The organism is Pseudomonas mucoides (assembly GCF_015461845.1).
GTDB lineage: Bacteria > Pseudomonadota > Gammaproteobacteria > Pseudomonadales > Pseudomonadaceae > Aquipseudomonas > Aquipseudomonas mucoides.
This window is the reverse complement of sequence record NZ_JACOPW010000005.1, coordinates 112935-472628: the sequence shown is the minus strand read 5'-3', so window position 1 is coordinate 472628 and position 359694 is coordinate 112935. Positions and strand designations below refer to the sequence as shown.

Below are 359694 nucleotides of genomic sequence, written 5' to 3'. Positions count from 1 at the left end.
GCGCTTCGATGACCTGAAGCCGCTTGCTGCCGAAAACTGCGTAACTCTTTGTTTACCAAGGAGTTTTCCGTTTCGACTGCGCCGGAAGTGGGGCGAATTATAGACATCCAGAATCTGCCGTCAAGCACTGATTTGGTTTTTCTATCGATCAATCCAAAATCACTGCTATATATAGACGCGCCGGCCACGAATGCGCACTATATTGCCCAACTGCACGACATCAATACTCTCGCTTCCATTTTCGGACGATGCCACGTAATGAATGATCAGCCCCGCAGCCTTGCCTCGACCTTGTTCTCGGTAGGCCTGTTAATAATAGCCATGGCCTCGATCCAGTCCGGAGCATCCCTGGCTAAAAGCATGTTTCCGGTGATTGGTGCTCAAGGAACCACTACCCTGCGCCTGATGTTCGCCAGCGTGATCATGCTGCTCATGCTACGGCCATGGCGGGCGAAGCTCACCGCAAAATCCCTGCGCACCGTCATCATCTATGGCATGGCACTGGGCGGCATGAACTTCCTCTTCTATATGTCGTTACGCACCGTCCCCTTGGGTATTGCCGTAGCTCTGGAGTTCACTGGGCCGTTGGCTGTGGCGATCTATGCTTCACGCCGTGCGATCGACTTTTTGTGGATAGCACTCGCGGCTATCGGCTTGCTGCTCTTGATCCCTACAGGAGCGACAAGTGCCGGGATTGATCTTGAAGGTGCCGGCTATGCATTGGGCGCGGGTGTCTGCTGGGCGCTGTACATTCTATTCGGGCAAAAGGCCGGCGCCGACAATGGTGTGCAGACTGCTGCATTGGGCGTGATGATTGCTGCATTGTTCGTAGCCCCTATCGGCATCGTCCATGCCGGCGCCGCGCTGCTGACTCCGTCGCTGATCCCCGTGGCCATCGGCGTAGCCATTCTCTCCACCGCCCTGCCCTACACGCTGGAGATGGTCGCGCTCACCCGAATGCCAGCTCGCACGTTTGGCACATTGATGAGCATCGAACCTGCGATTGGCGCGTTGTCAGGCCTGTTGTTCCTCCACGAATACCTTTCACTGTCACAGTGGATGGCTATCTTGTGCATCATTCTGGCTTCCGTGGGTGCCACCATGACCATGGGCAGCAGTGCCAAGCCAGCGGTTGCGGCAGATTGAGACAGGATTTGACGCAGGTCTGGTAATTGCCGCTCAATTAGGCCATGTTTAGGCCCGCAACCCAGTGCCATACATGGATTTTTCAGGATAGGGACATCAGAACGCTTCAGCGAAAGCGAATGCAGCCAGACCCGGGCGCAAGATCCGGGAACGCTATAAGGACAGCAATGAAACGAATTTTGATATTGATCGCCGTGCTTGCAGTTGCGGGCTGCGCGGCGACCTCGAAAACATCAGTCAAGCATGGCAAGAAAGGGCTGCATATCAACTGTTCAGGGCTCTCATCCTCCTGGGACAAGTGCTACACCAGCGCAGCCAACTCGTGCGCCCCCAAGGGATACAAGGTCATCGCCAAGTCAGGGGACGCGGTGGAAGAACCAGGCGATTATCCATTCGGCCTCAACCCCGCCGGCTACACCAGCCGCAGCATGATCGTCATTTGCAAGTAGGTTGCTGCCGCCCGGCAATCTGGCGGCCAATCTCATCGTAGCTGGACTTCAACACATTACGCTGGATGTCTGGCGTCGCCAGCATCCGCGCGACGACCAAAGCTCCGATACATTGCGACAAAATGGCCCAAGCCAGGCTGTCGCTCTCCAGGATGCGCGCCCAACTCTCCTGTAGCTGACAAATCCAGCGCTCAGCCTGCTGACGAACCAGCACATCCGAACGAGCGATCTCAGCCCCCAACGCGGGTAACGCACAGCCGGATTCCGGATGTTCGACATGCGCCATGCTGAGGTAGTGCTTGAGGCACCGTTCAAGCTTTTCACGCCCCTGATCGGCGCTTAATCGCTCCAGGCTTTGACACAGCTCACGCTCGACAATTGAGGCGAACAGTTCGTCTTTCGACGAGAAATGGCTGTAGAACGCCCCGCCGCTCAAACCAATCGCCTTCATCAATCCGTCGACACCGACCGTGGCAAAACCCGACTTCTTGGCTGACACCGCGCTGCTTTCCAGCAGCCTCTCTTTGGTTTCCAACTTGTGACTGGCCGAGTAGCGCATTGCCCTCTCCTCAGGATTGATCGCCTTGACGCGTGCCAAATCGTAGCATAACGTTCGTTTAGTTAACGATCGTTTAGCAAAGGGATCAACCCATGAATAATAAGAAAGTCGTACTGGTTGTCGGCGCGGGGGATGCTACCGGCGGCGCCATTGCCAAGCGTTTTGCCCGAGAAGGCTACGTCGCCTGTGTCACCCGCCGCAGTGCAGACAAGCTTCAGCCGCTGGTCGACACCATCAAAGCCAATGGCGGTGACGCCCACGGTTTTGCCTGCGATGCGCGCAAGGAAGAAGAGGTGATAGCGTTAGTCGAACAGATCGAAAGCGAGATCGGCCCCATCGAAGCGTTTGTGTTCAATATCGGCGCGAATGTGCCCTGCAGCATTCTTGAAGAAACGGCCCGCAAGTATTTCAAGATTTGGGAAATGGCCTGTTTTTCAGGTTTTCTCAATGCTCGTGAAGTCGCCAAGCGCATGGCCAAACGCCAACGGGGCACCATCCTGTTCACCGGAGCCACCGCTGGTATGCGCGGTGCCGCGGGATTCGCAGCATTCGCCGGTGCCAAACATGGCATTCGAGCCTTGGCCCAAAGCATGGCCCGTGAACTCGGCCCCATGAACATTCATGTTGCTCATGTCGTCGTCGACGGTGCTATCGATACCGATTTCATCCGAGAGAGCTTCCCGGAAAAGTACGCGACCAAGGATGAAGACGGCATTCTCAACCCCGAGCATATCGCCGAGAACTATTGGTATCTGCACAGCCAGCCACGGGACGCCTGGACGTTCGAACTGGATTTACGGCCCTGGAGCGAACGCTGGTAAGCCCTCCCTCTACAACTATAAACAGAGTGCACCGACCATGAGCAAAACCGTGGAGTTCTTTTTCGACCTCGGCAGCCCGGCCACCTACCTGGCCTATACCCAGCTCCCCAAAATCTGTGAGCAAACCGGCAGCCAATTGATTTACACACCGATGCTGCTGGGTGGCGTCTTCAAGGCCACCGGTAACGCTTCGCCTGCAGTCATTCCGGCCAAGGGCCGCTACATGTTTCAAGACCTGGACCGCTATGCAAAACGCTATGGCGTGCCACTGAAATTCAATCCGCATTTCCCCATCAACACCCTGATGCTCATGCGTGCGGTGACCGGGATTCAGTTACGTCATCCCGAGCGCTTCCTGGCGTTTATCGACTGTCTGTTCAAGGCCCTCTGGGTCGAAGGTCGCAGCCTTGATGACCCGGCCACCGTCGCCGCCGTGTTGACACAAAACGGCTTTGACCCCGATGAAGTACTCGCCCTGACAGCCGACGAAGAGGTTAAAGCCGCCCTTAAGGACAATACCGAGAAAGCAGTACAGCGCGGTGTCTTCGGGGCGCCGAGTATGTTCGTCGACAATCAGTTGTTCTTCGGCCAGGATCGGCTGGACTTCGTGGTTGAAGCCCTGAGTTAAATCTCGACCACCAACCGCCCCTGCGCACCTCCCGCAACGACCAACTCATGAGCGGTCTCGGCAGTTTCCAGCGTGAACTGCCGAGGATCGAGCAGCGGTTTCAACTGACCCGCCTCAATCAGCCGCGTCGCATCCTGAAGAATCTGCCCGTGATGCTCACACCCCTTGCCAGTCAACAGCGGCAACAGCGTAAACACCCCGGAATAAGTCGCCCCACGAAACGACAACGGCGCAAGGCTGTGTTGGCCCCAGCCCAGACAGCTCACTACATGCCCTTCATAAACCCGAACTGCCTTGAATGAATCATCCAATACCCCACCGCCCACCGTGTCATAGACGACATCGAAGCCCTCCCCCGAAGTGAACTCAGCCACATAGTCCTCCACCGACGACGCACGATAATCGATGAACGTTGCACCAAAGCTTTCAATAAGCCCCTTATGACCCGCTGAACCCGTGGCAAACACTTCTGCACCGAAAGCCCGGGAAATTTGCACAGCAACATGTCCGACTCCACCCGCACCACCGTGAATCAGCACTTTTTGACCAGCCCGAACCCGCGCCCGATCAACCAGCCCTTCCCATGCCGTGATCAATACCAACGGCAACCCTGCCGCCTCGCGCATGCTCAGATTTTTCGGCTTGTGCGCCAGAAGCCGCGAATCAACCACCGCGAACTCCGCGAGAGAGCCCTGCGCACCACCGATTCCAGTCGCCATCGCATAGACCTCATCGCCCGACAGCCACTCACTGACGCCCTCTCCTATCGCCTCAACGGTCCCCGCGAGGTCCATGCCCAACACAGCCGGCAATGGCTGCCGGGCATGAGCCGCCTGCCCCGAACGAATCTTCGCATCCAGCGGATTCACCCCGCTGGCCTTGATCCTCACCAGCACTTGGCCCGCTCCAGGCACCGGCCGCGGCAGGGAAACCAAGCGTAAAGGGCCGTTGGCCGTGTCAACCATCAGAGCGCGCATTTCAAGTGAGTCAGTCATTTCGGCAAATTCCATGAGAAGTGGATGTGGAATTAATCTTCTTCCAGTTCACTCATACCGATAAGACGCTATATCGCTATAGTGATCATGCCCATATGGCATCAATGAGAATTCACGTGGACACACTCAACGCAATGGCCACGTTCGTCCGGGTCGTCGAACGTGGCAGCTTCTCGGCCGTTGCCCGGGAGATGCAGACCAGCCAGCCGACTATCAGCAAGTTATTAAGGGCGCTGGAAATCAGACTGGGCGCCAAGCTGATTACCCGTAGCACCCGCCAACTGTCATTGACCGATGAAGGTCAGCGCTACTACAACGAATGCCGGCAAATCCTGGCCGCCGTGGACGCGGCGGAACAGCGTTTTCGATCAGGTCGCGAATCCGTCGCCGGCAACCTGAAAATCGGTTCATCCGTAAGTTTCGGGCGCTTGCACATTGCGCCGCGACTCCCTGCGTTTCTCAAAGCGCACCCTCAGGTTCAGATCGACCTGCAACTCAGCGATCAAAATCAGGACCTGGTCAGTGAAGGGCTGGACGTGACATTCAGAATCGGTGAGTTGGCCGACAGTGGTCTGCTCGCACGCCACGTCGGTACGACCCACCGGATCACGGTTGCAGCGCCTGACTACCTTGAGCAACACGGCGAGCCGCACACCCCGGAAGAACTCGGCGCGCACAATTGCCTGCAATTCAATTTGCTGAACAGTCAGAACCTATGGCATTACGAAAGAGGCAACCAAGACCACGAAGTGCGCATCAGGGGTAATGCGCAAAGCAACAACTCCGAGGCCATTCGCGAGATGGTGCTGGGGGGATTGGGCATTGCGCTGTCGCCGGTGTGGCTATTCAGCGAGGATCTGAAGGCCGGCCGAGTGAAGGCGATTTTGCAAGACTACACGGCGCAGTCGCTGCCGATTCATGCCGTGTCCCCGGCGAATCGTCGCCAATCCGCCAGGGTCAAAGCTTTCGTGGACTACATGAGTCAGGCGCTAAAACAAGCGCCTGAACTCCAGCCCGTCAAATAGCCGCGGTACGGGTGTTCAACCATTCAAGGGCCGCGCCATCGAGCAATGGGCTCAAGCGCTCCCGCACTTCGGCGTGGTAGGCGTTGAACCACTGCTTCTCTTCCAGGGTCAGCAGCGACGGCTCCAGGCAACGGGTGTCGATCGGGCACAGTGTCAGGGTTTCGAACTTGAGGAATTCACCAAATTCGCTGGAACCCGCCTCACGGTTCAGCACCAGGTTCTCGATACGCACGCCCCAACGGCCCGGACGATAAGTGCCCGGCTCGATGGACGTGATCATGCCCGGTTGCATCGCCGTTTGCGGAGCCGCAGCAGCCTGATAGGCGATGACCTGCGGACCTTCGTGAACGTTGAGGAAGTAGCCAACGCCATGGCCGGTGCCGTGACCGTAGTCGACGCTTTCAGCCCAGATCGGCGCGCGAGCGATGGCGTCGAGCAATGGCGACAGAATCCCACGAGGGAATTGCGCGCGGGACAGCGCGATCACGCCTTTGAGGACGCGTGTGCAATCGCGTTTCTGTTCAGCAGTGGGTGTACCGACCGGGACCATTCGCGTGATGTCGGTGGTGCCACCCAGGTACTGACCGCCGGAGTCGATCAGCAGCAGACCGTCGCCCTCGATCACTGCGTGCTCTTCTTCGGTCGCGTGGTAGTGCGGCATCGCGCCATTGGCGTTGAACGCAGCAATGGTGTTGAAGCTCAGCGACACGTAGCCCGGACGGCGGGTGCGCGCGGCCGTGAGGTGTTCGTCGATGGTCAGTTCGGTGATGCGCTCACGACCCAAGGCCGAGTCCAGCCACGTGAAGAATTCGCACAGGGCGGCACCGTCCTGTTCCATCGCCTGACGAATATGCTCGGCATCGGCCAGGCTTTTTTGCGACTTGGCGAGCGTGGTCGGGTTCAGGCCTTCGACCAGTTTTACGCCTTTGTCGAGGTTATCCAGCAAACCGGCGGTGACGCGCGCCGGATCGACTTGCAGGCTCGCGCCGCTCGGCACGGCGCGCAACGCAGCAGCCACTTCGCTGTAATCGCGCAGGGTCACGCCGTCTTGTTCGAGCACCGCACGCAGTTCAGTATCGACTTTGCTCAAAGCGACGAACAGGGTGGCCTGCTCCTGACTGATCAAGGCGAAAGATACAAACACCGGATTGAACGACACATCGCCGCCGCGCAGATTAAATAGCCAGGCAATGTCATCAAGGGTCGCGATGAAATGCCAGTCAGCACCACGTTCTTTCAACACTTCGCGCAGTTTCGCCAGTTTCTCGCCACGGCTGACCGTCGCCTGCGGCGGTAAATGCTGGTAGATCGGCTCATTCGGCAATGTCGGGCGATCGCTCCAGACTTCGCTCAACAGATCGATGTCGGTCCGCAGGCGGGCACCGCGCTCTTCGAGTTTGCCACCTAGCGTACGCGCCGACGCCACGGCCATCACTGCACCGTCCACCGCGACGACGCCGCCTTCAGGGGTTTGCTCGGCCAGCCAGTCCAACGGGCCAGGTTGACCCGGTTGCAGCTTGACCAATTCGATGCCGCTGCCCTTGAGTTCCTTGGTCGCTTGCTCCCAGTAACGACTGTCGGCCCAGACGCCGGCAAAATCCGGGGTCACGATCAGTGTGCCGACCGAGCCATGGAAGCCCGACAACCACTGCCGTCCCTGCCAGTAACCCGGCAAATATTCCGACAGGTGCGGATCGGCCGACGGCACCAGCAAGGCATGAATGCCTTCGCGGCTCATCAGTTCGCGGGTTTGCGCCAGGCGCTGTGGCACCGATCCATTGATCGAAGGCTGCGTACTCATCGTGTCTCCTGCTAATCACTTCAGCTTATTGTTGAGTGCCGATCTGAGTCGGCGCTTTAAGGCGCTACTGCCAGAATGCCGGGGCACTGGCGCAGGCCGCTTTGATCAGGTGCACCGCTTGGTCGATGTCTTGCTCGGTGGTGAACCGGCCGAGGCTCAAGCGGATGGTGCGACTCGCCGAGCGGGCGTCATGCCCCAGGGCCAGCAGCACATGGGATGGCGCGTTGCTGGCGGAGTTACAGGCCGACGTCGCAGAAAAAGCGATCGAATGGCTCAACGCCGCAGAATTGAACTCACCTTCGCTGAACGTCAGGCTGAGGGTGTGGGGAATGCGCTGGGCCGGGCTGCCATTGAGGCGAACACCGGGAAGGCTCAGCAACTGCTCAAGCAACCGTTCGCGCAAGCGCACGATCGTGGCTTTCTCGTCATCGAACAGGTCGGCGGCCAAGGCGAAGGCCGCGCCCATGGCTGCGATCTGATGAGTCGCCAGGGTACCGGAGCGCAACCCGCCTTCGTGACCACCGCCGTGAATCTGAGCCTGCAAGCGTTGCTGAGCGCGCGGGCCGACGTACAACGCACCGATGCCTTTGGGACCGTAGATCTTGTGCGCGGAAAACGACATCAGGTCGACCGGCAGGCGCGCCAGATCAATGGCCACCTTGCCCGCGCCTTGAGCGGCGTCGACGTGAAACAACGCATCGCGAGCACGCACGACTTCGCCGATGGCGGCGATATCATTGACAGTGCCGAGTTCGTTATTGACCAGCATCAGCGACACCAGAAAGGTGTCTTCGCGCATCGCTTCGCTGACTGCTTGCGCCGTGATCAAACCTTCGGCGTCAGGCACCAGGTACGTGACCGCAACCCCGGCGTCCTGCAATTGCTTCGCCGTGTCGAGAATCGCCTTGTGTTCGATCTGGCTGGTAATGATGTGCCCGCCGCTGACACCACGGGCCTGGGCCACGCCTTTGAGCGCGAGGTTGTTGGATTCAGTGGCGCCGGAGGTCCAGACGATTTGCTGCGCCGTGGCGCCAACCAGTTCGGCAACCTGCTGCCGGGCGTGCTCGACCGACTGTCGGGCTTGCTGACCATAGGCATGGGAGCTGGACGCCGGGTTGCCGAAATTGCCGGTAAAACCCAGACACTCGACCATGACCTTGATGACCCGCTCATCCACCGGCGTGGTGGCGGCGTAATCGAAATACAACGGACGCTTATTCATAAAAGACTCGCAGAGCGTGTTCCGGGATCAGGAAGCTCATGACGGAAACGTCGAGGCGCAGCCTTGTGAGCTGCGCCGATATTTCAGCACGTTAGAAATACCTGATCGGAAGCCGTTAAAGAAGAACAACTTCATTTAAAAGTGCGTAGGAACGCTCCTGAAGTCGAGCTTAACAGGCATCGGGCAACCGGTTGAAGCAATGCGTCAGCTAAAGCTTTCAAGAAGTAACGGATACAGCGACGCCACCAACAGCGCCGCCATGCCCCAGTTGAACAGGCGCAACCAGCGGCGGTCCTTCAACACATTGCGCAACAACGTGCCGCACCCGGCCCAGAGACCGACGCTCGGCAGGTTGATCAAGGCAAACACCGCCGCAATGATGATCACGTTGGTGAAATAACCCTGCATCGGCGTGTAGGTGCTGATGGCACCGATGGCCATGATCCACGCCTTTGGATTGACCCATTGGAACGCCGCTGCGCCCAGGTAAGTGATGGGTTTGCTTTCGCCGTTCTCGCTCTCGGAGACCGGACCTGAATGGGCGATTTTCCATGCCAGGTACAGCAGATACGCCGCGCCGACGTAACGCAGCACGGTATAGAGCAAAGGATAGGTTTTAAACACGGCACCGAGGCCGAACCCGACGGCGACCACCAGGACAAAGAAACCACAGGTGACGCCCAACATATGCGGGATGGTGCGGTTAAAGCCAAAGTTCACACCCGATGCCAGCAACATGGTGTTGTTGGGGCCGGGAGTAATCGAGGTGACGAGCGCAAACAAGGCCAGGCCCATCAGCAGATCGAGTGAAAGCGTCATCAGCGGCAGTCCATGAGGGTCAATCGGGTGTTAAGACCCTATCGCACGCCTTGCCGGAAACCCATGGACAGTTACGTGAAACTTCGAGCAGTACAGTTTTCGATCAGCTTGGACGACCATGAAGCTGTACAGCACGTTCGGCGTTCATCTCGCCCTGTTTATCGAAGCTGAACGACTTTTGCGGTTGACCGAGCAAGGCGGCTTTCTTCGCGTGGTATTCCTCGAAGGACAGGCCACGACGATTCAAATCCTCTAGCGCCAATTCCTTTGATTCCTCGGCGGTGTACGGCCGCAATTCCGGTGAAACATGACTGGCACATCCGGCAAGCACAGAGACCGCGAGCAGCAGAAAAGTGGCGATTAGAGGTTTCATTTTTGGCGTCCTGCATCTGGGTTCGGGGGAATGAACACAGGCTACTCGCGCGGCTTGGCGGGCAGAAATCAACGCTCTCAATAGTGGCTATCGACTTTGGTAAACACTCTCCAGGTACGCCAAAACATATTCATTAACGAACTATAAATATTTATTTTTTGCCGATTGGCGTCTACGCCACCGAAGCCGATTTCTCCAACTACCAAATAACCGGTGAGCCCTTGAAGGCCTGCATTCGTCTTGTTGCAGAAAGCGCAATCAGGTGCACACCGCTGCCCTGCTGGGCCTGAGCCGAAACGTGACGCGCACGCGGCTGATCAAGATCGGCGAACTGGCCGTGAACAAACGCCGGGTGATGGAGAATGTCCAGGGCGAGCGGGTGATGCAGTTGTCGATTTAACCCACCAGGCGGCAGTGCAGCGCGTTGTCGTGGCTGAGCGCCAGGCTGTGCAGCACCTGGAACGAGCCGAACGTCACGGTCTTCGCCTGATGCGCGCGGATCAGCTGCCAGAAATCCTGCTCGCCGCTTTCGAAACTGCGAAAGGCCGCCTCTCCCGCCGCGCGGGTTTGCCATTGCAGGTAGTTGAGCACCCGCCGGCCGTCGTCGCTGGCCTGGATGCTGGCACTCAGAAAACCACTGAAGTCCCGGGCCAGACGCTCGGTCTGCCGGGACAACGCCGACACCAGTGCAGGCTGCTGATGCGGCTCGATCTCGAACTCGATCAGTTGGGTGAAGCTGCGATTGTTCTCTGACGATTGCATGAATAGTCCCCCTCACGTGTCAGGCGGATCTTGCGATCCGAAGGCCTGCAGGGTAAAACCTCGAGTTAACTAGAGGTCAAGCAGGATTTTTAAATGATCACCCCGGACACTCTGCACAAGGAACTCACCGTCGGCCAATTGGCCACCCGCAGCGGTGTGGCGGTCACGGCGCTGCACTTTTATGAATCGAAGGGGCTGATCAACAGCACGCGCAATCAGGGCAACCAGCGGCGCTATCCACGGGAAGTGTTGCGGCGGGTGGCGCTAATCAAAGTCGCGCAGCGCCTGGGGATTCCGTTGGCGGAGATCGGTGAAGCGTTGAAATCGCTACCGGATAACCGCGCACCGACGGCGGCGGACTGGAAGGTGTTGTCGGCGCAATGGAGTCAGGACCTGGATGAACGGATCAATCAGCTGACGTTGCTGCGCGACAAGCTCAATGGCTGCATCGGGTGTGGGTGTTTGTCGATGGAGGCGTGTCCGTTGCGTAATTTTGGCGATGTGCTGGGGGAACAGGGGCCGGGAGCGCAGCTGCTGGAATTGGGGACAGGTCCGAAATAGCGACGCGGCTATCGCGGGTCAGGATGAACTGCCGATCCTCATCCGAATTCAACGCCTTGGCCAGTTTCTGCAAGGCCGGATCATTGATGTTGTCCGGCCGCGCCGCCAGAAATTCGATGTACAGGCTCCTGCCCTTCTCGACAATCAACGCGCTGTTGGTGTCGATCCCCGCTTCCAGCGCGTCGTTGGCAATGACAAACGCCAGGTTGACCTGACTCACCGAGCGCGAGTTCTCTACAACTGTATTTAACAGAGCCATTGCAGCTTCTGTGCCGAGCCCCCCTGCTTTCGGGGGGGGGTGACGGGAATTTATCAGCGTTTCTGATGATGCAGCCGAGCAATCTGCTGCCGCGCTGTTGCTGGCTGAACAGTGTGGCTGCTCGTCGGGTGCTCGGCTGGCAACACGACGCTGACCTATATTTATTCGGCCGGAAATCGGCGCAGGACACTTTCCACCCACAACAACAAACAGGGAGATTCATCATGAGCGTCAAACCCATTCCAGAGGGTTATCACAGCATCACCCCGTATCTGGGCATTCAAAAAGCGGCCGAAGCGATCGAGTTCTACAAGAAGGCCTTTGGCGCCATCGAAGTCATGCGCCTAGCCATGCCCGATGGCGGCATTGGTCACGCCGAACTGAGGATCGGCGACTGCCCGATCATGCTTGGCACGCCATGTGATCAGGGGCCGTTGAGCAACCCGGACAAGTCGCCGTCAGTGGGTCTGCATCTGTATGTGACGGATGTGGACAAGTCCTATAAACAGGCGATTGATGCGGGTGGCACGGTGGTGTCCGAGGTTAAGGATCAGTTTTATGGCGACCGCTCCGGGACGTTGAAAGATCCGTATGGGCATTTGTGGTTTTTGGCCACGCGCAAGGAAAACCTGAGTCAAGCGCAGATTGAGCAGCGGGCGAAGGAGATGTTTCAGCAGGGTTGAGAGCTTTGTCGCCTGATCGGGCCCCATCGCGAGCAAGCTCGCTCCCACAGGTACAGCGGTGATCCTGTGGGAGCGCGCTTGCTCGCGATGGGGCCATCCCCAACATCGCAAATCCCCCCGGTAACAACTTCTCGCCAATAAGAAACATTTACTTTCATCTCCCCCTTCGGGATTTCTGTTCCTCATCCGTCTTATAGAGATGCAGTCGGCGTGCGCCCGCAACAGCCATCGCCGGCCTTTTCATGGACCTCATCGCTGGGAAGCCCGCAGCAGAGGTTCTCTCATCGATACAAGACCTTTAATCATGTCGAAGAAATCCCGTTCCAAACTCTGGTTTCTGGTCCACAGCTGGCTGGCATTACCGATCTGGTTTTTCGTGCTGATTGTCTGTGTCACCGGCACATTGGCGGTGATCAGTCAGGAAATCGTCTGGCTGGCCAACCCGCAAATGCGCGCCAGCCAGCCGTCGGACGATGCGCCGTTACTCAGCTATGACCAGATCATCGCGGCAATCAAACAGGCCGAACCGGACACGCTGGTCGAATCCATCAGCCGCCCCGATGAATCCCACTTCGCCCTCGACGTCAGCGTCAGCTACCCCGACGGCCGCTCGGTGACCGTGTACGTCAACCCGTACAGCGGCGTTATTCAGGGCACCGCCCCGGCCTTCGATTTCAAGGCGTTTACCCGCGCGTTGCACGGCTGGTGGCTGGTGTCGTTCACCAATGGCTACAGCTGGGGCTGGTACCTGGTGTCCTTCTTGAGCCTGCCGCTGCTGGCCTCGCTGGTCACCGGGCTGGTGGTCTACAAAAAATTCTGGAAGGGCTTCTTCCGGCCGACCCTGCGCATTCGTCATGGCGCGCGGATTTTCTGGGGCGACTTTCATCGCCTCAGTGGCATCTGGTCGATCTGGTTTATTGCGGTGATTTCCATCACCAGCACCTGGTTCCTGATTCAGGCGTTCATGTTCGATAACCAGGTCTCGATTTCCACCGCGCCGGTGGCCCTGGTGGTGCCGCGTGAAAGCGTACCGGTGAGCAGCGATGGCTCCCCTGCACCGACGATCAGCCTCGAAACCGCGATTGCCCAGGCCAAGGAACGCATTCCCGGCCTGGAAGACAGCTTCGTCAGCCTGCCCGCCAATGCCTACAGCTACTTGTCGGTGGGTGGACGCAGTTGGTATCCGCTGATGTACCAGACGGCCGATATCAACCCATACACCGGCGACGTCGCCGCCACGCGCTTGCTGTCGGACCGCAGCGGCCTGGAGCTGGTGACCGAGTCCATGCGCCCCTTGCACACCGGTGATTTCGGCGGGATCTGGATCAAGCTGATCTGGTTCTTCTTCGGTTTGATCCTGAGCATGATGGTCCTCAGCGGCCTGCTGATCTGGACCAAACGCACCGCCCTCGCCACCGCCAACGCTCTCAAGCGCAGCCACAAACAGCCACGGGTGCAAGCCGCGACGGAGGTCAGCCAATGAACGCGCACGCCAAGCAAACACCGGACTCGACCCTGCGCCGCTTCTGGCTCAAATGGCGCTTCCATATCAACGTTCTGCTGTTGTTGGTGCCACTGGGGTTCATGCCCAAATACTTCGCTGACGAGGCGCTGTTTCGCGGCGATACCGGGCTCGGTGAGCGGGAGATAGGGGAAATCCAGGTCGGCCCGTGGAGCCTGCGCCTGGCCGAACTACGCAATGAAGCCCCGACGCTCGACGGACCCGCCGGCCACATGAAGAACTTCACCGCCGCGCTGTGCGACAGCTGCCGCGATCAGGTCAAGGCGACTTACCTGCGCATCGGCAAACCGCGCAGCCTGCGGGCCGCCGGGGTGATTTTCTTCGGCACGCCGCATCGCATGGGCGCCATGGTGCCGATCCCGGAAAAGACCAAGGCTGACGCCGAGCTGTGGATCACCATGGAAGGCTGGGACGGCGCGATGCACCAGGCCGCCCTCCCCCTGAGCCAGGCATCGCCGGCCACCGTCGCGTGGCTGAACCAACAAGGAGGCAAACCATGATCAGCATTTTTCGCCCACTTCAAACTGTGTTGCTGGTGCTCTGCGCCGGATTCAGTGCCAGCGCGCTGGCGCACAACCCGATGTGCGAATGCAAAGCCGTCGATGCCGAACAGATCAAATGCATAGGCGGCTTCTCCGACGGCAGCGGCGCACCGGGCGTGACCCTGGACGTGATCGGCTACGACGAAACCATTCTGGTGCCGGGCAAGCTCGGCGCCGATTCCACGCTGACCTTCAAGAAACCCGGCGCGGAATTTTATGTGCTGTTCGACGCCGGTCCCGGCCACGTCGTCGAGATCGACCAAGCGGACATCGAAACCCCATGAGTACGCCCACCACATACGTCGTCCGTCCGGCTGGTGCCGGCCATGAAACCCTTTATGTGCTGCTGTTGTGCCTGATGATTCTGGCGGTGGCCGGCTCGGTGGTTGCCTGGCGCCACGAGTCCCAGGCCGTGAGCAGCGTCGGCAGCCATCAACTGGATGCCCGCCGCGACTTGCGCGCGTCCGAGCAAGGGATCTACGCCGACCTGCGAGTAACGCTGGACGAGATTCACCTGCTGCAACAGGAACAGCAAACCCTGCCAACACCTGAAGCCCTCGCCGAGGAAGGTTTTGCACCCTTCGCCCAAGACGCCAGCTCCGTCAGTCGTGGCGCCCATCAATGGCAATTGCTCGACGCCAAGGCGTACTTCGGCCAGAGCCAGGCACCCGCCGTGGCCGGTTCGTTTTTGATGCGCCTGACCGCTGGCGACGAGGCACCGGACATCTGGCTCCACCGCGCCACCGACCTCCAAGCCCCGACCGACCTGACGGACGCCGCCCTCGAAAGCACCGGCTGGCAACTGATCGTCGCGCAATTCGATGCCGGCGTGACCCGCCAGCATCGGCACTGACCCCTCGCCTTCAACCGAGAGAAGACCGCTTCCCCATGCCTATTTCATCTTTCCTGCGCCTGCTATCGGTCGGCTTGCTGGCCTGCCTGCTGACTCCTCTGGCCCATGCCGACGACGCCAAACGCCTGCGCATCGGCATCACCCTGCACCCTTATTACAGCTACGTCGCCAACATCGTCGGCGACAAGGCTGATGTGGTGCCGCTGATTCCGGCCGGTTTCAATCCGCACGCCTACGAGCCCCGCGCCGAGGACATCAAGCGCATCAGCGGACTGGACGTGATCGTGCTCAATGGCGTCGGTCATGACGACTTCGCCGACCGCATGATTGCCGCCAGCGAAACCCCGAACATCACGGTGATCGAAGCCAACGAAAACGTGCCGCTGCTGGCCGCCACTGGCGTCGCCGCACGCGGTGCGGGCAAGGTGGTCAACCCGCACACGTTCCTGTCGATCAGCGCCTCGATTGCCCAGGTCAACAACATCGCCCGGGAACTGGGCAAGCTTGATCCGGCCAACGCCAAGACCTATACGCAAAACGCCCGCGCCTACGGCAAACGTCTGCGGCAGATGCGCGCCGACGCCTTGGCGAAGCTGACCCAGGCACCCAACGCCGCACTTCGCGTGGCCACCGTTCACGCGGCTTACGATTACCTGCTGCGTGAATTCGGCCTCGAAGTCACTGCGGTGGTTGAACCTGCGCACGGCATAGAACCGAGCCCGAGTCAGTTGAAAAAGACCATCGACCAACTGCGCGAACTGGACGTGAAAGTGATCTTCTCGGAGATGGATTTCCCCTCCACTTACGTCGACACCATCCAGCGTGAATCCGGGGTGAAGCTGTACCCGCTGTCGCACATTTCCTATGGCGAATACACCGCCGACAAGTACGAAAAGGAAATGACCGGCAACCTCAACACTGTGGTCCGGGCGATACAGGAGTCGGGTCAATGACTGCTCAAGAAAACCTCTCGGCCCAAACCAGCGGCCCGACCCTGGACTTCACCGATGTCAGCCTGACCCTCGGGCGTACAACGATCCTCGACAACGTGACCTTTCAGGTTTCCCCCGGCAGTGTGCACGCGCTGGTCGGCCCCAACGGCGGTGGCAAGAGTTCGCTGATCAAGACCCTGCTCGGACAGATGCCGCATCAGGGGAAGCTGAGCCTGCAATGGCCGGACATACCCGGGACCATCGGCTACGTGCCGCAAGCCCTGGAGTTTGATCGCGGCCTGCCCATGACCGTCGACGATTTCATGGCCGCCATGTGCCAGCGCCGCCCGGCGTTCCTCGGTTTGAGCAAACACTACGCCGCCGCGATCGGTGAAGCGCTGGAACGGGTCGGCATGCAGGACAAACGCAAACGGCGCATGGGCGCATTGTCCGGCGGTGAGCGTCAACGGGTATTGCTGGCTCAAGGGCTGATCCCGGCGCCGCAACTGCTGGTGCTCGACGAACCGATGTCGGCGCTGGATGAAGCCGGTATCCGGGTGTTCGAACGGCTGCTCGGCGACTGGCGCCAAAGCGGCATCACCGTGCTGTGGATCGAGCACGATCTGGAGGCCGTCGGGCGCCTGGCGGATCGCGTCACCGGGCTCAATCGCCGGGTGTTGTTCGATGCCACGCCGAAACAGGCCCTGACCCCGGAACGTCTGCTGACTCTGTTTTCCACCCATCCACGGAGCGCTGCCAAATGAGCTACGAAGCCTTTCGCTTGATGGTTCAGGGCTGGGCGTCTTCGGGGTATCTGCCCGAGGCGCTGGCCTACGGATTTGTGGTCAACGCACTGCTCGCCGGCCTGTTGATCGGCCCGGTACTCGGTGGATTGGGCACATTGGTGGTGGTCAAGCGCTTCGCGTTTTTCTCCGAAGCGGTGGGTCATGCGGCGTTGACCGGCGTGGCCATCGGCATCCTGCTCGGCGAGCCCTACACCGGGCCTTATGGCAGCCTGTTCGGTTACTGCCTGCTGTTCGGCATTTTGCTCAATTACCTGCGCAACCGCACCGGCCTGGCGCCGGATACCTTGATCGGCGTATTCCTGTCGGTGTCGCTGGCATTGGGCGCGAGCCTGCTGCTGATTCTGGCGGGCAAGATCAACGTGCACATTCTGGAAAACGTGTTGTTCGGATCGGTGTTGACCGTCAACGGTAACGATCTGGCGGTCCTGGCCATCGTCGGTTCGCTGGTCATGGCGCTGGCCTTGCCACTGTACAACCGCATCATGCTCGCCAGTTTCAACCCGCAATTGGCGGCGGTGCGCGGGGTGGCGGTGAAGACCCTGGATTACCTGTTTGTGATTCTGGTGACGCTGATCACCGTGGCCGCGGTGAAGGTCATCGGCGCGATTCTGGTCGGCGCGCTCCTGGTGATTCCAGCCGCCGCCGCGCGCTTGCTCAGCCAATCGCTCAAAGGCTTTTTCTGGTGTTCGGTGCTGATCGCCACGGTGAGCACGCTGTGCGGGATTCTGGCGCCGATTGTGTTCGACTTGCCCATCCCGTCCGGTGCCGCGATCATTTTGGTGGCCGGTATCGCTTTCGCCCTGTCCGCCATTGCGCGCGGTGTCGTCCCCAGCCTCAAAGGGAATCTCGGATAAATGGTTTTTTCTCTGCGTCAATTGACCCTGGCCGTGGCGCTCTGCGGGCTGGTCAACACCTCGTTTGCGGCGGACAACGCCAAACCACTGCATGTGCTGGCGTCCTTGCCAATCACTTACGGCTTGGGTGAAGTCTTGCTCAAAGGCACTGACGTCAACCTTGAACGTGCCGCACCGGCGAACCTGCCTGGCAGCCGTCAGACCGCGTACTTCACCGGCCGTGGTGCCCCGGCGCTGGCCAAACTGGCAACCCACGCCGACGCGGTGATCGGTCTGCGGTCACTGTGGGCGGATGATCCGCTGTACCCGATCTCCCGTCGCAGCAACATTCGCATTGTCGAAGTCGACGCCGCGCGCCCGGTGGACGGCGCCCTGCCCGGCATCGCCGTGCAGCCGGACAACAAGGTCGAGGGTTTGAACAGTCAGCCGTGGTTGTCCAGCAACAACATGGGGCGGATGGCGGACGTGATGGCCGCCGATCTCGTGCGCCTGGCACCAGAAGCCAAACCTGCAATCGAGGCTAACCTGGCGGCGCTGAAACAGCGCTTGCTCAAGTTCAGCGCCGACAGCGAAGCGCGGCTGGCCAGTGCTGACACTCTCAGTGTGATGAGCCTCAGTGATCACTTTGGCTATTTGATGGGCGGGCTCAATCTGGAGCTGATCGGGATCGATGCACGCCCGGATGCCGAGTGGACGCCGGAAGCGCTCAAGCGATTGGGCGCGACGTTGAAGGACAACGAGGTGGCGGTGGTGTTGCATCATCGGCAGCCTTCGGACGCGGTGAAAGCGGTGATCGCCGAGGCCGGTAGCCGGTTGGTGGTGTTGAGTGTGGATGCCGCGGATCCGGTGGCGGAGCTGGAGAGGAATGTGGACTTGGTGATCAAGGGGTTGAACGGGGTTTAAGTCAGTTGGACCGCGTTATCGTTTATCGCTGGCAAGCCAGCTCCCACAGGGATATGTGTCACACCCCGAATCCAATGTGGGAGCTGGCTTGCCAGCGATGAAGGCCTGATAAACCACACAACTTTCAGGCATGAAAAAGCCCGCTGACCTTCGCGGTTCAGCGGGCTTTTTCGTACGGTCAATCAGTGAGCCACTGCCGCCTGCTCTTCCATCTTGCGACGCAGACTCAGCGGGCGCATGTCCGTCCAGGTTTCTTCAATGTAAGCCAGGCATTCCTTTTTCAAACCGCTTTTGCCCACGGTGCGCCAGCCTTCCGGCACGGCTTTGTAGTCAGGCCAGATTGAGTATTGCTCTTCGTGGTTGACCACGACTTGAAAGAGGATGTCCTCGCGGTCGAATACTGAAGTCATGGGCGTTTCTCCATCGCTGTAGGGTGGGCTGCGCGGCGTGCGCAGCCGTTATGTAGAAAGAACGTTCAGGGCGGCAAAAAATTTAGAGACTGGCGGTGGCAGCGGTCATGGCCCGACCGAAAATCCCGGCCACCTGATCGATTTCAGCCGCCGTGATCACCAGCGGTGGCAGGAAGCGCACCACGCCGCCGTGACGGCCACCCAGCTCGAGAATCAACCCGCGCTTGAGGCATTCGCGCTGCACCAACGGCGCCAGTGCAGCCGATATCGGCGCATGACCCTGAGCGTCCGGTGCACCGGACGGGTCGACCAGCTCAACGCCGAGCATCAAGCCACGACCGCGGATGTCGCCCATGTGCGGGAAGTCCCGCTGCAGGATGCGCAGGTGTTCGCTCAAGCGCTCGCCCATCGCGGTCGCGTGCTCGCACACCTTGTGTTCGACCAGATAACGCATCACCGCGGAACCGGCGGCCATGGCCATCTGATTGCCACGGAAGGTCCCGGCATGCGCGCCCGGCAGCCAGGTGTCGAGCCAGTCGCGGTAAACCACCACTGCCAGCGGCAAGCTGCCGCCGATGGCTTTGGACATCACCACCACGTCCGGAATGATCCCGGCGTGTTCAAAGGCAAACATCTTGCCGGTGCGAGCGAAACCGCTCTGGATTTCATCGACGATCAAAGCCACGCCAGCCTTTTCGGTGATGCGACGCACGCCGCGCAGCCAGTCGAGATCCGCAGGTATTACGCCGCCTTCGCCCTGTACCACTTCCACAATCACCGCGGCCGGTAATTGCACGCCGGCCTCGGGATCATTCAGCAGGTTTTCCAGGTAGTTCAGATTGACCTGCACGCCCTGCGCCCCACCGAGGCCGAACGGGCAACGGTAATCGTAGGGATAGGGCATGAACTGCACACCGCTGCTGAGCAAAGCACCCAATGGCTTTTTCGGCCCAAGGCTGCCCATCAGGCTCAATGCGCCCTGGCTCATGCCGTGATAACCACCCTGGAACGACAACACGGTGCTGCGTCCGGTGGCGGTGCGCACCAGTTTCAGCGCGGCTTCCACCGCGTCGGTGCCGGTCGGGCCACAAAACTGGATTTTCGCCTCGGCAGCCAATGCCGGCGGCAGCAGCCCGAACAGGTCCTGCACAAACTGGTCCTTGACCGGCGTGGTCAGGTCGAGCGTGTGCAGCGGCAGTTCATCGCTCAGCACTTGCCGGATCGCTTCGATCACCACCGCATGGTTGTGCCCCAGCGCCAGCGTTCCGGCACCGGCCAGACAGTCGATGAAATGGCGCCCTTCGACGTCCTCGATATAAATGCCCTTGGCGCGTTTCAGCGCCAGGGGAATACGCCGTGGGTAGCTGCGGGCATTGGATTCCTGCTGGTTTTGACGGGCCAGCAGCGGCGATTCATTGAACTGGTACAGCGTTTCGGCAGGCGTCGGGACGATCCGGGCCGGCTGATCTTCGATAAGGCTGGTAGCGACTGACATTTCTCGACCCCTCAATAAGGTTTCCTGTTCTGGAAACGCATCAGGGGCTCAAGGATTTAGAGCGTCGACAACGCTTTGTGCATGGGAACCGCCTGAAGCCCGGCCACCGTGAAGGTTTCAGCGCAGGCCTGGTAACCCAGATGCCGGTAAAAGGCCTCGCCGGTTCGGGTGCTGTTGAGTCGTGCCTGGTGCACACCTTGCTCGATCAACCAGCCTTCAAGGTCGCGCACCAGCGCTTGCCCGACACCGCGGCGGAACCATTCCGGCTGCACGTAACAGAACGCGACCTTGCCGCTGATGCTGGCCATCGCGACGCCAACCGGTTTGTCATGCAACAGGGCGATGTTGAGGTACAACCGCGGGTCAGCCAGCCAGGGCTGGACGTGGCCGATGGTTTTGTTCTGGACCCAGGTGGCGACGGTGCGCGGGTCATTGCGGTGATCCAGTGCACACCCCACCCGAATGGAGCGCTCGAGGATACGGCTGATGATGCCCGCGTCGGCGGAGGTTGCCTTGCAGATGTGAACCGATGCTTCCATGGCGCTGTTACCTCAATCCATTGAGAAAAAGCTGCCGGGGACGATAGCGCTGACGGCCGGCAAAAGGCCAATGAAGAGAAGTTACATTTGATGTGCACACAGATCCCCTGTGGGAGCGAGCTTGCTCGCGATAGCGGTGGCACATCCAGAATTGATGTGACTGACAAATTGCTATCGCGAGCAAGCTCGCTCCCACAGGGTTTGGGGGTGTGAGTTAGATTGTTTGCAGGGGCATGGTCAGTTCAACCCGCAACCCATCCGGTCGGCTGTCGAACCGCAACGTGCAGCCGCAGCGCTGGACAATCGCCTGAACAATCGCCAGCCCCAACCCGCAACCGGTGCTCTGGCCATTGCGCCAGAAGCGTTGGGTCAGGTGCTGCAGGTCGTCTTCGGCAATCCCCGGTCCATGGTCGCGAACCAGAAAACGCGCACGATTGCCGGTGGTCTCCAGGCTCAATTCCACGGCGCCATCGCCGGGCGTATGGCGCAAGGCGTTGTCCAGCAGGTTACGTAACGCGGCAATCGACAACACGGCGGGCATTTGCACCGGCGCACTGGAGAACGTGTTCGGCATCTGCAGCTTGATGCGCTGCCGATCCCCGCTGGCGGCGTCCTGGATGGCCAGTTTCGCCACTTGTTCAGCGCTGCACTGTACGCCGTCGTCGAACGACAAACTGCCCTCGACCCGCGCCAGCAACAGCAGTTGTTCAAGAGTCCGGTGCATGCGGTCGGCGCCCTCTTCGGCGCGGGCCAGGGATTGATCCCGCGCCGCGCCGTCGGTCATGCGCGCCACTTGCAGGTGGGTCTTGATCGCGGTCAGGGGGCTGCGCAATTCGTGCGCCGCATCGCCGGTCAGACGTCGTTCACGTTCGATGGTCTTGCCGATGCGCTGGAACAGCTGATTCTGCGTGTCCAGCAGCGGTTGCAGTTCACTAGGCAGCGGCTGTATCTGCAACGGTTCGAGGGAATCGGCGCTACGCCGCATCAGCGCATCGCGCATCCGGTTGAGCGGTGCCAGCCCTTGGCCGATGCCCAGCCACAGCAGGCACAAACAGCCGAGCAACGCCACACCCACCGGCACCGACGCGGCCAGCAGGATCGACATGTTCAGCGCCTCGCGCTCGATTTGCCGGTCGGCGGTGGTGATGCGCAGATCGCCGCGCGCCAGGGTGAAACTGCGCCACGGTGCGCCATCGATCATTTGGTCGTGAAAGCCCATTTTCTCGGCTTCCAGGGTTTGCTGCGGATCGGTGTGACTGCGGGCGAGGATTTCGCCACGCAATGAACTGACCTGACAGGCCATGCCGCCGGGGACATTCAATTGTTCAGCGCTGAAATGGGTGCCCTCGCCCTTGGTCGGCAACGCGGGCAATTGCTCCATCAGGCCGGCGACCATGCGCGCTGAAGCCACCAGCCGCTGATCGAGGGAAAACATCATTTGGTTTCGCAGGTCGCTGAGCATCCAGGCCGCCGCCAGGGCCCAGATCAAGGCAAAAGCGGCGCCGAGGGTCAGGCTCAGGCGCAAACGCAGGCTCATCACTTCGAGGGTTCTCCGCCATCAGCCGGCCCCAGGCGATAGCCCAGGCCGCGCACGGTTTCGACGATGCCGTTACCGAGTTTGCGCCGCAGGTGATGGATGTGCACGTTGAGGGCGTTGCTTTCCAGTTCGTCGTTGAAACCGTAGACGCTGTCCTTGAGTTGCTCGGTGGAGAGCACGCGCCCGCGGTTATGCAGCAAGGCTTGCAACAACGCCTGCTCGCGACGCGACAGGTCCACCGGTTGACCGCCGAGCAGGGTTTCGCGGCTGCTGGGGTCGTAGGTCAGCGCACCGTGTTCGATCAGGTTGACGCTGCGCCCCGCCACCCGGCGCAGCAACGTGTGCAGACGCGCAGCCAGTTCGCGCAGGTCGAACGGTTTGAGCAGGTAATCATCGGCGCCGGCTTGCAAGCCATCGACCCGATCCGTCACTGAATCACGCGCGGTGAGAATCAGCACCGGAATCTCCAGACCGTTGTGACGCAGTTGCTGCAACAGCTTCAGACCGTCCTCGTCGGGAAGGCCGAGGTCGAGCACCATGACATCGAATTCAGCAACCTTGAGCATCGCGCGCGCAGACGACGCGGTGGCGACGTGCTCGACGGTCAGGCCTTGCGCGGTCAGGCCGGCAACAATGCCGCTGGCGATCAGCTCATCGTCTTCGCAAACCAGTACATGCATGGGAGCTCCCGGAGCAAAAAAAACCAGTGAAGCAGCTGAGGATTAAGCCGCAATTATGGCAAGGCATGTCGCTGACGAGAAGCGACGGCTTTGGCTGGCCATCGTACCGATTTACATCAGGCCTTTTTTATAAAAACGGCAGATTTTGAAACAGACACAAACAGCCTCATAAAAGACTTAAGAGAACTGGTTGACTCACGATATTGTGAGGCGGGAATCAGGCATCGAAAAAAAACTCTTCGAAAGATATTACCCCTCTATTTAAAGCCACTTTAACTTGACTGAAAGGATTCAGATCATGCCAACACTCGAACAGTGTATTGCCGTCGATTGGCGCGCAGGAAAAGACAGAATTTATTTCTTCTTCAAAGACACCGACACTTACGCTCGCTTCAATATCGGCGACCAGGAAGTCCCTGCTGGATATCCTTCCCCTGTCAGTGGAAGTTGGGGAACATTCGATAACCACGTCAAGAACCTGCGATTTGGCTTTGCCACGACCGGGCTGACACTGGATAAGCCGATGGATACGTCTGACCTGGATATTCTGTGGTTATTCTATTATGACGGCGATACGCCCATGGTCTGCGCCTACAATCAGGACACTGATTCGGTCCTGCAAACAAGCACCGTCCGGTCTTCCAAATGGCGTCTGTTGCTGCCTTACTTTGACCGGATCGTTGCGGGGACATGGTGGCAAGTCAACCGCAGTTCATTGTTCCGATTCATCATGAATGACGGAAACTCTCTTTACCTGGACTGGGATGAGGTGCCCCGCGCCCCTCTGCGTGACTACGCAGACGATAAATATGACGACAACCTCTTTAACCCTGTTGAGACACCCATTCAAACGATAAGACTCGAGCCCATCACAGAATCCACGTGGCCAGGTCTGGCGCTTTACAAAGACCGCATTATTACAGCGGCGCAAAACGATCGAACCTTTGCCGACAACGCGCTCTATGTTTTTCTGACCGGCAATCAGTACCTGATCTATAACATCCCGCAAAACCGCCTGGTGTCCGGCCCGCACGCAGTAGACAACCAGTCCTGGCCAGGCCTGTTGCGCAGCTGATGACTTGAACAGTAGCGGCTGCCCTCTGATCAGCTCAGCGGGCAGCACCGGCGGCGGTTAATCATCGGTTAATCGCCGCCTCCCATTGTGCACCTCACTTGCACAGGGATAAGGCTTACCCATGCGTCAACTGATTCTTTTTTTTGTTCTCTTGATCTCGGGTGTGGCCCAGGCAGGGACCAATCCGTTCGATACCAAACCTGAATTCCTGCCCGTGGAAAAGGCCTTTGTCTTGACCTCCGAGCGCCTTGAATCAGGCGAAACTCAGCTCTTCTGGCAAATTACCGACGGTTATTACCTTTACCAGAAACGCCTTAAATTCGAAGCATTGCCCCCGGAGCAGCGCCCGCAGTTGCCCGAAGGCGAAGCGCACAGTGATGAATTCTTCGGCGAACAACAGGTGTATCGCCAAGGCCTTGAGCTGAAGATTCCAGCGGGCGCCACCGGTCAGATCAAGGTGGGCTTCCAGGGCTGTGCCGATGCCGGTTTGTGCTATCCACCGCAGACTCAGGTCGTGGACCTGGGCGGCAGCATTGCAGGCACAACCAACGAAGCACCGGATCAAGCCCTGGCCAGTGGCCTGCAACAACGGGCGCTGGGCTGGAGTTTGCTGGTGTTCTTCGGCCTGGGGCTGTTGTTAGCCTTTACGCCTTGCTCGTTGCCGATGCTGCCGATTCTGGCCGGGTTGATCGTCGGCAGCGGGGCCACACCCAAACGCGGCTTTGCGTTGGCGACCAGTTACGTGGTGAGCATGGCGCTGGTGTATGCGGCGATGGGCGTGCTGGCCGCGCTGCTCGGGGCGAACCTGCAGGCGCTGTTGCAGAACCCGTGGCTGCTGGGCAGCTTCGCGGCGATATTTGTCCTGCTGGCGTTGCCGATGTTCGGTTTCTTCGAGCTGCAACTGCCGGTGGCGGTGCGGGACCGGCTGGAAAATGTATCGCGCAATCAGCGTGGCGGCAGCCTGACCGGTGCCGGTGTGCTCGGGGCCTTGTCGGGGTTGCTGGTCGGTCCGTGCATGACCGCGCCATTGGCCGGCGCCCTGCTCTACATCGCGCAAAGCGGCAATGCGCTAAATGGCGGGCTGATTCTGTTTGCCATGGGCATCGGCATCGGTGTGCCGCTGTTGTTGCTGGTGACCGTGGGCACTCGTTTCCTGCCCAAACCCGGCGCCTGGATGAACTTGCTCAAAGGCATCTTCGGCTTCCTGTTCCTCGCCACCGCTCTGCTGATGTTGCGCCCGGTGCTGGATCAATCGCTGTGGATCGGTTTGTGCGGCGCCTTGCTGCTGATCGCCGCCTACAGTGCCTGGAAACAGTCGGAAGGTTTCGGCCGCGTCGCCCATCTGTTCGGCGCCAGTGCGCTGTTGCTTGGGATGTGGGGCGGTCTGCTGATGATTGGCGCCGCCGGGGGCAGTGATGATTGGCTCAAACCGTTGCAGGTCTACAGCGCCTCAGCGTCTTCCGGTCATGCCGCTCGCCCGACCGGCCATGACGCGTTCACCACGATCAACAGTGCGCAAGCGCTGCAACAGGAACTGGACGCCGCCCAGGCCCAGGGCCAATGGGTGCTGCTGGACTACTACGCCGACTGGTGTGTGTCGTGCAAGGTCATGGAAAAGCAGGTGTTCGGCAAACCCCATGTGATGGAAGCGTTGAGCGATGTGCGCTTGCTCCGGCTGGACGTCACCGCCGACAATGCCGCCAGCCGCGAACTGCTCGGCCGTTATAAAGTGCCGGGGCCACCGAGTTTTCTGTGGATCGGCGCCGACGGCGAAGAGCGTCGCAGCCAGCGCATCACCGGCGAGGTCGATGCCGACACCTTCCTGCAACGCTGGACCACTACCCGAGACGCCCGTTGATGCTGACCTTTACCCTCGGCACCTTTGCCATCGCGCTTAACCATCTGCTGCTGATCAGTGCCTTGGCACTGGCGACATTTGTCGGCTGGCGGGTGGCCAAACGGGGTGGCGAGAACCCCGAGTCGGTGCTGTTCAGCCTGTTCCTGATGGGAATGCTGGCGGCCCGTGTCAGTTTCGTCGCCATTTACTGGACGCACTATCGCAACGATCCGTGGCAAATCATCGACCTGCGCGACGGCGGTTTTCTCGCCTGGCCAGGGGTGATTGTGCTGCTGCTCGCCACGCTGTATCGCGGCTGGCGTCGGCCGGGGCTGCGCCGTCCTCTGGGATTCGGCGTGGGCAGCGGCCTGGCGTTCTGGCTGCTGGCGACCGTCTCCCTGAGCATTTATGAGCAAGGCACACGCCTGCCGGAAATCAGCTTGCGTAATGCCGCCGGTGAAACCGTGCAACTGGCCGATTACCAGGGGGGGCCGCTGGTGATCAACCTCTGGGCCACCTGGTGCCCGCCGTGCCGTCGAGAAATGCCGGTACTGGAAAATGCCCAGCAACACCGCCCGGACCTGACGTTCCTGTTCGTCAATCAGGCCGAAAGCATGCAAAGCGTCGCCACCTTCCTCGAAACCCAGGGCCTGAGCCTGACCAACGTGCTGTTCGATGGTGGCGGTCGTTTGGGTCAGGCCGTGGGTTCCATGGCTTTGCCGACTACGCTGTTCTATAGCAATGACGGTCGCCTGTTGGGCAGTCATTTGGGCGAGCTCTCGGAAGCCAGTCTGGCCCGCGCCCTGGAAAACTTCGACAGTCCTTCTTCTGCCGCACCGTCCACTTCTCCAAGGAAACTGCCATGCCCCGCCTCCGCCACCTGCTGACGCTGACCCTCGGCGCCGCCCTGCTGCACCTGCCGTCGGTGCAGGCCGCCGAAGAACTGCCCGAAGCGATCAAGAAGATCGAAGCCAAGGGTGCGAAAATCGTCGGCCAGTTCGATGCCCCCGACGGCTTGCGCGGTTACGCGGCGCAATACCAGAACCGTGGCATGGCGCTGTACCTGACCCCGGATGGCAAGCATGTGTTGCTCGGCAACCTCTACGATGCCGAGGGCAATGACCTGTCCGCGGCGCCGTTGCAGAAACTGGTCTACGCGCCAATGTCCAAGGAAGTCTGGGGCAAGATGGAAGCCAGTAACTGGATCGGCGACGGCAAAAAAGATGCCCCGCGTGTCGTGTACCTGTTCAGCGATCCGAACTGCCCTTACTGCAACCTGTTCTGGGAACAGGCGCGGCCATGGGTGAAATCCGGCAAGGTGCAATTGCGCCACATCATGGTCGGGATCATTCGCGAAGACAGCCCGGGCAAATCGGCGGCATTGCTGGCGGCCAAGGACCCGAGCAAAGCGCTGGAAGAGCACGAAAAGGCTGGCAAGGAGAGTTCGCTCAAGGCGCTGAAGGAAGTGCCGCCGGCGATTCAGCTGAAACTGGCGGCGAACATGCAATTGATGGAGGACCTGGAGTTGCAGGCGACGCCGGCGATTTTCTATATGGATGACAAGGGTGAGCTGCAACAGCAGCAAGGCGCGCCTTCGCCGGACAAGTTGGCTAAAATTTTGGGACCTAAGTAGAACTTATCGACACCATCGCGAGCAGGCTCGCTCCAACAGGGGAATGCGATCAACTGTGGGAGCGAGCTTGCTCGCGATGAGGCCGGCAAATTTAACTAATTCCTCTCAGCCAAAAACTTCAGCAGCGCCTCCGTGACAAATCCGGGATTCTCCAGACTGGAGATATGCCCCGCTTCCGGCACCAGCACAGACGGGCACCCGATCAGCTCAGCCATTTCCTTCGCTTCCGACGGCGGCCGCGGCTTGTCCTGATCGCCACACATCACGAGCGTGGTTTCAGGACTCAATGCCCTCAGACGCGGCAACAGATCATCCCGCGCAAACGTAATCCGCCCCATCGGCACGACGCTTTCACGCAGACGCTGCGGCGACAGCGCGGCCAGCTTCGCGCGAAATTCCTGATACAGCGCCGACTGCGGATCGATGCCTGGACGGAAGAAGATCGGCACCACGATGTCGAGCAGCGGCGCCGAGATCACGCCGGTTTCTTCGATCTGCTTGAACAACGAGAAATAGTACTGGCGAGTCGGTTCCGGCTCGACCCCGAGGTAGGTGTCCATCAGCACCAGACCGTTGATTCGCTGCGGTGCGGACAGCGCCAGCCGCGCGCCCCACATGCCACCGACAGACAGCCCAACCAGCGTGACGCGATCAATATCCAGATGATCGAGCAGCGCCAAGGCCTGGCGCGCAATGTCGTCCAGCGATTGCGTGCCTGCGGGCAGCGAGCCGGATTCGCCGTGGCCCCACAGGTCCAGAGCGATGACCCGGTAGTGCGGTGACAGGGCAGCAATTTGCGGGGCCCACATGGCCTGGTCCCACAGGTAACTGCCGGCCAGCAGGACCGCCGGGCCGGTGCCTTGATCCAGGTAATGGAGGGGTTGACCATCAATCGTTGCGAAGGGCATTGACTGTTTCCTTGGTGAAAACTGGAGTGGGGAGACTGGGCTGCCGTGGGTCCATAGTCAACACTCTGAGTGTCTGTACCGGCCCCATCGCGAGCAAGCTCACTCCCACATTGGTTCTGCAAACACAGATCAGATGTGGGAGCTGGCTTGCCTGCGATGAGGCCTTACCAGCCCCTAAAGAATCAGAACCCTTCCAACTCCGCCATCAGGTCATTCAGCCGATCCACCTTCTCCTCGGTGATGTCATTCGCCGCCAATTCATCAATGTATTCGGCCAACTCCGCCACCGTGCTGCACTCGAACATCGCTCGCAACGGCACATCCCTTTGCAGCGCTTTCTGCACCCGCGAAGCAATCTGTGTCGCCAGCAACGAATGCCCACCCAACTCAAAGAAGTTGTCGCGCACACCGACCTTCTCGACTTTCAACACCTCAGCCCAAATGTCCGTCAGCGTCTGCTCCAGATCATTGCGTGGCGCCAGATAGTCCTGGCTCTGCAACTGGCCGATCTCCAGCGCTGGCAGCGCCTTGCGATCGAGTTTGCCGTTGGCATTAAGCGGCAGGCGATCCAGCCACAACCAGTGCAGCGGCACCATGTATTCCGGCAGTTCGGCGCGCAGTCGTTGCTTGATCCGCTCCAGTCGTTCGCTCGGACTCAAGGCTGAATCAGCCGCAACCAAATAGCCAACCAGATGTTTACCGTTCACCCCTTCCTGCACCCCCACCGCCGCTTCGCGGACCTCCGGCTGTTCGTGCAGGCGCGCTTCGATTTCCCCCAGTTCGATGCGGTATCCACGAATCTTCACTTGATGGTCGATACGCCCGACGTACTCCAGCACGCCGTCACTGCGACGACGGGCCAGGTCGCCAGTGCGGTACAACCGATCCCCCGGCGCGCCGAACGGGTTCGGCACAAACACCTGCGCCGTGCGCAACGGATCACTCACGTAGCCGCGACCGACACCGGTACCGGCCACGCACAACTCGCCTACCGCGCCCAACGGCACCAGTTCCAGCGCGCCATCGAGCAGGTATAAACGGTTGTTGTCGGTGGGTGTACCAATCGGCAAATAGCTGCCGCGTGTCGAGACCAGGTCGACACGGAAGAACGCCACGTCATCCGAGCATTCCGCCGGTCCATAGGCATTCACCAAGCCGATCTCCGGGTAACGCAACAGCCATTGGTGCGCCAGTTCCGGCGGCATCGCTTCACCGGTCGGCAGCATCCAGCGCAGGCCGTCGAGGCTCATGCGTTCCTGGGCGAGCATGCCCTGGATCAGCGACGGCACGCTTTCCAGCACGGTGACGCCTTGCGCCGAAACATGCGCCAACAGGCCCTGTGGATCATGAGCGATGGTGTTCGGCACGATGTCCACCCGGGCACCGAACAGCGGCGCGGCGAGGAACTGCCAGACCGAAATATCGAAGCTTTGCGAAGCGGTCTGGGCGATCACATCGGCATCGCTCAGGTTCAGGTAAGGCACCTTGCTCAACTGGTTATTGAGCATGCCGCGCTGCTCGACCATCACGCCTTTGGGCAAACCCGTGGAGCCCGAGGTGTAGATCACGTAGGCAAGGTTATCCGGCCCGCTGTAAACGCCCGGATTGGCCTCCGAAACAGTGCTCGCCTGCACCTCTTCCCAGACCAGCAATTTAGGCCGCTGGGAACAACCGAACTCGTCCAGCAACGCCAGCGCCTGTTCGCGGCAGGCCTGAGTGCACACCAGCAACGGCGTGCGACTCAGGTCGATGATCCGGCTCAGACGTTGACTCGGCAGGCCCGGATCCAACGGCAGATAACCAGCACCGGCCTTGAAGCTTCCAATGAACATGCCGAGCAAATCGAGGTCACGCTCGGCCAGCAACGCCACTGGTTGATCCAGCCCGACACCGGCAGCGATCAGGGCGTGACCGAGGCGGTTGCTGCGCTGGTTCAGTTCGGCGTAGCTGTGTTGCTGATCGAGGCAACTCGCAGCGATCCGCTGCGGATGCTGCGCGACTTGCGCTTCGAACAACGCGACATAGCTCTGTTCCAGCGAGTAGTCGTGTTCGCTCTGGTTGCAACCGTGGACGAGGAAGTCCCGCTCCTCGCCCCCCAGCAGCGGTAAGTCGGCCATGTCACCGTGGAACCCGTCGACCAGCGCCAGCAGCAAGCGCTTGAACTCACCGAGCATGCGCTCGATGGTCGATTCGTCGAAGTAACGCTGGTCGTAAGACAGGTGCAAGCCCAGGTCATCGCCCGGATAACACACCGCTGTCAGCGGGAAGTTGGTGTGGGTGCGGCCCGAATCCGAGGTCGCGTTAAGGCTTTGCGCACGGTCCAGCACCGACACTTCCACCGGGGCGTTCTCGAATACGAACAGGCTGTCGAACAGCGGCTGACCTTTGGGCAATTCACTGTGTTCCTGAATGCTCACCAACGGCAGGTATTCGTACTCGCGCAACTGCATGTTGCTGTCGAGCAAACCGCCGAGCCATTGGCGCACGCTGCAACGCTGATCGTCTTCGGGCATTTTCACCCGCAACGCAATGCTGTTGATGAACAGCCCCACAGTGCGTTGCATCTGCGGCATGTCCACTGGGCGCCCGGCCACGGTGACGCCGAACAGCACGTCGCGATCACCGCTCAAGCGCCGCAACACCAGCGCCCACGCCGCTTGGGCGAAGGTGTTGATGGTCAGCTGATGCGCCTGCGCCAGTTCACGCAATTGCGCACCGTCACGGGCATCGAGCCGGGTGTAGCGGTCGCCGACGATCATGCCACCGCTGGCGCCGGCGTGTTCGCGCAGGAACGGTCGATCACTCGGGATCGGCGTTGTGCGTTCGAAGCCTTGCAGGTTGTTTTTCCACCACTGCCGCGCTTCCGCCAGGCTCTGGCGTTGCAGCCAGCCGATGTAGTCGCGGTAACGCGGCGGTACGGCCAATTGCGCTTCGCGTCCTTCGCCGAGAGCGGTGTAGATATCGAAGAAATCGTTCATCAATAGCGAGCGGCACCAGGCATCGATCAGGAGGTGGTGGTTGCTCATCATGAACCAGTAACGCGCCGCGCCGACCTTGATCAAGCGCAAATGGAACGGGGCCTGATTGAGTAGATCGAACCCGGCCTCACGCTCGCTTTTCAGCAGTGCCTGCAACGTCGGCTCTTGCGCGGTTTCAGCCATCGCGGTCCAGTCGAGGTATTCGATCGGCGTGCTGCCCGGCTTGTGGATAACCTGCAGCATGTCTTCGCCGACGTTCCAGCAGAAGGACGCACGCAGGGCTTCGTGACGGGCGATCACCGCTTGCCAGGCCTGGGCGAAACGCTGAGGGTCGAGCTCGCTGTTGATGCGGTAGCGGTCCTGCATGTAGTAGAGCCCGGTACCTGGCTCCAGCAAGGTGTGCAACAACATGCCTTCCTGCATCGGGGTCAGCGGGTAGACGTCTTCGATCACGGCGGCCGGAACCGGCAGTGCATCGAGTTGCGCCTGGGTCAGTTTCGCCAGCGGAAAATCCGACGGTGTCAGGCCACCCGCCTCGTCCTGCAGACAATGTTCGATCAGGCTGTGCAATTCATTTACGTAAGCGTCTGCCAGGTCGGAGATAGTTTGCGGATCATGGCGTTCTGCACTGAAGGTCCAGCGCAGCACCAGTTCACCGCCGTAGACCTGACTGTCGACGCTCAGCTCATTGGGCAGCGGCGCGTGCGGATCGTGGGCCGCGCCGACCGCTTCATCCAGCGGGCGGAACAAGGCATCCGCGCCAAAGCTCTGGTCGAACTGACCGAGGTAGTTGAAGGTGATCGGCGCTGCCGGCAGCTCAGCCATCGCCTGTCGGCAGAGGTCGTCGGCCAGATAACGCAACACGCCATACCCCAAACCTTTGTGCGGCACGGCGCGCAGTTGTTCCTTGATCGCCTTGATCGAGTCGCCCTGCCCGCCCATCGGCGTCAGTCGCAGCGGATAGGCGCTGGTGAACCAGCCCACGGTGCGGGTCAGGTCGATCTCGTCGAACAGGGTTTCGCGGCCGTGGCCTTCCAGTTGAATCAGCGTCGATTCGTCGCCGCTCCGGCGGCACATCACACGTGCCAGTGCCGTCAGCAGCAAGTCGTTGACTTGCGTGCGGTAAGCGCTCGGCGCCTGTTGCAGCAATTGGCGGGTGCGCTCGCTATCAAGGCGCACACTGACGGTATGCGCATGACGATTCTGCTGACCGCCTTGAGGACGTTCGCAGGGCAACTTAACGCTTGGGCCGGCCAGTTGCGACTGCCACCACCTCAGTTCTTCGCGCAGGGATTCGCTGCCGGCGTACGCCTGCAAGCGCGCCGCCCAGTCCTTGAAGGCACTGGTTTTCGCCGGCAGGTTGACCGACTGCTGTGCGTCCAGTTGCCGGTAAACCGTTTGCAGATCATCCAGCAGCACGCGCCACGAAACGCCGTCGACCACCAGGTGGTGAATGGCGATGAACAGCCGTTGTTGTCCCTCAGGCCCATCGACCAGCAGCGCACGCAACAGCGGCCCCGCTTCGAGATCAAGGCTGCGCTGGGCATCGGTGAACAGCGCGGTGCATGGGTCCATCGACGAAACATGGACTTGCCACAGCACTGGCGCATCGGACACTGGCTGATGTTCGGCATGCCATTGCCCGGCGTTCTCGATGAAGCGCAGGCGCAAGGCGTCATGCTGTTCGATCACCGCCAGCAGCGCTTGCTCAAGACGATGAGGCTCCAGCGTCACGGTCGGTTCCAGCAGTAACGCCTGGTTCCAGTGTTGGCGCTCGGGGATGTCGGTATCGAAGAACCAATGCTGAATCGGCGTCAGATGCGATTCACCGGAGAGCAAGCCTTGCTCGGCGGTGACCTGTTCGGTACGGGTCGCCACTGCGGCCAGAGTCTGCACAGTCTGGTGCTGGAACAGATCACGCGGACTGAAATGGATGCCCTGCTGCCGCGCCCGGCTGACCACCTGGATCGACAGGATTGAATCGCCGCCCAGTTCAAAGAAGTTGTCATTGAGACCGACTTGCGTGACGTTCAACACTTCGCACCAGATCGCGGCCAGGGTCAGTTCAAGTGCATTGCTCGGCGCCAGGTACTGCTGACGGTTCAGCTCCGGGTCCGGTGCCGGCAATGCACGGCGGTCCAGTTTGCCGTTGGCGGTAAGCGGCATGCTGGTGAGCAGAATCAGGTGCGTGGGCACCATGTAATCCGGCAATTGAGATTTGAGGTGCGACTTGAGGGATTCGCGCAGTGCGGCTTGTAGCGCTTCGTCCTGCTCGGCGACCTCGGTGACCAGATAACCCACCAGTTGCTTGCCGCTCGGTGCGTCGAGGGCCAGCACCACGGCTTCACGGATCGATTCATGTTCCAGCAGACGGGTTTCGATCTCGCCCAACTCGATGCGGAAACCGCGAATCTTCACTTGATGGTCGAGACGCCCGAGGTACTCCACCAACCCATCGGCACGCTGACGCACCAGGTCGCCGGTGCGGTACAGGCGTCCGCCATTGTTGGCAAACGGATCGGCGACAAAGCGTTCGGCGGTCATGCCCGGACGCTGGTGATAACCCTGCGCCAGACCAGCACCGCCGACGTACAACTCGCCGGTCGCGCCTTGTGGCACCAACGCCAGATCCGCGTCGAGAATGTAAGCCACCCGCGCGCCAATCACGCTGCCAATCGGCACACTGCCCAGGCCTTCTTCCAACTGTTCGGGCGCGAGACTGGCCAGCGGCATGACCACGGTTTCGGTCGGGCCGTAAGCATTGAAAAACAGGCTCGGCTTGAAGGCCGCGCGAATCCGCGACAGGTGTTCGCCGGTCAGGGCCTCGCCGCCGGTGATGCACATGCGCACCGGCAGGGTTTCGCCCTGGGTCGCCAGCCATTGCGCCAACTGGCTGCCGTAGCTTGGGGTGAAGCCGAGAATGTTGATGCGATGTTGACGAATCAAGCCGCAGATTTCTTGCGCATCCCACTGCCCCTGCGCACGCAACACCACTTGCGCGCCGCACAGCAATGGCACCAGTAAACGCTCGGTCGCCGCGTCGAAGTTGATCGAATAGAAATGCAGCTCGCAATCGTCCGGGCGCATGCCGAAGCGTTCGATCACCGCCTGGCAGTGCATGGCGATCTCACCGTGAGACACCACCACGCCTTTCGGTTGGCCGGTGGAACCGGAGGTGTAAATCAGGTAGGCCTGATGTTGCGGCAGACTGATAAACGGCAGCTCGCTGGTCGGGTAATTGACCAGCCCGGCCGTGTCCTCTTCCAGGCACCAGCGCGCCACCGTTGCCGGCAACTCACCGAGGGCTTCGAACATTGCCGCATCGCTGAGCAACACTGCGATGCCGCTGTCCTCGATCATGTAACGCAAACGGTCGAGCGGATATTCCGGGTCCAGCGGCACATAGGCGCCACCGGCCTTGAGAATCGCCAGCAGGCCGATGACCATCTCCAGCGACCGTTCAAGCGCCAGGCCGACGCGCACCTGCGGACCAACACCACGCTCGCGAAGCATCCAGGCCAGTTGATTGGCGCGGCTGTCGAGTTCGGCATAGCTCAGGGTCTGCCCGGCAAAGGTCAGGGCTGGCGCCTCCTTGCGCGTCAGCGCCTGCTCGCGGAACAGTTGATGAATGCACTGGTCGAGGCGATGCTCGCCCGGTCCGACGCCAAGACTATCGAGCAATGCTTGTTGTTCGCGGGTGTCCAGCAACGGCAGTTCACTGAGACGCTGTTTCGGATCGGTCAACAACGCTTCCAGCAGATTGCGCCAATGCCCGGCCATGCGCGCGATGCGCGGTTCATCGAACAGATCAGTGCTGTAGGTCAGGCAGCAACCGAGGCGATGATCGAGGTCGGTGACTTCCAGGTTAAGGTCGAACTTGGTCGCCCGCGCATCGTTGGCCAGGTACTCGACGGTCATGCCGGCCAGGGTGCGGCTCTGCTGGAACTCCCAGCGCTGCACGTTACACATCACCTGGAACAGCGGGTTGTACGCGGCGCTGCGCGGTGGCTGCAACGCTTCTACCAAGTGGTCGAACGGCAGGTCCTGATGGGACTGGCCTTCGATCACGGTGTGGCGCACCTGCTCAAACAATTCACCAACGGACATCTGCCCGTCGAGTTGGCAACGCAGCACTTGGGTGTTGAGGAACGCACCGATCAGCCCTTCGCTTTCCGGGCGAATCCGGTTGGCCACCGGCGCACCGATGCGCAGATCAGTCTGGCCGCTGTAGCGGTAAAGCAGCACGGCCAGCGCGGCGGTCATGGTCATGAACAGGGTCAGACCGTTTTGCGCATTGAAGGCCCGAATGCGTGCCGCCAGGTCATCGCTCAGGTCGAAACGGAACAGCTCACCCCGGTGGCTTTGCACCGGTGGGCGTGGACGGTCCGCCGGCAGTTCCAGCAGCGGATGTTCACGGCCCAGTTGCGCCGTCCAGTAATCGAGTTGGCGCTGACGCTCGCCGGCCGCCAGCCACTGCCGTTGCCACACGCTGTAATCGAGGTATTGCACCGGCAGTGGCGCCAGTGGTGATTCGCGGTCATCGACGAAGGCTTCGTAGAGCGCGCTCAGTTCCCGGGCAAAGATGTCCATCGCCCAGCCTTCGGTAACGATGTGGTGCAGGGTCAGCACCAGGTAATGTTCGTGCTCGGCAGTCTTGACCAGGCAGGCACGCAGCAGCGGGCCGGTTTCCAGATCGAACGGCGTATGCGCCTCGTCGTCAGCCAGTTGCTGGACGCGTTGCTCGCGGATTTCACCCGCCAATGCGGAAAAATCCTTCCAGTCCATGCGCATTCCGGTTTGCCCATGCACCTGTTGCCGGGCCACGCCGTCGACGCTCGGGAACATGGTGCGCAGTGTTTCGTGGCGCATGATCAACGCTTGCAGCGCCGCTTCGAAACGCCCGACATCGAGTACGCCACGCAGCCGCGCCATGCCACCGACGTTGTACGCCGGGCTGTCCGGTTCCATCTGCCAGAGGAACCACATGCGTTGCTGGGAATAGGACAGCGGCACCGGTTGGCTGCGGTCGACCTGCTCGATCGGCGGTTGCTCGTTGGTCTGGCCGCTGACCTGAATCAGCCGAACCTGCTCGGCGAATGCGCCCAGTTCACGGTTCTCGAACAACGCACGCAGCGGCAATTCGACGTCGCAGGCCTGGCGCGTGCGGGAAATGATTTGTGTGGCCAGCAACGAGTGACCGCCGAGGGCGAAGAAATCGTCGCGAAGACCGATTTGCGTCTGGCCCAGCACTTCGCGCCAGATAGCGGCGATCTGTTGCTCCAGCGCCGTGACCGGTTCGACGTGTTCGCGCACGTGCCATTGCGGCTCGGGCAAGGCGCGACGGTCGAGCTTGCCGCTCGGGCTCAGGGGCATTTGCGCCAGACGCATCAGCTGCGCCGGGACCATGTATTCCGGCAGCTCGGCCGCCAGCGCGGTGATCAGGCGTGTTGTCTGGGCGTCTTCGGTTTCGCTGGTTTCTGTGGCGGTGTAGTAGCCGATCAACTGCCCGCCGACTGCCGTCTCGCGCACCAGCACCACGGCTTGTGCAACGCCCTCCTGCGCCAGCAACCGCGCTTCAATCTCTTGCGGTTCGACACGGAAGCCGCGCAATTTGACCTGCTGATCGAGACGGCCGAGGTATTCGATCACGCCGTCAGCAGTCCAGCTCGCACGGTCGCCGGTGCGATACAGACGTGCGCCCGGCTCGCCCAGCGGATCAACGACAAAGCGTTCGGCAGTCAGGCCCGGACGCCCCAGATAGCCACGCGCCAGCCCGATGCCGCTGATGCACAATTCGCCGGGGACGCCGGCCGGTACGGGGTTGAGGTCGCTGTCGAGCACGCGACAGATGACGTTGCCCAACGGACGGCCAACCGGCGAACACTCGCCATCGGCCGTGGTGCACTGCCAGTGGGTGACGTTGATCGCGGTCTCGGTCGGGCCATAACGGTTGTGCAGTTGCACGGCGGGCAATTGTTCCAGCACACGGTTGCGCAGTTCGGCCGGCAAGGCTTCGCCGCCGGAGAAGATGCGGCGAAGGCTGGTGCACTCAGCGGTGAGCGGTTCATTGATGAACAACGAAAGTAACGGCGGTACGAAGTGCAGCGTGGTCACGCCGAATTGCTGAACCAACTGCGCAATGCGATGCGGGTCGCGGTGTTCACCGGGGCCGGCCATCAGCAAACGGACGCCGGTGATCAGCGGCCAGAAGCACTCCCACACCGACACATCGAAACTGATCGGTGCCTTCTGCATCAGCACGTCGGTGTCATTCAGGCGATAGGTGTCTTGCATCCATTGCAGTCGCTCGGCCAGCGCCGAGTGAGTGTTGCCGACGCCCTTCGGCTGACCGGTGGAGCCCGAGGTGTAGATCACGTAGGCGAGGTTGTCACCGTGCAAATGCAGCCCCGGCGCATGGCTCGGCCAACCGTCGAGGTTGAGCGCGTCCATGGCAATCACGCTGACACCCTCGGTGGCCGGCAGACGTTCAAGCAACCCGGTCTGGGTCAGCAGCAACTCGACGCCGCTGTCGCCGAGCATGTAGGCCAGGCGTTCGGCCGGATAGTCCGGGTCCAGCGGCACATACGCGCCACCAGCCTTGATGATCGCCAGCAGGCCGATCAGCAATTGCGGCGAACGCTGCGCAGCAATGGCCACGCACACGTCCGGGCCGACACCTTTGTCGCGCAGGTAATGCGCGAGGCGGTTGGCGCGGCTGTGCAGGTCGGCGAAGTCCATGGCGCCACCGTCCCACAGCAGGGCGGTGCGTTCCGGTGTCAGTTTCGCCTGTTCGTTGAGCCGTTGCGGCAGCCATTGGCTGGCCGGCGTGCAAGGCGCCGCGCTCCAGGCCGTTTGCTGATCGTGCTCACTTGAGGTCAGCAACGGCAGGTCGCCGATGGCGGTGTCGGGCTGTTCGCAAATGGCGTGCAACAGGTTGCTGAAGTGTTCGGCAAGACGGGTGATGGTCGCCCCATCAAACAGTTCGCTGGCGTAGTCGAAGGACAGGCTGAGGCGACCCTTTTGATCTTCCTCGCTGTGCAGTTGCAGGTCGAACTTGGCTTCGCGGCTGTGCCACGGCAACTCTTCGACGAGCAATCCCGGCAGCCGGCGCAGTGCGCTCAAGTCCCGTTGCTGGTGGTTGAACATGACCTGGAACAGGCCTTGTTCGCGGGCTTGCGGGAACGCTTCGAGCAGTTGCTCGAACGGCAGGTCCTGATGCGCTTGGGCGCCCAATGCGTGCTGACGGGTTTGCGCCAGCAGCTCAACAAAAGGCTGTCGCGAATCCACTTCGGCACGCAGCACCTGGGTGTTGATGAAGAAGCCGATCAGCCCTTGGGTTTCAAGGCGTGGACGGTTGGCATTCGGCACGCCGATGCGGATGTCGCGCTGGCCGCTGTAGCGGTGCAACAGGCTCTGGAACCCGGCGAGCAATAGCATGAACGGGGTTGATTCATGCGCCTGTGCGGTCCGGCGAATGGCATCGCTCAAGGTCGCGTCCAGTTTGACGGAATGACGCGCCGCACTGTGAGTGTGCTGTGCCGAACGCGGGTGGTCGGTGGCCAGATTGAGCGTCGGGTGCTCATCGCCCAACCGCGTTTTCCAATAAGCCAATTGGCGTTCACCCTCCCCTTGCGCCAGCCATTGACGCTGCCAGCTGCCGTAGTCGGCGTACTGCGTCGGCAAGGCCGGAAGTGTTGCTTGTTGTCCCTGGGAAGCTGCGGCGTACAGGCGCGAGAACTCGTCGATCAGCACGTTCAGCGACCAACCGTCGGCGATGATGTGGTGCATCGTCACCAGCAACTGGTGATCTTCATCATCGAGGCGTACCAGCGTCACCCACAACAGCGGACCTTTCTCCAGATCAAATGGGGTGCGCGCCTCGTCCTCACGGATTTGCTCGGCGCGGGCTTCACGCTCGGTGGCTGGCAGGCCGCTGATGTCGATCAATCGCAGGTTCAACCCGGCGGCGGCATCCACCTGTTGCAGCGCCACGCCGTCACGCTCGAAGAACCGCGTGCGCAAGGATTCGTGGCGCTCGATCAGTTGCTGGAAACTGCCGCGCAATGCGTCTTGATCCAGCTCGCCACGCAAACGCAACGCACCGGGAATGGTGTAGGCGCTGCTGTGCGGGTCGAGTTGCCAGGTAATCCACAGGCGGTTTTGCGCCAGGGATTGCGGCAGGGCTTCGGTGCGCGACAGCGGGGTGATCGCGCCTTGGACCAGGCCACCATCCTGTTGTTGCCGAGCCACAGCGCTGGCGAATGCACCGAGGGACGGCGCTTCGAGCAACAGGCGCAGGTTCAGCTCCAGGCCGAGTGCTTCACGCAGACGCGCAACCACTTGGGTGGCGGCGATGGAGTTGCCGCCGAGCAGGAAGAAGTGGTCGTCGGCATGGATCTGTTTGACCTGCAATTGTTCGCACCAGATCTGGCCGATCAGGGATTGCAGGTCAGAACCGGATTCGGTGTTTGCTTCACGCTCCGTGGCCGCTGACGGAAACAGCGCATAGCTGTCGAGACTGCCCTCCGCCAGACGATGGCGGCACGCCGAGCGCTGCAACTTGCCGCTCGACGTCTTGGGCAGCGCCCCCGGATTGAGCAGCACCACCACGCTCGGCGCTTCTTGATACGCTTCGGCCACGGCTTGGCGGATGGCTTTGATCAGCGCTTCGGGTGGCAGGATTTTCTGCACGCTGCGGCTGATTTCGGCGGCGACACCAATGCCTTCCTGACCGTCGATATTGACCGCGAATGCCGCGACGCGACCTTTGCGCACCACCTCCACTTCACGCTCGATGGTTTGCTCGATGTCCTGTGGATAGAGGTTGTGCCCGCGAACGATCAGCAGGTCCTTCAGGCGCCCGGTGATGAACAGTTCGCCGTCGCGCATAAACCCCAGGTCGCCGGTGCGCAACCAGGTCTGGCCGTTGTGCTGGACGAAGGTCTTGGCGCTGGCCTCGGGGTTGCGCCAATAGCCGAGGGCGATGCTCGGCCCGGTGGCCCAGACTTCACCGACAGCATTCTCGGCCAGTTCAGTGAGCGCAACCGGATCGACAATCAGCACCGCGTGATCCGGCTGGCTGAAGCCGCAACTCATGATCGCGCAGCCCTCGCCCGATTCCGCGCGATGTTGCGCCAGAGCTTGATCGTCTACGCGCAGGTTGCCAATGCCCTGAGCACGAGGGCTGCCAGCCACAAACAGCGTCGCTTCGGCCAAGCCGTAGGACGCCATGAAACTGTCCGGGGTAAATCCGCATGGGGCGAATTTCTCGGCGAAGCGCTCCAGGGTGTCGAGACGAATCGGTTCGGAACCGGAGTACGCCACACGCCAGCCGCTCAAATCGAGCCGTTCCAACGCCGATTCGCTGACCCGCTCGCTGCACAGCCGGTAGGCAAAATCCGGTCCGCCGCTGATGGTGCCGCCGTACTCGCTGATCGCTTCCAGCCAGCGCAGCGGCCGGCCGAGGAAGTACGCCGGCGACATCAACACGCACGGCACGCCGCTGAAAATCGGCTGCAACAGACCGCCGATCAAGCCCATGTCGTGGTACAGCGGCAGCCAGCTGACGATCACGTCATCAGGGTTCAGATCAATGCCAAAGCCGTGGCGAATCAGCACTTCGTTGGCCACCAGATTAGCGTGGCTGACTTGCACGCCTTTGGGCACCGCGGTGGAACCGGAGGTGTATTGCAGGAAGGCGATGTGGTTGCCTTCGAGGTTTGGTTCGACCCAACGATCCGCCAGTTCAACATTGAGAGTGTCGACGCAGAGCAGCGGCGGCGCGCCTTCGATCTGCTGCAACGCGTCGCGCAGATCGGCGCTGGTCAGCAGCAAGCGCGGTTGGGCATCGTCGATGATCGACAGCAGGCGTTCCTGATGATGACGTTTGGCCGACTCCGGCGGATAGGCCGGCACCGCGATCACGCCTGCATACAGGCAGCCGAAAAACGCGGCAACGTAATCCGGACCACTGGGAAACAACAGGACCGCGCGATCGCCAAACTCCGCCTCGGCTTGCAACGCACCGGCAATGGTTCGCGCGCGCTGATCCAGTTCGCGATAACTGAGGACTACCGCCTGATCCGGCGTGTCGGCAAGAAAACGCAAGGCCACCCGATCCGGCGTCAGGGCCGCACGGCGCTGTAGGGCTTGGACCAGTGTGCTTGGGAGTTCGAACGCGTCGGTCATGAGGTTTCCTGCCTGATATCGGCTTGCAAGTGGAATCGGTTTTGTGACGTCACGCCCCATGGGAAGGCGTGCAGGACGCGGTCTTCGCCGACCGCGCAAGGCTTTGGGAATGCGGCTGTGGCCGGAATTTGCCCGGCGCCTTTCACCAATGAGAACGGATGACGTCTGCAAATAATTAGTCGACAGGCCGGATAGCCAGTGGGGATGGAGGGTGCAAGCGAGGACGTCGGCGTGCGGCAGTTCGCACTTTGCACCAACGAGGCGCATTACTTCTCTTTCTCAATTGACAATCATTATCATTCAGCCTAATTTGTCGCTCGACGTGTCGGGCGGCACAGGTTTCGTGCCGTCCCACCAACCTATTGGCAGCAGGGTGATTTCCATGACGGAACAAGTATCCACAAGCAGGTGCGATTCACCGCTACTTCAGGCCTTCGTCGACAATCGACTGATTCTGGTCAAGATTGCAGCCCGCATTACCGGTTGCCGGTCACGCGCCGAAGACGTAGTGCAGGATGCCTTTTTCCGGCTGCAATCCGCACCGGCGATCACCTCCTCGTTCAAGGCGCAGCTCAGCTACCTGTTCCAGATCGTGCGCAACCTGGCGATCGACCACTACCGCAAGCAGGCGCTGGAGCAGAAGTATTCCGGCCCTGAAGAGGAAGGTCTGAACGTGGTGATCCAAGGTGCTTCACCCGAAACCTCGCACATCAACTTCTCGACTCTTGAGCACATTGCCGATGCGCTGACGGAGCTGCCAAGCCGCACCCGCTACGCCTTTGAGATGTACCGCCTGCACGGGGTGCCGCAGAAGGACATCGCCAAGGAACTCGGCGTATCGCCGACGCTGGTGAACTTCATGATTCGTGATGCGCTGGTGCATTGCCGCAAGGTGTCGGGGAGTCGGGCGGATACTTTTGCTCGTCGTTAGGATCTGGATTCTGTGGTGCCCCCATCGCGAGCAGGCTCACTCCTACAATAGATCTCCAGTGTTCACGAATAGTGTGTTCACCATAGATCCAATGTAGGCGTGAGCCTGCTCGCGATGGCTGACTCAAGACCAGTACAGGTCTTGAGCCATAAACATCAAGCCAACCGGCACCGATCAAAAAACCGCTCCCGCCCCACCGCCATCAACGCCGCCCGCTTGTGCGGGAAGTCGAACTCTTTCTCGCAGTAAAAACCCTGCCCCTGCATGTGCCCGATCATCTTCGCGTTATCCGCGCGAGGCTCGGCCACCACCCGTTGCGTGCGCGGGTCGTCAAGAAACAGGTAATGCACCAGCGCCGATAACCAGCTCGCCACTTTGTGCGGCCCCCGGTGGTTTTCTTCACCCACCAGCATGTGGATGCCCCGGTCGTAATCATCGACGTCATAGAACGGCGCGATGCGATCTTCCCTGGCCCAATACGCTTCGAAGTAGGCAAACGGCTGATCATCGAAACAGCCGACCAGGGTGACCGTGTGCGGGTCCGCCGCCAGTTTTTCCAGGTAGTCGCGATGCTGTTCGAGACTGCCCTCCTCCTGCCAGAAACTCGCCACGCGCGGGCTGTTCTGCCAGCGATTGAAACGCTCCAGGTCCAATTCAATGTCTACCGTGCGCAGGGAAATCCAGGCACCGAGGCGCGCATCAAAACGCCGATAGACTTCGCCCCGCGGCTTCGGTGGGCGCAGCGGATGACGCTTGCCGTTGCTGATGACCCTATGCTGCGGATAACTGACGACCAGCGATTCACCCAGCCATGGCTGAGCTATTTGCCAGAACAGGGTGCGCAAACAGTGATATTGGCCGGCGATTTCGGTGGGAATCAGCAATCCGCTGAGCAGTACATCGGTGGGCACTTCATCGAGTTGCCAGGTCAGGCACTGGCAAGCGGGATCACGAGCAAACAGCCAATAACACGCCGCCCGGATGCCGTGTTCGAGCGGTTGGCCAAAATGCTCTTCCACTTGCACCTGTAACTCGGGCTCGCGGGTCAGGCGCAGCTGGATCAACGGCTGACCTTGCAGGCTGAGGTGCAGGCGGTTTTCGCTTTCATCCGCTACAAGCGGCCCTTCGGCAGGCAGGGCCAGGCCAGTCAGGTCATTCAAATCGGGCATGGGTCGGGCTCACGTTAGTCGTCGACAGTTCAACGATGTGACGTGAGCCGGGCCCGGAAATTTAAGACACGTGCGTAAATACTGTGGCGCGATATCAGTTTCGCGGTACCGGCACTACGGCGATTTTGTACGGATCAAAAATCTTCAGCATCTGGCCGTTGTCGCGCAACCCTTGCAGCAATTTGCCGAACGCTTCGCCAGTGATCGGCGCGGAGGGGCGGAGGATGGCGTAGTGGTGATAGACCTGATCGATGCGCTGGGACACCAGCAGTTGATCGCCGACCTTCTCATTACGCAGCAGGTAATCGCTCAGGTACGAGCGCGTCACCAAGGCAATGTCCGCCCGCCCGCGCAACACCATCAACAAGTTGCTGTCGTGGGAATAGGTCAGCGTCGCGTTGTAGTTTTGCGCGAGGAATTTCGGGTCGGCATTGAAATTGGCGAATTCGTAGTGATAGCCGCTGAACAGGGCCAGGCGCTTGCCGGTGAGGTCGACAAAATAGTTCTGCAGTCGTTCCGGCAGGCGTTGCGCGACGAAAATCTCGGCGTCTTCAAGCCCCATGTCAACGCTGGTGTGGGGAATGTCCTGCCAGCCCCAATCCGGGTTTTCGAAAATCGCCATGTCGACCCGGCCCTGCTTGAAATCACCGAAGCGCCGGGGAATGGAGGTGGGCACCAGGACAAACTGGTAATCGCTTTGCTCGCGATTCAACGCCTCGACCAGCTGAGGCAGCAGGCCGGTGTCGACACCGGTTTCCGGGCGAATGGTGTAGGGCGGAAAATGCGCCGCCCCCACTCGCACCAGTTGTGCAGCGTGGGACGGCAATACCCAGAGCGCCGCAAGCGACGCCAGCAAAAGCCGCGAAGCCGTCCTGATTGGCGAAGACATCAAAACAACCCACTCCCCAAAAAAATACGCATCAATGCATTCAAGCTAGGCGGTTTCGGCCACTTAGCCAGTTTCCTTAGATTGGCACAACCTTATTGTTTTTCTTCCAGCACGAGAATCAAGGCTTCCTCGGCCAATTGATCGAGGCTCATGCTGCCGTCAGCGCGAAACCAGGTGGTGGTCCACGACAATGCACCCGTCAGGAAACGCCGCGTGATGAACACATCGCCGCGAATGAAACCCGCCTCTTTGGCTTCGCCCAACACCTGCAGCCAGAGTTCTTCATAAATATCACGCAGTGCCAATACCTGCGCCTGCCCGTCTTCGGACAACGAGCGCCATTCGTACACCAGCACCGCCATGGCCTCGCCGCTGCCACCCATGATCGACTGCAATTCGCAACGAATCAGCGCCAGCACTCGCTCGCGGACGTTGCTGGACTCGGCCAGGGCCGCCCGCATCAACGCAGTGTTGTAGCGGATGGTCTCTTCCATCACGGCGCGAAGGATTTCGTCCTTGCTTTTGAAGTGATGAAAAATGCTGCCTGACTGGATGCCCACGGCGCCCGCCAGATCGCGCACCGTGGTGCGTTCATAACCTTTGTTGCGGAACAGGTGAGCCGCCACTTGCAGCAGTTTGCCGCGGGCGCTGTCCGGGTCGGTCAACTGGCCGTTGTCGACCAATTCGCGCATGACCCTCAGGGCTTTTTGCTCGTCCACCCGTTCTCTCCTACAGTCGATCAATCAAATACGCCGCTCGCCGCTGAAACAACGGGGGTTGCGCGGGCAATTTAAGCTGGCAACGACCACCAAGCAAGCGCTCGGGCAGAAGATATTTCAGGCGTTTACAAACCAAGCGCTTGCTTGGTAGTCTCGATGCACTTCACTGGGAGGTGGCTATGCAGTTGACTGTGCCTAAAACGATTCGCATCGGCTGCGCCAGCGCCTTCTGGGGCGACACCTCGACCGCTGCCGCGCAACTGGTGGAAGGTGGACGCCTGGACTACCTGGTCTTCGACTACCTGGCCGAAATAACCATGTCGATCATGGCCGGTGCACGGATGAAAGACCCGCAGGCCGGCTATGCGGGGGACTTCATCGAAGTCCTCAGCCCATTGCTGGGGCAACTTGCCGAGCAGAAGATTCGTGTCATCAGCAACGCCGGCGGCGTCAATCCACTCGCCTGCGCCGCCGCCCTGCAAGCCACCTGCGACAAGGCCGGTGTGGCGCTGAAAATCGCCGTGTTGCTGGGCGATGACCTGCAACCGCAATTCAAACAGCTGAGTAGCCTCGGCCTTCATGAAATGTTCAGCGGCGCGCCGTTACCGCCCCTGTGCGTATCGACCAACGCCTATCTCGGCGCGCCGGGCATCGTTGAAGCCTTGCGCCTGGGCGCGGACATCGTGATCACCGGGCGCGTGGTCGACAGCGCCGTGGTCAGCGCGGCACTGGTGCATGAATTCGGCTGGTCCTGGCACGACTACGACAAACTCGCCCAAGCGGCGCTGGCCGGCCACATCATCGAATGCGGCGCCCAGTGCACCGGCGGCAATTTCACCGACTGGCGCGAAGTGCCCGACTACGAACACATCGGCTTCCCTATCGTCGAGGTCAGCGCCGACAGCCAGTTCATCGTCAGCAAACCGGAAGGCTCCGGCGGCCTGGTCACGCCACTGACCGTCGGCGAGCAGATGCTTTATGAAATCGGCGATCCACGGGCTTACCTGCTGCCGGATGTGGTCTGCGATTTCACTCAGGTCAAACTTCAGCAACAGGGCAAAAACGCGGTTCAGGTGCATGGCGCGAAGGGCTTGCCGCCAACCGATCAGTACAAGGTCAGCGCGACGTACCCGGACGGTTTCCGCTGCACCGCCAGTTGCTTGATTGCAGGCATCGATGCGGTGGACAAGGCGCGACGGGTCAGCGAAGCGATCATCAACAAGACCTCGGATATTTTCCGCCAGCGCGGCTGGGCGCCCTACAGCGAAGTGAACATCGAACTGCTCGGCAGCGAGGCCACCTACGGCCCCCACGGCCAGCGCACGGACAGCCGCGAAGTGGTGATCAAACTCGCTGTGCGTCACCCGAGCAAACAGGCCTTGATCGTGTTCTCCCGGGAAATCGCCCAGGCTGCAACCGGTATGGCGCCGGGGCTGACCGGGATCGTCGGCGGGCGGCCAACGGTGTATCCGCTGATCCGGCTGTTCTCCTTCCTTATCGACAAAACCGCCTGCACGCTGGACATTGATTTCAACGGCCGGCGCCACCCCTGCGCGCTGCCCGCCGTCGATGTGCTCGACCCGGATGACTTGCCTGTCCCGTTCGACCCACCGCAGCCCAGCGACCGCGCCGACGCCAGCGTGGCCCTGATCAGACTCGCGGTCGCGCGCTCCGGCGACAAGGGCAATCACAGTAACATCGGCGTCATGGCCCGCGAGCCCGAGTACCTGCCGTGGATCGCCGAAGCGCTGACGCCGGAGGTCATGGTCGACTGGATGAGCCACGTCCTCGACCCCGTTCACGGGCGCGTGGAGCGCTGGTATTTGCCGGGCACCCACAGCCTGAATTTTCTACTGGAGAACGCCCTCGGCGGCGGTGGCGTGGCCAGCCTGCGGATCGACCCGCAAGGCAAGGCCTTCGCCCAGCAGCTGCTGGAAATCCAGATTCCGGTGCCGCAGCGCATCGCCGACCAGGTCAACTAGAGGACTGCCGCCATGGCTTACGATTCGATCTTCAAAACCGATCTGTTTGCGGGCCAAACCATTCTTGTCACCGGTGGCGGCAGCGGCATCGGCCGTTGCACCGCCCATGAACTGGCAGCGCTGGGCGCGCATGTGCTGCTGGTCGGGCGCAAGGCCGACAAGTTGAAAAGCGTTGCCGCCGAGATTGCCGCAGACGGCGGCAAGGCGGATTGGGCCGTGTGCGATATTCGCGAGGAAGATGCAGTCAAGCATCTGGTCAGCGAACTGATTCGCAAATACGGGCCGATCCACGGTCTGGTCAACAACGCCGGCGGGCAATTCCCGTCACCGTTGGCCTCAATCAATCAGAAAGGTTTCGAAACCGTGGTCCGCACCAATCTGGTCGGCGGTTTCCTGATGGCCCGGGAAGTGTTCAATCAATCCATGAGCAAGCATGGCGGCGCCATCGTCAACATGCTCGCCGACATGTGGGGCGGCATGCCCGGCATGGGCCATTCAGGCGCGGCGCGCGCGGGCATGGATAACCTGACCAAGACTGCCGCCTTCGAATGGGGTTACGCCGGGGTGCGGGTCAACGCGGTGGCGCCGGGGTGGGTCGCGTCCAGCGGCATGGACACTTACGAAGGCGCTTTCAAAGCGGTGATACCGACCTTGCGCGAACACGTGCCGCTGAAACGCATCGGCACCGAATCGGAAGTCAGCGCTGCAATTGTGTTCCTGCTCAGCCCGGCCGCGGCGTTTGTCAGCGGCAGCACCTTGCGCATCGACGGTGCCGCCAGCCTCGGCGGGCGCGCGTGGCCGATCCACAAGGCTACGAACAGCGAGTCGTACAACGGTTTTCACCGCGCGTACTTACCTGACGTGCTCAAGGACAAGGAATAAGCCATGCCGGTGATTCAATCGCAAGTGGACCCGTTCAGCGCGCAGTTCGCCCAGAACCGCGACGCGATGCTGGCCGTGATCGAACACGTGCGCCAGCTCGAACAGAACCTGTTGAACAAGGCAGCCGAAGCCAAGCCGAAATTCGACAAGCGTGGCCAACTGCTGCCGCGTGAACGCCTCAACCTGCTGCTCGACCCCGGCGCGCCGTTCCTCGAACTGGCGAGCCTGGCGGGCTACAAGCTGCACGACGACAAGGACGGCAGCGCGGCCGGTGGTGGTTTGATCGCCGGGATCGGTTACGTGTCCGGCGTCCGCGTGCTCGTGGTGGCAAACAACAGCGCGATCAAGGGCGGGACCATTTCCCCCAGCGGATTGAAAAAGTCCCTGCGCCTGCAACAGATCGCCATGGAGAACAAACTGCCGGTGATCACCCTCGCCGAAAGCGGTGGCGCCAACCTGAATTACGCCGCGGACATTTTCGTCGAAGGCGCGCGCAGTTTTGCCAATCAGGCGCGGATGTCGGCCATGGGATTACCGCAGATTACCGTGGTGCATGGCTCGGCCACTGCGGGCGGCGCTTATCAGCCGGGATTGTCGGATTACGTGGTGGTCGTGCGCGGCAAGGCCAAGCTGTTTCTCGCCGGCCCGCCACTGCTGAAAGCGGCAACCGGGGAAGTCGCCACCGACGAAGAACTCGGCGGCGCCGAGATGCATGCGCAAACCGCTGGCACCGCCGAGTACCTGGCCGAGAACGATGCCGACGGCGTGCGCCAGGTGCGCGAGATCGTCGGCCTGTTGCCCTGGAACGATCAGTTGCCCTGGCGTCCGGTACATCGCTGGGAAGAACCGCTCTACCCCATCGACGAGCTGCTGGGCCTGATCCCGGACGACCCGAAAAAACCCTATGACGTGCGCGAGATCATCGCCCGTATCGCCGACGGTTCGACCTTCCTCGAATTCAAGGCTGAGTTTGATCAGCAGACCGTCTGCGGCCACCTGAAAATCCAGGGCCGTGCCTGCGGCGTCATCGGCAACAACGGCCCGATCACGCCCAAGGGTGCGAGCAAGGCCGCGCAGTTCATTCAGTTGTGCGACCAGAGCCAGACGCCGCTGCTGTTTTTCCACAACACCACCGGGTTCATGGTCGGCACCGAATCGGAACAGCAAGGCGTGATCAAACATGGCGCGAAGATGATTCAAGCAGTGGCAAATGCCCGGGTGCCAAAACTGACGATTGTCGTCGGCGGCTCTTATGGTGCCGGCAACTATGCGATGTGCGGGCGCGGCCTCGACCCGCGTTTCATCTTCGCCTGGCCCAACAGCCGCACGGCCGTGATGGGCGGTGCCCAGGCCGGCAAGGTGCTGCGGATTGTCACCGAAGCCAAACAGCTCAAGGACGGTCTGGTGCCGGACCCGAAAATGCTCGACATGCTGGAACAGGTCACCGCACAGAAACTCGACAGCCAGTCCACCGCCCTCTACGGCAGTGCCAACCTGTGGGACGACGGGCTGATCGATCCGCGGGACACGCGGACGTTGCTCGGTTACGTGCTGGATATCTGTCACGAGGCCGAGGTGCGGCCGCTGCAAACCAACAGTTTTGGCGTCGCCAGGTTCTAGACCGGCCTTTAGGAGAACAATAAAAATGATCTTCACCCAGGAACACGAAGCACTGCGCCGCACCGTCCGCCAGTTCGTCGATCACGAGATCAACCCCCACGTCGAGGAATGGGAAAAGGCCGGTCGTTTCCCCATCCATGAAATCTTCCGCAAAGCCGGTGACCTCGGCCTGCTGGGAATTTCCAAACCGGAAAAATTCGGTGGCATGGGGCTGGATTACAGCTATTCGATTGCCGCGGCCGAAGAGTTCGGCACCATCCATTGCGGCGGCATTCCGATGTCCATCGGCGTGCAGACCGACATGTGCACGCCCGCCCTCGCCCGCTTCGGCTCCGATGAATTGCGTGAAGAATTCCTGCGCCCGGCGATTACCGGCGAACAGGTCGGTTGCATCGGCGTTTCCGAAGTCGGTGCCGGCTCCGACGTCGCCGGGCTGAAAACCACCGCCCGCAAGGACGGCGACGATTACGTGATCAACGGCAGCAAGATGTGGATCACCAACTCGCCCAGCGCCGATTTCATCTGCCTGCTGGCCAACACCTCGGACGACAAACCGCACATCAACAAGTCGCTGATCATGGTGCCGATGAACACCCCCGGCATCAGCCTCAGCTCGCACCTGGACAAACTCGGCATGCGCAGCTCGGAAACCGCCCAGGTGTTTTTCGACAATGTGCGTGTGCCGCAACGCAACCGCATCGGCCATGAAGGCGCCGGATTCATGATGCAAATGCTGCAATTCCAGGAGGAACGGCTGTTCGGCGCGGCGAACATGATCAAGGGCCTGGAGTATTGCGTCGACAGCACCATCGAGTACTGCAAGGAGCGCAAAACCTTCGGCAATGCGCTGATCGACAACCAGGTGATCCACTTCCGTCTGGCCGAGCTGCAAACCGAAATCGAATGCCTGCGGGCGCTGGTCTATCAGGCCACCGAGCAATACATCAAAGGCCAGGATGTCACTCGCCTGGCTTCCATGGCCAAGCTCAAGGCCGGGCGTCTGGGCCGTGAAGTCAGCGACAGTTGCCTGCAATATTGGGGCGGCATGGGTTTCATGTGGGACAACCCGGTGGCCCGCGCTTACCGCGATGTGCGGCTGGTGTCGATTGGCGGTGGCGCCGATGAAATCATGCTGGGGATCATCTGCAAACTCATGGGAATTCTGCCGGGGAAAAAGAAATGAGCACCCTGCCCGATTGCCAGACGCTGCTGTTGGAGTCGCATAACGGCGTGCTGCACATCACCCTCAATCGTCCGAAAAGCCGCAATGCGATGAGTCTGCACATGGTCGCCGAACTGCGCGCGGTCCTTGCGGCGGTGCGTGATGATCGTGCGGTTCGGGCCTTGGTGATTGGCGGTGCCGGCGGACATTTCTGTGCCGGTGGCGACATCAAGGACATGGCCAACGCACGCGCTCAAGGTTCGGACGCCTATCGCGAGTTGAACCGGGCCTTTGGCGCACTGCTGCAAGAGGTGCAACACGCGCCGCAAGTGGTGATTACGGTGCTGCAAGGCGCCGTGTTAGGCGGTGGACTGGGGCTGGCGTGTGTCAGTGATGTCGCCCTGGCCGATCACCTGGCGCAGTTCGGGTTACCGGAAACCAGCCTTGGCTTGCTGCCCGCGCAAATCGCCCCGTTTGTGGTCCAGCGCATCGGCCTGACCCAGGCCCGGCGCCTGGCGCTGACCGCCGCGCGTTTCGATGGTACTCAGGCGCGGCGCATGGGCCTGGTGCACTTTGTCGAGCATGACGCGCAAGCGCTGGCCGAACGCCTCGATGAAGTCCTCGCCCATGTGCTGTGCTGCGCGCCGGGGGCGAATGCGACGACTAAAAAACTGTTGCTGGCGAGTGCCGGGCAACCGTCGGATGCACTGTTGGATGACGCGGCGCAGTGGTTTAGCGAAGCGGTGACGGGCGCAGAAGGCATCGAAGGGACGATGGCTTTTGTGCAAAAAAGAAAACCGGGGTGGGCCTCTTAAAAGCATCGCGAGCAGGCTCACTCCTACAGGGGAATGCATTCCAAATGTGGGAGCGGGTTTACTCGCGATGAGGCCATCACATTCACCGCACATATCAAGGAAAGCCTTCATGCCCGCACTCAGAAAAATCCTGATCGCCAACCGCGGTGAAATCGCCTGCCGCCTCCAGCGCACTGCCCAGGCGCTGGGCTATCGCACTGTCGCCATCTTCAGCGACGCCGACGCCGATGCCCTGCACGTACAAATGGCCGACGAAGCCGTCAACATCGGCGCGGCCCCGGTGCAGCAGTCTTACCTGAACATCCCGGCCATCATCGACGCGGCCCGGCGCACCCGTGCCGATGCGATCCACCCCGGCTACGGCTTCCTCTCGGAAAACGCTGGCTTCGCCCTTGCCTGCCGTGACGCGGGTATTACCTTCATCGGCCCCAGCCCCGAAGCCATTGAGCTGATGGGCAGCAAACGCCTGTCGAAAATCGCCATGATCGATGCCGGAGTGCCCTGCGTTAAAGGCTATCAAGGCGCCGAACAGGACGATGCAACCCTGAGTCGTGAAGCTGAACGCATCGGATACCCACTGATGATCAAAGCCAGTGCGGGCGGGGGCGGACGAGGCATGCGCCTGGTACAGGATGCCAGCCAGTTACTGGAACAACTGCGTACTGCACGCTCCGAAGCGCAGCATGGTTTCGGCAGCGACGAACTGATTCTCGAGCAAGCCTTGATCGACCCGCGCCACGTCGAGATTCAATTGTTCGGCGATCAGCACGGCAACCTGATCTACCTCGGCGAACGCGACTGTTCGATCCAGCGCCGCCATCAAAAAGTCATCGAAGAAGCGCCCTGCCCGGTGATGACCGGCGAGTTGCGTCAGGCCATGGGCGAGGCTGCGCTCAAGGCCGGCCGGGCGGTGAATTACGTCGGCGCCGGCACGGTGGAATTTCTGCTGGATGCACACGGGCAGTTCTACTTTCTGGAGATGAACACCCGGCTGCAGGTGGAACATCCGGTGACCGAACTGATCACCGGGCTGGACCTCGTGGCCTGGCAACTGCTCGTCGCCGAAGGACAACCGCTGCCATTGCGACAGGAGCAGGTTCAGCTCAGCGGGCATGCCATGGAAGTACGTTTGTACGCCGAAGATCCCGCTCACGACTTTCTGCCGCAAACCGGTCAAGTCAAGGCGTGGGAGCCGGCGTTGCACAATGGTGTGCGGATCGATCATGGCCTGATTGAAGGCCAGGACATCAGTCCGTTCTATGACCCGATGCTGGGCAAAATCATCGCCCACGGTGCAACCCGCGAAGAGGCCCGACGCAAGTTGTTGCGGGCGGTGCAGGACAGCGTGCTGCTGGGCGTACAGAGCAATCAGCGCCTGCTTGCCAGTCTGCTGCAACACCCGCAATTCATCAGCGGCGAGTTCAACACCGGGTTCATCCCGACTTGCTTTGCTGACGATCCGTGCTTGCAGGCGCATGTCCCGAGCGCTGCGGAGCTGGCCATCGCTGCGGCGCTGTTCTATCAAGCGTCGGCACAGGCTCACGCGGCACCGCTGAAGGGCTGGCGCAACAATGCCAGCGTGCCCTTGCATTACCGCATCGGCCTGAATGACCAGGATTGGCCGGTGGAATTGAACGCCTCGCCTGACGGGGCGTTTCGGATTCAAGTCGCCGGGCAACTGCTCACATTGAAGATCATCCGTAGCGATGGGCGCTGGGCAATGCTGGAGATTGACGGTATCCACCAGCGTCATGCCTATCGACTCGAAGCCGGGCACCTGTGGTTGTTCGCGCAGCCCGGCAGTTTGAAACTGCTGGATCGGACCCAGGCGCTGGTCAGCAGTCAGGCCAGCGTCAGTTCCGGCACGCTCAAGGCACCGATGGACGGCGCCATCGTCGACGTACTGGTCAGTGAGGGCAGCACGGTCAGCAAAGGCCAGCTATTGGTGGTGCTCGAAGCCATGAAAATGGAGCATCCGCTCAAGTCGGGCATCGACGGCGTGCTCAAACGCTTGCAGGTTCAGGTCGGCGATCAGGTCAAAAATCGTCAGATTTTGTTGGAGGTCGAATAAGCCGCTAGGCGGATCCGCCGGGTTTGGCTACGCTCAAGCCCTATCAGGACGCGGATACCAGGAAACCTGCGATGCCTCACTGGCTGGTGATAGATCTGGAAGCCACCACCGATGAAGGTGGCTGGCCAGTTACGGAAATGGAAATCATCGAAATCGGTGCCACCCTGGTGGACCGCAAAGGTCGCGAACTGGACCACTTCCAGCGTTTCGTGCGGCCACAGCGGCGGCCCTTGCTGACACCGTTTTGCCGGGAGCTGACGCACATCACCCAAGGCAATATCGATACTGCGCAACTGCTGACCGAGGTCTGGCCGGCGTTCGAGCGTTGGCTGGGCCAGCATCATTCACGCCTGGAAGGTTGGGCGAGCTGGGGCGACTACGATCGCAAACAGTTGGTTCAGGAGTGGGAGCGCCTGCAACTCGACAGCGCCTTGAGCCGCGTGCCGCACATGAACCTCAAGCAGCGCTTTGCAAAGGCCAGGCGCCTGGAACGCCCGCTGGGGCTCAATGGCGCCCTGCAACTGGCAGGCATGCAGTTCACCGGACAGCAACACCGGGCACTGGAAGATGCGCGCAATACCGCTCGCTTATTACCGCTGATTCTCCCCTCCTAGAGAGGTGACGACGCTCAAGGCCTTGTGCATACTGGCCGGCCCTTTTTAGCCCTTTTCGAGGAATCGCCCATGTTTAAAGTCAACGAGTACTTCGACGGCACCGTCAAGTCGATCGCCTTTGGCACCGCTGAAGGTCCTGCGACTATTGGCGTCATGGCTCCGGGCGAATACGAATTCGGCACCAGCCAACGTGAAATCATGCACGTGGTCAGCGGCGCCCTGACCGTCAAACTGCCTGACAGCAGCGACTGGGAAACCTTCGCCGCCGGTAGCCAGTTCAACGTGCCCGCCAACAGCAAATTCCAGCTGAAAGTGGCCGTCGACACCGCTTACCTGTGTGAATACCGCGGCTAACCCCCGGGTTTTAATCGCGATAAAAAATGCCCGTGTCTTTGGACACGGGCATTTTTCATTCCGGGGCTTTTATTCGAGAATCGTCACCGGCATTCCGACTTCAAGACGACCATTGCTGTCGTTGACCAGATTCTGTCCAAACATCGCGCCGTCGGCCTCGGCACGGTATTTCTGCAACGTGGCCAGCGGTTCCCGGTCATCGCTGCGCTCACCGGTTTGCGGATCGATGGTGGTCAGAATGCACCGAGAGCAGGACTTGACCACCCGAAACTCGACCTCGCCGATGCGAATACGCTTCCAGCTGTCTTCGGCATAGGCTTCGCTGCCCTCGATCACCAGGTTCGGTCGAAAACGCAGCATTTCCAGGGAACGTCCGACCTTTTGCGACAAATCTTCGAGGGACGCCTGCCCGATCAGTAACAATGGATAACCATCGGCGAACGCCACCTGATCATCGTCCTTGCCGTAACCGGCCTCGGTCATGCGCGCACGATCAAGGGGAACCTGCACCAGGCGTGTAGGCTTGCCGATGAACTCACTGACCCAGGCACCCGCCTCGTCACCGGCATCCGGCACGCGCAAGGTGTCGCGCCAGAGGGTGACGCCACGCAGTTCAGCGTTGCTGGAGGGCAAGGCGATGTCGATCGGCGAGCGGCCCGGGGCGCTGAGGGTCAAGCCGCCTTCGGCATTCCACAACGCCGACAACTGGCTCATGGACGGGACGGCGCGCTGGGTCAGGAAACGTCCGCTGGCCTCATCTACCAGCATCCAGCGTCGATCACCGTCCAGCCCCAGTTTGTCGAGGCCGACCTGTTGCAAGGTTTCACCCTTGCCGGATTTCAACGGATAACGGTAAAGCGCGCTCAGACGCAACATGGCCAGCTCCCTGATGGTCAAAAAAGGCCACCCTATACGAGCTTGGTCACCGAATCAAAGGCTGAAAACAGAGCACTGCCCCCTTGTAGGAGCGAGCCTGCTCCGGGCGGCTCGCTCCTACAGGGAAAGTGGCCAGTCCTTGATCATGATCAGGCCGGGACTTCGTCGAGCATCAGGCGCTGGCGCACCACGTCGACGAGTTTGTCCGGCTGGAATTTGGAGAGGAAGTTGTCGCAGCCGACTTTCTTCACCATCGAGTCGTTGAAGCTTCCCGACAGGGAGGTGTGCAGGACCACATAAAGGCCGCGCAGACGCGGGTCATTACGGATTTCGGTGGTCAGGCGATAGCCGTCCATTTCCGGCATTTCGGCGTCGGTGAACACCATCAACAGCTTGTCCGTCATGGACACGCCCGTGTCCGCCCAGGCCTTGAGCATGTTCAACGCCTTCAAGCCGTCGCTGGCAATGTGCATCTTCACACCCAACTGGCCCAGGGTGTCGCGCAATTGCGACAGTGCGACATTGGAGTCGTCGACCAGCAGCACTTCACGCCCACGGGCGCGTTCGAGTACCGGATCGTCGAGTTTTTCGCGCGAGACTTTGGCGTTGTACGGCACGATTTCGGCCAGGACTTTCTCGACGTCGATGATTTCCACCAACTGGTCATCGACCTTGCTGATCGCCGTGAGGTAATGCTGGCGACCGGCGCTGGTCGGCGGCGGCAGAATGGCTTCCCAGTTCATGTTGACGATGCGATCCACACCGCCAACCAGGAATGCCTGCACCGAGCGGTTGTACTCGGTGACGATGATCGTGCTGGTCGGGCTCGGGATCAGCGGACGCATGCCGATGGCCTGGGACAGGTCGATCACCGGCAACGTCTGGCCGCGCAAATTGACCACGCCGCAGACGAATGGATGACGCTGTGGCATCAGGGTCAGCTTGGGCAGTTGCAGCACTTCCTGCACTTTAAAGACGTTGATCGCAAACAATTGCCGGCCAGCCAGGCGAAACATGAGAATTTCCAGGCGATTCTCACCCACCAGTTGCGTGCGTTGGTCTACCGTGTCGAGAATGCCGGCCATTAATGACTCCTGGGCTTGTTCTGATTAATTCACTTAAAGAGGGTTATCGGCTGTTATTGCCAAATCTTGACCCTGAGACAAAATGCCACGATCGAGCATTGATGTCACAATAACATCATGGTTTACTGCATCCGCGATTCATCTGCTTCACTCCCGACGGCGCGACCACGGTTTGCACGTTAGGTTCCCTCGTGTAAGGGATTCCCCTATTAACAATCAGGTCCAACCTGATATTCGCGATATCCAATAGCCATTAATGTGACGCCATTCTCATTGCATGAACGGAGTCAGGCTTTTGTGTGCGATCGCAGGTAAGTGGCCATCCACCCTCTCGAGTTCCCAAGCCTGCACTCAGGCCTGCAGGAGCGCGATCTCATGCCGGCATGGCAGCGTCGGGACGTTGGACGTCCTGGTCGACATACGCGACATCCCCTCATTTGACATGACGTTGTGGAGATAAGCATGCCGAAGAAACCCAAGCAGTGGGCTCAGCGTTTGCCAGAGTTTCTTGTCGAGGCGGAAACACTTCTGGCCAAGTCGGAGGAGTGCCTGAGCCATCTGCAGTTGATCAGCAATGACAAGGACGCAATCGATTGCATGCTCAGCAGCCTGCTCAAACTGGCAAGCCGGGCCGATGCCCTGGCGCTGGAAGCCGTGTCGGAGTTTTCCCTGCATATTCACGGTTTGCTGAACCACGCCCACCCCCACATTGACCTGCACGAGCACGCCTTGGGCGCGCTGAAGGATTGCTTCACGCTGATGGCCTGGCAACTCGAACTCATCGATCAGACCACCGGGCAGCTCAGCCTGGATGACAGCGAACAGACCTCCCTGATCGAAGCCTTTGCGCTGCAGGTCGGACAGAGTCATTTTCAGTTACCGGTTAATTCCAAACCGTTTACGCTCGTTTCCTATTCGGAACGGCAGGCTTGAATGAGTCTGACAACTTAGCCATGTGTATTCTTATTGCCATGCAGCCGCTCTATAAATGAGTGGGCTCATGTCGCAATTGAATATTTCATGCCTTTGCGCGACAACTCGATATTAATCGTTACTCCCCTTCGTAAAACTTTTCCATAGTGGAACTCTCGTCCATCGCGTTATTGCCTGACGCTATGGGCATATATACCAAACGCGACCAACGGTATCTTAAGTGGTATTATGCCGCCCATTAGTTGACGCCAATTAATGGCAAAGTGGACTTCAGATCAGAGCAAGCCGCTAAAGGCTGTGGTTCCACCAGAGGAGCCCGCTCTGCTCAAGACGAGTCACTACAGCTTTTCAGACAGAGACCCGTCAGCCACTATGGCCGGTCTGCCCGCAGCGAACATTCATTGGCTCCATCCGCTATGTACGCCAGCCTCAAGTCAGTCACCTCATGGCCACCGTCCCAGAAAAACGCTCGACGGCTCACGCTATTGCTGTGCACCTGTTCGGCACTTGGCAGCCTGCTGGTCTTCGGTTTCTCCACCTCCCTTGCACTGAGCTTGTTGGCGTTCAATCTCGCGGCACTGGCCTGCGTCCGGGTCCAGGATCGCCTCTCGAGCCAGTCGATAAAATTTGAACCGCAAGAGCTGGCGGACCGCTTGTTGGAAGTACAGGAAAATGAACGTCATCGTCTGAGCAGAGAATTGCACGACGATATTGGCCAGTTGCTGACCGCCGCAAAACTGCAAAGTGAATGGCTCAAACGTCGGATGCCTGATGAAATGCAGGGCCAGTGTTCGGTGCTCTGCGACACGCTGGAAGAAACCCTGACCAAAGTTCGTGACGTCTCGGCCATCCTTAATCCCAGGCAATTGACGAGTCTCGGGCTGGAGGCCAGTCTGCGTGCGCATCTGCTCAAGACCCTGGCCAACACCTCGCTGCACTGGAGCCTGGAATGCCATCAACGGTTGACCGGCGTCCCGGAAGAAATGGCGGTGGCAGCCTTTCGAATCACCCAGGAAGCAGTGACCAATATTTTGCGCCACGCCGATGCAAAAAATCTTCTGGTCCGACTACAGCGCATGCCCCAAGGCCTGACACTATTGATCAGCGACGACGGCCAGGGTTTCGCACCCGCGGTTGATCCCGGTCGAGAGGGACAGCGGGGGATGGCCGGGATGCAGGAACGGATCGATCAGTTGGGCGGGACCCTGGCCGTGAGTAGCGTGCTGGGCAAAGGCACTCAAATCGAAGCACTTTTCCCCTGGGCGCCCCGTGCGCTCGAACGGGCCAGTACGAATAAGGTTTTGCATTGACTTGTAATTTACTTCTGGTGGATGACCACTCGCTGATCAGGGCTGGCGTACGCGCCCTGGTGTTGGACATTCCCGGCTATGCGGTAGTTGGCGAGGCCAATGACGGCTCGCAGCTGCTCGAAATGGTCGAGAAACTGTCCCCTGACATCGTCCTACTGGATATCTCCATGAAGGAGACCAGCGGTCTTGAAGCCTTGCAGCGACTCAAGCGGGTACGCCCGCAAAGCAAGGTACTGATTCTGTCGATGCACACCGATCCCGCGCTCATCATGCAAGCGCTGGAGTCCGGTGCTCATGGCTATTTACTCAAGGACACCACGGCCACCGAGCTGGAACATGCGCTGGATGCCCTGCGCAACAACGAACGCTACCTCAGCCCTGCCATCGCCCACACGGTCATCAATCAGGCGCTGATCCGGAACCAGAAGCAGCAGCCGGAAACGCAAGAATCACATAACCTGACAGCCCGGCAACTGGAAATCCTGCGACTGATTGTTCGCGGAAAATCCACCCGGGAAATCGCCAATGGCCTGAGCCTCAGTATCAAGACGGTTGAAACCCACCGCTCGCAGATCATGAAGCGCCTGCAGATCTACGATGTCGCCGGCCTTGTCCTGTTTGCCGTACGCGAGCAAATCATCAGCCTGGACGATTAGCTGACTGCAATGTACTCAACAGGGGTGAATTTTCCGGCAAATGCACGCGCAACGCTGCGGCACGCGCCGTAAAGCGCAGGTTGTCGCCCTCCAGAGGTTCGCCATCAAGGTTGATGTGCAGACCTTCCGAGACCTTGATCTCGACCCAGGGCAAACGAGCGCGCACGAACATGTTATCGATGCCAAAGCCATCGGCCAGCAGGTTTTTCAACGTACCGACCACTTCCTGCGGTGCCGGTAAAATACTGATATCCAGCAGACCATCGTCAGCCAGCGCCTCCGGACATAGCACATGCCCGCCTCCCGCCTGCCGACCATTGCCGATACCGAGCGCCAATAGCTCGCCGCTCCAATGAAAGTCCGGCCCCTGCAACTCGCCATAAGCCGCATGCAACTCGCTGAAGCGTGATAAGCCGGTAAACAGATACGCTGCGCCGCCGAGGACTTTTTTCAGGTCTTCTGACGTATTGGCCGTGACCTGACTGCCGAAACCGCCCGTGGCCATGTTCAGAAAGACCTGGCCTCCTACTTCCCCCAGATCGATAGCGTGTGGCGCAACCTCCAGAAGATCCAGTGCCAGCGCCGGTGCTAAAGGCACGCCAGCCGCGCGAGCAAAATCATTGGCCGTACCCAATGGCATCAAGACCAGGCTGGCCTGATTCGGGTGCGCCGCCAGGGCCTCGGCAATATCGCGTAACGTGCCGTCGCCGCCGCCGGCAATCAGTTGCGTATAGCCTGCGCTCAACGCTTCTTCCACCCAGCGCTGCGCGTCCCCCGCTTCCCAGGTCAACCGCACGGCCAGTGTCCACCCTTGCTTGCGCTTGCCTTCGACAGCCGCGCGGACCTCCTCGTTGAGTGCCTGCTTGCCATGCAGAATCAACAGCGCCTTGCGCTCACTCATTGTCGTAGCTCCTGATTGGAATTCATTCAGGAGATGTTGACCTCACTGCCCCCTATAAAGGTCGCACGACGTTGAGATTTTTCGAGGCATGCTGGTTTGCGGTCCTACAGGTCGGGATATTTTCTTACGATATATGAGGAATCGGCTTAATTGACCCGCCAGGGCGAATGGTTCACCTTGGTTTCGGCGGCTATACGTCATCAAAAGCAACCACACAGGGATGTGCAGGCAATGAGTAGACACTCACCAAAGGTTACAAAAGCAAATTATATGAGCTTCGGCTATTCAAAGGGCATAGATGCAAGGAGCGTCTTTCTCCATGCAAACCCATGACATCAAGTTGCCGCTCCCTCCGGTAAAGCCGTTCTCGGAAAATCGCACCAATCATCAGGCTGAATTCAACAACAACGCAAAACCCGCTGCAGGAGTTGACATGGAACCTCGCGTCATTGAACTGGAAACTCATCTGAAATACATCCGAAGAGACATGGATGAAGTGCGCAATGACGTCAAATCCATCAAACACAGACTTGCCTATTCGGCAGGCGGGGCAGCGGTCGTCCTCGGCCTGTTGGGTTGGGTTGCCAACAGCCGCTTTGATCAGGTCGTGACACTTCTGGTTCGTTAAGCGTCAGCCATGCACGCAAGACCCGGCGCTTTACCGGGCTTGCGGCAACTGAGCCCTACGCGTCAGTTCAGAACTTCGCTCAGAGGAATGAACACTACATATTCACCCTCGATCAACGTGCGATCTTCCAACACTTCAACCAGGCCATCGGCCCAGGCGGCACTGCGAAGTACGCCGGAGCTCTGATTCTTGTAAATGATCGCCCGACCATTCTCCAGGCGACCACGCAAGTATTCCCGTCGATTGCCCGCCTTTGGCCAGACAAACCCGGCCGGCACCTGGAACTTCAATGGCTCGACCTCTTTTACACCCTGACGGCGCAGAAGATAGGGCTTTGCCAATAACGCAAAAGTGACCAATGTCGACGCCGGGTTGCCGGGCAAACCAATCACGGGCACACCGCGATAATGCCCGAAAGTCAGCGGCTTACCCGGTTTGATGGCGAGCTTCCATAGCGTCAACTCGCCCGCTTCGCGCAAGGCCATGCCGAGGAAATCGGCTTCGCCAACCGACACTCCGCCAGTTGAGAGGATCAGATCAACCTCGTTCAACTCAGCCAGGCGAACACGAGTGGTCTCCAGATCATCTGGAAGAATACCGGCATCGATGACTTCACAACCCAGGCGTTGCAACCAACTGCACAGCAACACGCGATTGCTGTTGTAGATTTGTCCTGGGCCCAGGGCCTGGCCCGGTTCAACCAATTCATCTCCGGTAGAGAGAACCGCAACACGGACCTTGCGAACAACATCGAGCTCAGCGCAGCCCAGCGATGCCGCCAAACCCTGTTCGATTGATCCAAGGCGCGTACCGGCCGGTAAAACAAGCTCGCCCACCGTTGTCTCCTGACCTTGTGGCCGGATGTTCTGACCGGGGGTCATGGGCTCGATGAAACGGACTCGATCATCCGCCTGAACCTCGGCATTTTCCTGCATCTCGACACAGTCGGCACCTGCTGGCACCGGTGCACCGGTAAAGATGCGGGCACAGGTGCCGGGTTGTAGCGGTTCGGGCGCCTGACCTGCAAAGATCTTCTGACTGACCACCAACGGTTCACCCGTCCAGTCAGCGGCCCGCAGGGCGTAGCCATCCATGGCGCTGTTTGGCCAAGGTGGCAGATCAAGGGTTGAAACCAGGTCATCGGCGAGCACGCGCCCCTGAACTAGCGCCACAGGCAAACGCTCACGCTCGCGGATGGGCGAGGCCTCTGCCATTTCCAGCAAGCGCGCCAGCGCCACCTCGACCGGCATCAGGCTGCCGGTTTTACCTGGCTTACCCACGGGATTCACAGGGTTGCGCCTGCTTCAAGTGAGCGACGAAATTGCAGGGACGATGCCGGGAATCCAGCTGTTCGGCGAGAATCCCATCCCAGCCAGTGCGCACGGCATTGGTTGAACCGGGCAAGCAGCAGACCAGCGTACCGTTGGCCAAACCGGCCAGCGCCCGGGACTGGACGGTCGAGGTACCAATGTCCGCAACGGAAATCTGCCGGAACAGCTCACCAAACCCATCTACCTGCTTGTCCAACAGGCAACTCACCGCTTCTGGCGTGCTGTCGCGCCCCGTGAACCCGGTACCGCCAGTGATCAGAACCACCTGCACCACCTCATCGGCAATCCAGTTGGCGACTTGCGCGCGGATTTTGTAGAGATCATCTTTAAGCAGAACCCGAGCGGCCAGGTTGTGGCCGGCGGCGCTCAAGCGGTCGACAAAAACCTGACCTGACGTATCGGTTTCCAGGGTTCGGGTATCACTGACAGTCAGCACCGCAATGTTAAGCGGCGCGAAAGGTACATCAGCCTTGGCTTTCATAGGCTCGTCCAGTTGTAGGAAAAACAGCTCGGTGTTATATCACAGCGCTTCACTTTTTCAGCGCCCCCATGGAGACCCGCCATGACCTCGAACCCGGCATTGCCACCCTGCTCCATTCTGCTCCTGGCAGGTGGCCGCGGCCAACGCATGGGCGGTCAGGACAAGGGTTTGCTGGAATGGCACGGCGCGCCGCTGATCGCGCACCTGCATCGCAAGACCCGCGACCTGAGCAATGACCTGATCATCTCGTGCAACAGGAACCTGGATAAATACGCGCCCTACGCTGATCAGTTGGTCCATGACGACGAAGGCGATTTTCCCGGCCCCCTCGCCGGGATTCGCGCCGGCCTCAAGGCTGCCCGTCATCCTTATTTGTTGGTCTTACCGTGCGACGTGCCCCGCATCGACGATGCCCTGCTCCTCAGCATGCGCGAAATGGCCAGCCAGCATCCGGACAAACCGCTGATGCTGCGCCAGGGTGCACATTGGGAACCGTTGCTGTGCGTTATCCCTGTCGCTCTCTGCGCCGCGTTCGACACGGCATGGAATGAAGGTGAACGCAGCCCTGGACGCATCATGCGTAAACTGGAGGCAACCGCCCTGCAATGCGCAGACAACGACCCTCGACTGGCCAACCTGAACACCCCGGAATTGCTAAGCGCGCATACCGTGTCAGAATGACACTAGCCAAGGAACTTGCGTGCGTTGTGTACGTCTACAAGCTCAGTAACCAAAAGAATTCTTATTCGGAGATACACTCATGACCCATCGGACCCTCGCCACTCTCATGCTCGCAGCAGGCCTCGCGACCTTGGCGGGCTGCGCATCGCCGACAGTGATCACCTTGAATGATGGCCGCGAAATCCAGGCAGTCGACTCGCCAAAGTACGATGAAAAATCGGGCTTCTACGAATTCGAACAGCTGGATGGCAAGGAAACCCGCATCAACAAGGATCAGGTTCGTACCGTTAAAGAGTTGTAATCTTTACTGCACCGGCCAGATAAGACAAAGCCCGCTTGACGCGGGCTTTTTCGTGGCCGGGATTTTTTCACCACTGCAAGATGAGGGTGCTTTCAAACGCTCTTTCCTGGCCGGTGACCGGATCCATAAACCGCAATCCCTGCGCGAGCAGTTTCAGCGGATTGGCATAATCATCTTCAACGTCCTTGAGCACCTGCGGGTAAAACGGGTCGTTACAGATACTGGCGCCCAGCGCAGTCATGTGCACCCGTAATTGATGTTTCTTGCCCGTCACCGGGTAAAGCGCATACCGCCAGAGATCTCCGTTCTTTTCCCGAACCTCGACCGCTGTCTCGGTATTGCTGATACCCGGACCTTCCTGCATGCGGAAAAACGGCTCGCCATCGATGAGCCGGCTTTTATGCACCAATGGAAAGGTCAGATCAGGCAATGCAGGGGCGATTGCCTCGTAGTACTTTTCAATCTGCCGTGTCGGAAACAACGATTGATACGCAGAGCGGCTCTTCGGGTTGGCGGAAAACAGCACAAGCCCCGCGGTGTGCCGGTCAATACGATGCAACGGCACCAGGTGTGGGTTGTCCAGACGACGGATCAATCTCCTCAGCAACGTTTGTTCAACGTACTCGCCTGCCGGAGTCACCGGCAAAAAATGCGGTTTGTCAGCGACCACCAAATGCTCATCGGCATAGAGGATCGACTCGACCACCGGGATCGGCTTTTCGTCCGCAACCTCACGAAAATAATGAATCCGCAGCCCTTCCTTGTACGGCAGATCGAATGCAATCGGCATTCCGTGCCCGTCGAGCACGCGACCGCGGGCCACCCTGTCCAGCCATTGTTCGCGACCGATAGCGCTGAAATGCTCGCACAGGCAATCGATAACGGTCAGCCACGAACCCGGCGGCAAGTAGAGTGTGCTGGCCTGGCTGTGTGCGGCAGAAAAAGATGAAGTGGACATACGAAAGCTCTAACCCTCAATACAGGGCAGCATTATCCAACAGTGGCCGAATCGAACCTAGCGGAGAATCCTCATGCCGGAATCTGTGTACGCGCCGCCGCTTCGGTGAATTCCTTGAGCCAGCGCAACACATCGACGGCTTCCCAGCGAGCCGGGTCGTAAAGTGCGTACAACAACCCCTGATAGCCCACGACATCCAGCTGCCGGTGGTAACCCGCACGCTGGAACAGCGCCTCGATCTCGGCAAAACAGGTGTTGAAGTGCAATTTGTTAAAAGGCGTTTTTCCTTCCGTCACCAAACCGTCCAGACGCAATTCGAGGACAGCCTCGCGCACAACATCGACCGACATCCGGTTCACGCTGTTTTTCAATTGTTCGACATTGACCACGATTCATCCCTCTCACGCCTGGAACTGCCTGCTCAAACCCGGAAACCCGGGACGTCAAGGCAGCACTCCGAATAACTGTATACGCATACAGTATCCGAAGAGCATCGGTTAAGCCAAGGGGATCAGTCGCAAAGTTCGACAGACGGGACCATCGCCAGCACAAAAACCGCTTAACGCAAGAACGCCACCACCTCGTCGGCACTGAATGGCCAACCGAGTTCCGCGCCGGTATCGACTCGTCGCAGGACCGGAATGCGCAGACTGTAGGCGGCGAACCAGGTTTCATCGTCAGCAATATCTACCAGCTCGACCAGCAGACCGTGTTCAACCAACGGCATCAGCTCGGCTTCGGCCACTTCACAGAGATGGCACCCCAGGGTGCCGAACAGCTGACATTCAGGAGGCATGAGCGCTCAACCGAAAAAATTAAGTAACTATTCTAGGCCTGCCCCGAAAAGCCGTCGAGCCGTCGAATTTTCTGCCCGACAACATGAATCGCCATGATGGCGGAATAACCCTGACGCACATCAGGCGTCGTTTGTGCCATTTAAGCAATGCTCACGTTTTTTTTGCTTCTACGCTTGAGTAGCCAGCGTCTGTCAGCGGAGCTTTTAGTGTTTGCCAATCTCTTGATTATTCTCGTTTCCTCTCTAGTGGTCATCGCGTTGTTCCAGCGCCTGCGATTGCCCCCGGTCCTCGGCTACCTGTGCGTGGGGTTGATGATTGGCCCGACCGCGTTCAATTGGGTAGATGAGAGCGAAGGGTTGCCACACCTTGCCGAATTAGGTGTGGTGTTCTTGCTGTTCTCCCTCGGTCTTGAGTTTTCCCTGACGAAAATGATCGCACTGCGACATGTGGTGTTCGGCCTTGGCAGTTTGCAAGTGTTGGCCTGCGGACTGTTGCTGGGTGTTTTACTGATGATGTTCGGGATGCCGGTCACTCCCGCGCTGTTGCTGGGCGCGGGGCTGGCGCTGTCGTCCACGGCCATCGTCAGCAAGGAGTTGACCAGCCTTGGCGAAATTTTCAGCAGTCATGGCCAGAATGCCATCGCCGTATTGCTGTTCCAGGACGTGGTGGCCGTCTTGCTGCTGACACTGGTGCCCGTGTTCGCCGGAAACAGTGATCAGGCCTGGTATTGGGCGCTGCCCCTGACCCTGATAAAAACCGTGGTGTTGTTCGGCGGGTTGCTATTGGCCAGCCGCTGGTTGTTGCCAAGACTGTTCCATGAAGTCGCCGCCGCCCGCTCCGCCGAACTGTTTGTACTGCTGGCTCTGGTGATTGTCCTGCTGACCGCCTGGCTGACTCACTTGCTGGGGCTTTCCCCTGCCCTGGGCGCGTTTCTCGCCGGCATGCTGCTGGGCGAAAGTCATTACCGGCATCAGGTCGAGGCCGATATCCGACCGTTTCGGGACATTCTGCTCGGGTTGTTTTTCGTCACCATCGGCATGCTGATCGACTTGAATCTGTTCGCCAGCCACACGCTGCTGATCCTTGGCCTGACCCTGGGATTGCTGCTGATCAAGGGCACCGTGGTGGCGCTGCTGGTCAAATGGCGTGGCAGCGATGGCGAAACCGCCTGGCGCAGCGGTCTGGCACTGGCCCAGGGAGGTGAGTTCTGCTTTGCGCTGATGGCGCAGATGCAGCAAAGCGATCTGATGCCCGCGCAACTCGGCGGCTTGCTGCTGGCTGCGACGTTCTGTTCGATGTTGGTCACGCCACTGATGCTGCGCGCGGCCCCATCCATCGCAAAACATCTGCATCGAAAATCCAACAAGGAGGCCCAACTTGAAGAGATCAGCGCGCTGAACGCGGATCTGGACAAGCATGTGGTCATCTGTGGTTACGGGCGCGTCGGCCAGTCCATCGGTCGCTGCCTGAGTCATCAGCAACAACCTTACATTGCACTGGACCACGATCCGGTCAGGGTTGAGGAAGCGGCTGTCAGCGAAAGCAGCGTGCACTATGGAGACTCGCGTCGAGGTGAATTACTGCTTGCCGTCGGACTGGCGCGTGCCAGGTTGCTGGTAATTGCGGTGGACCAACCTGACATCGCGCTGGCGATCCTCAAGGAGGCTCGCCGGATCAATTCAAGAGTGCCGATTCTGGTTCGTACCCGCGATGACAGCCAACTGGCCGAGCTGAAAGAAGCCGGCGCCAACGAAGTCGTACCCGAGTTGCTGGAGTCCAGCCTGATGCTCGCCTCCCATGCACTGATCATGCTGGGACTGCCCGCCCATCAGGTACAGGAGCGGGCCGATCAGATCCGGCATGATCGCTATCGGATGCTCCACGATTTTTATCCCGGAGCTGAAGATGCGGAAAATTGATTCAGTCCTGACTGACGGCGCCGATCTTATGCACCGACAAATCCGCGCCGTAGTACTCCTCTTCCTGGCTCAAGCGCAGTCCATGAAACGCCTTGATCGTTCCATACACCGCAAAACCACCAGCCAGCGCCACGACCACACCCAGCGAGGTGCCGATCAACTGGCTGATCAGACTTACACCGCCCAGGCCGCCCAACGCACTCTGGCCAAAAATGCCGCACGCGATACCGCCCCACACGCCACACAGACCGTGCAAAGGCCACACGCCCAACACATCGTCGATATGCCATTTGCCCTGCGCCGCGGTAAAGCACCAGACAAACAGCGCCCCGGCGATGGCGCCGGTCACCAGTGCGCCCACCGGGTGCATCAGGTCGGAGCCTGCGCAAATGGCCACAAGCCCGGCCAATGGGCCGTTGTGCAAAAAGCCTGGGTCGTTGCGCCCGACGATCAGCGCCGCCACGGTTCCGCCGACCATGGCCATCAACGAGTTCACTGCCACCAGTCCGCTCACGCCTTGCAGGGTCTGGGCGCTCATGACGTTGAAGCCAAACCAGCCAACAATCAGGATCCACGAGCCCAAGGCGAGGAAGGGAATGCTAGACGGAGCAAACGCCACCAGGCGGCCATCGCGATAGCGTCCTTGTCGCGGCCCGAGCAACAACACCGCCGCGAGGGCCAGCCAGCCGCCCATGGCATGCACCACCACGGAACCGGCAAAGTCATGGAAGCTGGCGCCAAATCGCGCCAGCAACCAGGCCTGCAAACCATAATTGCCGTTCCAGATCATCCCTTCGAAAAAGGGATAGATGAACGCCACGATCAGCGCGGTCGCGCACAATTGCGGGACGAACCGGGCGCGTTCGGCAATGCCGCCGGAAATGATCGCCGGGATGGCGGCTGCAAAGGTCAGCAGGAAGAAGAATTTCACCAATCCATAACCATGGTCGGCATTGATCACCGCCGCCGGTTGCAGGAACGTCACCCCGTAGGAAATCCAATAGCCTATAAAGAAGTAGGCCAGGGTCGAAATGGCGAAGTCGCTGAGAATTTTCGACAAGGCGTTGACCTGGTTCTTTTGCCGAACCGTGCCAACCTCAAGAAAGGCGAAACCGGCGTGCATGGCCAGCACCATGACCGCGCCAATGAGGATGAACAATGTATTGGAGCTATGGACCAGACTGTCCACAGCGCTTTGCAGATTTTCCATGGAATGGCAGACCTAAAGGCTAAAAAAGCACCAAAGCAGTTCACGCAGACTGCTGACGCACCAAGTTGCGGCTTATGCGGATCGAATCACTGATCCCCATGAACCGCTTTGGCGCATCAGAGCGAAATCATCGCGCGAGTTTTTATTGTTTGAGCCGAGGTTTTCCTGAAATCATGCCCGGCAACAGCGCATCGGCGCCGGCAAACGCACCACGACACAGCAAAAGTTGTACCAGTCATTTGTACTGAACCTTCGCACAAGGCTCATACTCGAACCCATCAGAAGCCACTTACGGAGATCCACCCATGGCCAGCATCAAGGCAAAGACTGCTCAAGAAATCCTGATGAACGATTTTCAGACCCTGGTCAGTGACACAGAGCGGTTGCTGGAGCACACCGCGACCCTGGCCGGCGATCAGGCAGATGAACTGCGCACCCAGATCCACGACAGTCTGTTGCGTGCCCGGGAAACCCTGAAGCTGACCGAAGACTCGTTGCGCGAACGCGGTCAGGCCGCTGTCACCGCGACCGAAGATTACGTGCAGGCCAACCCATGGCAATCGGTCGGCATCGCCGCTGGGGTAGGTTTCCTCATTGGCCTGCTAGCTTCTCGGCGCTGATATGTCTATCGGCGAATCCGGCTCGTCGGCGACGGGCACAAGCGCTTCATCGCGGCGCCTGGGTGCCGCGTTTCTCGGACTGTTGCACAGCCATGTCGAACTGTTCGGCATCGAGTTGCAGGAACAAAAAGCGCGCACCGTAAGCCTGCTGCTGTTTGCAGGCCTGGCGCTGGTCTTTGCATTGCTGTTGCTGGTGGGGTTGTCGACGCTGGTGTTGATTGTGTTTTGGGACACCTATCGCCTCGCCGCCATCATCGGGCTCTGCGTGTTCTATACCCTAGCCGCGATCTTCTGTGGATTGCGTTTGAAAGCAGCGGTCTTCGATGAGTCCTCGCCCTTCCATGGCACCCTGGAAGAATTGGCCAACGATCGGGAGCGCCTGTTGCCATGAGCCTGCCTCAACTGCCCAATAACAGCTCGCGCGCGGAAATGCGCAAGGCACTGATTCGCCTGCGCATGGAAATGCACCGTCAGGAAATCCGCCTCGAGTCCCGGGAACTGCTACAACCCTTGCAGCGGATTCGCGGAATGAAGCAAGACCTGCAGGACAGTTTTGGCATCAAGCACGCCCCGCTCTGGGGCGTGGCAGCTGTCACCTTGCTCGGCTTTCTGACCGGCAAGAGTACCCGCAACGGCGGCGCCAGCAGCCTGACTCGGCTGGTTCGTCTGGGCACCAGCCTGGGGCCCTTGATCAAGCTGGTCCTGCAAAGCAACTCGCGAAAAGACTAAATAGCCACTCTCTGGCTGCATTCTTGCAATACCACCGGGATGAGCCTCTCTATCGAGGGGTTCAATCCTGTGTGCCTATCCGGTGACCAGGTATCCAAAAACAAGACCTTAACCAAGGAGGCCTCGTGATCGACGGGCAACCGCTCGCCTGCTTTCAACCCTTCATCGATACCGCCACCGGCCGTATCGCCGGCGTCGAGGCATTGGGCCGACTGCAACAGGCCGACGGTCAACTGGCCTCGGTGGGCCCGCTTTTCGCCGACCCGAGGACACCCGCCATCGCGTTGCGGCGTCTTGATCGGCAGATCCGCGACAACGCGCTCAGTCGTTTGCATGAAGCGCCCTCGGACTGGTTTCTCAGCCTGAACATTTCCCCGCGCTGGATCAATCGCCTGCGCCCGGATCAAGCGCTGCCAAGCCTCAAACAACTGCGCAGGCACAACGTCGACCCGCAACGCATCGTCTTCGAAATAACCGAACTGGGCGGCGACATTCAGCGCCTGGCTGACGTCGTGGCTCGCTACCGAGAGGCAGGCGCACGAATCGCCATTGATGATTTCGGCGCCGGTTATTCTCAACTCGATCGCGTACTGGCCCTGCAACCGGACATTCTCAAACTCGACATGCGCTTGTTCCAGGCGGCGGCATTGGGCGGTCCAAGCAGCGATGTGGTGAAGGCGCTGGCGCAGATGGCCGAGAAAACCGGTTGCTGGATCATTGCCGAAGGGGTGGAAACCGAGGCTCAATTGAGTTTTGCCCTGGAGTGCGGCTCCCGGTACGTGCAGGGTTTTCTGTTTGCCAAGGCACAAGCCGACTTCTTTGCCGCGGACGCTTTTGTCGAGCGCTTCGCACAGCTGCGCCAACGGTATGTTCAACAAAAACTGGCTGAGCGTGGGCGGCTGATGGTCATGCGCCAGCAACTCGGCGAGCTGATGACCCTGTTGCAGACATGGGCCCAAGCCCACGCACCGCTCAGCGCCCTGCCCCATCTGGACGCATTCCCCTGGTTGTTGCGCTTCTATCAATGCGATCGCCACGGCACGCAACTGACGCCCAACCTTGAATGGCGAAACAACGCCTGGGAATCGGACACCCGGTACCTGGGTCACAACTGGTCATGGCGTCCGTATTTCTATCACTTGTTGGCAGAGGGTTGGGACGAGCGTCGGCTTACACTTTCCAACACGTACCGCGATGCCACCAGCAACCAGTATTGCCTCACCGCCGGGCAATTTTTCGACAATGGCGAGCGACTGCTGCTCATCGACATCGACGCCGCCGGGCTCTAGGCTAAGGCATCAGTCACCTGACGGAGAGACCAGCCTTGGATTGGCAAACCCTGCTTACCCGCGAACGCCTCGGAAAGCCGCTGCACAGCCCGGAAGAACTCGGCCGCAGCCCTTTCCACAAAGACCATGACCGCATTATTTTCTCAGGTGCCTTTCGCCGGCTGGGACGCAAGACCCAAGTCCATCCGGTCACCAGTAACGATCACATCCACACGCGCCTGACCCACTCGCTGGAAGTCAGTTGCGTCGGGCGCTCGTTGGGCATGCGTGTCGGTGAAACCATCCGCAGCGCGTTGCCAGACTGGTGCGAACCGAGTGACCTGGGGATGGTGGTGCAGTCGGCTTGCCTGGCGCATGACATCGGTAATCCACCCTTCGGTCACTCCGGCGAAGACGCCATCCGTCACTGGTTCCAGCAGGCCGCAGGCCGTGGCTGGCTGGATGACATGAGCGAAGTCGAACGTAATGACTTCCTGAATTTCGAAGGCAATGCCCAAGGCTTTCGTGTGCTCACTCAATTGGAGTACCACCAGTTCGATGGTGGTACGCGGCTGACGTACGCCACGCTGGGTACTTACTTGAAGTATCCCTGGACGGCGAAGCACGCTGACTCGCTGGGCTACAAGAAGCACAAGTTCGGCTGTTATCAGAGCGAACTGCCGTTGCTGGAGCAGATCGCTCATAAACTCGGCCTGCCTCAACTGGAGGAGCAGCGCTGGGCACGCCATCCATTGGTGTACCTGATGGAAGCCGCCGATGACATCTGCTACGCGCTGATCGACCTGGAAGACGGCCTGGAAATGGAGTTGCTGGAGTACGCCGAAGTCGAGTCGTTACTGCTCAATCTGGTGGGCGACGATCTTCCGGAAACCTATCGCCAATTGGGCCCGCTGGACTCGCGCCGACGCAAGCTGGCCATCCTGCGGGGCAAAGCCATCGAACACCTGACCAATGCAGCGGCCCGGGCCTTCGTCGAACAACAGGACGCCCTGCTGGCCGGTACACTGCCCGGCGATCTGGTGGAGCACATGCATGGCCCGGCCAAGCGCTGTGTCCTGAATGCCAAAGACATGGCCAGGAAAAAAATCTTCCAGGACAAGCGCAAGACACTGCATGAAATCGGCGCCTACACCACGCTGGAGATTCTACTGAACGCTTTCTGCGGCGCGGCACTGGAACAACACAATGGTCGAACGCCGTCGTTCAAAAGTCGCCGCATCCTCGACTTGTTGGGCAACAATGCACCCGATCCTCGCGGGCCTTTGCACACTTCATTCCTGCGGATGATCGACTTCATCGCCGGCATGACCGACAGCTATGCCAGTGAAATGGCCCTGGAAATGACCGGTCGCTCAAGCCGCTGACGCCCCCGCCCCGACCCGCTGTTCAGATTGTCCGAACGCGGGTCGAGTGCTGGAATGATCAGGCAATACATTCGAGTAGTCTGACATCCGGCGAAACTGGACACACTTAAAGCTGCCGACCAACAGATCTACCGCGGCCTGGTTACTTGATAAAATCATTGAAACAATCAGACGTTATAAACTTATTGACCCTGACATCTTCCTAAAAACCTATCACTCAATAATCAACTTACTACATACAACACTTCTCTTGATCCTCATTCAAATCCGAACTGGAACGTAGTCCCATTCCTCTTCAATTGTAGGACTTGTCCTATATCACTGCTATCGACCTGTCAGTTCATGCGCCCCCTCAACTATCTGAGCTAAGGTGCGCGCTTTATTTGAGCTCGCATGGGATCTGATTATGAACTCCGTTTTTATTGTCGACGATCACCCCGTTATCCGTCTTGCCGTCCGAATGTTGCTCGAACATGAAGGTTATAAAGTCGTCGGCGAAACGGATAACGGGGTCGACGCCATGCAGATGGTCCGCGAATGCATGCCAGACCTGGTTATTCTCGACATCAGCATTCCCAAACTGGATGGACTGGAAGTTCTATCCCGTTTTAATGCCATGTGTACTCCGTTAAAAACCCTGGTTTTAACGGCCCAGTGCCCGACCTTGTTCGGTATTCGCTGCATGCAGTCCGGCGCGTCGGGATATGTCTGCAAACAGGAAGACCTGAGTGAGCTGGTCAGTGCAATCAAAGCGGTGCTTTCCGGTTACAACTACTTCCCCAGCCAGGCGCTGAACCCCGTCCGTAGCGATGACACGCGATATGCCGACCTGGAGCTATTCAAGTCAGTCAACGACCGGGAATTGATGGTATTGCAACTGTTTGCACAAGGCCGCACCAACAAGGAAATTGCCAAGGGCATGTTCCTGAGCAACAAGACCGTCAGCACCTATAAAAAACGCTTGATGCAAAAACTCAAAGCCAAATCACTGGTTGAACTTATCGATATGGCAAAACGCAACGCCTTAGTGTGAGAGACCGGATGCCCAGTCGTTTAAAGGATTATCTGATACTGATCACTGCCGGCTTGTGCCTGAGCACCTCAGTGTCTGCGACACACTCCGCCAGCGAGCATTACACCCTGCTCAGTCGCTCAATGGTCGGGCACATGGAAGTACAACTGGATAAATCACAGCGACAATGGATCAAAAACAAACGCGAATTGATTCTGGGTAGCTCAGCCCCCGATTACCCGCCTTTCGACCTGACCAGCAGCGGCAGCGACTATGAAGGCTTCACCGCTGATTACGCCGGCATCCTTGGCAAGGCGACCGGCCTGCCAGTCAAGGTTCAGCGCTACGCATCCCGGGAAGATGCCATCAAGGCGCTGGAAAACGGTGAGGTCGACATGCTCGGCAGCGCCAACGGATTTGAGGCCCGTAACGCCGATATTGTGCTGTCGACACCTTACGCCGCGGACCAACCGGTTCTGGTGACACGCGAAGGAGAAACCCGATCCCTGTCCGATGGACTGGCCGGATTGCGGTTGAGCATGGTGTACCACTATTTACCGATGGAAGAAGTCAAAGCCCTGTATCCAAAGGCGATCATCACGGCCTACCCGTCTTACCAGAATGCAATTAACGCGGTTGCGTTCGACCAGGCGGACGTCTTTCTCGGTGACACCATTTCGACCCACTACCTGATCAACAAGGGTTACCTGAACAACGTCCGGATGGCCAACTTCGGTAAACACGAAGTCCACGGCTTCAGTTTTGCCGTGCACCGCAACAACCCGGAACTGCTTGGGATCATCAACACGATACTGAATGCCACGCCCACCCATTCGCGGGAAGAGATTGCCAAACGCTGGAGTGCAGGCAGCGACATTCTTCTCACCGATCACAAACTGCAACTTACCACTCGCGAAGAACGCTGGCTGGCGCAACATCCGGTGGTTCGCGTGGTGGTCAATGAAGCGTTTGCGCCGCTGACATTTTTCGATAACGACGGCAACTTTCGAGGTGTCGCTGCCGATCTGCTCGAACTGATCAGGTTGCGCACCGGTTTGCGCTTCGAGATCCAACGCAGCCGAAGTGATGACGAGATGATTGATCGTATCGGTCAGCATCAGACCGACCTGATTGCCGCCCTGCTGCCCAGCGCACACCGTGAAACGCTGCTGAATTTCAGCCGCCCTTATCTGGAAAACTCTTTTGTCCTGCTGACGCGCAAAGTGGCCGGCAGTCCGAACGACCTCACACAGTTTTCGGGTAAACGCCTGACGATTGCCCAGGGTAATCCGATGGTGGATTACCTGCGTCTCGAGTTCCCGAACCTCACTCTGATCGAAACCCCCGACACCTTCAGTGCCGTGCAACTGGTGTCAGAGGGCAAGGCTGAAGGCTCCGTAACCTCGCTGGTGATTGCGAACTACTTCATCTCATCCAGAGTCTTCGAGCAGACGCTTCAGATCAGTTCCACCGTTGGCACGCAACAGGCTGCGTTTTCCCTAGCAACCGGACGCGACGCCAAAGAACTGAGCGCCATCCTCGACAAGGCGTTGCTGAGCATTACCCCGCAAGAACTGGGCATTATCAACAGCCGCTGGCGGGGTTACGCCTCGACATCGCAAAACACCTGGCGCAACTACCACCGGGTGTTCTATCAGGTGGTGCTGGGGGTTGGCCTGCTACTGCTGATGTCTGTTGCCTGGAACGCTTACATGCGTCGTCAGATCAAACAGCGTCAGGCGGCTGAACTCGCATTGAATGACCAACTTGAGTTCATGCGATCGCTGGTCAACGGCACGCCGCATCCGATCTACGTGCGGGACCGTCAGGGGGTGCTGCAAAGCTGCAACGACAGTTACCTGGAAGCCTTCAGCGCAAAGTACGAAGACGTGATCGGTAAAAGTGTCATTCAAGGCAACTTGAGCAACGCGTTCGAGGCACGGGAGTTTGAGTCTGACTATCAGCGAGTCGTAAACGAAGGTGCACCGTTGATTCTCGATCGCACGTTGCAAATCGGCAGTCGCAAACTGACGATTTACCACTGGGTGTTGCCTTACCGGGACTCGAAGGGTGAAGTACAGGGCATCATTGGTGGCTGGATTGACATCAGCGAGCGGCGACAACTGTTTGATGACCTTCGAGCCGCCAAGGAACGCGCCGATGAAGCGAACAGAGCCAAAAGCACTTTTCTGGCGACCATGAGCCATGAGATTCGCACCCCGATGAATGCAATCATCGGCATGCTGGAGCTGACCCTCAAACGTATCGAACCCGCTCATCCGGACCGACCCGCCATCGACGTCGCATACCACTCGGCGAAGGACCTGCTGGAACTGATCGGGGACATTCTCGATATTGCGCGCATCGAATCCGGGCATTTGAGCCTGAATCCGGAGCGCGTCCATCTGGGTGAAACGGTAGCGTCGGTGGTGAGGATCTTCGACGGCCTCGCCCGACAGAAACACCTGCATCTGTTACTGGACTTGAGCCCCGCCCATCCGCCACCCGATGTGTTGCTGGACCCGATGCGCTTCAAGCAGGTGCTTTCCAATCTGGTCAGCAACGCCATCAAGTTTACCGAACAGGGTCAGGTGCGGATTGTGGTGGAGTGGCAGGCCACAGACGAGCCCGAGCGGGTTTTGTTGCGCGTGCAGGTTCAGGACAGCGGAATCGGCATCAGCGAGCAGGATCAACAGCGTTTGTTCGAGCCATTCACTCAGGCAACCCACAGCGCGCAGTCGACCCGAGGAGGCGCCGGGTTAGGCCTGGTGATCAGCCGTACGCTGTGCGAGATGATGGGCGGCAGTCTGCAGTTGCGTAGCCAGGTCGGTGCCGGTACGCAGGTCGAGATAGCGCTGCACCTGACGACATTGCCGCCAGACCTGAGACCGAAAACCGTCGAAGCGACTGTTCACCCTACCTCAACTCCGTTGAACGTCCTGGTGGTCGACGATCACCCGGCCAATCGCTTGCTCATGTGCCAGCAACTGGAGTTTTTGGGGCACCACCACTGCGCTGAAACGGATGGCGAAACCGGGTTCGAGGCATGGAAGCACGGGCTGTTCGATCTGGTGATTGTCGATTGCAACATGCCGGTCATGAATGGCTACGAACTGGCCCGCCTGATTCGCCAATACGAACAGCAACAGTCGCGCGAGGCGTGCACCCTGCTGGGCTTCACCGCCAACGCACAACCGCAAGAAGTACAACGCTGCAAACACGCGGGGATGGACGACTGCCTGTTCAAGCCCCTCAGCCTCGCGGCCTTGAGACTGTGGATTGAACGCGTCAAACCGATCGCCCGCCCCGCATTCAGCCTCGAAGGACTGCAGCTGCTCACCGGCGGCAATCCAAAGCTGGATCAACGTCTGTTGCTCGAAGTGCTGAACAGCAATCGTCTGGACCGCCAGGAATTGCTGGATTTGTCACCCTGCAAAGACCCCCAGTCATTCCTCGATATCGCTCACAAAATCAAGGGGGCGGCGCGCATCGTCCAGGCGAGTCGATTGATCGACAGCTGCGAAGCGCTCGAAAGCGCCTGCCGTGAAGCGTTCCACCCCGAAAACGTAGCCGACTGCACCCAAGCCATCAAGCACGCCATGCTCGAGCTGGAGCACGCCTTGCAACAACAAATAGGGCACAACGACAGGAGCAGAACGATGGAGCCTTAACTATGCTTGGACGGCTGAGCAGTGTGTTAACCATCACGGAGAGACCAGTAATGTCCAACCCACTGCGCCCCGATCCACGCAGGTTTCCGCTGCACGTCCATATCAGCGTGATGTTTACCTTCCTGCTGCTACTCACGGGCGTGGTGCTGGGCATTTTCAATTACCGGCAAACCACGCAGATCATCTTGTCCAGCAGTGAAAAACTGTTCAACCGCATCGAACAGGATGTCCGGCTGGACCTGCAGGGCACTTATGAACCGATTCGCCATCTGTTGAGCCTGCTGGCGGACAACCCGGCGACCGAGGCGCCCGCGCTGGAGCAACGGCTCGCGCTGCTGAAACCCTTTAGCCAGTCGCTCAAAGACAATCCCAACCTGGCCTCGCTGTACCTGGGATACGGCAATGGCGACTTTTTCATGGTACGCCCCCTGCGCACCCCCGCCCTGAGAACGCTCACCAATGCCCCGGAGAATGCGGCCTATCAGGTCTGGAGCATTGAACAGCCTTCCGGTGCCGGGAAGGTGCGGTCCCAGTCGTTGTTTTTTGATCAAAACCTGGCGCTCGTCAGCCGCCAGGATAACCCTGAAGAAACCTACGATCCGCGCAAACGCGCCTGGTTTACCAGTGCTCGCAGCGATGAGGGCCAGATCACCACCGAACCCTATGTCTTTTTCTCCACTCACCATGTCGGGACGACGCTAGCCCGGCGCAGCGGCGAAAATGCGGTGATGGGCGCCGACCTGACCCTCGCCGAACTGTCGGCGACGCTGGCCAAACATGTGGTGACCCCGCATACCGAAATCGTGCTGTTCGATGCCGAGGGCAATGCCGTTGCCTATCCCGACAGCAGCCGTCTGATCGTCGACGACCAGACCGCACGCTTGATCAAGGCGGCCGATCTGAATCCGGCACTCGGTGCCCTGCTCACCCATCCGTCCGAGGGAAATCGCCTGGACGCCGCCGGTCGCGAATGGATTGTGGCCCGCAGCAGCATGCAGGAAGGCGGGCCGCAAGGATTGCAGTTGGCGCTGTTAGTGCCCGAAGATGAATTACTGGTCGATGCCTACCGCATGCGCTGGCAAGGGGCGTTGATCACGCTGGCAACGTTGTTGCTGTGCCTGCCGCTGGGGTGGCTCACCTCCAGAATTCTGGTCAAACCCTTACGTTCACTCGTGCAAGAAGCCGATGCGATCCGCAGTTTCAACTTCAACTTTCCCGTCAGCCGACGCTCCCCCGTGCTGGAAGTCGACCAACTGAGCGTGTCGATGACGCGCATGAAGGACACCCTCGCGAGCTTTTTCCAGATCTCTGACAGCTTGAGCGCCGAGACTCGTTTCGCCCCGTTGCTGCAACGGGTGCTGTTCGAAACCGTGAAGATCGGGCAGGCCCAGGCGGGCCTGATTTACCTGCGCGAGCAGGACGGCGACCGCATGGAGCCCCACGGTCTGGTGATCAACGAGACCTCTCAGGCGTTGTCGACGTTTGGTATTCAAGGTTACGAACTCCAGGGTTCACAGAGCCCTCAGTGGATGCAGCAGTTGTCCAGCGCCGACAATGTGGTCACCAGCCTGGGCTTCGAAAACGCAGCCGATCTGCAAAAGGTGCTGCTGGCGCTGGAATGTCCACGGGTTCACCTGATCGGTATCCGGCTGCACAATCGGCATAACGAAACCGTCGGCCTGCTGGTCCTTTTGCTGGCCGACAGCGGCGCACAAAGCGACCTGGAAAAGCTGCGCCCGGACCGTATCGCGTTTCTCCAGGCGGTGTCTGGCGCGGCGGCGGTAAGTATTGAAAGCCAGCGTTTGCAAGCCAGGCAGAAGCAGCTGCTGGACTCTTTCATTCAACTGCTGGCTGGCGCCATCGATGCCAAAAGCCCTTACACCGGCGGGCATTGTCAGAGAGTGCCGGAATTGACGCTGATGCTCGCCGAGGCTGCCGCGGCCAGTCAGGAGCCGGCCTTCAGCGGTTATCACCCGACGGAAGATGAATGGGAAGCCCTGCACATCGCGGCGTGGCTGCATGACTGCGGCAAGGTCACCACCCCGGAATATGTGGTTGATAAAGCCACCAAGCTTGAAACCCTGAACGACCGCATCCACGAAATCCGCACGCGTTTCGAAGTGCTCAAGCGCGATGCCTGGATCAACTACTGGCAGGCCATCGCCCAGGGCGGTGACGAACGTCAGCTGGCCGAATTACGCAATGCGAGCCTGGCGGGGCTGGACGATGATTTCGCGTTCGTCGCCCACTGCAATCTGGGCGGCGAGGCCATGGCCGAAGCCGACCTGCAACGCTTGCGCGGCATTGCTCAACGCACCTGGACTCGTACGCTGGATGATCGACTTGGGGTTTCATGGGAAGAGAATCGCCGCCAGGCACGCACACCGGCCCCGACGCTGCCGGTCAGCGAACCCTTGTTGGCGGACAAACCCGAACACCTGCTCGAACGCGCCGAAAACGAGCTGATTCCGGCTGACAATCCGTGGGGTTTCAAGCTCGATGTACCGCCGTACAAATACAACCGGGGCGAACTCTATAACCTGAGCATCACCCGAGGCACGCTGACTCGCGAGGAGCGCTACATCATCAATCATCACATGGTGCAGACGATCCTGATGCTCAGCCGCCTGCCCTTCCCCAGCCACCTCGACAACGTCGCGGAAATCGCCGGCGGCCATCACGAGAAAATGGACGGTACCGGTTATCCCAAACAGTTGAAGCGCGAAGAAATGAGCCTGCCGGCGCGCATGATGGCGATTGCCGATATCTTCGAAGCGCTGACCGCCGCCGATCGCCCGTACAAGAAGGCCAAAACCTTGAGCGAGGCCTTGGGCATCATGGCCAACATGTGCCGTGACGCCCACATTGACCCGGAACTGTTCGGGCTGTTCGTCCAGGCGCGCATTTATCTGCAGTACGCAGAACGATTCCTCGATCCGCAGCAGATTGACGCCGTCGACCCGACCAGCCTGCTGGTCAAGGCAGGCTTGAGTGCTTGATCAGCAATCGGTCAGGCGCAGGAAAATCGCCGCCAGGCGCTCGATACCGGCCTGATCTTCTGCGGTAAACCGCGCCAGTTTCGGGCTGTCGAGGTCGAGCACGCCGATCAGTCGACCGTCCTTGACCAGCGGCACAACCAGTTCGCTGTTCGATGCGCTGTCGCACGCGATATGTCCGGGAAAAGCATGCACGTCTTCAACCAATTGAGTCTGCAAGGTCGACGCTGCCGTCCCGCACACACCGCGGCCGAACGGAATCCGCACGCAGGCGATTTGCCCCTGGAACGGACCGAGTACCAGTTCTTCGTTGCGGTTGAGGTAGAAGCCGGCCCAGTTCAAATCGTCGAGCTGGTTGAACAGGAACGCCGAGAACTGTGCAGCGTTGGCAATGAAATCACGCTCGTCCGCCAGCAACGATTCCAGCTGCGCCCACAACATGCCGTAACCATCCAGCCCTTGGCCGCTCTTCTGTAAATCAATCATGCTTTGTGCTCCAACAGCTTGAGCCCGACCCAATAGCGGGCAAATTGATAAGCGCAACGTCCATTGCGATTGCCTCGGCCTCCTGCCCAACGCACCGCGAGGATGTCCAGCTCGTCGTCACGCTGCCACTCAAGCCCGGCCTTGCCGGCCAGTTGACCGATCCAGTGTTCGACGACGTTGAGGAAATGTTCCTGAGTAAACGGATAAAACGACAGCCACAGGCCGAAGCGGTCCGACAGCGCGATCTTGTCTTCCACCGCCTCGCTGGGGTGCAGTTCACCGTCGACGCGTTTCCAGTTTTCGTTATCGCTTTCCTTTTCCGGCACCAGGTGACGGCGGTTGGACGTGGCGTACAGCAGAACGTTGTCCGGCGCTTGTTCGAGGGAGCCGTCGAGCACGCTCTTGAGTACGCGATAATCGCCCTCGCCCGCCTCGAACGACAGGTCATCGCAGAACAGCACAAAGCGCTGCGGCAACTTGGCGATTTGCTCGACCACACGCGGCAGGTCCGCCAGGTGATCGCGCTCGATCTCGATCAGGCGCAAACCGGCCTGGGCGTGTTCGGCCAGCAAGGCCCGCACCAGCGACGATTTACCGGTGCCGCGCGAGCCCCAGAGCAACGCGTGGTTGGCCGGCATGCCGTCGAGGAACTGTTGGGTATTTCGCCCCAGTTGCTCCAGTTGCCGGTCGACGCCGATCAGGTCAGACAGGCGCATGTCGAGGCTGACGTGCAGCGGCAGCAGAAAACCGCTGCGCCCCTCGCGTTGCCAGCGTGCGGCCAGGCATTGATTCCAGTCGATGGCTTGCCGAGGTGCGGGCAGCAGCGGCTCGATACGGGCCAAAACAGCATCGGCGCGTTCAAGAAAAGCATTCAATCGGGCGTCCACGTCTTCTCCTCGGGCACATTCACAGTGATGATGGCGATACAGCGACGAATACACAGCGTTCAGTGCCCGGTTCATCCCCTGCTCAGGGGTTCGCGAGAACATCGGAATCCATGCATGATCGACTATGCTTGAGCAGCGAAAGGAAACGGAAGTGGTTCAACACCCCATGGACATCAAATTCACCCACCGGCTGTCATACAAGCAAGCCAGGCTTACTGTGCTGGTCGGTTTCATTCTGGGCACGCTGCTCAGCCTGCTGCAAATAGGCATCGATTATGCCAGCGAAGACGCCTCCATCAACCGCGAAATACTGTCTTTGCTGGAAATCAGCCACAACCCTGCCTCGCGCATCGCCTACAACATCGACGCCGAACTCGCCCAGGAACTGACCATGGGCCTGGTGCGCTCACCGGCGATCCTCAGCGCGAAACTGACCGACAACAACAATACCGTGCTGGCCAGCGTCAAACGCCCAAGCGCGCAAAGTGGCTATCGAGTCATCAGCGATTTCCTGTTCGGCGCCAATCGGCAGTTCGAAGACCGTCTGTTTCTCGATCACCTGCCCAACGAATCACTCGGGACCTTGCAACTGGAAGTCGACACCTACGCCTTCGGCAGCCGCTTCCTGCGCCGGGCCGAAGTGACGTTGCTCAACGGCTTCGCCCGAAGCCTGATCCTGACAGGCATTCTGCTGGCGCTGTTCTACGTGATGCTGACCAAGCCCCTGGTGCGGGTCATCCGCGAACTCAGTGGCCGCGATCCGCGCAGTGCGCAGCCGACCTGGCTGGAATACCCGGCGGGGCATGAAAACGATGAAATCGGTGTGCTGGTCAAAGTCGCCAACCAACAATTCGAAAACATCGCCACCGAGATCCAGCAACGACGCAACGCCGAAAACCGTCTGACCGACTACCTCAGTCAACTGGAAAACATCGTTTCGGCACGCACGGCCGAACTCAAGGCGATCAATGCCCGGCTCAGCCAATCCAATCAGGAACTTGAAGTCGCGCGCACCACGGCCATCGAGATGGCTGAAGCACGCTCGGTCTTTCTGGCCAACATGAGCCATGAAATCCGCACCCCTCTCAATGGTCTGTTGGGAATGATCGCGCTGTCGCTGGACGGCCCGCTCACGGCCGAACAGCAGCAACAACTGTCGATCGCCCACGACTCGGGCAAAGTGCTGGTGGAGCTGCTCAACGATATTCTCGACCTGTCGAAATTCGATGCCGGGCAACTGGAACTCGAACACATTCCGTTCGACCTTGGCGCGCTGGTTGAAGACACCGCCAACCTGCTCTCCCAGAATGCGGCGCCGAGCGTGGAGTTGACGTGCCTGATCGATCCACAATTTCCGGCACTGGTGCTGGGGGACCCGACCCGGGTGCGGCAGATCGTCAGCAACCTGTTGTCCAATGCGCTCAAGTTCACTCGCTTCGGTCGGGTCGATTTGCGTCTGTCTGCCTTCGAAGAGGGGGTCAGAATCGAAGTCTGCGACACCGGCATCGGGATCGCCCACGATGCCCAGGTCAAGATCTTCCAGCCCTTTACCCAGGCCGGCGCCGGTATTACCCGGCAGTTCGGCGGTACAGGGCTGGGCCTGGCCCTGACCTATAACCTCTGCGAAGCCATGCAGGGACGCCTGACGATCAGCTCGGAAGCCGGTTTTGGCAGTCAGTTCTGCGCCGAGCTGCCGCTGTCCGCTCACACTCGCGCCGTATCCCCGGCACCGCTGTCCGGCAAGATCATTGCGATCACCGCGGCCAGCAGCGGTCTGGCCGAGCTGCTGAAAACCCTGCTGCCGGCGTGGGGACTCGACTATCAACAGCGTTCCATCGATGACTCGCTGCTCGGACTTGAACCTGATGTCTTGATCACCGACTGCCCCGAATGCCTGTTTGGCCTGCGCCCCACCCTTGACGCGCCGATTCTGCTGGTGACCGCTTATGGCAACTTCATGCCCAGCGAACAGGCGAGTGCCCTCGCGCCCTTGCAGCAACAGGCACGGCCGCTGGCACGCAATGCGCTGTACCAGACCTTGCGGCGGATCTTGCAGCCAGAAACCACGATGATCAATGGCGCGCGGATCGAAGCCCTTCCCCACCAGCGGCGCGGACGGGTATTGCTGGTCGAGGACAACCCGGTCAATCAATTGGTCGCCAAAGGCATGCTCGGCAAATTGGGCTGCGAGGTCATCGTCGCCGCTCATGGGGCCGAAGCGCTGGATCAACTGGAGCAAAGCGACTTCGATCTGGTGCTGATGGACTGCAACATGCCGGTGATGGACGGCTACGAAGCCAGCCGGCAAATTCGTCGCAGCGGACGCTGGCCGCAACTGCCCATCGTCGCGCTGACCGCCAACGCCATGTCCGAGGAACGCGAACGCTGCCGCGCGGCGGGCATGAGCGACTACCTGGCCAAGCCTTTCCGCCGAGAAGAACTGGCCGCGCTGCTTGATCTATGGGTTCCAGCTACGACAGTGCCTTGATCTGCCCCAGCAAATGATCGAGACCATTACGCAGATCACTCAGGCGATCCAGATCCACCCCGCTGTCGCACAACAGGCGCGCCTTGAGCGGGCCGACCTGATCACGCAGCGCCTTGCCGGCCGGTGACAGGCTCAGGTGCACCTCACGCTCATCGCGAGCCGAACGCTGGCGCTGCACCAGTTGCAGTTGCTCAAGTCGCTTGAGCAACGGCGTCAGGGTGCCGGAATCCAGCGCCAGACGTTCGCCCAGGGCCTTGACCGTCGGTTGCTCAGGAGCGGCCTCCTGCCATTCCCACAACACCAGCATGGCCAGGTATTGCGGATAGGTCAGGCCGAGCTGGTCGAGCATCGGCTTGTAGGCTCGAATCACCGCACGGGAAGCGGCGTACAGCTTGAAGCAGAGCTGACTGTCGAGCTTCAGCGAATCGACTGACAGGCTATTCATTTGAGCAGGGCTTCAATCTCGCGGCTCAGGTCCTGCGGTTTGGTCGCCGGGGCAAAGCGCTTGACCAACTGACCGTCCTTGCCGATCAGGAACTTGGTGAAGTTCCACTTGATGCCCTGCGAACCCAGCACACCCGGTGCGCGCTTTTTGAGCTGAACGAACAACGGATGCGCACCGGCACCGTTGACGTCGACTTTCTTGAACAGCGGGAAGCTGACTCCGAAATTCAATTCGCAGAATTCGGAAATGGCGCCTTCATTGCCGGGTTCCTGCTTGCCGAACTGGTTGCACGGAAAGCCGAGCACCACCAACCCTTGGTCCTTGTAGGTCTGCCACAACTCTTCCAGACCTTTGTATTGCGGGGTGAAGCCGCACTTGCTGGCGGTATTGACCACGAGTACGGCCTTGCCGGCGTAATCGGCCAAGGTCTTTTGCTCACCCTTGATGGTGGTGCACGGGATGCTCAGCAGGTTGTCGGTCATGACTTGCACTCTTGATGAAAGAAGATGAGACAAACATAGCGAGCAATTGAATTGTGTGCAATTTAATAAATCAATGGAAGCAGGACAATCCCTGTAGGAGCACGCCTTGCTGGCGATGGCGTCCTTAAGATTGCCACGCCGGCAAGCCGTGCTCCTACAGGGCTCACACTATTCGCGGCACCAGATCCAGGCACACCGAGTTGATGCAATAACGCAGGCCGGTCGGCGGCGGACCGTCCGGGAACACGTGCCCCAGGTGTGCATCGCATTTGGCACAGACCACTTCGGTGCGGATCATGCCGTGACTGACATCACGGATCTCGACCATGGCGCTGTCGCCGATCGGCGCGTAGAAGCTCGGCCAGCCGCAACCGGAGTCAAATTTGGTCTTGGAGTCGAACAGCGGCTCGTTGCAGCAGATGCAGTGGTAAACGCCGTCAGTCTTGGTGCCGTTGTATTTACCGGAAAACGGCCGTTCGGTGCCCTTGAGGCGGCACACGTTGTACTGCTCCGGATCGAGCATTGCCTTCCATTCTTCCAGGGTTTTTTCCAACTTTTCCATCTTCACACCTCAGCAACTGAAAAAGCCCGATCTGTACCTTTTCCACGGATCGGGCGGCACGTATGATTGCGCCTCGTCAAACGCCAGTCTGGCAGCCAGACCACGCGCATTCAAACGGATTTATGGGTGCTGCATCTCAAGGCGTCAGGCCTGTGTGAATACGCAGGATTCCCAGTACGGTAGTTCATACACCGCCTGGATCGTTCATTTTCGGGAACACATCGCCATGCAGGTCAGCAAATCGAACAAGCTCGCCAACGTCTGCTACGACATTCGCGGCCCAGTGCTCAAGCACGCCAAACGCCTGGAAGAGGAAGGTCATCGCATCCTCAAGCTGAACATCGGCAACCCGGCGCCTTTTGGTTTCGAAGCGCCGGACGAAATCCTCCAGGACGTGATCCGCAACCTGCCGACCGCCCAGGGCTATAGCGATTCCAAAGGCCTGTTCAGCGCGCGCAAGGCCGTGATGCAGTATTACCAGCAGAAGCAGGTTGAAGGCGTCGGCATCGAAGACATCTACCTGGGCAACGGCGTTTCCGAACTGATCGTGATGTCGATGCAGGCCCTGCTCAACAATGGCGACGAAGTGCTGGTGCCGGCCCCGGATTATCCGCTGTGGACGGCCGCGGTCAGCCTGTCCGGCGGCAACCCGGTGCATTACCTGTGCGACGAACAGGCCAACTGGTGGCCGGACCTGGCCGACATCAAGGCCAAGATCACGCCGAACACCAAGGCGCTGGTGATCATCAACCCGAACAATCCGACCGGTGCGGTGTATTCCAAAGAAGTGCTGCTGGGCATGCTCGAACTGGCGCGCCAGCACAACCTGGTGGTGTTCTCGGATGAGATTTACGACAAGATTCTGTACGACGACGCCGTGCACATTTGCACCGCGTCCCTGGCCCCGGACCTGCTGTGCCTGACCTTCAACGGTCTGTCCAAGTCCTACCGCGTGGCCGGTTTCCGTTCCGGCTGGATCGCCATCTCCGGCCCGAAACATCACGCACAGAGCTACATCGAAGGCATCGACATGCTGGCCAATATGCGCCTGTGTGCCAACGTGCCTAGCCAGCATGCGATCCAGACCGCACTGGGCGGTTATCAGAGCATCAATGACCTGGTGCTGCCGCAGGGCCGCTTGCTGGAACAGCGCAATCGCACCTGGGAATTGCTTAACGACATTCCGGGCGTCACCTGCGTCAAGCCGATGGGCGCGCTGTATGCGTTCCCACGGATCGACCCGAAAGTCTGCCCGATCCACAACGACGAGAAGTTCGTGCTCGACCTGCTGCTCTCCGAGAAGCTGCTGGTGGTTCAGGGCACAGCCTTCAACTGGCCTTGGCCGGATCACTTCCGCGTGGTGACCCTGCCGCGTGTGGATGAACTGGAGATGGCCATCGGGCGGATCGGTAGCTTCCTCAAGTCCTACCGTCAGTAAAAGGGGTTCGTCACCGTGCGACTTTTTGCGAAAGTCGCGCGGTGATTAATTCAGCAACACATCTCTGCATCCCGCCGCACTTCCTTGTTTCAAGTCATGCCTGGTCACTGGTTGGGTGCTCGCGTCTAACGACGGCGGGGCCTATGCCGCGCTTTGCCTGTCAAACATTTCCCATGCCCGCATCGGAAAAGACCTGCAAACGGCTAGACTGTTGCCGTAGGACACAGTTTGAAATAGTCACCCGGTTGAATAGCCCGGTGCAGCACCTTATATACCCCGCAGTACGCTACATCTTTAGCACGAGGAGATTTCTACAACCATGATGCGCATCCTGCTGTTTTTGGCCACTAACCTGGCGGTCGTGCTGATTGCCAGCATCACCCTGAGCCTTTTCGGCTTCAACGGGTTCATGGCGGCCAACGGGGTTGATCTGAACCTCAATCAGCTGCTGATTTTCTGTGCGGTCTTTGGTTTTGCCGGTTCGCTGTTCTCGCTGTTCATCTCCAAGTGGATGGCGAAGATGAGCACCAGCACCCAGATCATCACCCAGCCACGCACCCGTCACGAGCAATGGCTGCTGCAAACCGTCGAGCAACTGTCCCGGGAAGCCGGGATCAAGATGCCTGAAGTCGGGATTTTCCCGGCCTACGAGGCGAACGCGTTCGCCACGGGCTGGAACAAGAACGACGCACTGGTCGCGGTCAGCCAGGGCTTGCTGGAGCGTTTCTCGCCTGATGAAGTGAAAGCCGTGCTGGCCCACGAAATTGGCCACGTGGCCAATGGCGACATGGTCACCCTGGCGCTGATTCAGGGCGTGGTGAACACCTTTGTGATGTTCTTCGCGCGGATCATCGGCAACTTTGTCGACAAGGTGATCTTCAAGAACGAAGAAGGCCAGGGGATTGCCTACTACGTGGCAACCATCTTCGCCGAGCTGGTCCTGGGCATTCTGGCCAGCTCCATCGTCATGTGGTTCTCGCGCAAGCGTGAATTCCGTGCCGACGAAGCCGGTGCACGCCTGGCCGGTACTGCCGCGATGATCGGCGCCCTGCAACGCCTGCGCGCCGAACAAGGCCTGCCGGTACACATGCCGGACACCCTGAACGCCTTTGGCATCAACGGTGGCATCAAGCAAGGGTTCGCCCGGATGTTCATGAGCCACCCGCCGCTGGAAGAACGTATCAACGCGCTGCATCGACTTCAGCGCTGATTGTTCAGCAACAAAAAAACAAGGCCCGCAGTGATGCGGGCCTTTTTTATTTGCCTGGTTGATGCGGTGTTCTTCCTGTCCTCATCGCGAGCAAGCTCGCTCCCACAGGGGAATGCATTCCAATGTGGGAGCGAGCTTGCTCGCGATGGGACCAGCAAACTCAACACACCTTAATGGCTGGAAACCCGATACACCCGCTCCTCAAGCCGGGTAACCCCCGCCTCCAGGAATTTCCCGCTCGAACTCAGAACATCCTGATCCTCTAGAATCTTCAGCGCCCACGAGCTACCGAACAACCGCTGCACTTCATCATCCAGCACGGCAAACGGCGGGCCGTCCATTTGCGTCTGGTCGTAGTCCAGGGTAATCAGCAACCCCAGCGACTTCTTCGGCAAAATCCGCGTCAGATGCGCGGCGTACTGCTCGCGCATCATCGGTGGCAAGGCTATCAACGCTGCGCGGTCGTACAGTGCGCTGCAGTCGGCGACATCACCGGCCGTCAACGCGAAGAAATCACCACACCAGATCTCGATCGAGCCCGCTCGATAGACCGTGAAAGGGTCTTGGTCGCTGACGTCCGGATCAAATTGATGCTCGTGGAAAAAGTCTTCCACCGCTTTTTCCGACAGCTCGACGCCCAACACCTCGTGACCGCACTTCGCCAGCCACAGCAGATCCAGGCTTTTCCCACAGAGCGGCACCAGTACGCGCGAGCCTTCTTCCAGCCCCAGCTGCGGCCAGTACCGTTGCAGATAAGGATTCACTTTCGGCAGGTGAAAGCCGATCTGATTCGTCGTCCACCGCTTGTGCCAAAACTCCGGCTGCATAATTAATCCCGAAAATTCGATCAAAAGACCCTAAAACTTATATTAGATTTAGATCAATGATCTGACTGAAGATGACGCCATCTTACCCCTCAGGAGCTCTTTCATGTTCCCCAGCCTGTACATATCCCATGGCTCGCCCATGTTGGCACTGGAACCGGGGGCCAGCGGACCGGCTCTAGCTCGATTAGCCGCCGAATTGCCGAAACCGAAAGCCATCGTGATCGTATCGGCGCATTGGGAAAGCAATGAGCTGCTGGTCAGCGGCAATCCCCGGCCGGAAACCTGGCACGACTTCGGCGGCTTTGCGCAGGCGTTGTTCGACGTTCAGTACCCCGCACCCGGTAATCCCCATTTGGCGGCGGAGGTTGTCGATTTATTGAAGGCCGCCGATCTGCCAGCACGCATCGATGCCAAGCGCCCGTTCGACCACGGTGTCTGGGTGCCTTTGACGTTGATGTATCCGCAAGCCGATATCCCCATTGTGCAAGTCTCGCTGCCCACCCGTGGCGGTCCTGCCCTGCAAACCCGCGTCGGCCATGCCTTGGCCAGCCTGCGTGAGCATGGCGTGCTGTTGATCGGCTCTGGGAGCATCACGCACAACCTGCGTGAACTGGATTGGCATGCGGGCCCGGAAAGCGTCGAGCCGTGGGCCAAATCCTTCCGCGACTGGATGATCGAGAAACTCGCGGCCGACGATGAAGCGGCGCTGCACGATTACCGTCAGCAGGCGCCCAATGCCGTGCGCAATCACCCTAGCGATGAGCATTTATTGCCGCTGTATTTTGCTCGTGGGGCTGGAGGCGAGTTCAGCATTGCGCATCAGGGGTTCACCATGGGCGCGCTGGGCATGGACATTTATCGTTTTGGCTGACCGGTAGACCGCGATGGGTGCGACGCTGCAGGACAGGCAGGGCACAAACAGCAGGCATAAAAAATCCCCGAACCAGTCGGGGATTTTTTATGTGCGATCAATCAGCTCAAGAGCGGATCAATCTTCGCGATAGCGACGCAGCTTCAACTGCTTACCGGCAACGCGAGTGTCCTTCAGTTTGGTCAGCAACTTCTCCAGACCATCTTCCGGCAGCTCGACGAGGCTGAAGCTGTCACGTACCTGGATGCGGCCGATGGCTTCACGAGCCAAACCGCCTTCATTCAGGATAGCGCCCAGCAGGTTCTTGGCAGCGATACCGTCACGCGCACCCAGCGCGGTACGGCAACGAGCACGACCTTCAGCCAATGGAACCGGAGCACGACGCTCGCGATCACCACGGTCCGGACGATCACCGGTACGCTCTGGACGATCGCCACGCGGTGCATTGTTCGGCACCAGTGGACGTTCTTTCTCGATCGCAGCCAGGGTCAACGCCTGAGCGTTGGTTGCCTTGCGCAGCAGAGCAGCGGCCAGTGCACGCGGAGTGCAACCGATGTCGGCAGTCAGACGATCCAGCAGATCACCGTGGGTCGATTCGGCATCAGCTACCAGCGGCGACAGGCTGTTGGTCAGTTTCTTGATGCGGGCATCGAGAACGGCCTGAGCGTCCGGCAGGCGAACTTCGGCAACCTTTTGACCGGTTACACGCTCGATCACTTGCAGCATGCGGCGCTCACGCGGAGTCACCAGCAGCAGTGCACGACCTTCGCGACCGGCACGGCCGGTACGGCCGATACGGTGAACGTAGGACTCTGGGTCGTACGGCATGTCAACGTTGAACACGTGAGTGATGCGCGGAACGTCCAGGCCACGAGCAGCAACGTCGGTCGCCACAACGATGTCCAGACGACCATCCTTGAGGGATTCGATCACGCGCTCACGTTGGTTCTGAGCAATGTCACCGTTCAGCGCAGCGGCTTTGTAGCCTTTGGCTTCCAGGGCACTGGCCAGGTCCAGGGTCGCTTGCTTGGTGCGCACGAACATGATCAGGGCGTCGAAATCTTCCACTTCCAGCAGGCTCAATACAGCCGAGGTCTTCTGGTCAGCGTGAACCAACAGGTGAGCCTGTTCGATCGCGGTAACGGTCTGAGTCTTGGTCTGGATCTTCACGTGTTGCGGATCGCGCAGATGGCGTTCGGCAATGGCACGGATCGACTGTGGCAGAGTGGCCGAGAACAATACGGTCTGACGGGTTGCTGGCAGAGCCTTGAAGATGACTTCGAGGTCGTCCATGAAACCCAGTTTGAGCATTTCGTCCGCTTCGTCGAGAACCAGGTGGTTCACGGTAGCCAGGACTTTTTCGTCACGACGCAGGTGGTCGCAAAGACGGCCCGGAGTGGCGACAACGATCTGTGCGCCATTACGGATTGCTTTCAGTTGTGGACCCATAGGGGCGCCGCCGTAAACGGCCACAACGGTAACGCCCGGCATTTGCTTGGCGTAGGTTTCGAAAGCGGTTGCTACTTGCAGCGCCAACTCACGGGTTGGCGCCAGGATCAGGGCTTGCGGTTCGCGCTTTGCAGGATCGATGCGATGCAGGATTGGCAGAGCGAACGCGGCGGTTTTACCGGTACCGGTTTGCGCTTGGCCAATCATGTCGTGGCCGGCCATGATGATCGGGATCGATTGCTGCTGAATAGCCGAAGGCTCTTCGTAGCCGGTCGCAATGACGGCTGCAAGGATATTCGGATTAAGATTAAAAGCGGCGAAGCCGCCGGTTTCCTGGGTCATGGGTCTGCCTCTAAGTGCATCCGCAAAGACCCATGCTCCAAAGCTGCGCATGCCGTGTAAGACTCAAGAGTCGCCCTGGCTGCTTTGTCGGCGGGGATTTGCGAAAACGAATGAATGAAAAAGATTCGTCAAGGGAGAGTCCGCTGTGCGGACGTGCAGCCGAAGCTGACTTCGGGGAATTGCGCTACCTAAACGCGGCCCGGTTAAAGGCCGGCGCGCACTATACCGGAATTCGCCAAAAAAGGGAGCATTATTTGTCGGAAAACTGACGGATACACCGTTGTGTCACAGGCTTTGCGGATAATCCTGACACGGTCTATTTTTCAAAGGCCCGGCCCTGCTGGTGATGGCGCTAAAACGGTTCATCGTTAGCAAGCAGACCTGCGGTCTGACACACCCTTCCCGCCCGAGGAATTGTTCCATGAATCAGCCCGCTTGCAGTCGCGTCACCCGCGAACGACACGGTCATGTCCTGATGATCGGCCTGGATCGGGTGGCCAAGCGCAACGCCTTCGACCTTGAACTGCTCAACGAACTGAGCCTGGCCTACGGCGAATTCGAGGCCGATAACGAGGCGCGGGTCGCGGTGGTGTTCGGTCATGGCGAGCATTTCACCGCCGGGCTCGATCTGGTCAGTGCCAGCGCGGCGTTGGCCGAAGGCTGGCAGGCCCCGCCGGGTGGCTGCGATCCATGGGGTGTTTTTGCCGGCCCCCGCGTCAGCAAACCGGTGATTGTTGCCGCGCAAGGCTACTGCCTGACCATCGGCATCGAGTTGATGCTGGCCGCTGACATCAACCTGTGCGCCAGTAACACCCGCTTTGCCCAGAAAGAAGTGCAGCGCGGGATTTTTCCGTTTGGCGGCGCCACATTGCGCCTGCACCAGGTCGCCGGCTGGGGCAATGCCATGCGCTGGCTGCTCACCGGTGATGAGTTTGATGCGCATGACGCGTTGCATCTGGGTCTGGTGCAGGAAGTCATGGCCAGCGAGGATCTGCTGCCAAGGGCGATTGAATTGGCGGAACGGATTGCCCGGCAGGCGCCATTGGGCGTGCAGGCGACGTTGATGTCGGCGCGGCAGGCGCGCTATGAAGGGGAAACGGCGGCGGCGCAGGGATTGCCGCCGCTGGTGAAGAAGTTGTTGGCGAGTGAGGATGCCAAGGAGGGGGTGCGGTCGATGGTCGAGAAGCGGCCCGGTATCTTCAAAGGGCTTTGATTTTGTGTTGTTTTTTCGGACTTAATCGCGGGCAAGCCTTGCTCCTACAAGGGTTATCCACAACCTGTAGAAGCAAGGCTTGCCCGCGATGAGGCCATTACAGGCAACCCATTTAAGTCGCCGGGCGAATCGCCTTGATCAGCGACTGCAACGAATACCCCAATCGCGGCGCCAGCCCTTCGGCCCGGGCGAGCAAACCGTCCATGTCCAATTCCTGATCCAGCTCCGAAGGCACGATCAAAATCACATTGCCCTCCTTCACCGGCAGCTCCCAGTAATGCCGGTGATAAAGCCCGCGCAACAACGCCGCGCCCAACGGTTTTCCATCATCGGTGGCCCATTGATTGATCACCAGCCAGCCCCCCGGATTCAAGCGCTTCTGACAGTTTTCCAGAAAGCTCCAGGCCAGATGCCCGACACCCGGACCGACATCGGTGTAAAGGTCGACGAAAATCAGGTCCGCCGGCTCAGCGGTGTCGAGCAATTCCAGCGCATCACCCACCCGGATATACAACCGAGGATCATCATCCAACCCCAGGTATTCAATGGCCAGGCGCGGTACGTCCGGGCGCAATTCAATCGCTTCGACATCTTCCAGCGGCAGAAACTTCAGGCAGGCCTGAGTCAGCGTGCCCGCGCCAAGCCCCAGAAACAGCGCGCTTTCCGGCTGCTCGTGGCACAGCGCACCGATCAGCATCGCCCGGGTGTAGTCGTACTCGAGCCAGCTCGGATCAGCGGTGAAGACGCAGCTCTGCTCGATGGCATCGCCGAACTCCAGAAAACGGTAGTCGGCGACTTCCAGCACGCGTATCACGCCGAACTCATCCTGTACCTCGGCGAGCAGATGCTCGACGCGCTCCTCAGTCATTTCGTCTCCTGATTGCTGCCGCGCCGACCTGTGATAAACAGCAGCGCAATAAAACCGCGAGGGGGCGCGGCAAAGGCGCGATTGTCCGCGAAGCGACGGGAACAGGTCACGCACTAATTGCTGATAACATAACCGTCCGAGCGTAAAACACTAGAGAACGTGATGAGCCAACCCTGGAGCCCTGACAGCTGGCGCGCCCTGCCGATCCAGCAACAACCTCAATACCCCGACGCCGCTCACTTGCAGCAAGTCGAGCAAACCCTGGCCGGTTATCCGCCGCTGGTGTTTGCCGGTGAGGCCCGGGAGTTGCGCCGTCAGTTTGCCGAAGTGACCCAGGGGCGCGCCTTCCTGTTGCAGGGCGGCGATTGCGCCGAGAGCTTTGCCGAGTTCTCTGCCGCGAAAATCCGCGACACCTTCAAAGTCCTGCTGCAAATGGCGATCGTCATGACCTTCGCCGCCGGTTGCCCGGTGGTCAAGGTCGGGCGCATGGCCGGTCAGTTCGCCAAACCGCGTTCGGCCAATGACGAAACCATCGACGGCGTGACCCTGCCCGCCTACCGTGGCGACATCGTCAACGGCATCGGTTTCGACGAGAAAAGCCGCGTGCCGGACCCGGAACGCCTGCTTCAGTCTTACCATCAGTCCACCGCCACCCTGAACCTGCTGCGGGCATTCGCCCAGGGCGGGTTTGCCGATCTGCATCAGGTGCACAAGTGGAACCTGGACTTCATCGCCAACTCGGCACTGGCGGAAAAATACAGCCACCTGGCCGACCGCATCGATGAAACCCTGGCGTTCATGCGCGCCTGCGGCATGGACACTTCGCCGCAATTGCGCGAAACCAGTTTCTTCACCGCCCACGAAGCGCTGCTGCTCAACTACGAAGAAGCCTTCGTACGGCGCGACAGCCTGACCAACGATTACTACGATTGCTCGGCGCACATGCTGTGGATCGGCGACCGCACCCGCCAGCTCGATGGCGCACACGTCGAATTCCTGCGTGGGGTGAACAACCCGATCGGGGTCAAGGTCGGCCCAAGCATGAACCCTGAAGACCTGATTCGCCTGATTGACGTGCTGAACCCGGACAACGATCCGGGCCGGCTGAACCTGATCGCGCGAATGGGTGCGAACAAGGTTGGCGATCATTTGCCGGCGCTGATCCGCGCAGTGCAGCGCGAAGGCAAGCAGGTGCTGTGGAGCTCCGACCCGATGCACGGCAACACCATCAAGGCCAGCAGCGGCTACAAAACCCGCGACTTCGCGCAGATCCTTGGCGAGGTGAAGCAATTCTTCCAGGTTCACCAGGCGGAAGGCAGTTATGCCGGCGGTATCCACATCGAGATGACCGGGCAGAACGTGACTGAATGCATTGGTGGGGCGCGGCCGATTACTGAGGATGGGCTGTCGGACCGGTATCACACCCATTGTGATCCACGGATGAATGCAGATCAGTCGCTGGAATTGGCTTTTCTTATTGCGGAGACACTGAAACAGGTTCGGCGTTAAGCCAGCAGGTTCTTTATTGCTTGACTGGCCGCCATCGCGGGCAAGCCCGCTCCCACAGGGTTTAGGTGATCCATGTGGGAGCGGGCTTGCCCGCGATGGCGGCCGCTTAAACACCAGAGAATTGAGCCAATGCCACTCTTAACCTGTCGGCACTCACCCGCTGACAATTCAACTGCACCCGCTCAAGCCCCAACCAGTCCGCCATCCGCTGCAGATTGACTGCCAAAGCTTGCATCCCTTCATCATCCAGCCCCGGCTCTTCCTCGTGTACCGCGTGCACCGCCAACCGCCCCAACGCCCGCTCCGCCCGCAGATCCACCCGCGCGGCAATCCGTTCGTTGTGCAAAAACGGCAACACGTAATACCCGTAAACCCGCTTGTCCTGCGGCGTATAAATCTCCAGCCGGTAGCGGAAATCAAACAACCGCTCGGTACGACTGCGTTCCCAGATCAGCGAATCAAACGGTGAAAGCAATGCACTGGCCGCAACCTTGCGCGGCACTTTCGGCTCGGGCAGGCAATACGCCGCTTGCCGCCAGCCTTGCACTTCGCAGGTCAGCAACTCACCGGCCTCGACCAGTTCTGCCAGACGCGGGCGACTGTCTGCCGGGTTCAAGCGAAAATAGTCCCGCAGGTCTTTTTCCGTGCCGACACCCAATGCCGTCACCGCATGCAATAACAGGCCGCGCTGAGCCTCGGCCTCACTTAATTCCGGCTGCTGCAAAATGGCCGAAGGAATCACCCGCTCCGGCAAATCATAAAGTCGTTCGAAACCACGCCGGCCGGCCACCGTCACTTCGCCGGCGGCAAACAACCATTCCAGCGCATGCTTTTCCGCGCTCCAGTCCCACCACGGCCCGGCCCGTTCCTCACGAGTCGACAGGCTTCCGGCACCCAGCGCGCCGAGTTCTTCGACCGAGGCCAGCACCCGGCGAATGGTGTCCTGTTGTTCACGCCCGAAACGCGCCAGTTGCTGATAGATATCTTCGCCACGCGTAGCGCGCTGCATGCGCCAACGCATCAGGGGATACATCGACAACGGCAGCAACGAGGCTTCGTGCCCCCAGTATTCAAACAACGTGCGACGTCGGCCCTGACTCCAGGCAGCCTGATCGAGTAAGTCGGATGAGTAATTTCCAAGGCGGGAAAACAAGGGAAGGTAGTGCGAACGCACTAACGCGTTGACCGAATCGATCTGCAAAATACCCAGCCGTTCGATCAGTCGATTGAGTTGAACAGGCGTGATCGTCGCTGGCGGCTGGCGCCCGTTGAACCCTTGGGCAGCCAGTGCCAGACGTCGAGCTTGTCGGTTGGAAAAGGACAGCGTTGCGGGCATGAATACCTCCGTGTCTGCTCGCAACCTACCTCACCAGAGAGGGGTTTGTGTAGCAATGGCCTCATCATTTATGCATCGGATCATCCCAGAAGGGTCTGACCGATTCATGTTCGACATCGGCACGACTGACGCCTATGTCCTTGAGTGCTTCATCGCTCAGACTCGCCAGCAATTCGCGCTCACGATGAAGTTCGTACCAGCGGGTAAACTTGTGCAGCAGATCGGATACCGCATGAATGGAGAATCTTTCTTCCGTTACGTGTTGATGTTGACCTTTCATCTCGTTGTCCTCCGTTGGGGATGGCTCAAGTCTCGCTCGAGGGATAAGATCAATCCAACGAATGTTTCTGATGGTAACCATCTCGGAGATTGATGGATGTCAGCTTTCCCCAGTATCGATACGGATGTCCTGCGTACCTTTGTCGCCATCGCCGACCAGGGCGGTTTCACCCGCGCCGGTGAATTGGTCAATCGCACGCAGTCGGCGGTGAGCATGCAGATGAAACGTCTGGAAGAGGACGTGTTGCAGCGCCAACTGTTCGAACGCGATGGGCGACAGGTCAAACTGACCGCCGAAGGCCAGGTTTTGCTGGGGTATGCGCGGCGCATTCTCAAACTCCACAGCGAAGTGTTCAACACGCTGCGGGAGCCGCACATGGTCGGCACCGTGCGCATCGGCACACCGGACGATTACGTGATGCGCTTTCTGCCGGGGATTTTGTCGCGCTTCGCCAAGAGCTATCCGCTGATCCAGATCGAGGTTCACTGCGAATCATCAAAACAATTGCTGCAACGTCAGGACCTGGATCTGTCCATCGTCACTCGCGAGCCCGGGACCGAGATTGGCCAGTTGTTACGCAAGGAACGTTTCGTCTGGGCCGAAGCGCAATGCTTCAGCGCCCATGAGCAGACGCCATTGCCTCTGGCGATGTTCAACAGTGATTGTTTCTGCCGGCTGTGGGCGTGTAACGCACTGGATGCGATGGGCCGTGATTACCGGATTGCCTACAACAGTTCGAGCCTGTCGGCATTGATGGCCGTGGTCAGCGCCGGGCTGGCGGTGACCGCGCAACTGGAAAGCCTGATCACCCCGGACATGCGCATCCTCGGTGAGGCCGAAGACCTGCCGCAATTACCGGAAGCCTGCATCATGCTCGTGCGCAATCTGCACAACCCGTCGCCGATCACCGAGTGCCTGGCCGAGCACATTGTCGAAGGCTTCAAACTTTAAGCGCGAGCATCACCGCCGAGCACACCAGAAAACCGCAGAACAACCCGCGCAGCAGACGCTCCGGCATTGCGTGGGCGATCTTTACGCCCCAACTGATGCTCATCAACCCGCCGATGGCCAACGGCACGCCAATCAGCCAGTCGACCTGATGGTGCGCCGCGTAAGTCACCAGCGTGACGCCGGTGCTGGGTAACGCCAGCGCCAGCGACAACCCTTGGGCCACCACCTGACTGGTGCCAAACAGGCTGGTCAACACCGGCGTCGCCACCACCGCCCCGCCTACACCAAACAAGCCGCCCATGGTCCCGGAAGCCGCGCCGAGCACACCCAGCCATGGCCAGCCGTAATGCATCTGCGCCGAGGCGGGGGTATTGGCGATGAACATTCGGAACAGGTTGTAGGCCGACAGCGCCACCAGGAACGCGACAAAGCCGCTGCGCATGGTTTGCGCATCGATGCCGACCGCCCAGATCGAACCGATCCAGGCAAAACAGAAGCCCATCGACGCCAAGGGCAGCGCGTGACGCAATTCAATGCGATTGCGCTGGTGATAGCGCCACAGCGCCAGCATGACGTTGGGTACGACCATCACCAGCGCGGTGCCTTGGGCGATTTGTTGATCAAGCCCGAACAGGACGCCCAGCAACGGGATCGCGATCAAACCGCCGCCGATCCCGAACAACCCGCCGAGGGTGCCGAGGGCCGCGCCAAACACCAGATACATCACAAACTCGATCACGGGCGATTCCTCTTTTGTCAGGGTGTTCATGCTACGCAGTCCGCGATGGCGCGGAAACGCACAGCACCGCACAATGGCTGTGCCAACTTCGCATAGCCGTGATCACCATGAACCCTAATCAATTGACCGAACAGCTTGGGCTGTTTCTGGATGTGCTGGAATCCGGAAGCTTCTCCGCGGCCTCCCGCCGCCATCCCCTGACCCCATCGGCCGTGGCGCGGCGCATTGATAGTCTGGAAAAGGCCGTCGGCAGCCAGTTGTTCACCCGCAGCACTCACGCCGTGATGGCGACCCCGGCGGGCCTGGCCTTTGCCGAGCGCGCCCGACGAATCGTCGCCGAGCTTCGGCTGGCACGGGCCGAAGCGGTGTCCCTGAGCAGCGCGCCGGAAGGCTTGATCAGAATCGATGCGCCCGCGGCATTCGGGCGACGGCATCTGGCCCCGGTGATTGCCGATTTCCTGATGCTGTACCCCGGCCTCGACGTGCAACTGCACCTGATCGACAGCTTCGTCGACATGCAAGGCTTGAACCTGGGCAAGGTCGATCTGGTATTGCGCGCCGGACAGATGGCCGACACCCGACTGGTGGCCACGCCACTGGCGAGCCTGGTGCGCATTGCCTGCGCCAGCCCGGACTATCTGCAACGCCGCGGTGTGCCAACCGAGCCCGCACAGTTAGTCGATCACGAAGGCCTCGATTGGGATGGACTCGCCCCGCCCTTCGCGTGGCGCTTCGAACGTGACGGGCAAATGCATTTGCATCGCCCGACGCGGATCCGCATGAGCGCCAACAATGCCGAAGCGCTGGTCTGTGGCGCATTGGCCGGGCTGGGCATCGCCCACCTGCCGACCTGGCTGGCCAGTGAATACCTGCTGCGCGGTGAATTGCTGCCGCTGTTCTGCGAAAACGGTCTGCCCAAACCGGAGAGCGCCGGCATCTATGCCTTGCGATTGGCGCAACAGCTTAACTCGCGCAGCCGGTTGTTGCTGGAATACCTCAAGACTCGCTTCAGCCCGATCCCGCCGTGGGACCTGGCACTGCAAAACACGCTGGATCGCCACTAGTCGAAAATTATATGGCGCATTAAAGATTCGCCCGCTAGATTCATGAGGATTACCGATCAAGGCTTTTGAGATGACCACCGAACGCGACACCCCGGATAACTGTGAACAACTGCTGCTGGATAATCAGGCGTGTTTCGCCCTGCACTCGACTTCGCTACTGATGACCAAGGTCTATAAACCGCTGTTGCAAGCGCTGGGCCTGACCTATCCGCAATACCTGGCGATGATGGTGCTGTGGGAACGCGATGGTTTGACCGTAGGTGAAATCAGCACGCGCCTGCTGACCGATCCCGGCTCGCTGACGCCGTTGCTCAAACGCCTGGAGGTCGAAGGCCTGCTCAGCCGCACCCGCAGCCGCGAAGACGAACGGGTGGTGATCGTCGAACTCACTGAACAAGGTCGCGCCTTGCGGGAAAAGGCACGCAGCATTCCGCAGTGCATCCTCGGCGCCAGCGGGATGACCGTGGAGCGACTGAACAAACTGCAAGCGGAGCTGCAAGTGCTGCGCGACAATTTGCAGAACAGCCTCTGATCCCTCTACCAACCTGAATCCCTGTAGGAGTGAGCCTGCTCGCGATAGCGGTGTGACATTCGAACATTGATGTCGATTGATGCACCGCTATCGCGAGCAGGCTCACTCCTACATTGGTTTTGTTGTGTGCTTTCAACCTTGTTCAGCCCTTCCTCAAAAAATTTTCAGTCCTGAAAATCTCGCCTCGACCGCTCTAACTCGGCCTCCGTATCATCCGCCCAAATCCCGACCAAAACTTTTTCAAAAATTTATCTTGCGCGCAAAATACTTGCGCGATACATTCATCTCGCACTTACTTAGCGCGCAAACATTTAGCGCAAAACATCAAACCCGAATGAGGCTCACACCATGCAAACTCTCTACACCGCAATCGCAACCTCCACTGGCGGCCGTGATGGTCGTGCCGTTTCCAGCGACAACATCCTCGACGTCAAACTCGCTACCCCGAAAGAACTCGGCGGTGCGGGCGGCGCAGCGACCAACCCTGAGCAACTGTTCGCTGCCGGTTACTCCGCCTGCTTCATCGGCGCGCTGAAATTCGTTGCCAGCCAGACCAAACGCACCATCCCGAACGACGCCTCGATCACCGCCCATGTCGGCATCGGCCAAATCCCTGGCGGCTTCGGTCTGGACATCGACCTGCACATCAGCTTGCCGGGCCTTGAACAAGCCGACGCGCAATCCCTGGTCGACGCTGCCCACCAGGTCTGCCCGTATTCCAACGCCACCCGTGGCAACGTCGATGTGCGCCTGCACGTCACCGTCTAACCGCTGATCCCAAAGTCCGAACAGGAAACGAACATGAACGCTTTCAGCAAAGTCTTGACCGGCACCCTTCTCGCCCTGTCCATCGGCAACGCGTTTGCAGGCGACGGTGTTGAACACAACACCCAGGCCTTCCTCGACGTACTGAATGCCGGCACCGGCAAACCGATGGAGCAACTCACCCCGAAGGACGCCCGTGCCGTGCTGACGGGTGCGCAAGCCTCGGTGAAACTGACACTGCCTAAAGCGGATGTCAGCGAGAAGACCATTCAAGTCGATGGCCAACCGCTGCGCCTGACCATCGTCCGGCCGGCCGGGGTCAAGGGCGAGCTGCCCGTGTTCATGTTCTTCCATGGTGGTGGCTGGGTGTTGGGCGACTTCCCGACCCACGAACGATTGGTGCGTGATCTGGTAACGGGCTCGGGGGCAGTGGCGGTGTTCGTCAATTACACCCCGTCGCCAGAAGCGCATTACCCGGTGGCGATCAACCAGGCGTATGCGGCGACCCAATGGGTGGCCGAGCACGGCAAAGAGATCAATGTCGACAGCAAACGTCTGGCCGTGGCCGGCAACAGCGTCGGTGGCAACATGGCGGCCGTGGTTGCACTGATGGCCAAGGACAAGGGCACACCGGCGATCAAGTTCCAGGTGCTGCTGTGGCCGGTAACGGATGCGAACTTCGAAACGGCGTCATACAACCAGTTTGCCGAGGGGCACTTCCTCACCAAAAACATGATGAAGTGGTTCTGGGACAACTACACCACCGACGCCGACCAGCGTAACGAGATCTACGCCTCGCCGCTGCGGGCAACCACCGCCCAACTGAAGGGCTTGCCACCTGCACTGGTGCAGACGGCGGGCGCTGACGTGCTGCGCGACGAGGGTGAAGCCTATGCTCGCAAGCTTGATGAGGCAGGGGTGGCAGTGACGTCGGTTCGCTACAACGGCATGATCCACGACTACGGTTTGCTCAACGTGGTGAGCCAGGTGCCTGCGGTGCGTTCGGCGATGCTGCAAGCGTCGCAAGAGCTCAAAGAACACCTGAAGAAGTAACACCGCTCCTACAGGGGTGCAACGTTGAATTCGAAATTGCGCCCACAAAAAAGCCCGACTCAGAGGTCGGGCTTTTTCTGTCCGCAAAAAGCAGTGCTTATTTAGCACGGCCTTTGTAGGAACCGCCTTCGCGGGTATCGATCTCGATCATGTCGCCGATTTCGATGAAGTCAGCAACCGACAGCTCGGTACCGTTCTTCAGTTTGGCAGGCTTCATGACCTTGCCGGAAGTGTCACCGCGAGCGGAACCTTCGGTGTAGTCAACCTGACGCACGATAGTGGTCGGCAGTTCTACGGAAACCAGACGCTCTTCGAAGAAGATCGCTTCGCAAACATCGGTCATGCCTTCTTCAACGAAAGGCAGAACGGCTTCGATGTCTTCAGCGTTCAGCTCGTACATGGTGTAGTCAGTGGTGTCCATGAACGTGTAGGTGTCGCCGCTGATGAAGGACAGGGTCGCTTCTTTGCGGTCGAGGATTACGTCGTCCAGTTTGTCGTCAGCGCTGTAAACGATCTCGGTCTTGTAACCGGTCAGCAGGTTTTTCAGCTTGGTCTTCATGATCGCGCTGTTACGACCGGATTTGGTGAATTCAGCTTTCTGAACCAGCCAAGGATCGTTTTCGAGACGGATCACGGTACCGGGTTTCAGTTCTTTACCAGTTTTCATTGCGAATATCCGAATTTGGATGGGATTTACAAAAATCTAGGCCGCGTATCATATCCAATTTACATAAAACTGTACCAGCGCCGCGGCAAGATCGGCCTGCAAGGCTTGTTCCAGACACCACGCCTCGGCGTGTTTTTGCAGCTCTGGCCAGTGTTTGCGGGCTGTGCGCCAGTGGTCGGACATATCATGACCGGCATTCCAGGCGTGCCAAAGACCGTTTATCGCCTGGCTGGCGGGCTCGGACAGGCCTTTTGTGTACAGCGCGAGGAACGCATCGAGCTTGTCCAGGTGGATGTCTTCCTCCTGCTGATAGATGTGCCAGAGCATCGGCCGACCCGCCCATTGAGCGCGAACGAAGGAGTCTTCACCGCGCACGGCGTTGAAATCGCAGCACCAGAGCAGGTGATCATATTGATCCTGTCGGACGAACGGCAGCACCTGGACGGTCAATCCGTCGCGAACATGAAGCGCCCCCGCGGCCAATCCTTCAACGCCGAGCCAGCGTTCGACATCGCCGAGAATCCGCCCCTCGGGCACCAGCAAATGTGTGGGCGACGAATCGGCGGCCAGTACATCCAGCCAACTCGACAACCCGGCATTCTCATAGGCAAACAGCGAGATCAATTGCGCGTTCGGCGCACGATCAATGCCCAACCCTTGAAGGAATTCGCGTTGAGTCTCGGGACTTTGCTGAAACTGTCGGCGACGCTCAAGCAATCCACTTTCTCGCAGCAGACCGCCGGTGCCCGGCCGGAATCCCGGGAAGAAGAAGTACTTCTGCACCGTTTTGTATTTGACCGACGGCAAACCGTGGCAGCCGATCACCCAGTCCTCGGCGCTCAGATAATCGAGGTTCATCCACAGCGGCGGCTTTACCCGCTCGGCCATGGCGTCCATGTAGGCGCTCGGCAATTGGCAGGCGAATGCGGCGATGACCACGTCCGCCGCGTCGGTGGCCAGCCACTCGGTCGGCCATTGGCGCACTTCGACGCCGGCCTGCCATTGCTGCGCGACATGGCTATCGATCTCGGGACACAGACGTTCGAAGGCGCGCAGGTCATCGACCCACAAGCGCACCTCCAGCCCGTGGTCGGCCACCAGTTGGCGAGCCAGGCGCCAAGTCACGCCGATGTCGCCAAAGTTGTCGACCACGGTGCAAAAAATATCCCAGCGCCGGCGGTTTTTCACTTGAGGCAGTTCAGGCATTCCAGGTTCCCGTTGGCAAAGGCACCGATTGTCCGCATAAATTACCTCGTGCAGAAGAGCCGACGGCGATTAATCTTCGTGCGACAATCGCCACTCGCCCGCGACCATCCGCCAGGAGGCAGCCATGCCCTACCGTCCCAACCCGCGCCGCCCGTTGCCGATCCAGCTTAACGCCCTGCGATTGACCGGCAGCATTGCCCTTGGTATGTGGCTGGGATTTATCGCCATCGCGCTGACCTGCTGGCTCGTCTCAGCGGTGTTTTTCAAAGAGCAACTGGCACCGGTAGCCGCCGCCGTGGAACAACTGGCCAAGCCGCCGATTGTCGAACAGCCAAGGCAGGATATTCCACCGCAGAGCCCGTTGTTCGAGCAATACGAAGAGAACCTGCGCAAGAACGAACAGCAGGTGCGCATGGATCAGGCCCGCAGCAGCAGCCGCAATCTGTCCAATCCAAAATGCCAGTTCTGGTTGCAGCAGGACCATACCGCGCCGAGCGAAAAAAGCCGCGCCAATGTCCTGCAATTCTGCGACTGATCATGAACAAACAGACCGTCCACCAATTGATTCTCGACAAGCTGCGGATTGATCTCGACATCGCAGAGCGTGCCGCGCAAACCGCCTACGAAACCGCGACCCACGAAGAAAACATCGCCGAAAACAAGTACGACACCCTGGGGCTGGAGGCGTCCTATCTGGCAGCCGGGCAGGCCAAACGGGTGGAGGAAATCCGCCAGTCACTGGCGCTGTGCCAAAATCTGATGCTGCGCCCTTATGATGATCAGCGCGGCATCGAAGTCGGCGCACTGCTCGGCCTGGAAGACGAGAACGGTCGTGAGCAATGGCTGTTTCTGGCCCCCGATGCGGCCGGCCTGAAGGTCGATCTGGTGGGGCAACTGATCACCGTCATCACCCCCCGCTCGCCGCTGGGCAAAAACCTGCTGGGCAAGTTCGAAGGGGATGAAGTGGAGATTCTGGTGGCGGGCGCTCGGCAACAGTTTTCTGTTACCGAGGTGGTCTAGAACAAACGATCAGTGGACCGGCAGTTCGACGCCGTCGAACAGTTCTTCCAGCTCCTGCTTGTTGTGGCACTGAATGGCTTTAGCCATCACTTCACGGGTCAGGTGCGGGGCAAACTTCTCGATGAAATCGCACATGAAGCCACGCAGGAAGGTGCCACGACGGAAACCGATTTTGGTGATGCTCGATTCAAACAAATCGCTCGCATCGAGCATGACCAGATCGCTATCGAGTTTGGCATCGACCGCCATTTTCGCCACGATGCCCACGCCCAGTCCCAAACGAACGTAAGTCTTGATCACGTCGGCGTCGGCGGCAGTGAACACCACTTTCGGTGTCAGGCCGCGATGGCTGAAGGCTTCGTCGAGCTTCGAACGGCCGGTAAAACCGAACACGTACGTCACGATCGGGTATTCGGCCAAGGCTTCGAGGGTCAGCTTCGACAGTTTGGTCAATGGGTGACCTTGTGGCACGACCACGCAGCGGTTCCAGCGGTAGCACGGCATCATCACCAGGTCGCCGAACAACTCCAGCGCTTCGGTGGCAATAGCGAAATCCACGGTGCCGTCAGCGGCCATTTCAGCGATCTGCATCGGCGAACCCTGGTGCATGTGCAGGGCAACGTCCGGGTATTGCTTGATGAAGGTGCTGATCACCGGTGGCAACGCATAACGTGCCTGGGTGTGAGTGGTGGCGATCGACAGGGTGCCCTTTTTCTCGTTGGAGAATTCCTGGGCGATCTGCTTGATGCTTTCAACCTTGCGCAGGATTTCGCCGGCGGTGGTGATGATGCGTTCGCCAGCCGGGGTGACGCGGGTCAGGTGCTTGCCGCTGCGGGCGAACACCTCGACGCCCAGTTCGTCTTCCAGCAGGCGGATCTGTTTACTGATACCCGGTTGCGAGGTGTAAAGGCTTTGGGCAGTAGCGGAAACGTTGAGGTCGTGGTGCGCCACTTCCCAGATGTAGCGCAATTGTTGAAGCTTCATATGAATCCCTCAAAGCAGGTAGACGCCACGGGCATCAGCGACGGTATATAACTATATTAATGGCGTGAAGAATAAATCTAGAACTTTTTTGTCAAATTGCCACTATTTGTGTTCTAGCGATCTTCCTTGCGGCGACGCTCTACCAGTGGCACCAGATAGACCGGCACCCGCGCCAGCTGCAACACGCGCGCGGCGGTCCTGCCCAAAGGCGTTTCCGCGCCAGCACCATGGCTATGACTACCTACGATCAGCAAATCCACAGAGAGTTTCTGCGCCTGGTCGAGAATCACCTGCGATGGATCCCCCTGAAGTACGCGCACCGCGCGGATTCGCGCCAGATCCTGCTCCCCTTCATCCCCCAGCTCTTCGCGAAAACTGTCGAGCACCCGCTGCTCGATATTGGCAATGACGGTACTCAGGCCCTGACTGTGAAACTCGTTCAAGGCCTGTTCATCGAGATAACTTTGAAGCACCGATTCGGCAAACAGCCCCATGGGCTCAACCGCGTGGACCACATACAAGTCGGCATTGAATGTCCGCGCCAGGGCCAAGGCATGTTGCATCACCAACGGTGCATATAGGCCAAGGTCAGTGGCATACAGCATCGACTGAATCATAGGATCTCCTCGCAAGCCAACATGGCGGAGATTTGATTCAGCTTAGCAGTGCCTTGGCGAGTACGACGCTCTGCGTAACGCGTTGAACGGTAGGCTTAAACCTTTTGCTCGTTGCTTACGCCGTGCGGTACGTGACCGGTGGCGACGACTTCGCGGGCCAATTCGCAATGGCCAGCCTGATCGTCGAAAAACACATCGGCGGCAAACGCTTCGAGAAATGCCGATTTGGTCAGGCCACCGAGAAACAGTGATTCGTCCAGGCGAATATCCCATTCGCGCAACGTGCGGATCACGCGCTCGTGGGCCGGCGCCGAACGCGCCGTGACCAACGCCGTGCGGATCGGGCAGTCGTCGTCTGGAAACTCACGCTGCAACAGATTGAGGGCCGCCAGGAAGCCTTTGAACGGCCCTCCGCGCAATGGCTCACGGGCGGCTTCGCGCTCGCTGGCCTGAAACGCTTCCAGGCCGCCCGACTGGTAGACCCGCTCCGACTCGTCGGAAAACAGCACCGCATCGCCGTCGAAGGCAATCCGCAATTCATCGCTGGCCGCGCGGCTGGCACCGCCCGACAGAATGGTCGCCGCGGCGAAACCGGCCTCCAGTGCGCTACGCACGTCTTCGGCGTGCGTCGACAGAAACAGGTCACAACCAAAGGCCTTGAGATACGGATAGGGACTGCGCCCGCCGACAAACGCCGCGCGGGAAATTGCCAGCCCGTAGTGATGAATCGAGTTAAACACCCGCAACCCGGTGTCGGCGCTGTTGCGCGACACCAGGATCACCTCGACCCGGGCGCGACCAAGAAGGGTATTGAGGTTCAGGAGTTTCTGCACCAGCGGGAAGGCATCACCAGGCTCAAGGATTTCGTCCTCGTGCTCGATCTGGTATTGCCGGTAGGCCTCGACACCGCTCGACAGATACACCTTGTGGCTTTCGCTCAGGTCGAACAGTGCCCGCGAAGAAATCGCCAGCACCAGTTTGTCGTCGATAGTCTTGGCCATGCCCTTCCCCCCGGATTGATCGACTCAGGTATTTCGTCGATCGATAAAACTCAAACTGCGATACAAGGCTTCGATCAGCGGCAATTCGCACCCTGCCGCTTTGGCCGCAGCCAAGGGGCGCGCGTAAATCGCCGCCAGTTCCAGCGGTCGCTTGTGCAGGAAATCGTGGTACATGCTCGGCCAATAGTCCGGCATTTTTTCGGTCACCATGAACAGATGGTCAGCGTAACCGGCCGGAATGTCGTGACCACAGGCGATTGCGCCCTGCACCACTTCGGCCATCAATGCCTTGATCAATTCCCGGCTGTCAGCATCGGCCATCAATGGCGTGGTGCTGGCCCCCAACAGAACCGACAAACCGTTGTACGGAACATTCCAGACCAGTTTTTGCCAACGTGCCTGCTGCAGGTTCGGCATGGCCTGGGAATCGATGCCAGCGCTGCGGAACAGTCTGGCGCCCTCTTCTACAATCGCCACGCGCTCCACTTCATCGGCCGCAGGACCACTGTGATAGCCGATGTTGACCGCGCCGAGCGCCTGATGGGTAATTTCCCCGGGACCGGTGCGATGGACACAGATAAAACACAGCCCGCCGAGCAGGTGCAACGAGTCAGGAAGCAACTCTCGCAGGCTGTCTTCGACGTCCAGGCCATTCTGCAAGACCAGCACTTTGGCGTTCGCAGCAGCCGCCTGAATGATGGCGGGGGCCAGGTCGGCATTGCTGGTGGTTTTGGCGCCGACCAGCAACCAGTCGCAGGCGGGCATGTCTTCCGCGGATGAATAGGCCTGAACCGGGTTCAACGTCAGCGCGCCATGCGCCGCGCTGTCGAGTCGCAACCCGCGCTCGGCCACTGCTGAAAATTCACTGCGCAGCAAAAAGTGCACATCGAAGCCGGCACGCGCCAGCATCATCCCGTAGAACCCGCCGATTGCGCCGGTCCCGATCACACCGATTGTCGGCCTGGTCACTGCCCCCATCATGGCAACTCCTCTGCTGTTTTCATCAGCGCCCGTCCGACCGCTTCATTGAGTTCGGTACCGGTCAGGCGCGATTTTAATGCCCCGAAGAACTCACCGTCGCGCACTAAAAACAGCGCCGGCAAATGAAAAACCTGATAACGCTCGACCACCCCGCCATTGTTCCCCGCATCGATCCAGCACAGTCGATCGACTGCCAGATCGAGCCTTGGCAATTGCTCACGGGCAAATCGGCAACTGGCGCAGCCGACACTGTTAAAAATCACCAGGGAAACACCGGGCATTCCCAGCAGCCGTTGGTCGGCATCGAAATCGGTCAGTTCCAATTCGACCACTATACTGGGTGAAAGAATGTCAGATGGCCGACACAGGGAGTCCGTGTTCATGGGACGTTTTATTCCTCATCCTGATGATGTGCCCGTCGAATTAACGTTGCTCACACATGAGTGCATCTCGCGACAGCGCTTGCACACTATCAGCCTCGGGGGCATGGCTTGCAATTATCACAGGGCCTGGCGCCACGGCACGGCGCTGGAAGTGCGCATGCCGACCCTGAACCCCGACTTGCGCTACCTGGGCTATGTGGCCTGGTGCCTGCGGCGCAAACGCGGCTACCTGGTGGGCATTGCCTTTGTCGACGAGCAGATGATGTTCAGTGCCCGAATGGGCGAGCAAGTGTGCCAGATCGAACGCTATTGCCGCCTGCATGACGCACATGACGACTTGCAGGGTATTCAGGCGCTGGCCCTTGAATGGGTCCAGGCACATGCCGACGAGTTCTCTCACGACACCGTGCGCAAGGCATTTGCACAGGCTGTGCTGGATTAAACAGGTGTGTGCCCATTGTCGAGCAGGCGCCTAACGCGCTAAGGTTCGGGTCCCCGACGCGCTTAATTTGCTGTGCTCCGCCGCGCGGGTTCGCTGGCGGCCGGCACCCGTGACCTGACGAGTAAACGATGGCTGATTTACCGATCAACGACCTAAACGTCGCCTCCAACGAGACGCTGATCACTCCTGACCAGCTCAAGCGTGACATCCCCCTGAGCGACGCCGCCCTGCGCACCGTCACCAAGGGTCGCGAAGTCATTCGCAATATCCTGGATGGCACCGACCACCGCCTGTTCGTCGTCATCGGGCCTTGCTCGATCCACGACATCAAGGCTGCCCACGAATACGCCGAGCGCCTGAAGGCACTCGCGGCAGAAGTGTCCGATACCCTGTATCTGGTCATGCGCGTGTATTTCGAAAAGCCACGCACCACTGTCGGCTGGAAAGGCTTGATCAACGACCCCTACCTGGACGACTCGTTCAAGATTCAGGATGGCTTGCACATCGGTCGCCAGTTGTTGCTGGACCTGGCCGAAATGGGCCTGCCGACCGCGACCGAAGCCCTCGACCCGATCTCCCCGCAGTATCTGCAGGACCTGATCAGTTGGTCGGCCATCGGCGCGCGTACCACCGAATCCCAGACTCACCGCGAAATGGCTTCCGGCCTGTCCTCGGCTGTCGGCTTCAAGAACGGCACCGACGGCGGCCTGACCGTGGCGATCAACGCCCTGCAATCGGTTTCCAGCCCGCACCGCTTTCTGGGCATCAACCAGGAGGGTGGCGTGTCGATCGTCACCACCAAGGGCAACGCTTACGGCCACGTGGTACTGCGCGGTGGCAACGGCAAGCCGAACTATGATTCGGTCAGCGTCGCGCTCTGCGAGCAAGCGCTGAACAAGGCGAAGATCAAGCCGAACATCATGGTCGATTGCAGCCACGCCAACTCCAACAAGGACCCGGCGCTGCAACCGCTGGTGATGGAGAACGTTGCCAACCAGATTCTCGAAGGCAACCAGTCGATCATCGGCCTGATGGTCGAGAGCCACCTGAACTGGGGCTGCCAGGCTATCCCGAAAGACCTCGCCGACCTGCAATACGGCGTGTCGATCACCGATGCCTGCATCGATTGGTCCGCCACCGAAAACACCTTGCGCAGCATGCATGCCAAGCTCAAGGACGTGCTGCCCAAACGCGATCGCACCTGATCAGCGTTTAGCGCACACAAAAACGCCAGGCTTAAACCTGGCGTTTTTTTATGTGTTCGTTTGGGTCACAGCTTGGCGGCGTGCCGCTGGTGACGCTCCATATAGCGCTCAACGTAGGAGCACGATGGAATGACGGTGTAACCCATTTCATCAGCGTACTCCAACGCCTTCTCGGTCAATGCCGCAGCGATGCCGCGACCACGCAACGCGTTGGGCACGAAGGTGCGATAGATATCCAGGGTCTGTTTTCCCAGATCCATATAGGTCAGGTAGGCACGATGACCGTCCACATTGGTCTCGAACTGATGACCAGCCTGGTCATGGTGGATGGACAACGCCTCGCTCATCACTACTCCTCGCGGGTCTGAATTCTGACCCCTACCTTACCGATGTTTTTCCGGCGAAGGAACATCTACGCCACCCCGTGCCAATGGACACCGAGAAGAACTGCACCGATCTCGCGCAACCGAGCACGTATCAAATAGTAGGCACCATTGGCGAAAATGCTCAAGGTGCGCTCGTCATCATGCTCAGCCAGCGGGTGCTGCTCCGGGGGTACGCAGGGACGGCTCGACCGACGGTCTTAGCGGGTCGGCAGCCTGAACATTGCCGGATATTGAGACATAAGACGAATCCGCTCTCTTAAAGTCACCTCTAGATGGATAAAGATTATGAGAGCCTCTGCGCAAAATTCGAACAGAAGTATGGACGAACTCATCTAGCCAGACTTTAGCCAAGACCGAAAAAAAGCCCTGTGAGTGCGCGGAACTTTTTTTGAGCGGCTCGCTCATCTCGGGCCTCGCAGCTGGATATTTTTTAGACAATGCAGTTAAAAGTTGCTCGAAAAAGAATCAACGCCTACAATTTTTTTTGCTTCTTGCTTTACGTCAGTTTACTTACGAGTAGTAATGAGTAGTATGTACGCCGGCTATTTCCTCACTCTGAGGAGACAGCTAACTTAATAGAAAGTCCTTGAAGGGGAACACGATGAACAACGTTCTGAAATTCTCTGCTCTGGCTCTGGCCGCAGTTCTGGCTACCGGTTGCAGCAGCGCATCGAAAGAAACCGAAGCACGTCTGACCGCTACTGAAGACGCAGCTGCTCGCTCCCAGGCTCGTGCAGACGAAGCTTACCGTAAAGCTGATGAAGCTCTGGCTGCTGCTCAAAAAGCACAACAGACTGCTGACGAAGCTAACGAGCGTGCTCTGCGCATGCTGGACAAAGCTAGCCGCAAGTAATAATCCCTCGGGATTGTTATCAAGCCGACCCATTTTTTGGGTCGGCTTTTTTATTGCCTGGTGTTTCCTACCGGCAATAAAAAACCCGCCGACGCGGTGTGCGTCGGCGGGTTGTTTTCAAGCCTTACTGCAACGGATCGAGCGGTGTATTCGACACCATCGGCGCGGAGCCATTCGGCACCGCGATTTCCACCGGCAGGCCATCTTCAGCGGCGACCACGTCACGCACCACATCCCAGTTCATGCGCAGGTTGTTAGTGATGTCTTCACGCTTGAGCATCGCGTTGATCACCGCGGTGTGCTTGTCGACCACCGACGGGTTGCCCTTGTCATCCAGCGGTGTGTGCGCTTCGAGATACACCTTGCCGCCACTTACGCCAAATTTGTACGGATCGTTGATGATTCGTACCGACGTGCCGACCGGCACCATTTTCGCCATTTCCAGCACGTTATTGTTGAACATGCGGAAGCAGCCGTGGCTGGTGCGCATGCCAATGCCGAATTTCTTGTTCGAGCCATGAATCAGGTAGCCCGGAGTGCCCAGGCTGAACTTGAACGGCCCCAGAGGGTTATCCGGGCCTGCTGGCACGACATTCGGCAGCGGATCACCATCGGCGGCGTGCTCGGCCTTGATCGACGCTGGAGGGGTCCAGGTCGGGTTAGGCGTTTTCGCGGTGATGGTGGTATGGGCGATTGGCGAGCCCCACCCCTCACGACCAATCCCCAGCGGGAAGGTGTACACCACGTTCTGGCCTTTGGGGTAGTAATAGAGGCGGTACTCAGCCAGGTTGATCACGATGCCTTCGCGCGGGCCCGGTGGCAGGATGAAACGGGTCGGCAGAATGACTTCAGTACCGGCGCCCGGCAACCATGCATCGACACCCGGGTTGGCCGCGATCATTTCCGTGTAGCCCAGGTCGTAAGCGGTACCAAGGTCAGCAAAGGTATCTTCGTACTTGGCCTTGATCACCTGCACCTGGCCGATGATGTCTTCACCGGGCGGTGGCAGGGGAAACTCCAATGCTGCAGCTGGACCGGCCATACAAAGGGCGGCAAGAGACAGGCAGCGGGTGACGGCAGGAAAACGCGGCAACATCCGGAAAGTCCTTCGCATGATCGACAAGGGTATAAAAAACGGGATTGTACACCGCCGTCTGGAATTTCGGGGAGTTGGCCGATAGCACGCTATCTTTTATGCGTCAGAGCTCAAAACGCAGCTCTGGCCAGATCGGCGAGGTGCCGCGCTTTTGCGATTCAAGGATCGCCCGGCACAGCGAGCACAGGCGCTGGTCCTGGAATACTCGACGGTCCACACTCGACCAGCGTGGCTGTGCAGGCAACAGGCTGCCGCACAAGGTTCGGTCCGCCGAGCCGCCCAGCTCCAGTTGACGGGTTACCAGATGCACCCGCACTTCCTGGCAGGCGAACAGATCCAGCTGTTCGTCAGGCTCGATCAGTTGGTAGGCAAAAAGTGACCAGGCAGGACGCGGCATCGGGGGCTCCAAATCGGGGGCGCCACCTTAGCCGAAAGCCTGCGCCTAGAAAAGGGTCATAACAGCGGTTTTAGCGTAGGCCAGACATTATCCAGCAACTTGTCCTGAGCCCCGGCCGCCGGGTGTATGCCGTCAGCCTGCATCAAGTCCGGATGACCGCCGACGCCGTCGAGGAAAAACGGCACCAGCGCGATGTTTTTCTCGGTGGCCAGCGTGCTGTAGACCTTGGCAAAGGCTTCGGTGTAGCGCACGCCGTAATTAGGAGGCAGTTGCATGCCCAACAGCAGGACCTTGGCGCCGTTGTCGCGGGAGCTGTCGATCATCGACGCAAGGTTTTGTTGCAAATTAGCCGGGGGCATTCCACGCAGTCCGTCATTGCCGCCCAACTCGAGGATGACAAGCGCCGGCTTATGCTCTGCAAGCAGCGCAGGCAGGCGCGCCTGGCCTCCGGCACTGGTGTCGCCACTAATGGAGGCGTTGACCACTTTATCGTCGAAGCCTTCGTGTTTGAGCCGTTGCTCGAGCAGCGAGACCCACCCTAACCGGGTATCCAGTCCGAAACCCGCGCTGATACTATCGCCAACGATCAGGACAGTACCCGCCGCTGCGTTCTGGGCCATGCACATCAAGGCCAGGCCAGCACTCAAAAACCACACACGCATCGGATTCTCCATGGGCGCAAGCATTCTCACCGCGAAGAACCTCAGCAAAGTGGTTCCCAGCGCGGAAGGTGAACTGACTATCCTGCACGAACTCAACCTGGAACTGAACAAGGGCGACAGCCTGGCCATCGTCGGCGCCTCCGGTTCCGGCAAATCCACCCTCCTCGGCCTGCTCGCCGGGCTCGACCTGCCCAGCAGCGGCGAAGTCACGCTGGCCGGGCAAGGGCTGAGCACCCTCGATGAAGATCAACGCGCACGCATTCGGGCCGAGCATGTCGGTTTTGTATTCCAGTCCTTTCAGTTGCTCGACAGCCTCAACGCCCTGGAAAACGTCATGTTGCCGCTGGAACTCGATGGCCGCAAAGATGCCCGCGAGCGGGCTACCGAGTTGCTGCAACGGGTCGGCCTGGGCCAGCGCCTGACCCACTCCCCCCGCCAGCTATCCGGTGGCGAACAGCAGCGTGTAGCGATTGCCCGTGCGTTTGCCGCCGAGCCCGATGTGCTGTTCGCCGATGAACCCACCGGCAACCTCGACAGCCATACCGGTGAACGCATCAGCGACCTGTTATTCGAACTCAATCAGGAACGCGGCACGACACTGGTACTGGTGACCCACGACGAACGCCTGGCACATCGCTGCCGGCGCCTGATCCGCCTTGAAGCCGGCCTGCTGGTCGCCCCACTGGAGCCTTGATGGCACGCCTGCCGCTGTTGCGCCTGTTCAGTCTTGCCATCCGTCAACTGCTGCGTGATGCCCGCGCCGGTGAATTGCGCGTGCTGTTCTTCGCCCTGCTGGTGGCGGTAGCGGCGAGTACCGCCATCGGCTACTTCGGCGCCCGTCTCAACGGCGCCATGATGTTGCGCGCCACCGAATTTCTCGGCGCCGACCTGTTGCTCGAAGGCAGCTCACCGGCACGCCCCGAACAGATCAAAAGCGGTACGGAGCTGGGGCTTGAACACGCTCAAGTGGTGGAATTCTCCAGCGTCATCGCCACCGATAACGGCATACAACTCTCCAGCATCAAAGCGGCCGATGATGTCTACCCACTGCGCGGCGAACTGAAAAGTGCCCCGGCGCCTTTTGCTCAGGAAGAACCTGGCGGCGGCCCGAAACCCGGCGAGGCCTGGGTTGAGGCGCGACTGCTGACGGCGCTGGATCTGAAGATCGGCGACAGCATCGACGTCGGCATGAAAACCCTGAAACTGGCACGCGTCCTGACCTACGAACCCGACCGGGCCGGCAACTTCTATAGCCTCACGCCACGGGTGCTGATCAACCTCAGCGACCTGGCCGCCACCGGTGTGGTGCAACCCGGAAGCCGGGTCAGCTACCGCGAACTCTGGCGCGGCAAAGCCGAGGCGCTGGAAACCTATCGCCAACTGGTCAAGCCGGGCCTGGCGGCCAACCAGCGCCTGCAGGATGCCCGCGACGGCAACCGACAAATTGGCGGCGCGCTGGGCAAGGCCGAGCGTTACCTCAACATGGCGAGTCTGGTGGCGGTCCTGTTGTCCGGCGTGGCGGTAGCGCTGTCGGCCACGCGCTTTGCCACGCGCCGATTCGATGCCAGTGCCCTGCTCCGTTGCCTGGGCCTGTCACGCCGGGAAACCATGGCATTGTTCAGTTTTCAGCTGACCGTACTCGGCCTGCTCGCCAGCCTCAGTGGCGCCCTCCTCGGCTGGCTGGCTCAGTTGGGGCTGTTCGCCTTGCTGCATGATTTGCTGCCGACTGACGTGCCTCCGGGTGGTCTGCTGCCGGCCATTGCCGGGATCGGCACCGGGCTGGTGGCACTGGCCGGATTCGCCCTGCCACCGCTGGCCGCGCTCGGTCGCGTGCCACCACTGCGCGTGTTGCGCCGAGACATGCTGCCAATTCCGTCCAGCACCTGGATGGTCTATGGCGCCGCCCTGGGTGCCCTCGGCCTGATCATGTGGCGCCTGAGCCTCGACCTGGTGCTGACCTTCGCCCTGCTCGGCGGCGGCGTAATCGCCGCGCTGGTGCTCGGTGGCTTGCTCTTGCTGCTGCTCAAAAGCCTGCGCCGGCTGCTGGCCCGTGCTTCGCTGCCCTGGCGCCTCGGTCTGGGCCAACTGCTGCGCCATCCACTGGCCGCAGCGGGGCAAGCCTTGGCCTTCGGCCTGATTCTGCTGTCCATGGCGCTGATCGCATTGCTCAGAGGCGAGTTGCTGGACACTTGGCAGAACCAATTGCCGAAAAACGCACCGAACTATTTTGCGCTGAACATTCTGCCGGCGGACAAACAGGCTTTTACGGATCGCCTGATTCAACTGTCGGCGCAGTCGGCGCCACTTTACCCGGTGGTGCCGGGTCGACTGATCAGCATCAATGGCGAACCGGTGCAGGACATCGTCAGCAAGGATTCGGCGGGTGATCGGGCGATCCAGCGCGACCTGAGCCTGACTTGGGCGGCAGACTTGCCGGCGGGCAACAAACTCACGGCGGGCAACTGGTGGACCGAGCAGACACCGGACGAGGTTCCCGGTGTGTCGGTTGAAGGCAAAGTGGCCGAAAGCCTGAAGCTCAAGCTGGGCGATCACCTGGTGTTTACCGTGGGCGGGGTCAATCGTGAAGCGAAGGTCACCAGCTTGCGAGAGATCAACTGGGACAACTTCCAACCGAACTTCTTCATGATCTTCCAGCCCGGCACCTTGAAAGATTTGCCGGCGACTTACCTGACCAGTTTCTATCTGGCGGCCGGTCACGATCAGCAGATTGTCGACCTCTCGCGCAGCTTCCCGGCGGTGACGATTTTGCAAGTCGAAGCCTTGCTGGAACAGCTGCGCAGCATCCTCGCCCAAGTCACGCTGGCGGTGGAATATGTGCTGTTGTTTGTACTCGCGGCGGGGATGGCGGTGTTGTTTTCCGGCCTGCAGGCGACACTCGATGAACGCATTCGCCAAGGCGCCCTGTTGCGCGCGCTGGGGGCCGAGCGGCAGTTGCTGGTGAAGGCCCGGCGGATCGAGTTCGGTTTGCTCGGCGCGGTCAGCGGTTTGTTGGCGGCACTGGGCTCGGAACTGGTGAGTCTGGTGCTTTACCGCTACGCCTTCGACCTGCCGTGGCACCCGCATCCATGGTTGCTGGTGCTGCCGGTGATCGGTGCGGTGCTGATTGGCGGTGCCGGTGTGTTTGGTACACGTCGTGCGTTGAATGCCAGCCCCCTGACAGTGTTGCGCGAGGGTTGATAGACTCGAACCTTCTCAAATACAAGAAGTTGCCATGAGCCGTTATCGTCCACCCCGCCCCGCAGGCACCGCGCTGATCACCCCCGAAGGTGAAGCGCGGATGCGGGCGGAGTTTCATGAGCTTTGGCATGTACGGCGACCGCAAGTGACGCAGTCGGTGAGCGAGGCGGCGGCGCAGGGTGATCGTTCCGAGAACGCGGAATACACCTACGGCAAAAAAATGCTGCGCGAAATCGACAGCCGTGTGCGCTTTCTCACCAAACGGCTGGAAGCGTTGAAAGTGGTCAGCGAAAAGCCCAGCGATCCGAACAAGGTCTATTTCGGGGCGTGGGTCACGATTGAAGACGAAGACGGCAAAGAGTCGCGCTATCGCATTGTCGGCCCGGATGAGCTGGACCTGAAGCTGGGGCTGATCAGTATCGATTCACCGCTCGCCCGCGCGCTGATCGGCAAGGCGCTGGACGCCGAAGTTCGGGTCCAGACGCCGACCGGTGAGCAATGCGTGTACATCGTGGCGATTGAGTATCTCTGAGCCTTAGCGACGGGTAATCAGCCCCTGTCGGGCAACGCGGGTCAGTTGTTTTATCACTTCCGGCGCGTCTTCGAGGCTCGGTGATTGAATCACCGCCAGGTCAAAGCTGTCGCTGGCAAATCGAGCCAGCGATTCGCCGTCTTCGACAAACTGGATCAGGAAGGCTGCAGGCCCGCCGGTACGACGTGGCCAGCCATCGAGATAACGCAGGAGCGTCGGCTGATGTTTACCGCCAAGCAGGATTTTTGGATTGCGCTGGGTAAGGTGTGCCGTGATCGGCGCGGGACGTACTACAGGGCTAAGTGCGTTCATCGAGTCGTGTCTCTGCCTCAAAATTCTGCATGGCAGGTGAGAGGCAACACCGAACCAGCGCTTTAGCGGTATTTCGAAGCCTGTTTCAAGCTTCTATCGGCAACTGAATGAGTCACCTGGCGCCCCGCAAGTAGCTGTTTAAATCGGCGCATGGGCAACATCCTAGAGAAGCTGACCGGACAGTGTCAAGAATGACGCGCAACAAAAAAGGCCCGCGCAATGCGGGCCTTTTCGTTGAGCCAGAGCGGTCAGTCGGTAATGGCGCGGTCCAGCGACAGCTTGCCGGCACCTTCGATCAGTACCGCGATGCTGCCGCCAAGCAAAGCCAGGGCGAATTCATAACCGTTGTTGGCCATGAACAGGCCGTTATGGATGTGCACCGAGAAAATCGCGACCAGCGAGAGGAAGGTCAGGCCCAGTGCTGCCGGACGTGTCAGCAGACCGATGATCAACGCCAGACCACCGAAGAATTCGGTACCACCGGCCAGAATCGCCATCAGGTGACCCGGTGCCAGGCCCAGGCTTTCCATGTACTGCGCGGTGCCGGCAATGCCGTAGCCACCAAACATACCGAAGAGCTTCTGCGCGCCATGAGCAGCGAAGATGATCCCGACGACGATCCGTATCGCGGTCAGGCCGAAACCGGCGCGGGTAAACAGTACCTTGTTGATCAGTGAGCTCATGCTGTGTCATCCATTGTGAGTGTGTGTTCGTTGGGCACCATATTAATCGATAAAACAAATGTGAAAAGCGCAATAATTGCGACATAACAATCAGTTTAGTTGATTATTTACGAGAGGCCACTTTTTGTCCCTGTGGCTCCAATGACTCCCTCTCACGATCGAACGCCAAGTAATACTTATTCACGCTATTAACATAGCTGACGGGCCCCATCCCCACCTGCTCCATGGCAATGCGCTCGACCTGGAAGAACCACTGATTGGGATTCAGGCCACGCCGTCGGGCTTCGGCGCGCATACCCTGAACCCGCTCCGGGCCAATGTTGTAGGCCGCCAGTACGAACGCCATGCGCTCACGTTCGTTGAGCTTAGGGCTGGAGAAGAACTTGCGGCGGATCATGGCCAGGTACTTGGCCCCGGCCTGCACGTTAGCGTCGAGGTCCTGAATGTTGTTGACCCCCACCCGCTGGGCGGCAGACGGGGTGATTTGCATCAGGCCGGTGGGGCCACCACCGTTGCGGGCGCTGGGTTGCAGCGCCGACTCCTTGAACGCCAGCGCCGCCAGGTTCAACCAGTCCATGCCTTGGGCATCGGCGTGTTTCTGCAGCACCGGTCGCAGTTTTTCCAGGCGCTGACGGTCGGCCTTTGCCAGTGGATAGTGCACTTGGTACAGCCGCCGATAAATCCGCAGAAACGCTACGTCCTGGTCCGAGGGCTTCTTGTACGTCGTCAGAAAACGATCAATGCTCGCCCGCAGCATCGAGGCATCACGGCGCACAAACCAGAATTCTTCGCCTGGATCACTGATCAGCAACTGCTTGTCGAAGCGCAATTTTGGCAGGATCCTGCCCCAGCGCTCGGCAATCGGTTGCTCGACGATGGTCAGGTGAAAGATCCCGCCCTGAACCATTTCCAGCACGTCTTCGACGGCCAGACTCGGATCGACCCACTCGATCTTTATCGGCGCCAACTTGTGCAGTGCGAGTCTTGAATTGATCTGGCTCACGGCATCGCCGGCCGCGCTGCCGGTGGGCAACGCCAGGGTCTTGCCCGAGAGTTGTTCAACCCGGGTGTAACGCCGTTCGCCCTTGATCCCCACCAGCACCAACGGGATGTTGCTGGCGATCGGTTCGCTGCTGCTGACTGCGTGGCCAGGCTGCAAATCGAGCAACTCCCCGGGCGCGACCAGATCCCCTTCCCCGCGCTGCAACGCGCCGAGCAGTTGATCCTTGGCTTTGGGGATGATCTTGAGGGTGACTTCCTGACCGTCGCGGGCGTGGCCATTGAGGTATTGCTCGAAGGCGCGCAAGCGGTGGTATTCGACGCCGATGGCCTGGCCCTGGACTTCGCCGGAGCTGTTGCGGCTCTGATTGACCAGCACCCGCAACACGCGGCTACTGCGAATTTCTGCCAGATCGCGCACCTTGGCCGCCGGCACGGCTTGCAGCGGCCCGGCCAGACGCGCGACCGCCGGCATCGGCAGCAGCAACGAACAGCACAGCAGTAGCAAAATCGAGGGACGTGTCATCCACTCTCCGGAAAGAATACTGGGCCGATTTCCAAAAAAATCTCGAAATCGAACGTCAGAAACAGAGCGCCATGAGCGCTGGCAAAGTGCGAAAGACTGGCACAGTGATGGCACAATGACCACCCGGGCCTGTCTCGCGGCATCAAGAGACAGCTTCAACTCGTTGTAGTTCTTGGCTTTTCTTATAAATCTACAGCTCTGATATGCTTTCCGGCCTTTGGTCCGAGGTAGCACCATGCAACTCATCGATATCGGCGTCAACCTGACCAACCCCAGTTTTGCCGACAAACACCAGGCCGTACTCGACCGCGCGTACGCCGCAGGAGTTTGCCAATTGGTCCTGACCGGCACCAGTGTCGAGGGCAGCGAACAGGCTTTGGAACTGTGCCAACACTTGGACGAAAGCGCTCAACGCCTGTTCGCCACCGCGGGCATTCACCCGCACGCGGCCAGCGACTGGAACACTGACAGCGCCCAGCGTTTGCGCAGTTTGCTCAAGGAGCCGAACGTGGTGGCCGTGGGTGAATGCGGGCTGGATTTCAATCGTGACTTCTCGCCACGCCCGCGACAGGAAAAGGTCCTCGAAGAGCACCTGGCGATGGCGGTCGAGTTGCAGTTGCCAGTGTTCCTGCATGAGCGCGATGCCAGTCAGCGACTGCTGGAAATCCTGCGCGACTACCGTGATCAATTGCCGGCCGCCGTGGTGCATTGCTTCACCGGCGAAAAGAAAGCCCTGTTCAGCTACCTCGATCTTGATTTGCACATCGGCATCACCGGCTGGATCTGCGACGAACGCCGGGGCACGCATCTGCATCCGTTGGTGAAGGAGATCAAACGCGGACGTTTGATGCTGGAAAGCGATGCACCGTATCTGCTGCCACGCAGCTTGCGGCCGAAGCCGAAAAACGGGCGCAACGAGCCGGCGTATTTAACTGAAGTGTTGCGGGAAGTGGCGTTGCATCGTGGGGAAAGCGAAGAAGATCTCGCCGCCCACAGCACCGACTGTGCACGAGCGTTTTTCGGCTTGCCCACAATCCCCCAGTAATCACCGATCCCCTGTTGGAGCGAGCCTGCTCGCGATAGCGCCAGCACTTTCAACATTGATGTCTCAACAGAACGCCATCGCGAGCAGGCTCACTCCTGCAGGGGGACTGTGGTGCATGTTGATCCACATCAAATTCAGAATCTTCGATAGCGGCACAATGCTGGCACCTTGCCAATGCTGTTTCCGCTATCAGAGAAGACCTCCATGGGTGCCTGGCTTAGCAACATCTCGCTGAAATACAAATTCTGGGCGGTCAACGCGGTCGCTTTCTTCACCACCCTGTTGCTGGTGCTGTACGCCGTGCAACTCGAACAACAAGTCCGCAGTCACGCCGCGCAGGGGGCTGCCCAGGCACAGGCGCGATTGCTCAGTGCCTGGCCCGTCGGGCAACCGCTGCCCAAGGCCGACAACCTGCTGACCTTCGGACGCGGACAGGCGCCATTGTTGAACGGTCAGCCACTCCTGGAACTGATGGACAGCCACGGCTGGGTCGAGATCCACCCGATGCCGCTGCTCGGCGACAACCCGTTGATGGGTGCCGAGGTGTTCACCCGCCCCGACGGGCAGCAAGTCGCGGTGATCGCTTTTGGCCCGAGCCTGAGTCAAGTCTTCAGCGAACGTTTCGCCCAGTACGCGGTGGCTGTATTTATCTTGATGCTGGCGATGTTGGGCGCATCGCAGCTGTTGATCCGCTTCCTGCTGAGTCAGCTCAACACCTTGAAAGACGTGATGCTCCACGTCGAAAAAACCGGCGACCTGTCGGCCCGTGTGCCGCTGGCCTGCCAGGATGAAGTCGGGCAGATGGCCAACGCCTTCAACGCGATGCAGGCCGGATACCAGCGAGTGGTCAACACCGTCGCCAGCACGGCCCGGCAACTGGATGTCGGTGCTGCGCGCCTGGCTTCGAGCATGAACGAAGTGCGCCACGGCATGCTCGGCCAGCAAAGCGAAACCGATCAGGCCGCCACGGCAATCAATGAAATGACCGCCACCGTCTATCACATCGCCCAGCACGCCGGCGCCACCCGCGACCTCTCGCAAACGGCAGACAAGCTGGCGGGCAGTGGGCAGCAAGTGGTGTGTCGCGTGCAGAAGTCGATTGCCGGGTTGTCCAGCGGTGTGCAGCAGACGGCGGAGATGATTCAGCGCCTGGCCGAGGACAGTCAGAAAATAAACGGCGTAGTCGGGGTGATTCATAGCATTGCCGAGCAGACCAATCTGCTGGCCCTGAATGCGGCCATCGAAGCGGCACGGGCGGGCGAAATGGGTCGGGGCTTTGCAGTGGTGGCCGATGAGGTGCGCAACCTGGCCAAGCGCGTGCAGACCTCTACCGACGAGATCACCCTGATGGTCTCCGCCTTGCAGGCCGGGACCCGGGACGCGGTGGACTTCATGCAGGAAAGCTCCTTCAAGGCCGATGATTGCGTGAAGCAGGCTCAAGAAGCTGGCGCCGCGCTGGCCGAAATCACCAGCGCCGTGGCGCAGATGCGTGAAAGCAATACGCAGATTGCGGTGGCGGCCGAGCAGCAAAGCCAGGTGGCAGAGGAGATGAATCGGGCGGTGGTGAGTATTCGCGATGTGACCGAGAACACTGTGCAGCAGACCATTAACTCTGCGACGACCAGTCATGAGCTGGCAGCGTTGGCTGGGGAGTTGAGCAAGGCGATCGGGCAGCTCAGGCTGTAAGGGCCCCATCGCGAGCAAGCTCGCTCCCACAGTGACCGCGTTTTAACAGATGAATGCGATTAAATGTAAGAGTGAGCCTGCTCGCGACGGCGTCAGTCCGGTCAACATCAATCCCCACCTATCACCCCCATAGCCAACCTCGATTCGCCGACCACCCTCCCCCCGCCTATTCTTCAATCATACGGTCAACACGGATTGAGGAGTTTCAACATGGGCAAACGTCACCCCAACCTACCCGCCTGGCAATGGCGAGCGTACCCGAACAATCACCAGCACCCGACCAACCTGGTGCTGCACCTGATTGCCGTACCACTGTTCATTGTCGCGTTTCTGCTGATTGTGTCCGGGGTGTTCAGCCTGAGCCTGTTGAACATCGCCATCGGCGTGATCGGCCTGCTCGCTGCGCTGGGTCTGCAACGTCACGGTCACAGCCTGGAGGCGCAAGCCTCCGAACCGTTCAGTGATCGCAAAGATGCAGTGTCACGCTTGCTGGTCGAGCAATTCCTGACCTTCCCACGGTTTTTCCTCAGCGGCGGCTGGTGGCGCGCCTGGCGTGAGCGCCATCGTCGGCACTGATCAGGCGAAAATCGTTACCGTCTGCCGGCTCATGGCGATCAACCGGCCGTCCGCGCTCCACAACTTCGCGGCCGCATGACCGTAGCCGTCTGCGGCATGCTCGGTTTCGACCAGGTATTTGCACCAGTCCAGCGTGCTCAGTTCCAGCAACGGCTGAACGAATTCGATGGTCCAGGTCAGCGTGCTGCCCATCGCGGTTTTTTTCAGGTGCGGCAGCAAGGACGGCGGCCAGGCATCCACCAGCGCGAGGATATGCGACTCGGTGACGGCCTCTTCCTTCACATCCCCACGTAACCGCACCCAACCGCCCATTTGACGGGAAGAGTTGCCGGTAAACGGCATGCCGCCGACGGCCCAGCGCATTGCCAGATGGCGCATGAACTCCGGAATCACGCCGGGGATGAAGGGCAATTCCTGACACTCGTCCCAGTGCTTCATTTCCGGAGCAGGTTCAGCCGTGATCGCCACTTCGGAAGGCCGCGAGGCACCGAAGCTGCCCTGAATCAACGTCACCACTTGCCCCTTCTGCATCGCCCGGCCCAGCACCTGGCTGACGGCTTTGCCTTCGCGCAAGACATCGACTTCAAAGCTGACCGGCACTTCAGGCTCGACGGGGCCGACAAAGGTGATCGCCAGCGAACGCACCGGCCGGTCTGCCGGGACTTTTGCGCGCATGGCTTCGTATTGCAATGCCGCCACCAGACCACCAAAACTGGCCCGCCCCTGCGCCCATCCGGCTGGAATAGACAGCTCCAGCGGTTGCTGGCGGACGGCGTCGAGCAGATCGCAAAAGCGCATGAAGACCTCGGAAACGGGAAAAGGAGAGGAAGATCTTAACCAGCCAGCGATGGGGATACAGCACCTGTTCCGGCCAAAAGTACTGACAGAAGAGCCGCATACTAGATTCCATACTCAACACAAAACCCTGTAGGAGTGAGCCTGCTCGCGAAAGCGGCATGACAGCCAACATCACTGTTGAATGTCACGGCCTCATCGCGAGCAGGCTCACGCCTACATTTGATTTGCGCGGTTTTCAGGATTTGAAGCAGCGGGCGCTGAGTTTGTCGAGGACACGGTCGGCGCGGGCTTCAGCGTTAGCCATGGTGGTTTTCCAGACCGCGACACAAGGCTGCAAGTCCGCCTCTTCTTGCGCCCTGGCCAGCCATTGCCAACTGTCGTGCCAATCACCCAAAGCCCCCTGTGCCGATTTCAATCGGGCCAAGGCAGCCTTCGGCAAGCGGTCCAGCTCGGGATAGGCCTCGATGCCGTAGCGCACACGCTTGATCAACAGACGCAAGCGATGACGGTCGTGGGCCGGGTCGTGCAGGGCAACGTCGAGTTTCTTCCATTGTTTGCCCAAGCGTTTTTCAATGCGCTTGCGCAGGCCCTTGAGCAAGCCCTGGCGCTGGGACGCGCGCAAAAAACGTGGAAAGGCATCGAAGATCATTAGCAACTGCGCCAGCTCGGGACTGGCCGCCACCGCTGGGTACGCCTCGGCCATCAGCACCATGCGCCGGTGGGCGGCTTCGGGTTGACCGTGCTCGAGCAGGTACGCCGCCAGCACTTCGCGATCACGCAACGGCGTAGTCAGCTCGCCGACCCGGGACGCCGCCGCTTCCACCTGCTCGACACCGGGCAGGCCGCGCAAGGGGCGCAAGAGGCTGCGCAAACGGCGAACCGTGGTGCGCAGGTCGTGTAACGCTTCAGGGTCAGTGCGGGCAGTCAAACGCGCCTGACAGGCCAACAAGCGGACTTCAAGGCCCAGGACATGGGCCACCAACCGATCAACCAAATCAGACATCGCTTACTCCCTGAATCGAGTGTCCCTTTTTACCCGCGTCATGCCTCAACGGCCTGCACGCGACTCCCGAATATAGAAGCGCGCTTTCTCGGCTTTGCTGGTGCAGCCTTCGTAGGCTTCGAATTGTTGCTGGGTCTTGGCGCCTGTCAGTAACGACAGGGCCTTGGAATAGCTGACAGTCCCAGCGAAACCTTCGGCCTTGGCCAAGTCTAGCTCATGCCACGCGGCGTCAATCTGGCTGCCGCAGCTTTCGCGGTAAGCCGTTTTGCCGGCACAACCGGCGAGCGCCAGCGCAATCAAAGGTACGCAAATCCAGGCTTTCATCAATACCACCTCAAGATAGGTCAACAGTCGTGCAGGTAAGACGGCCCGGCGCGGGAAAAGTGCCTTGGCCGCTCGAAGCAAACTCACTATAGCGTGGGCAAGAATAGCCAAGTGCCGCCATGGAGTGTCGAAAAAACGACGCCATCGGCCTGTCGAGCGACCATGGCGATTGAAGCCCGCCCCTTGATGGGTGCATTGTTGAACCTTGTCAGACGAGGGCGATTCATGAAAAAGCGTATCGCACTGGTACTGGGCTCAGGCGGAGCCCGAGGTTATGCCCATATCGGTGTCATTGAAGAGCTCGAACGGCGCGGTTACGACATCGCCTGCATTGCCGGTTGTTCCATGGGAGCGGTGGTTGGCGGAATTTATGCGGCGGGCAAACTTGACGAGTATCGCAGCTGGATCGAAAGCCTGGATTACCTCGATGTGTTGCGCCTGGTGGACGTCAGCTTTCGGCTTGGCGCGATTCGCGGTGAGAAGGTCTTCGGGCAGATCCGCAAGATCGTCGGCGAGATCAATATCGAGGACTTGCGCATTCCCTACACAGCCGTGGCCACGGACCTGACCAACCAGCAGGAAATCTGGTTCCAGGAAGGTTGTCTGCATCAGGCCATGCGCGCCTCGGCGGCGATCCCCAGCCTCTTCACTCCGGTGATGCAGGGCAACCGGATGCTGGTGGATGGCGGCATTCTCAACCCTTTGCCAATCGTGCCAGTGGTGTCGAGTCATTGCGACCTGATCATCGCAGTCAACCTCAACTCCACCAACCAGCGCCACTATCAATTGCCGGTGATCCAGCGACCGGCAGCGTTCAAGAGTCGTTTCGACAGCCTGATCAATTCACTGGGTTCGAAGTTGCCGTTCCGGCGCAAACAGGCCGAACAATTGCTGCTGCTGGAGAAGGAAGCGTTGATGGCAGAAGCGGCTGACATCAACCCCTGGATCGAATCCGCCGAACCCGAAGCCCAGCAACCTGCCGCCGCTCCCGAGCGCGAAGGCGCGCCGAAGTCGGCCACCGGTTCGTTCATCATCGATAACGTTGGGCCGGCGTCTTTGCTGGACCTGATCAACCAGAGTTTCGAGGTGATGCAGACGTCGCTGGCGCAGTACAAGATTGCCGGGTATCCGCCGGACATCCTGATCAACGTGCCGAAAAGGGTTTGCCGGTTTTTCGAGTTTTACAAGGCGCCGGAGTTGATCGCGTTGGGACGCGAGATTGCTCGGGATACGCTGGATCGGTATGAGAATGAGCGTGAGCCCTGAGATCGTTCCCACGCGCTGCGTGGGAATACCGCCATGGACGCCCTGTGTCCGCTGTTGAGATCGTGACGCGGAGCGTCACGGGATGCGTTACCACGCAGGAACGTTCAAGTATCAAGCAACCGATACCCGACCCCCGCCTCCGTCACGATAAACCGCGGCTGAGTCGGATCATCCACCAGCTTCTGGCGCAAATGCCCCACCACAATCCGCAGGTAATGACTGTCCTCGGTATGGGTCGGCCCCCAGATATCCTTGAGCAGTTGCTGCTGGGTAATCACCCGTCCCGGATGCCGCGCCAGTTGCGCCAGCACCGCGTATTCCTTGCGTGTGAGCGCCACTTCGACGCCCTCGAGCAGCACCCGCCGATAAGCCAGGTCCACGGTCAACGGCCCAAACGTCAACGCCGCCTGCTGGGCTTCACCGACTGGCGCCTGGCGCAACAAAGCACGCACCCGCGCCAGAAATTCCTGAATGCCAAAGGGCTTGGTCACGTAGTCATTGGCGCCGCCATCGAGTGCTTCGACTTTTTGCCCTTCGCTCGCACGCACCGACAGCACCAGCACGGGCACCGTCGACCATTCACGAAACTCGCGCAGCACTTGCTGGCCGTCCATGTCGGGTAAACCGAGGTCGAGCACCAGCAAATCCGGTTTGTTCAGCGCCGCTTGCGCCAAGCCTTCGGTGCCGGTGCCGGCCTCGAGCACTTTGTAGCCTTGGGAGACCAGACTGATGCGCAGGAATTTGCGGATCTGCGGTTCGTCGTCGATGACCAAAATGGTCGCGGTCTGGCTCATGGTTTCTGATCGCGGCATGGGGATGTCCAAAGGGTATCAGGCTTCACTTCAGCGCTCACTTTCAAAGGCGGGTTGTTCCTGCAAGGGCAAGTGAAGCGTGATGCACGTTCCGCGGCCCTCAATGCCGTCAGCGACGCTGATCCGTCCGCCATGCGCACCGACCATGCCCTGACAGATCGCCAGCCCCAGCCCGGTGCCCTGCCCGCCCCGATCACCGCGCGCGGCGGTGTAGAACATGTCGAAAATCTTCGCCCGTTCCTCCTCCGGAATACCCGGCCCCTCATCACTCACCGAGAAAAACAGCTCGCCATCCTCGACACCGGCGCGCAATTGCAGACGCCCATGTGCCGGTGAGAATCGCGCGGCGTTTTCCAGCACGTTGACCAGCGCCTGCTCGATCAGTGCCGCGTGGACATACAGCAGCGGCAACTCCGGCGGCACGTCGGTGCTGACTTGCAACGGCGCCAGCACGGCGCGCAGTCGATTGAGTGAACTGCCGACGATGTCGGCCGGCGACACCCAATCACGCGCCAGCTTCAGCGCGCCGTGACCGAGGCGGGTCATGTCCAGCAGGTTCTGGATGTAGCGATCCAGCCGCTCGGCTTCGTCACGCGTGCCTTCGAGCAACTCCTTGCGATCCTCCAGCGGAATGGCTTCACCGAGGGCCAACAGGCTGTCGATGCTGCCGCGCATGGACGTCAGCGGCGTGCGCAGGTCGTGGGACACCGACGCCAACAGTGCGCTGCGCAGTTGCTCGGTTTCGCCGTGCAGTCGCGCCGCTTCGAGGTCTTCGGCCAGTTGCGCGCGAGCCAACGCCTGGGCCAGCGGTTGGCTCAATGCGGTCAACAAACGCCGACGCTGACCGCTTAAGGTCTGGCCTTCTTTGGCGCACACGCCCATCAATGCCAACGGCCCGTCTTCCACCGATAACGGCCACCACCACCAACGCCCCATTGGCAATGTTCCGGTGCCTGCACCAGCGGGTTGATCGTGTTGCCAGGCCCAATCGGCGGCCGCGCGTTCAGCTTCGGAGAATTCTATCGGACCGCCAGTTTCGACTTTCCAGCCACCCTGCCCGTCTTGATTGAGCAGGCACAGCTGCAAGTCACTCCAGCCGTTGAGGTGCTGGGCAGCGGCGCTGATCACGGCTTGGCGATCAGTGGCGGCCGTCAGTTTGCGCGACAGGTCGAGCAGTTCGGTGGTCTCTTCCTGGGTGTCACGCAGTGCCTGCAATTGCCGACGTTGCCGCGCCGCGAGGTTGCCGGTGAGCGCCGCCATCAGCAGGAAGAACAGCAAGGTCAGCACGTCTTCTTCGCGCTGGATGGCGAAAGAAAAATTCGGCGGAATGAACAAAAAGTCGTAGGTCAGAAATGAAAGCGCCGCACAGGCCAGCGCCGGGCCGAGGCTGCTGCGCACCGCCACCAGCAGAACAGCGGCGAGAAACACCAGCGAGATGTTGGGCAGCGGTAAAATACTCGCCACGCCCCACGCCAACGCACTGGCCAAAACGGTCGCCACCAGTGCCAGCACGTAGTCGAACCACACCAGCGATTGTGCCGAACGCTGGCGCGGTTGTTGCGGTAAATCATCGCTGTCGAGGACGTTGATTTCCAGCCCGCGCGCATCGCGCAGCAGGCGTGACGCCAAGCCCCCACCGAACAAGCGCCGACGCAACCGCTGCCGGGACTGGCCGACCAGCACCAGACTGGCGCGGCGTTCGGCGGCGTGCTGGATCAGGGTCTTCGCGACTTCACCGGCACGCAGCAACACCACTTCGCCACCGAGGCGTTCGGCCAATTGCTGGGCACTTTGAAGGCGCAGGCGCGATTGCTCGTCACGCACGCTGCCATTGTCGACATGCACCAGGCTCCATGGCAAATGCCGGCGCTGGGCAACGCGACTGGCGTGACGCACCAGGCGCTCGGCCTGCGCATCGCCATCGACCCCTACCAACAAACGACCACGTACCGCTGGCGCTGCTTGACCGAGTTGGCGATACCCCTGGGCCAGGTCATTGTCGACCTGCGCGGCAGCGGTTTGCATCGCCATTTCGCGCAGGGCGGTCAGGTTGGTCTGGGTGAAAAACGCGTCGATGGCCGCCCGCGCCTGCTCCGGCACGTAGACCTTGCCGTCGCGCAGACGCTCAAGCAATTCCCTTGGTGGCAGGTCGATCAGCAGCAGTTCGTAGGCTTCTTGCAGCACCCAGTCCGGCAGGGTTTCACGCACCTGCACACCGGTGATGCCGCGCACTTGATCGTTGAGACTTTCCAGGTGCTGGACGTTGACCGTGGTGTAGACATCAATGCCGGCGGCGAGCAATTCCTGGATGTCTTGCCAGCGTTTGGTATGGCGGCTGCCGGGGGCGTTGCTGTGGGCCAGTTCATCGACCAGCACCAGTTTCGGCTTGGCCGCGAGCAGACCGTCCAGGTCCATTTCTTCGAGCATCACGCCCCGGTATTCCGAGCGCACCAACGGCTGTTGCGGCAAGCCGCCGAGCAGCGCTTCAGTTTCGGCGCGGCCATGGGTTTCGACCACGCCGGCAATGACTTTGACGCCCTGGCGCAGCTGGGTATGAGCGGCTTGCAGCATGGCGTAGGTTTTGCCGACACCGGGCGCGGCGCCGAGGAAAACCTTGAGCCGGCCACGGCCATCGCGGGGCAAGTCTGCTAACAACGCGTCGGCGCGGCCGGAATCACTCATGCTTGAAGCTCTCTCTAATTGATCGTTCCCACGCTCTGCGTGGAAATGCAGCCCGGGACGCTCCGCGTCCCTGCTTAAAGCGGACGCTAAGCGTCCATTGATGCGTTCCCACGCAGCGTGTGGGAACGATCATCTCTTACAGCTTTTCCAGCGCGATGTTAAGCGCCAGCACATTCACCACCGGCGGTCCCACCAATGGTTGTTCAATGTGCGCGTCCAGCAGTTGTTGCAGCGTAGACACCGGCAGATTACGCGCAGCGGCAACACGCGCCAGTTGATAGGCAATCGCGGCCGGTGGCAAGTGTGGATCGAGGCCACTGCCGGAGGTGGTCAGCATGGCCAATGGCACAGGCCCCTGACCCGGCACCAGCAGTTTGTTGGCATCGTCGATCACTCGTGTGGCCAACGCCGGGTTGCTCGGTGACAGGTTACTCGCGCTGCTCGACACGGTGGCAAACGCACCGGCGGAGGGGCGTGGATGGAACCAGGCGTCACCGACAAAATCCTGGGCAATCAGCGACGAGCCACGGACCTTGCCGTCGGCGTCGTGCACCAGGCTGCCATTGGCTTGATCCGGGAACGCAACCTGGGCAACACCGGTGACCACCAACGGGTAAGCGACGCCGGTGATCAGGGTCATCAGGACCAACAGGCTCAAGGCCGGACGTATCATTGTGGACATTTCAAAATCCTCGAATTCGGATAACACATACAGGGTTCGATCAGGTGCACCGAGGTGCTTTCATCGCGAGCAGACTCACGCCTACAAAAGCACCGCATTCCCCGGTGGGCGCGAGCTTGTTCCGGGGCGGCGTTCCGACGATGGCGTCAAACCAGATGCAACGCCGTCAACAGCATGTCGATTGCCTTGATGCCCACGAACGGCACCACAATCCCGCCCAATCCGTAGATCAGCAGATTGCGTCGCAGCAACGCCGCCGCACTCGCCGCTTGCACCCGCACGCCACGCAAGGCCAGTGGAATCAGCACGACGATGATCAAGGCGTTGAACACGATGGCCGAGAGAATCGCGCTCTGCGGACTGGTCAGGTGCATGACGTTCAGCACGCCCAGTTGCGGATAAATCGAGGCGAACAACGCCGGCAAAATCGCGAAGTATTTGGCCACGTCGTTGGCGATGGAAAAGGTCGTCAACGCGCCGCGGGTCACCAGCAATTCCTTGCCGATCTGCACCACGTCCAGCAGTTTGGTCGGGTCGCTGTCGAGGTCGACCATGTTGGCCGCTTCGCGCGCCGCTTGGGTGCCGTCATTCATCGCCATACCGACGTCCGCCTGGGCCAATGCCGGGGCGTCGTTGGCGCCGTCGCCGCACATGGCAACCAGGCGACCGTCGTTTTGCTCGTGACGGATGCGCGCCAGTTTTTTCTCTGGGGTGGCTTCGGCCAGCACGTCGTCGACGCCCGCTTCGGCAGCAATCGCAGCGGCGGTCAGCGGGTTGTCGCCGGTCACCATGACCGTGCGAATCCCCAATTTGCGCAGCTCGGCGAAACGCTCGCGGATGCCAGGCTTGACCACGTCCTTGAGGTGAATCACACCGAGCAGTTTGCCGTCGGCGCAGACCAGCAACGGGGTGCCGCCGCTTTGGGCAATCTTGTCGATTTCCCGGGACAGCGGCGCGGCCAGGTCAGCGCGTTTCAGGCCGACGAAAGCCAGCAACGAATCCACCGCGCCTTTGCGATACACGCGGCCCTGATAGTCGACACCGGACAGACGGGTTTCAGCGCTGAACGGTACCGCTGTCAGCAACTCGGCGGCGGGTTCTGGTTGTGGCTGAGTGCCGCGCAGGTACTCGACGATGGATTTGCCTTCAGCCGTGTCATCGGCCAGCGAGGCGAACAACGCGCCCTCGGCCAGTTCCTTGGCGGTGACGCCCGGGGCCGGATGCACCGCGGTGCAGCGACGATTACCGAAGGTGATAGTGCCGGTCTTGTCCAGCAACAGGACGTGTACGTCCCCCGCTGCTTCCACGGCACGGCCGGACTTGGCGATCACGTTCAAGCGCACCAGACGGTCCATCCCGGCGATACCAATGGCGGACAGCAAACCGCCAATGGTGGTCGGAATCAGCGTGACCAACAACGCCACCAGGAACACCAGCGGCAAGCTGCCATTGGCAAAGTGGGCGAACGGCTGCAGGGTCACGACCACCAGCAGGAAGATCAGCGTCAGGCCGATCAACAGGATGTCGAGCGCCACTTCGTTCGGGGTTTTCTGGCGTTTGGCGCCTTCGACCAGGGCGATCATGCGGTCCAGTGTCGATTCGCCAGGGTTGGCGGTGATCTTCACCAGCAACCAGTCGGACACCAGTCGGGTGTTGCCGGTGACGGCCGAGCGATCTCCCCCGGACTCACGAATCACCGGCGCGGATTCACCGGTAATCGCCGCTTCGTTGACCGCCGCGATGCCTTCAATCACCTCGCCGTCACCGGGGATCATTTCCCCGGCTTCGACGCGTACCACATCGCCTTTTCGCAGGCTGGTGGCCGGTACCACTTGAAAGGTGCCGTTACTGGTTTTACGGCGGGCGCTCAAGCCTTCGCTGCCGGCCTTGAGGCTGTCGGCGCGGGCCTTGCCGCGACCTTCAGCCAGGGCTTCAGCGAAGTTGGCGAATAGCACGGTGAACCACAGCCACAAAGCGATTTGCGCGGCGACAAACGTCGGCACGGCGCTGTCGGGAATGAAGCACAGCACGGTGGTCAGAATGGCAGTCAGTTCGACCACCAGCATCACCGGCGCACGCTGCAATTGCCGTGGATCGAGCTTGACGAAGGCTTGCACCAGCGCCGGGCGCCAGAGGGCCGAGATCGCGGTTTTCGGTTGTTCCGGCGCCTTGGCGACGGCGGTTTTGCTTACAGGCATATTCATGATGGATTCCTTAGAAGCCCATGCTCAGATGTTCAGCAATCGGACCCAGCGCCAGCGTCGGCAAGAAGGTCAAACCACCCACCAGCAAAATGGTCACGGTCAGCAGGGTCACAAAAAGCGGGCCATGGGTCGGGAAGCTGTTCTGGCCGATCGGTGCGGTTTTCTTCATCGCCAGGCTGCCGGCCAATGCCAGTACCGGGAGGATGTAACCGAAGCGACCGATCAACATGCCAAGACCGAGCATCAGGTTGTGGAACGCGGTGTTGGCCCCGAAGCCGCCGAACGCCGAACCGTTGTTGGCACTGGCCGAGGTGTAGGCGTAGAGCAACTGACTGAAACCGTGGGCGCCAGGGTTACTCACCGCCGCGACCGGGCCAGGCAGGCTGGCGGCAATCGCGCCGAGCACCAATACGCCGACCGGCATCACCAGCAAGGTCACCACCAGCAGTTGCACTTCTCGGGCTTGCAGTTTCTTGCCGAGGTATTCCGGGGTGCGGCCGATCATCAGGCCGGCGAGGAACACCGCGATCAACACGTTGAGCAACATGCCGTAGAGCCCGGCACCGACGCCGCCGAAGATCACTTCGCCGACCATCATGTTGACCAGCGCGACCATGCCGCTCAGCGGGTTAAGGCTGTCGTGCATGCCGTTGACCGAGCCGTTGGACGCCGCCGTGGTGGTCACCGACCACAACACCGTGGCCGTGGTGCCGAAGCGCGCCTCCTTGCCTTCCAGCGGCGCGGTCTGTTCGACGGCGACGTTGTTCAGGGTTGGATTCGGTTGGTATTCAGCCCACAGCGAAGTCGCGCCGCCGATCAGGAACAGCGCCAGCATGCAGGCGATGATCGCGCGGCTCTGACGCAGGTCTTTGACGTAATGGCCGAAGGTGAACACCAGGGCGACCGGAATCAGAATGATCGAGCCGACTTCGAACAGGTTGCTCCACGCCGTCGGGTTCTCGAACGGGTGCGCCGAGTTGACGCCGAAGAAGCCCCCCCCGTTGGTGCCCAGTTGCTTGATCGCAATCTGGCTGGCGGCCGGGCCGAGCGGGATCACTTGATCGACGCCTTGCATCGTCACCGCATTCACGTACTGGGCGAAGGTTTGTGGCACGCCCTGCCAGACCAGATACAGCGCCAGCAGCAGGCACAGCGGCAGCAAGCCGTAGAGGGTAGCGCGGGTCATGTCGACCCAGAAGTTGCCGAGGGTCTTGGTCGACTTGCGACCGATACCGCGACACAGCGCGACCAATACCGCCAGGCCGGTGGCGGCGCTGACGAAGTTTTGCACGGTCAGACCGGCCATCTGGCTCAGGTAGCTAAGCGACGCTTCGCCGCTGTACGCCTGCCAGTTGGTGTTGGTCATGAAGCTGACGGCGGTGTTGAACGCCAGCGTCCATTCCTGGCCCGGCAGGTTTTGCGGGTTCAGCGGCAGGTGATCCTGGAACAACAGGATCGAGAACAACAGCAAAAAGCCCGCAAGGTTAAAGGCGAGCAAGGCCAGGGCGTACTTCTGCCAGCTCTGTTCGGCCTGCGGATCAACGCCGGCCACGCGATAGCAGCCTCGCTCCACCGGCCCGAGAATCGGCGTCAGCCACGTGCGCTGACCTTCCATTACCTTGTAGTAGAAGCGCCCGAGAAACGGCGCCGGGACCAATACCACCGCGAAAAACGCGAGGATCAGCCAATAGTCATAACTGTGCATAGCCGCTCCTAGTTCCGGTCCGCGCGCAACAGCGCAACCAACAGATAAATGAACAGCCCCACTGCCAGTAGCAGTGACACTCCGTCCAGAACGCTCATGGAAGTTCTCCGTGTTACGGCGTATTGCCGCGTGTGGAGTCATTGTCGGCAGGGAGGCTGTAAAGGAACGAGATCGAGGGTGCGGGCGGGGCATAAAGAAAGCGTAAAGAGTGGGTTTATGCCTGCTTTACAGCGGTGTTTGGGCGGGCCTCATTGCGGGCAAGCCCGGCTCCCACAGGTTCAGCGGTGGCGTCGGATTCGGAGATTGACCCAAATCCCTGTGGGAGCCGAGCTTGCTCGCGATGGCGGCACAACTGACGCCCTTGCCCTCAACTGGCGCACAAAAATGCGCTCATCCAGCGGCGAACATCCCTGATACGACACCTTTTTACGCTTTACGACTGCTATCACAACACTGGCACGCCCACTGCAAACACCCTCCCCCGAGCAATCCAAACCGTTCAGGGAGCAACCGCATGAACACACAACTCAAACCCACGCTGGGCACGTTGCACTTATGGGGCATTGCCGTCGGGCTGGTGATTTCCGGTGAATATTTTGGCTGGAGCTACGGCTGGGGCGTCGCGGGTACATTGGGCTTTCTGGTGACCTCGTTCATGGTCGCGACGATGTACACCTGCTTCATCTTCAGCTTCACCGAACTGACCACGGCGATCCCCCATGCCGGCGGTCCCTTTGCCTACAGTCGCCGCGCCTTTGGCGAAAAAGGCGGATTGATCGCAGGATTGGCGACGCTGATCGAATTCGTCTTCGCGCCCCCCGCGATTGCCCTGGCGATCGGTGCTTACCTGAACGTGCAGTTTCCGGCACTCGACCCCAAACACGCGGCGGTCGGTGCCTACATCGTGTTCATGGGCCTGAACATCCTCGGGGTGAAACTTGCGGCCACGTTCGAACTGGTCGTCTGCGTACTGGCCGTGGCTGAACTGCTGGTGTTCATGGGCGTGGTTGCGCCGGCCTTCAGCTTCAGCAACTTTGCGCTGAATGGCTGGGCCGGCAGCGATGTGTTCGGTGCCCCGGCGATTGCCGGGATGTTCGCGGCGATTCCGTTCGCCATCTGGTTTTTCCTCGCCATCGAAGGCGCCGCCATGGCCGCCGAAGAAGCCAAGGACCCGAAACGCACGATTCCCAAGGCGTACATCAGCGGCATCCTGACCCTGGTGTTGCTGGCCATGGGCGTGATGTTCTTCGCCGGCGGCGTCGGCGACTGGCGCACCCTGTCAAACATCAACGATCCGCTGCCACAGGCGATGAAAACCGTGGTCGGCGAGAGCTCCGGCTGGTTGCACATGCTGGTGTGGATCGGTCTGTTCGGGCTGGTGGCGAGTTTTCACGGGATCATCCTCGGCTACTCGCGGCAGTTCTTCGCCCTGGCCCGGGCCGGCTACCTGCCAACCTCCCTGGCGAAACTGTCGCGTTTCCAGACGCCGCACCGGGCAATCATCGCTGGCGGCGTGATCGGCATCGCGGCAATTTACAGCGACGGTTTGATCAACCTCGGCGGCATGACACTGACCGCGGCGATGATCACCATGGCGGTGTTCGGTGCGATCGTGATGTACATCATGAGCATGCTCAGCCTGTTCAAACTGCGCAAAACCGAACCGAACCTTGAGCGTACGTTCCGTGCACCGTGCTATCCGCTGGTGCCGATGATCGCGCTGGTACTGGCGGTGGTCTGCCTGGTGGCGATGGCCTGGTTCAACGCCTTGATCGGGCTGATCTTCCTCGGCTTCATGGCGGCAGGTTTCGTGTACTTCCTGCTCACGGCGCAATTGCGTGCAGACGCACCGGCAGACGCGATGCTGACCGGGCTGTAAACGCTTCAGGTGCGATTGGCTTATCAGGCATAGAATGGAACCACTGCGAAAATCCATCGCTCAAAGTGGTATGCACGATCGATTGGCGACCTCCGCCAATCGCCCTGCCTCAAGGAGAGCCCTATGCCCTGGTATGCCTGGTTGATTCTGGTCGTTGCAATCGGCTCGATCGTTGGTGGCTTGATGATGTTGCGAGACACCGCCACCAAGGTCGACCTGACCGAAGAGCAACGAAAACGCGTCGCTGAACGCAATGCGGAAATGGATGCCAAGGAAGCACAGGACCGCTAACGAACCCCCCCCTGTCATTCTCAGTGAATGACAGGGGGTTTGCTTTTATTGTTCCCAGTCGGCTTTGGCGATGTGCAAGCCGTGCATACCTTTGTACGCCGCACGCTCCGGTTGGCTCCAGCCTTCCAGCAACGACTCCTGCAACCGATAAATCTCCACGCCCAGCGGTCGACATACGGTCAGCGGATCCTGCGCATCCGGCCCCCACATGGCCAGCGACAGGTCACCACCTGGACAGGTCGAGAGCGCGCACAGCAAATCGATCTCGGCAAAGAACTCCAGGTAATCGCCCTTCTGCGCCGGACAGGCTTTCATGAAGTAAAGGTCGTCGTGATTCAGACCGGTGCACTGGAAAATGTTCAGCACGTCATGCACGTCGAACTCGGTCAGGCCATAGGGCAAAACGGCGCGAGTCAGGTTGGAATGGCAGTGATGATGGAAGTCCTCACCAGTGAGCATCTTGTTCACATAAGGATCGCAGCGCGTGCCGAGTAAATCATGCAAGCGACCGCCGTGTTCGTCGATGCCATAACCCGCCAGGCTGTCGTCGGTAATCGTCACCAGCGGCCGCAAAAAAGGCAGGTTCGACCAGAGCCGGTCGTGGGTGCTGACGTGGGCGCCCTGCAATTGACGGGTGCGCGCCGCCCATAAGCGCTCCCGTGGGTCATGGGCGTTCCAGACGTTGAAATCCCCCACTTGCGGCCCGACCGGTGTGGTGACACGAAACACATGGCCTGCCGGCACGTTCCAGGCGCGGCCGGTGCGGATCGGTACTTCGAACTGCTCGATCAGCGTCCGCCCGTCCTTCGCATCCCGAATCCGTTCGTAGAAGGCTGTATCCACCTGCAACGCCGAGCCTTTGCTGACTTGATAGGCCGCCGGATAGTCTTTGTACATGGCACGAATCCTCGATCAGTGATGGGAAGAAGGGGTACATATCTGCAACAGGAGGTGTTCCGAATCATCCAGGTAAAGGCTCATGGCATCCGCAGCTGCGCGGGTATCGCCCTCGGCCAGCAAGGCATGGATCTGCCGGTCACGCGCCAGCCATGGCGCCTGAAAACGTGATTCATCGGGCGCGGTGGAGAACACCAGACGCAATTGCGCGACGACGTTGGTGAAGAACTCATCAAACAACGGACTGCGCAGCAACCCGACAATGTGTTGATGAAAGGCCAGGCTGTGAGTACCGACGGCACGCCAGTCCTCACGCTCCCTGGCCAGCTCGGTGGCTTCCAGGGCCTGGAGCATCCGCGCCGACTGATCGTCGCGCAGCGGCGGGCTGGCATTGATGGCTTGCAACTCGAGGGTGCGCCGGACCTTGAACAGGTCACGCACGTCCACTACGCCCAGCCTGCGCACGCTCACCCCTTTGTTGCGGACATACACGGTCAACCCTTCCTGACCCAAGCGGTGCAAGGCCTCGCGGATCGTATTGCGAGAAGCGTTATAGGCAGACACCAGATCGTTTTCCACCAACGCCATGCCGGGCACCAATCGGCCGCCAATGATGTCGGCACGCAATTCCAGTGTGATGTGGTCGGCCAGGGACTGTCCGTTGCTCATGCGCTTCGCCTTATGATTGTTCAACAATCTCTGGCTAATGAGTAATCACTATCCGTGCCAGATCACGTCGTGTTCAGGACGGAGTTGGACGCATCTGCATGCTTTATAGAAGTAGAAGTACAGTCGCCATCTTATTTTCATTGGTTAAGATGGCGCATTGTTGCGGAGATTTCAGATGCGTTACTCGCAGGACCATAAAGCCCAGACCCATCAGCGCATCATCAAGGAAGCGTCAGCGCGATTCCGCCGCGACGGTATTGGTGCGACCGGCCTGCAACCGCTGATGAAAGCCCTGGGGTTGACCCACGGCGGTTTTTACTCGCACTTCACGTCCAAGGACGAACTGGTTGAAAAGGCGTTGCAAGCAGCGGGTGATCAGTGCGACGCCGTCTGCGCCGAGCTGTTCGCCCAGGATCGCCCGCTGGAAGCGTTCATCGACACCTATTTGTCGGAATGGCACCAGACCTCGCCGCATGAAGGATGCCCGTTACCGACTATGTCCTCGGAACTCGGCTTGCGCGGGCAGCCAAGTCCGACCTCGGACGTGGTGCTGAACGCACGACTCCAACAAATAGAAAACAGCCTTGAAGGCGAAGATGCCGCTGACCAGAGCGTCTTTATCATGTCCGCCCTGGTCGGCGCATTGTTGTTATCGCGCAGTGTCGAGAGTCCGGAGCTGGCTCAGCGGATTCTTGACGTGACCCGCGCGTTTCTTAAACAACCGCAGGATTAACCCTGCCAGCGCTTGAACAACACGCTGGCATTGACCCCGCCAAACCCGAAGCCGTTGGACAACGCGTACTCGATAGCCATTGGCCGCGCCTGACCGTGGACGATGTCCACACCTTGCGCCGCCGGGTCCGGATTATCGAAGTTCAAAGTGGCCGGCACGATCTGATCGCGAATCGCCAACAGCGTGAAGATCGCCTCAACCCCACCAGCAGCGCCGAGCAAATGCCCTATCGCCGACTTGGTCGATGTCACCGCCACCTTGTTGTCTGAACCGAACAATGACTTGATCGCCGCTAACTCGCCGAGGTCGCCCACCGGCGTCGACGTGGCATGCGCATTGAGATGTTGCACCTGTGCGGCTGAAACACCGGCCTGTGCCAATGCCAGCGACATCGCCCGACGTGCACCATTGCCATCTTCCGGGCCCGCCGTCAGATGGTAAGCATCGGCGCTGGTGCCGTAGCCGACCAACTCGGCTAACGGTTGAGCCCCGCGCGCCATGGCGTGCTCCAGGGATTCAATCACCAGAAGGCCCGCGCCCTCGCCCATCACAAAGCCGTCGCGAGCACTGTCGAACGGCCGGGAAGCACGTTCCGGGGTTTCGTTGAAACCGCTGGACAAGGCTCGCGCCGCCGCGAACCCGGCAAGACTGACCCGATCGATCGCCGCCTCCGCGCCGCCGCACACGGCAATATCCGCTTCGCCACAACGAATCAGCCGCGCCGCATCACCAATCGCCTGAACCCCCGCCGCACACGCCGTCACCGGAGCACCCAACGGGCCTTTGAAACCGTGCTGGATCGACACATGACCCGCAGCGAGGTTGACCAGGAACGACGGAATGGTGAAGGGCGACAGTCGCCGTGGGCCACGGCTGTCGGTGGTGCGCACCGCATCGGCAATGGCGCCGAATCCGCCGATTCCTGAGCCGATGATGGTTGCGGTACGTTCCTGGGCTTGCGCGTCCAGCGCCTGCCAACCCGCCTGCTCCAACGCCTGTCGCGCGGCTTCCATGGCAAACAGAATGAAGCGGTCCATCTTCTTCTGTTCTTTGGGTGGCGTCGCCCGATCCGGGTCAAAACCCGCCTCGGCATCCTCCTCGGCAGTCGGCACCACACCGCCCACCTTTGCCGGCAAATCGGCGACCACCTCGTCCGGCAAAATCCGCAACCCGGAACGCCCGGCCAGCAGTCGCTCCCAGACAACTTCTACACCGCTACCCAATGGAGTCACCAGGCCCATGCCGGTGACAACTACTCGACGATCACTCATGCCGTAATTACCTCAATACGATTGAAGGTGTTTCATTTGTAACGTGCGGCGGCGGTACTTTTGGAAAGATTCGGCGCCATGACCAAGCGGGCCTTCACAAAGTCGTCCCACTCGGAGGCGTTTGGCAACGATGGAATGGTGATCAGTTCACCTTGGTCCAGGCCGGATAACGCAGCATCAACCATCTCACCTGCGTCCATGACCATTTCCGCGGGTATCTGGCTAGCATCGATACCGGAGCGTTCCCAGATTTCGGTGCGTGTGACGCCCGGCAAAACGGCCTGGACCTTGACCCCGGTGCCATCCAGTTCGGCATTCAAGGATTGGGTCAGGCTTAACACATAAGCTTTACTGGCGCTGTAGGTTGCATTGAAGCGCTCAGGGAACAGCGCAACCACCGATGCGATATTGATGATCGAACCCCGGCCGGCCTTGGCAAAACTGGCGGCTGCCGCTGATGCCAGGCGTGTGACCGTAGTGACGTTCAGTTGAATCAGCTTTTCCAGCTGTTCCATGTCGGCATTTGCCAGCAGACCATCCGACGCGACGCCAGCGTTGTTCAGCAACAGGCTGATACTCGAATCACTGCGAAGACGTTGTTCGATCTGCAGCACATCATCCTTTTGTGTCAGGTCTGCCTTCAGCACTTCTACCTGAACACCATACTCGGTGCGCAACTGGCTCGCTGCCGCCTCAAGCCGCTGCTCGTCGCGAGCGACCAGCAGCAAATCAAAACCACGCGCCGCCAACCGCTCAGCGTATATCGCACCGATACCGGAAGATGCGCCGGTAACAAGGGCCGTACCTTGGGACTGGGAGGAAGTCATGACTGTGCTCCAGGAAAATACTTGAGGAAAATGAGCGTCTGAACATCAGCACGCTTCAGCGGCACGCGAATGAATTATAGGCATAATATCAGCGACATATGATAGCCATAATTTTTTATCAGCCGATGAAAGGCGTCTCCCCTCCCCTATTCCCAGAATGAAAAAAGGCCGGTCAATGACCGGCCTCTGGGCTTGAGTTACAAGCTTAGTTCACCTGAAGCTTTTCGCGGTTCTTGTCCACAATCGCTTTCCCTATCCCTTTCACTTCCAGCAGTTCGTCTACAGACGAAAATGGCCCATTACTCTCACGATAAGCAACAATCGCCTTGGCTTTGGCCTCACCGATACCGGACAGCTCACGCTGCAATGTCGGTGCATCGGCTGCATTGAGATCGACTTTGCCAACCTGCATCTTAGGGGAAACTTCCAGCACCGAAGGTGCGTTGGCAGGCTCGGGTTTCACAGCTGGCGCGGCAATAGCGGCAATAGAGGCGCTGGTGAGCAGTGCAAAAACCAAAGAGTAGAAATAGCCAGTACGCATAGATGAAGCTCCATAACATCGTTTGAGAAAGCAGCTTTTCCGAAGCTGCTCTCCAAACTTAGGCGATGGTGGGAGCTTGTCAAAAATGTGTCTGTTGCAGAATGTGAAACAATCAGGGCTCAAGGCGTCGTTGTTGGTAGATCCAGTCGACGATTTCGCCATCGGGGCTGTAACCGCTGACGGTTTCGCGCAGAAGTTGGCGGACGCGCGAGTAGTCGTCCAGCTCGACAGCGGCCAGCAACTCAGTCAAACGCCCCTTCAGGATATCCCACCCGAGGTGATCTTCATTCGCGCTCATGATCATCGGGTGCTGGGTAGCCGATACGTTGTCGCCGATCAGCAACTCCTCATAGAGCTTTTCTCCTGGACGCAACCCAGTGAACTCGATGGAAATGTCACCGTGCGGATTCTTGTCTGAACGAATGCTCAATCCGGACAAGTGAATCATCTTCTCCGCCAGTTCGACAATTTTTACCGGCTCGCCCATGTCCAGAACAAACACATCGCCGCCCTGCCCCATGGAACCCGCCTGGATGACTAATTGCGCCGCTTCGGGAATGGTCATGAAATAGCGGGTGATCTTCGGGTGGGTGACCGTTAGTGGGCCGCCCGATTTGATCTGGTTGTGGAAAAGCGGGATTACGGAACCTGAAGAGCCCAACACATTGCCAAAACGAACCATCGTAAAACGGGTTTTGTTAACGCGAGAGACGTTCGCCTTGTCGCCGAACAATACGGGGGCAATCTCGCGGCTGAGCGCTTGAAGTGTCAATTCGGCGAGACGCTTGGTGCTGCCCATCACATTGGTAGGACGGACCGCCTTGTCGGTAGAGATCAGTACAAAGTTGGCTACTCCCGTCTGTAACGCCGCCTGAGCTGTGTTAAGCGTCCCGATTACGTTATTAAGCACGCCCTCGGCAATATTGTGCTCGACCATCGGCACATGCTTGTAAGCGGCTGCGTGATAGACCGTGTCGACACGCCACGTTTTCATCACATCCAGGAGTTTGTCCTTATGACGGATAGATCCGAGAATCGGCAACAGCTGAACAGCTGCCGACTCCCGACAGCTACGTTGCTCAAGTTCGGACAAAATGCTGTAAAGATTGAACTCACTGTGCTCGAACAAAATAAGCGTTGTAGGCTCAAGAGCAAATATCTGCCGACACAGCTCTGACCCGATTGAGCCGCCGGCGCCTGTTACCATCACCGTTTTGCCCCGGATACAACGTTCTAGCAACTCAGGTTGTGCGGGCACCGAGTCGCGCCCGAGCAAGTCGGCTATGTCAACTTCCCGGATATCTTCGACCTTCACACGGCCGCTGGCCAAATCAGTGAAATTAGGCACGCTACGTACGTGAAGCGGAAACCTTTCCAGCACATTTAGAATTTCCCGGCGACGGGCCCGGGTGGAGGATGGCAGCGCGAGAAGGATTTCCTGGGCACCGGTAACATCGATCATCTGCTGGATGTGCTTGGGCTTGTAGACGTGCAAGCCGGATATGGAACGATCGGCAATGCTGGAGTCGTCGTCAATGAACGCGACCGGACGCATGACACGCCCCATGCGCAATGCGGCAACCAGCTGATTACCCGCGACACCGGCGCCGTAGACGGCGACCTTGGTCAAACCGTCATCACGGTTGGTGAAAGGCACGTGTTGGACAGCCGTGAACCAGTCGCCCATGAAATACTGGCGCATACACAGGCGCAGTCCGCCAATGATGACAAGGCTCAACCACCAGTAGTTAAAAATGATGGAGCGCGGGACAACCGCTTCATGATTGCTATACCAGTAGACCACCAACGCCAGGATCAGTGAGGAAAGACTGACTGCTTTGATAATGGCAACGAGCGCATCATTGCCAAAATAACGCATTACGGCCCGGTACATGCCGAATCGTATGAACAAGGGAATCGCGACAACTGGAGCGCAGACGAACAACCAGATATGAATTTTGAAGGGATTGATCATCTCATCAACCCCCAAACGCACGACGAATGCCATCCACAACGCAATCCAAACGAGAATGACGTCCGTGAACACCTGGATCAACCGCTTCTGTCGGCGCGGAAGTCCCAACAAAAACATCCTCAGCTTATCCATATAGCCATGTCCCAATGTCCCCTACTCCCTTGCCTGAACTCAATGATGTTCATTGTACGTAGGTCGCCATCGCCGTAACAGAAAAAAACTGCTTTTGCGCACGCCGCTGACCGCATTTCTTCGGCCCAACGGACAACACTTGAGCGGTACCGGGTTTTCGCTGCCTGGAAGCTTCGACAGGCACCGCAAGGACAGGTTCCCGCGCCAAGAGTCAACGTCATGAACGTAGACACCTCTGCACGAGGTTGTCGATCCTGAAGGGTAGAGTGAATCGCTCACGGCGTTTACAACATGCGAGTTTGCAACGCTGCAAAAACATTGGAAGCGCTGCATGTTTTCTAGGAAACTATGCCGCTTAACCTTGTATGGATCGAACGAAACATGAGTGAGCCCAAAGACTATTTCGTGCACTCCCACGCCTTGTGCGAATCCACCAACATAGGCAAAGGCTCTCGAATCTGGGCTTTTACACATGTGTTGCCGCAGGCGAAAATTGGCCAGGAATGCAACGTATGTGATCACGTTTTCATCGAGAACGATGTCGTCATTGGCGATCGGGTAACGATCAAATGTGGCGTGCAAATCTGGGACGGAATTTCCATCGCGGATGACGTATTCATCGGCCCTAACGCGACCTTTACCAATGATAGATTTCCAAGAAGTAAAGTCTATCCTGACAGTTTCGATAGAACCGTGATCGGCAAGGGGGCATCTCTAGGCGCCAACTGCACCATCCTCCCGGGCATCACCATTGGTGAAAATGCGATGATCGGTGCTGGTGCCGTGGTCACTCGATCGGTACCTGCCAACGTTACCGTCGTAGGCAATCCTGCAAGAATTCTTAAGTCCCACGAGTAATGCAACGCTTGGCGGCGATGCGCAGAATAATCACGCATCGCCGCCAAGGGCTTATTTCAGTGGAGGAACAGACACTGCAAGCTGCCCCTTCGCCCGCTTCTGCAACAATACCGCCACAGCGATAAAACCCAGCGCCAGGATCAAGCCGATCTGGTAAACGGTCATGGACATCCATGGCCCGTGTCGGCCGAAATAAAATTGCCACTGGTAGCTTTGAAAACTCAGCCCGGCCGTCGCGGCCATTCCTACGAAGCCCTTGATCCACAAAGACGGCGCAAACACTACAGCCGAAATCACCAGGCACCACACCCGTGTTAGCCAGGCAAAATCTGAGACGGCGAAAATAACGACTGCAACCGGCAACACACCAATCCACTGCCGAGTTTCAGACCCATAGGCCAGCAACGGCAGGAAGGCAAAGCAGATAACGATCAATGCCTTGGGGATCGAGTGTCTGCAGCCAAACGCCCAAGCCAGGCACGCAAATATCGCAAGTAATATAACCGGACCAAAACTGATGAAGTGGGCAATGATCGGTTTAAAAGGAGCTGCAAGCGACTGATAAAACAGATAATCGAGTAGCGGCGGTCCATTGAAACCACCACTCCAATCAATACAAGTCTTTATCAAAACGGCGGACACTACAAAGGACAATCCTGCCGCAAGAAGGCCACTGAAGCTAATCGAGCGCCAAGTCACTGGATCCAGTAACAACCTGACACCCAGCCAAACAATCAACAACAGCGAAACCAGCATCGCGGTGACCGACAACAATATCATGTCGAGACTGGCGGTTTTGCCGATCACACTGGCAGCATGCGAAACCACAGCAGATAGTGGCACTTTGTAAATCATGAATAACATCACAGCAGACGCCGGCAAAGCCACCACTGCAAATAACCACAGTGACAGCTTGGAGCTGACAACACCACTTTCTGGCTTCAGTGACTGTTCATGGGGGAACGTGGCCAGTATTAAAGGGATCAGAAACAGCCCAGGCATCAGCCAAGTAAAATATGCACAAAAAGCGTAAACAGCCCAACGATAAGAGCGAACCCAGCACCATAGGCAGATGCAGACCATGGCTAATGCGATGTTGTCGCTGAGGATGGGATAGAACATCGGCATGCACAAAAACACCCAACTGCAAGTCAATATCGCTACGGATATTGTGGCAACCGATTTTTTTACGTTGAGCCTTAACATCGTGTCGTGAAGTAATGCTGCGCCTACCGACAGCATGACCACGTTAAGGAAAAGCTGAATCCAGATCAGCCCAGCCTTGGATGCGCCCAGAGCGGATGCCAATATCAGAGGCAAAAATCCCGACATACGAATAGACCGGTAAGGGTCATCCACGATCGGGTTTCCCTGGCCCAGGGTTTGGATATATTGAACGTAAAGTCCACCGTCCCACCCGGCACCATCGCCAACTGGCACAAAGCCAACCACCAGATGGACCAGCAGAAGCAAACCTGCAACGGCCAATCCATTTAATATAGAAACCCTGTTCAAGTTATAACTCCAGGCAATTTAAATTTTCCGAGTAAAGATATTTTTCGATAGCAGAAAGTTAACAGGCACCATCAACACAATTGCCACAAGCAACGCTATTCGATCGTCCACGCCAAGCCGGACCACCAAGACCCATAGCACGCCACTGGTCAACAAATACTGGACGACATATACAAGCGGAAACAACAATAACGATCGCAAACCACGATGACTTTTAAAAACCACCACCCTGTTTAGGCAATACGCCAACACCACACCTAAACAGTAAGAAATCGTATAACTAATCTGATAAGAGAAAAAAACCAGCAGCAGCAGATATAGCAAATACGTGACTAGCGTGTTAAAACCACCTGATAGCAGAAACCGCCCGAACACACCTGAGCCAGCTATTAACTTATGCACCACCGCCTTCCGTACGTAACTTTACGTGCGCCAAGAACTCTTCGTAACTGGTGACATAGTCTTCGTTGTCGTAATAGTCAGAAGCCAGCACTAACAGCACCGCATCCGAAGAATACTGATATTGACTGCCCCAGGTCATGGGAGGGATATGAATCCCCATATTGGCTTTATCCAATACAAATTCTTCCTTGTTTACCCCATCGTCGGCGGTAACATGGATGGTGCCTTTCGCGGCGATGAGAAACTGATGGCAACGAAAATGGGCATGATCACCGCGCACGCCATCCTCAGGTACACCGTAAACAAGAAAATAGCGCGAAACCATGAAGGGCACAGTGCGACCAAATTCACCCACCGACAAACTACCCCGCGGATCGCTGACCTCGGGTAATTTATGCAGCGTTACACCCGCTACCGTAGTTTGTTGTACATCCAAGTCACTCATGTGTTTCTCCAAATTTATCAACTCGCATGGGGATCGCAAGCGGCCTGTTTTTTGTATTTTCGTACGTACGCCATGCGTATGACCCGACAACCCCCAAGCCCATCAGGTTCAAGCTGCCCAGCAATGTGATCATCAGCATGGTTACCGCGTAACCAGGTACCGTGATATCACCTTCGAGCTTTGCCAGAACAACAACCAGGCCGAACAACAATGCCAATATTGACCCTGCAGCGCCCACGCGTATCAACAGGCGAATTGGCAAATCAGTAAATGCAAACACGCTGTCCATCATGTAGTTTATTTTCTTGCGCAACGTCCAGGCGGACACGCCATGCTCTCGTTTTTGGCGCGTGTACTTTACCGTAGTCCGTCGAAATCCCAGCCAGAAAATTTGCGCTATGAGCGAGCTGTGCCGCTCCTCAAGCGTCAGCAACGTATCGCGAAAAGGCTTGTTGCAGGCGAACATGTCTACGCCGCCGAGCGGTATTTCAGGCACCACGTAGCGACGGTACAGTCCCCAGAAAATCTTTGAGGCCATTCGGCTGAGTAACGGATCGTCTCGTCCTTCGCGAACGCCCACGACGACGTCCACGTCCTGTGCCATCAAAAGGGCATTCATCTCGAGTATCAATTCGGGTGGCTCTTGGAGATCCGCGGCCATCACAGCAAATCGTTGGCCCGAGCCAAACTGGAAGCCGGTGCGAATTGCCATGAACGAGCCAAAATTTCGCGACAAGAGGATCAGTTGGGAACGAAAAGTTCTCTTGGGCAGATCATGCCTTAAAAGCTCGTAACAGTTATCCGGACTGCCATCTACGACAAAAACAACCTCCAGGTCGTTTTTTAAACGCTCGTTAAGTTGGTCAACTGCCGAGAGTAACTGCGGAATCGAACCTTCATTGCGATAAACGGGAATGACCAAGGTCAGCAAAACACACGCCCCTGAAAATGACGAAAGCCCTAAAAAGGGACGAGATATAAGGCCTACACTAACACTATTTTTCGAGCCGTTGAGGTGCCGATGGACAGTGTAACCGCTTGGTAAATCAACCCCACTCACGCCTGCAGTGGTCAGGGTCGACTGCAATCAGTTAGCACCGTCGAAGGCGCTGAGGATCATCGACCCTCCAAATCCCCGGCGCGAAATTTTAATGCCAGAAGCACCAAAGGTATATACGCAACAAGCAGTCCTATCAGCCCTTCCAGCTTACCTTCGACGACCAGCCAGGCAAGCGGAAACAACCATGCAATGTTAAGCACACCTGTCACCAATGTTACCGGCAGATGCCTTTTGTATTGGCGGGCAGCAAACTGGTAGGCATGGCTGCGATGAGCTTCGTATACCTTGTCACCTCTCACCAACCGACGGATCAACGTAACGGTGGCATCGACGATGAATACTCCCAGGAGAATCAACCACCCCACGAACAGATTCGTCGATATCCATGCCGACTGCAGAGCGAGGATGCCAAGGGTAATGCCAAGAAAACCGCTACCGGCATCGCCCATAAAAATCTTCGCAGGAGGAAAATTCCAGCAAAGGAAACCTAGCACGGAACAAGCGAGCAGTAACGGAGCCACGGTGGAGATGCCGCCCTGCAACCCGTACAAGACAGCGACCCCGACGCAAACCGTCACGGCCTCAACGCTGGCGATTCCGTCGATACCGTCCATAAAGTTATAGAGATTCAGCATCCAGACAAGAAACATGGCCGCTACGACGTAACCGAGTATTCCCAATTCAATCGTTGCTCCGAAGATTGAAATGGGCGCAAGTCCGCCGATCCAGTAAAGCGCCCAAAAAGCCGCTGAAAAATGCCCCAATAGACGCCATCTGGCGGCGATATGCCCGTGATCATCCAAAAAACCGAGGATCGCTACCGCGGCACCGGCGCCGAGCAATGCCAGAGAATCGTTGAAAGACATCATCTTCAACACATTCATGACCACGACAGCTGCGATGAAGCACAGCACAATCGCCACGCCGCCGCCTCTGGGCGTGGGGATCGTGTGGGAACTGCGGGCATTAGGAACGTCGATTAAGCTACGAGCCAACGCGTACCGACGAAGAACCCACGTCAACCCGAAAGAAAATATTGCAATGACCAGCAAAAACAACCACAACATGAAGACTGCTCCCTACTCGGACTGCGCCGATTTTAAACTACGTGCATCACTGGACATTTTGTAGTCTTGAGCCGCCTTAACAAGCTCCTCGCGAGACGAAAATGGCGGCGTCCAATTCAAGCAGACTCTTGCTTTAGTCGAGTTCAATACAAATGAACCGCATAACTGCGTCATCAGCGCGCTCTTACCCAGCATCTTACTAAACGCGGACATTACTGAAACGGGAAAATAAAACAGCCGCGATTTACGCCCCATCCCCGAAGCCAGCCCCCGAATTATCTCAGGCAGCGACAGATCTTCTCCGTCCGAAACCAGGAACAACTGCCCGCGGGCACCGGGATGAACTGCACACGTCCTTAAAAAATCAGTAAGATTATTCAGCGAAATCATACTTCTCTTATTGTTGACCCCGGAAAACGGCAGCGGCACACCGAGATCGACAAGCTTTAACAATCGCTGAAAATTACCAGGTGCGTTCCCTGCATATACCAATGGCGGACGCACTATGACCAACTCCATCGTGCTTTCAATTGTTACGTAACGCTCGACGAGCCCGAGTTCAGCTTGATATTTGGATACAGCGTAATCTTTTACCGGATTGACTTCTGAAAGCTCGTCTACAGGTGTTGACCCGGTTTCGACGCCATTCACACCGATAGAACTGACAAATACAAATCGCTTGATCCCGGCCTTCGCCGCGGATGAAGCCAGCTCGAGCGTGAGTCTCTTGTTCACATCGAGCATGGCCTCCAGATTATTGGATGCTTGACCAAACTGGTGTGCACGCCCAGCCAGATGAATGACGACATCTACCCCGTCGAGCGCTTTGAGGAGAAAGCTTTCGTCATCCAACGCACCATAACAGCACTCATACTCGGCGACCCCCGAAGATGTCTGTCGCATCACTGCGCGAACTGAAAACCCACTGGCTTGGAGATCCAGACATAAAGCCCGACCTATAAATCCGCTAGCCCCAGTTACCAGTATCTTCATTTTGAGTTCACCAAATTGATAATCTCTTCGACCCAGCCAACCAAACTATATTTGCGGTAGATCTGCGGCTCAACCTGCTTGTAAGGCTTTTCAAAAAAAACGACTGGAATACTAGGCTCAGTGCGCTCAATAACGTAGATATTCTCCTCACTGTAAAAGTCATATGACTTGACGCTGGAATTGGTTGTCACCAATTTCTTGCGTGCACCTAATGTTTCCAGCGTCCGCATAGTGAGCCCGGTCTGATGAGGATGCTCAATATCAAGTATGACCTTTGACCGATTAAATACGCGCTGGACTTCCGCTTTGGAGATTGAGTCAAACTGAAAATCGCTGCGTTTGGCACTACGAAACGAAGCATTCGTAAACCGATAAAACCAGTAGACCCACTTCGCTTGCAAAAAGAGGTACCAGTATTTTTTTACGGAGACACCCAACTGCCGATCAATTTTTTGAACGATAGAAAATCGATCGGTATGAGCTGTCCCAATAAAACTTATATCAAACTCGGGAGTGACTTGTTCAGTCGCTTCAAACCCCTTGGAAAAGAAAAGAGGTCGAAAATGTACGCCAAATTCTTGAGCGTCATTTTTATCGAAAGAAAACACACTATCAAAATATTCGAGATTCTCTACCGTTTGCTGCCGATTGGAAAACGAATCCCACATATAAAGAATAAACTTTGCAGAAGAAAACTGTTGGCGCCATCCGCTGAGAGTTTCTTTAGAAAGCGTCTGGCCGTTCACTACAAAGACATAGTCAAACTCAGCGCTGATCGACGCGAGTTCTTTTTTATAATAACGATCCGCAGCGCCGATCACCCATTCACGGCGCACACGGGTAAGCGCCTTCAGAAACGGGGAATTAAACGGACGATCCAGAAGAAACGTAACCTGCGCCCCCTGTCGCTCCAGCTCCCCTTTGATTTCATTCTCATAGCCAAAGAAGACCGGAGCAACGTATAACACTTTCTTGTTTTCAAGCAGATCATTCACGACGACATCATCCGTTCTTTAACAATTTTCGCAGGCATTCCGGCCACAATGACATCGGATGGGACACTCATCAGCAGTACCGAATTAGCACCGACAGTCACGTTGTTCCCCAACACCAGCCCTCCCAGTATTTTTGCGCCCGCGCCGATAACAACGTTATCTCCGACGACGGGCCTGTGATCGCTATCGTAGGTAAAATCCAGGTCTCTGGCGCCTAGCGTTACGCCTTGATAGATGATTGCATTGCTGCCAATGCTCACTGCACCGATCACCGTTCCTTGGGTATGGGGAAAAAACAAGCCCGGACCAATCTTGCACACGACTGCGATCTCAATGCCGAATACCGTAAAATTCAGCAATGAAAAAAAGCGAGCAAGGACTTTAAAGCCCTTGGTATTGGATTGAAAGGCAAGTCGGTAAAGCAGCACGGGGGCGAATCGTGGCGAAAACATACTCAAGAAGAACTTTATTTTTGATGCGACGGGAGGCGCATTGAACAAAGCTCTCTGTCGCTCCAAATCCGCTCGCAGTAAAGCTCTCAACCCGGCGTCGTGCTGCTCCATAGACATATTCCTTAATTCATTAACTTTCGGGCACGCAGCTCTTGATTGGCTTTTTCAAGCTGATCCTCAGGCAGAGGCTGGGAAAGCACCCACTCAGCGAATCGTTTCAAGCCTTCTTTCAAAGACACTTTCGGGTAAATACCCAGCAAATTATTAAGCCGAGTAACGTCTGCATAGTTATGCCGAATGTCCCCTACCCGGAACTGGCCAGTGACCGTTACATTAGGCTCTTTACCGAATGCCCGTGTCAGCTCCTCCGCAACCTCCTTGACAGAAGTCGCTATACCGCTACCCACGTTAACCACTGTGTTTGGCGATTTTTCGACGAGCAAACCGGCCAGCAACGCATCAGTAACATCGTCAACGTGGACAAAGTCGCGACTTTCCAACCCGTCCTCGAAGAGTGGCAGGACGCTATCGCGGCGGATCTTCGTCGAAAAAATGGACAAAATACCGGTGTAGGGGTTATTCAGCGACTGACGCTCGCCATACACGTTCTGCAAACGGAATATCGTGTAATCAATGCCCATTGACTGACAGCCAATACGAACAAGATCTTCCTGAGCATATTTAGTCGCCGCATAAAACGAAGACGGCGCAATCAGATCTGACTCCGACGTAGGCACCAACTGAAGCGGGGCACCCGTCGAAGGGCACAATGGCTCCCACTTTGATTGGCTCAAAGCCTCTGCCGAACGCGCTAGAGGTGAGACTCGCTGGTTGGTAACGGGGTTGATATAGGCACCTTCACCGTAAACCGATCGGCTCGACGACAAAACAATTCGCGTGACTTGATGGCTAGGCAATTTACCCAGCACGTCAAACATCAGCGCAGTGCCTTGCGAATTCACCTCATTATAACGGGCGATCTCATACATCGATTGGCCAGTGCCGGTCTCGGCGGCGAGATGGACGATACCATCGACACCGTCCAGCGCCTTTATCCAGTCTTCTCTGGACGTGACGCTTCCACGGATGAATTCGACACCGTCATGACTGAGCCAATCGAGATCAGCGGGGACCTGGCCATGCACCTGAACGGTCAAAGGATCAAGAATCCTGACAGCGTGATTGGTGCTCAGCAACTTTGGAACAAGGTGCGAACCTATGAATCCTGCGCCGCCGGTGATGAGAATTTTTTTCATGATGGTACCTTTAGAAATCGACAGTGAAACAGTTTCCTACGCTCGCATCCCACCTACGGATTGTATTATGCGCCTTGCGCCGCTTCCTTTGTTTGATGGATGAGCCGCAGATTTGCAAAAACATAAAGCGAAAAACAGATGAACAACTGAAACAGGGTGGGGAGTAAAAAAAACATGTCATAGAATATTGAAAAAACCAGAATCTGGAAAGCAACCGAATAGGCAAAAATCCCCCAAGGCTTGCCCTTCAGCGAGGCATTATAAATGCAGCAACACACTAACTGAATAATGGCAACGAAGATGAAACCACCCATCGCCCCCACATCCGATACGAAGCCAGCATAAATAGTTGAAGTATTCAAATTTCTATCAACGAAGGTAAAAAGATCGTTTCTGGCATCCAACCCAAAAAAATCCCTCACGATCGAAGGCAGCATGTTGGACATCGAGTACGAAAACGACCAGGCCGGCGTAACGATATCGATATTATGAAAAAAGTTACTTAACCCCGCAGTTAAATAAACATAAAACCAAAGAAAACCGCTAGGTAGAGCATCGAATACTGCTGCCGACCTACCAGAAACCAGATAGGAAAATGGATTGGATGTTTGTCGCATATCCCCAAGATAGCCAAACACGACAACCACAGAGAGAGCCACCAGAACCAGGCTTAATATCTTTTTATAAGACACCTTGGTCAGCAAAAGGGAGACGCACACTATCTGGATCAATCCACTTAGCAGAATCCCGCGCCCTAACATGAGTACAGGCCAAAACAGTAACAGCGCAACAAACAATGCCAGCGATTTTGACTTGGTTCTTATTGACAGATAAGTCGCCATAGACAGTACTTGCAAGTAGCAAGCGTTCATCACACCATGGAGCGACGGCACGCCAAACTCTGTATACAACTTATCGATACCGACAAGCCGCCAATAAAGTGGCACACCACCCGAATAATAAATTTCAAAAAGGGTTCCTACAACCCAAAGAGCAAACAAAACACGAAAAAAACGACTGACCACTCGTGTATAGAATTCGGCCCTTTCGAGACTTACCGACTCAGTACTTTTTCGGTTCTTCAACAACACATACAGTAAAAAAATACTTACCATATTCATCAATATAACCATCAGCCCTACTACTGATGGGGCGACCAAATTGCTGGTCAACCCCAAAAAATACAGCAGCAAGACCAAAGACCACATGGATATATAAACAAATGCGGGATTTAGCATAAATTATACGTTCCGCTTTATAGCATTCTTCAGCTTTGGAAGAAGCTCAGAAACAAACTTAAAGACCAGTGAATTATTCAGTACTTTAAACATGACATTGGTCAAAAATCTCTTGTTACCGGCCGAGTACTTCAAAAACAAAGGGTGCAATGTCTCTACATTCGCTTTATTTTTCTTGACTACTTGCCGGAAGAGCTCACCCAGCAGATAACGGTAGCCTCCCTGCTGACAGGCTTCATGAAGAAGCGGGTCACCTGCATAACGTTGCGATATGACATCTAACGTCAACAAGGATTCTGCGAGCAGTTCAAATGTTCTGTCACTCGCTCCGAGACCATGCTTACGGTACTTTCCATAAACACCCTCGAGCTCGCGAACTTCACCACGCAGGGCAACTTCGATATTGAAGATCCAATCCGAGACCATAGGAATAAGTGGATCGAAGCCATGTGCTGGACATGCCGAACGTCTCACCATTACAGACGAAGCACCTGGTATACCGCCCTTGGCAATCAAGTCGTAAGCATTATGGATCTTTTCTTTTTCGGTGGTATTGGTCCGAAAAATAAGACTTCCATCAGCATGATTGAAGATATCGACGGGATGATACGAAAGAACTACATTCGGATCTTCAAACTGTGCCACCTGAGCGGTAATTTTTCCTGGCAGAAATAGATCATCGCCACCAAGGATCGCCACCAGATCACCCGTGCAAGCAAAAAAAGCAGCATTTGAATTACCGGTGATCCCAATATTTTTTTCATTCAAAACAGGCACCACTGTATCAGGGTACCGGCGTTGAAAATCCAATATAACGTCCTGCGTTCCATCGGTCGACGCGTCGTCAGCAACCACAACTTCAAGATTTTTATAATCTTGTGAAAGTACGCTTTCAATAGTTTCTGCAATCAAGTGACATTGATTGTAGGTTATGATCATCACAGAAACTTTTGGATTATAAATATTCAACTTCGCGCCTCAATAAGCAAAAATAATCAAGCATCCAACTACGGTCAGCCAATTAACGTCTCAGGCTTCATCCTTTTGAGTGCGCCAGTAACAAAAAAAATCATCACAAACCAGTAGATAGCATAATTTAAAGCATGAGCGAGGGACACGCCCTCCAACCCCATATACTTCGTCAGTATCACCGTTAACGCATAGAAACTTATCGCGGAGAAAACTTCAGAAGCAATGAACAGCTTAAACATCGCCTTACCAAGCATCACATACGCCAGTATCCAGCTGCCGATTTTCAGAGTATCGCCAACAAGTTGCCAAGCAAACAGACTCCTCATGGGCAGGAAGTCAGCTGTAAACAAAACCTGGATAATAAAATCACGCAGCACATACATCAGAAGCCCGCAAACGGCTGCGCACGGCAGAATAAATTTGTAGCCTTGGAGTATTTCGTCCTTAATCTCCGACTGATGGGTTAACTCAGATAGTTTGGGCAGGTAGTAGACACTTAACGTGGTCGTCACAAGCATTAGATAAGCCGCACTTAATCGCCACATAGCCTCCCAGTAACCTGCGGCCTCCCAACCCAAAGTAGCGCCCAAATGGTTACGCACCAAAATATGACTGACCGGGACGCAAACTGCTGAAGTAAGGGCCATCGCTGTAAATTTAAAAAAGTTCTTTGCAACCTCTTTATCCACTCGCCCATACATATAGGCCAAACGAAACCAAGGTGCCCTGCAACAAATCATTAGTGTAACAAAAAAGCTAATTGACTGATAAATGGCCAACGCTATCAATGCACCATAAAGCCCCGAAAATATTGACAGGACCGTGGTCACCACGAATGCAAATAAACTACCAGCAATGTTTGCAGCCACGTAACGAACAAGGTCTTTCTTACCATTAAGTATGGCAAGTAAAAGTGTATTCAGGGTGAAGAATACCAACGTGGCTGCAAACCATCTGAGAACGCCCGCGAACTCCTTGTTCTTCAGTATCCAACCAGCAAGGTCCGCGCTAAAAACAAATATAACAACACTGGATAGTAACGAACCGGTGATGGCGATAGTGCCCGCACTGCGCCAGACGGCTTGCTGCTTTTCCTCACTATAGTGATACTCGGCTGTGTACTTGGTAACGCCAGTATTGATCGCACCACTGGCAAACGTGGTTATCATCTGTATGGCATTCTGAAACTGACCAAGCGCAGCGTAGCCGACAGGACCGACATAAATTGCCAGTACTTTATTGATCCCAAGCAAAGTGAGCATTTTGACGAGAACAGCAATTCCGTTCAGCAGGCTCGTTTTTATCAGTGTCATTATCCTTCAACCATTACCGTTGAAACTATTGCAAGCACTAATTACTTTCGCTGCATCATCCAGAGACATCGTTGGTCCGATTGGCAGGCTCAATACTTGCTCATGAATGGCTTCAGTAACAGGAAAGGACATCTCATTCCAGTCTTTATAAGCTTGCTGCTTGTGAGGCGGAATAGGGTAATGGATTAGTGTTTGAATACCGGAGGCGGCCAAGTGCTTCTGCAATTGGTCACGTTTTTCCGAACGAACCACAAAAAGATGCCAAACATGACTCTGCAGATTCAGCGGCGACACTTCCTTGCTGAGAGGCAATTGAATCAGGTTATTGTTGATGCCCGTCATGTAGAGTTCTGCTATTGCTCTGCGCTTTTGAATATCTTCTGACAGGTATTTCAGCTTTACACTTAACATCGCTGCCTGGATCTCATCCAGACGACTATTCACACCTTGGAAAATATTTTTATATTTTTCGTGTGATCCATAATTGCGCAGTGCTTTTACAACTCGCGCCAATTCCGGATCGTTGGTTGTGATGGCACCTGCATCTCCAAGCGCCCCCAGGTTCTTCCCTGGGTAAAAACTAAACCCGGATGCATCACCCCAACTACCGGCGATTTTCCCGTCAATACTAGCACCGTGCGCCTGAGCAGAATCTTCCAGCACCAACAGGCCATGGTCTTTCGCAATACTCATGATCGCTGGCATATCAGCCAACTGTCCATACAGGTGGACTGGAATAATCGCCTTGGTTTTTGGACCAATGGCGGCCTTGATAAGGGCAGGAGAAATATTCAACGACTCATCTGGCTCAACCAAAACGGGTATCAGGCCATTTTCAGTGACGGCCAGAATACTGGCGATGTAGGTATTGGCAGGGACGATCACTTCATCGCCAACATTCAACTTACCGAGAATTTTCCAGGCTCTCAAGGTGAGTGTGAGCGCATCCAGACCATTCGCTACGCCGAAGCAAAACTCCGCGCCACAGGCAGCAGCAAATTCTGTTTCGAACTGCTCCAACTCTTTACCCTGAATATACCAACCAGAATCAATGACTCTCGCACAGGCAGCCTTGAGTTCATCAGCGTAGGCTGCGTTCACATCTTTCAAACTTAAAAACTCAATCATCAGGTCACCTGTTTTTTCGTCTTACTAAAACCCATGGCAAATTTTTTCGATGCCTGGATTCCGATCAATTCGCGCTATTCGTTACCATCTGGCTTGCTACAACACTTACAAACTCTTCATAGTCGCGTATATAGTCCGACTCGTCATATTCCTGACTGGCAAAGACGACCAATACACAGTCCTCACTAAAATCATGCATCTCTCGCCAAATGAGATTATTAATAAGAACCCCTTTCGTTGGCGAGTCCAGCCAGACTTCTTCTTTAGAGACGCCGTTATCCATCAGCATGCGGCACTTTCCTGCCACGCAGACGGCTAGTTGTCGCAACTGTTTGTGCGCATGAAATCCACGACTGACATCTGGCAGGGTGCCGAAAATATAATAGACACGCTTTATTTCAAACGGAATTTGTCCGCCCTGCTCCAGCGCAATCAAGCTTCCACGATTGTCGCCTATCACATCCAATTCGATTAGCTGCGTCGTGCCTGCTTCGTAAAAAGTCGGCAAATCCGCATCATTCAAAGCGTTCGCCTGCTTGTCTTTTTCACTCACGATGAAGTCGAGGCCTTCCGGCCACGTTATGCCGATATCGGGATCGTCCCAGCGGATACTGCGCTCGGACTCCTTGGAGTAGACATCTGTCGTTTTGTAAAGAAAGTGAGTGTCATCCTCAAGCGCCACAAACCCGTGAGCAAACCCCTCAGGAATCCACAACATTTTATGGTTGTCCGCACTCAATTCGACGCCAACCCATTGACCATAGGTAGGGGATCCCTTTCGAATATCAACGGCCACATCGTACGCAGCGCCGGAAACAACTCTGACCAGTTTCCCCTGGGCATGAGGTGACAACTGATAGTGCAGCCCTCTAAGTACGCCCTTTTGAGAGCAAGAATGATTATCCTGAATAAAACTTCTCGGCACGGGTAATCCCGACTGAGACAGCGCTTCATGAAAACGCGGCTCGTTGAAACTTTCAGCAAACCAGCCGCGATCATCTCTAAAAACCGTTGGTTCTATTATAATTACTTCCTGTAAATCGGTTTTTAGTACTTTCATGTAGTTACACCTTAAACGGCAGTGAAATTTCCTGCCGACAATGACTTATAAACAACTTAAAGGCACAATTTTCATGGCCTCTGCAACGCTTATTAAAAACAGCGTTGCTGCGATTGCATATCACGTAAGCGATACTTTTCGCGACTCATCCAAGCGATACAGAGTAAACGCAAAAAGCACACCAAGCATCAGCCCCAGTACCAGTGCCAGAGAGATCACTAACGCTTTCTTTGGCTTGACTGCGCTTAGCGGCGTTTCGACATTACCGTCATACCGGAACAATCTAAAATCTTTCGACACGACCGCCAACTTATCGTAGAAGCTCTTCTTGGCTTGAAGATTACGTAATTCTTTGATGTACGCGTCGTTAGACGACCTGCTTTCGAGATTCTTTATCTCCGCATTGAGTGCTTCCGCACCTCTCAGGAAACTCACTTCACCGTCCATTTTCCCAGCCATTGCAGTCGGCGCTGCGCCAAATATCACAGTTGGTTTTTGCAGACCAGCTGCCTTAGCGACACTGAGTGCCTCCCGTAATTTGACGATGGTATCCCCACGCGAAAACTCACCTGTTTCACGTCGAGTATCTATTTCCTGACTAATGCCCCGGGAGCGAACCTTAGCCTCATAAGATACGTTTTTTGTGATTTCATCAGCGGCCAATAGCGCGGCTTTTTCTATGTAGCTCTTCACCCACTCAACAGCTTGTTGAGGGCTGGTAGTTTGAACGATCACAGAAAACCGGCCTGCCTCATCAGCAGTCACTGGATTAACCTGAAACTTTTTTGAGAACTCCGCGTACAAGGCGTCTTGTGGCCGAGTCTTTTGATCATCGCTCAGCGATGACAGGTATACCTCAGAGAAAATTTCTTGACGCAACGATTCGGATTGGAGGTTCCGCAAAAATAAGCGGTAGGCATCTCCAATTGAATAGGGAGTAAGTTCGTTTTTTGCGGTGCGCCCAGTATTCAGATCCGCAATATCACTCTGGGTAGGAGGCACCAAATAGGCTTTGGCTTCATAAACACGCTCACTCAAGAACGCATACATTAGACCCAAAACACCAGCGATCAATGTGACGGCAATAATTACCCACACGCGGCTCCAGAGCCCACGTGCTATCGAAAAAATATCAATGTCATCTTGGTATTGATTATTTGTTGCATCACTTCGCATGGTCTTTGAGCCTTGTTTTCATCTGTTTACATCTAACAGGAGGTCGCTGCATTACGGTCTTTTGCCCAACTGTTTCGCACGGACGCATCGTCCATCGCGTTGAAATTGAACCCGAGCATGACAGAGCGCTGCCCCCGTCACGGCAATATGGAATCTCAATTTAGCAATTTAGCCAGGTACTGGCCGTACCCTGTCTTTTTGAGTCGGTCAGCTTGCTCTGCCAGCTGTGTCCTGTCGATCCAGCCATTCGTGAAGGCAATCTCTTCCAGACAAGCCACTTTAAGGCCTTGACGTTGCTCAATAGTATGAACGAAGTGACTGGCTTCCAGCAGCGAATCGTGGGTACCTGTGTCCAGCCAGGCGAAGCCGCGACCCAGCATTTCGACATTCAGGCTCTTACGCGAGAGGTAAGCACGGTTCACATCAGTGATTTCCAGTTCACCACGTTCGGACGGCTGGATACCCTTGGCAATTTCTACAACATCATTGTCGTAGAAATACAGTCCGGTTACCGCGTAGTTGGATTTAGGCTTCAGCGGCTTCTCTTCAATACTCAGCGCGCGACCCGTTGCATCGAACTCGACCACACCGAACCGCTCAGGGTCGGAAACGTGATAGCCAAAAACAGTAGCACCCACCTGCTGAGAGCTAGCGGAACGCAGGTTATCGGAGAAGTGCTGACCGTAGAAAATATTGTCACCCAGGATCAAGCAGCACGGATCCTTGCCAATGAACTCTTCACCAATAATAAACGCTTGAGCCAGGCCGTCAGGACTTGGCTGCTCGGCGTAGGTCAACTTGATCCCGTAGATGCTGCCATCACCCAACAGCTTGCGGAAACAAGGTAAGTCTTCAGGCGTGGAGATGATCAGAATCTCTCGCATCCCTGCCAACATCAATACCGACAGCGGGTAGAAGATCATCGGCTTGTCGTAGATGGGCAGCATCTGTTTGGACACGCCGAGAGTCAACGGGTGCAAACGAGTGCCCGAGCCGCCGGCCAGGATGATACCTTTACGATTTGTCGTGGTCATTTATTCAGGACTTCCCTAAGCATTCGGGTTACACCACATTGCCAATCCGGCAAGTGTAGAGAAAAATTGTCACGCAGCTTCTGAGTATTCAATCGTGAATTCAGAGGTCGACGCGCAGGTGTTGGATAAGCGGTCGTGGCAATGGGATTGATCGCGGTGACGGCCAACGTTTCGCCATTGGCCTTGGCGAAGTCAATGACATAACTCGCATAGCCATGCCACGACACCTCGCCACTAGCGGCCAGATGATACAAGCCTGCCAGTTCAGGACGCTGCATGACCTGCTGGATTGCCAAAGCTGTCACGTCTGCGATCAGATCGGCCCCCGTGGGTGCGCCAACCTGATCGGCAATAACGTTCAGCGTTTCGCGATCCAAAGCCAATCGCAGCATTGTCTTGGCAAAGTTGTTGCCACGAGCGCCGTAGACCCAACTGGTGCGAAAGATCAAATGCTTACAGCCAGACGCAATGATCGCCTGTTCACCCGCCAGTTTGCTGGCGCCGTAGTGATTCACTGGCGCAACCGCATCAGACTCTTGCCAAGGCGATGTACCCTGCCCATCGAAGACGTAGTCGGTCGAATAGTGGATCAACCACGCCCCCAAGGTAGCGGCTTCCTCAGCCATGACTTGACTCGCCTGGCTATTCACACGATCCGCCAGCTCAGTCTCGGACTCAGCTTTATCGACAGCCGTGTAAGCCGCAGCATTGACGATAACATCAGGCTTGACCTGACGAATCGTTGCGCGTAATGCATCAGGGTCAGACAGATCACCGCACAAACCGTCAACGCTGTGACGATCAAGCGCAATCAAATCACCGAGTGGCGCCAAGGAGCGTTGCAGCTCCCAGCCTACCTGGCCATTTTTTCCCAGGAGCAGGATCTTCATGCTTTGCTCGAAGAACGATCCGCGTAATTCTGGTCTATCCACTGCTGGTAGCTACCGCTTTTCACATGCGCTACCCATTCAGTGTTACTGAGGTACCACTCGACGGTCTTGCGAATACCGGTTTCAAATGTTTCTTCCGGCGTCCAGCCTAGCTCGCGCTGAATTTTGCTGGCATCAATCGCGTAACGCTGATCGTGGCCCGGGCGATCCTGGACATAGGTGATCAGACTAGCGTGCGGGCGATGGGCAGAATCCGGGCGCAATTCGTCAAGCAAAGCGCAAAGTGTGTGTACGACTTCGATGTTTTGCTTTTCGTTATGACCACCGATGTTGTACGTCTCGCCAATAACACCATCAGTCACAACTTTGTACAAAGCACGGGCGTGGTCTTCGACATAAAGCCAATCGCGAACCTGGTTGCCTTTGCCGTAAACCGGCAACGGCTTGCCTTCCAGCGCATTGAGGATGATCAGCGGGATCAGCTTTTCGGGGAAATGGCACGGACCGTAGTTGTTTGAACAGTTGGTGACCAATGTCGGAAGGCCGTAGGTCCGGCTCCAGGCACGAACCAGATGGTCAGAGCTTGCCTTACTGGCGGAATAAGGTGAACTCGGTTGATACGGCGTAGTTTCGGTGAACAGGTCTTCCGGACCTTCCAGGTCTCCGTAAACCTCATCAGTGGAAATGTGGTGGAAGCGGAAATTGGCTTTGCGCCCATTGTCCAGTGCAGCCCAGTAGTGGCGTGCGGCTTCCAGCAGGGTGTAAGTGCCGATGATGTTCGTCTGGATAAATTCCGATGGCCCCGAAATCGAGCGGTCAACGTGCGACTCTGCGGCCAAGTGCATGATGGCATCTGGTTGGTGTTCACGCAGAACGCGGTCGACTTGATCACGATCGCAGATGTCGACGCGCTCGAACACATAGCGATCGTTCTGGCTAACTTCGGCCAATGACTCGAGGTTACCGGCGTAAGTCAGCTTATCGACGTTAACCACGGAGTCGGCAGTATTGGAGATGATATGACGGATGACTGCCGAGCCGATGAACCCGGCGCCGCCGGTTACTAGAATTTTCACGCGAAAACACACCCTTTGAGTTACTGACAGGGCCGTCAACCGAGCGCTGCCTAATCCATGAATGCAAAAGCCGTCTTCTAAGCTGAGGCTTCTGACAGTGTCAGTCTGTACCGATGCAGGACAGTGCCATTATCGGACAAGCGCAGCATTTTACAGCTTAATGACGCTTTTACTAATGGATATAGACAAGCTGTGAAGCGAATTCTTGATGCGCCTGAGGTTTTCGTGATCAGACAAGACGCTTGCGGGAAGATCTGGACGCCCGCCCCAGAAACCACCCTAGAATAGGCCCAATCAGCATACCAAACAGCAGCGCAAGAACCATGACCAGCGATACTGGCATTTGCGGAACTGACCAGCCGAGGAACAGCAATGAAACCGACTGCTGATTTTCAAGCATGAAAGCCAGAACTGCCAAAATCAGCAACAGGACAACTATTGCGAGTAGTACGCGCTTGAGGTTACGCATGCGCCGATCCTTTATTCATGAAGGCCAAAACCCTCCTCCTCTTCCTCATTGACCCGATCGCGCAACTCCTTCCCCGGCTTGAAATGCGGAACGAACTTACCGTCGAGGCTGACGGACTGGCCGGTTTTTGGATTGCGACCTACGCGTGGTGCACGGTAGTGCAAGGAGAAGCTGCCAAACCCACGGATCTCGATACGATCCCCTGTGGCGAGGCATTGGGACATTTGCTCAAGCATGGTCTTGATGGCCAGCTCCACATCCTTGGATGAGAGCAGCCCTTGATGGGTGACAATTCGTTCGATCAACTCCGACTTCGTCATATTTTTCCCTTCTTTTTCAAGCAGCTAGGAAAAGCGCTTCAAAGGTTTTAGCATGCTCGAAAGAATTTGAACAGCCCGAGTTTTCACATATATTTTCAAGCCCCGGGGATGCCATATAAACCCCGGCTCCCCGATATAGCCCTCACTCAGCGACAGATAACCAACATGGTCCGCGTCAGGTAGCCCGCCGGATTGAAACCAAAAGGGAATTCATCCTCGTCCTTGGCGTCATCAGACCTTGCGACGACCTTATACCCTGCCGCCTTACACTCCCTATCCGCACGCTTGCGACACTTTTCCCACCCGGACCCCAGCCCGGAACAGTCAATCTCAATACCACTGACCCCGCGCACGACATGAGTCTTGGCATTAGTGGTACAACCCGCCAATGTCAGTACTGCTATTACGACAATGAGCTTGTTCATTCACTTCCTTATGCCGGGCGGCTTGCCCGACTGTCGTTCACTTCAGGCTAAAGGTTAGCTGCAAACAAACGATTGATCCGATTAAAGAAAGAGACAACTTATCGGGGATATTGGTTTCACAATCCTTGCAGCCAAAAAGCATCGGCGAGACCACCAAATCGCAGGCACAAAAAAGGGCGACCGAAGTCGCCCTTTTTCTATGGTCTGACAGAACTTAGTTCTGTTTTTCCATTTGTGCACGCAACAGGTCGCCCAGAGTGGTAGGACCAGCAGCGACGTCAGCAGCAGGCTTGTCTTTCAAGCTCTGGATTGCTTCTTTCTCTTCAGCATCGTCTTTCGACTTGATGGAGAGCTGGATTACACGGCTCTTGCGGTCAACGCTGATGATCTTGGCTTCTACTTCCTGGCCTTCTTTCAGAACGTTGCGCGCGTCTTCAACGCGGTCACGGCTGATTTCGGAGGCTTTCAGAGTCGCTTCGATATCGTCGGCCAGAGTGATGATGGCGCCTTTAGCGTCAACTTCTTTCACGATGCCTTTAACGATTGCGCCTTTGTCGTTCTCTTGAACGTACTCGGAGAACGGATCGCTTTCCAGTTGCTTGATACCCAGGGAGATACGCTCGCGCTCTGGGTCAACCGACAGGATAACGGTGTCCAGCTCGTCGCCCTTCTTGAAGCGGCGAACGGCTTCTTCGCCCACTTCGTTCCAGGAGATGTCGGACAGGTGAACCAGACCGTCGATGCCACCGTCCAGACCAATGAAGATACCGAAATCGGTGATCGACTTGATGGTGCCGGAGATTTTATCGCCCTTGTTGAACTGGCCAGAGAAATCTTCCCATGGGTTAGATTTGCACTGCTTGATGCCGAGGGAGATACGACGACGCTCTTCGTCGATGTCCAGAACCATAACTTCCACTTCGTCGCCGACTTGTACGACTTTCGAAGGGTGGATGTTCTTGTTGGTCCAGTCCATTTCGGAAACGTGTACCAGGCCTTCAACGCCTTCTTCCAGCTCAGCGAAGCAGCCGTAGTCGGTCAGGTTGGTTACACGAGCGGTAACGCGAGTGCTTTCTGGGTAACGGGCTTTGATAGCAACCCATGGATCTTCGCCCAGTTGCTTCAGGCCCAGGGAAACACGATTGCGTTCGCGATCGTACTTCAGAACCTTGACATCGATCTCGTCGCCAACGTTGACGATTTCGGAAGGATGCTTGATACGCTTCCAAGCCATGTCGGTAATGTGCAGCAGGCCATCGACGCCACCCAGATCGACGAATGCGCCGTAATCGGTGAGGTTTTTGACGATACCTTTGACTTGCTGACCTTCCTGCAGGGATTCCAGCAGAGCTTCACGCTCGGCGGAGTTCTCGGCTTCGAGGACGCTGCGACGGGAAACGACAACGTTGTTGCGTTTCTGGTCGAGTTTGATGACCTTGAATTCCAGCTCTTTGCCTTCCAGGTGCGTAGTATCGCGCACAGGGCGGACGTCAACCAGAGAACCTGGCAGGAACGCACGGATGCCGTTAACGTCGACAGTGAAGCCGCCTTTAACCTTACCGTTGATAACGCCCTTGACCACTTCTTCGGCTGCGAAGGCTGCTTCCAGAACAATCCAGCATTCAGCGCGCTTGGCTTTTTCACGGGACAGCTTGGTTTCACCAAAGCCGTCTTCAACCGAGTCCAGAGCAACGTGAACTTCGTCACCGACGTTGATGTTCAGTTCGCCAGCGTCGTTGTAGAACTGCTCAAGCGGGATGAGTGCTTCAGACTTCAGGCCAGCGTGAACGGTTACCCAGCGAGCTTGGTAATCGATATCAACGATAACACCGGTGATGATGGAGCCTGCCTGAAGGTTCAGGGTTTTTAGGCTTTCTTCAAAGAGTTCCGCAAAGCTTTCGCTCATTTTAATTCCTGTTGATGAGGGCGAAGACTACGCCCATCTCCACACCCCAGACGGTATGGGTTAGTTTCATTTAAAAGAAGCCACCGCAGGACTATGACTGGTCCCCCGCGGCCTTCTTGGTCACCCGGCGATATCGCGAATGGCGATCTCGCTCATGATGCGTTCCAACACCTGATCAATGGACAATTCCGTGGAATCCAGCTGTATGGCGTCAGCCGCCGGTTTGAGCGGGGCTACCGCTCGCTGGGTGTCACGCTCATCGCGGACACGTATCTCATCTAGCAGACTCGACAGACTAACACCATCGACTTTGCCCTTCAACTGCAAGTATCGACGGCGCGCACGCTCCTCGGCACTGGCAGTGAGGAATATCTTCAAGGGCGCGTCCGGAAAAACCACCGTGCCCATATCCCGGCCATCGGCTACCAGCCCCGGCATTTCCTGGAAAGCACGCTGGCGCTGCAGCAGCGCCTCGCGTACGGCGGGCAATGCCGCAACCTGGGATGCGCCGGCGCCGACACTTTCAGTACGAATCACATCACTGACTTCGTCGCCTTCCAGAATGATTCGCTGCAGTTGACCGTCCGTCGCAGCGATGAACTGCACGTCCAGATGTGCCGCGAGCGCCTTCAGCAATTCTTCATTGGTCAGATCAACACCATGATTGTGCGCAGCGAACGCCAGCAAACGGTACAGCGCACCGGAATCCAGCAGATTCCAGCCCAGACGTTTCGCCAGAATCCCGGCGATCGTGCCTTTACCGGAACCGCTCGGGCCATCGATGGTAATGACTGGCGACTTGTTGATCACGACTGAGCCTCTTCAGCAACCCGGATACCGACCTGCGCGCACAGCGTAAGGAAGTTCGGGAACGACGTCGCGACGTTGGCGCAATCGTGGATGCGGATCGGTGCAGTCGCGCGCAGCGATGCCACGCTGAACGCCATGGCAATCCGGTGATCGCCATGACCATGCACTTCGCCGCCGCCGATCTGGCCGCCGTCGATGATGATGCCATCCGGGGTCGGCTCGCATTTGACGCCCAGCGCCAGCAAGCCATCGGCCATGACCTGGATCCGGTCCGACTCTTTGACCCGCAGCTCTTCGGCACCACGCAACACCGTGCGCCCTTCGGCACAGGCCGCGGCCACGAACAGCACCGGGAATTCGTCGATGGCCAGTGGAACCAGGGCCTCGGGAATCTCGATACCTTTAAGTTTAGCTGCACGTACGCGCAAGTCCGCGACCGGTTCGCCGCCGACTTCACGCTGGTTTTCCAGGGTGATATCGCCGCCCATCAGGCGCAGGATGTCGATCACGCCGGTACGGGTCGGATTGATGCCGACGTGTTCGAGCACCAGCTCAGAACCTTCAGCGATCGATGCGGCCACCAGGAAGAACGCGGAGGACGAGATGTCGCCCGGCACTTCGATGTGGGTCGCGGTCAGCTTGTGCCCGGACTCGACCGATGCAGTCGCACCGCTGACACTGACCGGATAACCAAAACCTTGCAACATGCGCTCGGTGTGGTCGCGCGTCGGGGCAGGCTCGGTAACGGTGGTCTTGCCTTCAGCGTACAGACCCGCCAGCAGCAGGCAGGATTTAACCTGGGCACTGGCCATTGGCATGGTGTAGGTCAAGCCCTTGAGCGTGTGGCCGCCACGAATGATCATCGGTGGACGACCTTCAGCAGCGGTCTCGATCACGGCGCCCATTTCACGCAGCGGATTGGCCACGCGATTCATCGGGCGTTTGGACAGCGAAGCGTCACCGGTCAGGGTGCTGTCGAAGTTCTGCGCAGCCAACAGGCCAGACAGCAGACGCATCGAAGTACCGGAGTTACCCAGATAGATCGGGCCGGGTGCCGGCTTCAAGCCATGCAGGCCGACACCGTGGATGGTCACACGACCATGATGCGGACCTTCGATCACAACACCCATGTCACGGAAGGCTTGCAGGGTCGCCAGAGCGTCTTCGCCCTCGAGGAAGCCTTCGACTTCGGTGACGCCTTCGGCCAGGGAGCCAAGCATGATCGAACGGTGGGAAATCGATTTATCGCCCGGTACACGAATCCGCCCAGTCAGGCGGCCACCAGGTTGTGCCAGGAAAATCAGGTCGTTGGAGTTCATAGCGTCCACATAGGCCCGGCGGGCCAGGATTTTACTGAAATGCTCGCGGGCAACCCGGGCGCGCGTGAACACGCCCAACAATTGGTGCCCATCCCCTGCATCGACCGCGTCGCGCAAGGCGTCGAGGTCGCTGCGAAATGTATCGAGTGTGCGCAGGACAGCTTCGCGGTTAGCGAGGAAGATGTCGTGCCACATGACCGGATCGCTTCCCGCGATTCTTGTGAAATCGCGGAAACCGCCGGCAGCGTAACGGAAGATCTCAAGGTTTTCATTGCGCTTGGCCAACGAATCGACCAAACCGAACGCCAACAGGTGCGGCAAATGACTGGTCGCCGCCAACACTTCATCGTGGCGCTCGACCTGCATGTGTTCGACATCGGCGCCCAATTCGCGCCACAGACGGTCGACCACTGCCAGCGCGGCCGGATCGGTTTGATCCAGCGGCGTCAGAATCACTTTATGACGACGGAACAGCTCGGCGTTGGAGGCTTCCACCCCGCTCTGCTCGGAACCGGCAATCGGATGCCCCGGCACAAAGCGCGACGGCAGGCCGCCAAACGCTTCGGTTGCCGCACGGACGACATTGCCTTTGGCGCTACCGACGTCGGTCAGAATCGCCGATCCGAGATCCATTGCCGCCAAGCGTGCCAGCATCTTTTCCATGGCCAGGATCGGAATGGCCAGTTGAATCACGTCAGCGCCCTGGCAAGCAGCGGCCAGGTCTTCTTCACAGCGATCCACCACGCCCAACTCGACCGCCAGCTTGCGCGACTGCGGATCCAGGTCAACCCCGACCACTTCGCGGCACAGGCCGCTTTCACGCATGCCCTTGGCGAACGAACCACCGATCAATCCCAGACCGACCACCACCAGGCGACCGATCATAGGTGCAGCAGATTGCAGTGCAGTGACATCAACCACGAGCCAGAACCTTGGTCAGCGCCTCTAGGAAGCGGCTGTTTTCCGCCGGCAAACCGATCGTGACACGCAGGTGGTTCGGCATGCCGTAGTTGGCCACCGGACGCACGATCACACCTTCGCGCAACAGCCCCTGGAACACCGGTGCAGCCACGCGACCGAGATCGACGCAGATGAAGTTGCCCTTGGACGGGATCCAACTCAGCCCCAACTCACGAAAACCGGCTTCCAGTTGCAGCATGCCGGACTCGTTCAGGCGACGGCTTTGCGCCAGGTAGTCGACGTCTTGCAGCGCAGCGCATGCAGCGGCCAAGGCCAGACTGTTAACGTTGAACGGCTGACGCACACGGTTCAGGACGTCCGCGACCACGGCGGTGGACAAGCCATAGCCGACCCGCAATGCCGCCAGGCCATAGGCCTTGGAGAATGTACGAGAAACCAGCAGGTTCGGATAAGCCGCCAGATAATCCAGGCCATCCGGCAAGTCGCTGCCCTCGGCGTATTCGATGTAGGCCTCGTCCAGCACGACCAGCACATGCGCCGGAACATCCTGCAGGAATTCGTCCAGTGCCTCGGCATCGAACCAGGTTCCGGTCGGGTTGTTCGGGTTGGCAATGAAGACCACGCGAGTGTCGGCATCGATCGCCGCCAGCATGCCCGACAGGTCATGCCCCCAGTCTTTGGCCGGAATCACTTTGGCCTGGGCACCGACGGCCTGGGTCACGATCGGATAGACCGCAAACGCATGCTCACTGAACACGGCATTGAGGCCCGGCGCCAGATAGGCACGCGCGACCAGCTCCAGAATGTCGTTGGAGCCATTGCCCAGCGTCACTTGATTCAGTTCGACGCGGCACTGCTCGGCCAACAGGGTCTTGAGCGCAAAACCATTGCCGTCTGGATAACGGGTCAGCTCGGCCAGCGCATTCTGAATCGCCGTCAGCGCCTTGGGACTCGCGCCCAACGGGTTTTCATTACTGGCCAGTTTGACGATGCTCGCCGGATCAAGGTCCAGCTCGCGCGCCAGTTCGTCCACAGGCTTGCCCGGGACGTACGGCGAAAGTTGTTGCACGCCCGGCTGTGCCAGGGCGAGGAAGTCATCACTCATTTGCTACCCCTTAGAGAACTGCTTTCGGGTAGGAACCCAGCACTTTGAGTGCCACTGCTTCCTGACTGATCTTTTCCAGCACACCTTTGACCAATGGATCGCGATGGTGGCCGACGAAGTCGATGAAGAACACGTAGGTCCATTTACCGCTGCGCGACGGACGCGTCTCGATGCGCGTCAGGTCGATACCGTTGTCGTGGAACGGCACCAGCAACTCGTGAAGCGCGCCCGGTTTGTTGCTCATGGAGACGATGATCGAGGTCTTGTCGTCGCCGGTCGGCGGCACTTCCTGGCTGCCGATCATCAGGAATCGCGTGGAGTTATCCGGGCGATCCTCGATTTTCTCGGCCAGACGGGTCAACCCGTACAGACCAGCGGCCATGTCGCCGGCAATCGCCGCCGAGTTCCACTCACCTTTAACCCGCTTGGCCGCTTCGGCGTTGCTGGACACCGCCACGCGCTCGACATTCGGGTAGTGTGCGTCCAGCCACTTGCGGCACTGGGCCAGCGATTGGGCATGGGAATAGATGCGACTGATGCTGTCGGTCTTGGTGTTTTCACCGACCAACAGGTGGTGGTGAATACGCAGCTCGACTTCGCCACAGATCACCATGTCGTGTTCGAGGAAGCTGTCCAGCGTGTGGTTGACCGCGCCCTCGGTGGAGTTCTCCACCGGGACCACGCCAAAGTTCACCGCACCGGCCGCCACTTCGCGAAACACTTCGTCGATCGCCGCCATCGGCTTGCTGATCACCGCGTGGCCGAAGTGCTTCATGGCCGCGGCTTGGGTGAAGGTGCCTTCAGGGCCGAGGTAAGCCACTTTCAGCGGCTGCTCGAGCGCCAGGCACGAAGACATGATTTCGCGGAACAACCGCGCCATCTCTTCATTGCCCAGTGGCCCCTGGTTACGCTCCATCACGCGTTTGAGCACCTGGGCTTCACGCTCAGGACGATAGAACACCGGCACTTCGCCTTCGGCCAGCGAGGCCATCTTTACTCGCGCAACTTCCTGGGCGCAGCGTGCGCGCTCACTGATCAGCTCCAGGACTTTTTCGTCCAGGGCATCAATGCGCAGGCGCAGTGCCTTGAGTTCTTGCTCAGACATTAGCCGTGTTCCTTCTCGAACTCTGCCATGTACGAAACCAATGCGTTGACCGCAACGATGTCGACGGCGTTATAGATGGAGGCGCGCATGCCACCCACGGAACGGTGGCCCTTGAGGTTCAACAGGCCACGCTCGTCGGCACCGGCCAGGAACGGCTTGTCCAGACGGTCGTCAGCCAGACGGAACGGTACGTTCATCCACGAGCGATCCGGCTTGTTGATCGGGTTGCTGTACAAGCCGCTGGCGTCGATGAAGTCATACAGCGTGCGCTGCTTCACTTCATTGAGCTTGCCGATGGCCTCAACACCACCCTGCTCTTTCAGCCACTCGAACACCAGGCCGGACAAGTACCAGGCCAGGGTTGGCGGGGTGTTGTACATCGAGCCGTTATCGGCCGCTACCTTGTAGTTGAGCATGGTCGGGCACAGGGAACGGGCGTGACCCAGCAGGTCTTCACGAACGATGTTGACCACGATGCCGCTCGGGCCGATGTTTTTCTGGGCGCCGGCGTAGATCATGCCGAAGCGCGAAACATCGACTGGACGCGACAGGATGTCCGAGGACATGTCGGCCACCAGCGGAACATCACCAGTTTGCGGAATCCACTGGAATTCCAGGCCGCCGATGGTTTCGTTCGGCGCGTAGTGAACGTAGGCCGCGTCTTTCGACAGGTTCCATTCGTTCTGACCGGGAATAGCAAAATAGTCGTAAGGCTTGGCAGTCGCGGCGACATTCACATTGCCGTAGCGCGAAGCTTCTTCGATGGCTTTCTGCGACCAGATACCGGTGTCGATATAGTCGGCAGTACCGTTTTCCGGCAACAGGTTCAGAGGAATCTGAGCAAATTGCTGGCTGGCGCCGCCTTGCAGAAACAGCACTTTATAGTTCGAAGGGATATTCAGCAGATCACGCAGATCCTGCTCGGCCTTGGTGGCAATGGACACGAACTCATCACTGCGATGGCTCATTTCCATGACCGACAGGCCCTTGCCGTGCCAGTCAAGGAGTTCACCCTGAGCGCGCTGCAGGACAGCTTCGGGAAGTGCCGCAGGACCGGCACAGAAGTTATAGGCTCTCTTGCTCACATCCAATCTCGCTCTGATTTGGTGGTAATCACGCAATAAATCACAACATCAATCGACACAGAGTCCCTGCTGAAGCACAGCTTTTGTAGGAGTGAGCCTGCTCGCGAATGCATCACCGCGATGTGTCAGACATACCGCGGCGCCTGTATCGTCGGAACGCCGCCCGGAGCTGGCTCACTCCTACAAGGGACTCCATAGGTGTCGATATTTTCATACGGGACAAACAACAAGGGGGCGAATTCTCATCCGCCCCCTGTTTGTTCGCTTACTCTTGTGGCTCTTCGTCAGCGGCGGCATCGAGTTGCTGATCATCAACAACGTCGTCGATCACGACTTCGCCGATGAACTCTGCACCCTCTTCACCTTCCAGCTCTTCACCTTCGACTTCCGATGGCTCCTGAACCCGCTCCAGACCGACCAGCGTTTCATCGCTGGCCAGCTTGATCAGGGTCACGCCCTGGGTGTTACGACCGAGGCTGGACACTTCGTCGACACGGGTACGAACCAGGGTGCCCTGGTCGGAAATCAGCATGATTTCCTCACCATCGAGCACCTGGACCGCGCCGACCAGTCGGCCGTTACGGTCGTTGCTGACCATGGCGATAACGCCCTGACCGCCACGTTTGTATTCAGGGAACTCAGTGATCGCCGTACGCTTGCCGAAACCACGCGCCGAAGCGGTCAGGATCTGGCTGCCTTCTTCCGGGATCAGCATGGAAATCAGCTTCTGGCCTTCCGGCAGACGCATGCCACGAACACCGCGAGCGGTACGGCCCATGGCGCGAACGTCGGTTTCCTTGAAGCGAGTGACCTTGCCGCCGTCGGAGAACAGCATGACTTCGCGCTCGCCATCGGTGATGGCGGCAGAAATCAGTACGTCACCTTCGTCCAGCTCCAGCGCGATCAGACCCACGCTGCGTTGACGGCTGAAGGATTCCAGCGGGGTCTTCTTCACGGTGCCTTTGGCGGTCGCCATGAAGATGAAGTGACCTTCGGTGTATTCCTCGACCGGCAGCATGGTGGTGATGTATTCATCACTGTCCAGCGGCAGCAGGTTGACCAGCGGACGACCACGAGCAGCGCGGGACGCTTCTGGAATTTCGTAGGTTTTCAGCCAGTACACTTTGCCCTTGCTGGAGAACAGCAGCAGCGTGGTGTGGCTGTTGGCGACCAGCAGGTGAGCGATGTAGTCCTCATCCTTGACGCCGGTGGCCGATTTGCCTTTACCGCCACGACGCTGAGCCTGGTACGCAGCCAATGGCTGGGTCTTGGCGTAGCCACCGTGGGAAATGGTCACGACGCGCTCTTCTTCCGGGATCATGTCACCCAGGGTCAGGTCGAGACGGGCATCGAGGATCTCGGTGCGACGCACATCACCGTACTCGGCGCGGATCACTTCCAGTTCTTCGCGGATCACTTCCATCAGGCGCGTGGCGCTGCTGAGGATGCGGATCAGCTCGCCGATCTGGTTGAGGATCTCTTGATACTCGGCCAGCAGTTTTTCGTGTTCCAGACCGGTCAGACGGTGCAGACGCAGCTCCAGAATGGCTTGCGCCTGTTCTGGCGACAGGAAGTACTTGCCGTCGCGCAGACCGTATTGCGGGTCCAGGGTCTCCGGACGGCAAGAATCGGCACCGGCGCGCTCAACCATGGCCACTACGGCGGAGGATTCCCAGGCTGTGCTGATCAGCGCTTCCTTGGCTTCCGACGGCGTTGGCGAGGCCTTGATCAGGGCGATGACCGGGTCGATGTTCGACAGGGCAACCGCTTGACCTTCCAGGATGTGACCGCGCTCGCGGGCTTTACGCAGTTCGAACACAGTACGACGGGTAACGACTTCGCGACGGTGACGCACGAAGGCTTCCAGCAGGTCCTTGAGGTTCAGGATCCGTGGGCGGCCGTCGATCAGCGCGACGATGTTGATACCGAACACCGCTTGCAACTGGGTCTGGGCGTAGAGGTTGTTGAGGATCACCTCTGGCACTTCGCCGCGACGCAATTCGATCACAACGCGCATACCGTCCTTGTCGGACTCGTCGCGCAGCTCGGTGATGCCTTCAAGCTTCTTCTCTTTCACCAGCTCGGCGATCTTTTCGATCAGACGGGCTTTGTTGAGCTGGTAAGGGAGTTCGGTAATGACGATCTGCTGACGGCCACCGACCTTGTCGATGTCTTCGATCGTCGAGCGGGCACGCATGTAAATGCGGCCGCGACCGGTGCGGTAGGCTTCGATGATGCCGGCGCGACCGTTGATGATCGCGGCGGTCGGGAAGTCCGGACCGGGGATGTATTGCATCAGCTCATCGATGGTCAACTCAGGGTTGTCGATGAGGGCCAGGCAACCGTCGATGACTTCACCGAGGTTGTGCGGCGGAATGTTGGTCGCCATGCCCACGGCGATACCGCTGGAGCCGTTGACCAGCAGGTTGGGAATACGGGTCGGCATGACCGCCGGGATCATTTCGGTGCCGTCGTAGTTCGGCACCCAGTCCACGGTTTCTTTATGCAGGTCAGCCAGCAGCTCGTGCGCCAGCTTGGTCATGCGCACTTCGGTGTATCGCATGGCCGCGGCGTTGTCGCCGTCCACCGAACCGAAGTTGCCTTGACCGTCTACCAGCAGGTAGCGCAGCGAGAACGGCTGTGCCATGCGGACGATGGTGTCATACACCGCGGTATCACCGTGCGGGTGATACTTACCGATGACGTCACCGACAACACGGGCAGATTTCTTGTACGGCTTGTTGAAGTCGTTGCCCAGCTCGCTCATCGCGAACAGCACACGCCGGTGCACGGGCTTCAAGCCATCGCGCGCATCCGGCAGGGCCCGCCCGACAATTACGCTCATTGCGTAGTCGAGGTAGGACTGCTTCAGCTCGTCTTCGATATTGACCGGGAGGATTTCTTTGGCCAGTTCGCCCATGAGAAGCTCGATTCCTTTTTCTGGTGAAACTTCGTCACATCCATATGGGACGAACGAAGCTCGCCGCTGCAGGCTGAGTGCCATACACCGACTTACGACAAATCAACAAGATTAACCATGGATTTGCGCAGTAAAGACAACCCCGTGGGACTGCCTCGGAAAACGCCGGATGTTATCACAAGAGCCGCCACGCACCTATCCCCCAGACGCGCATGGAGCATAGTAAGTTGACCGGTGACAGGCTTGAGGGAGACGAGAGGGGCTTAGAGCTGCACCGAATCAAAAAATCATGCCTGATTCATGCTGATTCATTGACTTTGATGACCTCTTCGCGGGCAAGCCCGCTCCCACAGGGATCTCTGCATGCCCGAGATCTCCCGAACGATGCAGATCCCTGCGGGAGCAGACTTGCCCGCGAAAGCGATGTTTCAGGCGCTAGACATTATTAATGCAAGCGCTTACGGCACATCAACAGCGCCATCTTCGCCGTATCCGGGCGCTCGACAATGCCCTTTTCGGTAACGATCACGTCGATCAAGTCCGCCGGGGTCACGTCGAACACCGGGTTGAACGCATCGACATCCGCCCCGATCCGCTTGCCCCCGACCTCCAGCAATTCACGACCATCGCGTTCTTCGATAGGAATTTCATCGCCACTGGCCAGGTTCATGTCGATGGTCGAACTCGGCGCCACCACCATGAAGCGCACGCCGTGGTGCATGGCGTTGACCGCCAGCTGATAAGTGCCAATCTTGTTCGCCACATCGCCATTGGCAGTGATGCGGTCGGCGCCGACGATTACCCAGGTCACGCCTTTGGTTTTCATGATGTGCGCGGCGGCGGAGTCGGCATTCAGGGTCACGGGAATGCCTTCATTGGCCAGCTCCCATGCGGTCAGACGCGAACCTTGCAGCCACGGCCGGGTTTCATCGGCGTAAACCCGCTCGACCATACCCTCGATAAAGGCCCCGCGAATCACGCCCAGCGCCGTGCCGAAGCCGCCGGTGGCCAGTGCGCCAGTGTTGCAGTGGGTCAGGATTGCCTGAGCATTACCCTGGTGCTTGCGAATCAAGTCCACACCCAGCTGGGCCATGGTCAGATTGGCTTCGCGATCACTTTCATGAATGGCGAGAGCCTCGGCCTCCAGGGCCGCCAGAGGGTCTGCGTCTTCCTTGAGACGATCCAGGCGGTCGCGCATGCGACTCAGGGCCCAGAACAGATTCACCGCGGTTGGACGGGAATCGGCCAGTACCGCGTAATCCTCTTCCCACGCAGCCTGCCAGTCACCGCCCTCGGCAATCCGGGCGCGGGCCGACAGCACCATGGCATACGCCGCACTGATGCCAATCGCCGGCGCACCGCGCACCACCATCGAACGAATGGCCTCGGCCACACCGGCTGCACTGGTGTAGGCAATCCAGGTTTCTTCGAAGGGCAAAACACGCTGATCCAGCAGGTACAGGGCGCCATCACGCCAATCGATGGCCTTCACTTTCTCCGCAGCCAACAGTCGATCGCGCATCCCACACCCCGCACTCAAGCACAAAAGCCGCCGATTATAGCGATCCCCCCGCGAAGACGCTCGGGTATACTTCGCCATCCTTTACAAAAGCACTGGAACCGACCCTCGATGCCGAACACTGCCGCTGCGCTCGACCTGTTATTGCTGCCGACCTGGCTGGTACCCGTCGAACCCGCTGGCGTTGTCCTCAAAGAGCATGGCCTGGGCATCCGTGACGGACGCATCGTATTTATCGGCCCACGCTCGACTGCGTTGAAGCTTAACGCAACTGAAGTGCGCGAGTTGCCGGACATGCTGCTCAGCCCCGGCCTGATCAATGCCCACGGTCACGCCGCCATGACGCTGTTTCGTGGCCTGGCCGATGACCTGCCGCTGATGACCTGGCTGGAAAACCACATCTGGCCCGCCGAAGCCAAATGGGCCGATGAAGCCTTCGTACGGGATGGCACGGACCTGGCCATCGCCGAGCAGATCAAAGGTGGCATCACCTGCTTCTCTGACATGTATTTCTTCCCGAAGGTTGCCAGCGAGCGCGTGCACAACAGCGGTATACGCGCGCAAATCGCCATTCCGATCCTCGATTTCCCGATCCCGGGCGCCAGCACGGCGGACGAAGCCATTCGTCAGGGCGTGGAATTGTTTGGCGATCTCAAGCACCACGAGCGCATCAAAATCACCTTCGGCCCCCATGCGCCTTACACCGTGAGCGATGAAAACCTGGAGAAAATCCGGGTGATTGCCGAAGAGCTGGACGCCTCGATCCACATGCACGTCCATGAAACCGCCTTCGAAGTGCAGCAATCGGTCGAGCAGCGCGGTGAACGCCCGCTGGCTCGCCTTGGCCGCCTGGGCTTGCTCGGGCCGCGCTTCCAGGCCGTTCACATGACCCAGATCAGCGATGAAGACCTGGTGATGCTGGTAGAAAGCAACACCAACGTGATTCATTGCCCGGAATCCAACCTCAAGCTGGCCAGCGGATTTTGCCCGGTCGAGCGCTTGTGGCAGGCCGGCGTCAATGTGGCCGTCGGCACCGACGGCGCCGCCAGTAACAATGACCTGGACCTGTTGGGCGAAACCCGCACCGCTGCGTTGCTGGCCAAGGCCGTCGCCGGCTCGGCCACCGCGCTGGATGCTCATCGCGCCTTGCGCATGGCCACGCTCAATGGCGCCCGTGCGCTGGGGATCGAGGCTGAAACCGGCTCGCTGGAAATCGGCAAAGCGGCAGACATCGTCGCGTTTGACCTCTCCGGCCTGGCGCAGCAACCGGTCTACGACCCGGTTTCGCAACTGATCTACGCCACCGGCCGGGACTGCGTGAAACACCTGTGGGTCGCGGGCAAGCAGCTGCTTGATGACCGACGCCTGACCCGCCTCGATGAAGAACAGTTATGCGCCACCGCCAAGGCTTGGGGCCAGCGCATCAGTGGCCGCACCGAATCGTAAGATCCCCGGACCAGAAAACCGGGGCAACAGGATTTTTCAAGTTTTAGAGGACTGAACCATGAGCAACGTCGACTACGCCGAAATCGCCAAATTCGAAGCCCTGGCCCATCGCTGGTGGGACCGTGAAAGCGAGTTCAAGCCGCTTCACGACATCAACCCGCTGCGGGTCAACTGGATTGACGAACGCGTCAACCTGGCCGGCAAGAAGGTGCTGGACGTCGGTTGCGGCGGCGGAATCCTGAGCGAGGCCATGGCCCAGCGCGGCGCCACCGTCATGGGCATCGACATGGGCGAAGCACCGCTCGCGGTCGCGCAGTTGCATCAGCTGGAGTCGGGCGTGAACGTCGAGTACCGGCAGATCACCGCCGAAGGCCTCGCCGAGGAAATGCCCGAGCAGTTCGACGTTGTTACCTGCCTGGAAATGCTCGAGCACGTGCCGGATCCGTCGTCGGTCATTCGCGCCTGCTTCCGCATGGTCAAGCCGGGCGGCCAGGTGTTCTTCTCCACCATCAACCGCAACCCGAAAGCGTACCTGTTCGCCATCGTCGGCGCTGAATACATCATGAAGCTGCTGCCGCGCGGCACGCACGATTTCAAGAAGTTCATCCGCCCTTCCGAGCTCGGCGCCTGGAGCCGCATGGCTGGCCTGACCGTCAAGGACATCATCGGCCTGACGTACAACCCGCTGACCAAGCACTACAAACTGGCGGCCGACGTGGACGTCAACTACATGATCCAGACCCTGCGCGAGGAGTAAGCCGATGCGTATCAGAGCAGTCCTTTTTGACATGGACGGCACGCTGCTCGACACCGCGCCGGACTTTATTGCCATCTGCCAGGCAATGCGCGCCGATCGCGGCTTGCCGTCAATGAATGACAAGCACATCCGTGACGAGATTTCCGGCGGCGCCAAGGCGATGGTCGCCGTGACCTTCTCGATGGACCCGGAGTCGCCAGGCTTTGAAGAGCTGCGACTCGAATTCCTCGAGCGCTATCTCGCCGGATGCGCGGTGCATAGCAAGCTCTTCGACGGCATGGGCGAATTGCTGGCCGACATCGAGCAGTCCAGCCTGATCTGGGGCGTGGTGACCAACAAGCCGCTGCGTTTCGCCGAGCCGATCATGCAGCAACTGGGGCTGGCCGAGCGTTCCGCGCTGCTGATCTGCCCGGACCACGTGAAGAACAGCAAGCCAGACCCGGAGCCGCTGATTCTGGCATGCAAGATGCTCGACCTGGACCCGGCCAGCGTGTTGTTTGTCGGCGATGACCTGCGCGATATCGAATCGGGCCGCGATGCCGGCACCAAGACCGCTGCGGTGACCTACGGCTACATTCACCCCGACGACAACCCGCGTCACTGGGGTGCGGACGTGGTGGTTGATCACCCGCTGGAGTTGCGCAAGGTGCTCGATAGCGCTTTATGCAGTTGCTAAGTAGAGCGGCTTTTTGTGGCGAGGGAGCTTGCTCCCGCTGGGGCGCGAAGCGACCCCTCTAGCTATCACCGCACTCTGTCAGGCACACCGCATCTGCAGGTTTCACGACTGCTGCGCAGCCGAGCGGGAGCAAGCTCCCTCGCCACAGGTTCGGTGTTCGCCTTATTGTTGAATTGTGTTGAGGTTTTCTTATGTTTGATTATTCCGCTCGCCCCGAATTGCTCAAGGACCGGGTCATTCTGGTCACCGGTGCCGGCCGCGGCATCGGCGCGGCGGCTGCGAAAACCTACGCAGCCCATGGCGCCACTGTCCTGCTGCTGGGCAAGACCGAAGCCAACCTGACTCAGGTGTATGACGAAATCGAAGCAGCCGGGCATCCACAGCCGGCGGTGATCCCGTTCAACCTGGAGACCGCCCTGCCCCACCAGTACGATGAACTGGCGGCGATGATCGAGACCGAATTCGGCCATCTCGACGGCTTGCTGCACAACGCATCGATCATCGGCCCCCGCACGCCGATCGAACAACTGTCCGGCGAAAACTTCATGCGCGTCATGCAAGTCAACGTCAACGCCATGTTCATGCTCACCAGCACCCTGCTGCCACTGCTCAAATTGTCGCAAGACGCCTCGGTGGTATTTACCTCCAGCAGTGTCGGCCGCAAGGGCCGCGCGTACTGGGGCGCTTATGGCGTGTCCAAATTTGCCACCGAAGGCCTGATGCAAACCCTGGCCGACGAAGTGGACACCGTGGCCCCGGTCCGCTCCAACAGCATCAACCCGGGCGCCACGCGCACCAGCATGCGGGCCCAGGCTTACCCTGGGGAAAACCCGCTCAACAACCCGACCCCGGAGGAGATCATGCCGGTCTACCTCTACCTGATGGGACCGGACAGCACTGGCATCAACGGCCAGGCGTTCAACGCCCAGTAACACCGTGCGTCGCTTTTGTGCCGTGCCGATTTTCCGGCGCGGCACTCAAAGTGAGTCGTAACTACCCCCCTCCCAGTCAAACAACCGCCACCCCTTTTCGTTAAAAAAACTCAAAATCAAACTCAACTCTATGTTTTTTATAGCTTTATATTCGAATGAACCGAATGGCACGACTTTCGCTCTAAATTTGCTCAGACACGCAGTGTGAAAGCAGACAGGCGGGCTCCCAAGTCGATAGGTTACTAATCTTCGGCAAAGCAGACTAAACTTGCGCCAACTGTCCCACGGGACTGATGGACCAGTATGACGCGCAGCCTGAAGCCGCTCTCACCCAGCCTGTAAGACAGCTTTACCGCTTAGGGGCTCAGCCATATGAAATCACCTTCCCAGACCAACGCAATTGACTTCGATAGCGCCAAATTGCAACGCCTGGGATTTGGTCAGCAACCTCCTCTTCTGGAACGCCCCGTCAGCCTTGCGCTATTGCGCCAGCAACTGGGTCAGCAGTTGCAAACCAGCCTCGAGCCACAACGCATTCTCGGACTTTTCTTCCGCGAAGTTCAGCGCCTGGTACCACTGGATGCCTTGAACTATCGGCATCAGGCCAGTGACTTGCGCCTGGAGTTCGGTCAGCGCGGCCATCACTCGGTCAGTTACAGCCTCAGCCATGAAGGCGAGCAGCTGGGTGAACTGGTCTTCCGCCGCAATCAGCGATTCAGCGAGCTTGATCAAGGCAATCTGGAGTCGTTGCTGTCGGCACTGCTGTTCCCGATGCGCAATGCCCTGCTTTACCGGGCGGCGACGCAAAGCGCATTGCGTGACCCATTGACCGATACTGGCAACCGCATCGCCATGGATCAGACCCTGGAACGCGAAATCGAGATGTCGCGACGCCACTTGATGCCTCTGTCCCTGCTGATGCTGGACATCGACCACTTCAAAAACGTTAACGACAGTTATGGCCACAACGCCGGCGATGACGTACTCAAGGCCGTCGCCACGGCGATCAAAAACCAGTTGCGCAATGTCGACATGGTATTCCGGTTTGGCGGCGAAGAGTTTCTGATCCTGCTGTCCAACACCACTCGAGAAGCTGCCGCCATGGTCGGCGAACGGCTGCGGGCAGCAGCTCAGGCTCAGGACTATCGGGCGGATGGCAATGCAGTAGAACTGACCGTCAGCCTCGGATGTTCGACCCTGCTGCCGGGTGAGTCTGCCGAGAGCTTGTTGCGACGGGCTGACAGTGCGTTGTATGTCGCCAAGCGCGAGGGGCGCAACCGGTTGACGATGGCGGGTTGAGCTCTAAACAACACTACAAACCAATGTGGGAGCGAGCTTGCTCGCGATAGCTTTCTAACATTCAGCATCTTTATTGAATGTTTAGCAGCCATCGCGAGCAAGCTCGCTCCCACATTTGGTTTGTAGTGTCTTTAAACCCGTTTAGCTTTCTGCCAGCGCCATGCGCTCACGCGCCACCGGTGCTTTTTCCGAATGCTCCAGCTGCATGCAGCGCTCCAGAAACAGGTGCATGTAGTCATAGCTTTTGCAGATGGCCTGACGCAGTTCCACTTGCAATGACTTGCTCGGGTTCATGCCGGCCAGGGTGCAGATGATTTCCAGTGCCTCCCACGGATGGGCATCGTCGTACTGGGCGTGCATCTTCAACCACTTCATCGCCCGTTTGCGATCCTCTTCCGGAAACGCCGCCGCATAGACGCCACTGGAGCAAACCAGCGCCGACCACTCACCGGTTGCGCCTTCAATGGCGTAGTTGGTCGCGGCGATGGCGACGATCAGCGAATCCGCCGAACTGGTGTGCCAGCACCAATGGCTCAAGGCATGAAGTTCAGGGGGCACCTGCTGCGCCTGCAAATCTTCAAGGCTGACGCCGTGCGCCCGACTCCAGTGCACCCAGTAATCGGCATGGTTCAACTCCACGCGAATATTGCGCATCAGCCAGCGACGCGCCATGTCTTCGCCAGGATGGCGGGCAAAGCGGGTCTTGGTCAGGTTTTGTGCCATGTATAACGCGAACTGTTCAACGACCGGCCAGCCACCGATGAGGTACTGACGCATGGTTTTTGCGCTGAGTTTGTTATCTCGCATGCGCTGATACAGTTCGTGTTCGACAACCCGGCGCTTACTCTCGCTGCAATCCTTGATGAGCTGTTGCGCCCAGGCAGGATAACTTGCAGCTTCCATGAGTGGTCCGGTTCGGTTGAATGTGTCGATCACTGTCGGGCTCCTTTTGATTGTGATTGTTCGGATCAGCAAGAGATTTCAACGGAACGTGCCCGGGGCCTTGAACAACAAAGGCTGAGGCCGGGCAGGACGACTTTGCAAACTATCGCAGGTAAACAGATGCGGGCGTTCAATCACATACCCTTGAGCGAAATCGACCCCGATTTCCAGCAATGCCTGCTCGATCTGGGGTGACTCTACAAACTCGGCAATCGTGCGCTTACCCATGACATGGCCGATGTGGTTGATCACTTCGACCATGGCGCGGTTAATCGGGTCGTCCAGCATGTCCTTTACGAAACTCCCGTCGATCTTCAAGAAGTCTACAGGCAAATGTTTCAAGTAAGCGAACGAGGACATTCCGGCGCAAAAGTCATCTAACGAGAAGTGACAACCTAAACCCTTGAGCTCATTGATAAATCTGATTGCACTGCCCAAATTGGAAATAGCACTGGTTTCAGTGATTTCAAAACAAATCATTTCAGGCGGAATGGAATAGTTAACAAACTGTTCACGCAGGAAGTCCAGAAACGCCTCATCTCCGATAGTAGTACCTGACAGATTAATCGCACACATGGCTAACGGACCTTTACGCGCCTCCGATATACATTGGGCAATGACCTTGAAGACGTTCTCCACGACCCAGCGATCGAGTGCAGTCATCAAGCCATAACGCTCCGCCGCCGGAATAAAACTGTCCGGCAGGATCATGCGGCCGGCTTCGTCATGCAGGCGCAACAGAATTTCGATATGCCCGCCCCCGCGCTCGGTATGCCCTAGGGGTGCGATTTCCTGGGAGTAAAGGCAAAAGCGATCCTCTTCCAGCGCCATATGCAGACGCTGGACCCAGGCCATCTCGCCAAAGCGCAGCGACAGCTCCGAGTCATCGGCGTGATAGACCTGAACTCGATTGCGCCCCTTTTCCTTGGCCATGTAACACGCCATGTCCGCAGCACGCAGCGAGGCTTCAAGGGAAGTTGGCGTTTGCGCCAGATGAACCAGCCCGATGCTCACCGTCGTCACGAAGGGCCGGCCTTTCCAGACAAAGTGCAGGTTCTGGACGGTCTGGCGCAGGTTCTCGGCAATCTTGTCGGCCGCTTCCGGCGCGCAATTTTCCAACAAGATGCCGAATTCGTCGCCACCGAGGCGGGCCAGGGTGTCGCCTTCGCGCAAGCCCGACTGCAACAGCGCGCAGATATGCCGCAGCAACTCGTCGCCCGCCGCATGGCCACAGGTGTCGTTGACCAGTTTGAATTGATCCAGATCGAGAAACATCAGGGCATGACGCCCGGAATGCCGCGTCAGGTTGTGCAGTGCCTGCTCCAGCCGAAACTCGAACTCTCGGCGGTTGGCGAGCCCGGTCAAGGCGTCATGAGTCGCCTGCCAGGACAGATTGGCAATGTATTGGCGCTCCTGCGTCATGTCATGCAACACCAGCACGGTGCCGCTGACCTTGCCCGCATTGCGAATCGGCGAGCCAACCAGCGTCACCGACACCGTGCTGCCATCCAGGCGCTGAATCAGCTTTGAATGTTCGCTGCCCCCGCTGAGCTGACCGCTCAGAATATGTTCGATCAACGTGAAACCATCAGCCTGGGCGTTTTCATCCAGCAAGTTGAACAGTGCCGCCAAAGGCAGACCCGTCGCCTGTTCGGCTTTCCAGTGGGTCAGCGCCTCGGCGGCGGGGTTCATGTAGGCAATAGCGCCTTCGACATCCGTGGTAATGACCCCGTCGCCAATGGATTGCAGGGTGATCTGCGCCCGGTCTTTCTCCAGTTGCAGCGCCTCGGCGAACTCATGGCGCTGCCTGAGCAACTTGTGGGTACGCAGCAACGCCAGCGCGATCAGGCCCAGCGCCGTGGCGAGGTTTGTCACCAGCAGCAACCGGAGAATCAGGCGCGAGCCTTCGCCCAACGCATCGCTGAACGCTTTGGCAGCGGGCGTCACTGCATCGTTGATGGCGAATATCCGATCCTTCCAGCGCCAGATATCGGCGGTGGTGGCCTGACCTTCGGTAATGCGCTGGTGCATCTCTTGCGCCACGTCATTGAGTTGCAGCAGGTACGCGTCGCCCACCGTCCAGCGGTCAATGGCTTTTTCAAGGTAGGTGAAATGGCGGAAATTGAGGTAGAGCCAGATCAGGCTTGAAACGTCGTCGGGGTGGTTACCCCCTTTGAGGATAGCCACTCGCGCAGCTTCGATATCGGGCGGCTGGAGATCCAGCGCCACACGCAATTCGTGGCCACCCTGAGGAACGGCAATGGCGTTCTGGTATTTGCGGAAAATCGCCTCGTCGCGATTGTCCGCGTAGAGGTTGAGGTAATAGATGGCGTCCTTTTGGCCCTTTGACCAAAGGCTTTCACCGGCAACGTAGCCGCGAACCGCCGACAGAACGTACAGGCTGACGCCACCCAACAGGGCCTGAAACAGCACGACGGCAATAAATGGCCAGACGATGCCCAACAACCGTGGCGTTCCGAGAGTCCGGGTTTGATTCATGAGGTCCCTTGTTTTAGCACTGCCAGATCATCATCCCAACGTGATCGCTATAGCTAGACTAGGGTGCGTTCTCGATCCCGGCAAGCGAGAAGCCTGCCAGGACGGGCAAGTCCTTGATTATTCGCCGGGATGTTCCCGGCGACGCATGAAGCGCAATAGAAAAGGGACTGTACGTCGACGCTAAAGTTGCTGCAAATGACCATAAAGCTTCGCGTACAAACCACCATCAGCTATCAATTGTTGATGGTCACCATCCTCGGCAATCTGTCCGCCATCGAACACCAGCACCCGATCAGCCTGTTTCACCGCGGACAACCGGTGCGCAATGATCAGCGTGGTGCGGTGGCTCAGAAACCGCGACAAGGCCTGATGCAGGTTGTATTCGGTGGCAGCGTCCAGCGCCGAGGTGGCCTCGTCGAGAATCACCACTTTGGGTTCGGCCAGTATCATCCGCGCAATCGCCAGGCGTTGGCGCTGGCCGCCGGACAAACGCACGCCGGAGCGCCCGACGACGCTGTCCAGGCCATTGGGTAGCTCTCGAACCGTGTGGTGCAGTTGGGCAATTTCCAGTGCCTGCCAGCAGGCATCGTCGCTGCGTACACGGCCCATCGTCAGGTTGGCGCGGATGGTGTCGTTGAACAGCGCCGGATGTTGCAGGACCACGGCGACGTTTTCGCGCACGGTGTCCAGGCCGATCTCCTGCTGGGTCGAACCACCGAAGCGGATGGTCCCGGCCAACGGCGTGTACAACCCCAGCAACAGTTGCACCAGCGTACTTTTGCCACCGCCACTGGCGCCGACAATCGCGACTTTTTCACCGGGGGCGATGGACAGGTCCATCTTGTTCAACACCCACTCATCACCATAACCGAAGCTCAGCCCCTGCACTTCAATACCCACCGTGTCGCGGCCCTGGAACGGGTCGACCCCACCGGGATAATGCGGCTCATCTGCCCTGGCCAGCAGCTCGTTGATCCGCGACAGCGCACCCCCGGCGGCGTAATAGGCGTACTGCAAATTCAGCAATTGCTCCACCGGGCCGATCATGAACCACAGGTAGCTGAATACCGCCAACATCTGGCCGATGGACAGGTCGGAGAACAGCACGGTGAGCATCGCCGCCGCGCGAAAAATATCGATACCGAACTGGAAAAGCAGGCCGCTCGCACGGTTCGAGGCATCGGTTTTCCATTGCGAGCTGATCGCGTAATCGCGCACTTCCCGGGCCCGCAGGCCAAGGCGACCGAGGAAGAACCCCTGGCGGTTGCCAGCACGCACTTCCTGAATCGAGTCGAGGGTTTCGGTCAGTGCCTGGGTGAAGCGCGAGGTGCTGTCGTTTTCGAGTTTTTTCAGGTGTTTGACCCGCTTGCCCAGCTGCACCGTGGCGTAAATCACCAACGGATTGAACAGCATGATCAGCAGCGCCAGCTTCCAGTGCATCCAGATCAGAATGCTCGCGGTGCCGACCAGCGTCAGCATCGCCACCAGAAACCGGCTGAGGGTTTCGCCGACGAATTTGTCCAGCGTGTCCAGGTCGGTGACCAGGTGCGTGGTCACCGTGCCGCTGCCCAGGCTTTCGTATTCGCCCAGTGAAATGCGCTTGAGCCGCTCGATCAGGCGGGTACGAATGCGATACACAATGTCCTTGGCCAGCGCCGCAAACAATTTCGCCTGGATCACGTTGAACAACAAGGCGCCGCAGCGCAGCAACAAGGTCACGAACAACATCAGGCCGATGTAGCCGGCTGCTTTCTGCCAGCCTTCGGGCAAGGCGTGGTTCATCACCTTCAACGCGGCGTCACCGTGGCCCAGCAACACTTCGTCCACCAGCAACGGCAGCAGTAACGGAATCGGCACGCTGCACAAGGTCGCCAACACGGCGACGCCATTGGCGATCCAAAGGGATTTTTTATGGTGCAAGGCCAGTCGGCGGATTTCGGCCCAGCTCAGCCGATCGACACACGCGGGAGCCGGGACGCCATCAGGACCATCATGCACAGACAGAGTGCTCCAGCCAGCGGCCGAGCAACGGGGACAACTCACTCAGGGGCTGATAGCCATTGGTCAGCAACGCCAATTGACCTTTGCGCTCAGCCAGCAAGGTAGGGAAACCGGCGATGCCCAGGTCCTGGACCCAGGTGAAATCGGCCGCCGTGGCGGCGTGCATATCGGCACTGTCAAACAAGGCGGCGAATTCGATGCGCGGCAGACCGGCCTGCTCGGCCAATTCCACCAGCACACTGGCGTGGGTGACGTCGCGCCCTTCGACGTAGAACGCGTGCTGGATCAGGCCTAACAGTTTCCATGCGCAATCCGGCGCCAGGGCACGTGCGGTCACCAACGCCCGGCAGGCAGGCTCGGTGTCATACACAAAGCCGTCCGGCAACGCGCCTTCTGTCTTGAACGGTTGGCCGGTGGCTTCGGTGACCGCCTGCCAATGTTCAAGAATGTAACGTCGGGTAGTCGGCTCCAGCGCCGCACCACTGCCGGTGCGCAAACCACCGACAATCAGATGCACCTCTACGCCCGCCGCACGCGCCTGTTCGACCAAGGCAGTGGCCACTGGCGCAAAACCCCAGCACCAGGAACACATCGGATCCATCACATAGAGCAGACGGCGGCGCGCAGACATGATTCAAGCCTCGGAAGGGGTTTGCTTGTAGTTGTAGCCGATCGGGTGAGGCAAGTTGCGCGCCTTGGCCAGTTCGATCTGCTTCTGCCGATCAATGGCACTGCGTCGGGTCTTCTCGCTCAGCGTATCCCAGCAATGCGGGCAGCTGATGCCGGCGACGTAATGCTCGGAGGCGCGGTCTTCAACGCTGATCGGCGTACGGCAGGCATGACATTGATCGTAGTCGCCTTCGCTGAGGTCATGCCGCACGGTCACGCGGTTGTCGAACACGAAGCAGTCGCCCTGCCATTTGGTTTCTTCCTGCGGCACCTCTTCGAGGTACTTCAGGATGCCGCCCTTGAGGTGATAGACCTCATCAAAGCCTTCGCTGAGCATATAGCTCGACGCCTTCTCGCAGCGAATGCCACCGGTGCAGAACATCGCCACCTTCTTGTGCACGGCCGGGTCGAAGTTGGCTTTGATATAGTCAGGAAATTCGCGAAAACTGGTGGTTTTGGGGTCGATGGCGCCTTCGAAGGTACCGATCGAGACTTCGTAATCGTTACGGGTGTCGATCAACAACACTTCCGGATCGCTGATCAGCGCATTCCAGTCCTGTGGATCCACGTAGGTGCCGACCTTTTTGTTCGGATCCACGCCTTCAACGCCGAGGGTGACGATTTCTTTCTTGAGCTTGACCTTGGTGCGGTAGAACGGCTGATCGTCGCAGTACGACTCTTTGTGATCGATGTCGTCCATGCGTGGGTCGTTCTTGAGCCAGGCCATCAGCCCGTCAATGCCTTCGCGGCTGCCGGACACGGTGCCGTTGATGCCTTCTTCGGCAATCAGCAGCGTGCCTTTGATGCCGTTGTCGACCATCGCTTGCAGCAGTGGCTCACGCAAGGCGACGTAATCTTCCAGGGTGACGAACTTATACAGTGCCGCCACGACAATCTGTTGTGTCATGGGTATTTCTCCAGGTGGCTACCCTCGCAAAGGGTGAACCGGATAAAAAAAAACGCGCCGGGTGAGCGGCGCGTTGCAGATTTTAGCAAGAAAGCAGCTTCGAGCGGTAAGCTTCAAGCGGCAAGTTGAAGCAGGTCGCCGTGATCTTGCAGCTTGCAGCTTGAAGCTGCTTTTTACTGCTTTCCTCCAGCACAGGTCGGCGAGGCCGGAGCCGCGTCGATCTGTGCCCATTCCTCAGGCGTGTAGGTATGCAGCGCCAACGCATGAAACTCGCCCATCAGCTCGCCGAGCGTGCCGTAGACTTTTTGATGACGCTTGACCCGGTTCAGCCCTTCGAACTGCTGGCTGACCACCACGGCCTTGAAGTGAGTCTGCAACCCACGACTGTGCATGTGGCTTTCATCCAGCACTTGCAGATGCTGCGGCTGTAACAGGCCCAGCGTTGATTCGATGCGTTGTTGCATGGTCATACCGAACTCCGCTTAAGGCTTTTTCTTGGCTGCTGGAGCCGCGGCGCCTTTCGGGTCCAGCTCGGCAGTCATGTCAGCCAACAGTTTGTTGACCACAGGTACCGCGCTTTCCAGCTTGGCTTGAGTCATCTGGGCCGATTGCTGAGTCAGCTGCGGCATTTTTTCCAGGACTTTCTTGCCCAGCGGCGACTGGTAGAACGCTACCAGGTCTTTGAGTTCGGACTCGGTGAAGTTGGTGGTGTAGAGCTTGACCATGTCCGGCTTCAGCTTGTTCCAGCCAATGGCTTGGTCCAGCGCGGCGTTGGCTTTGGCTTGATACGTTTCCAGCAAGGCTTTTTTCGATTCAGGGGCTTTGGTCTGTTCAAAGCGCTGAGCGAACATTTGCTGTACTTGCATGTACACCGGAGTGCCCAATTTGTCAGCGTGCGCCAGAGTCAGGAAAGCTTCGGCACTGGCGTTGTGGCTGGCGGTATCGGCAAAAACTGGGCCGCTGGCGCAAACCAGTGCAACCGCGGTACAGATGGCACGAAGACGAGTCATCGAGTTTCCTTTTCTAGCAGGCGAGGTAAAACCCCAAGGGCGTCCATTCTGCGCCTAAAAAAGTGTGTCGCTCAACCCCAAGCCTTGTCAGGCCTGAATTAGAGGGGTTGAAGAGGCAAAAAACCTTCAGATGGAACCACGGCCGGCGATCACGGCCTAAACTGCGCTATCAGCCCTACAGGAGTGTGCATTGATGAGCCGTATCGAAACCGACAGCCTTGGCCAGGTGGAAGTCCCGGATGAAGCTTACTGGGGCGCTCAGACGCAACGCTCGCTGATTAACTTCGCCATCGGCAACGAAAAGATGCCGCTGGCGGTGCTGCACGCCTTGGCATTGATCAAGAAAGCGGCGGCGCGGGTCAACGACCGTAACGGTGATGTGCCCGCCGACATCGCCCGGCTGATCGAACAGGCCGCCGACGAAGTGCTCGATGGCAGCCATGACGACCAGTTCCCGCTGGTGGTCTGGCAGACCGGCAGCGGCACTCAAAGCAACATGAACGTCAACGAAGTGATCGCCGGCCGCGCCAACGAACTGGCCGGCAACCCGCGCGGCGGCAAGTCGCCGGTGCACCCAAACGATCACGTCAACCGCTCGCAAAGCTCCAATGACTGCTTCCCCACCGCCATGCACATCGCGGCGGCCCAAGCCGTGCAACAGCATTTGCTACCGGCCATCAGTGAACTGTCGGGCGGGTTGGCCGAGTTGGCGGCGCGCCACATGAAACTGGTCAAGACCGGCCGAACGCACATGATGGACGCCACGCCGATCACTTTCGGCCAGGAAATCTCGGCGTTTATCGCGCAACTGGATTACGCCGAACGGGCGATCCGCAGCGCACTGCCAGCCGTGTGTGAACTGGCCCAGGGCGGCACCGCCGTTGGCACCGGGCTGAACTCGCCCCACGGTTTTGGCGAAGCGATTGCTTCCGAGCTGGCGGCCCTTTCCGGCCTGCCCTTCATCACCGCACCGAACAAATTCGCGGCGCTGGCCGGTCACGAACCGCTGACGACTCTTTCGGGGGCGTTGAAGACCCTGGCGGTGACCCTGATGAAAATCGCCAACGACTTGCGCCTGCTGGGCTCCGGCCCCCGCGCCGGTCTGGCCGAGGTTAAATTGCCGGCCAATGAACCGGGCAGCTCGATCATGCCGGGAAAGGTCAATCCGACGCAGTGCGAAGCGCTGTCGATGCTGGCCTGTCAGGTGTTGGGCAATGACGTCGCCATCGGCTTCGCGGCGAGTCAGGGCCATCTGCAATTGAACGTGTTCAAACCGGTGATCATTCACAACCTGCTGCAATCGATCCGCCTGCTGGGGGATGGCTGCAGCAACTTCCAGCAGCACTGCATCGCCGGGCTTGAGCCGGACGCAGAGAAAATGGCTGAACACCTGGAGCGTGGGTTAATGCTGGTGACAGCACTGAATCCGCACATCGGTTATGACAAATCGGCGGAGATTGCCAAGAAGGCGTATGCCGAAGGGCTGACCTTGCGGGAAGCGGCATTGCAGCTGGGGTATCTGACGGATGAGCAGTTTGAGGCCTGGGTAAGGCCGGAGAATATGCTGGAGGCTGGGGCCAAAGGTTAAGTTTTACAGTGTCAGTTAGATTGCTATCGCGAGCAGGCTCACTCCTGCAGGGGGATCGCCATTTCCTGTGGGAGCGTGGCTTGCCCGCGATGAACGATGACGCGATTAACCTGCTGCCATCCGGACCTTACGAGCCTTGAGCCCCGCCATCAACGAAGGCCCCAACGCCACCAACGCCGACCCCAACACCACCAGCACCGCCCCGCCATACCCCAGACCGTTGATCGTCTCGGCATGCACATAATCGGGCCACAACCACGCGGCCACGGCCACCGCGACAAACGTCACCAACGGCGTGATCGCCAGCGTCGCACTCACTCGTGAAGCTTCCCAATGGGCCAGCGCTTCGGCAAACGCGCCATAGGCAATCAGCGTATTCATGCAGCACGCCAGCAGCAGCCAGCCTTGCAGCGGGCTCAATTGCAGCGCTTCAAGCGGATGCACCCACGGTGTCAGCAACAACGCGCAGAACAGGTAGATCACCATCATCACCTGCAACGAATTCCACACCGTCAGTAATTGCTTCTGCCCCAAGGCATAGAAAGTCCAGACCGTGGACGCCAACAACACCAGCAGCACGCCCGTGGTGTATTCGGTCAACGAAGTGAGCAACTCGGCCAGGCGCTGATTGAAGAACAGGGCGAAACCGATCAGCAGCACCAACAGGCCAATCCCCTGCCCCACGCTGAAACGCTCCTTGAACACAAACAGACTGGCGATCAGCAACATGATCGGGCCCATCTGCACCACCAGTTGCGCGGTGCCGGGGCTGAGCAGGTTCAAGCCCATCAGGTACAGCACGTAGTTGCCGACCAGACCGAGCACCGCCATCAACACCAGCCAGCCACCTCGCGGGCCGAGGACTTTGCGCGTTGGCAAACGTTTGGTCGCGGCCAGATACACAAACAGGCAACCACCGGACACAATCAGGCGAAACCAGGTGACAGTCACCGGGTCCATCACCAACAGCACTTGCTTGAGCTTGATCGGCAGGATTCCCCACAACAGCGCAGTCAACAGGGCCAGAAACAGACCGTAAACCCAGCGACCGGATGAAATGTGCATGCGAACCCCAACAGCCTGATGGCGAGAAACACCATTCTAGGCGCAGCGGCGTCTGGCACACAGGGACAGTTGGCGAGTGGACGCGAATGAAACTGTGCAGGTCGCAGCGGCCGTCGATCAGTTGACCGGGCACAGTCGGAGGTTCGTGCATAAGCTCACGGTATTCCCCCCAGGAGATCGCCATGTACGGCATGCGCGCCAAGGACAACGCCCCCGCGATGCACTTTCGCAGTGACCGGTTGTGTCGTGTGAATGGGGAACTGTATTTCAGTACTCGGGAAAATACGCTCGAAGGGCCGTTTGATAATGCCGAGGCGGCGGCGCGGGAGATTCAGGCGTATATCGAGCGGATGCAGATTTTAAGGGCCCGCCGTTAGACCGAGGCGCTGCCTTCGCGAGCAGACTCACTCCTGCAATTGAAATGCGATCAACTGTAGGAGTGAGCCTGCTCGCGATAGCGATTGATCAGGCGACACCGTTTTGCGAATTTAACGCACCGCCTCAAACAACCCCGTCGCGCCCATCCCGCCACCCACGCACATGGTGACGACGCCATAACGCAAATTGCGTCGCTGCAACTCCCGCACAAGATGCCCGACCTGACGCGAACCGGTCATGCCGAACGGATGCCCGATGGAAATCGAGCCGCCATTGACGTTGTACTTCTCGTGATCGATCTCCAGCCGATTACGGCTGTACAGGCACTGCGAAGCAAACGCTTCGTTGAGTTCCCACAGATCAATGTCGGCCAACTGCAAGCCCTTGGCCTTGAGCAACTTCGGCACCGAGAACACCGGACCAATGCCCATTTCATCCGGTTCACACCCGGCAACCGTGAAACCACGGAAGAACGCCTTGGGCTTCAAGCCCAGTTCCAGGGCTTTTTCCAGGCTCATCACCAGCGTCATCGACGCGCCGTCGGACAGTTGCGACGAGTTGCCTGCCGTGACCGAGCCGTCTTCGGCAAACACCGGTTTCAAACCGGCCAGGCTTTCCAGCGTGGTGTCCGGGCGGTTGCAGTCGTCGCGATCGACGATGCCATCGAGGATTTGAATTTGCCCGGTGGCCTTGTCTTCGACCCGGTACTTCACCGCCATTGGCACGATTTCATCATCGAACAGACCGGCGGCCTGAGCCTTTGCCGTGCGCTGCTGACTTTGCAACGCATACAGATCCTGCGCTTCGCGGCTGACGTCGTAGCGACGCGCGACGATTTCGGCGGTCTGGCCCATCGGGAAATAGATGCCAGGCACCTGCTCTTTCAGCAGCGGGTTGATCAGGTTGTCGGTGTTGACGCTTTTCATGGTCAGGCTGATGGACTCGACGCCACCGGCAACGATGATGTCGCTGCAACCCGACGCAATCTGGTTGGCGGCGATGGCAATCGCCTGCAAGCCCGAGGAGCAAAAGCGGTTGAGGGTCATGCCGGCGGTGCCGATGCCCAGACGCGACAACACGGCCACGTTGCGCCCGATGTTGTAGCCCTGCGCGCCTTCGTTGGAGCCCGCACCGACAATGCAATCCTCGACGCTGGCCGGATCGATGCCGGTACGCGCCAACAAGGCATCGACACAATGGGCCGCCATGTCGTCCGGACGGGTCTGGTTGAACTTGCCGCGAAAGGATTTGGCCAGGCCGGTCCGCACGCTGTCGACGATCACCACTTCACGCATGGCATACCTCATTGTTGTTGTCGGTTGAGAGTGGACCGAGCATAAGTCCACCTCATAACCGACCGCGACAATCATTCACCCCGCGTATGCGTAACCATCGCCTCAGTTCTTGTGCTGCCTGGCCTTCTTGTCGGACTTTTCGAACGCGTCCTCCAATGCCCGATTGATCGTGCGCAGGACTTTGACCCGCGCCCAGCGCTTGTCATTGGCTTCCACCAGGGTCCAGAGCGAGATTTCGGTGCTGGTGCGATCGACCATGTCGCCGACGGCGGCGCGGTAAGCGTCCCATTTTTCGCGATTGCGCCAATCGTCTTCGGTGATCTTGAAACGCTTGAAGGGAATTTCTTCCCGCGCCTGAAAACGCTCCAGTTGGGTCTGCTTGTCGATGGCCAACCAGAACTTGACGACGATGATGCCCGAATCGGAAATCTGCTCTTCGAAGTCGTTGATCTCACTGTAGGCCCGCAGCCAGTCTGCTGGCGGACAGAGCTCTTCGATGCGCTCCACCAGCACCCGCCCATACCAGGACCGATCAAATACCGTGAACTTGCCCTTGGCCGGCAGGTGGCGCCAGAACCGCCACAGATAGGGCTGTGCCCGCTCCTCTTCAGTGGGTGCGCCAATTGGCACGATGCTGTACTGACGCGGATCGAGCGCCGCCGCGACTCGCCGGATCGCCCCGCCCTTGCCCGCCGCATCATTGCCTTCGAACACCGCCACCAACGCGTGCTGACGCATGCGTTTATCGCGCATCAGACCGGAGAACCGCGCCTGCTCGGTAATCAGCTGTTCTTCGTAATCTTCCTTGTCCAGCTGCTGGGTCAAGTCGAGGCTGTCGAGCAGGTTGATCTGATCGATATGGATCGGCAGCGGCGCGGCGTTGACCTTGTCGGGATGGACCTTGGGTCGCTTGAGCGCATTTTGCAGGCCTTCGAGCAGGATCTTGCCCACCGCCAGGCTGCGATAGTGGGGGTCCGCCCCTTCAATCACATGCCACGGCGCGTAGTCGCGACTGGTGCGACGCAATACACGCTCGCCGTACTTCACGAATTTGTCGTAGGTCCGGGATTGCTGCCAGTCCAGCGGACTGATGCGCCAGCTGTGCAGCGGATCGTCGGCCAGGGCCTTGAGGCGTGCCTTCATTTGCTTTTTGGAGAGGTGGAACCAGAACTTGACGATCAGCGCACCTTCGTCGCAGAGCATTTTTTCAAAGCGCTCGGACTGGTTGATCGACTGATCGAGCACGGCATCCTTGAACAGGCCATGGACCCGGCCTTGCAGCATCTGGCTGTACCAGTTGCCAAAGAAAACCCCCATGCGGCCCTTGGCCGGCAACATCCGCCAGTAACGCCAGGCCGGTGGCCGCGCCAGCTCTTCGTCGGTCTGCTGGTCGAAGGTGCGGACTTCAATCAGGCGCGGGTCCATCCATTCGTTGAGCAGCTTGACCGTCTCGCCCTTGCCGGCGCCTTCGATGCCATTGATCAGGATGATCACCGGGAAACGTTGCTGCTGCTGAAGATCGAATTGCGCTTCCAGCAAGGCTTCGCGCAGCGCCGGCACCTCGGCGTCATAGGTTTCTTTGTCGATGGCGTGACCGATTTCGGCGGATTCAAACATGGACGGCTCCCTTTCCTGATTGAGCAAGACTAGCGGATTGACCTCCCTTGCGGGGGAGAAATCCCTCACCTCACTGCCGGAACAGTTTCGTGTAGCAGCTGCCGAAGGCTGCGTTCGACTGCGTAGCGGTCGTGAAACCTGAACTCGTTATTTACCTGAAAAAAACCCATGGCTCGATTTTGCGACCGCTGCGCGGCCGAACGCAGCCTTCGGCAGCGGCTACAAGTATCCCGTGCCATAGATCAAGCATCCCCCCGGCGATCGGCTAGAATGGCGGCCTTGCCGTTGCCGAGCCTGCCATGAAACCTGTATTGCCTCACGCCCAACTCGACTGGGACGACCAGGGTCGCCCGTATTCGCGAGTGTTCGATGACGTGTATTTTTCGGACAAATCCGGTCTTGAAGAAACCCGTTACGTGTTCCTCGAACAAAACAATTTGCGTGAGCGATTTGCGGCGTTAGCGGACGGTGGCCGCTTGGTCATTGGCGAGACCGGCTTCGGCACCGGGTTGAATTTTTTGTGTGCCTGGCAATTGTTTGAGCAACACGCGGTGGCGGGTGCGCGACTGCACTTTGTCAGCGTCGAAAAGTACCCGTTGAACGCACCCGATTTGCAACGAGCCCTGGCGTTATGGCCGGAACTCAAACCGTTCGCCGATCAACTGCTCGCGCAATACGTGGCAATCCATCAAGGCTTCCAGCGTCTGGTCCTGGACAACGGCCGGATCACCCTGACGCTGCTGATCGGCGATGCACTGGAGCAGTTGCCGCAACTGGACGCGCAGATTGACGTCTGGTTTCTCGACGGTTTCGCCCCGGCGAAAAATCCCGACATGTGGACCGCCGAACTGTTTGCCGAACTGGCACGGCTCGCAGCGCCAGGCTCGACCATCAGCACATTCACCAGCACCGGTTGGGTGCGCCGTTTGCTGAATGCGGCGGGCTTCAAGATGAAGCGCACGCCTGGCATCGGCCACAAATGGGAAATCCTGCGGGGCGTGTTTCTCGGTTGGCCTGAAGACAGCGCCGTACCCGTTACGGCAAAACCCTGGTTTGCTCGCCCGACGCCGCTGGACGGCGAACGTCATGCGCTGGTGATCGGTGCCGGACTGGCCGGCTGCGCCACGGCCGCGAGTCTCGCTGCACGGGGTTGGCAGGTCAGCTTGCTGGAGCGTCACGACGCGCTCGCGCAAGAAGCCTCAGGCAATCCACAAGGCGTTTTGTACCTTAAGCTGTCGGCCCATGGCACGGCTTTGTCACAGTTGATTGTCAGCGGTTTTGGCCACACCCGTCGGTTGCTGGAGCATTTGCAGCGCGGTGTCGACTGGGACGATTGCGGTGTACTGCAATTGGCCTTCAGTACCAAGGAAGCGGAACGTCAGGCGCAGTTGGCGGCAGCGTTTCCCGAAGACCTGCTGCACCTGCTTGATCGCGAAACAGCCGAGCGTCGCGCCGGTGTCGCGCTGCAATCGGGCGGCCTGTTTTACCCCGAAGGCGGTTGGGTGCATCCACCCGCCCTGTGCCACTGGCAAGCCGGGCATCCGAACATCCGGATTCTGACCCATCGTGATGTGCTGGAGCTACGCCGTGTCGACGGGCAATGGCAAGCGTGGGATGGCACATCATTGCTGGCCGATGCTCCCGTGGTGGTGCTTGCCGGCGCCGCCGAGATCAAGCGCTTCCCCTACAGCAGCGAGCTGCCGCTCAAACGAATTCGCGGGCAGATCACCCGCCTGCACCAGACACCTGAAAGCCAAAGCCTGAGCACCGTCGTGTGCGCCGAAGGGTATGTCGCTCCGGCACGTTTGGATGAGCACACCCTCGGCGCGAGTTTCGATTTCAATAACGATGACCTGACCCCCACAGCTGCCGAGCATGCCGGCAATCTGCACATGCTCGAAGAAATCTCGATGGACCTGGTCGCGCGACTCGGTGCAGACACCTTGCAACCAGAAGCACTTGAAGGGCGCGCAGCGTTTCGCTGCACCAGCCCGGATTACTTGCCGATTGTCGGCCCCTTGGCCGACAGCCAGGCATTTGCCGACGCCTACATCGCCCTGAGCAAGGATGCCCGGCAAACTCCGGACACCCCTTGCCCATGGCTGGACGGTTTGTACGTCAACAGCGGTCACGGTTCACGGGGGCTGATTACTGCGCCGTTGTCGGGCGAGTTGCTGGCAGCGTGGCTGGATGACGAGCCGCTGCCATTACCCAGAGCCGTGGCTGAAGCCTGTCATCCAAACCGCTTTGCCTTGCGGCGTTTGATCCGGGGTCAGTGAAACCGCTCAACCGTCCGCCAGAGAGCAAGTGCCCAGCTCCACCATTTTCATGACGTCCTCGGTCAAGCGCTCGAAAACGGCATTCTCCGCCGTTTCTTTTTCGGTCTTGATCACCGATACCTGACTGAGATAATCGGCCGTCGTCAGGCTCTCGGCCTTATCGAATACCGCTTGCAACTTTGCCGGATACGTCCCGCTGACCGATGCGAATCGTCCAGAGTAATGGCGACTCAGGTAATCCGTCCAAAACGGCTGACGGATCAAAAACCGTTTTAACTGCGGTGACAGCTCTGCGCTTTTAATTTTGCGTTCCGCAATGTCGAGATCGGTCTGCTTCACACCGCTCAAAGAGGCATAGCGCATGTGTGTGGGTTGTCCCGGCAAGTCCAGAGTGTTGGCCAACCCGGTTCGATAGGCGAGGCTGACTTCCAGCGGATCAGCCTTGAGGTCCTGCCTGATGTGGCTTTGAGCGAGCTTCTCCAGTTCCTCAAGCCGAAATAGACCTCGCCCAAGCTTCAACAAACCTGCTGCCGTAGAACGCAAACTCCCGACGGGATTGATCGCCTTGTCCACTTCCGTGGCCACTTCCAGATGACTGAAGTTCATTGCCGCCGAATCCGTGCAGTTGATTGGATTGGCAGCCAGTTCGAACACCTGCTCGCGCAGCAACGTATTGGCCTGGGCGGCGTCCAGCACGCTCCAGACTCGTCGGGTCATGTCCTCGCGCACATATTCGGCATCCGCGGTGTCTCCCAGTTCGGCCAGTAATCGAAACAGACCATCAGATGCCGGGACGTCCTTGAATGCCGTCCATGTTGCAGCCCGCGCGGGCGACACCCACTCCTCTGGCAACCAGAGTTCTCGCGCCTGTTGCTCGTTCAAGCGGGCAATGTCGTCCTCGAGATACCCCATGCCGACGCCGACCCGTTCACGAAATTGCCCAAGGCGGGACTGGCTATCGTCCGATAGAGGGTTATGCCGCAAGTTGAGTGTTTCGCTCAACCGCCGGGTGCTGCTGAACAACCAGTCCGGCAGGTCCTTGATCTCATTGTCGCGCAGATCAACTCGCTCCAGATTGGGTAAGCGCGCGAGGTTTTTCGGTAATTCAGTAGCCCGGGTGTCGCGCAGTGACAGGTAACGCAAATCAAACAGCCGGCCAACATCCAGCGTTGCGCCGAGTCGGCGGTTTCCAGTCAGGTTGAGGGTTTCAAGCGTTCGCATACCGTTCAACTTCTTCAAGGTCTGCTCGGTCAATTGCAAATCGTTGTTCGCCAGGCTGAGGTGTTTGAGCGTCGGCATCTGCGAAAGAATTTCCGGCAGCAATGTCAGTTTGTTGGCATCCAGCACCAGGGATTCAAGGTTTCTGAACGCCTTGAGGAAGTACGCCACATCGTTATCCAGCTCCATGTCCTTGAGCGACAGGTATTGCACGTGATCAAAGGTGACCTCGGGTGGCAAGATCGGAAGCTTGCCAACGCGCATCTTGTCCAGACTCAAACCCGGTACCGAAGTCGCTTTTTCATTGCGCATGAAAAACAGACGACGCCAGCTGTTTTCCATGATGTCGGACACTTGCAAGCGACTCTGGCGCCACTCGCTGGGGTTCTCGGTCGGTGACCTCGGATCGATCTCCTCTGCGCGCCAGGCGCGGAGCGTACTTCGCAGCTTTTTCAACGCCTGCTGTCGACTTCTGACCTCCTTCGCTCGCACCAAGTGGTCGCTACCCAGTCCCTCAAGCAATGCCCGGGCCTGAGCGTCGGTCAGCAGCGGGTAAAGCTTTCTGACCTTGCGAACCAGCGCTCGAGGGTGAGTCGTTCCGGGCACCGGTTCATCGGCTTGCAGGCACTCGCCGGACGAAGGCGGATCTTCAATTGAGGCACCTGACAACACTCGCTCGGCGATGGCTCTACTCTCAACGCCCTTGCCCAGCAGATCGACACGCAATTGCCGCGCATCGTTGTCCCCGATTCCGGCGACGCCCATGGCCGTGCGTTGCTCCAGGGGAAGCGCGCGCAAGATCGCGCTGTAGAGGCTGTTGGCCCCCAAAGCGGCGCCAAGCGATTTCCCATCGCTGCCGAACGCTTCGTGTCCGCTGGCAGTGCTGATGATGACGCGTTTGAGCGCAGCGTTCTCGTTGCCCACGCTGGCCGACAAGGTACCGGTGGTAGAACCCTCTCGGAGTTCAATCCGCACATCTTTGCTCCAGCCACCCAGGCGGGAAAGCAACGGTATGGCCAGCTTCCGCGTGTCGGCCTCCGCAATTTCGGGTAACGAAAACCCGGCCAGCGCCCGGTCCAGACGGATATCGGCCAACACTTGCCGGACGTTTTGCGCCAACCCCATGGGAATCCGCCCTGTTGCTCGCAAGCCAAGGCGTTCGGCACTGCTAGAGGCGGCGATCAACTCCTGCGCCAGACCGGCGGGAAGTTCGGAAAAGACGCTGCGTACTTTTTGCACATCGCTGACGATGCTCTGGTCATGCCGTTGATACAGGTGCTTGAAGACGGATCTGCGATCAGCCTTCACCGCCGCTCCGATTTTCCTCGCAAGCAATCCGCTCTCTGTACCTTTGACGATGGGCTTGCCCAGCAATGCATCGACCTCACTCTGATACAGCCCGGCCACCACCGTATCCAGCAAATCGCCCCTGGCCAACTGCGCCTCGGTCACTACGATACTCAACTCTTCGTCCGGGACCAACGTCGTTGGCGGGTACATCGCGGTGATCTTGCGCTCGTTATCGAGCACTTCAATATAACGGTCTGCTGGCCAACCCGGCAGGGATGGCAAGGTATGCAGTTGCTCCAGGGCATACTCGGCACGTCGTGTATCACCTTTCTCCAGGTCTGCAATGAAATCGGTCAGCCGCTGCTCGAGACGAAAACGCGCGACGCTATCCTTGAACCGCGCAGGCAACCCTCTGTTTTTGTCAGCCAGATGATGCAGTCGCGCGAACGGGGTGTCGGTGATTTTCCGTATATCTTCCAGCCGCCACTCATCGAGTTCGGCCAACCGCGGATCGATGCGTTTCAAGGCATAGACACCGCTGCTCCAAGTTTCGGATTGTTCATGAGCAAAGCGCCAACCGCCCTCACCGATTTGCTCGACAACCGGTGAAAAAGCGCCGCGGCGGGCAGGATGGCTGACTCGCCATGCGTCCAGAACCTGATCGAAGGTAATCTCATAATTCGCATCGTCGATCCTGATGAAACGCTGGGGACCGACGTGATAGATGCCCTCGGCATCAGCGGTGCCCCCCACTGGCGGCGTTCGTCGGTAGGGCGCCCCGTCCGACAACCAGAGCCGGGGGTTGCCTGCCGAATTCTTTACGGCGGTGAACCGACTGAAAAATTCCGGATGCTGCTCGACAGTCCTCCTGACCAGTGAACCGATGGCTTTGGTGCCCGCCGCAAATGCCGCCATCATGGCAATGTTTTCTGCAACGTTGAGCAGGTGGGCCATTGCCCCGGCCTTGTCGCCATGGCGCCAGTCTTCAATACCGTCGTAGACCTCGCCCAACAGTTGTCCAACCGCAAGCCCCATCATCAATTGCCCCAGCACCGGAACAAATAACCCGGCGATGTTGGCGATCAGCAGGCCTGCTTCTTCGTATGCTTCCAGACGGTTCTGACGCGAAACGGCGTCAACATCCGCCGTCGGCACAGCCAGGATCAATGCATCACTCTGCATCTTCGTGACATGGCTCTGGTAAAGGAAATTGAACAGCGTCACCAGAATGGGAGACGCCTGCAGGTTCATTGCCTTCTTTTGTGTGACAGAGGTGTAGAAATTGGTTTTGTTGCTTTCATCGATGTAGCTGGCGAAAAAATCCGCGTAGGCACGATCCTTCAGCTGTCGGTACAAATAATACTCGAACAGGGCGAAGGTGCTGTATTCGTATAACGGCCGGGTTGGCTCGTTCGGCATGTACACGACACACCCGTCGATCGGATGATCCGTTAGCGCTCGTTTTGAGAAGATGACCACTCCCCAGACACAGGTTCCGAACAACTCCAGCCCTTGCGTATGAACCGGTAAATCCTCGTAGAGAATGGCCTTCACGCCCGCAGCGTTGCCTGCGCCGCTGTTCAACTCCAGGCTTTGCAACATCTGAAACGCCGAGTCACCAATGTCGCCTTTCAATAGCGCCGTATGAGCGTCCACCTTGAGCGCACTCAATTTCAGCCGGCGGATGTCCAGCCCTACCGCGGCAGGTTTGAAGGTGGTCTCGAAATGAGTCTGGTAGCGCTTCCCCAAATCCAGATCGCGACACACTTTGGCAAATGCCATGGGCGTCAACCGGCGCAAACCCTCTGGCGTTGAAACCAGACGCACAATCGCGCCTGGAGGGAAGCCATTCTCAGCCGTTTCGTCCTCGGTGAAGTTATGCATTGCAGCCTGTAACAAGCTGCGTTGGGCGATCACTTGCTGTTTGGCTACATCATCGGTCGCGGTGGAACCGGGGCAACCGCAATCGAATCCCGGTAGCTCGACGGCGTCTTTTTCAACGTCGAACGCCACAGCGAATTGCGTCGTCAGCGCTTCCGTCAATTCAGTGCGACAGAACTCGTACAGCGGCTTGAGCGCATCAAGTGTCGGCTGAACCTTGAGTTGACAGACCTGCAGCTCACGCATGGCGCTGGCAAGCGCGGCGATCTGCTCGGGTGGGGCGTCGGTCAGCCACTTGGGCAAGGTCTTTTGAAGCGTTTCGGCACTGTCCAGATCGCCAGTCATGTCGATCAAAGCCGATAGCTGATCTGAATCCGTGAATGGCTTGACAGCCGGGTTGACGGGGTCCTTGTCTGACATTCGCAATGTTCCTTATTGCAAGCGGGAGAGTCCCTAAAGTAGCCCCTTCAATCGTCAATGAATAACCAGAAAACCTCGTGTATTCAGTTGCTTAAGCAGCAGCATTTTCAATGCGTCGCATCAATATGTACCGCACACCTCCAGCTCTTTTCGGGTAAGGCCGTCCGGTTCACTGCGGCGGCTTATTACTTATCGATCTAAAACTCCCACGGTCCCACCGGGTCAGTTTCTGAGTACCCGCCGTTTTGGCCGGGTATCGATTGACCCTCCCCAACGGAAAAACCGGTAAGGATTTTATGTGCGGATTAGCTGGCGAGTTACGCTTTGATCATCAACCTGCGGACCTCGCGGCCGTTGAACGAATCACCCATCACCTGGCCCCTCGCGGCCCCGATGCGTGGGGTTTCCATGCCCAAGGGCCGATTGCGCTTGGTCATCGTCGGCTGAAAATCATGGACCTGTCGGACGGTTCGGCGCAGCCGATGGTCGACAATCAATTGGGCTTGTCCCTGGCCTTCAACGGCGCGATCTACAACTTTCCGGAATTGCGCACCGAGCTCGAAAGCCTTGGTTATGCCTTCTATTCCGGCGGTGACACCGAAGTACTGCTCAAGGGCTATCACGCCTGGGGCGAAGCCTTGCTCCCCAAGCTCAACGGCATGTTTGCCTTCGCTATCTGGGAGCGCGATGCCCAGCGCATGTTCATCGCCCGCGACCGTCTCGGCGTCAAGCCGCTGTACCTGTCGCGCACCGGCCAGCGCCTGCGCTTTGCCTCGGCACTGCCGGCGTTGCTCAAGGGTGGCGACATCAGCCCGATACTCGACCCGGTGGCGCTCAATCATTACCTGAACTTCCACGCCGTGGTCCCGGCACCGCGCACCTTGCTGGCCGGCATTGAAAAACTGCCGCCAGCCACCTGGATGCGCATCGAAGCCGATGGCCGCACCGAGCAGAAAACCTGGTGGACCCTGCCCTACGGCCCTCGCGCCGACGAAATGAACCTGACCCTGGAAGACTGGCGCGACCGGGTGCTCGACAGCACCCGAGATGCGGTGGCGATTCGTCAACGGGCGGCGGTCGATGTCGGCGTACTGCTATCGGGCGGCGTCGACTCGAGTTTGCTGGTCGGGCTGTTGCGTGAAGTCGGCGTGGAAAACCTGTCGACCTTCTCCATCGGTTTTCAGGATGCCGGCGGCGAACGCGGCGACGAGTTCCAGTATTCGGACCTGATCGCCAAGCACTACGGCACTCAGCACCATCAATTGCGCATCGACGAAAAAGAGATCATCGAGCAACTGCCTGCTGCGTTCCGCGCCATGAGCGAGCCGATGGTCAGTCATGACTGCATCGCTTTTTATCTGCTGTCCCGCGAAGTGGCCAAACATTGCAAAGTGGTCCAGAGCGGCCAGGGCGCGGACGAGTTGTTCGCCGGGTATCACTGGTATCCGCAAGTCGACGGCGCCGCCGATCCGTACGCCGCCTATCGCGAGGCATTTTTCGACCGCAGCTATGACGATTACGCCGCCACGGTGCAGCCGAAATGGCTGACAGCGAATGACGCCGCCGGTGACTTCGTGAAGGAACATTTCGCACAGCCCGGCGCCGATGCGGCGGTGGACAAAGCCCTGCGTCTGGACAGCACGGTGATGCTGGTGGACGACCCGGTCAAACGCGTCGACAACATGACCATGGCCTGGGGCCTGGAAGCACGCACGCCGTTTCTCGACTATCGACTGGTGGAGTTGTCGGCCCGTGTGCCGGGCAAATTCAAACTGCCGGACGGCGGCAAGCAAGTGCTCAAGGAAGCGGCGCGCCTGGTGATTCCGGGTGAAGTCATCGACCGCAAGAAGGGTTACTTCCCGGTGCCCGGCCTCAAGCATTTGCAGGGCGATACGCTGAACTGGGTGCGCGAACTGCTGCTCGATCCGAGTCAGGATCGCGGTCTGTTCAACCCGGCGATGCTCGACCGTTTGCTGACTGACCCGCAGGGTCAATTGACTCCGCTGCGCGGCTCCAAGCTGTGGCAACTGGCGGCCCTGAACCTGTGGCTCAGCGAGCAAGGAATCTGATCGATGAAACCCCACGCCACGGCTTATAGCCAACGCTTGTTGCGCGGCCAGACACCGTCTTATGAACGCTTGCAGGCGCGTCTCGCCGAAGACGGCAGCGAACTGAGTGCGGAACCGATTGCCGTGCATTGCGGCTGGGGCCGGTTGCTGATCGGGCACACTTTCCCCGATCCTGCCAGCCTCGCCCAGGAGTTGCTCAATGAGCAACCGGGCGAGCGCGACATTGCTTTATACGTTGCCGCGCCGCAGCAGATTCTGGGGCTGGAGCCGGCGCAACTTTTTCTCGACCCGTCCGACACCTTGCGTTTGTGGTTCAGCGATTACCGTCAAGCCACTCGTGTGTTTCGCGGCTTCCGCATTCGCCGGGCACAAAGCGATGCGGATTGGCAGGCGATCAATCAGTTGTATCAGGCGCGCGGCATGTTGCCGATCGATGCAAACCTGCTGACCCCGCGACACTTGGGCGGACCGGTGTATTGGCTGGCCGAGGACGAAGACAGCGGCGCGATCATCGGCAGTGTCATGGGCCTCAATCACCACAAGGCATTCAACGATCCGGAAAACGGCAGCAGCTTGTGGTGCCTGGCGGTCGATCCGCATTGTTCGCGGCCGGGCGTCGGTGAGGTGTTGGTGCGGCATTTGATCGAACACTTCATGAGCCGTGGGCTGAGTTACCTGGACTTATCGGTTCTACATGACAACCGACAAGCAAAAAGCCTTTACGCCAAGCTCGGTTTTCGCAACCTCTCGACCTTTGCGATCAAGCGCAAGAACGGCATCAATCAGCCGCTATTCCTTGGGCCCGGTCCGGAGGCGGACTTCAATCCGTATGCGCGGATCATTGTCGAGGAAGCCCTTCGCCGCGGCATTGATGTGCAGGTCGATGACGCCGATGCCGGCCTGTTCACCCTCAGCCATGGCGGGCGCCGGGTGCGTTGCCGCGAATCGTTGAGCGATCTGACCAGCGCCATCAGCATGACCTTGTGCCAGGACAAGAGCCTGACCCACAAAGCGCTCAAGGCCGCAGGTTTGAACCTGCCTTCGCAACAACTGGCCGGCAACGCCGATGACAACCTGGCATTTCTCGATGAGCACGCGCGGGTGGTGGTCAAGCCGCTGAATGGCGAACAAGGCCAGGGCGTTGCCGTGGACCTGCGAACCATTGAAGACGTGCAGCAAGCCATCGAAGCCGCCCGCACGTTCGACAGTCGAGTGCTGCTGGAAAGCTTTCACGAAGGCCTGGACCTGCGGATTCTGGTGATCGGGTTTGAGGTGGTGGCGGCGGCGATTCGGCGACCGGCGGAGGTGGTTGGCGACGGTCAGCATTCCATCGGCGCATTGATCGAAGCCCAGAGTCGACGGCGACAGGCAGCCACCTGTGGCGAGAGCAAAATCCCGCTCGATCATGAGACCCAGCGCACGTTGCACGCCGCGGGTTACGACTACAACAGCATTCTGCCGGCGGGTGAGCATTTGTTCGTACGGCGTACAGCGAATCTTCATACGGGCGGGGTGCTGGAGGACGTCACGGCGATTCTGCATCCGACCTTGGTGGATGCGGCGGTGCGGGCGGCGCGGGCGCTGGATATCCCGATGGTCGGGCTCGACTTGATGGTGCCGGCGGCCGATCAGCCGGAGTATGTGTTTATCGAAGCCAATGAGCGCGCCGGTCTGGCCAACCATGAACCGCAGCCCACGGCTGAGCGGTTTGTGGATTTGTTGTTTCCGCATAGTCAGCCGGCGGTCTAGCTCCTTCTTGATCGTTCCCACGCTCTGCGTGGGGATGCCTCATCGGACGCTTCGCGTCCGCCCTTGGGACGCAGAGCGTCCCTCGCTGCATTCCCACGCAGAGCGTGGGAACGATCAGCTCTTCACTCATCAGGAGTTTCCATGACCACTAAAATCCCTGAACCGGATCTCAACTACCTGCAAAAAGTCCTGCTGGAAATGCTCGCCATTCCCAGCCCCACCGGGTTCACCGACACCATCGTGCGCTATGTCGCCGAGCGCCTTGAAGAATTGGGCATCCCCTTCGAGATGACCCGTCGCGGGACTATCCGCGCCACCCTCAAAGGCAAGAAAAACAGCCCCGACCGTGCGGTGTCCGCGCACCTGGACACCATCGGCGCGGCGGTTCGCGCCGTGAAAGACAATGGACGCCTGACTCTGGCACCGGTCGGTTGCTGGTCCAGTCGTTTTGCCGAAGGCAGCCGGGTCAGCCTGTTTACCGACAACGGTGTGATTCGCGGCAGCGTGTTGCCGCTGATGGCTTCCGGGCACGCCTTCAACACCGCCGTGGACGAAATGCCGATCAGTTGGGATCACGTCGAACTGCGCCTCGATGCCTATTGCGCCACCCGCGCCGACTGCGACTCGCTGGGGATCAGCGTCGGTGACTTCGTGGCCTTCGACCCCTTGCCGGAGTTCACTGAAAGCGGTCACATCAGCGCCCGTCACCTGGACGACAAGGCCGGCGTTGCGGCGTTGCTCGCGGCGCTGAAAGCCATCGTCGACAGTGGCGAGGAGTTGATGATCGACTGCCATCCGCTGTTCACCATCACCGAAGAAACCGGCAGTGGCGCGGCGGCCGCGCTACCGTGGGATGTCAGTGAATTCGTCGGTATCGACATTGCGCCGGTCGCGCCCGGCCAGCATTCCAGCGAACACGCGGTGAGCGTGGCGATGCAGGATTCCGGCGGGCCTTATGACTATCACTTGTCGCGGCATCTACTGCGCCTGGCCAGTGACAACGACTTGCCCGTGCGCCGCGACCTGTTCCGTTATTACTTCAGCGATGCGCATTCGGCGGTGACGGCTGGACACGACATCCGCACCGCCCTGCTCGCCTTTGGTTGCGACGCCACGCACGGTTATGAGCGTACGCACATCGACAGCCTGGCGGCGTTGAGTCGCTTGCTCGGTGCCTACATTCTGAGCCCGCCGGTGTTTGCCAGTGACGCGCAACCAGCGAAGGGGTCGCTGGACCGGTTCAGTCATCAGATCGAACATGAGACGCAGATGGAAAGTGATACGCGGGTGCCTTCGGTGGACAGCCTTGTCGGGCAGCGCTCCGATAACTGATCCCGACATTTGTATTGCCTGCTCGCGAGGGGACAGGCCTGGCAACACATCAGCCCGAGGCTAGCCGCGACCGATCATTCGCCGTAGCATCCCGACATTGTTTTAGCCGAGGTGCCTATGCTGATTCCCTACGACCAACTTGAAGTCGACACCCTCACCCGCCTGATCGAGGATTTCGTGACCCGTGACGGTACGGATAATGGCGATGACACACCGCTGGAGACCCGTGTATTGCGGGTTCGCCAGGCATTGACCAAAGGTCAGGCACTGATCGTGTTCGATCCGGAAAGCGAGCAGTGCCAGTTGATGCTCAAGCACGATGTACCCAAGCACCTGTTCGACTGAACGGCTCAGCGCCCCTTGGTCTTGGCCAGTTTGACCTGGATGCGCTCATAGACCTCGGCGCGATGCACATTGACGTTCTGCGGCGCCTCGACGCCAAAACGCACGCTGTTGCCGCTGACGTTGAGGATACGCACTGAAATGTCATCACCGATGGAAATCATCTCGCCCACAACGCGACTGAGTACAAGCATGGTATTGGTCCTTGAAGATTGCCGGCCCTTGAAGATGCCCGGCGTTTAGCGGGTCTTCAATGCGATGGCGGCAAATCAGTCCAGCCCTACAGCTCTGGAAGAACCCTCCTGACGGAAGCGTCCGACAAATTGCTTTAATGCAGGACCGATCCTTCAGGATGCGGAAAAGCGCGGGCCAAACAGAATGACGCTCGCGCCGATCACGCACAGCGCTACGCCGATCCAGTCCGAGCCCAGCGGTCGAATCCGCTCGACCACGGCCAGCCAACCAATCGAGGCAATGATGTAGATCCCACCGTAGGCCGCATAGGCGCGCCCGGCGTAGGTGGCTTCGACTCGGGTCAGTAGCAGCGCGAACAAGGTCAGGCTGAGCAACGCAGGCAGCACCCACAAGACGCTTTTGCCTTGGCGCAGCCACATCCAGAACGCGAAGCAGCCGGCGATTTCGAAGAGCGCCGCGAGGAAAAACCACAGGTAATTGAGCATGCAGGTGTCTCGTTAGAGTGACCGATGGCGGCCACCCTAACGACGCGGTTGCCTACGGGCAAGATCAGCCTGCGCTTTGTTTGGCCTTGGCGCGCATTTTGTCGGCCATGAGGGTCATTTCGTTGTAGAGCAGTTGCGGGTTTTTCTGCTTGATCGCCCAGGCCATGCGGCCCTGCTCGTGCGGCAGGATCATGAACTCGCCGGCAGCCACCTGGTTGTATATGTAGTCGGCAATGTCGGTGGCGGTAATCGGCGAACTTTCCAGCAGTTTGCCGACCTGGGCTTTCATCGCCGGAGTCGGGCCACGGAAAGAGTCGAGCAGGTTAGTCTGGAAGAACGACGGGCAAACCACATGCACGCCCACTTCCTGTTGCGCCAGTTCGATCAACAGGCTCTCGGACAACGCCACCACGCCGGCCTTGGCCACGTTGTAGTTACTCATGGCCGGGCCTTGCATCAGGGCAGCCATCGACGCGATGTTGATGATCTTGCCTTTGCTTTTCTCCAGCAGCGGCAGGAACGCCTTGCAGCCCTTGACCACCCCCATCAGGTTTATCGCGATCTGCCAGTCCCAGTCTTCCAGCGACAGTTCACTGAAGAAGCCGCCGGACGCGACACCGGCGTTGTTAACGATGACATCGATGCCGCCGAGCTTCTCTTCGCAGGCCTGGGCGAATGCGGTCAGCTGGCTGTAATCGCGTACATCGCAACGCTGGATAAAGCCATCGCCACCGGCGTCGCGAACCAGCTTCAAGGTTTCTTGCAGGCCGGGTTCGCTGACATCCGACAAGGCCAGTTGCCAGCCTTCACGCGCCCAGCGCAGCGCGATTTCGCGACCCAGGCCCGAGCCCGCGCCAGTGATCATCATGCGATTTTGCATAGCAAACAGCCTTGTTGTTCCGGGAAAGATGCGCTGAGTGTAGCGAAGGTCCTTGCCCGACCCACGCTCCATCAGATTGCTGAATGGCCCGAACAAACCGTGGGCGCGTGTGGTTCAACTAATCCTGGAAAAAACGAAATAAACAGGCCTTCGAAAAACATTAAAAAAACATGGAATTTTCCGACTCACGCACCAGTCGGACGTTGTAAGCAGCTTGAATTAATAACCTTCCAGCTGACCGTTAAAAGACAGGTCAATCCAGAACACTTCCAACAAGGAAATAATAGACATGGGCACAATTCTGATCGTTATTCTGATCCTCTTGCTGATCGGTGGTCTGCCGGTTTTCCCACACTCCAGAAGTTGGGGTTATGGCCCGTCGGGTATCATCGGCGTCGTCCTGGTAGTGCTGTTGATTCTGCTCTTGCTTGGCAGGATCTAACGGATATAACGAATTAACGGACAAAAAAAGAGGCCCTTGAAAAAGGGCCTCTTTTTATTGCGCCGAAAACTTAGTCCGGCTTGCCGTCCACAACACCCGCGGTGTTGTCGAGCAGGCTCTTGGTCGCGGTTTGCAGGAACGACTCAAGCTTGAGCTTCAACTCGGCAGTGCGTGGATCGTTCGGCACGATCTCGGCATGCGGCTTCGCGCCCAGTTCATAGCGGTACATCTTTGGCTCCATTTCCTTCTCTTTCGGCAACACCAGAATCTGGTCAGCCGTGAGAATGGCCGTGGTCTGTTCGCTGCCTGACGGCTTGATCACACCAAAACCGGTGTCGCCTTCCGGCAGGTTGAGCAGGTCGCGCCCCCAGCACTGATGGCGCACTTCGCCACCGATACGCCCCATGATGGTCGGCACGATGTCGATCTGAGTGCCCACGGTGTGGTCACGCTGGCCGAACTTTTCCTGGATACCCGGTGCAATCATCAGCATCGGCACGTTGAAACGGCCCAGGTCCATTTCGGTGATTTGCTGCTCGTTACCGAAACCGTGGTCACCCACGATCACAAACAGGGTCTCCTTGAAGTACGGCTCTTTACGCGCTTTCTCGAAGAACTGACCCAACGCCCAGTCGGAGTAACGCATGGCGGTCAGGTGTTCGTTGAGGCTGCCGCGATCGGTCACGCGCTCGACCGGCAATGGCGTCGGCAAGGCGTACGGCGTGTGGTTGGACAGCGTCTGCAGCAGGGCATAGAACGGCTTGCCGTTTTCCCGGGCCTTGAGCTCTACCAGGCCACGGTCGAACATGTCCTGGTCGGACACGCCCCAGGTCGGATCGGAGAACACCGGGTTGACGAAGTCGTTACGACCGATGAAGTTGGTCATGCCCTGGTTGCTGAAGAAGCCCGACTGGTTATCCCAGGCGAAATCACCGTTGTAGACGTACACGTCGTCGTATTTTCGGGCGCTGAGCAACTGTGGCAGGCCGGACAGTTTGTGGCTGCCTTCAGGGGTCTGCATCAGGTATTCGAAACCCGGCAGGTTCGGGAAGCACGCCATGGTGGCGAACATGCCCTGGTGGGTATGGGTGCCGTTGGAGAAGAAGCGGTCGAACAGCAGGCCTTCCTTCGACAGTTTGTCGAGGTACGGCGTGATGTTGCCCGGGCCGCCCAACGCGCCGACCGAGTGACCGGCCATGCTTTCCATCAGGATCACGACCACGTTCTTGATCGGCAGGGTCTTGTCGGCCGGTGGTGTGTAGTCACGACGCACGGCGGCTGTTTCAGCATCCACCAGTTTTTCGTCTTTCATCACCAACATGTCACGCACGGTCTGCTGAGCCAGAGGCTGCGGCAGTGTGGCTTTCCAGATGTTGTCGCGATCTTCGGAGATCCGGCTCTTGGCCGCCGCGATCAGCGACAGCGTGCCGTTGAGGCCCAACTGGTTGGCGAAGTTCGAGTCGGTGGTGTAGACGTCACCCCAACGCAGCGGCGGTCCCTGGCGCAGGGTGCCCCGAGCGGCGACCACGCAGACCAGCAGACAGACCACGAACACGACGCCTCGCGCATACCAGGGGGCGATCTGACGCGTGCCGATGCTGCCGCCACTGAATGGGCCACGAGGCCGGGTCGCACGGTCGGCGCCCTTGAACGCCAGGGTCAGGATCAATGTGCCAAAGGCCCACGCCAGCAGATAGCGAACCACCGGGAAACCGTACCAGAGCATGCTCATCACGGTTTTCGGGTCTTCCTTCACGTACTGGAAGACCAGGCCATTGAGGCGCTGGTGGAACTCGCGGTAGAAGTCCATCTCCATCAGGCCGAGGAACAGCGCAATGCTCGACGCAATGGTCAGCCAGAACCGGAAGAAACCGCGAGCAGCCATGGCCCGCGCGCTGAACAACGCCAGCAATAGCGGAACGCTGAGGTAAACCACCAGGCGCAGGTCGAAACGCAGGCCGTTGGCGAACGCTTCAAGGAAAGTCGAAGCCGGGGTGTCGAGGATCATCGAGCGGTTGTAGACCAGCAGCGCAACACGCAGCAGGCTGAACATGACCATCATGATCAAGGCACATAGCAGCGTGTAGGCCAGATGCGATTTGACGGTCGGTTGCAGCAGGCGACTAGAAGCTCGCTGCTGATTCAGGGCGTCCGGGTTTGCCATGTCGTTTAAGGACCCATTGGAAGTTGAAGTTTCAAAAAATACAGCGGCGCCCTGCCCTCTATTGACCATTGCTTGGCCCCGGGGCTTGCGCGATGCGCAAATGTTGCACCATCACCCGCCTCATTGCCATTGATTACTGTTTGGCTGACAGATGCGGGCGGATTGTCTTGGAGGCTTTGTGAAAATTTTGTGCAACGCATATCCGGAAACACAATAAAGCCGCGCACGGCTGAAAACGCAAACGCCCCGAACCAGTCGGGGCGTTTTGCTGAACGACGCTGTAATTACTTCTCGGCGCGTTCTTTCAGGGCTTTCAGGGTATTGAATGGTGCATCGACCACGAACTTGTTGGCAATCATCGATGGCACGCTGCCGCCTGGCTCGGTGTGCACCTGATAGGTCACTTCGACCTGGTCACCCTTGGGCACGAACTTCCAGAACCCGTCGACTTTGGCGACGCGCACGAAACCTTTTTCTTCCGGAATGTATTTCGGTACACCTTCGAGCTTGCGGGTCATGCTTCCATCGGCGCCTTCAACGGTGGTGATGTGCAGCACCGAATCACGTGCCGTGACGGGCCACGGGGTATTGAATTGGGTATAGGTCCAGCTCTGGTCGCCTTCGTGCTTGAGCGACTTCTGCATTTTGCAGTCGTGAATCCAGGCACAGGCACCGGACGCGTCTTCTTGCAGAGCGCGCAGTTTGGCGACGGTGGTCTTCATCAAAGTGACGCCCTGATAGGCCTTGTAGTCCGAACCCGGTACTTCGGCCAGAGAGATCTTGATGCCGTCTTCGTTCTTGGCGACCTTCCAGTCTTCGGCCTGGGCAGCCGTAGCAGCCAGAACCGCAGTCAATCCACACAACACAGCGATACGATGCAGTGAACCCATGGTTTTATTCCTTATTGTTGAAGTTCCGTTGGTTGAACACATCACGCCGCCGTCATTTGCTCCCACCATCCCAGCAATTTGATCGCCTCGTCACTGCTACTGCCGCAGACTTCGATATCGGCTTCAAAAGCCGAACAGACTGCGGGGCGTTCGGGTTTGCCGAAGATGCTGCACAAGTTATCGACCGAAAGTTGCACGCAACGTTCGCCAGCGGCTTTGCCATGGGGCATACCGGGAATCGGTGAACTGATGGAAGGGGCAATGCAACAGGCGCCACAGCCTTCACGGCATTTCATGACGACGAGCTCCTCACGAGGTGTGATGTGTAAAAGGACAGGGCACAGAGTAACCGCTAAAACAGTTGTTTAAAATTACCCGGACCGGGGTTTTTTCATTCAAATCCGTGTGACTGACCAGTCTCCGACAAAGCGTCTGGCCAGCGGCTCACGGATGGGAACGATTTACTGCTTGAACTCGAAATCCAAGGCTGCGCCTTCGACGTCCCGACGCTCTTCATTGCGCAGCTGCAATTGCATTTCGTTACTGAGCAGCCGACCGTTGAGCTGAAACGGGCTACTGCCGGACTTTTCACCAAACATTTGTGGCAGCAGCGCATCGTGACTGGGCAGCGGCACGGTGCCGATCGGTTTCAGTTCCTGGGCCATCTGCGGTGGCAGTCTCAAGTCAAGTTTGACGGGAGGCAGTTGGGTTTTCACCACTTCACTGGGCGCCTTCGACTTGGCGGCAATGGGTGGACGCTTTTTCACCACCGCCGTTGGCTTTTTCACCGTCGTGGCCTTTTTCGCAGGCAGCGGTTTTTTTGCGGTTGCGCTGGCGGCAGGTTTTTCCTGGGCAGCCGCTGCCATGACGCCTTCAGCGTGAACGGTCATCAACAGGCAAAGAAACAGGCAGACGGCAGGAAAAATCGGTTTCATGAACCCAACAGCAGTAACGGCAGAGGGCCATATGCTCGCCTGTTGCGCGCCACATGACAAGCTCCGCCGAGAACCTCCCTCCCGACTGCTCAGAAGCCGCCGGCCGTCTCCTGGCAAAGTTGCGTCGCCAGCATCCCCAACGTCATCAAGGCCCGTTCGGCTTCACGGTTCCAGGGTATGCCGCAGTTCAGCCGGATGCAGTGATTGAACTGTTCGGTGTTACTGAAGATAAGCCCCGGCGCAATACTGATGCCCTGCTGCAACGCCCGTACGTGCAATTCCTGGGTGTTGACCCGCCCCGGCAAACTGACCCACAAGATGAAGCCGCCGGTCGGCCGGGTCATCTGCGTGCCTTCAGGGAAGTATTGCTGAACGGCGAGCTGGAAGGCGCTGAGGTTCTTGCGGTATTCCTGGCGGATGTAGCGCAAATGTCGGTCGTAGCCGCCGTTTTCCAGATACGCCGCAATGCCCATTTGCGTAACACTGCACGCCGAATGGGTACTGAACGTCTGCAGGCGCTGGATTTCCTGCTGGTATTTGCCGGCAATCATCCAGCCGATCCGCACGCCCGGCGACAGGGTTTTGGAGAAGCTTGAACAATAGATGACCCGATCCAGCCGATCATAGGCCTTGAGTGATTTGGTACGCCCCTGCTCGAACATCAGTTCGCCGTAAATATCGTCTTCGACAATCTGGATGTCGAAATCAGACGCCAGGCGCAGCAATTGTTTCTGCCGCTCCTCGGGCATGGTCCCACCCAAGGGATTGCTCAGTCGCGTGGTCAGCACCAGCGCCTTGATCGACCATTGGTTGGCCGCCAGTTGCAGTGCTTCCAGGCTCATACCGGTGGCAGGATCACTCGGGATTTCGATCACTTTGAGGCCGAGCAAGTCGGCCAGTTGCAGCAGACCGTAATACGTCGGCGATTCGGCGGCGATCAGGTCGCCCGGCCGGGTCAATACCCGCAGTGACATCTGCAACGCGTCGACGCAGCCGTGGGTGATGACCACTTCGGAAGGATCGACTACCACGCCGGCATCGCGCATACGGATCGCCACTTGTCGGCGCAACGGTTCAAAACCGGGGCTGAACATGTAGCTGAAGGCTCGCGGGCTATGGAAACGAGTGACTTTGGCCAATTGCTGATGCAGCGCCCGCACCGGCAGGTAATCGACACTGGGCACTGCGGCACCCAACGGAAAAACACCCTCGCGGCGGGATTCGACCAACACTTGTTGAATGATGCTGCTGCGCGTGACCAGGCCAGGACGCTCGACCCGGGCGATGTCCGGCGTCGGCGCAGTCAGGGCCGGCGTCTGGTGAACGTAGTAGCCCGACTGCGGCCGGGCGCGGATCAGCCCTTGATCTTCAAGATTGGCATACGCCTGCAACACCGTCGCATGGCTGACGTTGAGCTGCGAGCTCATCTTGCGCACCGAAGGCACGCGCTCCCCCGGTTGATAGACACCACGGCGGATGTCTTCGGCCAGTTGTTGAGCAATACGTTGGTAGAGCAAGAGATTGGTCATGACGCAGCACTCGATTTCACGGGCATTTTATTCTTGTGTGAAACAATACCGGAACAGTTTAGAAGTGTACTGGGACAGTTGCCACAATAGTCGACCGTACAGTGCAGTGTCAGCAAAATCTGTACTGCTTTTTGCGATCAACCCTGCAAAAAGCAGACGAAAAAAAACCCGACTCTGTCTGGCAGGCCGGGTTTGCTACAAGATTTCGGGGGTAATTCGCTTTCGCGAACCTACCTTTCCAAAGATGCTTAGCGGGCGGCGCCGAGCTGGCCTTTTTCGTCGGAGAACACAATTTCCACCCGACGGTTCTGCGCACGGCCACGCTCGGAAGCGTTTACGTCCACCGGGTATTCATCGCCGTAGCCTTCAACTTGAATGCGTTTGTCGTCGATGCCCAAATCCATCAGGACGTCAGCCACCGATTGCGCACGGTCACGGGACAGCTTGAGGTTGTCCTGCTTGCCGCCGGTGCTGTCGGTATAGCCTTCGATCCGCACCACGCGTTTCGGATTGAGCTGCAGGAACTGAACAATCTTCAGCACCACACGGTTGGCCGAATTTTTCAGCTCGGCTTCACCGGTATCGAACAGCACATCGCCCAAGGTCATCACCAGGCCACGATCCGTCTGGGTGGTCGCCAGCGCGACAATCTGCTCTTCGAGCCACTTGCCCTGTTGCTGAACGCTGAGCAATTTGGATTCGCGCAATGCCAGTTGCAGACGCTGACGCTCCAGTTCGAGCTTCGCCGCGCGCTCTTCGTTGAGCACCAGATTGGTGTGCTCCCGGGCAATCTCGCTGTAGCGCTGGCTCAGGTAGGCGTAATGCACCACGTCCGAACCGCTGCCCCAATAGCTGGACAGACGATCGGCGCGGGCCAGCGACTCACCGGCGCGGATCACGTCCTTGGGCGCGATGCGCAGCACATTGGAGTCTTCCTTGACCTTCTGGAAGTCGGCGCCCGCTTCTTGCAAAGCGGCGTCACTGTGCTGGCCAGCGCAGCCATACAGGCTGGTGCAGCCGACGAGGATCAAGCTGGCGAGCGCTTTCGACTTCAGGCTCATTGGGCATCTCCCAGTTGCTTGCGCAGACGGGTGATACGGGTATTGAGCACGTTCAATTGCTCCTCGCTCTTGAGGGTCAACACCTTGGCTTCGGCCAGGCGCGCGTCCAGTTCGGCCTGCTCGGCCCGCATGCGCGCATGTTTGTAGGACTGCTCGGTCATATTGCTTTGGGCACGGGCGAATTTTTCTTCGGCCAGTTTCATTTCCGGCATGTCGTCGGCGGTGGCGCCCACGGCTTTTGCCTGGACGAGTGCCTGTTCGGTCAGGCGAATCTGTTCATTCGGCGCCGGATCGGCTGCACAACCCGCCAGAGCCAGAACGGCCAGGGCAGCGAAAAGAGGTCGAATACTCACTAAGAATCCCTACTGTTTTGGGGTACTGACAGGTTGTTGCTGCTGCTGTTGCTGCGCTTTCCAACGCTCGATATTGCGTTGCAACGCGGTGTCCGTCAGTCCTGAGGCGGGCAATTCTGTCATCTTTTTGGCCAGCTGTCCGCGCAACCACGGATCGTTGCAGGCGGAGTTATGGGAAACCGCGAGGTACAGACCGGGTTTGTCGATTGGCTCGGCACGGGGGACCAGGTCATTGGCCATGCTCAGCGCCTGCGCGGCCGCCATGCCGGAGTAGCGTCCGGCGAGTACAAATTCCACCTCGCCCAAGAGTAATTTCTGAAAGGCCTGGGTCAGGTTGGGCGTACGGGTGAGGGTCAATTGCTGATCGGCAAAAGTGCCGAAATCCGGGGTCATTCGAGACTTTTCCGACAATGCGCCGGGATGGCCGTGGAGGTCCTGGGCCTGGTTGTAGATCAATGCCGAGTCTTTGCGAGTCCAGACGAGGTAATCGTTTTCCAGCAACGGCGGATGAATGTAATCCAGGGTTTCCAGTTCGCTCACGGTCAACGTTGCATCGGCCAACATGTCCATGCGCCCGCTGCGTACTTCGTCCAGCGCCTGGGCGCGTTTGCCGGCATACAGCAACTCGACCTTGATGCCCAACTCCCCCGCCACTTGCTGCAACAGGTCAGCACTGGCACCGATCAGCTTTTTAGGGTTTTGCGGGTCTTGCCACAAATACGGTGGTGCGTCCGGGCTGCCGGTCACAATCAGTCGATCGCACTTGCCCGCCGCATTGGACAAGGTCGGCAACATCGTCAGGCCCAGCAATAACGACCAGCCACACACGCGACGCAGATCCATGGCAACACTCTCCCACTCAACTCCGGAACAAAAAAAAAGCCCGACCAAAAGGTCGGGCTCTTTATAAGTCAGGCCGCTGGATTAGACCAGCTTCTCGAACTCGGGGATTGCTTCGAACAGGTCTGCCACCAGGCCGTAATCGGCCACCTGGAAGATCGGCGCTTCTTCGTCCTTGTTGATCGCAACGATCACTTTGGAGTCTTTCATGCCGGCCAGATGCTGGATCGCGCCGGAGATACCGACCGCGATGTACAGCTGTGGAGCAACGATCTTGCCGGTCTGACCGACCTGCATGTCGTTGGGTACGAAACCTGCGTCGACCGCGGCGCGGGAAGCACCGACAGCAGCGCCCAGCTTGTCAGCCAGGGCGTACAGGTGTTTGAAGTTGTCGCCGTTCTGCATGCCACGACCGCCGGAAACGACGATTTTGGCAGCGGTCAGTTCCGGACGATCGGACTTGGCCAGCTCTTCGCCAACGAAGCTGGAGATCGCAGCATCGTGAGCAGCAGCAACGGACTCAACCGCAGCCGAACCGCCTTCAGCAGCAACCGGGTCGAAACCGGTGGCACGCACGGTGATGACTTTCACCGAAGCGTTGGACTGAACGGTCGCGATGGCGTTACCGGCGTAGATCGGGCGCTTGAAGGTGTCAGCGCTTTCGACCGAGATGATCTCGGAGATCTGGTCAACGTCCAGCGCAGCGGCAACGCGCGGCAGGATGTTTTTGCCGTTGGAAGTCGCGGCAGCCAGGATGTGGCTGTAGCCCTTGCCCAACTCTGCAACCAGAGGCGCTACGTTTTCCGGCAGTTGGTGAGCATAGGCAGCGTTGTCAGCTACCAATACTTTGCTCACGCCAGCGATTTTCGCAGCAGCTTCAGCCACGGCGCCAACGCCCTGGCCTGCAACCAGAACGTGGATGTCACCACCGATTTTGGCAGCGGCAGCCACGGTGTTCAGTGTGGCCGGGGCCACTACTTTGTTGTCGTGTTCAGCAATAACCAAGATAGTCATTTAGATTACCTTCGCTTCGTTTTTCAGTTTCTCGACCAGTTCAGCCACCGACTTGACCTTGATACCCGCGCTGCGTGCAGCAGGCGCTTCGACTTTCACGGTCTTGTTGGTGGAGGCGGTGGAAACGCCCAAAGCGTCCGGAGTCAGCACTTCGAGAGGCTTCTTCTTGGCTTTCATGATGTTTGGCAGGGACGCGTAGCGCGGCTCGTTCAAACGCAGGTCGGTGGTGACGATGGCCGGCAGTTTCAGGGAAACTGTCTGCGCGCCGCCGTCGACTTCGCGAGTCACGGCAACGCTGTCGCCGCTGATTTCGACTTTCGAAGCGAACGTGCCCTGACCGTAGCCGCTCAATGCAGCGAGCATCTGGCCAGTCTGGTTGTTGTCGCTGTCGATGGCTTGTTTGCCAAGGATCACCAGCTGCGGCTGTTCCTTGTCGACAACGGCCTTCAGCAGTTTGGCAACGGCCAGAGAAGTCAGGTCTTCGGCGGATTCGACGAGGATGGCGCGGTCGGCACCCAGAGCCAGCGCGGTGCGCAGTTGCTCTTGAGCGGTGGACGGGCCGACGGAGACGACGACGATTTCAGTCGCAACGCCTTTCTCTTTCAGGCGTACGGCTTCTTCCACGGCGATCTCGCAGAACGGGTTCATCGACATCTTGACGTTGGCAAGATCGACGCCGGAATTGTCCGCCTTGACGCGGACCTTGACGTTGTAATCCACAACGCGTTTGACAGCTACAAGAACCTTCATGGATTCCTCGTTACTCTCCGGTGAAAAGAAAGTCGCCTAGGCGAACCTGGCGGTTGATGCTCATCGGGCGCAAGGGCACCTCTAAAAACGCCGGCAAACGTGTCAAGTGACCATCGCTCATGAAGTGCATGACCGTTCGTCAGTGGTGACCAACGAGTCATTCAATATCGCGACGTGTAAACTGCGAGCCAAACCTGAGCTGCGCATCACTTGCCACTGCCATCGCCCTGTCTTTAGAGGTGCTCTTGAAACCAACAGTCAGCCTACGGCGAGCGCAAAACCGACCGTATCTTGACCGGAACGCCTATTCCGGTCAATACGGCAAAATGGCCGTTCGTAAGCCGCGTGACTTTGATTTCTCTGGCTTTGAGCCAATTCAAACAAACGTTTGTATTGGACGCTAGGAGTGGTGTAGATATAATGCGCCACCCAGAGAGAAAGGTGACTAATCGATTGTCCCCTCCCAGCATCAGTGCAGGGATTCATGGATGCGACACCAAACCTCCAATTAGAAAAAAAACTGTTGAGCCTTGAGTAGGAGATAACCTGTGGAACGCGAATACATGGAATTCGACGTCGTCATCGTCGGTGCCGGCCCCGCTGGTCTTTCCGCTGCCTGCCGCTTGAAGCAGAAGGCTGCTGAAGCCGGTAAGGAAATCAGCGTCTGCGTGGTCGAAAAAGGCTCCGAAGTCGGTGCTCACATTCTGTCCGGTGCCGTGTTCGAACCACGCGCCCTGAACGAACTGTTCCCGGACTGGAAAGCACTCGGCGCCCCGCTGAACACGCCGGTCACCCGCGATGACATCTTCGTTCTCAAGAATGCTGAAAGCGCGCAAAAGATTCCTGACCTCTTTGTGCCCAAGACCATGCACAACGAAGGCAACTACATCATCTCCCTGGGCAACCTGTGCCGCTGGCTGGCTCAGCAGGCCGAGAACCTGGGCGTGGAAATCTACCCGGGCTTCGCTGCCCAGGAAGCGCTGATCGACGAGAATGGCGTGGTTCGCGGGATCATCACCGGTGACCTGGGCGTTGACCGCGAAGGCCATCCGAAAGAAGGCCTGTACACCCCGGGCATGGAACTGCGTGGCAAATACACGCTGTTCGCCGAGGGCTGCCGTGGCCACATCGGCAAGCAACTGATCCAGCGTTTCAACCTCGACAGTGAAGCCGACGCCCAGCACTACGGCATCGGCCTGAAGGAAATCTGGGAAATCGATCCGGCCAAGCACCAGCCAGGCCTGGTGGTTCACACTGCCGGCTGGCCGCTGGACATCATGGGCACCGAGAACACCGGTGGTTCGTTCCTCTACCACCTGGAAAACAACCAGGTGGTCGTCGGCCTGATCGTCGATCTGTCCTACAGCAACACGTACCTGTCGCCGTTCGACGAGTTCCAGCGCCTCAAGCATCACCCGGTGCTCAAGCAGTACCTGGAAGGCGGCAAGCGCGTCAGCTACGGCGCGCGTGCCATCTGTAAAGGTGGCCTGAACTCGCTGCCGAAAATGGTCTTCAAGGGCGGCGCGCTGATCGGTTGCGACCTCGGCACCCTGAACTTCGCCAAGATCAAAGGCAGCCACACCGCGATGAAGTCCGGCATGCTCGCCGCTGAATCCGTGGCCGAGGCGCTGTTCGCTGAAAAAGACAGCACCGAAGAGTTGACCACTTACGTCGACGCCTTCAAAAAGAGCTGGCTCTACGACGAGCTGTTCGCCAGCCGCAACTTCGGCCCGGCGATCCACAAGTTTGGCGCCATCGTCGGCGGCGGTTTCAACTGGCTGGACCAGAACATCTTCGGCGGCAAACTGCCGTTCACCTTGCACGACACCAAGCCGGATTACGCTTGCCTCAAGCTGGCGGCCGACTGCAAGAAGATCGACTACCCGAAACCGGACGGCAAAATCAGCTTCGACAAACTCAGCTCGGTGTTCATCTCCGGTACCAACCACGAAGAAGAACAGCCTTGCCACTTGAAGCTGACCGACCCAAGCATCCCGATCAGCAAAAACCTGCCGCTGTACGATGAACCTGCCCAGCGTTACTGCCCGGCCGGCGTATACGAAGTGATCACCAAGGAAGACGGCGAGAAGCGCTTCCAGATCAACGCCCAGAACTGCGTTCACTGCAAGACCTGCGACATCAAGGACCCTGCACAGAACATCACCTGGGTGACACCGGAAGGTGCTGGCGGCCCGACTTACCCGAACATGTAAGCCGAACCTCTGAACATCAAGGCTCCCGAAATGGGGGCCTTTTTGTTGCCCGCGATTTCACCGACACCACAAATCCCCCTGTAGGAGTGAGCCTGCCAACTCAGGCAGCGCGCTCATCCCCCGGATTACGCTCGAAGTAGCGCTTGTACTCCCGACTGAACTGCGACGTACTCTGATACCCCACCCGATGCGCCACCTGCGCCACGCCCAAGCCTTCAGACAGCAACAACTGCTGCGCCTTGAGCAAACGCAAGCGCTTCAGATACTGCACCGGCGACAACAACGTGCTGCGTTTGAAATGCTCGTGAAACGTCGACGCACTCATGTTCGCGCAACTGGCCAGCGTCTCGACATTCAGCGGCTCGGTGTAATGTGCATGCAGATGACTGAGCGAAGCCGCGACCCGGGCGAATTGCCCTTGTTGCTCCACCAGTGCACGCAACACATCGGCTTGCGGCCCGCGCAACGCGACGAACAACAACTCACGCAAACGCGCCTGCCCCATCACTTGGCATTCCAGCGGATCGTGCAGGCAACGCAGCAACCGTTCGACACACCCGCGCATCGCGTCGTCGAGTACCGTCGAGGTCATCGACTCCAGCGTCTGTGCCGCAATACTGCGCCCCGCCACCAGCCCCATGGCCAACACCAATTCGCCGAGCAACGTGCGGTCGATCGCGATGGAAATCCCCAGCATCGGCCCCTCCGGCGCGGCAAAGGTTTCGCACTCGAACGGCACCGGCAAGGCCTGAATCAGATAATGGCCGGCGCCGTACTCCAGCGTGCGCGGGCCCAGGTATGCCAATTTGCTGCCCTGGACGATGATGACCAGACTCGGCTCATAGATCTGCGGACCACGGGCCACATCGCAACTGGCGCGCAATACCTGCACGCCCGGCAACGCGGTGGGCGCGAAGCCGTCGCGAGTGGTCAGCGGCTGGATCAGCGAAACCAGCGTGGCATTGGCATCGAGATGTCGGGTCAACAACATGGGAGCTCTTCACAAAAATGTCGCGGAAAAAGGGATGAAAGCATCTTCGCAGGTCTGACCGCGCATTTGATCAATCCAGCGTGGATGCCGGAGGAATAGGCATGACACCCGGAGGAATCGCCATGGTCGATGCCAGGTGCGGCGCCCAGAATGCACCGCCTCACTTGTCACTGCTTTAGCGAGGTTCCTCATGTACACCGCCATCGGATACGCCGCCCAGTCGGCCACCACTCCCCTCGCCCCCGTGAAATTCGAACGCCGCAGCCCTCGGGCCGACGACGTGGCGATCGAAATTCTCTACTGCGGCGTCTGCCACTCCGACATCCACCAGGCCCGCAACGAGTGGGGCATTGCCGTGTACCCGCTGATGCCCGGCCACGAAATCGTCGGCAAAGTCACCGCCATCGGTGCGAACGTTACCAAGCATAAAATCGGCGATCTGGTTGGTGTCGGTTGCATGGTCGATTCCTGCCGCAGCTGCGAAGCCTGCCAGTCCAACCTTGAGCAATATTGCCTCGAAGGTCCGACCATGACCTACGCCACCCCGGACCGGGTCGATGGCAGCAACACCATGGGCGGCTACTCGGACAGCATCGTGGTCAGCGAGCACTTTGTCGTGCGCATCCCGGAAAAACTCGCACTGGCCAGCGCCGCACCGATCCTGTGTGCCGGCATCACCACCTATTCGCCGCTCAAGCATTACGGGGTCAAGGCCGGCGACAAGGTCGGGATCCTCGGCATGGGCGGCCTCGGCCACATGGGCATCAAGTTCGCCAAGGCGATGGGCGCCGAAGTGACGCTGTTCACCCGCTCGGCGAGCAAGGCCGAAGAAGGTCGTCGCCAGGGTGCGGACCACGTGATCGTGTCCACCGATGCCGACCAGATGAAAGCCGCTGCCGGCTACTTCGACTTCCTGCTCGACACCATTCCGGTGCAGCACGATCTCAACCCGTACCTCGACACCCTGCGTTTCGATGGCGTGCACATTCTGGTGGGTCTGATCGAACCGATCGATCCGCCGGTCCATGCCGCCAAACTGGTGTTGGGCCGTCGTGTGCTCGCCGGTTCGCTGATCGGCGGCATCGCAGAAACCCAGGAAGTGCTGGATTTCTGCGCCGAACACAACATCACCTGCGACATCGAAATGCTCGACATCCGCCAGATCAACGAGGCTTACGCCCGCATGATCGCCGGTGATGTGAAGTACCGCTTCGTGATCGACATGGCGACCTTGAAGGTCTAAACCTTCGCGCCGAGTTCTGCCGAGAGCCGGGCTGTGACCCCTTTTATCAGGGGGATCAGCTCGGCCATTTTTTCCAGCGGCATATAAGGCACGGTGCTGGCGATGCTGATGCCGGCGACGATGCGCTTGCTGGCATCACGGATCGGCGCCGCCACACAGCGGATCGACGGCTCGTTGTCTTCCAGATCGAAGGCGTAGCCACCCGCCACATACTCGACCATGCGCTGCTGAAACTGCTCCCAGGATTGCTCCGGGTGCTGCGGCCAAAACAGATTTTTCCCACCCGCTGGCAAGCTGACTTCGTACAGCCGTTGCCATTCTTCCTGCGAGTCATCAAGCATCAAGGCCTTGCCGATCCCGGTGCGGGCCAACGGCATGCGATGGCCGACCCGCGAACGCATTTCCGGGCCATTGCGCCCCGGATTCTTGTGCAGGTACAGCACCTCGTCACCTTCGCGGATCGCCAGGTGAATGGTGTCACCGGTCAACGCCGACAACTCATCCAGATACGGCCCGGCCAAGGTCACCAACGGCAACTCTTCGCGCGCCTGGAAACCCAGTTCGATCAGCTTCGGCCCCAACAGATAACCGACTTGCGGCACCACACGCAGGTAACGCTCGTCCACCAGGCAACTGGCCAGACGATGGGTGGTGCTGCGCGTCGTGCCGATCAGCCGGGCGATTTCCTTGAGATCGCGGGCGCCGCTGGCCACGGCCTGAACCACACCCAGGCCACGAAGCAGTGTCTGGGTGCCGGTCGGGGCGGCGTCCTTGGCGATTTTTGGGGCGTCTTCCTGCATATCCAGCCTTTACCGTTGAGCGAGTGAACGGGCGGCATTATGGTCGCCCGATGCCTGCCACTACAACTTGATACGCTCGACTTTGCCCACCAGCAAGATGTAGGAAAGCGCGCCAATCAATGCCAGCACCGAGATGTAGGTAATCGCCGGGGCAAACGAATCCCCGGTCGCCAGGAAACCGATGACAATCGGCGTGGTAATCGCCGACAGGTTGCCGATGAAGTTGAACACCCCGCCGGTCAGTCCCAGCAAACGCGCCGGTGCCAGCGTTGACACCAGTGACCAGGTGATCGACGCCAGCCCGTTGCCGAAGAACGCCAGTGCCAGGAACGCAATCACCAGCGGCGTCGACTCGACGAAGTTGGCGCCGATGATCGAGGTGGAAATCAGCAGGCCGCCAATGATCGGCAGCTTGCGAGCGAAACCCACCGTGTAACCGCGACGAATCAGGAAGTCGGAGAAGAACCCTGAGCACAACACGCCGACGAAGGCCGCGAGAAACGGCAACGACGCCAGCAGACCGGACTTGATGAAGTCCATGCCGCGATACTTCACCAGGTAGGTCGGGAACCACGTCAGGAAAAACCACAACGTCGAGTTGAGGCAGAACTGGCCGAGGTAGATGCCCCACAGTTTGCGTTTGGTCAGGACAACCCCTAGGTCGGTCCAGCTGAATTTCGCTTTGACTTTGGCTTGCTCGGCCTGGATATCCACCAACCCGCCGCCCTCGCGGATCAGGTCGATTTCGGCGTCGTTGGCGCCTTTGAAATCACGGGGCTCGCGGTACACCGCGTACCAGATCACCGCCCACAGAATGCCCACCGCACCGGTGCTGACGAACACCATGTGCCAGCCGAATTCGTGCTGAAGCCAAGCGAGAACCGGCGTCAGGAAGGCCAGGCCGACAAACTGCCCGGAGGTGTAGAAACCGATGGCCGTGGCGCGCTCGCGCTCGGGGAACCAGGTGGTGACCACGCGGCTGTTGATCGGGTACGCCGGCGCTTCCAGGGCCCCGACCGCCATGCGCAGGACGAACAGCGCGATGAAGCTGGCGGCGAAACCGAGCATCACGGTGGCAATCGACCACAGCAGCAAGGCGACGCTGTAGAGGATGCGCGGCGGCACACGGTCCACCAGCCAGCCACCGGGGATCTGCATGGCGGCGTAGGTCCAGCCGAAAGCCGAAAAGATCAGCCCGACGTGGATCGGATCGATGCCCAGTTCGCTGGTCAGCGCCGGGGCGGCGATGGAGAGGTTGCTGCGGTCCAGGTAGTTGATCACCACGGTGATGAACAGCAGGACCATGATGAAAAATCGCTTGCGACTGGGCGTCACCAACGACGCTTGCCCGGCGAGGGTTTGCGGTTGCATGAGGAGTGCCTCTTCTTATGTTTATTGAGGTCGTTCGAAAGACTGGCGCAGGCCTCTTGCAGGAGTGAGCCTGCTCGCGACAGAGGTGTGTCATTCAGCATTGATGTCACTGACACACCATCGCGAGCAGGCTCACTCCTACAGGGGATAGTGGTGAGTCAGAAAGCACTCACCACTCAGCAAAACTACCATCGGCATGGCGCCAGATCGGGTTGCGCCAGCGATGGCCGACCGCCGCGCGTTCGATCACGTATTCCTCGTTGATCTCGATCCCCAGCCCCGGGCCATTCGGAATCTTCACGAAGCCTTTGTCGTAATCGAACACCCGCGGATCTTTCACGTAATCGAGCAGGTCATTGCTCTCGTTGTAGTGGATGCCCAGGCTCTGTTCCTGGATGAACGCGTTGTAGCAAACCGCGTCCAGTTGCAGGCACGCCGCCAGCGCAATCGGCCCCAGCGGGCAATGCAGCGCCAGCGCCACGTCATAGGCTTCGGCCATGTTGGCGATCTTGCGGGTCTCGGTGATGCCGCCGGCATGCGACGCATCCGGCTGGATGATGTCGACGTAACCTTCACTCAGCACACGTTTGAAATCCCAGCGCGAGAACAGGCGCTCACCGAGGGCAATCGGGGTGCTGGTCAGCGGCGCCAGTTCTTTCAGCGCCTCGTAGTTTTCGCTGAGCACCGGCTCTTCGATGAACATCAGTTTGTACGGATCGAGCTCCTTCATCAGCACCTTGGCCATTGGCTTGTGCACCCGGCCATGGAAGTCGACGCCGATGCCGACGTTCGGCCCGACCGCGTCACGCACGGCAGCGACGTTGGCCAGGGCGAGGTCGACCTTCTCGAAGGAATCGAGGAATTGCAGCTCTTCGGTGCCGTTCATTTTCACCGCCGTGAAACCACGGGAAACCGCTTCTTTCGCCGCACGAGCGGTGTCTGCCGGCCGGTCGCCGCCGATCCACGAATACACACGAATCTTGTCGCGCACCTGACCACCGAGCAGATCGCTGACCGACACGCCCAGGGCCTTGCCCTTGATGTCCCACAGCGCCTGATCGATACCGGCCAGCGCGCTCATGTGGATCGCACCGCCCCGGTAGAAGCCGCCGCGATAGAGCACGGTCCAGATGTCTTCGATGTTGCGTGGGTCTTTGCCGATCAGGTAGTCGGACAATTCTTCAACGGCCGCCGCCACGGTGTGGGCGCGACCTTCAACCACAGGCTCGCCCCAACCGGTCACGCCCTCGTCGGTTTCGACCTTGAGGAAGCACCAGCGCGGCGGAACGATGAAGGTGGTCAGTTTGGTAATTTTCATTGTCTTGTCTCTCTTATTAGAGGCAGCGCTCACCGCGCCAAAAAGTCTTAGCGAAGGGCTTTCCAGGCAGCCACGTAGGCCTTGGCATTGACGGCCACGTCCTCTGGTGTCATTCCCGGTTTGAACAAGCCGGAACCGAGACCGAAACCTTTGACGCCCGCGTCGATAAACACCTGCATGTTGTCGGGCGTGATCCCGCCGACCGGCGCCAGAATGGTCCCGGCGGGCAATACCGCGAGCCAGGCTTTGACGACTGCCGGCCCCATCTGCTCGGCAGGAAACATCTTCAGCACGTCAGCACCTTCGGCCAATGCGGCAAACGCTTCGGTCGGTGTCGCCACACCCGGCGACAGGAACAACCCCGCCGCTTTCGCTGCGCGCAGCACTTTCGGGTCGCTGTGCGGCATGACGATCACTTGGCCGCCAGCGGCTTTCACCTGCTCGACCTGCTCCGGTGTCAGCACCGTGCCGGCGCCGATCAGGCAATCGGCGGGCAAGGTGCTGCGCAGGATGCGGATACTTTCGTACGGTTCAGGGGAATTGAGCGGCACTTCGATGACGCGAAATCCGGCGGCGTACAGGACTTCGCCGATGGCCGCCGCTTCTTCCGGGCGCAGGCCACGCAGGATCGCGATCAGGCCGTTTTGCGCCAAGGCGTGTTTGAGCATGTCAGACCTCCAGTCAGGTTTAACGGGATGGGTTGGAAGTGATCAGTCCGGCGGCAAGCGCCAACTGCCACAACCCGCGTTCAGTGGCTTGTTCGGCCAGCGTCACCCGGGCAAACCCGCAGGCGTCGAGGGCCCGGCTGTAGCGGGCACAGAGGTGGGCATTACCGATGAGGATGATCGAAGGCAGGTGCACGCTATTGCGCCGACGCCGCTGGGCCGTCGCCAGCGCCGACAGCTCATGACCGATCAACAAGCCCGACAGATAATCCGCCTGGGCCGTGGCGCTCAGATCACCGGTCAGCCCCAGGCTGCGGGCACTGAACACCGTCGACAGCGGACCGATTTCGCCGTCTGGCGACAACGCCACTTGCACACCACGATCAAAAGCCTGGCCATCGAAGGACGCGCCCTGCTGCTGGGTGCGCCCCAAAATGCTGTGTTCGCTGAGCACGGCGAAGATTTCGCCGGTCATGAAGGTATCGAAATGCACGATGCAGCCGTCGGCCACTTCCACCCATTTCGAATGACTGCCCGGCAGGCCGATCAACAGGTCGCTGCCCGCCTCGCTCGACAGGGTTTGCAGAACACCAAGGACCTGGGTTTCTTCGCCGCGCATGACATTTGGCAAACGCGACCGCTGAATCACACCCGGCACGATGTGCACATCGACACCGCGAAGACTGCGAACCGTTTGCAGGGAAGTGCCGAGATTGGCGACGTTCGCCGGTGTATCGCGGTAAGCCGCTTCACGCCAACCCTGGGCGCTGCCGACCATGCCGCAGGCAATCACCGGCAAATCCGGCTGTGCATCGAGCCAGTCACCGCACGCCTCATCGAAGGCCAGTTCGAAACCGTCGGCGCATTCCTGACCGTTAATGATTCGCGGCGTGCGCGGCAGCTGCATGATCCCCGACGACAGCGAACGCTGTTCGAGCACCTGGCCACCTGCGGCGAGTTTGTAAGCACGTAATGAGGTTGTCCCCCAATCGAGCGCGATCAATTGCGCCAGCATCGCTTCACCTGTTTTGTTTATTGGCAGTGAGTGAGCCGGACTATAAACCCGGAAGCAGGATAATCTCAATATATAAATATCACTCCCATATATTGGGATATGCGCAAAAAAATCGCAGCTCATGGCTGCGATCTTTTAAACGACAAGGCTGACGATCAATTACCCTCGGCAAACTCGCGCAACACCTTTCCATCCATCCGATACCGAACCCACTCTTCCTGCGGCTGCGCGCCCAGCGATTTATAAAACTCGATCGCCGGTTTGTTCCAGTCCAGCACGCTCCACTCAAACCGTCCGCAATCATTGGCGCAGGCGATTTTCGCCAGGTGGCGCAGCAAGGTTTTACCCGCCCCGCCGCCGCGTTGTTCAGGGGTGATGTAAAGGTCTTCGAGGTACAGGCAGTTGCTGCCGAGCCAGGTGGAGTAGCTGAAGAAGAATACGGCGAAGCCGATCGGCAGGCCGTCGCGCAGGCAGATCAGGCCGTGGGCGGTGGCGCCTTCGCTGAACAGGCTGCGCTCGATGTCGGCGACGCTGGCGATGACTTCGTGGCGGGCACGTTCGTAGTCGGCCAGTTCAGTGATGAACCCGAGGATTTGCGGTGCATCGCTGGGGGTCGCCGGGCGGATCTCGATCGTCATGGGGACGTGCCTTCGTCAAAGGTTGAAAACGCCATACTAAGTTGCCACGCTGCGTCCGTCACATGGGAAATTGATCCTGAATCATGGCCCAGCTGCTACACAGGGTTGTGTTGTGGCTGAAAACTTTTTCACTTAACAGGATGTTTATGAACACTGATGCTTTCGCGCCACTGCAAATCCTCGCCGCTGACTTGCTGCCCCATGCGCTGGAGCCTTCAGAGGACGGCGCCCATGACCTGTCGCATTTGCAGAGGGTCTGGCACAACGCGCGCGCAATTCACGCGCAGGAAGGCGGCGATCTTGAGGTGTTGCTCGCGGCGGTGCTGTTGCATGATTGTGTGGCGGTGGAGAAGAACTCTCCGCTGCGTTCGCGAGCATCACGACTGGCCGCCGAAAAAGCATCTGTCGTATTGGCCGACCTGAATTGGTCACGCGCCAACATCAGCGCAGTGGCCCACGCCATCGAAGCTCACAGCTTCTCCGCCAACATTCCCGCGGCATCGCTCGAAGCGCAAATCATGCAGGACGCTGACCGCCTTGATTCCCTCGGCCTGCTCGGTGTCGCGCGCACGTTCTACGTTGCCGGGCGCATGGGCAGCGCGTTGTACGACCCGCTGGACCCGGACGCACAGCATCGCGACTACGACGATAAACGCTTTTGCCTCGACCATTTCCAGACCAAGCTGCTGCACCTGGCGGACGGCTTCCAGACCGCAACCGGTCGAGACCTGGCGCAGATCAGGCATAAGCGCCTGAAGGGTTTCATGGAGCAATTCAAGGAAGAGATCGGCGCCTGCTGAAGGCGATACTCCGGCGAGCACTAACCCTGAAATCGGTAACCACAGACCTAACATCGGCGCCCTCCGTGATAGATAGATAACGCTCACGTCTATCGGGTCAAGGAACCGCGTCATGTCCAGCGCAACACCCCCAGTCTCCAGCCGGTTGTTCGGTCTGTTTTGCCTCGCCAGCTATTTGCTGTCGCTGTCCTATGGCGCAACGTTTTTACTGTCGTTGCTGATCGGCTCACGCGGCGGCAATGAACACGATGCCGGCAGCGTGATTTCGGCGGCCATGCTCAGCACCTTTGCGGCGGTGATCGTCTCCGGGCATTTGTCTGACTGGCTCGGTGCTGCGCGGTCGATTGCCGTGTTTGGCGTGTTGCTGGTGGCGGCCAGTCTCGGCTTCGCCTTGACCCCGGGCTTCGGCAACCTGCTGCTGTTTTTCGGACTGTTGCTGGGGCTGGGTTGGGGCGTGTTCTACACCCTCGGGCCGATCATCGTGGCCAGCCTGGTGACGTCGGCCCAACGCGCCAAATACTTTGCGTTGCTGTCGGGCAGCATGATGACCGGGATTGGCAGCGGCCCGTTGCTGGGCCGTGCCGCCAGCGCCCTCGGTTATCCGGTGACCGCCGCGTTTTACCTCGCCGCACTGGCCAGCCTGATCGGCGTTTTACTGTTCTGGCGACTGGATGCACAGCTCAAGAAAGCGCCCGCGCCTGCCTCTTCGGTCGCACGGATTTCCTGGCGCGCAACGGCTCAAGTGCTGTCGTCCAAAGCTGTGTTCCCGATCATCATGGTCGGTCTCGGCGGTTGCGTGTTCGGCGGTCTGTCGAGCTTCCAGACCAGTTACGCCGCATCCCGTTCGCTGGACTACTCACTGTTCTTTTTCGGCTTCATGGGCGCGGCGATCAGCAGCCGCATGTTGATCGCAGGCATCGTGGTCAAGCGTGACCCGTTCCGCGCCTCCTGCCTGTTGTCGGGCCTGATGATGGGCTCGATTGTGGTGTTTGGTTTCGTGGTCGACAGCGGGTTCAGCTATGTACTGGCGGCGGTGATGCTCGGTGTCGGATACGGGCTGACCTATTCGGTGATCAATGGCCTGGCGGCCAACGAAGCGCCGCACGGCACGACCTCACAAGCCTTGCTGTTGTTCAGCCTCGCCTACTTCATCGGTGTGTTTGGATTTCCTTTGCTGGCGGGGACAATCATCGTTGAACACGGGATGCCGACGCTGCTGCTGACCGTGTTGGCCGTGGCTGTCCTGAACTGGCTGATCACCGTGGGCCGGTTGATCTGGCGTCGGTTTGCGCCGGCTAAAGCCGTGCAGCCAGCCTAGACCGTTCGTCGTTCCTCAGGCACCAATGCAAATCCCGGGCGGACCAACATCAGGTAAGGACTCTATTAAACGGAGACGATGCCATGTTCATGTCCAGGTTGACCGCCCTCGCCCTCACCACGCTGCTGTCCTCTGCCGCATTCGCCGCGACACTCGCTGAAGGAACCGGCCCGACCAACCCGGTCGAGGGCCCGAAAGCGCCCGCCATCCAAAGCGCACCCGGCATGAACACCAACGGCTCCGGCATCGACAACAGCCTGCCGCCCTCCACGGGCACTGACCCACGGACTCAGGGCAACGACGCCGGCCGTCAAGGCGGGCTGAATTTGCCCGACACGCGCACACCCGATAACGCCGGCAGTGGCATCGGCTCGAAAACCACCACCGGCGGCTCGGGTTCCGAAGGGGCCGCCAATTAATAGCTCGCCGCCGCGAGCAACCTCTCCACCACCATCCAGAGGTAAGCATGAACGACGATAACAACCTGGAAAAAGAAGTCCTGATCCGCCTGCTGCACGCCCACCCAAGTGGCTTGGGCAAGGAGGTCCTGGACAATTATCGCGGGGAGAAAGTCGTGGCCAGCACCCTCGCCGCCCTACAGGACCGAGGGCTGATTCAACACGGCCATGTGACGTGCAACGAAGCGGGTGAGCACTCGCTGAACCTGCCGATCAAGCTCAGTTGCGCCGGGGTTGAAGCGGCACGCAAACTGGAAATCTGAACACTCTGAAGCCAGGAGAGATCCCATGCGTCGTGGAAGCAAAGACAAATACACCGCCGAGCAAAAGCGCAAGGCCGAGCACATCGAAGAAAGCTATGAACACAAAGGTGTGTCCAAGGATGAAGCCGAGGCCCGCGCCTGGGCCACGGTGAACAAGCAGTCGGGTGGCGGTGAACGCGCCGGGGGTTCCGGGCGCAAGAAACCGGCCAGTGCCAAGTCCGAGGATCGCAAGGAATCATCGCGGCGGGCGGTGGCGACCCGTGAAGGCCATTCGCGTAACAGCAAGGCTTCGCGGGATACGCAGACGGTTGATAGCCTGATGAAAGAGGCTCGAGCGAAGCAGATTCCCGGGCGGTCCGGGATGCGCAAGCAGGCGTTGATTGAGGCGTTGCGCAAGGCTGGGTAAATTCAGAACCTGCGGTGAATTGACTGGCCCCTTCGCGAGCAGGCTCGCTCCCACATAGGATCAGTGCACGACGCAGATCAACGGTAGGAGCAAGCCTGCTCGCGAAGGCTATCGTTCAGACACCATCAATCTTACGGATTGATTAAAGCATCCACCTCAGCACTCCCCGGCGAAGTCGCCGGCCCCCACCGAGTGACCGCCAACGCCGCCGCGGCATTCGCCCGGCGCGCCGCCTCAACCGCCGACAATCCATGCGCCAACCCGGCCACAAACACCCCGGCATGCGCATCGCCCGCCCCGTTGCTGTCCACCGCCGTCACCCTGAAACCCGGCACATGCTGACGCTCGCCACGCTGGCTGATCCAACACCCTTGCGGCCCATCGCGCACCACCATCAACACCTCGGCGGGCAGGTGATCGCCCAAAAGATCCAACGCCTGGGCAATATCCGATGCACCGGTAAATCGCAGCACCTCAACGCTGTTGCTGGTCCAGATATCGATGCGCGCCAGCAAGGCTTTCATCAACGGCTCATCCGGTGAATCCACCAACGGCCCCGGATCGAACACCACGTTGATGCCTTTCGGCAAATCCAGCACCCAATCCACCAGCGCCTTCGCCTTGCCGACCTGCAGCAGGCTGTAGCCACTGACGTAGACATAGTCGCCCGCCTCGGCCGGCACGCTGGCCAGGTCCTCGGCGGTCAGTTCGCCTTCGGCGCCGATGTAGGAAATGAAACTGCGTTCGGCCGAGGCATCCGTCACCGCCACGCACAAACCCGTGTCCCGGTCTGCGGGTTGGGCGATGCCGATCCGAATGCCTTCCGCCTGCATCGCCTCACGCGCCAGATCGCCGAAACGCCCGGTGCCATGGCGCCCGAGGTAGACCACGGGCAAGCCATTACGCTGGGCTGCAGCCATCACATTGAAGCCGCCGCCGGCTTCGAAACTGGCGGACTTCGCCAGCACGTCGCCGCCGGTTTGAGGCAATTTATCCACGGCCATGACCAGGTCGATGATGACCTGGCCGGTGTGCAACAAATTAGGCATGAGCATTCTCAGTCATGGCGGCGCGGCGATCCTTGGCGCCACCGAGTACAAAATAAATCCCGCCGGCCACCAGGAACGTGACGATCCAGCCCAGGCCGTTATGGCCCAGCCACGAGTCGGACAGGAAACCACGGAACCACACCGTCTGTTCGGTGGTGCCGATGGTGGTAAAGCTGAAGCCCAACACGATCGCCACGGCCCATGCACCGAAGGCGCGCCATTCGATACCACCGCTGTACCAGTAAGCGCTGCTCGGGCTGACGTCCAGCAGGTCTTTGGGGCTGTAGTAATGACGGTGAATCAGGTCGACGACGAAGATCCCGACCCACGCGGTGATCGGCACTGCCAGCAAGGAAATGAAGGTGATGAACGGACCGTAGAAGCTGTCGGCGATCAGCATGAAGTAGATCGAACCGGCGAAGATCGCGACGATATCCACTACCACCGCGTACACACGCTTGACCTTCAAACCGAGGGTCAACGTGGTCAGGCCAGCCGAATACACCGACAGGTTATTCGACAGCAGCAAGCCGCCGAACGCGGTGATCAGGTACGGCACGGCCATCCAGGTCGGCAGCATGTCGCGGATCGCGATGATCGGGTCAGTGGCGGAAGCCAGGTCATTGTTACCCACCGACAACAGGCCGCCGAGAGTGATGAGCAACACCAGTGGAATCCCCGCACCGAACGCTGCCGACGCCACCAGGCGCACGGCTTTGACACTGCGATGCTGGTAGCGCGACATGTCGGCACCGGCGTTGGCCCAACCGATCCCGGTGCCGGCGGCCATGGTGCCGACGCCGATGATCATGGCGCTCAACGGTGCAGGTGTGGCGTTGAACACGGCGCTCCAGTCGATGGTGGCGCAGAGGAAACCGCCGACCACAATGTTCAGCGCGCCGAACACGTAGGTCGCCCACTTCTGAATCACCAGCAGCGTGGCGTGACCGAGGCCGGACACCGACAACGTCAGCAACACGAAAATCGCGATAAACAGCAACGTCAGAACCGGCGCGCTTTTGGCTTCTACGGGCGATCCGAACAGGATCGAGCACAGCGACAGCAACACGAACGCGGCAGTGGTGGTGTTGACGGTTTCCCAGCCCAGGCGCGACATCAGCGAAACCAGGGTCGGGCCGATATTGCCCCGTACGCCGAAGATGGCTCGCGACAGGGTCAGGCTCGGTGCGCGGCCACGCCGACCGGCGATGGAGATAATCCCGACCACCGCGAACGAACCGGCAGCGCCGAGGATCGCAACGATGATTGCCTGCCAGATCGCCAAGCCACGAAACGCCACCAGCGTGGCGCCCAACGGCAGGCCGAGGATGGAAATGTTGGCGGCGAACCAGACCCAGAACAGTTGCAGCGGATGCCCGTTGCACTCCGCTTCCGGCACCGGTTCGATGCCGCGCGTTTCCAGTTGCCCGGCACTTTGCCCGGCGGTTGATGAACTCATGGAAATACTCCTGTTGCCTTGTTGTGATTATGGGCAATGACGGAAGACGACAACTACAGCCCGGCTGTCCTGGCCAAGTCAGTGCGATCCATTGCGGTGAAAAATTCAAACAAGGGGCGCGCCTATCGCGGGCAAGCCCGCTCCCACAGGGACAGTGTGTACCTCAAGGTTTGCACTTTACCTGTGGGAGCGGGCTTGCTTGCGAAGGCGTCAGCCCGGTCAACGCAAAGCCAAAAGCCCTTGCACCAACGGTTCCAATTCAAGGCCATTAACCGCTTTGACCTTGTCGATCATCGCCACCGGCCAACTCTCAAGGCCCAGGCAAGCCCCCAGCATCGCGCCGAGAATCGCCGCCATGGTATCGGTGTCACCGCCCAGTCCCGCAGCCATGCACACCGCTTCAAAGGCACTCATCTCGCCAATGGCCACTTGCTGCGCCAGGGCAAACGAGACCACCACCGATTCCTGCGAGGCCACCGAGGTGCCAATCACGTCGTACATCACGTCCGCCAGCAGCGCCTTGTCGCTGTCGACACTAATGCTGCGTGCCCAACTGATGCGCGAGGCAATCCGTCCGCCCGCCACCCAGTGACCACGACCTTCGGCTTGCTGCGCGATCTGCTGGCCGAGGTTCAGCGCTTCGCCCAAATCCATGCCATTGATCCCGGCAGAAATCACCGCCGCCACCGCCGCCGCGCTGGAGATGCCCAGCGTGGTGTTGTGGGTGACCTGACACGCCTGCACCACCGCTTTGATGAAACGCTCCGGGTCGGCGACATCCGCCGCAATGCCGACCGGCGTGATGCGCATCGCTGCGCCATTGGTGGTGCCGTAACGCCCCGCTTCTTCCGGCGAATGACCGGCGAGGATCATCTCGATCGCCCGCTTGGTCGAAGGCCCGAGCAAGTCCTGCGAGCCCTTGGCCTGCATCTCGGCTTCCCATTCGATCAGCCGCTGCGCGAGCACCGTCGGCTCGATCCGTCCCTCACCCTCAATCAGCAACTGACCGACCAGAATCGCCTGTTCGGTGTCGTCGGTGATCGAGCCCTTGGGCATGTTGGCGGCGATCGGTTGATCGGGGCCGGCGTCTTCCAGATCGGTGATTTCGCCGAAGCGCGCCTTGATTTCGGCGCGGCTCAGGGACTGGGTCGGCATGCCCAGCGCATCGCCCAGGGCCAGTCCGTAGAACGCGCCCAGGGCACGATTGAGCGCAGTCATTTCGGGGTTCCAAATTGCAGGTGCAGGCGAAAATGTACGGGATCGAGCAGACTTTCGACTTGCTCCATGAAGCGGTTTTGCCGGTCGTAGGTGGTCCGCAGCGCCTTGAGGAATACGGTGCCCACCGGACGCCCCAGCAATTCGGCGTCTTCGGCATTCAGGGGTTCGGCGCCGATCCATTGATCGCCGCGTTCGCCGATGTAGCCGTAGGCGGCCAGGGTGATGGTCAGTGAATTGTCGATCAGACCAACGCGCGGCAGGCTTTCCAGGCCACCGGTCGCGGGCATCAATGAGCGTTCGAGGGAGACCAGCGTGCCGTTGTTGGAGCGGCGGCGCCGGTCGAGGGTGATGAATTGGTCGGTGCCGAAACGCGGCAACAGGTCCGGACGCGTCACCGCTTCCAGGCGCAGCACTTCGGTATTGATCAACGCTCCGCTGTCGGCCAGCGCCTGGGCCCAGCCGCTGCGCTGATCGAGCACCACACCGTCGAAGGTGACGATGGAACCGACACCACTTTGCGTCGCAATGTAGTTGCGCCGTTTCAACTCGGCGAGTGCTTCACGCAGCGTCCCTCGGCTGACTTTGAATTCTTGAGCCAACTGATGCTCGCCCGGCAGCAGAAAGCCGTCCTCCATGAGGCCGCTTTCAATGCGCCGGATGAGTTCGTCGACCACCCGTTGTTTCTTGTCAAATCGTACCTGTCTAATCATGTACAAAGAAATAGCCGAAACGGGTCCGTGCGGGCAAGGGATATTTCAGGAAAGTGACGGGAGGACGCGGTTGTACGCGATAGAGGGGTGATTCAGATACACCGCCATCGCGGGCAAGCCACGCTCTCACCGGTTATGTGTCAGTCGCATAATCCGTGCACGACACATGACCTGTGGGAGCGCGGCTTGCCCGCGATGGCGTCAGCTAAGACAGCACGAGTCTCAGCGTTGTTTGAGTCGGTCGATGACGACCGCCAACAACAGGATCGAACCACGAATCACATACTGGTAAAACGTATCGATGTTCTTCAGGTTCATCGCATTTTCAATAATCGCCAGAATCAACACCCCGGCAATTACATGCCGGATCATGCCGATCCCGCCGCTCAACGACACCCCGCCCAGCACGCAAGCCGAGATCACCGTCAGCTCAAAACCCTGGCCAATCATCGGCTGCCCGGAGGTCATGCGCGACGCCAGGATCACCCCGGCCAACGCGCCAATCACGCCATGCACGGCGAAGATGAGGATCTTGGTCCGGTCAACGTTGACCCCGGCCAGCAACGCCGCTTCCTGGTTGCCGCCGATGGCCATGGTGTTGCGCCCGTAGGTGGTGTAGTTCAGCAGCCAGCCGAAAAACAGGAAGCAGACGATGGTGATCAGGATCGGCACCGGCACGCCAAACAACTGGCCATTGCCGAAGACGAAGAACTGTTCTTGCGAGACGCCGACCGCTTTGCCATTGGCAAAGATGTAAGCCAGACCGCGAACAATCTGCATGGTCGCCAGCGTGGTGATCAACGCGTTGACCCGCAGCTTGGCAATCACGATCCCGTTGATCAGCCCGACAATCAGGCCCATGAACAGTGCTGCCGTCACCCCAAGAAAGACGCTGTCGGTGTCGCGCATGACCACCGCCGCAACCACACCGGCACAGGCAATCACCGAGCCCACGGACAAGTCAAAATGCCCGGATGCCAGGCAATACAACATGGTGCACGCGGCGATGCCGGTGGTGGAAATCGCCAGGCCCAGGCCGCGCATGTTCAGTGGCGAGAGGAAGTTGTCGATCAGTAACGTGCAGAGCACGAAGATCCCGACGGCTGCCAGCAGCATCACCCAGTCATCGAGAAAGCGTCGCAGGTCCAAGGGTTTGCGCTCGGTAGGCAGCGCGTTGTTTTGGGTTGTCATCATAGTCACCTCTCAGTTCGCCACGCCGTCAGCGCGTTGGCGTGGCAAAGCCAGTTGCAGCAGGTTGGATTCATTGGCCTCGGCGCGAGACAACTCGCCGCGCATCGCGCCTTCGCAGAGCACCAGAATGCGGTCGGAAATACCCATCACTTCCATCAGGTCGCTGGACACCACGATCACCGCGATGCCGCTTTCGGCGAGGTTATGGATGATCTGGTAGATCTCCGCCTTGGCGCCGATGTCGATGCCGCGTGTCGGTTCGTCGAGCAACAGGACTTTCATCGGCATCGACAGCCAGCGACCGAGAATGGCCTTCTGCTGATTGCCGCCGGACAGGTACATGATTTTCTGTTCAGCGCTGGGCGTCTTCACCTTCAGCGCCTTGATATGTTTGTCGGCATTGCCCTTTTCCCACAGGCCACGCAACAGGCAGCCAAAGGTGGAATGCGCGCCGCGAGCACTGATGTTGATGTTCTCGGCGACACTGGCGAGCGGGATGATGCCCTCCTTCTTGCGGTCCTCGGGGCACAGCAGAATCCCGGCCGCAATCGCATCGCGAGGTGAGCGCAGTTTCAGTTCATGGCCGCGCAGTTCCAGGCGTCCGGCCGTATTGCGTTCCAGCCCGCTGAGCAGGCGGAACAGCTCGGTGCGCCCGGCACCGACCAGCCCGAACAACCCGAGAATCTCGCCTTTGTGTGCCTCGAAACTCACCGGCTCGCGCAAGCCGGGGCCGAGCAGGCCATCGACCTTCAGCGCCACCGCGCCACGTTGCCGAGCGCGGTAATCGTAGATGTCCTGAATGTCGCGACCGACCATGCACGTCACTAGTTGGTCGTGGGTCAGTTCGCTCATGTCCTCGAAGGTGCGCACATAGCGGCCGTCCTTGAACACTGTCACCGCGTTGCAGATGCGGAACACTTCTTCCATGCGATGGGAGACGTAGAGCACCACTTTGCCTTCGTCGCGCAGGCGTCCGATGATCGCCATCAAGCGGTCGATCTCGCGTGCCGACAGGCTGCTGGTCGGTTCGTCGAACGCAATCACATGCGCGCCACGGGACAACGCCTTGGCGATTTCCACCAGTTGCCGCTGCCCGAGGGACAAGCGCCCGACTTTTTCTTGCGGGTCGATTTCATCGGCCAGGCCTTTGAGGCAAGCCAACGCCTGTTGGCGCAAGGCGCCACGATTGATCAGGCCGAAACTGGCCGGCAGGTGCCCGAGGAACAGGTTCTCCGCCACGGTCATTTCCGGCACCAGGTGCAATTCCTGATGGATCACCGCGACGCGGCTGGCGATGCTGTCGGCGGTGGATTTGAACGCCATCGTCTGTTCGCCGATCTGCAGGTCGCCGCTGCTCGGCGTGTAGGCGCCACCGAGGATTTTCAGCAGGGTCGATTTGCCGGCACCGTTCTCGCCCATCAAGGCGTGAACCTGCCCCGGGTGCGCGACGAAGCTGATGCCATCCAGCGCCTTCACGCCGGGAAAGGTCTTGCCGATCCCGTTGAAGCGCAGGCTGCCGCCGACGCTGTGCTCATGTGTCTGTACTTGCGCGTGCATAAACCACCTCTTCACAGATCAGACGGCCCCGTCGCCAGGGCCGCCGTTGAAATCAACCGCGCCTCAGTTCCAGAGGCCGATCTTTTCCAGTTCCTGCTTGAAGTTCTCGCGCGTGATCAGCGTCACGTCGTCCATGGCGGTGAATTTCGGTGGTTCTTTGCCGGTGGTGACCCAGTCAAACATCATGCTGGCGGTGTTGTAGCCTTCGATGTGCGGGCTTGGCAGCATCGAGCCAAAGAAGCCGCTATTGGGCTTTTTCAGTTCGCCGATAGCATCCGTACCGTTAATGCCGATGCCGATGACGTTGGCCGCTGCAAAACCGGCGGTTTCGGTAGCGCGCACGCCGCCCAGCACCGTGTTGTCGTTCATGCCGCCGATGATCAGGTTTTTCGCGCCACTCGGCAGTTTCACCAATGCAGAGTTGGTGGCGTCCATGCTGCCCGGGACGTCGAGGGTTTTCTGCGCCGTGAAGAGAATGTGGTCTTTCGGGAAGCCCGCGTCTTCCAGCGCCTTGACCGAACCGTCGGTGCGCTTCTTGCCAGTGTCGAGTTCGTTGAACGTGTTGATCACCGCGTAGGTGTCTTTCCAGTCCCAACCGCGTTTCTTCGCTTCGGTGGCCATCGCCGCGCCCTGTTTCTGGCCGACTTCAAAGGCGGCCATGCCGAGGTAAGGCACGTCTTCCATGAACTTGCCGCTGGCATCGACAAAACGGTCATCGACCGCCATCACTTTCAAACCATTGGCCTTGGCCTTGGCCACGATGGCCGGGCCGAGGCCGACGTCCGGCGGGCAGATCACAAAACCCTTGGCGCCGTTGGCCGCAAGACTGTCGATGGCAGACAGGGTTTTCTCGCCGTCCGGCACAGCGATCTTGATAACGGTGAAGCCTTTGTCTTTACCGGCCTTTTCAGCGAAGGCCCACTCGGTCTGGAACCAAGGCTCCTCCGCTTGCTTGACCAGAAAACCAATCTTTACTTCCTCGGCTGCCAGCAGCGTACTGCTCAGGCTAACCGCGGTGACCGCCAGAGCGGCACAGCACAGGGAACGGATCCCGCGACGACGATTCATAAGCTGACTCCTTGTTATTTTTTTTGAGCGTTATTTGAAAGCCGGTGAACACTTTGAAGCTAATAGTCATATCGTATGATGATTGGCTTTCAGACGGAGTTCCGCGCCTGAAAGCGGTTCTATTCAGTCGTGGTACATCACCGAGCGCCCACCATCGATGGTGATGCACGAGGCATTGATGAACGGCGCTTCATCGCTGGCCAGGAACACGGCGGTCATGGCCACTTCCATCGGTTGACCGATGCGACGCGGCGGATGCAAGTCCAGGGCGCGTTGACGCTCGGCATGCGGGTCGGCAAACCCGTTCCAGTAATCCACGTTCAATTGGGTTTCGATGTAGCCCGGCGCGATGGCGTTGACGCGAATGCCGTTGGCCGCGTATTCGATGCCCAGTGCACGGGTCAGGCCGAGCAAACCGTGCTTGGCCACCGGGTACGGGAAACAGCCCGGAATGATGTGGCTGGAATGGGTCGACGCAATGTTGATGATGCTGCCGATGCCCTGTTCGATCATTTGCGGCAGCACAGCCTTGCAGCCATACCAGGCGCCGTCGAGGTCGATGGCGAAGCAGCGACGCCAATCTTCCTCGGTCATTTCCAGCGGATCACGGAACACATTGACCCCGGCGCAGTTGACCAGGACGTCGATGCGGCCATGCAGATCAATCGCCAGCCTGGCCATGGCGTGCAGGTCTTGCTGGTGCGAAACGTCAGCCTTGATCGCGACCACGTCCGCACCCTGTTCACGCCAATGCGCCGCGACTTTCTCGACTTTCTCAGCCTGGATATCGCTGATGATCAGCTTGGCCTGCTGGGCCGCGAACGTCGCGACGATGGCCTCGCCGATGCCCTGGGCAGCGCCGGTCAGCAACACCACCTTGTTCTTCAGGCGCTCGCCTTTGGGCGGCTCCGGCACCGCTGGCAAGGAAAGAGGTTCAGCCATGAATCAAGACTCCTTTTGCGGGCACGACAAAAACCGGGCATCTGTCGATGTCCGGTCAAAAGACTGTCTGGAAAATCGCTGCATCACTTCACCTGTTTTGTTTTTTTAAGTGTGAGTGCGTGTAACTGATGGCCGACTATAAACCTGCCCGGCAAATAATCTCAATATATAATTTTACATCCCATATTTTGGGATTTATCCAGCAAAGCGCGTACAAGGTTTCCCGGCCACATTTACTCGAAGCGACAACACCGCCCCGTCCAGCGGATGGTTGAGCGGGCTCGCCGCGCTGGTGATGTACAGGGTTTTCAGGTCTTCGCCACCGAATACGCAACTGGTGGGACGGCTGACAGGCAGTTCGATGATTCGATCGACGTGTCCGTCCGGGGTCAGTCTTATCAGGCAACTGCCATCCCAGCGGGCGTTCCAGATGTAACCTTCGGCATCCATGGCCGAGCCGTCGGGGACCCCACGCTTGTCGGGACCGAACCAGACATAAGCGGTGTCCAGATTGCCGTCGGCGTGGATGAAGTAGCGGTACAGCGTGGCGTCGAGGCTGTCAGCGAAAAACAGAGTGGTGGCGTCTTCGCTCCACAGCAGCGTGTTGGGAATTCCCAGTCCGCGAAGCAACGGCGTAACCCGGGCATCGCGGTCGATACGGAACAGGCCACCGGAGCGACGGGTGACCGGCAAGTCTTCGCCGTTTTCGCCGATGTTGTTCTGCATGGTGCCGAGCCAGAGCCGCCCCTGCGCATCGCAACGGGCCTCGTTGGGGCGGTTGCCGGGTTGCGGGTCGGCCATGCAGAGCAAGGTCAGTCGTGGTTCAAGGCCCGGGGAGTCGAGGTCCAGACGATAGACGCCGCTGCTCAACGCGACCAGCGCATCGCCGCTTTCACACGGAATGAAGGCGGAGATGTGTTCCGGCATTTGCCAAATCTGGACGTTGGCGCCGATTAACCGGAGGGCTTGTTTGCCGGCGATGTCGACCCAGTACAGCGCCTGTGTCGGGGCATCCCAGAACGGGCCTTCGCCAAGCCGCGCCCGGTGCTGGGTCAGCGCATTCAACGTCATGAAACCTCCTGCCTTGTTCTTGTTTTTAGGTGTGAGCGAGCTTGCTCGCGATAGCGGTGTGTCTGTGACATCTATGTCGGGTGTGCCGACGCTTTCGCGAGCAGGCTCGGTCCCACATGGGTTCTTTGTAGTCAGCCAGTTCTTTTGTCGGCCACGACTTGGGGGTAGAAGCGTTTGATCGCCAGGTCTGCGTTATCGATCAGGGTCATGCACGCCCACACCCCGCGCGCGGCGTCGCGGGCGGCGATGGCGTCGGCCACGTCTTTGTGGATGGGCAGCGTACGCCGCAGTTCGTCGGGGTCGGCGGCAGAGACTTCGAATGACACCGCCAGCAGCGCGCCGAGCGCCGGGACCATTTGTTCGATGAATTGGTTGTGGCTGGCGGCGAGGATGCACTCGTGGAATACCCGGTCGGCGCGGTTGTAATCGACGCCACTGTCCACGGCCCGCTCCAGCGCGTTGTAGGCCAGGAGGATGGCCTGCACTTGCTCGACCGTCGCCCGTTCACAGGCCCAGCGCACGGCCATCGGCTCGATGGTGCGGCGCAGGTCGAGCAAGTCGTCGACGAAGTTTTCCGGCAAACCACTGCGTGACAGCCAGCCGACGACTTGCGGATCGAAGAGGTTCCAGCGCCGCACCGGCAGCACCCGCGTACCGACTTTCGGCCCGACTTCAAGCATGCCTTTGGCGACCAGGGTCTTGATGGCTTCACGGATGACCGTGCGGCTCACACCCAACTGCTCGCCCAGGTCGGCTTCGACTTTGAGGGTTTCGCCGGGCTTGACCTCGCCAGCGGCAATCCAGCAACCCAGCCAATCGACCGTTGAGGCGTGAAAACTGCTGGACATGGAAACCTCAAGACCGCGCGCGATGGAGCAACACGCTAATCATCATACGATTGGGTGTCAATTGGATTATTGAAAGAACACAGAGAACCCTGTGGGAGCGAGCTTGCTCGCGATGAGGCCGTAACATTCAACATCAATGTTGACTGTCACACCGCCATCGCGAGCAAGCTCGCTCCCACAGGGTTTTGCATTAAGGCTCGAGACCGATGGGGAAAAACTCGCCGCCACTCCACACACCCAGCCAGCGTTGCCCGTCGATTTCACGGGTCACGGCCAGTTCCACCAGTTGATAGAACACATTGCGGTGGATCAGCGCTTCAAGATTGGTCCGCACATGCACGTAGGGCGCGGGCTCTTGAGTGACCGGATCAATGACCACCCGAATCGGGTGCTCCGCGCCTGCCTCGGCCGTTTCATCCACGTTGGTGGTGAATCGCAGGAGCTGAGCCTCACCCTCGCCTTCCACATCGACGGCAATCGCCACGAACGGCGCATCATCGACCTTGATCCCGACCTTCTCGACCGGAGTGATCAGGAAGTAATCATCGCCATCGCGACGAATGATGGTCGAGAACAATTTGACCATCGGCTTGCGCCCGATTGGCGTGCCCAGGTAATACCAGGTGCCGTCGCGGGCGATGCGCATGTCGATGTCGCCACAGAAGTCGGGGTTCCACAGGTGGACCGGCGGCAAGCCTTTGGTCTTGGGGATTTGCCCCAACAAGTCGTTGGCTTTTTGCGGGCCACTCATGGCGTTCTCCTTTAAATTACTGGTCGCTGATCCCGATCAGGCTGCGCGCGTATTGCTGCAGGGGTGGGCCGATCAGGTCTTCTGGCTTGTTGTCGTGGAACGTCAGTAAACCGCCACGACTCTTGATGCGTGCAGTATCAATCAAATACTGGGTGCTGGTCTCGATCAACATGATCTGAATCACGCCGCTGTCGATGCCGAGGCGGTCCACGTATTCCTGATCGAGCCACTCATCGGAGTTGCCGATGCGGTCGTCAGCCTTGGCGAACCGCGTGTAAAGCAGGTAATGGGCACCGGCGGCACGGGCTTCAGCCATGGCCTGGTCGAGGCCTTCGGGTGCACGGGCGCGGCGGACCATCGGGAAGTATTCGACAAAGCCGTTAAAGGCTTCTTCGGCCACCACGTTTGGGCGCGGATAAGGACTGCCTGGTGGCGAAAAGGCACCTTGGGCGATGTAGATGAACGAGTCCGGCTGAATCCGCAGGTTGTTCACCCGACGGCTGTCGCTGTGATCCAGCAGCCCCGCGTCGCTCATCTGGTAGCGAGTCCCTTCAGCCATGTCGCTGACATTCATGCAGCCACCAAGCGCCAAAACGGCCAGCAGCAAAACCAGGCTACGCATCCTACCCTCCAGAGGCCGGTGACGGAAAACCGGCGAATGGCCATGGGATGCAGCTTCCGCGCCAGTCTTGAGCATAGGGATGTTTGCAAATAGATAATGCAAATCTGTGGCGAGGGAGCTTGCTCCCGCTCGGTTGCGCAGCAGCCGTAAATTCTGAGGAATGCAGTGTCTTTGGAAATTCGGGGGCCGCTTCGCGCCCCAACGGGAGCAAGCTCCCTCGCCACAGGGCGTGTCAGCCGCCAATAATCTTCATGACTGTCGCGCCGCCGGAGAACGCCACTTCCTGCTTGTCACCCAAGGCCTTCACCAGCAGCCGCTGCAACGCCGGCAGCGCTTGATGGCGAGGTTTGTCGAGCAAGTCGCCGACATAGTGACGGTTGCTCGACGACAGGCAGCCATGCAGCCAACCCGTGGACGAAAGACGCAAGCGCGAGCACGTACGGCAGAATGGAACGCTTTCATTGGCGATTACACCAAAATGCCCCTGCCCCGGAATCTCGTAGCGCACCGCAGTGGCATCGACCGGTGCATCGGCCTGCAGATACTCATAACGCTCGCCAATCAGGCTCAGCAACTGCTGGAGGCTGACGAACTGTTGCAGGAACGCATTGGAGTCGGTGGCCAGGTGGCCCATGCGCATCAGCTCGATGAAGCGCAACTCATAGCCGCGTTCCAGGCAGTAATCGAGCAGCGGCATCACCTGATCAAGGTTCTGTCCGCGCAGCGGCACCATGTTGACCTTGATCTTTATGCCCGCCGCGCTGGCCTGATCCATGCCGTCGAGCACGGTCGCCAGATCGCCGCCGCGGGCAATGCTGCGAAAGGCGCTGGCGTCCAGGGTGTCGAGGGAAACGTTGATACGACGAATGCCGGCGTCCACCAGCAACGGCAGCTTTTTCGCCAGCAGCTGACCATTGGTGGTCAGGCTGATGTCTTCCAGGCCCATCTGGCCGACGGCGGTCATGAAGGCTTCGAGTTTGGGGCTGACCAGCGGCTCGCCGCCAGTGATACGCAAACGCTCGATGCCCGCCGCTTCGATCAAATATGCCACGCCGCGCGCCATGGCCTCGGCCGACAATTCATCCTGCGCAGCTACCAGCCGCTTGCCGTTGGGCACACAGTAGGTACACGCGTAATTGCAGGCTGAGGTCAGACTGATCCGCAAATTGCGAAAACGCCTGCCTTGACGGTCAACGATCATGGATCACTCCGGCGATGGACAAGTGGAACGCACAAAACTTGACTCAGAATTCAAGTTTTGGCAAGTCCCAAGCCTGAGTATATTCCTGCGGTACTGCGCCATATAGAGAAATCATGGCGCAATCAGGCAGCTGAATGGTTCAGCTGCTCGGAGTGTCGGTATCGCGCTTGCGCTTGTTGCCCATGCGCACGCCGATGTCCATCAGAAACTGGAAGAAGCCTTCCTGATCTTCCAGCACGTTGCTCCAGAACGGCGAGTGATACAGCGCCACAGCGCCATGCACCAGCGCCCACGATGCGCAGTAATGGAAGTACGGCGGCACGTCTTCGAGCTTGCCTTCGCTGATCCGGCCTTTGATCAGCAGGGTCAGGCGTTCGAAGTTCGAGGCGCGGATCTTGTGCAGTTCCTCGACCATCTCCGGCACTTGATTGCCCTTGACCACCTTCTCTTCCAGGCGGTCGAACAACCGATAGCGTTGCGGATCGCGCATGCGGAATTCGAAGTAGGCCCGGGACAGCGCTTCCTTGTCCTTGTCGACATCGGCCGAATGCAACAGCTCGTTCAAATCACGCTCGTAATCGAGCATCAGGCGCAGATAGATCTCCGCCTTGGATTTGAAGTGCTTGTAGATCGTGCCTTTGCCGATACCGACGGCATCAGCAATCATCTCGACGGTGACACTGTCTTCACCTTGGTCGAGGAACAGCTTGAGCGCGGTATCGAGAATTTCTTGCTCGCGGCGACGAAACTCACGGACCTTACGAGGTTCTTTATGCATAAGAAAAGGTCTGTTGGGGGTCAAAATTCGAAGCCGCGTATTATGCCTAACTTACGCAAAAATGCACGGATCATCCGACCATATCTGTGTTTCTTGATGATTTCCCGCAGGCTCGCTCATTGATGAGAACTCTTCCGAAGCGGGCGTATTCCAAAATTGTTTAAAAACCGGGGCCCGTAAACTGGACTAGGCGCAATAGTGATCAATACTTGAACTGTCGGCGAGACATCTCCCCCAAGTGTTGCGCCGATATTGGTACCAACGGACCGCGTACCATTGTTTTACTCCTAATGGTCTTAACCCGGATTCACCCCCCAGAACCCGGGTTTTTTTTGCCTGCGATTTGACCCTGCGCAGCGAGCCTGCTCGCGCTAGCCCTAAACCGGTTTCACATGCGCCAAAGGGAACAGCCGCTTGAAGTTCTCGGTGGTCTGCTCGGCAAATCGCTCGTAAGGCTCACCCCGCAACATGGCCAGAAATTCCGCGACTTCCCTTACATACTGCGGCAGGTTCGGCTTGCCGCGATACGGGATCGGCGCGAGGTATGGCGAGTCGGTTTCCACCAGCAAGCGGTCGGCAGGCACTTTGCTGGCCACATCGCGTAGCGCGTCGGCATTGCGGAAAGTGACAATACCAGACAGGGAAATGTAATAACCCATGTCCAGCGCGTCCTTGGCCATGTCCCAGTCTTCGGTGAAGCAATGCAGTACGCCGGCCTGTGGCAGTGCCGCCTCACGCAACAAGCTTAAAGTATCGGCACGGGCGCCGCGGGTGTGGATGATCACTGGCTTGCCGGTCTGCTGTGCTGCCTGCAAATGTAGGCGGAATGACTCCTGCTGCAACTCGGCCGCTTCCGGTTCGTAGTGATAATCCAGACCGGTTTCGCCAATCGCGACGACGCGCGGGTGATTGAGTTCGCGCAACAACCAGTCCAGTGCGGGCGCAGCGCCCGGCTGCACATCCAGCGGATGCACGCCGACCGAACAATCGACGTCGTCATAACGTTCAGCCAGGGCTTTGACGTCGGCCGCGTTGTCGACACTGACGCCGATGCACAGGAAGTGCCCTACCCCGCGCTGACGGGCCGCGTCGAGTGCCGCATCCAGAGAGCCGTCGTGGGCGGCGAGGTCGAGACGATCAAGGTGACAATGGGAATCTACGAGCATAAAAGGGCTGCAACTTACATCGTATGGGTGGGACGGTCGGATTTGAGGGCTCCGGCCAGGTAGTTTTCGATTCGACTGCGCGCCGTGTTGTCACCGTCGTTGAACTGCACGCCGACGCCAGCGGCGCGGTTACCCTGAGCGCCTTTGGGCGTGACCCAGGTGACTTTGCCCGCGACCGGAATCTTTTCGGCTTCATCCATCAGGTTCAGCAACATGAAGACCTCATCGCCCAACTTGTAGCTTTTGTTGGTCGGGATAAACAGCCCGCCGTTCTTGATGAAGGGCATGTAGGCCGCGTACAGCACGGATTTGTCCTTGATGGTCAGGGACAAAATGCCGTTACGCGGCCCCGGGTTGACGAGTTCATTCATGCTGACCTCCACTGCTGATGCACAGAGTCTAGGCGCAGACGATCACTTCTGGGTAGGCAGCGAGGCCCATTGCACCAGCAGCGCTTCCAGCAAAAGTGCCGGATTGAGGTTGGCTTTGCTCATCACCTTCTGACGCTGGGCAAGGATCCAGTCCTGGATATTCAGGACTTTATCCTGAGCGGCTTTCTGCGCCAGGTACTGAATCACCTTACGCATGTCCGTCAATCCCAGACCGTCTTCATCCTGGGTCAGCTGATAGCGCAGGATCAGGCTCGACCAGTCGCAGAACCAGTCGAACAGCAGCAACTGCGGAATGGTTTTCCATTCTTCGGCCAATTGTGTCGGCGATTGCTGTTGTTTGAGCAACTTCTTCACGCCCTCCACCACCAGCGCGCGCTGTTCGCGCACACCCTGGGCCTGCAATTTGACCGCGCCCAGCGGAGAACCGGCGGCCAGCGTCAGCAGTTCGACGCGCTCGTCTTCCGAGCTGTCCGGCAACGCCTTCGCCAACCATGCAAGGCTCATCGCTTCGCTCGGCAGTGGGCAGGCCTGCTGTACGCAACGGCTCTTGATGGTCGGCAACAGGCGACTGGTCTGGTGACTGACCAACAGCAAAACGGTATCGCCCGACGGCTCTTCCAGGCTTTTGAGCAAGGCGTTGGCGGCGTTGACGTTCATCGACTCGACCGGCTCGATCAACACCACTTTGCGCCCGCCCATTTGCGAGGTCTGCACCACGAAGCTGACCAGATCGCGGACCTGATCGACCTTGATCGCCTTGTCGGCTTCTTCCGGCTCGAGGATGTAGTTGTCGGGATGACTGCCAGCCTTGAGCAGCAGGCAGGATTTGCATTCACCGCATGCGTCCTGCGCGGTTGGCCGCTGACACAGCAGGCTGGCCATCAAGCGTTCCGCCAGCGCGCGCTTGCCGATCCCGGCCGGGCCATGCAGCAGATAGGCGTGAGCGTGTTGCTTACGACCGGCCAACTGTTGCCAGAGGCTGTCCTGCCACGGATAGGCTTCAGCCACGGGTCAACTCCAGCAGACGCGGCAACAAGGCGTCCAGCGAATGCTGAACCTGCACCAGCGGCTGGGCGGCATCGACCAGCACATAGCGCGCCGGATCCGCCTCGGCGCGCTTGAGGAACGCACTGCGCACGGCATCAAAAAAGGTTCGGCCTTCGAGTTCAAAGCGGTCCAGACGACCGCGAGCACTGGCGCGGGCCAGGCCCACTTCCACCGGCAGGTCGAAGATCAAGGTCAGGTCCGGGCGCAGATCGCCCTGGACGAAGGTTTCGAGCGTCGCGATGCGCTCCAGCGACAGACCGCGACCGCCACCTTGATAGGCGTATGTAGAATCCGTGAAACGATCACACAACACCACCGCACCACGGGCCAGCGCCGGGCGAATCACTTCGGCCAGATGCTGGGCGCGCGCGGCAAACACCAGCAGCAGCTCCGTGTCGGGGTTCATGACTTCATCAACCGGGGCCAGCAGCACTTCGCGAATCCGCTCGGCCAACGGCGTACCACCCGGTTCGCGGGTCAGCACCACTTCGATACCGGCAGCGCGCAGGCGCTCGGCCAGGTATTCGCGATTGGTACTTTTGCCGGCGCCTTCCGGGCCTTCCAGGGTAATAAACAAGCCAGTCACGGGCAGTCCTTATCAGAAATTATTGCGCGCCTTGCGGAGCGACAGCTTCCGGCGCGGGCTCAGCTGCCGGTGCAGGCATCGGAACCGGAACCGGAGCCGGAGCCGGTTCTTGCGGCACGACGGAGGGCAACGCCTCGGGATCGGGATCAGGTGAAGCCGCCGGAATCGGCGCCTCGGCCTCCGGTGCTTCGCCATTCGCCGCCTCTGGCCCAGGGATCGGTGCCGGGCTGGAACGATAATCGGCACGACGCTTGAGCTGGAACTCACGCACTGCGTTGTTATGGGCATCCAGATCATCGGAGAACACATGGCTGCCATCGCCACGCGCAACGAAGTACAGGCTGTTGCCGGCCACCGGGTTCAAAGCGGCATGGATGGCTTCGCGGCCGACCATGGCAATCGGCGTCGGTGGCAGCCCCGAGATCATATAGGTGTTGTACGGGGTCGCTTCCTTGAGGTGGGCGCGGGTCAGTTTGCCGCTGTAGCGATCACCCAGACCGTAGATCACCGTCGGGTCGGTCTGCAGCAACATGCCGATCGCCATGCGCCGAACAAAGACCCCGGCAATCTGCCCGCGCTCTTGCGGCACGCCGGTTTCCTTCTCCACCAGCGAGGCCATGATCAGCGCCTGATAGGGTTCGGTGTACGGCGCATCCGCAGAACGTTGATCCCACTCTTTGGCGAGGACTTCGTCGAGGCGGTCATAGGCTTTTTTCAGCAGATCGACGTCGCTCATGCCACGTACAAAGCGATAGGTGTCGGGGAAGAAACGACCTTCCGGGAAAATCCCGCGGTGACCGAGTTTTTCCATGACCTGGCTGTCGCTCAAACCTGCGATTGTCTGCTCGAGTTTTTCATCTTTGGCCAGGGCGGCGCGGACCTGGCGGAAATTCCAGCCTTCGACCAGCGTCACGCTGTACTGAACCATTTCGCCGCGTTTCCACAGGTCGATCAGCCCTTCAACCGTCATGCCCGGAAGCATGCGGTATTCGCCACTGTGCAACGGTTGCTTGGGCAGATTGAAGCGCCAGTAAACGCGCAGCCAGAACGCGTCCTTGATGACGCCGTCGGCTTCGAGTCGATAGAAGGTGCGGGTGGGTGTCGTGCCTTTGGGCACGTCCAGCAGCTCTTCCTGGGTGATGTTCAGCGGTTGTTCCAGCGCCGAATGGATTTTCCAGGCAGAAGCGCCCAGACACAGCCCCGCCAGTACCAATCCGGTTTCCAGCAGCAGCAAGAATTTACGTCTCACGTATCAAGCATCCAGTAGCGCGCGGGCAATGGTTTGGAGTTTACGGGTGAGCGGCCCAACCGGCCAGCTCAGCGCAGCATAGGCGCGCACGGGCCAAACGCCATACACGCTGTTGCAGACAAAGACTTCATCGGCCCATTGCAGCTGTTCGAGCGTGATGTCGCCCACTTGCGTGGGGATCCCCGATGACTCGGCTTGAAACAATAATTCGTCACGCATCACACCGGCCACGCCGCAGCGTTTCAAATCGGCGGTGATTAGCACGCCATCGCGCACCAGGAACAGATTACTGAACACACCCTCGATCACGCGACCGGCCTGATCCAGCATCAAGCCTTCGGCATGTTCGCTGTCTTGCCATTCGGAGCGGGCAATCACTTGCTCAAGACGGTTCAAATGTTTGAGCCCGGCAAGCAAGGGTTGTTTTGAAAGTCGTGTGGCACAGGGAAACAATCGAACGCCCTGCTCGGCATGCGCAGCGGGATATACCGCCGGAGGATTGCCTTGCAGAATGCGTCGGACTTGCGCCGAAGGATCAGGCGCATAACCGCGCAGACTGTCGCCGCGCGTGAGGATGAGCTTGAGCACGCCCTCACCGAGCGCTGCGGCATAGGCCAGCAATTCGTTGCGAACCAGGTCGTGATCCGCCGAAATCGCCAGGCGCGAACAGCCCTGCGCCAGACGCGACAGATGCCGCTCCAGCAACAGCGGCTGCCCGCCGCGCACGGCAATGGTCTCAAACAGACCATCACCGTAGGCCAGGCCGCGATCCTTCAGCGACAGAGTGTCAGCCGGCTGACCGTCGACCCAGCTGTCCATCAGTCAGCGAACCGGCGGAAAACCAGCGAGCCGTTGGTCCCGCCAAACCCGAAGGAGTTCGACAGCACCACATCGATGTCCATGTTGCGCGCCGTGTGCGGTACGAAGTCGAGGTCGCAGCCTTCGTCCGGCTCATCAAGGTTGATGGTCGGCGGCGCGACCTGGCTGTTGATCGCCAGTACGCTGAAGATGGCTTCAACGGCGCCCGCCGCCCCCAACAGGTGACCGGTCATGGACTTTGTCGAACTGACGGCCAGCTTGTAGGCATGATCGCCGAACACCGACTTGATCGCACAGGCTTCGGCAAGGTCACCGGCCGAGGTCGAGGTGCCGTGGGCGTTGATGTATTGAACCTGATCAACATTGACCTTGGCATCACGCAGGGCGTTGGTGATGCAACGTGCAGCACCCGCACCGTCTGCCGGTGGCGACGTCATGTGGTAAGCGTCGCCACTGGTGCCGAAACCGATCAGCTCGGCATAGATGGTCGCGCCGCGCGCCTTGGCGTGCTCCAGCTCTTCAAGCACCAGGGCACCGGCACCGTCGGACAGGACGAAGCCGTCACGGCCCTTGTCCCACGGACGGCTGGCACGGGTCGGTTCGTCGTTGCGGGTCGACAGCGCGCGGGAAGCACCGAAGCCGCCCATGCCCAGTCCGCACGCGGCCATTTCGGCGCCGCCGGCAATCATCACGTCGGCTTCGTCGTACATGATGTTGCGGGCAGCCATGCCGATGCAGTGCGTACCAGTGGTACATGCCGTGGCGATGGCGTAGTTAGGTCCCTGTGCACCCAGGTGGATGGACAGGAAACCGGAAATCATATTGATGATCGAGCCTGGCACGAAAAACGGAGAGATCCGCCGTGGGCCGGAATCATGCAGGGTGCGGCTGGTTTCTTCGATATTGGTCAGACCGCCAATACCCGAGCCCATGGCCACGCCGATACGCTCTCGGTTGGCATCAGTAACTTCCAGCCCCGAGTTACGCACCGCCTGAAAACCTGCGGCCAGACCGTATTGAATGAACAGGTCGAGCTTGCGCGCTTCCTTGACCGACAGGTATTCCTCGACATTGAAGCCCTTTACCGAGCCGCCAAAACGGGTGGAATAGGCAGAAAGGTCGGTGTGTTCGATCAGACCAATGCCACTGCGGCCAGCCAGAATGCCCTGCCAACTGCTCGGCACATCCGTGCCCAGTGGCGACAACATACCCATACCGGTGACTACGACGCGTCTACGCGACACAGCACTCTCCTTTTTTCAAATGACGACTTTGCATCAGGCCTAAAGAAAAAACCGCACGCCGTGATGGCAGTGCGGTTTTTCCATGACAGCAAGCAACGATTACAAGCTATTAAGCCTGGTGGTTAGTAACGTAATCGATTGCGGCTTGTACAGTAGTGATCTTCTCAGCTTCTTCGTCAGGGATTTCGGTCTCGAATTCCTCTTCCAGAGCCATCACCAGCTCAACGGTGTCAAGGGAGTCGGCACCCAGGTCTTCAACGAAGGAAGCAGTGTTGACCACTTCTTCTTCTTTAACGCCCAGTTGCTCAGCAACGATTTTCTTGACGCGCTCTTCGATGGTGCTCATACCTTGTTTTCACTCCTAATGGACAAATTCAGGCAGCTGGCCAGTGGGTAAGTGTATAGAAAGACTTTTCAGCTTTTCAACTGAAAGCTTCACTCCTCAAACCCGACAGCCCTCTGCCTATAAATAGATTGCAGCTTTATAACGGATTTTAGACAGCTCGTATGACATTTTTTTGAAGCGATCCGTCACATTTAACTCATGTACATCCCGCCGTTCACCGGGATTGTAGCCCCAGTAACGTAAGCCGCACCGTCCGACGCAAGAAAAGCGACCACAGACGCGATCTCTTGTGCTTGTCCCAGACGGCCCAGCGGAATCTGCGTCTGCAAGGCTTCACGCTGTGCCTCGGGCAGTTCGCGAGTCATATCGGTATCGATGAACCCAGGGGCCACCGAGTTTACCGTAATCGAACGCGAACCGACTTCACGCGCCAGTGCACGGCTGAAACCTTCCAGACCGGCCTTGGCGGCTGCGTAGTTTACTTGGCCTGCGTTGCCCATGGCACCCACAACAGAGCCAATACTGATAATTCGTCCCCAACGGGCTTTGGTCATGCCACGCAAAACGCCCTTGGAGAGGCGGAACAGACTGTTCAGGTTGGTATCGACAACGTCATGCCACTCGTCGTCTTTCATGCGCATCATCAGGTTATCGCGGGTGATGCCGGCATTGTTGACCAGGATCGCCGGCGCACCGAACTGTGCAGTGATGCTCGCCAGTACCGCAGCAACGGATTCATCGCTGGTGACGTTCAGCTCAAGACCCGTGCCTTGAATACCATTTTCTTTCAGGGTCGCGGCAATTCGCTCGGCACCGGAAGCGGAGGTCGCGGTGCCAATCACGATGGCGCCCTGACGACCCAGTTCCAGGGCGATGGCCTGGCCAATGCCACGGCTCGCGCCGGTGACCAGTGCAACTTTACCTTGCAGACTCATGCAAGCTTCTCCTGATTCAGGCCAGCGCTGCACGAGCGGCAGCGAAAGCGTCTGGGGTATTGAGGTTGGATGTCGACACGCCTTCGGCGCAACGCTTGTTCAGACCGGCCAGCACTTTGCCAGGACCGCATTCGACCAATTGGGTCGCGCCCTTGGCAGCCAGTGCCTGGACCGATTCCACCCAGCGCACGGGCTTGTAGAGCTGCTCAAGCAGATCACGCTTGAGGGTTTCCAGATCGGCCGGCACATTGGCACTGACGTTCTGTACCACTGGGATCTGCGGCGCCTGCCAGTCGATAGCAGCGATGGACGCGGCAAAACGCTCGGCTGCCGGGCGCATCAGCTCACAGTGCGACGGCACGCTGACCGGCAATGGCATGGCGCGCTTGGCACCACGAGCCTTGCAGCCTTCGATGGCACGCTCGACCGCCGCCTTGGCGCCGGCGATGACCACTTGGCCCGGGGAGTTGAAGTTCACCGCGCTGACCACTTCGCCTTGCGCCGCTTCGGCACAGGCAGCCAGTACATCAGCGTCATCCAGACCGAGGATCGCGGCCATGCCGCCCTGCCCGGCCGGTACGGCTTCCTGCATCAACTGACCGCGACGCTCAACCAGCTTCACGGCGTCACCCAGACTCAGGCTGCCCGCAGCAACCAGGGCGCTGTATTCGCCCAGGCTGTGACCGGCAACATAAGCCGGGCGCGCGCCACCTTCGGCCAGCCACAGACGCCACAAGGCGATCGAGGCGGTCAGAATGGCCGGCTGGGTTTTATCGGTTTGATTGAGCTGCTCTTCCGGCCCTTGCTGGGTCAGTACCCACAGGTCGTAACCCAGAGCATCGGAAGCTTCTTTGAATGTTTCGAGGACAACCGGATGTTGCGCGCCCAACTCGGCCAGCATGCCGAGGGACTGCGAACCCTGTCCTGGAAAGACGAATGCGAGGGAAGCAGACATGTAACGAGCCCCTAATGATCTTGTCGTCGGAGAAATGACGTCCCGCTTGGGGACGCAAGAAACTGACAGTTGGATGGCCAATTAAACTGAGCGGTCACATTTAAGCATTGTCCGACGAAAACGCCTAAAGCAACAAATCCTCCAGACGACCGTGTATCCGTTCCGGCAGGTTTTCCTGAATCTCGATCAGCGCACGGGAAATGGCGCTCTGAAAGCCCTGCACACCCGCCGAACCATGGCTCTTCACCACAATCCCCTGCAAACCGAGGAAGCTGGCACCGTTGTGCCGCGCAGGCGCGAGATCGGCTTGCAGCCGTTTCATCAACGGCAGCGCCAGGGCACCGACCATTTTCGAGGCGAGGTTTTTCCTGAACAAGGCTTCGATGCGCCCGGCAATCATGGTCGCCAGGCCTTCGCTGGATTTGAGCAGGATATTGCCGACAAAACCGTCACACACCACCACATCCGCCTCGCCACGGTACAAACCGTCACCTTCGACAAAACCGATGTAATTGATGCCCCGGGCTGCCTGCAATAACGTGGCAGCCAGCTTGACCTGCTGATTGCCCTTGATGTCTTCGGTGCCAATGTTCAGCAGCGCGACACGCGGGCGGACAATACCGAGCGTCTCCGCCGCCACCGAGCCCATAACGGCGAACTGCAACAAGTGCTCGGCACTGCAATCGACGTTGGCGCCCAGGTCGAGTAACTGGCAATAGCCCTTTTGTGTCGGAATCGCCGCCACCATCGCCGGACGATCAATGCCCGGCAAGGTCTTGAGCACAAACCGCGACAACGCCATCAGCGCACCGGTATTACCGGCACTGACACAAGCCTGGACCTTGCCATCACGTAGCAACTCCAGCGCCACGCGCATCGACGAATCGGGCTTGCCACGCAGGGCCTGCGCAGGCTTTTCGTCCATGGTAATGACTTCGGACGCCGGCACGATCGACAGGCGCGAGCGATCCACAGCCGATTGGCCAGAGAGCAATTCTTCAAGTAGGGAAGGTTGACCGACGAGGGTCAGGTGCAGCGAGGGTGTAGCAGACAGGCAAGCAAGGCTGGCCTGAACAATGCTGCGGGGACCGAAGTCCCCGCCCATTGCGTCAATCGCGATGACTTGAGCGGACAAGTGATTACTCGTCAGCGCCCTTGTCGATCACTTTACGGCCACGGTATACGCCTTCTGGCGATACGTGGTGACGCAGGTGAACTTCACCGGTGGTTTTTTCTACAGACAGGGTGCTCGCCTCGAGAGCGTCGTGCGAACGGCGCATGTCACGGGCGGAGCGGGATTTTTTGTTCTGCTGAACAGCCATAATTGATTAACTCCTAAACGTTTGGGTCACGCTTTAACTGCGCCAATACACTGAACGGGTTGGACCGCGTTACCTCGTCCTCGCTCGGTTCGGGCTCATCGAGACCCGCCGGCTGCTGGCATTCTTCCGGATGATGAGCAGGCACAATGGGCAAGGCGAGCAGAAGCTCCTCCTCGATCAGTGACTGCAGATCCAATGGATCTTCGCCCAGTTCCAGCACGTCATAACCTTTCGGCAACGACTGGGTATTCGCACCCTCCTTCACCACAGCATAACTGCATTCGCTATGGATCGGCAGGGTGACCAGCTCAAGACAACGCTGGCAAACCATTTTGACCTCGGTGTCGATAAAGCTGTGGATGACCACAGATTTACGTTCATCTCGTTCAAAAACGAATTTAGCCTGCACCGTACCGACAGTGTCGGAAAGCGGGTCGCAGAGTCTCTCCAAATCGGCCAGCAGCAGTTCACCTTGAAGGGTGGTGCCACGGTCAGCCAATTTGCGCGGGTCAACGTGAGGTGGAATCGGGTCATTCAACATAGGCGCAGCATTATAGGGATGCACCCAGCCATGTCAAAGGAAATTCAGCCCTGTCCGTCACTTGCAAGCCTCCGCTAGAATTCGCGCCTGACTTTTGGAGTTGCGCATGCTGCCTTTATTACTCGCTTCAAGCTCGATGTATCGCCGGGAATTGCTGGCTCGCTTGCAGCTGCCATTCACCTGCAGCTCGCCGGATATCGACGAAAGCCACCGACCGGGCGAGCCGGCCATCGAGTTGGTCAAACGCCTGGCCAAAGAAAAAGCCCAGGCGCTTTCGGGCAGCCATACCGCTCATCTGATCATCGGCTCCGATCAGGTCGCGGTACTCGGCGACCGCATTATCGGCAAACCTCACACTTTCGAAAACGCCCGCGAACAACTGCTGGCCGCGAGCGGCGCCAGCGTGACCTTCCTCACCGGCCTGGCGCTGCTCAACAGCCAGACCGGTGAATGCCAGGTCGATTGCGTGCCGTTCACCGTCCACATGCGCACACTGGATCAGGCACGCATCGAACGCTACCTGCGCGCCGAGCAGCCCTACGACTGCGCTGGCAGCTTCAAGGCCGAAGGTTTGGGGGTGAGCCTGTTTCAAAGCACCGAAGGCCCTGATGCCACCAGCCTGATCGGCCTGCCGCTGATTCGCCTGATCGACATGCTGCTGGCCGAAGGCGTGCAAATCCCCTAACTGCTACAAGGACCGCGCAGGCATAAAAAACCGGCCACACAGGCCGGTTTATTATGCAGCCTCAGAATCAGCGCATCGATGGACCGTGAAAGCCCATCCACATCGCCAATTGCTCGGCAACGCTGGCACCAAGCTTTTTCGAGAAACGATCGAACGGCGATTCCTGAACGGTGAAGTCCACCAGCTCCTTCTCGCCAATCACGTCACGGGCCACCGAACTGGCATTGCCCAGGCCATCGATCAGACCGAGCGGCAGCGCCTGTTCACCGTTCCAGATCAACCCGGAGAACAGCTCCGGATGCTCTTTGTCCTTGAGGCGATCGCCACGCCCCTTCTTCACGCTGTTGATGAACTGCTGGTGCGTGGTGTCCAGCACGCCCTGCCAGAACTGGGTTTCCTCGGGCTTCTGCGGCTGGAACGGATCAAGGAACGACTTGTGCTCGCCTGACGTATACGTCCGGCGCTCCACACCCAGCTTCTCCATGGTGCCAACAAAGCCATAGCCGGCCGCCGTTACACCAATGGACCCCACCAGGCTCGCCTTGTCGGCGTAGATCTGATCCGCCGCACTGGCGATGTAGTAGGCACCGGAAGCGCCCAGATCCGAGATCACCGCGTACACCTTGATCTGCGGATGCAGGGCACGCAGACGAACGATTTCGTCATACACATAACCCGACTGCACCGGACTGCCGCCCGGGCTGTTGATGCGCAGAATGATGCCCTTGACCTTATCGTCCTCGAAGGCCGCACGCAGGCTGCCGACGATGTTGTCAGCACTGGCCGACTCTTTGTCGGCAATCATGCCAACCACGTCGATCAATGCGGTGTAGTTGGAGCTGCGGGTCGCACTCTTTTCCATGTCCATCAGCGGCGTGAACAGGATCAGCGCCACAAACAGGTACACGAACGTCAGCAACTTGAAGAAAATCCCCCAGCGACGGGAGCGGCGCTGTTCCTGCACGCCGGCCAGCAAGGTCTTTTCCAGCAGCTTCCAGCTTTTTTCGTCACCGCTCTCTACGCTCGCCTTGGCGGGCGCTTTCCATTCGTCGGTCATGACATCTACCCCAGCAAAAACCGGTTAAGCCCGCTGATTCAGCCAGGCATGCAATTCTGAAAAACGATCAATAGCCAGCGCCGGCTCGAACAACTTCAACGCCTCGATCGATTGCGCGCCGTAGCTGACCGCCACCGAGTCCATGCCGGCGTTGCGCGCCATCTGCAAGTCGAAGGACGAATCGCCGACCATCAACGCCTGCTCGGGGCGGACCTCGCAATGCGCGAGAATCTGCTCAAGCATCAGCGGATGCGGCTTGCTGGCGGTTTCGTCAGCGGCACGAGTGATATCGAAATAATCCTCCCAGCCGTGGGATTTCAGCACCCGATCCAGTCCGCGACGGGCCTTGCCGGTCGCCACAGCCAGATGATAACCCTCGGCACGAAACGCCTCCATCGACTCGACGACACCTTCGAACAACGGCGAAGGCACAGCCTCGGCGGCGATGTAGTGATCGGCATAGTGCTGACGGAACGCTACAAGCTCGGTATCGCCAATCTCCGGATACAAGGTGCGAATCGCCTCAGGCAAACCCAGGCCGATGATGCCCTTGACGGCAAAATCATCACGCAACTGAAATCCGGAGCGCTCGGAGGCGACATGCATCGCCTCCACAATCCGACCAATGGAGTCCGCCAACGTGCCATCCCAATCGAAAATCAGCAGCTTGTAATCAGAGTGGCGCACTCAGTCGCTCCACGGTCTTGGACCACATTTCATCCACAGGCGCCTGCAATTTCAGCTCGCTACCATCCGGCAGCGGCACGGTCAGCATGTAGGCGTGCAGGAACAGGCGCTTGCCGCCCAGATCGCGGATTTCCTTGCTGAAACCTTCGTCTCCATACTTGGTATCGCCGGCAATACTATGCCCGGCGTGCAGGGTATGGACGCGGATCTGGTGAGTCCGGCCGGTGATCGGCTTGGCTTCGATCAGGGTGGCAAAGTCGCCGAAGCGGCGCAGGACCTTGAACACGGTCACCGACTCCTTGCCCTCCTCCTCGTCGACTTCGACCATGCGCTCGCCGGAGCGCAGATTGCTCTTGCCCAGCGACGCACGAACCTGCTTGATCGAGGCCGCCCAGTTACCGCGGACCAGCGCCATGTAGCGCTTGTCGACGCCATCGCCGCGCAATGCCGTGTGCAAATGGCGCAACATGCTGCGCTTCTTGGCGATCATCAGCAGGCCGGAGGTATCACGGTCGAGACGGTGAACCAGTTCCAGCTCCTTGCAATCGGGACGCAACTGACGAAAGGCTTCGATCACCCCATACGTCAGGCCGCTGCCGCCATGAACCGCAATGCCGCAAGGCTTGTTGATCACGATCAGCGCTTTGTCTTCGAAGACAATCGAGGCTTCGAGGCGTTGCAGCAGGCCCTGGGCCAGCGGCACCGGCTCGTCGCGCTCAGGCACGCGAACCGGCGGCACGCGCACGATATCGCCCGCCTGCAGCTTGTATTCGGGCTTGATCCGACCTTTGTTCACACGCACTTCGCCTTTACGCAAAATGCGGTAAATCAAGGTCTTGGGCACGCCTTTGAGCCGAGCGAGAAGGAAGTTATCAATACGTTGACCGGCATATTCCGGCGAGACCTCCAGCAGTTGTACGGCTGGGGTCGAAGGGGTTGTAGTCGTCATGGCGCGGATGATAACAATTTTTTATGGAATTGAAGCACTTAATCATTGCTGCTATAGTCGCGAACGCCGCCAAAAGCGGCCTGGACAGCGGACCAACGGTCAAAAACCGGCCCTGACCAACGCAATTCACCAGGACGCGAGGCCGTCCTACGGGGCTTTCGCTACGTAACGGTGGAGTTTGCAGCTGTAACGAGCGCAGGTGACATGAGGCCTGAATCATGCCGCAAAGCAGAGTTTTAACTCGCCTTGCGAGCAAATATTCACGGCCAGTTCACAAAGTGCAGTCAGCCACGAACGACCCTGAGCGAACGCTTCGGAAACAACGCCTAAATTAGCCATGATGCGTGACCTCCCCCTTCGGAGCTCACGGTAAATGCCAACCCGCTGCGGATTCTGCGCGCGGCAGCACCCGAATTATCAGGGATACGTGTAGGGTGGAGATGCACAACCGCTGGACTGTGTAGCAATAGGCTTTATCAAGACGCTTCATCTCGTCCACAGCCGCTGGTTGATTCCTCCTCCTGACTGAGTGCTTAAGTAGCCACAGCAAGCAGGACGCGTACGTCGCGACACCGGCCCAATTGGTCGGGGTTCGCTAGACACTGGAGTGGCCAACCACTCCTGACGCACCTGACACCGACCGTGAGAAGTCGTGTGTGCCGAACGCCGTTTCCGGCAGCCCGGAAACCGACGGTACTACATGAAAAGAATGCTGATTAACGCAACTCAACCCGAAGAGTTGCGTGTTGCACTGGTAGATGGCCAACGCCTCTACGACCTGGACATCGAATCCGGTGCACGCGAGCAGAAGAAGGCCAACATCTATAAAGGCCGGATTACTCGCATCGAACCAAGCCTTGAGGCTGCCTTTGTCGATTTCGGCTCCGAGCGCCACGGCTTCCTGCCCCTCAAAGAAATCTCCCGCGAATACTTCAAGAAAGCCCCCGAAGGCCGCGTCAACATCAAGGACGTCCTGAGCGAAGGCCAGGAAGTCATCGTTCAGGTCGAAAAAGAAGAACGTGGCAACAAGGGCGCCGCCCTGACCACCTTCATCAGCCTGGCCGGTCGTTACCTCGTTCTGATGCCTAACAACCCGCGTGCCGGCGGTATCTCCCGTCGCATCGAAGGTGAAGAGCGCAACGAACTGCGTGAAGCCCTGAACGGTCTGGTTGCCCCGGCCGACATGGGTCTGATCGTGCGCACTGCCGGCCTTGGCCGCAGCAGCGAAGAAATGCAGTGGGACCTCGATTACCTGCTGCAACTCTGGACCGCCATCAAAGAAGCTTCGCTGGATCGTTCCGCGCCATTCCTGATCTACCAGGAAAGCAACGTGATCATCCGCGCCATCCGCGATTACCTGCGCCAGGACATCGGCGAAGTGCTGATCGACAGCGTTGAAGCCCAGGACGAAGCCCTGACCTTCATCCGCCAGGTAATGCCGCAGTACGCCAGCAAGATCAAGCTGTACGAAGACAGCGTTCCGCTGTTCAACCGCTTCCAGATCGAAAGCCAGATCGAGACCGCTTTCCAGCGCGTCGTTGAACTGCCTTCCGGCGGCTCCATCGTTATCGATCCGACCGAAGCCCTGGTGTCCATCGACATCAACTCGGCGCGCGCCACAAAAGGCAGCGACATCGAAGAAACCGCCCTGCAGACCAACCTTGAAGCTGCCGAAGAAATCGCCCGTCAGTTGCGCTTGCGCGACATCGGCGGCCTGATCGTCATCGACTTCATCGACATGACCCCTGCCAAGAACCAGCGCGCCGTGGAAGAGAAAGTCCGCGAATGCCTGGAAGCCGACCGCGCTCGCGTGCAAGTCGGTCGCATTTCGCGCTTCGGTCTGCTGGAAATGTCCCGTCAGCGCCTGCGTCCATCCCTGGGCGAAAGCAGCGGCATCGTTTGCCCGCGTTGCAACGGCACCGGCATCATCCGTGATGTTGAATCGCTGTCGCTGGCGATCCTGCGCCTGATCGAAGAAGAAGCCCTGAAAGACCGCACCGCCGAAGTTCGCGCACAAGTGCCGATCCCGGTGGCTGCGTTCCTGCTCAACGAAAAACGCAACTCGATCACCAAGATCGAACTGCGCACCCGTGCCCGCATCGTCATTCTGCCGAACGATCACCTCGAAACGCCGCACTTCGAAGTTCAGCGTCTGCGCGATGACAGCCCGGAAGCCGCTGTCGGCCAGTCCAGCTACGAAATCGCTGCTGCCGCTGCCGAAGTCGAAGAAGTCCAGCCAGCCGCTGCGACCCGCACCCTGGTTCGCCAGGAAGCTGCGGTCAAGACGGCTCCGGCCCGCGCCAACGCTCCGGTTCCGACCGAAGTCGTCGCTGCCGCACCAGTGGCTGCACCGGCTGCCGCGCCAGAACCAAGCCTGTTCAAAGGCCTGGTGAAGTCGCTGGTCAGCCTGTTCGCGACCAAGGAAGAGCCTGCTGCTCCGGTTGTGGTTGAAAAACCAGTGACCACCGAGCGTCCGGCCCGTAACGAAGAGCGTCGCAACGGTCGTCAGCAGAGCCGCAACCGTAATGGTCGCCGCGATGAAGAACGCAAGCCTCGTGAGGAACGTGCACCGCGTGAAGAGCGCGCACCCCGCGAGCCACGCGAAGCCCGTGAAGAAACTCCGGCCGTAGCCCGCGAAGAACGTGCTCCACGTGAAGAGCGCGCACCTCGCGCCCCTCGTGAAGAACGTGCACCGCGTGCTCCGCGCGAAGACCGCAAGCCACGTGGCGATCGTGAAGAGCGTCCGGTTCGTGAACTGCGCGAGCCTCTGGATGCTGCTCCGGCCGCTGCTGCTGCAACGGCTACCGCTGAAGAGCGTCCGGCTCGCCAGCCACGTGAAGAACGTGCGCCACGCCCACCGCGTGAAGAACGTCAGCCACGTGCGGAACAAGCGGCTGCCGCCGTTGCTGAAGAAGAGTTGACCGGCAACGAAGAGCAACTGCAGGAAGACGGTCAGGAAGGCGCCGAAGGCGATCGTCCACGCCGCCGCTCCCGTGGCCAGCGTCGTCGCAGCAACCGTCGCGAGCGTCAACGCGACGCCAACGGCAACGTGATCGAAGGTTCGGAAGAATCCGAAGGTAACGAAGCTGGCGAAAGCAACGATGCGCCAAGCACTGCGGATCTGGCCGCTGGCCTGGCGGTTACCGCAGCCGTTGCCAGCACCGTGATCAGCGCACCGGCTGAAGCCCAGGCTCACGAGCAAGCTGAACGCGCAACGGCGTCTGTTCAGGAAACGGCTCCGGTTGAAGCGCCAGTGGTTGAAGCAACGACTCCGGTCGAAGCAACCGCCGCGCCGGAAATCGAAGTGGCTCCGGTTCGTGAAGCGTTTGTTCGTGAAGAAGCCCAACCGGTGGTTGAAGCGGCTGTTGTCGCCGAGCCAGTGGTGGCTGCCGAGCCTGCTGCCGAAACTGTCACTGAAACCGTGACCGAAGCTGTCCGCGAAGTTCGTGAAGAACAAACCGCGTTCAACTGGGTTGCCGAGACGGTTGCTGTTGAAGCGCCTGCACCGGTGGCTGAAGCTGTAGTGGCTGAAGCGAAGGTTTCCGAGCCAGTGGTTGTGGCTGCCGAACCTGCTCCAGTCGTTGAAGCACCGGCTCCGGTTGTTGCCGAAGTGGCTGAACCAGCCGTAGAAGCGGCCCCGGTCAGTGCCCTGACGCCAAGCGGCCGTGCGCCGAACGACCCGCGTGAAGTGCGTCGTCGCAAGCGTGAAGCCGAGCGTCTGCAGAAGGAAGCCGAACTGGCTGCCGCTGCGGCACCGGTTGAAGCGCCTGTCGCTGCCGAACCGGCTCCGGTTGTTGCTGAAGTGGTCGAAGCGGCACCTGTTGCCGAGTCGGTCATCGAAGAAGCACCGCGCTCCGTTCAGGAAGCCGTAAAGCAACACGAACAAGCCCAGGAAAAAGAGCACGAGCCTAAACCTCTCGTCTAACGCCTAGGCCATAAAAAGCCCCGTCTGGTCACCCAGGCGGGGCTTTTTTATGCCTCCGAACATCGCTCCCACAGGGATTTTATGCAGGTCTGAAGGTCAGTGATTCAGGCACATCGACATCCCACAGCACTCCGGGATCATCCACCACCAACTCAACCACCCTGCCCTGCGCAAACAGCGGCTTGGCCCCTCGATCCCCCGACAACCTCATCAACCCCGGTCCAAAACGGCGACCAAAGCCCACCGGATGCCCAAACTCTCCCTCCAGCACCGGCACGCTGATCGCATCATCAGCCACACCCGCCAGCACATTATCTACCGTCGAAGGCAGGATAAACGGCATATCCCCCAGCACAACCAACCAACCATCCAGCTGCTGACACGCCGCCACACCCGCCGCAATGCTGTCGCCCATGCCTGTCGAGTCGATCAACACAATCTCGCAGCCATACGCTTGAGCCATGCGAATCACCTGCGGACGATCCGCTGTCGTCACCAGCACGCGCCTTTCTATCGTCGCGGGCAGACTCGCCAACACCTGCTCGATCACCGAACGAACCGCCCCGTCGCGCCCCGTGCAGTCGGCCAACAACTTGTCTTTTTCAGCCCCGGCCACCTGACGAAAACGACTGCCCTGCCCCGCCGCCAGCACGATGACGCCGATGGATTCACTCATACAGCCTCCTGCAACGGCTTCTTTTGCTTCAGTTCGACGCCGTTCTTGATCGCCACAATTTCGGCCATCAGTGACAAGGCGATTTCCGCCGGACTGTGGCTGCCAATGTGCAACCCGACCGGGCCATGCAGACGCTCGATAGCGTCTGGCGACAAGCCCAGTTCGGCGAGGTTTTCCCGGCGCTTCACGCTGTTGACCCGCGAACCCAGCGCGCCGACATAAAAGGCCTTGGAATCCAGCGCCGTGAGCAGCGCCATGTCATCCAGGCGAGGATCGTGAGTCAGGGCAACGATGGCCGTGCGTTCGTCAGTCTGGATATTCAGCACTGCCTCATCCGGCATGCCCGAGACAAAACGACCGTGCTGCTCTTCCCACCCATAAACAAACTCGGTGCGCGGATCGCAGATCAACACTTCGAAATCCAGCAACCGCGCCATCTCGGCGACGTAACGGGACAATTGCCCCGCGCCGATCAGCAATAAACGCCAACGCGGACCATAAATCGCGCGCAACGTGGTGCCGTCAAAGCTCAAAACATCGGATTTACTCGCTGACTGCACAACCACTTCACCGGTCGCAATATCCAGCGAACGAGCGACGATTTCATGGGCCTCACAGCGCGCCAGCAATTCGGCTACCCACTGCGGATCGCCGACCCGCTCCTCAGTCAGACGCAACGTGCCGCCGCACGGCAAACCAAACCGTGCGGCTTCCTCGCGAGTAACGCCGTAGGTGATCAACTGCACCGGCGGCCCATCCACCGGGATACGCCCGTCGTGCAGCCGGGCAATCAGGTCATCCTCGACACAACCGCCCGACACCGAACCGATCACCACACCATCTTCACGCAAGGCCAGCATGGCGCCAGGTGCCCGGGGCGCGGTGCCCCAGGTCTGGACCACGCTGTACAGCACCACCCGCTGACCCGCTAGGCGCCATTCGAGCACGCTGCGCAGGACATTCAGATCGACGCTGTCCATCAGGCTTGCGCCTTCTGCCAACCTTGCAGCTGAAAGCGAACCGGCAGGTTACGGATGCGCTTGCCGGTGGCGGCGAAGATCGCGTTGCACAACGCCGGCGCAATCGGCGGCACGCCCGGCTCACCGACGCCGCCCAAGGGCACAACGCCTGGCGGGGTGACCAGATGCACGGCGACTTCCTTGGGCGCCAGGGACATGCGCGCCACTTCGTACATGTGGAAGTTGTCCTGCTGGACCTTGCCGTCCTTGAAGCTGATTTCCCCCAGCACCGCATTGCCCAGGCCCATGACGCAGGCGCCCTCGAACTGCGAGCGGATGCGCTCGGGGTTGATCTGCGGCCCGCAATCCACAGCGATGTCAGCCTTGTGCACGATCAACGTGCCGTCATCTTTGACTTCGACCTCGATCACCGCCGCCACATAGGTGACGAAGCTGTAATGCACCGCCAGCCCCAAGCCTCGGCCCTTGGGCAATTCACGCCCCCAACCCGCGGCTTTCGCGGCGGTTTCCAGCACCGTGCGCAGGCGGCCGGTATCGATCGGATAGCGCTCGGGGGATTCGCCGTAGTTCCACTCTTCACTCAACGTGCGCGGGTCGATCTGACGATCAGGGCCAAGCAGCTTGATCTGGTATTTGAGCGGATCCTGACCGGCCTTGTGCGCCAGCTCATCGACGAAGCTCTGAATCGCAAAGCCATGGGGGATGTTCGACACCGAGCGATACCAGCCGACGCGGGTATGCACCGTCGCTTCCGGGTTTTCCAGGCGCACGTTGGGAATCGCGTAGGCCATGTTGGTGAACCCCATGCCCAGTTCAAACGCTGCCTCGTGGTTCATCCCCGGTGCAAACAGCGCGGTGATACTCGGGGCCACGGTACGGTGCAGCCAGCCGGAGGGCAGGCCGTCCTTGTTCAGGCTGGCTTTGAGGTACTCGGCCGACACGGTGTGGAAATAGGAACAGTGGATGTCGTCTTCACGGGTCCATTGCACCCGCACGGCCTTGCCGGGGAACTCTTTGGCGAGTATCGCCGCTTCAATGATGAAGTCAGGTTTGGACTTTCGACCAAAACCGCCGCCGAGCAAGGTGACGTTAAACGTAACGTTATCGAACGGAACGCCAAGGCGTTCGCCAATCCGTGTACGGGTGACCTGCGGCGCCTGACTCGGCCCCCAGGCTTCGCAGACGCCATCCTTGAAGCGGGCAATGGCAACCATCGGCTCCATCGGTGCCTGCGCCAGGTGCGGCAGGTAATAAGACGCTTCGAGGGTGCTGTCGGCGCTCTTCATTGCTTCGTCGATGCTGCCGGTATTGCGCACCACTTTCCCGGGCTTGAGGGACGCCGCTTCGAGTTCCTTGCGATAGGCAATCGAGTCATAACTGGCGTTCGGGCCGTCATCCCACTCGATCTTCAGCGCCTCGCGGCCCTTGATCGCCGCCCAGGTGTTGCTGGCCACCACGGCCACGCCGCCCAACGGTTGAAATTCAGACGGCAGTGGGCTGCCTTCGATCTGCAGGACCTTGATCACGCCAGGGACTTTCAGCGCGGCGCTGGAGTCGAGGGATTTGACCTTGCCGCCGTACACCGCCGGACGCGCAATGGTGGCGTAGAGCATGCCGTCGAAATGCACGTCGGCCCCGTAAATGGCACGGCCGTTGACGATGTCGGCACCGTCGATGGCCTTGGTGCCCTCTTTGCCAATGTAGCGAAACTCCGACGGATCCTTGAGCCGTACGCTGTCACGCGCGGGCACCGCCAGCGCTCCGGCCGCCACAGCCAACGCGCCATAGCCCAATTCACGACCGGACGGTTTATGGATGACTTTGTGCAGTTGCGCATGGCACTCGGCGACCGGCACCTTCCACTGCTCGGCAGCGGCCTGTTCGAGCATGGTGCGCGCGGCGGCACCGCAGCGGCGCATTGGCTCGTACCAGTGACGCATGCTGCGTGAACCGTCGGTGTCCTGGTTGCCGAAACGCACTTCATCGCCTGGCGCCTGTTGCACCTTCACCATCGCCCAGTCAGCGTCCAGTTCATCGGCCACCACCATCGTCAGGCTGGTGCGTACGCCCTGGCCCATTTCCGAACGGTTGCAGATCACGGTCACCGTGCCATCGGCGGCGATGCTGACGTAAACCTTGGGATCATCAATCGCGCCGTGGGGCATGCCGTCGGCGCCGAACTTCTTCGAGGCCTCTTCAGCGAAAACGTCCTGCCAGCCCCAGCTGGCCGCGAGCACCAAGGCACTGGTGGCACCGACCCCTTTGAGGAAACCGCGGCGGCTGAAGTTACTCAGGGCAAAATCATTCGGTAACGGGCTCATGCCTTGGCCTCCTTCAAGTGAGTGGAAGCCTGGCGGATAGCCGTCTTGATGCGGTTATAGGTCCCGCAGCGGCAAATGTTGCCGACCATCGCCTCTTCGATCTGCGCATCCGTAGGATTGGGGTTGGTCTTGAGCAGCGCCGTCGCCGACATGATCTGCCCGCCCTGGCAAAAACCGCACTGGGCCACGGCGGTGTCGAGCCAGGCTTGCTGGACCACTTGCCCGACCGGATCGGCGTGCAGGTTGTCGATGGTGGTGACGTTCTGCCCGACCACCGAACCAATCGGCGTAATGCAACTGCGCGCCGGTGATCCGTCGATGTGAATCGTGCAGGCACCGCACAGGCCCATGCCGCAGCCGAATTTGGTGCCGTTGTAACCGGCCACGTCGCGGATCGCCCAAAGCAGCGGCATGTCCTCAGTGACGTCGAGTGGATGGTCTTGACCGTTGAGTTTCAGGGTAATCATGGGCACGCCCGCATAGATCTAGGGTTATGGGGTCGAGCAATCTGCCGTGGGATCTTGATTCGTGATACGCAGATCGACTCAGGCTAAAGAGGCTCTCTTATGCGACGGGAACGTCTGCACCGGGCCTTTGATGGAGCAAATGCTTGCATCGTTAGGTGGCTAAGTTAACCCAGCATTAACAAAAAAGCCCTGCACAGTGGAAGTGTGCAGGGCTTTGAGATCAGTCCTGAAAGCTTAGCTTCAATACTGGTTGGGCTCCATTTCCAGATCGACATGGAAACGGTCCGAAATGTCTTTCCGGATTCGCTGCGCCAGGTTGAGCAATTGCAGGCCCGTGGCACCGCCGTAATTGACCAGCACCAGCGCCTGTAACTTATGCACGCCGGCATCCTCGTCGCGGAAACCTTTCCACCCCGCCCGCTCGATCAACCAGCCTGCGGCCAGTTTCATTTGCCCGTCGGGCTGCGCATACGCCACCAGATCCGGGTATTCGCCCCTGAGTTGGGCGACCAGCGCCGCTGGCACCAACGGGTTTTTGAAGAAGCTGCCGGCATTGCCCAGCACCGCCGGGTCCGGCAGCTTTTCATTGCGGATGCTGCAAATCGCCTGGCTGACATCCGTGGCCGTCGGGTGCTCGATGCCTTGCTCGGTCAGGCGCTGGCGCACCGGGCCGTATTCCAGATGCAAGTGCGCCGCACGGTCGAGGGTGAAACGAACGCGCAGGATCAGCCAGCGTCCCGGCTCCTGCTTGAACAGGCTGTCGCGGTAAGCAAAGTTGCACTCGGCCAAGGTGAAGTCCCGCAGCTCGCCAGTCTGGCGATCCAGCGCGGTCAGGCCGGCAAACACGTCCTTGATCTCGACCCCGTACGCACCGATGTTCTGCATCGGCGCCGCACCGACGGTGCCGGGGATCAGGCTGAGGTTTTCCAGGCCCGACAAACCCTGCGCCAGGGTGTGTTGCACGAACGGATGCCACGGCTCGCCAGCCTCGGCTTCGATCACGACTTTGCTGCCATCATCACTGAGGATGCGAATTCCGCGCGTGGCCATGCGCAGCACCAGCGACTGGATATCGGCGGTCAGCAGCAGATTGCTGCCGCCGCCAATCACCAACAACGGAACGTCATGCTGTGCGGCGTAGGCCAGGGCCTCACGCACGTCAGAATCGCTATGGGCCTCGGCGAACAGGCGAGCCTGAACGTCGACACCAAAGCTGTTGAACGGCTTGAGCGAAACCTGTGATTGAACCTGCAAACTCATAACCGTCCCTTCAATTCGATCACCAGCAAGTCACTGGCGCGCTCGATCAGGTCCAGCACCTGCTCGAAGCCCTGGTCGCCGTCGTAATACGGATCCGGCACTTCATCGAGCTCCGACTGGTAGCGGCGCAGGAACAGGTCCAGCTCGGCCTTGCCCTTGGCCGGCTGCAAGGCCTTGAGGTGCCGCAGGTTGCTGTTGTCCATCGCCAGGATCAGGTCGTAAGTGGCGAAATCGGCGCGGGTGACTTGCTGGGCGCGCTGGGCGGACAGGTCGTAGCCACGCAGTTTGGCCGCAGCCTGGCTGCGTTTGTCCGGCGCCTTGCCGACGTGCCAGTCACCGGTGCCGGCGGAGGCGACCTCAATCTGATCGGCCAGCCCCGCTTCGCGCAGTTTGTGCCGCAGCACACCTTCGGCCGTTGGAGAACGGCAGATGTTACCCAGGCACACGAACAGAACGCGCATCAGGCCTCCAGCAGGCGACGAACGCGCTCAAGGTCTTCAACGGTGTCGACCCCGGTGGGTGGTGCGATCGACGCGTCGGCGACGTGAATCCGTACGCCGTGCCACAGGGCACGCAGCTGTTCCAGGGATTCGGTGTTTTCCAGCCAGCACGGGCCCCAGCTGACGAAGTCATGCAGGAAACCGGCGCGGTAGGCATAAATGCCAATGTGGCGACGATACGGCACGCCTTCCGGCAGTTGCTCGCGGCTTTTGGCAAACGCGTCCCGCGCCCACGGCAAGGTCGAGCGACTGAAGGTCAGCGCCAGACCATTTAGGTCACTGACGACCTTGACCACGTTGGGGTTGAACAGGGTGTCTACGTCTTCGATCGGCTCCGCGAGGGTGGCCATGCGCGCTTCGGTATGGGCCGCGAGGTTAGCCGCGACCTGATCGATCACGCTCGGCGGAATCAGCGGCTCGTCACCCTGGACGTTGACCACGATGGCGTCAGGCGCCAGGCCCAGCTTCGCGGCGACTTCGGCCAGACGGTCGGTGCCGGAATTGTGGTCTTCGCGGGTCAGCACCACTTCGGCGCCGAAGCCGTTGCACGCCTCGACGATGCGCGCATCGTCAGTGGCAACCACCACGCGCTGGGCGCTGCTTTTGCTCGCCTGTTCCCAGACATGCTGGATCATCGGCTTGCCGGCGATCAGCAGCAGCGGTTTGCCCGGCAAACGGGTCGAGGCATAACGCGATGGAATGACAACGGTAAAGGCTGTGGTCATTTATCCAGACGCTCGTCGGTGGTCAGGGTGCGGGCTTCGGTTTCGAGCATCACCGGGATGCCATCGCGAATCGGGTACGCGAGGCCGGCGCCCTTGCTGATCAGCTCGGTCTTGTCGGCGCTGAGCTTGAGTGGGCCTTTGCAGACCGGGCAAGCGAGGATGTCGAGCAATTTGGTGTCCATGAGCATTCCCTGGATAAAAACGGAGTTAAGGCAAAAGACGAGCCGGCAACAGGCGCATCAGCTGCGTATCGAACCAGGCCACGAAGGCCGGCGATGGCGCAGCATCGACCGCCAGGTACCACCAATCGGCGGCGGCGAAGGCACGGCACTTCACCGCGTCCTTTTCAGTCATCACCAACGGCAATGACGGTGTGAAATTCAAGGCCTGCACGCTGTATTCGGCGTGGTCGGCAAACGCATGCGGGACAGGTTTGCAGTGTAGCGTTTCGAGGGTGGTGAAGAAACGCTGCGGATTGCCGATCCCGGCTACGGCGTGCACCGCCTGACCTGCGGGGAAGTGATCGAGAGGACGTCGTTCACCGCTGCGCAAGTTGATCAGGGCGGTCGGTTGCAACTGGAAGGCAAACCCGCCGTCGCGATCCTCCGCGGCGCCGTTGTAGAGCACCGCGTCGACGCTTTGCAGGCGTTCGACTGGCTCACGCAACGGCCCGGCTGGCAGGCAACGCTGGTTGCCCAGGCCTCGGGCGGCGTCGATCAGCACCAGTTCAAGGTCGCGGGCCAGACGGTAATGCTGCATGCCGTCATCGGAGAGGATCAGGTCCAGCGGCTCGCTCGCCAGCAGTGCTTCTACCGCGCGGCTGCGGTCCGGGTCGATCATCAACGGCACGCCGGTACGCTGGACGATCAACAACGGTTCATCACCCGACACTTCGGCACGTTGGTCGGCTTTGACCCGCCAGGGTAGCTGCGGCGGCTTGGCGCCGTAACCACGACTGACCACGCCCACCCGCAAGCCACTGCGCTGGCAATGCTCGATCATCCACAGGATCAGCGGCGTCTTGCCGGTACCGCCCACGGTGATATTGCCGACCACGATCAGCGGCACGGGCGGTTGATAGATCTCGCCCTCACCCGCGAGGAAACGCTTGCGCTTGTTCATGACCACCCGCCGATACAGCCACTCCAGTGGCTGCAGCAGCTTCAGGGCCGGATGACCTTCGTACCACGCGGCGAGCAAGCGATCAGACATGGCCATCAATGCGCGGGCGGCGCCGCCTCGACAGTGGTCATGCGCAAGTGGCTGAAACCGAGCTTGCCGGCGGCGTCCATGGCGGTAATGACAGACTGATGCTGCGTCTTGCCGTCAGCGCTGATGGACAGCGGCAGATTAGTGTCGCCGTTGGACTCTTTTTGCAGCGCTTCCATCACCGTTGCCAGGTCGCTCTTGGGCAGGACTCGATTGTTCACCGAGAACACGCCTTCGGCGTTGATACCGATGTCCAGTTGCTTGACCTGCTGATCCTCAGCTGGCGAACCACTGACCGCTTCCGGCAAGTCGACGCGCAACTGGGTTTCACGGGTAAACGTGGTCGTGACAACGAAAAACAGCAGCAGGATGAACACCACGTCGATCAGCGACGCGAGGTTGATGTCTACCGTTTCCCGCGGCTTGCGGCGGAATTTCACGCTCGGCCCTCGGTCAGGTCCACATCACGGTCACCCTGCACCACCTCGACCAGTTTGATCGCTTCCTGCTCCATGCCCACCACCAGTTCATCGATCCGGCGTTGCAGGAAACGATGGAAGAACACCGACGGGATACCAACCATCAGGCCCGCAGCCGTGGTGATCAAGGCTTTGGAAATGCCGCCGGCGAGCACCGCGGCGTTGGTGCCCATGCCTGTGCCCATGAACGCGCTGAAGATATCGATCATACCCAGCACCGTCCCCAACAATCCCAGCAACGGGGCCATGGCGGCGATGGTGCCCAAGGCGTTGATGTAACGCTCCAGTTCATGGATGACCCGGGCGGCGGCCTCTTCGATGCACTCTTTCATGATCTCGCGACCATGCTTGGAGTTGGCCAGGCCCGCCGCCAGGATTTCGCCCAACGGCGAGTTGGCGCGCAGTTCCTTGAGTTTTTCTTTATTGAGCTGTTTGTCTTTGATCCAGACCCAGACCTGGCCGAGCAAGTGCTCGGGGGTCACACGGCTGGCGCGCAGGGTCCACAGGCGCTCGGCGACGATGGCCATGGCCGCGATGGAACTCAGAATGATCGGCAGCATCATCCAGCCGCCGGATTTGACCAATTCCCACACAGTGACAGTCCCCTCGAAAAAGTGCGCCACTCTAACATAGGGGGTCGGCGCACCGAAGACCGTGATGTCGCATCCGGTCGGGCTTTAATAACTCTCGGCTATTTATTGACCGGCGGTGGATCGCGCCAGAAACGCCGGTCCAGACGCATCGTCCACGGTGGCTGGAAACACCCCAGTTGCAGTTGAATGGCACCGTGCTCGGCACTGTCGTAAATCGCCATGCCGCGTTTTTGATAACGCGCCACGACCGTGGGGTGCGGATGGCCAAAGGAATTGCCCTGGCCACGAGAGATCAATACGGCCTTGGGTTGCAACACGTTCAAAAGAACCATTGACGAGGAACTGCGGCTGCCGTGATGCGGTGACTGCAACCAATCGGTGGCCACCGCCAGCGAACTCTCCAACAAGACCCGTTCGGCAGCGGTGTCGATATCACCGGTCAGCAACAGTCGTTCGCCGCTGGCTTCTATTTGCAAGACGCAGGATTTCTGATTGCGGTCCTGGGCTGACGTCCATTGCCACAATTGGAAATTCACACCGTCCCAAGTCCATTGCCGGCCACTTTCACAGCCTTGGGCTTGCAGTGCGTCAGGTAAACCCTCGGGATCGCCACTGAGTATCTGCTTGACCGGCAGGCCATTGCTCACGGCTCGCGCTCCGCCTGCGTGATCGGCATCGGCGTGACTGATCAGCATCAGGTCGAGGCCCCTTACCCCGAGTTTGCGTAACGACGGCAGCACCACCCGCTCCCCCATGTCCAGATCGCCGAAACGCGGCCCTGCGTCATACAGCAGCGTGTGATGTCGGGTCCGCACCAGAATGGCCAAGCCTTGACCGACGTCCAGTTGCCAGACATCGGCCCTGCCTTCCGGCAACAACGGCCGAAGCGGGAACACCAGCAACAACAGCAGCGGCCATCCTAATGGGCGTAGAGGCACGCCTCGCGGCAACAACAGCAGGACGGCGCCCAATGTACCCAGTGCCCAACACCACCACGGGATCGCCACCGGCACCCACGCCGGCAAATGCCCGGCCATCATTGTCAGCGCCCAGAACATCCCGTCGATCAAACCGCCCGCCAGCCATAGCAAGCCTTCGCCCACATAAGGGACGAGCAACAACAATGTCCCGAGCAAGGCGGGCGGTAAGACCACCAGGCTGATCCAGGGCACTGCCAGCAGATTGACCACCGGCCCGCTGAGGCTGATCGGCAAGCCGAGCACCAGCAGCAACGGGCACAGGCCGATCGCGATCAGCCATTGAGCCCGCGTCCAGGTTTGCCACCATCGCCAGGGGCCCAGCCGCCCGCCAAAGGTGAAGATCAACACCCCCACGGCGGCGAAGGACAACCAGAAACCCGGCTGCAGGCTGGCCAACGGATCCAGCAGCAAAACACCATTGAGCGCCAGCAACAGCGGCCACCAGGCGCCGAGGTGACGAAAGCGCAGCCGCCATAGCAGCACCAGACCGATCATCACGCAGGCGCGTTGCACCGGAACGTCGAAGCCGGCCAGCAGCCCGTAAGCCAGCGCCGCCGAGAACGCCAGCCCGCAGGCCCATGGCAGCCACGGTAAACGGCCTGGCCAGAGGCCAAACCGCGCCAACCCGGCGATCAGCAGGTAGACCAGCCCCGCCAACATTCCGATGTGCTGCCCGGAAATCACCAGCAGATGCACCGTGCCGGTGTCTTGCAGCACCTGCCACTCCTCACGGCTCAGCCCGGCGCCATCGCCCAGTACCAGCGCGGTCAACGCGGCGGTTCGGCCTTGGGCATCGACCGCGAGTAAACGCTGGCGGATACCGTCACGCCAGGCCCATCGGGCTTCGGCGAGTCGCTCACCGTCCTTGACCGTGCCGATCGCACCGATGCGTTGAGCCAGCAGCCAGGCGTCGTAATCGAAGGCATGCGGATTGAGCAGCCCGGCAGGACGCTTCAATTTGACCGCCAGTCGCCAGCGTTCGCCGCTGCTGACCGGCGGCCCGCCATACCAGGCCAGGCGCAAACGCCTGGGCAGCTTCGTTCGCCTGGATTGACTGTCCGTCAGTTCGAATCGCACCACGCCGTCGGCATTTTGCGCCAGCCCCGTCACCCGCCCTTCAACCCAACGGGTTTCGCCGTCGAGTTTTTGTAGCAGCCGATCATCCAGCGCCCACTGCGCATTCGCGCACGCCCAACTGAAGCCGAACAGGAAAAACGCCAACGGATACGTCCGAAACGGCAGCAGCATCAAACCCGACAGTGGCAGCCACATCCAAAACCAGACCGGCGGTAAAACCGGCAAAAAACGCAGGGCCAACAAACCCAGCGCGAGCGCCAACATCCCTGTGCGCATACACTCATCCTTGAGAGTCCCCACCTAGGCATAGCCGGCCAACCGCACCGGCGCCGTTATCAATTGTCACAAAGTCTGAATGGGCGGTTCGTAGAATCCAGACATACTTGCCGCCTTAACCGACCGAGAAGCCTTATGCCCCGGCGCTTGTTCAAACGCTACATGCCAGACCCGACCAGCATCAGGGAACACAAATCCTTACGCTTTCTCGGCACCCTGCTGCATGACCCCAACCTCTGGCACCTCAACCGTCACTCCGTGGCCCGCGCGATGGCGGTTGGCCTGTTCGCGGCGTTTCTACCGATCCCGTTGCAAATGCTCCTGGCTGCGGTGCTGGCGATCATGGTGCGAGGCAACATGCCGATTGCGGTGAGCCTGGTCTGGCTGACCAACCCGATCACCATGCCGGCGGTGTTTTTCTGCACGTACCAGACCGGGGCCTGGCTGTTGGATGTGCCCACTCGCCAGTTGCCCGACTCTTTGTCCTGGGAATGGGTCAGCAGCGAATTGTCGACGTTATGGCAACCGTTTTTGCTGGGTTCGGTGGTGACAGGGTTGGTGTTGGGGGCTCTCGCCTATTTCCTGACCATGACGTACTGGCGGTGGTGGGTGGCGCGGCAGTGGAAGCGGCGCAAGAAAAGCCGGATGTAGGAATGCAAAACGGCCTCCATTGTTGGAGGCCGTTTTTTCATGCGGTGTTTGTGCTGGCGGTCTTGAATCAGGTACGCATCCCGCGCCCACTGACCAGCAACCGTGCGCAACCGACATACAACACAATCGTCGCCACCAGCATAAAGGTGATTGCGATGCTGATCTTAATGTCCGAAACCCCAAGAATGCCGTATCGGAACGCGTTGACCATGTGCAACACCGGGTTCGCCAGGGACACGGTCTGCCAGAACGGTGGCAACAGGGAGATCGAGTAAAACACCCCGCCCAGGTAAGTCAGCGGTGTCAGCACGAAGGTCGGGATGATCGAGATGTCATCGAAGTTGCGTGCAAACACGGCGTTGATGAAGCCCAGCAGCGAAAAGATCGTCGCCGTCAGTACCACCACCAGAATGGTCACGCCCAGGTGATGCACCTGCAAATCGGTGAAGAACAGCGACAGTATCGTCACGATGATCCCGACCATCAGCCCGCGCAACACGCCGCCCAGGGTATAGCCGATCAGAATCGTATGCGGCGACACTGGCGACACCATCAGTTCCTCGATGGAACGCTGGAACTTGCTGCCGAAGAAACTCGAGACCACGTTGCCATAGGAGTTGGTGATCACCGACATCATGATCAGCCCCGGCACGATGTACTCCATGTAGGTGAAGCCACCCATGCCACCAATCTGCTTGCCGATCAGATTGCCGAAGATCACGAAATACAAAACCATGGTGATGGCCGGCGGCAGCAGCGTCTGCGGCCAGATCCGGGTAAAACGCCGGACCTCACGGTAAACGATGGTATTGAGGGCAACGAGGTTGGGCTGCAGCTCGGAACTCATACCGCCACCTTCGACAGATTTTTCTCCACCAGGGACACGAACAACTCCTCGAGGCGATTGGTTTTGTTGCGCAGGCTCAGCACTTCGATGTTTTGCTGCGCCAGTTGAGTAAACAGCGCGGTGATGCCCATGGCCTTGTCGACCTGGACTTCCAGCGTGTGACCATCGAGCAGTCGGGTCGGGTAGCCGAGTAACTGCGGCGCACTGGTCAACGTGTTTTTGATGTCGAGCAGGAAGGTTTCCACATGCAGTTGGCTGAGCAACTGTTTCATGCTGGTGTTTTCGACAATAGTGCCGTGGTCGATGATGCCGATGTTGCGGCACAACTGCTCAGCCTCTTCCAGGTAGTGCGTGGTGAGGATGATGGTGATGCCTTTCTGGTTCAGCTCGGTGAGGAAGGTCCACATCGAGCGACGCAGTTCAATGTCCACACCCGCCGTCGGTTCGTCGAGGATCAGCAGACGCGGTTCGTGGACCAGCGCACGGGCGATCATCAGTCGACGCTTCATGCCGCCGGACAGTGAACGCGACGGCACATCGCGTTTGTCCCACAGCCCCAGTTGGGTCAGGTATTGCTCGGCGCGTTCCTTGGCGATTTTCGGCGGGATGCCGTAGTAACCAGCCTGGGTGACGACGATGTCGAAAGTCTTTTCAAACTGGTTGAAGTTGAATTCCTGGGGCACCACGCCGATGCAACGCTTGAGCGCCGCCGGCTCCTTGTCCAGGTCGTGACCGAAGATATTCACCGTTCCGCTGGTCTTGTTCACCAGGGTCGAGAGAATGCCGATGGTCGTGGATTTGCCCGCGCCGTTAGGGCCGAGCAGGGCGAAGAAGTCACCTTCGGCAACGTCCAGATCGATACCACTCAGGGCCTGGAAACCGTTGCCGTAGGTTTTGGTTAGCTGCCGGATGGACAGAGCGGAACTCATATCGGATTACGCACCAAGAAGGAAGAAAGGGATAAAAGACGGCCTGCGGCGACTGGAGCAACCACGGCACATGAGCGCAATGGTGCTTGTCGCCGCCACACAAGTACAGTCAAGTGTGTCGATAGTGAGTATTAACTCAACGCGGTCATAACGGCTTTTTGATACGCCGGACGCTGTTTCAACCGGGCATACCAGGCTTCGAGGTGCGGCTGCGGCGCGCGCTCGATCGGCATCTCGAACCAGGCATAAATAAAACTGCCGAGCGGAATATCGCCCATGCCGATTTCATCACCGGACAGGTAAGGCTTGATCGACAACGCTTGATCGGCCATCGACAGCAGCTCAGTGCATTCTTTGATTGCGGCGTTGATGGCCGACCAGTCCTGCTTGTCTGCCGAAGTACGCATCACGCCCCAGAATACGGTGCGGAACGGGCCGGCGAGGCTTGAAGTGGTCCAGTCCATCCACTTGTCGGCCGTGGCGCGAGCTTTTACATCCGCCGGATACCAGGCGCTGCCGTCGGCATATCGGGCCATCAAGTAACGCACGATGGCATTGGATTCCCACAGGACAAAGCCGTCATCCTCGATCACCGGAATGCGACCGTTGGGGTTCATCGCCCGGTACTCCGGTGTATCGACGACACCAAAGGCGCCGCCCGCATCGATGGCCTCGTAGGCCAGCCCCAGCTCTTCGGCGGCCCACAAAGGCTTTCTGACATTCGACGAGTTTTTACGACCCCAGATCTTCAGCATGACCGCCTCTTTTTCGATAAGTGGGCAGGCAGCATACGCCGGATCAGGCGCGACTCAAATCGCTCTGCATATCCCCCAGCAGGGCCGGCAGTGTGTCGCTGAACAAGTGTGGATAGCACTTTTCCAGGTGCTCGAAAAAGAAGGCTTCCGGCACGTCGGTGAACTGGCCGTGATCGACCAGGTACTCCATCAACTGCGCGCCATCGCGATTGAACGGATGAAAGACACTGTCGTTGATCCCGTCGAATTCCAGCGGCGCAACATTGAACAATTCACAGAGTTGCTGGTTGAAGGCCGGCGTGGCCTTGACCCAGCGGTCGTTCAGATACAGCTCGGTGTAGCCGTGCATGGCGAACACATCGCTTTTCAGCAGTTCGAGCAAGCGCGGGGTCGACAGGTGATTGCGCACGTCCGCCAGGCCGATGCGCGCAGGGATCCCGCAATGTCGTGCGGCACCGGCCAACAACGTGGCTTTGGGCACGCAATAGCTTTCCCCGGCGGCCAGCGCATAACTGCCGCGCAAGGTCTCTGGGTTGCGGCTGAACGTGTAGGGGTTGTAACGCACGGCCTCGCGCACCGCGTAGTAGAGGTTGATTGCCTGCTCAAGCGGATCGCGACCACTGCCGCGGTGTTTTTCGGCGAACTCCACCACCGAGGGGTGGTCACTATCGATGAAGCGGCCGGGACTCAAGTACTCGTGCATGAGATCAATCTCCTGGGGAAGCCCCGAGTCTAGCGACAGGCTCAGCACAGAGATAACGACGTTTCGGCCAAACATGCGCGTATTGTCGCGTAGGAAACGAACGAATTCCCGAGCGTGTTGCCAACCGAGCCTACAAATCTCGCCCAAGGTTTCCCACGATTTCAATCACCTCGCTCTGACCACCCTGTTTGGCGGATGCCGTCTAAGCTCTGAAGGTTGGTTTTACCCTGGTTCACGGAGGATTAAATATGCTGCTGTTGTGGATACTGGTTCTGATTGTCGGGATAGCCTGGTTAGCCCATCGTCGCACCGCCCCCCTGCCCGCCCTGTGCATTATTGCCGTCTACATCGTCGCGATGGGCGCTTTCAGCCACGCGCCGGGTTGGCTGCTGCTGGTGTTCTGGGTGTTGATTGCAGCCGTTGCGGCCCCCTTGCTGCTGCCCGACCTGCGTCGCAAGTTCTTCAGCGCGCCGCTGTTCAGCTGGTTCCAGAAAACCCTGCCGCCGATGTCGCAAACCGAACGCGACGCCATCGACGCCGGCACCGTATGGTGGGACGGCGAATTGTTCAGCGGCCGTCCGGACTGGGACAAATTGCTGTCCTATCCAAAAGCCCAACTGACTGAGGAGGAACAGGCTTTCATCGACGGCCCGACCGAGGAACTCTGCGCCATGGTCACCGACTGGCAGATCGGGCAAGACATGGACCTGCCCGCTGAAGCCTGGACACACATCAAGGAAAACGGCTTCTTCGCGCTGATCATTCCCAAGGAATTTGGCGGCAAGGGCTTCTCCGCCTACGCCCACTCACAGGTCGCGATGAAACTGGCGACCCGCAGCGGCGATCTTGCGTCCACCGTGATGGTCCCCAATTCCCTCGGCCCGGCCGAACTGCTGCTGCATTACGGCACCGATGAACAACGCAATCATTACCTGCCAAGGCTGGCCCGTGGTGACGACATTCCGTGCTTCGCGTTGACCGGTCCGCTGGCCGGTTCCGACGCCGGGGCAATGCCCGACACCGGGGTGATCTGCAAAGGTGAATGGGAAGGCAAGGAAACCCTCGGCCTGCGCCTGAACTGGGAAAAGCGTTACATCACCTTAGGCCCGGTGGCGACCCTGCTCGGCCTCGCCTTCAAGGCCTATGACCCGGACCACTTGCTGGGAGACAAGGAAGACCTGGGCATCAGCCTGGCGCTGATTCCAACCGACACGGCCGGTGTTGAAATCGGCCGCCGTCACCTGCCGCTGGGGGCCGCGTTCATGAACGGCCCGAACTCCGGCAAGGACGTGTTCGTGCCGCTCGATTTCCTCATCGGCGGCCAGGAAATGCTCGGCAAGGGCTGGATGATGCTGATGAATTGCCTGTCGGTCGGGCGTTCGATTTCGTTGCCGGCAGTCGGCACCGGCGCGGCCAAGTTCACCAGTCTGGTGACGGGGCAGTACGCTCAGGTTCGCGAGCAATTCAACGTTCCATTGTCGGCGTTCGAAGGGATTCAGGAAGCCATGGCGCGCATCGGCGGCAACGCCTGGATGATGGACGCGGCGCGCATGTTGACTGCCAACGCGGTGGACCTGGGTGAGAAACCGTCGGTGCTCTCGGCGATTCTCAAGTATCACCTTACCGAACGCGGTCGCGAGTGCATCAGCCACGCGATGGACGTTCACGGCGGTAAAGCCATCATCATGGGACCGAACAACTACCTCGGTCGCAGCTGGAATGGCGCGCCGATTTTCATCACCGTGGAAGGCGCGAACATTCTTTCGCGCAACCTGATGATCTTCGGCCAGGGTGCCATTCGCTGCCATCCGTTCGTACTCAAGGAAATGGCCCTCGCCGGTCGTGAAGACAAGGACCAGGCCCTTACCGAGTTCGATGGCCTGCTGCTCAAACACATTGGTTTTGCCGTGAGCAACGCCGCCAGCACGTTGGTGCTGAACCTCGGTTTCGGGCACTTCGAGCACACGCCGGGCAACACGCTCAGCCAGGGCTACTTCCGCGCACTCAACCGTCAGGCCGCAGCGTTCGCCATGCTGGCGGACCTGAGCATGATGCTGTTGGGCGGTGAACTGAAACGCCGCGAACGCCTGTCTGCACGCCTCGGGGATGTACTCAGCAACCTGTACCTCGCCTCTGCCGCCCTCAAGCGTTACCACGATCTCGATTCACCAGAGCACATGGCGCCGCTGTTTACCTGGGCCATGGAGGAAAGCCTTGGTCAGTCGGAACGGGCACTGGATGAACTGCTGACCAACTTCCCGAACAAGGTACTGGGTTGCCTGTTGCGGGTGATCGTGTTCCCGTTCGGCCGTCGACACAAAGGGCCATCGGACAAACTCGGCGCCGAAGTGGCTGCCGTGATTGGTCGCGCCAAGGGCGACCCGACGCTCGAAGAGCTGCTGGGCGGTTGCTACCGTCCGCAATCGGCCGAGGACGCCGTCGGTGCTTTGCAACACGCCTGCAATTTGTTGAACGCTGCGCAGCCGCTGCAGAAAAAACTGCACATCGCGCTCAAAAGTGGCCAGGTCAAACCGGCCGCCGGGGAACACGTCATCGATGCCGCGCTGGAGGCGGGAGTATTGCAGGCAACGGAAGCGCAAACCCTGCGGGCCGCCGAAGCGGCACGACGCAAGGTGATCGACGTCGATGATTTTGACAAAGAAGAACTGGCACTGGCACCCGGAAAGGTCCGCTGATCCAGTGCCCCCATGCAAAACGGGCGCAGGGGCTTTATACTCCCGCGCCCGTTTTGCTCTTGAGGACTTATCTCGTGTCCAACGTCGTTGCCGACCATCTCGTCTTGCTTGACCACTTGCGCAGCATCCTGGTCGCCGTGGGTGAGGCCGAACAGGTTCCCGAAGAAAGCCATGCCTTGTTCCTGGAGCGCTTCGATGAATTGCGTGCGTTGCTGCCGGTCGATCCGATCGAAAGCCAATACCTGGGCCAGGACATTCTCTGCCAGGTAATCACCCGCTACCCGCAAATTGCCCACCTGGTTCCGCGCGACCTGCTGTGGTACTTCGCCGGTGACTGCCTGCATTACATGCCCGATGATGAAATCGATCTGTATCAGGCGCTGGAAGAACGTCGCTTCGAAGCTGAACAGAACGACGAACCGTTTGACTGGAACCAGGAAAAGCAGCTGCTGGCGATGTCGAACGACGAAAGCAAGCACTGATTTCCGACCAGTTACACAAAAGGCCCGCATGGTTGAACATGCGGGCCTTTTTTGTGCGATCAAAACAAGCCGTCACTCTCGGGCAGCTCATACTCCGATACGCCCATCACCAGACTGCTCGACTTACCGGGCTTGCCCAACGTCGGCTCCTTCTCCAGACACTCCACCAAGTAATCAATCAATACCCGTATTTTGGGAGGCAGGTACCGAGTGGGCGAATGCAGCAACCAGGCCCCGCCGTGGTAGGAGGCCAGAAAGGTCCAGTCCGGCAGCACTTGCACCATCACCCCCTTCTCCAAGGCCCGCCGCGCCGTGAAATACGGCAGGCTGCCAATGCCGATGTGCTGCAACACCGCTCCAAACCGTACGCCAGTATGATTGGCGGCATATCGCCCGCGCACACCGACAGTCACCGATTTGCTGCCTTTCTTGAATTTCCAGCGCGCATCGCTTGGGGTTTCACCCAGGTAGATACAACTGTGATTGAGCAAGTCATGGGGGTGCGTCGGCGTCCCGTGTTCGGCCAAATATTGCGGTGTCGCACAGAGCAAATGGTCGATCGTCAGCAACTGCCGCCCCACCAGCCCCGAAGGTGGCCGATCGGTGATGCGAATCGCCAGGTCGACGTGATCATCGATCAAATCGACCTGGCGATCTTCAAGCATCAGTTCTACATCCACTTTGGGATAGCGGCGTAAAAACTCCGGCATGTGCGGGTGAATCACAATTCTTCCCACCGCTTTTGGAACGCTCAGACGCACCAACCCTTCGGCTTCGTCAGTGAACTGCCCGCTGATTTCCATCACCGACTTGGCCGCGCTGACCATTTCCTGGCAACGCTTGAACACTTCTTCGCCACCGTCGCTCAAGCGTAATTTGCGCGTGGTTCGTTGCAGCAGGCGCGTGGCCAGCGCCTTCTCCAGCCGCGAAATGCTGCGACTGACCGCCGAAGGTGAAGAACCCAGTTGGCGGGCCGCCTCGGAAAAGCTGCCGGTCTCGACAACCTTGACGAAAATCGCCATTTCCCCAAGCAGCGGCAGTGGAAGATTTATGCTCACAGCGCAACAGTCCTTTGATGTTTGAACGGATTATCACGCAATTCCACGCTTCATATAATAAAAATAGAAACTTTAATAAGGGCATGGAATATGACGCTTCGCCTCTTTTTCCATAGTGATGACCTCAAGGCTAATGTGGAAGTCCTGGATTGCACGCCCCACGAAAACGAATTTGCGGTGGTGCTGCGCGCCACGCTGTTCCACCCACAAGGTGGCGGACAGCCCTTTGATACCGGCTCAATTGGCGATAGCCAGGTCCTGCGGGTAATCCAGGATCCTGAGCGGATCATTCATTTCGTCGACCGACCGGTAAAACCCGGCATGACCCAGATTCGCGTGGACGGCGAGCGACGCCAGTTCAATACGCGCATGCATTCAGCCGGGCATCTGATCGGTCACTTCGTCCAGGCCAAGGGCTGGATGCCGATCAAGGCGCATCACTGGCCGGGTGAAGGGCGGGTGCAGTTCAAAGCACTGGAAAGTGCACAGGACGTCGACGCCCAAACCGTTCAACTCGGCATTGAACAGTGGATTGCCGAGGATTTTCCGCGCCTGACGTCATTGCGCGAAGGCGCCCGGGAAATCGGTTTCGGGGCACTGCCCGCCTACGGCTGCGGCGGCACCCATGTACGTAGCCTGAAGGAATTGGCCACGGTCACGATCGCCTCCCTTTCCTTGAAGAAGGGAACGCTGTCAGTCCACTACACCGTGGACTGAGCATTTGGGCGATGACGGCACCGTCATCGCCCGACGCCGGGGGAGCCTGCGCTCGCGGGTTCTGTTGACTATCTGATAGATGGACCTAAGACATGATGCTTGACGTCGAGCGTCTCGATGAGACGTGCATAAAAAAACTGGCCAATGAAGAAGTCCTCGCCATCCGCGTCAAAGGCTTGCTGCCCCAGCCGCTGGCGATTCAGATTGGCGACAAGATCCTCGCCCCCGGTTTCGAAGGCTATATCAATGCGCCAAGCATCGGCCGCATTGGCATGGCGTTTTATGAAGCGGAAAACCAGCCGCTGCTGATCGAGGACTACTTCGAACGCGCCACCCGCAACATTGCGGAATTGCGTAACCGGTGCGCGCCCTATTCGTCCCCGGTCGACACCCTGCGCTGCATGCTCGACGAATCCTGGCCGGCAGGCGCGCACCTGGAGAACCTCTACGGTCGCAAGATGTATGTCGGCCTGTCGCGGGTGGTGAAACCGGGCGTTTGTTTTCTTGCCCACCACGACATTTTCGCCAAGGACGCCCCCGACAGTTACCAGGCCAGAAGCCTGGAAGCCCAGTTTGCCTGCAACGTTTACCTGAACATGCCGACCGAGGGCGGCGCACTGCAGATGTGGGACGACGACATTTCGCCGGACCGGTTCGACGAGATGCGCGGCGACAGCTACGGCATCGACCCGGCCTTGCTCGGCCCTCCGACCTTGGAGATACGCCCCGAGCCGGGCGATTTCATCATGTTCAATTCGCGCTGTATGCACTCGGTGACACCGGGCGTGGCGGATCCGCGATTGAGCCTTTCATTCTTTGTCGGCTACCGCGGCAATGCTTCACCCCTTACCTTCTGGAGTTGAGATGCTTTCGAATTACTTGGGCGAGTTCCTGGCGCTGGCAACCATTCACTTCCTGGCCGTGGTCGCACCCGGGCCGGACTTTGCCGTGACCATCCGCCAGAGCGTGCGTTTCGGCCGGTTGGTGGGCATCTGCACGGCGCTGGGTATCGGCGCGGGGATTTCCGTGCACGTGCTTTACACCCTGCTCGGGGTCGGCGCCCTGATGCATACCACACCGTGGCTGTTGACCGTGGCCAAGGTCGTGGGCGGCGCCTACATTTTGTACCTCGGGATCAGCTTGCTACGCAGCAAACCAAAATCCACGCTTGAGGGCGATAAAGTCCCGGACGAACCCGTCGTCGAACAAACGCTGTTGAAGGCCTTCACCACCGGGTTTCTGACCAACGCGACCAACCCCAAGGCGACGCTGTTTTTCCTGGCGATTTTCACCACCATCATCAGCGCCACAACACCGCTGAACATCCAGGCGCTGTATGGGGTCTGGATGTGTTTTGTGAATGCGGTGTGGTTTGTGATCGTCGCGCTGTTCTTTTCCAGCACCCGGGTGCGCGTGCTGTTCATGCGCATGGGGCATTGGTTTGAACGGACGATGGGGGTGATTCTGATCCTGTTCGCCGGGCGCCTGATTCTGTCGATGTAAAACCTGCGCCCACGCAAAAGGCCCGCCGAGTCTGACTCGCGGGCCTTTTTCATATCTGCGTCGCTTTTGCATTTCTGTGCGACAGATCCCACTTTAAAGCCTCCCCTTTCACGCCTACGTGGTGTTAGTTTGGAAATGTTTCTGACCAATCGATCAGACACTTCCCACAAACCGCCTGCAAAGGAATGCCTTTCACAATGGACTTCTCACTTAAGCATCTGGCCGCGTCGACCCTGATTCTGGCCAGCCTTTCGTCGTTTACCGTAGCCGCGCAAACCAACATCACCCCGCAACAGAGTGCGACCATTCTCAAGAATTTCAGCGACGCCTCAGCCTCGGATTTCAGGCAGTTCCTGGCCGGCGTGGCCAAAAGCAACCTGGCCAAAACCGCCGACCTCGGCCCGGCCATCAGCGCTTTCCAGGACAACAAGACGCTTACCCCGGAACAGCAGAACGAAATCCATCGTCTTCTGGGCCTCTATGCACGGGTGAAATATGGCGCTGCGGCTACCGAGACGTTGCGTGAGCTGGTGGCAATCCCGACCTTCCAGGTGGAGGGCGTTGCTCAGCACGACAACCCCGAATTCATCAAGATCGCCGACAAGATCAAAAGCCTTGCCCAGTCCTTCAACCTGAATTTCCGCAACATCGACAACCGTGTCTATGAAATTTCCCTTGAGGGCAGCGGCGATGAAGTGGTGGGCATTCACGCACATGCCGACGTGGTGCCGGTGACGCCAGAGAACTGGGTCCTGAAAGACGGCACCCGCCTGGATCCGTTCAAGGTCACCCTGATCGGCGACCGCATGTATGGCCGGGGCACCGAGGATGACAAGAACGGTATCGTGGTGGCCCTGTACGCCATGAAGGTGATCAAGGAAGAGAAGCTGCCGCTGGCAAGGAATTTCAAGCTGCTGATCGACACCACCGAAGAAACCACCGGCGACGCCATCCCCTATTACTTCGAACACAACCCGACGCCCAACTACAACCTGGCGCTGGACGGCGGCTACCCGGTGGTCATCGCCGAAAAAGGCTACGGCACCGTGATGGGCAGCTTTGCCCGGCGTGACGGCGAGGGCCAGGGCGCGGAAATCACCTCGATGACCGGCGGCTTGGCCACCAACCAGATTCCGTCGGCTTCGGTCGCCACATTAGTGACTGACAAGCCTGCCGAACTGGCCGCCAGCCTGCAAAAGGCCGGTAGCGAGTATGCCAAGCGCAATGGTGGAAACTTCGAGGTAAGCGCCAAAGTCGTCGACAAGGACGTCAAGCTCACGGTGACCGGCGTTTCCGCCCACTCCTCCGAGCCCGAGTCTGGCGTCAACCCGGTCGCCAGGATGCTGGACTTCATCAACAGCCTCGACGGAAAAGTCGCGCTCAAGCACAACCACATCACCGACGCCGCCCGCTACGCTGCCGACAACTGGGGGCTGGATTACCTGGGCGGGAAATTGGGTGTCGGTTTTGCCGATGACTTCATGGGGCCGCTGACGACGTCTCTGACCTTTGTCGGGATGAATGACACAACCTTCAAGCTGGCGGTCAACCTGCGCGTGCCGAAGGGCAAGTCCCCGGAAGCCCTCAAGGCCGAAATTGCCGAAAAGATTGGCGCCTGGAGCAAGAAGAGCCACGTAGCGGCAACGTTCGACTATTCCATCGCCGAGCCGATGTATCGCAATCCTGAGGGTGAGTGGGTCAAGGCCTTGCTGGCCGTGGCCAGCGAAAACCTGGGCATGGAACACAAGTACGGCACTTCTGCCGGCGCCACGTCGGTGCATGAACTGCCCAATGGTGTGCAATTCGGCCTGGCCCGGCCGGAAGTGAAATACACCGGCCACACGGATAACGAGTTCAAGACGGTCGACCAGTTCCTGCTGGACCTGCAGATCGTGACCGAAATGATGGGGCGCATCGGGCAGTTGCCGAAGCTCTGATCGCCTTCCGACCCACCTGATGCTCATCAGTCAGGGAACAAAACCTGGGGGAGCGAGCTTGCTCGCGATGGCGGAGTTACATTCAACATCAATGTTGACTGCCCCATCGCTATCGCGAGCAAGCTCGCTCCCACAAGGATTGCGTTGCTGAACACTTGAACTGATCGGCACAACTCGAAGAAGCTTTTTTGTTGCGCCATAAAAAACGCACAAACAAAAACGCCGCTCATTGCTGAGCGGCGTTTTCGTTAAATATGGAGCGGGAAACGAGACTCGAACTCGCGACCCCGACCTTGGCAAGGTCGTGCTCTACCAACTGAGCTATTCCCGCAAATGGCGTCCCCTAGGGGACTCGAACCCCTGTTACCGCCGTGAAAGGGCGGTGTCCTAGGCCACTAGACGAAGGGGACACGCTAACTGAAACACATGGTGTGTATTTCAGTGCCCAAATCCGCATCCGAAGATATCGGTTCTGGTTTCACTCAACGCCGCCCGAAAGCAACGCTGTTTAAAAATGGAGCGGGAAACGAGACTCGAACTCGCGACCCCGACCTTGGCAAGGTCGTGCTCTACCAACTGAGCTATTCCCGCATTGGCGTCCCCTAGGGGACTCGAACCCCTGTTACCGCCGTGAAAGGGCGGTGTCCTAGGCCACTAGACGAAGGGGACACACGTACAACATTCACTCCCTACCGCGTTTCGCTGTGTGCTTTACGCTGTAAGTGGCGCGCATTCTATGGATGGATTGAGGGGTCGTCAACCCCCAGATATAAATTTATTTAAATCAATGACTTCGCCCTGCTTTCAGACGCGTTTCGGGCTTTTCCACAGACTGGCCCCCAACGCCTATATTCCGGCCTCCTTCAAGACGCTATAGTCCACGCCATCAAGATGATGGCAATCTGGAACATCTTCGCCACCATTTATATAAGCAGAGCAACGGCCGATACATTTATGGCCATAGCTGATTCAAGTCGTCGAGCGGCCTATGCGCCCCAATGGCAAGCCACTACACTCGAACGCAAACCCTATAAAGAGGTCTTACCGGTGACACCACTCATGATCACCCTGCTAGTTGTAGCCGGGATCGCACTATTGATCGCCATTGGCTACATGAACCATGTGGTGGAAAACAACAAGCTGGAAAAGGCCCGTACCAAGGTTGAGCTCAACGACCGCCTGCGTCGCTGCGGCGAGATCACCGAGACCTTTCCCGGCCAGTTGATGACACCGGCGCTCAAGCTGCTGTTGACCCGCCTGGAGCTCAACGTCTGCCAGCGCCTGCTCAACCTGGAAAAGACCAGTGCCAACCTCAGGGCGCGGATCACCGAACTGGAGGCCCTTGCCGCCCAGGGCGAGTCGATCCCGGTCAACAATCCGCCAGCACCGATCCAGACCGAAGCCAAGGCCAAGGACGTACGCTTCCTACTGGAAGCCCTGCATGGCCAGATCACCCGTGCCGCACAGGACGGTTTCCTGCCGACCAACGAAGCCAAGCGCTGGATCCGCGAAGTCCGCCATATCCTGGTACTGCTGCACATCGAGTTCTTCAACAACCTTGGCCAGCATTGCTTGCAACAGAACCAGCCGGGGCAGGCGCGCCTGGCGTTCGAACGTGGCGTGCAGTACCTGCGTAAACAGCAAGAGCCGCAGGTCTATGCCGAGCAATTGGAATACCTGGAGAAACTCCTGGCTCGCGCCAACGCCATGGTGATGGACAACATCGCTGCCGTTGAGGGTGAGGCAAACCAGTTGAACGTAGGCCTCAAACAAGTCGACGCCGATGCCGACTGGAAAAAGAAAGTGATCTACGACTGATTTGCGAGAATAGAAAAGCCACCTGCGAAGGTGGCTTTTTTTTGGGTTGGGTTGGGTGGGGAGTGCAGTCGGGAGAGATGGGTTGGCTGTCGGGCCGTCATCGCGAGCAAGCTCGCTCCCACAAGGCTCCCACAGTGATCACAGGGCTCTTCAGAGCCGGAAGTGCCCCACCATCCCTTTCAGTTCAAGCCCGAGCTGAGCCAGCTCAATGCTGGACGCCGCGTTGCCCTGCATCGCCAGTGACGACTGATCCGCGCTCGCGCGAATGCTCGTGACGCTGCGATTGATTTCCTCGGCCACCGAACTCTGCTCCTCGGCTGCCGCGGCAATCTGCTGGTTCATCTGCTGAATCAACGACACCGCTGCCGCAATACTCCCCAGCGCACTCTCGGTCTGCAACGCATCGCTGACGGCGAGTTTCACCAGTTCGCCGCTGTTCTGAATCTGCTGCACCGACGATTGAGCGGCCGAGCGCAAGGCACTGACCAGTCGCTCGATCTCCTCGGTCGATTGCTGGGTACGCTTGGCGAGCGCCCGGACCTCGTCGGCCACCACGGCAAACCCCCTGCCCTGCTCGCCTGCCCGCGCGGCTTCGATCGCCGCGTTGAGCGCCAACAGGTTGGTCTGTTCGGCAACACTTTTGATCACGCTGAGCACTGTGCCAATGTTCTGGATCTCTGCGCTCAGGCTTTCGATGCTGGAACTGGCCGACGTCGCCGAATCCGCCAGTTGCTCGATGCGTGCCATGCTCTGGCGCACCACTTGCTGACCGCTTTCGACTTTGCCATCCGCGGTCTGTGCGGCCTGGGCCGCCTCTTCGGCATTGCGCGCCACGTCGTGCACCGTCGCGGTCATCTGGTTCATCGCCGTGGCGACCTGCTCGGTTTCTTCTTTCTGACTGCTGACTTCCAGGTTGGTCTGCTCGGTCACCGCCGACAGTGAATGCGCCGAACTGGCCAATTGCTCGATACCGGCCTGCAAGCCACTGACGATGCTGCTGAGCCCGGCGCCCATCTGCTGCATCGCCTGCATCAATTGGCCGATCTCGTCACGGCGCGTCACTTCAACCGTCGCACTCAAATCACCCGCGGCAATTTGCTGGGCAACCAGGATCACACTGCGCAGCGGTGCCACGATCAACCGGGTAATCACCCACGCCGCCACCAGCCCGACCAGCAACGCCAAGGCTGAGGAGCCTATGATCAGCAACGAGTTCTTTTTCAGCTCGGCCTGCATCGACTGGTCTTCGGCGACATAGGCTTGATCCACCCGCTCCACCACTTGCGCGGCGCGCTGATGCAACTGTTCGTAGACGGTTTTCTCCTGGGCCAACAGGCCGGTGTATTCCGTCAGTTTTTCGCTGAAACTGCCGATGTGACCGCTCACTTCATTGAGGACCGTCTGATAGCCCTCATCCTTGACCGTGGTTTTCAGCTGTTCGGCCTGGGTCAACGCCTGGTCCGCCTGCTCGATCTTGCCCTGGCCTGCGCTGTCGTCACCCTTGCGGCTCTGGTCCAGACGCACGCGCGCCTCGTTCATGGCCTGCAACATCAACCGCGAGACCTGGCTGACCTGACTGGCCTGCTCAAGGAATTGCCCACCCTCCTTACCTTCGGATTGCTTCAAGGTGTAGGCGCCATCATCGGCCAGGCCGGCTTGCAACACATCAAGGTTGTTGGCCACGCTGGACACCGACCAGCTGGCCATTTCCAGCGCCAGGTCCTTGGCCTGACTCAGCGAGACAAACTCATCGAACGCCTTGCGATAAGCACCCAGCGACTGCTCGACATCATTCATCACCGGCACGTTAGCCGCGGACGCAGCCTTGAGCTGGGTCGCCAGAGCGATCAGGCCATCAACGCCTTCGTGCAGGGCATCGGCGGTTTTCGGGTTGCCGTGCAAGGCGTACTCCTGCTCAAGCAGACGCACCTTGAGCAAGCCGCTATTGAGCGACGACATCTGCTTGAGCCCATCGAAGCGATGACTGATGGTTTGCAGGGACCACACGCCGATGGCTGCCACCAGCGCGGTCAGCAGCAGCACCAGGACAAACCCGACACCCATTTTTTTTGCCATACCGAGGTTGGCAAAACGTCCTTGCACGGCCGAAATCATTGCACTTAGTCCCCTGACATAGTCTGTTGACGCAGATTCGCAACGGGCCTGTGCCAGCACAAGTCTCTGGCGTCGGAATAATGGCAAAAAGCTACGCCCGCGTCGTTTTCAGAACGCTTGAGGTCGATTCAGAGTGGTGGCCTGAAAAAATGCCCGGGCACGAGGATCACAGGCGCAAGCCACGTTGATGCGCTGCCAGTCCGTGGCCTCACCGCCGGGATTGAATGCAGTGGCGGAAGACAACAACACACCGAAGCGTCGGGCTTGCGTGCGCACCTGAGCGTAGTCAGACATTCGTGATCGTGCCCAGATGAACAATCCGCCCACCGGTTTGCCGAAAACCTCCCAATCGGCATCTTCGAGTATCTGCAAGGCAGCCTCTCTGTCGGTGTTCAATCGCTGGCGCTGACGCTGGACCAATTTGCGATACGCGCCGCTGGCCAAGAGGCAAGCCAGCACCGATTCGCAGAATCTTGAAGCGCCCATGCTGCTGGTCATCTTGACCTCGGCCAGTCGCGAAACAACCGCGACACTGGCGACGACAAAGCCGACGCGCAATGAACTGCTGAGGGTTTTAGAGTAGCTACCGACGTAGATGACGTTGTCGTCGATCCCCAGCGCCGCGAGGCGAGTGCCGGGGCCGCGGTGCAAATCGGCAAAGACGTCGTCTTCGATGACCAGTACACCGTGGTCTCGGGTCAGTTGCAGCACCTGCTGCGCCACGGCGGGTGCCAGGCTGCTGCCGGTCGGGTTGTGGTAGAAGCTATTGATAAACAGCGCACGGGGCCGGTACTTCAGCAACAACGCTTCAAGCGCCTGCGTATCAGGCCCGCGGGGGGTACGCGGCACCTCGATCATCGTCACGCCGTTCAGCCTGAGCAGATCGAACAACAGCGAATACCCCGGGCTTTCCACCACCACGCAATCCCCGGGTTTAAGCAACGTACGCACGATCAGATCCAGCCCGTGAGTCGCCCCGGTGGTGGTCAGTATCCGTCGTTCATCCACTTCGATGTCGAGTGGCTGGAGACGCTTGAGGATCTGCGATCGCAAGGCTGGCAACCCCAGTGGCGTGCTGTAGCTGAACAAAGCAGCCATGTCGGTGCGGCTAACCTGGCGAATCGCGTAGCTCAAATCGTCGGTTTCACGCCAGCTTTCGGGCAGGCTGCCACAGCCCAGTTGAAGTTTGCCCGTCACGCACTCCTGCGTTACGTCCGCCCCTTCTGACCAGGGACAACCCGGTCCCTGCGCAGGATGGGCAACTATGAAACCGGAGCCCTGACGCGGCGCCAGCATGCCTTGTGCGACCAGGCGCTCACAGGCTTCGACGACGCTGGATTGACTGAGCAGATTGACCCGTGCAATTTGCCGCGCTGAAGGCAAACGTGTCCCCGGCAGCACTCCGTCCCGACGGAGCCAGTCGGCCAACCCGTCGACGATTTGCTGCACGACTGGCACCAATGCCTGTCGATCGATTCTCAATTCCATGAGCAAGCAAACTCCTGTCCGTTTTGCGGGAAACAGTTAATCACAGGAGCGCTGGAGGAGAGGTGCGACAACGCCGCCAAAACCCTCGGTTCTAACCCTTTGAAACACATTGATCAGCCACGTCACGGAACTGTAAAAAAGCCCGCAAACGTGCGGGCTTTTTCCTACATTGCAGCGCCTGATTTCAAAACGCGGTAACGCCACCATCCACCGCCAGCGAATGACCGGTGGTGAACGCCGCACCGTCGCTGCACAAGTACAACACCGCGCTGGCGATCTCCTCTACCTTGCCGATGCGACCCACCGGGTGCATGGCGTTGGCAAACTCGCCCTTCTTCGGGTCTGCTTCATAGGCACGGCGGAACATGTCAGTGTCGATCACCGCCGGGCAGACCGCATTCACGCGAATCTTTTTCTTCGCATATTCGATGGCCGCCGACTTGGTCAGGCCGATGACTGCATGTTTGGACGCCGCGTAAATGCTCATCTTCGGCGCAGCCCCAAGGCCCGCCACCGAAGCGGTGTTGACGATCGCACCGCCACCCTGGGCCAACAACAAAGGCAACTGATACTTCATGCACAGCCAGACGCCCTTGACGTTGACGCCCATGATCGCGTCGAACTCATCCAGTGTGCCGTCGGCGAGTTTGCCTTTCTCGATCTCGATGCCGGCGTTGTTGAAGGCATAGTCGAGACGGCCGTAGGTGTTGACCACTTCGTCCATCAGATTTTTTACATCGCTTTCCAGCGTGACGTTGCAACGCACGAAGGTCGCTTCGCCGCCGGCCGTACGAATCAGCGCCACGGTGCCTTCGCCGCCGGCGGTGTCCATGTCGGCCACCACCACTTTCAACCCTTCGGCCGCGAATGCCTGGGCCGTCGCACGGCCAATACCGTTGGCAGCGCCGGTCACCACGGCGACCAGGCCGGAAAACGTCATGCTCATTGTTATGTCCTCGAGTGCGGGGGATTTCGTATTTTCAGTCTAGCCACGAAGGGTCATGCCACGGCAGCACTATCAGGTGGCCGGTTGGGCGCCCATGCGTGGCAGTGATAGAACGACGGTGCCAACTATCACTGCACTGGATCGATGTGCATTCGCCGTATCAGCCAAACTTGCGGCATTGGGCCTGAAGGGCTATCAACAAGGCTTCATTCATCTTGAGTGCCTGTCATGACTACCCAGACCAATCGCCAGTTCCTGCTCGCCAAACGTCCAGTGGGTCCAGCAACCCGCGAGACTTTTACCTATCAGGAAGTACCGGTCGGTGAGCCGGCGGCAGGTCAGATTCTGGTGAAAAACGAATACCTGTCCCTGGACCCGGCCATGCGCGGCTGGATGAACGAGGGCAAGTCCTACATTCCACCGGTCGGTCTGGGTGAAGTGATGCGTGCCCTGGGCGTAGGCAAAGTCGTTGCGTCGAACAACCCGGGGTTTGCGGTCGGGGACTACGTCAACGGCGCGCTTGGCGTGCAGGATTACTTCCTCGGCGAACCGCGCGGTTTCTACAAGGTTGATCCAAAACTGGCGCCGTTGCCACGCTACTTGTCCGCCCTGGGCATGACCGGGATGACGGCCTACTTCGCCCTGCTCGATGTCGGCGCGCCGAAGGCCGGTGACACGGTGGTGTTGTCGGGCGCAGCCGGCGCGGTGGGCAGCATCGCCGGGCAGATCGCCAAGATCAAAGGCTGCCGCGTGGTCGGGATTGCGGGCGGCGCGGACAAGTGTCAGTTCCTGATCGACGAATTGGGTTTTGACGGTGCCATCGACTACAAGAACGAGGACGTCGTCGCCGGTCTTAAACGCGAATGCCCGAAAGGGGTGGACGTGTATTTCGATAACGTCGGCGGCGACATTCTCGACGCCGTGCTGAGCCGACTGAACATGAAGGCACGCGTGGTGATTTGCGGCGCGATCAGCCAGTACAACAACAAGGAAGCGGTCAAGGGCCCGGCCAACTACCTGGCGCTGTTGGTCAACCGCGCGCGCATGGAAGGTTTTGTCGTGATGGACTACGCCGCCCAGTTCGCCGCCGCCGGGCAGGAAATGGCCGGCTGGATGGCCAAGGGGCAACTCAAGAGCAAGGAAGACATTGTTGACGGACTGGAGACATTCCCGGAGACACTGATGAAATTGTTCAGCGGCGAGAATTTCGGGAAGTTGGTGTTGAAGGTTTAACCCACTCTTACCAGACACCACAAAACTACTGTAGGAGTGAGCCTGCTCGCGATAGCGGTGTATCAGTCAATGATGATGTCGACTGATAGACCGCAATCGCGAGCAGGCTCACTCCTACATTTTGATCTTCGGCGTTGGGTCAGGCGAGTTCGGCGACTACGGCGGCAAGCGCTTTTGCTGGATCAGCTGCCTGGCTGATCGGACGGCCAATCACCAGATAATCGGAACCGGCGTCCAGGGCCTGGCGTGGGGTCAGGATGCGGCGTTGATCGTCTTGCGCACTGCCCGCCGGACGAATGCCCGGGGTCACCAGTTGCAACGACGGGTGAGCCGACTTCAAGGCCTGGGCTTCCAGTGCCGAGCACACCAGACCGTCCATCCCGGCTTTTTCCGCCAGCGCGGCCAGGCGCAACACTTGCTCCTGTGGCTCGATGTCCAGACCGATACCGGCCAGGTCTTCACGTTCCATGCTGGTCAGCACGGTCACGCCGATCAGCAGCGGCTTGGGCCCGGTACGCTGGTCCAGCACTTCACGGCAGGCCGCCATCATGCGCAGGCCGCCGGAGCAGTGAACATTGACCATCCACACGCCCATTTCCGCCGCAGCTTTGACGGCCATGGCGGTGGTGTTCGGGATGTCGTGGAATTTCAGGTCCAGGAACACTTCAAAACCCTTGTCACGCAGGGTGCCGACGATTTCCGACGCGCAGCTGGTGAACAGTTCCTTGCCGACTTTTACCCGGCACAGCTTCGGGTCCAACTGGTCGGCCAGCTTCAGTGCGGCGTCACGGGTGGGGAAATCCAGGGCGACGATGATAGGAGTCTGGCAGACGGACATGTGAGGGCTCTCAGGCAGGACGAAATCGGCGCGCATTGTAGCGGAACCAGCGGCGCTGCGGGACCCGATGATCGGTAATTCGTCATCGGCGCTCAGGCAAGACTAGTCCTTTGGCCAATTGTGTCGAGGCCGATACACTCATGACACGCTCACAACATCCTTCATCGCTACCGTCGGCAGCCGCAACACGTCCTTACAGCACTTCCCGCCTCCGGGCCGGACGCCTATGCTGAAGCCACAACCTCGCAGCCCATCTTTGTGGTTGGCAGCCTCTCTGGCAGATGAACGCACGCATGCACAACACCCAAGCCCCTTTGAACGACGATCAAAAAGCGCCCGGCGATGACAAACGCTGGAGCATTCGCGCCCTGATCGTCGACGATGACGTCCCGATTCGCGAACTGATGATCGACTACCTCGCCCGGTTCAACATCCACGCCAGCGGGGTCACCGACGGCGCGGCGATGCGTCTGGCGCTGCAAGCCGAACATTTCGATGTGGTGGTGCTGGACCTGATGCTGCCGGGCGAAGACGGTTTGTCGTTGTGTCGCTGGCTGCGTGCCGAGTCGGACATTCCGATCCTGATGCTCACGGCCCGCTGCGAACCGACCGACCGGATCATCGGCCTGGAACTGGGCGCCGATGACTACATGGCCAAACCGTTTGAACCCCGTGAACTGGTGGCGAGGATTCAGACCATTCTGCGACGGGTGCGCGATGATCGCACCGAACAACGGGCGAACATTCGCTTCGACAATTGGCGCCTGAACAGCGTGTTGCGCCAGTTGATTGCCGCCGACGGCCTGGTGGTGCCCCTGTCCAACGCCGAGTTCCGCCTGCTCTGGGTGTTTATCGAACGTCCGCGCCGGGTGCTCAGCCGCGAGCAATTGCTGGACGCCGCTCGTGGCCGCTCGATCGAGGCCTTTGATCGCAGCATCGACCTGCTGGTCTCGCGCCTGCGCCAGAAACTCGGTGATGACCCCAAAGCCCCGCAGTTGATCAAGACCGTTCGCGGTGAGGGTTATCTGTTCGACGCCAGAGACATCGGCTGATGCGTGCGCGCTTCGATACGCTGTTCGGCCGCCTGTTCGGCGTGCTGTTGCTGGCGATTTTCCTTGCGCACCTGTTGGCCTTTGCCTGGTTTCACCATTACGGCCCGCCCCCTCCTCCACCGCCACGGCCGCAGTTTTCCCAAGGCCTCGACGGGCAGCGCCCACCGATGGACCCACGCTTTGAAAACCGCCCGCCTCGACCATGGTTCGGCGGGCCGTTGGTGCCGCTGACCTTTCAATTGATCTCGCTGGTCATTGCGGCCTGGTACGGCGCCAAACTGCTGAGCCGACCGATCCAGCGCCTGAGCGATGCCGCCGAGCGCTTGAGCGAAAACCTCGACAGCACGCCGCTGGATGAGTCGGGGCCACGGGAAGCGCGGCAAGCGGCCTACACCTTCAACTTGATGCAGAAACGCATCATCGAACAGGTGCAGCAGCGCTCGCGGATGCTTGGCGCGGTGTCCCATGACCTGCGCACGCCGCTGTCGCGACTCAAATTGCGCCTGGAGCAGATCGACGACGAGAAGCTGCAAGGTCAGATGCGTCAGGACCTGGACGACATGATCAGCATGCTCGACGCCACCCTGACGTATCTGCATGAACAGCGCACCAGCGAGGCCCGGCAATGGATGGACGTGCAAGCGTTGGTGGAATCGTTGTGTGAAAACGCCCAGGACCAGGGCGCCGATGTGCAGGCCAGCGGTCACTGCGCCCCGCTGCAAGTCCAGCCGATGGCGTTGCGTTCGTGTATCAATAATCTGCTGGATAACGCGCTGCGCTACGCGGGACAAGCGTTGATCACCCTCGAAGACAGTCGCGAAACCCTGGTAATTCGGGTGATTGACCATGGGCCGGGTATTGCGGCAGATAAACGTGAGGCGGTGTTTGAGCCGTTCTTTCGCCTGGAAGGCTCACGCAACCGCAACTCCGGCGGTGTCGGCCTGGGCATGACCATCGCCCGCGAGGCTTCGGAACGACTGGGCGGGCAATTGAGCCTGGAAGAAACACCAGGCGGTGGTTTGACCGCCGTCATTGATCTACCTAGATCCCTGTAGCAGCTGGCGAAGCCTGCGTTCGGCTGCGCAGCAGTCGTAAACCGACTGACTCTATCTTGCTGAAACACCGCGGTGAAGGGTCTAGCGACTGCTTCGCAGCCGAACGCAGGCTTCGCCAGCTGCGACAAGTACCTGTCGTGATCTGTGTACTGACCGGTACAAACCTCACATACCCACGACACCTTGCCCCTTGAGGCTGCAGAAGCCGGTGTCCCCACCGGTTTTCCATTCCAGGGAGTGAGCACAATGATCGGTAGCGTCAGCAACTACACGAGCTATACCAGCACCAGCAGCACCACAAACAATACCGCCCGCAGCCAGCCGTTCCAGAAAGAACTGCTGGCCAAGCTCGATACCAACAGCGACGGCGCGGTGGATCAGGACGAGCTGAAAAGTGCCTTGTCGCAAAAATCCGACGACGGCCTGGTGGTCAACCTGAGCAAAAATTTCGCCGACCTCGACAGCGATAACAGCGGCAACCTGAGCAGTGAAGAAATGGCCGCGATGGCCCCGCCTCCGCCACCGCAACACGATCAACCACCGAGCACTGAACTCGCCGATGCAATGATCAGCGCCCTGGACACCGACGGTGACGGCGCCATCAGCAGCGACGAGCTGAGCACCGGCCTGACCAGCGCTGGCAGCAGTGCCGACAGCAAGGAAATCTTCTCGGCCCTGGACAAGAACCAGGACGGTACCGTCAGCAAGGACGAACTCGCCGCCAGCCTCGCCCCTGCGCCCCCACCGCCACAGCAGGTGTCCAGCGAGGAACTGTTCGGCCAGCTCGATACCGACAGTGATGGCAGCGTGACCGCCACCGAACTGAGCAGCGCGCTGCAGGCGAGCAACCGCCCGTCATCGACCAGCACCGACACCAGCGCCGCACTGCTCAAGGCACTGGACAGTGACAGCAGCGGCGGTGTCAGCAGCGATGAATTGAAAGCAGCCTTGCAAGCAGGCCGTGAGAAAACCAGTGACAGCTCGACCGATCAGTTCAACGTCAACGATGCGCTGCACAAGATGGTCGCCAATCTGAGCAAACAGTATTCGCTCGATAACGTGGCGACGGTGGGCAAGTACCTGAACGTCGCGACCTGAGCCAAGCGTCAAGCCCGGTAGACCGCAGCGACCCTATCGCGAGCAGGCTCACGCCTACAGGGGATTTGTGAACGACACAGATCCAGTGTAGGCGTGAGCCTGCTCGCGATGGGGCCATAAGCCTGAATACAAAAATCTAAGGGCGGCGATCTTCTACCCGAGCCTGACTCTTGCTCCAGTCAGTCAGCAAGCTGTATGCCACCGCCAACAACGTCGGCCCGATAAACAGCCCGATAAAACCAAACGCAATCAACCCGCCGAACACCCCCAGCAGCACAATCACCAACGGCAGATTCCCGCCCCGGCTGATCAGGTACGGCTTGAGCACGTTGTCGACGCCACTGATGATGAACATGCCCCAGATTCCCAGGAACACCGCCATCCCGTACTCACCTTTCCACGCCAGCCACGCCGTTGCCGGAATCCACACCAGCGGTGGCCCCATCGGAATCAGACTGAGCAGGAAGGTCACGATGCCCAGTACCAAGGCTCCCGGCACCCCGGCGATCAGGAACCCGATCAGTGCCAGCACGGCCTGCGCCGCTGCCGTACCGATCACGCCGTTCACCACCCGCTGCACCGTGCCCGCCACCAGATCAATGTAATACCCGGCACGCTCGCCGATCAGGCGCTCCAGCAACCCATGAACAAAGATCGCCAGACGCGGGCCGTCGCGGTAGAAAAAGAACACAAACACGATGCTCAGTGTCAGCTCGAGAATCCCGCCGCCGATCTGCGCACTGCGCGCCAGCAGCCAGTTACCGACCTGCCCCAGATAAGGCTTGAGCGCGACCATCATCGCCGCGCCCTGTTCATCGATGCTGTTCCAGACCACCACCAGCCGTGCGCCCACAAAGGGAACACTGCCTAACCAGTCAGGCGCCTGCGGCAGGCCTTCGACTTGTACATCCTTGATAAACACCGTGGCGTCACGCACATGGTCGGCCAGGTTGAACCCCAGCCATACCAGCGGCACGGCCACCAGTAACATCCAGCCGAGGGTCAGCAGCGCTGCCGCCAAGGATTCGCGGCCATTGAGCCAGCGGGTCAACAAACGCATCAGCGGCCAACTGGCAAACGCCAGCACCGCGCCCCAGAACAGCGCCGACCAGAACGGCGCCATCACCCAGAAGCTCGCACCAAACAGCACCAGGAGCAGAATCTGCACCAACAGCCGATCATTATTGGGCATGTAAAGTCTCGAAAAAATCAGTCAACAAAGGGTAGACGAATGCGCCGTGCGCATTCGCCTGTGCAGCTTATCGCAACAGCTCGATGTGCAGGCCAGAGCCTTCGACGGTGCCGCCTTCCAGTCGCGCCGCACGCACGCCCTGAGCAATCAATGCCTGACGCCAGGCCTCAGCCTTGGCACCGGAAACACTGACTCGCAAGGTGGTGTCCAGGTTCAGTCCGCGTGAAATCAGACGCAGCCACGTGTCGTCGGGATCAGCGTTCAGTTTCGGGAAATCGAGTTCACCGGTGCTTTTAAGCTGACGCAGCAGAGTGGCCGACGTCGGCAACAAGTCGCCCAACGGCGCCGCCGCATCGAATTGCTCGACATGCAGGTAGGCTTTGCGGTTGCCGCGAGTGATGCTGTAGAGCGCCACCAGCGAATTGTCCTGTGGCGCCGCCAATCTCAGCAGCAAATACGCCTGTTGATCGTCGGCACCGTAGAGCTTGGCATTGCCGAAGACTTCGTTGGCCCACAGGCTGCTTTCGCCGCAATCGCGGGCCTGGCACCAGAACAGCAACTCGGCGCCCTGTTTTTGCAAGGCTTCCCGCGCGGCGGTAAAGGCTTCGGTGGAGGAATGCTCCGGCGGCAACTCATAGGTGACCGAGGTGGTTTGCCCGCGTGCCGTGACCTGACCGTCAAAGCGCAACTGGCCACTGATCTTGCGGATCGAACCCAGGGGGTAAATCCGTTCGAGCTCGACGGCCGGACGATAATCAACGATCTGCGCATCTTCCATGCGCGGCAGGATCGGCAAGTCCTGACTGCCGGGGACATCCGCGGCAAACGATAAAGGACTGAAACAGCACAACGCCAGCAGACTGAGTGAACGCATGGACAGGCTCATCGGATCAGCATGGCCTGAGCCCCTTTTAACGTTCGTTCCTTTTTGTCGAAATCCGGCGCATGCAGGCCGGGTTCCTCGATCACGATAGAGACCTTGTGGCCGTTCGGGGTCGCAGCGGTATAGCGATCTATCATGGTTGTCTCCCATTTCAACCCGCCCAGCCTCGACAGTTGCCCGGCGCAAGTCAAGGAACGGCGAAGAACCGATTGAAACAGTCTGCGACAAGGTCGGCGCCGGTTTCGTCATTCAGGTGCAAATGATGACCGCCTGGCAGCTGTTCACGGCTAAAGGGTAGACGTTCCAGCAACTCGGAATGTTTGGCGAGCATGCCGTCGGCCGCGACCACCAGTTTGGCCGGACAACTGACTCGCTGGACAAAAGCCATTGCCTGTTCGGTGGTCAGACGCAGCGGCGATGGCAGCGTCAGGCGGTTGTCGGTGCGCCAGGTGTAACCGCCCGGCACGGGCATCAAGCCGCGCTGGGCCAGCAGCTCGGCGGCTTCGCGACTGACCGCCACCAACCCCTTCATGCGCGCTTCGATGGCGCGATCGAGGGTGTTGTAGACCGGTTTTTGCTTCTCCCGCAAATCCAGCTGCGCTTGCAGGGCCATGCCCATGCGCTCGGCGGCATTTTCGCCTTTGTCTGTAGGAGGAATGAGGCCGTCGATCAACGCCAGGTGTGTGACGCGCTCCGGCATCGACCCGGCAATGATCAACGAGGCGATGGCCCCCATGGAGTGCCCCATCAGTGCAAACCGCTTGAGGCCCAGTTGTTCGGCGACTTGCAACACGTCATGGGCGTAATCCCACATCGCGTAACCGGCGCCAGGCGGGCGATGCCCGGAATGACCGTGACCGGCCATGTCCAGGGCGATGATGCGCAAGCCTTTGAGCTTGGGCGCCAGTCGGGCAAAGCTGTTGGCATTGTCCAGCCAGCCATGCAGCGCAATCACCGGCAAGCCGTCTTCAGGACCGAACAAGTGTGCCGCCAACTCGATGTGCGGCAGGCTCAGACGGACTTCTTCGACGGCATTGCTCATGCGCAATCCTTTTGACGGCGACCGTCCCATCGGCTGAACAGGGTTTTCAGCAGCGTGGCCGTGTCGTGTGGACGTTCGAGAGGAAACATATGACCGCCGGGCAGCGTCAGGGATTCACCCTGCGGCATGCGTCCGACAGCGCTGGCGTGATGACGCATCACCACGCGACTCTTGTGCCCGCGCACCACCGCCAGCGGCACTTTCAGCTGACGCGTGCGACCGGGGCTGGTGTGGGGCACGCCACGGTAGATGCTGATTTCCGTGGCAGGATCGAAGCGCAGGCGCAGTGTGTCACCCACCTTGTGCAAACCGTGTTGCAAGTAGGCGTCAAAGCATTCCGGGTCAAAACTGCGGAACAAGGTTTTGCCTGAGAAGTAGCTACGCGCACTTTCGAGGTCGGCGAATTCTTCTCGGCGCCCCAGGGTACGGCCGGCCGGGGTCAAGCGGTCGATGAAGCCGAAACGCTTGGCGGCGCGAATGACCCATTGATCAGTGCGGGTCAGGACCGGTGAATCGAGCATCACCACGCCGCGATACAACTCCGGGCAACGCAAGGCCGCGTGCAAGTGCAGCACGCCCCCAAAGGAATGGCCGACGCCCCACACCGGTTCCGCTTGCTGCTTGAGGTGATGGATCAGTTCGTCCACCAGGTTGTACCAATTGTCGTCCGCGGGAAAACGCGGGTCATGAGCGTGCTGCTCCAGATGCGTCACCTGATACTCGGGCGCCAGCGCCGCGAACAACTTGCCGTAGGTTCCGGAAGGAAAGCCATTGGCGTGGGCGAAAAATATCTGTTGCGACATACCGGCAAATCCATGAGCGAGAACAGGCGTTGATTGTCCGTAAGACGACGGCTGACAGCAATGACTGTAAGTGACAGGAATGATGACAGTCCGGTCAGGGCAATACCGAAACGCTGATGAAGATCCCTGTAGCAGCTGTCGAGCCTTGGCGAGGCTGCGTTCGCGGTCAACCTGAAACACCGCGTTGGTAGATTTCACGACGGCTTCGCAGCCGAACGCAGCCTCGCCGGGGCTCGACAGCGGCTATACGAGGCGGATGCAGGCTTCGTTTAGCGGGCCGGCGGGTTCTCCCCCAGCGGCACGACCGCCATGGTCAGGCGCGACACGCAACTGGCCTTGCCTTCATCGCTGGTCAAGCGGATGTCCCAGACGTGTGTCGTGCGGCCAATGTGGATGGGCGTGGCCACGGCCGTCACCCTCCCACTGCGCAGGCCGCGCAGGTGGTTGGCGTTGATTTCCAGGCCCACGCAGTAAAACTTGCTGGCGTCGATGCACAGGTAGCTGGCCATTGAGCCGACCGTTTCGGCCAGCACCACAGACGCGCCGCCGTGCAGCAGGCCGTAAGGCTGGTGAGTGCGGTGGTCAATGACCATGCTCGCGGTCAGGGAGCCTTCGTCAAACGCTTCGAAGCGGATATCCAGCACTTCGCCGATGGTGTTTTTCTGGATCGCGTTCAACTGCTCGATGTTGGGAGTGGTACGCCACAGACTCATCGCTGCTTTCCTTTGTTGGTTTTGTTCGTGGCTCAATCCTGCCACAGCACCGCCTCGCTGCGCTCGCTCCATTCTTCGAAGCGGTCGCCGTAAGCCGCTTCGATCACGTTGCGCTTGATCTTCAGTGTTGGCGTCAGGAAGCCGTTTTCCACGGCCCAGCTGTCCTTGACCACCACCAGACGCCGCAAACGCTCGTGTTTGTCGAGGACGCCATTGACCTCATCCAGGAGTTTTTCCAGGCTTGAGTGCAGCCCCGCCCTCGCCGTGCCGCTGGCGTCCTGCTGCCCGACCGCCGATAGCACGCACAGCCCCAGCGGTGCACTCAAACCGTCACCGACCACGCACACTTGTTCAATCCGCGAATGCACCGCCAGGCGATTTTCAATCGGTGCCGGCGCGACGTACTTGCCCTTGCTGGTCTTGAAAATTTCTTTTAGGCGTCCGGTCAGGCGCAGGTTGCCTTCGGCGTCTTCCTCACCCTTGTCGCCGGTGCGCAGGAAGCCGTCCCCGGTGATGGTTTCAGCGGTTTTCTGTGGTTCCTTGAAATAGCCGAGCATGGTCGCGCCGCTGCGCACCATGACCTCGCCCGATTCGTCGATCCGCACTTCTACCTCAGGGCACGGCTTGCCGATCCAGCCGGACTTGTTCTCGCCGGGCCGGCCAATGTGCGAATAGCCGCAGCTCTCGGTCATGCCGTAGACCTCCAGCACGTCCAGCCCCAGTTTGCGGTACCACAGCAGCAAGGTTTGTGGCACGGGCGCAGCGCCGGACAAGGCAACGCGCAACGCGTCCAGCCCCAGCCCGGCGAGGACTTTATGCCCGACCCGCTTGCCGATGAAGGGCAGCCCGAGCAGAAAATCCAGGCGTTTTGCCGGGATCTTGCTGTACACGCCCATCTGGAATTTGGTCCAGATCCGCGGCACACCGAACAAGGCAGTAGGCCGGGCGCGCTTTAAATCCGTCAGGAAGGTGTCGAGACTCTCGGCAAAAAACACCGTCTGCCCGGTGTAAATCGACGCCAACTCAACGAACATCCGCTCGGCCACATGGCACAGCGGCAGGTAGGACAACAGCCGGTCCGACTCGTTGAGGCCGAATAGCTGCGTACCGCGGGTGGTGGCGAACCCCAGATTGCCGAAACTGTGCATCACGCCTTTGGGCAGGCCGGTGGTGCCGGAGGTGTAAATGATAGTGGCCAACTGATCGGCTGCCGGCGTGGGGTCATCCTGGATGGGTGAGCTGCGTTGCAGGTCGGCCCAGCTGAAATCGAAGGTGCCCGGTGGGTGCAACGGCAGACTGATCGTCGGCAGCTCAGGTCTGACGCCGAGGGACATGCTCGGCCAGTCATCGAGCCTGCCGATAAACGCCAGCGCTGCTTCGGAATGATCGAGTACCTGGGCCACCGATTCGGCGGTCAGGTTGGGGTACAACGGCACCGAGACATGCCCGGCCATCCAGATCGCCAGGTCGGCGATGATCCAGTGGGCACAGTTTTTCGAGATCAGTGCGATGTGGCTGCCTTGCGGCAATTCGCGGGCGCGCAGCCAGTGCGCGGCGCAGCGAGCCTGATGGCCGACGTCGGCCCAGGTCAGTGTTTCAACTTGCCCGCCACCCGTGGGCTGGACCAGAAAACGCTGGCGTGGATGACGGGCCTCACGCTCGTAGAAAACATCCAGCGGCAAACGAAAAGCAGCAGACATGCGACTCGCTCCTGAATTTTTGGTCTGGAGCAAGCGTAGTCAACCAAGCGGTTGCTTGGTTGACTATTTCATTACAAAAATCAGCAACACCGCAGCCCCCTGTAGGCGCCGGGCTTGCCCGCGATGCAGGCGCTGCGGTTTATGAATCAGACCGCGTCGATGCAATCGCGGGCAAGCCTCGCTCCCACATTGATGCCCTGTACCGACAGTGCTAAGGGTGTTTGATGCCCTTGAGTTTCATGGCGCCGGCCGGCGGCAGGTCACCTTCTAGCTCTGCCAGGCCGGCGGTCTTGACGGTTTCCGGCTCTTGCAGGTGACCGTGTTGCAGGTAACCGAGCAGATTGCCCACCAGCGGGTTGTGGCTGACCAACAGCGCGTTATCCACCGACACCAACTGCTCCGACACCGCTTGCGGGCGGTTGTCGGGCGTCAGCCACTCGACGGTGCGGATGTTCGGTTCGAACCCCAGCGCGTCGCGCACCAACTGCGCGGTCTGTTGCGCACGCAGGTAAGGGCTGGCGTAGATCGCGGTAATCGGCTGACCGATCAACTCGGCCGCACTGCGCAGCACTTCTTCGCGACCACGAAGAGTCAGCGCTCGCTCGGAATCAGGACGCGAGCCATACGGTTCAGCTTCACCATGACGCAATACCCAGAGTTTCATAGCTTGGGTTCCTCATCTCGGGCCGGATGCGGCGCGGGCGCCACAACATGCGGCGCTTCACCTTCCGGTGTACGCGGCGTCGGCCAGTCGGCGAACGGCCAGGGTTTCTGGTCGCTGTGGAAGCTGCCGAAACGACCGATCTGCGCCAGGAACTGGCTCAGGCTGTCGCCAAAGTTCATCAGGCTGGCGCTCGGGGCGCCATAGAACAAACGATAGATCAGTTGCACCAGCACTACCGCGCCCAGGATGAACTGCGCCACTTGCCAGACCAGCACGAAGACAATCATCCACAGCACCCGCAGCAGGATGGACTCGTACTTGGTTTCCATTTTCGGATCGTTCATGTCGTGCTCCCCTGCTTATTTACAAAGCGTGCTTAGTTGAAACCGCTGGTCGAGATGAAGTCGACGTCGGTTTTCGGTTCGCCGCGCATCAACAGCTCAATCACTTGATTTAGCGTGCGCCCTTCGAACAGGATCGCGTGCAGCCCGGCGACCAGCGGCATATAGACGCCCACCTCCTGAGCCTTGGCCTTGAGCACTTTGAGCGTGTTCACGCCTTCGGCGACTTCACCCAGACGCGTCACCGCTTCCTCCAGGCTCAGGCCCTGGCCGAGGGCGAACCCGACCTGGTAATTGCGGCTTTTCGGCGACGAGCAGGTGACGATCAAATCGCCCACCCCGGCAAGACCGAGGAAGGTCATCGGGTTGGCGCCCTGATTCACTGCAAAACGGGTCATTTCCGCCAGTGCTCGAGTGATCAGCATGCTCTTGGTGTTTTCGCCCATGCCCAGCGCCACGGCCATGCCGGCAATGATCGCGTAGACGTTTTTCAGCGCCCCGCCCAACTCGACGCCAAAGCGGTCGGCGCTGGCGTACACGCGAAAAGTCCGGCCATGCAGCGCTTCCTGAACTCGCTGACACAGCTCTTCGTCTTCGCTGGCGACCACCGTCGCGGTCAGCGCGTGTTCGGCGATTTCACGGGCCAGGTTCGGTCCGGACAGCACGCCGATGCGCGCTTGCGGAGCGATTTCCTCGAGGATCTCGCTCATCAGCTTGAAGGTGTGGGCTTCGATGCCTTTGGTCAGGCTGACCAGCAGTTTGCCGCTCAACTGTGCGGCATGCGGGACCAGGACCGAGCGCAGGGCACTGGAGGGCAGCGCGACGAAACACAGGTCGCAGGCGTCCAGCGTGGCTTGCAAGTCTGTCACCGGTTCTACCGCAGGGAGAATCTTGATGCCTTTGAGGTAACGCGGGTTCTCGCGATTGACCCGGATGGCCTCGGCCTGTTCGGGGTCTCGCATCCACTGCCGGACCTGATGCCCGTTTTCGGCCAGCAGATTTGCCACGGCGGTACCAAAACTTCCGCCTCCCAGGACCGCAATTGGGCGCTGTTCAGTCATATGCAATCCGTTAATCCATACCAGTGGCGATGTCGGCATTATACGGAGCGCCCCCGTGGCGGCCAGCCCCTGCGTCAATTACCAACACTTGTAGGAAGAAGACCAATAAATACGAGGAAAATGCCGGCATCGTGAATGGAAAAGTGACCGCGCTCGGTTAACATGCGCGCCAACTCCTCACGATCAAAGGGTATGACGTGTCGCTTGGTTCTCCATCATCCCGTTCGCCGCTGGTCCTGGCGCTGATGTTCAGCCCGTCCTTGCTGGCCGACGATTTGTTCCTCGACAACGAACCGCTCCCGCAAGTGCTGACGGCGACACGCCTGAAGCAATCGCCGGCCGCAGTTCCGGGGAGCATGACGGTGATTGACAGCGAATTGATCAACGCCAGCGGCGCACGGGACATCAGCGAATTGTTGCGACTGGTGCCGGGCATGATGGTCGGCAACATCAGCGGCAACCAGGCCACCGTGAACTACCACGGCACCAACGCCACTGAGGCCCGCCGCCTGCAAGTGCTGATCGACGGTCGCTCGGTGTACCGCGCAGGCCTGGCCACGGTGGACTGGAGCGATATTCCGGTGGCCATGGAGGACATTGAGCGCATCGAAGTGTTTCGCGGCCCGAACACCGTCAGCTACGGCGCCAACGCGCTGATGGCCGTGGTCAACATCATCACGCGCAACCCGGCCAACAGCCATGGCACCCGCGTGAAAGTCACCCGTGGTCAACGCGGCATCAACGACTATTACGCCAGCCAGGGCACCGGCTGGGACGGCGGCGACTTGCGTCTGTCACTGTCGGGGCAGCAAGACGACGGTTTCGATTCGGACCGCAACGGGGCCGATTATCGGGACAGCCGTCGCCTGAACCGCTTCAACCTTGCGGTCAGCCAGACGCTCGCGCAAAGCCAAAGCATCGACTGGCAATTGAATGCGAAGGAAGGCACCAACCAGCGACCGTATACCTACCGCCCGGTGTTCCCGGGGATTACCGCCGCCGGGGACAATTCCGACGTCGCCGCCAAAGATTACGCCGGCTCGCTGCGCTGGAACCTGGACCTCAATCCCGATCACAGCCTGTATGTCCAAGGCTCGGCCCAACACTGGGATCGCCAGCAAACCTGGCGCGCCTGTGATGCCGAAGCATCGTTCAGCCCGGAGCTGACCCAGCTTTGGCAGCTCAACCCGAATTACACCGAACGCCTGGCGCGCAACATGGATCGCTTCACCGGTCCCGGCGCACCTCTGGGCACGCCAGCGGAACAAGCGCTGGCCAATCAGGTGCTGGGGCAATGGAAAAACGGCGCCCGGCAAACACTCTGTGGCGACATCGACCAGAGCGCCCGGGAATCGCGCTACGACCTCGAAGTGCAGGACACCCTCAGCCTGTCCGACAGCCTGCGACTGGTCAGCGGCATGAACTATCGTTACGACCGGGCCGATTCCGAGACCTACTTCAATGGCACGCTCGACGACACCACGTGGCGCACGTTCGGCCAGCTGGAATGGCGTGCCACCGAGCACTGGTTGTTGCAGGGCGGGGCGATGTTCGAAGACACGCAATTGACCGGCAGCTCACTGACCCCGCGCGTGGCGGTCAATTACCTGATCAACCCGCGTCATGGCTTGCGTGCCGTGTATTCGGAAGCGATTCGCTCACCGGACATGTTCGAGAACAACGTCAACTGGAGTTACCAGGTGACCAACCTGCGGCCCACCGCTTACGGCCAGACCAGCGCCCGCTATTTCGTCAAGACCCGTGGGCCCGGCGACCTCGACAAGGAACGCATGCGCTCGCGAGAGCTGGGCTACAACGGCTACTTCGTCGAACTGGGGCTGAGCGTCGATGTGAAGCTGTTCTACGACGAAATCAACGGCATGATCAGCGAACCGCTGCGCAACAATCAGTACATCGCCAGCAACTCCAACACCTCGCGCTTCACCGGGGCGGAAACGCAACTGGACTGGCGCCTCGGCAGCGCTGACCGCCTGCGCCTGACCTATGCCTACGTGGACACCGACGCCAGTAATCCGCTGGATGAGCAACAGACCGCGCGCAACAGCGGCTCCGCCGGTTGGCTGCGCAACTGGGGACAGGGCTGGAACAGCGCCCTCTTCTACTATGGCGACGATGCGCTCAACGGCTATCGCTTCGAGCGGGTCGACACCCGCATCGCCAAACGCCTCGGTTTGGGCAAGGCCAACCTGGAACTGGCCGGCATCCTTCAGCAACGCCTGGACAATCAACCCACCACCTTTGTCGACAACAACTACGACGAGCGCCGAGTGGTTTACTTCAGCGCGGAGCTGACGTTTTAAATGCGCCGTCGCCTGTCATGGAAGTCGCCGCGACCGGGTCGCCTGCTGGCCGGGTTGTGCCTGGCGGTTGGCTGCCTGCTCGGCGCCCTGCCGATACAGGCTGCAGACATTCTGTTGACCGGCACCGAAGACAGCCCCGGCGTGCAGTCCTTCGTCCATGCATTGAGCGAGATGCGCCCCACCGACAACGTCCGCTTCCAACTACTGGCGAGTCTCCCCTCGCCAGGCAAACTGCCTGCCGCCACGCGCCTGATCCTGCTGGATCTGCCGAGCCTCGACTGGCGTCAGCAAGAGGCCCAGGGGCCGACGACGCTGGTACTGCGCATCAGTCGCCTGCAAGCCCAACAACGTTTCGGCGTGAACTTTCCACCACACCTCAGCCTGCTCTGGAGTGATCCGCCACTGGATCGGCAATTGCGCCTGACCCGACTGATCCTGCCCCAGGCGCGGCGCGTTGGCGTGCTGTTCGACAGTCACAGTGAATTCCTGCTGAAAGAAATGCGTCTGGCCGCCCTGGGGGAAAGTCTTGATGTGGTCGCCGAGCGCTGGGATAACACCAATGACAGTCGCCCCTTGCAGGATTTGCTGAAAAACTGCGACGTGCTGCTGGGCCTCGACGATCCCGACCTGTACAACCCGAAAACCGCAAAAAATCTGCTGTTGAGCAGCTATTCCCGGCAACTGGCCTTGGTCGGCCCGAATGCCGCGTTCGTCAAGGCCGGCAGCCTGGCCAGCACTTACAGCGATCAGAGCGACTGGCTGCAAGTGCTCGACGAATTGCTCGACCTGCCACCGACGAGCTGGCCGCGCGCGCTTTACCCGCAACACTTCAAAGTCTCAAGTAACCCGCAAGTGGCTCGTTCATTAGGTATTGAGCAGATTGATGACGCATCTGCCGCCCTCCAGCTGGCTGAAGGAGAAAGCCGCCCATGACCTTCCGACGCCCTTGGGACATCAATACCCGCACCCAAATGATCAGCCTTGGCCCGGCCCTGTTGCTGACATTGGTGCTGATCAGTTTTTTTACGTTCGTACGGATTCAGGACCTGCGTCAGGAGCTCAATCACACCGGGCAGTTGATCGCCAACCAATTGGCTCCCGCCACCGAATACGGGGTGATTTCGGGTAACAACGAGGTGCTCGAAAGCTTGCTCAAGGCGACACTCGCCACGCCGAACGTGCGTTTCCTGGAGGTCCAGGACAACGCCAACCGGATTCTGGTGTACGTCGAGCAACCCTCGGAAACCCACCGACGCTCGCAGCAGGTTGAAGTGTTCCAGGCACCGGTGCGGTTGCAGCGGATCGCGCTCAACAATGATTTTTTCCAGGGCTCCAAAGCCTCGAGCACCGGCCCCTCCGAGGACTATCTGGGCCGGGTGATCGTCGGTCTGTCGAATGACGCCTTCAACCAGCGTCAGCAGGAAATCCTGTTGAAAGCCGCGATCCTCGCCCTGTTCGCCCTGCTGTTTACCTTTCTGGTGGCACGGCGCCTGGCGGGCAGCCTGTCGCAACCGATTCGCGACATTGGCAACGCGGTGAAGGCCATCCAGGAAGGCGATTACACACGCCCCTTGCCGATTGTCGACGACACCGAGCTGGGCGCGCTGTCGCAACACATCAACAACCTCGCCAGCGGCCTCGAACAAGCCAGTCGCGAACAGCATCAGGCGATGGCGCAGTTGATCCAGACACGCGAGGAAGCGGAAAAGGCCAACAATGCCAAGTCTGATTTCCTGGCGATGATGAGCCATGAACTGCGCACGCCGATGAATGGCGTACTCGGCATGCTGCAATTGCTCGAAACCACCGACATGACCGAAGAGCAGGTCGAATACGCGGCACTGGCCTCGGAGTCCACCGAACACCTGCTCAAGGTCATCAACGACATTCTCGACTTCTCGCGCATCGAGCGTTCGGAACTGGAACTCGAGCACATCCCGTTCAATCTCGCGGACCTGATCGTCAGTTGCGCCCAATCGTTCCAGCACAGCGCGGCGCAACGCGGGCTCGATCTGCAGTTGCTGATCCCCGACGACATGCGCGCCCTCCAGGTTCAAGGCGATCCGACACGCATCCGGCAGATTCTGGTCAACCTGGTCGGCAATGCCTTGAAGTTCACCGAGCATGGCCGCGTCAGCATCGAACCGCAGTGGCAATCGCTGGATCACGAACTGCTGTGGTTCACCTGCACCGTGCGCGACAGCGGCATTGGCATTTGCGCTGAAAGCCTGGAGCTGATGTTCAATGCCTTCCAGCAGGCCGACAGTTCCATCTCACGACGCTACGGGGGCACCGGCCTGGGGCTGCCGATTGCCCGCACGTTGGCTGAACGCATGGGCGGCACCTTGCGGGCGCAGAGCGAAGAAGGCCAGGGCTCGGTGTTTACCCTGGAAATCCCGCTGGCTCTCTATAAACAGACGCTTCCGGTGCTGGCCCCGAGGGCGCAGACCGGCAATGAGGATGGCGCGGGGCATAACGTGTTGCTGGTCGAAGACAACCCGGTCAATCAGACCGTGATCGAAGCAATGTTGCGCAGCCTGGGCTTTACTGTCAGCGTCGCCACCGACGGCGCGCAGGCCGTGCGTAGCGCCGAAAGCCTGATTTTTGAAGCGATCCTGATGGACTGCCGACTGCCGATCATCGACGGCTATGAAGCGACCCGACAGATTCGCCAATTGCCCGGCTGTGCGGACTTGCCGATCATCGCCTTGACCGCCAATGCGCTGCAGGGCGATCGCGAAGCCTGTTTGTCGGCGGGCATGAACGATTACTTGGCCAAGCCCTTCAAACGAACGGATTTGCAGCAAATTCTGCAGCGCTGGGTGCAGTAGTACAGGCCTTTCGACCATCTGCGACTGGCGTGAAAGGCGAAAGTGCGGCAGTCTTAGGCACCCGAACAGGCCCGAAAAGGGGCTTGAATAATAATTTCAGTGCACAAGTGTACATTCATGTCCTTGGTGCTGTGACTTTCACCACAACGCAATAGTCTATGAGTAGGCTGCTGACTCGAGGCATGAACGCCTCGATCGGCCGGGAGATTTGCCCCACCCTGCCGCATGGGACTATTGAGGAGCTCGCATGACCCAACAAAACGCCTTTACTCGGGAAGACCTGCTGCGCTGCAGTCGCGGTGAGCTGTTCGGCCCAGGTAACGCACAACTGCCCGCCCCGAACATGCTGATGGTGGATCGCATCACCCATATCAGTGCCGAGGGTGGCAAGTACGGCAAAGGTGAATTGGTCGCCGAGCTGGATATCACTCCGGACCTGTGGTTTTTCGCCTGCCACTTCGAAGGTGATCCGGTGATGCCGGGCTGCCTGGGCCTTGACGCCATGTGGCAACTGGTCGGCTTCTTCCTTGGCTGGCAAGGCCTGCCGGGCCGTGGCCGTGCGCTGGGTTCGGGCGAAGTGAAATTCTTCGGCCAGGTCCTGCCGACCGCCAAAAAAGTCACCTATAACATTCAGATCAAGCGCGTGTTGAAAGGCAAACTGAACCTGGCCATTGCCGACGGTTCGGTCAGCGTCGACGGCCGCGAGATCTACACCGCCGAAGGCCTTCGGGTCGGCGTTTTCACCTCCACTGACAACTTCTAAGGGTTATCCGCATGCGCCGCGTCGTTATCACTGGTCTGGGCATCGTTTCGTGCCTGGGCAATGACAAAGAGACCGTCTCCGCTAACCTGCGTGCAAGTCGCCCTGGCATCCGGTTCAACCCGGAATATGCCGAAATGGGTCTGCGTAGCCAGGTTTCCGGCTCCATCGACCTTCCCCTCGAAGAACTGATCGATCGCAAGATCTATCGCTTCGTTGGCCACGCGGCGGCTTACGCCTACCTGGCCATGAAAGACGCCATCACCGACTCCGGTCTGACCGATGAGCAAGTCTCCAACCCGCGTACCGGCCTGATCGCCGGTTCCGGTGGCGCCTCCACGCTGAACCAGATGGAAGCGCTGGACATCCTGCGCGAGAAAGGCGTGAAGCGCGTTGGCCCGTACCGTGTAACGCGGACCATGAGCAGCACCGTTTCCGCTTGCCTGGCCACCCCGTTCAAGATCAAGGGCCTGAACTACTCCATCGCTTCTGCCTGCGCCACCAGTGCTCACTGCATCGGCAACGCCATGGAACAGATCCAGATGGGCAAGCAGGACGTCGTGTTCGCTGGCGGCGGCGAAGAAGAGCATTGGAGCCAGTCGTTCCTGTTCGACGCCATGGGCGCACTGTCCAGCCAGTACAACGAAACCCCGGAAAAAGCTTCCCGTGCCTACGACGCCAAGCGTGACGGTTTCGTCATCGCCGGCGGTGGCGGCATGGTCGTGGTCGAAGAGCTGGAACACGCTCTGGCCCGCGGCGCGAAGATCTACGCGGAAATCGTTGGCTACGGCGCGACTTCCGACGGCTACGACATGGTCGCCCCAAGCGGCGAAGGCGCCATCCGCTGCATGCAGATGGCCATGTCCACCGTTGACGCTCCGATCGACTACCTGAACACCCACGGCACCTCGACTCCGGTCGGCGACGTCGCGGAAATGAAAGGTGTGCGTGAAGTGTTCGGCGACAAGGCTCCGGCCATCAGCTCCACCAAGAGCCTGTCGGGTCACTCCCTGGGCGCCGCCGGCGTTCACGAAGCGATCTACTGCATGCTGATGATGGAAGGCAACTTCATGGCCGGTTCCGCCAACATCGAAGAACTGGACCCGGAAGTGGCAGACATGCCAATCCTGACCAAGACGCGCGAAAATGCCACCATCAACACCGTGATGAGCAACAGCTTCGGTTTCGGTGGCACCAACGCCACGCTGGTACTGAAGCGTTGGGCAGGTAAGTAATACCTCGCCGTTTCGCTGCACACAAAAACGCCCCGACTGGTTCGGGGCGTTTTTTTTGTGCCCTAATAAAGTGAATGCACCGCAGTTCCTGTAGCAGCTTGGTTATTCATGAACATGAAGCTTTTGTCATAAAACTCAACGCCCTGCGACCGAATGTCGCGCGTTACGCGGGCTGCAGGACTTTTGCAGAATCGGCAATTGTCCGTTACCAATCCCGAACGTTTACTTAGCAAGCTAACAAAACGTATAACAAAGACCTGCACACGCCTTGGTGCAGATAATTGAGATTGGAGCTAGCAGATGACTGTAAAAGTAACTGAACGCGACGATTCACATAAATCCCATGAGGGTGTAGCCGCTGGTATCCGCATTTGGGATGTCCACCAACAAGACCTGCTGGTGGGGATGTTTCACTCCGAGACTGACGCGCACAACTACAAAACCGAACTGGAAACACTGGAGCAGCAAAGGGCGTTGCGCTCCGCTTGAGCAACTACAGCATTGAAAACGACAAACCCCGCCATGAGCGGGGTTTGTCGTTGTTGCAACCTCTAACGGCTTACCACATCAGATCATCCGGAATCTGGTAGGCGGCGTACGGATCGTCCTCGGCGGCCACTTCTTCAGTCTTCACGTTCATCTGCACGATGCGTTGTGGATCACGCTCCTGGATCTTCAGCGCCGCTTCACGCGGGATCACTTCATAACCGCCGGCGTGGTGCACGATGGCCAGGAAGCCATTGCTGAGCTGATTACGCATCAGCGTGTTGACGCAGAGGCGCTTGACCTTTTTGTCATCAACGAAGTTGTAGTAGTCCTCGGTGGTCAGCTTCGGCAGACGCGAGACTTCGATCAATTGCTTGATCTGCGCGGCGCGGGCCTTGGCCTCGACTTTTTCCTGCTGCTGACGGTTCAGCTCCTGGTCGCGCTTGACCTTCTCGGCCTTCGCTTCCTGCGCCGCACGCTGCTGCGAGTCATCCAGCTCGATATGGCCTTTGTGGGCCAGGCGCTGTTGTTTCTGCTTCTCTTTGCCGACCTGTTTGGCCTGCTTCTGGTTGACCAGCCCTGCTTTGAGCAACTGGTCGCGAAGGGAAATGCTCATGGTGCTTGTTTCTCACTTAGGCAACTGCTCAACCGCAGCTGGTCAAATTCTTTTCCTGACGTTTGGCTTCGCCCCACAAGGCGTCCAACTCTTCGAGGGTGCAATCTTCTATGGGACGGTGGGTGTCGCGCAATGCCTGTTCGATAAAACGGAAGCGTCTTTCGAATTTGCTGTTGGCGCCACGCAGCGCGGTTTCCGGATCAACCTTGAGATGACGCGCCAGATTGACCACGGAAAACAGCAGATCACCGACTTCATCGGCAATCGCCGCCGAGTCATTGTCGGCCATCGCTTCGAGCACTTCATCAAGCTCTTCACGAACCTTGTCCAGCACCGGCAAGGCGTCCGGCCAGTCGAAACCGACCTGCCCGGCGCGCTTCTGCAACTTGGCCGAACGAGACAACGCCGGCAGCGCAGCAGGCACATCGTCGAGCAAGGACAGTTGTTGCGGCGCGGCAGACTTCTCGGCGCGCTCCTCGGCCTTGATCTCTTCCCAGCGCTGCTTGACCTGTTCTTCACTCAGGCGCGGGATGTCCATGGGCGCGTACAGATCACCGGTGGGGAACACATGAGGATGGCGACGGATCAGCTTGCGGGTGATGCTGTCGATCACACCGGCAAACTCGAAGCGCCCTTCTTCCCGGGCCAGCTGGCTGTAATAAACCACCTGAAACAGCAAATCCCCCAACTCGCCCTGCAAATGATCGAAGTCGCCGCGCTCGATGGCGTCAGCGACTTCATAGGCTTCCTCAAGGGTGTGCGGGACGATGGTGGCGTAGGTTTGCTTGATGTCCCACGGGCAACCGAACTGCGGGTCGCGCAGACGGTTCATCAAGTGCAATAAGTCTTCGAGTGAATACATCAATCAGTCTCTACACAAACCCTTGCAGGAGTGAGCCTGCTCGCGATGGGGGCGTGTCAGTCGGCATTAATCGTGACGGATACACCGCTATCGCGAGCAGGCTCACTCCTACATTGATCATCTCAAGGAGTACGGTTACGGCGGGTTTCGATGATGTTTGGCAACTGGGAAATCCGTCCCAGCAACCGCCCAAGCGCATCCAGCCCCGGAATCTCGATGGTCAGGGACATCAACGCGGTGTTGTCCTCTTTGTTCGAGCGGGTGTTGACCGCCAGCACGTTGATCCGCTCGTTGAGCAGCACCTGCGACACGTCACGCAGCAAGCCGGAGCGGTCGTAGGCGCGGATGACGATGTCCACCGGGTAAGTGAGCACCGGCACCGGGCCCCAGCTGACCTGGATGATCCGCTCAGGCTCGCGCCCGCCCAGTTGCAGCACCGAGGCGCAGTCCTGGCGGTGAATGCTCACGCCGCGGCCCTGGGTGATGTAGCCGACGATGGCATCCCCCGGCAACGGCTGGCAGCAGCCGGCCATTTGCGTCATCAGATTGCCGACACCCTGGATCTGAATGTCGCCACGCTTGCCCGGTTTGTAGCCGGTGGCTTTACGCGGGATCAGCTCCAGCTGCTCGTTGCCGCGTTCCGGCTCGACCAGTTGCTGCGCCAGGTTCACCAGTTGCGCCAGGCGCAGATCTCCGGCGCCCAAGGCCGCGAACATGTCCTCGGCGGTCTTCATGTTGGCCTTGTCGGCCAGCTTGTCGAAGTCCACCGCCGGCAGGCCCAGACGATTGAGTTCACGCTCAAGCAGGGTTTTACCGGCCGCGACGTTCTGGTCACGCGCCTGCAACTTGAACCAGTGGACAATCTTCGCCCGTGCCCGCGAGGTGGTGATGTAACCCAGGTTCGGGTTCAGCCAGTCGCGGCTCGGGGTGCCGTGCTTGCTGGTGATGATCTCGACCTGTTCACCGGTTTGCAGGCTGTAGTTGAGCGGCACGATCCGGCCGTTGATCTTCGCGCCACGGCAGTTATGGCCGATTTCGGTGTGCACGCGGTACGCAAAGTCCAGCGGCGTCGCGCCTTTGGGCAGGTCGATGGCGTGACCGTCCGGGGTGAAGATGTAGACCCGGTCCGGCTCGATATCGACCCGCAACTGTTCCGCCAGGCCGCCGATATCGCCCAGCTCTTCGTGCCACTCGAGGACCTGACGCAGCCAGGAGATTTTCTCTTCGTAGTGGTTGGAGCCGGATTTGACGTCGGTGCCCTTGTAGCGCCAGTGCGCACACACGCCCAGCTCGGCTTCCTCGTGCATGGCGTGGGTGCGGATCTGCACTTCCAGCACCTTGCCCTCGGGGCCGATCACCGCGGTGTGCAGCGAGCGGTAGCCGTTCTCTTTCGGGTTGGCGATGTAGTCGTCGAATTCTTTGGGAATGTGCCGCCACAGGGTGTGGACAATGCCGAGCGCGGTGTAACAATCGCGCATTTCCGGCACCAGCACGCGAACGGCGCGCACGTCGTAGATCTGGCTGAATTCCAGACCCTTGCGCTGCATTTTGCGCCAGATCGAGTAGATGTGTTTGGCCCGGCCGCTGATGTCGGCATCGACGCCGGTGGCCTGCAATTCATTCTTCAGCTGGCTCATCACGTCAGCGATGAAACGTTCGCGATCCAGACGCCGTTCATGCAGCAATTTGGCGATCTGTTTGTACTGGTCAGGCTCAAGGTAACGGAAGGACAAATCCTCCAGTTCCCACTTGATGTGACCGATACCGAGACGGTGCGCGAGAGGCGCATAGATGTCGAAGACTTCACGGGCGACGCGATTGCGTTTTTCGTCGTCAGCGGTTTTCACCGCTCGAATCGCGCAGGTGCGTTCAGCCAGTTTGATCAGCGCGACGCGAACGTCGTCGACCATGGCGACCAGCATTTTGCGCAGGTTTTCGACCTGGCCCTGAGTGCCCAGCACCAGGGATTTACGCGGGCTCAGGCTGTCGCTGATCGCCGCCATGCGCTGCACGCCGTCGATAAGCTTGGCCACCACCGGGCCGAAGCGCTGGCTGATCGCAGGCAACAGAATCTGCCCTTCGCGCACGCCACGGTACAAGATCGCGGCGACCAGTGAATCCTGATCGAGTTTGAGGTCGGCGAGAATCTCGGCGATCTCAAGGCCCGTGCGGAAACTCGACGTCCCTTCGGACCAGAGATTCTTCGCCGCATTGGCCTGCTGTTCAGACGTACGAGCGAACTCGCACGCTTCCTTCAAGGCTTCGCGATCCAGTGCCGGATCGACACTGACCGCATGATCGAGCCAAGCCTCGAGATTGATACTGCCGTCTGTATTGATCGGCTGGTGTGCTCTCACCTGTACCATCTTGCTTACCTTCCCTACGACGCAGATTCAATGCGTCAAATCGCTGACCTTCGTTGCCCGCTTGCGCTCGCGGGGCTCATGCGAGCGCTGCACGGGCGGGACAGTCGGACCAGACGAGCCGTCCTAGCTCGCTTCAAATAACGCCATGGCCTCGACATGTGCCGTTTGAGGAAACATATCGAGAATCCCGGCACGTTTTAACCGGTAGCCCTGCTTGATCAATTCAACCGTGTCGCGCGCCAGCGTTGCCGGGTTGCACGACACGTACACCAACCGCTTGGCGCCCAAGGACGCCAGCTTGCGCACGGCCTCGAAAGCACCATCACGCGGTGGGTCCAAGAGTACCGCACAAAAGCCTTCGCGCGCCCATTCGGCGTCGGACAAAGGCTGGGATAAATCGGCCTGAAAAAACTTCGCGTTATGCAGATTATTACTAGCCGCGTTCGCAGCGGCGCGCTCGACCATGGCCTGCACACCTTCCACCGCGACCACTTCGCGAACGGCCTTGGCCAGCGGCAATGCAAAGTTACCCAAGCCACAAAACAAATCCAGAACCCGCTCATCCGCTTGCGGTTTCAGCCAGTCCAGCGCCTGGGCAATCATCGCTTCGTTGACCCCGGCATTGACCTGAATGAAATCCCCCGGCCGGTAGGCCAGTTCCAGGTCCCACTGCTCCAGGCGATAACCCAGCGACGCATCGGCCTCGACCGGTTGCGGTTCACCGTCCCCATGCAGCCACAATTGGGCTTCATGGACGGCGCAGAAATCCTTGAGGATGGCCATGTCGGCGTCAGACAACGGCGCCATGTGCCGCAGCAACACGGCCAATGACGAACCGCTGAACAATTCCACATGCCCCAGCGCTTGAGGTTTGCTCAAGCGACGGAGCATCTCCGGCAAGCCGCTCATGATCGGTTGCAAGGGCTGTACCAGCACCGTGCATTCGTTGATCGCGACGATGTCCTGACTGCCCGCTGCGCGGAAACCGACCTCGAGTTTTTTCGCTTTCATGTCCCAACGCACCGCCACGCGGGCGCGACGACGGTAACCGAATTCCGGACCGCTCAACGGCGCTGCCCACTCTTGCGGTTCGACACCGGCGACCTTTGACAGTTGCTCGGCAAGCATGCGTTGTTTCAGGGCGAGTTGTTCAGAATGAGGCATATGTTGCACGCTGCAGCCGCCACAGCGACCGGCGTGCGGGCACGGTGCCGGGCGACGCAGTTCGCTGGCCTGGAACACGCGCTCGGTGCGCGCCTCGACCACTTTGCCGTGGGCGCCCAATACTCGCGCCTCAACGTCTTCACCGGCCAATGCGCCGATGACGAACCAGGTGCGACCTTCAAAAAAAGCGATACCGCGACCGTCATTGGCCAGGCGCTCGATGCTCAAGCGCTGCTTTTTGCCGGTCGGGATTTGTGGGGCCTTGCTGCCGCCCGTGGGTTGGAAGCGCAGGCCTCTCTCGTGCTTGGCCATCAGTTAGGCGCGTCGAAAATGCCGGTCGACAAATAACGGTCGCCACGGTCGCAAATGATCGCGACGATCACCGCGTTTTCAACTTCTTTGGACAGGCGCAGCATCGCCGCCACGGCGCCGCCCGAAGACACGCCACAGAAGATGCCTTCTTCGCGGGCCAGACGACGGGTCACGTCCTCGGCTTCACTTTGCGCCATGTCGACAATACGGTCGACACGATCCGCCTGATAAATCTTCGGCAGGTATTCCTGCGGCCAGCGACGGATGCCCGGAATCGCCGAGCCTTCCATCGGTTGCAGGCCGATGATCTGCACGCCTTCGTTCTGTTCTTTCAAATAGCGAGAGACCCCCATGATGGTACCGGTGGTGCCCATCGAACTGACGAAATGGGTGATGGAGCCCTCGGTCTGACGCCAGATTTCCGGGCCGGTGGTGGTGTAGTGCGCTTGCGGGTTATCCCCGTTGGCGAACTGGTCCAGCACCTTGCCACGGCCTTCGGCTTCCATCCGCTGAGCGAGGTCGCGGGCGCCTTCCATACCTTCTTCCTGGGTGACCAGGATCAGCTCGGCACCATAAGCCGTCATCGCGGCTTTACGTTCGGCGCTGGAGTTGTCCGGCATGATCAGGATCATCTTGTAACCCTTGATCGCGGCGGCCATCGCCAACGCAATACCGGTGTTACCCGAGGTCGCTTCGATCAACGTATCGCCGACGTGGATCTGCCCGCGCAACTCGGCGCGAGTGATCATCGACAGCGCCGGACGGTCCTTGACCGAACCCGCCGGGTTATTCCCTTCGAGCTTGAGCAAAAGGGTATTGCTGGTGGCACCGGGCAGGCGCTGCAAACGGACCAGCGGAGTGTTGCCGACGCAATCGGCGATGGTTGGGTACTGCAAGGTCATGGCGTATTCGCAATCCAGACTGCGGGGGCGCCTATCATACCGGCAAACGTTCGAAGGCCATATCACGCAAAGTGCGGTGCTTATGGCTTATGGGAATAAGCAGTGAAATTCTGGTCACTCCTTTATGCCGACTGGTTAATTTGTGAAGGGTGGCTGGGATGGCCTCATCGCGGGCAAGCCCGCTCCCACAGGGTTAGAGGACGATCACGCCATATGCGGGTGACACACATCCAGTGTGGGAGCGGGCTTGCCCGCGATGGCGTCATCACTCACACCCTCAACTTCAGCCACCAACCGCATATTCAGCCGCAACCCAACCCCAGTGTTCTCAGCCCACAACTGTCCACCCTGACGCCGCACCGCATTCCTCGCAATGCTCAACCCCAACCCGAACCCGCCATCCCCCGGTCGCGAACCGTCGAGCCGAATGAAGGGGCAGAAGATCCGCTCAAGATCAGTCTCTGCCACCCCGCCGCCTTCATCTTCCAGCCACACATGCCAGAAATCGCCATCACGTTGCCCGCCCAGACTCACCACGCCGCCCTTGGGCGAATGACGAATGGCGTTGCGCAGGATGTTTTCCAGCGCCTGCGCCAGGGTGTTGAGGTTGCCGCGCACCCAGCACGACGAGTCCACCGTGCAGCGCAATTGACTGCCCGGCCAGCCGCTTTCATAGCAGGCATTTTCCGTGAGCATTTCCCACAAGGCCTGGACCTGAATCGCTTCGTCAGGCAACGGCGCACGCTCAGTATCGAGCCAGGCCAGTTGCAGCGTGTCCTCAACCAGACGCTGCATGCCATCGACCTCCCGCCCGATACGCTCGCGCAACGCCGTCAACCCCTGCTCGCTTTCGCTGGCCACCCGCAAGCGGCTCAACGGTGTGCGCAGTTCGTGGGACAGGTCGCGCAGCAATTGTTGCTGCAAGGCCACGGTGCTTTGCAGGCGCTCGGACATGTGGTCGAAGGCCCTGCCCAGCTCGCCGAGTTCATCCGAACGATTGGTGGTGCTGCTCGACAGGCGCACGTTCAATTGGTCCGCGCGCCAGGCGTTGGCCTGTTCGCGAAGACTGTTCAACGGCACGACCAGCAGTCGATACAGACCGACACACAACAACAGTGTGAACATTCCCGGAATGATGCCGTTGGTGATCACGCGCCAGATCAACCGGTATTGCCCCGGTACAAAACGTTGGGGCAACTCGATCACCAGGCTGCCGGCCGCCGGGTCGTTGGGAAAAGGGATTCTCAACCATGGCAAGCCCCTGGTGTGGCGACTCGTTGGCCAATCCAGCCCCCGCAAAAAGGTCAGGCGCTGAATTTCTTTATCTGTCAGCGGATAGCTGCTCAACGACTGCAAGTCAGCGCCGATGACACCGACCCAGGATGTCTCGCGCTTGCCGATACCCTGCAGCCAGACGTCGACGCCTGCACTCTGGTGCTGATTCCAGGCTTGCTCGGCTTCGGCGGCGTAGCGGGTCAGCGTGATCCGGGCCTCTTCGGACAAGAACAGGTTTTTCTGCTCCATGTACCGCCCCCACGACCAGCTCAGCCAGATCATCAGCAGACAAAACGCTACCAACAAACAGGCAAGTTTCCAGAACAGCGAGTGACGTCCCGGCAGGTCAGACCATTTCATCGGCAGCACTCAGGACGTAACCCTTGCCCCAAACCGTACGCACTTCGCGCTCGGTGTAGCCGATACCCTTGAGCTTGCGGCGGATCTGACTGATGTGCATGTCGAGGCTGCGGTCATGGGCGGCGTAACCCCGTTGCAGCACATGCTGATACAGGAAGGCTTTGCTCAACACTTCATCGCCATTGCGGTTGAGCGTTTCCAGCAACCGATATTCGCTGCGAGTCAGGCCGGCGGCGTGCTCGCCATGGAAAACCTCACACAGTTCATCGTCAAAACGCAGGCTGTGCGCCTCGCAGGCCAAAGGCTGCGGCGCCGGTCGACGGTCGAGCGCCACCCGACGCAGGATCGCTTCGATGCGCACGCGCAACTCGGCCATGCTGAAGGGTTTTGGCAGGTAGTCATCGGCGCCCAGACGAAAGCCGCTGATGCGATCCTCCTCGGCACCCAATGCCGACATCAGCACCACGGGCGTGGCATGGCTCTGGCGTAATTGCGTCAACACATTGAGCCCGTCCAGGCCCGGCAGCAGGATATCCATCAACACCACATCGAAAGCTTGCTGGCGCGCGATGGCCAGGCCTTCCTGACCGTTCTGGCACCAGGTCACCTGAAAACCGCAACGGCCCAAATGCTCGCGCACATAGGCACCGAGCACGAGGTCGTCTTCGATGGAAAGGATTCGGGGATGGCCAATCGGGATGGGAGTCATCAGTATCTGCAAATAATTCTCAGTTGAGCGATTATTAAAGATTGCCTGCCGATGGGCAACCCAAGGTTTGCCCAAGACACAAAAGCAGCCCGCCCGCCGACGAATGACGACATCAATTTTACGAAGATTGACTGCCTGCAAATCGCTACACTGCCCGGGTGGCGCGTACCGGATGTACCCGCAGGTCAATCAATCGCTGGATGCAGGAGAGATGCGTGCTCAAGAAACTGGGAATTAAAGGCCGCGTGCTGTTGCTGACCCTGTTGCCGACCACTCTGATGGCCTTGGTCCTGGGCGGCTATTTCACCTGGATGCAGCAATCCGACCTGCAATCCCAACTGATGCAGCGCGGCGAAATGATCGCCGAGCAGCTGGCACCGCTGGTGGCCCCGGCCATGGCGCACAAGGACAATGAGCTGCTGGAACGCATCGCCACCCAGTCGCTGGAAACAGCCGACGTGCGCGCAGTGACCTTCCTCGCCCCCGACCGCACACCGGTAGCCCACGCCGGCCCGACCATGCTCAATCAGGCGCCGCCGCTGGGCGACGGTTCGAAGATGTTGCGCCGCAGCGGCAACGATGCGACGCGTTACCTGCTGCCGGTGTTCGGCAAACACCGCAACCTGGCCGGCGACTTGATTCCCGACGAAGCCGACCGCCTGCTGGGCTGGGTCGAACTCGAGCTGTCGCACAGCGGCATGTTGCTGCGCGGTTACCGCAGCCTGTTTGCCAGCCTGATGATGATTGCTGCCGGTCTGGCGGGTGCGGCGCTGCTGGCCCTGCGCATGGGCCGGACCATCAATCGGCCGATCAGCCAGATCAAACTGGCGGTGGCGCAACTCAAGGACGGTCATCTGGAAACCCGCCTGCCACCCCTCGGCAGCCAGGAACTGGATGAACTGGCGTCCGGCATCAACCGCATGGCCGGCACCCTGCAGAACGCCCAGGAAGAATTGCAGCACAGTGTCGATCAGGCCACCGAAGACGTGCGTCAGAATCTGGAAACCATCGAGATCCAGAACATCGAGCTGGACCTGGCGCGCAAGGAAGCCCTGGAAGCGAGCCGGATCAAATCCGAGTTCCTGGCCAACATGAGCCATGAAATCCGCACGCCGCTCAACGGCATTCTCGGCTTCACCCACCTGCTGCAAAAAAGCGAGCTGACGCCGCGTCAGCTCGACTACCTGGGCACCATCGAAAAGTCCGCCGACAGCTTGCTGGGGATCATCAACGAGATCCTCGACTTCTCGAAAATCGAGGCCGGCAAACTGGTGCTCGACAACATTCCGTTCAACCTGCGCGACTTGCTGCAGGACACCCTGACCATCCTCGCCCCCGCCGCCCACGCAAAACAGCTGGAACTGGTGAGTCTGGTCTATCGCGACACGCCGTTGTCGCTGGTGGGCGATCCGCTGCGACTCAAGCAGATCCTCACCAACCTGGTCAGCAACGCGATCAAGTTCACCCGCGAAGGCACCATCGTCGCCCGTGCCATGCTCGAAGAAGAACACGAAGACAGCGTGCAACTGCGCATCAGCATCCAGGACACGGGCATCGGCCTGTCGAGTCAGGACGTGCGCGCGCTGTTCCAGGCTTTCAGCCAGGCCGACAATTCGTTGTCTCGGCAACCCGGCGGCACCGGGCTGGGGCTGGTGATTTCCAAGCGACTGATTGAACAGATGGGCGGCGAGATTGGCGTCGACAGTACGCCGGGCGAAGGTTCGGAGTTCTGGATCAGCCTGAGCCTGCCCAAGACCCGCGACGACGCCGAAGACCTGCCCAGCGCTCCCCTGCTCGGGCGCCGCGTGGCGGTGCTGGAAAACCATGAACTGGCGCGGCAGGCATTGCAGCATCAACTGGAAGATTGCGGCCTGAGCGTCACGCCGTTCAATACCCTGGAAAGCCTGGCCAATGGCGTGACCGGCGCGCATCAGACCGATCAGGCCATCGACCTGGCGGTGCTCGGCATCACCAGTAACGACATGCCGCCCGAGCGTCTCAACCAGCACATCTGGGACCTCGAACACCTGGGCTGCAAAGTCCTGGTGCTGTGCCCGACCACCGAGCAGACGCTGTTCCATCTCTCGGTGCCGAACCCGCACAGTCAGCTTCAGGCCAAACCGGCCTGCACGCGCAAACTGCGTCGGGCCTTGTCCGATCTGGTCAACCCGCGCCAGCAGCGCAGCGAACCCGGCGAACCGGTCTCCAGTCGTGCGCCGAAAGTCCTGTGCGTCGACGACAACCCGGCCAACCTGTTGCTGGTGCAAACCCTGCTCGAAGACATGGGTGCCAAGGTGCTTGCAGTTGAAAGCGGTTACGCGGCGGTCAAAGCGGTGCAGAACGAAACCTTCGACCTGGTATTGATGGACGTGCAAATGCCCGGCATGGACGGGCGTCAAAGCACCGAAGCGATTCGCCAGTGGGAAAGCGAGCGGCATTGCACTCCGCTGCCGATCGTTGCCCTCACCGCTCACGCCATGGCCAATGAAAAACGCGCACTGCTACAAAGCGGCATGGACGATTACCTGACCAAACCCATCAGCGAGCGGCAACTGGCGCAGGTGGTGCTGAAGTGGACAGGTCTGGCGTTGCGCAACCATGGGCCGGAGCGTGCCAACGAAAGCCACGGTGGCGGGCATGATTTGCTGGTGCTCGACCCCGAAGAAGGTTTACGCCTGGCCGCGGGGAAGGCGGATCTGGCGGCAGACATGCTGGCAATGTTGCTGGCCTCGCTTGAAGCCGACCGCGAAGCCATTCGCATCGCCCGGGAAAGCAATGACCAGAATGCATTGATCGAACGCGTCCACCGCTTGCACGGGGCGACCCGTTATTGCGGCGTCCCGCAACTGCGTGCGGCCTGTCAACGCAGTGAAACCCTGCTCAAGCAACAGGACCCGAAAGCCCCCGGCGCGCTGGAAGACCTCGACCGGGCGATCAATCGCCTGGCCGCGCATGCCCGCATCAACGCTTGATGCAGCGCAACGGCGCTGACCACCATCAGCGCTAAGCTGCCTTTGGTAGCAGCTGCCGAAGGCTGCTACATAAAAGCTTTGACCGAGTTAAATGGAGGACTCATGCGCACGATTCTTTTCAGCAGCCAGACCTACGACCGTGACAGTTTTCTGGGCGCCGAGCTGCCCGCCGGCATCGAACTGCACTTTCAATCGGCGCGGCTGAGCCTTGATACCGTGGCGCTGGCAGAACATCACGATGTGGTCTGTGCCTTCATCAATGACGACCTCAGCGCCCCGGTGCTGGAACGTCTTGCTGCGGGCGGTACGCGCCTGATTGCCCTGCGCTCGGCCGGTTACAACCATGTCGACCTGGCGGTGGCGAAACGTCTGGGCCTTGCAATCGTGCGCGTCCCGGCTTATTCCCCGCACGCTGTGGCTGAACACGCGGTTGCGTTGATCCTGGCGCTCAACCGCCGCTTGCACCGGGCCTACAACCGCACCCGCGAAGGCGATTTCAGCCTGCACGGGCTGACCGGCTTCGACCTGGTGGGCAAGACCGTCGGCGTGGTCGGCACCGGGCAGATCGGCGCAACGTTCGCCAAGATCATGAACGGTTTCGGCTGCCAGTTGCTCGCCTACGACCCGTTCCCCAATCCGCAGGTCGAAGCCCTTGGCGCCCGCTACCTGAGTTTGCCGGAACTGCTGGCGCAGTCGCAGATCATCAGCCTGCATTGCCCACTCAATGAGCAAAGCAAACACCTGATCAACCGAGAATCACTGGCGCACATGCAACCGGGCGCAATGCTGATCAACACCGGGCGCGGCGGCCTGGTGGACACCCCGGCGCTGATCGACGCCTTGAAGGACGGCCAATTGGGTTATCTGGGGCTGGATGTGTATGAAGAAGAGGCGCAGCTGTTTTTCGAGGACCGCTCGGACCTGCCGCTACAGGATGATGTGCTGGCGCGGCTGCTGACCTTTCCGAATGTGATCGTCACTGCGCACCAGGCCTTCCTGACCCGCGAAGCCCTGGGCGCGATTGCCGCGACGACCTTGCAGAACATCGTCGCCTGGGGCGCCGGAACGCCGCAGAATCAGGTCGAGGGCTGATTTTTCTCAGGCTTTGGACAACAGGATCATCAGGCCCAGCCAGCCGAAACCGAGCAAGCGCTGCCCCACGGAATGCCCGCGACGCAGCAGGAACCAGACAAAAAACGGCGGCAGGAAGAAAATCATCAGCTTCAGCCAGAGTTCTACCGGTCGCGTCCCGTTCAGCGTGGGTGTCGGAGCCGGTGCTGAAACGTCGGCTTCCACCTGGGTTTTTCGTTTGCGTCCGAACGCGGCTGGAGTCACCCGGGCCACTTTCTCATCTTCCGGCAAACGCCCGAAAGAAATCGGTGCCTGTACGGGCGCTACTGTCGAAGTGGCCGCTTGCACCGTTGCCGCCGGTGCACCGCAATGAATGCAAGCAGGCGCCGTAGAGCTGATGCTTTGCTTGCACTCATAACATTCGATTAACGCCATGTCCGTTCCCTAAAAGTGTAAAAGCGGCAGTGTGCCATGAGTCGACAGGTTTTTTGAACCTGATCGAAGGTCATCTCCCCGCCCCATGCTGCGTGCAGGCCCGTGATAGCATACCGCGCATATTTGGAGGACCCATGGTCGAACACGATTTCCGCTACACCCTGATGAGCCCGCAACACACCCTTACCGAATGCCGGGCCCTCGTGCCGGGGCGTTATCAAGTCACCGGCAACGGCGGCTCGATCCGGATTGGCGACGTGCTGGTAGTGACCCTCAAAGGCAGCAAGGACTTGTCCATGCGCCTGACCGTTGAAACGGTTCGCCACTTGATCAACCCGCCGGGCCAATGGGTCGCGGTGAGCAGTGGCCCGGTGTTCGGCGAGTTGGGGATCCACACCTGGGAAGTCAATTGCGACAGCTGCGCCAAAGCCTTGAGCTTTGAATTCGCGGTCGACGCCAAACTGGGCAACAAGGCTGAAAAACCGGCTGCTAATGCGCGGATTGCCGAATTGGGCTGGACCACCGTGGGTGAAAAACACCTGTGCCCGACATGCCAGGAGTCTGCGTGATGAAACGCCTCGCCCTGACCTCCCTGGTCGGTGCCAGCCTGCTGGGCTGCGCCGCCGAGCCGGTGCAACTGCAACAAAACCGTAGCTACATTCTGGAATGGATCGGCGAACGTCCGTTGATGGACTACAGCCACTTGACCATCACCCTCGGTGACGACGGCCGGGCCTACGGCAACGGCGGCTGCAACCATTGGTTCGCGCCCTACACTCTGGAAGGCGACAAGCTGAGCTTCGGCCAGATCGGCAGCACCCGCAAGTTGTGCGCGCCAGCAGTCATGGAGCAGGAAAAACGCTTCTTGCAGGCGCTGGAAGGCGTGCAGCGCTGGGACATTTCCCCGATCGAGCAGATGCGTTTCTGGCCGGCCGAAGGCAAGCCGTTGCGTTGGTGGCTTGAAGAGGGTTGATCGACGCACAGCAACCTATGTAGCAGCTGGCTGCGCCAGCTGCTACAAGTCGTGTTACGGCTTAACAGTCATCTCACTTGACCGCCTGCAACGCCTCAAGCTTTGCCATCACCCCCGCCGCCGTCTGCTCGCCCATCAGTTGTTCGCGAACCTTGCCCTTGTTATCGATGATGTACGTCACCGGCAACGCCTCGCTGCGTGGCAATTCAAAAAGATCGGCCGGGTCTGAAGCCAGGACCGTGAACTTGATCCCCAGTTTCTCGCTGGCGCTCTTCAGCTCTTCACCCTGCACGTTGTCGAAATTGACCCCGAACACGCCGATCTTCTTGTCCTTCAACTGATCGGCCAACGCGTTCAACTGTGGAATCTCGGTCCGGCAGGGGCCACACCATTCAGCCCAGTAATTAAGCACCAGCCATTTGCCATCCAGGCGATTGGCAGCAACCTTGTGACCGTCCTGGTCGATACCATAGTCATTGCCGCAGCCCCCCAGCATCAACGCCCCGATAATCGCCAATGCCGCTGCCAGTTGCCTTGTCATGTCGTAATCCTTGCTCAAAATTGAATGCGCCTGCGACCCATCGCCTCGCAAGGTTCTGGATTGCGCGCTGCACAGTTAGAATAGCCGCCACTTTACGCAAGAAGCGACCCGCACATGACCGATCTGACGCTTTATCACAACCCGCGCTGCTCGAAATCCCGCGGTGCGCTCGAACTGCTCGAGGCCCGTGGCCTGACCCCGACCGTGGTCCGCTACCTCGAAACTCCGCTGGACGCCGCGCAAATCCAGACCCTGCTGAGGAAACTCGGCCTCAGTGCCCGGCAACTGCTGCGCACCGGTGAGGACGAGTACAAAACCCTCAACCTGGCGGACAGCAGCCTGAGCGAAGCGCAATTGGTCGGCGCCATCGCGGCGCATCCGAAACTCATGGAGCGACCGATTCTCGAAGTCGGCGACAAAGCCGTCATCGGCCGTCCGCCAGAGCAAATCCTGGAGTTGCTGCCGTGAGCGCGCCGTACATTCTGGTGCTGTATTACAGCCGCAGCGGCTCGACCAATGAAATGGCCCGGCAAATTGCCCGTGGCGTCGAGCAGTCCGGGATGGAAGCGCGCCTGCGCACCGTGCCGGCGATCTCCACCGAATGTGAAGCGGTGTCGCCGGACATTCCGGACGAAGGCGCGCTGTACGCCAGCCTCGACGACCTGAAGAACTGCGCGGGCCTGGCCCTGGGCAGCCCGACCCGTTTCGGCAACATGGCCGCGCCACTCAAGTATTTCCTCGATGGCACCAGCAACCTGTGGCTGACCGGCGCGCTGGTGGGCAAGCCGGCTGGCGTGTTCACCTCCACGGCGAGCCTGCACGGCGGCCAGGAAACCACGCTGCTGTCGATGATGTTGCCGCTGCTGCACCACGGCATGCTGATCACCGGCTTGCCTTACAGCGAGTCGGCGCTGTTGGAAACCCGTGGCGGCGGCACGCCATACGGCGCCAGTCATCACGCCGGGGCCGACGGCAAAAGCGGTTTGAATGAACATGAAGTGGCGCTGTGCCGGGCCTTGGGCCTGCGGTTGGCGAAGACTGCGCAAAAGCTGGGGAACTGACGTGGCCAAGAAGCCGAAGATTCTGCCGTCCATTGAATGGCTCGAGCCGCGGGTCCGGGCGATGCGCGTCATCAGCCTGCTGTGCTTTTTCGGTCTGGTGGGGCTGTTGTGCGCCTACTATCTGGTGTTCGCCGACCTGCATGGCGCGCGGCCATGGGTGATTCTGCTGATCGAGCTGGTGCCTTTGTTGTTACTGGCACCCGGCATGATTATCGGCAGTGCCCGCGGGCATTCGTGGATGTGTTTTGTGGTGAACCTGTATTTCATCAAAGGCGCGTTGGCGGCGTATGACCCGAACCGGCAGCTGTTTGGGTTGCTGGAGATGGGGGCGAGCCTGGCAGTCTTTTGCTCGGCATTGTTGTATGTGCGGTGGCGGTTTCAGCTCAATCGCAAGCTTGCGGGCGAAGGTGAGATTAGCGTCGCCTGACAGACCGCTGTCGCGAGCGGGCCCACTCCTACACTGGATCTGTGGTGTTCACAAATCCCCTGCAGGAGTGAGCCTGCTCACGATGGGATCAACTCGGTCTTAATGATTGACGGTGTAAGCCAGCATCATCGAAATCTGGCTCATCGCCCGCCCGCCACTCTGTTCATGCCACTGGTTGAACACCTCCTGCACCAAGGCCAGATCGCGCAAACTGGTCGGCACCTTGTCGACGATCTTCTGCGCATTCAACGCCGCAACCACGTCGTAGCTCGGCACAAACGTGTCCTTGCCGACCATGCGCAAGAAACGCGGCGCCGACAGCCCGCCCAATTGATGGCCGCGTTTTTTAAGGTACGTCCACAGCCCGACGATATCCGTCACCGGCCAATCGGCAATCAGCGCACCAAAGCTGCCCTTCTCATGCGCGACGTCCAGAATGAACTGCGCGTTGCGCGGCACGCTTTTGAGCTTGCCCAGGTGGCGGATGATTCGCGCATCCTGCATCAAGCGTTCGAGGTGTTCGGCGCTCATCAGCACGACTTTCTCCGGGTCGAACTTGAAGAACACTTCTTCGAAAGCCGGCCACTTGGCGTCCACCAGGCTGTGCTTGAGGCCGGCGCGGAAGACCCGCAGGGCCATAGTCGAGAGGTAGCGGTCGTCGCTGATTTTGCGCAATTGTGCCGGGGTTTTCGGAACGGGCAGATGGGCTTCCAGTTCAGCTGCTGAACCGAAGCGGTTCAGACAGTATTCGTGCAGCCACTTGTAATCGCGCATGCCCTCTCCTGAGGTATTAAACGAAAAACCAAATGGGGGAGCGAGCCTGCTCGCGAAGAGGGAGCATCAGTCAACCTACTCGTTGAATGACACACCGCTTTCGCGAGCAGGCTCGCTCCCACAGTTTTAATCAGAGGTTGACCACGTTAACGAAGCGCGAAGCCGCCGTCTCGTCGATCTTGAGGCTGGTGAAATCAAACAGGTTGCGATCCGCCAGTTGAGACGGCTGCACATTTTGCAGACTGCGGAAAATGCTTTCGGTACGGCCCGGGGTCTTGCGTTCCCAGTCTTGCAGCATGTCCTTGACCACCTGACGTTGCAGGTTTTCCTGAGAACCACAGAGGTTGCACGGGATGATCGGGAATTGCTTGAAGTCCGAATAGGCCTGGATGTCTTTTTCGTTGCAGTAGGCCAGCGGACGGATCACCACGTTGCGCCCGTCGTCGGCGCGCAGTTTTGGCGGCATGGCCTTGAGCGAACCGTTGAAGAACATGTTGAGGAAGAACGTCTCGACGATGTCGTCACGGTGATGACCGAGGGCCATTTTGGTCGCGCCGATTTCGTCGGCAAAGGTGTACAGCGTGCCGCGACGCAGCCGCGAGCACAGCGAGCAGGTGGTCTTGCCCTCCGGGATCAGCTCCTTGACCACCGAGTAGGTGTCTTTCTCGACGATGTGGTACTCGATGCCCAGTTCCTTGAGGTAGGCCGGCAGCACGTGCTCCGGGAACCCTGGCTGCTTCTGGTCCATGTTCACGGCCACGATCTCGAACTTGATCGGGGCGACCTTCTGCAAGTGCATCAGCACGTCGAGCATGGTGTAGCTGTCCTTGCCACCGGACAGGCAGACCATGACCTTGTCGCCGTCTTCAATCATGTTGAAATCGGCAACAGCCTCACCGGCCTGACGGCGAAGGCGCTTTTGCAGTTTGTTCTGGTTAACCGTGAGAGTGCCCATGACGCGAATCCGTGAGGTGTGACGAAAGGCCGGCATTTTACGCAAAAACTTCGCTCTTGTGGCGAGCGCCCCACATGGACTTATGTCGACAGACCCGTCGGCGATTAACAGTGATCTTTACAGCGCGATTTGCTCTAAGCCCCTATCACCTGTACGGGTAAGTCCTTTCTATACTGCGACATAAGGTCGCATTCAAATCCAGACCTTTACTTACGTGGCCACTTTGGCCTGTAGGCGCTCCACTGGGGGGCGACGGTAAAAACAAGAGGAGTGACTGGCATGATCCATCACGTAGTGGGGCTTTTCACCCACCCCGACCAGGAATGGAAAGAAATCCGTGGCGACCAAGAGGAAAGCATCAGCCACATGTACCTGACTCACACGCTGATTCTGGCGGCGATCCCCGCCGTGTCCGCGTTTATCGGCACCACGCAGGTCGGCTGGGTAATCGGCAGCCGCGCACCCGTGATGCTGACGCAGGAAAGCGCGCTATGGATGACGATCATGTCTTACGTGGCGATGCTCGGCGGTGTTGCAGTCATGGGGGCGTTCATCCACTGGATGGCTCGCACCTATGACGCCAACCCGAGCCTGGCCCGTTGCGTTGCGTTTGCAACCTACACCGCAACCCCGCTGTTCATCGGCGGTCTGGCGGCGCTGTACCCACACATGTGGCTGGGGATGATCGTCGGGACGGCGGCCATCTGCTACACGGTGTACCTGCTGTACGTGGGGCTACCCACTTTCATGAACATTCCATCAGACGAGGGGTTCCTGTTTTCAAGTTCGGTGCTTGCGGTAGGCCTGGTGGTGTTGGTTGCCATCATGGCGTTCACAGTCATTGTCTGGGGACTCGGCGTGGGGCCGGTCTATACGAACTAATGGTTCTTTCCACCCAAAAACAAGATCTGCCAATACAGGCCGCCGCAAGGCGGCCTTCTAATGCCGGGGGCGACGACCATTCGGCGCCTCGGCGATTCGCAAGACTCCAGGGTTGCGGCATACTCGACGTCTCTGGAGATCCATCAAGCATGCCCGAGCAACTCAATACCCGCGTCGAAGACTGTTACCAACTGGCCGAATCCTTTTTCAAACGAACGTTCAAACGCCCCGTGGTGAGCCTCAAGCTGCGCGGTCAAAAAGCCGGTGTCGCGCATTTGCACGAGAACCTGCTGCGCTTCAATCCGCAGCTGTACCGGGAAAACACCGAAGACTTCCTCAAGCAAACCGTGGCCCACGAGGTCGCGCACCTGATCGCTCATCAACTGTTTGGCGACCGCATCCAGCCGCACGGTGAAGAGTGGCAGCTGATCATGCGCGGCGTGTACGAACTGCCGCCCAATCGCTGCCACACCTACGACGTCAAACGCCGCAGCGTGACGCGCTATATCTACAAATGCCCGTGTGCAGACAGCGATTTCCCGTTTTCAGCGCAGCGCCATGGTCTGGTGCGACAGGGCCGGCGGTATTTGTGCCGGCGGTGCCGGAGCACGTTGGTGTTCAGTGGGGAGATGCGGGTCGAGTAACCGCACGATCGTTCCCACGCTCCGCGTGGAACGATCAATGGGGCCCTGTCAGCCGCTAGATAACCACCTTGGCACGCCGCAATTCTTCGATCCGCTGCGCACTAAACCCCAACTCCCCCAACACCTGATCCGTATGCTGCCCCAGCGCCGCGCCGATATACCGTGGCTCAGGCAAACCGTCCGAAAACTTCAACGGACATGCCATCTGCGCCTGCGTAGAACCATCCCCTCGCGGAACCTCGGTCACCAAACCCCGCGCCTTCAGCTGCGGATGCGCAATCGCCTCGCCCAGATTCAACACCGGCTCGACACACGCATCCAGCTCAGCAAACAAGCCGCACAACTCGCCGAAATCATGTTTCTCGAATTCAGTCTTCAACGCGTCCTTGAGCTTTTTCTGGTCCGCAGGCTTTGGCGACAACCCCAGGGATGACAACTCCTCCAGCCCCAGCGCCGTACACAGTTGCTTCATAAACGCGGGCTCCAGGCTGCCCACTGAAAACCAGCGTCCATCCCGTGAACGGTAATAGTCATAGAAGCTGCCGCCATTGAGCATCTGGTTTTCCCGGCGCGGCTCCACGCCACAGGCCAGGTACCCGGCGCCGGCCATGGCGTTCAGGCTGAACGCACAATCGGTCATGCTCACGTCCAGGTGCTGGCCCTGCCCGGTCTGCTGCCGGGCGATGACCGCCGCGAGCAGGCCGATGACCCCGTGCAGCGAGCCCCCGGCGACATCCGCCACTTGCATGCCCAACGGCAGCGGCCCGCTGTCGGCGCGGCCGGTGTAGCTGGCCAGTCCCGCCAGCGCCAGGTAGTTGATGTCGTGGCCGGCGCGGTCTTTGTAGGGGCCGGTCTGGCCATAACCGGTAATCGATACGTAGATCAGCTTGGGATTGATCGCCTTCAAGGCTTCATAACCCAGGCCCAGGCGTTCCATCACACCGGGACGGAACTGCTCCAGCACGATGTCATAGTCGGTCAGCAACTGCTTGATCACCTCCAGTGCTTCGGGGTGCTTGAGGTCCAGCGCCAGGCTGCGCTTGTTGCGATTGAGGTAGGCGTGACTCGCGGACACGCCCTGATCATGCGGCGGCAACACCCGCAGCAGATCCATGCGCGTCGGTGATTCGATGCGCAACACCTCGGCGCCCATGTCCGCCAGCAACAACGAGGCAAACGGCCCCGGCAACAGTGTCGAAAAATCCAGAACCTTGAGTGATGCCAATGGCCCGAGCATGAGCGATCTCCGTGAACGATACCTCCAGCCTAGGCAGCCGATCGGATTGCAGCAATCACCCGAAGTGTCAGCAAAGGTGACCGTTACGCTCAAATCACGGGCAAGAAAAAACCCGCCGAAGCGGGTTTTTCATTGCAACGCGTGTTACTTGACGTTGCTTGGGGTTGGGCCTTCGGCCACGCCCAGGTCGTCTTCTACGCGCTCGTCGGAGATGCCGCGACCGCCAGAAGCCAGTTCTGCGTGCATCACGTCAACGTCCAGCTCCTTGACCCACTTGGCCACGACCAGGGTGGCAACGGCGTTACCCACCAGGTTGGTCAGGGCGCGGGCTTCGGACATGAAGCGGTCGATACCGAGAATCAGCGCCAGGCCGGCAACCGGCAAGTGGCCGACGGCGGACAAGGTAGCCGCCAACACGATGAAACCACTACCGGTCACGCCAGCAGCGCCTTTGGAGGACAGCAGCAACACCACCAACAGAGTGATCTGGTGAGTGATGTCCATGTGGGTGTCGGTCGCCTGAGCGATGAACACGGCCGCCATGGTCAGGTAGATCGCGGTGCCGTCGAGGTTGAACGAGTAACCCGTCGGGATCACCAGACCCACGACGGATTTCTGCGCGCCCAGACGTTCCATTTTGATCAGCATGCGTGGCAGTACCGATTCCGAAGAAGAAGTACCCAACACGATCAGCAGTTCTTCACGGATGTAGCGAATGACTTTGAGAATGCTGAAGCCATGAGCGCGAGCGATACCGCCCAGCACAACCAGTACGAACACGAGGCACGTGATGTAGAAGCACGCCATCAACTGACCCAGCTGCACCAGCGAGCCGACACCGTAGGCGCCGATGGTGAACGCCATGGCGCCGAAGGCACCCAGTGGCGCGAGCTTCATGATCATGTTGATGATGTTGAACATCACGTGGGCGAAGCGATCGATGAAATCGAGCAGCGGTCGGCCGTAGGAGCCCAGGCGATGCAGGGCGAAACCGAAGATCACCGAGAACATCAGCACCTGCAGGATATCGCCGGTGGCGAACGCGCCGAAGATGGTGTTCGGGATCACGTTCAGCAGGAAGCCAACCACGCTTTGATCAGCGCCGGCGGCCACGTACTGCGCCACTTTGGAGGCATCCAGCGTGGTCACGTCGATGTGCATGCCGTTGCCCGGCTGGACGATGTTGACCACCACCAGACCGACCAGCAAAGCGATGGTCGACACGATTTCAAAATACAGCAGCGCGTAACCGCCGGTCTTGCCGACCGATTTCATGTCCTGCATGCCGGCGATACCGCTGACCACGGTGCAGAAGATGATCGGGGCGATGATCATTTTGATCAGTTTGATGAACCCGTCACCCAGCGGCTTGAGGGCCACACCGGCCTGCGGATAGAAGTGACCGATCAAAATACCGATGATGATGGCAACGATCACCTGGAAATACAGGGATTTATACAGTGGCTGACGAGTCGTCATTGCAAAGTTCCTCAAGAGTGCCCGGTGACAACATCCACCTGTTGTCCCTGACACCTGAATTGCGAACCCTCCTGCTTCTGGAGGGATTTGTTTTTCGAGCTGCGCGACGGCAGGCATCTGCTCGTTGTATCGCAAGGCCCGTGCCACCTTCGCCGAAATCCCGGCAAGCCTTTTGACATCAAGGGCTGCAGGTTTTTCTTCGTCACCGAGCGGTGACACAGATGTGGCGGATTTCCGCCCATCTATCCAACCTCGTCCGGCAATTTGGCGGATATCCGCCTTGTTCGTCGGCGGTCAGCGCGGCTACCATCCGTCGTTCAATGGACGGACCTGCCTCCTATGCGCGAACGCACCATCGCCAGTCATTTCGCCCGTGCCGTCCTCGGTGGCGCGCGCCGGCTGGGTTATGACTATTCAGACCTGTTGCAGCAACTGGGCATCAGTCCCGAGCTGCTGGACGAACCGCGGGCGCGTATCGCACCGGAGCAGTTCACCCGTTTGATCCAGGGTCTGTGGCTGGCACTGGACGACGAATACCTCGGATTCGGGCCGGTCCCGAGTAAAACCGGGAGCTTCGCCATGATGTGCCACGCCGTGATCCACTGCCGCAATCTGGAAAAGGCACTGCATCGCGGCTTATTGTTTTATAGCTTATTCCCCGACGGTCCGCGCCTGACCCTGGCCCACGAAGGCGAAATGATCCGCCTGAGCCTCGACGATTCGAAGTTCCAGGACCCGGACCATTTCCTCACCGAAAGCCAGTTGATGGTGTGGCACCGCCTCGGCAGCTGGCTGATCGGCCAGCGCATGCGTTTGGAACAAGTGACGTTCAGTTACCCAAGGCCCGAACACGGCGCCGAATACGATTTGCTGTTCCCCTGCCCGATGGTGTTTTCCTCCGCGCAGAGCAGCCTGCTGTTTCACAGTCGTTACCTGAACATGCCGCTGTTGCAGGACGAACGCACCCTCAAGCATTTCCTCGAACACTCCCCCGCCGACCTGCTGTCGCGCCCGGATGACGGCGACAGCCTGAGCAGCCAATTGCGCCGTTTGCTGAGCCGCGACAGCGCTCGCTGGCCGGACCTGGAAGCGGTGGCCGCGCACATGCACATCAGCCCGCAGACCTTGCGTCGGCATTTGCGCGAGGAAGGCACGAGTTTTCAGGAATTGAAGGATCAACTGAGGCGCGATATTGCGATTTATCATTTGGGGCGCGCGGATTTGTCGTTGCAGCAGATTGCTGAACAGTTGGGGTTTTCCGAGCCTTCGGCGTTTCATCGGGCGTTCAAGAAGTGGACCGGGTTGACGCCAGGGGCTTATCGCGCGCAGGAGAATTGATTTTTTGTATTGAATCTACGGGCCCCTTCGCGAGCAGGCTCACTCCTACAGGGATCTTCAGTGAACACACTATTTGTGTGCAACCGAGATCAAATGTAGGAGTGAGCCTGCTCGCGATGAACGATAACGCGGTCTACCAGACTGAACGCCTACGGCGGATCAAGCCTGTCCAGCATCCGGTTCACCGCCGGCTCCCCAGCCTCACAACCTGCAATCCCCAGTACCGTGTTGCGCGGTGTCCCCACCACCTCTTGAACGCAGTGAAGCTGCGTGGTTGGTTGAACCCCAAACGATAGAACCCACGCCCCAGGCGCACGAGCCGGCGGATTCTGGCGTAGTCGTAGGCAGCGCCGCAAGGATGTGTAGCCTGAGTGAGTATCTGGAGATGCCTTTTAAACACCTCTGTTTATGGCTTGATCAGATACCCGCAGGAAGGCAGGGACGAACACATAAATTCGTCCCTTTTTCCCTCGAGTCTTTCTCTATCAATAGTTCAACGGAATAATCGCAAATGCTTTGGCGCTGGTAACATACGGCACCCCGTTTGCAGGTGCGTTGACGGGCAGTGTACTTATGATGGGAATAGATCGCTGTGTTGACCCGTCCGGGCGGAACCATTCTGTAATACAAGTAATCCAGCTCCGGTTCAAATTATCGACCCGAATTGTCGACATCCATCCTCTTCTAACATACCCGTCACTTCCCGCTTGAATCATCGGTGGATAGTCAGGAAGGTTATCCACCTTATATTTGTCGTACCGGATACTCATAGGGGAAATAAACGTGTTTAGCCAAATTGCATCCCCTGTCTGACCTTGCTCTCGAGCCCAAGCCTCTGCCTGCCGGGGCGTCAGCATTGTGGCGCTGAATACCACTTGATAGACATTAGAGACTGTTACCGGGTACCTGCCGGTGCTGCCGTTAGCGTCTTCAACTTCAATATAGGTACTCCCATTCATTCGCCCTGTAACGCTTCCTTCCTGGGAGACAAACGCAATATTCGGATTGCCCGACTTATAAGTTATCGGCAGTTGCCCCGTCGTCGGCCGGCGCGTTGCGTTGTTATTGTTGATGGGGTCACCCGTTTCACTCCACCCACTCACATAGAGCGCCAAACCGTTCAGCAGCATTACCGAGGGGTCGATATCCAAGGGGCGAGCAACAATAAAATCCCGCGACGGAGTAGATTCCGGCTCACTTCCGTATAACGCTTTGGCCGTGAAGCTTTGAGGACCTACCGCCAGGGTGGCAGGAGCGGTCCAGCTGCCGTCAGTTTGACTGGTTGGAACGGGCGCCCCTATAGCGGCGTTCATATTGAGGATCTGGACCGACCGGCCTTTGCTTGCATTGCCTTCCAGGGTCACGTTCATATCAGTGATCGTTTCACCCGGAAGAATTTCCCTCCCCCCGGAGTCTCTTATCGAGGTGATGGTTGGCCTTTCATCCACTACCGGCTCACCAATCACCTGCGCCGTGGCAGGCGTCGAGGTAGCGACGACCGCACCGCCCCGGACCAACTGATACACCACCTTCACGGTGCTATTGGCGATGATCTTGCTGTTTGGAATACTCCCCACAAACTGACTCGGTATGTGTGTGACTGGCGAAGTTTCTTCGTGAGTCGCAACGACGTTGCCATTCAACTCGGCGGTAAAAACCAGTTTGATCGAATCGCCCACTTTCCAGATCGTTTCAATAAGGTGGATCAACGCCGATAACGGATTACCGTTCAACTTGGCGAGGTCCACAGTGTTGGGATCGTCATTGTTCTCGGTCGGGATTTCTCGCAGGATTGCCATCGCCAGTGTTAGCCGATTGAGATGAACATCGGCAGTCACAATATCCGACCAGGTAGGTGGCCCGTTAGGGTTGTTCAGGAAGTCGACAACCCTGAACTTGAACTCAAAATCTGAATCGTCTCCCCCCTCTATCAGTGTCTGCCGGGGGATCGGGATGACGATGTTTTGCGGTGGAGCAGAGTCAGGTGGCTCGCTGTCTGGCAGCAGTTGGTAGCGCACAAGAACACCGTTGCAATCGACAAAAATACGGTCATACCACTGGATATTTTTGTAGGTTACGGTAACCGTTACGCTATCTGCCTCGTCGGCACCGATACTCTGATGACTGACGTTAATGGCCAATACAGGCGGGGTGTCACCCGGAGGGGAGCTGCGGTAGAGCAGTTTGAGTGGCTGGGTCAACTCCGTATTGCCTGAAGTACGCCGGACTCGAATGTTCAGTTCATTGTTGCCTTTCTGAAAATAATCAGGAGGAACGGTCAGCGAAATATCCTTTTCCTCCTCTCCCTCGGCGACGATCGTCTGGTCCACATCATCTCCATTCAGAACAAGTGTCAGCACGTCTTTTTCCGCCTGCCCGATGTAAGCCAGTGAAAAGACCATAAAACCGGCTCTGACATGAGCAATGGAGGCACCGCCGTGTGCATTTTCATCAGGCGGATACAGCTCGATCATCTTGGGGGCGAAAGGTAGCGACAAGTCAAATACTTGAATCGTGCGTTCGTTGCTCATTGCAAACTCCAGGTCCGATTTTCAGCAGGGCTGGTGTTATATGGCACGAACTTATCATGGGACGGCTACTGTCAAATCTGACAGTAGCGACGGGTGGCTGCGATCTAAAAATCAAACGGTCGCTGGTGAGTGTCTGGCGATGTGTTCAAAACATCAGTTGTTTCATCGCCAAGGCTGGCCCCATCGCGAGCGGGCTCACGCCCACACTTGGTCTCAAGTGCCCACAAAAAGTGGGTTCACCGAAAGTCCCTTGCGGGAGCGAGTCGGCTCCGGGGAGCTATCCGACTAAGATGCCCAAAAGAACACCACCCACTTGCGGTCAAACCACCGGAAAATGAATCCGGAACGCCGCCCCGCCCATCGGCGAATCCCCCAGCGTCAGCTTCGCGCTGTAGCTCTCGATAATGTCCTTCACCACCGCAAGTCCAATCCCCTGCCCCGGATGCTGGCGATCCAGCCGCTCGCCCCGTTGAAGAATCCGCGCGCGCTGATCTGCCGGCACACCCGGCCCATCATCCTCGACACACAACTCCACCCCGCTCAGGGTTTCACGCACGCTGATGCGCACTTCACCCAGGCACAGCCGATAAGCGTTTTCCAGCAGGTTGCCCATCATTTCCAGCAAGGCGCCCTGCTCAATCGGTATGTAACACGGTTGCGGCAGATCAAACGCCACACGCACGCGTTTGTCGCGGTAGACCTTGTCCAGCGTGTCGCACAGGCTTTGCAACACCGGTTGCAGGCGCACCTGGTGGCGCACCAGACCGCTTTTGCGCAGGCTCGCGCGTTGCAGTTGATAGCTGATTTGTTGGCTCATGCGCTCGATCTGGGTTTGCAACACCCAGGCCTGCTCGCGGTTTTCCGGGCGCTGGGCCATGTCTTCGCTGACGCCTTGCAACACGGTCAGCGGGGTTTTAAGGCTGTGGGCGAGGTCGTCGAGGGAGTCGCGGTAACGACTGCGCTGCTCACGCTCGCTGTGCAGCAAGCGGTTGAGGGAGCCGGTCAGGCGCAGCAGTTCGCGCGGGTGTTGTTCGCTGAGGCTTTCGAGGGTGCCGCTTTCGATTTCGTCGAGTTCCTGGCTAAGCCGGCGCAACGCCTGCAACCCCCAGGTCAGGCCGATCCACAGCAACGACAGCAACACCAGCAAGGCTGCGCCGAAACCGAGGTATAGGTTTTCGCGCAGGCCTTCGAGGGTGTTTTCGTACTCGCGCACCGGTTGCAGCGTGACGATGCTGAACGCCGCGCTTTTGCCGCCGAGCAACTTGACCTCGACGTCATAAACGAAGAATTCCTGCCCATTGGCCTCACGAATCCGCGCGAACTCGTTGCCGCGTCCGTCGTAACGCGGCTTGTAGTTGATCAGCTCTTGCCCGGTGGCCTTCGACCGCCAGACCAGGTGACCTTCGCGGTCGAAGATGTAGCCGAGCAAACGGCTGTCGGTCAGGTTGAAGCGCTCATCGGGCAATTGCGCCGGCATTTGCAGGGAGTTGTTTTCCACCCGAGCGGCGGAGATCAGCGTGGTGACGTCCGAGGCCAGGCGTTGCTCGATCGAGTCCTGCAACGCCAGGCTGAACGCGCCCTGCATCGCCGGCAGCAACGCCAACATGAACAACACCGCCAACAGCGTGGCGGCGAGCATCAAGCGAACGCGAAGGGAACGAATCAAGTGCAGCGCTCATTGAACAGGTAACCGAGGCCGCGCACGGTATCGATCGGTTTGAACCCGGCCGGGCCTTCGAGTTTGCGGCGCAGACGGCCGACCAGGACTTCAATGACGTTCGGATCGCGCTCGTCGTCATCGGGGTAGAGCTGCTCCATCAAGCGGTCCTTGGCCACCACTTGCTGGTGATGACGCATGAGGTATTCGAGGATCCGGTACTCATACGCCGTCAGCGCCAGCGGTTGTTCATCGAGGGACGCTTGCTTGCGATTGAGGTCCAGCAACAACGGCCCGGCGACGATGGTCGACTGGGTGAAACCGCTGGAGCGACGCAGCAAGGCATTCAGCCGCGCGTCGAGTTCTTCGAACTGGAACGGCTTGACCACATAATCGTCGGCGCCGGCGGCGAGGCCCTCGACCTTGTCCTGCCAGTTGCCGCGCGCGGTGAGGATCAGGATCGGAAAGGTCTTGCCCTGCGTGCGCAATTGACGGATCAAGTCGAGCCCGCCCATGCCCGGCAGGCCGAGGTCGATCACCGCCAGGTCAAAATTGAACTGTCCGGTCTGGTACAGCGCCTCTTCGGCATTGGCCACGGATTCGACCACGTGGCCGCTCTCCGTCAGGCGGGTTTGCAGGTGATGGCGCAACAGCGCTTCATCTTCGACGACCAGCAGTTTCATAACGCTCTCCCGGGCAAAACAACATCTCCAATGGCACAACGGCGCATCCAACGGTCAGGACAGATCATAGCGGCCCATCAGGTCTTGCTGATTGAGTTTAATGCCATTGTGCGAGACCGACACGTTGGCGTAACCGGCGCGGTAGTCGGCCGGGGTTGTGGGGTGGCCCAAATGCGCATTCCAGGGACTGTCATGGCCCACGGTACTGACCGTGCTGAAGCTGTTCAGTGTGAGGGATCTTTTGACCTTCTCGTTGGTCTTCCCAAGAGCAAGGCTGGCTATGATGTCATCGGAGGCAAGCGCGGCGGTGCTGGCGCTCAGAACGGTGAAAGCCAGAATCAGGTTTTTAAAGCCAGTCATTAGGGAATGTCCTCATGCGCAGGTGCTTTGGGTACGGAGCTACCTTACTGGCGCGCCCCTGAACTGCCCCTGAACGCAGACTGAACCTGAGCTGAACCAGATTGACCCGGCTGTTTTGATGACTCACTTGCAGGAGATCCGACCATGCGCGTATTCCTCGCCCTCTGTTTGCTGGTGTTGAGCGGGCTGACTCAAGCCGCCATCAAGACTCAGGAAATCCCCTATCAAAGTGCCGACGGCACAAAAATGATCGGCTATTACGCCTACGACGACGCCATCAAGGGGCCGCGCCCCGGCGTGGTGGTGGTGCATGAGTTCTGGGGCCTGAATGATTACGCCAAGCGCCGCGCCCGTGACCTCGCCGGCCTGGGCTACAGCGCGCTGGCCATCGACATGTATGGCGGCGGCAAGAACACCGAGCATCCGAAGGATGCGATGGCGTTCATGCAGGCAGTGCTGAAAGACAGCTCGGCGGCCGCCGTGCGTTTTCAGGCCGGGCTTGACCTGTTGAAGCAACAACCGCAAACCGACCCGAATAAAGTCGCGGCGATGGGTTACTGCTTCGGCGGTGGTGTGGTGCTGAACGCGGCGCGCCAGGGTGCCCCGCTGCTGGGAGTGGTGAGTTTCCACGGCGCGCTGGCAACCAATACGCCAGCAACCCCTGGCCGTGTGAAGGCGAAAATCCTGGTGGAACATGGAGCGCTGGACAGTATGGTCACGCCGGATGCCGTGGCGACGTTCAAGGCTGAAATGGACAAGGCAGGCGCCGACTATACATTCGTCAGCCTGGAGGGCGCCAAGCACGGGTTCAGCAATCCGGACGCGGACCGGTTGAGCCATGGCGATCATGGTGGACCGGATATCGGGTACAACAAAGCGGCGGATGAGCGTTCGTGGGCGGATATGCGGGCGTTTTTCAAAAAGATATTTGGTTAGTCAGGTGGACCGCGGCGCGGCTATCGCGAGCGAGCTCACTCCCACAGGGATCTATGTCGCTACGCAGATCCGGTGCGGGAGCGAGCTCGCTCGCGATGGCCGCGCCGCCCATCCAGACCTTTGCACTACCCAGCCCGCGAGCAACCCGGCAAAATGCCCGCCATGAATCCCGCCCCCGCCCTTCCCGTCTGCTGCACCCCACTCGACGCCCATTGGCCGCTGCCGTTGGTGCTGCCCGATACGGCGTTGCTGAGTACCCACTTCGACAGTTCGCAACTGGCCAGCGATGATTTCCGGCGTAGCGCCATCGAGCCGCCGGCAAGCATTCAGCGCTCGGTCGCCAAGCGCCAGGCCGAGTTTCTCGCCGGACGGGTGTGCGCCAGGGCCGCGCTGCAACAATTGGATGGCCTGAGTTTTATCCCGGCCATCGGCGAAGACCGGGCGCCAGTGTGGCCCGCGCACATCGCCGGTTCAATCACCCACAGCACCGGCCGGGCAGCGGCCATTGTCGCGAGGAAAACCGATTGGCGCGGGTTGGGGATGGACCTGGAAAACCTGCTCAACCCGGAACGGGCCGAGCGCCTGGCCGGGGAAATCCTCACGCCGCCGGAGTTGCAACGCATGACGGCCGGTCGTCGCGATGATCTGGCGCTGCTGGTGACGCTGACGTTTTCGGTGAAGGAAAGTCTGTTCAAGGCGCTGTACCCGATTGTTCAGCAGCGCTTTTATTTTGAACATGCCGAGGTGCTGGAATGGACCGAGGCCGGTGAAGTGCGGTTGCGGTTGCTGACGGATTTGTCTGGCGAGTGGCGCAATGGCACGGAGCTGGAGGCGCAGTTTGGGTTGATGGATGGGCAGTTGTTGAGTCTGGTCAGTATCAAGGCTTGAAGATTTTTAGCGCTTGTACTGGCCTCATCGCGCGCAAGCTCGCTCCCACAGGGATTTATGTCACTACGCAGATCCAGTGTGGGAGCGAGCTTGCTCGCGATGGCGGCCTGACGCTCACCACACCTCTCAACGCTTCTCCTGATTGCGCGGCCAACTCAAACTGAAACAAGCCCCACCCAGACTTTTGCTCTTGCTGATCAACGCACGCCCGTCATGCCAATGGATGATCCGTCGCACAATGGACAACCCCAACCCATGACCGCCCGACGCCCGGGTACGGCTGTCGTCCAGGCGCAGGAACGGCGTGAAAATCCGTTCCCAGGCCAACTCCGGCACACCCGGTCCGTCATCCTCGACGTCCACCCGGCAGCGTTGCTGCCCCACCTGATAACTCACGGTCACCCGCGACGAGGCGTGGCGCATGGCGTTGCTGACCAGGTTCTGGATGGCCCGATGCAAGTAACGCGGTTCAGCCTCGACCCAGGCGTCATCGCAATCTGCCGCCGACAGGCATAACCCGCGCTGCACCGTAACGTCGGCGCGTAACGGCGCCAGTTCTTCGATCACTTGATTGACCAGCGCGTCCAGGTCGATCCGCTGGAAATTCAGCGCCGGCGAGCCCTGCTCCAGCCGCGCGTAGGTCAGCATCTCATCGACCAGTTTGTCGAGGTCCTCGATGTCGTGGTCCATGCCTTCGCGGTATTTTTCCAGCTGCTGCGGCGTGGTGGCCGAGCCGATCATCTCCAGGCCGAAACGCAGGCGCGCCACCGGTGTGCGCAATTCGTGGGACACCGCGCGCACCAGTTCACGCTGGATCGCCAGCAATTGCTGCAAGTGCTCGGCCATGCCGTTGAACGCGGCGGCCAGTCGCCCCACCGAGTCGGCGCCGCGCGCCGGCACACGGGTTTCCAGGCTGCCCTTGGCGATGCGCGTGGCGGCGGCTTCCAGACCGCGCAAACGGCGCTCCAGTTGCCGCACCAGGAGGTAGACGATCAAACCAATCAGGCTCAAACCCAGGGCCGCGATCAACACCAGCCATTCGGGCGGATAGGGATTCATCTGGTACAACGGGCCGATCTCCAGCACCCACGGCGTCCCGACCATGCCGGCAAACACCCGGATCGAGTCGCCGCCCTTGCCCAGCGCCATCACCGTGTCGCCCTCGGACACCCGGCGGCTCTGGTCTTCGTCCATGTCCGCCTGCTCGACCTTGACCAGGCGCAAGTCGAAACCGAAGCCCTTGTCTTCTTTCAGCAGCGCCAACCGTTCGGGCTGCTCCGCCACCGGGTAGCGCACCAGTTCATCGACCAGCAGATAAATCGTGGCACGGGCCAGTTGTTCACTGATCTGCTGCACCTCCCCCGTCAGCACAAGCTGTTCCTTGTCGCTGACCAGCCGATAGACCTTGGCCGCGTGCGGGCCGGTCTGCTCCACCAGCGCCTGACCGCGCAGTACGCGGGTGCGCTGGGTGAGGTCGAGGTCGGTCTGGGCGAACGTGGTCAACGCCAGTGGAATCCCGAGCAAGCGCTCCCAGACCAACAACGCGCGGTGGCGCTCAGTGTTGTTCATCGGCTTGAGGTTGTCGGCCATCAACGAAAACGTACCGTGGGCCAAGCGCTCCCGGTATTGCTCGCTGCGCACCTCATTGAGCAGATGCAGCGCCAGCACGCCGAGCACCGCGACCAACACCAGCGCCGCGCACATGCCGCCATAAATGCGCAGGAAGATCGAATTCACAGCGACGGGTCTACGCAAGCTTCGGGAACGAACAAATAACCTTTGCTGCGGATGGTCTTGATCAGTCGCGGATGCTCGGGGTCATCGCCTATTTTCGGGCGGATGCGCGAGATACGCACATCGATGGAACGGTCCTGGCCGTCATAACCGATGCCGCGCAACGCGGTAAAAATCTCTTCCCGGGACAGGATGCGCCCGGCGTTGGCGACGAGCAGCCAGAGCAGGTCGAACTCGGCGCTGGTCAGCTCGATGCCGTTGTCATGCAGCCAGGCTTCACGCAACGCGTTGTCCACCACCAGCGGACCAAACTGCAGACGCCGCTGTTTTTCCGGGGTGGCCTCGGGGGCTTCGCTACGACGCAACAGGGCCTGAATGCGTGCCAGCAACAGGCGCGGGCGCACGGGTTTGCACACGTAGTCGTCGGCACCGAGGTCGAGGCCGAGGATCTGGTCGGTATCGTCGGTGCGGGCGGTGAGCATGAGGATCGGGCCGTCATATTTGTCACGGACCTTGCGGCAAATGCTCAAGCCGTCTTCGCCCGGCAGCATCAGGTCGAGAATTACCAGGTCCGGTTTCTCTTTGATGATGCGTGCCGCCGCCAGCGCACCGTTGCCTTCGATTGAAACGCGCAGGCCATTGGCCTCCAGGTAGTCGCGGGTCAGTTCGGCCAGACGCTGGTCGTCCTCCACAATCAATACCTGCCAGGCTTCTTGCTCCACGGTGACCTCTGCTTGCCAACAACACTTATAAGGAAGGATCCGCCCGTCTTTTTGTAATGATTGGGGAGGATAAGAATGCATAACCATGGGGCAATTGTATAAACGCCGCCCGCCGAGAACACAAGCCGGCAAATGCGTTCGGACAACCCGGTTTTTTGTGATAGGGTTCGCGCCCTTAAAAATCCAAACGGCTGTTTTCAATCGTTGAAAATCGATGAAAAACGGCTCGCTCCAGCTAGGTCGCGGCCTACACGCCCGTTCCACCTTTCACACACAATTTACGCACAGGTTTATCCACAGGTAGTACGTTGCAACACCCTCCAAAACGCATTATCTTGTACCTCGGCGCCAAAAAAACCCTACATGTAGGGTTTTAGCTTAAAAGCCCAACCACATTTCAGACCAGAAACTCAAGCGCTTTATTGCCTGTTTATGGTTGAACCAAGCACGAATTTACAAGCCCAAACCGCACAGGCGGATGGCACCGTTTTTTCAGGCCAGAACAGCCGAAACGGTACGGGTGTTGCAGTCATCACTGGCACCCCTGAAAGGAATCCGGCTTCGAGTCCAGGCTCGCGGCCAAAAACTTCGGCAAGGAAGCGGCATCATTAGCCTTTTTCCTACTGTCCCGAAGTTGTTATGCCCGACCTCCGTCGGTTGTAGTGCTTTTGGACAGAACGGTGGGCACCTTTATGGTGCCCAAACAAACATAGAGAATGTGGAGACACCCCCCCATGCAAACCGACACAACTCGCGAGAACCCGCAGGGCACCTTGCCGCAGGCCGCTGATTCGACTTCGGATCTGTCCGCCACCGCGCCTGGCCAGCTGCGTGTGATCAAGCGTAACGGCACTGTCGTTCCTTACACCGATGACAAGATCACCGTCGCCATCACCAAAGCGTTTCTCGCAGTTGAGGGCGGCACCGCGGCCGCCTCGTCGCGAATCCATGACACCGTGGCCCGCCTGACCGAACAAGTCACCGCGACCTTCAAGCGTCGCATGCCCTCGGGCGGCACCATCCACATCGAAGAAATCCAGGACCAGGTTGAACTGGCCCTGATGCGTGCCGGCGAGCAGAAAGTAGCCCGCGACTACGTGATCTACCGTGACGGCCGTTCGAAACAACGCGCCGCCCACGCCCCGGCCGAAGAAGCCGTCAACGCTCACCCGTCGATCCGCATCACCCGCGCCGATGGCAGCTTTGCACCTCTGGACATGGGTCGTCTGAACACCATCGTCACCGAAGCGTGCGAAGGCCTGGAAGAAGTCGACGGCGACCTGATCCAGCGCGAAACCCTGAAAAACCTGTACGACGGCGTGGCCCTGACCGACGTCAACACCGCCCTGGTGATGACTGCCCGTACCCTGGTTGAACGTGAGCCGAACTACTCGTTCGTGACCGCTCGCCTGCTGATGGACACCCTGCGTGCCGAAGGCCTGAGCTTCCTCAACGTTGCCGAAAGCGCGACCCACCACGAGATGGTCGACCTGTACGCCAAGGCGCTGCCTGCGTACATCGCCAAGGGTATCGAATTCGAATTGCTGAACCCGGTCCTGGCGACTTTCGACCTGGAAAAACTCGGCAAGGCGATCAACCACGAGCGCGATCAGCAGTTCACGTACCTGGGCCTGCAAACCCTGTACGACCGTTACTTCATCCACAAGGACGGTATCCGCTTCGAACTGCCGCAAATCTTCTTCATGCGTGTGGCCATGGGCCTGGCGATCGAAGAGAAGCAGAAAGAAGACCGTGCCATCGAGTTCTACAACCTGTTGTCGTCCTTCGACTACATGTCCTCGACGCCAACCCTGTTCAACGCCGGTACCCTGCGTCCACAGCTGTCGAGCTGCTACCTGACCACCGTGCCGGATGACCTGTCGGGCATCTACCACGCGATCCACGACAACGCCATGTTGTCGAAATTCGCCGGCGGCCTGGGCAACGACTGGACGCCGGTTCGTGCGCTGGGTTCGTACATCAAGGGCACCAACGGCAAATCCCAAGGCGTTGTTCCGTTCCTCAAAGTAGTGAACGACACCGCCGTTGCCGTTAACCAGGGTGGCAAGCGCAAAGGCGCTGTGTGTGCCTACCTGGAAACCTGGCACATGGACATCGAAGAGTTCATCGAGCTGCGCAAGAACACCGGCGATGACCGTCGTCGTACCCACGACATGAACACCGCCAACTGGATCCCTGACCTGTTCATGAAGCGCGTCTTCGATGACGGCAAGTGGACTCTGTTCTCGCCATCCGAAGTACCGGACCTGCACGACCTGACCGGTAAAGCCTTCGAAGAGCGCTACGAGTACTACGAAGCCCTGACCGAATACCCAGGCAAGGTCAAACTGTTCAAGACCATCCAGGCCAAAGACCTGTGGCGCAAAATGCTGTCCATGCTGTTTGAAACCGGCCACCCATGGCTGACCTTCAAAGACCCGTGCAACCTGCGCAGCCCGCAGCAGCACGTGGGCGTGGTCCACAGCTCGAACCTGTGCACCGAGATCACCTTGAACACCAACAAGGACGAGATCGCCGTTTGCAACCTGGGCTCGATCAACCTGCCGAACCACATCGTCAACGGCAAGCTGGACACCGCCAAGCTGGAACGCACCGTGAACACCGCTGTTCGCATGCTCGATAACGTGATCGACATCAACTACTACTCGGTGCCGCAAGCGAAGAACTCCAACTTCAAGCACCGTCCGGTCGGCCTGGGCATCATGGGCTTCCAGGATGCGCTGTACCTGCAGCACATTCCTTACGGTTCCGACGCTGCCGTCGAGTTCGCCGACAAGTCGATGGAAGCGGTCAGCTACTACGCGATCCAGGCTTCTTGCGACCTCGCCGACGAGCGTGGCGCCTACGAGACGTTCCAGGGTTCGCTGTGGTCCAAAGGCATCCTGCCGCTGGATTCGCAACAGATCCTGATCGAGCAACGCGGCCAGAAGTACATCGACGTTGACCTGAACGAATCCCTGGACTGGGCACCGGTTCGCGCCCGTGTACAGAAAGGCATTCGTAACTCCAACATCATGGCCATCGCACCGACCGCGACCATCGCCAACATCACTGGCGTCTCGCAGTCGATCGAACCGACCTACCAGAACCTCTACGTGAAATCGAACCTGTCGGGCGAATTCACCGTGATCAACCCGTACCTGGTTCGCGACCTCAAGGCTCGCGGTCTGTGGGACTCGGTCATGATCAACGACCTGAAGTACTACGACGGTTCGGTGCAGCAGATCGAGCGCATCCCGCAAGAACTCAAAGAGCTCTACGCGACTGCTTTCGAAGTGGACACCAAGTGGATCGTTGACGCGGCAAGCCGTCGCCAGAAGTGGATCGACCAGGCTCAATCGCTGAACCTGTACATCGCTGGCGCTTCGGGCAAGAAACTGGACGTAACCTACCGCATGGCCTGGTACCGTGGCCTGAAAACCACTTACTACCTCCGTGCCCTGGCCGCGACCAGCACCGAGAAGTCGACCATCAACACCGGCAAGCTGAACGCTGTTTCCAGCGGCGGCAACCACGGTGAAGATTCGGTCCTGGCAGCACCTGCCGGCCCTGCTCCAGTGCCAAAGGCCTGCGCCATCGACGAGCCGGATTGCGAAGCTTGCCAATAAGCCGAGCCAGTAGGCGCTGAAAGGCGCTGACCTGAAACCCCCGATCAATCCTCTGGATAGGTCGGGGGTTTTCTTTTACCCAAAGGAAAGTGGTGAACGGGCTGCTCGCGATCAAGCCAGCCCTGATTACTAGGATGTTTGCACCAAGGACAAATCCCGACCATAAAAAAACCCCTCTTTCGAGGGGTTCTTTATGCGGCGCTATCAGGCATCAGGTCATCTGAATGATGGTCTGCATGATGGTGCTCTGGGTGGAGATGGTCTTGGCGTTCGCCTGGTAGTTGCTCTGCGCCTTGATCAAATCAACCAGTTCATTGGTCAGGTTGACGTTGGACTCTTCCAGCGAGTTGGACACTACCGAACCCAAGGTACCGGTTTTCGGTGCATCGATGCCAGGCACGCCCGAGGCGAAGGTTTCTTTCCAGCCAGAACCACCGATTGGCTGCAAGCCTTGTTCGTTGGCGAAACTGGCAATGGCGACCTGGCCGATGGCCTTGGTTTGCTGGTTGGTGAAGTTGGCGGTCATGACGCCGCTTTCATCGATGGTCAGGCTGGAAATCTGGCCTGTCGCGTAACCGTCCTGATACTGCGCAGTACGTGCGGTTGGCGAAGCGTACGAAGTGGTTTTGGTCATGTCGAACGCGATACCGGCCGCGGCTGCGTCCGAACCGTTCAGGGCCCAGGTTGGCGGGTTGGTGTTGGCGTTAACCATCACGCCCGGCTTCCAGCCAGTCATGGTCAGGGTGGTACCCGTTTGCGTCCAGCCAGCACCGCCTACCAGAGTCTTGATGCTGCCATCAGGATTGAAGGTGATATCCGCCTGGATCGGCACCGGCGGCTCAGCCAGTGGGTTGGTTGGGCTACGGCCGTCCATGTAGGTGTAGACAGTCCAGGAGTTGGACGCCGCATTTTTAACGTAGTACTGGTCCATCGTGTGCTGGTTACCCTGCGTGTCGTACACAGGGGTGGAAATAGTTTTGTTGTAGCTGTTGGTGTCTTTGACGTTGAACGGGGTCACTGTTGGCAGTGGGTCCGAGGAGTTCAGGTTCATCGTCTGATCGACACGGGTGGTCGCATGCGGCGCCAGGCTCGAGGTGTCGATTTTCAGGTCGGTCAGCACACCGTTGATGATCTTGCCGTTGGCGTCTACGCCAAAACCCTGCAAGCGACGGCCGTTGTTGTCGACCACGTAGTTCTGGGCGTCAGTCTTGAACGCACCGGCCCGGGTGTAGCTCAGCGAGCCGTTGTCGCTCATGACGAAGAAACCGTTGCCCTGGATACCCATGTCCAACACGTTGCCGGTGTTGTTCACGTCACCCTGGCCGAACTGCTGGGAAACGTTGGCCAGACGCACGCCGTTGCCGACGGTCTTGCTGCCGGTACCCAGGCGCGTGGCCGAGTACACGTCTTCGAATTCTGCACGGGACGATTTGAAACCGGTGGTCGCGACGTTGGCGATGTTGTTACCGGTGACGTCCAGTTGTTTGTTGGCTGCATAGAGACCGCTAAGGCCGATATTGAAAGACATATTCCACTCCTTTGTGCCGTGTTAGTCGGCTCTATATACCAATGGTCTGTACTTTGGACAGGGCAACACTGCCCAGGCCTGCCAGGTTCAGCATCAACTCACCGCCGGTCTGGCTGATGGTCACGCTGTTGACGGTTGCCGGCAGGTAAGTCACCAGCGAGGTCGCCTTGCTGTCGTAAGTCGCGGTAGCTGCAAACTTGTAAGTGCCGGCCTTGGCCACTTCACCCGCATCGTTCTTGCCGTCCCAGATGAAACCGGCGTTGCCGGCCTGCTGACTGCCAAGATCGATGGTGCGAACCACTTTGCCATCGGTATCGGTGATCTTGATCGTGACCGGGTTCGTCGAGGCCGGTACGACCGCCGTACCGTTGAAACTCTTGGAGGTATCGACCACCGCGGTGTCGGTCTGGGCGACAACCGAACGACCCACCAGCGAAGAAGCCTGCAACGCTTGCGACGAGTTGTAGTTGCCGGCAATGCCGCTGACCGTATCGTTGAGCGTGGTGATGCCTTCCAGGCTGCTGAACTGCGCCAACTGCGCGACGAACGCGCCGTTGTCCTGCGGCTCCAGCGGGTTCTGGTTTTTCAGTTGAGTCACCAACAACTGCAAGAAGGCGTCTTTGCCCAACGCTTTATTGCCGGTGGCGCTGCTGGTAGCGGCGGCCAGACCGTCGCTGCTGGTGTTGCTCTTGACCGAAGAATTGGCCAGGACATCCTTGATGCTTACGGCGCTGGTAGTATCGGTAACACTCATCTGAGTCGCCCCTTATCACTGACCGAGGGTCAGGACCTTCTGCATCATGGTTTTGGCGGTGTTCATCATTTCGGCGTTGGTCTGGAACGAACGGCTCGCGGAAATCATGTCGGCCATTTCTTCGACGACGTTGACGTTCGGGTAGTAGACGTAGCCCTTGGCGTCGGCAGCGGGATGGTTGGGCTCATAACGCGCTTCGAGGTTGCTCTGGTCCTCGACCACGCCGAGCACTTGCACGCCTTGACCGGCAGCGTCCTGGCTCTGGAACAGCGAATCGCTGCCGCCGCTCTGGCCGCCCTGGAACATGGTGGCGAACACCGGGTGACGGGCGCGATAGGTCTGGTCGATGCTCGACGAGACGGTTTCGGCGTTGGCGATGTTCGAGGCCACGGTGTTCAAGCGCGTGGTTTGTGCACTCATGCCGCTACCGGCAATGTTGAAAACACTGGATAGAGACATGACTTACTCTCCGCGCAGGGCTGATACCAGCCCTTTGAATTTGCTGTTGAGCAGGGTGAAGCTGGCCTGGAAGCCGACGGCGTTTTCCGCGTAGTTCGACTGTTCCAGTTGGGCGTCCACGGTGTTCTGGTCGATCGACGGTTGCATCGGCGTGCGATACAGCAGCGACTCGTCGCCATTGCCAAGGCCTTCAGCTTCGATATGACGGCTGTTGGTCATGTTCAAGGCAAAGGTACCGCCCTTGGTTTTCTCGTTCTGTGCGGCAAGCACTTTTGAGAAGTCCAGATCCCGAGCCTTGTAGTTCGGGGTGTCGGCGTTGGCGATGTTGTTGGCCAGGACTTCGGCACGCTGAGCGCGGAAGCCCAGGGCTTGTTCGTGGATACCGAGCGCTTTATCGAAGCTGATGCTCATGTCGGGAAACCTTCGGGTGACCTGATTTTTCGTAACAGAGACATAGCAAGCGGCGTGCCAAATCGAAAAACCCCGGAAACCGGGGCTTTGCCGGCAGTGGCAAGGGCGGCAATGCCAGAAAAGCGGCAACCGGTTTCCGCAGGCTGCCGCTTTTCTGCCGCTTATCGCCTTCGAAAGAACAACTCTTACCCTGTGGGAGCCGGGCTTGCCCGCGATAGCGGTGTGTCAGCCCCATCAAATTCGTCAGTGATACCGCCATCGCGGGCAAACCCGGCTCCCTCAAGGGTTTAGGGGTGTTGGCGGAAAACCATCGGGCATAAAAAACGGGAGCCCCTGAGGACTCCCGTTTTTTGTGCTGCCAACGAATCACTTCGCCTGGTAAATGATCCCCGGGCTGCACTGGACCATCTGGTAATGGTCCGGCAAACCGTTCAGCGCTTCAGACGCGCCGAGGAACAGATAGCCACCTGGCTTGAGCGTGCTGTGAATGCGCAACAGGATGTCTTTCTTCACCTCGGCGGAGAAGTAGATCAGCACGTTGCGGCAGAACACGATGTCGAACTTGCCCAGCGCTGCATAACTGTCCAGCAGGTTGAACGAACGAAACTCCACGCGGCTCTTGATCGGCGCCTTGATCGCCCAGCGTCCCGGCCCTTTCGGGTCGAAGTAACGCTGAAGACGCTCGGGCGACAGGCCACGGCCGATCGCCAGGCTGTCGTACTCGCCGGTCTTGCAGTTGGTCAGCATGGTGCCGGACAGGTCGGTGGCGACAATCTGCGCCCCCATCTTCAACTGGCCCATGTTGACGCGTTCGAACTCATCGATGGACATCGACAGCGAGTACGGTTCCTGCCCCGACGAACACGCAGCGGACCAGATCCGCAAGCGCTGGCCGGGTGCAGCCTTGATCGCTTCAGGCAATACCTTGTTCTTCAACACTTCAAACGGATAGGTGTCACGAAACCACAGGGTTTCGTTGGTCGTCATCGCGTCCACCACCATCTCGCGCAAACCGCTGCGCGGCTGGGTCTGGATGCGCTGGACCAGCTCACCCAGGGATTTGATGCCTTGCTGTTCCATCAGTTTGTTGAGACGGCTCGAGACCAGGTACTGCTTGTTTTCACCGAGCAAAATGCCACAGGCTTTTTCCAGGAAGACCCGGAACTGTTCGAAATCCAAATTACCCGTAGACAAAGATACCGCCTCTTAAATCGTGTTAATCACCAGGGGCAGAAGGCCCCTAGCTGATATCTGCTGCTTTGATCCGGTCGACTACCCGGGATGCCAGGTCATCAGGACGGAACTTGGCAAGGAAGTCATCGGCACCGACTTTCTTGACCATCGCCTGATTGAATACCCCGGACAACGAAGTATGCAGGATGATATGAAGCTTTTGCATGCGTGGGTCGTTGCGGATCTCGGCCGTGAGGGTGTACCCGTCCATTTCCGGCATCTCGATGTCGGAAATCATCATCAGGAACTCTTCTTCCGGCTTTTTCCCTTCGTCGACCAGCTTGCGCAAGTAATCCAGCGCTTGCTTGCCGTCGTTCAACGCCACCACTTCGACACCGACGGTTTGCAGGCAACGAGTCACTTGCTTGCGCGCCACCGACGAGTCATCGACGGTCAAGACCTTCAAGGACAAGGCCTTGTGCTGGGTTTCGACATCGACCACACCGACCGAAATCGCTTCCGGTGTCGGCGCCACTTCCGCGAGGATTTTCTCGACGTCGATGATTTCGACTAACTGATTGTCGACCCGAGTCACAGCCGTCAGGTAGTGATCGCGTCCCGTGCCCTTGGGTGGCGGATGAATCTCTTCCCAGTTCATGTTGACGATGCGCTCCACCGAGCGCACCAGGAAACCCTGGGTCTTGGTGTTGTACTCCGTGATGATCACGAACGGATTGCTTTGATCTTTGAGCGCGCCGGAGCCGGTCGCCATGGCCAGAT

At 59.2% G+C, this 359694-nt stretch carries 334 protein-coding genes, 4 tRNA genes and 6 pseudogenes (1 of these 344 cut by a window edge); 125 read left to right on the top strand and 219 right to left on the bottom strand.

Annotated features, from left to right (window positions below; all coding sequences use genetic code 11):
- The first annotated feature begins 258 nt into the window (after nt 1-258).
- Together rhtA and H8F22_RS23260 are read left to right on the top strand one after the other, a co-directional pair.
- Complete coding sequence (gene rhtA, locus H8F22_RS23265; RefSeq protein ID WP_027925803.1) at nt 259-1146, top strand: threonine/homoserine exporter RhtA; 888 nt, start codon at nt 259-261, stop codon at nt 1144-1146.
- Between the two features lie 167 nt (nt 1147-1313).
- Entirely contained in the window at nt 1314-1595 is a 282-nt protein-coding gene (locus H8F22_RS23260; protein WP_027925802.1) for a hypothetical protein, read from the top strand.
- On the opposite strand, the gene H8F22_RS23255 is transcribed toward H8F22_RS23260, so the two are convergent.
- Nucleotides 1582-2154: a TetR/AcrR family transcriptional regulator gene (locus tag H8F22_RS23255; protein ID WP_027925801.1), complete on the bottom strand. Its 573-nt coding sequence runs from the start codon at nt 2152-2154 to the stop codon at nt 1582-1584. The two genes, H8F22_RS23260 and H8F22_RS23255, sit on opposite strands and share 14 nt — an antisense overlap.
- 92 nt (nt 2155-2246) lie before the next feature.
- On the opposite strand from H8F22_RS23255, the gene H8F22_RS23250 reads away from it, so the two are divergent.
- Nucleotides 2247-2975: an SDR family oxidoreductase gene (locus H8F22_RS23250; RefSeq protein WP_027925800.1), complete on the top strand. Its 729-nt coding sequence runs from the start codon at nt 2247-2249 to the stop codon at nt 2973-2975.
- 37 nt (nt 2976-3012) lie between these two features.
- Nucleotides 3013-3603, top strand: coding sequence for a 2-hydroxychromene-2-carboxylate isomerase (locus H8F22_RS23245; RefSeq protein ID WP_027925799.1), 591 nt, complete (start codon nt 3013-3015; stop codon nt 3601-3603).
- On the opposite strand, the gene H8F22_RS23240 is transcribed toward H8F22_RS23245, so the two are convergent.
- Nucleotides 3600-4598, bottom strand: coding sequence for a zinc-dependent alcohol dehydrogenase family protein (locus H8F22_RS23240; protein ID WP_059182432.1), 999 nt, complete (start codon nt 4596-4598; stop codon nt 3600-3602). The genes H8F22_RS23245 and H8F22_RS23240 overlap by 4 nt on opposite strands.
- Nucleotides 4599-4702: 104 nt before the next feature.
- Between H8F22_RS23240 and H8F22_RS23235 the strand changes: the two genes are divergently transcribed.
- On the top strand, nt 4703-5623 hold the full coding sequence (locus H8F22_RS23235) for a LysR family transcriptional regulator (protein ID WP_194940732.1): 921 nt from the start codon (nt 4703-4705) through the stop codon (nt 5621-5623).
- Here H8F22_RS23235 and H8F22_RS23230 read toward each other — a convergent pair.
- The 4 genes from H8F22_RS23230 to H8F22_RS23215 form a co-directional block, all read right to left on the bottom strand.
- On the bottom strand, nt 5616-7424 hold the full coding sequence (locus H8F22_RS23230) for an aminopeptidase P family protein (RefSeq protein ID WP_027925796.1): 1809 nt from the start codon (nt 7422-7424) through the stop codon (nt 5616-5618). The genes H8F22_RS23235 and H8F22_RS23230 overlap by 8 nt on opposite strands.
- Before the next feature lie 64 nt (nt 7425-7488).
- Complete coding sequence (locus H8F22_RS23225) at nt 7489-8646, bottom strand: aminotransferase class V-fold PLP-dependent enzyme (protein WP_027925795.1); 1158 nt, start codon at nt 8644-8646, stop codon at nt 7489-7491.
- 204 nt (nt 8647-8850) lie between these two features.
- A complete protein-coding gene (locus tag H8F22_RS23220; RefSeq protein ID WP_027925794.1) occupies nt 8851-9465 on the bottom strand; it encodes a LysE family translocator in 615 nt (204 codons plus the stop codon).
- Between the two features lie 103 nt (nt 9466-9568).
- Nucleotides 9569-9838 carry a hypothetical protein gene (locus tag H8F22_RS23215; RefSeq protein ID WP_027925793.1) on the bottom strand — a complete coding sequence of 90 codons (270 nt, stop codon included), beginning with the start codon at nt 9836-9838 and terminating at the stop codon, nt 9569-9571.
- A 158-nt stretch (nt 9839-9996) separates the two neighbouring features.
- Between H8F22_RS23215 and H8F22_RS32705 the strand changes: the two are divergent.
- Nucleotides 9997-10128, top strand: a pseudogene (locus H8F22_RS32705) (hypothetical protein); the annotation flags it as partial.
- Nucleotides 10095-10238: pseudogene (locus tag H8F22_RS23210) on the top strand (sigma-54-dependent Fis family transcriptional regulator); the annotation flags it as partial. The pseudogenes H8F22_RS32705 and H8F22_RS23210, both read left to right, overlap by 34 nt.
- On the opposite strand, the gene H8F22_RS23205 reads toward H8F22_RS23210, so the two are convergent.
- Nucleotides 10235-10600 (bottom strand): antibiotic biosynthesis monooxygenase, encoded by a 366-nt coding sequence (locus H8F22_RS23205; RefSeq protein WP_027925792.1) that lies wholly within the window; start codon nt 10598-10600, stop codon nt 10235-10237. The pseudogene H8F22_RS23210 and the gene H8F22_RS23205 sit on opposite strands and share 4 nt — an antisense overlap.
- A gap of 93 nt (nt 10601-10693) precedes the next feature.
- Between H8F22_RS23205 and soxR the strand changes: the two genes are divergently transcribed.
- On the top strand, nt 10694-11161 hold the full coding sequence (soxR, locus tag H8F22_RS23200) for a redox-sensitive transcriptional activator SoxR (protein ID WP_194940731.1): 468 nt from the start codon (nt 10694-10696) through the stop codon (nt 11159-11161).
- A 13-nt stretch (nt 11162-11174) separates the two neighbouring features.
- On the opposite strand, the pseudogene H8F22_RS23195 reads toward soxR, so the two are convergent.
- A pseudogene (locus H8F22_RS23195) lies at nt 11175-11390 on the bottom strand (MetQ/NlpA family ABC transporter substrate-binding protein); the annotation flags it as partial.
- Between the two features lie 254 nt (nt 11391-11644).
- Between H8F22_RS23195 and H8F22_RS23190 the strand changes: the two are divergent.
- The 9 genes from H8F22_RS23190 (at nt 11645) to H8F22_RS23150 (ending at nt 18515) form a co-directional block, all read left to right on the top strand.
- Complete coding sequence (locus H8F22_RS23190; RefSeq protein ID WP_194940730.1) at nt 11645-12103, top strand: VOC family protein; 459 nt, start codon at nt 11645-11647, stop codon at nt 12101-12103.
- Between the two features lie 304 nt (nt 12104-12407).
- A complete protein-coding gene (locus tag H8F22_RS23185) occupies nt 12408-13586 on the top strand; it encodes a PepSY-associated TM helix domain-containing protein (protein ID WP_194940729.1) in 1179 nt (392 codons plus the stop codon).
- Nucleotides 13583-14125, top strand: a complete 543-nt coding sequence (locus H8F22_RS23180; protein WP_027925788.1) for a hypothetical protein — start codon at nt 13583-13585, stop codon at nt 14123-14125. The genes H8F22_RS23185 and H8F22_RS23180 overlap by 4 nt, the downstream gene beginning before the upstream one ends.
- Complete coding sequence (locus tag H8F22_RS23175; RefSeq protein WP_194940728.1) at nt 14122-14451, top strand: hypothetical protein; 330 nt, start codon at nt 14122-14124, stop codon at nt 14449-14451. The genes H8F22_RS23180 and H8F22_RS23175 overlap by 4 nt, the downstream gene beginning before the upstream one ends.
- Nucleotides 14448-15020, top strand: a complete 573-nt coding sequence (locus H8F22_RS23170) for a DUF6162 family protein (protein ID WP_059182428.1) — start codon at nt 14448-14450, stop codon at nt 15018-15020. The genes H8F22_RS23175 and H8F22_RS23170 overlap by 4 nt, the downstream gene beginning before the upstream one ends.
- 35 nt (nt 15021-15055) lie before the next feature.
- Nucleotides 15056-15973: a metal ABC transporter substrate-binding protein gene (locus H8F22_RS23165; protein ID WP_027925785.1), complete on the top strand. Its 918-nt coding sequence runs from the start codon at nt 15056-15058 to the stop codon at nt 15971-15973.
- Nucleotides 15970-16716, top strand: coding sequence for a metal ABC transporter ATP-binding protein (locus H8F22_RS23160; RefSeq protein ID WP_194940727.1), 747 nt, complete (start codon nt 15970-15972; stop codon nt 16714-16716). The genes H8F22_RS23165 and H8F22_RS23160 overlap by 4 nt, the downstream gene beginning before the upstream one ends.
- The gene (locus H8F22_RS23155) at nt 16713-17612 is read left to right on the top strand and encodes a metal ABC transporter permease (RefSeq protein WP_027925783.1); all 900 of its coding nucleotides are present in this window, start codon (nt 16713-16715) and stop codon (nt 17610-17612) included. Before H8F22_RS23160 ends, H8F22_RS23155 begins: the two co-directional genes overlap by 4 nt.
- Nucleotides 17613-18515, top strand: a complete 903-nt coding sequence (locus H8F22_RS23150; protein ID WP_027925782.1) for a metal ABC transporter substrate-binding protein — start codon at nt 17613-17615, stop codon at nt 18513-18515.
- Nucleotides 18516-18697: 182 nt separating this feature from the next.
- On the opposite strand, the gene H8F22_RS23145 is transcribed toward H8F22_RS23150, so the two are convergent.
- The 5 genes from H8F22_RS23145 to H8F22_RS23125 form a co-directional block, all read right to left on the bottom strand.
- Nucleotides 18698-18925 (bottom strand): MbtH family protein, encoded by a 228-nt coding sequence (locus H8F22_RS23145; protein ID WP_027925781.1) that lies wholly within the window; start codon nt 18923-18925, stop codon nt 18698-18700.
- 82 nt (nt 18926-19007) lie between these two features.
- A complete protein-coding gene (locus H8F22_RS23140; RefSeq protein WP_194940726.1) occupies nt 19008-20420 on the bottom strand; it encodes an aspartate aminotransferase family protein in 1413 nt (470 codons plus the stop codon).
- A gap of 56 nt (nt 20421-20476) precedes the next feature.
- Entirely contained in the window at nt 20477-20959 is a 483-nt protein-coding gene (locus tag H8F22_RS23135) for a GNAT family N-acetyltransferase (protein WP_059182425.1), read from the bottom strand.
- 214 nt (nt 20960-21173) lie between these two features.
- Nucleotides 21174-22499, bottom strand: a complete 1326-nt coding sequence (locus tag H8F22_RS23130) for an ATP-binding protein (protein ID WP_027925778.1) — start codon at nt 22497-22499, stop codon at nt 21174-21176.
- Nucleotides 22496-23176, bottom strand: a complete 681-nt coding sequence (locus H8F22_RS23125; RefSeq protein ID WP_027925777.1) for a response regulator — start codon at nt 23174-23176, stop codon at nt 22496-22498. The genes H8F22_RS23130 and H8F22_RS23125 overlap by 4 nt, the downstream gene beginning before the upstream one ends.
- 298 nt (nt 23177-23474) lie before the next feature.
- Between H8F22_RS23125 and H8F22_RS23120 the strand changes: the two genes are divergently transcribed.
- The 4 genes from H8F22_RS23120 to dsbG all read left to right on the top strand — a co-directional run bounded on the left by H8F22_RS23120 (nt 23475) and on the right by dsbG (nt 27721).
- Nucleotides 23475-24251 carry a hypothetical protein gene (locus H8F22_RS23120; protein ID WP_027925776.1) on the top strand — a complete coding sequence of 259 codons (777 nt, stop codon included), beginning with the start codon at nt 23475-23477 and terminating at the stop codon, nt 24249-24251.
- A gap of 121 nt (nt 24252-24372) precedes the next feature.
- Nucleotides 24373-26109, top strand: coding sequence for a protein-disulfide reductase DsbD (gene dsbD / locus H8F22_RS23115; RefSeq protein WP_027925775.1), 1737 nt, complete (start codon nt 24373-24375; stop codon nt 26107-26109).
- Nucleotides 26109-26975: a TlpA disulfide reductase family protein gene (locus H8F22_RS23110; RefSeq protein WP_059182424.1), complete on the top strand. Its 867-nt coding sequence runs from the start codon at nt 26109-26111 to the stop codon at nt 26973-26975. Before dsbD ends, H8F22_RS23110 begins: the two co-directional genes overlap by 1 nt.
- Nucleotides 26951-27721, top strand: coding sequence for a thiol:disulfide interchange protein DsbG (gene dsbG, locus H8F22_RS23105; protein ID WP_194940725.1), 771 nt, complete (start codon nt 26951-26953; stop codon nt 27719-27721). The genes H8F22_RS23110 and dsbG overlap by 25 nt, the downstream gene beginning before the upstream one ends.
- Before the next feature lie 95 nt (nt 27722-27816).
- Here the strand turns inward: dsbG and H8F22_RS23100 are convergent, their stop codons facing one another.
- The gene (locus H8F22_RS23100) at nt 27817-28629 is read right to left on the bottom strand and encodes an alpha/beta fold hydrolase (RefSeq protein ID WP_194940724.1); all 813 of its coding nucleotides are present in this window, start codon (nt 28627-28629) and stop codon (nt 27817-27819) included.
- 182 nt (nt 28630-28811) lie between these two features.
- The gene (locus H8F22_RS23095) at nt 28812-41795 is read right to left on the bottom strand and encodes a non-ribosomal peptide synthetase (RefSeq protein ID WP_194940723.1); all 12984 of its coding nucleotides are present in this window, start codon (nt 41793-41795) and stop codon (nt 28812-28814) included.
- A gap of 382 nt (nt 41796-42177) precedes the next feature.
- Here H8F22_RS23095 and H8F22_RS23090 point away from each other — a divergent pair, with 382 nt between their 5' ends.
- Complete coding sequence (locus H8F22_RS23090; protein WP_027925770.1) at nt 42178-42726, top strand: RNA polymerase factor sigma-70; 549 nt, start codon at nt 42178-42180, stop codon at nt 42724-42726.
- Nucleotides 42727-42881: 155 nt separating this feature from the next.
- Here H8F22_RS23090 and H8F22_RS23085 read toward each other — a convergent pair whose 3' ends face one another.
- The 3 genes from H8F22_RS23085 to H8F22_RS23075 form a co-directional block, all read right to left on the bottom strand.
- Nucleotides 42882-43895, bottom strand: a complete 1014-nt coding sequence (locus tag H8F22_RS23085) for a GNAT family N-acetyltransferase (protein ID WP_194940722.1) — start codon at nt 43893-43895, stop codon at nt 42882-42884.
- Between the two features lie 94 nt (nt 43896-43989).
- Nucleotides 43990-44784: a substrate-binding periplasmic protein gene (locus tag H8F22_RS23080; protein WP_027925768.1), complete on the bottom strand. Its 795-nt coding sequence runs from the start codon at nt 44782-44784 to the stop codon at nt 43990-43992.
- A gap of 92 nt (nt 44785-44876) precedes the next feature.
- On the bottom strand, nt 44877-45503 hold the full coding sequence (locus H8F22_RS23075; protein WP_027925767.1) for a TetR/AcrR family transcriptional regulator: 627 nt from the start codon (nt 45501-45503) through the stop codon (nt 44877-44879).
- A 191-nt stretch (nt 45504-45694) separates the two neighbouring features.
- On the opposite strand from H8F22_RS23075, the gene H8F22_RS23070 reads away from it, so the two are divergent.
- From H8F22_RS23070 to ppnP, 8 genes are all read left to right on the top strand, one after another.
- Complete coding sequence (locus H8F22_RS23070; protein ID WP_194940737.1) at nt 45695-47485, top strand: acyclic terpene utilization AtuA family protein; 1791 nt, start codon at nt 45695-45697, stop codon at nt 47483-47485.
- Between the two features lie 12 nt (nt 47486-47497).
- Nucleotides 47498-48367 carry an SDR family oxidoreductase gene (locus H8F22_RS23065; RefSeq protein WP_194940721.1) on the top strand — a complete coding sequence of 290 codons (870 nt, stop codon included), beginning with the start codon at nt 47498-47500 and terminating at the stop codon, nt 48365-48367.
- Nucleotides 48368-48370: 3 nt separating this feature from the next.
- Nucleotides 48371-49987: a geranyl-CoA carboxylase subunit beta gene (gene atuC / locus H8F22_RS23060; protein ID WP_194940720.1), complete on the top strand. Its 1617-nt coding sequence runs from the start codon at nt 48371-48373 to the stop codon at nt 49985-49987.
- 25 nt (nt 49988-50012) lie between these two features.
- Entirely contained in the window at nt 50013-51170 is a 1158-nt protein-coding gene (atuD, locus tag H8F22_RS23055; RefSeq protein WP_027925763.1) for a citronellyl-CoA dehydrogenase, read from the top strand.
- Nucleotides 51167-51964 carry an enoyl-CoA hydratase/isomerase family protein gene (locus tag H8F22_RS23050; protein ID WP_194940719.1) on the top strand — a complete coding sequence of 266 codons (798 nt, stop codon included), beginning with the start codon at nt 51167-51169 and terminating at the stop codon, nt 51962-51964. The genes atuD and H8F22_RS23050 overlap by 4 nt, the downstream gene beginning before the upstream one ends.
- Nucleotides 51965-52073: 109 nt before the next feature.
- Nucleotides 52074-54035 (top strand): acetyl/propionyl/methylcrotonyl-CoA carboxylase subunit alpha, encoded by a 1962-nt coding sequence (locus tag H8F22_RS23045; protein WP_194940718.1) that lies wholly within the window; start codon nt 52074-52076, stop codon nt 54033-54035.
- A gap of 71 nt (nt 54036-54106) precedes the next feature.
- Nucleotides 54107-54649 (top strand): exonuclease domain-containing protein, encoded by a 543-nt coding sequence (locus H8F22_RS23040; RefSeq protein ID WP_027925760.1) that lies wholly within the window; start codon nt 54107-54109, stop codon nt 54647-54649.
- Between the two features lie 69 nt (nt 54650-54718).
- Entirely contained in the window at nt 54719-55003 is a 285-nt protein-coding gene (gene ppnP, locus H8F22_RS23035; RefSeq protein WP_007940055.1) for a pyrimidine/purine nucleoside phosphorylase, read from the top strand.
- Nucleotides 55004-55072: 69 nt separating this feature from the next.
- Here the strand turns inward: ppnP and H8F22_RS23030 are convergent, their stop codons facing one another.
- Both H8F22_RS23030 and H8F22_RS23025 read right to left on the bottom strand, forming a co-directional pair.
- The gene (locus H8F22_RS23030) at nt 55073-55879 is read right to left on the bottom strand and encodes an MOSC domain-containing protein (protein ID WP_059182415.1); all 807 of its coding nucleotides are present in this window, start codon (nt 55877-55879) and stop codon (nt 55073-55075) included.
- Between the two features lie 149 nt (nt 55880-56028).
- A complete protein-coding gene (locus H8F22_RS23025; protein ID WP_027925758.1) occupies nt 56029-56964 on the bottom strand; it encodes a chemotaxis protein CheV in 936 nt (311 codons plus the stop codon).
- A gap of 462 nt (nt 56965-57426) precedes the next feature.
- On the opposite strand from H8F22_RS23025, the gene H8F22_RS23020 reads away from it, so the two are divergent.
- The 3 genes from H8F22_RS23020 (at nt 57427) to H8F22_RS23010 (ending at nt 59863) form a co-directional block, all read left to right on the top strand.
- A complete protein-coding gene (locus H8F22_RS23020; RefSeq protein ID WP_027925757.1) occupies nt 57427-57897 on the top strand; it encodes a hypothetical protein in 471 nt (156 codons plus the stop codon).
- 416 nt (nt 57898-58313) lie between these two features.
- Entirely contained in the window at nt 58314-59207 is an 894-nt protein-coding gene (locus H8F22_RS23015; protein ID WP_027925756.1) for a sensor histidine kinase, read from the top strand.
- On the top strand, nt 59204-59863 hold the full coding sequence (locus H8F22_RS23010; RefSeq protein ID WP_027925755.1) for a response regulator transcription factor: 660 nt from the start codon (nt 59204-59206) through the stop codon (nt 59861-59863). Before H8F22_RS23015 ends, H8F22_RS23010 begins: the two co-directional genes overlap by 4 nt.
- On the opposite strand, the gene yegS is transcribed toward H8F22_RS23010, so the two are convergent.
- The gene (gene yegS / locus H8F22_RS23005) at nt 59847-60764 is read right to left on the bottom strand and encodes a lipid kinase YegS (RefSeq protein ID WP_027925754.1); all 918 of its coding nucleotides are present in this window, start codon (nt 60762-60764) and stop codon (nt 59847-59849) included. The two genes, H8F22_RS23010 and yegS, sit on opposite strands and share 17 nt — an antisense overlap.
- Before the next feature lie 319 nt (nt 60765-61083).
- On the opposite strand from yegS, the gene H8F22_RS23000 reads away from it, so the two are divergent.
- Nucleotides 61084-61392 (top strand): hypothetical protein, encoded by a 309-nt coding sequence (locus H8F22_RS23000; RefSeq protein WP_027925753.1) that lies wholly within the window; start codon nt 61084-61086, stop codon nt 61390-61392.
- A 62-nt stretch (nt 61393-61454) separates the two neighbouring features.
- On the opposite strand, the gene H8F22_RS22995 is transcribed toward H8F22_RS23000, so the two are convergent.
- A complete protein-coding gene (locus tag H8F22_RS22995; RefSeq protein WP_172825982.1) occupies nt 61455-62642 on the bottom strand; it encodes a molybdopterin molybdotransferase MoeA in 1188 nt (395 codons plus the stop codon).
- A gap of 22 nt (nt 62643-62664) precedes the next feature.
- Nucleotides 62665-63204, bottom strand: a complete 540-nt coding sequence (gene moaB, locus H8F22_RS22990; RefSeq protein ID WP_027925751.1) for a molybdenum cofactor biosynthesis protein B — start codon at nt 63202-63204, stop codon at nt 62665-62667.
- A gap of 81 nt (nt 63205-63285) precedes the next feature.
- Here moaB and mobA point away from each other — a divergent pair, with 81 nt between their 5' ends.
- A complete protein-coding gene (gene mobA, locus H8F22_RS22985) occupies nt 63286-63885 on the top strand; it encodes a molybdenum cofactor guanylyltransferase MobA (RefSeq protein WP_027925750.1) in 600 nt (199 codons plus the stop codon).
- 79 nt (nt 63886-63964) lie between these two features.
- Nucleotides 63965-64186, top strand: a complete 222-nt coding sequence (locus tag H8F22_RS22980; RefSeq protein ID WP_027925749.1) for a YgdI/YgdR family lipoprotein — start codon at nt 63965-63967, stop codon at nt 64184-64186.
- Between the two features lie 67 nt (nt 64187-64253).
- On the opposite strand, the gene H8F22_RS22975 is transcribed toward H8F22_RS22980, so the two are convergent.
- The 3 genes from H8F22_RS22975 to H8F22_RS22965 form a co-directional block, all read right to left on the bottom strand.
- Complete coding sequence (locus tag H8F22_RS22975; RefSeq protein ID WP_059182412.1) at nt 64254-65144, bottom strand: pseudouridine synthase; 891 nt, start codon at nt 65142-65144, stop codon at nt 64254-64256.
- 71 nt (nt 65145-65215) lie between these two features.
- A complete protein-coding gene (locus tag H8F22_RS22970; RefSeq protein WP_027925747.1) occupies nt 65216-65533 on the bottom strand; it encodes a transcriptional regulator in 318 nt (105 codons plus the stop codon).
- 170 nt (nt 65534-65703) lie between these two features.
- Nucleotides 65704-65940 carry a glutaredoxin family protein gene (locus H8F22_RS22965; protein ID WP_027925746.1) on the bottom strand — a complete coding sequence of 79 codons (237 nt, stop codon included), beginning with the start codon at nt 65938-65940 and terminating at the stop codon, nt 65704-65706.
- A 207-nt stretch (nt 65941-66147) separates the two neighbouring features.
- Here H8F22_RS22965 and H8F22_RS22960 point away from each other — a divergent pair, with 207 nt between their 5' ends.
- The gene (locus H8F22_RS22960) at nt 66148-67860 is read left to right on the top strand and encodes a cation:proton antiporter (protein ID WP_027925745.1); all 1713 of its coding nucleotides are present in this window, start codon (nt 66148-66150) and stop codon (nt 67858-67860) included.
- 1 nt (nt 67861) lies between these two features.
- Here H8F22_RS22960 and H8F22_RS22955 read toward each other — a convergent pair whose 3' ends face one another.
- Nucleotides 67862-69070, bottom strand: a complete 1209-nt coding sequence (locus tag H8F22_RS22955) for an ammonium transporter (RefSeq protein ID WP_194940717.1) — start codon at nt 69068-69070, stop codon at nt 67862-67864.
- Between the two features lie 305 nt (nt 69071-69375).
- On the opposite strand from H8F22_RS22955, the gene H8F22_RS22950 reads away from it, so the two are divergent.
- The 8 genes from H8F22_RS22950 (at nt 69376) to H8F22_RS22915 (ending at nt 80754) form a co-directional block, all read left to right on the top strand.
- Nucleotides 69376-69690: a DUF883 family protein gene (locus H8F22_RS22950; RefSeq protein ID WP_007943326.1), complete on the top strand. Its 315-nt coding sequence runs from the start codon at nt 69376-69378 to the stop codon at nt 69688-69690.
- 1 nt (nt 69691) lies between these two features.
- Nucleotides 69692-70081 (top strand): phage holin family protein, encoded by a 390-nt coding sequence (locus H8F22_RS22945; RefSeq protein ID WP_027925743.1) that lies wholly within the window; start codon nt 69692-69694, stop codon nt 70079-70081.
- The gene (locus H8F22_RS22940; protein WP_027925742.1) at nt 70078-70419 is read left to right on the top strand and encodes a hypothetical protein; all 342 of its coding nucleotides are present in this window, start codon (nt 70078-70080) and stop codon (nt 70417-70419) included. Before H8F22_RS22945 ends, H8F22_RS22940 begins: the two co-directional genes overlap by 4 nt.
- A 125-nt stretch (nt 70420-70544) precedes the next feature.
- A complete protein-coding gene (locus H8F22_RS22935; protein ID WP_059182410.1) occupies nt 70545-71708 on the top strand; it encodes an EAL domain-containing protein in 1164 nt (387 codons plus the stop codon).
- A 35-nt stretch (nt 71709-71743) separates the two neighbouring features.
- The gene (locus H8F22_RS22930; RefSeq protein ID WP_027925740.1) at nt 71744-73072 is read left to right on the top strand and encodes a deoxyguanosinetriphosphate triphosphohydrolase; all 1329 of its coding nucleotides are present in this window, start codon (nt 71744-71746) and stop codon (nt 73070-73072) included.
- Between the two features lie 406 nt (nt 73073-73478).
- Nucleotides 73479-74105 (top strand): response regulator transcription factor, encoded by a 627-nt coding sequence (locus tag H8F22_RS22925; protein ID WP_027925739.1) that lies wholly within the window; start codon nt 73479-73481, stop codon nt 74103-74105.
- 8 nt (nt 74106-74113) lie between these two features.
- A complete protein-coding gene (locus H8F22_RS22920; protein ID WP_027925738.1) occupies nt 74114-77755 on the top strand; it encodes a transporter substrate-binding domain-containing protein in 3642 nt (1213 codons plus the stop codon).
- A gap of 50 nt (nt 77756-77805) precedes the next feature.
- The gene (locus H8F22_RS22915; RefSeq protein WP_059182409.1) at nt 77806-80754 is read left to right on the top strand and encodes an HD domain-containing phosphohydrolase; all 2949 of its coding nucleotides are present in this window, start codon (nt 77806-77808) and stop codon (nt 80752-80754) included.
- On the opposite strand, the gene H8F22_RS22910 is transcribed toward H8F22_RS22915, so the two are convergent.
- Both H8F22_RS22910 and H8F22_RS22905 read right to left on the bottom strand, forming a co-directional pair.
- Nucleotides 80755-81237, bottom strand: coding sequence for a GAF domain-containing protein (locus tag H8F22_RS22910; RefSeq protein ID WP_027925736.1), 483 nt, complete (start codon nt 81235-81237; stop codon nt 80755-80757).
- The gene (locus H8F22_RS22905) at nt 81234-82124 is read right to left on the bottom strand and encodes an ATP-binding protein (RefSeq protein WP_059182408.1); all 891 of its coding nucleotides are present in this window, start codon (nt 82122-82124) and stop codon (nt 81234-81236) included. Before H8F22_RS22905 ends, H8F22_RS22910 begins: the two co-directional genes overlap by 4 nt.
- A 166-nt stretch (nt 82125-82290) precedes the next feature.
- Here H8F22_RS22905 and H8F22_RS22900 point away from each other — a divergent pair, with 166 nt between their 5' ends.
- The gene (locus H8F22_RS22900; RefSeq protein ID WP_027925734.1) at nt 82291-84612 is read left to right on the top strand and encodes a hybrid sensor histidine kinase/response regulator; all 2322 of its coding nucleotides are present in this window, start codon (nt 82291-82293) and stop codon (nt 84610-84612) included.
- On the opposite strand, the gene H8F22_RS22895 is transcribed toward H8F22_RS22900, so the two are convergent.
- From H8F22_RS22895 to msrB, 3 genes are all read right to left on the bottom strand, one after another.
- Nucleotides 84596-85057 carry a MarR family winged helix-turn-helix transcriptional regulator gene (locus H8F22_RS22895; RefSeq protein ID WP_059182407.1) on the bottom strand — a complete coding sequence of 154 codons (462 nt, stop codon included), beginning with the start codon at nt 85055-85057 and terminating at the stop codon, nt 84596-84598. The genes H8F22_RS22900 and H8F22_RS22895 overlap by 17 nt on opposite strands.
- On the bottom strand, nt 85054-85539 hold the full coding sequence (locus tag H8F22_RS22890; RefSeq protein ID WP_027925732.1) for a glutathione peroxidase: 486 nt from the start codon (nt 85537-85539) through the stop codon (nt 85054-85056). Before H8F22_RS22890 ends, H8F22_RS22895 begins: the two co-directional genes overlap by 4 nt.
- 163 nt (nt 85540-85702) lie before the next feature.
- Nucleotides 85703-86101 (bottom strand): peptide-methionine (R)-S-oxide reductase MsrB, encoded by a 399-nt coding sequence (gene msrB, locus H8F22_RS22885; RefSeq protein ID WP_027925731.1) that lies wholly within the window; start codon nt 86099-86101, stop codon nt 85703-85705.
- Between the two features lie 226 nt (nt 86102-86327).
- On the opposite strand from msrB, the gene H8F22_RS22880 reads away from it, so the two are divergent.
- Both H8F22_RS22880 and htpX read left to right on the top strand, forming a co-directional pair.
- Nucleotides 86328-87539, top strand: a complete 1212-nt coding sequence (locus tag H8F22_RS22880; protein WP_027925730.1) for a pyridoxal phosphate-dependent aminotransferase — start codon at nt 86328-86330, stop codon at nt 87537-87539.
- A 319-nt stretch (nt 87540-87858) separates the two neighbouring features.
- A complete protein-coding gene (htpX, locus tag H8F22_RS22875; RefSeq protein WP_027925729.1) occupies nt 87859-88749 on the top strand; it encodes a protease HtpX in 891 nt (296 codons plus the stop codon).
- 170 nt (nt 88750-88919) lie between these two features.
- Here the strand turns inward: htpX and H8F22_RS22870 are convergent, their stop codons facing one another.
- On the bottom strand, nt 88920-89576 hold the full coding sequence (locus tag H8F22_RS22870; RefSeq protein WP_027925728.1) for a thiopurine S-methyltransferase: 657 nt from the start codon (nt 89574-89576) through the stop codon (nt 88920-88922).
- 103 nt (nt 89577-89679) lie between these two features.
- On the opposite strand from H8F22_RS22870, the gene H8F22_RS22865 reads away from it, so the two are divergent.
- Nucleotides 89680-90447, top strand: coding sequence for a DODA-type extradiol aromatic ring-opening family dioxygenase (locus tag H8F22_RS22865; protein ID WP_027925727.1), 768 nt, complete (start codon nt 89680-89682; stop codon nt 90445-90447).
- A gap of 117 nt (nt 90448-90564) precedes the next feature.
- Here the strand turns inward: H8F22_RS22865 and H8F22_RS22860 are convergent, their stop codons facing one another.
- On the bottom strand, nt 90565-92238 hold the full coding sequence (locus H8F22_RS22860; RefSeq protein WP_007943712.1) for a DEAD/DEAH box helicase: 1674 nt from the start codon (nt 92236-92238) through the stop codon (nt 90565-90567).
- A gap of 421 nt (nt 92239-92659) precedes the next feature.
- Between H8F22_RS22860 and H8F22_RS22855 the strand changes: the two genes are divergently transcribed.
- Nucleotides 92660-93451, top strand: a complete 792-nt coding sequence (locus H8F22_RS22855) for a crotonase/enoyl-CoA hydratase family protein (protein WP_027925726.1) — start codon at nt 92660-92662, stop codon at nt 93449-93451.
- A 112-nt stretch (nt 93452-93563) separates the two neighbouring features.
- On the opposite strand, the gene H8F22_RS22850 is transcribed toward H8F22_RS22855, so the two are convergent.
- Nucleotides 93564-94319: a spermidine synthase gene (locus tag H8F22_RS22850; protein WP_027925725.1), complete on the bottom strand. Its 756-nt coding sequence runs from the start codon at nt 94317-94319 to the stop codon at nt 93564-93566.
- 162 nt (nt 94320-94481) lie between these two features.
- Here H8F22_RS22850 and H8F22_RS22845 point away from each other — a divergent pair, with 162 nt between their 5' ends.
- Entirely contained in the window at nt 94482-95828 is a 1347-nt protein-coding gene (locus H8F22_RS22845) for a class II 3-deoxy-7-phosphoheptulonate synthase (RefSeq protein WP_027925724.1), read from the top strand.
- Nucleotides 95829-95934: 106 nt separating this feature from the next.
- On the opposite strand, the gene H8F22_RS22840 is transcribed toward H8F22_RS22845, so the two are convergent.
- Complete coding sequence (locus H8F22_RS22840) at nt 95935-97164, bottom strand: winged helix-turn-helix domain-containing protein (protein WP_194940716.1); 1230 nt, start codon at nt 97162-97164, stop codon at nt 95935-95937.
- 64 nt (nt 97165-97228) lie between these two features.
- On the bottom strand, nt 97229-97444 hold the full coding sequence (locus tag H8F22_RS22835) for a DUF1127 domain-containing protein (protein WP_027925722.1): 216 nt from the start codon (nt 97442-97444) through the stop codon (nt 97229-97231).
- A 96-nt stretch (nt 97445-97540) separates the two neighbouring features.
- On the opposite strand from H8F22_RS22835, the gene H8F22_RS22830 reads away from it, so the two are divergent.
- Nucleotides 97541-98395, top strand: coding sequence for a LysR substrate-binding domain-containing protein (locus H8F22_RS22830; protein WP_027925721.1), 855 nt, complete (start codon nt 97541-97543; stop codon nt 98393-98395).
- On the opposite strand, the gene H8F22_RS22825 is transcribed toward H8F22_RS22830, so the two are convergent.
- On the bottom strand, nt 98385-99134 hold the full coding sequence (locus H8F22_RS22825) for a sulfite exporter TauE/SafE family protein (RefSeq protein WP_027925720.1): 750 nt from the start codon (nt 99132-99134) through the stop codon (nt 98385-98387). The genes H8F22_RS22830 and H8F22_RS22825 overlap by 11 nt on opposite strands.
- Nucleotides 99135-99241: 107 nt before the next feature.
- Between H8F22_RS22825 and H8F22_RS22820 the strand changes: the two genes are divergently transcribed.
- The 4 genes from H8F22_RS22820 (at nt 99242) to H8F22_RS22805 (ending at nt 102548) form a co-directional block, all read left to right on the top strand.
- Nucleotides 99242-100198 (top strand): LysR family transcriptional regulator, encoded by a 957-nt coding sequence (locus tag H8F22_RS22820; RefSeq protein ID WP_194940715.1) that lies wholly within the window; start codon nt 99242-99244, stop codon nt 100196-100198.
- A 70-nt stretch (nt 100199-100268) separates the two neighbouring features.
- On the top strand, nt 100269-100730 hold the full coding sequence (locus H8F22_RS22815; RefSeq protein ID WP_027925718.1) for a MarR family winged helix-turn-helix transcriptional regulator: 462 nt from the start codon (nt 100269-100271) through the stop codon (nt 100728-100730).
- Between the two features lie 348 nt (nt 100731-101078).
- Nucleotides 101079-101498, top strand: a complete 420-nt coding sequence (locus H8F22_RS22810) for an organic hydroperoxide resistance protein (protein WP_027925717.1) — start codon at nt 101079-101081, stop codon at nt 101496-101498.
- 33 nt (nt 101499-101531) lie between these two features.
- Nucleotides 101532-102548, top strand: a complete 1017-nt coding sequence (locus H8F22_RS22805) for an alpha/beta hydrolase (RefSeq protein ID WP_027925716.1) — start codon at nt 101532-101534, stop codon at nt 102546-102548.
- Between the two features lie 97 nt (nt 102549-102645).
- Here the strand turns inward: H8F22_RS22805 and H8F22_RS22800 are convergent, their stop codons facing one another.
- Together H8F22_RS22800 and earP are read right to left on the bottom strand one after the other, a co-directional pair.
- Entirely contained in the window at nt 102646-103215 is a 570-nt protein-coding gene (locus H8F22_RS22800) for an elongation factor P (RefSeq protein ID WP_007943632.1), read from the bottom strand.
- A 48-nt stretch (nt 103216-103263) separates the two neighbouring features.
- On the bottom strand, nt 103264-104421 hold the full coding sequence (gene earP / locus H8F22_RS22795) for an elongation factor P maturation arginine rhamnosyltransferase EarP (protein ID WP_027925715.1): 1158 nt from the start codon (nt 104419-104421) through the stop codon (nt 103264-103266).
- A gap of 124 nt (nt 104422-104545) precedes the next feature.
- On the opposite strand from earP, the gene H8F22_RS22790 reads away from it, so the two are divergent.
- Nucleotides 104546-104956, top strand: coding sequence for a hypothetical protein (locus H8F22_RS22790; RefSeq protein WP_194940714.1), 411 nt, complete (start codon nt 104546-104548; stop codon nt 104954-104956).
- A 2-nt stretch (nt 104957-104958) separates the two neighbouring features.
- The gene (locus tag H8F22_RS22785; protein ID WP_027925713.1) at nt 104959-105441 is read left to right on the top strand and encodes a GreA/GreB family elongation factor; all 483 of its coding nucleotides are present in this window, start codon (nt 104959-104961) and stop codon (nt 105439-105441) included.
- 9 nt (nt 105442-105450) lie between these two features.
- Here the strand turns inward: H8F22_RS22785 and cysB are convergent, their stop codons facing one another.
- From cysB to H8F22_RS22760, 5 genes are all read right to left on the bottom strand, one after another.
- On the bottom strand, nt 105451-106425 hold the full coding sequence (cysB, locus tag H8F22_RS22780; protein ID WP_027925712.1) for an HTH-type transcriptional regulator CysB: 975 nt from the start codon (nt 106423-106425) through the stop codon (nt 105451-105453).
- 113 nt (nt 106426-106538) lie between these two features.
- Complete coding sequence (locus H8F22_RS22775) at nt 106539-107042, bottom strand: universal stress protein (protein WP_027925711.1); 504 nt, start codon at nt 107040-107042, stop codon at nt 106539-106541.
- Between the two features lie 95 nt (nt 107043-107137).
- Nucleotides 107138-108043, bottom strand: a complete 906-nt coding sequence (locus H8F22_RS22770) for a 5'-nucleotidase (RefSeq protein ID WP_027925710.1) — start codon at nt 108041-108043, stop codon at nt 107138-107140.
- A gap of 24 nt (nt 108044-108067) precedes the next feature.
- Nucleotides 108068-109024: a putative 2-dehydropantoate 2-reductase gene (locus tag H8F22_RS22765; RefSeq protein WP_027925709.1), complete on the bottom strand. Its 957-nt coding sequence runs from the start codon at nt 109022-109024 to the stop codon at nt 108068-108070.
- On the bottom strand, nt 109021-109407 hold the full coding sequence (locus tag H8F22_RS22760) for a YbbN family protein (protein ID WP_194940713.1): 387 nt from the start codon (nt 109405-109407) through the stop codon (nt 109021-109023). The genes H8F22_RS22765 and H8F22_RS22760 overlap by 4 nt, the downstream gene beginning before the upstream one ends.
- Between H8F22_RS22760 and H8F22_RS22755 the strand changes: the two genes are divergently transcribed.
- Entirely contained in the window at nt 109406-109849 is a 444-nt protein-coding gene (locus H8F22_RS22755; protein WP_027925707.1) for a PilZ domain-containing protein, read from the top strand. The genes H8F22_RS22760 and H8F22_RS22755 overlap by 2 nt on opposite strands.
- Before the next feature lie 128 nt (nt 109850-109977).
- On the top strand, nt 109978-111054 hold the full coding sequence (locus H8F22_RS22750) for a 3-deoxy-7-phosphoheptulonate synthase (protein WP_027925706.1): 1077 nt from the start codon (nt 109978-109980) through the stop codon (nt 111052-111054).
- 65 nt (nt 111055-111119) lie between these two features.
- Here H8F22_RS22750 and H8F22_RS22745 read toward each other — a convergent pair whose 3' ends face one another.
- A complete protein-coding gene (locus H8F22_RS22745; RefSeq protein WP_027925705.1) occupies nt 111120-111401 on the bottom strand; it encodes a GNAT family N-acetyltransferase in 282 nt (93 codons plus the stop codon).
- Nucleotides 111402-112041: 640 nt separating this feature from the next.
- On the opposite strand from H8F22_RS22745, the gene oprI reads away from it, so the two are divergent.
- Complete coding sequence (gene oprI / locus H8F22_RS22740) at nt 112042-112293, top strand: outer membrane lipoprotei OprI (protein ID WP_003199355.1); 252 nt, start codon at nt 112042-112044, stop codon at nt 112291-112293.
- A 124-nt stretch (nt 112294-112417) separates the two neighbouring features.
- Here oprI and H8F22_RS22735 read toward each other — a convergent pair whose 3' ends face one another.
- From H8F22_RS22735 to H8F22_RS22725, 3 genes are all read right to left on the bottom strand, one after another.
- Nucleotides 112418-113389, bottom strand: coding sequence for a L,D-transpeptidase family protein (locus H8F22_RS22735; protein WP_027925703.1), 972 nt, complete (start codon nt 113387-113389; stop codon nt 112418-112420).
- A 103-nt stretch (nt 113390-113492) separates the two neighbouring features.
- Entirely contained in the window at nt 113493-113786 is a 294-nt protein-coding gene (locus tag H8F22_RS22730; RefSeq protein WP_003226812.1) for a hypothetical protein, read from the bottom strand.
- A 56-nt stretch (nt 113787-113842) separates the two neighbouring features.
- Entirely contained in the window at nt 113843-114448 is a 606-nt protein-coding gene (locus H8F22_RS22725) for an arylesterase (protein WP_027925702.1), read from the bottom strand.
- Nucleotides 114449-114458: 10 nt separating this feature from the next.
- Here H8F22_RS22725 and H8F22_RS22720 point away from each other — a divergent pair, with 10 nt between their 5' ends.
- Genes H8F22_RS22720 through greB form a run of 3 tightly spaced genes read left to right on the top strand, consistent with a single transcriptional unit; the run spans nt 114459 to nt 118178 of the window.
- Nucleotides 114459-115142: an ABC transporter ATP-binding protein gene (locus H8F22_RS22720; protein ID WP_027925701.1), complete on the top strand. Its 684-nt coding sequence runs from the start codon at nt 114459-114461 to the stop codon at nt 115140-115142.
- Complete coding sequence (locus tag H8F22_RS22715; protein WP_059182399.1) at nt 115142-117646, top strand: ABC transporter permease; 2505 nt, start codon at nt 115142-115144, stop codon at nt 117644-117646. Before H8F22_RS22720 ends, H8F22_RS22715 begins: the two co-directional genes overlap by 1 nt.
- Nucleotides 117647-117680: 34 nt before the next feature.
- Nucleotides 117681-118178 carry a transcription elongation factor GreB gene (gene greB / locus H8F22_RS22710; protein WP_007943614.1) on the top strand — a complete coding sequence of 166 codons (498 nt, stop codon included), beginning with the start codon at nt 117681-117683 and terminating at the stop codon, nt 118176-118178.
- A gap of 3 nt (nt 118179-118181) precedes the next feature.
- Here greB and H8F22_RS22705 read toward each other — a convergent pair whose 3' ends face one another.
- The 3 genes from H8F22_RS22705 to H8F22_RS22695 form a co-directional block, all read right to left on the bottom strand.
- Nucleotides 118182-118490 (bottom strand): hypothetical protein, encoded by a 309-nt coding sequence (locus tag H8F22_RS22705; RefSeq protein ID WP_027925699.1) that lies wholly within the window; start codon nt 118488-118490, stop codon nt 118182-118184.
- 248 nt (nt 118491-118738) lie between these two features.
- Nucleotides 118739-119173: a DoxX family protein gene (locus tag H8F22_RS22700; RefSeq protein WP_027925698.1), complete on the bottom strand. Its 435-nt coding sequence runs from the start codon at nt 119171-119173 to the stop codon at nt 118739-118741.
- Nucleotides 119174-119276: 103 nt separating this feature from the next.
- Nucleotides 119277-120698 carry an MltF family protein gene (locus H8F22_RS22695; RefSeq protein WP_194940712.1) on the bottom strand — a complete coding sequence of 474 codons (1422 nt, stop codon included), beginning with the start codon at nt 120696-120698 and terminating at the stop codon, nt 119277-119279.
- Between the two features lie 235 nt (nt 120699-120933).
- Here H8F22_RS22695 and H8F22_RS22690 point away from each other — a divergent pair, with 235 nt between their 5' ends.
- From H8F22_RS22690 to H8F22_RS22680, 3 genes are all read left to right on the top strand, one after another.
- Nucleotides 120934-121743 carry a TatD family hydrolase gene (locus H8F22_RS22690; RefSeq protein ID WP_194940711.1) on the top strand — a complete coding sequence of 270 codons (810 nt, stop codon included), beginning with the start codon at nt 120934-120936 and terminating at the stop codon, nt 121741-121743.
- 204 nt (nt 121744-121947) lie between these two features.
- Nucleotides 121948-123429, top strand: coding sequence for a methyl-accepting chemotaxis protein (locus H8F22_RS22685; protein WP_194940710.1), 1482 nt, complete (start codon nt 121948-121950; stop codon nt 123427-123429).
- 210 nt (nt 123430-123639) lie between these two features.
- The gene (locus H8F22_RS22680; RefSeq protein WP_027925694.1) at nt 123640-124005 is read left to right on the top strand and encodes an Mpo1-like protein; all 366 of its coding nucleotides are present in this window, start codon (nt 123640-123642) and stop codon (nt 124003-124005) included.
- Here the strand turns inward: H8F22_RS22680 and H8F22_RS22675 are convergent, their stop codons facing one another.
- The 3 genes from H8F22_RS22675 to H8F22_RS22665 form a co-directional block, all read right to left on the bottom strand.
- The gene (locus tag H8F22_RS22675) at nt 124006-124803 is read right to left on the bottom strand and encodes an acyl-CoA thioesterase (protein WP_027925693.1); all 798 of its coding nucleotides are present in this window, start codon (nt 124801-124803) and stop codon (nt 124006-124008) included.
- 235 nt (nt 124804-125038) lie between these two features.
- Nucleotides 125039-125806 (bottom strand): CHAD domain-containing protein, encoded by a 768-nt coding sequence (locus tag H8F22_RS22670; protein ID WP_194940709.1) that lies wholly within the window; start codon nt 125804-125806, stop codon nt 125039-125041.
- A 45-nt stretch (nt 125807-125851) separates the two neighbouring features.
- Complete coding sequence (locus H8F22_RS22665; RefSeq protein WP_027925691.1) at nt 125852-126130, bottom strand: hypothetical protein; 279 nt, start codon at nt 126128-126130, stop codon at nt 125852-125854.
- A gap of 225 nt (nt 126131-126355) precedes the next feature.
- On the opposite strand from H8F22_RS22665, the gene H8F22_RS22660 reads away from it, so the two are divergent.
- Nucleotides 126356-127396, top strand: coding sequence for a patatin-like phospholipase family protein (locus H8F22_RS22660; RefSeq protein WP_027925690.1), 1041 nt, complete (start codon nt 126356-126358; stop codon nt 127394-127396).
- A 104-nt stretch (nt 127397-127500) separates the two neighbouring features.
- Here H8F22_RS22660 and H8F22_RS22655 read toward each other — a convergent pair whose 3' ends face one another.
- From H8F22_RS22655 to kdpF, 6 genes are all read right to left on the bottom strand, one after another.
- Nucleotides 127501-128190, bottom strand: a complete 690-nt coding sequence (locus tag H8F22_RS22655; protein WP_027925689.1) for a response regulator — start codon at nt 128188-128190, stop codon at nt 127501-127503.
- A 48-nt stretch (nt 128191-128238) separates the two neighbouring features.
- Entirely contained in the window at nt 128239-130890 is a 2652-nt protein-coding gene (locus tag H8F22_RS22650) for a sensor histidine kinase (protein WP_059182393.1), read from the bottom strand.
- Nucleotides 130891-131026: 136 nt separating this feature from the next.
- Nucleotides 131027-131572 carry a potassium-transporting ATPase subunit KdpC gene (gene kdpC, locus H8F22_RS22645; RefSeq protein WP_027925687.1) on the bottom strand — a complete coding sequence of 182 codons (546 nt, stop codon included), beginning with the start codon at nt 131570-131572 and terminating at the stop codon, nt 131027-131029.
- A gap of 146 nt (nt 131573-131718) precedes the next feature.
- On the bottom strand, nt 131719-133776 hold the full coding sequence (gene kdpB, locus H8F22_RS22640) for a potassium-transporting ATPase subunit KdpB (protein ID WP_059182392.1): 2058 nt from the start codon (nt 133774-133776) through the stop codon (nt 131719-131721).
- Nucleotides 133777-133786: 10 nt separating this feature from the next.
- Nucleotides 133787-135481 (bottom strand): potassium-transporting ATPase subunit KdpA, encoded by a 1695-nt coding sequence (gene kdpA / locus H8F22_RS22635; protein ID WP_194940708.1) that lies wholly within the window; start codon nt 135479-135481, stop codon nt 133787-133789.
- A gap of 8 nt (nt 135482-135489) precedes the next feature.
- Nucleotides 135490-135579 (bottom strand): K(+)-transporting ATPase subunit F, encoded by a 90-nt coding sequence (gene kdpF / locus H8F22_RS22630; protein ID WP_007899818.1) that lies wholly within the window; start codon nt 135577-135579, stop codon nt 135490-135492.
- Between the two features lie 416 nt (nt 135580-135995).
- Here kdpF and eat point away from each other — a divergent pair, with 416 nt between their 5' ends.
- Complete coding sequence (gene eat / locus H8F22_RS22625; RefSeq protein WP_027925684.1) at nt 135996-137360, top strand: ethanolamine permease; 1365 nt, start codon at nt 135996-135998, stop codon at nt 137358-137360.
- A 123-nt stretch (nt 137361-137483) separates the two neighbouring features.
- Complete coding sequence (locus tag H8F22_RS22620; protein WP_081744012.1) at nt 137484-137651, top strand: DUF2897 family protein; 168 nt, start codon at nt 137484-137486, stop codon at nt 137649-137651.
- Nucleotides 137652-137696: 45 nt separating this feature from the next.
- On the opposite strand, the gene H8F22_RS22615 is transcribed toward H8F22_RS22620, so the two are convergent.
- Together H8F22_RS22615 and H8F22_RS22610 are read right to left on the bottom strand one after the other, a co-directional pair.
- Nucleotides 137697-138548 carry an urea carboxylase-associated family protein gene (locus H8F22_RS22615; RefSeq protein ID WP_027925683.1) on the bottom strand — a complete coding sequence of 284 codons (852 nt, stop codon included), beginning with the start codon at nt 138546-138548 and terminating at the stop codon, nt 137697-137699.
- Nucleotides 138549-138563: 15 nt separating this feature from the next.
- Nucleotides 138564-139217, bottom strand: coding sequence for a GntR family transcriptional regulator (locus H8F22_RS22610; RefSeq protein ID WP_027925682.1), 654 nt, complete (start codon nt 139215-139217; stop codon nt 138564-138566).
- Between the two features lie 175 nt (nt 139218-139392).
- On the opposite strand from H8F22_RS22610, the gene H8F22_RS22605 reads away from it, so the two are divergent.
- Nucleotides 139393-139950, top strand: coding sequence for a TetR/AcrR family transcriptional regulator (locus tag H8F22_RS22605; protein WP_027925681.1), 558 nt, complete (start codon nt 139393-139395; stop codon nt 139948-139950).
- Here H8F22_RS22605 and fabF (H8F22_RS22600) read toward each other — a convergent pair.
- The 4 genes from fabF (H8F22_RS22600) to H8F22_RS22585 form a co-directional block, all read right to left on the bottom strand.
- Nucleotides 139947-141221 (bottom strand): beta-ketoacyl-ACP synthase II, encoded by a 1275-nt coding sequence (gene fabF / locus H8F22_RS22600; protein ID WP_027925680.1) that lies wholly within the window; start codon nt 141219-141221, stop codon nt 139947-139949. The two genes, H8F22_RS22605 and fabF (H8F22_RS22600), sit on opposite strands and share 4 nt — an antisense overlap.
- Before the next feature lie 32 nt (nt 141222-141253).
- Nucleotides 141254-142048 (bottom strand): SDR family NAD(P)-dependent oxidoreductase, encoded by a 795-nt coding sequence (locus H8F22_RS22595; protein ID WP_027925679.1) that lies wholly within the window; start codon nt 142046-142048, stop codon nt 141254-141256.
- Nucleotides 142049-142253: 205 nt separating this feature from the next.
- Nucleotides 142254-142589 carry a ComEA family DNA-binding protein gene (locus H8F22_RS22590; RefSeq protein ID WP_059182388.1) on the bottom strand — a complete coding sequence of 112 codons (336 nt, stop codon included), beginning with the start codon at nt 142587-142589 and terminating at the stop codon, nt 142254-142256.
- Between the two features lie 112 nt (nt 142590-142701).
- Nucleotides 142702-144696 (bottom strand): polysaccharide biosynthesis protein, encoded by a 1995-nt coding sequence (locus H8F22_RS22585; protein ID WP_059182387.1) that lies wholly within the window; start codon nt 144694-144696, stop codon nt 142702-142704.
- 381 nt (nt 144697-145077) lie between these two features.
- Between H8F22_RS22585 and H8F22_RS22580 the strand changes: the two genes are divergently transcribed.
- Nucleotides 145078-145554, top strand: coding sequence for an acyltransferase (locus H8F22_RS22580; RefSeq protein WP_059182386.1), 477 nt, complete (start codon nt 145078-145080; stop codon nt 145552-145554).
- Between the two features lie 51 nt (nt 145555-145605).
- On the opposite strand, the gene H8F22_RS22575 is transcribed toward H8F22_RS22580, so the two are convergent.
- The 30 genes and pseudogenes from H8F22_RS22575 to mtnA form a co-directional block, all read right to left on the bottom strand.
- A complete protein-coding gene (locus tag H8F22_RS22575; RefSeq protein WP_194940707.1) occupies nt 145606-147069 on the bottom strand; it encodes a hypothetical protein in 1464 nt (487 codons plus the stop codon).
- Nucleotides 147070-147087: 18 nt separating this feature from the next.
- Nucleotides 147088-147444 (bottom strand): GtrA family protein, encoded by a 357-nt coding sequence (locus H8F22_RS22570; RefSeq protein ID WP_324188407.1) that lies wholly within the window; start codon nt 147442-147444, stop codon nt 147088-147090.
- A gap of 19 nt (nt 147445-147463) precedes the next feature.
- Nucleotides 147464-147916 carry a sugar 3,4-ketoisomerase gene (locus tag H8F22_RS22565; protein WP_194940705.1) on the bottom strand — a complete coding sequence of 151 codons (453 nt, stop codon included), beginning with the start codon at nt 147914-147916 and terminating at the stop codon, nt 147464-147466.
- Complete coding sequence (locus H8F22_RS22560; protein ID WP_194940736.1) at nt 147909-148847, bottom strand: glycosyltransferase family 2 protein; 939 nt, start codon at nt 148845-148847, stop codon at nt 147909-147911. The genes H8F22_RS22565 and H8F22_RS22560 overlap by 8 nt, the downstream gene beginning before the upstream one ends.
- Before the next feature lie 185 nt (nt 148848-149032).
- Nucleotides 149033-150043 (bottom strand): MraY family glycosyltransferase, encoded by a 1011-nt coding sequence (locus H8F22_RS22555; protein ID WP_194940704.1) that lies wholly within the window; start codon nt 150041-150043, stop codon nt 149033-149035.
- A 12-nt stretch (nt 150044-150055) separates the two neighbouring features.
- Nucleotides 150056-151036 (bottom strand): NAD-dependent epimerase/dehydratase family protein, encoded by a 981-nt coding sequence (locus H8F22_RS22550; protein ID WP_194940703.1) that lies wholly within the window; start codon nt 151034-151036, stop codon nt 150056-150058.
- On the bottom strand, nt 151033-152031 hold the full coding sequence (locus H8F22_RS22545; protein WP_194940702.1) for a CgeB family protein: 999 nt from the start codon (nt 152029-152031) through the stop codon (nt 151033-151035). Before H8F22_RS22545 ends, H8F22_RS22550 begins: the two co-directional genes overlap by 4 nt.
- On the bottom strand, nt 152028-152594 hold the full coding sequence (locus H8F22_RS22540) for a serine O-acetyltransferase (protein WP_228758895.1): 567 nt from the start codon (nt 152592-152594) through the stop codon (nt 152028-152030). Before H8F22_RS22540 ends, H8F22_RS22545 begins: the two co-directional genes overlap by 4 nt.
- A gap of 11 nt (nt 152595-152605) precedes the next feature.
- Nucleotides 152606-153739, bottom strand: a complete 1134-nt coding sequence (locus H8F22_RS22535; protein ID WP_194940700.1) for an NAD-dependent epimerase/dehydratase family protein — start codon at nt 153737-153739, stop codon at nt 152606-152608.
- A gap of 65 nt (nt 153740-153804) precedes the next feature.
- Nucleotides 153805-154977 (bottom strand): O-antigen polymerase, encoded by a 1173-nt coding sequence (locus H8F22_RS22530; protein ID WP_194940699.1) that lies wholly within the window; start codon nt 154975-154977, stop codon nt 153805-153807.
- Nucleotides 154978-154980: 3 nt separating this feature from the next.
- Nucleotides 154981-155946: a glycosyltransferase family 2 protein gene (locus H8F22_RS22525; protein WP_194940698.1), complete on the bottom strand. Its 966-nt coding sequence runs from the start codon at nt 155944-155946 to the stop codon at nt 154981-154983.
- 44 nt (nt 155947-155990) lie between these two features.
- A complete protein-coding gene (locus H8F22_RS22520) occupies nt 155991-157262 on the bottom strand; it encodes an O-antigen translocase (protein ID WP_194940697.1) in 1272 nt (423 codons plus the stop codon).
- Nucleotides 157263-157268: 6 nt separating this feature from the next.
- Complete coding sequence (locus H8F22_RS22515) at nt 157269-158390, bottom strand: DegT/DnrJ/EryC1/StrS family aminotransferase (protein WP_194940696.1); 1122 nt, start codon at nt 158388-158390, stop codon at nt 157269-157271.
- 64 nt (nt 158391-158454) lie between these two features.
- A complete protein-coding gene (locus H8F22_RS32700) occupies nt 158455-158898 on the bottom strand; it encodes a sugar 3,4-ketoisomerase (RefSeq protein ID WP_172825981.1) in 444 nt (147 codons plus the stop codon).
- Nucleotides 158896-159450 (bottom strand): annotated as a pseudogene (gene rfbC, locus H8F22_RS32695) (dTDP-4-dehydrorhamnose 3,5-epimerase); the annotation flags it as partial. The gene H8F22_RS32700 and the pseudogene rfbC, both read right to left, overlap by 3 nt.
- A gap of 120 nt (nt 159451-159570) precedes the next feature.
- Nucleotides 159571-160626: an LPS O-antigen chain length determinant protein WzzB gene (locus tag H8F22_RS22505; protein ID WP_194940694.1), complete on the bottom strand. Its 1056-nt coding sequence runs from the start codon at nt 160624-160626 to the stop codon at nt 159571-159573.
- 155 nt (nt 160627-160781) lie between these two features.
- A complete protein-coding gene (gene rfbA / locus H8F22_RS22500; protein WP_059182372.1) occupies nt 160782-161660 on the bottom strand; it encodes a glucose-1-phosphate thymidylyltransferase RfbA in 879 nt (292 codons plus the stop codon).
- On the bottom strand, nt 161657-162550 hold the full coding sequence (gene rfbD, locus H8F22_RS22495; RefSeq protein ID WP_059182371.1) for a dTDP-4-dehydrorhamnose reductase: 894 nt from the start codon (nt 162548-162550) through the stop codon (nt 161657-161659). The genes rfbA and rfbD overlap by 4 nt, the downstream gene beginning before the upstream one ends.
- Nucleotides 162547-163626, bottom strand: a complete 1080-nt coding sequence (gene rfbB / locus H8F22_RS22490) for a dTDP-glucose 4,6-dehydratase (protein WP_194940693.1) — start codon at nt 163624-163626, stop codon at nt 162547-162549. Before rfbB ends, rfbD begins: the two co-directional genes overlap by 4 nt.
- 229 nt (nt 163627-163855) lie before the next feature.
- Entirely contained in the window at nt 163856-164095 is a 240-nt protein-coding gene (locus H8F22_RS22485) for a LapA family protein (protein WP_059182369.1), read from the bottom strand.
- 11 nt (nt 164096-164106) lie between these two features.
- Nucleotides 164107-164415 (bottom strand): integration host factor subunit beta, encoded by a 309-nt coding sequence (gene ihfB / locus H8F22_RS22480; protein ID WP_059182368.1) that lies wholly within the window; start codon nt 164413-164415, stop codon nt 164107-164109.
- Between the two features lie 146 nt (nt 164416-164561).
- On the bottom strand, nt 164562-164840 hold the full coding sequence (locus H8F22_RS22475) for a hypothetical protein (protein ID WP_027924114.1): 279 nt from the start codon (nt 164838-164840) through the stop codon (nt 164562-164564).
- A gap of 214 nt (nt 164841-165054) precedes the next feature.
- Entirely contained in the window at nt 165055-166746 is a 1692-nt protein-coding gene (gene rpsA / locus H8F22_RS22470; RefSeq protein WP_027924113.1) for a 30S ribosomal protein S1, read from the bottom strand.
- A gap of 120 nt (nt 166747-166866) precedes the next feature.
- A complete protein-coding gene (cmk, locus tag H8F22_RS22465) occupies nt 166867-167556 on the bottom strand; it encodes a (d)CMP kinase (RefSeq protein ID WP_027924112.1) in 690 nt (229 codons plus the stop codon).
- Nucleotides 167553-169760 carry a bifunctional prephenate dehydrogenase/3-phosphoshikimate 1-carboxyvinyltransferase gene (locus H8F22_RS22460; protein WP_059182367.1) on the bottom strand — a complete coding sequence of 736 codons (2208 nt, stop codon included), beginning with the start codon at nt 169758-169760 and terminating at the stop codon, nt 167553-167555. Before H8F22_RS22460 ends, cmk begins: the two co-directional genes overlap by 4 nt.
- Before the next feature lie 28 nt (nt 169761-169788).
- Nucleotides 169789-170901: a histidinol-phosphate transaminase gene (gene hisC, locus H8F22_RS22455; protein ID WP_027924110.1), complete on the bottom strand. Its 1113-nt coding sequence runs from the start codon at nt 170899-170901 to the stop codon at nt 169789-169791.
- A gap of 10 nt (nt 170902-170911) precedes the next feature.
- Nucleotides 170912-172006 carry a prephenate dehydratase gene (gene pheA, locus H8F22_RS22450; RefSeq protein ID WP_007899727.1) on the bottom strand — a complete coding sequence of 365 codons (1095 nt, stop codon included), beginning with the start codon at nt 172004-172006 and terminating at the stop codon, nt 170912-170914.
- The gene (serC, locus tag H8F22_RS22445; protein WP_027924109.1) at nt 172006-173091 is read right to left on the bottom strand and encodes a 3-phosphoserine/phosphohydroxythreonine transaminase; all 1086 of its coding nucleotides are present in this window, start codon (nt 173089-173091) and stop codon (nt 172006-172008) included. The genes pheA and serC overlap by 1 nt, the downstream gene beginning before the upstream one ends.
- 265 nt (nt 173092-173356) lie before the next feature.
- Nucleotides 173357-176011 (bottom strand): DNA gyrase subunit A, encoded by a 2655-nt coding sequence (gyrA, locus tag H8F22_RS22440; protein WP_027924108.1) that lies wholly within the window; start codon nt 176009-176011, stop codon nt 173357-173359.
- Between the two features lie 445 nt (nt 176012-176456).
- Nucleotides 176457-177533, bottom strand: coding sequence for an S-methyl-5-thioribose-1-phosphate isomerase (gene mtnA / locus H8F22_RS22435; protein WP_027924107.1), 1077 nt, complete (start codon nt 177531-177533; stop codon nt 176457-176459).
- A gap of 108 nt (nt 177534-177641) precedes the next feature.
- Here mtnA and H8F22_RS22430 point away from each other — a divergent pair, with 108 nt between their 5' ends.
- From H8F22_RS22430 to H8F22_RS22410, 5 genes are all read left to right on the top strand, one after another.
- Nucleotides 177642-178976: a TRZ/ATZ family hydrolase gene (locus H8F22_RS22430; RefSeq protein WP_027924106.1), complete on the top strand. Its 1335-nt coding sequence runs from the start codon at nt 177642-177644 to the stop codon at nt 178974-178976.
- Between the two features lie 58 nt (nt 178977-179034).
- The gene (gene ubiG, locus H8F22_RS22425; RefSeq protein WP_007945809.1) at nt 179035-179733 is read left to right on the top strand and encodes a bifunctional 2-polyprenyl-6-hydroxyphenol methylase/3-demethylubiquinol 3-O-methyltransferase UbiG; all 699 of its coding nucleotides are present in this window, start codon (nt 179035-179037) and stop codon (nt 179731-179733) included.
- Between the two features lie 4 nt (nt 179734-179737).
- Nucleotides 179738-180409: an N-acetylmuramic acid 6-phosphate phosphatase MupP gene (mupP, locus tag H8F22_RS22420; protein WP_027924105.1), complete on the top strand. Its 672-nt coding sequence runs from the start codon at nt 179738-179740 to the stop codon at nt 180407-180409.
- A gap of 191 nt (nt 180410-180600) precedes the next feature.
- Nucleotides 180601-181341, top strand: a complete 741-nt coding sequence (locus H8F22_RS22415; protein ID WP_008031809.1) for a YciK family oxidoreductase — start codon at nt 180601-180603, stop codon at nt 181339-181341.
- A 372-nt stretch (nt 181342-181713) separates the two neighbouring features.
- Nucleotides 181714-182640 (top strand): GGDEF domain-containing protein, encoded by a 927-nt coding sequence (locus H8F22_RS22410; RefSeq protein ID WP_059182366.1) that lies wholly within the window; start codon nt 181714-181716, stop codon nt 182638-182640.
- A gap of 141 nt (nt 182641-182781) precedes the next feature.
- Here the strand turns inward: H8F22_RS22410 and H8F22_RS22405 are convergent, their stop codons facing one another.
- From H8F22_RS22405 to H8F22_RS22375, 7 genes are all read right to left on the bottom strand, one after another.
- Nucleotides 182782-183543 carry a TenA family transcriptional regulator gene (locus H8F22_RS22405; protein ID WP_228758893.1) on the bottom strand — a complete coding sequence of 254 codons (762 nt, stop codon included), beginning with the start codon at nt 183541-183543 and terminating at the stop codon, nt 182782-182784.
- Nucleotides 183544-183621: 78 nt separating this feature from the next.
- Nucleotides 183622-186081 carry an EAL domain-containing protein gene (locus H8F22_RS22400; RefSeq protein WP_059182365.1) on the bottom strand — a complete coding sequence of 820 codons (2460 nt, stop codon included), beginning with the start codon at nt 186079-186081 and terminating at the stop codon, nt 183622-183624.
- Nucleotides 186082-186261: 180 nt separating this feature from the next.
- A complete protein-coding gene (locus H8F22_RS22395) occupies nt 186262-188079 on the bottom strand; it encodes an ABC transporter ATP-binding protein (protein ID WP_027924101.1) in 1818 nt (605 codons plus the stop codon).
- Nucleotides 188072-188713 (bottom strand): DsbA family protein, encoded by a 642-nt coding sequence (locus H8F22_RS22390; protein ID WP_027924100.1) that lies wholly within the window; start codon nt 188711-188713, stop codon nt 188072-188074. Before H8F22_RS22390 ends, H8F22_RS22395 begins: the two co-directional genes overlap by 8 nt.
- 3 nt (nt 188714-188716) lie before the next feature.
- On the bottom strand, nt 188717-189658 hold the full coding sequence (trhO, locus tag H8F22_RS22385) for an oxygen-dependent tRNA uridine(34) hydroxylase TrhO (RefSeq protein WP_027924099.1): 942 nt from the start codon (nt 189656-189658) through the stop codon (nt 188717-188719).
- 173 nt (nt 189659-189831) lie between these two features.
- The gene (locus tag H8F22_RS22380) at nt 189832-190128 is read right to left on the bottom strand and encodes a BolA family protein (protein WP_059182364.1); all 297 of its coding nucleotides are present in this window, start codon (nt 190126-190128) and stop codon (nt 189832-189834) included.
- 12 nt (nt 190129-190140) lie between these two features.
- Nucleotides 190141-190668, bottom strand: a complete 528-nt coding sequence (locus H8F22_RS22375) for a DUF2059 domain-containing protein (protein WP_027924097.1) — start codon at nt 190666-190668, stop codon at nt 190141-190143.
- Nucleotides 190669-190861: 193 nt separating this feature from the next.
- Between H8F22_RS22375 and H8F22_RS22370 the strand changes: the two genes are divergently transcribed.
- On the top strand, nt 190862-192256 hold the full coding sequence (locus tag H8F22_RS22370) for a class II fumarate hydratase (RefSeq protein WP_027924096.1): 1395 nt from the start codon (nt 190862-190864) through the stop codon (nt 192254-192256).
- Between the two features lie 105 nt (nt 192257-192361).
- Here the strand turns inward: H8F22_RS22370 and H8F22_RS22365 are convergent, their stop codons facing one another.
- Complete coding sequence (locus H8F22_RS22365) at nt 192362-193321, bottom strand: DMT family transporter (protein WP_027924095.1); 960 nt, start codon at nt 193319-193321, stop codon at nt 192362-192364.
- 182 nt (nt 193322-193503) lie between these two features.
- On the opposite strand from H8F22_RS22365, the gene H8F22_RS22360 reads away from it, so the two are divergent.
- Entirely contained in the window at nt 193504-193698 is a 195-nt protein-coding gene (locus tag H8F22_RS22360; RefSeq protein ID WP_027924094.1) for a DUF6316 family protein, read from the top strand.
- Nucleotides 193699-193809: 111 nt separating this feature from the next.
- On the opposite strand, the gene H8F22_RS22355 is transcribed toward H8F22_RS22360, so the two are convergent.
- Together H8F22_RS22355 and pap are read right to left on the bottom strand one after the other, a co-directional pair.
- Nucleotides 193810-194994: a thiolase family protein gene (locus H8F22_RS22355; RefSeq protein ID WP_194940692.1), complete on the bottom strand. Its 1185-nt coding sequence runs from the start codon at nt 194992-194994 to the stop codon at nt 193810-193812.
- Nucleotides 194995-195096: 102 nt separating this feature from the next.
- Nucleotides 195097-196611 carry a polyphosphate:AMP phosphotransferase gene (gene pap / locus H8F22_RS22350; protein ID WP_027924092.1) on the bottom strand — a complete coding sequence of 505 codons (1515 nt, stop codon included), beginning with the start codon at nt 196609-196611 and terminating at the stop codon, nt 195097-195099.
- 299 nt (nt 196612-196910) lie between these two features.
- Between pap and mnmC the strand changes: the two genes are divergently transcribed.
- Entirely contained in the window at nt 196911-198890 is a 1980-nt protein-coding gene (gene mnmC, locus H8F22_RS22345) for a bifunctional tRNA (5-methylaminomethyl-2-thiouridine)(34)-methyltransferase MnmD/FAD-dependent 5-carboxymethylaminomethyl-2-thiouridine(34) oxidoreductase MnmC (protein ID WP_194940691.1), read from the top strand.
- Between the two features lie 6 nt (nt 198891-198896).
- Here the strand turns inward: mnmC and H8F22_RS22340 are convergent, their stop codons facing one another.
- The gene (locus tag H8F22_RS22340) at nt 198897-203699 is read right to left on the bottom strand and encodes an NEL-type E3 ubiquitin ligase domain-containing protein (RefSeq protein WP_194940690.1); all 4803 of its coding nucleotides are present in this window, start codon (nt 203697-203699) and stop codon (nt 198897-198899) included.
- Between the two features lie 296 nt (nt 203700-203995).
- On the opposite strand from H8F22_RS22340, the gene H8F22_RS22335 reads away from it, so the two are divergent.
- From H8F22_RS22335 to H8F22_RS22320, 4 genes are all read left to right on the top strand, one after another.
- Nucleotides 203996-205768, top strand: coding sequence for an N-acetylglutaminylglutamine amidotransferase (locus H8F22_RS22335; RefSeq protein ID WP_194940689.1), 1773 nt, complete (start codon nt 203996-203998; stop codon nt 205766-205768).
- A gap of 3 nt (nt 205769-205771) precedes the next feature.
- Nucleotides 205772-207517: an N-acetylglutaminylglutamine synthetase gene (gene ngg / locus H8F22_RS22330; RefSeq protein WP_027924088.1), complete on the top strand. Its 1746-nt coding sequence runs from the start codon at nt 205772-205774 to the stop codon at nt 207515-207517.
- Nucleotides 207518-207658: 141 nt separating this feature from the next.
- Complete coding sequence (locus H8F22_RS22325; RefSeq protein WP_027924087.1) at nt 207659-208849, top strand: osmoprotectant NAGGN system M42 family peptidase; 1191 nt, start codon at nt 207659-207661, stop codon at nt 208847-208849.
- A gap of 117 nt (nt 208850-208966) precedes the next feature.
- Complete coding sequence (locus H8F22_RS22320; RefSeq protein ID WP_007945785.1) at nt 208967-209194, top strand: YheU family protein; 228 nt, start codon at nt 208967-208969, stop codon at nt 209192-209194.
- Between the two features lie 5 nt (nt 209195-209199).
- Here H8F22_RS22320 and csrA read toward each other — a convergent pair whose 3' ends face one another.
- From csrA to H8F22_RS22305, 3 genes are all read right to left on the bottom strand, one after another.
- A complete protein-coding gene (gene csrA, locus H8F22_RS22315) occupies nt 209200-209385 on the bottom strand; it encodes a carbon storage regulator CsrA (protein WP_027924086.1) in 186 nt (61 codons plus the stop codon).
- A 153-nt stretch (nt 209386-209538) separates the two neighbouring features.
- Complete coding sequence (locus H8F22_RS22310) at nt 209539-209871, bottom strand: YnfA family protein (RefSeq protein WP_059182356.1); 333 nt, start codon at nt 209869-209871, stop codon at nt 209539-209541.
- Between the two features lie 64 nt (nt 209872-209935).
- Complete coding sequence (locus tag H8F22_RS22305; protein ID WP_027924084.1) at nt 209936-210751, bottom strand: SDR family oxidoreductase; 816 nt, start codon at nt 210749-210751, stop codon at nt 209936-209938.
- 283 nt (nt 210752-211034) lie between these two features.
- Here H8F22_RS22305 and H8F22_RS22300 point away from each other — a divergent pair, with 283 nt between their 5' ends.
- Complete coding sequence (locus H8F22_RS22300; RefSeq protein ID WP_172825980.1) at nt 211035-211193, top strand: DUF3309 family protein; 159 nt, start codon at nt 211035-211037, stop codon at nt 211191-211193.
- Nucleotides 211194-211263: 70 nt separating this feature from the next.
- On the opposite strand, the gene H8F22_RS22295 is transcribed toward H8F22_RS22300, so the two are convergent.
- From H8F22_RS22295 to H8F22_RS22250, 10 genes are all read right to left on the bottom strand, one after another.
- Complete coding sequence (locus H8F22_RS22295; RefSeq protein WP_059182355.1) at nt 211264-213357, bottom strand: LTA synthase family protein; 2094 nt, start codon at nt 213355-213357, stop codon at nt 211264-211266.
- A gap of 284 nt (nt 213358-213641) precedes the next feature.
- Nucleotides 213642-214247: an START domain-containing protein gene (locus tag H8F22_RS22290; RefSeq protein ID WP_027924082.1), complete on the bottom strand. Its 606-nt coding sequence runs from the start codon at nt 214245-214247 to the stop codon at nt 213642-213644.
- A gap of 41 nt (nt 214248-214288) precedes the next feature.
- A complete protein-coding gene (locus H8F22_RS22285) occupies nt 214289-214543 on the bottom strand; it encodes a YkgJ family cysteine cluster protein (protein ID WP_027924081.1) in 255 nt (84 codons plus the stop codon).
- A 165-nt stretch (nt 214544-214708) separates the two neighbouring features.
- Nucleotides 214709-215182: a hypothetical protein gene (locus tag H8F22_RS22280; RefSeq protein ID WP_027924080.1), complete on the bottom strand. Its 474-nt coding sequence runs from the start codon at nt 215180-215182 to the stop codon at nt 214709-214711.
- Between the two features lie 89 nt (nt 215183-215271).
- The gene (locus H8F22_RS22275; RefSeq protein WP_027924079.1) at nt 215272-216711 is read right to left on the bottom strand and encodes an aminotransferase-like domain-containing protein; all 1440 of its coding nucleotides are present in this window, start codon (nt 216709-216711) and stop codon (nt 215272-215274) included.
- 248 nt (nt 216712-216959) lie between these two features.
- Nucleotides 216960-217772 (bottom strand): OmpA family protein, encoded by an 813-nt coding sequence (locus tag H8F22_RS22270; protein ID WP_059182354.1) that lies wholly within the window; start codon nt 217770-217772, stop codon nt 216960-216962.
- Entirely contained in the window at nt 217769-218125 is a 357-nt protein-coding gene (locus H8F22_RS22265) for a DUF4398 domain-containing protein (protein WP_027924077.1), read from the bottom strand. Before H8F22_RS22265 ends, H8F22_RS22270 begins: the two co-directional genes overlap by 4 nt.
- Before the next feature lie 9 nt (nt 218126-218134).
- Nucleotides 218135-218968, bottom strand: coding sequence for a substrate-binding periplasmic protein (locus H8F22_RS22260; protein ID WP_027924076.1), 834 nt, complete (start codon nt 218966-218968; stop codon nt 218135-218137).
- A gap of 81 nt (nt 218969-219049) precedes the next feature.
- Nucleotides 219050-219979: an electron transfer flavoprotein subunit alpha/FixB family protein gene (locus H8F22_RS22255; protein ID WP_027924075.1), complete on the bottom strand. Its 930-nt coding sequence runs from the start codon at nt 219977-219979 to the stop codon at nt 219050-219052.
- Nucleotides 219980-220729 carry an electron transfer flavoprotein subunit beta/FixA family protein gene (locus H8F22_RS22250; RefSeq protein ID WP_007945693.1) on the bottom strand — a complete coding sequence of 250 codons (750 nt, stop codon included), beginning with the start codon at nt 220727-220729 and terminating at the stop codon, nt 219980-219982.
- Between the two features lie 548 nt (nt 220730-221277).
- On the opposite strand from H8F22_RS22250, the gene H8F22_RS22245 reads away from it, so the two are divergent.
- On the top strand, nt 221278-222942 hold the full coding sequence (locus tag H8F22_RS22245; RefSeq protein WP_194940688.1) for an electron transfer flavoprotein-ubiquinone oxidoreductase: 1665 nt from the start codon (nt 221278-221280) through the stop codon (nt 222940-222942).
- Between the two features lie 100 nt (nt 222943-223042).
- Here the strand turns inward: H8F22_RS22245 and H8F22_RS22240 are convergent, their stop codons facing one another.
- Nucleotides 223043-223933: an AraC family transcriptional regulator gene (locus tag H8F22_RS22240; RefSeq protein WP_027924073.1), complete on the bottom strand. Its 891-nt coding sequence runs from the start codon at nt 223931-223933 to the stop codon at nt 223043-223045.
- Nucleotides 223934-224123: 190 nt separating this feature from the next.
- Here H8F22_RS22240 and H8F22_RS22235 point away from each other — a divergent pair, with 190 nt between their 5' ends.
- Complete coding sequence (locus H8F22_RS22235) at nt 224124-225176, top strand: NAD(P)-dependent alcohol dehydrogenase (RefSeq protein WP_027924072.1); 1053 nt, start codon at nt 224124-224126, stop codon at nt 225174-225176.
- On the opposite strand, the gene H8F22_RS22230 is transcribed toward H8F22_RS22235, so the two are convergent.
- From H8F22_RS22230 to H8F22_RS22205, 6 genes are all read right to left on the bottom strand, one after another.
- Nucleotides 225173-225976, bottom strand: a complete 804-nt coding sequence (locus H8F22_RS22230) for an IclR family transcriptional regulator (protein WP_027924071.1) — start codon at nt 225974-225976, stop codon at nt 225173-225175. The genes H8F22_RS22235 and H8F22_RS22230 overlap by 4 nt on opposite strands.
- Before the next feature lie 60 nt (nt 225977-226036).
- On the bottom strand, nt 226037-227347 hold the full coding sequence (locus H8F22_RS22225; protein WP_027924070.1) for an MFS transporter: 1311 nt from the start codon (nt 227345-227347) through the stop codon (nt 226037-226039).
- A gap of 169 nt (nt 227348-227516) precedes the next feature.
- Nucleotides 227517-228665 (bottom strand): galactonate dehydratase, encoded by a 1149-nt coding sequence (dgoD, locus tag H8F22_RS22220; RefSeq protein ID WP_007903915.1) that lies wholly within the window; start codon nt 228663-228665, stop codon nt 227517-227519.
- A 47-nt stretch (nt 228666-228712) separates the two neighbouring features.
- Complete coding sequence (locus H8F22_RS22215) at nt 228713-229333, bottom strand: 2-dehydro-3-deoxy-6-phosphogalactonate aldolase (RefSeq protein WP_027924069.1); 621 nt, start codon at nt 229331-229333, stop codon at nt 228713-228715.
- 19 nt (nt 229334-229352) lie between these two features.
- Complete coding sequence (locus H8F22_RS22210) at nt 229353-230345, bottom strand: 2-dehydro-3-deoxygalactonokinase (protein WP_059182351.1); 993 nt, start codon at nt 230343-230345, stop codon at nt 229353-229355.
- A gap of 155 nt (nt 230346-230500) precedes the next feature.
- Complete coding sequence (locus H8F22_RS22205) at nt 230501-230983, bottom strand: GNAT family N-acetyltransferase (RefSeq protein WP_027924067.1); 483 nt, start codon at nt 230981-230983, stop codon at nt 230501-230503.
- Between the two features lie 146 nt (nt 230984-231129).
- Here H8F22_RS22205 and H8F22_RS22200 point away from each other — a divergent pair, with 146 nt between their 5' ends.
- The 5 genes from H8F22_RS22200 to H8F22_RS22180 all read left to right on the top strand — a co-directional run bounded on the left by H8F22_RS22200 (nt 231130) and on the right by H8F22_RS22180 (nt 234228).
- Nucleotides 231130-231783 (top strand): HD domain-containing protein, encoded by a 654-nt coding sequence (locus tag H8F22_RS22200; RefSeq protein ID WP_194940687.1) that lies wholly within the window; start codon nt 231130-231132, stop codon nt 231781-231783.
- A 112-nt stretch (nt 231784-231895) separates the two neighbouring features.
- Nucleotides 231896-233101: an MFS transporter gene (locus tag H8F22_RS22195; RefSeq protein WP_194940686.1), complete on the top strand. Its 1206-nt coding sequence runs from the start codon at nt 231896-231898 to the stop codon at nt 233099-233101.
- Between the two features lie 83 nt (nt 233102-233184).
- Entirely contained in the window at nt 233185-233520 is a 336-nt protein-coding gene (locus H8F22_RS22190; protein WP_059182349.1) for a hypothetical protein, read from the top strand.
- Between the two features lie 47 nt (nt 233521-233567).
- Nucleotides 233568-233822, top strand: a complete 255-nt coding sequence (locus H8F22_RS22185; RefSeq protein WP_027924063.1) for a hypothetical protein — start codon at nt 233568-233570, stop codon at nt 233820-233822.
- A 25-nt stretch (nt 233823-233847) separates the two neighbouring features.
- Nucleotides 233848-234228: a termination factor Rho gene (locus H8F22_RS22180; protein ID WP_027924062.1), complete on the top strand. Its 381-nt coding sequence runs from the start codon at nt 233848-233850 to the stop codon at nt 234226-234228.
- Nucleotides 234229-234359: 131 nt separating this feature from the next.
- On the opposite strand, the gene H8F22_RS22175 is transcribed toward H8F22_RS22180, so the two are convergent.
- The 27 genes from H8F22_RS22175 to H8F22_RS22045 all read right to left on the bottom strand — a co-directional run bounded on the left by H8F22_RS22175 (nt 234360) and on the right by H8F22_RS22045 (nt 259295).
- Entirely contained in the window at nt 234360-235277 is a 918-nt protein-coding gene (locus H8F22_RS22175; protein WP_194940685.1) for a PfkB family carbohydrate kinase, read from the bottom strand.
- Nucleotides 235270-236736: a purine-cytosine permease family protein gene (locus tag H8F22_RS22170; RefSeq protein WP_194940684.1), complete on the bottom strand. Its 1467-nt coding sequence runs from the start codon at nt 236734-236736 to the stop codon at nt 235270-235272. The genes H8F22_RS22175 and H8F22_RS22170 overlap by 8 nt, the downstream gene beginning before the upstream one ends.
- Before the next feature lie 219 nt (nt 236737-236955).
- Nucleotides 236956-237954 carry an ADP-ribosylglycohydrolase family protein gene (locus H8F22_RS22165; RefSeq protein ID WP_027924059.1) on the bottom strand — a complete coding sequence of 333 codons (999 nt, stop codon included), beginning with the start codon at nt 237952-237954 and terminating at the stop codon, nt 236956-236958.
- Nucleotides 237951-238664, bottom strand: a complete 714-nt coding sequence (locus H8F22_RS22160) for a GntR family transcriptional regulator (protein ID WP_027924058.1) — start codon at nt 238662-238664, stop codon at nt 237951-237953. The genes H8F22_RS22165 and H8F22_RS22160 overlap by 4 nt, the downstream gene beginning before the upstream one ends.
- Before the next feature lie 222 nt (nt 238665-238886).
- Nucleotides 238887-239855 (bottom strand): L-arabinose ABC transporter permease AraH, encoded by a 969-nt coding sequence (gene araH / locus H8F22_RS22155; RefSeq protein ID WP_027924057.1) that lies wholly within the window; start codon nt 239853-239855, stop codon nt 238887-238889.
- 12 nt (nt 239856-239867) lie between these two features.
- Nucleotides 239868-241412 carry an L-arabinose ABC transporter ATP-binding protein AraG gene (araG, locus tag H8F22_RS22150; protein ID WP_059182345.1) on the bottom strand — a complete coding sequence of 515 codons (1545 nt, stop codon included), beginning with the start codon at nt 241410-241412 and terminating at the stop codon, nt 239868-239870.
- A 63-nt stretch (nt 241413-241475) separates the two neighbouring features.
- The gene (locus H8F22_RS22145) at nt 241476-242480 is read right to left on the bottom strand and encodes a substrate-binding domain-containing protein (RefSeq protein ID WP_027924055.1); all 1005 of its coding nucleotides are present in this window, start codon (nt 242478-242480) and stop codon (nt 241476-241478) included.
- Between the two features lie 123 nt (nt 242481-242603).
- A complete protein-coding gene (locus H8F22_RS22140) occupies nt 242604-243422 on the bottom strand; it encodes an SDR family oxidoreductase (RefSeq protein ID WP_027924054.1) in 819 nt (272 codons plus the stop codon).
- Nucleotides 243423-243617: 195 nt separating this feature from the next.
- Entirely contained in the window at nt 243618-244493 is an 876-nt protein-coding gene (locus tag H8F22_RS22135) for an SMP-30/gluconolactonase/LRE family protein (RefSeq protein ID WP_027924053.1), read from the bottom strand.
- Nucleotides 244494-244624: 131 nt separating this feature from the next.
- Entirely contained in the window at nt 244625-245341 is a 717-nt protein-coding gene (locus tag H8F22_RS22130; protein WP_194940683.1) for a FadR/GntR family transcriptional regulator, read from the bottom strand.
- Between the two features lie 190 nt (nt 245342-245531).
- Entirely contained in the window at nt 245532-246092 is a 561-nt protein-coding gene (locus tag H8F22_RS22125; protein ID WP_027924051.1) for a DUF1285 domain-containing protein, read from the bottom strand.
- A gap of 16 nt (nt 246093-246108) precedes the next feature.
- Nucleotides 246109-246714 carry a DUF4823 domain-containing protein gene (locus tag H8F22_RS22120; protein ID WP_027924050.1) on the bottom strand — a complete coding sequence of 202 codons (606 nt, stop codon included), beginning with the start codon at nt 246712-246714 and terminating at the stop codon, nt 246109-246111.
- Between the two features lie 232 nt (nt 246715-246946).
- On the bottom strand, nt 246947-247915 hold the full coding sequence (locus H8F22_RS22115) for a GTP 3',8-cyclase MoaA (RefSeq protein WP_027924049.1): 969 nt from the start codon (nt 247913-247915) through the stop codon (nt 246947-246949).
- 139 nt (nt 247916-248054) lie between these two features.
- A complete protein-coding gene (locus tag H8F22_RS22110; protein ID WP_008152317.1) occupies nt 248055-248693 on the bottom strand; it encodes a TetR/AcrR family transcriptional regulator in 639 nt (212 codons plus the stop codon).
- Nucleotides 248694-249070: 377 nt separating this feature from the next.
- Nucleotides 249071-249859, bottom strand: coding sequence for a TatD family hydrolase (locus H8F22_RS22105; protein ID WP_027924048.1), 789 nt, complete (start codon nt 249857-249859; stop codon nt 249071-249073).
- A gap of 14 nt (nt 249860-249873) precedes the next feature.
- Nucleotides 249874-250230, bottom strand: coding sequence for a PilZ domain-containing protein (locus H8F22_RS22100; RefSeq protein WP_027924047.1), 357 nt, complete (start codon nt 250228-250230; stop codon nt 249874-249876).
- Nucleotides 250231-250272: 42 nt separating this feature from the next.
- Nucleotides 250273-251259, bottom strand: a complete 987-nt coding sequence (locus tag H8F22_RS22095) for a DNA polymerase III subunit delta' (protein ID WP_027924046.1) — start codon at nt 251257-251259, stop codon at nt 250273-250275.
- Nucleotides 251252-251884 carry a dTMP kinase gene (gene tmk / locus H8F22_RS22090; RefSeq protein WP_027924045.1) on the bottom strand — a complete coding sequence of 211 codons (633 nt, stop codon included), beginning with the start codon at nt 251882-251884 and terminating at the stop codon, nt 251252-251254. The genes H8F22_RS22095 and tmk overlap by 8 nt, the downstream gene beginning before the upstream one ends.
- A 19-nt stretch (nt 251885-251903) precedes the next feature.
- Nucleotides 251904-253133 carry an endolytic transglycosylase MltG gene (mltG, locus tag H8F22_RS22085; RefSeq protein WP_194940682.1) on the bottom strand — a complete coding sequence of 410 codons (1230 nt, stop codon included), beginning with the start codon at nt 253131-253133 and terminating at the stop codon, nt 251904-251906.
- Nucleotides 253134-253136: 3 nt separating this feature from the next.
- Nucleotides 253137-253952 carry an aminodeoxychorismate lyase gene (gene pabC, locus H8F22_RS22080; RefSeq protein WP_027924043.1) on the bottom strand — a complete coding sequence of 272 codons (816 nt, stop codon included), beginning with the start codon at nt 253950-253952 and terminating at the stop codon, nt 253137-253139.
- Nucleotides 253952-255196, bottom strand: coding sequence for a beta-ketoacyl-ACP synthase II (fabF, locus tag H8F22_RS22075; protein ID WP_027924042.1), 1245 nt, complete (start codon nt 255194-255196; stop codon nt 253952-253954). The genes pabC and fabF (H8F22_RS22075) overlap by 1 nt, the downstream gene beginning before the upstream one ends.
- Before the next feature lie 109 nt (nt 255197-255305).
- Nucleotides 255306-255542, bottom strand: a complete 237-nt coding sequence (acpP, locus tag H8F22_RS22070; RefSeq protein ID WP_003442511.1) for an acyl carrier protein — start codon at nt 255540-255542, stop codon at nt 255306-255308.
- Between the two features lie 191 nt (nt 255543-255733).
- Complete coding sequence (fabG, locus tag H8F22_RS22065) at nt 255734-256477, bottom strand: 3-oxoacyl-ACP reductase FabG (protein WP_027924041.1); 744 nt, start codon at nt 256475-256477, stop codon at nt 255734-255736.
- 16 nt (nt 256478-256493) lie between these two features.
- On the bottom strand, nt 256494-257432 hold the full coding sequence (fabD, locus tag H8F22_RS22060; protein ID WP_194940681.1) for an ACP S-malonyltransferase: 939 nt from the start codon (nt 257430-257432) through the stop codon (nt 256494-256496).
- Nucleotides 257433-257556: 124 nt separating this feature from the next.
- Nucleotides 257557-258567: a phosphate acyltransferase PlsX gene (gene plsX, locus H8F22_RS22055; protein ID WP_027924039.1), complete on the bottom strand. Its 1011-nt coding sequence runs from the start codon at nt 258565-258567 to the stop codon at nt 257557-257559.
- Nucleotides 258568-258571: 4 nt separating this feature from the next.
- Complete coding sequence (gene rpmF, locus H8F22_RS22050; RefSeq protein ID WP_003179396.1) at nt 258572-258754, bottom strand: 50S ribosomal protein L32; 183 nt, start codon at nt 258752-258754, stop codon at nt 258572-258574.
- Nucleotides 258755-258767: 13 nt separating this feature from the next.
- Nucleotides 258768-259295: a YceD family protein gene (locus tag H8F22_RS22045; protein ID WP_004371317.1), complete on the bottom strand. Its 528-nt coding sequence runs from the start codon at nt 259293-259295 to the stop codon at nt 258768-258770.
- A 106-nt stretch (nt 259296-259401) separates the two neighbouring features.
- Between H8F22_RS22045 and H8F22_RS22040 the strand changes: the two genes are divergently transcribed.
- Complete coding sequence (locus H8F22_RS22040; protein WP_194940680.1) at nt 259402-259980, top strand: Maf family protein; 579 nt, start codon at nt 259402-259404, stop codon at nt 259978-259980.
- A 67-nt stretch (nt 259981-260047) separates the two neighbouring features.
- On the opposite strand, the gene H8F22_RS22035 is transcribed toward H8F22_RS22040, so the two are convergent.
- Genes H8F22_RS22035 through rluC form a run of 3 tightly spaced genes read right to left on the bottom strand, consistent with a single transcriptional unit; the run spans nt 260048 to nt 262673 of the window.
- Entirely contained in the window at nt 260048-261037 is a 990-nt protein-coding gene (locus H8F22_RS22035; protein ID WP_027924037.1) for a S49 family peptidase, read from the bottom strand.
- Nucleotides 261038-261061: 24 nt separating this feature from the next.
- Entirely contained in the window at nt 261062-261724 is a 663-nt protein-coding gene (locus H8F22_RS22030; protein ID WP_194940679.1) for an HAD-IA family hydrolase, read from the bottom strand.
- The gene (gene rluC / locus H8F22_RS22025; RefSeq protein WP_027924035.1) at nt 261711-262673 is read right to left on the bottom strand and encodes a 23S rRNA pseudouridine(955/2504/2580) synthase RluC; all 963 of its coding nucleotides are present in this window, start codon (nt 262671-262673) and stop codon (nt 261711-261713) included. Before rluC ends, H8F22_RS22030 begins: the two co-directional genes overlap by 14 nt.
- Before the next feature lie 700 nt (nt 262674-263373).
- Here rluC and rne point away from each other — a divergent pair.
- Nucleotides 263374-266598 (top strand): ribonuclease E, encoded by a 3225-nt coding sequence (rne, locus tag H8F22_RS22020; RefSeq protein ID WP_027924034.1) that lies wholly within the window; start codon nt 263374-263376, stop codon nt 266596-266598.
- 79 nt (nt 266599-266677) lie between these two features.
- On the opposite strand, the gene H8F22_RS22015 is transcribed toward rne, so the two are convergent.
- The 12 genes from H8F22_RS22015 to H8F22_RS21960 all read right to left on the bottom strand — a co-directional run bounded on the left by H8F22_RS22015 (nt 266678) and on the right by H8F22_RS21960 (nt 278141).
- A complete protein-coding gene (locus H8F22_RS22015; protein WP_027924033.1) occupies nt 266678-267274 on the bottom strand; it encodes a nucleotidyltransferase family protein in 597 nt (198 codons plus the stop codon).
- Complete coding sequence (locus H8F22_RS22010) at nt 267271-268254, bottom strand: XdhC family protein (RefSeq protein WP_027924032.1); 984 nt, start codon at nt 268252-268254, stop codon at nt 267271-267273. Before H8F22_RS22010 ends, H8F22_RS22015 begins: the two co-directional genes overlap by 4 nt.
- Nucleotides 268254-270575 carry a xanthine dehydrogenase family protein molybdopterin-binding subunit gene (locus H8F22_RS22005; RefSeq protein ID WP_027924031.1) on the bottom strand — a complete coding sequence of 774 codons (2322 nt, stop codon included), beginning with the start codon at nt 270573-270575 and terminating at the stop codon, nt 268254-268256. The genes H8F22_RS22010 and H8F22_RS22005 overlap by 1 nt, the downstream gene beginning before the upstream one ends.
- On the bottom strand, nt 270572-271042 hold the full coding sequence (locus H8F22_RS22000) for a (2Fe-2S)-binding protein (protein ID WP_027924030.1): 471 nt from the start codon (nt 271040-271042) through the stop codon (nt 270572-270574). The genes H8F22_RS22005 and H8F22_RS22000 overlap by 4 nt, the downstream gene beginning before the upstream one ends.
- 240 nt (nt 271043-271282) lie before the next feature.
- Entirely contained in the window at nt 271283-272302 is a 1020-nt protein-coding gene (gene murB / locus H8F22_RS21995) for a UDP-N-acetylmuramate dehydrogenase (RefSeq protein WP_059182337.1), read from the bottom strand.
- Complete coding sequence (locus H8F22_RS21990; protein WP_027924028.1) at nt 272299-272763, bottom strand: low molecular weight protein-tyrosine-phosphatase; 465 nt, start codon at nt 272761-272763, stop codon at nt 272299-272301. The genes murB and H8F22_RS21990 overlap by 4 nt, the downstream gene beginning before the upstream one ends.
- Nucleotides 272763-273527, bottom strand: coding sequence for a 3-deoxy-manno-octulosonate cytidylyltransferase (gene kdsB / locus H8F22_RS21985; RefSeq protein WP_027924027.1), 765 nt, complete (start codon nt 273525-273527; stop codon nt 272763-272765). Before kdsB ends, H8F22_RS21990 begins: the two co-directional genes overlap by 1 nt.
- A complete protein-coding gene (locus H8F22_RS21980) occupies nt 273524-273709 on the bottom strand; it encodes a Trm112 family protein (protein ID WP_007945752.1) in 186 nt (61 codons plus the stop codon). The genes kdsB and H8F22_RS21980 overlap by 4 nt, the downstream gene beginning before the upstream one ends.
- A 25-nt stretch (nt 273710-273734) precedes the next feature.
- Complete coding sequence (gene lpxK, locus H8F22_RS21975) at nt 273735-274745, bottom strand: tetraacyldisaccharide 4'-kinase (protein WP_194940678.1); 1011 nt, start codon at nt 274743-274745, stop codon at nt 273735-273737.
- Entirely contained in the window at nt 274745-275176 is a 432-nt protein-coding gene (locus H8F22_RS21970; protein WP_027924025.1) for an ExbD/TolR family protein, read from the bottom strand. The genes lpxK and H8F22_RS21970 overlap by 1 nt, the downstream gene beginning before the upstream one ends.
- Nucleotides 275173-275808, bottom strand: coding sequence for a MotA/TolQ/ExbB proton channel family protein (locus tag H8F22_RS21965; RefSeq protein ID WP_027924024.1), 636 nt, complete (start codon nt 275806-275808; stop codon nt 275173-275175). Before H8F22_RS21965 ends, H8F22_RS21970 begins: the two co-directional genes overlap by 4 nt.
- A 98-nt stretch (nt 275809-275906) precedes the next feature.
- Complete coding sequence (locus H8F22_RS21960; protein WP_194940677.1) at nt 275907-278141, bottom strand: DNA internalization-related competence protein ComEC/Rec2; 2235 nt, start codon at nt 278139-278141, stop codon at nt 275907-275909.
- 135 nt (nt 278142-278276) lie between these two features.
- On the opposite strand from H8F22_RS21960, the gene H8F22_RS21955 reads away from it, so the two are divergent.
- Entirely contained in the window at nt 278277-278792 is a 516-nt protein-coding gene (locus H8F22_RS21955; protein WP_027924022.1) for a DUF2062 domain-containing protein, read from the top strand.
- A gap of 67 nt (nt 278793-278859) precedes the next feature.
- Here H8F22_RS21955 and H8F22_RS21950 read toward each other — a convergent pair whose 3' ends face one another.
- The 4 genes from H8F22_RS21950 to H8F22_RS21935 all read right to left on the bottom strand — a co-directional run bounded on the left by H8F22_RS21950 (nt 278860) and on the right by H8F22_RS21935 (nt 282026).
- Nucleotides 278860-279639 carry an ABC transporter permease gene (locus H8F22_RS21950; protein ID WP_027924021.1) on the bottom strand — a complete coding sequence of 260 codons (780 nt, stop codon included), beginning with the start codon at nt 279637-279639 and terminating at the stop codon, nt 278860-278862.
- The gene (locus H8F22_RS21945) at nt 279636-280568 is read right to left on the bottom strand and encodes an ABC transporter ATP-binding protein (RefSeq protein ID WP_027924020.1); all 933 of its coding nucleotides are present in this window, start codon (nt 280566-280568) and stop codon (nt 279636-279638) included. The genes H8F22_RS21950 and H8F22_RS21945 overlap by 4 nt, the downstream gene beginning before the upstream one ends.
- A 131-nt stretch (nt 280569-280699) precedes the next feature.
- A complete protein-coding gene (locus H8F22_RS21940) occupies nt 280700-281323 on the bottom strand; it encodes a glutathione S-transferase family protein (protein ID WP_027924019.1) in 624 nt (207 codons plus the stop codon).
- A gap of 43 nt (nt 281324-281366) precedes the next feature.
- Nucleotides 281367-282026: a transglutaminase-like domain-containing protein gene (locus H8F22_RS21935; RefSeq protein ID WP_027924018.1), complete on the bottom strand. Its 660-nt coding sequence runs from the start codon at nt 282024-282026 to the stop codon at nt 281367-281369.
- Between the two features lie 248 nt (nt 282027-282274).
- On the opposite strand from H8F22_RS21935, the gene H8F22_RS21930 reads away from it, so the two are divergent.
- A complete protein-coding gene (locus H8F22_RS21930) occupies nt 282275-284722 on the top strand; it encodes an acyl-CoA dehydrogenase (RefSeq protein WP_194940676.1) in 2448 nt (815 codons plus the stop codon).
- Between the two features lie 74 nt (nt 284723-284796).
- A complete protein-coding gene (locus H8F22_RS21925) occupies nt 284797-285204 on the top strand; it encodes a PA2817 family protein (protein WP_059182330.1) in 408 nt (135 codons plus the stop codon).
- A gap of 59 nt (nt 285205-285263) precedes the next feature.
- On the opposite strand, the gene H8F22_RS21920 is transcribed toward H8F22_RS21925, so the two are convergent.
- Nucleotides 285264-286262: a LysR family transcriptional regulator gene (locus tag H8F22_RS21920; protein ID WP_027924015.1), complete on the bottom strand. Its 999-nt coding sequence runs from the start codon at nt 286260-286262 to the stop codon at nt 285264-285266.
- Nucleotides 286263-286352: 90 nt separating this feature from the next.
- Here H8F22_RS21920 and H8F22_RS21915 point away from each other — a divergent pair, with 90 nt between their 5' ends.
- The 4 genes from H8F22_RS21915 (at nt 286353) to H8F22_RS21900 (ending at nt 290419) form a co-directional block, all read left to right on the top strand.
- Nucleotides 286353-286979, top strand: coding sequence for a serine-tRNA(Ala) deacylase AlaX (locus tag H8F22_RS21915; RefSeq protein ID WP_027924014.1), 627 nt, complete (start codon nt 286353-286355; stop codon nt 286977-286979).
- A gap of 92 nt (nt 286980-287071) precedes the next feature.
- The gene (locus H8F22_RS21910) at nt 287072-287842 is read left to right on the top strand and encodes a 2OG-Fe(II) oxygenase (protein ID WP_027924013.1); all 771 of its coding nucleotides are present in this window, start codon (nt 287072-287074) and stop codon (nt 287840-287842) included.
- A 1-nt stretch (nt 287843) separates the two neighbouring features.
- Complete coding sequence (locus H8F22_RS21905) at nt 287844-288482, top strand: LysE family translocator (protein WP_027924012.1); 639 nt, start codon at nt 287844-287846, stop codon at nt 288480-288482.
- Between the two features lie 197 nt (nt 288483-288679).
- Nucleotides 288680-290419 carry a dipeptidase gene (locus H8F22_RS21900; protein WP_027924011.1) on the top strand — a complete coding sequence of 580 codons (1740 nt, stop codon included), beginning with the start codon at nt 288680-288682 and terminating at the stop codon, nt 290417-290419.
- A gap of 255 nt (nt 290420-290674) precedes the next feature.
- On the opposite strand, the gene H8F22_RS21895 is transcribed toward H8F22_RS21900, so the two are convergent.
- From H8F22_RS21895 to H8F22_RS21880, 4 genes are all read right to left on the bottom strand, one after another.
- Nucleotides 290675-290750, bottom strand: a tRNA-Gly gene (locus H8F22_RS21895).
- Nucleotides 290751-290753: 3 nt separating this feature from the next.
- A tRNA-Glu gene (locus H8F22_RS21890) sits at nt 290754-290829 on the bottom strand.
- Nucleotides 290830-290934: 105 nt separating this feature from the next.
- A tRNA-Gly gene (locus tag H8F22_RS21885) sits at nt 290935-291010 on the bottom strand.
- A 2-nt stretch (nt 291011-291012) separates the two neighbouring features.
- A tRNA-Glu gene (locus H8F22_RS21880) sits at nt 291013-291088 on the bottom strand.
- Between the two features lie 378 nt (nt 291089-291466).
- Here H8F22_RS21880 and H8F22_RS21875 point away from each other — a divergent pair.
- Complete coding sequence (locus H8F22_RS21875; RefSeq protein WP_027924010.1) at nt 291467-292237, top strand: hypothetical protein; 771 nt, start codon at nt 291467-291469, stop codon at nt 292235-292237.
- A gap of 150 nt (nt 292238-292387) precedes the next feature.
- Here the strand turns inward: H8F22_RS21875 and H8F22_RS33120 are convergent, their stop codons facing one another.
- The 4 genes and pseudogenes from H8F22_RS33120 to H8F22_RS21860 form a co-directional block, all read right to left on the bottom strand.
- Nucleotides 292388-293092 (bottom strand): methyl-accepting chemotaxis protein, encoded by a 705-nt coding sequence (locus H8F22_RS33120; protein WP_371258949.1) that lies wholly within the window; start codon nt 293090-293092, stop codon nt 292388-292390.
- 204 nt (nt 293093-293296) lie between these two features.
- A pseudogene (locus H8F22_RS33115) lies at nt 293297-293473 on the bottom strand (HAMP domain-containing protein); the annotation flags it as partial.
- Between the two features lie 987 nt (nt 293474-294460).
- Nucleotides 294461-295840, bottom strand: a complete 1380-nt coding sequence (locus H8F22_RS21865; protein WP_027924008.1) for an aminotransferase-like domain-containing protein — start codon at nt 295838-295840, stop codon at nt 294461-294463.
- A gap of 184 nt (nt 295841-296024) precedes the next feature.
- Nucleotides 296025-296786: an SDR family oxidoreductase gene (locus tag H8F22_RS21860; protein WP_027924007.1), complete on the bottom strand. Its 762-nt coding sequence runs from the start codon at nt 296784-296786 to the stop codon at nt 296025-296027.
- Between the two features lie 228 nt (nt 296787-297014).
- Between H8F22_RS21860 and H8F22_RS21855 the strand changes: the two genes are divergently transcribed.
- A complete protein-coding gene (locus tag H8F22_RS21855; RefSeq protein ID WP_027924006.1) occupies nt 297015-298019 on the top strand; it encodes an NADP-dependent oxidoreductase in 1005 nt (334 codons plus the stop codon).
- A gap of 139 nt (nt 298020-298158) precedes the next feature.
- Here the strand turns inward: H8F22_RS21855 and pyrF are convergent, their stop codons facing one another.
- Entirely contained in the window at nt 298159-298857 is a 699-nt protein-coding gene (pyrF, locus tag H8F22_RS21850; RefSeq protein WP_027924005.1) for an orotidine-5'-phosphate decarboxylase, read from the bottom strand.
- A 293-nt stretch (nt 298858-299150) separates the two neighbouring features.
- Here pyrF and H8F22_RS21845 point away from each other — a divergent pair, with 293 nt between their 5' ends.
- From H8F22_RS21845 to xopAW, 3 genes are all read left to right on the top strand, one after another.
- Nucleotides 299151-299909 carry a response regulator gene (locus H8F22_RS21845; protein ID WP_027924004.1) on the top strand — a complete coding sequence of 253 codons (759 nt, stop codon included), beginning with the start codon at nt 299151-299153 and terminating at the stop codon, nt 299907-299909.
- Entirely contained in the window at nt 299909-300964 is a 1056-nt protein-coding gene (locus H8F22_RS21840) for a sensor histidine kinase (RefSeq protein WP_194940674.1), read from the top strand. The genes H8F22_RS21845 and H8F22_RS21840 overlap by 1 nt, the downstream gene beginning before the upstream one ends.
- A gap of 246 nt (nt 300965-301210) precedes the next feature.
- Nucleotides 301211-302062 (top strand): XopAW family type III secretion system calcium-binding effector, encoded by an 852-nt coding sequence (xopAW, locus tag H8F22_RS21835; protein ID WP_027924002.1) that lies wholly within the window; start codon nt 301211-301213, stop codon nt 302060-302062.
- A 136-nt stretch (nt 302063-302198) separates the two neighbouring features.
- On the opposite strand, the gene H8F22_RS21830 is transcribed toward xopAW, so the two are convergent.
- From H8F22_RS21830 to H8F22_RS21785, 10 genes and pseudogenes are all read right to left on the bottom strand, one after another.
- Entirely contained in the window at nt 302199-303254 is a 1056-nt protein-coding gene (locus tag H8F22_RS21830; RefSeq protein WP_027924001.1) for an AI-2E family transporter, read from the bottom strand.
- Between the two features lie 67 nt (nt 303255-303321).
- A complete protein-coding gene (locus tag H8F22_RS21825; protein WP_027924000.1) occupies nt 303322-304128 on the bottom strand; it encodes a DUF4892 domain-containing protein in 807 nt (268 codons plus the stop codon).
- 44 nt (nt 304129-304172) lie between these two features.
- Nucleotides 304173-304274, bottom strand: a pseudogene (locus tag H8F22_RS21820) (glutathione S-transferase); the annotation flags it as partial.
- Nucleotides 304275-304324: 50 nt separating this feature from the next.
- On the bottom strand, nt 304325-305179 hold the full coding sequence (locus tag H8F22_RS21815; RefSeq protein ID WP_027923999.1) for an alpha/beta hydrolase: 855 nt from the start codon (nt 305177-305179) through the stop codon (nt 304325-304327).
- Nucleotides 305176-305982 (bottom strand): alpha/beta fold hydrolase, encoded by an 807-nt coding sequence (locus H8F22_RS21810; RefSeq protein ID WP_027923998.1) that lies wholly within the window; start codon nt 305980-305982, stop codon nt 305176-305178. The genes H8F22_RS21815 and H8F22_RS21810 overlap by 4 nt, the downstream gene beginning before the upstream one ends.
- 269 nt (nt 305983-306251) lie before the next feature.
- Nucleotides 306252-306695 carry a hotdog fold thioesterase gene (locus H8F22_RS21805; protein ID WP_027923997.1) on the bottom strand — a complete coding sequence of 148 codons (444 nt, stop codon included), beginning with the start codon at nt 306693-306695 and terminating at the stop codon, nt 306252-306254.
- A gap of 32 nt (nt 306696-306727) precedes the next feature.
- Complete coding sequence (locus H8F22_RS21800; RefSeq protein WP_194940673.1) at nt 306728-308395, bottom strand: AMP-binding protein; 1668 nt, start codon at nt 308393-308395, stop codon at nt 306728-306730.
- Between the two features lie 211 nt (nt 308396-308606).
- Nucleotides 308607-309059, bottom strand: a complete 453-nt coding sequence (gene sixA / locus H8F22_RS21795) for a phosphohistidine phosphatase SixA (RefSeq protein ID WP_027923995.1) — start codon at nt 309057-309059, stop codon at nt 308607-308609.
- Nucleotides 309056-309403, bottom strand: a complete 348-nt coding sequence (locus H8F22_RS21790; RefSeq protein WP_027923994.1) for a DUF4389 domain-containing protein — start codon at nt 309401-309403, stop codon at nt 309056-309058. The genes sixA and H8F22_RS21790 overlap by 4 nt, the downstream gene beginning before the upstream one ends.
- A 32-nt stretch (nt 309404-309435) precedes the next feature.
- Complete coding sequence (locus H8F22_RS21785; protein WP_027923993.1) at nt 309436-310461, bottom strand: NAD(P)H-dependent glycerol-3-phosphate dehydrogenase; 1026 nt, start codon at nt 310459-310461, stop codon at nt 309436-309438.
- A 197-nt stretch (nt 310462-310658) separates the two neighbouring features.
- Between H8F22_RS21785 and H8F22_RS21780 the strand changes: the two genes are divergently transcribed.
- The 6 genes from H8F22_RS21780 to H8F22_RS21755 all read left to right on the top strand — a co-directional run bounded on the left by H8F22_RS21780 (nt 310659) and on the right by H8F22_RS21755 (nt 318097).
- Entirely contained in the window at nt 310659-312782 is a 2124-nt protein-coding gene (locus H8F22_RS21780) for a TonB-dependent receptor plug domain-containing protein (RefSeq protein WP_324188243.1), read from the top strand.
- A complete protein-coding gene (locus H8F22_RS21775; RefSeq protein ID WP_027923991.1) occupies nt 312783-313715 on the top strand; it encodes an ABC transporter substrate-binding protein in 933 nt (310 codons plus the stop codon).
- Complete coding sequence (locus H8F22_RS21770; protein WP_059182325.1) at nt 313712-315613, top strand: ATP-binding protein; 1902 nt, start codon at nt 313712-313714, stop codon at nt 315611-315613. The genes H8F22_RS21775 and H8F22_RS21770 overlap by 4 nt, the downstream gene beginning before the upstream one ends.
- A gap of 247 nt (nt 315614-315860) precedes the next feature.
- Nucleotides 315861-316376, top strand: a complete 516-nt coding sequence (fabA, locus tag H8F22_RS21765; protein ID WP_008148022.1) for a 3-hydroxyacyl-[acyl-carrier-protein] dehydratase FabA — start codon at nt 315861-315863, stop codon at nt 316374-316376.
- An 11-nt stretch (nt 316377-316387) separates the two neighbouring features.
- On the top strand, nt 316388-317608 hold the full coding sequence (gene fabB, locus H8F22_RS21760) for a beta-ketoacyl-ACP synthase I (protein ID WP_027923989.1): 1221 nt from the start codon (nt 316388-316390) through the stop codon (nt 317606-317608).
- Nucleotides 317609-317908: 300 nt separating this feature from the next.
- On the top strand, nt 317909-318097 hold the full coding sequence (locus H8F22_RS21755) for a hypothetical protein (RefSeq protein WP_027923988.1): 189 nt from the start codon (nt 317909-317911) through the stop codon (nt 318095-318097).
- 70 nt (nt 318098-318167) lie between these two features.
- Here the strand turns inward: H8F22_RS21755 and H8F22_RS21750 are convergent, their stop codons facing one another.
- The 7 genes from H8F22_RS21750 to H8F22_RS21720 all read right to left on the bottom strand — a co-directional run bounded on the left by H8F22_RS21750 (nt 318168) and on the right by H8F22_RS21720 (nt 326660).
- Entirely contained in the window at nt 318168-318710 is a 543-nt protein-coding gene (locus H8F22_RS21750) for a DUF2058 domain-containing protein (protein ID WP_059182324.1), read from the bottom strand.
- Between the two features lie 28 nt (nt 318711-318738).
- Entirely contained in the window at nt 318739-319572 is an 834-nt protein-coding gene (gene mazG, locus H8F22_RS21745; protein WP_059182323.1) for a nucleoside triphosphate pyrophosphohydrolase, read from the bottom strand.
- A 122-nt stretch (nt 319573-319694) separates the two neighbouring features.
- Entirely contained in the window at nt 319695-321938 is a 2244-nt protein-coding gene (gene relA / locus H8F22_RS21740) for a GTP diphosphokinase (RefSeq protein ID WP_027923985.1), read from the bottom strand.
- 123 nt (nt 321939-322061) lie between these two features.
- The gene (gene rlmD, locus H8F22_RS21735; protein ID WP_194940672.1) at nt 322062-323414 is read right to left on the bottom strand and encodes a 23S rRNA (uracil(1939)-C(5))-methyltransferase RlmD; all 1353 of its coding nucleotides are present in this window, start codon (nt 323412-323414) and stop codon (nt 322062-322064) included.
- Nucleotides 323414-324316, bottom strand: a complete 903-nt coding sequence (gene cysM, locus H8F22_RS21730) for a cysteine synthase CysM (protein ID WP_027923983.1) — start codon at nt 324314-324316, stop codon at nt 323414-323416. Before cysM ends, rlmD begins: the two co-directional genes overlap by 1 nt.
- Before the next feature lie 204 nt (nt 324317-324520).
- Nucleotides 324521-325951: a sensor histidine kinase gene (locus H8F22_RS21725; RefSeq protein ID WP_059182321.1), complete on the bottom strand. Its 1431-nt coding sequence runs from the start codon at nt 325949-325951 to the stop codon at nt 324521-324523.
- A complete protein-coding gene (locus H8F22_RS21720; protein WP_027923981.1) occupies nt 325938-326660 on the bottom strand; it encodes a response regulator transcription factor in 723 nt (240 codons plus the stop codon). The genes H8F22_RS21725 and H8F22_RS21720 overlap by 14 nt, the downstream gene beginning before the upstream one ends.
- Before the next feature lie 215 nt (nt 326661-326875).
- Between H8F22_RS21720 and H8F22_RS21715 the strand changes: the two genes are divergently transcribed.
- Together H8F22_RS21715 and H8F22_RS21710 are read left to right on the top strand one after the other, a co-directional pair.
- Entirely contained in the window at nt 326876-329632 is a 2757-nt protein-coding gene (locus H8F22_RS21715; protein WP_027923980.1) for a response regulator, read from the top strand.
- A 102-nt stretch (nt 329633-329734) separates the two neighbouring features.
- Nucleotides 329735-330724, top strand: a complete 990-nt coding sequence (locus tag H8F22_RS21710; protein ID WP_194940671.1) for a 2-hydroxyacid dehydrogenase — start codon at nt 329735-329737, stop codon at nt 330722-330724.
- A gap of 6 nt (nt 330725-330730) precedes the next feature.
- Here the strand turns inward: H8F22_RS21710 and H8F22_RS21705 are convergent, their stop codons facing one another.
- Nucleotides 330731-331138 (bottom strand): hypothetical protein, encoded by a 408-nt coding sequence (locus H8F22_RS21705; protein WP_027923978.1) that lies wholly within the window; start codon nt 331136-331138, stop codon nt 330731-330733.
- A 134-nt stretch (nt 331139-331272) separates the two neighbouring features.
- Between H8F22_RS21705 and H8F22_RS21700 the strand changes: the two genes are divergently transcribed.
- Nucleotides 331273-331707 (top strand): hypothetical protein, encoded by a 435-nt coding sequence (locus H8F22_RS21700; RefSeq protein WP_027923977.1) that lies wholly within the window; start codon nt 331273-331275, stop codon nt 331705-331707.
- Nucleotides 331707-332111 carry an META domain-containing protein gene (locus tag H8F22_RS21695; RefSeq protein WP_027923976.1) on the top strand — a complete coding sequence of 135 codons (405 nt, stop codon included), beginning with the start codon at nt 331707-331709 and terminating at the stop codon, nt 332109-332111. The genes H8F22_RS21700 and H8F22_RS21695 overlap by 1 nt, the downstream gene beginning before the upstream one ends.
- A 73-nt stretch (nt 332112-332184) precedes the next feature.
- Here the strand turns inward: H8F22_RS21695 and H8F22_RS21690 are convergent, their stop codons facing one another.
- On the bottom strand, nt 332185-332652 hold the full coding sequence (locus H8F22_RS21690; protein ID WP_194940670.1) for a TlpA disulfide reductase family protein: 468 nt from the start codon (nt 332650-332652) through the stop codon (nt 332185-332187).
- Nucleotides 332653-332766: 114 nt separating this feature from the next.
- On the opposite strand from H8F22_RS21690, the gene arsC reads away from it, so the two are divergent.
- From arsC to H8F22_RS21675, 3 genes are read left to right on the top strand one after another with little or no spacing between them, the layout of a single operon-like run.
- Nucleotides 332767-333120: an arsenate reductase (glutaredoxin) gene (gene arsC / locus H8F22_RS21685; RefSeq protein ID WP_027923974.1), complete on the top strand. Its 354-nt coding sequence runs from the start codon at nt 332767-332769 to the stop codon at nt 333118-333120.
- On the top strand, nt 333117-333713 hold the full coding sequence (wrbA, locus tag H8F22_RS21680) for an NAD(P)H:quinone oxidoreductase (protein ID WP_027923973.1): 597 nt from the start codon (nt 333117-333119) through the stop codon (nt 333711-333713). Before arsC ends, wrbA begins: the two co-directional genes overlap by 4 nt.
- Nucleotide 333714: 1 nt before the next feature.
- Nucleotides 333715-334140 carry a DUF2069 domain-containing protein gene (locus H8F22_RS21675; protein WP_059182318.1) on the top strand — a complete coding sequence of 142 codons (426 nt, stop codon included), beginning with the start codon at nt 333715-333717 and terminating at the stop codon, nt 334138-334140.
- 99 nt (nt 334141-334239) lie between these two features.
- On the opposite strand, the gene H8F22_RS21670 is transcribed toward H8F22_RS21675, so the two are convergent.
- Entirely contained in the window at nt 334240-334914 is a 675-nt protein-coding gene (locus tag H8F22_RS21670; RefSeq protein WP_059182317.1) for a DNA-3-methyladenine glycosylase I, read from the bottom strand.
- A gap of 130 nt (nt 334915-335044) precedes the next feature.
- Nucleotides 335045-335869, bottom strand: coding sequence for a tRNA 2-thiocytidine(32) synthetase TtcA (gene ttcA / locus H8F22_RS21665; RefSeq protein ID WP_027923970.1), 825 nt, complete (start codon nt 335867-335869; stop codon nt 335045-335047).
- A gap of 279 nt (nt 335870-336148) precedes the next feature.
- On the opposite strand from ttcA, the gene H8F22_RS21660 reads away from it, so the two are divergent.
- Together H8F22_RS21660 and H8F22_RS21655 are read left to right on the top strand one after the other, a co-directional pair.
- The gene (locus tag H8F22_RS21660) at nt 336149-336751 is read left to right on the top strand and encodes a Yip1 family protein (RefSeq protein ID WP_008029348.1); all 603 of its coding nucleotides are present in this window, start codon (nt 336149-336151) and stop codon (nt 336749-336751) included.
- A gap of 149 nt (nt 336752-336900) precedes the next feature.
- Nucleotides 336901-337395: a SprT family zinc-dependent metalloprotease gene (locus H8F22_RS21655; protein ID WP_027923969.1), complete on the top strand. Its 495-nt coding sequence runs from the start codon at nt 336901-336903 to the stop codon at nt 337393-337395.
- 55 nt (nt 337396-337450) lie between these two features.
- Here H8F22_RS21655 and H8F22_RS21650 read toward each other — a convergent pair whose 3' ends face one another.
- Together H8F22_RS21650 and H8F22_RS21645 are read right to left on the bottom strand one after the other, a co-directional pair.
- Nucleotides 337451-338632, bottom strand: a complete 1182-nt coding sequence (locus H8F22_RS21650) for a CaiB/BaiF CoA transferase family protein (protein WP_194940669.1) — start codon at nt 338630-338632, stop codon at nt 337451-337453.
- A 144-nt stretch (nt 338633-338776) separates the two neighbouring features.
- Nucleotides 338777-340111, bottom strand: a complete 1335-nt coding sequence (locus H8F22_RS21645) for a dicarboxylate/amino acid:cation symporter (protein WP_027923967.1) — start codon at nt 340109-340111, stop codon at nt 338777-338779.
- A gap of 339 nt (nt 340112-340450) precedes the next feature.
- Here H8F22_RS21645 and H8F22_RS21640 point away from each other — a divergent pair, with 339 nt between their 5' ends.
- Entirely contained in the window at nt 340451-341449 is a 999-nt protein-coding gene (locus tag H8F22_RS21640) for an AraC family transcriptional regulator (protein ID WP_027923966.1), read from the top strand.
- Nucleotides 341450-341934: 485 nt separating this feature from the next.
- On the opposite strand, the gene H8F22_RS21635 is transcribed toward H8F22_RS21640, so the two are convergent.
- The 4 genes from H8F22_RS21635 to H8F22_RS21620 all read right to left on the bottom strand — a co-directional run bounded on the left by H8F22_RS21635 (nt 341935) and on the right by H8F22_RS21620 (nt 346680).
- A complete protein-coding gene (locus H8F22_RS21635) occupies nt 341935-343980 on the bottom strand; it encodes a hypothetical protein (protein WP_194940668.1) in 2046 nt (681 codons plus the stop codon).
- A 319-nt stretch (nt 343981-344299) separates the two neighbouring features.
- On the bottom strand, nt 344300-345646 hold the full coding sequence (locus H8F22_RS21630; protein ID WP_059182314.1) for an ATP-binding protein: 1347 nt from the start codon (nt 345644-345646) through the stop codon (nt 344300-344302).
- Nucleotides 345643-346320 (bottom strand): response regulator transcription factor, encoded by a 678-nt coding sequence (locus H8F22_RS21625; protein WP_027923963.1) that lies wholly within the window; start codon nt 346318-346320, stop codon nt 345643-345645. Before H8F22_RS21625 ends, H8F22_RS21630 begins: the two co-directional genes overlap by 4 nt.
- A gap of 54 nt (nt 346321-346374) precedes the next feature.
- Nucleotides 346375-346680: a hypothetical protein gene (locus H8F22_RS21620; protein ID WP_059182313.1), complete on the bottom strand. Its 306-nt coding sequence runs from the start codon at nt 346678-346680 to the stop codon at nt 346375-346377.
- Between the two features lie 144 nt (nt 346681-346824).
- Here H8F22_RS21620 and H8F22_RS21615 point away from each other — a divergent pair, with 144 nt between their 5' ends.
- The gene (locus tag H8F22_RS21615; RefSeq protein ID WP_194940667.1) at nt 346825-347616 is read left to right on the top strand and encodes a dienelactone hydrolase family protein; all 792 of its coding nucleotides are present in this window, start codon (nt 346825-346827) and stop codon (nt 347614-347616) included.
- A gap of 162 nt (nt 347617-347778) precedes the next feature.
- Nucleotides 347779-348504, top strand: a complete 726-nt coding sequence (locus H8F22_RS21610) for a 4'-phosphopantetheinyl transferase family protein (protein WP_218186578.1) — start codon at nt 347779-347781, stop codon at nt 348502-348504.
- 126 nt (nt 348505-348630) lie between these two features.
- Here H8F22_RS21610 and H8F22_RS21605 read toward each other — a convergent pair whose 3' ends face one another.
- Nucleotides 348631-350241 (bottom strand): ATP-binding protein, encoded by a 1611-nt coding sequence (locus H8F22_RS21605; RefSeq protein WP_027923959.1) that lies wholly within the window; start codon nt 350239-350241, stop codon nt 348631-348633.
- Nucleotides 350238-350960, bottom strand: a complete 723-nt coding sequence (locus tag H8F22_RS21600; protein WP_027923958.1) for a response regulator — start codon at nt 350958-350960, stop codon at nt 350238-350240. The genes H8F22_RS21605 and H8F22_RS21600 overlap by 4 nt, the downstream gene beginning before the upstream one ends.
- 734 nt (nt 350961-351694) lie before the next feature.
- On the opposite strand from H8F22_RS21600, the gene H8F22_RS21595 reads away from it, so the two are divergent.
- On the top strand, nt 351695-354589 hold the full coding sequence (locus H8F22_RS21595) for a ribonucleoside-diphosphate reductase subunit alpha (RefSeq protein ID WP_027923957.1): 2895 nt from the start codon (nt 351695-351697) through the stop codon (nt 354587-354589).
- A 211-nt stretch (nt 354590-354800) separates the two neighbouring features.
- On the opposite strand, the gene flgE is transcribed toward H8F22_RS21595, so the two are convergent.
- The 6 genes from flgE to H8F22_RS21565 form a co-directional block, all read right to left on the bottom strand.
- Nucleotides 354801-356117: a flagellar hook protein FlgE gene (gene flgE / locus H8F22_RS21590; RefSeq protein WP_027923956.1), complete on the bottom strand. Its 1317-nt coding sequence runs from the start codon at nt 356115-356117 to the stop codon at nt 354801-354803.
- 31 nt (nt 356118-356148) lie between these two features.
- A complete protein-coding gene (flgD, locus tag H8F22_RS21585) occupies nt 356149-356871 on the bottom strand; it encodes a flagellar hook assembly protein FlgD (protein WP_027923955.1) in 723 nt (240 codons plus the stop codon).
- 15 nt (nt 356872-356886) lie between these two features.
- Nucleotides 356887-357330 carry a flagellar basal body rod protein FlgC gene (gene flgC, locus H8F22_RS21580; RefSeq protein WP_007980123.1) on the bottom strand — a complete coding sequence of 148 codons (444 nt, stop codon included), beginning with the start codon at nt 357328-357330 and terminating at the stop codon, nt 356887-356889.
- 3 nt (nt 357331-357333) lie between these two features.
- On the bottom strand, nt 357334-357741 hold the full coding sequence (gene flgB, locus H8F22_RS21575; protein ID WP_027923954.1) for a flagellar basal body rod protein FlgB: 408 nt from the start codon (nt 357739-357741) through the stop codon (nt 357334-357336).
- Between the two features lie 366 nt (nt 357742-358107).
- Nucleotides 358108-358935: a protein-glutamate O-methyltransferase CheR gene (cheR, locus tag H8F22_RS21570; RefSeq protein WP_010457158.1), complete on the bottom strand. Its 828-nt coding sequence runs from the start codon at nt 358933-358935 to the stop codon at nt 358108-358110.
- A 46-nt stretch (nt 358936-358981) separates the two neighbouring features.
- On the bottom strand, nt 358982-359694 hold the 3' portion of the coding sequence (locus tag H8F22_RS21565) for a chemotaxis protein CheV (protein WP_059182310.1). It continues 220 nt past the right edge of the window; the window shows 713 of its 933 coding nt (coding positions 221-933); the start codon falls outside the window, past its right edge — the gene reads right to left on this strand; the stop codon is at nt 358982-358984.

Bases quoted from the DNA above. Each gene is read 5' to 3' on its own strand.
- rhtA (WP_027925803.1), top strand. From the start codon at position 259: ATGAATGATCAGCCCCGCAGCCTTGCCTCGACCTTGTTCTCGGTAGGC.
- H8F22_RS23260 (WP_027925802.1), top strand. From the start codon at position 1,314: ATGAAACGAATTTTGATATTGATCGCCGTGCTTGCAGTTGCGGGCTGC.
- H8F22_RS23255 (WP_027925801.1), bottom strand. From the start codon at position 2,154: ATGCGCTACTCGGCCAGTCACAAGTTGGAAACCAAAGAGAGGCTGCTG.
- H8F22_RS23250 (WP_027925800.1), top strand. From the start codon at position 2,247: ATGAATAATAAGAAAGTCGTACTGGTTGTCGGCGCGGGGGATGCTACC.
- H8F22_RS23245 (WP_027925799.1), top strand. From the start codon at position 3,013: ATGAGCAAAACCGTGGAGTTCTTTTTCGACCTCGGCAGCCCGGCCACC.
- H8F22_RS23240 (WP_059182432.1), bottom strand. From the start codon at position 4,598: ATGACTGACTCACTTGAAATGCGCGCTCTGATGGTTGACACGGCCAAC.
- H8F22_RS23235 (WP_194940732.1), top strand. From the start codon at position 4,703: ATGAGAATTCACGTGGACACACTCAACGCAATGGCCACGTTCGTCCGG.
- H8F22_RS23230 (WP_027925796.1), bottom strand. From the start codon at position 7,424: ATGAGTACGCAGCCTTCGATCAATGGATCGGTGCCACAGCGCCTGGCG.
- H8F22_RS23225 (WP_027925795.1), bottom strand. From the start codon at position 8,646: ATGAATAAGCGTCCGTTGTATTTCGATTACGCCGCCACCACGCCGGTG.
- H8F22_RS23220 (WP_027925794.1), bottom strand. From the start codon at position 9,465: ATGACGCTTTCACTCGATCTGCTGATGGGCCTGGCCTTGTTTGCGCTC.
- H8F22_RS23215 (WP_027925793.1), bottom strand. From the start codon at position 9,838: ATGAAACCTCTAATCGCCACTTTTCTGCTGCTCGCGGTCTCTGTGCTT.
- H8F22_RS23205 (WP_027925792.1), bottom strand. From the start codon at position 10,600: ATGCAATCGTCAGAGAACAATCGCAGCTTCACCCAACTGATCGAGTTC.
- soxR (WP_194940731.1), top strand. From the start codon at position 10,694: ATGATCACCCCGGACACTCTGCACAAGGAACTCACCGTCGGCCAATTG.
- H8F22_RS23190 (WP_194940730.1), top strand. From the start codon at position 11,645: ATGAGCGTCAAACCCATTCCAGAGGGTTATCACAGCATCACCCCGTAT.
- H8F22_RS23185 (WP_194940729.1), top strand. From the start codon at position 12,408: ATGTCGAAGAAATCCCGTTCCAAACTCTGGTTTCTGGTCCACAGCTGG.
- H8F22_RS23180 (WP_027925788.1), top strand. From the start codon at position 13,583: ATGAACGCGCACGCCAAGCAAACACCGGACTCGACCCTGCGCCGCTTC.
- H8F22_RS23175 (WP_194940728.1), top strand. From the start codon at position 14,122: ATGATCAGCATTTTTCGCCCACTTCAAACTGTGTTGCTGGTGCTCTGC.
- H8F22_RS23170 (WP_059182428.1), top strand. From the start codon at position 14,448: ATGAGTACGCCCACCACATACGTCGTCCGTCCGGCTGGTGCCGGCCAT.
- H8F22_RS23165 (WP_027925785.1), top strand. From the start codon at position 15,056: ATGCCTATTTCATCTTTCCTGCGCCTGCTATCGGTCGGCTTGCTGGCC.
- H8F22_RS23160 (WP_194940727.1), top strand. From the start codon at position 15,970: ATGACTGCTCAAGAAAACCTCTCGGCCCAAACCAGCGGCCCGACCCTG.
- H8F22_RS23155 (WP_027925783.1), top strand. From the start codon at position 16,713: ATGAGCTACGAAGCCTTTCGCTTGATGGTTCAGGGCTGGGCGTCTTCG.
- H8F22_RS23150 (WP_027925782.1), top strand. From the start codon at position 17,613: ATGGTTTTTTCTCTGCGTCAATTGACCCTGGCCGTGGCGCTCTGCGGG.
- H8F22_RS23145 (WP_027925781.1), bottom strand. From the start codon at position 18,925: ATGACTTCAGTATTCGACCGCGAGGACATCCTCTTTCAAGTCGTGGTC.
- H8F22_RS23140 (WP_194940726.1), bottom strand. From the start codon at position 20,420: ATGTCAGTCGCTACCAGCCTTATCGAAGATCAGCCGGCCCGGATCGTC.
- H8F22_RS23135 (WP_059182425.1), bottom strand. From the start codon at position 20,959: ATGGAAGCATCGGTTCACATCTGCAAGGCAACCTCCGCCGACGCGGGC.
- H8F22_RS23125 (WP_027925777.1), bottom strand. From the start codon at position 23,176: ATGCATGTACTGGTTTGCGAAGACGATGAGCTGATCGCCAGCGGCATT.
- H8F22_RS23120 (WP_027925776.1), top strand. From the start codon at position 23,475: ATGCCAACACTCGAACAGTGTATTGCCGTCGATTGGCGCGCAGGAAAA.
- dsbD (WP_027925775.1), top strand. From the start codon at position 24,373: ATGCGTCAACTGATTCTTTTTTTTGTTCTCTTGATCTCGGGTGTGGCC.
- H8F22_RS23110 (WP_059182424.1), top strand. From the start codon at position 26,109: ATGCTGACCTTTACCCTCGGCACCTTTGCCATCGCGCTTAACCATCTG.
- dsbG (WP_194940725.1), top strand. From the start codon at position 26,951: ATGCCCCGCCTCCGCCACCTGCTGACGCTGACCCTCGGCGCCGCCCTG.
- H8F22_RS23100 (WP_194940724.1), bottom strand. From the start codon at position 28,629: ATGCCCTTCGCAACGATTGATGGTCAACCCCTCCATTACCTGGATCAA.
- H8F22_RS23095 (WP_194940723.1), bottom strand. From the start codon at position 41,795: ATGACCGACGCGTTCGAACTCCCAAGCACACTGGTCCAAGCCCTACAG.
- H8F22_RS23090 (WP_027925770.1), top strand. From the start codon at position 42,178: ATGACGGAACAAGTATCCACAAGCAGGTGCGATTCACCGCTACTTCAG.
- H8F22_RS23085 (WP_194940722.1), bottom strand. From the start codon at position 43,895: ATGCCCGATTTGAATGACCTGACTGGCCTGGCCCTGCCTGCCGAAGGG.
- H8F22_RS23080 (WP_027925768.1), bottom strand. From the start codon at position 44,784: ATGTCTTCGCCAATCAGGACGGCTTCGCGGCTTTTGCTGGCGTCGCTT.
- H8F22_RS23065 (WP_194940721.1), top strand. From the start codon at position 47,498: ATGGCTTACGATTCGATCTTCAAAACCGATCTGTTTGCGGGCCAAACC.
- atuC (WP_194940720.1), top strand. From the start codon at position 48,371: ATGCCGGTGATTCAATCGCAAGTGGACCCGTTCAGCGCGCAGTTCGCC.
- atuD (WP_027925763.1), top strand. From the start codon at position 50,013: ATGATCTTCACCCAGGAACACGAAGCACTGCGCCGCACCGTCCGCCAG.
- H8F22_RS23050 (WP_194940719.1), top strand. From the start codon at position 51,167: ATGAGCACCCTGCCCGATTGCCAGACGCTGCTGTTGGAGTCGCATAAC.
- H8F22_RS23045 (WP_194940718.1), top strand. From the start codon at position 52,074: ATGCCCGCACTCAGAAAAATCCTGATCGCCAACCGCGGTGAAATCGCC.
- H8F22_RS23040 (WP_027925760.1), top strand. From the start codon at position 54,107: ATGCCTCACTGGCTGGTGATAGATCTGGAAGCCACCACCGATGAAGGT.
- ppnP (WP_007940055.1), top strand. From the start codon at position 54,719: ATGTTTAAAGTCAACGAGTACTTCGACGGCACCGTCAAGTCGATCGCC.
- H8F22_RS23030 (WP_059182415.1), bottom strand. From the start codon at position 55,879: ATGTTGCGTCTGAGCGCGCTTTACCGTTATCCGTTGAAATCCGGCAAG.
- H8F22_RS23025 (WP_027925758.1), bottom strand. From the start codon at position 56,964: ATGGCCGGCATTCTCGACACGGTAGACCAACGCACGCAACTGGTGGGT.
- H8F22_RS23020 (WP_027925757.1), top strand. From the start codon at position 57,427: ATGCCGAAGAAACCCAAGCAGTGGGCTCAGCGTTTGCCAGAGTTTCTT.
- H8F22_RS23015 (WP_027925756.1), top strand. From the start codon at position 58,314: ATGTACGCCAGCCTCAAGTCAGTCACCTCATGGCCACCGTCCCAGAAA.
- yegS (WP_027925754.1), bottom strand. From the start codon at position 60,764: ATGAGTGAGCGCAAGGCGCTGTTGATTCTGCATGGCAAGCAGGCACTC.
- H8F22_RS23000 (WP_027925753.1), top strand. From the start codon at position 61,084: ATGCAAACCCATGACATCAAGTTGCCGCTCCCTCCGGTAAAGCCGTTC.
- H8F22_RS22995 (WP_172825982.1), bottom strand. From the start codon at position 62,642: ATGCCGGTCGAGGTGGCGCTGGCGCGCTTGCTGGAAATGGCAGAGGCC.
- moaB (WP_027925751.1), bottom strand. From the start codon at position 63,204: ATGAAAGCCAAGGCTGATGTACCTTTCGCGCCGCTTAACATTGCGGTG.
- mobA (WP_027925750.1), top strand. From the start codon at position 63,286: ATGACCTCGAACCCGGCATTGCCACCCTGCTCCATTCTGCTCCTGGCA.
- H8F22_RS22980 (WP_027925749.1), top strand. From the start codon at position 63,965: ATGACCCATCGGACCCTCGCCACTCTCATGCTCGCAGCAGGCCTCGCG.
- H8F22_RS22975 (WP_059182412.1), bottom strand. From the start codon at position 65,144: ATGTCCACTTCATCTTTTTCTGCCGCACACAGCCAGGCCAGCACACTC.
- H8F22_RS22965 (WP_027925746.1), bottom strand. From the start codon at position 65,940: ATGCCTCCTGAATGTCAGCTGTTCGGCACCCTGGGGTGCCATCTCTGT.
- H8F22_RS22955 (WP_194940717.1), bottom strand. From the start codon at position 69,070: ATGGAAAATCTGCAAAGCGCTGTGGACAGTCTGGTCCATAGCTCCAAT.
- H8F22_RS22950 (WP_007943326.1), top strand. From the start codon at position 69,376: ATGGCCAGCATCAAGGCAAAGACTGCTCAAGAAATCCTGATGAACGAT.
- H8F22_RS22945 (WP_027925743.1), top strand. From the start codon at position 69,692: ATGTCTATCGGCGAATCCGGCTCGTCGGCGACGGGCACAAGCGCTTCA.
- H8F22_RS22940 (WP_027925742.1), top strand. From the start codon at position 70,078: ATGAGCCTGCCTCAACTGCCCAATAACAGCTCGCGCGCGGAAATGCGC.
- H8F22_RS22925 (WP_027925739.1), top strand. From the start codon at position 73,479: ATGAACTCCGTTTTTATTGTCGACGATCACCCCGTTATCCGTCTTGCC.
- H8F22_RS22920 (WP_027925738.1), top strand. From the start codon at position 74,114: ATGCCCAGTCGTTTAAAGGATTATCTGATACTGATCACTGCCGGCTTG.
- H8F22_RS22915 (WP_059182409.1), top strand. From the start codon at position 77,806: ATGTCCAACCCACTGCGCCCCGATCCACGCAGGTTTCCGCTGCACGTC.
- H8F22_RS22910 (WP_027925736.1), bottom strand. From the start codon at position 81,237: ATGATTGATTTACAGAAGAGCGGCCAAGGGCTGGATGGTTACGGCATG.
- H8F22_RS22900 (WP_027925734.1), top strand. From the start codon at position 82,291: ATGGACATCAAATTCACCCACCGGCTGTCATACAAGCAAGCCAGGCTT.
- H8F22_RS22895 (WP_059182407.1), bottom strand. From the start codon at position 85,057: ATGAATAGCCTGTCAGTCGATTCGCTGAAGCTCGACAGTCAGCTCTGC.
- H8F22_RS22890 (WP_027925732.1), bottom strand. From the start codon at position 85,539: ATGACCGACAACCTGCTGAGCATCCCGTGCACCACCATCAAGGGTGAG.
- msrB (WP_027925731.1), bottom strand. From the start codon at position 86,101: ATGGAAAAGTTGGAAAAAACCCTGGAAGAATGGAAGGCAATGCTCGAT.
- H8F22_RS22880 (WP_027925730.1), top strand. From the start codon at position 86,328: ATGCAGGTCAGCAAATCGAACAAGCTCGCCAACGTCTGCTACGACATT.
- htpX (WP_027925729.1), top strand. From the start codon at position 87,859: ATGATGCGCATCCTGCTGTTTTTGGCCACTAACCTGGCGGTCGTGCTG.
- H8F22_RS22870 (WP_027925728.1), bottom strand. From the start codon at position 89,576: ATGCAGCCGGAGTTTTGGCACAAGCGGTGGACGACGAATCAGATCGGC.
- H8F22_RS22865 (WP_027925727.1), top strand. From the start codon at position 89,680: ATGTTCCCCAGCCTGTACATATCCCATGGCTCGCCCATGTTGGCACTG.
- H8F22_RS22860 (WP_007943712.1), bottom strand. From the start codon at position 92,238: ATGACCCAGGAAACCGGCGGCTTCGCCGCTTTTAATCTTAATCCGAAT.
- H8F22_RS22855 (WP_027925726.1), top strand. From the start codon at position 92,660: ATGAATCAGCCCGCTTGCAGTCGCGTCACCCGCGAACGACACGGTCAT.
- H8F22_RS22850 (WP_027925725.1), bottom strand. From the start codon at position 94,319: ATGACTGAGGAGCGCGTCGAGCATCTGCTCGCCGAGGTACAGGATGAG.
- H8F22_RS22845 (WP_027925724.1), top strand. From the start codon at position 94,482: ATGAGCCAACCCTGGAGCCCTGACAGCTGGCGCGCCCTGCCGATCCAG.
- H8F22_RS22840 (WP_194940716.1), bottom strand. From the start codon at position 97,164: ATGCCCGCAACGCTGTCCTTTTCCAACCGACAAGCTCGACGTCTGGCA.
- H8F22_RS22835 (WP_027925722.1), bottom strand. From the start codon at position 97,444: ATGAAAGGTCAACATCAACACGTAACGGAAGAAAGATTCTCCATTCAT.
- H8F22_RS22830 (WP_027925721.1), top strand. From the start codon at position 97,541: ATGTCAGCTTTCCCCAGTATCGATACGGATGTCCTGCGTACCTTTGTC.
- H8F22_RS22820 (WP_194940715.1), top strand. From the start codon at position 99,242: ATGAACCCTAATCAATTGACCGAACAGCTTGGGCTGTTTCTGGATGTG.
- H8F22_RS22815 (WP_027925718.1), top strand. From the start codon at position 100,269: ATGACCACCGAACGCGACACCCCGGATAACTGTGAACAACTGCTGCTG.
- H8F22_RS22810 (WP_027925717.1), top strand. From the start codon at position 101,079: ATGCAAACTCTCTACACCGCAATCGCAACCTCCACTGGCGGCCGTGAT.
- H8F22_RS22805 (WP_027925716.1), top strand. From the start codon at position 101,532: ATGAACGCTTTCAGCAAAGTCTTGACCGGCACCCTTCTCGCCCTGTCC.
- H8F22_RS22800 (WP_007943632.1), bottom strand. From the start codon at position 103,215: ATGAAAACTGGTAAAGAACTGAAACCCGGTACCGTGATCCGTCTCGAA.
- earP (WP_027925715.1), bottom strand. From the start codon at position 104,421: ATGCCTGAACTGCCTCAAGTGAAAAACCGCCGGCGCTGGGATATTTTT.
- H8F22_RS22790 (WP_194940714.1), top strand. From the start codon at position 104,546: ATGCCCTACCGTCCCAACCCGCGCCGCCCGTTGCCGATCCAGCTTAAC.
- H8F22_RS22785 (WP_027925713.1), top strand. From the start codon at position 104,959: ATGAACAAACAGACCGTCCACCAATTGATTCTCGACAAGCTGCGGATT.
- cysB (WP_027925712.1), bottom strand. From the start codon at position 106,425: ATGAAGCTTCAACAATTGCGCTACATCTGGGAAGTGGCGCACCACGAC.
- H8F22_RS22775 (WP_027925711.1), bottom strand. From the start codon at position 107,042: ATGATTCAGTCGATGCTGTATGCCACTGACCTTGGCCTATATGCACCG.
- H8F22_RS22770 (WP_027925710.1), bottom strand. From the start codon at position 108,043: ATGGCCAAGACTATCGACGACAAACTGGTGCTGGCGATTTCTTCGCGG.
- H8F22_RS22765 (WP_027925709.1), bottom strand. From the start codon at position 109,024: ATGATGGGGGCAGTGACCAGGCCGACAATCGGTGTGATCGGGACCGGC.
- H8F22_RS22755 (WP_027925707.1), top strand. From the start codon at position 109,406: ATGGGACGTTTTATTCCTCATCCTGATGATGTGCCCGTCGAATTAACG.
- H8F22_RS22760 (WP_194940713.1), bottom strand. From the start codon at position 109,407: ATGAACACGGACTCCCTGTGTCGGCCATCTGACATTCTTTCACCCAGT.
- H8F22_RS22750 (WP_027925706.1), top strand. From the start codon at position 109,978: ATGGCTGATTTACCGATCAACGACCTAAACGTCGCCTCCAACGAGACG.
- H8F22_RS22745 (WP_027925705.1), bottom strand. From the start codon at position 111,401: ATGAGCGAGGCGTTGTCCATCCACCATGACCAGGCTGGTCATCAGTTC.
- oprI (WP_003199355.1), top strand. From the start codon at position 112,042: ATGAACAACGTTCTGAAATTCTCTGCTCTGGCTCTGGCCGCAGTTCTG.
- H8F22_RS22735 (WP_027925703.1), bottom strand. From the start codon at position 113,389: ATGTTGCCGCGTTTTCCTGCCGTCACCCGCTGCCTGTCTCTTGCCGCC.
- H8F22_RS22730 (WP_003226812.1), bottom strand. From the start codon at position 113,786: ATGCCGCGTCCTGCCTGGTCACTTTTTGCCTACCAACTGATCGAGCCT.
- H8F22_RS22725 (WP_027925702.1), bottom strand. From the start codon at position 114,448: ATGCGTGTGTGGTTTTTGAGTGCTGGCCTGGCCTTGATGTGCATGGCC.
- H8F22_RS22720 (WP_027925701.1), top strand. From the start codon at position 114,459: ATGGGCGCAAGCATTCTCACCGCGAAGAACCTCAGCAAAGTGGTTCCC.
- H8F22_RS22715 (WP_059182399.1), top strand. From the start codon at position 115,142: ATGGCACGCCTGCCGCTGTTGCGCCTGTTCAGTCTTGCCATCCGTCAA.
- greB (WP_007943614.1), top strand. From the start codon at position 117,681: ATGAGCCGTTATCGTCCACCCCGCCCCGCAGGCACCGCGCTGATCACC.
- H8F22_RS22705 (WP_027925699.1), bottom strand. From the start codon at position 118,490: ATGAACGCACTTAGCCCTGTAGTACGTCCCGCGCCGATCACGGCACAC.
- H8F22_RS22700 (WP_027925698.1), bottom strand. From the start codon at position 119,173: ATGAGCTCACTGATCAACAAGGTACTGTTTACCCGCGCCGGTTTCGGC.
- H8F22_RS22695 (WP_194940712.1), bottom strand. From the start codon at position 120,698: ATGACACGTCCCTCGATTTTGCTACTGCTGTGCTGTTCGTTGCTGCTG.
- H8F22_RS22690 (WP_194940711.1), top strand. From the start codon at position 120,934: ATGCAACTCATCGATATCGGCGTCAACCTGACCAACCCCAGTTTTGCC.
- H8F22_RS22685 (WP_194940710.1), top strand. From the start codon at position 121,948: ATGGGTGCCTGGCTTAGCAACATCTCGCTGAAATACAAATTCTGGGCG.
- H8F22_RS22680 (WP_027925694.1), top strand. From the start codon at position 123,640: ATGGGCAAACGTCACCCCAACCTACCCGCCTGGCAATGGCGAGCGTAC.
- H8F22_RS22675 (WP_027925693.1), bottom strand. From the start codon at position 124,803: ATGCGCTTTTGCGATCTGCTCGACGCCGTCCGCCAGCAACCGCTGGAG.
- H8F22_RS22670 (WP_194940709.1), bottom strand. From the start codon at position 125,806: ATGTCTGATTTGGTTGATCGGTTGGTGGCCCATGTCCTGGGCCTTGAA.
- H8F22_RS22665 (WP_027925691.1), bottom strand. From the start codon at position 126,130: ATGAAAGCCTGGATTTGCGTACCTTTGATTGCGCTGGCGCTCGCCGGT.
- H8F22_RS22660 (WP_027925690.1), top strand. From the start codon at position 126,356: ATGAAAAAGCGTATCGCACTGGTACTGGGCTCAGGCGGAGCCCGAGGT.
- H8F22_RS22655 (WP_027925689.1), bottom strand. From the start codon at position 128,190: ATGAGCCAGACCGCGACCATTTTGGTCATCGACGACGAACCGCAGATC.
- H8F22_RS22650 (WP_059182393.1), bottom strand. From the start codon at position 130,890: ATGAGTGATTCCGGCCGCGCCGACGCGTTGTTAGCAGACTTGCCCCGC.
- kdpC (WP_027925687.1), bottom strand. From the start codon at position 131,572: ATGTCCACAATGATACGTCCGGCCTTGAGCCTGTTGGTCCTGATGACC.
- kdpB (WP_059182392.1), bottom strand. From the start codon at position 133,776: ATGAATATGCCTGTAAGCAAAACCGCCGTCGCCAAGGCGCCGGAACAA.
- kdpA (WP_194940708.1), bottom strand. From the start codon at position 135,481: ATGCACAGTTATGACTATTGGCTGATCCTCGCGTTTTTCGCGGTGGTA.
- kdpF (WP_007899818.1), bottom strand. From the start codon at position 135,579: ATGAGCGTTCTGGACGGAGTGTCACTGCTACTGGCAGTGGGGCTGTTC.
- eat (WP_027925684.1), top strand. From the start codon at position 135,996: ATGAACACACAACTCAAACCCACGCTGGGCACGTTGCACTTATGGGGC.
- H8F22_RS22620 (WP_081744012.1), top strand. From the start codon at position 137,484: ATGCCCTGGTATGCCTGGTTGATTCTGGTCGTTGCAATCGGCTCGATC.
- H8F22_RS22615 (WP_027925683.1), bottom strand. From the start codon at position 138,548: ATGTACAAAGACTATCCGGCGGCCTATCAAGTCAGCAAAGGCTCGGCG.
- H8F22_RS22610 (WP_027925682.1), bottom strand. From the start codon at position 139,217: ATGAGCAACGGACAGTCCCTGGCCGACCACATCACACTGGAATTGCGT.
- H8F22_RS22605 (WP_027925681.1), top strand. From the start codon at position 139,393: ATGCGTTACTCGCAGGACCATAAAGCCCAGACCCATCAGCGCATCATC.
- fabF (WP_027925680.1), bottom strand. From the start codon at position 141,221: ATGAGTGATCGTCGAGTAGTTGTCACCGGCATGGGCCTGGTGACTCCA.
- H8F22_RS22595 (WP_027925679.1), bottom strand. From the start codon at position 142,048: ATGACTTCCTCCCAGTCCCAAGGTACGGCCCTTGTTACCGGCGCATCT.
- H8F22_RS22590 (WP_059182388.1), bottom strand. From the start codon at position 142,589: ATGCGTACTGGCTATTTCTACTCTTTGGTTTTTGCACTGCTCACCAGC.
- H8F22_RS22585 (WP_059182387.1), bottom strand. From the start codon at position 144,696: ATGGATAAGCTGAGGATGTTTTTGTTGGGACTTCCGCGCCGACAGAAG.
- H8F22_RS22580 (WP_059182386.1), top strand. From the start codon at position 145,078: ATGAGTGAGCCCAAAGACTATTTCGTGCACTCCCACGCCTTGTGCGAA.
- H8F22_RS22565 (WP_194940705.1), bottom strand. From the start codon at position 147,916: ATGAGTGACTTGGATGTACAACAAACTACGGTAGCGGGTGTAACGCTG.
- H8F22_RS22555 (WP_194940704.1), bottom strand. From the start codon at position 150,043: ATGTTGTGGTTGTTTTTGCTGGTCATTGCAATATTTTCTTTCGGGTTG.
- H8F22_RS22550 (WP_194940703.1), bottom strand. From the start codon at position 151,036: ATGAAGATACTGGTAACTGGGGCTAGCGGATTTATAGGTCGGGCTTTA.
- H8F22_RS22540 (WP_228758895.1), bottom strand. From the start codon at position 152,594: ATGGAGCAGCACGACGCCGGGTTGAGAGCTTTACTGCGAGCGGATTTG.
- H8F22_RS22535 (WP_194940700.1), bottom strand. From the start codon at position 153,739: ATGAAAAAAATTCTCATCACCGGCGGCGCAGGATTCATAGGTTCGCAC.
- H8F22_RS22530 (WP_194940699.1), bottom strand. From the start codon at position 154,977: ATGCTAAATCCCGCATTTGTTTATATATCCATGTGGTCTTTGGTCTTG.
- H8F22_RS22520 (WP_194940697.1), bottom strand. From the start codon at position 157,262: ATGACACTGATAAAAACGAGCCTGCTGAACGGAATTGCTGTTCTCGTC.
- H8F22_RS22515 (WP_194940696.1), bottom strand. From the start codon at position 158,390: ATGATTGAGTTTTTAAGTTTGAAAGATGTGAACGCAGCCTACGCTGAT.
- H8F22_RS22505 (WP_194940694.1), bottom strand. From the start codon at position 160,626: ATGCGAAGTGATGCAACAAATAATCAATACCAAGATGACATTGATATT.
- rfbA (WP_059182372.1), bottom strand. From the start codon at position 161,660: ATGACCACGACAAATCGTAAAGGTATCATCCTGGCCGGCGGCTCGGGC.
- rfbD (WP_059182371.1), bottom strand. From the start codon at position 162,550: ATGAAGATCCTGCTCCTGGGAAAAAATGGCCAGGTAGGCTGGGAGCTG.
- H8F22_RS22485 (WP_059182369.1), bottom strand. From the start codon at position 164,095: ATGCGTAACCTCAAGCGCGTACTACTCGCAATAGTTGTCCTGTTGCTG.
- ihfB (WP_059182368.1), bottom strand. From the start codon at position 164,415: ATGACGAAGTCGGAGTTGATCGAACGAATTGTCACCCATCAAGGGCTG.
- H8F22_RS22475 (WP_027924114.1), bottom strand. From the start codon at position 164,840: ATGAACAAGCTCATTGTCGTAATAGCAGTACTGACATTGGCGGGTTGT.
- rpsA (WP_027924113.1), bottom strand. From the start codon at position 166,746: ATGAGCGAAAGCTTTGCGGAACTCTTTGAAGAAAGCCTAAAAACCCTG.
- H8F22_RS22460 (WP_059182367.1), bottom strand. From the start codon at position 169,760: ATGATCGGTCGCCTGGTGGTGGTCGGTCTGGGATTGATCGGTGGTTCG.
- hisC (WP_027924110.1), bottom strand. From the start codon at position 170,901: ATGAGTGATGACTTCCTCGCCCTGGCACAGCCGGGCGTGCAACAACTT.
- pheA (WP_007899727.1), bottom strand. From the start codon at position 172,006: ATGTCTGAGCAAGAACTCAAGGCACTGCGCCTGCGCATTGATGCCCTG.
- gyrA (WP_027924108.1), bottom strand. From the start codon at position 176,011: ATGGGCGAACTGGCCAAAGAAATCCTCCCGGTCAATATCGAAGACGAG.
- mtnA (WP_027924107.1), bottom strand. From the start codon at position 177,533: ATGCGCGATCGACTGTTGGCTGCGGAGAAAGTGAAGGCCATCGATTGG.
- H8F22_RS22430 (WP_027924106.1), top strand. From the start codon at position 177,642: ATGCCGAACACTGCCGCTGCGCTCGACCTGTTATTGCTGCCGACCTGG.
- ubiG (WP_007945809.1), top strand. From the start codon at position 179,035: ATGAGCAACGTCGACTACGCCGAAATCGCCAAATTCGAAGCCCTGGCC.
- mupP (WP_027924105.1), top strand. From the start codon at position 179,738: ATGCGTATCAGAGCAGTCCTTTTTGACATGGACGGCACGCTGCTCGAC.
- H8F22_RS22415 (WP_008031809.1), top strand. From the start codon at position 180,601: ATGTTTGATTATTCCGCTCGCCCCGAATTGCTCAAGGACCGGGTCATT.
- H8F22_RS22410 (WP_059182366.1), top strand. From the start codon at position 181,714: ATGAAATCACCTTCCCAGACCAACGCAATTGACTTCGATAGCGCCAAA.
- H8F22_RS22405 (WP_228758893.1), bottom strand. From the start codon at position 183,543: ATGGAAGCTGCAAGTTATCCTGCCTGGGCGCAACAGCTCATCAAGGAT.
- H8F22_RS22400 (WP_059182365.1), bottom strand. From the start codon at position 186,081: ATGAATCAAACCCGGACTCTCGGAACGCCACGGTTGTTGGGCATCGTC.
- H8F22_RS22390 (WP_027924100.1), bottom strand. From the start codon at position 188,713: ATGTCTGCGCGCCGCCGTCTGCTCTATGTGATGGATCCGATGTGTTCC.
- trhO (WP_027924099.1), bottom strand. From the start codon at position 189,658: ATGACACAACAGATTGTCGTGGCGGCACTGTATAAGTTCGTCACCCTG.
- H8F22_RS22380 (WP_059182364.1), bottom strand. From the start codon at position 190,128: ATGACCATGCAACAACGCATCGAATCAACGCTGGGCCTGTTACAGCCG.
- H8F22_RS22375 (WP_027924097.1), bottom strand. From the start codon at position 190,668: ATGACTCGTCTTCGTGCCATCTGTACCGCGGTTGCACTGGTTTGCGCC.
- H8F22_RS22370 (WP_027924096.1), top strand. From the start codon at position 190,862: ATGAGCCGTATCGAAACCGACAGCCTTGGCCAGGTGGAAGTCCCGGAT.
- H8F22_RS22365 (WP_027924095.1), bottom strand. From the start codon at position 193,321: ATGCACATTTCATCCGGTCGCTGGGTTTACGGTCTGTTTCTGGCCCTG.
- H8F22_RS22360 (WP_027924094.1), top strand. From the start codon at position 193,504: ATGTACGGCATGCGCGCCAAGGACAACGCCCCCGCGATGCACTTTCGC.
- H8F22_RS22355 (WP_194940692.1), bottom strand. From the start codon at position 194,994: ATGCGTGAAGTGGTGATCGTCGACAGCGTGCGGACCGGCCTGGCCAAA.
- pap (WP_027924092.1), bottom strand. From the start codon at position 196,611: ATGTTTGAATCCGCCGAAATCGGTCACGCCATCGACAAAGAAACCTAT.
- mnmC (WP_194940691.1), top strand. From the start codon at position 196,911: ATGAAACCTGTATTGCCTCACGCCCAACTCGACTGGGACGACCAGGGT.
- H8F22_RS22340 (WP_194940690.1), bottom strand. From the start codon at position 203,699: ATGTCAGACAAGGACCCCGTCAACCCGGCTGTCAAGCCATTCACGGAT.
- H8F22_RS22335 (WP_194940689.1), top strand. From the start codon at position 203,996: ATGTGCGGATTAGCTGGCGAGTTACGCTTTGATCATCAACCTGCGGAC.
- ngg (WP_027924088.1), top strand. From the start codon at position 205,772: ATGAAACCCCACGCCACGGCTTATAGCCAACGCTTGTTGCGCGGCCAG.
- H8F22_RS22325 (WP_027924087.1), top strand. From the start codon at position 207,659: ATGACCACTAAAATCCCTGAACCGGATCTCAACTACCTGCAAAAAGTC.
- H8F22_RS22320 (WP_007945785.1), top strand. From the start codon at position 208,967: ATGCTGATTCCCTACGACCAACTTGAAGTCGACACCCTCACCCGCCTG.
- csrA (WP_027924086.1), bottom strand. From the start codon at position 209,385: ATGCTTGTACTCAGTCGCGTTGTGGGCGAGATGATTTCCATCGGTGAT.
- H8F22_RS22310 (WP_059182356.1), bottom strand. From the start codon at position 209,871: ATGCTCAATTACCTGTGGTTTTTCCTCGCGGCGCTCTTCGAAATCGCC.
- H8F22_RS22305 (WP_027924084.1), bottom strand. From the start codon at position 210,751: ATGCAAAATCGCATGATGATCACTGGCGCGGGCTCGGGCCTGGGTCGC.
- H8F22_RS22295 (WP_059182355.1), bottom strand. From the start codon at position 213,357: ATGGCAAACCCGGACGCCCTGAATCAGCAGCGAGCTTCTAGTCGCCTG.
- H8F22_RS22290 (WP_027924082.1), bottom strand. From the start codon at position 214,247: ATGGGTTCACTGCATCGTATCGCTGTGTTGTGTGGATTGACTGCGGTT.
- H8F22_RS22285 (WP_027924081.1), bottom strand. From the start codon at position 214,543: ATGAAATGCCGTGAAGGCTGTGGCGCCTGTTGCATTGCCCCTTCCATC.
- H8F22_RS22280 (WP_027924080.1), bottom strand. From the start codon at position 215,182: ATGAAACCGATTTTTCCTGCCGTCTGCCTGTTTCTTTGCCTGTTGATG.
- H8F22_RS22275 (WP_027924079.1), bottom strand. From the start codon at position 216,711: ATGACCAATCTCTTGCTCTACCAACGTATTGCTCAACAACTGGCCGAA.
- H8F22_RS22270 (WP_059182354.1), bottom strand. From the start codon at position 217,772: ATGAGCCTGAAGTCGAAAGCGCTCGCCAGCTTGATCCTCGTCGGCTGC.
- H8F22_RS22260 (WP_027924076.1), bottom strand. From the start codon at position 218,968: ATGGATCTGCGTCGCGTGTGTGGCTGGTCGTTATTGCTGGGCCTGACG.
- H8F22_RS22255 (WP_027924075.1), bottom strand. From the start codon at position 219,979: ATGACTATCTTGGTTATTGCTGAACACGACAACAAAGTAGTGGCCCCG.
- H8F22_RS22250 (WP_007945693.1), bottom strand. From the start codon at position 220,729: ATGAAGGTTCTTGTAGCTGTCAAACGCGTTGTGGATTACAACGTCAAG.
- H8F22_RS22240 (WP_027924073.1), bottom strand. From the start codon at position 223,933: ATGTTGTTGACCCGACATCTCGATGCCAATGCCACGCTGGTTTCGCTG.
- H8F22_RS22235 (WP_027924072.1), top strand. From the start codon at position 224,124: ATGTACACCGCCATCGGATACGCCGCCCAGTCGGCCACCACTCCCCTC.
- H8F22_RS22230 (WP_027924071.1), bottom strand. From the start codon at position 225,976: ATGCAGGAAGACGCCCCAAAAATCGCCAAGGACGCCGCCCCGACCGGC.
- H8F22_RS22225 (WP_027924070.1), bottom strand. From the start codon at position 227,347: ATGCAACCGCAAACCCTCGCCGGGCAAGCGTCGTTGGTGACGCCCAGT.
- dgoD (WP_007903915.1), bottom strand. From the start codon at position 228,665: ATGAAAATTACCAAACTGACCACCTTCATCGTTCCGCCGCGCTGGTGC.
- H8F22_RS22215 (WP_027924069.1), bottom strand. From the start codon at position 229,333: ATGCTCAAACACGCCTTGGCGCAAAACGGCCTGATCGCGATCCTGCGT.
- H8F22_RS22210 (WP_059182351.1), bottom strand. From the start codon at position 230,345: ATGCTGGCGCAATTGATCGCGCTCGATTGGGGGACAACCTCATTACGT.
- H8F22_RS22205 (WP_027924067.1), bottom strand. From the start codon at position 230,983: ATGACGATCGAGATCCGCCCGGCGACCCCCAGCGATGCACCGCAAATC.
- H8F22_RS22200 (WP_194940687.1), top strand. From the start codon at position 231,130: ATGAACACTGATGCTTTCGCGCCACTGCAAATCCTCGCCGCTGACTTG.
- H8F22_RS22195 (WP_194940686.1), top strand. From the start codon at position 231,896: ATGTCCAGCGCAACACCCCCAGTCTCCAGCCGGTTGTTCGGTCTGTTT.
- H8F22_RS22190 (WP_059182349.1), top strand. From the start codon at position 233,185: ATGTTCATGTCCAGGTTGACCGCCCTCGCCCTCACCACGCTGCTGTCC.
- H8F22_RS22185 (WP_027924063.1), top strand. From the start codon at position 233,568: ATGAACGACGATAACAACCTGGAAAAAGAAGTCCTGATCCGCCTGCTG.
- H8F22_RS22180 (WP_027924062.1), top strand. From the start codon at position 233,848: ATGCGTCGTGGAAGCAAAGACAAATACACCGCCGAGCAAAAGCGCAAG.
- H8F22_RS22175 (WP_194940685.1), bottom strand. From the start codon at position 235,277: ATGCCTAATTTGTTGCACACCGGCCAGGTCATCATCGACCTGGTCATG.
- H8F22_RS22170 (WP_194940684.1), bottom strand. From the start codon at position 236,736: ATGAGTTCATCAACCGCCGGGCAAAGTGCCGGGCAACTGGAAACGCGC.
- H8F22_RS22165 (WP_027924059.1), bottom strand. From the start codon at position 237,954: ATGACTGCGCTCAATCGTGCCCTGGGCGCGTTCTACGGACTGGCCCTG.
- H8F22_RS22160 (WP_027924058.1), bottom strand. From the start codon at position 238,664: ATGATTAGACAGGTACGATTTGACAAGAAACAACGGGTGGTCGACGAA.
- araH (WP_027924057.1), bottom strand. From the start codon at position 239,855: ATGACAACCCAAAACAACGCGCTGCCTACCGAGCGCAAACCCTTGGAC.
- araG (WP_059182345.1), bottom strand. From the start codon at position 241,412: ATGCACGCGCAAGTACAGACACATGAGCACAGCGTCGGCGGCAGCCTG.
- H8F22_RS22145 (WP_027924055.1), bottom strand. From the start codon at position 242,480: ATGAATCGTCGTCGCGGGATCCGTTCCCTGTGCTGTGCCGCTCTGGCG.
- H8F22_RS22140 (WP_027924054.1), bottom strand. From the start codon at position 243,422: ATGGCTGAACCTCTTTCCTTGCCAGCGGTGCCGGAGCCGCCCAAAGGC.
- H8F22_RS22135 (WP_027924053.1), bottom strand. From the start codon at position 244,493: ATGACGTTGAATGCGCTGACCCAGCACCGGGCGCGGCTTGGCGAAGGC.
- H8F22_RS22130 (WP_194940683.1), bottom strand. From the start codon at position 245,341: ATGTCCAGCAGTTTTCACGCCTCAACGGTCGATTGGCTGGGTTGCTGG.
- H8F22_RS22125 (WP_027924051.1), bottom strand. From the start codon at position 246,092: ATGAGTGGCCCGCAAAAAGCCAACGACTTGTTGGGGCAAATCCCCAAG.
- H8F22_RS22120 (WP_027924050.1), bottom strand. From the start codon at position 246,714: ATGCGTAGCCTGGTTTTGCTGCTGGCCGTTTTGGCGCTTGGTGGCTGC.
- H8F22_RS22115 (WP_027924049.1), bottom strand. From the start codon at position 247,915: ATGATCGTTGACCGTCAAGGCAGGCGTTTTCGCAATTTGCGGATCAGT.
- H8F22_RS22110 (WP_008152317.1), bottom strand. From the start codon at position 248,693: ATGCATAAAGAACCTCGTAAGGTCCGTGAGTTTCGTCGCCGCGAGCAA.
- H8F22_RS22105 (WP_027924048.1), bottom strand. From the start codon at position 249,859: ATGCTCGTAGATTCCCATTGTCACCTTGATCGTCTCGACCTCGCCGCC.
- H8F22_RS22100 (WP_027924047.1), bottom strand. From the start codon at position 250,230: ATGAATGAACTCGTCAACCCGGGGCCGCGTAACGGCATTTTGTCCCTG.
- pabC (WP_027924043.1), bottom strand. From the start codon at position 253,952: ATGGACAGCTGGGTCGACGGTCAGCCGGCTGACACTCTGTCGCTGAAG.
- acpP (WP_003442511.1), bottom strand. From the start codon at position 255,542: ATGAGCACCATCGAAGAGCGCGTCAAGAAAATCGTTGCTGAGCAACTG.
- fabG (WP_027924041.1), bottom strand. From the start codon at position 256,477: ATGAGTCTGCAAGGTAAAGTTGCACTGGTCACCGGCGCGAGCCGTGGC.
- fabD (WP_194940681.1), bottom strand. From the start codon at position 257,432: ATGTCTGCTTCCCTCGCATTCGTCTTTCCAGGACAGGGTTCGCAGTCC.
- rpmF (WP_003179396.1), bottom strand. From the start codon at position 258,754: ATGGCTGTTCAGCAGAACAAAAAATCCCGCTCCGCCCGTGACATGCGC.
- H8F22_RS22045 (WP_004371317.1), bottom strand. From the start codon at position 259,295: ATGTTGAATGACCCGATTCCACCTCACGTTGACCCGCGCAAATTGGCT.
- H8F22_RS22040 (WP_194940680.1), top strand. From the start codon at position 259,402: ATGCTGCCTTTATTACTCGCTTCAAGCTCGATGTATCGCCGGGAATTG.
- H8F22_RS22035 (WP_027924037.1), bottom strand. From the start codon at position 261,037: ATGACCGACGAATGGAAAGCGCCCGCCAAGGCGAGCGTAGAGAGCGGT.
- rluC (WP_027924035.1), bottom strand. From the start codon at position 262,673: ATGACGACTACAACCCCTTCGACCCCAGCCGTACAACTGCTGGAGGTC.
- rne (WP_027924034.1), top strand. From the start codon at position 263,374: ATGAAAAGAATGCTGATTAACGCAACTCAACCCGAAGAGTTGCGTGTT.
- H8F22_RS22015 (WP_027924033.1), bottom strand. From the start codon at position 267,274: ATGAGTGAATCCATCGGCGTCATCGTGCTGGCGGCGGGGCAGGGCAGT.
- H8F22_RS22010 (WP_027924032.1), bottom strand. From the start codon at position 268,254: ATGGACAGCGTCGATCTGAATGTCCTGCGCAGCGTGCTCGAATGGCGC.
- H8F22_RS22005 (WP_027924031.1), bottom strand. From the start codon at position 270,575: ATGAGCCCGTTACCGAATGATTTTGCCCTGAGTAACTTCAGCCGCCGC.
- H8F22_RS22000 (WP_027924030.1), bottom strand. From the start codon at position 271,042: ATGATTACCCTGAAACTCAACGGTCAAGACCATCCACTCGACGTCACT.
- murB (WP_059182337.1), bottom strand. From the start codon at position 272,302: ATGAGTTTGCAGGTTCAATCACAGGTTTCGCTCAAGCCGTTCAACAGC.
- H8F22_RS21990 (WP_027924028.1), bottom strand. From the start codon at position 272,763: ATGCGCGTTCTGTTCGTGTGCCTGGGTAACATCTGCCGTTCTCCAACG.
- kdsB (WP_027924027.1), bottom strand. From the start codon at position 273,527: ATGACCACAGCCTTTACCGTTGTCATTCCATCGCGTTATGCCTCGACC.
- H8F22_RS21980 (WP_007945752.1), bottom strand. From the start codon at position 273,709: ATGGACACCAAATTGCTCGACATCCTCGCTTGCCCGGTCTGCAAAGGC.
- lpxK (WP_194940678.1), bottom strand. From the start codon at position 274,745: ATGGCCATGTCTGATCGCTTGCTCGCCGCGTGGTACGAAGGTCATCCG.
- H8F22_RS21960 (WP_194940677.1), bottom strand. From the start codon at position 278,141: ATGCGCACAGGGATGTTGGCGCTCGCGCTGGGTTTGTTGGCCCTGCGT.
- H8F22_RS21955 (WP_027924022.1), top strand. From the start codon at position 278,277: ATGCCCCGGCGCTTGTTCAAACGCTACATGCCAGACCCGACCAGCATC.
- H8F22_RS21950 (WP_027924021.1), bottom strand. From the start codon at position 279,639: ATGAGTTCCGAGCTGCAGCCCAACCTCGTTGCCCTCAATACCATCGTT.
- H8F22_RS21945 (WP_027924020.1), bottom strand. From the start codon at position 280,568: ATGAGTTCCGCTCTGTCCATCCGGCAGCTAACCAAAACCTACGGCAAC.
- H8F22_RS21940 (WP_027924019.1), bottom strand. From the start codon at position 281,323: ATGCTGAAGATCTGGGGTCGTAAAAACTCGTCGAATGTCAGAAAGCCT.
- H8F22_RS21935 (WP_027924018.1), bottom strand. From the start codon at position 282,026: ATGCACGAGTACTTGAGTCCCGGCCGCTTCATCGATAGTGACCACCCC.
- H8F22_RS21930 (WP_194940676.1), top strand. From the start codon at position 282,275: ATGCTGCTGTTGTGGATACTGGTTCTGATTGTCGGGATAGCCTGGTTA.
- H8F22_RS21915 (WP_027924014.1), top strand. From the start codon at position 286,353: ATGACGCTTCGCCTCTTTTTCCATAGTGATGACCTCAAGGCTAATGTG.
- H8F22_RS21910 (WP_027924013.1), top strand. From the start codon at position 287,072: ATGATGCTTGACGTCGAGCGTCTCGATGAGACGTGCATAAAAAAACTG.
- H8F22_RS21905 (WP_027924012.1), top strand. From the start codon at position 287,844: ATGCTTTCGAATTACTTGGGCGAGTTCCTGGCGCTGGCAACCATTCAC.
- H8F22_RS21900 (WP_027924011.1), top strand. From the start codon at position 288,680: ATGGACTTCTCACTTAAGCATCTGGCCGCGTCGACCCTGATTCTGGCC.
- H8F22_RS33120 (WP_371258949.1), bottom strand. From the start codon at position 293,092: ATGACCGCGACGGTGCACGACGTGGCGCGCAATGCCGAAGAGGCGGCC.
- H8F22_RS21865 (WP_027924008.1), bottom strand. From the start codon at position 295,840: ATGGAATTGAGAATCGATCGACAGGCATTGGTGCCAGTCGTGCAGCAA.
- H8F22_RS21860 (WP_027924007.1), bottom strand. From the start codon at position 296,786: ATGAGCATGACGTTTTCCGGCCTGGTCGCCGTGGTGACCGGCGCTGCC.
- H8F22_RS21855 (WP_027924006.1), top strand. From the start codon at position 297,015: ATGACTACCCAGACCAATCGCCAGTTCCTGCTCGCCAAACGTCCAGTG.
- pyrF (WP_027924005.1), bottom strand. From the start codon at position 298,857: ATGTCCGTCTGCCAGACTCCTATCATCGTCGCCCTGGATTTCCCCACC.
- H8F22_RS21845 (WP_027924004.1), top strand. From the start codon at position 299,151: ATGCACAACACCCAAGCCCCTTTGAACGACGATCAAAAAGCGCCCGGC.
- H8F22_RS21840 (WP_194940674.1), top strand. From the start codon at position 299,909: ATGCGTGCGCGCTTCGATACGCTGTTCGGCCGCCTGTTCGGCGTGCTG.
- xopAW (WP_027924002.1), top strand. From the start codon at position 301,211: ATGATCGGTAGCGTCAGCAACTACACGAGCTATACCAGCACCAGCAGC.
- H8F22_RS21830 (WP_027924001.1), bottom strand. From the start codon at position 303,254: ATGCCCAATAATGATCGGCTGTTGGTGCAGATTCTGCTCCTGGTGCTG.
- H8F22_RS21825 (WP_027924000.1), bottom strand. From the start codon at position 304,128: ATGCGTTCACTCAGTCTGCTGGCGTTGTGCTGTTTCAGTCCTTTATCG.
- H8F22_RS21815 (WP_027923999.1), bottom strand. From the start codon at position 305,179: ATGAGCAATGCCGTCGAAGAAGTCCGTCTGAGCCTGCCGCACATCGAG.
- H8F22_RS21810 (WP_027923998.1), bottom strand. From the start codon at position 305,982: ATGTCGCAACAGATATTTTTCGCCCACGCCAATGGCTTTCCTTCCGGA.
- H8F22_RS21805 (WP_027923997.1), bottom strand. From the start codon at position 306,695: ATGAGTCTGTGGCGTACCACTCCCAACATCGAGCAGTTGAACGCGATC.
- H8F22_RS21800 (WP_194940673.1), bottom strand. From the start codon at position 308,395: ATGTCTGCTGCTTTTCGTTTGCCGCTGGATGTTTTCTACGAGCGTGAG.
- sixA (WP_027923995.1), bottom strand. From the start codon at position 309,059: ATGAAACTCTGGGTATTGCGTCATGGTGAAGCTGAACCGTATGGCTCG.
- H8F22_RS21790 (WP_027923994.1), bottom strand. From the start codon at position 309,403: ATGAACGATCCGAAAATGGAAACCAAGTACGAGTCCATCCTGCTGCGG.
- H8F22_RS21785 (WP_027923993.1), bottom strand. From the start codon at position 310,461: ATGACTGAACAGCGCCCAATTGCGGTCCTGGGAGGCGGAAGTTTTGGT.
- H8F22_RS21775 (WP_027923991.1), top strand. From the start codon at position 312,783: ATGCGCCGTCGCCTGTCATGGAAGTCGCCGCGACCGGGTCGCCTGCTG.
- H8F22_RS21770 (WP_059182325.1), top strand. From the start codon at position 313,712: ATGACCTTCCGACGCCCTTGGGACATCAATACCCGCACCCAAATGATC.
- fabA (WP_008148022.1), top strand. From the start codon at position 315,861: ATGACCCAACAAAACGCCTTTACTCGGGAAGACCTGCTGCGCTGCAGT.
- fabB (WP_027923989.1), top strand. From the start codon at position 316,388: ATGCGCCGCGTCGTTATCACTGGTCTGGGCATCGTTTCGTGCCTGGGC.
- H8F22_RS21755 (WP_027923988.1), top strand. From the start codon at position 317,909: ATGACTGTAAAAGTAACTGAACGCGACGATTCACATAAATCCCATGAG.
- H8F22_RS21750 (WP_059182324.1), bottom strand. From the start codon at position 318,710: ATGAGCATTTCCCTTCGCGACCAGTTGCTCAAAGCAGGGCTGGTCAAC.
- mazG (WP_059182323.1), bottom strand. From the start codon at position 319,572: ATGTATTCACTCGAAGACTTATTGCACTTGATGAACCGTCTGCGCGAC.
- relA (WP_027923985.1), bottom strand. From the start codon at position 321,938: ATGGTACAGGTGAGAGCACACCAGCCGATCAATACAGACGGCAGTATC.
- rlmD (WP_194940672.1), bottom strand. From the start codon at position 323,414: ATGGCCAAGCACGAGAGAGGCCTGCGCTTCCAACCCACGGGCGGCAGC.
- cysM (WP_027923983.1), bottom strand. From the start codon at position 324,316: ATGACCTTGCAGTACCCAACCATCGCCGATTGCGTCGGCAACACTCCG.
- H8F22_RS21725 (WP_059182321.1), bottom strand. From the start codon at position 325,951: ATGAAATGGTCTGACCTGCCGGGACGTCACTCGCTGTTCTGGAAACTT.
- H8F22_RS21720 (WP_027923981.1), bottom strand. From the start codon at position 326,660: ATGACTCCCATCCCGATTGGCCATCCCCGAATCCTTTCCATCGAAGAC.
- H8F22_RS21710 (WP_194940671.1), top strand. From the start codon at position 329,735: ATGCGCACGATTCTTTTCAGCAGCCAGACCTACGACCGTGACAGTTTT.
- H8F22_RS21705 (WP_027923978.1), bottom strand. From the start codon at position 331,138: ATGGCGTTAATCGAATGTTATGAGTGCAAGCAAAGCATCAGCTCTACG.
- H8F22_RS21700 (WP_027923977.1), top strand. From the start codon at position 331,273: ATGGTCGAACACGATTTCCGCTACACCCTGATGAGCCCGCAACACACC.
- H8F22_RS21695 (WP_027923976.1), top strand. From the start codon at position 331,707: ATGAAACGCCTCGCCCTGACCTCCCTGGTCGGTGCCAGCCTGCTGGGC.
- H8F22_RS21690 (WP_194940670.1), bottom strand. From the start codon at position 332,652: ATGACAAGGCAACTGGCAGCGGCATTGGCGATTATCGGGGCGTTGATG.
- arsC (WP_027923974.1), top strand. From the start codon at position 332,767: ATGACCGATCTGACGCTTTATCACAACCCGCGCTGCTCGAAATCCCGC.
- H8F22_RS21670 (WP_059182317.1), bottom strand. From the start codon at position 334,914: ATGCGCGATTACAAGTGGCTGCACGAATACTGTCTGAACCGCTTCGGT.
- ttcA (WP_027923970.1), bottom strand. From the start codon at position 335,869: ATGGGCACTCTCACGGTTAACCAGAACAAACTGCAAAAGCGCCTTCGC.
- H8F22_RS21660 (WP_008029348.1), top strand. From the start codon at position 336,149: ATGATCCATCACGTAGTGGGGCTTTTCACCCACCCCGACCAGGAATGG.
- H8F22_RS21655 (WP_027923969.1), top strand. From the start codon at position 336,901: ATGCCCGAGCAACTCAATACCCGCGTCGAAGACTGTTACCAACTGGCC.
- H8F22_RS21650 (WP_194940669.1), bottom strand. From the start codon at position 338,632: ATGCTCGGGCCATTGGCATCACTCAAGGTTCTGGATTTTTCGACACTG.
- H8F22_RS21645 (WP_027923967.1), bottom strand. From the start codon at position 340,111: ATGACGACTCGTCAGCCACTGTATAAATCCCTGTATTTCCAGGTGATC.
- H8F22_RS21640 (WP_027923966.1), top strand. From the start codon at position 340,451: ATGCGCGAACGCACCATCGCCAGTCATTTCGCCCGTGCCGTCCTCGGT.
- H8F22_RS21635 (WP_194940668.1), bottom strand. From the start codon at position 343,980: ATGAGCAACGAACGCACGATTCAAGTATTTGACTTGTCGCTACCTTTC.
- H8F22_RS21625 (WP_027923963.1), bottom strand. From the start codon at position 346,320: ATGAAACTGCTGGTCGTCGAAGATGAAGCGCTGTTGCGCCATCACCTG.
- H8F22_RS21620 (WP_059182313.1), bottom strand. From the start codon at position 346,680: ATGACTGGCTTTAAAAACCTGATTCTGGCTTTCACCGTTCTGAGCGCC.
- H8F22_RS21615 (WP_194940667.1), top strand. From the start codon at position 346,825: ATGCGCGTATTCCTCGCCCTCTGTTTGCTGGTGTTGAGCGGGCTGACT.
- H8F22_RS21610 (WP_218186578.1), top strand. From the start codon at position 347,779: ATGAATCCCGCCCCCGCCCTTCCCGTCTGCTGCACCCCACTCGACGCC.
- H8F22_RS21595 (WP_027923957.1), top strand. From the start codon at position 351,695: ATGCAAACCGACACAACTCGCGAGAACCCGCAGGGCACCTTGCCGCAG.
- flgE (WP_027923956.1), bottom strand. From the start codon at position 356,117: ATGTCTTTCAATATCGGCCTTAGCGGTCTCTATGCAGCCAACAAACAA.
- flgD (WP_027923955.1), bottom strand. From the start codon at position 356,871: ATGAGTGTTACCGATACTACCAGCGCCGTAAGCATCAAGGATGTCCTG.
- flgC (WP_007980123.1), bottom strand. From the start codon at position 357,330: ATGTCTCTATCCAGTGTTTTCAACATTGCCGGTAGCGGCATGAGTGCA.
- flgB (WP_027923954.1), bottom strand. From the start codon at position 357,741: ATGAGCATCAGCTTCGATAAAGCGCTCGGTATCCACGAACAAGCCCTG.